408 protein-coding genes, 5 pseudogenes and 2 riboswitches (1 of these 415 cut by a window edge) are annotated in these 444,350 nt (G+C 54.1%); of the genes and pseudogenes, 225 read left to right on the forward strand and 188 right to left on the reverse strand.

Features of this window, described 5'->3' with window-relative positions:
* The 3 genes from EGO56_RS19420 to EGO56_RS19430 all read left to right on the forward strand — a co-directional run.
* Positions 1 to 1,397, forward strand: the end of a protein-coding gene (locus EGO56_RS19420; protein WP_135910702.1) for an efflux RND transporter permease subunit. 1,765 nt of this gene lie to the left of the window's left edge; the window shows 1,397 of its 3,162 coding nt (coding positions 1,766–3,162); the start codon falls outside the window, past its left edge; it ends in the stop codon at positions 1,395 to 1,397.
* Positions 1,397 to 2,827: an efflux transporter outer membrane subunit gene (locus tag EGO56_RS19425; RefSeq protein WP_135910703.1), complete on the forward strand. Its 1,431-nt coding sequence runs from the start codon at positions 1,397 to 1,399 to the stop codon at positions 2,825 to 2,827. The genes EGO56_RS19420 and EGO56_RS19425 overlap by 1 nt, the downstream gene beginning before the upstream one ends.
* 204 nt (positions 2,828 to 3,031) lie before the next feature.
* Entirely contained in the window at positions 3,032 to 3,613 is a 582-nt protein-coding gene (locus EGO56_RS19430; RefSeq protein ID WP_135910704.1) for a TetR/AcrR family transcriptional regulator, read from the forward strand.
* Position 3,614: 1 nt separating this feature from the next.
* On the opposite strand, the gene EGO56_RS19435 is transcribed toward EGO56_RS19430, so the two are convergent.
* Entirely contained in the window at positions 3,615 to 4,190 is a 576-nt protein-coding gene (locus EGO56_RS19435) for a TetR/AcrR family transcriptional regulator (RefSeq protein ID WP_238349038.1), read from the reverse strand.
* A gap of 217 nt (positions 4,191 to 4,407) precedes the next feature.
* A complete protein-coding gene (locus tag EGO56_RS19440; protein WP_033784784.1) occupies positions 4,408 to 4,653 on the reverse strand; it encodes a hypothetical protein in 246 nt (81 codons plus the stop codon).
* Between the two features lie 341 nt (positions 4,654 to 4,994).
* Between EGO56_RS19440 and EGO56_RS19445 the strand changes: the two genes are divergently transcribed.
* Entirely contained in the window at positions 4,995 to 5,675 is a 681-nt protein-coding gene (locus EGO56_RS19445) for an SOS response-associated peptidase family protein (protein ID WP_135910705.1), read from the forward strand.
* Between the two features lie 77 nt (positions 5,676 to 5,752).
* On the opposite strand, the gene EGO56_RS19450 is transcribed toward EGO56_RS19445, so the two are convergent.
* On the reverse strand, positions 5,753 to 6,916 hold the full coding sequence (locus tag EGO56_RS19450) for an EAL domain-containing protein (protein ID WP_135910706.1): 1,164 nt from the start codon (positions 6,914 to 6,916) through the stop codon (positions 5,753 to 5,755).
* Between the two features lie 531 nt (positions 6,917 to 7,447).
* Here EGO56_RS19450 and EGO56_RS19455 point away from each other — a divergent pair.
* The 4 genes from EGO56_RS19455 (at position 7,448) to EGO56_RS19470 (ending at position 11,132) form a co-directional block, all read left to right on the forward strand.
* Positions 7,448 to 8,404 carry a D-2-hydroxyacid dehydrogenase family protein gene (locus EGO56_RS19455; protein WP_135910707.1) on the forward strand — a complete coding sequence of 319 codons (957 nt, stop codon included), beginning with the start codon at positions 7,448 to 7,450 and terminating at the stop codon, positions 8,402 to 8,404.
* 193 nt (positions 8,405 to 8,597) lie between these two features.
* On the forward strand, positions 8,598 to 9,371 hold the full coding sequence (locus tag EGO56_RS19460) for a nucleotidyltransferase domain-containing protein (RefSeq protein WP_135910708.1): 774 nt from the start codon (positions 8,598 to 8,600) through the stop codon (positions 9,369 to 9,371).
* A gap of 154 nt (positions 9,372 to 9,525) precedes the next feature.
* Positions 9,526 to 10,263: a metallophosphoesterase gene (locus EGO56_RS19465; protein ID WP_135910709.1), complete on the forward strand. Its 738-nt coding sequence runs from the start codon at positions 9,526 to 9,528 to the stop codon at positions 10,261 to 10,263.
* Positions 10,264 to 10,448: 185 nt separating this feature from the next.
* On the forward strand, positions 10,449 to 11,132 hold the full coding sequence (locus EGO56_RS19470) for an O-methyltransferase (protein ID WP_135910710.1): 684 nt from the start codon (positions 10,449 to 10,451) through the stop codon (positions 11,130 to 11,132).
* Positions 11,133 to 11,309: 177 nt separating this feature from the next.
* Here EGO56_RS19470 and EGO56_RS19475 read toward each other — a convergent pair whose 3' ends face one another.
* Entirely contained in the window at positions 11,310 to 12,665 is a 1,356-nt protein-coding gene (locus EGO56_RS19475; RefSeq protein WP_135910711.1) for an MFS transporter, read from the reverse strand.
* A gap of 37 nt (positions 12,666 to 12,702) precedes the next feature.
* Positions 12,703 to 13,635, reverse strand: coding sequence for an SMP-30/gluconolactonase/LRE family protein (locus EGO56_RS19480; protein WP_135910712.1), 933 nt, complete (start codon positions 13,633 to 13,635; stop codon positions 12,703 to 12,705).
* 737 nt (positions 13,636 to 14,372) lie between these two features.
* Here EGO56_RS19480 and EGO56_RS19485 point away from each other — a divergent pair.
* The 3 genes from EGO56_RS19485 (at position 14,373) to EGO56_RS19495 (ending at position 18,421) form a co-directional block, all read left to right on the forward strand.
* Positions 14,373 to 15,914, forward strand: a complete 1,542-nt coding sequence (locus EGO56_RS19485) for a methyl-accepting chemotaxis protein (protein ID WP_238349039.1) — start codon at positions 14,373 to 14,375, stop codon at positions 15,912 to 15,914.
* Between the two features lie 415 nt (positions 15,915 to 16,329).
* Positions 16,330 to 16,878 carry a GNAT family N-acetyltransferase gene (locus EGO56_RS19490; protein WP_135910714.1) on the forward strand — a complete coding sequence of 183 codons (549 nt, stop codon included), beginning with the start codon at positions 16,330 to 16,332 and terminating at the stop codon, positions 16,876 to 16,878.
* A 118-nt stretch (positions 16,879 to 16,996) separates the two neighbouring features.
* Positions 16,997 to 18,421, forward strand: coding sequence for an alpha,alpha-trehalose-phosphate synthase (UDP-forming) (locus EGO56_RS19495; RefSeq protein ID WP_135910715.1), 1,425 nt, complete (start codon positions 16,997 to 16,999; stop codon positions 18,419 to 18,421).
* Between the two features lie 60 nt (positions 18,422 to 18,481).
* On the opposite strand, the gene EGO56_RS19500 is transcribed toward EGO56_RS19495, so the two are convergent.
* Positions 18,482 to 18,940 (reverse strand): MarR family winged helix-turn-helix transcriptional regulator, encoded by a 459-nt coding sequence (locus tag EGO56_RS19500; protein WP_135910716.1) that lies wholly within the window; start codon positions 18,938 to 18,940, stop codon positions 18,482 to 18,484.
* A gap of 72 nt (positions 18,941 to 19,012) precedes the next feature.
* Between EGO56_RS19500 and EGO56_RS19505 the strand changes: the two genes are divergently transcribed.
* Positions 19,013 to 20,086, forward strand: coding sequence for an FAD-dependent oxidoreductase (locus EGO56_RS19505; protein WP_135910717.1), 1,074 nt, complete (start codon positions 19,013 to 19,015; stop codon positions 20,084 to 20,086).
* A 96-nt stretch (positions 20,087 to 20,182) separates the two neighbouring features.
* On the opposite strand, the gene EGO56_RS19510 is transcribed toward EGO56_RS19505, so the two are convergent.
* Positions 20,183 to 21,091 (reverse strand): LysR family transcriptional regulator, encoded by a 909-nt coding sequence (locus EGO56_RS19510; RefSeq protein WP_135910718.1) that lies wholly within the window; start codon positions 21,089 to 21,091, stop codon positions 20,183 to 20,185.
* Positions 21,092 to 21,194: 103 nt separating this feature from the next.
* Here EGO56_RS19510 and EGO56_RS19515 point away from each other — a divergent pair, with 103 nt between their 5' ends.
* Positions 21,195 to 22,220, forward strand: a complete 1,026-nt coding sequence (locus EGO56_RS19515) for a zinc-dependent alcohol dehydrogenase family protein (protein WP_135910719.1) — start codon at positions 21,195 to 21,197, stop codon at positions 22,218 to 22,220.
* Positions 22,221 to 22,357: 137 nt separating this feature from the next.
* On the opposite strand, the gene bla is transcribed toward EGO56_RS19515, so the two are convergent.
* A complete protein-coding gene (gene bla / locus EGO56_RS19520) occupies positions 22,358 to 23,236 on the reverse strand; it encodes a class A beta-lactamase (protein WP_135910720.1) in 879 nt (292 codons plus the stop codon).
* A gap of 161 nt (positions 23,237 to 23,397) precedes the next feature.
* Between bla and EGO56_RS19525 the strand changes: the two genes are divergently transcribed.
* Positions 23,398 to 24,267, forward strand: a complete 870-nt coding sequence (locus EGO56_RS19525; RefSeq protein WP_135910721.1) for a LysR family transcriptional regulator — start codon at positions 23,398 to 23,400, stop codon at positions 24,265 to 24,267.
* A 211-nt stretch (positions 24,268 to 24,478) separates the two neighbouring features.
* Here EGO56_RS19525 and EGO56_RS19530 read toward each other — a convergent pair whose 3' ends face one another.
* Positions 24,479 to 25,690 carry an MFS transporter gene (locus EGO56_RS19530; RefSeq protein WP_135910722.1) on the reverse strand — a complete coding sequence of 404 codons (1,212 nt, stop codon included), beginning with the start codon at positions 25,688 to 25,690 and terminating at the stop codon, positions 24,479 to 24,481.
* Between the two features lie 166 nt (positions 25,691 to 25,856).
* On the opposite strand from EGO56_RS19530, the gene EGO56_RS19535 reads away from it, so the two are divergent.
* Both EGO56_RS19535 and EGO56_RS19540 read left to right on the forward strand, forming a co-directional pair.
* Positions 25,857 to 26,477, forward strand: coding sequence for a TetR/AcrR family transcriptional regulator (locus EGO56_RS19535; RefSeq protein ID WP_135910723.1), 621 nt, complete (start codon positions 25,857 to 25,859; stop codon positions 26,475 to 26,477).
* A gap of 95 nt (positions 26,478 to 26,572) precedes the next feature.
* Positions 26,573 to 26,950: a YkvA family protein gene (locus tag EGO56_RS19540; protein ID WP_135910724.1), complete on the forward strand. Its 378-nt coding sequence runs from the start codon at positions 26,573 to 26,575 to the stop codon at positions 26,948 to 26,950.
* 217 nt (positions 26,951 to 27,167) lie between these two features.
* Here the strand turns inward: EGO56_RS19540 and EGO56_RS19545 are convergent, their stop codons facing one another.
* Positions 27,168 to 27,515, reverse strand: coding sequence for a hypothetical protein (locus EGO56_RS19545; RefSeq protein WP_135910725.1), 348 nt, complete (start codon positions 27,513 to 27,515; stop codon positions 27,168 to 27,170).
* Between the two features lie 686 nt (positions 27,516 to 28,201).
* Here EGO56_RS19545 and cybB point away from each other — a divergent pair.
* Complete coding sequence (gene cybB, locus EGO56_RS19550) at positions 28,202 to 28,726, forward strand: cytochrome b561 (protein WP_135910726.1); 525 nt, start codon at positions 28,202 to 28,204, stop codon at positions 28,724 to 28,726.
* An 85-nt stretch (positions 28,727 to 28,811) separates the two neighbouring features.
* Complete coding sequence (locus EGO56_RS19555) at positions 28,812 to 29,162, forward strand: DUF3147 family protein (RefSeq protein WP_135910727.1); 351 nt, start codon at positions 28,812 to 28,814, stop codon at positions 29,160 to 29,162.
* Between the two features lie 92 nt (positions 29,163 to 29,254).
* Here the strand turns inward: EGO56_RS19555 and EGO56_RS19560 are convergent, their stop codons facing one another.
* The gene (locus EGO56_RS19560) at positions 29,255 to 29,458 is read right to left on the reverse strand and encodes a hypothetical protein (RefSeq protein ID WP_013196355.1); all 204 of its coding nucleotides are present in this window, start codon (positions 29,456 to 29,458) and stop codon (positions 29,255 to 29,257) included.
* 303 nt (positions 29,459 to 29,761) lie between these two features.
* On the opposite strand from EGO56_RS19560, the gene EGO56_RS19565 reads away from it, so the two are divergent.
* The 8 genes from EGO56_RS19565 to EGO56_RS19600 all read left to right on the forward strand — a co-directional run bounded on the left by EGO56_RS19565 (position 29,762) and on the right by EGO56_RS19600 (position 36,636).
* Entirely contained in the window at positions 29,762 to 30,721 is a 960-nt protein-coding gene (locus EGO56_RS19565; RefSeq protein WP_135910728.1) for a LysR family transcriptional regulator, read from the forward strand.
* Between the two features lie 354 nt (positions 30,722 to 31,075).
* Positions 31,076 to 32,530 (forward strand): NAD(P)-binding domain-containing protein, encoded by a 1,455-nt coding sequence (locus EGO56_RS19570; protein WP_135910729.1) that lies wholly within the window; start codon positions 31,076 to 31,078, stop codon positions 32,528 to 32,530.
* Positions 32,527 to 33,009: a CMD domain-containing protein gene (locus EGO56_RS19575; protein ID WP_135910730.1), complete on the forward strand. Its 483-nt coding sequence runs from the start codon at positions 32,527 to 32,529 to the stop codon at positions 33,007 to 33,009. The genes EGO56_RS19570 and EGO56_RS19575 overlap by 4 nt, the downstream gene beginning before the upstream one ends.
* Positions 33,006 to 33,572 carry a peroxidase-related enzyme gene (locus EGO56_RS19580; protein WP_135910731.1) on the forward strand — a complete coding sequence of 189 codons (567 nt, stop codon included), beginning with the start codon at positions 33,006 to 33,008 and terminating at the stop codon, positions 33,570 to 33,572. Before EGO56_RS19575 ends, EGO56_RS19580 begins: the two co-directional genes overlap by 4 nt.
* Before the next feature lie 12 nt (positions 33,573 to 33,584).
* Positions 33,585 to 34,322: an amino acid ABC transporter ATP-binding protein gene (locus EGO56_RS19585; protein WP_013196350.1), complete on the forward strand. Its 738-nt coding sequence runs from the start codon at positions 33,585 to 33,587 to the stop codon at positions 34,320 to 34,322.
* A gap of 20 nt (positions 34,323 to 34,342) precedes the next feature.
* Complete coding sequence (locus EGO56_RS19590) at positions 34,343 to 35,158, forward strand: transporter substrate-binding domain-containing protein (protein ID WP_033784750.1); 816 nt, start codon at positions 34,343 to 34,345, stop codon at positions 35,156 to 35,158.
* A 64-nt stretch (positions 35,159 to 35,222) separates the two neighbouring features.
* On the forward strand, positions 35,223 to 35,927 hold the full coding sequence (locus EGO56_RS19595; RefSeq protein WP_041456521.1) for an amino acid ABC transporter permease: 705 nt from the start codon (positions 35,223 to 35,225) through the stop codon (positions 35,925 to 35,927).
* 16 nt (positions 35,928 to 35,943) lie between these two features.
* Positions 35,944 to 36,636 (forward strand): amino acid ABC transporter permease, encoded by a 693-nt coding sequence (locus tag EGO56_RS19600; RefSeq protein WP_135910732.1) that lies wholly within the window; start codon positions 35,944 to 35,946, stop codon positions 36,634 to 36,636.
* 191 nt (positions 36,637 to 36,827) lie between these two features.
* On the opposite strand, the gene EGO56_RS19605 is transcribed toward EGO56_RS19600, so the two are convergent.
* Both EGO56_RS19605 and EGO56_RS19610 read right to left on the reverse strand, forming a co-directional pair.
* Entirely contained in the window at positions 36,828 to 37,298 is a 471-nt protein-coding gene (locus EGO56_RS19605; RefSeq protein ID WP_110332198.1) for an OsmC family protein, read from the reverse strand.
* Positions 37,299 to 37,414: 116 nt separating this feature from the next.
* Entirely contained in the window at positions 37,415 to 38,314 is a 900-nt protein-coding gene (locus EGO56_RS19610; protein WP_135910733.1) for a LysR family transcriptional regulator, read from the reverse strand.
* A gap of 130 nt (positions 38,315 to 38,444) precedes the next feature.
* Here EGO56_RS19610 and EGO56_RS19615 point away from each other — a divergent pair, with 130 nt between their 5' ends.
* Positions 38,445 to 38,930: a (R)-mandelonitrile lyase gene (locus tag EGO56_RS19615; protein WP_135910734.1), complete on the forward strand. Its 486-nt coding sequence runs from the start codon at positions 38,445 to 38,447 to the stop codon at positions 38,928 to 38,930.
* A gap of 160 nt (positions 38,931 to 39,090) precedes the next feature.
* Positions 39,091 to 39,690: a carboxymuconolactone decarboxylase family protein gene (locus tag EGO56_RS19620; RefSeq protein ID WP_475483668.1), complete on the forward strand. Its 600-nt coding sequence runs from the start codon at positions 39,091 to 39,093 to the stop codon at positions 39,688 to 39,690.
* 55 nt (positions 39,691 to 39,745) lie between these two features.
* Here the strand turns inward: EGO56_RS19620 and EGO56_RS19625 are convergent, their stop codons facing one another.
* A complete protein-coding gene (locus EGO56_RS19625; RefSeq protein ID WP_135910736.1) occupies positions 39,746 to 40,672 on the reverse strand; it encodes an AraC family transcriptional regulator in 927 nt (308 codons plus the stop codon).
* A 352-nt stretch (positions 40,673 to 41,024) separates the two neighbouring features.
* On the opposite strand from EGO56_RS19625, the gene EGO56_RS19630 reads away from it, so the two are divergent.
* Positions 41,025 to 42,275, forward strand: coding sequence for an MFS transporter (locus tag EGO56_RS19630; RefSeq protein WP_135910737.1), 1,251 nt, complete (start codon positions 41,025 to 41,027; stop codon positions 42,273 to 42,275).
* A 296-nt stretch (positions 42,276 to 42,571) separates the two neighbouring features.
* Positions 42,572 to 43,654, forward strand: coding sequence for an alpha/beta hydrolase (locus tag EGO56_RS19635; RefSeq protein WP_167493459.1), 1,083 nt, complete (start codon positions 42,572 to 42,574; stop codon positions 43,652 to 43,654).
* Between the two features lie 201 nt (positions 43,655 to 43,855).
* On the opposite strand, the gene EGO56_RS19640 is transcribed toward EGO56_RS19635, so the two are convergent.
* Positions 43,856 to 44,062 carry a TraR/DksA C4-type zinc finger protein gene (locus tag EGO56_RS19640; RefSeq protein WP_033735188.1) on the reverse strand — a complete coding sequence of 69 codons (207 nt, stop codon included), beginning with the start codon at positions 44,060 to 44,062 and terminating at the stop codon, positions 43,856 to 43,858.
* Between the two features lie 584 nt (positions 44,063 to 44,646).
* Between EGO56_RS19640 and EGO56_RS19645 the strand changes: the two genes are divergently transcribed.
* From EGO56_RS19645 to fetB, 4 genes are all read left to right on the forward strand, one after another.
* Positions 44,647 to 45,306 carry a DUF1345 domain-containing protein gene (locus tag EGO56_RS19645; protein WP_135910738.1) on the forward strand — a complete coding sequence of 220 codons (660 nt, stop codon included), beginning with the start codon at positions 44,647 to 44,649 and terminating at the stop codon, positions 45,304 to 45,306.
* A gap of 203 nt (positions 45,307 to 45,509) precedes the next feature.
* Positions 45,510 to 45,983 (forward strand): hypothetical protein, encoded by a 474-nt coding sequence (locus EGO56_RS19650; protein ID WP_185948893.1) that lies wholly within the window; start codon positions 45,510 to 45,512, stop codon positions 45,981 to 45,983.
* A gap of 261 nt (positions 45,984 to 46,244) precedes the next feature.
* A complete protein-coding gene (gene fetA, locus EGO56_RS19655; RefSeq protein WP_135910740.1) occupies positions 46,245 to 46,913 on the forward strand; it encodes an iron efflux ABC transporter ATP-binding subunit FetA in 669 nt (222 codons plus the stop codon).
* Complete coding sequence (fetB, locus tag EGO56_RS19660; protein WP_135910741.1) at positions 46,900 to 47,679, forward strand: iron efflux ABC transporter permease subunit FetB; 780 nt, start codon at positions 46,900 to 46,902, stop codon at positions 47,677 to 47,679. Before fetA ends, fetB begins: the two co-directional genes overlap by 14 nt.
* Before the next feature lie 394 nt (positions 47,680 to 48,073).
* On the opposite strand, the gene EGO56_RS19665 is transcribed toward fetB, so the two are convergent.
* Entirely contained in the window at positions 48,074 to 48,586 is a 513-nt protein-coding gene (locus EGO56_RS19665) for a hypothetical protein (RefSeq protein WP_135910742.1), read from the reverse strand.
* 211 nt (positions 48,587 to 48,797) lie between these two features.
* On the opposite strand from EGO56_RS19665, the gene EGO56_RS19670 reads away from it, so the two are divergent.
* Both EGO56_RS19670 and EGO56_RS19675 read left to right on the forward strand, forming a co-directional pair.
* Positions 48,798 to 49,109 (forward strand): antibiotic biosynthesis monooxygenase family protein, encoded by a 312-nt coding sequence (locus EGO56_RS19670; protein WP_135910743.1) that lies wholly within the window; start codon positions 48,798 to 48,800, stop codon positions 49,107 to 49,109.
* Positions 49,110 to 49,256: 147 nt separating this feature from the next.
* A complete protein-coding gene (locus EGO56_RS19675; RefSeq protein ID WP_135910744.1) occupies positions 49,257 to 49,883 on the forward strand; it encodes a TetR/AcrR family transcriptional regulator in 627 nt (208 codons plus the stop codon).
* A gap of 534 nt (positions 49,884 to 50,417) precedes the next feature.
* Here the strand turns inward: EGO56_RS19675 and EGO56_RS19685 are convergent.
* Positions 50,418 to 50,651, reverse strand: a complete 234-nt coding sequence (locus EGO56_RS19685) for a hypothetical protein (protein ID WP_033735179.1) — start codon at positions 50,649 to 50,651, stop codon at positions 50,418 to 50,420.
* An 841-nt stretch (positions 50,652 to 51,492) separates the two neighbouring features.
* Here EGO56_RS19685 and EGO56_RS19690 point away from each other — a divergent pair.
* Complete coding sequence (locus tag EGO56_RS19690; RefSeq protein WP_135910746.1) at positions 51,493 to 52,602, forward strand: SDR family oxidoreductase; 1,110 nt, start codon at positions 51,493 to 51,495, stop codon at positions 52,600 to 52,602.
* A gap of 67 nt (positions 52,603 to 52,669) precedes the next feature.
* Here EGO56_RS19690 and EGO56_RS19695 read toward each other — a convergent pair whose 3' ends face one another.
* Complete coding sequence (locus EGO56_RS19695; protein ID WP_135910747.1) at positions 52,670 to 54,856, reverse strand: TonB-dependent siderophore receptor; 2,187 nt, start codon at positions 54,854 to 54,856, stop codon at positions 52,670 to 52,672.
* A gap of 262 nt (positions 54,857 to 55,118) precedes the next feature.
* Here EGO56_RS19695 and EGO56_RS19700 point away from each other — a divergent pair, with 262 nt between their 5' ends.
* Positions 55,119 to 56,258 (forward strand): tyrosine-type recombinase/integrase, encoded by a 1,140-nt coding sequence (locus tag EGO56_RS19700; protein ID WP_238349041.1) that lies wholly within the window; start codon positions 55,119 to 55,121, stop codon positions 56,256 to 56,258.
* Between the two features lie 17 nt (positions 56,259 to 56,275).
* On the opposite strand, the gene pagP (EGO56_RS19705) is transcribed toward EGO56_RS19700, so the two are convergent.
* A complete protein-coding gene (pagP, locus tag EGO56_RS19705; RefSeq protein WP_135910748.1) occupies positions 56,276 to 56,848 on the reverse strand; it encodes a lipid IV(A) palmitoyltransferase PagP in 573 nt (190 codons plus the stop codon).
* Positions 56,849 to 57,291: 443 nt separating this feature from the next.
* On the opposite strand from pagP (EGO56_RS19705), the gene fhuE reads away from it, so the two are divergent.
* From fhuE to EGO56_RS19725, 3 genes are all read left to right on the forward strand, one after another.
* Positions 57,292 to 59,514 (forward strand): ferric-rhodotorulic acid/ferric-coprogen receptor FhuE, encoded by a 2,223-nt coding sequence (fhuE, locus tag EGO56_RS19715; RefSeq protein ID WP_135910750.1) that lies wholly within the window; start codon positions 57,292 to 57,294, stop codon positions 59,512 to 59,514.
* Between the two features lie 346 nt (positions 59,515 to 59,860).
* Positions 59,861 to 60,172: a type II toxin-antitoxin system HigB family toxin gene (locus EGO56_RS19720; protein ID WP_135910751.1), complete on the forward strand. Its 312-nt coding sequence runs from the start codon at positions 59,861 to 59,863 to the stop codon at positions 60,170 to 60,172.
* Entirely contained in the window at positions 60,169 to 60,585 is a 417-nt protein-coding gene (locus EGO56_RS19725) for a helix-turn-helix domain-containing protein (protein WP_135910752.1), read from the forward strand. The genes EGO56_RS19720 and EGO56_RS19725 overlap by 4 nt, the downstream gene beginning before the upstream one ends.
* A gap of 110 nt (positions 60,586 to 60,695) precedes the next feature.
* On the opposite strand, the gene EGO56_RS19730 is transcribed toward EGO56_RS19725, so the two are convergent.
* From EGO56_RS19730 to EGO56_RS19800, 15 genes are all read right to left on the reverse strand, one after another.
* The gene (locus EGO56_RS19730) at positions 60,696 to 61,541 is read right to left on the reverse strand and encodes a VOC family protein (RefSeq protein ID WP_135910753.1); all 846 of its coding nucleotides are present in this window, start codon (positions 61,539 to 61,541) and stop codon (positions 60,696 to 60,698) included.
* A gap of 20 nt (positions 61,542 to 61,561) precedes the next feature.
* Complete coding sequence (locus EGO56_RS19735) at positions 61,562 to 62,701, reverse strand: amidohydrolase (protein WP_135910754.1); 1,140 nt, start codon at positions 62,699 to 62,701, stop codon at positions 61,562 to 61,564.
* Positions 62,702 to 62,703: 2 nt separating this feature from the next.
* The gene (locus EGO56_RS19740) at positions 62,704 to 63,804 is read right to left on the reverse strand and encodes an alkylhydroperoxidase domain protein (protein WP_135910755.1); all 1,101 of its coding nucleotides are present in this window, start codon (positions 63,802 to 63,804) and stop codon (positions 62,704 to 62,706) included.
* Complete coding sequence (locus EGO56_RS19745; RefSeq protein ID WP_135910756.1) at positions 63,801 to 64,808, reverse strand: putative FMN-dependent luciferase-like monooxygenase; 1,008 nt, start codon at positions 64,806 to 64,808, stop codon at positions 63,801 to 63,803. The genes EGO56_RS19740 and EGO56_RS19745 overlap by 4 nt, the downstream gene beginning before the upstream one ends.
* Entirely contained in the window at positions 64,805 to 66,424 is a 1,620-nt protein-coding gene (locus tag EGO56_RS19750) for a dipeptide ABC transporter ATP-binding protein (RefSeq protein WP_135910757.1), read from the reverse strand. Before EGO56_RS19750 ends, EGO56_RS19745 begins: the two co-directional genes overlap by 4 nt.
* Positions 66,421 to 67,266 (reverse strand): ABC transporter permease, encoded by an 846-nt coding sequence (locus EGO56_RS19755; RefSeq protein ID WP_135910758.1) that lies wholly within the window; start codon positions 67,264 to 67,266, stop codon positions 66,421 to 66,423. Before EGO56_RS19755 ends, EGO56_RS19750 begins: the two co-directional genes overlap by 4 nt.
* Entirely contained in the window at positions 67,263 to 68,204 is a 942-nt protein-coding gene (locus EGO56_RS19760; protein ID WP_135910759.1) for an ABC transporter permease, read from the reverse strand. The genes EGO56_RS19755 and EGO56_RS19760 overlap by 4 nt, the downstream gene beginning before the upstream one ends.
* Positions 68,205 to 68,216: 12 nt before the next feature.
* Positions 68,217 to 69,851, reverse strand: a complete 1,635-nt coding sequence (locus EGO56_RS19765) for a TIGR04028 family ABC transporter substrate-binding protein (protein WP_135910760.1) — start codon at positions 69,849 to 69,851, stop codon at positions 68,217 to 68,219.
* Positions 69,852 to 70,061: 210 nt separating this feature from the next.
* Positions 70,062 to 71,294: an MFS transporter gene (locus EGO56_RS19770; protein ID WP_135910761.1), complete on the reverse strand. Its 1,233-nt coding sequence runs from the start codon at positions 71,292 to 71,294 to the stop codon at positions 70,062 to 70,064.
* Positions 71,295 to 71,371: 77 nt separating this feature from the next.
* Complete coding sequence (locus EGO56_RS19775; protein WP_135910762.1) at positions 71,372 to 73,726, reverse strand: GNAT family N-acetyltransferase; 2,355 nt, start codon at positions 73,724 to 73,726, stop codon at positions 71,372 to 71,374.
* A 1-nt stretch (position 73,727) separates the two neighbouring features.
* The gene (locus EGO56_RS19780) at positions 73,728 to 75,020 is read right to left on the reverse strand and encodes a lysine N(6)-hydroxylase/L-ornithine N(5)-oxygenase family protein (RefSeq protein ID WP_135910763.1); all 1,293 of its coding nucleotides are present in this window, start codon (positions 75,018 to 75,020) and stop codon (positions 73,728 to 73,730) included.
* A gap of 1 nt (position 75,021) precedes the next feature.
* Positions 75,022 to 76,584 (reverse strand): pyridoxal phosphate-dependent decarboxylase family protein, encoded by a 1,563-nt coding sequence (locus tag EGO56_RS19785; RefSeq protein WP_135910764.1) that lies wholly within the window; start codon positions 76,582 to 76,584, stop codon positions 75,022 to 75,024.
* 529 nt (positions 76,585 to 77,113) lie between these two features.
* The gene (locus EGO56_RS19790) at positions 77,114 to 78,487 is read right to left on the reverse strand and encodes a PTS ascorbate transporter subunit IIC (protein WP_135910765.1); all 1,374 of its coding nucleotides are present in this window, start codon (positions 78,485 to 78,487) and stop codon (positions 77,114 to 77,116) included.
* Positions 78,488 to 78,526: 39 nt separating this feature from the next.
* Positions 78,527 to 78,799 (reverse strand): PTS sugar transporter subunit IIB, encoded by a 273-nt coding sequence (locus tag EGO56_RS19795; RefSeq protein WP_003855084.1) that lies wholly within the window; start codon positions 78,797 to 78,799, stop codon positions 78,527 to 78,529.
* Between the two features lie 48 nt (positions 78,800 to 78,847).
* Positions 78,848 to 79,297: a PTS sugar transporter subunit IIA gene (locus tag EGO56_RS19800; RefSeq protein WP_135910766.1), complete on the reverse strand. Its 450-nt coding sequence runs from the start codon at positions 79,295 to 79,297 to the stop codon at positions 78,848 to 78,850.
* A gap of 432 nt (positions 79,298 to 79,729) precedes the next feature.
* On the opposite strand from EGO56_RS19800, the gene EGO56_RS19805 reads away from it, so the two are divergent.
* The 15 genes from EGO56_RS19805 (at position 79,730) to EGO56_RS19875 (ending at position 92,231) form a co-directional block, all read left to right on the forward strand.
* Positions 79,730 to 80,464 carry a GntR family transcriptional regulator gene (locus EGO56_RS19805; protein WP_135910767.1) on the forward strand — a complete coding sequence of 245 codons (735 nt, stop codon included), beginning with the start codon at positions 79,730 to 79,732 and terminating at the stop codon, positions 80,462 to 80,464.
* A 374-nt stretch (positions 80,465 to 80,838) separates the two neighbouring features.
* Positions 80,839 to 81,327: a type VI secretion system tube protein TssD gene (tssD, locus tag EGO56_RS19810; protein ID WP_135910768.1), complete on the forward strand. Its 489-nt coding sequence runs from the start codon at positions 80,839 to 80,841 to the stop codon at positions 81,325 to 81,327.
* Entirely contained in the window at positions 81,327 to 81,689 is a 363-nt protein-coding gene (locus tag EGO56_RS19815) for a tlde1 domain-containing protein (protein ID WP_135910769.1), read from the forward strand. The genes tssD and EGO56_RS19815 overlap by 1 nt, the downstream gene beginning before the upstream one ends.
* Positions 81,686 to 82,267 carry a hypothetical protein gene (locus EGO56_RS19820; protein ID WP_135910770.1) on the forward strand — a complete coding sequence of 194 codons (582 nt, stop codon included), beginning with the start codon at positions 81,686 to 81,688 and terminating at the stop codon, positions 82,265 to 82,267. The genes EGO56_RS19815 and EGO56_RS19820 overlap by 4 nt, the downstream gene beginning before the upstream one ends.
* Positions 82,268 to 82,574: 307 nt before the next feature.
* Positions 82,575 to 83,573, forward strand: a complete 999-nt coding sequence (locus tag EGO56_RS19825; RefSeq protein WP_061060762.1) for an MsnO8 family LLM class oxidoreductase — start codon at positions 82,575 to 82,577, stop codon at positions 83,571 to 83,573.
* Between the two features lie 19 nt (positions 83,574 to 83,592).
* Positions 83,593 to 84,744, forward strand: coding sequence for an amidohydrolase (locus EGO56_RS19830; RefSeq protein ID WP_135910771.1), 1,152 nt, complete (start codon positions 83,593 to 83,595; stop codon positions 84,742 to 84,744).
* Between the two features lie 80 nt (positions 84,745 to 84,824).
* Positions 84,825 to 86,138, forward strand: coding sequence for an LLM class flavin-dependent oxidoreductase (locus EGO56_RS19835; protein ID WP_135910772.1), 1,314 nt, complete (start codon positions 84,825 to 84,827; stop codon positions 86,136 to 86,138).
* Positions 86,139 to 86,149: 11 nt separating this feature from the next.
* Positions 86,150 to 87,091, forward strand: a complete 942-nt coding sequence (locus EGO56_RS19840; protein ID WP_135910773.1) for an ABC transporter substrate-binding protein — start codon at positions 86,150 to 86,152, stop codon at positions 87,089 to 87,091.
* 10 nt (positions 87,092 to 87,101) lie between these two features.
* A complete protein-coding gene (locus tag EGO56_RS19845) occupies positions 87,102 to 87,620 on the forward strand; it encodes a GNAT family N-acetyltransferase (RefSeq protein WP_033735754.1) in 519 nt (172 codons plus the stop codon).
* 9 nt (positions 87,621 to 87,629) lie between these two features.
* Positions 87,630 to 88,556, forward strand: coding sequence for an amino acid ABC transporter permease (locus EGO56_RS19850; RefSeq protein ID WP_135910774.1), 927 nt, complete (start codon positions 87,630 to 87,632; stop codon positions 88,554 to 88,556).
* Positions 88,540 to 89,334: an amino acid ABC transporter ATP-binding protein gene (locus tag EGO56_RS19855; RefSeq protein WP_013196298.1), complete on the forward strand. Its 795-nt coding sequence runs from the start codon at positions 88,540 to 88,542 to the stop codon at positions 89,332 to 89,334. Before EGO56_RS19850 ends, EGO56_RS19855 begins: the two co-directional genes overlap by 17 nt.
* Positions 89,331 to 90,230: an ABC transporter substrate-binding protein gene (locus EGO56_RS19860; RefSeq protein WP_135910775.1), complete on the forward strand. Its 900-nt coding sequence runs from the start codon at positions 89,331 to 89,333 to the stop codon at positions 90,228 to 90,230. Before EGO56_RS19855 ends, EGO56_RS19860 begins: the two co-directional genes overlap by 4 nt.
* Before the next feature lie 151 nt (positions 90,231 to 90,381).
* Complete coding sequence (locus EGO56_RS19865) at positions 90,382 to 90,942, forward strand: non-canonical purine NTP pyrophosphatase (protein WP_033735745.1); 561 nt, start codon at positions 90,382 to 90,384, stop codon at positions 90,940 to 90,942.
* A complete protein-coding gene (locus tag EGO56_RS19870; protein WP_010247078.1) occupies positions 90,939 to 91,733 on the forward strand; it encodes an SIR2 family protein in 795 nt (264 codons plus the stop codon). Before EGO56_RS19865 ends, EGO56_RS19870 begins: the two co-directional genes overlap by 4 nt.
* A gap of 156 nt (positions 91,734 to 91,889) precedes the next feature.
* On the forward strand, positions 91,890 to 92,231 hold the full coding sequence (locus tag EGO56_RS19875) for a YebG family protein (protein ID WP_135910776.1): 342 nt from the start codon (positions 91,890 to 91,892) through the stop codon (positions 92,229 to 92,231).
* Positions 92,232 to 92,309: 78 nt separating this feature from the next.
* Here EGO56_RS19875 and EGO56_RS19880 read toward each other — a convergent pair whose 3' ends face one another.
* Positions 92,310 to 93,437 (reverse strand): Fic family protein, encoded by a 1,128-nt coding sequence (locus tag EGO56_RS19880; RefSeq protein WP_135910777.1) that lies wholly within the window; start codon positions 93,435 to 93,437, stop codon positions 92,310 to 92,312.
* 521 nt (positions 93,438 to 93,958) lie between these two features.
* Here EGO56_RS19880 and EGO56_RS19885 point away from each other — a divergent pair.
* Positions 93,959 to 95,899, forward strand: a complete 1,941-nt coding sequence (locus EGO56_RS19885; RefSeq protein WP_135910778.1) for a methyl-accepting chemotaxis protein — start codon at positions 93,959 to 93,961, stop codon at positions 95,897 to 95,899.
* Positions 95,900 to 95,970: 71 nt separating this feature from the next.
* On the opposite strand, the gene EGO56_RS19890 is transcribed toward EGO56_RS19885, so the two are convergent.
* Genes EGO56_RS19890 through EGO56_RS19910 form a run of 5 tightly spaced genes read right to left on the reverse strand, consistent with a single transcriptional unit; the run spans position 95,971 to position 101,000 of the window.
* Positions 95,971 to 97,053 (reverse strand): ABC transporter ATP-binding protein, encoded by a 1,083-nt coding sequence (locus tag EGO56_RS19890; RefSeq protein WP_135910779.1) that lies wholly within the window; start codon positions 97,051 to 97,053, stop codon positions 95,971 to 95,973.
* 2 nt (positions 97,054 to 97,055) lie between these two features.
* Positions 97,056 to 98,003 (reverse strand): carbohydrate kinase family protein, encoded by a 948-nt coding sequence (locus EGO56_RS19895; RefSeq protein ID WP_135910780.1) that lies wholly within the window; start codon positions 98,001 to 98,003, stop codon positions 97,056 to 97,058.
* A 2-nt stretch (positions 98,004 to 98,005) separates the two neighbouring features.
* Positions 98,006 to 98,845 (reverse strand): carbohydrate ABC transporter permease, encoded by an 840-nt coding sequence (locus tag EGO56_RS19900; protein WP_135910781.1) that lies wholly within the window; start codon positions 98,843 to 98,845, stop codon positions 98,006 to 98,008.
* Positions 98,835 to 99,743, reverse strand: a complete 909-nt coding sequence (locus tag EGO56_RS19905) for a carbohydrate ABC transporter permease (RefSeq protein ID WP_135911032.1) — start codon at positions 99,741 to 99,743, stop codon at positions 98,835 to 98,837. Before EGO56_RS19905 ends, EGO56_RS19900 begins: the two co-directional genes overlap by 11 nt.
* Before the next feature lie 9 nt (positions 99,744 to 99,752).
* Entirely contained in the window at positions 99,753 to 101,000 is a 1,248-nt protein-coding gene (locus tag EGO56_RS19910; protein WP_135910782.1) for an extracellular solute-binding protein, read from the reverse strand.
* Positions 101,001 to 101,295: 295 nt separating this feature from the next.
* On the opposite strand from EGO56_RS19910, the gene EGO56_RS19915 reads away from it, so the two are divergent.
* Positions 101,296 to 102,465 (forward strand): ROK family transcriptional regulator, encoded by a 1,170-nt coding sequence (locus tag EGO56_RS19915; protein WP_135910783.1) that lies wholly within the window; start codon positions 101,296 to 101,298, stop codon positions 102,463 to 102,465.
* 37 nt (positions 102,466 to 102,502) lie between these two features.
* Here EGO56_RS19915 and EGO56_RS19920 read toward each other — a convergent pair whose 3' ends face one another.
* The 3 genes from EGO56_RS19920 to EGO56_RS19930 all read right to left on the reverse strand — a co-directional run bounded on the left by EGO56_RS19920 (position 102,503) and on the right by EGO56_RS19930 (position 105,523).
* Positions 102,503 to 103,777, reverse strand: a complete 1,275-nt coding sequence (locus EGO56_RS19920) for a Glu/Leu/Phe/Val family dehydrogenase (protein WP_135910784.1) — start codon at positions 103,775 to 103,777, stop codon at positions 102,503 to 102,505.
* A 465-nt stretch (positions 103,778 to 104,242) separates the two neighbouring features.
* Entirely contained in the window at positions 104,243 to 104,632 is a 390-nt protein-coding gene (locus EGO56_RS19925; RefSeq protein WP_135910785.1) for a DUF1090 domain-containing protein, read from the reverse strand.
* Between the two features lie 120 nt (positions 104,633 to 104,752).
* Positions 104,753 to 105,523, reverse strand: coding sequence for a transcriptional regulator (locus EGO56_RS19930; RefSeq protein ID WP_135910786.1), 771 nt, complete (start codon positions 105,521 to 105,523; stop codon positions 104,753 to 104,755).
* Between the two features lie 360 nt (positions 105,524 to 105,883).
* Between EGO56_RS19930 and EGO56_RS19935 the strand changes: the two genes are divergently transcribed.
* Positions 105,884 to 106,279 carry a hypothetical protein gene (locus EGO56_RS19935; protein WP_135910787.1) on the forward strand — a complete coding sequence of 132 codons (396 nt, stop codon included), beginning with the start codon at positions 105,884 to 105,886 and terminating at the stop codon, positions 106,277 to 106,279.
* A 43-nt stretch (positions 106,280 to 106,322) separates the two neighbouring features.
* Here EGO56_RS19935 and EGO56_RS19940 read toward each other — a convergent pair whose 3' ends face one another.
* A complete protein-coding gene (locus tag EGO56_RS19940) occupies positions 106,323 to 106,796 on the reverse strand; it encodes a nuclear transport factor 2 family protein (RefSeq protein WP_135910788.1) in 474 nt (157 codons plus the stop codon).
* Positions 106,797 to 106,851: 55 nt separating this feature from the next.
* Positions 106,852 to 107,286: a 6,7-dimethyl-8-ribityllumazine synthase gene (locus tag EGO56_RS19945; RefSeq protein ID WP_033735722.1), complete on the reverse strand. Its 435-nt coding sequence runs from the start codon at positions 107,284 to 107,286 to the stop codon at positions 106,852 to 106,854.
* A 388-nt stretch (positions 107,287 to 107,674) separates the two neighbouring features.
* Here EGO56_RS19945 and EGO56_RS19950 point away from each other — a divergent pair, with 388 nt between their 5' ends.
* Entirely contained in the window at positions 107,675 to 108,382 is a 708-nt protein-coding gene (locus EGO56_RS19950; protein WP_013196273.1) for a phage antirepressor KilAC domain-containing protein, read from the forward strand.
* A gap of 136 nt (positions 108,383 to 108,518) precedes the next feature.
* On the opposite strand, the gene EGO56_RS19955 is transcribed toward EGO56_RS19950, so the two are convergent.
* The gene (locus EGO56_RS19955; RefSeq protein WP_013196271.1) at positions 108,519 to 109,316 is read right to left on the reverse strand and encodes a MetQ/NlpA family ABC transporter substrate-binding protein; all 798 of its coding nucleotides are present in this window, start codon (positions 109,314 to 109,316) and stop codon (positions 108,519 to 108,521) included.
* A gap of 274 nt (positions 109,317 to 109,590) precedes the next feature.
* Here EGO56_RS19955 and EGO56_RS19960 point away from each other — a divergent pair, with 274 nt between their 5' ends.
* Together EGO56_RS19960 and EGO56_RS19965 are read left to right on the forward strand one after the other, a co-directional pair.
* Entirely contained in the window at positions 109,591 to 109,974 is a 384-nt protein-coding gene (locus EGO56_RS19960; RefSeq protein WP_033735718.1) for a cupin domain-containing protein, read from the forward strand.
* 167 nt (positions 109,975 to 110,141) lie between these two features.
* Positions 110,142 to 110,723 (forward strand): DJ-1/PfpI family protein, encoded by a 582-nt coding sequence (locus EGO56_RS19965; protein ID WP_135910789.1) that lies wholly within the window; start codon positions 110,142 to 110,144, stop codon positions 110,721 to 110,723.
* A gap of 62 nt (positions 110,724 to 110,785) precedes the next feature.
* Here EGO56_RS19965 and EGO56_RS19970 read toward each other — a convergent pair whose 3' ends face one another.
* Entirely contained in the window at positions 110,786 to 111,472 is a 687-nt protein-coding gene (locus EGO56_RS19970) for a molybdate ABC transporter substrate-binding protein (RefSeq protein ID WP_135910790.1), read from the reverse strand.
* A complete protein-coding gene (locus EGO56_RS19975) occupies positions 111,472 to 112,521 on the reverse strand; it encodes an ABC transporter substrate-binding protein (protein WP_135910791.1) in 1,050 nt (349 codons plus the stop codon). The genes EGO56_RS19970 and EGO56_RS19975 overlap by 1 nt, the downstream gene beginning before the upstream one ends.
* A gap of 283 nt (positions 112,522 to 112,804) precedes the next feature.
* Here EGO56_RS19975 and EGO56_RS19980 point away from each other — a divergent pair, with 283 nt between their 5' ends.
* The 10 genes from EGO56_RS19980 to uca all read left to right on the forward strand — a co-directional run bounded on the left by EGO56_RS19980 (position 112,805) and on the right by uca (position 125,518).
* Entirely contained in the window at positions 112,805 to 115,018 is a 2,214-nt protein-coding gene (locus tag EGO56_RS19980; protein ID WP_167493460.1) for a M23 family metallopeptidase, read from the forward strand.
* Positions 115,018 to 116,121, forward strand: a complete 1,104-nt coding sequence (locus tag EGO56_RS19985; RefSeq protein WP_135910792.1) for a hypothetical protein — start codon at positions 115,018 to 115,020, stop codon at positions 116,119 to 116,121. The genes EGO56_RS19980 and EGO56_RS19985 overlap by 1 nt, the downstream gene beginning before the upstream one ends.
* Before the next feature lie 211 nt (positions 116,122 to 116,332).
* The gene (locus EGO56_RS19990; RefSeq protein WP_238349042.1) at positions 116,333 to 116,620 is read left to right on the forward strand and encodes a hypothetical protein; all 288 of its coding nucleotides are present in this window, start codon (positions 116,333 to 116,335) and stop codon (positions 116,618 to 116,620) included.
* Positions 116,620 to 117,276 carry a hypothetical protein gene (locus EGO56_RS19995; RefSeq protein WP_135910793.1) on the forward strand — a complete coding sequence of 219 codons (657 nt, stop codon included), beginning with the start codon at positions 116,620 to 116,622 and terminating at the stop codon, positions 117,274 to 117,276. The genes EGO56_RS19990 and EGO56_RS19995 overlap by 1 nt, the downstream gene beginning before the upstream one ends.
* Before the next feature lie 318 nt (positions 117,277 to 117,594).
* Positions 117,595 to 117,693: riboswitch (guanidine-I (ykkC/yxkD leader) on the forward strand.
* Positions 117,694 to 117,753: 60 nt separating this feature from the next.
* Entirely contained in the window at positions 117,754 to 118,809 is a 1,056-nt protein-coding gene (locus EGO56_RS20000; protein WP_135910794.1) for a putative urea ABC transporter substrate-binding protein, read from the forward strand.
* A gap of 24 nt (positions 118,810 to 118,833) precedes the next feature.
* Positions 118,834 to 119,649 (forward strand): ABC transporter permease, encoded by an 816-nt coding sequence (locus tag EGO56_RS20005; RefSeq protein WP_013196263.1) that lies wholly within the window; start codon positions 118,834 to 118,836, stop codon positions 119,647 to 119,649.
* On the forward strand, positions 119,646 to 120,431 hold the full coding sequence (locus EGO56_RS20010; protein WP_135910795.1) for an ABC transporter ATP-binding protein: 786 nt from the start codon (positions 119,646 to 119,648) through the stop codon (positions 120,429 to 120,431). Before EGO56_RS20005 ends, EGO56_RS20010 begins: the two co-directional genes overlap by 4 nt.
* A complete protein-coding gene (locus EGO56_RS20015) occupies positions 120,428 to 121,156 on the forward strand; it encodes an urea amidolyase associated protein UAAP1 (protein WP_135910796.1) in 729 nt (242 codons plus the stop codon). The genes EGO56_RS20010 and EGO56_RS20015 overlap by 4 nt, the downstream gene beginning before the upstream one ends.
* Before the next feature lie 10 nt (positions 121,157 to 121,166).
* Positions 121,167 to 121,802 carry an urea amidolyase associated protein UAAP2 gene (locus tag EGO56_RS20020; RefSeq protein ID WP_135910797.1) on the forward strand — a complete coding sequence of 212 codons (636 nt, stop codon included), beginning with the start codon at positions 121,167 to 121,169 and terminating at the stop codon, positions 121,800 to 121,802.
* 110 nt (positions 121,803 to 121,912) lie between these two features.
* Positions 121,913 to 125,518 (forward strand): urea carboxylase, encoded by a 3,606-nt coding sequence (uca, locus tag EGO56_RS20025; protein ID WP_135910798.1) that lies wholly within the window; start codon positions 121,913 to 121,915, stop codon positions 125,516 to 125,518.
* Between the two features lie 107 nt (positions 125,519 to 125,625).
* Here the strand turns inward: uca and EGO56_RS20030 are convergent, their stop codons facing one another.
* Positions 125,626 to 126,531: a LysR substrate-binding domain-containing protein gene (locus tag EGO56_RS20030; RefSeq protein WP_135910799.1), complete on the reverse strand. Its 906-nt coding sequence runs from the start codon at positions 126,529 to 126,531 to the stop codon at positions 125,626 to 125,628.
* A 99-nt stretch (positions 126,532 to 126,630) separates the two neighbouring features.
* Between EGO56_RS20030 and EGO56_RS20035 the strand changes: the two genes are divergently transcribed.
* Positions 126,631 to 127,404: a HalD/BesD family halogenase gene (locus EGO56_RS20035; protein WP_135910800.1), complete on the forward strand. Its 774-nt coding sequence runs from the start codon at positions 126,631 to 126,633 to the stop codon at positions 127,402 to 127,404.
* 2 nt (positions 127,405 to 127,406) lie between these two features.
* Here the strand turns inward: EGO56_RS20035 and EGO56_RS20040 are convergent, their stop codons facing one another.
* Both EGO56_RS20040 and EGO56_RS20045 read right to left on the reverse strand, forming a co-directional pair.
* Entirely contained in the window at positions 127,407 to 128,480 is a 1,074-nt protein-coding gene (locus EGO56_RS20040) for a DUF2817 domain-containing protein (RefSeq protein ID WP_135910801.1), read from the reverse strand.
* A gap of 34 nt (positions 128,481 to 128,514) precedes the next feature.
* A complete protein-coding gene (locus tag EGO56_RS20045; RefSeq protein ID WP_135910802.1) occupies positions 128,515 to 129,285 on the reverse strand; it encodes an ABC transporter substrate-binding protein in 771 nt (256 codons plus the stop codon).
* A gap of 303 nt (positions 129,286 to 129,588) precedes the next feature.
* On the opposite strand from EGO56_RS20045, the gene EGO56_RS20050 reads away from it, so the two are divergent.
* From EGO56_RS20050 to EGO56_RS20090, 9 genes and pseudogenes are all read left to right on the forward strand, one after another.
* Complete coding sequence (locus EGO56_RS20050; protein ID WP_135910803.1) at positions 129,589 to 130,035, forward strand: NUDIX hydrolase; 447 nt, start codon at positions 129,589 to 129,591, stop codon at positions 130,033 to 130,035.
* Between the two features lie 473 nt (positions 130,036 to 130,508).
* Positions 130,509 to 131,021: a GNAT family N-acetyltransferase gene (locus EGO56_RS20055; RefSeq protein WP_061060799.1), complete on the forward strand. Its 513-nt coding sequence runs from the start codon at positions 130,509 to 130,511 to the stop codon at positions 131,019 to 131,021.
* A 24-nt stretch (positions 131,022 to 131,045) separates the two neighbouring features.
* Positions 131,046 to 132,662 carry an ABC transporter substrate-binding protein gene (locus EGO56_RS20060; protein WP_135910804.1) on the forward strand — a complete coding sequence of 539 codons (1,617 nt, stop codon included), beginning with the start codon at positions 131,046 to 131,048 and terminating at the stop codon, positions 132,660 to 132,662.
* A gap of 15 nt (positions 132,663 to 132,677) precedes the next feature.
* Positions 132,678 to 133,667, forward strand: a complete 990-nt coding sequence (locus EGO56_RS20065) for an ABC transporter permease (protein WP_135910805.1) — start codon at positions 132,678 to 132,680, stop codon at positions 133,665 to 133,667.
* On the forward strand, positions 133,667 to 134,500 hold the full coding sequence (locus tag EGO56_RS20070; RefSeq protein ID WP_135910806.1) for an ABC transporter permease: 834 nt from the start codon (positions 133,667 to 133,669) through the stop codon (positions 134,498 to 134,500). The genes EGO56_RS20065 and EGO56_RS20070 overlap by 1 nt, the downstream gene beginning before the upstream one ends.
* 5 nt (positions 134,501 to 134,505) lie before the next feature.
* Positions 134,506 to 135,276, forward strand: a pseudogene (locus EGO56_RS20075) (ABC transporter ATP-binding protein); the annotation flags it as partial.
* Between the two features lie 10 nt (positions 135,277 to 135,286).
* Complete coding sequence (locus EGO56_RS20080) at positions 135,287 to 136,624, forward strand: LLM class flavin-dependent oxidoreductase (protein ID WP_135910807.1); 1,338 nt, start codon at positions 135,287 to 135,289, stop codon at positions 136,622 to 136,624.
* A 1-nt stretch (position 136,625) separates the two neighbouring features.
* Positions 136,626 to 137,825 carry a M20 family metallopeptidase gene (locus EGO56_RS20085; protein WP_135910808.1) on the forward strand — a complete coding sequence of 400 codons (1,200 nt, stop codon included), beginning with the start codon at positions 136,626 to 136,628 and terminating at the stop codon, positions 137,823 to 137,825.
* Positions 137,826 to 137,835: 10 nt separating this feature from the next.
* On the forward strand, positions 137,836 to 139,140 hold the full coding sequence (locus EGO56_RS20090) for an NtaA/DmoA family FMN-dependent monooxygenase (protein ID WP_135910809.1): 1,305 nt from the start codon (positions 137,836 to 137,838) through the stop codon (positions 139,138 to 139,140).
* Between the two features lie 272 nt (positions 139,141 to 139,412).
* On the opposite strand, the gene EGO56_RS20095 is transcribed toward EGO56_RS20090, so the two are convergent.
* The 3 genes from EGO56_RS20095 to EGO56_RS20105 all read right to left on the reverse strand — a co-directional run bounded on the left by EGO56_RS20095 (position 139,413) and on the right by EGO56_RS20105 (position 141,377).
* Positions 139,413 to 139,727 carry a type II toxin-antitoxin system RelE/ParE family toxin gene (locus tag EGO56_RS20095; protein WP_135910810.1) on the reverse strand — a complete coding sequence of 105 codons (315 nt, stop codon included), beginning with the start codon at positions 139,725 to 139,727 and terminating at the stop codon, positions 139,413 to 139,415.
* A complete protein-coding gene (locus tag EGO56_RS20100) occupies positions 139,727 to 139,987 on the reverse strand; it encodes a type II toxin-antitoxin system ParD family antitoxin (protein WP_013196250.1) in 261 nt (86 codons plus the stop codon). Before EGO56_RS20100 ends, EGO56_RS20095 begins: the two co-directional genes overlap by 1 nt.
* 181 nt (positions 139,988 to 140,168) lie before the next feature.
* Entirely contained in the window at positions 140,169 to 141,377 is a 1,209-nt protein-coding gene (locus EGO56_RS20105; RefSeq protein WP_135911034.1) for an aldose 1-epimerase family protein, read from the reverse strand.
* A gap of 366 nt (positions 141,378 to 141,743) precedes the next feature.
* Here EGO56_RS20105 and EGO56_RS20110 point away from each other — a divergent pair, with 366 nt between their 5' ends.
* The 4 genes from EGO56_RS20110 (at position 141,744) to EGO56_RS20125 (ending at position 144,821) form a co-directional block, all read left to right on the forward strand.
* Positions 141,744 to 142,301, forward strand: coding sequence for a peroxiredoxin (locus EGO56_RS20110; protein ID WP_033735696.1), 558 nt, complete (start codon positions 141,744 to 141,746; stop codon positions 142,299 to 142,301).
* A 24-nt stretch (positions 142,302 to 142,325) separates the two neighbouring features.
* A complete protein-coding gene (locus EGO56_RS20115) occupies positions 142,326 to 143,567 on the forward strand; it encodes a protein-disulfide reductase DsbD family protein (protein ID WP_135910811.1) in 1,242 nt (413 codons plus the stop codon).
* Between the two features lie 71 nt (positions 143,568 to 143,638).
* Positions 143,639 to 144,193, forward strand: a complete 555-nt coding sequence (locus EGO56_RS20120; RefSeq protein WP_135910812.1) for a sigma-70 family RNA polymerase sigma factor — start codon at positions 143,639 to 143,641, stop codon at positions 144,191 to 144,193.
* A complete protein-coding gene (locus EGO56_RS20125; RefSeq protein WP_135910813.1) occupies positions 144,180 to 144,821 on the forward strand; it encodes an NrsF family protein in 642 nt (213 codons plus the stop codon). The genes EGO56_RS20120 and EGO56_RS20125 overlap by 14 nt, the downstream gene beginning before the upstream one ends.
* A gap of 12 nt (positions 144,822 to 144,833) precedes the next feature.
* On the opposite strand, the gene EGO56_RS20130 is transcribed toward EGO56_RS20125, so the two are convergent.
* Together EGO56_RS20130 and EGO56_RS20135 are read right to left on the reverse strand one after the other, a co-directional pair.
* On the reverse strand, positions 144,834 to 145,220 hold the full coding sequence (locus EGO56_RS20130) for a VOC family protein (protein WP_135910814.1): 387 nt from the start codon (positions 145,218 to 145,220) through the stop codon (positions 144,834 to 144,836).
* Complete coding sequence (locus EGO56_RS20135; protein WP_135910815.1) at positions 145,217 to 146,368, reverse strand: MFS transporter; 1,152 nt, start codon at positions 146,366 to 146,368, stop codon at positions 145,217 to 145,219. Before EGO56_RS20135 ends, EGO56_RS20130 begins: the two co-directional genes overlap by 4 nt.
* 123 nt (positions 146,369 to 146,491) lie before the next feature.
* On the opposite strand from EGO56_RS20135, the gene EGO56_RS20140 reads away from it, so the two are divergent.
* Together EGO56_RS20140 and EGO56_RS20145 are read left to right on the forward strand one after the other, a co-directional pair.
* Positions 146,492 to 147,262 (forward strand): DeoR/GlpR family DNA-binding transcription regulator, encoded by a 771-nt coding sequence (locus EGO56_RS20140; RefSeq protein WP_135910816.1) that lies wholly within the window; start codon positions 146,492 to 146,494, stop codon positions 147,260 to 147,262.
* A gap of 156 nt (positions 147,263 to 147,418) precedes the next feature.
* Positions 147,419 to 147,829, forward strand: a complete 411-nt coding sequence (locus EGO56_RS20145; RefSeq protein ID WP_013196240.1) for a GFA family protein — start codon at positions 147,419 to 147,421, stop codon at positions 147,827 to 147,829.
* A 16-nt stretch (positions 147,830 to 147,845) separates the two neighbouring features.
* Here the strand turns inward: EGO56_RS20145 and EGO56_RS20150 are convergent, their stop codons facing one another.
* Both EGO56_RS20150 and fdhF read right to left on the reverse strand, forming a co-directional pair.
* Positions 147,846 to 148,331: a helical membrane plugin domain-containing protein gene (locus EGO56_RS20150; RefSeq protein WP_135910817.1), complete on the reverse strand. Its 486-nt coding sequence runs from the start codon at positions 148,329 to 148,331 to the stop codon at positions 147,846 to 147,848.
* Complete coding sequence (gene fdhF / locus EGO56_RS20155) at positions 148,331 to 151,303, reverse strand: formate dehydrogenase subunit alpha (RefSeq protein WP_135910818.1); 2,973 nt, start codon at positions 151,301 to 151,303, stop codon at positions 148,331 to 148,333. Before fdhF ends, EGO56_RS20150 begins: the two co-directional genes overlap by 1 nt.
* Positions 151,304 to 152,111: 808 nt before the next feature.
* On the opposite strand from fdhF, the gene EGO56_RS20160 reads away from it, so the two are divergent.
* A complete protein-coding gene (locus EGO56_RS20160; protein ID WP_135910819.1) occupies positions 152,112 to 152,732 on the forward strand; it encodes a response regulator transcription factor in 621 nt (206 codons plus the stop codon).
* A gap of 28 nt (positions 152,733 to 152,760) precedes the next feature.
* Here EGO56_RS20160 and EGO56_RS20165 read toward each other — a convergent pair whose 3' ends face one another.
* The 5 genes from EGO56_RS20165 to EGO56_RS20185 form a co-directional block, all read right to left on the reverse strand.
* A complete protein-coding gene (locus EGO56_RS20165; RefSeq protein ID WP_135910820.1) occupies positions 152,761 to 158,301 on the reverse strand; it encodes a trifunctional serine/threonine-protein kinase/ATP-binding protein/sensor histidine kinase in 5,541 nt (1,846 codons plus the stop codon).
* Positions 158,301 to 158,684, reverse strand: a complete 384-nt coding sequence (locus EGO56_RS20170; RefSeq protein ID WP_033735675.1) for a response regulator transcription factor — start codon at positions 158,682 to 158,684, stop codon at positions 158,301 to 158,303. The genes EGO56_RS20165 and EGO56_RS20170 overlap by 1 nt, the downstream gene beginning before the upstream one ends.
* 43 nt (positions 158,685 to 158,727) lie before the next feature.
* On the reverse strand, positions 158,728 to 158,982 hold the full coding sequence (locus EGO56_RS20175; protein WP_135910821.1) for a XapX domain-containing protein: 255 nt from the start codon (positions 158,980 to 158,982) through the stop codon (positions 158,728 to 158,730).
* Between the two features lie 2 nt (positions 158,983 to 158,984).
* A complete protein-coding gene (locus tag EGO56_RS20180) occupies positions 158,985 to 159,206 on the reverse strand; it encodes a DUF1427 family protein (protein WP_135910822.1) in 222 nt (73 codons plus the stop codon).
* A 62-nt stretch (positions 159,207 to 159,268) separates the two neighbouring features.
* The gene (locus tag EGO56_RS20185) at positions 159,269 to 159,961 is read right to left on the reverse strand and encodes a hydrolase (protein WP_013196231.1); all 693 of its coding nucleotides are present in this window, start codon (positions 159,959 to 159,961) and stop codon (positions 159,269 to 159,271) included.
* A 287-nt stretch (positions 159,962 to 160,248) separates the two neighbouring features.
* Between EGO56_RS20185 and EGO56_RS20190 the strand changes: the two genes are divergently transcribed.
* From EGO56_RS20190 to EGO56_RS20205, 4 genes and pseudogenes are all read left to right on the forward strand, one after another.
* On the forward strand, positions 160,249 to 162,126 hold the full coding sequence (locus EGO56_RS20190) for an amidohydrolase (RefSeq protein ID WP_135910823.1): 1,878 nt from the start codon (positions 160,249 to 160,251) through the stop codon (positions 162,124 to 162,126).
* 2 nt (positions 162,127 to 162,128) lie between these two features.
* Positions 162,129 to 162,518: pseudogene (locus tag EGO56_RS20195) on the forward strand (DoxX family protein); the annotation flags it as partial.
* 26 nt (positions 162,519 to 162,544) lie between these two features.
* A complete protein-coding gene (locus EGO56_RS20200; protein WP_135910824.1) occupies positions 162,545 to 164,170 on the forward strand; it encodes an MFS transporter in 1,626 nt (541 codons plus the stop codon).
* Between the two features lie 50 nt (positions 164,171 to 164,220).
* Positions 164,221 to 165,042, forward strand: coding sequence for an alpha/beta fold hydrolase (locus EGO56_RS20205; RefSeq protein WP_135910825.1), 822 nt, complete (start codon positions 164,221 to 164,223; stop codon positions 165,040 to 165,042).
* Between the two features lie 227 nt (positions 165,043 to 165,269).
* Here EGO56_RS20205 and EGO56_RS20210 read toward each other — a convergent pair whose 3' ends face one another.
* The 5 genes from EGO56_RS20210 to EGO56_RS20230 all read right to left on the reverse strand — a co-directional run bounded on the left by EGO56_RS20210 (position 165,270) and on the right by EGO56_RS20230 (position 170,582).
* A complete protein-coding gene (locus EGO56_RS20210) occupies positions 165,270 to 165,995 on the reverse strand; it encodes a pirin family protein (RefSeq protein WP_013196226.1) in 726 nt (241 codons plus the stop codon).
* A 163-nt stretch (positions 165,996 to 166,158) separates the two neighbouring features.
* Complete coding sequence (locus tag EGO56_RS20215) at positions 166,159 to 167,139, reverse strand: LacI family DNA-binding transcriptional regulator (protein ID WP_135910826.1); 981 nt, start codon at positions 167,137 to 167,139, stop codon at positions 166,159 to 166,161.
* Positions 167,140 to 167,207: 68 nt separating this feature from the next.
* Positions 167,208 to 168,269 (reverse strand): sugar phosphate isomerase/epimerase family protein, encoded by a 1,062-nt coding sequence (locus EGO56_RS20220; protein ID WP_135910827.1) that lies wholly within the window; start codon positions 168,267 to 168,269, stop codon positions 167,208 to 167,210.
* Between the two features lie 26 nt (positions 168,270 to 168,295).
* On the reverse strand, positions 168,296 to 169,525 hold the full coding sequence (locus tag EGO56_RS20225; protein ID WP_135910828.1) for an MFS transporter: 1,230 nt from the start codon (positions 169,523 to 169,525) through the stop codon (positions 168,296 to 168,298).
* A gap of 145 nt (positions 169,526 to 169,670) precedes the next feature.
* On the reverse strand, positions 169,671 to 170,582 hold the full coding sequence (locus EGO56_RS20230) for a DMT family transporter (protein WP_135910829.1): 912 nt from the start codon (positions 170,580 to 170,582) through the stop codon (positions 169,671 to 169,673).
* A 232-nt stretch (positions 170,583 to 170,814) separates the two neighbouring features.
* Between EGO56_RS20230 and EGO56_RS20235 the strand changes: the two genes are divergently transcribed.
* Entirely contained in the window at positions 170,815 to 171,831 is a 1,017-nt protein-coding gene (locus EGO56_RS20235; RefSeq protein WP_135911035.1) for a lipoate--protein ligase, read from the forward strand.
* A 182-nt stretch (positions 171,832 to 172,013) separates the two neighbouring features.
* Here EGO56_RS20235 and cspE read toward each other — a convergent pair whose 3' ends face one another.
* Positions 172,014 to 172,226, reverse strand: coding sequence for a transcription antiterminator/RNA stability regulator CspE (gene cspE / locus EGO56_RS20240; protein WP_003855207.1), 213 nt, complete (start codon positions 172,224 to 172,226; stop codon positions 172,014 to 172,016).
* A gap of 423 nt (positions 172,227 to 172,649) precedes the next feature.
* The gene (locus tag EGO56_RS20245) at positions 172,650 to 173,846 is read right to left on the reverse strand and encodes an MFS transporter (RefSeq protein WP_135910830.1); all 1,197 of its coding nucleotides are present in this window, start codon (positions 173,844 to 173,846) and stop codon (positions 172,650 to 172,652) included.
* 304 nt (positions 173,847 to 174,150) lie between these two features.
* Between EGO56_RS20245 and EGO56_RS20250 the strand changes: the two genes are divergently transcribed.
* Positions 174,151 to 174,900 (forward strand): NAD-dependent epimerase/dehydratase family protein, encoded by a 750-nt coding sequence (locus tag EGO56_RS20250; RefSeq protein ID WP_135910831.1) that lies wholly within the window; start codon positions 174,151 to 174,153, stop codon positions 174,898 to 174,900.
* Positions 174,901 to 175,002: 102 nt separating this feature from the next.
* Here EGO56_RS20250 and EGO56_RS20255 read toward each other — a convergent pair whose 3' ends face one another.
* Complete coding sequence (locus EGO56_RS20255) at positions 175,003 to 175,896, reverse strand: ABC transporter six-transmembrane domain-containing protein (protein WP_135910832.1); 894 nt, start codon at positions 175,894 to 175,896, stop codon at positions 175,003 to 175,005.
* Positions 175,897 to 176,000: 104 nt separating this feature from the next.
* Here EGO56_RS20255 and EGO56_RS20260 point away from each other — a divergent pair, with 104 nt between their 5' ends.
* The 3 genes from EGO56_RS20260 to EGO56_RS20270 all read left to right on the forward strand — a co-directional run bounded on the left by EGO56_RS20260 (position 176,001) and on the right by EGO56_RS20270 (position 179,915).
* Positions 176,001 to 176,585 (forward strand): TetR/AcrR family transcriptional regulator, encoded by a 585-nt coding sequence (locus EGO56_RS20260; protein ID WP_135910833.1) that lies wholly within the window; start codon positions 176,001 to 176,003, stop codon positions 176,583 to 176,585.
* Positions 176,586 to 177,048: 463 nt separating this feature from the next.
* The gene (locus EGO56_RS20265; protein WP_135910834.1) at positions 177,049 to 178,434 is read left to right on the forward strand and encodes a diaminobutyrate--2-oxoglutarate transaminase; all 1,386 of its coding nucleotides are present in this window, start codon (positions 177,049 to 177,051) and stop codon (positions 178,432 to 178,434) included.
* A 14-nt stretch (positions 178,435 to 178,448) separates the two neighbouring features.
* Positions 178,449 to 179,915 (forward strand): pyridoxal phosphate-dependent decarboxylase family protein, encoded by a 1,467-nt coding sequence (locus EGO56_RS20270; RefSeq protein ID WP_135910835.1) that lies wholly within the window; start codon positions 178,449 to 178,451, stop codon positions 179,913 to 179,915.
* Between the two features lie 941 nt (positions 179,916 to 180,856).
* On the opposite strand, the gene EGO56_RS20275 is transcribed toward EGO56_RS20270, so the two are convergent.
* Entirely contained in the window at positions 180,857 to 182,170 is a 1,314-nt protein-coding gene (locus EGO56_RS20275; RefSeq protein WP_135910836.1) for an MFS transporter, read from the reverse strand.
* A gap of 207 nt (positions 182,171 to 182,377) precedes the next feature.
* Here EGO56_RS20275 and EGO56_RS20280 point away from each other — a divergent pair, with 207 nt between their 5' ends.
* Positions 182,378 to 182,689: a VF530 family protein gene (locus EGO56_RS20280; RefSeq protein ID WP_135911036.1), complete on the forward strand. Its 312-nt coding sequence runs from the start codon at positions 182,378 to 182,380 to the stop codon at positions 182,687 to 182,689.
* Positions 182,690 to 182,760: 71 nt separating this feature from the next.
* Here EGO56_RS20280 and mqo read toward each other — a convergent pair whose 3' ends face one another.
* Positions 182,761 to 184,410, reverse strand: coding sequence for a malate dehydrogenase (quinone) (gene mqo / locus EGO56_RS20285; RefSeq protein WP_135910837.1), 1,650 nt, complete (start codon positions 184,408 to 184,410; stop codon positions 182,761 to 182,763).
* A gap of 306 nt (positions 184,411 to 184,716) precedes the next feature.
* On the opposite strand from mqo, the gene EGO56_RS20290 reads away from it, so the two are divergent.
* The gene (locus tag EGO56_RS20290) at positions 184,717 to 186,351 is read left to right on the forward strand and encodes a sensor histidine kinase (RefSeq protein WP_135910838.1); all 1,635 of its coding nucleotides are present in this window, start codon (positions 184,717 to 184,719) and stop codon (positions 186,349 to 186,351) included.
* Positions 186,348 to 187,067 (forward strand): two-component system response regulator DcuR, encoded by a 720-nt coding sequence (dcuR, locus tag EGO56_RS20295; protein ID WP_033735650.1) that lies wholly within the window; start codon positions 186,348 to 186,350, stop codon positions 187,065 to 187,067. Before EGO56_RS20290 ends, dcuR begins: the two co-directional genes overlap by 4 nt.
* On the opposite strand, the gene EGO56_RS20300 is transcribed toward dcuR, so the two are convergent.
* The gene (locus EGO56_RS20300) at positions 187,061 to 188,023 is read right to left on the reverse strand and encodes an FAD:protein FMN transferase (protein WP_135910839.1); all 963 of its coding nucleotides are present in this window, start codon (positions 188,021 to 188,023) and stop codon (positions 187,061 to 187,063) included. The two genes, dcuR and EGO56_RS20300, sit on opposite strands and share 7 nt — an antisense overlap.
* A gap of 62 nt (positions 188,024 to 188,085) precedes the next feature.
* Entirely contained in the window at positions 188,086 to 190,866 is a 2,781-nt protein-coding gene (locus EGO56_RS20305; protein WP_033735826.1) for a flavocytochrome c, read from the reverse strand.
* A 589-nt stretch (positions 190,867 to 191,455) separates the two neighbouring features.
* On the opposite strand from EGO56_RS20305, the gene EGO56_RS20310 reads away from it, so the two are divergent.
* Entirely contained in the window at positions 191,456 to 192,964 is a 1,509-nt protein-coding gene (locus EGO56_RS20310; RefSeq protein WP_013196201.1) for an anion permease, read from the forward strand.
* A 156-nt stretch (positions 192,965 to 193,120) separates the two neighbouring features.
* A complete protein-coding gene (gene fumA, locus EGO56_RS20315) occupies positions 193,121 to 194,767 on the forward strand; it encodes a class I fumarate hydratase FumA (protein WP_135910840.1) in 1,647 nt (548 codons plus the stop codon).
* A 383-nt stretch (positions 194,768 to 195,150) separates the two neighbouring features.
* Here the strand turns inward: fumA and EGO56_RS20320 are convergent, their stop codons facing one another.
* On the reverse strand, positions 195,151 to 195,807 hold the full coding sequence (locus EGO56_RS20320) for an SDR family oxidoreductase (RefSeq protein ID WP_135910841.1): 657 nt from the start codon (positions 195,805 to 195,807) through the stop codon (positions 195,151 to 195,153).
* Positions 195,808 to 195,893: 86 nt separating this feature from the next.
* Positions 195,894 to 196,961 (reverse strand): SDR family oxidoreductase, encoded by a 1,068-nt coding sequence (locus EGO56_RS20325; protein WP_135910842.1) that lies wholly within the window; start codon positions 196,959 to 196,961, stop codon positions 195,894 to 195,896.
* A gap of 100 nt (positions 196,962 to 197,061) precedes the next feature.
* On the opposite strand from EGO56_RS20325, the gene EGO56_RS20330 reads away from it, so the two are divergent.
* The 4 genes and pseudogenes from EGO56_RS20330 to iolG all read left to right on the forward strand — a co-directional run bounded on the left by EGO56_RS20330 (position 197,062) and on the right by iolG (position 201,667).
* Positions 197,062 to 197,964 carry a LysR family transcriptional regulator gene (locus EGO56_RS20330; protein WP_135910843.1) on the forward strand — a complete coding sequence of 301 codons (903 nt, stop codon included), beginning with the start codon at positions 197,062 to 197,064 and terminating at the stop codon, positions 197,962 to 197,964.
* 321 nt (positions 197,965 to 198,285) lie between these two features.
* Positions 198,286 to 199,728, forward strand: a pseudogene (locus tag EGO56_RS20335) (sugar porter family MFS transporter).
* Positions 199,729 to 199,819: 91 nt separating this feature from the next.
* Positions 199,820 to 200,647, forward strand: coding sequence for a TIM barrel protein (locus EGO56_RS20340; protein WP_135910844.1), 828 nt, complete (start codon positions 199,820 to 199,822; stop codon positions 200,645 to 200,647).
* A gap of 9 nt (positions 200,648 to 200,656) precedes the next feature.
* Positions 200,657 to 201,667 carry a bifunctional inositol 2-dehydrogenase/D-chiro-inositol 1-dehydrogenase gene (iolG, locus tag EGO56_RS20345; protein ID WP_135910845.1) on the forward strand — a complete coding sequence of 337 codons (1,011 nt, stop codon included), beginning with the start codon at positions 200,657 to 200,659 and terminating at the stop codon, positions 201,665 to 201,667.
* Positions 201,668 to 201,800: 133 nt separating this feature from the next.
* Here the strand turns inward: iolG and yfiB are convergent, their stop codons facing one another.
* From yfiB to malT, 4 genes are all read right to left on the reverse strand, one after another.
* A complete protein-coding gene (gene yfiB / locus EGO56_RS20350) occupies positions 201,801 to 202,274 on the reverse strand; it encodes an outer membrane lipoprotein YfiB (protein ID WP_135910846.1) in 474 nt (157 codons plus the stop codon).
* A 2-nt stretch (positions 202,275 to 202,276) separates the two neighbouring features.
* Positions 202,277 to 203,485: a diguanylate cyclase DgcN/YfiN gene (dgcN, locus tag EGO56_RS20355; protein ID WP_135910847.1), complete on the reverse strand. Its 1,209-nt coding sequence runs from the start codon at positions 203,483 to 203,485 to the stop codon at positions 202,277 to 202,279.
* Between the two features lies 1 nt (position 203,486).
* Positions 203,487 to 204,047, reverse strand: coding sequence for a regulatory sequestration protein YfiR (gene yfiR / locus EGO56_RS20360; protein ID WP_135910848.1), 561 nt, complete (start codon positions 204,045 to 204,047; stop codon positions 203,487 to 203,489).
* 363 nt (positions 204,048 to 204,410) lie between these two features.
* Positions 204,411 to 207,113, reverse strand: coding sequence for an HTH-type transcriptional regulator MalT (gene malT, locus EGO56_RS20365; protein WP_135910849.1), 2,703 nt, complete (start codon positions 207,111 to 207,113; stop codon positions 204,411 to 204,413).
* Positions 207,114 to 207,395: 282 nt separating this feature from the next.
* Here malT and malP point away from each other — a divergent pair, with 282 nt between their 5' ends.
* Both malP and malQ read left to right on the forward strand, forming a co-directional pair.
* Positions 207,396 to 209,798: a maltodextrin phosphorylase gene (malP, locus tag EGO56_RS20370; protein WP_135910850.1), complete on the forward strand. Its 2,403-nt coding sequence runs from the start codon at positions 207,396 to 207,398 to the stop codon at positions 209,796 to 209,798.
* Between the two features lie 8 nt (positions 209,799 to 209,806).
* Complete coding sequence (malQ, locus tag EGO56_RS20375; protein WP_135910851.1) at positions 209,807 to 211,873, forward strand: 4-alpha-glucanotransferase; 2,067 nt, start codon at positions 209,807 to 209,809, stop codon at positions 211,871 to 211,873.
* Between the two features lie 123 nt (positions 211,874 to 211,996).
* On the opposite strand, the gene EGO56_RS20380 is transcribed toward malQ, so the two are convergent.
* Positions 211,997 to 213,016 carry a GlxA family transcriptional regulator gene (locus EGO56_RS20380; protein WP_135911037.1) on the reverse strand — a complete coding sequence of 340 codons (1,020 nt, stop codon included), beginning with the start codon at positions 213,014 to 213,016 and terminating at the stop codon, positions 211,997 to 211,999.
* 159 nt (positions 213,017 to 213,175) lie between these two features.
* On the opposite strand from EGO56_RS20380, the gene EGO56_RS20385 reads away from it, so the two are divergent.
* Genes EGO56_RS20385 through EGO56_RS20395 form a run of 3 tightly spaced genes read left to right on the forward strand, consistent with a single transcriptional unit; the run spans position 213,176 to position 214,919 of the window.
* Positions 213,176 to 213,931, forward strand: a complete 756-nt coding sequence (locus tag EGO56_RS20385) for an alpha/beta fold hydrolase (RefSeq protein ID WP_135910852.1) — start codon at positions 213,176 to 213,178, stop codon at positions 213,929 to 213,931.
* Positions 213,932 to 213,968: 37 nt separating this feature from the next.
* On the forward strand, positions 213,969 to 214,592 hold the full coding sequence (locus EGO56_RS20390; RefSeq protein WP_135910853.1) for an FMN-dependent NADH-azoreductase: 624 nt from the start codon (positions 213,969 to 213,971) through the stop codon (positions 214,590 to 214,592).
* A 9-nt stretch (positions 214,593 to 214,601) separates the two neighbouring features.
* Entirely contained in the window at positions 214,602 to 214,919 is a 318-nt protein-coding gene (locus EGO56_RS20395) for a YciI family protein (protein WP_135910854.1), read from the forward strand.
* A gap of 157 nt (positions 214,920 to 215,076) precedes the next feature.
* Here the strand turns inward: EGO56_RS20395 and malM are convergent, their stop codons facing one another.
* The 3 genes from malM to malK form a co-directional block, all read right to left on the reverse strand.
* Positions 215,077 to 216,012, reverse strand: a complete 936-nt coding sequence (gene malM / locus EGO56_RS20400; RefSeq protein WP_135910855.1) for a maltose operon protein MalM — start codon at positions 216,010 to 216,012, stop codon at positions 215,077 to 215,079.
* 98 nt (positions 216,013 to 216,110) lie between these two features.
* A complete protein-coding gene (locus EGO56_RS20405) occupies positions 216,111 to 217,412 on the reverse strand; it encodes a maltoporin (protein ID WP_135910856.1) in 1,302 nt (433 codons plus the stop codon).
* A 43-nt stretch (positions 217,413 to 217,455) separates the two neighbouring features.
* Complete coding sequence (gene malK, locus EGO56_RS20410; RefSeq protein WP_135910857.1) at positions 217,456 to 218,565, reverse strand: maltose/maltodextrin ABC transporter ATP-binding protein MalK; 1,110 nt, start codon at positions 218,563 to 218,565, stop codon at positions 217,456 to 217,458.
* A 362-nt stretch (positions 218,566 to 218,927) separates the two neighbouring features.
* Here malK and malE point away from each other — a divergent pair, with 362 nt between their 5' ends.
* The 3 genes from malE to malG are packed head-to-tail and all read left to right on the forward strand — an operon-like array spanning position 218,928 to position 222,626.
* The gene (malE, locus tag EGO56_RS20415; RefSeq protein WP_135910858.1) at positions 218,928 to 220,118 is read left to right on the forward strand and encodes a maltose/maltodextrin ABC transporter substrate-binding protein MalE; all 1,191 of its coding nucleotides are present in this window, start codon (positions 218,928 to 218,930) and stop codon (positions 220,116 to 220,118) included.
* A gap of 58 nt (positions 220,119 to 220,176) precedes the next feature.
* Positions 220,177 to 221,703, forward strand: coding sequence for a maltose ABC transporter permease MalF (malF, locus tag EGO56_RS20420; RefSeq protein ID WP_135910859.1), 1,527 nt, complete (start codon positions 220,177 to 220,179; stop codon positions 221,701 to 221,703).
* Between the two features lie 32 nt (positions 221,704 to 221,735).
* On the forward strand, positions 221,736 to 222,626 hold the full coding sequence (malG, locus tag EGO56_RS20425) for a maltose ABC transporter permease MalG (RefSeq protein WP_013196178.1): 891 nt from the start codon (positions 221,736 to 221,738) through the stop codon (positions 222,624 to 222,626).
* An 85-nt stretch (positions 222,627 to 222,711) separates the two neighbouring features.
* Here the strand turns inward: malG and EGO56_RS20430 are convergent, their stop codons facing one another.
* The 11 genes from EGO56_RS20430 to EGO56_RS20480 form a co-directional block, all read right to left on the reverse strand.
* On the reverse strand, positions 222,712 to 223,320 hold the full coding sequence (locus EGO56_RS20430; RefSeq protein WP_135910860.1) for a TetR/AcrR family transcriptional regulator: 609 nt from the start codon (positions 223,318 to 223,320) through the stop codon (positions 222,712 to 222,714).
* The gene (locus tag EGO56_RS20435) at positions 223,280 to 223,912 is read right to left on the reverse strand and encodes an NAD(P)H-dependent oxidoreductase (protein WP_135910861.1); all 633 of its coding nucleotides are present in this window, start codon (positions 223,910 to 223,912) and stop codon (positions 223,280 to 223,282) included. Before EGO56_RS20435 ends, EGO56_RS20430 begins: the two co-directional genes overlap by 41 nt.
* A gap of 97 nt (positions 223,913 to 224,009) precedes the next feature.
* The gene (locus tag EGO56_RS20440) at positions 224,010 to 225,080 is read right to left on the reverse strand and encodes an iron-containing alcohol dehydrogenase family protein (RefSeq protein WP_135910862.1); all 1,071 of its coding nucleotides are present in this window, start codon (positions 225,078 to 225,080) and stop codon (positions 224,010 to 224,012) included.
* A gap of 9 nt (positions 225,081 to 225,089) precedes the next feature.
* On the reverse strand, positions 225,090 to 225,758 hold the full coding sequence (locus EGO56_RS20445; RefSeq protein WP_135910863.1) for a methionine ABC transporter permease: 669 nt from the start codon (positions 225,756 to 225,758) through the stop codon (positions 225,090 to 225,092).
* Positions 225,746 to 226,534: a methionine ABC transporter ATP-binding protein gene (locus tag EGO56_RS20450; protein ID WP_135910864.1), complete on the reverse strand. Its 789-nt coding sequence runs from the start codon at positions 226,532 to 226,534 to the stop codon at positions 225,746 to 225,748. The genes EGO56_RS20445 and EGO56_RS20450 overlap by 13 nt, the downstream gene beginning before the upstream one ends.
* Positions 226,527 to 227,330, reverse strand: coding sequence for a MetQ/NlpA family ABC transporter substrate-binding protein (locus tag EGO56_RS20455; protein WP_033785173.1), 804 nt, complete (start codon positions 227,328 to 227,330; stop codon positions 226,527 to 226,529). The genes EGO56_RS20450 and EGO56_RS20455 overlap by 8 nt, the downstream gene beginning before the upstream one ends.
* Positions 227,331 to 227,365: 35 nt before the next feature.
* Positions 227,366 to 228,385, reverse strand: coding sequence for an isopenicillin N synthase family dioxygenase (locus EGO56_RS20460; protein ID WP_013196171.1), 1,020 nt, complete (start codon positions 228,383 to 228,385; stop codon positions 227,366 to 227,368).
* Between the two features lie 130 nt (positions 228,386 to 228,515).
* Entirely contained in the window at positions 228,516 to 230,831 is a 2,316-nt protein-coding gene (locus EGO56_RS20465; RefSeq protein WP_135910865.1) for a molybdopterin-dependent oxidoreductase, read from the reverse strand.
* A 3-nt stretch (positions 230,832 to 230,834) separates the two neighbouring features.
* Entirely contained in the window at positions 230,835 to 231,503 is a 669-nt protein-coding gene (locus EGO56_RS20470; protein ID WP_135910866.1) for a methionine ABC transporter permease, read from the reverse strand.
* Positions 231,496 to 232,521 carry a methionine ABC transporter ATP-binding protein gene (locus tag EGO56_RS20475; protein WP_135910867.1) on the reverse strand — a complete coding sequence of 342 codons (1,026 nt, stop codon included), beginning with the start codon at positions 232,519 to 232,521 and terminating at the stop codon, positions 231,496 to 231,498. The genes EGO56_RS20470 and EGO56_RS20475 overlap by 8 nt, the downstream gene beginning before the upstream one ends.
* Positions 232,518 to 233,330 carry a MetQ/NlpA family ABC transporter substrate-binding protein gene (locus EGO56_RS20480; protein WP_135910868.1) on the reverse strand — a complete coding sequence of 271 codons (813 nt, stop codon included), beginning with the start codon at positions 233,328 to 233,330 and terminating at the stop codon, positions 232,518 to 232,520. The genes EGO56_RS20475 and EGO56_RS20480 overlap by 4 nt, the downstream gene beginning before the upstream one ends.
* A gap of 218 nt (positions 233,331 to 233,548) precedes the next feature.
* On the opposite strand from EGO56_RS20480, the gene EGO56_RS20485 reads away from it, so the two are divergent.
* Together EGO56_RS20485 and proP are read left to right on the forward strand one after the other, a co-directional pair.
* Complete coding sequence (locus tag EGO56_RS20485; RefSeq protein WP_135910869.1) at positions 233,549 to 234,742, forward strand: aminotransferase class I/II-fold pyridoxal phosphate-dependent enzyme; 1,194 nt, start codon at positions 233,549 to 233,551, stop codon at positions 234,740 to 234,742.
* Positions 234,743 to 235,037: 295 nt separating this feature from the next.
* Positions 235,038 to 236,504 carry a glycine betaine/L-proline transporter ProP gene (proP, locus tag EGO56_RS20490; RefSeq protein WP_095708080.1) on the forward strand — a complete coding sequence of 489 codons (1,467 nt, stop codon included), beginning with the start codon at positions 235,038 to 235,040 and terminating at the stop codon, positions 236,502 to 236,504.
* Positions 236,505 to 236,557: 53 nt separating this feature from the next.
* On the opposite strand, the gene EGO56_RS20495 is transcribed toward proP, so the two are convergent.
* Positions 236,558 to 237,145 carry a CGNR zinc finger domain-containing protein gene (locus EGO56_RS20495; RefSeq protein WP_135910870.1) on the reverse strand — a complete coding sequence of 196 codons (588 nt, stop codon included), beginning with the start codon at positions 237,143 to 237,145 and terminating at the stop codon, positions 236,558 to 236,560.
* Between the two features lie 177 nt (positions 237,146 to 237,322).
* On the opposite strand from EGO56_RS20495, the gene EGO56_RS20500 reads away from it, so the two are divergent.
* Entirely contained in the window at positions 237,323 to 238,189 is an 867-nt protein-coding gene (locus EGO56_RS20500) for an alpha/beta fold hydrolase (RefSeq protein ID WP_135910871.1), read from the forward strand.
* 51 nt (positions 238,190 to 238,240) lie between these two features.
* Here EGO56_RS20500 and EGO56_RS20505 read toward each other — a convergent pair whose 3' ends face one another.
* Complete coding sequence (locus tag EGO56_RS20505; protein WP_107320405.1) at positions 238,241 to 238,789, reverse strand: YbhB/YbcL family Raf kinase inhibitor-like protein; 549 nt, start codon at positions 238,787 to 238,789, stop codon at positions 238,241 to 238,243.
* Positions 238,790 to 239,033: 244 nt separating this feature from the next.
* Here EGO56_RS20505 and EGO56_RS20510 point away from each other — a divergent pair, with 244 nt between their 5' ends.
* Positions 239,034 to 239,912, forward strand: a complete 879-nt coding sequence (locus EGO56_RS20510) for a LysR family transcriptional regulator (protein WP_013196161.1) — start codon at positions 239,034 to 239,036, stop codon at positions 239,910 to 239,912.
* Between the two features lie 5 nt (positions 239,913 to 239,917).
* Here the strand turns inward: EGO56_RS20510 and EGO56_RS20515 are convergent, their stop codons facing one another.
* Positions 239,918 to 241,555 carry a dihydroxyacetone kinase subunit DhaK gene (locus EGO56_RS20515; RefSeq protein WP_135910872.1) on the reverse strand — a complete coding sequence of 546 codons (1,638 nt, stop codon included), beginning with the start codon at positions 241,553 to 241,555 and terminating at the stop codon, positions 239,918 to 239,920.
* A 252-nt stretch (positions 241,556 to 241,807) separates the two neighbouring features.
* Between EGO56_RS20515 and fucO the strand changes: the two genes are divergently transcribed.
* From fucO to glsB, 5 genes are all read left to right on the forward strand, one after another.
* Complete coding sequence (fucO, locus tag EGO56_RS20520; RefSeq protein ID WP_135910873.1) at positions 241,808 to 242,956, forward strand: lactaldehyde reductase; 1,149 nt, start codon at positions 241,808 to 241,810, stop codon at positions 242,954 to 242,956.
* A gap of 321 nt (positions 242,957 to 243,277) precedes the next feature.
* Positions 243,278 to 243,451, forward strand: a complete 174-nt coding sequence (locus tag EGO56_RS20530) for a GhoT/OrtT family toxin (RefSeq protein ID WP_008924737.1) — start codon at positions 243,278 to 243,280, stop codon at positions 243,449 to 243,451.
* Positions 243,452 to 243,555: 104 nt separating this feature from the next.
* On the forward strand, positions 243,556 to 243,726 hold the full coding sequence (locus EGO56_RS22385; protein ID WP_167493461.1) for a hypothetical protein: 171 nt from the start codon (positions 243,556 to 243,558) through the stop codon (positions 243,724 to 243,726).
* Positions 243,727 to 243,900: 174 nt separating this feature from the next.
* On the forward strand, positions 243,901 to 245,100 hold the full coding sequence (locus EGO56_RS20535; protein ID WP_135910875.1) for a CynX/NimT family MFS transporter: 1,200 nt from the start codon (positions 243,901 to 243,903) through the stop codon (positions 245,098 to 245,100).
* Between the two features lie 91 nt (positions 245,101 to 245,191).
* On the forward strand, positions 245,192 to 246,112 hold the full coding sequence (gene glsB / locus EGO56_RS20540) for a glutaminase B (protein WP_033784998.1): 921 nt from the start codon (positions 245,192 to 245,194) through the stop codon (positions 246,110 to 246,112).
* Positions 246,113 to 246,249: 137 nt separating this feature from the next.
* Here the strand turns inward: glsB and EGO56_RS20545 are convergent, their stop codons facing one another.
* Both EGO56_RS20545 and EGO56_RS20550 read right to left on the reverse strand, forming a co-directional pair.
* Positions 246,250 to 247,203, reverse strand: coding sequence for an Rpn family recombination-promoting nuclease/putative transposase (locus EGO56_RS20545; protein ID WP_135910876.1), 954 nt, complete (start codon positions 247,201 to 247,203; stop codon positions 246,250 to 246,252).
* A gap of 215 nt (positions 247,204 to 247,418) precedes the next feature.
* Complete coding sequence (locus EGO56_RS20550) at positions 247,419 to 248,357, reverse strand: D-2-hydroxyacid dehydrogenase (protein ID WP_135910877.1); 939 nt, start codon at positions 248,355 to 248,357, stop codon at positions 247,419 to 247,421.
* Between the two features lie 218 nt (positions 248,358 to 248,575).
* Here EGO56_RS20550 and EGO56_RS20555 point away from each other — a divergent pair, with 218 nt between their 5' ends.
* The 3 genes from EGO56_RS20555 to EGO56_RS20565 all read left to right on the forward strand — a co-directional run bounded on the left by EGO56_RS20555 (position 248,576) and on the right by EGO56_RS20565 (position 251,578).
* The gene (locus EGO56_RS20555; protein WP_135910878.1) at positions 248,576 to 248,998 is read left to right on the forward strand and encodes a DUF2946 domain-containing protein; all 423 of its coding nucleotides are present in this window, start codon (positions 248,576 to 248,578) and stop codon (positions 248,996 to 248,998) included.
* 45 nt (positions 248,999 to 249,043) lie between these two features.
* Positions 249,044 to 250,774 carry a DUF2534 family protein gene (locus tag EGO56_RS20560; RefSeq protein WP_135910879.1) on the forward strand — a complete coding sequence of 577 codons (1,731 nt, stop codon included), beginning with the start codon at positions 249,044 to 249,046 and terminating at the stop codon, positions 250,772 to 250,774.
* A gap of 126 nt (positions 250,775 to 250,900) precedes the next feature.
* Complete coding sequence (locus tag EGO56_RS20565) at positions 250,901 to 251,578, forward strand: pirin family protein (RefSeq protein ID WP_135910880.1); 678 nt, start codon at positions 250,901 to 250,903, stop codon at positions 251,576 to 251,578.
* Positions 251,579 to 251,620: 42 nt separating this feature from the next.
* On the opposite strand, the gene EGO56_RS20570 is transcribed toward EGO56_RS20565, so the two are convergent.
* Complete coding sequence (locus EGO56_RS20570; RefSeq protein ID WP_033735577.1) at positions 251,621 to 251,848, reverse strand: hypothetical protein; 228 nt, start codon at positions 251,846 to 251,848, stop codon at positions 251,621 to 251,623.
* 171 nt (positions 251,849 to 252,019) lie between these two features.
* Here EGO56_RS20570 and EGO56_RS20575 point away from each other — a divergent pair, with 171 nt between their 5' ends.
* From EGO56_RS20575 to crtB, 6 genes are all read left to right on the forward strand, one after another.
* Positions 252,020 to 252,550, forward strand: a complete 531-nt coding sequence (locus EGO56_RS20575) for a YtfJ family protein (RefSeq protein ID WP_135910881.1) — start codon at positions 252,020 to 252,022, stop codon at positions 252,548 to 252,550.
* Positions 252,551 to 252,769: 219 nt separating this feature from the next.
* Positions 252,770 to 253,678, forward strand: coding sequence for a polyprenyl synthetase family protein (locus EGO56_RS20580; protein ID WP_033735574.1), 909 nt, complete (start codon positions 252,770 to 252,772; stop codon positions 253,676 to 253,678).
* A gap of 9 nt (positions 253,679 to 253,687) precedes the next feature.
* Entirely contained in the window at positions 253,688 to 254,983 is a 1,296-nt protein-coding gene (locus EGO56_RS20585; protein ID WP_135910882.1) for a glycosyltransferase, read from the forward strand.
* The gene (crtY, locus tag EGO56_RS20590) at positions 254,970 to 256,130 is read left to right on the forward strand and encodes a lycopene beta-cyclase CrtY (RefSeq protein ID WP_135910883.1); all 1,161 of its coding nucleotides are present in this window, start codon (positions 254,970 to 254,972) and stop codon (positions 256,128 to 256,130) included. Before EGO56_RS20585 ends, crtY begins: the two co-directional genes overlap by 14 nt.
* The gene (locus EGO56_RS20595) at positions 256,127 to 257,605 is read left to right on the forward strand and encodes a phytoene desaturase (protein WP_135910884.1); all 1,479 of its coding nucleotides are present in this window, start codon (positions 256,127 to 256,129) and stop codon (positions 257,603 to 257,605) included. Before crtY ends, EGO56_RS20595 begins: the two co-directional genes overlap by 4 nt.
* Entirely contained in the window at positions 257,602 to 258,531 is a 930-nt protein-coding gene (gene crtB, locus EGO56_RS20600; RefSeq protein ID WP_135910885.1) for a 15-cis-phytoene synthase CrtB, read from the forward strand. The genes EGO56_RS20595 and crtB overlap by 4 nt, the downstream gene beginning before the upstream one ends.
* Here crtB and EGO56_RS20605 read toward each other — a convergent pair.
* From EGO56_RS20605 to EGO56_RS20630, 6 genes are all read right to left on the reverse strand, one after another.
* On the reverse strand, positions 258,470 to 258,997 hold the full coding sequence (locus EGO56_RS20605) for a sterol desaturase family protein (protein ID WP_013196143.1): 528 nt from the start codon (positions 258,995 to 258,997) through the stop codon (positions 258,470 to 258,472). The genes crtB and EGO56_RS20605 overlap by 62 nt on opposite strands.
* 197 nt (positions 258,998 to 259,194) lie before the next feature.
* On the reverse strand, positions 259,195 to 260,304 hold the full coding sequence (locus EGO56_RS20610; RefSeq protein ID WP_135910886.1) for a fimbrial protein: 1,110 nt from the start codon (positions 260,302 to 260,304) through the stop codon (positions 259,195 to 259,197).
* 16 nt (positions 260,305 to 260,320) lie between these two features.
* Positions 260,321 to 262,771 carry a fimbria/pilus outer membrane usher protein gene (locus EGO56_RS20615; protein WP_238349030.1) on the reverse strand — a complete coding sequence of 817 codons (2,451 nt, stop codon included), beginning with the start codon at positions 262,769 to 262,771 and terminating at the stop codon, positions 260,321 to 260,323.
* A 123-nt stretch (positions 262,772 to 262,894) separates the two neighbouring features.
* Positions 262,895 to 263,563 (reverse strand): fimbrial biogenesis chaperone, encoded by a 669-nt coding sequence (locus EGO56_RS20620; RefSeq protein ID WP_135910887.1) that lies wholly within the window; start codon positions 263,561 to 263,563, stop codon positions 262,895 to 262,897.
* Positions 263,564 to 263,617: 54 nt separating this feature from the next.
* Positions 263,618 to 264,205 (reverse strand): fimbrial protein, encoded by a 588-nt coding sequence (locus EGO56_RS20625; protein WP_135910888.1) that lies wholly within the window; start codon positions 264,203 to 264,205, stop codon positions 263,618 to 263,620.
* Between the two features lie 464 nt (positions 264,206 to 264,669).
* A complete protein-coding gene (locus EGO56_RS20630) occupies positions 264,670 to 264,939 on the reverse strand; it encodes a hypothetical protein (protein ID WP_013196137.1) in 270 nt (89 codons plus the stop codon).
* A 316-nt stretch (positions 264,940 to 265,255) separates the two neighbouring features.
* Here EGO56_RS20630 and EGO56_RS20635 point away from each other — a divergent pair, with 316 nt between their 5' ends.
* The gene (locus tag EGO56_RS20635) at positions 265,256 to 265,798 is read left to right on the forward strand and encodes a DsbA family protein (RefSeq protein ID WP_135910889.1); all 543 of its coding nucleotides are present in this window, start codon (positions 265,256 to 265,258) and stop codon (positions 265,796 to 265,798) included.
* 223 nt (positions 265,799 to 266,021) lie between these two features.
* Positions 266,022 to 266,435: an ASCH domain-containing protein gene (locus EGO56_RS20640; RefSeq protein WP_135910890.1), complete on the forward strand. Its 414-nt coding sequence runs from the start codon at positions 266,022 to 266,024 to the stop codon at positions 266,433 to 266,435.
* Between the two features lie 9 nt (positions 266,436 to 266,444).
* Here EGO56_RS20640 and EGO56_RS20645 read toward each other — a convergent pair whose 3' ends face one another.
* The 6 genes from EGO56_RS20645 to EGO56_RS20670 all read right to left on the reverse strand — a co-directional run bounded on the left by EGO56_RS20645 (position 266,445) and on the right by EGO56_RS20670 (position 271,153).
* Complete coding sequence (locus EGO56_RS20645) at positions 266,445 to 267,413, reverse strand: HesA/MoeB/ThiF family protein (protein ID WP_135910891.1); 969 nt, start codon at positions 267,411 to 267,413, stop codon at positions 266,445 to 266,447.
* A 9-nt stretch (positions 267,414 to 267,422) separates the two neighbouring features.
* A complete protein-coding gene (locus EGO56_RS20650) occupies positions 267,423 to 268,178 on the reverse strand; it encodes a thiazole synthase (RefSeq protein WP_135910892.1) in 756 nt (251 codons plus the stop codon).
* 2 nt (positions 268,179 to 268,180) lie between these two features.
* Entirely contained in the window at positions 268,181 to 268,378 is a 198-nt protein-coding gene (gene thiS / locus EGO56_RS20655; protein WP_033735550.1) for a sulfur carrier protein ThiS, read from the reverse strand.
* On the reverse strand, positions 268,362 to 269,306 hold the full coding sequence (locus tag EGO56_RS20660; protein ID WP_135910893.1) for an FAD-dependent oxidoreductase: 945 nt from the start codon (positions 269,304 to 269,306) through the stop codon (positions 268,362 to 268,364). The genes thiS and EGO56_RS20660 overlap by 17 nt, the downstream gene beginning before the upstream one ends.
* Positions 269,307 to 269,437: 131 nt before the next feature.
* A riboswitch (TPP riboswitch) is annotated at positions 269,438 to 269,557 on the reverse strand.
* Between the two features lie 146 nt (positions 269,558 to 269,703).
* A complete protein-coding gene (locus EGO56_RS20665) occupies positions 269,704 to 270,018 on the reverse strand; it encodes an ArsR/SmtB family transcription factor (protein ID WP_033735544.1) in 315 nt (104 codons plus the stop codon).
* Positions 270,019 to 270,034: 16 nt separating this feature from the next.
* Entirely contained in the window at positions 270,035 to 271,153 is a 1,119-nt protein-coding gene (locus EGO56_RS20670) for an alkene reductase (protein ID WP_135910894.1), read from the reverse strand.
* A gap of 328 nt (positions 271,154 to 271,481) precedes the next feature.
* On the opposite strand from EGO56_RS20670, the gene EGO56_RS20675 reads away from it, so the two are divergent.
* Both EGO56_RS20675 and EGO56_RS22565 read left to right on the forward strand, forming a co-directional pair.
* The gene (locus EGO56_RS20675) at positions 271,482 to 272,393 is read left to right on the forward strand and encodes an arginase family protein (protein WP_135910895.1); all 912 of its coding nucleotides are present in this window, start codon (positions 271,482 to 271,484) and stop codon (positions 272,391 to 272,393) included.
* Positions 272,394 to 272,611: 218 nt separating this feature from the next.
* A complete protein-coding gene (locus tag EGO56_RS22565; RefSeq protein WP_238349031.1) occupies positions 272,612 to 273,160 on the forward strand; it encodes a P-loop NTPase family protein in 549 nt (182 codons plus the stop codon).
* A 15-nt stretch (positions 273,161 to 273,175) separates the two neighbouring features.
* On the opposite strand, the gene EGO56_RS20685 is transcribed toward EGO56_RS22565, so the two are convergent.
* Together EGO56_RS20685 and EGO56_RS20690 are read right to left on the reverse strand one after the other, a co-directional pair.
* Complete coding sequence (locus EGO56_RS20685) at positions 273,176 to 273,604, reverse strand: GFA family protein (protein ID WP_135910896.1); 429 nt, start codon at positions 273,602 to 273,604, stop codon at positions 273,176 to 273,178.
* A 136-nt stretch (positions 273,605 to 273,740) separates the two neighbouring features.
* Positions 273,741 to 274,370 carry a LysE family translocator gene (locus EGO56_RS20690; protein WP_033784982.1) on the reverse strand — a complete coding sequence of 210 codons (630 nt, stop codon included), beginning with the start codon at positions 274,368 to 274,370 and terminating at the stop codon, positions 273,741 to 273,743.
* A gap of 560 nt (positions 274,371 to 274,930) precedes the next feature.
* On the opposite strand from EGO56_RS20690, the gene EGO56_RS20695 reads away from it, so the two are divergent.
* Together EGO56_RS20695 and EGO56_RS20700 are read left to right on the forward strand one after the other, a co-directional pair.
* Positions 274,931 to 276,040: an efflux RND transporter periplasmic adaptor subunit gene (locus tag EGO56_RS20695; protein ID WP_135910897.1), complete on the forward strand. Its 1,110-nt coding sequence runs from the start codon at positions 274,931 to 274,933 to the stop codon at positions 276,038 to 276,040.
* Positions 276,037 to 279,123 carry an efflux RND transporter permease subunit gene (locus EGO56_RS20700; protein ID WP_135910898.1) on the forward strand — a complete coding sequence of 1,029 codons (3,087 nt, stop codon included), beginning with the start codon at positions 276,037 to 276,039 and terminating at the stop codon, positions 279,121 to 279,123. The genes EGO56_RS20695 and EGO56_RS20700 overlap by 4 nt, the downstream gene beginning before the upstream one ends.
* 222 nt (positions 279,124 to 279,345) lie before the next feature.
* On the opposite strand, the gene EGO56_RS20705 is transcribed toward EGO56_RS20700, so the two are convergent.
* From EGO56_RS20705 to EGO56_RS20715, 3 genes are all read right to left on the reverse strand, one after another.
* Entirely contained in the window at positions 279,346 to 280,377 is a 1,032-nt protein-coding gene (locus tag EGO56_RS20705) for a methionine synthase (protein ID WP_033735535.1), read from the reverse strand.
* A gap of 27 nt (positions 280,378 to 280,404) precedes the next feature.
* A complete protein-coding gene (locus tag EGO56_RS20710; protein WP_033735534.1) occupies positions 280,405 to 281,385 on the reverse strand; it encodes a DUF1852 domain-containing protein in 981 nt (326 codons plus the stop codon).
* A 458-nt stretch (positions 281,386 to 281,843) separates the two neighbouring features.
* Entirely contained in the window at positions 281,844 to 282,554 is a 711-nt protein-coding gene (locus EGO56_RS20715; protein ID WP_135910899.1) for an IclR family transcriptional regulator, read from the reverse strand.
* 173 nt (positions 282,555 to 282,727) lie between these two features.
* Between EGO56_RS20715 and EGO56_RS20720 the strand changes: the two genes are divergently transcribed.
* Both EGO56_RS20720 and EGO56_RS20725 read left to right on the forward strand, forming a co-directional pair.
* The gene (locus tag EGO56_RS20720; protein ID WP_013196118.1) at positions 282,728 to 283,420 is read left to right on the forward strand and encodes an RraA family protein; all 693 of its coding nucleotides are present in this window, start codon (positions 282,728 to 282,730) and stop codon (positions 283,418 to 283,420) included.
* Positions 283,420 to 284,367 carry a hydroxyacid dehydrogenase gene (locus EGO56_RS20725; protein ID WP_135910900.1) on the forward strand — a complete coding sequence of 316 codons (948 nt, stop codon included), beginning with the start codon at positions 283,420 to 283,422 and terminating at the stop codon, positions 284,365 to 284,367. The genes EGO56_RS20720 and EGO56_RS20725 overlap by 1 nt, the downstream gene beginning before the upstream one ends.
* A 210-nt stretch (positions 284,368 to 284,577) precedes the next feature.
* Here the strand turns inward: EGO56_RS20725 and EGO56_RS20730 are convergent, their stop codons facing one another.
* The 4 genes from EGO56_RS20730 to EGO56_RS20745 all read right to left on the reverse strand — a co-directional run bounded on the left by EGO56_RS20730 (position 284,578) and on the right by EGO56_RS20745 (position 288,414).
* Positions 284,578 to 285,441 (reverse strand): alpha/beta fold hydrolase, encoded by an 864-nt coding sequence (locus tag EGO56_RS20730; protein WP_238349032.1) that lies wholly within the window; start codon positions 285,439 to 285,441, stop codon positions 284,578 to 284,580.
* 42 nt (positions 285,442 to 285,483) lie between these two features.
* Positions 285,484 to 286,269, reverse strand: coding sequence for an SDR family NAD(P)-dependent oxidoreductase (locus EGO56_RS20735; protein WP_135910902.1), 786 nt, complete (start codon positions 286,267 to 286,269; stop codon positions 285,484 to 285,486).
* A gap of 98 nt (positions 286,270 to 286,367) precedes the next feature.
* Positions 286,368 to 286,871: a hypothetical protein gene (locus EGO56_RS20740; protein WP_135910903.1), complete on the reverse strand. Its 504-nt coding sequence runs from the start codon at positions 286,869 to 286,871 to the stop codon at positions 286,368 to 286,370.
* Positions 286,872 to 286,956: 85 nt separating this feature from the next.
* On the reverse strand, positions 286,957 to 288,414 hold the full coding sequence (locus EGO56_RS20745) for an efflux transporter outer membrane subunit (RefSeq protein WP_135910904.1): 1,458 nt from the start codon (positions 288,412 to 288,414) through the stop codon (positions 286,957 to 286,959).
* Positions 288,415 to 288,503: 89 nt separating this feature from the next.
* Between EGO56_RS20745 and EGO56_RS20750 the strand changes: the two genes are divergently transcribed.
* From EGO56_RS20750 to EGO56_RS20780, 7 genes and pseudogenes are all read left to right on the forward strand, one after another.
* Positions 288,504 to 289,118, forward strand: coding sequence for a TetR/AcrR family transcriptional regulator (locus tag EGO56_RS20750; protein ID WP_135910905.1), 615 nt, complete (start codon positions 288,504 to 288,506; stop codon positions 289,116 to 289,118).
* Positions 289,119 to 289,193: 75 nt separating this feature from the next.
* Entirely contained in the window at positions 289,194 to 290,309 is a 1,116-nt protein-coding gene (locus EGO56_RS20755; protein WP_135910906.1) for an efflux RND transporter periplasmic adaptor subunit, read from the forward strand.
* Positions 290,302 to 293,391 (forward strand): efflux RND transporter permease subunit, encoded by a 3,090-nt coding sequence (locus EGO56_RS20760; RefSeq protein ID WP_135910907.1) that lies wholly within the window; start codon positions 290,302 to 290,304, stop codon positions 293,389 to 293,391. The genes EGO56_RS20755 and EGO56_RS20760 overlap by 8 nt, the downstream gene beginning before the upstream one ends.
* A gap of 46 nt (positions 293,392 to 293,437) precedes the next feature.
* The gene (gene fabF, locus EGO56_RS20765; protein WP_238349033.1) at positions 293,438 to 294,760 is read left to right on the forward strand and encodes a beta-ketoacyl-ACP synthase II; all 1,323 of its coding nucleotides are present in this window, start codon (positions 293,438 to 293,440) and stop codon (positions 294,758 to 294,760) included.
* A 243-nt stretch (positions 294,761 to 295,003) separates the two neighbouring features.
* Positions 295,004 to 296,257: a multidrug effflux MFS transporter gene (locus EGO56_RS20770; protein ID WP_135910908.1), complete on the forward strand. Its 1,254-nt coding sequence runs from the start codon at positions 295,004 to 295,006 to the stop codon at positions 296,255 to 296,257.
* An 87-nt stretch (positions 296,258 to 296,344) separates the two neighbouring features.
* Positions 296,345 to 296,614: pseudogene (locus tag EGO56_RS20775) on the forward strand (IS1-like element transposase); the annotation flags it as partial.
* Between the two features lie 916 nt (positions 296,615 to 297,530).
* A complete protein-coding gene (locus EGO56_RS20780) occupies positions 297,531 to 298,169 on the forward strand; it encodes an acyl-homoserine-lactone synthase (RefSeq protein WP_135910910.1) in 639 nt (212 codons plus the stop codon).
* 13 nt (positions 298,170 to 298,182) lie between these two features.
* Here EGO56_RS20780 and EGO56_RS20785 read toward each other — a convergent pair whose 3' ends face one another.
* Positions 298,183 to 298,875 carry a LuxR family transcriptional regulator gene (locus EGO56_RS20785; RefSeq protein ID WP_135910911.1) on the reverse strand — a complete coding sequence of 231 codons (693 nt, stop codon included), beginning with the start codon at positions 298,873 to 298,875 and terminating at the stop codon, positions 298,183 to 298,185.
* Positions 298,876 to 300,098: 1,223 nt separating this feature from the next.
* Positions 300,099 to 301,439 carry an MFS transporter gene (locus EGO56_RS20795; RefSeq protein WP_135910913.1) on the reverse strand — a complete coding sequence of 447 codons (1,341 nt, stop codon included), beginning with the start codon at positions 301,437 to 301,439 and terminating at the stop codon, positions 300,099 to 300,101.
* Between the two features lie 470 nt (positions 301,440 to 301,909).
* Here EGO56_RS20795 and EGO56_RS20800 point away from each other — a divergent pair, with 470 nt between their 5' ends.
* The gene (locus EGO56_RS20800) at positions 301,910 to 302,380 is read left to right on the forward strand and encodes a DUF1203 domain-containing protein (RefSeq protein WP_135910914.1); all 471 of its coding nucleotides are present in this window, start codon (positions 301,910 to 301,912) and stop codon (positions 302,378 to 302,380) included.
* A 67-nt stretch (positions 302,381 to 302,447) separates the two neighbouring features.
* On the opposite strand, the gene EGO56_RS20805 is transcribed toward EGO56_RS20800, so the two are convergent.
* Entirely contained in the window at positions 302,448 to 303,074 is a 627-nt protein-coding gene (locus EGO56_RS20805) for a LysE family translocator (RefSeq protein WP_135910915.1), read from the reverse strand.
* A gap of 478 nt (positions 303,075 to 303,552) precedes the next feature.
* On the opposite strand from EGO56_RS20805, the gene EGO56_RS20810 reads away from it, so the two are divergent.
* Positions 303,553 to 304,026 (forward strand): Lrp/AsnC family transcriptional regulator, encoded by a 474-nt coding sequence (locus EGO56_RS20810; protein WP_135910916.1) that lies wholly within the window; start codon positions 303,553 to 303,555, stop codon positions 304,024 to 304,026.
* A gap of 3 nt (positions 304,027 to 304,029) precedes the next feature.
* Here the strand turns inward: EGO56_RS20810 and EGO56_RS20815 are convergent, their stop codons facing one another.
* Positions 304,030 to 304,482: a GNAT family N-acetyltransferase gene (locus EGO56_RS20815; RefSeq protein ID WP_135911041.1), complete on the reverse strand. Its 453-nt coding sequence runs from the start codon at positions 304,480 to 304,482 to the stop codon at positions 304,030 to 304,032.
* Positions 304,483 to 304,751: 269 nt separating this feature from the next.
* On the opposite strand from EGO56_RS20815, the gene EGO56_RS20820 reads away from it, so the two are divergent.
* Positions 304,752 to 305,552: an SDR family oxidoreductase gene (locus tag EGO56_RS20820; protein ID WP_135910917.1), complete on the forward strand. Its 801-nt coding sequence runs from the start codon at positions 304,752 to 304,754 to the stop codon at positions 305,550 to 305,552.
* Between the two features lie 178 nt (positions 305,553 to 305,730).
* On the opposite strand, the gene EGO56_RS20825 is transcribed toward EGO56_RS20820, so the two are convergent.
* A complete protein-coding gene (locus EGO56_RS20825) occupies positions 305,731 to 306,279 on the reverse strand; it encodes a TetR/AcrR family transcriptional regulator (RefSeq protein ID WP_135910918.1) in 549 nt (182 codons plus the stop codon).
* A gap of 133 nt (positions 306,280 to 306,412) precedes the next feature.
* Here EGO56_RS20825 and EGO56_RS20830 point away from each other — a divergent pair, with 133 nt between their 5' ends.
* From EGO56_RS20830 to EGO56_RS20840, 3 genes are all read left to right on the forward strand, one after another.
* Complete coding sequence (locus tag EGO56_RS20830; protein WP_135910919.1) at positions 306,413 to 307,231, forward strand: oxidoreductase; 819 nt, start codon at positions 306,413 to 306,415, stop codon at positions 307,229 to 307,231.
* Between the two features lie 55 nt (positions 307,232 to 307,286).
* The gene (locus EGO56_RS20835) at positions 307,287 to 308,309 is read left to right on the forward strand and encodes an NADP-dependent oxidoreductase (RefSeq protein WP_135910920.1); all 1,023 of its coding nucleotides are present in this window, start codon (positions 307,287 to 307,289) and stop codon (positions 308,307 to 308,309) included.
* A 168-nt stretch (positions 308,310 to 308,477) separates the two neighbouring features.
* Entirely contained in the window at positions 308,478 to 308,975 is a 498-nt protein-coding gene (locus tag EGO56_RS20840; protein ID WP_135910921.1) for a glutathione peroxidase, read from the forward strand.
* A 221-nt stretch (positions 308,976 to 309,196) separates the two neighbouring features.
* On the opposite strand, the gene EGO56_RS20845 is transcribed toward EGO56_RS20840, so the two are convergent.
* Complete coding sequence (locus EGO56_RS20845) at positions 309,197 to 309,925, reverse strand: SDR family NAD(P)-dependent oxidoreductase (protein WP_135910922.1); 729 nt, start codon at positions 309,923 to 309,925, stop codon at positions 309,197 to 309,199.
* A gap of 98 nt (positions 309,926 to 310,023) precedes the next feature.
* On the opposite strand from EGO56_RS20845, the gene EGO56_RS20850 reads away from it, so the two are divergent.
* Complete coding sequence (locus EGO56_RS20850) at positions 310,024 to 310,407, forward strand: winged helix-turn-helix transcriptional regulator (protein WP_033784966.1); 384 nt, start codon at positions 310,024 to 310,026, stop codon at positions 310,405 to 310,407.
* Between the two features lie 107 nt (positions 310,408 to 310,514).
* Here the strand turns inward: EGO56_RS20850 and EGO56_RS20855 are convergent, their stop codons facing one another.
* Positions 310,515 to 311,762, reverse strand: coding sequence for a sensor domain-containing diguanylate cyclase (locus EGO56_RS20855; protein ID WP_135910923.1), 1,248 nt, complete (start codon positions 311,760 to 311,762; stop codon positions 310,515 to 310,517).
* A 760-nt stretch (positions 311,763 to 312,522) separates the two neighbouring features.
* Between EGO56_RS20855 and EGO56_RS20860 the strand changes: the two genes are divergently transcribed.
* Positions 312,523 to 313,296, forward strand: coding sequence for a COG4705 family protein (locus tag EGO56_RS20860; RefSeq protein WP_095708042.1), 774 nt, complete (start codon positions 312,523 to 312,525; stop codon positions 313,294 to 313,296).
* 113 nt (positions 313,297 to 313,409) lie between these two features.
* On the opposite strand, the gene EGO56_RS20865 is transcribed toward EGO56_RS20860, so the two are convergent.
* Positions 313,410 to 313,736, reverse strand: a complete 327-nt coding sequence (locus tag EGO56_RS20865) for a hypothetical protein (protein WP_135910924.1) — start codon at positions 313,734 to 313,736, stop codon at positions 313,410 to 313,412.
* Positions 313,737 to 313,919: 183 nt separating this feature from the next.
* The gene (locus EGO56_RS20870) at positions 313,920 to 314,990 is read right to left on the reverse strand and encodes a LacI family DNA-binding transcriptional regulator (RefSeq protein ID WP_135911042.1); all 1,071 of its coding nucleotides are present in this window, start codon (positions 314,988 to 314,990) and stop codon (positions 313,920 to 313,922) included.
* Between the two features lie 265 nt (positions 314,991 to 315,255).
* Between EGO56_RS20870 and EGO56_RS20875 the strand changes: the two genes are divergently transcribed.
* Positions 315,256 to 316,518, forward strand: coding sequence for a maltoporin (locus EGO56_RS20875; protein ID WP_135910925.1), 1,263 nt, complete (start codon positions 315,256 to 315,258; stop codon positions 316,516 to 316,518).
* A 106-nt stretch (positions 316,519 to 316,624) separates the two neighbouring features.
* On the opposite strand, the gene EGO56_RS20880 is transcribed toward EGO56_RS20875, so the two are convergent.
* The 6 genes from EGO56_RS20880 to EGO56_RS20905 form a co-directional block, all read right to left on the reverse strand.
* A complete protein-coding gene (locus EGO56_RS20880; RefSeq protein ID WP_135910926.1) occupies positions 316,625 to 316,939 on the reverse strand; it encodes a PTS sugar transporter subunit IIB in 315 nt (104 codons plus the stop codon).
* A gap of 158 nt (positions 316,940 to 317,097) precedes the next feature.
* Complete coding sequence (locus EGO56_RS20885) at positions 317,098 to 319,158, reverse strand: beta-galactosidase (protein ID WP_135910927.1); 2,061 nt, start codon at positions 319,156 to 319,158, stop codon at positions 317,098 to 317,100.
* A 41-nt stretch (positions 319,159 to 319,199) separates the two neighbouring features.
* Positions 319,200 to 320,393 carry a glycoside hydrolase family 53 protein gene (locus EGO56_RS20890; RefSeq protein ID WP_135910928.1) on the reverse strand — a complete coding sequence of 398 codons (1,194 nt, stop codon included), beginning with the start codon at positions 320,391 to 320,393 and terminating at the stop codon, positions 319,200 to 319,202.
* A gap of 3 nt (positions 320,394 to 320,396) precedes the next feature.
* Positions 320,397 to 321,248 (reverse strand): sugar ABC transporter permease, encoded by an 852-nt coding sequence (locus EGO56_RS20895; RefSeq protein WP_061060563.1) that lies wholly within the window; start codon positions 321,246 to 321,248, stop codon positions 320,397 to 320,399.
* 10 nt (positions 321,249 to 321,258) lie between these two features.
* Positions 321,259 to 322,608 (reverse strand): carbohydrate ABC transporter permease, encoded by a 1,350-nt coding sequence (locus tag EGO56_RS20900; RefSeq protein WP_420371904.1) that lies wholly within the window; start codon positions 322,606 to 322,608, stop codon positions 321,259 to 321,261.
* Positions 322,608 to 323,828 carry an extracellular solute-binding protein gene (locus tag EGO56_RS20905; protein WP_135910930.1) on the reverse strand — a complete coding sequence of 407 codons (1,221 nt, stop codon included), beginning with the start codon at positions 323,826 to 323,828 and terminating at the stop codon, positions 322,608 to 322,610. Before EGO56_RS20905 ends, EGO56_RS20900 begins: the two co-directional genes overlap by 1 nt.
* 324 nt (positions 323,829 to 324,152) lie before the next feature.
* On the opposite strand from EGO56_RS20905, the gene EGO56_RS20910 reads away from it, so the two are divergent.
* Positions 324,153 to 325,271: an ABC transporter ATP-binding protein gene (locus tag EGO56_RS20910; RefSeq protein WP_135910931.1), complete on the forward strand. Its 1,119-nt coding sequence runs from the start codon at positions 324,153 to 324,155 to the stop codon at positions 325,269 to 325,271.
* A gap of 243 nt (positions 325,272 to 325,514) precedes the next feature.
* On the opposite strand, the gene EGO56_RS20915 is transcribed toward EGO56_RS20910, so the two are convergent.
* Positions 325,515 to 326,072: a hypothetical protein gene (locus tag EGO56_RS20915; protein ID WP_135910932.1), complete on the reverse strand. Its 558-nt coding sequence runs from the start codon at positions 326,070 to 326,072 to the stop codon at positions 325,515 to 325,517.
* Positions 326,073 to 326,143: 71 nt separating this feature from the next.
* Entirely contained in the window at positions 326,144 to 326,485 is a 342-nt protein-coding gene (locus EGO56_RS20920) for a hypothetical protein (RefSeq protein WP_135910933.1), read from the reverse strand.
* 396 nt (positions 326,486 to 326,881) lie between these two features.
* Here EGO56_RS20920 and EGO56_RS20925 point away from each other — a divergent pair, with 396 nt between their 5' ends.
* The 4 genes and pseudogenes from EGO56_RS20925 to EGO56_RS20940 form a co-directional block, all read left to right on the forward strand.
* Positions 326,882 to 327,319: a DUF2628 domain-containing protein gene (locus EGO56_RS20925; RefSeq protein WP_135910934.1), complete on the forward strand. Its 438-nt coding sequence runs from the start codon at positions 326,882 to 326,884 to the stop codon at positions 327,317 to 327,319.
* A gap of 347 nt (positions 327,320 to 327,666) precedes the next feature.
* Positions 327,667 to 329,544, forward strand: a complete 1,878-nt coding sequence (locus tag EGO56_RS20930; protein ID WP_135910935.1) for a M48 family metallopeptidase — start codon at positions 327,667 to 327,669, stop codon at positions 329,542 to 329,544.
* Positions 329,545 to 329,661: 117 nt separating this feature from the next.
* Positions 329,662 to 330,609 carry a YiiG family protein gene (locus tag EGO56_RS20935; RefSeq protein ID WP_238349034.1) on the forward strand — a complete coding sequence of 316 codons (948 nt, stop codon included), beginning with the start codon at positions 329,662 to 329,664 and terminating at the stop codon, positions 330,607 to 330,609.
* A 202-nt stretch (positions 330,610 to 330,811) separates the two neighbouring features.
* Positions 330,812 to 330,961, forward strand: a pseudogene (locus EGO56_RS20940) (glutathione transferase GstA); the annotation flags it as partial.
* A 68-nt stretch (positions 330,962 to 331,029) separates the two neighbouring features.
* Here the strand turns inward: EGO56_RS20940 and EGO56_RS20945 are convergent.
* Complete coding sequence (locus tag EGO56_RS20945; protein ID WP_095708028.1) at positions 331,030 to 331,341, reverse strand: cupin domain-containing protein; 312 nt, start codon at positions 331,339 to 331,341, stop codon at positions 331,030 to 331,032.
* Between the two features lie 368 nt (positions 331,342 to 331,709).
* The gene (locus tag EGO56_RS20950; RefSeq protein ID WP_135910937.1) at positions 331,710 to 332,600 is read right to left on the reverse strand and encodes a LysR family transcriptional regulator; all 891 of its coding nucleotides are present in this window, start codon (positions 332,598 to 332,600) and stop codon (positions 331,710 to 331,712) included.
* Between the two features lie 119 nt (positions 332,601 to 332,719).
* Here EGO56_RS20950 and EGO56_RS20955 point away from each other — a divergent pair, with 119 nt between their 5' ends.
* The 5 genes from EGO56_RS20955 (at position 332,720) to EGO56_RS20975 (ending at position 337,047) form a co-directional block, all read left to right on the forward strand.
* The gene (locus tag EGO56_RS20955) at positions 332,720 to 334,273 is read left to right on the forward strand and encodes an MFS transporter (protein ID WP_238349035.1); all 1,554 of its coding nucleotides are present in this window, start codon (positions 332,720 to 332,722) and stop codon (positions 334,271 to 334,273) included.
* 405 nt (positions 334,274 to 334,678) lie between these two features.
* The gene (gene ycgZ / locus EGO56_RS20960; RefSeq protein ID WP_135910938.1) at positions 334,679 to 334,930 is read left to right on the forward strand and encodes a regulatory protein YcgZ; all 252 of its coding nucleotides are present in this window, start codon (positions 334,679 to 334,681) and stop codon (positions 334,928 to 334,930) included.
* Between the two features lie 109 nt (positions 334,931 to 335,039).
* The gene (locus EGO56_RS20965; RefSeq protein WP_135910939.1) at positions 335,040 to 335,312 is read left to right on the forward strand and encodes a hypothetical protein; all 273 of its coding nucleotides are present in this window, start codon (positions 335,040 to 335,042) and stop codon (positions 335,310 to 335,312) included.
* A gap of 101 nt (positions 335,313 to 335,413) precedes the next feature.
* Positions 335,414 to 335,671 carry a biofilm development regulator YmgB/AriR family protein gene (locus tag EGO56_RS20970; RefSeq protein WP_135910940.1) on the forward strand — a complete coding sequence of 86 codons (258 nt, stop codon included), beginning with the start codon at positions 335,414 to 335,416 and terminating at the stop codon, positions 335,669 to 335,671.
* 773 nt (positions 335,672 to 336,444) lie between these two features.
* Entirely contained in the window at positions 336,445 to 337,047 is a 603-nt protein-coding gene (locus tag EGO56_RS20975) for a site-specific integrase (RefSeq protein ID WP_135910941.1), read from the forward strand.
* A gap of 181 nt (positions 337,048 to 337,228) precedes the next feature.
* Here EGO56_RS20975 and ubiA read toward each other — a convergent pair whose 3' ends face one another.
* The 5 genes from ubiA to EGO56_RS21000 form a co-directional block, all read right to left on the reverse strand.
* Complete coding sequence (ubiA, locus tag EGO56_RS20980; RefSeq protein ID WP_135910942.1) at positions 337,229 to 338,143, reverse strand: 4-hydroxybenzoate octaprenyltransferase; 915 nt, start codon at positions 338,141 to 338,143, stop codon at positions 337,229 to 337,231.
* A gap of 383 nt (positions 338,144 to 338,526) precedes the next feature.
* On the reverse strand, positions 338,527 to 339,837 hold the full coding sequence (locus tag EGO56_RS20985) for an MFS transporter (RefSeq protein ID WP_135910943.1): 1,311 nt from the start codon (positions 339,835 to 339,837) through the stop codon (positions 338,527 to 338,529).
* On the reverse strand, positions 339,830 to 340,465 hold the full coding sequence (locus EGO56_RS20990; RefSeq protein ID WP_185948888.1) for a DUF4286 family protein: 636 nt from the start codon (positions 340,463 to 340,465) through the stop codon (positions 339,830 to 339,832). Before EGO56_RS20990 ends, EGO56_RS20985 begins: the two co-directional genes overlap by 8 nt.
* Positions 340,465 to 341,796, reverse strand: a complete 1,332-nt coding sequence (locus EGO56_RS20995; protein ID WP_135910944.1) for an amidase — start codon at positions 341,794 to 341,796, stop codon at positions 340,465 to 340,467. The genes EGO56_RS20990 and EGO56_RS20995 overlap by 1 nt, the downstream gene beginning before the upstream one ends.
* 11 nt (positions 341,797 to 341,807) lie before the next feature.
* Positions 341,808 to 342,488 carry a DUF2848 domain-containing protein gene (locus tag EGO56_RS21000; RefSeq protein WP_135910945.1) on the reverse strand — a complete coding sequence of 227 codons (681 nt, stop codon included), beginning with the start codon at positions 342,486 to 342,488 and terminating at the stop codon, positions 341,808 to 341,810.
* A gap of 113 nt (positions 342,489 to 342,601) precedes the next feature.
* Between EGO56_RS21000 and EGO56_RS21005 the strand changes: the two genes are divergently transcribed.
* From EGO56_RS21005 to EGO56_RS21020, 4 genes are all read left to right on the forward strand, one after another.
* A complete protein-coding gene (locus EGO56_RS21005) occupies positions 342,602 to 343,276 on the forward strand; it encodes a GntR family transcriptional regulator (protein WP_095708018.1) in 675 nt (224 codons plus the stop codon).
* 510 nt (positions 343,277 to 343,786) lie between these two features.
* Positions 343,787 to 344,344 carry a GNAT family N-acetyltransferase gene (locus EGO56_RS21010; RefSeq protein ID WP_135910946.1) on the forward strand — a complete coding sequence of 186 codons (558 nt, stop codon included), beginning with the start codon at positions 343,787 to 343,789 and terminating at the stop codon, positions 344,342 to 344,344.
* 164 nt (positions 344,345 to 344,508) lie between these two features.
* Positions 344,509 to 345,399, forward strand: coding sequence for a LysR family transcriptional regulator (locus tag EGO56_RS21015; RefSeq protein ID WP_135911045.1), 891 nt, complete (start codon positions 344,509 to 344,511; stop codon positions 345,397 to 345,399).
* A 149-nt stretch (positions 345,400 to 345,548) separates the two neighbouring features.
* On the forward strand, positions 345,549 to 346,541 hold the full coding sequence (locus EGO56_RS21020) for a zinc-dependent alcohol dehydrogenase family protein (RefSeq protein WP_135910947.1): 993 nt from the start codon (positions 345,549 to 345,551) through the stop codon (positions 346,539 to 346,541).
* 324 nt (positions 346,542 to 346,865) lie between these two features.
* On the opposite strand, the gene EGO56_RS21025 is transcribed toward EGO56_RS21020, so the two are convergent.
* The 3 genes from EGO56_RS21025 to EGO56_RS21035 form a co-directional block, all read right to left on the reverse strand.
* Positions 346,866 to 347,390, reverse strand: a complete 525-nt coding sequence (locus EGO56_RS21025; RefSeq protein WP_135910948.1) for an SRPBCC family protein — start codon at positions 347,388 to 347,390, stop codon at positions 346,866 to 346,868.
* Positions 347,391 to 347,523: 133 nt separating this feature from the next.
* Entirely contained in the window at positions 347,524 to 348,432 is a 909-nt protein-coding gene (locus EGO56_RS21030) for a LysR family transcriptional regulator (RefSeq protein ID WP_135910949.1), read from the reverse strand.
* A gap of 319 nt (positions 348,433 to 348,751) precedes the next feature.
* The gene (locus EGO56_RS21035) at positions 348,752 to 350,689 is read right to left on the reverse strand and encodes a methyl-accepting chemotaxis protein (protein WP_135910950.1); all 1,938 of its coding nucleotides are present in this window, start codon (positions 350,687 to 350,689) and stop codon (positions 348,752 to 348,754) included.
* Positions 350,690 to 351,797: 1,108 nt separating this feature from the next.
* Here EGO56_RS21035 and ycgZ (EGO56_RS21040) point away from each other — a divergent pair.
* The 3 genes from ycgZ (EGO56_RS21040) to EGO56_RS21050 all read left to right on the forward strand — a co-directional run bounded on the left by ycgZ (EGO56_RS21040) (position 351,798) and on the right by EGO56_RS21050 (position 352,724).
* Positions 351,798 to 352,037, forward strand: coding sequence for a regulatory protein YcgZ (ycgZ, locus tag EGO56_RS21040; protein ID WP_135910951.1), 240 nt, complete (start codon positions 351,798 to 351,800; stop codon positions 352,035 to 352,037).
* A 69-nt stretch (positions 352,038 to 352,106) separates the two neighbouring features.
* Complete coding sequence (locus EGO56_RS21045; protein ID WP_135910952.1) at positions 352,107 to 352,385, forward strand: hypothetical protein; 279 nt, start codon at positions 352,107 to 352,109, stop codon at positions 352,383 to 352,385.
* A 78-nt stretch (positions 352,386 to 352,463) separates the two neighbouring features.
* The gene (locus EGO56_RS21050) at positions 352,464 to 352,724 is read left to right on the forward strand and encodes a biofilm development regulator YmgB/AriR family protein (RefSeq protein WP_135910953.1); all 261 of its coding nucleotides are present in this window, start codon (positions 352,464 to 352,466) and stop codon (positions 352,722 to 352,724) included.
* 1 nt (position 352,725) lies between these two features.
* On the opposite strand, the gene EGO56_RS21055 is transcribed toward EGO56_RS21050, so the two are convergent.
* Positions 352,726 to 352,929: a hypothetical protein gene (locus EGO56_RS21055; RefSeq protein ID WP_135910954.1), complete on the reverse strand. Its 204-nt coding sequence runs from the start codon at positions 352,927 to 352,929 to the stop codon at positions 352,726 to 352,728.
* Between the two features lie 358 nt (positions 352,930 to 353,287).
* On the opposite strand from EGO56_RS21055, the gene EGO56_RS21060 reads away from it, so the two are divergent.
* A complete protein-coding gene (locus EGO56_RS21060) occupies positions 353,288 to 353,548 on the forward strand; it encodes a hypothetical protein (RefSeq protein ID WP_135910955.1) in 261 nt (86 codons plus the stop codon).
* 317 nt (positions 353,549 to 353,865) lie between these two features.
* Here the strand turns inward: EGO56_RS21060 and EGO56_RS22390 are convergent, their stop codons facing one another.
* Positions 353,866 to 354,027, reverse strand: coding sequence for a hypothetical protein (locus EGO56_RS22390; protein WP_167493463.1), 162 nt, complete (start codon positions 354,025 to 354,027; stop codon positions 353,866 to 353,868).
* 725 nt (positions 354,028 to 354,752) lie between these two features.
* Between EGO56_RS22390 and EGO56_RS21065 the strand changes: the two genes are divergently transcribed.
* Together EGO56_RS21065 and EGO56_RS21070 are read left to right on the forward strand one after the other, a co-directional pair.
* A complete protein-coding gene (locus EGO56_RS21065) occupies positions 354,753 to 355,355 on the forward strand; it encodes a site-specific integrase (protein WP_135910956.1) in 603 nt (200 codons plus the stop codon).
* 136 nt (positions 355,356 to 355,491) lie between these two features.
* The gene (locus tag EGO56_RS21070; protein WP_167493464.1) at positions 355,492 to 356,028 is read left to right on the forward strand and encodes a GNAT family N-acetyltransferase; all 537 of its coding nucleotides are present in this window, start codon (positions 355,492 to 355,494) and stop codon (positions 356,026 to 356,028) included.
* 236 nt (positions 356,029 to 356,264) lie between these two features.
* Here the strand turns inward: EGO56_RS21070 and EGO56_RS21075 are convergent, their stop codons facing one another.
* Positions 356,265 to 357,167 (reverse strand): LysR family transcriptional regulator, encoded by a 903-nt coding sequence (locus EGO56_RS21075; protein ID WP_135910958.1) that lies wholly within the window; start codon positions 357,165 to 357,167, stop codon positions 356,265 to 356,267.
* Between the two features lie 135 nt (positions 357,168 to 357,302).
* On the opposite strand from EGO56_RS21075, the gene EGO56_RS21080 reads away from it, so the two are divergent.
* Positions 357,303 to 358,049 carry an SDR family oxidoreductase gene (locus tag EGO56_RS21080; RefSeq protein ID WP_135910959.1) on the forward strand — a complete coding sequence of 249 codons (747 nt, stop codon included), beginning with the start codon at positions 357,303 to 357,305 and terminating at the stop codon, positions 358,047 to 358,049.
* An 892-nt stretch (positions 358,050 to 358,941) separates the two neighbouring features.
* Positions 358,942 to 359,454, forward strand: a complete 513-nt coding sequence (locus EGO56_RS21085; RefSeq protein WP_135910960.1) for a GrpB family protein — start codon at positions 358,942 to 358,944, stop codon at positions 359,452 to 359,454.
* 191 nt (positions 359,455 to 359,645) lie between these two features.
* On the opposite strand, the gene EGO56_RS21090 is transcribed toward EGO56_RS21085, so the two are convergent.
* Positions 359,646 to 360,071 carry a VOC family protein gene (locus tag EGO56_RS21090; RefSeq protein WP_135910961.1) on the reverse strand — a complete coding sequence of 142 codons (426 nt, stop codon included), beginning with the start codon at positions 360,069 to 360,071 and terminating at the stop codon, positions 359,646 to 359,648.
* Between the two features lie 451 nt (positions 360,072 to 360,522).
* Between EGO56_RS21090 and EGO56_RS21095 the strand changes: the two genes are divergently transcribed.
* The 3 genes from EGO56_RS21095 (at position 360,523) to EGO56_RS21105 (ending at position 363,091) form a co-directional block, all read left to right on the forward strand.
* Positions 360,523 to 361,137, forward strand: a complete 615-nt coding sequence (locus EGO56_RS21095) for a protein phosphatase CheZ (RefSeq protein ID WP_135910962.1) — start codon at positions 360,523 to 360,525, stop codon at positions 361,135 to 361,137.
* Between the two features lie 440 nt (positions 361,138 to 361,577).
* Positions 361,578 to 362,279 (forward strand): glutathione S-transferase family protein, encoded by a 702-nt coding sequence (locus tag EGO56_RS21100; protein ID WP_033784918.1) that lies wholly within the window; start codon positions 361,578 to 361,580, stop codon positions 362,277 to 362,279.
* A 248-nt stretch (positions 362,280 to 362,527) separates the two neighbouring features.
* On the forward strand, positions 362,528 to 363,091 hold the full coding sequence (locus tag EGO56_RS21105; RefSeq protein WP_135910963.1) for a TetR/AcrR family transcriptional regulator: 564 nt from the start codon (positions 362,528 to 362,530) through the stop codon (positions 363,089 to 363,091).
* 192 nt (positions 363,092 to 363,283) lie between these two features.
* Here EGO56_RS21105 and EGO56_RS21110 read toward each other — a convergent pair whose 3' ends face one another.
* Entirely contained in the window at positions 363,284 to 364,642 is a 1,359-nt protein-coding gene (locus EGO56_RS21110) for an esterase-like activity of phytase family protein (RefSeq protein WP_135910964.1), read from the reverse strand.
* 381 nt (positions 364,643 to 365,023) lie between these two features.
* On the opposite strand from EGO56_RS21110, the gene EGO56_RS21115 reads away from it, so the two are divergent.
* The 9 genes from EGO56_RS21115 (at position 365,024) to EGO56_RS21155 (ending at position 373,717) form a co-directional block, all read left to right on the forward strand.
* Entirely contained in the window at positions 365,024 to 367,234 is a 2,211-nt protein-coding gene (locus EGO56_RS21115; protein ID WP_135910965.1) for a DUF2157 domain-containing protein, read from the forward strand.
* Positions 367,227 to 367,757: a GDYXXLXY domain-containing protein gene (locus tag EGO56_RS21120; RefSeq protein ID WP_135910966.1), complete on the forward strand. Its 531-nt coding sequence runs from the start codon at positions 367,227 to 367,229 to the stop codon at positions 367,755 to 367,757. The genes EGO56_RS21115 and EGO56_RS21120 overlap by 8 nt, the downstream gene beginning before the upstream one ends.
* A gap of 590 nt (positions 367,758 to 368,347) precedes the next feature.
* Positions 368,348 to 368,677: a hypothetical protein gene (locus EGO56_RS22395; RefSeq protein ID WP_167493465.1), complete on the forward strand. Its 330-nt coding sequence runs from the start codon at positions 368,348 to 368,350 to the stop codon at positions 368,675 to 368,677.
* A 70-nt stretch (positions 368,678 to 368,747) separates the two neighbouring features.
* Positions 368,748 to 369,170, forward strand: a complete 423-nt coding sequence (locus EGO56_RS21130) for a hypothetical protein (RefSeq protein ID WP_135910968.1) — start codon at positions 368,748 to 368,750, stop codon at positions 369,168 to 369,170.
* A 116-nt stretch (positions 369,171 to 369,286) separates the two neighbouring features.
* Positions 369,287 to 369,511 carry a hypothetical protein gene (locus EGO56_RS21135; protein WP_135910969.1) on the forward strand — a complete coding sequence of 75 codons (225 nt, stop codon included), beginning with the start codon at positions 369,287 to 369,289 and terminating at the stop codon, positions 369,509 to 369,511.
* Positions 369,512 to 369,660: 149 nt separating this feature from the next.
* Entirely contained in the window at positions 369,661 to 369,909 is a 249-nt protein-coding gene (locus EGO56_RS21140; protein ID WP_167493466.1) for a hypothetical protein, read from the forward strand.
* Positions 369,910 to 370,545: 636 nt separating this feature from the next.
* Positions 370,546 to 371,232: a hypothetical protein gene (locus EGO56_RS21145; RefSeq protein WP_135910970.1), complete on the forward strand. Its 687-nt coding sequence runs from the start codon at positions 370,546 to 370,548 to the stop codon at positions 371,230 to 371,232.
* Positions 371,233 to 371,598: 366 nt separating this feature from the next.
* Positions 371,599 to 372,216, forward strand: a complete 618-nt coding sequence (locus EGO56_RS21150; protein WP_135910971.1) for a dTMP kinase — start codon at positions 371,599 to 371,601, stop codon at positions 372,214 to 372,216.
* Positions 372,217 to 372,403: 187 nt separating this feature from the next.
* Complete coding sequence (locus tag EGO56_RS21155; protein ID WP_135910972.1) at positions 372,404 to 373,717, forward strand: NAD(P)/FAD-dependent oxidoreductase; 1,314 nt, start codon at positions 372,404 to 372,406, stop codon at positions 373,715 to 373,717.
* Between the two features lie 106 nt (positions 373,718 to 373,823).
* Here EGO56_RS21155 and EGO56_RS22715 read toward each other — a convergent pair whose 3' ends face one another.
* Positions 373,824 to 374,051 carry a hypothetical protein gene (locus tag EGO56_RS22715; protein ID WP_135910973.1) on the reverse strand — a complete coding sequence of 76 codons (228 nt, stop codon included), beginning with the start codon at positions 374,049 to 374,051 and terminating at the stop codon, positions 373,824 to 373,826.
* Between the two features lie 429 nt (positions 374,052 to 374,480).
* Between EGO56_RS22715 and eptA the strand changes: the two genes are divergently transcribed.
* On the forward strand, positions 374,481 to 376,130 hold the full coding sequence (gene eptA, locus EGO56_RS21165) for a phosphoethanolamine transferase EptA (RefSeq protein WP_135910974.1): 1,650 nt from the start codon (positions 374,481 to 374,483) through the stop codon (positions 376,128 to 376,130).
* A gap of 119 nt (positions 376,131 to 376,249) precedes the next feature.
* Here eptA and EGO56_RS21170 read toward each other — a convergent pair whose 3' ends face one another.
* Positions 376,250 to 377,158 (reverse strand): LysR family transcriptional regulator, encoded by a 909-nt coding sequence (locus EGO56_RS21170; protein WP_135910975.1) that lies wholly within the window; start codon positions 377,156 to 377,158, stop codon positions 376,250 to 376,252.
* Between the two features lie 128 nt (positions 377,159 to 377,286).
* Here EGO56_RS21170 and EGO56_RS21175 point away from each other — a divergent pair, with 128 nt between their 5' ends.
* The 3 genes from EGO56_RS21175 to EGO56_RS21185 are packed head-to-tail and all read left to right on the forward strand — an operon-like array spanning position 377,287 to position 380,962.
* Positions 377,287 to 378,597 carry an MFS transporter gene (locus EGO56_RS21175; protein ID WP_135910976.1) on the forward strand — a complete coding sequence of 437 codons (1,311 nt, stop codon included), beginning with the start codon at positions 377,287 to 377,289 and terminating at the stop codon, positions 378,595 to 378,597.
* 14 nt (positions 378,598 to 378,611) lie between these two features.
* The gene (locus EGO56_RS21180) at positions 378,612 to 379,700 is read left to right on the forward strand and encodes a tartrate dehydrogenase (RefSeq protein ID WP_013196008.1); all 1,089 of its coding nucleotides are present in this window, start codon (positions 378,612 to 378,614) and stop codon (positions 379,698 to 379,700) included.
* Positions 379,701 to 379,702: 2 nt separating this feature from the next.
* Positions 379,703 to 380,962, forward strand: a complete 1,260-nt coding sequence (locus tag EGO56_RS21185) for a glycerate kinase type-2 family protein (RefSeq protein WP_135910977.1) — start codon at positions 379,703 to 379,705, stop codon at positions 380,960 to 380,962.
* A gap of 223 nt (positions 380,963 to 381,185) precedes the next feature.
* Here EGO56_RS21185 and EGO56_RS21190 read toward each other — a convergent pair whose 3' ends face one another.
* The 4 genes from EGO56_RS21190 to EGO56_RS21205 form a co-directional block, all read right to left on the reverse strand.
* Positions 381,186 to 381,863 carry an anti-sigma factor gene (locus EGO56_RS21190; protein ID WP_135910978.1) on the reverse strand — a complete coding sequence of 226 codons (678 nt, stop codon included), beginning with the start codon at positions 381,861 to 381,863 and terminating at the stop codon, positions 381,186 to 381,188.
* A complete protein-coding gene (locus tag EGO56_RS21195) occupies positions 381,860 to 382,408 on the reverse strand; it encodes a sigma-70 family RNA polymerase sigma factor (RefSeq protein WP_135910979.1) in 549 nt (182 codons plus the stop codon). The genes EGO56_RS21190 and EGO56_RS21195 overlap by 4 nt, the downstream gene beginning before the upstream one ends.
* 61 nt (positions 382,409 to 382,469) lie before the next feature.
* Positions 382,470 to 383,030: a fasciclin domain-containing protein gene (locus EGO56_RS21200; RefSeq protein WP_135910980.1), complete on the reverse strand. Its 561-nt coding sequence runs from the start codon at positions 383,028 to 383,030 to the stop codon at positions 382,470 to 382,472.
* A 129-nt stretch (positions 383,031 to 383,159) separates the two neighbouring features.
* Complete coding sequence (locus tag EGO56_RS21205) at positions 383,160 to 383,561, reverse strand: RidA family protein (RefSeq protein ID WP_135910981.1); 402 nt, start codon at positions 383,559 to 383,561, stop codon at positions 383,160 to 383,162.
* 143 nt (positions 383,562 to 383,704) lie between these two features.
* Here EGO56_RS21205 and EGO56_RS21210 point away from each other — a divergent pair, with 143 nt between their 5' ends.
* Positions 383,705 to 384,298 (forward strand): TetR/AcrR family transcriptional regulator, encoded by a 594-nt coding sequence (locus tag EGO56_RS21210; protein WP_135910982.1) that lies wholly within the window; start codon positions 383,705 to 383,707, stop codon positions 384,296 to 384,298.
* A gap of 64 nt (positions 384,299 to 384,362) precedes the next feature.
* Here the strand turns inward: EGO56_RS21210 and EGO56_RS21215 are convergent, their stop codons facing one another.
* From EGO56_RS21215 to EGO56_RS21245, 7 genes are all read right to left on the reverse strand, one after another.
* Positions 384,363 to 385,142, reverse strand: coding sequence for an ABC transporter ATP-binding protein (locus EGO56_RS21215; RefSeq protein ID WP_135910983.1), 780 nt, complete (start codon positions 385,140 to 385,142; stop codon positions 384,363 to 384,365).
* On the reverse strand, positions 385,139 to 385,825 hold the full coding sequence (locus EGO56_RS21220; protein WP_135910984.1) for an ABC transporter permease: 687 nt from the start codon (positions 385,823 to 385,825) through the stop codon (positions 385,139 to 385,141). Before EGO56_RS21220 ends, EGO56_RS21215 begins: the two co-directional genes overlap by 4 nt.
* A gap of 9 nt (positions 385,826 to 385,834) precedes the next feature.
* Positions 385,835 to 386,560, reverse strand: coding sequence for an ABC transporter permease (locus EGO56_RS21225; protein ID WP_010246779.1), 726 nt, complete (start codon positions 386,558 to 386,560; stop codon positions 385,835 to 385,837).
* 6 nt (positions 386,561 to 386,566) lie between these two features.
* Positions 386,567 to 387,415, reverse strand: coding sequence for an ABC transporter substrate-binding protein (locus tag EGO56_RS21230; protein ID WP_013195994.1), 849 nt, complete (start codon positions 387,413 to 387,415; stop codon positions 386,567 to 386,569).
* Between the two features lie 21 nt (positions 387,416 to 387,436).
* Positions 387,437 to 388,624 carry a M20 metallopeptidase family protein gene (locus tag EGO56_RS21235; protein ID WP_135910985.1) on the reverse strand — a complete coding sequence of 396 codons (1,188 nt, stop codon included), beginning with the start codon at positions 388,622 to 388,624 and terminating at the stop codon, positions 387,437 to 387,439.
* Between the two features lie 274 nt (positions 388,625 to 388,898).
* Positions 388,899 to 389,765, reverse strand: a complete 867-nt coding sequence (locus tag EGO56_RS21240; RefSeq protein WP_135910986.1) for an alpha/beta fold hydrolase — start codon at positions 389,763 to 389,765, stop codon at positions 388,899 to 388,901.
* Positions 389,766 to 389,816: 51 nt separating this feature from the next.
* Positions 389,817 to 390,431: a TetR/AcrR family transcriptional regulator gene (locus tag EGO56_RS21245; protein WP_135910987.1), complete on the reverse strand. Its 615-nt coding sequence runs from the start codon at positions 390,429 to 390,431 to the stop codon at positions 389,817 to 389,819.
* A gap of 148 nt (positions 390,432 to 390,579) precedes the next feature.
* Between EGO56_RS21245 and parS the strand changes: the two genes are divergently transcribed.
* From parS to EGO56_RS21260, 3 genes are all read left to right on the forward strand, one after another.
* Positions 390,580 to 391,023, forward strand: coding sequence for a type II RES/Xre toxin-antitoxin system antitoxin (parS, locus tag EGO56_RS21250; protein WP_013195990.1), 444 nt, complete (start codon positions 390,580 to 390,582; stop codon positions 391,021 to 391,023).
* Positions 391,020 to 391,490 (forward strand): RES family NAD+ phosphorylase, encoded by a 471-nt coding sequence (locus tag EGO56_RS21255; protein ID WP_135910988.1) that lies wholly within the window; start codon positions 391,020 to 391,022, stop codon positions 391,488 to 391,490. Before parS ends, EGO56_RS21255 begins: the two co-directional genes overlap by 4 nt.
* Positions 391,491 to 391,663: 173 nt before the next feature.
* A complete protein-coding gene (locus EGO56_RS21260; protein WP_135910989.1) occupies positions 391,664 to 392,695 on the forward strand; it encodes an AI-2E family transporter in 1,032 nt (343 codons plus the stop codon).
* On the opposite strand, the gene EGO56_RS21265 is transcribed toward EGO56_RS21260, so the two are convergent.
* A complete protein-coding gene (locus EGO56_RS21265) occupies positions 392,684 to 395,413 on the reverse strand; it encodes a cation-transporting P-type ATPase (RefSeq protein WP_135910990.1) in 2,730 nt (909 codons plus the stop codon). The genes EGO56_RS21260 and EGO56_RS21265 overlap by 12 nt on opposite strands.
* 513 nt (positions 395,414 to 395,926) lie before the next feature.
* Here EGO56_RS21265 and EGO56_RS21270 point away from each other — a divergent pair.
* From EGO56_RS21270 to EGO56_RS21280, 3 genes are read left to right on the forward strand one after another with little or no spacing between them, the layout of a single operon-like run.
* A complete protein-coding gene (locus EGO56_RS21270) occupies positions 395,927 to 397,015 on the forward strand; it encodes an efflux RND transporter periplasmic adaptor subunit (protein WP_135910991.1) in 1,089 nt (362 codons plus the stop codon).
* Positions 397,015 to 400,077, forward strand: a complete 3,063-nt coding sequence (locus EGO56_RS21275; protein WP_135910992.1) for an efflux RND transporter permease subunit — start codon at positions 397,015 to 397,017, stop codon at positions 400,075 to 400,077. Before EGO56_RS21270 ends, EGO56_RS21275 begins: the two co-directional genes overlap by 1 nt.
* Positions 400,070 to 401,035 (forward strand): acyltransferase family protein, encoded by a 966-nt coding sequence (locus tag EGO56_RS21280; RefSeq protein WP_135910993.1) that lies wholly within the window; start codon positions 400,070 to 400,072, stop codon positions 401,033 to 401,035. The genes EGO56_RS21275 and EGO56_RS21280 overlap by 8 nt, the downstream gene beginning before the upstream one ends.
* Here the strand turns inward: EGO56_RS21280 and EGO56_RS21285 are convergent.
* The 3 genes from EGO56_RS21285 to EGO56_RS21295 all read right to left on the reverse strand — a co-directional run bounded on the left by EGO56_RS21285 (position 400,985) and on the right by EGO56_RS21295 (position 402,817).
* Entirely contained in the window at positions 400,985 to 401,713 is a 729-nt protein-coding gene (locus tag EGO56_RS21285; protein ID WP_135910994.1) for a DJ-1/PfpI family protein, read from the reverse strand. The genes EGO56_RS21280 and EGO56_RS21285 overlap by 51 nt on opposite strands.
* 115 nt (positions 401,714 to 401,828) lie before the next feature.
* Complete coding sequence (locus EGO56_RS21290) at positions 401,829 to 402,152, reverse strand: AzlD domain-containing protein (protein WP_033784885.1); 324 nt, start codon at positions 402,150 to 402,152, stop codon at positions 401,829 to 401,831.
* Entirely contained in the window at positions 402,149 to 402,817 is a 669-nt protein-coding gene (locus EGO56_RS21295) for an AzlC family ABC transporter permease (protein WP_185948889.1), read from the reverse strand. Before EGO56_RS21295 ends, EGO56_RS21290 begins: the two co-directional genes overlap by 4 nt.
* Positions 402,818 to 402,928: 111 nt before the next feature.
* Between EGO56_RS21295 and EGO56_RS21300 the strand changes: the two genes are divergently transcribed.
* Positions 402,929 to 403,477 (forward strand): helix-turn-helix domain-containing protein, encoded by a 549-nt coding sequence (locus tag EGO56_RS21300; protein WP_135910995.1) that lies wholly within the window; start codon positions 402,929 to 402,931, stop codon positions 403,475 to 403,477.
* On the opposite strand, the gene EGO56_RS21305 is transcribed toward EGO56_RS21300, so the two are convergent.
* A complete protein-coding gene (locus EGO56_RS21305) occupies positions 403,478 to 403,816 on the reverse strand; it encodes an ASCH domain-containing protein (RefSeq protein ID WP_095707962.1) in 339 nt (112 codons plus the stop codon).
* Positions 403,817 to 403,938: 122 nt separating this feature from the next.
* Between EGO56_RS21305 and zigA the strand changes: the two genes are divergently transcribed.
* Both zigA and EGO56_RS21315 read left to right on the forward strand, forming a co-directional pair.
* Positions 403,939 to 405,168, forward strand: coding sequence for a zinc metallochaperone GTPase ZigA (zigA, locus tag EGO56_RS21310; RefSeq protein WP_061060624.1), 1,230 nt, complete (start codon positions 403,939 to 403,941; stop codon positions 405,166 to 405,168).
* 93 nt (positions 405,169 to 405,261) lie between these two features.
* Complete coding sequence (locus EGO56_RS21315) at positions 405,262 to 406,440, forward strand: NAD(P)/FAD-dependent oxidoreductase (protein WP_135910996.1); 1,179 nt, start codon at positions 405,262 to 405,264, stop codon at positions 406,438 to 406,440.
* A 3-nt stretch (positions 406,441 to 406,443) separates the two neighbouring features.
* On the opposite strand, the gene EGO56_RS21320 is transcribed toward EGO56_RS21315, so the two are convergent.
* A complete protein-coding gene (locus EGO56_RS21320; RefSeq protein WP_135910997.1) occupies positions 406,444 to 407,814 on the reverse strand; it encodes an aldehyde dehydrogenase family protein in 1,371 nt (456 codons plus the stop codon).
* Between the two features lie 464 nt (positions 407,815 to 408,278).
* On the opposite strand from EGO56_RS21320, the gene EGO56_RS21325 reads away from it, so the two are divergent.
* The 3 genes from EGO56_RS21325 to EGO56_RS21335 all read left to right on the forward strand — a co-directional run bounded on the left by EGO56_RS21325 (position 408,279) and on the right by EGO56_RS21335 (position 412,942).
* Positions 408,279 to 409,208 (forward strand): RepB family plasmid replication initiator protein, encoded by a 930-nt coding sequence (locus tag EGO56_RS21325; RefSeq protein WP_003855845.1) that lies wholly within the window; start codon positions 408,279 to 408,281, stop codon positions 409,206 to 409,208.
* A gap of 1,555 nt (positions 409,209 to 410,763) precedes the next feature.
* Entirely contained in the window at positions 410,764 to 411,963 is a 1,200-nt protein-coding gene (locus EGO56_RS21330; RefSeq protein ID WP_135910998.1) for an AAA family ATPase, read from the forward strand.
* Positions 411,964 to 411,970: 7 nt separating this feature from the next.
* Positions 411,971 to 412,942, forward strand: coding sequence for a ParB family protein (locus tag EGO56_RS21335; RefSeq protein ID WP_135910999.1), 972 nt, complete (start codon positions 411,971 to 411,973; stop codon positions 412,940 to 412,942).
* A gap of 1,095 nt (positions 412,943 to 414,037) precedes the next feature.
* On the opposite strand, the gene EGO56_RS21340 is transcribed toward EGO56_RS21335, so the two are convergent.
* The 4 genes from EGO56_RS21340 to EGO56_RS21355 are packed head-to-tail and all read right to left on the reverse strand — an operon-like array spanning position 414,038 to position 418,007.
* On the reverse strand, positions 414,038 to 415,048 hold the full coding sequence (locus EGO56_RS21340) for a transketolase family protein (protein WP_135911000.1): 1,011 nt from the start codon (positions 415,046 to 415,048) through the stop codon (positions 414,038 to 414,040).
* A 1-nt stretch (position 415,049) separates the two neighbouring features.
* Positions 415,050 to 415,892: a transketolase gene (locus EGO56_RS21345; protein WP_135911001.1), complete on the reverse strand. Its 843-nt coding sequence runs from the start codon at positions 415,890 to 415,892 to the stop codon at positions 415,050 to 415,052.
* Positions 415,893 to 415,904: 12 nt separating this feature from the next.
* The gene (locus EGO56_RS21350) at positions 415,905 to 417,203 is read right to left on the reverse strand and encodes an MFS transporter (RefSeq protein WP_135911002.1); all 1,299 of its coding nucleotides are present in this window, start codon (positions 417,201 to 417,203) and stop codon (positions 415,905 to 415,907) included.
* 54 nt (positions 417,204 to 417,257) lie between these two features.
* Entirely contained in the window at positions 417,258 to 418,007 is a 750-nt protein-coding gene (locus EGO56_RS21355) for an SDR family NAD(P)-dependent oxidoreductase (protein WP_135911003.1), read from the reverse strand.
* Between the two features lie 197 nt (positions 418,008 to 418,204).
* On the opposite strand from EGO56_RS21355, the gene EGO56_RS21360 reads away from it, so the two are divergent.
* The 4 genes from EGO56_RS21360 (at position 418,205) to EGO56_RS21380 (ending at position 423,140) form a co-directional block, all read left to right on the forward strand.
* Positions 418,205 to 419,107, forward strand: coding sequence for a LysR substrate-binding domain-containing protein (locus EGO56_RS21360; protein ID WP_135911048.1), 903 nt, complete (start codon positions 418,205 to 418,207; stop codon positions 419,105 to 419,107).
* 200 nt (positions 419,108 to 419,307) lie between these two features.
* Positions 419,308 to 420,759 carry a sugar porter family MFS transporter gene (locus EGO56_RS21365; protein WP_135911004.1) on the forward strand — a complete coding sequence of 484 codons (1,452 nt, stop codon included), beginning with the start codon at positions 419,308 to 419,310 and terminating at the stop codon, positions 420,757 to 420,759.
* A 302-nt stretch (positions 420,760 to 421,061) separates the two neighbouring features.
* Entirely contained in the window at positions 421,062 to 421,622 is a 561-nt protein-coding gene (gene pagP / locus EGO56_RS21375; protein WP_135911006.1) for a lipid IV(A) palmitoyltransferase PagP, read from the forward strand.
* A gap of 18 nt (positions 421,623 to 421,640) precedes the next feature.
* Complete coding sequence (locus EGO56_RS21380) at positions 421,641 to 423,140, forward strand: alpha/beta hydrolase (RefSeq protein WP_135911007.1); 1,500 nt, start codon at positions 421,641 to 421,643, stop codon at positions 423,138 to 423,140.
* Between the two features lie 32 nt (positions 423,141 to 423,172).
* Here EGO56_RS21380 and EGO56_RS21385 read toward each other — a convergent pair whose 3' ends face one another.
* The gene (locus EGO56_RS21385; protein ID WP_135911008.1) at positions 423,173 to 424,027 is read right to left on the reverse strand and encodes an aldo/keto reductase family oxidoreductase; all 855 of its coding nucleotides are present in this window, start codon (positions 424,025 to 424,027) and stop codon (positions 423,173 to 423,175) included.
* 95 nt (positions 424,028 to 424,122) lie between these two features.
* Between EGO56_RS21385 and EGO56_RS21390 the strand changes: the two genes are divergently transcribed.
* On the forward strand, positions 424,123 to 425,052 hold the full coding sequence (locus EGO56_RS21390) for a LysR family transcriptional regulator (RefSeq protein ID WP_135911009.1): 930 nt from the start codon (positions 424,123 to 424,125) through the stop codon (positions 425,050 to 425,052).
* Here the strand turns inward: EGO56_RS21390 and EGO56_RS21395 are convergent.
* Both EGO56_RS21395 and EGO56_RS21400 read right to left on the reverse strand, forming a co-directional pair.
* A complete protein-coding gene (locus EGO56_RS21395) occupies positions 425,036 to 429,553 on the reverse strand; it encodes an ATP-dependent helicase (RefSeq protein WP_167493467.1) in 4,518 nt (1,505 codons plus the stop codon). The genes EGO56_RS21390 and EGO56_RS21395 overlap by 17 nt on opposite strands.
* Before the next feature lie 106 nt (positions 429,554 to 429,659).
* Positions 429,660 to 430,853 (reverse strand): MFS transporter, encoded by a 1,194-nt coding sequence (locus tag EGO56_RS21400; protein WP_135911011.1) that lies wholly within the window; start codon positions 430,851 to 430,853, stop codon positions 429,660 to 429,662.
* A gap of 309 nt (positions 430,854 to 431,162) precedes the next feature.
* Here EGO56_RS21400 and EGO56_RS21405 point away from each other — a divergent pair, with 309 nt between their 5' ends.
* The gene (locus EGO56_RS21405; RefSeq protein WP_135911012.1) at positions 431,163 to 432,170 is read left to right on the forward strand and encodes a hypothetical protein; all 1,008 of its coding nucleotides are present in this window, start codon (positions 431,163 to 431,165) and stop codon (positions 432,168 to 432,170) included.
* 167 nt (positions 432,171 to 432,337) lie between these two features.
* Positions 432,338 to 432,730 (forward strand): VOC family protein, encoded by a 393-nt coding sequence (locus tag EGO56_RS21410; RefSeq protein WP_135911013.1) that lies wholly within the window; start codon positions 432,338 to 432,340, stop codon positions 432,728 to 432,730.
* Between the two features lie 102 nt (positions 432,731 to 432,832).
* Here EGO56_RS21410 and EGO56_RS21415 read toward each other — a convergent pair whose 3' ends face one another.
* On the reverse strand, positions 432,833 to 433,450 hold the full coding sequence (locus tag EGO56_RS21415) for a pyridoxamine 5'-phosphate oxidase family protein (protein ID WP_135911014.1): 618 nt from the start codon (positions 433,448 to 433,450) through the stop codon (positions 432,833 to 432,835).
* 270 nt (positions 433,451 to 433,720) lie between these two features.
* Here EGO56_RS21415 and EGO56_RS21420 point away from each other — a divergent pair, with 270 nt between their 5' ends.
* Both EGO56_RS21420 and EGO56_RS21425 read left to right on the forward strand, forming a co-directional pair.
* Positions 433,721 to 434,269 (forward strand): GNAT family N-acetyltransferase, encoded by a 549-nt coding sequence (locus EGO56_RS21420; protein ID WP_135911015.1) that lies wholly within the window; start codon positions 433,721 to 433,723, stop codon positions 434,267 to 434,269.
* Between the two features lie 395 nt (positions 434,270 to 434,664).
* Positions 434,665 to 435,210, forward strand: a complete 546-nt coding sequence (locus EGO56_RS21425; RefSeq protein ID WP_033784862.1) for a TetR/AcrR family transcriptional regulator — start codon at positions 434,665 to 434,667, stop codon at positions 435,208 to 435,210.
* Position 435,211: 1 nt separating this feature from the next.
* Here the strand turns inward: EGO56_RS21425 and EGO56_RS21430 are convergent, their stop codons facing one another.
* The gene (locus EGO56_RS21430; RefSeq protein ID WP_135911016.1) at positions 435,212 to 436,093 is read right to left on the reverse strand and encodes a LysR substrate-binding domain-containing protein; all 882 of its coding nucleotides are present in this window, start codon (positions 436,091 to 436,093) and stop codon (positions 435,212 to 435,214) included.
* Between the two features lie 96 nt (positions 436,094 to 436,189).
* On the opposite strand from EGO56_RS21430, the gene EGO56_RS21435 reads away from it, so the two are divergent.
* From EGO56_RS21435 to EGO56_RS21445, 3 genes are read left to right on the forward strand one after another with little or no spacing between them, the layout of a single operon-like run.
* Positions 436,190 to 436,495 (forward strand): carboxymuconolactone decarboxylase family protein, encoded by a 306-nt coding sequence (locus EGO56_RS21435; protein WP_135911017.1) that lies wholly within the window; start codon positions 436,190 to 436,192, stop codon positions 436,493 to 436,495.
* Positions 436,495 to 436,884, forward strand: a complete 390-nt coding sequence (locus EGO56_RS21440; RefSeq protein WP_135911018.1) for a tautomerase family protein — start codon at positions 436,495 to 436,497, stop codon at positions 436,882 to 436,884. Before EGO56_RS21435 ends, EGO56_RS21440 begins: the two co-directional genes overlap by 1 nt.
* Positions 436,881 to 437,408: a DUF4865 family protein gene (locus EGO56_RS21445; protein ID WP_135911019.1), complete on the forward strand. Its 528-nt coding sequence runs from the start codon at positions 436,881 to 436,883 to the stop codon at positions 437,406 to 437,408. The genes EGO56_RS21440 and EGO56_RS21445 overlap by 4 nt, the downstream gene beginning before the upstream one ends.
* 25 nt (positions 437,409 to 437,433) lie before the next feature.
* Here the strand turns inward: EGO56_RS21445 and EGO56_RS21450 are convergent, their stop codons facing one another.
* The 3 genes from EGO56_RS21450 to EGO56_RS21460 form a co-directional block, all read right to left on the reverse strand.
* Positions 437,434 to 437,811, reverse strand: a complete 378-nt coding sequence (locus tag EGO56_RS21450; RefSeq protein ID WP_135911020.1) for a RidA family protein — start codon at positions 437,809 to 437,811, stop codon at positions 437,434 to 437,436.
* A 49-nt stretch (positions 437,812 to 437,860) separates the two neighbouring features.
* Positions 437,861 to 438,181 carry a hypothetical protein gene (locus tag EGO56_RS21455; protein WP_135911021.1) on the reverse strand — a complete coding sequence of 107 codons (321 nt, stop codon included), beginning with the start codon at positions 438,179 to 438,181 and terminating at the stop codon, positions 437,861 to 437,863.
* Between the two features lie 99 nt (positions 438,182 to 438,280).
* A complete protein-coding gene (locus EGO56_RS21460) occupies positions 438,281 to 438,976 on the reverse strand; it encodes a B3/B4 domain-containing protein (RefSeq protein ID WP_135911022.1) in 696 nt (231 codons plus the stop codon).
* Positions 438,977 to 439,019: 43 nt separating this feature from the next.
* Here EGO56_RS21460 and EGO56_RS21465 point away from each other — a divergent pair, with 43 nt between their 5' ends.
* The gene (locus tag EGO56_RS21465) at positions 439,020 to 439,622 is read left to right on the forward strand and encodes a helix-turn-helix domain-containing protein (RefSeq protein WP_135911023.1); all 603 of its coding nucleotides are present in this window, start codon (positions 439,020 to 439,022) and stop codon (positions 439,620 to 439,622) included.
* Between the two features lie 8 nt (positions 439,623 to 439,630).
* On the opposite strand, the gene EGO56_RS21470 is transcribed toward EGO56_RS21465, so the two are convergent.
* Entirely contained in the window at positions 439,631 to 440,134 is a 504-nt protein-coding gene (locus tag EGO56_RS21470; protein ID WP_033784854.1) for a MarR family winged helix-turn-helix transcriptional regulator, read from the reverse strand.
* Between the two features lie 133 nt (positions 440,135 to 440,267).
* Between EGO56_RS21470 and EGO56_RS21475 the strand changes: the two genes are divergently transcribed.
* The 4 genes from EGO56_RS21475 to EGO56_RS21490 all read left to right on the forward strand — a co-directional run bounded on the left by EGO56_RS21475 (position 440,268) and on the right by EGO56_RS21490 (position 443,486).
* On the forward strand, positions 440,268 to 441,419 hold the full coding sequence (locus EGO56_RS21475) for an MFS transporter (RefSeq protein ID WP_420371905.1): 1,152 nt from the start codon (positions 440,268 to 440,270) through the stop codon (positions 441,417 to 441,419).
* A 67-nt stretch (positions 441,420 to 441,486) separates the two neighbouring features.
* Positions 441,487 to 442,179, forward strand: coding sequence for an aspartate/glutamate racemase family protein (locus tag EGO56_RS21480; protein WP_033735343.1), 693 nt, complete (start codon positions 441,487 to 441,489; stop codon positions 442,177 to 442,179).
* Positions 442,180 to 442,204: 25 nt separating this feature from the next.
* On the forward strand, positions 442,205 to 442,534 hold the full coding sequence (locus EGO56_RS21485; protein WP_135911024.1) for a DHCW motif cupin fold protein: 330 nt from the start codon (positions 442,205 to 442,207) through the stop codon (positions 442,532 to 442,534).
* Positions 442,535 to 442,745: 211 nt separating this feature from the next.
* Positions 442,746 to 443,486, forward strand: a complete 741-nt coding sequence (locus tag EGO56_RS21490) for a YoaK family protein (protein WP_013196467.1) — start codon at positions 442,746 to 442,748, stop codon at positions 443,484 to 443,486.
* Between the two features lie 39 nt (positions 443,487 to 443,525).
* Here the strand turns inward: EGO56_RS21490 and EGO56_RS21495 are convergent, their stop codons facing one another.
* Positions 443,526 to 444,251, reverse strand: coding sequence for an SDR family oxidoreductase (locus EGO56_RS21495; RefSeq protein ID WP_135911025.1), 726 nt, complete (start codon positions 444,249 to 444,251; stop codon positions 443,526 to 443,528).
* Positions 444,252 to 444,350: the final 99 nt, after the last annotated feature.

Consider the following 444,350-nt stretch of genomic DNA (forward strand, 5'->3'; position numbering starts at 1 on the left):
TGCGTCGTCAGGTTCAGCACTACTTTGCCACCCAGGAGAAGGATAACGTCAACGTCAGCATGCTGGTCAACGGCTTCAGTTTTGCGGGTAATGGCCAGAACGCCGGTATTGGCTTTATCGCACTGAAGAACTGGAGTGAACGGGAAGGCAGCGAAAACAGTGCTGATGCTATTGCAGGCCGCGCGATGAAGGCGCTGTCGGGCATCCGCGACGCGCAAATTTTTGTACTCACGCCCCCGCCGGTTTCCGGGCTGGGTCAGTCGAATGGCTTCACCTTTGAACTGCAGGCGCGCGGGGCGACCAGTCGCGACGAACTGCTTAAAATGCGCGATCAGCTGATTGCCGAGGCCAATAAGGATCCTGACCTCAGTGCCGTTCGCGCCAACTCACTGCCGAGCCTGCCGCAGCTGGACGTCGACATTGATGACGCTAAAGCCCAGTCACTGGGTCTGACGATCAGCGATATTAACAGCACCTTAAGTGCGGCGATTGGGGGGAGCTACGTTAATGACTTCACCGACCGTGGTCGTGTGAAAAAAGTCTACATTCAGGGGGAACAGCAGTTCCGCAGCAAGCCGGAAGATATTGATCAGTGGTATGTGCGCGGCACGGACAGCAGCAGTAACACCACGATGGTGCCGTTCTCATCCTTTGCCTCGATGAAGTGGGCGTACGGCCCGGATGTCCTGTCACGTTATAACGGTCTGGCGTCTTACGAAATTCAGGGTGCGCCGGCCTCCGGCAAAAGTTCGGGGGATGCTATCACCGCGATGGAAAAGCTGGTGGCGAAGTTACCCGCAGGAAACACCTTTGCATGGAGTGGCCTCTCGTATCAGGAAAAACTCTCTGGCAATCAGGCAATGTCGCTCTATGGCATCTCACTGATTGTGGTGTTCCTGTGCCTTGCTGCTTTGTATGAGAGCTGGTCAATACCCTTTTCGGTCATGATGGTGGTGCCATTAGGCGTGATCGGTGCGCTTCTGGCGACGACGCTGCGCGGACTGGAAAACGACGTTTATTTCCAGGTCGCGTTGCTGACTATCATCGGACTCTCGGCGAAGAACGCTATTCTGATCGTGGAATTTGCTGAAGAGCAATATCGCAAAGGAGAGAGTCTGATCAGGGCCGCGACGCATGCAGCAACGATGCGTTTGCGTCCCATCATTATGACCTCACTGGCCTTTACCGCAGGGGTGCTGCCGCTGGCTATCTCGACAGGCGCGGGCGCGAACAGTCGTATCGCCATTGGTACCGGCATTATTGGCGGGACCTTAACCGCAACGCTGCTGGCCATCTTCTTTGTTCCGCTGTTCTTTGTGCTGGTCCGCCGTCTGTTTCCGGCCAGACCGCATGAGGAAACACAGCCTTCAGAATCTGCAGTAAGGGTAAAAGAATAATGACAATGTCTGCAAAATGTTTAGCAGTGTTTTTGCCCTGCTTCCTTGCGGGATGCGTTTCGCTCGATCCGCATTATGCACGCCCAGATAATGCCGTAGTTGCCGCAACCCCGAGCGGTGAGGCTTACCGCAACCTGCAACAGAACGCGATTAATTATCGCGATGTGGGCTGGCAGGATTACGTGCAGGATCCCCGGCTTCGTCAGGTTGTCGCAATGGCTCTGGACAATAGCCGCGACCTGCGGGAAGCCGTGGCAAGTGTGAAGTCTGCGCATGCACAATATGGTGAGCAGCGGGCTAATCTCTTCCCCACGCTCAGCGCCGATGTGAGTGGAACCCGCTCTCGCGCACTGACAGGAGAGGGTAATCAGACCGCATTGGGCAACAGTTACTCGGCAGAAGGGAGTGTCAGTTCATTTGAGCTGGATCTGTTTGGCAAAAATCAAAGCCTGTCTCGCCAGCAGTATGAAACCTATCTTGGCACGCTGGAAGGGGCGCGAAGTACGCGCCTGACCTTACTCTATAACACGGTGGATTACTGGTTACAGCTGGCGGCCGACCGCAGCAATCTTGAGATTGCGAAAGAGACAGCAGAGAGTACGCGGCAGTCACTGGAGGTGACACGCAAACGGCTGCAAAATGGCGTGGCTTCAATGGTGGATGTCGCTTCAGCAGAAACCACCTGGCAGTCTGCACAGTCGGATGTGGCCAGCTATACCACCAGCGTGGCGCAGGATAAGAATGCCCTGGACCTGGTTGTGGGTAAAAGCGTGCCTGATAATCTGCTGCCGCAAAACATCGAATCTGTTGGTCAGGCATTGCGTGACGTGCCGGCGGGTGTTTCATCCGAAGCCCTGACTAATCGTCCTGATGTCTTGCAGGCTGAGCATAACCTGAAGGCAGCAAATGCCAATATCGGTGCGGCGCGTGCAAATTTCTTCCCGAGCATCTCACTGACGGCGAGCGGTGGCGTCGGCAGTTCCGATCTCTCTTCACTGTTTAAAAACGGGGAAGGGATCTGGTCTTTTGCGCCCAGCATCTCGCTGCCGATCTTTAAAGGTGGCTACAACGTTTCTTACCTGAACTACACCAAGGCGCAAAAAGAGTATTATGTGGCAGCGTATGAAAAGGCGGTGCAAACCGCTTTTCAGGAAGTCGCAGATGCTCTGGCTCGTAAGGGCACCATCACAGATCAGCTGAACAGCCAGCGCAACAATGTTGCTGCTTCACAGACGTATTATCATCTGGCCGATCTGCGTTACCAGAATGGGGTGGACACGTATCTGAATGCGTTAACCGCTCAGCGCACGCTCTATACCGCCAGAACCAGTCTGGTCAGCGCTGAGCAGGCGTACTATCAGAATCTGAATACGTTTTACAAGGTGATGGGCGGCGGCACGGCGTTGCAGGAGTCGCAACTGAAAATGTAAAAACCGGGTGCGCATTCAGGCGGGAATGCGCACCCAGGTTAAAGCGTAGTCTCAGCGTAAATTTCAGGAGATGAGAAGATGAGAAGGTGAAATCATCATATCTGATGTCTGAATTTCCGGCTGATATGTTCTCGGACCCCTGGCTCGGTTATCATTGAAGAATTAATATCAGGGCTGGTGTGACGTCAGTTAACAGGAGGTTATTTGAGCAGGTCAGACAGTGAGGATTTCCTGCAGCAGCGGCAGCAGCAGATAATTTCGGCAGCGAAAAACTGTTTCAGTCGCTCTGGCTTTCATGGTGCCAGCATGGCTGACATAAGCCATGAGTCAGGTCTGGGTGCCGGGCAGATTTATCGCTATTACAGTAGCAAAGAATTAATTGTCAGTGAGACGATAAAAAGTATCGCAGAAAACTGGCGAATGTTTTTACTGAAAAACTTTCAGCTACAAACCAGCGTCTCAAGTATCATCGATACGGAATCTGACTTCTGGCGGGACTGGTCATTCAGGGATCGTTGTTTACTGCTGGAAATGTATTCAGAAGCATCACGCAATAAATCAGTTCGCGCGTTGCTTGCCCATGAAGAACAATTGCTTTTTACGGCGCTGGAAGAGGTTTTTAAGCGACAGATGCCAGCAGCGACACCTGAAGAGCGTAGTGACCGTATTCAGTTTTTGCTGATGCTGGTGGATGGTGTGGCCTGTCGTACGTTTGGCGATAAACACCTTAATCAGCAGGAGTTAGCGCGGATTAACAGCCTTCTCGCCGGCCATCTTTTCTCCTGAGTCAGGCGAAACCGTTCTGATTAATGTCATGACTGATGACATCCAGGAATGACATCACGCGGCCATCGATTTCACGCTGTTTCATATAGCGGCGAATAATCATACCGTCTATGATCATTGACATAATATACAGGCGTGTCTGGATAATCTCAGCATCCAGCGACGGATTAAGCGCCTGCTCCTGAGTAATAAAGTTCTCCTTTAACGTCTGCCAGGCATCGGAAATAATCTGACGGATCCGCTCATTACGTGTGGCTTCTGCAGATATATCAATAAGCAGTACAATGCTTTTTTCAACGTCGACTGACACCACGCCGTGCGCAGAATGAGCGACTTTACCTGCATGAGCAAGATTGTCGAGAGCCTCTTTAAGTGAATCAATCATCCGTTGCACCACGTTTTTAATCAGTGCTTCGATAATCGCTTCTTTATTTTTATAATATTTATAAATCAGACCGACGCTGACATTTGCCTGTCGGGCTATATTCTGAACCGATGTCTGATAAAAGCCTTTCTGTCGCATGCAGTATTCTGCTGCCTCAAGAATTTCCTCGCTACGATTCATAATAACACTCACATTATAAAAATATTACTCTACCTCCTTTCACTTAGCATGGCTATACGTCGACGTTCCCGGCTCCCGCATGGCCTGCCGCTATCAGCATCTCCACGTTACGTTCAGAGGCTGATAATCAGCAGAAATCGGCCATTGCGGCGATGCGATCAACACGGCATTAGCCAGGTCTGTTTCAGGTATTTATCCCGCAAAAGCGAATGCCGGAGATGAATGTGATTTAGCGGTGACCACTCTGATGCAGTCGCTCACTCCGGTACGCTCTCCATTCTTCCCAGCATTTTTCAGGGTTGATATCAAAATATCCGCGGCATTCCGCCATTGTAAAAGCAACATCGCGCGCCACTTCAATACAGGTGGCACTATCTTTGATGCTGCTGACTTCCTCCTCTGTAAGCGGGCTTCCTTTCTCATTCTCTTTGTTCAGCAAGAGAGGAATGAGGGCAGGTATATAAACGAGGCTCATTAGTTATTTCCTGATGGTTAAATATCACGCTGTGACTAATAACCGAAATCACACAGCTCATTAATGACTGGCCGTACATTGCAGTTGCTCAGTAACATCGATTCAACGTCGTTCTTCGGTCAACAGGCTCAGCAATCAATAATTGCTTCCGGGGCAGAGAGGCAATTTGGGTAACCTGGCTGGCCATCAGCAAAGCTGAACACGTCGCAGCCCGGGTTATTCGGTTCTCTTCATTTCCTTTACTACATTCTCGACAGCTGGCGCGATATCTTCAGCCAGAAAGTGAATATTTTGATCATGACTTAATCAACACCGGACTATCCTTATGCCAGGAGGTGCCTATGTGTGGACGGTTTGCGCAGTACAGTAGCCGGGACGATTACTTCGATTCTCTGGGACTGATGCCCGATGAAATCATTTATGATCCGGAGCCGATAGGGCGTTTCAACGTTGCGCCAGGCACCAACGTGCTGCTGCTCAATGAGCGGGACGATGAATTTCACCTGGACCCGGTCTACTGGGGCTACGGTCCTGAGTGGTGGAATAAGCAGCCGCTAATCAACGCCCGGAGTGAAACAGCCCCAACCGGCCGCATGTTTAAGCCGCTATGGGAGCAGGGACGCGCCATTGTTCCTGCCGATGGCTGGTATGAGTGGAAGCGTGAGGGTGACAGGAAACAGCCATACTTTATTCATCACAAAGAAAAAGAACCGCTGTTTTTTGCCGCTATTGGCCGGGCGCCTTACGGTAAGGACCATGGACATGAGGGATTTGTTATCGTCACTGCGGCGAGCAACAAAGGCATGGTCGATATTCATGACCGCCGGCCACTGGTTTTACAGGCGGACGCGGTTCGGGAATGGCTCAGTGTTGAAACCTCATCCCAGCGGGCGCAGGACATTGCCCATGAAGCCGCATTACCCGAGAAGGATTTCACCTGGCACCCTGTTTCAGCCAAAGTCGGGAACATCCATAATCAGGGCGGGACGCTTATTAAAGAGATAAATTCTGAAGGTACATGAAGCGCAGCTCAGATGTGCACATCGCAATCTGCAATGCTGATCCTTATTGATTGTTATCACTCTGCAAAACGTTCAGCTTAATGACGTTTGCGATCGCTCATCTTCACACCAAATACACAAAAGCCCAGTAAATCCTTGGCCTCATCTTCCACCCGGGTCACCATGACCAGATCGGACGACCCGTCGGGCAGCACAACCTCATAAGGTGGATAAGGGAGTCCTTTCAAGCGGAATTCCTGCAGCCAGAGTAGTTTTTCCGCCTGTGACGGAATAACTTCATAAATATATTTATGGATAAGATCCTGCGGAGCCCAGCCGACCCGTTCGGCAAACGTGTCGCTGGCATCAACAATCACTAATTCCGGATTAAGAAAGCAAATGGACGTGCCGGGAATCGCATACATGGATGAAATCTGATGTGCTCGCTGATCGAGAGAAAGACGCGCAACCCGCCGCAGAGATCCTTTATCCGGTACTGCATTAAGCATCCGGCAGCTTTCCGCTCCTGAGACCGGTTTTCCGAACAAATAGCCCTGCGCATAGAGGCAACCTATCCCCCTTAACATTTCAGCCTGTTCTTCGGTTTCTACGCCCTCCGCGATCACATCCATATCAAGGCTCCGGCCCAGACCGGCGACGCTGGAGATGATTTTGCGGCTGTCTTTTTTGTGCAGCATGGAGCGAATAAAACTGCTGTCAATTTTAAGCGTGTTAACCGGTAATTGAATCAGCCAGGCAAGGCTGGAATAGCCTGTTCCAAAATCATCCATTGCAATAGTACAGCCCATAGCCGACAGGGCTTCAATCTCTGTCCGGGCGGTATTGATATCATTTAACAGGGCTGTTTCAGTAATCTCAATCTTCAGCCTTGCCAGATCGAACTGAGATTCACTGGCTGTATTCCTTATAATTTCAGTAAGATACCTGCCATCAAGCTGTGAAGGAGAAACGTTCATTGATAAAAACTGCTGTTCTGGCCATGTGGCAGCAACTTTGAAACCTTCCGCCATAAGGCTGAGCATCAGCTCGTCAAGCAGACCACTTCGCTCCATAGCCGGAATGAAGTCTGCTGGAGGCGTAACGATACCCTCCGGGGATATGTGCCGCGCGAGCATCTCAAATCCCATCACACGCAAATCTTCAAGAGAAACTATAGGCTGAAAAAACGGGTGAAACTCGCCCAGCTTAATACGCTGCTGCAAAAGTTCGCGCGTTTCATCATTCTTGACACCAGGTTTCATTTCATTCCCGTAAATACATAATTTTCAGCCTGTTAACGATAATTTATCTGCAACTCAGGCTTTATAAACTCAGCGAACTCTGTCGACAGTCGCATACAGGTTTAATCTTTTTTTCAGCATAATCATTATGATAACCAGTTTCATATGACGGGTTATCTCAATGCTGGCTTACTGTTTAATTCGGCAATATTTTATTACATTCGCTGTGTGTTCATATCTTATGCTGGCGAGTAAGACTACTTACTCACTATCGTTATCGGCCTGGAGTTACTTTTCATTACATCGTAATAGCATGACATCGATGCAGTATTGACCCGCATTCAAAATGGTCGCTTAGCATATAGCAGATGAATAAGGATCTGGTGGGAAAAAGTTAACTGTAATGGTTTTGATCAGAAACAGGGTAAATAACGATGCAGGCTGACAGTGAATATTAGCAAAGGTAATGAGTTCCAAAATCGTAAAACAGATAAAGGTTTTAATCATTGAAGTTTCAATGTGTGCACAACTGTCAAATAATGAGGTTTCTTAATGACCATTCATATCGTCATCCCGGATGATTATCAGTTTGCCACTCAAAAACTGGACTTTCTCCACGGTAATAACAACTTTCACTGCGCTGCACTGGGCGATCTCAGCAGGGACCCGATGGCAGATGAAAAGCTGTCATCGGCTGAAGCATTAATACTTATCCGCGAAAGGACTGTCATTGACGAGGCGTTTCTGCAACGCACGCCACATCTTAAATTGATCAGTCAGACGGGTAAGCTGGCGAGAAATGTCGATATTGATGCCTGCACGCGAGCCGGTGTCGCCATTGTGGAAGGGAGTGGCTCTCCCGTTGCCCCTGCAGAGTTAACCTGGCTGTTGATCATGGCCTCCCGCCGAAAATTTGTCTCGTCGGTCAATGCAATGGCCGAAGGGCACTGGCAAACAGAAATCGGCTCTGCGGTTCACAATCAGGTCATCGGCATTCTGGGCTATGGAAAAATTGGTAAACGTCTTGCTTCCTATGCCGCCGTTTTTGGCATGCAGGTACAGGTATGGGGAAGTCTTCGTGCGCAGGAAGAGGCACGAGCAGACGGATGGACGGTTCCCGAAAGCCGTGAGCAATTTTTCGCCACGAGCGATGTGTTAACCGTGCACCAGCGGCTGGTGGCTGCGACGCAAGGCAACATCACGCCAGCCGATCTCGCGCTGATGAAAACTGATGCGTTATTCGTGAATACCAGCCGGGCTGAACTGGTTTATGACGGCGCGTTGCACAATGCCCTGACACAGGGGCGGCCTGGATTTGCGGCACTGGATGTTTATGAAGAGGAACCGATCTACAACACCCGGCATCCTTACCTGCAGATGCCGAATGTGCTGTGTACACCACATCTGGGATATGTGGAGAAGGCCAGCTATGCGCTCTATTTCAGAGCGGCATTTGATAATGTTGTGCGTTATTTTAGCGGTGACAGGTCGCATGTGATTAATGGCTGAAGCTTTTAGGGAGATAAATTTGCAAGCTGTCAGACTATTTAGTCGCTCAGTGCCAGATTAATTTTGCTTCTAATTCAAGCAGATACAGTTAATCAGAGCGAAGGGGGCGACCACGCATATAGTATTGTGTACAAAAGTGTCATGCTCAAAATGCTTATTGTCTGCAAAATAATCTTAGCATAATGGAGTAAAAATGGCCGTCGATGATAATGCCCTAATCTCTTTGCCAAAACGCATGCAAATACAGCCTGAATTTTTGCAGTTGATTAAATCTGTGGTCGCAAAGCTCACTCTCTGCTTTCCTGAGCTTATACATAGTTTATACGTTTATGGGAGTGTGGCTGAAAGCAGGGCGAAGGTTGGTAGATCTGATCTGGATATGACGATCATTCTCAGGTATGAGACCAATCAGGCTGATAAAGAGCAACTTGCTACTGTTCAGTCAATGCTTGAAAAAGCTAATCCAGTTATCAGCAAAATTGATTTTGATTATGGTCATTTGGAAGAGGTGCTCGATCCTGAGAATTTACTCAGTTGGGGATACTGGCTTAAACATCACTGCCACTGCGTTTATGGCGAGGATCTAAGCCGCTGCTTTCAAGCCTTTAAACCTTCAAAAGCTATTGCCTTAGCCGTGAACGGTGATTTTTTGCAGGTTGTGGACAGTCTGCTTAGTCAAATCAATACCTCTTCTGATACACATAAAAAGCTGCAACTTCAGCGCTCGGCTGCGCGAAAAATTGTCAGGGCAACTAATATCCTTCGAAAAGAAGGGGAGAAGGATTGGCCCGACACACTCGATGAATATTCCTCCAGATTTAATGCACGGTATCCGGGTTTTTCAAAGGAGATGGATTACTTAATTGAGATGTGCCATCAACCCTCAGGAAGCGTAGCTGTATTCGAAAAGCGGCTTATGGCCTTTGCCCGCTGGCTTGATGTCGAGTCTCATCACTATAAATCCTGAAATTTTGTCAGCCAGCTTTACGGACTTTAATTATGTCCGGTTGTCTGCTTTAATTAGGAAAAACATCTTCGATTTATTCATAATCAAATGCTGATATTGTCTCTGAAATTAGTTTCACGTTGAGTTTTTTCGGCATTCAATCATTAAGGGATGTATGCTAATAGCGCAGATTTCAGATATTCATGCTTCTTCAGATAATGATCACTTATGCCGGTTTGACCGGGTTTTGACGTGGCTCACCCACCTGAAACCTGACGTACTGGTGCTAACTGGTGATCTGACAGATGGATACTGGCGGGAAGGTTACACAAAGATTGCAGCGCTTCTTGATCAGCAGAGTTATCCTTCCTTCGTACTGCCGGGCAATTCAGATGATCGCAGCTTAATGCGTTCGGTGTGGGGTAATAACAAATGGGCGTACGACTGTCCTGTTGAAGCGATGCACTTCTCGCATCATGCTGGAGATCTGCGTTTAATCGGCCTGGATTCAACGGTACATGCACAGAAGCATGGTAGCGTTTCGGACCGTCTCGAATGGTTGCATAAACAATTCAACAATGCTGACGCCGCCCCAGCATTGCTGTTTATGCATCATCACGTAGTTGAATCAGGTATTCCCACACTTGATGAAACGATCTGCAGAGGCGGGGACAAGTTGGAAGATTTCATCAGACGTAATCCTCAAAGCGTGCTGGCTGTCTGTTCCGGGCATGTTCACCGACCTATAGCAGGCACGTTCGCGGGTATTCCAGCGTATATCTGTGGCTCTATCTGCCCTGCCAACCCTGTGTGGTTTGGAACACCAAATGTTCCTCCTGTAAGTGATCCTCCCGCGTTAATGATTCACCGCTTCGTCAGTAATATTCTCACCAGCTATCATGTCTGCGTATAATTAATGCATAAATCTAAGGTATTGCTGCCCGTAATATTAGCTTTAATATCTTCAGTCCGGTGAACGTTATCCCGTATTAAGCTGATTACTTCCCGTTTCTGCTCCATACCTGATTCTGGCTGTCAGGCAGTTGCAACAAAAAGCGTATATGCTTTCATTGGTCCTTATGATGGGGAGTATTACTAATGAGAACGCCTGATTATCCCTCGCAGGATTCAGATAAATGGTCACAGGTAGATGCCTGGTTTTCTGAAAAACTCGCACCACAGGAACCTGAGCTGATTAATGCTCTTCAGAACAACGTTAAGCACGGATTACCGACACACGATGTCTCTGCTCTACAGGGAAAAATGCTGTCCATCTTCATCCAGATGTCACGCGCTGTGCGCGTTCTTGAAATTGGCACGCTTGGCGCCTACAGCACCCTATGGATGGCCAGGGCTTTGCCGCCACATGGAAGCGTAACAACGATTGAGTTCAATAAACATCATGCACAAGTGGCTCGCCAGAATATAAGCAATGCCGGGCTGACTGAACGCGTGATGCTGCACACGGGTACTGCACTGGATATCCTGCCCACTCTTAAAGGCCCCTTTGACCTGATTTTTATCGATGCCGATAAGGTGAATAATCCACATTATCTGGAATGGGTAATCAGATTATCACGTGCAGGTAGCGTTATTGTGGGTGACAACACGGTGCGCGGCGGCAGCATTATTGATTCTGAAAGTGATGATCCAAATGTCATCGGCCTGAGAAATTTTATCGAGATGATCTCTGAGGATAAGCGACTTGATGCCACGGCGATTCAGACTGTAGGTGAAAAGGGCTGGGATGGGTTCGTGATAGCTATCGTCAGGACGGTATAGGTCGTCTCCGGAAAAATCAAAGTCACCACAAGCTCATAATATTTACTTTCCTGACCAGCCTTTACCTGACGCTATTCTTAGTGATGCAGTTTAATGATATTAAAAGAATTCGCTCTTCACTCCAGTCCGGCCAGATAGCAGCCCGCCAGAATTAGAAAGCGCCTGAGCGCCTTCACTTCACACGCCTTTGCGATAAGGATCTTTAACCAATGCGACGGCAAGCGCGCCAGCCAGTAACACGGCGGAAACCGCCAGCAGCGCCCACATAAACTCGCCGCTTGACTGCCGGATGTAGCCAATAAGGGACGGCCCGACAAAACCGCCCAGGTTTCCGACAGAGACAATCATCGCTAAGCCACCTGCGGCTGCGCTTCCTGTCAGAAAACCGGAAGGCAGCGCCCAGAATGAAGCCTGGAAAGCCAGAATGCCGCTTACGGTGAAACAGAGCGCAATCATCTTGATGACCGGTTGATCCACGATGGCACTCGACGCCAGTGCAACAGCAGCAATAACCAGCGCCGCGCTGATCCACCGAATGCGGTTGCCGGATGCATTGGCCCGCTGTGCCCAGAGCAGCATTCCGACCGCGCCACAGATATAAGGTAACGCGGTCAGGAAACCGGTGGCGGTATGACTGACGCCCATCTGCTTAATGATCTGCGGCATCCAGAGGCCCACGCCGATAGAACCGACAATGCCGCAGAAGTTAATAAAGGCCAGCAGGTAAAGCAGGGGATTACGCAGCGCATCGCGCATGCTGGAACCGTGCGCCTTCTCAATTTTCTGCTGCTCATTCTCCAGTCGCCTGGTCAGCAATGTTTTTTCCGCATCAGTTAACCAGTTTGCCTTTGCCGGACGGTCATTCAGATAGAACAGGCAGATAATGCCCAGGATAACCGCCGGGAAACCTTCCAGCACCAGCAACCACTGCCAGTTACGGATATGCTCATGCCCGGTGATTTGCATCAACATCCCGGATAACGGCGCGCCGATGATATTCGCTACAGGGATACCCACTAAAAAGGCTGCCGTAATCTTTGCGCGCCAGGTTCCGGGAAACCAGTAGGTGAAGAACAGATAGATACCGGGTGTAAATCCGGCTTCGGCCACCCCCAGACAAAAACGGGCAAAGGCGAAGCTTGTGGGCCCGGTGACGAAGGCGGTCGCCATGGAGATGATTCCCCATGAGATCATAATGCGGGCGATCCAGATACGTGCGCCCACCTTTTGCATGATGAGGTTACTTGGCACCTCAAACAGGAAATAGCCGATAAAAAACATCCCGGCCCCGAACCCGAACTGCTCAGCTGTAATCCCCAGATCGGCATTCATGCCGAGAGCAGCGAAGCTGACGTTGGTGCGATCCAGATAACTCACAACATAACAGATGAAAATAAACGGCAGGATACGGCGGAACGCTTTACCTGCCGCCCGTTCACTTTGGTCAAAATCGATTTGATTCATTGCATCACGGGGTTCAGACACGGCTTCCGTCTTAACAGGTGAGTCAGCGCTTACAGATTGCAGATTCATGGGTGCCTCCGCTGCGTTCAGAAACGCAGAATTATTCTCAAAGAAATTCGGTGGAAATACAGGGCAATGGGTGACCGGGTGTTTTCATCGGGCAGGTAAGAATGCTGCCGCTGACCGATTCGGTAATAAAAAGCTGTTGCAGGCTTTCACCACCAAAGCAGAGGTTGGTCGTGGAGCGCCCGGCGGGGCTGGTGAGAATTTCTGCGGGCTCAGCCAGATCGTTAAGCAGCCAGATGCGCCCCAGACCTGGGTTGGCAATCAGCAACTCGCCATTGGCGTTCATAGCCAGTCCATCAGGACCGCTGGGACCGTGTGAGGTAAAATACTGACTGACTTTGCTGACTGAACCATCACGCTGAAGCGGTACGCGCCAGATCGCATTGCTGCGCGTCATCGCGACGTAAAGTACTTTTTCGTCCGGGGACAGAACCAGTCCATTCGGGCTGGGGCAGTTATCCAGCAGCATATCCAGGCGTCCATCCTGGCTCAGCCGGTAAACACGACCGGTGGGATCGTGTAGCCCTGTTTGCCCCTGATCGGTGAAATAGAGGTTCCCCTGGCTGTCGGTGGTTAAATCGTTAACACCACGGAAACTCTCGCTATTACGGCGAGCCAGCCACGGCGACACGCTGTGGGTTTTGAGGCAGAGTTTCATGATCCCATGACGATAATCCGTAATCAAAAGCGTATCCGGATCGGCGAGTTTCATGCCATTAGGTTCGCCGTCATATTGCACGACGAGCGCCCAGTTGCCTGTCATATCAACCCGGAATATGCGGCCATAGGGAATATCGGTCAGATACAGACAGCCTGAAGGATGCCAGACCGGCCCTTCAAGGAACGATTCGGTAAGCTGTCCCCCGCGATTCGCGACGGCCCAGGCATTGTTGCTATCCGGTAAGCGAAAACGGTCTGGCAGGCGGGTAAAAATCGATGTCTGCCTGACATCTGCAGGCGTCAGGGTGATCATAAAATGACTTCCTCTTTAGCTATTCCATAACATAGATCCGTTCCTGACTGATCACCCGGTTTCAACGGGGCGTCTGATAACCTGATACCGCTATGATGTGTGCTTCCTCTGTCCGCCAATTCAGGAGTCCCGGGGGTCTTAAAGCTTGCAGGACGCACAGCATAATTATCATTGCCTGGCGTAAGCTTTCGATTAATCAGGGATTTTTCATCAGCAAACATAGTGTGCCTCGTTTCAGGTTTTACAGGATAAAACTGTGTTGTACATGATGAAATTACTATATCCGCGATTTTCATGGTGACGCTAGTGTTGCGAGCTTGTTTGTTATGTAAACAAGATGTGACTCACAATTCAGGCAAAGCTGGCTCAGGCAGAAGAAAGGCAAGTAATAAATAAGATGGAGGCGTTAATGCGTGCTGTTTACCCGGTAGTCCGATTTCGTTGGAATGAACTGAAAAAAATGAAAGAGGATGGGCTGTTTGCGGCTTCAGAGGAGACGCACAGGATGAACGCTTTCATGAAAGATAACGCGGTCAGGAAGTGTATCCACGTTAAAAAATAGTGCCTGTCTGGCTTTGGCGGCCGTTATGAAAAGCTTAATACTGCAATTTCCTTGCCCGCTGCCGATAAACAGAGATGGGACCAGCGAGCCACAGGTGCGGAACGTCGGTAATTACTTAATAAATCAGACGTCGGGGTGTTCAGTGATGAGCAACAGGAAAACAAAATTAAGCGTTATGCTTACCGCAGCATTTCTCACTGTCATCTTAGCGGGCGTTTTTGTAACAGGTTTTGCCGGGTTTAAACTTAATACCGCCAGCGAACAGCAGGCATTGACCCGCGCGCGCCTTGGCGATCTTCAGGCACTTCAGTCGCTAAAAGATAACCTGACTCAGCAGGCGCTTCTCTTAGTCTCTGCGGCTGCAGGCACTCAGCCCCAGACAGAAGAAAAAGTTAAAACGCAGTTTTTTGCCTTGCAGACCACGAATGACAATACCACTGCGCATTTCCGGCAGTTGATCAACGGCGCTAAAAGCATTCCTGGAATTAATCTTGCTGAAGTCGAAGAGGCTTCCACGCAACTCAATAAAATTGAAGTAGCATCAGGTCCGCTTCGTCAGGCAGAGCAGAATCTGTTTACGCCAGATGCTATTGCGTTCCGGGATAAGCTCCGGAGCGAACTGATTCCTGCGCTTACTCAATATCGTATCGCAGTGGACGGCATGGTGAATTATCAGGCGCGGGTTACAGGTAAAACGGCAGAAACCTCAACGCAGGCGCTCTCGGGTGTTTATGTCACGCTGGCGGTTCTGACGACCCTGTTTGTCATTTTGGGGTTTGTGATGAGTGGCCTGATTACCCGCTGGCTCAAGGTTCAGCTGGGTGGCGAACCTTCTCATGCGCAGGGCCTGGCCGCCGCGATTGCGGCAGGGGATCTGACAACGACGGTGACACTTCGTCAGGGGGATACCGTCAGCATGATGGCGTCCCTGGAGAGTATGCAAAATAATCTGCGCAACCTGGTCTCCCATATAAAAGACTCCTCCGCTTCGGTAGCCATGGCTGCTGATGAAATTTCCCAGGGCAATACCGAACTATCCTCCCGTACAGAGCAGCAGGCTGCCGCGTTACAGGAAACGGCCGCCAGTATCGAACAGCTTACCGTCACGGTAAAAAGCAATGCAGCGGGCGCGCAGCAGACTGCGGACTCTGCCCGCCAAACCGCTGCCCTGGCGCGGTCGGGCGAGCACGATATGCAGCGGATGTCAGAGACGATGAATGATATTTCCAAAAGTGCAGTGAAAGTCCGCGATATTACTGCCGTTATCGAAGGGATTGCCTTCCAGACTAATATTCTGGCGCTTAACGCTGCGGTGGAAGCCGCTCGCGCGGGCGAACAGGGGCGGGGTTTTGCCGTCGTTGCCGGTGAAGTCAGGACGCTTGCTCAGCGCAGCGCTACGGCTGCCAGAGATATAAAACATCTGATTGAAGAAGCGGTAGCACAGGTCGAAAGTGGTGTTGTTGTCGCAACCGGAACAGGCAAGAGCATCCTTGATATCAATGCTATGGTCGGAAAACTGGCCGACGCAATGGACAATATCTCACTTGCCTCAGCAGAGCAGATGCAGGGCATTTCTCAGGTCAGTATTGCGGTCAATGAGATGGATGGCGTCACGCAGAATAATGCTGCACTGGTTGAGGAATCTTCTTCGGCATCGCAGTCACTTTCAGCCCAGGCACATTCGTTACGTGAAGCAGTGAATGCTTTTCGTCTGTAAGCGTCATGATTTGAGTTCACACTAATTAAAGCCCTCTGACGGAGGGCTTTTCTCTGGAAGCAAATTCAGGGCCGCTCAGAGAACTCAGGATCAGGGTTAAGTAGAGTTATGTTCCCCGACACATTTCTGCCAGCAGCCATTGCCTTAAAGCCTTTAGCGCCTTTTGTTTATGCCCGTTTAAACAGGTTTCTCTGAACAATACTTTTGCTGAGAGAGGCAGATGCAGGCCAGTGCCCGGTTAGCTCGCCACCATCCAGCGCTGACTTTCGCGCCGTACTCGCCCGCTGATGCCATGGCGGCAGATGTTTTGCAGCGTTTTTACACTTCATAAGCCTCTTTTTACGCCATTTTTACGGGCCTCCCGGTTTAATTGACGGCACCGGGCGCTTACGCGCCTCTTTTCGGAAAGCCGTGAATGAAATGCATAACTAAGCCCTGGTCCATACCGGGCTGCCGCGAGGCGGCATTAGCCGATCTTGCTGAGCAGCAGCGCCTTCGCCTTATTTCGCCCCGCAAGTGGTTCCGGGATGCCATTGAGGCCAGTACCGATCCGTCTCTGCTGAACTATCGTCTGATTGCGCAATGGCTGGGTACAACGATACCCGACAGCCGCGCGCTGATTCTGGCCCTCAACAACAGCCTCTGCTTCGGGCTTTATCGTAATGGCCGACAAATCGGTTTTGTCCGGGTTGTAACTGATATGGCTGAAACCTGGGTAATCCGGAATCTGTTTATCTCGCCGGAGTATCGCTTTGTCGGGCTTGGATCATGGCTGCTGCACTGCTGTCTTTCTCATCCGGGCGCCAGAGGCTGCCGCCATATTATTGCAATGGGTGAACCCGTGCCGGATTTTTTTGAGCGTAACGGATTCATCGCCTTTCCCTCACTGCCCGGGGTCTGGGTGACGACTCTGCACGATGGGGTTAATGATTCAATCTGCGCCAAAAGCGCCAGCAGGCATTAAGCGGACAGGGCACGCACTCATGAGCGGTTTTCTCCAGTTTATCCTCCGACCTCAGCTTAAAAGCCGCAGGCAGCCAGGCGTGATCGCCTCTCCACAGCCTTCAATCAGGGAACACACCATGTCAGGCCTTATCCTTGTTTCTCATAATCAATCGCAACGCTCGACGCTTACTGCAGTTTATGACGGGATACTCTCCCGGCTGGGCGGCCTCTGGATTAGCTGGAATGGTGAAAGCACGGTTATCTCTCAGGATGCGTCAAGACCCTGCGATGTGCAGCAGCACGATCGGTATGAGACCGTGACCTTCCCCTATACGCCGGGCGAGCTTAATGAGGGATATCATAATTACATTCATAAAGGGCTCTGGCCTGTTTTCCACCAGCGTCCGGACATGGCCCGTTTTTCGGCCAATGGCTTTCAGGAATACAAAAACATTAATAAAGCCTATGCGCGGGCCATCTGCGAAAATGCCACACCAGACGATGTTATCTGGATTCAGGATTATCACCTGCTGGGCTGTGCCCGCTACATCCGCGAAGAGGGCCTGCCCAATTCAGTCGGCATCTTTCTGCATCAGCCTTTCCCGGCTGGAAGAATGTTTGAAACCATACCCGAGTGGCGCTGGTTTACAGAGTCACTGCTGTGTTGTGACCTGATTGGTTTTCAGACCGTGCAGGATATGAATAACTTCCTCGTCTGGCTGGAGAGCGAATTCCGGCTGGAGCGGCTGGAAGCGCACAGCTTTCGTATTCATGGCCGGATCATCAACGTTGGTGTGTTCCCGGTCGGGATCGACCTCGACGATGTTGAGTCTCTGCGTGAGAGTAACAGCTGCGCCTTTATGGAAATGCAGTGCCGCGAAAGTCTGCCAGAAAATAGCGTGCTGAGCGGCGGTCATCTTGATGAGAGTTCAGGACTGCCTTATCGAATCAGCACGCTGGAGGTGCTGCTGCGGAGGCATGATTGTTACCAGAAAAATATTACGCTGTTGCAGCTCGCGCCGCCGGCAGCCGGACACGCACATGATGCGTTACAACTCGGTCACGCTCTGGAAGCGCTATGTGGAGAACTTAATGGTGTGCATGGCACCATGAACTGGTATCCGGTGAACTATCTGACTCACGCTTACAGCCGGGAAGAGCAGGCCGGTATCTATCGTGCCTCACGCGTTGCGCTGGTCACGCCGCTCATGGCGGGCATGAGCCTGATGGCCAAAATGTACGTCGCACTGCAGGACCCGAAAAATCCCGGGGTGCTAATCCTGTCGCAGTTTGCCGGTGCCGCCGGGCAGATGGAAGGTGCCATCATCGTCAATCCTTATGATCCTGATGCAATGGCCAGTGCGGTCCATCGCGCCCTGCAGATGCCTTTACACGAACGGCGCTGTCTGCATGCCCGTCTGATGAAAGGCCTGCATATGCACAACAGCCATCACTGGGCTGCATCATTTTTGCGGATGCTGAACAACGTGCCTGCTGACCCGGAAGCGTTGCCGCCGCAGGCGGCTTTTCCACGACTGAGCAGTAGCCGCGCGAGGTACTGATTTTCAGTCAGGATAAAAGTCTTTCAAAAGACGGTGCTGGAGAAGATAAAGCCTGTCTCATCATTTCCTGATATGACTCCCGGACTGTCGCAACCGTTCGTTAATGGCGATCAGTTCAGGGAGATCTTCTGGCGTTAACAGATCAAGAAAATTTCGTCGCACACTTGCAGCGTGCACCGGTCGTGCTTTGTCGAGGAGCAGGCGACCCTCGTCGGTAATGCTTACCGAAATACCTGATGGACTGTTACGGTTTCGGTGTAAAAGGCCCCGTGAAGACATACGTGAAAGCTGGTGTGAAAGCCGGGACTTGTCCCACTCAATGTATTCCTGTAGTTCACGCTGAAGGAGTCCTGCATGCGGATTTTTGCTGAGCTCCATGAGAATCATGAAATCCGGACCGGACAAGCCGGTGGCTTCACTGATATCCCTGGCGATACGCCCCGTGATAATGGCTGCCAGTCGGCGATATCCGCGCCATGCCAGCCACTCTTCGTCTGAAATCTCAGTAGAATTCTTCATTTAACCTGTCCTGATGTTGATGTATCAACTTTGTGGTTATAGAGTATACGATTTACTGCATTGAGAAAAATCATGCCTGACAACATTTCTATTGCCATTATCGGCGGGGGCCCTGCAGGACTCACTGCGGCAGTCATACTCGAGCAGAATGGCTTTGACGTCACAGTATTTGAGGAAGCGTCCGCTGACTCTGAGCGGAGTCAGGGTGGATCACTGGATTTGCATCCTGATAGTGGTCAGGAAGCACTGCGCAAAGCTGGCTTACTCCAGCAGTTCAGGAAAATTGCAAGGCATGAAGATCAGCAAAGCCGAATGATTAACCACCGTACCGGAGAAACGGAGGAGGATACACACACGCCGGAAGGTGAAATAGATAAACCTGAGATTGATCGCGGCGAGCTAAAAAATCTTCTTCAGGGGGCACTATCACCCAAAACCATTCAATGGGGTCATAAACTTCATTATGTGGATTATGGCCTGAAAAAAAATCATGGACTGATGTTCCGAAACGGCAGCCGCTATGAAGCTGACATTGTTATTGGAGCCGACGGGGCCTGGTCACGGGTCAGAGCTTATCTTACGCCCGAACGCCCACGCTATTCGGGCATAACCTTTTTTGAGGGGTGGATTAATCAACCCTCACGACGAATCGATAGTATTGCAGGAAAAGGAACCGCTTTCAGTTTTGGCGGCTCTGAGGCTCTGATTACACAACGTAATGGAGGCGGACGGATTTGCGGTTACGCGGCCATGAAGCGTGACATTGATGTTATCGATCACAATCTCGCGCGACAGGATATTTCCTCTTATGTACGCACAAGTTACCAGGGCTGGGATTCCTCCCTGCAGTCCGTCCTCAGCGCAACCGGTGAGTATGTCAGACGTCCGATTCATAGCCTGCCTGTGGATTTTGGCTGGGCACCGCGTCCGGGCATCACGCTTATCGGAGATGCGGCTCACCTGATGCCGCCTGTCGGCGTCGGCGTCAATCTGGCAATGCTTGATGCTTCTGATGTGGCCCTTGCTGTATGCGAAGCGTCGCACCCACTGAATGGTTTACGTCATGCGGAAAACCTCATCATGGAACGCGCACGCGACATTATGCCGGCGGCAATATCGGGATTTCAGGACTGGTTTAGCGAATAACAATAAACTGACAGGTCATACAGAGGTGAACTGGCATGCTATGAAAATTATCAAATCAACAACCGCTGAGGCTTAAGTCAGACATGAAACCAAACCTCAAAGCGTCGCCATCATTGACGGAAAATCACTCACCAGTTTATCCACGGCCAGTCTGACTTTCAGTGTGAGATGAGGCGTACGCGGCCATACCGCATAGACAGGCCAGCTTCCAGCCGACAGGTCTTTTAATATTTCTGTCAGGCTGCCAGTCGCAAGTTCTTCCCGTACAAGCCAGTAAGGTAGTGAGGCGATACCACCGCCAGCTACAGTAATGTCTCTGACCGCCTGCATATCATCCATTGTGAATCTGGCTGGCGGGATTAAATCTGTTATTTCATCCTTTTCATTTTTGATCCGCCACTTAAGAATGCGTCCGGAACGGATGTAAGCCACGGCGGCGTGCTGATTCAATTCATCCGGTGAAATCGGCTGGCCTGCATCCCGAAGATATTCAGGTGAGGCGCAGAAAACCATGCTATGAGAGCCAAGATACCGTGCGACAAGACTACTGCTGTCAGGCAGAACGCCGATTCTTACGGCCAGGTCAAATCCCTCATCCTGCAAATCCACTGGCCGATCGCTGAACGATATTTCCAGTTCAAGTCCGGGATGTTGTTTCGCCAGTGTCAAGAGGATGGGTGACACACACATTTGTCCAAGCAGAACCGGCACAGAAACTCTGAGTTTTCCGCTTACCTGAAGCTTACCGCCTTCCAGAATAGCTTCTGCCCTGTTGATCTCATCCAGCGCCCGACGGCAGGATTCATAATAGAGCGTGCCCTCAGCAGTCAGGCTCTGGCTGCGGGTTGTGCGGTTGAAAAGCGTAACGCCAAGCCTTTCTTCAAGTCGGGAAATGGTTTTAGCAACGGCTGAGCGTGTGACGTGCAGTTTTTGAGCTGCCTGCGAAAAACTCACCGACTCCGCGACAGCCACAAAAACAGGAATAGTATTCATCTCGCTTTTCATATTGTCGCCAATCAGGAATCAATAACCGGAAACACTATCTCCACTGTCAAATAAATAGCAATGCTAAAATCCTGACTATGAAATATTAACCGCAGGAACCACTATGAATCGCACAATGAAACGCTGGACATTAGACCAGCCTGGTCGTCAGAACCTGAAAATGATTTCAGCAGAGATCCCTCTGCCAGGGCAGAACGAAGTGCTCGTGCGGGTCAGCGCCGTTTCACTCAACTTCCGGGACAAGGTCATTATTGAAGGTGGAATGGGTAACGGGATGCCGATGCCTTTTACCCCAGGATCGGACATGGCCGGTGTGGTGGAGGCTGTAGGGCCGGGCACGACCCGCTTCAGTCCCGGAAAACGTGTTATCTCCACCTTTTTCCCGGACTGGATAGACGGAAAACTTCCCAACACTGCCAGAAATCCGCGCTACGACACCACAGGCTATGCGTTTCAGGGAGTACTTGCTGAATACGTGGTCATGAATGAAAGGTGGCTGGTTAAGTCACCGCAGTCGCTTTCTGATACGGAAGCCAGCACGCTGGTCTGTGCAGGCCTGACAGCCTGGTTTGCACTGGTTGAACGCGGAACGTTGCGGGCTGGCGAAACCGTACTGATTCAGGGAACCGGCGGCGTGGCGCTTTTTGCGTTACAGATTGCAAAAGCGGTTGGCGCTGAGGTGTTTATCACCTCATCCAGCGATGAGAAGCTGGAAGCTGCGAAGGCGCTCGGTGCCGATTACGGTATTAACCGTAAGAAGGAGGATTGGGTCGACGCGGTTCATCGTTTGACCGGCGAACGTGGCATCGACCACGTTATAGATACTGTAGGGGGAAGTAACGTTGCCGATTCTGTTCGTGCTGTGGCTTCTCATGGACGAGTTTCGCTGATCGGCATGATGGATAAAGACGATATCACTGTTTCCGGATCGATGCTGCTGCTTAAGTCACCCACGGTGCAGGGCATTGGTGTGGGTCACCGCCGTGCGCTTGAAGATCTCGTCAGGGCTGTTGACAGTATTAAACTGAAACCGGTTATCGATAAAAGGTACAGCTTCAGCGAACTTACGCAGGCACTGGATCAACTCGACAAGGGTGCGTTTGGAAAAATCGTTATCAATGTGGGCTGACCTTTATGAATCAGGTTACACACGGCGAGGGGGCGTAAACACTGGATTCGCCTGTTAACGATTAACTGGGGGGGGAAGAGAGAAATCGGCTCACGCTGAGCCGTTTCCCGGACTGAATCGTCAACTTTCAGCGTTGACTATTTATCGACTGCATCGGCCACCAGCTTTGCTGCACTGGCGAGTACGTCTTTACGTGTGGCCGCATCTTTATCGTGCTGTGTAAAGTAAGTGGTGAGGATGACAGGTGCGTGATTTTTTGGCCAGATAACGGCGATATCATTTGTAGAACCGTAGTCTCCACTGCCTGTTTTATCTGCCACAATCCAGTCGTCCGGAAGACCCGCTTTAATACTGTCAGAACCGGTAGTATTACCCTTCATCCAGTCTGAAAGTTTCGCTCGCTGCTCTTCCTTAAGCGCCGTACCCAGAAACACTTTTTTAAGGCTTTCAGCCATCGCTGAAGGTGTCGTTGTATCGCGCTCATCGCCGGGGATGGCGGTATTAAGCCCCGGCTCGTTTCTGTCCAGACGAAAATCCTTATCACCGATTGTCCGGGCGAAGTGCGTGGCCTGCTGCGGACCACCCAGATAGGAAAGGAGTTTATTCATCGCGGCGTTATCGCTGTATTGCAGCGCCGCTGCACTCAGCTCAGCGACTGACATATATGAGCCAATATGCTTCCGGGTAACAGGGTTATAATTTACCATGTCACTTTTACTAATATGAATTTTCTTATCAAGCAGATGAGGGTCACGTTCATTTTTCTTTAATATCGCTGCAACCGCCATCACTTTACTTGTGCTGCAGAGTGGAAATCTTTCATTGCCACGCCATGCATATTTCGAACCATCCGATGTGTCAATGACGGCCAGGCCGAGTCTTCCTCCTGATTTACTTTCAAGTATTTCAAGCTGGCTCGTCAGGGTTTGCTGGTTAAAAGCAGCACAGGCTGACACAGAACAACCTGCTGTTGCGATCAGTAACAGGCTGGTCAGACTTACTTTAAAATTTACCATCAGGAATCACCTTGTTCTGAGATTAATAACATCATGGTGCCAAACAAAACACGCTGAAAGGCTTCGCTTCGCTTAAGTTATGTGGGCCAAAATAAATCAATTTCACGATGAGAAAAAACGGTATAAATTGATGTCTGTCATAACTTTTTCTGGGGTCAGCATTGAAAAGTGATATCCCGCTCAATGCTCTGCGCGCATTTGAAGCTTCTGCCCGTCACCTCAACTTCACTCGAGCAGGCATGGAGCTCTTCGTTTCTCAGGCTGCTGTCAGCCAGCAGGTCAGGCTGCTCGAAGAAAGATTAGGTGTGACGTTATTTAAAAGACTTTCACGCGGCCTTGAGTTAACCGATGAAGCCCGGCTGCTTTTTTCTGAAATTTCAGAACAATTTCATCGTATTGAGAAAGCGTATCGCCAGTTTGAAGGTGGACATTTCAGGGAGGCACTGACGCTATCCTGTGTGGGTACTTTCGCGCTGGGCTGGCTACTGCCAAAAATTGAAGATTTCCAGCTACAACACCCCGCTATCGAACTGAGTATTCAGACCAACAATAACGTTGTAAGCATTGCCGGGGAGGGCGTCGATTTCGCTATAAGATATGGTTCTGGCAGTTGGGCATCATCACATAACCAGCTTCTGTTTGATGCACCGCTCACGCTATTGTGCCAACCTGAAACAGCGAAAAGGCTGTTAAAGCCCATGGATATCACTGGCGAGACATTATTACGATCTTATCGTCATGACGAGTGGGATAACTGGTTTGCAGCAGCAGGCATACCCTCATTCAGAGTTAACGGTCCAGTTTTCGATTCATCACGTCTTATTATTGATGCTGTCCTGATCACCGGTGGCATCGCACTGGCACCTGATATTATGTTTGAAACGGAAATAAAACGCGGACTGCTTGTCAGGCCTTTTGATATTTATTCAGGCAATGATGGTTACTGGTTAACATGGCAGAAAGCCCGAAAAATGACTCAGTCGATGCAAATATTCCGTGAATGGATTATTCAAAAAATAATGAAACCGTGATGTTGTTCAGACTGACTCAGTCATCACGCGGCTGGTGTCAGAGAAGAGTCATCACCGTTGTCCGACCGGCGCGTGGTGACACCACTGCGCCGGGTTAAAACATTTCAGGCAACGCAGGAACGCCATTTTGCTCAGCGTTTTCTGGCGGACATCCCTGTCGCAGATTGCAAAGCAGATGAAAGAATCGCGTGATTTAAGACAATTTAAGCGGTTACGACTTCACAGAACCGCCTCTGGCACCAGGCCTGAAAGCGTGCTTTTTCGCACGCCAGGCGATGACAAACGCAACAGCCATAAAGGCCAGAATCGCCCAGGGGAATGATTCAGCACCGGCATTATTGAGCAGCAGCCCGCCAGCGACGCCACCGCTGGCAATGGCCAGATTCCATGCGGTCGTTACCATCGCCTGAACGACATCGACATGATTGCCCGCCGAGTCGGCGGCAGCGGTCTGCATCTGGGTTGAAGCTCCGCCAAACGACCATCCCCAGACGATGACGGCCAGATAGACAACAACCTGTTCCCGCATGCCTGCAGCAAGCACCACAGAGACAACCGCCAGAGCCGCAAGGCTGAGCAGAACCAGATTGCGCAGATGGCCATCCACCAGCATTCCGGTAATCCAGATGCCGATAAGTGCCGCAATGCCAAAAACCAGCAGAATGAGCCCCACGTTTGCAGCCAGTCCCGACAGCTGCAGGAACGGGCCGATAAACGTGTAAAGAATGTTGTGTGCCGTCATCCACAGAAAGATAACCGCCAGAACGGGTGTGACGCCGGGCATCAGGAAAACTTTCCACACAGGGAGGCGACGACCAGACTGCTGCCCCGGCAGGTCAGGCACCGCGATCCATATCCAGATAAACAGAATCACGGCCAGGGCTGCCATGATCCCAAACGGCACTCTCCATCCCATCAGGCTGCCCAGCCATGCGCCTGCCGGTGTACCCAGTGAAAGAGCAACAGGAATACCCACCATAGCAACAGCCAGTGCGCGACCCTGTAACACAGCAGGAACGAGGCGGCGCGCATAGCCCGCCAGGATCCCCCATGCCAGTCCGGCTGCCACACCCGCCATAAAACGGGCCGCCATCGTCAGCCAGTAACTGGATGACAGGGTGGTAATGGTGTTGAAAATCAGAAAGGTGCCGACGGCAAGCAGCAGCACTTTTTTACGCCGCCACCCACTGGTCAGCACCGTTAACGGGATCGCTGCAAGCAGAGATCCCAGTGCATAAATACTGACCAACTGGCCCGCCATTACCTGGGTAACCCCCAGGCCTTCTCCGATTTGCGGAAGCAGACCTGCCGGTAGCGTCTCTGTCAGGATGGCAATAAAGCCTGTCATGGCAAAGGCCAGCAGGGAAGCCAGAGGCAGACCCCACTGGGTGATGGTTTCACTGAATTCTGAAGTGGTGTGCACGTGAGCCTCTTTTAAATCGTTGATAGCGTGAAAACCCGGATGGCAAAAGATTTTCTTATTAATGTATCGATTGGTATATATCTGAAGCTATAGGTCGGTCTGAACCTTGTCAAGTACATATGTATCGATTAGTATTTATATCTGACACGTACAAACAGGAGCGGACATGGCTCAGATGGGACGTCCACGGACATTTGATCGTGATGAGGCAATTCGTCAGGCGATGACCCTTTTCTGGCAGTATGGCTACGAGTCCACCTCGCTTGCCATGCTCAAGTCGAACCTCGGTAACGGCATTACTGCACCGAGTTTCTACGCTGCGTTTGGTTCAAAAGAGGCGCTGTTTGAAGAAGTGGTTGAATGCTATGCGTCGACTTACGGCCAGGTTAACGATTGCCTGTGGGATGACACGCCTGAACCTCGTGAAGCTGTCGAACTGGCATTGCGCCGTTCGGCAAAAATGCAGACAGAACCGGGGCATCCCAGCGGCTGCCTGATTGCGTTGTCCGTGAATACCTGTTCACCCGCGAATGATCACATTCGTAACATTCTGGCGGTGCAACGCGAACGGACAAGGGCGGGATTTTTGCGATGCGTCACAAGAGCGAAGGAGGCGGGACAGCTGGCTGCCGATACAAACGTGCTGGCGCTGGCCATTACTCTCCACAGTTTTGAGCTGGGCCTGTCAACGGAAGCCCGGGATGGGGCAAGCGGTGAAGAGCTGGATGCGGCGGTGTCAGCCGTGATGAAAGTCTGGGATGCAAATATCCCTGATGCTAAGGATTGATGAGCAAGATTGTTTTCAGCACGCAGCGCGAGTATCAAAGGTGCAGCGATGCAGATGCGTAAAGCCGATTGCCCCGACTATGGAAAAGCACCCTGATGACAATCAGATTTATCGCTGACGCCAAAACGTGGGCGAAAAACATTAAACGGGATGTACACGCGGTATGGCTTGCCGCCCGCGATCCCCGGACGCCGTTGCTGGCTAAAGTGCTGGCGTTGATTGTCGCTGCCTATGCCGTTTCCCCCATCGATTTGATCCCTGACTTCATTCCCATCATCGGCTATCTCGATGACCTGATCATCGTGCCATTGGGCATCATGCTGGTGGTGCGTCTTATTCCCGCCGAAGTCATGCGTGAGCATCGGGAAACCGCAGCGCAGGCCAGCAGACGTCCGGTCAGTCGCATAACGGCAGGCGTATTTATCTTGATATGGGTGATGTGCGCCGTGCTACTGGTCAGGGCATTTATCTGAAGCGGAGTGAAGCAGGTAACAGAGCATTAAAACAGGTTGAGAAGTCCGGCAATAAGGCGCGGTGTTAAAACACGTGAAAATTTCATCTGCGGCAGTGGTGGGCGGAAAACACTGATATCTCTGAAAAGCAAAACTCAGGTTTAATGCGCGGATGCGTGCTGTCAGGCCTGTCACTGCACACTGTAACAAGCCCGCACCGCACGGGCTTTAGCCTGCTTTACAATCCCACCAGCGTAATATGTTTCTTCATCGTCAGCGCCTTATATAACGCGTTCGCCAGGTTGCCTGACGCTATTTCAGGATGAGCGCCGTCTGAATCGGTCCAGAACGATTTAATACGCAACAGGGTATTAATGCTGGTGACGCGCTCCATCTCCAGCACAGCCAGCACAGGGTGGCGCATTTCGCCGAGTTGCTCTGTTGTATCTGCCTCGATCACCGCGGCGCGGGAGGCCTGACTGTCAAAGATAACGTGGCATCGTGCGCCGTTCAGATTGAGTATGTCGATAACTTCATAAAGGCACTCGACTGTCTCAGCACTGTAGGTTGCAGGCACATTAAACATAGCAAATCCCTCTGACGCAAAATGTAGTGAGCAGCCAGCATAGGCGAACTCTAATGAGAGGAGAAGTTACTGTTTTTGCATGAGAAATGTAGAGTTCTAAGGTTACGATAACGCGCGTTATTTTTACTCTTGTTTACGCTGGTACTGATGTTAAGCGAAGCGCAGAAAGGTCAGGGCGGCAGGGCGCGGATTTGACTTAAAGAAACATTCGCACAGGGCTGACTAATCGTTCCACTGCGAAGTGTATTTATAGCGGCACGCAGCGTGCTTTCGTCATTTTACAGGATGAACATTAGGTTAAGTTTAAGATTTATCGCTGTAATGAATCATAAATTTCTTATACCCGCAGCGCTGAATACTAAAAAAACCAAAATAAGAAATCCTGAATAGCCTCAGAGATTCACTGGATATAATTACGCATGAGAATGAGCAATGACTCCGCAGGATAACGGGAAACCGGATGCCAGACACTGCAGGTGATGTGCCAGCGCTATTCCGCCTGAAACCGCAGGCTTCGCTGTGACAGTATGCTGACTCTGCTTTGCATGCAGTTTGAGGCAGATTAGCCTGCATCAGCTTCAGTGTTTAAGCGGCATGGCCTGTCATAATGATCCAGTAAACTCCTAATAAACATCTAATAATTTACTGGTATAGTGACGCGAAAAAATAGTGACGGAAGTTTATCTATGCTGAAGAAATACCGGGGTTCGCAAATTCTTTTCCACTGGCTGACGGTCCTACTGATTATCGTCGCCTACGCTACCATCGAGCTGCGCTGGATGGCAGAGAAGGGAACCTGGCAGCGAAATACGGTGATGATCACCCATTTTTCCGCAGGTTTCTGCGTCATGATCCTGATGATTGCCCGCCTGTGGCTGCGTACCCGTTCTGTAACGCCGCCGATTACGCCGCCCGTGGCACGCTGGCAGACGGGTCTTTCACATCTGGTGCACACGCTGATTTATGCACTGTTTGTGGTCTTACCGGTTCTCGGGCTGAGCTCGCGTTACCTGCGTGGAAAAGAGTGGGCCCTGTTTGGGATCAATATGCCTGTGGCGACATCGCCCGACCCCGCCACTGCCAGTATGCTGATTGACTGGCACGAAACGCTGGCCCCGCTCGGATACTGGTTAATTGGTCTGCATGCGCTGGCGGCGCTGTTCCATCACTATTTTATGAAAGATGACACGCTGCGCAGGATGATGCCGTAACTGCGTCTGCTGAAATCCCGGAGTGGGACGATCGTAAACGGTCCGGCACTCAGGTGTCGGATGAACAGGAATATTGAGGACAATCATGCTCTGGCTGATATCGAAATATGCCATCACGGCTTTTATGGTCGTGCTGATTTCAGAAGCGGCTAAGCGTAGCGATCGACTGGGCGGCTTACTTGCCGCCTTACCGCTGGTCACAGTGCTGGTACTTATCTGGATGAAGGTGGAAGGGCAGACGCAGGAAAAAATCAGTGCTCATGCCTGGTATACCTTCTGGTATGTGGTGCCGACACTGCCCATGTTTATTCTGTTCCCCTTTCTCTATCAGCGCACCGGCTTCTGGCTGACGCTGCTCATCGCCTGCGCTATCACTATCCTGCTTTTCACACTCTGGGCGCTGCTTCTGAAACGCTTCGGTATCGTGCTGATGTAGCGCTAAAGCCGCTAAAGTAAGCAAAACGACCTCATGAGAGTCGGCAATAAAAAAACCGCCTCACCGGGCGGTTAAAATCATCTTACCCTTCACTACGCGGGCCGGACTCTGGCCTTCGTCGGATGGCCGTCACGCCCGTCGTCATGGGTATGGTCCGGGTCAGGCTCGATGATAACAATGTAATCTTTGCCAACTCCGTCGCGCGTTAACGTCACTAAATCGCCGGCAACGGGTTTGGAATCAAAATCATGTTCCTCTTCAACGCCCGTATCTTCGAATATCACACCGAATTTCATATTTCCGTCCTCTTTGTGATGAGCCGCGCCGTTAACCCGGTTTTATGCTGACGCTTACCTGATGAATTCTAGCCTGGACTGAAAATGCCACCTGGCTCAGTGGATTAGCGGGTTCCGATTTGGGATGTAATAACTGGCGGGTGTCAGGAGACGCGCGCCCGTCTGACGGTCGCGTTAATCAATCATTAATGCCGATGGCTTCGCGCTTTTTCGCTGTGGCTAATTTGCCAGACTCTCTCTATGATGGATTTTTTCCCGGGTGATTATCGGGAGCGATCAATGACTTAGGGAAGTACCCTCGCGATGACCTTGTTAAATGACCTCGATTTACGTCAGCTGGAAGCTTTCTCGGCCGTAATTTCTGCGGGCAGCGTCACTGCGGCGGCCAAAGAGCTGAACCGCTCGCAGCCTGCCGTTTCCCGCCTGATTCAGGAATTAGAGCAGTCGCTGGGTTACCCGCTGTTTATTCGCAATGGCCCGCGTATTCATCCGTCAGAAGAGGCGTTGCAGCTGCATCAGTATGTGCAAAAAGCGCTGCTGTCATTGCAACAGATTCGCTTACGCGCGCAGGAGATCGCGCATCAGCAGCATCGCCCACTCAGCATTGCTGCGACACCCGCGCTGGCTGCCGGTCTGTTGCCGCAGGCGCTGGCCGCGCTGAATCTGCAAAATAAAGTGCAAATCATCAGTGAATCCGCCGTACAGACAGCGCATGCGGTCATCACTGCAGAGGCTGACATCGGGTTATGCAGCTTGCCGCTGGAGCATCACGCGGTCGAGTTACACTGGATTGGGCAGTCGCAGTGCGTGGTTGCGCTGCCGGAGGACGATGAACTGGCGGCGAACAGTGAGCTATCGCTGAGCCAGCTGGCAGGCCGCCGTTTAATTGCACCCTGGAGTCCGCAGCGCTTACGTGGACGCTATGAAAAAGCGCTGAAAAAGGTCAAAGCGCCGCTGCTGGAAACCATCGAGACCAACTCATCGGCGAATATTCTGGGCTGCGTGCGGGCCGGATTAGGCGTGGCGATCCTCGAACCGGTCACGGGCTGGGGGATGCCGCTGGCCGGTGTGGCGATCCGCCCGATTCAGGAAGACATACCTTACTTCTTTGGCGTTATCACCCCTCAGGGCCGACAGATCTCCAGCGCGGCGCAGGCGCTGGTGGACGCGCTCGCGGAGGCCGCCGCGCAACTGTTGCCCGGGTTTGAACGTCTGGCAGCCAGTGAACATCCGCGAATTATGCGCATCATCAACCAGGAGTGATATCGGCTTGCAGGTCACCGTCACTCTGCAGGGATATCCTCCCCGTCTTACACGATTATGTGAGCCAGGCATTTAGGCCCGACCGAACACGCCACGGTAAAAACCTTCATTTTCAACGCTTATAACGTATCTGGCATAAGATATAAGAAATCCATTGGTTAAACCCTGAGCACAATTCTTGACTCCGATCCGGGGCAGGAGGATTATGCGAAAACTTAGCTCTTACTATGCGTTTTGATGATTGTTAGCCGCCTATTATGTTTATAAGGGATAATTAAAAGGGCACGGTCACCGGCGCGTTTTAACCGTTTTCGCTCGCTCTCAGGCGATCGCTGACACCAGGGAAATTGCTCTATGACGTATGCCGCCAAAGGTCTTGCCGCGCTCGAAGCTCAGCTTCAGCAGGATCTGGAATTTCTGGAACTGCCTGCTAAATCGTGGGTACCGGAACACACCTTCCAGACTGCGCCTGTGCGTGACGTAGTGGTGATTGGTGCGGGCATGTGCGGTCTGGCAGCGCTGGCGAAATTACAGCTTACCGGCATCAGCAATGTCGTGGCCTATGACGCTGCACCCGCAGGGCTGGAAGGACCGTGGATTACCTTTGCGCGCATGGAAACGCTGCGCTCGCCGAAATCGCTGCACGGCCCGGCACTGGGTCTGGCACAACTGACCTTCCGTGCGTGGTTCACCGCGCAGTGGGGCAATGAAGCATGGCAGGCGCTGGACAAGATCCCGAAAGCGCAGTGGATGGATTACCTGATCTGGTATCGCCGGGTGCTGAATCTGCCGGTGCAGAACAACGTGCGCGTCAGCAATATCGCGCAGGCCGGAGATTTCATTGCGCTGGATCTGGACGGTGCCGAAACCGGACGTGTTTACACACGTCGTCTGGTGCTGGCCACCGGACGTTCAGGACTCGGCGGTTTTGCCGTACCGGATTTTCTCCAAGGCATTGACCGCCAGTTCTGGGCACACTCCGCCGATGAGATCGATTTTGCGGCATTGCAGGGTAAACGCGTTGCGGTGATTGGTGCGGGGGCCTCGTCGATGGATAACGCGGCGACCGCACTGGAGCAGGGCGCGAGCGCGGTAGATCTGTTGATTCGTCGTAAAGAGATGCCGCGAATTAACAAGATGACCGGCATCGGCAGCCAGGGCGTGGTGCACGGCATGCATCAGTTACCGGATGCGTGGAAATGGAAATTTGTCGATTACACCGCCGCGACACAAACCCCGCCGCCGCGTTCCTCAACCCTGCGCGTGTCCCGTCATGATAATGCACGTTTCTTCCTCGACTGCGGCATCAATACCGTTAAGCAGGAAGCTGAAGGCCTGCTGATCGAAACCACCCAGGGCGCACTGCGCTATGACTTCCTGATCGCCGCCACCGGCTTTACCAATGATTTTCACGGCCGCCCGGAGTTTGCTGCCATCGCGCCGCATATCCGTAGCTGGGCCGACGGTCGCTATCAGCCAGAGATGGGGCCTGCGCGTCACAGCCTGCTGGAAGCGCCGGATCTCGGCCCTTCGTTTGAATTCCGCGAATTAACACCGGGTGCCTGCCCGATGCTGGCACATATCCACTGCTTTAACGATGCCGCGATGCTGACGCACGGCAAAGTCTCCGGCGACATTCCGGCAGTGAGTGCAGGTGCCGATCGTCTGGTGCGCGGCATTGCTGCCTCGCTGTTTGCCGAAGATGTCGATCAGCACTTCGCCAGCTTACAAGCTTTTGACACCCCTGAATTGCAGGGCGATGAATGGGTGGATTCAACCCCGCTACTAAAACAGGAGAACACGCTGTGAGCGACGCTATTGATCAGGCCGCCGGATTAACACCAGAAGAGGCGTTGTATCAGACACGTCGCCTGCGTCCCGAATTTGTGGAAGGCGCAGAAGCGTGCCGTCTGTCCGTGCTGACACCGGAAGATGAACAGGGTTTACCTGCGGATCTGCGCCTGGCGCTGGCCCGGCGCATGGCGGTACTGAACAGCGACGTGCCGCTGCAGCGCGATTATCAGGCACAACTGGCGGCGTTAAATCCGTCAGAAGCGCTGCTCGCACTCGCTGCCGGTGACGTTGTGTATGAAGAGCCGCTGGCCACGCTTGCACGCCACACCGACCTGGTGACACAGCAACCGATTCAGGCGACCGAACAGCATATTCGCCTGCTGGAACAGGCCGGATTAAGCAATCCGCAGATTGTTGCGCTCTCGGAGCTGATCGCCTTTGTTAACTTCCAGACGCGCGTTGCGGCTGGCTTACGTCTGATGAGGTCCGCATGATTCCGTCGGTTAATCTCAAGCCACTGCACTGGCACCCCTACATCACGCCAGTGGATGTTGAACAGGCGACACCGGCGCAGCTTGATGCGATGAAAGTGACGCCATCCAACAAGAAAATCTCAGAGTACGTCCGCACGCTGGTCCACGATCCGGAGAGCTATACCGCACGCACCGGATTATTCAACGCCATCATGTACGTCGAAGGTGGCCTGGACCGTGCGGATCGTGAGCTGGGCGCGCTTGGTGCTTCAATCGTTAATGGTTGCCGTTACTGTGCGGTGGTGCATGCACGCCGTCATGTTCAGCTGGCCGACAGCGACGCCGTGGTCAGTGCCATCTATTTTGATCGGGCGGATGTATTAGGGGAACGCGACGCGGCCATCTATAACTTTGCGCGCCGTTTGTCCGTCACGCCGTCGGAAGCCACGCCGGACGATGTCGCCGCGCTGCGCGCCGTTGGGATGAACGATCAGGAAATTATCGACCTGATTCACGCTATCGCCATTTTTGGCTGGGCCAACCGTCTGATGCATGTGCTCGGCCATGCTGACCTGAACAAATAAGGGCTGCACCGGATGTTAGAACTCAACAATATTACGCTCGCTTACGGCAGCAACCCGATTCTGAAAGGTGTCGATCTGTCAGTAAAGCGTGGCGATGTGGTATCGATTATCGGGCCAAGTGGCACCGGCAAAACCACGTTACTGCGCTGCATTAACTATCTGGCGAAGCCATCCGCGGGGACGATTCAGCTGGATCAGATTCGCATGGACTATCAGTCCCCCGACAAAGCGGCGATTCAGGCAATCCGTCTGCGCACCGCCATGGTATTTCAGCAGTTCAACGTGTTTAAGAACATGACAGTGCTGGAAAACGTGATGGATCCGCTGATCGTTATCCAGCGTAAAACTAAGCAGCAGGCGCGCGACATCGCCGTGCAGGAACTGGAGCGCGTAGGCCTTGGGGCAAAACGCGATCACTATCCGTCGCAGCTCTCAGGCGGCCAGTTACAGCGTACCGGTATCGCCCGTGCTCTGGCGGTGCGGCCGGATGTGATGCTGTTTGATGAACCGACCTCATCGCTCGATCCCGAGCTGGTGGGTGAAGTGCTTAAAGTGATTAAAGATGTGGCGTCATCCGGCATTACCTCGCTGCTGGTGACGCACGAAATGCAGTTCGCGAAAAGCATTTCGAATCGCATCGTGTTTATGGATCAGGGTGTGGTCGCGGCGCAGGGAACGCCTGCAGAGATGTTTGATAATCCGGCGCTGCCACGCCTTGCCCAGTTCCTCAACTCAGAAAAAGTATTCTAATAAATAAAGGAATCAGAGACATGCCTGCAATCAAAACTACATTACGTCGCCTGGCTGCGCCTGGCATCATCGCGCTGGCCCTGATCAGCGGCAACAGCTTTGCTGACGCCGTACGCACCATCAAAATCGCCACCGCAGCAGAATCAAAACCGCTGTCATGGGGCGCGATCGGCCATGAGCCGGAGGGCTACGAGCCGGATGTGCTGAAAGCCATCAATGCGAAACTGCCACAGTATAAATTTGTGATGGAAGGCGCGGCGGACATCGCTCAGGAAACCGGCCTGGTGACCGGCAAGTACGACATGGCGACGGGCGGCTATTACAAAGCGCCAGCACGCAGCAAACAGTTCCTGATCCCGGATGCACCGATGGGTGCCAGCCTGATGAAGATTTACAGCCGCAGCGACAGCAATATCAATGGCATGAAAGACCTGGTCGGTAAAAACATCGTGCCGGTAACCGCAGGCGGTGGCGTATATAAGTTTGTCACCCAGTGGCAGCAGGAGAACCCGACTGACAAAATCACCATTAAAGCCTCCAGCGCCGGCGTACCTTACCCGGATCGTCTGAAAGAAGTGCAGAACGGTAAATATGATGCGCTGATCCTGCCTTCAAATCTGGGCGAGCAGACGGTCATCGACAACCAGAAGCTGGCGATCAAAGCCAGTGAGCCAGTGGCGATTAACAACACCTATGTGCTGATCCACCGCTCTGCTGAAAACCAGGCACTGAATGATGACATCGCCAAAACCCTCAAAGAGCTTAAGGCGGACGGCACGCTGGATAAGCTGGCGCAGAAGTGGTTTGGCGAAGACGTTACGAAGTACATGAAGTAACAGATTCACTGCGCCCGGCGCTGAACCGGGCGCATGCTGTCCTTTTTAGCAGGAGTGTTTCACCGTGAATCTATCCTCCATGATTCCAGAACTGCTGTCGGCGCTGCCTCTGACGCTCGGCATCATGTTTGTGGCGATGATTGTCGGGTTCTTTCTGGCGCTCATCGCGACGTTTTTCCGCGTGCGCCGTATTCCCGTGATCAGCCAGCTGGCCGATCTCTACGTTTCCTATGCGCGCAGCGTGCCCGTGGTGCTGCAGCTGTTTGTCGCCTTCTACGGTATGCCACTGATTACCGATAACTTTGGCTTCAGCGACTTCTTCACGGCCAACGTGGCGGCGATGATTGGTCTGAGCCTGTATCACGGCGGTTATCTGTCTGAAGTGATGCGCCCGGCGTACCTGGCGGTTGAGCGGGGTCAGCACGACGCCACCGACAGCCTGGGCTACAGCTTCCGCCAGAAAATGCTGCGTGTCATCGGCCCACAGGCGGTGCACTTTGCGCTACCGGGTTACGGCAATGCCATTATCTATCTGATTCATAACGTGGCGCTGGTGATGTATATCGGGGCGGCCGATGTGATGGCGACCGCGCACCTGATCATGGAGCGCGATTACAACCAGTATCAGTTCGGCACCTATCTGGTGCTGGCCGTGCTCTATTCACTGCTGTGCGGTGTGGCGTGGCTGGTTATCCGCTTCTTTGAACAACGTCATGCGAAGTACAGCTCTAAGTCTGCGCCACGCGTGAAGTTCACCACCAGCGTCTGAGTGAGGAAGAAAAACCATGTTTGATGCTGAGGTTTTGTTACCCGACTTCTGGAGCATTCTGGATGCCGTGCCGGTGACGCTGTTGATGGCGGTAACGGTGTTTATCTGTTCGACACTGTTGGGCGGGCTGTTTGCGTTTATTGAGCATCGCCGCATTCCGGTGCTGCGCCAGCTGGTGATCACCTACAAAATCGCCTTTAAAGGCGTGCCGATGGTGGTGGTGATTTTCCTCGCCTATTACGGCCTGCCACCGGCGCTGCACTTTGTTGCCACGCTGATTGGCGTTGAGGTTAATGCCCATTCACTGCCGAACTGGGTGATCATCATTGTCGCGCTGAGCGCCTGTGTCGCAGCATTCCAGGCTGAAGTGTGGAAAGGGGCGCTGAACTCGTTCGACAGCGGACAATCGGATGCCGCCCTGTCACTCGGCTACAGCGGAGGTCAGCTGTTTCGTCGGGTCATGTTCCCGCAGATTATCGTGGCGGCGATCCCCGATCTGGCGAATGCCTTTATGGTGATCATGAAAGCCCTGTCGCTGGCGTTTGCCATCGAAGTGGTGGATATCTTTGCCCAGGCACAATTAACGGCGGTACTGAACTTCTACTACCTCGAAGCCTTCCTGATTGCGGTGGTGTTCTACATGGTGATTGCTTACGTGGTCACTAAGATTGCCGACAGGATTGAGGCTGCGCTGCGCGTGCGCACCTGAATGATCAGCGTGTTGTCATGAATGGGCCGTTCCATATGACTTTTGCCGAACTATTCAGGATAAGCAGAACGATCCCGTAGCTTTATAAGAATCCGGCAACGTCCTGTTGCCGGATTTTTTTATGCCGCTCAATCAGGCTGTTGAGTGCCCCAGGAATAGTAGCCTGCGCGTTGTTACAGACGATGGACTGATTATAGATGACCGATGACAAACTCAGGCTCATAAAAGACAGGGAAATTCACCGATCTGGCAATAAAACAGACTTTGTGAATTTCATGATGAATAGCCATCGCTGAGTCGGGATCACTACCCGCTGCTAAGGTGATTTCAGGTCTCAGAATTGCCGAAACAAAGCGACCCGCGCCGCCTGGTAAAATTTCACCTGTCGCTATCGGTGAATCTTCATATTTCAGAACCGTGATCCCGGCATCTGACGCAAGATGCAGATACCAGAGCATGTGGCAGGCAGAAAGAGAGGAGATCAGGAGGTCTTCTGGATTCATTTTAGTGGCATCGCCACCCAGTAACGGATCATTGGAGCAGTGGATAATGTCTTTGCCGGTTATAGCGATGTCCCATGTCCTCGCATAGGCCTTATAGCCCGATGTGCCCGTACCCAGGTTACCGGTCCAGGATATACGCGATGTATAGTGATGTTCCATGTGCCGCCTCTCTTATTGATGATAAAAATGGACTCTCTGGATGAGGTGTTTCAGAAAAGCGAGTCAGTTCACACCTGTAAGCCAGGTTCACTTAATGCAGGACTGTGTTGCTGACGTCAGCGATAACGCAGCGCTGCAATGACTTCCGCCAGCGCCGGAGCCTGCTGATGGCGGCTGGCATAATAAAGATGATATCCCGGAAACTGCGGCCACCAGGGTTCAAGCACCGGAATAAGCTTACCCGATGTAAGATGCGGCTGTGCCAGATCCAGCGGGATATAAGCAAATCCCAGACCGTCCAGGGCCGCCTGCATCATAAGATAGGTGTTGTTAAAAACGGTCTGACCCGTCACCCGCACCGTTATCGGTTTCCCTTCCTGTTCAAAGTCCCAGGCATAGAGCCCTCCATGTGTCGGAAGCCTCAGGTTGATGCACTGATGTGCGGTTAAATCAGCGGGCACCGCAGGCAGGTTTTTTCCCTGCAGGTAGTCCGGTGAAGCCACCACAGCCATGTAAAAGTCCGGGCCAATCCTCACGGCGATCATGTCTTTATCGACGATATCACCCAGCCGGACGCCGGCATCAAACTGCTGCGCCACAATATCCGTCAGCGAATAATCGACACTCAGTTCTATCTGGATGTCCGGATAGCGTTTCAGCAAAGGCTGTAGCCGGGGCCAGAGGATGGAGTCGATAGCGTGATCGTGCGCGGTGATGCGCACGGTTCCTGCCGGCTTCTCACTCAGGGCGCGCAGAGCTACCAGCTCGCTGTCGAGGGTGCTCAGCATCGGCTGCAGGGTGCTAAACAGGCGTACCCCAGCCTGTGTAAGCGACACGCTGCGCGTGGTGCGCGTGGTGCGCGTCAGCAGTCTGACTCCCAGCCGTGCTTCCAGCGCCGTTATGGCATGACTCAGCCCGGAGCGTGACATGCCAAGCTGAGCGGCCGCACGGGTAAAGTTTTTCTCCCGCGCCACGATCGTGAAAGCGCGAAGGTCGTTCAGATTTTCAGCTGTCATTGTTGCATACCATGCACATAAGCATTCAGATTTACCTATCTTATCAACCAATCCTGCCAGGCCTACACTTAAAAAATGCCGGGTGTGATGTCCGCATCCGGCTTTTTCAGTTCTGAAAAACGGAGCCTGCATGAAGAGACTTGCCGTTGCTGCAGTGTCCCTGGCACTGTCTGTTTCAGTCACCTACGCAAAGGAGATCACCCCGATGATTACGATTATGCAAAGCGGAGCAAAACCCTCCGTCAAAGGTTCGTCAGACTATTTCACCGGAACGGTTCGTATTGATTCACCCTTTCAGGGCACTGAGCCTGCGCGTATCGGCGGGGCTACCGTGACGTTCGAGCCTTCTGCCCGCACGGCCTGGCATACGCATCCGCTGGGTCAGACGCTGATCGTGACGGCTGGCGCTGGCCTGGTGCAGGAGTGGGGTGGTCCGGTGCGTGAAATCCGGCCCGGCGACGTGGTATGGATACCGACCGGCGTTAAGCACTGGCATGGGGCAGCACCGGAAACGGCCATGACCCATATTGCCATCGCCGAAGCCCAGGACGGCAGGGTCGTTGACTGGATGGAGCAGGTCACGGATGAGCAGTATGCCTCAGCCGACAGGTCATGAACGTAATCTGATGAAACGGGGCCTCTGCTCCGTTGTCATGCTGTGTGCCGCGCTGGCTTTGCCGTTCAGCGCTGCCACTGCTTCCCTTCCTGACGCACCGAAAAGGACCGATATGATGTCTGAAACACAGGAACAGCCTCTCACTGCACAGCATAAAAACATGGCTGTTATTGCGGCCCGTGCCGCAGCGGGTAATCTGCCCGGGCTGAACAACGCTCTGCAGCAGGGACTGGATGCCGGACTGAGCATCAGTGACTGCCGTGAAATTCTGGTTCAGCTTTATGCTTATGCAGGTTTTCCCCGCAGCCTGAACGCGCTGGGCGAGCTGATGAAGGTCATCGATTCACGCAGAGCACAGGGCATTCATGACAATGAAGGCCGGCTGCCCGGTCCATTGCCAAAGCCAGAGGAGATGCTGGCAGCGGGCACCAAAAACCAGACCGCGCTGGTCGGAAAGCCGGTCAGCGGGCCCCTGTTCGGATTTGCCCCGGCTGCAGACGAGTATCTGAAGACGCATCTTTTCGGCGATATTTTCAGTCGTGACAATCTGGACTGGAAAAGCCGCGAGCTGGCTACCACAGGGATGCTGGCCGCCATGGCCGGCACCGAGCCGCAGCTGAAAGCACACCTGAATATAAGCATGAATGTGGGCGTGACGCAGTCTCAGCTTGCGGAGCTGGTGGCTTTCTTTATGGAGAATGACGAACAGGCCAGCGCTGACCGGCTGCAGGCAGCTCTCGATTCAGTCCTCGCCGGTTAAGTACATCCGTGTTCCGTACATTCTGTTCCTGTCCGGATCCCCGGCCGGAAAGTCATCACGATGCATTGAGCGTGTTACTGGCGGCGTTACGCAGCGTGGTGATGTCCCTTTTCGGAGCGACACCAAACATTCTTGTGTATTCGCGGCTGAATTGGGAGGGGCTTTCATAGCCGACGGTAAAGGCTGCGGTTGCCACATCCCGGTGTTCGTTCAGCATCAGACGCCGGGCTTCATTAAGCCGCAGCCATTTCTGATAACGCAGCGGACTCATGCCAGCCAGCTGCCTGAAATGATGATGGAAAGAGGGCGTACTCATCTGAACCCGGCTGGCAAGTTCCTCAACCCGCAGAGAGGACGCAAAGTTCACCTTGAGCCAGTCAATGGCTTTGCCGATCCGGTAGCCGTGCCCGTCCACTGCCGCTATCTGCCGGAGGCGATCGGACTGATCGCTCATTAAAAGCCGGTAATGGATTTCACGCTGAATAAGCGGGCCAAGCACCGGTATGGTTTCAGGTTCATCAAGCAGAGATAACAGACGACAGAACGGTTCCACTATTTTATCTGTGACCGTACCAATACCGACCCCGCATCCTGTTTCCTGTTTTCTTACGTTGGGCAGACATCCCTGCGCAATCAGCTCCATCAGCACCCGCTGGTCAAGCTTAAACGCGATACCCACACAGGGCCGATCGGGAGAGGCTGTGATGACCTCCGAGTTAGCAGGAATATCAAGAGAGGTAATCAGAAACTTATGTTGATCATATTCATAGGGCTCACCGCCAACCCACATAATCTTCGCGCCCTCTGCGACCAGAACGATACTGGGAGGGACAAGACAGTTATAGGGTGATGCGGGCTCATTCCGGCGGAATAAGTCCAGTCCGTCAATGGCCGTACAAAAATCGCCTGTGCAGGGTGTACGCTGAGCAATATCCAGCGACAGCCTACTCAGTAATTCACTGACCGGTTTGTCAGAAGCCATTTATTTATACCTCACATCGTCCAGTCACTTCCTGACGGTAATCTACAGACATCGCCTGATTAAATACACAGTCACCCAGCTGACTCATAGGATCAGGCAAGTAATACAGAGTATTTCAATAACGCATTTCAGTAATCACATCCAGAATAGCAACCATGAAATCAGGCCCGGAGAATAAATCTTCCGGAAGCGAAAGGCGTTCAGGGCGGCTTTCACTCTGCCAGACTGGGCATGCGATGAATGTTAAGGAACGCTACCGGGTAGATGACGGAAATATTCAGTTTGCCGGGGGGCTTTTTTCCGGTGAATAAGATCGGGTTAATTCAAAGTCAGCAAATGAGGGATATCGGTAATGCTACCTAATCACACTTCACATGATGAACAGTCAGGCAATATTAAATCCTGGGGTGCGGTTATTGCGATGTCGCTGGCGGCATTTGCGCTGGTCGCCTCGGAGTTTATGCCGGTCAGTCTTTTAACGCCACTGGCCGACGACCTGCATATATCAGAAGGCAAAGCGGGTACGGGAATTTCTGTATCCGGCTTATGCGCACTTGTCATGGCGCTGGTCATCGCACCCGTTGCGGCAAAAACAGAGCGAAAGCGGCTGCTCCTGAGCATGGTCATCGTCATGATCATGTCAGGAACCGTCGTCGCGTTTGCCCCAAACTATGAAATTTTCATGCTGGGCAGAGCCTTAATTGGGGTGGCGATTGGCGGATTCTGGTCACTGAGTGCCGCGACGGTTATCCGGCTGGTGCCTGAAAATAGCGTTCCGCGCGCACTGGCGATTGTTAACGGAGAAAATGCACTCGCCACCGTTATAGCTGCTCCTCTCGGCAGTTATCTGGGTGCCTTTATCGGCTGGCGCTGGGCTTTTTTCTCGGTTGTGCCCGTGGCGATGTTAGCCCTGGTCTGGATGATGGTGAGCATGCCGATCCTGACCAGAGTGGTAAATGCCTCGCGGCAGAGCAACGCCCTTAAATTACTGAAAAAGCCGCCGGTTGCGATGGGAATGCTGGCTGTTGCCGGCTTCTTTATGGGGCAGTTCATGCTCTTTACCTACCTGCGGCCTTTTCTTGAATCCGTCACACAGCTAGACGTTTCAATGGTTTCTTTCGTCCTCCTGCTGACGGGCCTTGGCGGGCTGGCAGGAACCTTTGTCATCGGAACTGTACTGGAACACGGCGGACTGTATAAAACCCTGATCGGCGTGCCGGTTTTGATGGGCATTATCGCTCTGCTGCTGACCGCTTACGGTCGTGACTTCACAGTCACTTCATCGCTGCTGGGCGTCTGGGGATTTATTGCCACGGCGACGCCTGTTGCCTGGTTTACGTGGATAGCCCGAACGGTGCCGGAAGATGTCGAAGCGGGAGGTGGCCTGTTTGTCGCCATCTGCCAGCTGGCGATTGCATCAGGTGGCATAGCGGGAGGCGTGCTTTTTGATCATTTCGGTTACCGCGCCACCTTTGAAATGAGCGCCGTGCTGCTCTTTATTACCGCAGCACTGGCCTGGGCAGCGGGGCTGGCTGCTAGAAATCACGCTGAATGTCAGGAGAGCAGGGTTAATAGAGACGGATTCTGTGAGGAGTCGGAATAACTTCCTCCATCAGCGCGATTTTAATTAAAAGATGCTTACTGGCTCAGGGAAAATATCTGCTTATTACGGAAGTGTGCGGCACTTTTCAGCTCGGTCATTATTAGTTGCTGTCAGGGTTGACAGATAGTCTGCCCGGCGTTGATCACGGTGAGATTAAATCCCTGAGCGATTAATAATAGAAGGGAATTATTAAAAATTTACTTTTTTATAATTTCACACACCCATGGTGTTACTGAAATCTTTATGCATGCGCCCTGAAATCGACAACTTTATTCACTATATGAAGGCTTAATACCATGACAATAAATATTGCTTCAAAAAGCTTTTTTAACGGCGCGCTTCTTGCGGGCGCGATGGCGATGATCTCCTCCGGGGAAGCCATGGCACAGAATACACCAGGCACATCAGATTCCCCGGTGCCGCTGGTTCAGACCTGGGATAAAACCTTTAAGGAGAGTAACAAAGTGGATCACCAGAAAGTAACGTTTAAAAACCGGTATGGCATTACTCTGGCCGCCGATGTTTATATTCCGAAAAACCGCGGCGATAAAAAGCTGGCTGCCATTGTCATTGCCGGGCCTTTTGGTGCGGTAAAAGAGCAGGCTTCCGGTCTCTATGCACAGACTATGGCTGAGCGCGGCTTTGTTACGCTGGCATTCGATCCCTCTTACACCGGCGAAAGCAGCGGCGAACCGCGTAATATCGCCTCACCGGATATTAATACCGAAGACTTTATGGCGGCTGTCGACTTCATTGGCTTACAGCCTTATGTCGATCGTGAACGTATCGGTGTTATCGGCATCTGTGGCATGGGCGGCATTGCACTGAACGCGGTGGCCGTTGATAAACGCGTCAAAGCGGTAGTCGCCAGCACCATGTATGACATGAGTCGTGTCATGTCCCGTGGTTACAATGACAGCGTGACGCCTGAACAGCGTGAACAGGCTCTTGAGAAGATGAGCCGTCAGCGCTGGGAAGATGCCGCTAACGGGAAACCGGCTTACCAGCCAGCTTACAACAAGTTAAAAGGCGGTGAAGCCAGATTCCTGGTTGAGTATGCCGATTACTACATGACACCACGCGGTTATCATCCCCGTGCGGTCAACTCCGGCAATTCCTGGTCAGTGACCACGCCAATGTCATTCATGAACTTCCCGCTGATGACCTATATTAAGGAAATTTCACCACGCCCTGTGCTGTTTATCCATGGTGATAAAGCGCACTCTCTTTATTTCTCTAAAACGGCGTATGAAGCAGCGGCTCAGCCAAAAGAACTGCTGATCGTGAAGGATGCGACGCATGTCGATCTATACGATCGCATGGATAAAATTCCGTTTGCGAAGATGACTGACTTCTTCAATCAATATCTGAAGAAGTAATCAGTGAGGCATGCAGTTGCTGCATGCCTTCACCTCCGGGAACCGGCAACAATACCGGTTCCTGTTCTGCCCTCTGAAAAGGTCCTGCCGACAGTGACAGCAAAAACCTGTAGCCTGATGTTACAATAAGGATCGGCAGGGCATCAGGTTGAGTGCAGAGAAGCGATCAGCGCTGGTTTGAGGATCTCTTAACCTGGAATGTCAGCTAATGCGCTGACTCTGCTCACGGCGATACTTATGATAATCCTCATCGCACTCGGCTGAGCAAAAAGCCGTTTCAGCCACGACAGCTTCATCTTTGCACCAGACGCATAAGCCGTTGGGACTGGTAAGTTTGCTCTTACGGGCTGCCAGCGAGGCGGCAAGATGCGCTTCTTCGCGCTCCTGAGCCAGATCAACATCATCCATAAATTTCCAGAGCCTCATTGAATTTCAAAGATCAAAACACAAACCGCTATGTACAGAGAAAGCGGTTGTGTAAACGAATGCGTAATTATACAGCAAATCAGGCTAATACTTAATCACAGCGCTATATTTCCATAGTCTTACACTGACTTTCAGAATTATCAGGAAACAGTGTGCCTGAGCCCACCCTTTCTTCCTTGCTCCCTTTAGAGCAGATATTAATAGTTTCTGTTAATCCGACTGGCCTGACTGAATTAATGTACCAGAGATGACTGTCAAAGCTGTCAGCTATTTGTTTGCATGTTTACTGACTGATGCCGGATTATTAAATGCTGTGTAACTATGCAAATACCCTGAAACAGTCGCTTTAAAATTGTATCAGAGCCAGCGTTATGCTTTATAAATTTCAGCGTCAGGTGGCGTTTGTCTCCATAACACCTTGCGCTGACCTGTTTTACACTTTTCAAGATTCGGCATCGAACCCACAGCTCTACTTTAAAAGTGTAAGAATTAATGCTTAGTGCATGATTTTCCCCTGATTTTAACTACAGTTGATATCACTCTGATTACATCACAATGGTTTTACGATGCCGACATCTTTAACCTCCACGCTTTATGCACGCATGCGGCTGCTGCTCTCCATCACTGCCGGACTGATATGCTATTTTCTGCTCTCCGATCAACCGGGGCAGATGCAGCGGTTACTGATAAGCTGGAATGTCTGGGCCTGGCTCTATCTTTGTATCCTCTGGTTTCGCATGCTGCGTACCGATGCGACGGGCATCAAACGCATTGCGCAACAGCAGGATCAGAGTGCTGCCCTGGTACTGGGCATTGTGATCGTGGCCTGTATGGTCAGCATTGTGGCCATCCTGAGTGAACTGCCCACGCTAAAAGGCCTTACCGGCACCCCGCGACTGCTGCATCTGTTGCTGACGGCAATGACGCTGATTGCATCCTGGGCCATGCTACCCAGCGCATTTGCAATGCACTATGCCCACCAGCACTATCTTTACCGGGATAACAGCGTGAGTCCGCTGATCTTTCCGGATAAAACGAAAAATCCTGGCTATTGGGATTTTCTCTACTTTTCATTCACCATCGCGGTTGCCTCGCAGACGGCAGATGTCGCCACTGGAACAACAGAAATGCGTAAGCTGACGTTATTACAGTCTGTTATCTCATTTATTTTTAACCTGGCTATTCTGGGCTTATCGGTCAATGTCGGCGCTGGTTTGCTTAATTAGGCAGTTTTGATCAATCGACAGTCGGGCAATGTTTATCCTGCGTGAGCTTCTGAAATAATCTGGTCACCTGTCGTGATTATAACAATGTGTAATAAGGTGTTAGCTACCTCTTCACCAGACACCCGCTGCCGTGTAAGTTCGTGGGTGATTTACGCTATTGTCCCCCTAATCCGATAAGGAGAAATAGAGTGAAAACCACCGCCATGGTCACTACCAGCCTGTTAATGCTGATGAGCAGTGTTCACGCTGAAGGTCTGACGACATCAGCAGAGGGTAATAAGCTTACCGTCAGCTTTGGTCAGCCCACCATCAAACAGGTGCTGCACTATCGCAAAATGTATGACAAAAAGCCGTTTCCGGATGCGGAGATTTATTACTACGATAATGGCACCTATAAGATCATTTCTCAGGGAGAAAACCATTACGGCGTTTATGTCATGCAGGGCAGGTTTGATGATGAAACCTTCACCGTACGCTTTATCTCACTGCCTTCATCTGACTGGGGCAATAAAACGGCCTTTCACCAGTTAACCTTTATCAGAAATGAAAAGCAGAACGTTTTTATTCAGAACGCGATTGTGGATACCGGCGAGGCCATCGCGCAGCAGAATGGCACCTATACGCAGGAAAAAAACAGCGTAACCAATCCGGTTTCTGCACGCTGGGAAAACAAATAAGTTTTGCTTAGCAGGTCTGACACGCTTTCAGCTTTGACCGGCTGCAGCCGGGCCGGTCACTGTTGTTCTCAAAAGATGAACAGCCGCAGTGTAATGCCTTATCCTTTTCCTCTCAGCCAGATGTCCCTGATGTGCCATTCCGGTTGTGTTTAAGGGCAGGGAAGTACACTACCGGTAATCAGTCTGTGAGTCATATCGCCAGCTTTTTACTGATACTAAACTCCATTCTTTCTGAATTTTATCAGGTCCCGAGGCGTAAATATGGACAGAGCTTTGCCCCTGCTGGATGCGCAGGATGTTACTTTTTCAGTCGGGGATAGCCAGTTACTGCGACCCATCTCTCTGCAGTTAAATCAGGGCGAATATGTGTTACTGACCGGTCCATCCGGCAGCGGAAAAAGCACGCTTCTGAAGATTCTTGCTTCACTCATTACCGCAACTACAGGCCAAATCTTCTTCAGGAATAGTGACATCACCACGCTTAAAGCGGAGACCTATCGTCAGCAGGTGTCGTACTGTTTTCAGACGCCACAACTGTTTGGTCAGACGGTTTATGACAATCTTGCGCTGCCCTGGCAGATTCGCCGTCAGAAGCCGCAGCGGGACAAGCTCGTTGCTGCGCTGGAAAGCGTTAATCTTTCTCCTGACATGCTGAATAAGCCGGTTGAACAACTTTCAGGCGGAGAAAAGCAGCGTGTCGGACTGCTCCGCAATCTGCAGTTTATGCCTGACGTACTGTTACTGGATGAAGTGACCAGCGCCCTTGATGAAGAGAACAGGCTGGCCGTACTTTCACTGATTAACCGGATTGCAGCTGAAGAAAAGGTGGCTGTGGTGCGGATCAGTCATGATGTCAGCGATATTAAGCAGGCTGGGCATGTGCTGCGCCTTGAGCCGCCAGAAAAGGAGAATGCGCGTGAATCAGCATAATATCAGTGACACCTCGCTGTTGCTGTCGCTGACGCTGGTCGTCATAGCACTGTTTATCAGCCAGAAAGAAAAACTGGGCATGGGCAAAGATATTGTCTGGAGTGTTTTTCGGGCCATCGTTCAACTGGTCATCGTCGGCTTTGTGCTGAAGTCGATTTTTGACGTCAATAACAGCTGGCTGACGGTCCTGATGGTGCTGTTTATCTGCGTGAATGCCGCGATCAACGCCCGCAAACGCGGTCGGAATATTGATAACGCCTTTGCGATAGCGTTTACCTCAATCTTCAGCGGCACCGTTATCACGCTGACGATTCTGGTACTGAGCGGCGCGATAGTGTTTGTGCCCATGCAGGTCATTCCCATTTCAGGCATGATCGCCGGGAATGCTATGGTTGCGGTAGGGCTCTGTTTCAGCAATCTGAATCAGCGCATCAGCGACAACCACCAGAAAATTATGGAGATGCTGAGCCTGGGTGCATCGGTGAAGCTTGCCTCAGGCCGGATTATTGCTGACAGCATTCGCACCGCGATGATCCCGACAGTGGATGCAGCTAAAACCGTCGGGCTGGTCAGCCTGCCCGGTATGATGTCCGGACTGATTTTCGCCGGAATCGATCCGCTAAAGGCCATTAAGTATCAGATTATGGTGACCTTTATGCTGATAGGCACCGCCAGCCTGTCAACTATCACCGCAGTCTGGTTATCCTATCGCCGGTTTTATAATGCCAGGGCGCAGCTGAAGATACCGGGTGCAAAGCCGGACTGATAGTGCTGATGGTTGTGGTAAAAATCATGGCCAATGAAAAAATCTTTCTTTAAATCAGCATTACATATGCAGGCCTGCGGATGAGATCAGGCCTGAGGGAAATAGTGGGTGACTCCGTTTCCCGTATTAAGATTGCTTTCATAAAGGACATGGATTGTCCCTGAATGCCGAACTGATAACGCAGAGTCAGTTAATGGAATTAGTTACATCATACTTAGCGTTAATGATCTGGAGTGTTCCATAAATCATACTCAGCAGTTATTTAGCCTGGCAGTATGTCAGATTTCCTGAAACAGGGTTTAGCAGCTGCTGAAGTTACTACTACAGTGAAATTATGTGGCCCGAATTCTCAGCCCACGATATTTTAAGGCGGTGAACAGGGCCGGAGTACACCTCAGTCTCTCAGGATGGCGTTAATAATGGTCATGCCTGCCGCATTGCTACGTTTGGTAACGCGAAGCATTCCACCACCAAAATAATTCCCCGCAGGCTCACACACTTTTATGCGTCTTTGCAGATCGGGATCGTTAACATCTACGCCAGAACAGCTGTTACGACTGCCGCCCGAAAACTCGCTATATGCTGTATAGGTGCTGGTGGTACCGGGAAGTATCCAGATTACGGTGGTGAGCAGCATATAACCTATAAAGATAACCATCAGAATGGCCCCTGCGGAAAGTTTGATGTTATCCATCAGGCCTTTCACAGCCTCTCCCTTACCCCATTTTTTTATAATTAAAAAAACCGCCAGTCCCAGAGGCAGGACGCCGCACCATAGTGCGTTAAGTGTGGGTTGTGCCAGAAAGGTCGTGCGGTCGATTTCATTGCGCCACACAAAAAAAGTAAATATGCAGCCTAACGCACTGGTGATTATCAGCGCTAAACGAGGTGTCGAACAGGAATTCATCAGAAACTCTCTCCATGAGTCAGTTTTAAGCAGTATGAGTCACGCGATTAATTCCGCGATCGGCACGTTGCCTGAACCTGCAGGTAGTGTGGTGAGTCATAGATCGGCGAAAGTATTTTGCGGCTAAAGATTATCACGCAGCTCTTCCGATAGACAAATAGCATGAACTTTATTTATGTTTTAACTCGTTCCACAACATGAGGAGAGCGAAATGATTGTCAGAACATGGCACGGATGCGTACCGCTCAGGCATGCAGAAGGCTTTGCGACTCACCTGCAAAAGACCGGTGTAGAGCATTCAGAAGGCACACCAGGCAATCTGGGAGCCTGTGTGCGCAGGGAAACGCAGGGTGAATGGGAGCATTTTTTTCTTGCTACATACTGGGAAGACTTAGAGGCAATCAAAGCCTTTGCAGGCGAACGGTATCAGATTGCCGTGACATATCCGGATGACGAGCAGTTTGAACTATTATCAGATCCCTACGTTTTCCAGCACCACGTGCAGAAAGCAACTCCTTTGTAGTTATTTCCCTGCTACCGCCCGGCGGCGGCTTGTGTCTGATTCAGAACATTTCCTCAGAAGACTTATTGGCCTGCAATAGGTAGAAAACAAAACCTTTTAATTGTAGATTGATCGATCTACAATCGGTCGTCAGAACAGGAGAGACTCATGAAATCATCTGCAGGCAGACCCAGAGAGTTTGATCCAGACGTGTTCCTCAACACGGCACTTAACTGCTTCTGGCAGAATGGCTATCAGGCCACATCCATGGCTGATCTGATGAAAGCTTCAGGACTGGCCAGTGCCAGCATCTATAAACTTTACCCGGATAAGCGCGCTATCTATCTTGCAGCTTTGCAGCGCTATATGGATGAGGGCACTTTAAGAACAAAAAAACGAACCGCAGAAATGTCGCCAGAAGCCGCCTTGCGAGAGATGCTAGAATTTGCTGCTCAGTTATCCTCCGCGCCTGCCGGAGAAAGAGGCTGTTTTACAATTGCCGCAGCCAGTGAGCTTTTGCCTGGTGATGAAGAGGTTAAAGCCAAAGTTTCTGCAAAATTTAAAAATATAATCAACGAATTAGAGTGCATATTACTCAGAGGACAGCAACAACACGTTTTTCGCCGTGATGAAGAAGCGAGAGTAGTAGCAAAAAGTCTTTTCATGATGATTGAGGGTATGCGGATATATGGAAAGATTCAGCCAGAAATTGAAGATATCCGAAGAAGTAATGATTTTATTATCAGAACACTACTTTTAAACGCCAATACTGGCGCAGCTAAGGCATCATCATGATCGCGACCGGCACTATTGTCCGGCGGAGAAAAAGAAGAAAAACAATGATTGTGCTGGAATGCTCAGACAATATGATTCTATGTGGTTGGATCGATAAAGGACGGTTCTTTAAAAGAAGCTTCCCGCGTTCTGAACTTGAGATATGCGTCCCTTATTCAAATTTCTGGTCACTAACGTAAAAGTGGCACAATGACTAGTATCCAGGATGACAGCTGGCGTTAATTATGCCTGGGCAGTTTGTATCGCAGCGAGCTTTCCGGATTATGAGGTGCCCAGATTAAAGAAAGCAGTCATCTTTCGTAATTTTACTGTATCAGTCCAGTCAGAACCATTAACACAGGTCAAAAATCAATCCCTTGTTAAATATCGAAATATTCACTCAACATCTTACATTGCTCATCATGATAAAAGGTGTAAGTATCTCAATTAAATTGCGGCTAAAATTTTCAATTGGATTATTGTTCAAATTCTGGCGATTGCCGGACAACACCCTGTCCGGCAATCGGCTATTTTACATCAGCACTAAAGCTCAGCTTAATTCTGCGCCGGCTGGGCCTGCTGATTTTTCTCCGCCTCTTTCTGTTTTTTCTTCGCCATATGATGACCGACTGCGCAACCCGCCGCGGCACCGGCAACACCATGATGATGAGCAACATGACCTGCCACACCGCCGACTGCGGCGCCTTTCAGACATCCTTCGGCGTTAGCCTGTAAATTCACAGACAAAAACAGACCGGTAGCCATAACAATAACTGATAATTTTTTCATCTTTTTTATATCCTGATAGTCAGAGTTGCAGGTTGAACTCCGCTCAGCATAGTCAGGCATCAGGGTGTTTCGCTCGCCAGGATACAGGAATCACGAAGTTAGTTACCTGTCGTTACGCTTTTCACAGAATAAACGAAATGGGTCCTGTATTTTTAATCAGGATCACGGCAACCCGTCTGTCACCCGAAAAGACTGGCGCGGAGGCTCTGCGGAGAAACTCACTTTATCTGCCTGTAACGTGAAATGGTGGCCCTATGATGATATGCCTCAAATGCCTGACATCGGGGTGACCGCTATTCACTGGCGGGCAGGGGTTATATGCTGATTATTAAACGACAGGTAAACAACTTTGCAGATTTATTATTTAAATAGTCTTCGTTTAATCTGCGAGTATATTCTGACGACTGCCTTTCTCTTAATAAATTCTTAATGTTGTTGAGTTATAAATAATTGGCTAAGTTCAGTAAAAATAAAACAAATAAAACTTGAACCCAAATGAGAAAAGTTGTTTATATGTGACTATCCGGAGAGGCAGCCAAAAGCACCTGTTTATTCCATTTTCTCACGTCAATATATAAACAAAACCTAAATCAATAACTTTGATGAAATATCTTTAGTTCTGTTGAGCCTGGCGTTAACTTTCAGCATTATACTGACCTGGCTAGCTCACTGACAGGCTGGCAGAGCGTGAGCGACTGATCCAGAATTAAATCTTATTTTTCCGGTCTACTCGCCATAAATAGTTTAACCACAACATTCATTTATTTATTTGATTAGCTTTCTGTTCGGGAAAACGTTTGTTAATGCTTTCCTTTCTTCAACCAGCGTGAATGGCACTATCATGAAAAATATCCTTATTACCGGTTCTACAGGGTTTTTAGGCGGGGCTGTCGTAGCAAATCTTTTGCAGAGCAGAGTTCAGGATCGACTACTGCTGCTGGTCAGAGGCGAGACCGTTGACGAAGGGTTAAACAGGCTTAAAGCCAACCTGAAGAACTTTGGCTTAAATGAGTCAGTAATCAATACGATAGCACCTGAAAATATTATTCTGGGTGATCTGGCGTTTACGGACGATTTTATTCATGACGCCCGACTTAATGACGTTACCCATGTCATTAACTGCGCCGCTGTCGCCTCATTTGGTAACAATCCCACCATCTGGAAAGTGAACGTCGAGGGCACGTTCCGGTTTGCCGAACGAATGAGCCGTGTTGAAGGATTGATGAAATTCATCCACGTTGGAACCGCGATGTCCTGTGCGCCGGAACCCGGCTCACTGGTCACTGAGGGCGGCCTCAACTCCAGCCGGGATCAGCATGTCGTTGAATACACCTGGAGTAAGGCTTCGATTGAAAAGCTGATGACAGAGAAGTTGCCAGGCCTGCCACTGGTGATTGCCCGTCCGTCGATTGTGGTGGGTCATTCCGATCAGGGATGCCTGCCTTCAGCCAGCATTTTCTGGGTATTCAGGATGGCACTGGCGTTGGGTAAATTCACCTGCGACCTCGACGATCGTATTGATGTGGTTCCGGTTGATTACTGCGCGGATGCACTGGTTCTTCTGCTTGACGCAGAAAACGTCATTAATGAAGTCATTCACATTTCTGCCGGAACACACAGCAGTGTTACGTTTGCAGAGATAGACGAGGCGATGGCCAGAGCGTCAGGAAACAAGGCGCTGGGTGTGGATTATCAGAAGGTGTCCTATAAACAGCTGTCAGATAGCAGAAGAACGTTTAAGGATCTGTTTGGACCCTGCAATGAACGCATCATGCTGCGCGCAATGAACCTGTATGGCCACTTCTCAAACCTGAATGTGGTGTTTGATAACTCCAAACTGCTACAGCTTGGCATGAATAAGCCTTCCAGATTTACCGATTACCTGGACCGCTGTGTGCTGACAACACGTGATTCAACGATTGCCGAATTGATGCAGGTTGACTTTAAGTAGTTGAAAATTAAGTGGAAGAGTGTGGTATGAGGAAAAAAGCGCTTCCAGCCGGAAGCGCTTGTGTTGATTAAAACGTCATGGTCAGACCGGCATAATAAGCACGGCCTGGCTCGTTATAGGTCGATGCCCCATCCGCTTCCCGGTAGAGCTGCTTATCCAGCAGGTTATTAATACCGGCATTGGCACGCAGATTTTTGGTAATGTCGTAATTGAAATTAACCCCGAATACCGAGTAAGCCCCGACTTCACGATTCGACATTGAGCCATTTTCTGTGCGGGATTCCGCATACTGGCGAGGTTTCTGGCGGCCATACATTGTCCAGTTTAGGTTAGTAGAGAAATCCTGCGTCACCTGCCAGTCCAGCATGGAGTTGATGGTGTATTCCGGGATAATCGACAGCGGATTGCCGGTCTTTTTATCCTTTGACTGGATCATGTAAGTGGCATTAGTCCGCCACTCAAGTTCATCACTGACCAGCGGTATCGTAACGTTACCCTCCAGACCTTCAACGACTGCTTTGCCGCCGTTGCTCCACTGCAGAATATTGTTGCCATTAGAGGCGTAACCCAGCACATCGGTCCCGGCGACGATCTTGTTCTTGTAGTCATTGCGGAACCAGGTAAGACCCGCAACATAGCCATCCTGACTGAACTCGATACCCAGCTCTTTATTGACGCTGACTTCAGGATCAAGATTTTGATTACCCAGCAGATAACAGCTGCCGCTCGTTACATTGACCGGGCAGCCATTGCCTCGTGTAGCCAGCAAATAGCCTTCACTGGACTGATAGAGGTTAGGGGCTTTGAATGCGCGGGCGATACCCGCTTTCAGGGTAAAACTTTCTCCCAGCGCCTGAGAAATATTCAGCGACGGACTCCAGTTCGCCCCGAAAGTATCGTGATAATCAAAGCGCAGACCTGGGATCACCTCAGTGCTGTCGGTCGCGGCTATGTTATCTTCAAAATAGAGCGAACTCAGCGTCGCGCTGTTTTTGCTATTGCGGCTGCCCGCATCACCACTGATACCATCAATCGAAACGCCCGGCGCACTGGTGCCGTTCATGGAGTTGGGATCGTTCAGCTCATCACGGTTCCACTCAGCGCCCAGCGTAACGGTCTGTTCACGCAGCAATTCCAGCGGGAAGCTGACTTCACCTCCCGCCCGGTAACTTTCAAAGCGACTGGTCGAAAACGTATTGCTGTTGATTCGACCTTCACCCGCGCCCGCGGTGCCTTCGTTCAGACGGGTATTGTTCGTCTTCTCATAGTTAAAGGTCAGTTTTGACTGTCCCCAGTCCCAGATACCGTTGTGGGCCAGGCCCCAGGTCTGACGATAAAGACGATTAGTTTCTGACCCGTCGAGAGATTCGATAAGCGCATTACCGGCCCCGTTGCTGTACTGGGTATCCCCGGCGTAAATATTGCCCTGACGACTGTAGCCATAGCTGAAATCCAGCACCTGCAATGGCGTAATCTTCCAGGACAACACGCTGTTAATGTCTTTGTTGCGAACGCCTTCACGGCCGGCCGCGCCGGAGCCGTTATGCGACTGATTGATATCGAAAGCATCGCTGTCGGTTTTATTGATGTTGCCATAAAGCCGCATAGTCAGAGCATCGCCCGCCAGCGGGCCACTCAGGTTAAAGTTGGCGCGTCGGGTTGCCCCTTCTTTATCATCTTCCGGCTGGTTGGTGTAGAGCGACAGCGATCCGCTCCAGTCATTTGTCGGACGTTTGGTAATGATGTTAACCACACCGCCAGAAGCGCCTGAACCGTAACGGGCTGCCGCCGGTCCACGAATAACTTCAATCCGTTCAACCATTTCCGGCGGTACCCAGTTAGAGTCGCCACGGGAATCACGCTCGCCGCGCCAGCTGTAACGCACTGAATTGCGTGAGGTCGTTGGCACACCGTCGATCAGAATCAACGTGTTTTCCGGCCCCATGCCGCGAATATCGATTTGACGATTGTTACCGCGTACACCATTGGCGCTGTTACCGGTGAGATTGACGCCCGGCATTTTACGGATGATGTCGGAGAGGTCGTTGACCGGCGGATTCTTTTCAATGTCCTGTGAGGTAATGACTGAAACACCGGGCTGCTGTTTTAACTCCTGTTCAGCGGTGACCAGCATCGTTTCATCATCAGCCAGCTTTTCTGTCTCTTCCTGAGTAGCGCCGTTAGCAGAAGTACTCAACAAACCAGCCAGCAACAGTGCGGCAGGGCGCTTATGGACACGCGTGGTTACATTCACTTAGAAAATCTCCCTGAATCGTTAAGGTATGTAAGCAAATGCGTATGATAATGATAATAGTTATCATTGTATATCTCGGTAAGGCATCTTTACATCCCCTGACAGTGGGCTGCTTATTCATCAGCTGATCGCTCAGATGAGCAAAACAGGTCGCAAAAACGCTTCTTTGTCATGACCCGAAAAGTCTCTCAGAATGGCTCAGAATACGTCATTGTGACTCCAGACTTATTAGGTCTGGAGTCATAGCTTAACGGTGGGTAGAATGGCGGCTCTGAAACGGGCAACAGGTAATGATGTGTTAACAGATTCGACAATAACTGCAGCGCGCTCAGCACATGTTGGTCGTCATGTCCTTGTCTGGCTGGAGCAGGTTAAAGCAGCTTCGCTGAGCGAACTGGATAATTTTGGTGATGAAGGCACGGTAGAGCAGGTGATGAAGGTCTGGGTAAAACTGTCACTGTTGATCAGCCGGCGGCGTCCTGAAATCGCCGTTTCGTCTCTGCTGAAACATGTTCTGCCCAACATCGGATCGCAGCCGCTCAAAACGCTGAACCGTCTGCGCCTCAACCGGCTTTACAACATTCTGATTGCCGACGGTAAAAAGGAGGAGGCGCGTCGGGTGTTCGCGCTGACCAAACAATTCCTCGCCTGGGCCGAGATGCAGGGCTATCTCGATCACTCGCCTATTGCCTCAATGAAAAAACGGGATGTCGCAGGTCGTGCTACGCCACCGCGCAGCCGGCAACTGACCGATGCGGAAATCTGGGTTTTCTGGCACGGCCTGGATAACTGGGCATTATCGGAGCAGGCGCGCTGGGCGCTGCGTTTATGTCTGGTCAGCGCCCGACGGCCGGACGAGATTGTGCAGGCGCAGAAATCGGAATTCGATCTGCAGTTAGGATTGTGGATGCAGGGCATCCGCAACAAATCACAGCGCGAGCATATACTGCCGATTTCGCCACTGATGCGACAGTGCATCGATGCGTTACTTAATGCCGCCGATCCGGACTCGCCCTGGCTGGTGCCCGCACCACGCGATCCCCAACAGCCGCTGTCAAAAGGCGCGCTGAATCAGGCGCTTCGCCGGGTGATCCGCGCTCCGCGTGGGCTGGGACTGGAGCCGTTTACCCCGAGGGATCTGCGCCGCACCGCCCGATCAAAACTTTCTGCCCTCGACACGCCTAATGATGTCGCCCGCAAAATCATGAACCATGCGCTGGAAGGGATCGATCGGGTCTATGATACCCATGACTATCTGAGCCAGATGCGCAGCGCCATGAATACCTTTTCGGATGCGGTTAAGCAGATTATTGAATGCGAAAGCTATCATCTGCTGCGACATCGCTATGATGGCGAGACTCTCACTTTGAGCAATCTCTCCATCATGGCGATGTCACGCTGACGTTGCTGTTTTCACGATCAGAAGTGGTAGCGCAGCCAGGCAAAATAGACGTTACCGTTATTATGCGTACCCGGTATGTAGGTCATCTGAAAATCGAGATCGCCATAGCCGATTGAGGCCAGCGGCAGCAATGCTGGCACCGGTATATAGTCCCAGTTATGCCGGGCGGTGACGCCTGCCGTGTAACCTGCACCCCAGTGAAAATTCTGGTCAGCCAGCGGACGCCATGTCGCTACCCAGCCATAACCCCCAAAGGGCTCCCATTTATTGAAGGAGTCCTTGAACGCCATTAAATAGATGCCGTTCCAGTTGCCTTTTTCATCGTAGCGGGAGATCCCCCCACCTGCACCCCAGGGCCTTTCATTATATTTATTGATGTGTTCCCGATCGTACGTGGCACGGTTATGCCACGTAATCGCGGGCACATAAAAGTCGATTCCCTCTGGCTGCTGCCATGTTGTGGCAACCTTATCACTGAAGCTTTCCCAGCCTGCGCTGACATTCTGAACCAGCGTGGCGGAGTGAGCTGTAAAAGCAGTGAAAACGGTGGTTGTCATCATCAGCGCTTTAAGAGTTAAAGTTTTGCGCATGTGCGAATACCTGCAAAGTCTGGTGTTAAATAAGGAAATAAAAGCATCAAGGCGGGTATTGTCGCACAAAGAGTGGCAACTTCAGGTCAATGAGCGGCTGAAGCAGGATTTTATAATTAATAAAAGCGAGACGGTATTCCTGCTGCTCTCATCGTTCGCTTATCCATCGGCTATTTTAAAAACCGCTTCTTATTAGCAGGCTTAAAAAAACCTCAACGTGTAGACGATATCCTGAAAAAACCCGCATTATTTGTTAATAAAATCTTGCAATGATAATCGCAATGCGTATATTTCTCATTTGCTTTGAAAGCTCATCACACCCGCGCACAGGCGCTCACGGAAAGGGTTTCTGGTTCCTCAAACCCTAAGCAGGGCAGCGATGTCCGCAGGATGCAAGGTCGTGACAGTGGCAGCATAAAAACATAAAGATAATTGAGGAATTAATGAACGCTTTCGATCTTCAGGACCCCAGGGTTACGGGTACGTCAGCTCTGCAACGCCCATTCCGATTCTCCTTACTGGCCGTTATCGTCGCCTCGTCGCTGGCGAATAACGTCGGCCTGGCCGCAGAAACGTCCACATCCGCTGCCAGCAGTGATCAGACGCTAACGGTCAGCGCATCAGCCGATGATGCCGTGACAACGTCACCCCAAACGGATTACAGCGTTCCGGTGACTCGTGCCGGCACCAAAATGCTGGGCACCGTACGTGATGTGCCGCAGTCCGTCAGCATCGTCAGTACTCAGCGTATGGCCGATCAGCAGCTCCAGTCACTGAATGATGTGCTGTCCAACACCACCGGCATTCATGGGATCAGTGGCGATATGGACCGCACTAACTACTATGCGCGCGGCTTTCTGATCGATAACTACATGGTCGACGGCATTCCTACCGCCTTTGCGGAGCGCTGGAATCTGGGCGATGCACAGACCGATATGGCGCTGTATGAGCGTGTTGAAGTGGTGCGCGGGGCGACCGGGCTGTTGACCGGACCAGGCAATCCGTCTGCTGCCATCAACATGGTGCGCAAGCACGCGGACAGCAAAGAGTTCGGTGGCACCGTTTCCGCCAGCTACGGCAGCTGGAACAAGCAACGCTACGTGGCCGATCTTTCCGCGCCACTCAGTGAGTCCGGCAATGTTCGTGGCCGCATGGTCGCCGGCTGGCAGGACAATAACAGCTTTATTGAGCGTTATGGTGCTAAAAAACAGTTTATCTATGGCGTGGTTGACGCTGATCTCACCGACTCTGCCACGCTGTCGGTGGGTTATGAGTTCAGCCAGGTCAATACAGACTCCACGATGTGGGGCGGCGCACCGCGCTGGTACACCGACGGCACGCAGATTCATACCCGACGCGGCTATAACACCGCACCAGACTGGGCCTACAACGATAAAGAGAACCGTAAAGTCTTTGTGAACCTGAAGCAGGACTTCGACAACGGCTGGAACCTTACGTTAAACGGCACGCACACCGATATGCGTCTGGACAGTAAGCAGATTTATCTTGATGGCTATTTCGATCGCAACACGGGCGCGGGCGTCTCTTCCTATGCCAACTATCCTGTGGTGGGCGGAACCGGTTATAACACCGGGAAGCGCAAAGTCGATGCCGTCGATGCCTTTGCCAGCGGCCCGTATGAACTGCTGGGCCGTCAGCATGAGCTGATGGTGGGCGTCAATTATACCCGCCAGGATAACAAGTACTTCAGCACCTTTGAGAATATTTCCTCTGAGTCGCTGGGCAACTACAACGATTTCAATGGCCAGTACCCGGAGTCAGACTGGACGCCACGTCTGCCCGCCAGCGATACCCAGCTGGTTCGCCAGAAGTCGACTTACATGGCGACACGCCTGTCGCTTGCCGACCCGCTGCACCTGATCCTTGGCGCGCGTTACACCAACTGGAATCGTGAAACGCCAGGCGGGGAAGCGGAAGAAAATAACATCACCCCGTATGGCGGGCTGATTTATGACTTTGCTGAAAACTGGTCTGCTTATGCCAGCTATACCTCGGTATTCCAGCCTCAGGATTATCGCGATGCCAGTGGCGCTTATCTGTCGCCGGTTATCGGGAAAAACTACGAAGCCGGGCTGAAATCTGACTGGATGGACAGTCGCCTGACTGCCACTGTTTCTGTATTCCGCACTGAACTGGATAATGTCGGAGAAGCCACCACCCAGACCATTCAGGGTTCAGGGGATGTGGCCTACATTGGCCGTAAAGGCGTAGTGAGTCGTGGCGTCGAGTTTGAAGTCAATGGCGCATTGACCGACAACTGGCAGATGACCTTTGGCGGCACACGCTACATAGCGGAAAACCGGGATGGCAGTACCTTTAATCCGCAGTTACCGCAGACCAGCTTTAATCTGTTCAGCAGCTATCGCCTGCCGATGCTGCAGCAGCTTACGCTGGGCGGTGGCGTGAACTGGCAGACCCATATCTGGAACGACGTCGGTGGACCGGAAGGCAACGGCACATGGCGCGCCCGTCAGGGCAGCTATGCACTGGTTGATCTGTTTGCCCGCTATCAGGTGAACAAAAATCTGTCGCTGCAGGGCAACCTCAATAACCTGTTTGACAAAGAGTATGACACCAACGTGGCAAGCTCCGTTGTCTACGGCCAGCCACGCAACTTCGCGGTAACCGCCAGCTACACCTTCTGATTTATCTGCGGGTAAGCCTGTGAAAAACGCCTCGGTTGAGGCGTTTTTTTTATCCAGCCCGCTATCTCTCGCCTCTGTTGGCAAAATTTTTCCAGAAAAAGATTTCAGAGCAAAGTCAGGATTATCGTCCGACAGCAAAGTGCAAAGTTGCCTGTGCATTTCGATGATTCTTAACAGTAACCCTTTATCAATTCTCATATTGGTGAAGCCTCTACCGGCATCTTTACATCAGCTTAAGGCGTATTAAGTACTCGGGAACAAGCAGGTTGCTGCGTTTCCAGCTTGTCAACGGTAAGCCGTTTTGAGAAGATGGTTTCCATAATGGAAACAGTCAGGAGCCAATGGAATGCATGTTATTTCACGCTTGCCGTTTGACGAGGCGGCCAGAAAACATCCCAATGCAGCGGCAGCACTGGATCTGCTTTACCGCCACCTCAGACAGGGCGATTTCAGTTGTCCTGACGATCTCAGGGCGCTTTATGCAAGCCTTGATCGTATGAAGTATCGCGCTAAATGGTGGGTCATTGACGTCAGTGGCAACCAGTTGCGCGTGATATTTTTCGCGGATTTTGAGCGCAGCAAAATCTTCATCAAACATATCTGCACTCACGCTGAGTACGACAAGCTTGTTAAGAAATATCGGGAGGTAACTGAATGAATACTGAAGCTATCAGGCTGTCAAATCAGCTGGCAGAGGCGGTGCCGCTGCTGGCCGGCAGCAACCAGCGACATGATTATGAAGAAGCACTGGAACTGGTCGAATACCTTATTGAACATGAGCCGGATAATCCGCTGGTAGATTTGCTTTGTGCCCGCATTGCTCATTATGAAGATAATGATCCTGCGATGGCCGACTTTAATAGCCGCCAGCGTGAAATCAGCACCGGGCCTGGCGTTCTGAGGGTACTGATCGAGCAGCACAACCTCAGCCTGAGTGACTTCGAAAATGAAATTGGCAAAAAGTCGCTGGTCAGCCGAATCCTCAGCGGCGAACGTCAGTTGACCGTGTCACACATACGGGCATTGTGCGCGCGGTTTGGCCTGTCACCATCGTTGTTTTTTTTGATTTAAGACGACGCCAAAGGCCGATCGAACGCCAAAAGTCATTATGCTTTATCACTCCGATTGATAAAAAAAACGCCTCAGCCGAGGCGTTTTTCATCACAACGCAGGCCCGCACTTCACGTAAAACGCAGGGCCAGATTAAACCCTTCACCTGACTCCACGACAATCGCCTCAGTGTGCTCCTGATACGCAATATCACCTGCCTGCAGTGCATTTCTGGCCTGCGTGAGATCGCCGGTCTCAAAACCCAGCGCAACCATTCGGGCGCTGCCATCATAGTCTTCTGGCAGCGGACCGAAGCGACGTTGCGCATACTCTGCAGACGCAAATCGAACCGTGGCGGCACCGGCACGCAGGACAAAGGCGCCTTCAGGGCAGGCAAGCACTTTTGCGGCACCAAAGAGACGACTATAGACCTGAGCCGAGTGCGCCGGGTCCTGCGCCACAATGACAAATTCACTGATGTTCCGCACGCCATTGGGATGGCGTTGCCATGCAGGCTGCCATACCGCTTCAGGCGTCAGGTGCTGGCAAAAAAAGCTGCGGCCATTGGGTATCAGCGAAGGGCGCAGCCGCACAGTTCGAAAGCGCGCTTCAGTGACCGTACCGTCGGGCAGATTGACCGGACGATGAAAAGAGGCGGGTGGATCGCCATCCAGATCCTGACGTTCCAGATGCTGAAACTCACTGTCGGCGTCACTGCTTTTCCACACCAGGCCACTCAATCCCAGCGGCGATTGCCAGAGATCGGCGCGCTGGCTGCCTTTGCCGGGTTCATAGCCGAGCAGCTCAAGATAATTTTCGCCAAAGATGGCCAGATGATTACTCGAACCCAGCGAATGATGACCGCGCTCTGTGAGCTGAAAGCCAAGCCGCCGGAAGCGCGCGCTGGCGCTGTCGAGCTGGTCGGCCACGTTGATCACCGCGTGATCCAGAATCGGTTGCGGAACCGGAACAGACATCGCTGCACTCCTTTTTTTGGTCATTGCGCCGCCACAATCTGCAACGCGCGCGGGACCAGCTGCGTGAAGTATTCTACTGCCGGGCCGATCAGTGCTTCATCCGGATCGAAGGCGGCGTGATGCAGGCCAAATTCGCTGGCGCTGCCGATACTGACAAAAGCGCCCGGCACCTGTTGCAGATAGAAGGCAAAATCTTCTCCGCCCATCTGCGGCGACTCAGCATGCTCCGCGAGATAGCCGCTCTGCTGAGCGACGTCCAGTGCCACATCCACCCAGCCTGGCGTGTTAATCAGGGCAGGCGGCCCCTCGGTCCACTCCAGCTCCGCGGTCGCGCCAAATCCGGCGGCGATGCCCTGTATCAGCGAGAGGATGCGGTGTGGGATCTGCGTCCGAATCTCACCATTGTGGGTGCGCACGGTGCCCTCCAGCTCAACGCTTTGCGGCAGCACGTTCCAGGTATTCCCGGCGGTAAAGCGCGTCACGCTCAGCACCACCGTCTCCAGCGAGCTGAACACCCGGCTCGGCAGCGTCTGTAAAGCGGTCACAATATGGCTGGCAATCACGATCGAATCGATGCCCTCCTGCGGTCGTGCCGCATGCGCGCCTTTACCTTCAACACGGATCACAAAGCGATCGACGTTGGCATAAAACGCGCCCGCCCGACTACGCAGCGTACCGAGCGGCAGGTCGGGCGCATTGTGCAGGCCAAATATCGCCTGTACGCCTTCCAGCGCACCGGCATCAATCAGCTGACGAGCGCCATTAAACGTCTCTTCAGCGGGCTGAAACAGAATCCGCACCCGGCCTGGTAGTGTGGCTTCCTGCTGTTTAAGCTGCAGGGCGACGCCCAGCATTACCGCGCTGTGAACGTCGTGACCGCAGGCGTGCATGACGCCCGGCGCCTGCGATCGCCACGGGCGATCGGTGATTTCATCAATCGGCAAGGCATCAATATCCGCGCGCAGGGCAATCAGTGATTCACCGTGACCGATTTCTGCCACCACGCCGGTTTTCAGCCCAAGCGGCAACAGCCGGATACCCGCCTGTTCAAGCCAGCCGGCAATACGCTCAGTTGTGGCAAATTCATGGTTTGAAAGTTCCGGATGCTGATGCAGTTCGCGACGCCACTGCACCAGTTGTTCAGTTAAAGGCAATGTCATGTTTATCCCTGTTGTTCCGGCAGAAAAGGCTCGCCCAGCGTCAGCATCAGGCGATTGGCCCAGGCAAAGAAGGCGGTGGACTGAATCAGGTCGAGCAGGTCGAGCGTATCCAGACCCTGCTCGCGCAGTGCAGCAATCTGCGACTGCGCAGGTTGCGCAGGGGTCAGCGACAGTGCCGCCGAAAAGGCGATGATCGCCTGCCAGCGGGCAGTGTGTCCGTGGGATAACACTGCGCCGGGCGCGACATTCAGCAGCTTCTGTATTGCGTCATCCTGCTTTGAAAGCTGGCTGGCTTTACGCGCATGAACCGAGGCGCAATAAATACAGCCGTTGACCTTACTGACCACCGTGGCGGCCAGCTCACGCTCGGCGCGCGGCAGCCCGCCAGCGGTGTAGAAAATGCCTTTGTCGGTCAGGGTACGCTGCTCCAGCAGCGGCAGGTTACGTCCCAGCAGACGGAAATGGTCGGAATCGGTGTGACCAAATTTCGCCAGTGTCGCCTGCTCCTCCTCACTGAATTCAGCCAGCGGTCTGGCGGGCAGCCACGGCTCCCAGCCGAGTTCCTGCTGCGTAAACGCGGTCAGCGCCGTTTTGCCGCTGGCGGTCTTCAGTGCTTCATGCCAGTGACCGGCGACGACCGGTGCAGCTTCAACCGCTGCTTCATGGCCCTGCAGGCTGCGCAGGCCTGTGATTAACCGGCTCTGAAAACTGATGAACGCCACCAGTTGCGCCAGCGTGACAATGCCACGCGGACTCCAGCCCGCCTGCTTCAGCGTTTCCAGATGGGCAGGTGTAGCGGCAACCGGCTCGAAGGTGAGGCGATGCGCGAAGTCCAGCGCGGCGCTAACCCGCTCACTATCGGGCACCGGCTGCTGCGGCTGATAGTGCGTCTGCAGTTCTGACCGGGCATGCCAGCCTGCAACCTTTGCGGCCAGAAGGCGCCGCTCGGCTAACGGAAAATCGTCATCGCCCTGGTCAAATAACACGTTGTAGCTGCCCTGGGCATGGCGCGTCGCGGCGTGACGTGTCTGGCGCGCGTGGGCCAGTGCGGAAGCGGGATCGATATCCGCCAGTGCGTCAATCAAATCGTCAGGTTGACTCATGAAATTCTCCTGTCTGGTTCGCCTGCAGCACGAAGTGCGGGCGCAATATGTCCGGCAATCAGCTCAATCGAGCGCAGCGTGTCGGCATGCGAAGGCTCTGCTGAATGCACCTGGAATGAGATGTCAGTGACGCGAGGCAGCACGCTGTCCTGCGCCAGTGAGCGCAAGACCTGATCGATGCCGCCAACATGGGCATCAAACTGTGCCAGCAGGTCATCAAAGCTTTCACCGCGGATTTCACCACGGTACTGAGCAGCCTGCTTGCGAATGCCCGGTTCAGCGATCTGACGTGCGTAGTGGTCTGAGTCCGCGACAAAGGCAGTGCGGGAGGCAAGAATACGCGGCTCAATTCCCGCCGGAAGTGCCGCGAGATAGGCATCAATCAGCGGATTCTGCAGCGCATCGAGCGGAAGTTCTGCCTGGCCTGCTGGTCGTGGCTGGGTGCGCGACAGCATCAGACCGTGTCCGCCCTGGCCGGCACGGATTGCGCCCTCAACCGAAAAGGTGGCGATCCACACGCGTCCGGCGAGCTGCGGCGCGGCGGGCCAGAGATGATTGTCCGGATGTCCCAGCGAATCACCGCACCAGGCACTGAGCAGCGTATGCAGATTGTCTGCAAATGCCGCCCCGCGTTCGGCAAATGTCAGGCCAAAGGGTAAAAACGAGTCCGGCGTGCCGCCCGATCCCAACCCGATCTCCAGCCGTCCGTCCGACAGCAAATCCAGTACTGCGGCATCTTCTGCGACCCGTAGTGCATTTTCCATCGGCAGCGTGATGATGGCAGTGCCGAGCCGGATGGTGCGGGTATGGGCGGCGGCGTGCGCCAGAAAAACCAGCGGCGAGGGCAGTCCGCCCTCATCCTCATGAAAGTGATGCTGAGCAATCCATGCCGTATCAAAGCCACAGCGCTCGGCATGCTGAATCTGTTCTGTAGCCAGCTGATAGCGCTGTTTCGCCGGGACGTTATCCAGCAGTCGGGTAAAAAATCCGAGACGTCGGCTCATGCTGACTCCTTGTGCGTTAACGGAACGAGCGGAGGGATCGCACCAATCAGTTCACGCGTGTAGGGATGCTGAGGTGCGCTGAATATCGTGACAACGTCACCTTGCTCTACCGCTTCGCCCGCTTTTAGAACGGTGACGCTGTCGGCAATCTGTCGCACCGTCGCCAGATCGTGCGTAATAAACAGATAGGTCAGCCCCAGCTCGGCCTGAAGCTGCTGCAGAAGATCGAGGATTTGTGCCTGCACCGTGACATCCAGCGCCGAAGTCGCCTCGTCCAGCACCAGGATTTCAGGCTCGCAGATTAGCGCCCGCGCCAGGGCTACACGCTGCCGCTGACCGCCCGAAAGTTCATGCGGCTGGCGTAATAACAGGGAAAGTGGCAGTGCCACCCGCGAGGTGATCGCTTCCACCCGTTCGCGGCGCTGGCTGCGGTTCAGTTTGTCAAAGTTACGCAGGGGTTCTTCGATAATCGAATAGAGCGTCTGGCGGGGATCGAGCGAGGCAAACGGGTTCTGATAGACAAACTGAATCTTACGGCGCAGCTGTCGCAATGCCTCGCCGCGCAATCCATTGACCACAATGCCGTCCAGCGTCACTGCGCCACTATCGACGGTTTCAAAGCCCAGAACGATACGTGCCAGTGTCGTTTTGCCGGATCCGGATTCGCCGACCAGCGCATGCGTGGTGCCGCGTGCCACCTGAAAACTAACGTTGTTCAGCGCCTGTAATCGCTGCTGTTTACCCAGCGAAAAGCTTTTCATCACGCCGGTTGCCCGGATTGCCGGGGCTGAAAAACGGGCGGCCGCAGGTTTAACGCGGGCCGGTCGCTCTGGCGCAGCATCGTTCAGTAACTGACGGGTGTAGGGATGTGATGGCGCGCTGATGACCTGAGCGGTGCGTCCCGATTCCTGAATCTCACCGTGGCGAAAAACAATGATGCGGTCTGCACGCTGCGCCGCCAGCGCCAGGTCGTGGGTGACAAACAGCACGGCGGTACTGGATTCCTGCCGCAGGTCATCCAGCAGATCGAGAATGCGCTTCTGCACCGTGACATCCAGCGCGCTGGTCGGCTCATCCGCAATAATAATCTCCGGCTGCAGGGCGAGGGCGATAGCGATCAAAACACGCTGCTTCATGCCGCCTGACAGCTGATGCGGAAACTGCTTAACCCGCTGTTCCGGGTGGCTGAGACCGACGCGGGTCAGCAGATCGATCACCCGCTGCTGGCGCTGTGCTGCCGGTAATCGCAGATGCAGGCGCAGAATCTCTTCTACCTGTTCGCCGATGGTTTTCACCGGATTCAGTGAGTTGCCGGGATCCTGCGGCACCAGGCTGATGCGCTCACCGCGCAGCGAGTCGAAACGCTTCTGTGACCACTGGCTGATATCGACGCCGTTGAGCCGGATTTCACCTGCTTCGCGGCGGCCGTTTTCCGCCATCAGGCCCATAATGGCCTGTGCCGTGGTGGTTTTACCGGAACCGGATTCCCCGACCAGTGCCACCATCTCACCTGCGTGCAGTTCGAAGCTGACATTATGAACCACCGGCTGCCACTGGTTGCCACGGCGATAGCTTAGGGTCAGGTTGTTGACTGCGAGTAACGGCTGAGCGCTCATCGGCGTCCTCCTGAAAGTTGCTGACTGATGCGGTTAGCGGCGAGCACGACAGCCACCACCACCACACCAGGAAACGTGGTCAGCCACCAGGCGGTAGCCAGATAATTACGCCCTTCAGCGATTAACAGACCCCATTCCGGTACCGGCGGCGGCGTGCCGTAGCCGAGAAAGCTCAGGGTCGACAGCGCCAGAATCGCCTGACCAAACTGCAGGGCGGCATAGGCGATCACTGGCGTCAGCGCATTGGGCAGAATGTGACGCCACAGCACGCTGAAAAAGCGGCCGCCGCTGCCATATGCCGCCTCGATATATTCACTGTGGCGAATGCGCACCACCTCGGCCCGCGCCAGCCGGGCGAAGCTGGCAGTGGAGGCGATGCCCACTGCGAGCGCGGCGTTCAGGGTGCCGAAGCCGAGTAGTATCAGCACGCTCAGTGAGAGCAGCAGCGACGGGATCGCCAGTAATACATCCACGGCGCGCATCACGATCGATTCAGTTTTGCCGCCCGTGGCGCCCGCCAGGACGCCCAGCGCGGTGCCGGCCAGCAGGCCGATCGCTACCGCCATGACCGCAGCGGAAAGCGAATGTGACGCGCCGTAAACGATGCGGGCAAAGAGATCGCGGCCAAGCTGGTCGGTGCCGAGCCAGTGTCCGGCCTGCGGTGCCAGCCGCTGTGCGCCCGCGATGCCTTCCAGTGGGTTGGCCTGGGTAAAAAAGGCCGGAAAAAGGGCCGCCAGCACGGCCAGCAGCATCACGAATAGGGCCAGCCACAGGCCCGGCGCGAAGCGGTAACGCCTGGACGGGACGGATTGCCGGGCGGCCGCGTAATCAACCAGACTCATGTTGCACCTCGTAACAGCTGTAAGCGCGGATCAAACAGCGGCATCAGCAGATCGACCAGCAGGTTGATCACCACAAAACCCAGCGCGGAGATCATCACCACCGCCTGTAAAACTGCGACATCCTGATTGTTCACCGCCTGCTGCGTAAGCTGACCCAGACCCCCCAGGCCAAACACCGTTTCGGTAATCAGCGCGCCAGCAATCAGTTCCCCGAGCAGCAAACCCGCCACGGTAAGCACCGGCAGCATGGCGTTACGCAGGATGTGTCGCCACAGGATATAGTGCTCGCTGGCGCCTTTGGCCCGCGCCACCGCCACGAAAGGCCGGGTGGAAACCTCATCAATGCTGCGCAGCAGAATCTGTGCCAGCGGCGCTGAGATTGGAACCGCGACGGTTATGATCGGCAGAATCAGTCCCTGCCACGGCGAGGGATTGATGACCGGGATCCAGCGCAGCTGGAATGAGAAGAGCTGAATCAGGGCGATGCCGAGCCAGAAGGTCGGCACGGAGATAAACAGCGCGGGCAGGGACTGCAGCAGATTACGCAGGAAGCGCAGGGCGGGCAGCCTTGAGAGGGTCGCCAGCACGAAAGCCAGCAGCGTTGCCAGCAGGAATCCGCACAGCGCCAGACGCAGCGTGCCTGGCAGGTTGCTGGTCAGCAGTTCACTGACCGGCACGCCCGCCTGCACCGAATAGCCGAAGTCGCCATGCAGCATCGCCGCCAGCGTATGCAGATACTGTTGCCACAGCGGGCTGTCTGCGCCATAGGCCTGGCGCATCTCAGCAATCTGCTGGGGACTCAGGCCGAGATCCGGATTCTGAAACTTGATCAGCACCGCATCACCCGGCAGCACCTGCAACAGCACAAATGACAGGGTAAACGCAGCCCACAGTACCAGCAGTCCCAGACCGGCGCGTTGCAGCAGATAGTGGCGCATCCTCACCTCCGGTTACTGTTTTTCCAGCCAGGCACCATAGAGCGCCGGACGGCCTACCGCTTCAAAACTGACCCCTTTCAGCCAGGGCGCGCCCGCATAAACCTGCGGCTCTTCAAAAATCGGAATTACATAGGCCTGGTCCAGCAGATAGCGCTGAACATCACCGGTCAGCTGCAGGCGTTTTGCCGGATCAACTTCGGAGGAGACGTCCACCAGCAGCTGATTGAGTTTGTCATCTCGGAAGTTTTTTACTTTGTCGCTGGAACCGCCTTTCTGCAGCAGGTTGTCGCGGTTAGCCGGGTAGAAGCTGCTTTTGATCACGTCGGGATCGGCACGGCCAACTTCGGTGACGTTAAGCGGCGTCTTCAGAGGATCCAGGTTATCCAGCGTTTTGCTGCCCGCATCACCGGCTTTGACGGTGAGGGCAACCCCCGCCTGGCGCCACTGCTGCGCGACCAGTTGCAGCACCTCTTTGTTCTGCGGCTGCGGCAGGGATTCATAGACGGTCAGAGCCAGTCGCTGGCCCGCTTTTTCACGGATGCCATCTGCGCCCGGTTTCCAGCCCGCCTGGTCGAGCAATGTCTTCGCTTTCGCCAGATCAAACGTCAGTTTGTCCGCCAGATTGACGTAACCGGCAGCGGTGGTTGCGACGACGGAGGTCGCCTGCGGATAGTTGGGAGAAAATAGCGTTTCAACCACCTGCTTCGCATTGGTGGCGTGCAGCAGCGCCTGACGCACCCGGATATCACTCACCAGCGGGTTGTCGGGGCGGAAGCTCAGGCTGTCGTTGACGCCACGGGTCGGCGCGGCATAAACCGGGAAGTTCTGATCTTTCGCCTGCTTCTCATCATAAGCCTGTACCTGACGAATCAGTCCCGCCTGGCCCGCCAGCAGCGCACCGATGCGCACGCTGTCTTCCGGCGTGACAATCACTTTAATTCCGTCGAGGTTAGCCGGACCCTGCTGCCTGATGTTTTTCGGACCCCATTGGTACTCTTTGCGCGCCACCAGATCCACTTCACGACCGAGCTTCTCATCACTGACCACAAATGGCCCGGAACCAATGATATGCCGGGCATCACCCAGCTGATCGAAACTGCGCGCCAGGGTACTCAGCGACACCAGGCCGGAGCCAATGGTGGCGGTGCCCTGCAAAAATCCGGGGGAGGGTTTTTTGAAATAAAACTTCACCGTCAGCGGGTCAATCACTTCACTGTGGTCGTAGTTATTAATCACTTCCGAAACCGGCAGGCGCAGCGCTTTATTTCCCAGCCCGTAAGTATCAAAGTTTTTCGCCACCGCGTTAGCATCTAATGGCGTGCCGTCGGAAAAAGTCACGCCAGGGCGTAACTTAAACGTGTATTCGGTTTTATCGGCATTGGTGGTCCAGCTTTCCGCAATCCAGGGTTCAACCTGTAATGTTTCAGGATTCTGCCAGGTTAATTTATCGGTGATCTGATTGAGAATGCCGCCGTTCGGGTAAAAGCCACCGGCGGGCGGATAGAGGTTGGTATGTGCCTGCTGTTCCAGATAAATCAGCGTGCCGCCTTTGACCGGCGCGGCCACTGCATTAAAAGTGAGAGTCCCGGCAAGTAATGTAAAAACCAGCATCTGTGCGCGTGGTTTAAGGGGAAATAACGTCGTCATGGTGAATTCCTTTGTTATCAATTGCCTCAGCAGGCGGAATCATCATCGAATGACGCAACACACAGATAAAGTAACGATTTGGTCAAAGCTTATCTGAAAATAATAAATGCGGGAGTGGGTGGGAATTTATGAATGGTTTGAATGTACGGAATGGCAAATAAACATCTGCCATTCCGCGGGTTTATATTTTCTTAACGACCTGCAGGAGCATTATTGCAATTCGGCACATAATTTAAGCTGTCCGGCACGCAGGAACGCACTCACCAGACCCAGCCACAGCAGCCCGCAGATCAGGTTCACCAGGCTAAAGCCGCCGGTTCCAAAGCTGAAATATGCGGTTTTAGCGGCTTCAATGCCCAGCGCAATAATCAGGATGCTTATCATGCCCAGCATTGCCGCCACGCTGCCTTTTCCGGCATTGCTGGAAAACAGCGTCATGCGATACAGTCCGGCGTTAATCAGCCCGGTGCCGAAGCCGTAAAGACTCATTCCGGCCGTGAGCCACAGATAACTTTGCGGTTCCAGCAGGGTAGCGACCGCCGCAATAGCCAGTCCGCAGACCACTGGCCAGGCACCAAGCCGTATCGGCTGTTCAATCGGCAGACGGCTGGATAAGCGGCCAAGCGTCAGGTTGCCCGCAATCATCGCGGCAAAGACCGGCAGCTGAAGCAGGGCATAGTCGATGCGGCTGAGTTGCGCGCCGTGGATCAAAATCACGGGTGATAGTGCCACCCAGGCGATGCAGGGTACGGTGACCAGTCCGATAGCCAGTGAACCCCGCATCACCTGACGATCCTTGAGCAACGCCGCGTAACCGCTGATGATCGATCGCAGCGATAGCGGTTTCTGACGATCGCCCGCCGTTTCAGGCATGGCATACCACAGCCCGGCCAGCGCCAGCGCCGCAACCGCACCAATCAGCCAGAACAGGGTGCGCCATTCTCCTACGGTCAGAAAAGCCGCGCCTGCCAGCGGCCCGGCCAGCGGGGCGAGCAAGGCAACGTTGGCCATCAGCGCCATCATTTTGATGCTCAGCGACTCCGTGAACGCCTCCTGCACCGCTGCGTAACCCACCGCACCGATAAAGCAGAGGCTGATCCCCTGCAGAAACCGCAGCAGGACAAACTGCTCAATGCTTTGTACCCAGTGAGTCGCGATACAGGAGAGCATAAAAAAGGCCACGCCGCTGAGCAGCACCGGACGCCGCCCGATGCGATCCGAGAGCGGACCCAGCAGCCACTGCAGCAGTATGCCACCGAACAGATAGGCAGTGAGCGAAGTGGAGACCCACTCTGGCCCGACTTTAAATTCCTGGGTCACCAGTAGCATGCCGGGCTGAATCATGTCATGGGCGATATAGGTAGCGAACTCGAACAGCACCAGAGAAAGCGGAAAGATCAGATGTCGCCGGGTCAGCTTTGCCAGCGGTTGAAAAGAAGCCATTGAAGATTCCTGCAATAAAACCATTAAAAAAGCGGCCACCAGGGTGACCGCATAATTATATAGTGACAGTGTAACGCTTATCGCCAGCGGGCAATCGGGTTGACCAGCGTACCGGCGAACTTAAGGTTCTCGGCGGGATCGGACAGGTTGATCATCTGCTGGTTATTCGCCAGCTGCAGGCGGTTCAGGCAGGATCGGGTAAACTCAGGCGCGAACATGTCATAGCGCGCGAACTTAGTCGCATGCTCCGGATGCGCCTGCTGGTAATCCTTCACGCACTGCGCCACTGCCTGCCAGAAATCGTCTTCCGGCAGCGTCTCTGACTGATCGAGAATCGCGCTGATAAAGCGGAAGATGCAGTCAAACACATCGGTGAAGATGGAGAGCAACTTAAGCTCCTCCGGCACCTCGACGGCCAGACGCTGCACGCCTTCCGGCAGTACCGCGTCCGGGTTCATCACGGCGATCTCTTCGCCGATATCCTTCATATAGGCGCTGACCGGAACGTTGTTCTCCAGCAGCATGATCAGGTTTTCACCGTGCGGCATAAACACCAGATCGTGCTGGTAGAAGCAGTGCAGCAGCGGACTGAGATAGCAGGTCAGATAGCATTCAATCCACTGCTTCGCAGGTAAACCGGAGTCCGCGATCAGCGCGGGCAGCAGTGGCTGCTGGTGGTGATCGACGTGCAGGAAAGAGGCCATGGTCATCAGACGCTGGCCCGGTTGCAGGCTGGCGGCTGGATTATCACGCCACAGCGCAGCAAACATCTTTTTATAGGCGGAGTCGCCTTTGATCGCCTGCTCGTAGTAGCGGTTGTGATAGCCAACCGACGCAACTTCACGCAGGATGCGGAAATCACAGCGTTTCAGCCAGTCATCGCCCGCCACCAGCTGTTCCAGCCAGCCGTTTATCGCGGGTGTTGTCGCCATGTAATAGGGCGACAGGCCGCGCATAAAGCCCATGTTAAGTACTGACAGCGCGGTTTTCACGTAACGCTTTTCAGGCTGGCTGCGGTTAAAGAAGGTGCGGATGGACTGCTGCGCCTGGTATGCGTCATCGCCGGTGCCGAGATAAACAATATCGTGATTAGCAATGTCCGCTGCAAACACGGTCAGCAGTTTGTTCTGCCATTGCCACGGATGTACCGGCATCAGGATATAGTCCTCTGTTGCCAGCCCTTTCTTTATCAGCTGCGCATTGAACTGTTCCACGGTAGTGTCGCCCAGTTCATCACGCATCAGCTGCTCATAGCTCAGCTCGCTGAGGCTGGAGAAATGGGCGTTGCGGCGGTGGACCGCGACCCAGATAAGGTGCACGGGTGCGGCCGCTTCCGGCGCATAGGCCAGATAATCCTGTGCATCGAAGCCAATACGTCCGTTGTTGGCAACAAAGCAGGGATGGCCTTCGGTCATCGCCGCTTCTACCGTCTGGAAATCGGCGGAGACCAGCGCCTGGCTGTCGGGGTTATTCTTCTGCAGCTTATAAACGCTGCTGCACAGCGTGCTGCTGATCTCTTCCATGTAAGTTGCCAGCAGCGCCTGTGGAATCCCGATCTCGCCGTTGAACTCAACGATAAACTTCAGCGCATCCAGCGGCAGCGCGTGACCGTTCTCCTGCTTGCGCAGGGAATCTGCGTCGATCTCCCAGTGATCCAGCGCCAGCCGCGACGCCCGGAAATGGTAAGTTGCTTCACCGCCCGGCACCGCCAGCTGATAACTGCCATCGTCCGTTTCCTGCGGCGCAATGATTTTTTCATGCGCGAACTCAGCAATTGCTTTGCGGATCAGCATGCGGTTTGCCTGCGCCCAATGGTCGCCCGTCAGATGCGTGCCGTCTGTCAGTGATGGGAGGGTGTTCATGGTCTGCGACTCCTGCTGTAACGCGTGTTGATAATCTTCCCGCTGGCAGAAGGCCAGCCAGGCGGTTTTATGACCCATGTCGATGGTGTGCTGATAGCGGAACCCGGCGCGCTTATTCAGCACGTGAATTTTTTCATTGCGCACGTCCGGTTCGACCACCACGCGACGCACCTCAGGGCGGCTGAACATGTAGTCCATTACCAGCGTGAAGACCTGCCAGCTGAAGGCTTTGATCGGCTTGCTGGCCGGAGCGATCAGAATGTGCATGCCGTAATCATCAGGCGCGGCCGGATAAAATTTGCCGACCTCATCGTCACCGGCGCGATAGCACTCAATCAGGCAGATGGGCTGATCGTTGCAGCAGCCAATCAGCGCGGTATGCGGATCCGTTGCCGTCAGCGTCTGGTAGAACGCCGCGACCTGCTCCAGGCTCTGCTGCTGCATGCCCCAGAAGCGGGCGTAATCGCGGGTGACCCAGCTGTGGATCAGGGGGGCATCGCTCTCCAGCATGGGTCTCAGGGTGAACGTGCCTGCGGGGCGAACGGCACTGAACAGCGGTTGTGATTTCATCTCAGTGCTCCGATTTAGCCGGGAAGGTCTGGAAGGCGATCTGGCGCTCAACCGGGTAGACCTCGCGTCCGGTCAGTTCACGCAGCAGCACAGAGTTGCGGTAGCAGGCCATGCCGAGATCCGGCGTAACAAAGCCGTGGGTATGCAGTTCGGCGTTCTGCACGAAGATCTGATTATGATGATCGATGCTGTAGTTGCGCTGCACGTCGTAGCGGCCTTTGTCATCCCAGCGCAGGCGTGCGGTGATGCCTTCTAAAAACATCGGCGGCTGATAGTGATAGCCGGTCGCCATCACCAGTCCTTCGGTGCGACGGGTGAAGGTGCAATCCTGCTCCTCCTGATGCAGCGTCAGCTCGAATTCGCCCTGTGGCAGCCAGCGCATTGCGGTCAGCGCCGAGTGGGTGAAGAGGTTGACGTTGAGATCACCGTCGAGCTGTTTCACATACATCAGGTCATAAATGTCATTGATTAAGCTGCTGTTGATGCCTTTATAGAGATTCTTATGGCGCGCATTCAGCTCATCACGGGTCGTGGCGGGCAGGGCGTGGAAATAGTCGACCCACTCTGGTGAGGTCATTTCCAGCGTGAGCTTGGTGTACTCCAGTGGATAGAAACGCGGCGCGCGGGTGATCCAGTTGAGCTGATAACCAAAGCGGTCAATATCGGTCAGCAGGTCGTAGTAAATTTCCGCGGCGCTCTGGCCGCTGCCGAGTACGGTAATCGAACGTTTCTGCTGCAGTTCTGCTTTGCTAGCCAGATAGTGGCTGGAGTGCGTCAGGCGCTGACGATGCGGCTGGCTGCACGCTGGCATCCAGGCCTTCGGCCCGGTGCCGAGGACCAGATGACGCGCCTGATAGCGTTGCTTTTCACCACTTCGGGTGTCGGTCACCTGCAGGTGATAGATCCCGGCGGCCTCGTCATAGCTGACATACTCGACATGGCTGTTCCAGCGCAGATTAGAGAGTTTTGAGCTGGCCCACTGGCAGTACTGGTTGTACTCTTTGCGCATCAGGAAGAAGTCTTCACGGATATAAAAAGAGTATAACTTTCCCTTTTCCTTCATGTAGTTGAGCAGACTGTACGGGCTGGTGGGATCGGCAAGCGTCACCAGGTCGGCCATAAACGGCGTCTGCAGATGCGCATTTTCCAGCATCATGCCGGTGTGCCAGTCAAAGCCCGGATTCTCATCCAGGAACAGGCCATTCAGCCCTTCAACCGGCTCGCTCAGACAGGCCAGGCTCAGGTTGAACGGGCCGATGCCGATACCAATAAAGTCATAAACGGGATTATTCATTTCAGATCTCTCCATGATTCGCCGCACTCAGCGCAGAGGCACGCACCTGTTCGCGGCCATAGTGCGCAATCAGGCTCAGTACATCTTCAATGTCGGCCGTGGTCGTGGTGGGATTTAACAGGGTAAATTTCAGGTACTGACGCCCGTCGACTTTGGTGCCCGCAATCACCGCATTACCGGAACGGAACAGCGCTTTACGGATGGCAGCGTTGATCTCGTCGATCTGCGCGTCGCTGGCATGTTTGCCGGGAACGTAGCGGAAAATCTGGGTCGTCAGCTCAGGCGCATGCAGCACTTCAATGGCAGGATGCGCAGTTAACAGCTGGTGCGCGGCCTGAGTCAGATCTATCAGCGTATCGAAGGCGTCACCCAGCGCCGCCGGGCCCATCACGCGCAGTGTCAGCCACATTTTCAGGGCGTCAAAACGGCGGGTGGTCTGAATACTTTTGTTAACCAGATTCGGCGTGCCTTCCTGCTGCGCGCTGAGTGGATTCAGGTAATCTGCATGGTGCGTGACATGCTTCAGGTCATGGCTGTCGCGCACAAAGAAGGCGCCGCAGCTGACGGTCTGGAAGAACGATTTGTGATAATCGACAGTGACGGAGTCAGCACGCTCAATGCCGTCCAGCCGTGCGCGATGGTTTTCAGAGACCAGCAGGCCGCAGCCGTAAGCGGCATCAACGTGCATCCACAGACCGTAATCGTCACAGAGACGGGCGATGTCGGGCAGCGGATCGATGCTGCCAAAGTCGGTGGTGCCGCTGGTGGCAACCACGGCAATCGGGATCAGCCCTTCACTGCGGCAGCGTACGATCTCCTCTTCCAGGCATTTTGCATCCATGCGGTAGTGGTCGTCGTGATCAACGGCGATAACCGCGTCATAGCCCAGACCCAGAATCGCCATCGACTTCTGAATACTGAAGTGGCTGAGCTTCGAGGTAAACACCCGCCACTTAGATGCCGTCTCCGGCAGGCCGCGATGCTTAATCAGATGCCCCGGATGATGTTCCGCACACCAGCTGTCACGCGCCAGCAGCATCGCCATCAGGTTGGACTGGGTGCCGCCGCTGGTAAAGATCCCGTCCGATCCGGCAGGCAGGCCAATACGGCCCAGCGTCCAGTCGATCACCTTCTGTTCAATCAGCGTGCCGCCGGCACTCTGATCCCAGGTATCAACCGAGCTGTTCACCGCCGCCATAATCTGTTCGGCCATCAGAGAGGGCAGCACGACCGGGCAGTTCAGGTGCGCAAGGTATTTAGGATGGTGGAACCAGACGGCGTCACGCAGATAGAGCTGACTAAGCTCTGCCAGCGCGTCATCGTTATTGCCCAGTGGACGATCGAGATCGACATCGCTGAACTCCGCCGCCAGTTCGTGGGGCAGAATCCCGCTGAAAGGCTTCTCTACGCCAGTAACGGTGCGTGTCATCAGCGCCAGCACCTCCTGAGTCTGCTGCGACCAGGCCGCCAGTTGCTGATCGTTAAAAATAGCCGTTTCGGCTCCGCTGGCATTGGAGGCTGGCGCGAGGTCCAGTGCCGTCTGAGTGGATGAGCGTAAAAGCATTTTCAGTTCCTGTGCGTGAATACCAGTGACCCTGCCGACACAACGTCAGCAGCGTTAGAAATCCGCTCAACAACTCCAGTAAACATAAAACTAACTAACCAGATAAAAACCCTGACCATTACGTGGATTAGTGTTTTCACCTTAAAAAGAGAAAATACCGCATATTATTTGTGGATTTGGCAGCGTTTAACGCTTTGTTATATGCGGATGAGAGTGTAAATGTTAATCATTATCATTCAATTGTTTTGTTGTTAAATTTTATTTATTAGTATGTCTAATGTTGAAAGTGTGATTCAGATCACTTTTTGCGTTCGGAATAGTCCTTTTTTTGGATGTGATTAACACCAGTTATTTGTCAGTTGTTGGGGGGTGAGAGATTGGTTGCGGACTAAAAAAGATTGCGAACGGTGACCCAGGGCGATGCATATTGAGGCTCATTCAGAGGGGCAGAAAGACGGGGCCGGAAGCAGATGAAACAGAAACACCCCGAAAGGGCTAAATGCCCTTCCGGGGTTATTACGCGTTCTGATTACCCCGCGTTCGGTTCAGCAGGAACTTTCTTTTTGGCCATAAAGTTATAAACCACAAGCAGGCCAAAAATGCCGGTGATAATCAGGGTGATGGTTCCCTTATCCATAAAGTGCGCCATATTACCGAGCAGGATGCCTGTGACGCCAAAATCTGTATCCGAGAAAGTGGTGTTGGTCAGTCCAATCTGACCGAGTACCGGCAGCAGGGCGACAGGCAGGAAGGTGATTAACAGGCCATGCGCAAAGGCGCCGCAGATTGCTCCGCGTTTGCCACCGGTCGCATTACCAAACACGCCGGCTGTCGCACCGCAGAAGAAGTGAGGAACCACACCGGGCAGAATCAATACCCAATGCAGCTGACCCAGGACAAACAGTCCGACCAGGCCACCGACAAAGCTGGAGATAAAGCCAACCAGCACCGCATTCGGTGCATAGGGAAAGACAATCGGGCAATCGAGCGCGGGTCTGGCTTCCGGCACCAGTTTTTCTGAAAAGCCGGTAAAGGCCGGGACAATTTCAGCCAGAATTAAACGCACGCCCTGCAGAATGATAAAGACGCCAGCGGCAAAGGTTATGGCCTGAATAAAGGAGTACACCAGGTAGTTCTGACCATTGCTGAAATTAGCCTCTACATACGCTTTACCGGCGGAGACCGACAGGATTAAATAGATAATCATCATCGTCAGCGAGATAGAGATGGTACTGTCGCGCAAAAAACTCAGGTTTTTTGGCATGTTCATCTCTTCGGTGGATTTCGATCCCTTACCCACCACAGAACCGATCCAGCCCGATAAGACATAACCAATGGTCCCGGTATGCGCCAGCGCGACATGGTCGCCTCCGATGATCTTACGCATATAGGGCTGGGCGATAGCCGGGAAGGTAGCCATCAGAATACCCAACAGCAGTGACCCGGTGTAAATAAGCTGAAGACCTTCAAAACCGGCGACCGATAAAATAATCGCGATCATACAGGCCATATAAAACGTCACATGTCCTGACAGATAGATATATTTAAGTCGGGTAAATCGGGCGACCACGATGTTAGCAACCATGCCGAAGGCCATGATCATGGTGGTTGGCGCACCATATTTAGCCAGCGCGATAGAGACCATCGCTTCGTTATTTGGAATGATGCCCTGAACATCAAACGCATGCTTGAAAATGTCGCCCAGTGGCGTCAGAGAACCGACCAGAACGGTCGCGCCACCTGCCAGCACCAGAAAGCCCAGAATGGTTTTTACCGTACCCTTAATCACATCAGGAAACGGCTTCTTCTGCGCAATCAGTCCGAAAAATGCCACCAGCCCGACCAGAATTGAGGGCACTTTCAGTACATCGACGACGAACTGCAAAAGATTTTGAGTAAACATATTAACCTCGAGGATAAGGCGTTTATCTGATTATTCGCGTCAGTTTTTCTCAAAATACTCGCGTATTTTTTGCTCCACTTCTTTCAGGTCGATAATATTGTTGATGATGATAACCTTCTGTTCCGGCAGGTTTGCGCTGTAGGCAATATCTTTTGCCATCACAAATACATCCGCCACGTCAGGAGTAACAGAGCCAAGATCCGAATGTTCAACTTCCGCTTCAACGCCGATTGTTTTAAGCACTTTTTTGATGTTCATTTCCATCATAAAGCTGCTGCCCAGACCTGAACCACACACTGCCATAATCTTCATATCAAACCTCATTAACTGTTGATTAAAAGTCGTATTTTAACCGGCGGATCAGACGCCTGATAAAATCGTCATGAGCGCGTCCTGGCTGTTCGCATTAAAGAGCCGTGCCATGATGTTTTCATCGGACAGAACTTCTGCCAGCTGGGAAATCATTTCGATATGGCTATTACTGTCCGGTGCTGAAAACATAAAAATCGCTTTTACCGGATCGTTCTCTTCAGAGTCAAAATTCACGGGTGTGCCCAGCAGCACAATCGACAAGCCCAGTTTGTGCGCGCCTTCCTCAGGGCGCGCGTGAGACATAGCAATCTGCGGCGCGATAACAAAAAAGGGACCGATCTCCTCTTTTTGTCGAATAATGGCATCAATATAATCCTGCGATATTGCGCCTTCTTTGAGCAGAGGACGCCCGGCTATCGCTATCGCGTCCTGCCAGTCCGCAACGTGTTCAACGTACTGGACTTTCTCGTTGTTTAACCACTTCGCCAGGTGTGACATCGCTTTAATCCCTCTCAGAATGCATGAGTATGTACAGTCAGTTTTTTTTAAATGCTCCCTTCACCCTTTTTAACTGCGCCTGCAGACCATATAAGCTCAGGATAATGAAGGACATGATTTTATTAAAAAACCCACTATTCATAGCGTTACGAAAAAATCAGTTGCTGACTGCGGGCGTAAGGTTATATTTCATCTTCGTCATCACATCTGTACATGTTGAAGATGTCTAGTCATCCTGATGATGTCCTTCGACGTGTACGGACACAACCTGTAAAGTTAAAATATTGCTGAACAGCCTTAACATCAGTGCCATTTTGATAAGTTGGTCACATATTGAGGTAGCCGAAGTAGTACTTGTCCGGCAATGTCAGGCAGAACTGTACTGACACGGATTGATGGCGTTTCACCTTCATGCATACAGGAAGACATTCGATGGTTGATGGCATCACAGAAAAGCAAAAAGAGGTTGTAGATTACATCCTCAATAAAATTAAGGATGATGGCCTTCGCCCCGGAGAAAAGCTGGATACCGAAATATCCATCGCAAAAAATATCGGTATTACCCGTGCGACGGTTCGTGAAGCGACACGTATTCTGATTGAGCAGCAGAGAATCTACCGCGTTAAAGGTTCAGGTATCTTTGTGGGTTCCACTGAAATAAGCAGCCAGGCACATCGATACCATGTGCTTTCACCGTTTGATTTTCAGGCGCAACGAAAAGGTCATAAAGGCGTCAGGAAAATCATTTCAGTCAGCATCATTAAGGTCCCATCAGCCGATATGGCGCAGGCGCTCCGTATTAAAAACAGCGATCAGATTTATAAAATTTTACGTCTGATGTGTTTCGATGATATCCCCGTAGCTCTCGAACATATTCATCTGCCGGTGAATATGTTTAATAGCCTTGAGTTCAGCAAGCTGGAAGTCTCAAAGTATGCCTATATTGAAGAGGTTACCGGTAAGAAAGTGCAGCTCAGGGATCAGCATCTGACGGCCGTGAACCTCACGGATTCACAGACCCTGACGCTGCTTAACTTAGCGGCAGGGGATGCGGTCATTCAGCTCAATGAGACGGTTTTCCTTGATGACGGTGTTCCCTGTGAAGTGAATGTGGCGATTATTAACACCCGACATTTCCCGTTGAAGCAAAATTCACAGCGGCCTTAGGTGTAATCAAGCTTTAGTCAACGAACTTTCCAGAAATAAAGGTTATTACTTTGCAAGGATATCGGTAGGTCAGTTCTCTCTCAATCATGAAGGTGGCGCTTTGATATGAAGACAAAATTCTGATGAGCAGCATGATTTTATCGCCCGCCTTCTGTGTCAGCAGGTTTAAAATGGCTTAAAGATTACAGGTGAACTCGATCTGTTTTACTCTTTTCAAATTACTTCAATAACTAATCAATCGCTCAATTCATTTATGAAAAAAAGCTCTAAATACGTTATTGCTTGATTCAAATCAAAGATTAATTAAATGCTACCTTGCAAAAAAATGATATCAGATAATTAATGTGCTCTTTGATAAAGAAAAGGAGTTCTCGATGGCTATTCCAGTTTACCTATGGCTTGAAGATGATGGCGGAATCCGCATAAAAGGAAATGTTGATTTGAATGGTAGGGAGGGGAGTATAGAAGTTAGCGAACTGATGCACTCCATTGAACAAGTTACCGATCCTTTGAACGGAAAAATTACTGCAAAAAGTTTGCATAGTTCTTATTCGTTTATGAAAGAAATCGATAATTCTTCTCCATTTCTTTACAAAGCTCTCTCTACAGGTCAGACATTAAAGTCAGCAGTCTTCAGATTCTATAGAATAAACTATAATGGACAGGAGCAAGAGTATTTCAGAACAACACTTGAGGAAGTTAAGGTTATAGAGATAGAGCCATTAATGATGGATGTTAAAAATCATCATTGGGAAAAGCATAATCATGCTGAATACATTGATTTTTTGTATAAAAAAATTACATGGCATTATCTGGATGGCAATGTAATTCATTCTGATTCATGGAGCGAGAGGAATGCATAATGGCATGGGAATATAATGTGGCAACGCACACTTTCACACGTAATGGTGAAACATACACCGCAAATTACGCTGGAGCGACGGGTTATAAGAATGATAGTGATCAGGAATGCGTAAGCAATAAAGGTCCACTACCCAGAGGCAGCTATACCATTGGTTCTCCCCATAATTCGGTTCATACCGGAAAATACACGCTCGACCTCATACCCGCTCTAAGTAATGCTATGTGTGGCCGGTCGGAATTTCGCATTCATGGAGCAAGTAAGAAGCATCCACTGGATTCATCAGAAGGCTGCATAATCGCTACCCTCAGCGTCCGTAAAAGCATCTGGGCAAGTGGTGATAGGGAGTTAAATGTAAAATGAAATCACTTCTTATTATATTTGTTGCTGTTTTTTCACCTGTTTTGATGGCTAACCCGATGACAGGTTTCGGCGCAAATTATTACAATGAAGAATCATCCGTCACTTATTACGACACTCATAAGGACTTAGTGCCCAAAGTGGTTATTGGCGATCGGCTCTTTCCATTTGAGATTAGCCGCCTTACTGATATCGCTAAACAAACTGGCGCAGTGGTTAACCGGGATGATTTTGCATCATGGCTCTGCCTGACATCCGAAAACATAACCTATTGGTTTATCTCCGATAATGAAATGGGGCAGGGCGATTTAACGGCAATAGCCATTGCCAGAGAGGAAAAGCAAAAAGGGTGTTCTGCCTATAAACGTTATCTGAATGTCTCTGTTAAAGGCATCCCTTTACTCGGTGCATCAACAGCCACTCTTTTCGCGACGTTCTCCAGCAAGCCCGAAGGGAAGATAACGCAATACTGCAATGACTCACGCCGTTACGGTGATTTCACACAGTCAACCTGTCTTCAATATTATCGTGAAAAAGGCATCACCAAAGGCGTAATCATCAGCCAGATTACGGCCAGCTAATCATATTCCAGAGGTTATCTGACACATAACCTCTGATTTAATCAGACGCCCGCCTGAAAAAATATAAGACAATTTTCTGCATAGCTTTGCCATGCACTGGTTTTGAGCAAATAAATATCAGTTTACGAAGAGCGTTAAACGCAAAATATCACCCTGACATCCAGCCTTATCGACTTATACCCTCCTGTCGACTTCATTATCTCCCCATTATGACGAATTCAATAAAGCATAAAACAATATGATGTTTTACCAATAATCGACTGCGCAGCACACTGGTCCGCAACCGGAATGAACAAGGACCAGGTGAATGGCATATCGATTAAGTCTGTTAGACAAAGCGCCCGTGCTGCAGGGCGAGTCGCCTGCAGCAGCACTGCAGCGCACGCTGCAGCTGGCGCAGTTAGCTGAGGAGTGGGGTTATCACCGCTTCTGGCTGGCGGAACATCACAATACTGCGCAGCTCGCCAGTCCTTCACCGGAAGTGTTGATTGCCTGGATCATTGCTCAGACCCGCCATATTCGTGTCGGCTCGGGCGGGGTGATGTTGCAGCATTACAGCCCGTATAAAGTGGCGGAAAACTTTAACCTGCTCGCCTCACTGGCACCGGGCCGCATCGATCTCGGTGTGGGCAAAGCGCCGGGCGGACTGCCACTTTCAACCCATGCCCTGCAACAGGGTGTCGATGCGGCTAAAAAAGGCAGCTTTGCCGAACAGCTTCAGCTGCTGGATAGCTGGCTTAAACCTACACAGGTACAGCCTGATGACGAAAGTTTAGCCGCGACGCCGCTGCCATCACGTCCTGCTAACCGTTTTCTGCTGGGTGCCAGTGAAGAGAGCGCACGGCTGGCGGCCAGTCTGGGCTGGCAGTTCGTCTTTGCAGCTCATATCAATGGCGACCGCCAGTTGCTGGAGCACGCACTGAGTACCTTCTCTCGCCTCAGTAATGGCCAGCGCGCACTGGTCGCTGTTCAGGTAGTGGTGGCCGACTCGCCCGCCGAGGCTGACCTGCTGGTTTCCACGCTGCGTCATTATCATGTGTCGGTGAAAGACGGGCCTGGCGTCAACGTCGGCAGTCTTGAACAGGCTGAGCGCTATGTGCGTCAGGGTGGATATCGCGATTATCAGATTGAGCCGCGCACGCCGTCACTGCTGAAAGGCACCGCAGCACAGGTTCATGCCCAGCTGGATGCGCTGCACCATAATTTCGACATTGATGAATTCGTTATCGACACGCCGATTACCGAGCCGGTTGCCCGCCTGCAGTCACTGGAGTTGCTGGCTACGCATCATCTGGTTGCAGCCTGAGTCTGAGTGGAGAGTCATCATGAGCAATGCATCACAACTGATTGAATGGCGGCGTGAATTGCATACCTGGCCGGAGCTGTCGGGTCAGGAGTTCGCCACCACCGCCCGGCTGCGGGGCTGGTTGCAGGCGGCGGGCATCCGGCTGCTCGACTATCCCCTTGAGACGGGTCTTGTGGCGGAAATTGGCAGCGGAGAGACCGTTATCGCCCTGCGCGCCGACATCGATGCGTTGCCGATCCATGAGGCGAGCGGCGTGCGTTTTCACTCCCGTCATCCCGGCGTGATGCACGCCTGCGGTCACGACCTCCATAGCGCGGTGATGCTGGGCGCGGCGTTACAGCTTAACGCCGGGGCCGATCAGTTGCCTGGTCGGGTGCGCATCCTGTTTCAGCCCGCTGAGGAGATAGCGCGCGGAGCACGCCAGTTTATTGACGCGGGCGTGCTGGATGAGGTTCAGGCTATTTTCGGCATGCACAACGAGCCTTCACTGCCTGTCGGCACCTTTGCCACCCGCAGTGGCGCGTTCTATGCCAATACAGACAAATTTATTATTCGCGTTACCGGCAAAGGCGCACATGCCGCCTATCCGGAGCAGGGCGTCGACAGTATTGTCACCGCCAGTCAGATTATCCAGGCCTTACAGGGACTCACCAGTCGCAGCTTCAGTGCGCTGGACAGTCTGGTGCTGAGCATTACCCGCATCGACGGCGGCAAAAGCTGGAACATATTGCCGGGCGGCGTGGAGTTTGGCGGCACGGCCCGCACTCACGATTTACAGCTGCGTGCCGAACTGGAACAGCGGGTGCGCACGCTGGTTGAGCACTTTGCTGAAGCCAATGGCGCGCAGGCGACCCTGAGCTGGCATCCCGGCCCGCCGGTGCTAATCAACGATGCGCACTGGGCAACCTTCAGCAGTGACGTCGCGCAGCAGGCAGGCTATCGGGTGCAGTCCGCCGAACTGCATCTGCTGGGTGAGGATTTTGCGTTCTATCTGCAACAGGTGCCGGGTGCGTTTGTCAGCATCGGCAGCGCCAGTGATTTCGGTCTGCACCATGCCAGCTTCACCCCGGATGAGGCGCTGATTGCCCCCGCCGCCGACTACTTCGCCCGACTGGCCCGCCAGGCGCTACAACACCTCAATGCGCGATGTCGGGAAGCCATTCTGAACTGAATTCATTTGCAGCCCGTTAAAACACGGGGGTTCTGACAACCCTCGTCGGGCATCGCTACGACTAAAAAAGAGAGAGCATCATGACCACAAGACAACTTCGGCTGGGCACTATTCTGCATGGCGCGTCGGGAAACATGTCTGCCTGGCGCCATCCGGCGGCGCAGGCCGATGCCAGTATTAATCTGGAGTACGCCAAAAAAATCGCCCGCAAGGCGGAGCAGGGCAAGCTCGATTTTCTGTTTGTCGCCGACGGGTTGTTTATTAATGAGAAATCGATCCCGCACTTTCTTAATCGTTTTGAACCGCTGACGCTGCTCTCGGCACTGGCGGGCGTCACGGAACATCTGGGGCTGGTCGGTACCGTTTCCACCTCTTACAGCGAGCCGTTCACCGTGGCGCGTCAGTTTGCCAGCCTCGATCACCTCAGCGGCGGGCGTGCGGGCTGGAACGTTGTCACCTCGCCGCTGGAGGGTTCCGCCAAAAACTTTTCCCGCGAGAAACACCCGGAACACGCGTTGCGTTACCGCATTGCCGACGAGTATCTGCAGGTTGTGAAAGGCTTGTGGGATTCGTGGGAGCAGGATGCCTTTGTACGGGACAAGGAGAGTGGCCAGTTCTTCGACCTGGCGAAGCTGCATACGCTTGATCATCACGGTGACTTCTTCCAGGTGCAGGGACCGCTTAACATCGCCCGCACGCCGCAGGGCCGTCCGATCATCTTCCAGGCGGGTGCGTCCGATGACGGTAAAAAGCTGGCGGCGCGCCATGCTGACGCCATCTTTACCCATCAGCCAACCCGTGAAGAAGCCCAGGCATTTTATCAGGATGTGAAACAGCAGCTGGTAGCGAACGGTCGCCAGCCAGAGGATCTGCACATCTTCCAGGGTGTCAGCGTGATCGTGGGTGATGATGCGGAAGACGTAGAGCGTCAGTATCAGACCACGGCGGCGCTGGTATCGATTACCGATGCACTTAACTACCTCGGTCGTTTCTTCGACCACCATGACTTTTCACAATATCCGCTGGATGAGCCGTTCCCGGACATCGGCGACATCGGGCAGAACAGCTTCCGCAGCACCACCGACGAGATCAAACGCAAAGCACAGCAGCATGGCCATATGCTGCGCCAGGCGGCACTGGAAGCCGCAACGCCGCGTCCGCTGTTTCACGGCACGCCGGAAGAGGTCGCGGATGGCCTGCAGCTCTGGTTTGAGACCCACGCCACAGACGGCTTCATCATTAATGGCGGCACACCCGATACCTTTGAGCGTTTTGTCGACCGCGTGGTGCCGATTCTGCAGGCTCGCGGCCTGACGCGCCGCGACTACCCTGGCAGCACCCTTCGCGACAGCTTCTCCCTGAAACAACCCGTTAATCAGTTCACCTCAAAATAAGAGCCTACGTCATGAAAAAAACATCGCGTCTTCTTGCCCTGCTTATTCTGGCCGCCAGCAGCCATGCGCTGGCTGAAGGCACCAGCGTTTCCTATAACGGCCAGCGCGTCAGCCTGGAAGCGAATAAAGCGCCGATTAATACGGTGAAAAATCCTGACGCCATCGCGCAACTGCCCGCGGGACATCACTTTGTGGTGCCGGGCGCCTTTACCGTGGCCGTGGCGGCGCAGAACTCTCCGCCGCTGACGGTGTTTTCCGATGACAACAAAACCCTGCTCGGCAGCGAAGTGGATATTGCCCGACTGGTTGCGGACAGCCTGGGATTAAAACTTAACGTCGTACCGACGTCGTGGGAAGACTGGCCGCTGGGTGTGGCCTCGGGCAAGTATGATGCGGCGATCTCCAACATTACCGTGACTAAAGAGCGCAAAGAGAAGTTCGACTTCGCCACCTATCGCAAAGACTCACTCGGCTTTTATGTCAAAACCAGTAGCCCGATTAAGTCACTGACCAAAGCGGAAGACATTGCCGGACTGCGGATCATCGTGGGATCCGGCACCAATCAGGAGGCGATTCTGCTGGCGTGGGATAAAGAGAATCAGGCAAAAGGCCTGAAAGCCTTTACGCCGGTCTATACCAAAGATGACGCCGCCCAGACGCTGGCACTGCAGGCGGGGCGGGCCGATGCCTACTTCGGTCCTAACGTGATTGGTGCCTGGAAAGCGGCGCTGACCGGTAAAACCCGGCTGGTCGGCAGCGTGGATGGCGGCTGGCCAAAAGCGGCGCACATTGCCGTGACGGTGAAGAAAGGCAGCGGCCTCGCGGAACCGATCAGCACCGCGCTGAATGGCGTCATCGGCAATGGCGATTATCAGAAGGTGCTGAACCGCTGGGGTGAAGGCGTGGAGCATATCGATCGTTCTGAAATCAACCCCGCCGGCCTGGGCGACTAAGGAGCTGACCATGAGTGAATCCACTTTCCGCGAAGTTTCGCCGGAGGCTCCCGAGCTGCAACCGATTCTGGGTGGTTTGTTTGGTGAATATTCAGCACGTTATGGCGACTTTTTCTCACGCCGTAACGAGCAGGAGCAGGAGCTGACCGAATGGTATCTGCCGCCGCAGGGACTGTTTATTGTGCTGGAGCGCGACGGCGAAATCATCGCGATGGGCGCTTACAAACCTTATGACCCGCAGACCGCTGAGCTGAAACGCATCTGGACCCGCAGCGATCTGCGCCGTCAGGGGCTGGCGCTGGTGGTGTTGCAGGAGCTGGAACGGCGCGCCCTGCAGGCGGGCTATCAGCGGCTGTTTCTCACCACTGGCTTTCGCCAGCCGGAGGCGGTGCGGCTTTATACCGGTCACGGCTATCAGCCACAGTTCGACCTGAGCGGCGATCTGGAGCGTTACGGCCAGCCGCCACACGACGGGCGACTGCGCTTTATTAAAGTGATCGGCGTGTATAACGTCGCTGCGGCAAGTTAAGGAGTGACGATGAGTAAACATCAACATCTGCAGGTGGTCCCGGCACGTTATCCGGCGCGCACCGCAGGCGCTATCGTGGCGCTGTTTATCCTGGCGGGCGTGATTCAGTCAGTGGCCTTTAACCCGCGCTGGGAGTGGGGCGTGTTTGCCCGCTGGTTTTTTGATCCCGTGATCCTGCACGGCCTGGGTCAGACGCTGCTCCTGACTCTGCTGGGCACTATTTTCAGCCTCTTCTTTGGCGGTCTGCTGGCGCTGGCGCGTCTCTCCTCGTCGTGGCTGCTGAGCACCCTGGCATGGGGCTACATCTGGCTGTTCCGTTCGCTGCCGCTCATCGTGGTGCTGATCATTCTCTATAACTTCTCCTACCTCTACGACACGCTGTCGATTGGCATTCCGTTTACCGGCCTGTCGTGGGGCGCATTTCAGACGATTAACGTGCTGGGCCAGTTCCCGGCGGCGGTAATTGGTCTGACGCTGGTGCAGGCGGCTTACAGTGCGGAGATTATCCGTGGCGGGATCCTCGGCGTCGATCACGGTCAGGTGGAAGCCGCTTCCGCGCTGGGGCTTTCCGCCTCACGACGGACCTTCCGGATCATTCTGCCACAGGCGCTGCGCGCCATTATTCCGACCGCATTCAACGAAATCATCAGCCTGGCGAAAGGCACATCCGTGGTTTATGTGCTGGCGATGCCGGAGCTGTTTTACACCATCCAGATGATTTACAACCGTAATCAGGAAGTGATCCCGCTGCTGATGGTCGGTGCCGCCTGGTATCTGATTATCACCACCGTCCTGTCCGTGATTCAGTATTACGTTGAGCGCTGGCTGGCCCGCAGCGTGAACCGTGAGCCGCAGCCTTCGCGCTGGCAACAATGGCGCAACCGCGTCACGCCACTTCATCCGACCGAGGAGATCAGCCATGTCCGAAGCCATTGATTACCGCACTTCACACACCACAGGTGCCATCAGTATTACCGGCGTGACCAAGCGTTTTGGTAAACACACAGCGCTGGATGATGTTTCGCTGTCGCTGGAGCCTGGATCGGTCACGGTGATTCTGGGGCCGTCCGGCTCCGGAAAATCCACGCTGCTGCGCACCATCAATCATCTGGAGCGGGTCGACGAGGGATTCATTCAGATTGATGGCGACTTCATCGGCTATCAGCAGCGCGGCGACAAGCTGTATGAACTCAAAGAGAAGGCGATTCTGCGGCAGCGTATCAACGTCGGCTACGTGTTCCAGAACTTTAATCTGTTTCCGCACCTCAGCGTGCTGGATAACCTGATTGAAGCGCCGATTGCCCATCGTCAGCTGACGAAATCTGAAGCGATAGCGCGGGCGGGTGAACTGCTGGATATTGTCGGCCTGCGCCATAAAGCCGATGCCTGGCCGCGTCATCTGTCGGGCGGGCAGCAGCAGCGTATCGCTATTGCGCGTGCCCTGATGCTCAATCCCCGCGTGATGCTGTTCGATGAACCGACCTCGGCGCTGGACCCGGAGCTGGTTGGTGAAGTGCTCGATGTGATCAAAAAGCTGGCGCGTTCCGGTACCACGCTGGTGATTGTGACCCATGAGATCGGCTTTGCCCGTGAAGTGGCGGACAACGTGGTCTTTATGGTGGATGGCCGGATTGTTGAGCAGGGCAGCACCACGCAGGTACTGAACAATCCGCGCCATGAGCGCACCCGCCGTTTTCTGGCGCGCGTGTTATGAGGGCGCTGACGTTAACAGCGCTGACGCTGCTCCCGGTGCTGAGCTGTCCGGCGGCGGAGAAGCTCGATGTACTGAAAAACGAGACGCCAATCCATGCTCCGGCGAATCCGCAGGCGATCGCGAAAATCCCGGCTGACTTTCACTTTATCGAGCCCGGTACGCTGACGGTTGCGACTGCCGCGACTAACTCACCGCCGCTGTCGCTGCTGGCGTCTGACAACGTCACGCGGATCGGCAGCGATCCGGACATCGCCAGGCTGCTGGCTGACAGTCTGGGGTTAAAGCTGAAGCTGGTTCCGGCCTCGTGGGAGGACTGGCCTCTGGGCATCAGCGCCGGACGCTATGATGTCGCGATGTTTAACATTGCCGTTACTGAAGAGCGTAAGAAGAAGTTCGATTTTGCGACCTATCGCGCTGATAACCACGCCTTTGCGGTAAAAAGCGACAGTAAAATCAGCCAGATTAGCAGCCCGCCGGATATTGCCGGTAAGCGGATTATCGTCTCATCGGGCACCAATCAGGAGCGCATATTACTGAGCTGGGATCAGCAGAACCGGGCTAAAGGTCTGCCACCGGTGACCCCGATTTACCTTACCGATGATGCGTCGGCGACCCTGACGCTGCTGTCGGGGCGGGCTGATGCGATCTTTGGCCCGCACTCGATGGCCGCCTGGAAAGTGGCGTCACGCGGCCAGACAAAGCTGGTTGGCAGCGGACCGTTTCGCGCCTGGGTTGCCGTGACCACTAAAAAAGGGAATGGCCTGGCACCCGCATTGCAGACTGCGCTGGATGGCACCATTACGGGCGGGCAGTATCAGCAGGTGCTGACGCGCTGGGGTGAACAGGATGAAGCTGTGACGCACTCCACGGTGAATCCGCCGGGCATTGTTTACTGAGTCGGCAGAACCGGCTCTCCTGCTGAAGCCGGTTCTGCAATCTGATGACCACAGAATTGAACTACACTCTCCAGCGTTAGTGATTTATCCTGCCCGCCTGTTTTCGTAAAAAATCCTCACTGCGTGGCGGAGTAATTGACCTGGAAGCCCCATGAAAATCAGATTCCTTTCTGCCAATGAGCAAAAGCTGGCGGAGGTGCGTAAGATACTCGAGCCTGTCGGGGTCGAAGTATTACCCATCGCCCGTCGTATCGAAGAAATTCAGACTGAAAACGAGCTGGACCTGGTGCGCGATAAACTGACCAAAGCCTTTTCGCTGATTGGGCGACCGTTGTTTGTTGAGCATACCGGTCTCTATCTGGATGGCCTCAATGGTCTGCCCGCCGGTCTGACCCGCATCTTCTGGAACCGCCTGGACGCTGAGCGCTTTACCGCGCTGGTGCAGGGACTGGATAGCCAGGCCGTGACGGCCAAAACAGTGCTCGGCTACTGCGACGGCCGCAAAATGTATCAGTTCTCGGGTGAACTGCGCGGCACCATCGCCGCGAAACCCGCTGGGACGCGCGGCTTCCAGTGGGATTGCGTCTTTATCCCCGAAGGGTATGAGCAGACCTTTGCAGAAATGGGCGAACTCAAGAATGAGATCTCGATGCGGCGCATCGCGCTGGATCGCTTCGCCACCTTTTTAAAAACCTCTCGGGGAGTGGCATGAAACCTGAACTCAAACGCGCCTATGATTCCGGCAAACTTATTCTGTTTGCCGGTGCCGGTATTTCGCGTAATTTTGGCCTCCCCGAGTGGCATGAACTGATTGCTCACCTGGCTAACGAGCTGGGTTACGATCCCAAAATCTTCAATACCTACGGTACGCACCTGTCACTGGCGGAGTATTACAAGCAGAAGAAAGGGTCGCTTGGCCCGCTGCGCAGCTGGATGGATCGCGAGTGGCACCGGCCGGATATCGATGTCCGGTCTTCTGAAATTCATACCATGATTACTCAGGGTAACTTCTCGCGCATCTATACCACCAATTACGATCGCTGGCTGGAAGCGGCGCACGAGGCGCACGGCGTTCCCTATTACAAAGTGGCGAACGCCGCTGACCTGGTCTCGCTGACCGAAGATAAACGTCACATCATCAAGCTGCACGGTGACTTCGATGATGACACCTCTATCGTGCTCGATGAGAGCAGCTATTTCGAACGCCTCTATTTTGACTCACCGCTCGACATCAAACTGACTCATGACGTAATGGGCAACTCCGTGCTGTTTGTCGGCTACAGCATCAGTGATTTCAACATTCGCCTGCTGTTTTACCGTCTGACCAAGATGTGGGGCCGCACCGGGCTGGCGACGGCCCGGCCAAAATCGTACCTGTTCACTAACCGTAATAACCCGGTAGCCAAAGAGGTGCTGGGGCAGTGGGGGATCGAGGTGATCGTTTCGGAAGAGGACGATCCGCGCAAGGCGCTGGCGATGTTCCTTGAAGAGTTGCTGGTGTAGTCCGCATAACGTCCGGCAGAAAAGCGACAGGAAAAAGAAAAAAACCTGCGTCCGGTTAAGGTTAGCTCGTGCATAACCGATAAACTCTATTCTCTGCTGGCAAAGCATAACCGGCATGATATACTGTATGTATACACAGTACCTGAGGGCGAAAAGATGGCTGTTGAAACAAAATTTGTTGTAGTCAGAAAGGGTGAAGAGAAGATGACGTTTGCCAATAAGAAAGAGGCCGATGCCTACGACAAAATGCTCGATATGGCCGAAGCCTTCACTGACTGGCTGTTACAGCATCAACCTGCACTGGAGGAATCTCAGGCAGAAACGCTGGGCCTGCTGATTGCCGAGCAGAAAGATGCGGTGCAGCATATTCTGCGCACCAGCAAACTGCCGGACGTGGCCGCAGGCACGACGAAGCCTGAAGCCGTGGCAGAAGAGGGTGCGGATGATCAGGCGGAAGAGCCTGCTGCGAAGAAAGTACGCGCCGTTAAAGCTGCCTGATTGCCACAACGCCGGAAGCGAACCTTCCGGCGTTGCTGTTTTTAGCGGCGATTATCATCACTCGCACCCCATCAGGACTTAATGATTGTCGCGGGTATCAACCTGATAGCGCGTGCTTCGTCCGCCACCCTCCAGCCGGTAGAGACAGCCTTTCTCTACCAGATCCGCCAGATGACGGGTCGCGGTCGCTTTACTCACTTTAGCCACCTTCTGATACTGGCTGGCGCTGATCCCCAGTTCAAAACCCTGCTCACCGCCGTCAAGCAGTCGGTTCAGTACTTTTACCTGTTCCGCGCTCAATCCCATTCCCTGATGACGCAGCCAGAAACGCGCTTTCATCTGGGTGCGATCGATAACGTTCATCGCCTGCTTCAGGCTCTCATCCAGGATATCAAGAAACCACACCAGCCAGTCTGTGATATCAAGGCCGCCTTTCTGCGTCTGCTCAAGGATGCGGTAATAACCGGCACGCTGCGCCAGAATAGCGGGCGACATGGCATACAGGCGGATGCTCTGGCTGTCGGCCTGCGCCAGTGCCAGATCGGTTAACGCACGCGTGATACGCCCATTACCGTCATCAAACGGGTGCAGGGTGACAAACCAGAGATGACAGATGGCGGCGCGCAGCAGCGGGTCCAGCATCACGTCATGCTGACTGCTGTTGAACCACTCAATAAACTGTGTCAGCTGCGGCTCCAGTCCCTGTCGCGGTGGGGCTTCAAAATGCACCGTGGGGCGATCGATGCGACCAGAGATCACCTGCATCGGCTCACTGCCGCGCAGCGTGCCGACGCTCAGACGCTGTACCGTCCATTCATCTGCCGGGAAAAGCCAGTGATGCCACTGAAATAATCGTTCAGGCGTCAGTGGCTGGCTGCGATTGTTGATAGCATCAAGCATCATCGCGGCCAGCCCTTCCGAGCGATCGGAGACCGGATAAGGCTGTTCTTCCGTGACGCCTAACCGGCGCGCCAGCGATGAGCGTACTGACTGCACGTTTACCCGCTCCTCTTCAATCGCGGAAGAGGAAAGGATATTACTCAGCAGGGTATCCAGCGTCTGCGAATCACTGTCTGACTGCAGGCTGGCTCGTCCCAGCAGCAACCCGCGCTGCTGCTGCAGATGGCGCAGGCGCGGTAGCAGAACGGCATCCTGCCATTGAAAATCGGGCCAGTCCGGCTGCTGCCAGATCCAGTTAACGCTCATAGTTGGCTCACAGTAAGAGGAGATGAGCCGAATAGAGTTTGCTATTCGGCTCACAGAATGAGTCGATAATAGCGAATATCCGGCTCACAGGCCAACCGTAAGGAATTAAGGACAAAAAAAAGGACCCGAAGGTCCTGTTTGCTTAGCGGGAGAACTGCATAAAGGTGTCTGAATAGTAGTGAACGATCCAGGCAACATACGCCAGCCAGACAACCATCCCAATGGCTAATCCTGATTTACCGATCATTGATCTCTCTCCACAGTGACAAAGGGCTACAGCAACTGTTGACATAAACTGACAGTAAAGGCGGGCAGCAGTATTGTTGCAGATCAAAAAAAGCCTGTTCATACGCAGCGCCATATCCTCTTTGCGATCAATTTTCCTGAATGACTCACAGCCAGACAGGCAGCCCGCCAGAATTACGCTGACTAAAGTTCAAAAAAACGCCGCCGATAGATGATCTCAGGAGCAACGTAATCACAAGGAGGGAAAGAAACAGGTAAATTCCAGGGGAATCACTATGGCCAGTCAGTTAACACATAAGAAAAGAATGAGTACCCGTGCACAGATGCTGATCATGGGTGGTTTGACAATTATGCTGGGATTTACCGTGACTATCGGCGTCCTCAGCTGGCAATCGGGTAAAGAACAGAAGGTACTCGCAGAAAACTATCTGCAGCAGATAGCACAGAGCCGTGCGCTTCAGGTGCAGCAGGAGCTGGGTCATGCCCGTGATGTTGCCAGTCATCTCGGGCAAAGTCTGATTGCGCTGCCTCAGGCCGCTATTACCGACCGTAAAGTGGCCGATAAAGTCATGGAGTATGCGCTGCGCGCCAACCCTGATTATCTGTCGATGTCGGTAATATTCGAACAGAATGCGTTTGATGGCCGCGATGCGGAGTTCGTGTCACAGCCGGGCCAGGCGCCACAGGGACGCTATGCTTTTTTTGTGGATCGTGACGCATCAGGTAAATACGCGATGCATCCGCTGCTCTCCTATCTGACGCCGGGTCAGGGCGATTACTATCTGATCCCGCAAAAATCACAAAAAGATACGCTTACCGAACCTTACAGCTATGCCTATAACGGCGTGCCGACATTGCTGACTTCCGTGGCTGCCGCGATTATCGATCAGGGCACCTTAAAAGCGATCGTCACCTCTGACATTTCACTGGCCTCTCTGCAGCAGAAAGTGAATCAAATCAAACCCTGGCAGGGCAGCGGCTATGCGCTGTTGCTCTCGAATGGCGGAAATGTGGTGTCCTCGCCAGTGAAAGAGGAAGCGGGTAAACCCTGGAAAGGCGAAAAAGATGGCTTTACGACGAAAGTCGTACAGCATTTTGATGCCGTGCTGGGTGAAGAAGCATTAGTCACCTGGCAGCCGGTGGTAATTGGTAACAGTGACAAACCCTGGTATCTCGGCGTCGTCGCACCGGTCAGTCAGGTGATGGCTGCTGCCAACCGGCAGCTGATGTGGGCGCTGTTGCTGATGGTGGTCAGTATTCTGCTGGTCGGCACCGTACTGGGCATGCTGTTCAGCCGTAAGGTGCTGCGTCCGATTGGCGGCGAGCCGATTGAAGCGGCAAATATTGCGCTGGCCGTCGCGGATGGCAAGCTGGATAACGCGATTGCAGTGAAAAACGGCGATCGCAGCAGCCTCTTCTTTGCGCTTCATACTATGCAAAGCCAGCTCCGGCAGATTGTCGGGCAGATTAAAGATTCCAGTGAATCTGTACGACAGGGCGCGGGCGAAATTGCCAGCGGCAACCTCAATCTGGCGTCACGCACTGAAGAACAGGCCGCCGCACTGGAGCAGACCGCAGCCAGCATGGAGCAGATCAGCGCCACGATCCGCCTGAATGCCGATAATGCGCAGCAGGCGACCAGCCTGACTGAAAACGCGACGCACATTGCCAGTCGCGGTGCCTCGCTGGTGGGCGAAGTGGTGCAGACCATGGCGCAGATCGATGACAGCTCGAAAAAGATTGGCGACATTACCACCATGATCAATAGCATTGCCTTCCAGACCAATATTCTGGCGCTCAACGCGGCGGTAGAAGCAGCACGCGCCGGTGAGCAGGGCCGCGGTTTTGCGGTGGTCGCGTCGGAAGTGCGAAATCTGGCCCAGCGCAGTGCTAATGCGGTGAAAGAGATCGGCGCACTGATTGAAGAGTCGAGCGTACGTGTTGAGAGTGGCGTCCGGCTGGTAAACGATGCCGGTAAGACCATGCAGGAGATGATGCAGGCGGTGAATTCAGTGCAGGGGATTATCGGTGAGATCGTTACAGCGTCAAGCGAACAGGCGCGCGGCATCAGCCAGGTAACGATTGCGGTCAATGAAATGGATGGCGTCACCCAGCAGAACGCCGCACTGGTACAGCAGATGTCGGCGGCCGCCAGTTCGCTGGAAGACCAGGCGCAGCAGCTGTCACAGACGGTGGAGCAGTTTCATCTGGCGTAAAGCGGACGTATGCTCCCTGAGCCCATATCTGCTTCACAGACTAAAAAACCCGCCAGCGGCGGGTTTTTTTATCATTGTTCCGTCAGCCGCACACCGCTGCTGGCATCGAACAGGTGCATCTTATCCGGTTTCACGGTCACCGGCAGCGTGCCGCCCGGCACGGCATCGCTCCGACCAGTCAGCTGCATATGCAGCGGGAAACCCTGCCAGTTCAGATGTAATAGTGTCGACTCGCCGGTAATCTCCACAATGTTCACCGCCGCCGGTTGCCCGCAGGCATCAAAAATCAGATCGTGGGGTCGTACACCCAGCGTCACCGGCTGATCGGCCTGCTGCAGCGCGGCGTGGTGCCAGCGACCGGGCAACGGCAGCCATTGCTCGCCACAGCAGACGCCGGGCAGACCATCGCGAGTCTGGAAACGCGCATCCAGCAGGTTCATCGGCGGTGAACCAATAAAACGCGCCACAAAGGTGTTAACCGGCCGGTCGTAAATCGCCAGCGGCGCACCCTGTTGCACAATCACACCATCTTTCATTACCACAATCTGATCCGCCAGCGTCATCGCCTCGACCTGATCGTGCGTGACATAAACCATCGTGGTTTTGAAACGCTGATGCAGGGACTTAATCTCGGCACGCAGCTCCATGCGTAACTGCGCATCCAGGTTAGAGAGCGGCTCATCGAACATAAATACCTGCGGATTGCGCACCATCGCCCGGCCCATCGCCACACGCTGCCGCTGCCCGCCGGACAACGCCCGTGGATAACGCTGCAGCAGCTGGTCGATACCCAGAATAGCCGCGATACGGGCGATTTTGCTTTTCTGCTCCTCGCGCTTCACCTTTTTCACCTGCATGTGAAACGCCAGATTTTCGGCAACGGTCAGATGCGGATAAAGCGCATAGCTCTGAAACACCATCGCGATATCCCGGTCGGCGGGATCGAGGTCATTGATCTGCTTTTTATCCAGCATAATCGCCCCGTCAGAGACGCTATCCAGGCCGGCGAGCAGCCGCAGCAGGGTAGACTTGCCGCAGCCGGAGGGACCGACCAGCACGGTAAAACTGCCGTCGGGAATGGTTAAATCGAGCGGATGCAGCACGCTCTGTTTTCCGTAGCGCTTCGCCACCTGTACAAGTTCAACACTGGCCATGGTCAGCGCACCTCATTGGTTAATTGGAGTTGTTGCCAGCTGGGATAGCGACGCGGAGAGCTGCTTATCGCCTGTGAGGCCACTTCAATGCCCCAGCGCAGCGCGGTGAGCGATGACTGGCGGTAGAGCAGTGCAGCCAGAAAACCGGCATTAAAACTGTCTCCGGCACCGATGGTATCCACCACCGTTACCGGCTGGGCGGCGGCAAACTGCACAGAGGCGGCAGACCAGAGACGTGCGCCCTCTGCGCCACATTTAATCACACAACCGCCGCGACCACTGAGACGGGCGGCCAGCTGTTTACCGCTTTGATCCAGCAAATCTGCGCCTGCTAAACCCAGCGCTTCAACCTCATTCAGCAGTAGCCAGTCGCAGTCCGCCAGCCATCTGCCCATCTCAAGGCGAAGCTCATCGCTCCAGCCCGCAGGTGGCCAGCCGGTATCCACGGCCACACTGAAGCCACGCTTTTGTAGCTCAGTCAGTAGCGCCGGATAGTGGTCATAGAGTTCAAGACAGAGAAAGGTGCCGCACAGCAGCACGATGTCGCCCGGCGTCGCCTGCAGCGGCAGCTGAGCCAGCACATCGTCCGCGGTCAGGACGGTAATATGGCCGTGATTGCTCAGAAACGATCGTTCGTTATCGGGATGGGTAACGCCCACCGTCAGCGAGGTCTCACAGGCGTAGCGCGGCCAGTGTGCAGCGCTGTGGGGAAAGTGACTGGCGAGCCAGTGGCTGAAGCCATCGTCGCCCTGATTCGCGATGGCCCGATGCGGCACCTGCATCGCCTCCAGCGCCAGCGCACAGTTACCCGCAGACCCGCCGGGACGTAGCTCGCTGTGCTGCAGCATCACTTCCGTGCCGCGTTTCGGCCAGTCGCTGAGCGTACTCATGATTAAATCGACATTGATATTGCCTACCACATAGAGCGTGGACGCGATGGTCTTGTCCATAATTATCCCTTACTCCCGCCGCTGGTGAGACCGCTGACCAGCGTCTTCTGTAACCAGATGGCAATAAACAGAGGCGGCACCGACGCCAGAATGCCAATCGCTGCGATCAGCCCGTCATCGGTCGCGCGTCCGGCGGTGAAGCCGGCAATCGCGACCGGCAGGGTCTGTGCCGAAATATTGCTGGTGAACAGCAGCGCATAGAAAAACTCATCCCAGGCAAGCAGCCAGCCAAACAGTGCCGCGGCACCCAGTACCGGCTTCGCCAGCGGCAGCGTGATGCGCAGCAGAACCTGCCAGAAGCGCAGGCCATCCAGCCGTGCCGCCTGTTCGATATCGCGCGGCAGCGAGTCAAACTGATTCTTCAGCATCCAGGTCAGAAACGGCAGGATCAGCGAGCAGTAGACCATCACCAGACCGGGACGGGTGTTGAGCAGCCCCAGCTGTTGCAGCAGAAAGTAGAGCGGCAGCACAAACGCCACCGGCGGCACCATGTAGATCGCCAGCGCGCCGGAAAGCCAGGCATCGCGCCCGCTGTAGCGTGAGAAGCTGAAGGCAGCCGGTATCGCCAGCAGCAGCGAGATCGCCGTCGCCACCGTCGCCACCAGCAGGCTGTTACCCAGCGCATGCAGGAAAATGTTGCCCGGCTGGTTGGGTGCCAGCGAAACCAGCCCCTGATAGCGACTGAAATCCCACTGGCGTGGCAGCCATTCCAGTGGCACGCGGGAGAGATCGCTGGCGGAGCTGACGCTCATCAGAAACAGCCAGCCCATAGGGGCCAGAATGCTGATGGCGACCAGCAGCGCCGCGCCGTAACGCAGCACCCGGCGCAGTTTAGTTTTCATAAGCGGAACTCCGGCGGCGCTGATGCCATAACATCAGCAGGTAAAGCGTGATTAGCAGAGCGCACATCAGGGTCATCAGGATCGCGTAAGCGGCACCGCTGCCGGCACGCAGGTAGCTGAAGGACTCCTGATAGACAAAAAAGCTCAGGGTTTTGGTACTGTCTACCGGCCCGCCGCGCGTCATCACGTAGATAATGTCAAAGATCTTAAAGGCATCGATGGTACGTAACACCAGCGCGACGCCCAGCGGCGCGACAATCGCCGGGAAGGTAATGGCGCGGAAACGCCGCCAGGCAGATGCGCCATCCAGCCGTGCTGCTTCAAACAGATCTTCGGGGATCGACTGCAGCGCTGCCAGCACCAGCAGCGTAACCAGCGGATAGTTTTTCCAGATATCTGCAAACATTACTGCATTGAGTGCCGCATCTGGCGATCCCAGCCAGCTGCGATAGCCATCAATGATGCCGAGCTGGCTAAGCAGGGCGTTGATGCTGCCGTAATCGGGATTAAAGTTGAGCCGCCACATCATGGCGTTGACGATGGTCGGCAGCGCCCATGGCAGAATCACCAGCACCCGCAGTACGTTGCGCCCGACGAATTTCTGATTCAGCAGCAGCGCCACAAGCACCCCAATGACGCCTTCAAAAGTGACAGACACCAGCGTGAAGTAGAGCGTGCGCCAGACAGACGCCCGAAAATCGGGATCGCTCAGCGCATAGAGGTAGTTTTCCAGCCCAATCCAGGCAGGCGTTTCACCGCTGCCAATCAGCGCAGCGTCGGTAAAACTCAGCCAGATGGTGCGCAGCAGGGGCCAGGCGGTTAACAGCAGCATCACCAGCAGCATAGGTGCCAGCAGCACCCATGCCTGACGCTGTTCGCGTTGACGCAGACTCAGCATCATGACTCCTTAACGCAGCCGGGCGGCGCTTTTATCCACCGTCGCCATCGCGTCCTGCGCCGGGATTTTACCCAGCAAGACCTGCTGTAACTGCTGCTGCAGCTGGTTCGACAGGCGTGAATAGTCGGTGGTTTCAGGACGTGACAGCATCACGTTTAGCGATTTATCCGCTGCGGCAATCAGGCTCTCCTGATCCTTTTTTACCGCCTCGTCCTGATAAGAGGATTTCCAGATCGGCAGGCTGAGCTTCGCATACTGGTTTTGCACCGGCTGTGAAGTCATGTACTGAATATACTGCCACGCCTCGTTAGCATGCGTGCTGCCTTTGGTGATCCCCAGACCCATCGAACCATTCACCGCACCCACTTTTCCTGGCGCATCACCCGGCGCAGGCATAATGCCAACATCACCGGCTACTCTGCTCTGCTTAGGATCGTTTGCCATGTTGTACATGTAGGTCCAGTTCAGCGCGAACGCCGCATCGCCATTCGAAAACGATTTGCGCACATCCTCTTCCAGATATTCACGGGAAGCCGGATTACTCAGGCCGTCATCGAGCGAGCTTTTCATCAGGTTCAGCGCCTTGAGTGAAGCCGGGCTGGAGAAGTCGAGCTTGCCATTCTGATAGAACTGCCCGCCAAAGCCTGATACCAGCGTGGTGTAGTCACACACCAGCGCTTCCGCCTGAGACCAGCTCCAGACCAGCGGATAACTCACAATCTTTTTCTCTTTGATGATTTTCGCGTCATCCAGCACCTGCTGCCAGGTCTGTGGCGGGGTGGTTATGCCCGCTTTCGCCAGCATCGCTTTGTTGTAGTAGAGGTATTTGGTATCAAGGATCCACGGCATCCCCAGCGTTTTACCTTTATAAATCACGGTGTTCATCGCGCCCGGAAAAACCTTCTCTTTCTCCTCTGGCGTAATGCGCGTGCTGACATCCTGCAACAGATCGAAGCGGGTAAATTCCGCTGGCCAGATGGCGTCGAACAGCACCACATCATAGCCATTGCCGCCTGCGCCACGCGCCGCCACAATTTTATCGTGCAGCGCTTCATAGGGAACAAACTCCAGATTGACGGTGACATCCGGATGCTGCTTCTGAAAATTCTGCGTCATCGCGCGAATGTCATTCTCGCTATAGGCCGCCTGGGTCATAAAGAGGGCATTAATCTGGCTGGCCGCCGCCGCGCTGCCTGCGCTTAACATCAGTAAGGCGGCAAAACCGGCTTTGAGTTGAGGGGTATAACGCTGTGACATGGTCTTCTCCACTGGGTAGCAACAGGCTGTCAGTTAATTAAATCAATTTGATTGATTTAATCGGGGGCGCAATTCTGGTCAGCGGGTGAACTGACCTGTGAGTATCAAGCAAACGGCGTGCCACAAGATTAAAAACTACGCAACAGTGCCGTAACAACGCTGAAACTCAGACTGCGCTTTTATGGCAAAATTGCCTATTCTGATGCGCGGGATTTGCGTGCAGGATCAAAGATATTGTTTGCCCGAACGCTTTCAGAGACCAATACTGTCGGGTCGCGCTGTAATGGAAAACAACATGAAAACCTCGGGTACAAACCTTGAACATGCGCGGGCGCACAACCGGCGTGTTGTGATTGAAGCCATTCGTCTGCACGGAGAGCTGACCCGTGCCGAACTGGCGCGCATGACGGCACTGACGCCGCAGACCGTATCGAACATCGTGGCGGAACTGGAGCAGGCCGGACTGCTTACCAGCCGTCAGCCGCGCCGCAGCGGGCGCGGTCAGCCTTCCATTCCGGTCACACTCAATCCCACCAGTGCCTGGTCGATTGGCATTCATCTTGATCACCAGACGCTCTTGCTGGTGCTGGTCGATCTGAGCGGTGAAGTGCATTTCCGCCGCCTCGTGCTGGTGCAAAAACCTCAGCCTGCTGCCACCCTGGCGTGCATTGCTGGCGTGCTGGAGGAGATGCGCGCTTTTCTGGGCACGCAGTGGAAAAAGGTACTGGGGATCGGTGTGGTGATGCCGGGACCTTTTGGCGTGGAGGGTATTTCATCCGTCGGACCGACCACGCTCAATGGCTGGGAGCATGTGGATATTGAAGCTGAGCTGGCCGCTATCAGCGGGCTGCCGGTAACGCTGGAAAACGACGCCACGGTCGCCGCCATCGGTGAACGCTTTCACGGTACGGCGCGTCATCTCAACTCCTTTATCTATCTCTACATCGGCACCGGTCTGGGTGCCGGCATCTTCACTGATGGCCACATCTATACCGGTCATGCCCACAATGCGGGCGAGATTGGCCACATTGTGGTGGAGCCGGGTGGTCGCGACTGCTACTGCGGTAATCAGGGTTGCCTGGAACGTTATGTCTCGCTGCAGGCCGCCTATGAATTCTGCGGGCTCGATCCGATGCGGGCGCTGCCTGAAGATCTGCTGCAGATTGAACCCGCGCGTTTCACCGCCTGGATTGAGAGCGTGACAACGCCGTTGCGCCAGGCAATTAATATTCTGGAGTCAGTGTTTGATGCAGAGGCGGTGATTATTGGCGGGATGATGCCTGCGCCGTTGCTGGAGCAGATGGTCGCGCGCCTGCCGCCGCTTTATCAGTCGGTGCGTGGACGTTACCTGTTAGATATGCGGCTGAAGAGGGGCATGACCGGCAGCGATACCGCTGCGCTGGGGGCCGCCGCGTTACCGATCTTTGATGAATTCAATCCGCAGTTTCAGGTGCTGATGAAGTAGAAAAACGGCGCTGTTGCAGACAACAGCGCCATAAGCATTAACCCGGGTAGATACCGCGATCTTTACGCGCCATCAGAATCCGTTCACACGCTACGATATACGCCGCGGTGCGCAGCGAGCAATCCTTCTCCTTTGACTTCTCCCAGATATGAACCATCGCTTCGGTCATAATCTTATCGGAGCGACGATTGATCTCATCTTCACTCCAGAAGAAGCTGGCCATGTCCTGAACCCATTCGAAGTAGCTGACGGTCACGCCGCCGGCATTACAGACCACGTCCGGCACCACGATAATGCCGCGCGTTGCCAGCACATCATCGGCATCCGGATAAGTCGGGCCGTTTGCGCCTTCCAGCACGATTTTGCAGCTCAGGATCTCTGCGCGCTCGCGGGTAATCTGACCTTCCAGCGCGGCCGGGATCAGGATATCCATCTCAGTGGTCCAGAACGCCTCTTTATCAATGCTCTGAGCACCAGGGAAACCGGCAATCTGCTTGTGGGCGATCTGCCATTCGCTCAGCGCGGCCATATCAATGCCATCTGAATTATAAATCGTCGCCGTGTGGTCCTGAATCACCACCACGCGCGCGCCCGCCTCGTCAAACAGGCGTGCTGCTTCGCTGCCAACGTTACCGAAGCCCTGAACCGCCACGCGGGCACCTTCGATTTCAATACCTGAACGACGAGCCACTTCCCGGCCAGTTATAAACACCCCACGGCCGGTTGCTTTTTCGCGGCCCAGTGAACCGCCCAGGTGAATCGGTTTGCCGGTCACCACGCCGGTAATCGTGGTGCCGTGGTTCATGGAGTAGGTATCCATCATCCACGCCATCACTTTGCTGTTAGTGCCAACGTCCGGTGCCGGAATATCTTTTTGCGGTCCAATGATGATGCCGATCTCGCTGGTATAACGACGGGTCAGCCGCTCAAGTTCACCCTCGGAGAGTTTGAAGGGATCGACCCGGATGCCGCCCTTAGCCCCACCGTAAGGCAGGTTAACCGCCGCACATTTAATGGTCATCCACGCAGAAAGCGCCATGACTTCATTCAGGTCGACAGCCGGGTGATAGCGAATACCACCTTTGCCCGGACCGCGTGAAAGGTTGTGCTGAACGCGATAGCCTTCGAAATGGCGAATCGAACCATCATCCATCTGGAGAGGAATGTCGACAATCAGCGCACGTTTTGGATGCCGCAAAGTATCTATCCAACGTGAAAGGTCGCCCAGATAGGGCGCAACCCGGTCAATTTGCTGTAAGTAGGTGGACCAGGCAGATGTGCTGCTTTCAGACGCATAAGATAACTTATCCATAAAAAACCTTTCTTAATGAAGTTATTTATTGTGTGGAGCCGTGGATGGTGAGCGCATTGTATGGCGCGGACATAATCTAACACTTCTGAAACAAATAAGATGGGGTGGCTGCCCTGTAAAAGTGCAGTCGCGCCCCATTTTGGGGCGAATTCAGTGAATAGATTTTGAGAGATGCCCCTTAAAGACGAATAATAATGCGCTCCAGGTGCGTACGGACTGCATATAAGGGAGGATCTCGCTATCTTTCAATTCTTTGAGGGCGTTCAAAAAGTTAAATAATTGATCTTAACTTCATTGACTTTGGTGCACCAATTAAGTGCATGAGAATAAGTAATCAAAGGATTACCTTAAGTAATGGATTGGGCAGGAAATAAGCAATTTAATCATCTGGTTAGATTAAATATGATTGTAAAGGGCGGGGGAAGAGAAATAGCGGGCCAGCGCTGAAAGGCTGGCCCGGAAGATTTATTGCTGCAAAGCCTGTTCGGCTTCTTTCAGCTCTTCACGCGCTTCTTGCAGCTTATCTTCGCGCTTCTGAATCTTGCTGGCACTGCGTCCTTCCGCTTTCGCTTTTGCCAGTTCCTGTTCACGCTCCTGCACCTTAAACTTTTTCTCTGCCACTTTTTCCTGGCGCTGCTTTAACAGGCTCCCTTCAGTGCAGTTTTGATCCACTTCGCGCAGCGCTTTTTCAAGGCCGGCAACCTGATGGGTATTATTGTGCTGGCGGGCGTAGGAAATCTGGGTCTCAATCTCCTGCTTTTTGGCGGCACAACCGGTCAGATTAGATGCCGCATGCGCAGCGGTGAAAGTCAGTGGCAACAGGCAAAGGCTGAGGGTCAGTAAAGTCTTTTTCATCGTAGTCTCGTCAATGAGTCAGGTTGAGGCACCAGTATACGTAGCCACCTTAAGAGATTCTTAACGGAAAAAATTATTTACTGGCGCGGAAAAGCGGGGGAATGGAAAAGCTGCCTGCTGTCAGGCAGCGCTAGAAGAGGAGGTCTGTGAAAAAAGCAGATTACGATCAGGTCCACTGAGCATAACCGGAAAACCATCTTCACTCTGCTGTTCAAAATAGTCCTGCATTACCTGGCTAATCCCCGCACCACACCACATCACATGATGCTGATGAATGGCGGTTTTAATCGCTGGCTGTCCGGTGGCACGTGAATCAACCGCGACATTAAAGCCCATCGCCGTCAGACGAATCGCCTCCAGCCAGATTTCTGTTTTATCGAGTACGCTCACCGCTTCCAGAAACAGAGGAACGGACGATTCGTTGCGCGATGAGACGCGCATCACTTTGTCCGCCTGCTGCTTAACGGTTTGCTCAAAACGGTCGAGGCGTCGTGACGCGCCCTGACGGTGGTCGGCATAGAGCCAGACGCTCAGCGGCCGCAGCAGATTAATGATGAAATCATCACCGCTGTAGTTACTGGACATGTTGTGCATCTGACGTGAAAGCGACAGCGGCGTGCCAAATTCAAGCTGCCAGAGCATGTCGCCCTTACGCGCCGCCCAGCCGTAGGTCTTGACTGCCGATGCGTCCTGCTGGCCCTGCCTGATCTCACTAAGTGTTGCGCCGGTTGCCGTTAAACCAACCAGATCATGGATTTCACTAAGATGAGTATTGCTCCACTCGTCTGCATTCTGCTGTGATGTCAGTAATCCCTGCTTCATCCAGCGCTTCAGATTCGCGGGATGCGTGCCGGTTATCGCACAAACAGTATCAGTAGTATGAAATTGCATATCGTGCCCTCTGCTGAGGGAAAGGCCGCCGGGATTAACCGGGGATGAACAACCACTATGAACCTTATAATCGTTAATTAACAGGGTTAATGCCTGTTAAAAGCGCAAAACAGCACGTGTCACGCTGCGCTTATTCGGGTTGCTGAACAGGTTAAATTCAGCGGGATCAGCAGGTTAAATGCGCTATAACTCATCATAAAAAGACTGTGTATTTATTCAGTAAAGATTCTTTACGCAATAAGTCCGCAAAAGCAGCGCTGTTTTGTCCATTTTAAGAGCATGCTGACTTCCCACCCCCTTACATCTGGCCTGCAAACCGCTAAAATAGTCGGTTCTGATGATCAGGAGAAAGAGTGTCCAATGCGTTATCGTTTTACTCTCGCCGTGATGACGGTTGCTGCTGTACTGACTGGCTGTGCGAAACATGCCGCCAGCGATGCACCAGATGAATTTGCTGCTGGTCCGACACAGATCGATGTCTCACATATCAAGACCCGCGCGGATGATGGCTCCAGCGTATTCCTGACGGTAGATGGCAAAGAGGCTGGCAGATTGCCGAATGGTGAAAGCAAACTGCTGCATGTGCCGGCGGGTAAGCATCAGGTCGGGGGATATGTGCCGACGCTGTTTGGTATGGGCCGTGTCACCATTGCGCCAGTTGAAGTGACCACGTCACCTGAAGATGTCAAAAAAGTGGCCTATACGATCACCCGCAACAAAGCGACCTTTGTCGAGAACAAGGGCGAACAGGGCTGAGTTGATAACGGCGGAGAGCAGCGCTCTCCGCTGGAAACGCCAGTTATAAACCGAGCTCGCTCAGCGAAGGATGGTTATCCGGGCGACGCCCCTGTGGCCAGTGAAACAGCCGCTGTTCTTCGCTGATTTTCAGGTCGTTGATGCTGGCAAAACGCTGCGTCATCAAACCCTGCTCATCAAACGCCCAGTTCTCGTTACCATAAGAGCGATACCACTGTAGCTGCTCGTCGTGCCATTCATAGGCAAACCGCACCGCAATCCGGTTCTGGTCAAAACTCCACAGCTCTTTAATCAGCCGATACTGCTGCTCCCGCTGCCATTTTTGCTGCAGGAACGCGACAATATCTGCCCGGCCCGTCAGAAAGGTATCGCGATTACGCCACAGGCTATCTGCCGAATAGGCCAGCGCGACACGTTCAGCATCCTGACTGTTCCAGCCATCTTCAGCGAGCCGTACTTTTTCCATTGCCTGTTCAGGCCGTGTAAATGGCGGTAAGGGCGGGCGTAAATTTTCCAACTTTCTCTCCTCTACAGCGCGGGCAGATGCGTTATCCGCATCCATGACAGGTTAATCAGAGATCGAGCGCGTGGATCTGACAGACAGCGCGTGCCGCTTCCTGGCCCTTTTTAACAAAGTGCTGGGTATAGAAGTCGATGAACTCTGCTGATGGCTGGAAATTGTGAGGCGTCAGTGACACGGAGAAGACGGGCACGTTAGTCGTCAGCTGCGCCTGCATCAGACCACTCACGACCGCCTGAGCGACGAAATCATGACGATAGATGCCGCCATCCACCACCAGTGCTGCACAGACAATCGCATCGTAATTGCCGGTCTGTGCCAGACGTTGCGCCAGCAGCGGCATTTCAAAAGCGCCAGGAACATCCCATGTTTTAATCTCATATGAGGCACCGCGACTTTCAAGTTCCTGTTCAAACCCGGTCAGAACCTGAGAAACGATTTCGCTGTGCCAGTTAGCTTTGATAAAGGCGACTTTCAACGGCTGCATGACTTACTCCAGTAATAGATAACATTCAGTGGTAACGGGCCAGACTGAGCCTCAGCACACCGAATCAAAATAGTGAGCATCGCAGGTCAGTAACCTGCTGAGAGCCTTCACTATACTGCAATGTAAAGAGTCTGTGTCCATCAATGTGATTATATGTAAATAACAGATGGCGTCATTAGCCTTACTGGCTGCAGGAAATGCGTGCCTGCCATTGATTAACTCGTCCTGAACACGCCTTCCAGACCGGAAAACACCTTCTGCTCCCATGTTTGCGTAACCGGTTCCATTTACGTTATTGCTTAAATAAAATACTGGATATTTGAACAGGTGTTTGTATAATAAATGGACTGCCCGCCGGGTATTGGTAGCGTTAGCGAGGGGTGAACCCATGATGATTTCGACTGAAAGCCTCAAATCTCTGGAACAATCGGTCACAATGAGCAGCCGTGAACTGGCTCAGATGACCGGCATTACACACGGAGAAGTGAAGCGGTTAATCAAAAGTCTGGAAACGGCTCAGCGTCTTTCTCAGCCACTCAAAGTAAATGACTATGAGCGGGATGGAGAAGTGCGCCAGGAGTATCGTCTCAGCAAGCGTGACTCTCTGCTCGCTGTAGCGCGTCTTTCCCCGGGCTTTACGGCTGAAGTGCTGGACCGCTGGCAGGATCGTGAAAAAACCACGCATCTGCCTGACTTCACCAACCCGGCTGAAGCGGCTCGCGCATGGGCTGAGCAGTTTGAACAGCGTCAGGCAGCGGAGCAGCAGCTGGCCCTCTCGGCTCCCAAGGCGGCGTTCTTTGATAGCTTCGTAGAAGTTGACGACTCGCTGGGTTTTCGTCAGCTCTGCAAGATGCTGAAAGTGAAAGAGCCGGAGTTCCGCCAGTTCCTGCTGGAGCGCAACATCATGTACCGCGCCAAAGGAACGCTGACGCCGCAACACTACCATCTGCAGGCGGGCTACTTTACGCTGCATACCGGCACCGGTGAAAACCAGCACGCTTTTTCTCAGGCGCGCTTCACCTCAAAAGGGGTGAAATGGGTAGCGAGCCTGTGGGCGGGACATCTCTCAGCTCAGCCTAAAGGTGCAGCCGCGTAATTTTACCTCTGGCTTTCCTGACGGCCGCCTGCACGCAACCCGTGCCGACAGGCGTGCAGATGAAAAATGCAGATATAAAAAAGGCCGCATCAGAGTGCGGCCTTTTTTTATCGTTCAGGATCGATTACCGGGCGGTTTACCAGCCTTTAATGGCATCACCCTTGTAGACTTCTTCCGCTTTGGCCGCAACTTCCGGTGACTGCAGCGCAGACTTCAGCTTCTGAATTTTGTCGCTGTCTTTATTATCTTCACGTGATACCAGTGCATTGACGTAAGGCGACGAGGCACTTTCCATAAATAAACCATCGCGGTGTGCTGATAATCCAGCCTGAGCCGAGAAGTTGGTATTGATGATGGATAAAGAAACGTTCGGATCGTCTAACGTGCGGGTCAGCTGTGGCGTGTCCACTTCAACCAGCTTCAGATTTTTTGGATTTTCGATGATATCCAGTGAGGTCGGTAAATAACCCACACCGTCTTTCAGTTTAATCAGACCCTGCGCCTGAAGTAACAGCAGGCTGCGTCCCAGCGTGGTCGCCTCGTTAGAGATAGTAACAGTGGCGCCATTCTGCAGTTCACTGATATTTTTGATTTTGTGAGAATAGGCCGCAATCGGGAACACGAAAGTCTTGCCTACCACCGCAAATTTATAGCCGCGCTCTTTCGACTGATCTTCAAGATAAGGCAGGCTCTGGAAGGCGTTGGCATCAACCTCTTTGTTATTCAGTGCTTCGTTTGGCAGCACATAATCATTGAAGTTAAGAACTTCGACATCGAGCTTGTATTTATCTTTGGCAACCTGCTGTACCACCTGCCAGATCGCTTCATCTGGTCCGGTATTAATCGCGACTTTAACTTTGTTATCGTCGTCTTTAGAGCAGGCGGATAATAATAAAACAGAACTGGCGAGTAATGCCGTAAACAAACCTTTCATTATCATAAATCCCTCAGATAGTAGATGGCTTCAAAGATAATACAGAACGCAGAGGTTGCGTACTGACGGTGGAATATATCTTATAACCGCAAAGCACATTTCGAACATTAATTAACCATCCACTCTGCTGGCCCGATCATTCACGCTATTTTTTCTGCACTGGCTGACTGATCGTTTACTGATTCATCACGTATGAAACCCTCAGCGCTATTTTCTTCTACGCTTATTGCTCAGTCACTACTGGCATTCTATTGAGTAACAACAGGGATTAACCATGTCAAAGCAGGATAACGAGATTAACGCGGTCGAAGTGATGCGCAGCAGCCAGGCCTGGAACGGTGAGGTGATAAATGCTTATCCCACTGGCGAACCTGAACTGACAGTGATGCGACTGTCACTGCCTGCTCATACGTCATTGCCCTGGCACACCCACCCGATGCCGAATGCGGCGTTTATTCTTTCCGGCACTCTGATTGTTGAGGATAAAGAGAGCGGCGAACAGCGCACATTCACAGCTGGTGAAGCTCTGAATGAAACGGTTAATAGCGCGCATCGTGGTTACACTTTGGATGAACCCGCTGAACTGGTGATCACCTATGCCGGTGTAAAAGGGCAGGAACTGACCGAGCCGCTGCCGGGAGAACCCGAAGAGTTTTAAGTAGCGGCGTTTGCCATAACTCATGACGGCAATGTTTTCGCTGCCGCTGTTTAACGCTGAAATAAACCCCGTCCGGATTTGATTCGGATCAGTAAACGGTGTGTCTGCACAGACCAGGATTAACGTTCTTTGCTCCATCCACACCCACAATGTAAAAGGATTTTTTCATGGATAAGAACGTTGCCCTGCTGCTCGCGCCCGGTTTTGAAGAAGCTGAAGCCATTATCACGCTCGATATTCTTTCACGTCTGGGCGTTCGTGTGACCACTGTGGCCTGTCAGCCCTACAGGGAAGTGACCAGCTACCATCAGGTGAAGGTGGTGGCTGATGAGCTGCTGGAGGAGAATCGCGAGCGCCTGTTTGATGCGGTGATTGTGCCGGGCGGCCCGGACGGCAGCAAAAATCTGTCAGCGAATGCTGCGGTGATCGATTTTATTCGCCGGCATGATGAAGCAGGTCGTCTGGTCTGCCCAATCTGTTCCGCAGCGGCCAGAGTGCTGGCACCTCATGCGCTTTTAAAGGGACGGCGTTATGTCAGTTCCGGCACCTCTTCAGAGGGTGTCACCGATGGCGTTTACGTTAACGCATCAGTTGTGAAAGATGGCAATCTGCTGAGCGGACAGGATCTGGGCGCGGCGTTTGATTTCGCCTTTGCCATCGCTGTTACCCTGACAGGTGAGGGCGACAAAGCCACTGAACAGGCGGAACACATCAGTCACAAGCTTAAAGTGGATTTCGCTAAGCTTTAATCCACGCTTGCGCCCCCGAAGCGGCAGGCTGACGGGGCGCACAGTAATTGAAAAAGCGCTTTCTATTCACAACCAAATCCCGCATCCCGCAATACCCTTTTTGCCTGCTCTGAACCTAAGAACGTCGCCAGCCTTTGCGCCTGTGGCGTGATGACCGCACAGGCATAGCGTGCAACAGGATTAACAGCCGCCGGAATATCCACAACCGTCAGCCCGGCAATCCGGCTCAGGGCTGTCCGATAGCTGGCATAGCCGATAAACAGATCCGCCATATCCGCCTGAATAATCCATTCCGCTGCCAGTCTGCCCGCAGGAATAGCTGCTGAGTCACGCCCGCCAACCAGCGCGAGGGCGCGCTGGCGCACCGCTTCACCTGCATTACCCATCCGGGAGAAAAGAATCTGCGTATAGTCACCCGACGGGTCGGCACCATGTGTGGACGTGGCGATTCGCAGCGAGTCACGGGTGAGCAACGTATACCAGTCGTCTCCAGCAAGAAGACAATCGCTGCGCACCGTAATGCAGAGCCGGTTGGTGGCAAACGGCATGACTGCCAGCGCGCGTCCGGCAGCCAGCAGCGTCTGCGGATGATCTTCACTGGCTGAAGCGAAGAGGTCGCACGGCTCACCGGACTCAATGCGTTCGCGGAGCAGGCCGGCGGGACCAAAACGGGTTTCAACCGGCTCCGGAAAGGACGCCATTAGTGTCGGCCAGACGCCTTTCAGGCTGCCCGCTGCCAGTACCTGCATCACTCCGGCCCCTGATAAGTGGTGCGATAAAAACGCTGATACCAGCGGTTAGCCAGCTTGTTCATGTCAACATCCTGAAACTTCTGCGGATAGAGTTTTTTTGCCATCCACAGCTCGCCAAGCCCCATAGCTTCAGGCATCGGATAGCCCCAGGCTTTGGCATAGTCCGGCATCAGATAAACGCGATGGTTTTTGACCGCGTCAATCGCCTGCCATTGTGGAGAGCTGTTGATTTCATTCACGACAGAAGGGTAACGGTCCTGGACAAAAATCACCTGCGGATCCCAGGCGATCACCTGCTCCATCGATACGGTTTTAAATCCTTTCACAGTCGCCGCGGCGACATTAACCGCACCCGCATGCTGCATCATCAGACCGGTATATTTCCCGGAACCATAAGTAGTCAGTTGCGGATTGGCCATATAGGCGCGAATACGTCTCTCCGCCGGTATATCTTTCAGGCGGTCGCTGACGATTTTGCGACCCTGATCGGTGGCCGCAATCAGCGCTTTCGCTTCGGCGGGTTTATTGATGATCTCGCCAATCAGCGTAATGCCTTCGCGCAGACCTTTGTCATAGGCCATTTCCTCATCACTGAGAGTCGGGTTCATTTTGTCCTGTTCACCCGGCAGGTCATGACGCAGAGAGATAGCCACGACAGGGATCCCCAGCGCAGTAATGCTATCGATCATCTCGTGCGGGGCATAGTTGGTGACAAACACCACCTGCGGATGCAGCGCCACCAGTTTCTCCGGATCAACATGCGTCAGATCCCCAATCACAGCCATAGGGTTCAGCTCAGGGGCGAGTCGGGCATAGCCGTCGCCGAGTTGCTGCTTCCAGTTCGCCATCACCCCGACGATTTTATCGGTGGCGTTCATCTGCACCAGCAGGTTCAGCGTCTGGTGCTGAAGCACAACAATGCGTTCAACGTGGTCAGGAATCGTAACCTGACGGCCAATCTGGTCGGTGATCTGGCGTGATGCCTGGGAAGAGAGCGGAAAGAGTATCAGTAAACCGAATGTGCATGTCTGCCAGAAGCGCTTCATTAGCTATCCTCGAAAATCGTTATGCATTTGATTATATAGCGATAGGTGATGTGCGTCACGATTTGGGTCATTGTTTTGGGAAAGCAGGGCGAAGGTAAACCATATTGTTACCGATAAGACTCAAGGTAGTTCAGCATTTTAACTCCACGGTCAATAAAATCCTGAGCGACTCATAATGATTTGCCGCTTTCCCTGTCTTTGATCAACGTTCGTATAAATACAAGTGCGTTACTCTGCGACCTCTAAGATTTCAGACCTGACAGCCTGACAGGAAGTCAACTGCATGATAATCAGCCCGCCATTTGTCCGTACCCGGAACACCGGAGAAAGTGACGCATCATGGGTCAGCAGAATGATGCCCGTGGATATAAACCGGGATTTCCCGCTCAACCGGCACGCATCATGGCACGGGGGCGTGCACGTCCTCCACACCGACCGTACTGAGGAAGGCTATGACCGCGTTGAGTTTGTCCGCGCGATTGCTGATGGGGAAGTTGTTTCTTTTCGGTCTCCGTCTTCCACACACAAACGTGATACTTTTCCGCTGAATTATGATGGCAGAACCGATGACGGCTATGTCCTGCTAAAGCATCAGACCGATATCGGTGAAAACTGCCGTGTCGTTTATTACTCCCTGTATATGCATCTCATGGACCGGCTGGACCCGGCAATCAGAGCCGGAGCAAAAGTCTGGCGCAAGGACCGTATCGGGCAGAGTGGTATGGTTAGCGAAACCAATGCCTTTCACTTTGAGGTGTTCTGTGACAACGTGAACATGCTGAAGCTGACCGGACGCACCACCCCTGAACTCGATATCACCCGTGACGGCAGAACCGACACCCTTTATGGCGATATCCATTTTTATCTGCCGCCCGGTACACGCTTTTACGAATCGGTGTCTGACGCTGCCTCTCCGGACACGGACCGCCTGAATTCAGTTCATACCACCACGGAACCGTTATTCGTCAGCATGACCTTCGAAAAAGGCGACTGCACGATGGTAACCCGCAGGCAGAACACCACCACGGCGGCACGTTTCGACACAGTGGGGGAGCCGCTGGTGAATGCAGATGCCAGTCCGGCAGACAATTCCATTGCCGAAACATATCTGAAATATGAATACAATCTGTACCGGACAGCCTGCCGTCTGTACCCGCAGAATCCGTCTGCCGGGTTCGAACTGCTCCGTTTCGGGCGGGTCATCAGCACTGAACATGAAACCATGACGCCTGCTGATGCGCCGTTATGGCGTACCGTCAGCTTCCCAGGCGGAACGGGCATGGTCAATCTGGCCAGCCCTGAAATCAAAAAATTCAGCGATGCCGACTTCCCGCACTGGACAGGGTGGCGGATGCTGGACGATGACACGGACAACAACAGTCAGTGTAATTCTCCCCTTATCGCCGGATTGCAGGACAGCGGGCATTTCGGCGACCTGAGCAGCCGTCTGGTCTGCCATTTTCCGCTGGAGTGGAATGCTGCTACCTTTGACCAGCGCTATACCTGGCTCAGAAGCGGCTCTGACAATGTGCCGGCCATGTCAGAAGAAGACTATGAACGGCTGAAAAGCCATGCCTCAGCGCTGTGTTTTGACACGGGCGAACACGGCACCGGTCGGTTATGGCATTTCCATCCGACGGCTTTTATTGCCCATTTCCGCAAGTGCTGTTGGATAAGTAAGCAGGAGCTAAAACAATTTATCCCCCTGAACGTGATAAGAATGGCTCGTCGTAATAGTTATCTCTGGGAACCAATAGTCTATAGAGATGGTACTGGAAGTATGGCTGATAGTATTCGTATTCATCTGAATAAGGGAATGCAAAAATATCTGATTAATACACCTCTGCGTATTGCCTGCTTCTTTGGGAATGCCATACAGGAAACGCAGTGGTTATCCGAAAGAGAAGAAGTTGGAAGCCGGCAAGTTTGGTATTATCCATGGCATGGGCGTGGGTTATTGCAACTAACTAGCCCAAGAAACTACTTTGATTACTTTAGTTTTCGTGGCCTCCCATACACTAATGATATAAAAAATAGATTATCTGAAGAATACAATCGTCTGTATGCAAACAGAAATATCAGACAAACAGACAATCATCTGTCAGATACAGAAAATGATATTCCTTATGATATTATCATGTGGAGAAGTAACGTTAGTGGTAACGATCATGACGTCGTTGACAGTGCCGGTTTTTATTGGATTTCGGCTTATATGGCTTATCATTCAGATGCAGAACATGAGCTTGAAAGATGTAGCGTAAATACAAATTCCAGAGTAAAAGTATACTACCGCAGCCCTGCCTTCTGGAAGGCCAGTGCTTCAGTTAATCTACCCGGGAGAATAAACACTCTATACTCAACTGCCCTCAATGGATTCAATGATCGCTGCTGCGTATACGGCAGTGCTATTTCAGTACTCACTGAGCAAAAATTCCCAGATAACAATGGCAATGCAATAGTCGAAAAACCTGAATCAAACCAGTTAAGGAGAGGGTAATGAACAGAGTTCTATTATTTCCAATTTTAATTTTCTTTATTACACCTCCACTTTTCGCTGATCAACTACACAGCCAGCATGATGTAGAGTCTGACAATTCTGCATTGACATTACTTCATAATACCCTGGCAGAGATGCTTCAAAACGAACCAGGGCAAGAGCTGGAAAAAATAGCAGATAAATTTCCATTAACAAACTACACTGACTTTACAATCAACACTGAAATATCAATAAAAACAATCAAAAAGCCTTCCGCTAAAATTAGTAATGATGAATGGCAGGCTTTTATCAACACAGCCTTCATTGCTGACTCGGAAAATGGAGAGGTTAATTGCAAACTTGTTGATCTTGATGGTGACGGAGAGCGAGATCTCATTATTAGTAGCTACTCAGGAGGAACTGGATTATTTAGTTACACAGGGGTCCTAAAACGGATTGGTGACAAATTCTTCGATATAAATAACAATGCTGAAAATGACACTCAGACTATAACAGGTGCTCTATATTCAGAAAATGGGCGCGGGGCCAATCAGTGGGGGCAGTGGGTTCGCATTAATGACCAAGTCTATGCACTTTGGTTTAATGGTGAATATGATGAAGATACCTTTTATTTGTTGCGGCCATTTAATACAGACAATAAAATACCGAGTATAACCATTTATTATCAGTACGAATACGATAACTCCTCGATTGAACCGCAAGACGAAGGAAAACAGTTAAATCCAGCATTAAACGATCGTGACAAAAAACAGTTAATTAAATCGCTCAATTCTAAGAAGTATTATTTCAATAAACAAAAAGAAGAACAGGAACAAGAGCCTGTTTGCCCAATCCCAGCAGGTACATCATCTGAAGATGCAGCGCATTATAGAAATGAAATTGCTGGAAGTTATGTCACTCAACCTGTCGCAGTTATCCCTTTTTGGTTGAACGGGACGTGTTTCATCGGTTCTGTTGAAAGCTATTTTGGTCGTGGTGAGCTAATGACTATTAGTTCACCGAAAGATTTGAATATACTTGGCACTTACTCGATTACGGGGTTACGCCATTTAAAATCAATAAAAAGTGGATGGAAATCCAGAGAAGAAAACATTCCCTTATAATCGGAACTTTTAAAGATTCAGAGGAACCGGTTGTGCATAACATCCTCTGTCAGCGACGGTAGTAAGACAATGCGGCATTCGCTACACCGACAATCACCTGTCTGATGCAGAAAACCACGTCCCGGAAAATATTATCCGGTGGCGGAATAACGTCAGCAGCGACCTGCATGAGGCGGCCAGCAGCGCCGGATTTTACTGGATGGCAAGGGATATGGCCCCCTACGCGGATGCCGAACATGTGCTGGAGCGGAGCAACGTCACTCCCCGGCTGAGCGGGATAAAGATTTACTACCGCAGCCCGGCCTTCTGGCGGGCCAGTGCCACCGTCAACCTGCCGGGTCAGATCGATAACGACCGATATCAGGGGCTGAATGGCTTTAATACCCGCTGCTGTGTCTACGGCAGCGCGATAGCCGTCTTCACCGAGCAGAAATTCCCGGACAGCCATAACAATCCGGTCAACGAAAAACCAGAATCAGGCCAGCTAAGGAGAGGCTGATGAAGAAATTATTACTGCTGATGGCAATCCCGTGTTTTACATCCGGAAAAATAACGCCTGAAATAACCATTCCAGACAGCTTCAGTGAGTCGTCTTTCGACCAGCTATCATTACACAGAGGTAACTACCTGGCTAATACAGCTAGCTGCGAAATTGTTTCATTAAAACTATTCCATCCAATAGAGCATAATAAATACCCGCCATCAGCATCCTGGCTTTGCCTGTTTCCTGTTGATGTCATCAATGACGGATATGGCCTAAACAGATCGCTTGCTGAAAAGGTCTACCTTGATAAAAAAACGGATCGGTGGAAAAAGAAAGGATATATCAGAAACAGAAAAGAAACCCAGCGTTCTCTTGATGTTTATGGCATCAAAAGCCTGAGCGAGTTACAGCCTCTGAAGCTGTTTAATATTCAGTCAGTCAATGCCCGTGGCTATGCGGTTATCGACAGCAATATTCCCCTGGAGGAAAAGCAGAAAGGAGTGAAGAAAAGGCTATCATTCTGCCTGATACAAAATCATAGCTATTCTGCTTTTTGGGGTTTTGGCTCAATGATTAATGTCGTTGACGGCAAAGAGATTGATTTCACTCCCTATATGCTCAAATCTCTTGAGACCATCGAAATGGGGTTACCGGCGAAATCAAATAATTGACAGTGACTAAATTGGCCATATGCCTGATTCAAATTCATATACAGCTAAGATGCTCACAAGCAAAAGGATCTGATAAGGATTCTTTTGCTTGTCCAGGTCTATCCTGTATTTTTACTCTAAGTTTACATTTCACAGAGCGTCAGCCGCCCTCATAGCTTCCCCACCACAGCACTGATTATGTGCAATGCCCGTTGCTGGTTCACCATCCCGGTGCCTTCTGTGCCGAAACCCGTCTACCTTGCTGATATTTCTGGCTTTAATTTCTGGCACGCCATTTGCTGAAATCTTAGCAGTAAGCAGCGTATGACACATTGATAGCAAATAGCTGGCTAGGGTTCCGGTTCACGCAGGTGAATGTCTGGTCCGAGAGCTGGCGACCTCTGCGAGGTTACACGGCGGGACAAAAGCCCGGGAGACAGCGGCACCATCTGGTGTCCTGCGCTGCTCCCGTTTTTTTGTGCCAACCAGAGGTCAATCATGAAGAAATCCCCCCTCCTGACGCTGATTCTTTCGCTGACGCTGCTGGTCAGCGCGCCGTCTTTCGCCGCCGTCAAAAAAGAGTTCAACATCTGCTGGACCATTTACGCGGGCTGGATGCCCTGGGGCACCATCAGCAATGAGAAGATCATTGATAAATGGGCCAGCAAATATGGCATCAAAATTCATATCACTCAGCTCAATGACTACATCGAGTCGATCAACCAGTACACCGCCGGGCAGTTCGACGGCTGCACCATGACGAATATGGATGCCCTGACCATTCCTGCAGCCGGCGGCATTGATAGCACGGCGTTGATCACCGGCAGTTATTCCGATGGCAACGACGGTGTGGTGCTGAAAGGCGAAAATAAAAAGCTCAGCGATCTGAAAGGGATGTCGGTCTATCTGCCTGCGCTGTCAGTGTCGCACTATCTGCTGGTACGCGGACTGGAGAAGGCCGGACTGCAGGAAAAAGACGTTAAAGTCGTGAACACCTCCGATGCCGATATCGTCTCAGCGTTCGGCACCAGCAACGTTAAAGCGGCTGTGGCCTGGAACCCGCAGCTTTCAGTCATCAAAAAGACACCGCAGACGACAGAAGTGTTCAGCTCATCGGCCGTGCCGGGCGAGCTGATTGACATGATGGTGGTCAATACCGACACCCTGAAAGATAACCCCGCACTCGGCAAGGCGCTGACCGGTGCCTGGTTCGAGATGATGGCGAAGATGCAGGCCGGAGACACCCAGGCGCTGAGTGCCATGGCGGCCGATTCCGGTACGGACCTCGCCGGTTATAATGCGCAGCTGAAAACCACCCACCTGTTCTGGACCCCCGCCGAAACCCAGACCTTTGTCTCATCCCCCGATCTAGCGAAAACCATGCAGCGCGTCGCTGCGTTCTCCTTTGATAAAGGATTGCTGGGTGAGGGCGCGCAAAGCGCTGACTTCATCGGCATGCGCTTCCCGGGCAACGTCACCGTCGGCGACATCGCAAACATCAAACTGCGCTTTGACGACAGCTATCTGAAGCTGGCCGCTGCGGGCAAGCTGTAATCACCGGACTCAGGAGTTTTTGCCATGCGCCACATCAACCGCTATCCCCGGCAGGGAATGCGCCTGACGCTGATGCTGTTACCGTTTGTGTTGCTGATCGCCGCGTGGTTTATCAGTTCGGCAGTGCGTCTGGAGGCGAATCCCCACGACAAACTGCTGCCCGGCCTGTCGCAGATGATCGCGGCCATCGACCGGATGGCGTTCACGCCGGACAAGCGCAGCGGGGAGTATCTGCTGTGGGCGGATACGTGGATTAGCTTAACCCGTCTGCTGACTGGCCTGGCGCTCTCTTCGGTAATTGGCTTGTGCATCGGCATTGCTGCGGGCGTCTTTCCGATGACCCGCGCGGCGCTGTCACCGTTCATGACCGTGGTGTCGATGATCCCGCCGCTGGCGCTGCTGCCAATGCTGTTTATCGTCTTCGGGCTGGATGAACTGTCAAAAGTGATGCTGATCGTCATTGGCATCACACCAATGCTGGCGCGCGATCTGGAGCATCGGGCGCGCGAAATCCCCGCAGAGCTGTTTATCAAAGCGCAAACCCTGGGAGCGAACAGCTGGACGGTGGTGCTGCGGGTCGTGCTGCCGCAGCTGTTATCGCGGCTGATAACGTCGCTGCGTCTGCTGCTGGGATCGGCATGGCTTTTTCTAATCTCCGCCGAAGCCATCTCCGCTACCGCCGGGCTGGGTTATCGCATTTTCCTCGTCCGCCGCTATATGGCGATGGATGTGATCATTCCTTATGTCATCTGGATCACGCTGCTGGCGTGGCTGATGGATCTCGCGCTGCGGCAGCTGCACAAAGCCTGTTTCCCCTGGGCGGAAGGAGGCCGGGAATGAGTTTTATCGATATCAAAAATATCTGGCAGGAGTATGGCGACCACGTGGTGCTGGAGCGCATCAATCTGCAGGTGAAAGAGGGCGAATTCTGTTCGCTGGTAGGGGCGTCCGGCTGCGGTAAATCGACATTTTTACGCCTGCTGCTCGGTCAGGAGAAGCCGACACGGGGATCAATCACGCTGGACGGTGAGCAACTCCCCGGAGAGCCGGATCGCAGCCGTGGCGTGGTGTTTCAGCGCTATTCGGTTTTCCCTCATCTCAACGTGCTGGATAACGTCGCCATTGGCCTCGAACTTCCGGCGTCACCTTTTACAGGTCGGCTGTTTGGTGCCCGAAAACGCCAGGCACGCGAACAGGCTAAACAGATGCTGGAGAAGGTCGGGCTGGGCCATTCGCTGGATAAATATCCGGCGCAGCTTTCCGGCGGAATGCAGCAGCGGCTGGCGATTGCACAGGCGTTTGTGATGCAGCCACGCGTGCTACTGCTGGATGAGCCGTTTGGCGCGCTGGATCCCGGCATCCGCAAAGATATGCATGCGTTGCTGCTCCAGCTGTGGAGCGAAACCCGGATGACGGTCTTTATGGTCACGCACGACCTTGCCGAAGGTTTCAATCTCGGCACCCGGCTGCTGGTGTTCGACAAGGTGCGCATCGACCCGCAGGCCCCCAATGCGTGGGGCGCGCGTATCACCTACGACATCCCGCTTAATGAGACGCGGCTATCACAGCTGGCGACCAACAGCAGAAACAACATTTCCCCTTTAAAGGAGACCGCTCAATGACAGAACTTTTTCATTCAGCCCCGAGCCTGCGCGAAGAGCCGCTGCGCGGTGGCGCGCATACCTCGCTGATTCTGCGCAAAGGGCAGATCCTGCGCCTGACCGATATCGAAGGCGGCGCGAACGTCAGCATGATGATGCTCAATCCGCACGAGAAAAGTGAACGGCTCAATCTGCCGGACACCCTGAAAGGTCAGCACACCGCACGCCTGACTACCGGCCACTGTTTCTACTCCGATATGGGCCGCGTGATGGCCGCGATTGTTGCGGACAGCTGTGGCTGGCACGATCCATTTGGCGGCGTACTCAACGCGGCGGAAACACAGGAGAAGTACGGTGCCGGTCGCTATCAGGAGTTGCGCAACGGCTTCTATCGCAACGGCGTGGATAATCTGCTGGTTGAGATGGGCAAATGGGATTTGGGTCTGGAAGATCTGCTGATGGTCGTCAACTTTTTCAGCAGGGTAACGGTTGATGAGCAGGGGCGCTTCGGGTTCAGCGCGGATAACAGCCGCGCAGGGGATTTCGTTGAGCTTTACGCGCCCATGGATGTGCTGATGGTGCTGACCGCGCTGCCACATCCGCAGGATCCGGCCACTGACTATCTCCCGCGTCCGGTCCAGCTGAGCTGGTATCAGGCCGACGATATGCAGGCAGTCAGCGAGGCGATCGTTAACCGCGGTGAAAACCAGCGTGCATTTCACAACACTCAACTTTTTGCCCTGTAAGGAGGCTGCGATGACCGTTGTCCACTCTGATCGTCGTCCTGAAGATGCCGTCTATCGGCACGTGATCCCGGCAGGCGAGCCGTGGCTGTTCGAAGTCAAAAAAGGGCAAACGCTGCGACTGCTCGACCTCGAAGGCAATCAGGCGATAGATACCCTGTTTTACAACACCGACAACCCACGTGAACGCTACGATCCTCAGCGCACGCTGCGTCGTCAGGGCAAGGTCTATCTGACCACCGGCAGCGTGCTCTATTCGAATCTCGGCAATCCATTACTGACGATCGTCGCCGACACCTGCGGTCGCCACGATACCCTGGGCGGTGCCTGTTCCCAGGAGAGCAACACCGTGCGCTATGCCCACGATAAGCGCTACATGCACAGCTGTCGGGATAACTTCCTGTGCGCCTGCCTGCATGATGGCCGTCTGCACAAGCGGGATATCGGCGCCAACATTAACTTTTTTATGAACGTTCCGGTCACGCCTGAAGGCGGTCTGACCTTCGAAGACGGCTTATCTGCGCCCGGCAAATATGTCGACCTGGTGGCCGAATGCAATGTAATGGTGCTGATCTCCAACTGTCCGCAGCTGAATAACCCCTGCAACGGCTGGAACCCGACGCCCGCCGAAGTGCTGGTGTGGAACTGAGCCAGCCCTCTGAACTTCTCCGGCCACCTTTATAGTGCCGGTCAGCCCCGGGGACGGCCCCAGGGAATATCGAATTTTGCGGGACGACCCGCATCCCTGAGAGTTCGCCTATGTTTGAAACCTTACTGATTGCCAATCGCGGCGCGATCGCCTGTCGCATCCTTCGCACGCTGCATGCCATGCAGGTGAAAGGCGTTGCCGTTTACTCCGAAGCCGACCTGAGCAGCTTACATATTCGCGAGGCGGATGACGCGCTGAGCCTGGGTGAAGGCCCGGCGGCACAAACCTATCTGGTGACGGAAAAAATCATCGCCGCCGCGCTGCAGAGCAGGGCAAAAGCGATCCATCCGGGCTACGGTTTTCTTTCTGAAAACGCCGCCTTTGCGGAAGCGTGCGAGGCCGCCGGCTTGATTTTTGTCGGTCCCACGCCGCAGCAGTTACGGACCTTTGGCCTGAAACATACGGCCCGCGCGCTGGCGAAGGCCGAAGGCGTGCCGTTGCTGGAGGGCAGTGAGCTGCTGGCGGATGTCAGCGAAGCTCGCCGCGCCGCAGAGCGTGTCGGCTATCCGGTGATGCTGAAAAGCACGGCGGGCGGTGGCGGCATTGGCATGCGCGTCTGCGGTGATGCGAATGAACTGTCAGACGCGTTTGAAACCGTACAGCGCCTCGGCCAGAACAACTTCAGCGACGCCGGGGTGTTTCTCGAAAAATATATCGAACGCGCCCGTCATCTTGAGGTCCAGATTTTCGGTGACGGAAAGGGCGAGGTTATCGCACTGGGCGTGCGCGACTGCTCGATTCAGCGACGTAATCAGAAAGTGATCGAAGAGACGCCTGCGCCGAATCTGCCGGCTGGCATGGCCGAAGCGCTTTGCTCGGCGGCTATCGCCCTGGGGAAAGCGGTGAACTATCGCAGCGCGGGTACGGTTGAATTTGTTTACGACAGCGCAGCGCAGCAGTTCTATTTCCTTGAAGTGAATACCCGCCTGCAGGTTGAACATGGCGTGACAGAGCAGGTCTGGGGCGTGGATCTGGTGAAATGGATGATAGAGCTGGCGGCAGGCGATCTTCCGCCACTAAGCGCATTAGCCGCCACGCTGAATCCACAGGGCCATGCCGTGCAGGCACGCATCTATGCAGAAGATCCGGGACGGCAGTTCCAGCCTTCACCCGGACTGTTAACTGAAGTCCATTTCCCGGCAGCCGACGATAAAACCCTGCGCATCGACCGCTGGGTGGAGGCCGGATGCGAAGTCCCGCCATTCTTTGACCCGATGCTGGCAAAAGTGATTGCCTTCAGCGCTACGCGCGATGAAGCCATCGCCGCACTTGCACAGGCGCTGGCAGAAACCCGCCTCAATGGCGTTGAAACCAACCGCCGCTATCTCCAGCAGATTTTAGCCTTTAAGCCCTTTACGGCGGGTGAACCCTGGACCCGCTGCCTGGAGCAGCTCAGCTATCAGGCGGCCACCGTTGAGGTTCTGAGTGCCGGCACCCAGACCAGCGTGCAGGACTATCCCGGACGACTGGGATACTGGGCAGTCGGTGTGCCGCCGTCGGGGCCGATGGACGATCGCGCTCTGCGCTCAGGCAACCGTCTGCTGGGCAATGACGAGAGTGACGCCGCGCTGGAAATCACCCTGAACGGGCCCACCCTGAAATTTAACACGGCGATTCAGGCGGTGGTCTGCGGTGCGCCGCTCAGTGTCACGCTGGATGGCGTTGAACAGGCGATGGACGCTGTGTTTACCCTTCCGGCGGGATCAACGCTAAAGCTGGGCGCGATGAATGGCGCGGGCGTCAGAAGCTATCTCTGCCTGAGCGGCGGTATTCAGGTGCCCGACTATTTAGGCAGCAAAAGCACCTTTACCCTCGGTCAGTTTGGCGGACACGCTGGTCGTGCGCTGAGCAGCGGTGATGTGCTGCATCTCGCGCCACGGACTACGAACACAGCCGGAACAGAATTGCCCGTTGCGCTGCGCACCGCTCTCGCGCCGGTTCGCACGCTGCGCGTAATTTACGGTCCCCACGGCGCGCCGGAGTTCTTCGCGCCTGACTATATGGCGACGTTCTTTGCTACAGAATGGGAAGTGCACTTTAACTCCAGCCGCACAGGCGTGCGCCTGATTGGGCCCAAGCCGATCTGGACCCGCGACAGCGGCGGCGAAGCGGGACTGCACCCCTCAAATATTCATGACAATCCTTACGCCATTGGCGCGGTAGACTTTACCGGTGATATGCCGGTCATCCTGGGACCGGATGGCCCGAGTCTCGGCGGGTTCGTCTGCCCGGCGACGGTGATCGAAGCGGATCTCTGGCAACTGGGACAGCTCAAAGCGGGTGACAAAGTGCAGTTTGTTCCGGTGGATATCCCGACGGCACGGCGACTGGCAGAGGGACGTCGCAACGAGCTGACCACGCTACAGCCACAGGAGATTCACTGGGCGCCTGCGCCGCTGATGTCACCGGTAATAATGACCTGCGGCGAGGCCGATAAACGTCTGGTGGCGCGGCTTTCTGGCGATACGCATCTGCTGCTGGAGGCAGGCGAGCCGGAGCTGGATCTGGTGCTGCGCTTTCGCATTCACGCCCTGATGCAGGCGCTGGAAGCGCAGTCCCGCAACGGCATTATTGATATCACGCCGGGCATCCGCTCGCTGCAAATCCATTTCCAGCCGGAGACGCTGACGCCAGACGTGCTGCTGGCGTGGGTGCGCGGTGAGTGGGAGAGGGTCTGCATGAGTGACGACCTTCAGGTGCCGACACGTGTGGTGCATCTGCCGCTCTCCTGGGACGATCCCGCCTGTCAGAAGGCGATCGAAAAGTATATGACCACCGTGCGCCCGGACGCGCCCTGGTGCCCGAGCAACCTTGAGTTTATCCGGCGGATAAACGATCTGCCGGATGAGCAGGCCGTCTGGAACACCGTGTTTGAGGCCAGCTATCTGGTCATGGGTTTGGGCGATGTCTATCTTGGCGCGCCGGTTGCCACGCCGCTGGATCCGCGTCATCGGCTGGTGACGACGAAATATAACCCCGCCCGCACCTGGACGGCGGAAAACTCAGTGGGCATCGGCGGCGCTTATCTGTGTGTTTATGGCATGGAGGGGCCTGGCGGCTATCAGTTTGTGGGCCGCACGCTGCAGATGTGGAACCGATATCACGAAGTAGCCGATTTTGGCGGTAAGCCCTGGCTGCTGCGCTTTTTTGATCAGATCCGTTTTTATCCGGTCTCTGCTGAGGAACTGCTGCAGATTCGTCGCGACTTTCCACTGGGTCGCTATCCGCTGCGCATTGAGCACAGCACGCTGCGGCTGGCGGCGTATCAGGATTTCCTTGCGCGTGAAGCGGAGAGTATCGGCGAATTTCGTGAGCATCAGCAAACCGCATTCAATGCGGAACGTGACCGCTGGATAGCCAGCGGCCAGGCCCATTTCGACAGTCAGGAAAACGTAGCGGAAGAAGGCGGCGACGCGCCGCTGCAGCCAGGCGAGCAGGGGGTTGAAAGTCCGGTCTCCGGCAATCTCTGGCAGGTGCAGGCGACCGCAGGCAGCCGGGTGCGGGAAGGAGATATCCTGGTGGTGCTGGAGTCGATGAAGATGGAGATCCCACTTCTGGCCCCGTGCAGCGGCATTATTCAGCAGGTCAGCGTCCAGCCAGGCAGCGCAGTGCGTGCAGGGCAACGCGTGGCGGTAATCGTTGAAGATAACGCGTAACGACGATGACAACCGGCCAGCCGGATAAGTTCATGCTGAATGCCGCTGCGCCCGTCAGCGGCAGATTGCTGGCGGGCGCAGGCAACATGCATCACAGCAGCCGGGTATCAGCACCGCGCGCCCAGTTCTTTTAGCCAGTCGATCATCGCTTCACTGCCAGGCTGACTCAGCGTGCGTTGCGGCCACGCCAGGAAATAGGGTTTGCTCAGCGGCAGGCAAAGATCATCCACCACCACCAGATCGCCACGCGCCAGTTCTGGCGCGATAAGGCGTCGCTGTCCCAGCAGCAGTCCAACACCAGCCACCGCCGCATCAATCGCCAGTGAGGTCAGGTTAAAGCTGAATGCGGGCTGCGGCAGCGGTTCATCCATGCCTTTTGCCTGAAACCAGCTTTGCCAGTCCGGCAGGAATCGTCCTTCATTACCCCAGTCGAGGTGGATCAGCGGCGCCTGACTTAAGATCGTTTCCGGCGTGAAACGTCGAAGCAGAGACGGACTGGCCACCGGCAGCACCTCATCCTGAAACAATCTGATCTTATCCAGCTGCGGGTAACGATCTTCACCAAAGCAGATTACGAAATCGGCGGGCATCGACGTGAAATCGACCGATGAATGGGTCCCATGTAACGAGAGATCGATATCCGGGCAACGATCGCGCCAGTACGTCAGTTCGGGCAGCAGCCATTTCGACGCCAGCGCCGGTAGTGCGTAAATCGTGAGTTTTGGGGCGCTGGCCGCATGACGGATGTTCTGCTGGCCGAGGTGCAAAATATCAAAAGCTTCGGTGACATAGCGCAGATACTCTTTGCCGGTTTCGGTCAGCATCACGCCGCTCTGCGTGCGCAGAAACAGCGCGCTGCCGAGTTGTTCCTCCAGCTGGCGAATCTGCTGGCTGACCGCCGCCGGGGTCAAAGCCAGCTGGGCGGCAGCTTTTGCCAGGCTGCCCAGTTCGGCGGCCACTTTAAAGGACTGTATGACGCTGATTTTGGGCAACCTTGGCAATTGGGCAGGCATTAACTCTTCCTTATCAGGGCAGTAAGTTTTTATCGTTACGCAGCGTGGCAGGCGACAGGTAGAGTAACATCACACCTGCCCATCATGAGAAATGTTGCTATGTCTGGATCCCTCGTTCGTCTTGATCTTCATCCGCTGGCCGATCAGGGCTGGCGTCAGCGCTGTCGTGAGCAGTTAAACCACGCCGGCGCGCTGGTACTGCGTCAGTTTTTACAACCTCATGCTCTGGAGGCGATTATTGAAGAGGGCAATGCCCGGCGTCATCTGGCCTATCACACCCGCAGCAAACACAATGTCTACCTGATGAAGCCGGATGAGGCGTTCCGCGCGGATCACCCGCGCAACCGGGATGTGCTCAGCACCAAAGGATGCATTACAGATGATGTTATTGCTGCCGACTCACCGCTGCGCCAGCTTTATAACGATGACCTGTTCAAACATTTCCTGTGCGATGTACTGGGAGAGGAAGCGCTCTATCCTTATGCCGACCCGCTTTCTTCGATTAACCTGCACTATGCGTCTGACGGCCAGGAGCTGGGCTGGCACTTCGACAACTCCTCTTTTGCTATCACCTTGCTGGTCCAGAAACCGCTGGCGGGCGGCGTGTTTGAGTATGTGAAGGATCTACGTGATGCCGATGCCGGTGAGATGAACTTCGACGGTGTCGACGCAGTACTGGACGCGCGCCAGCCGGTTGACGCGCTGGAGATTGATGCCGGCGATCTGGTGCTGTTTCGCGGCCGTAACTCCCTGCATCGCGTGACGCCGACCGAAGGCGAGGTCACGCGGATGCTGGCTGTGCTGGCTTACAATACTCAGCCTGACATCGCGCTGTCAGAAACAGCCCGAATGACCTTTTACGGCAGACTATAAAATCAGAGCGTGTCCGTCAGGGCACGCCAGCCGCGCTGAAAGATTTGCTGCGTGCGGAAAGCCACTAACGCACGCCAGTCCGCATCTTCGGGCCAGAATCCCTCGACCAGCTGCTGCTTTAGCATCTGGCCAGCCGCACTGGCCGGATCGCCAGTGAGATGGAGCCAATGATCTTCACGCACCCGCCGGTGCATATCCGGACCCTCGTAAGTCCCGCATTCCACCACCAACGGCAATATCAGTGTGTCAGGAAGGGAACTCAGCAGGTATTGCGACAGATATCCCGTTGCGGTGGCGGTGACACCGGTTACGCTGTCACGTCCGTTACCGGTCAACAACACGGTAAGCCATTCACCGTAAATGGCTTTGCCCCACTCATGGGCAGCATAACGCTGCTCTGCAATGGACAGCAGCATCGGATGCCCCCACGCGCCAGCGCCGGTATGCAGATCAAAGCTGAGGATGGTTTTTGCAACCAGGAGATGCTGGTCGATGATCGCCTTCATCGTCAGGTGAGACCAGCTGGGCTGGTGTCCGCCGAAGAAGAACCCATCCGCAAACGTATACTGTCCGGCTTCCACCACGCGTTTAACTGCCTGCCAGCCTTCACCCTCCAGCGCCTCGGCCAACTGCCGATCCGCACTGGCACGGTCGCCATGATAGATTCCGTGCCATTGCGCATAATCCGGGTTGGCCGGAACGGGCTGGCTGAAGTCGATAAAGTTACGATTGAGATCGATATTGTCTTCGTTTACGCGCCGTAAATGGGCTGCTCCCCACGGATTGAGCAGGTGAACCAGCAACAGTCCGGTATCAGCGGGTAATGCTATTTCATCCAGCGCATCGAGCCAGGCGATTTGACAATCCGAACCATAATAGCCTTCAACGCCGTGCGTGCCGGAGACCACCAGCATCAGACGTGATGCCGTGGCGGGTCCCAACCGTGCCACATCCGTATACAGCGCTTCGCCCTGCGGGCCAGGGAGAGGGTGCGGGTAAGAAGTGATTTCTGCGCCTTTATTCTGCGCAGCGGCAAGAAAGCGTGCGCGCTGAGCGCGGTAATCGGGTAATGCCATGTTCAGCCTCCTGCGATGCGGCGCGCGAACCGCATCACGGATAAACGTTGAATTTGAAGTATTTTTTGGTCAGCTGATCGTAGGTGCCGTTTTTGTGGATCTCTGCCAGCGCCGTGTTGATCATCTTCAGATTTGCCTCATCGCCTTTGCGTAACGCGATACCGACACCATCACCAAATATCACTTTATCTACCAGCGTCCCTTTAATGGCGTACGGCTTGCCTTCCGATGTGGTGAGGAATCCCTGTTCAGCAGAGACCGCATTCGCCAGGCTGCCATCAAGACGTCCGGCGACCAGATCCGGGTAGACTTCCATCTGATTAGGATAAGAGACGATTTTGACGCCCTGCGACTCCCATTTGGTTTTGGCGTAAGTTTCCTGGATGGTGCCCTGAGCCACACCAATTGTCTTACCGCGCAATGAGGCAACGTCGGTCGTCAGCTTGCTGGCCGCTGGCGCCAGTAGGGCACTCGGGGTGTTGTACAACATGTCGCTGAATGCCACCTGCTGACGACGTTTGTCGGTCATCGACATTGCCGACAGGATGGCGTCAAATTTCTTCGCCTGAAGGGCAGGGATGCTGCTGTCAAAACCCATCTGCACCCACTGGCACTTCACCTTTGCCTGCGCGCAGATGGCGTTGCCAATATCAATATCTAAGCCCTGTAACGACCCATCAGCCGCTTTAGATTCAAACGGCGGGAACGTCGGATCAACGCCAAAGCGAAGTGTCTGCTGGGCCAGTGCACTCTGGGTGAACGCAGTAAGCGAAAACAGTAATGCAAGAGATACGCTCTTTTTCATATTTTATTTCCCGACAGGTGAAATTAAGCACAACATTTAAATTTAATAACATGCGGCCTGTTTTGCTGCCAGCGAATAAACCGCGTTCTGCCAGAGTAAAATCTTATGTTATTAAGGGACTGTGCGAATTATTGATACGGCGTTAAATTTTGCTTAATACTAAATCTGTTACGGGATGGAAGGCTTGAGAGGTCCGGAACGGGAGCCTGAAAGCAGTAATTAATTTAGCTTCGACTCTGTTTAATTTTTACACGCTAAATCAGTTACACTGACTTACATCGTATGTGAAAAAGGAGTTATCCAGTGCGTACCCGTAAATCTGCACGTTTACTGATCATGAACGCTCTCAATCAGGTTTTATTATTCAGATTCAGGCATGAAAGTGATGCGCTGGCAGGCAGAGTATACTGGGCAACGCCCGGTGGAGGCGTGGAAACAGGAGAAACCTTTGAGCAGGCAGCCCTCAGGGAACTCAGGGAAGAAACAGGTATTAACGTTGATGCGGTGGGGCAGCCGCTAACAGAGAGAACGTTTGAGATGGCGCTCCCCAGCGGTGAAATTGTTCTGGCGCATGAGCGATTTTATTTAATTAAAACAGATGATGAAGATATCAGTACCAGCGGATGGACTGATAATGAAAAAACAGTCATTGCCAATTATCACTGGTGGGATCTGAATGAGCTGAGAAATACTGACGATATCGTTTATCCCTCAAATATTCCTGATATCTGCTCAATACCGGATGAGTGATCAACTATCTTCTGACTCCGGGCCTGTCAATCAACGGCACAGGTTAAAAACGCCGCACCAGAATACGTCATCATTGAGGCTTCAGTAAATCACGTGAAACGTTCAGTCTTCATCATGATCGTGGCCCGACCTCCTGCTCCATTCAGAAACAGAATTCCGGCATGATATTCACTTCCACGAGCTGAGATTGTGCCGGTGAAAAGTCATGATTCACCGAAGAACAGATTGTCCTTTCCCTGAAGCAGGCTGACCTGGACACGCCTGAAGCCTGTTGCCCCCATTCCCGGTCAACAACCACTTTCACTCCCTGATAAAATCATAGTCATTTTTATCATTATCTTATGTTTTATTTCTATACTGCGCCGTTCTGAATAATTTCTGTATTTAAAAAAACGATTCTCATTATTTTCATTTTACTTTGTACTGGCAGGTTTTGATAATTCCCCAATGATTTGACGGGGGAGATAGAAATAATGAGTCAGTCCATTCTGGTAGCAACACCTGACGATGCGGAAGAAATTTTTGCTTTATTACAGCGTGCCTATGCTTCGCTGGTGGCGCTGGATGTGCATTTCACCATTTCCCGAGGCAATGTCGATCAGGTGCGCCGCACCATTGAGCAGGAAACAGTGCTGGTACTGCGCAAGTGGAAACGTGCCGTGGCGACGCTAACCGTACGTTTCACGTGGCAGCAGGATGACAATGCACCCTCATCATTGCCCTTCATTCACTGGTTTGCTGTCGACCCGGATTTTAAAGGCCAGGGCTATGGACGAGAAATAATTAACTGGGCCGAAGAAATATTGCTCAAAGACACGTTGAAAGCTCCTGGCGTTTATTTGGCTACGGCGATTAAACATCCCTGGCTGAGTGAACTTTATCAACGTCGTGGCTATGAACCTTTTTATCATCGCACCAATCCATTAGGTGAAGCATTGGTTTTTCTGAAAAAGGAATTTAATGCCAGTTTACTCACCTCACATTAAACATCTGAAACGACCAGGGAAATTATGAAAGCGAATGCATTGACTGTCGCGATGAGTCTTACCTGCCTGCTGGGAAGCGCCTCTTATACTTTTGCTGCTGAGCAGCCACGTAGCGGCGGAAGCCTGACTTACGGTGTAGAAACCGAACCCGTACCCTTTAACCCCCAGCTCAATGGCCAGTCAAAAGCCGAGGTGGTGCTGCGTAACGTCTGGGAATCGCTGCTGGCGCGGCGTAATGATGGCAGTTTTGTACCCTGGCTGGCAGAAAGTTATGAAGCCAGCCCGGACGGTAAGCGCTACCGTTTCAACCTGCGTCGCGACGTGAGCTTCTCCAACGGCGAAAAATTGGATGCTAACGCGGTGGCAGAAAACTTCCGACATTTGCAGGACGCCGCGTATTGCGCAGGCAGTAGCCTGTGCGCGGTCGGCTCACGTATCGACACCATCAGCACGCCGGACGACCATACCGTAGCCATCACCCTGAAGCAGGGGTATTCACCGTTCCTCGCCTTTGCGGCCAGATTACAAATCCTCGCACCGGCCAGCTGGCGCTCGTCGCAGCTCAAAGCGGGTGGCAAGGAGATTGCGGGAACCGGGCCTTTTATCCTTGAAAGCTACGAAAAGGGCCAACAGGTTACCTTCGTCAGAAACCCCCACTACAACTGGGCGCCTGCCACCGCGCATCATCAGGGAGCGGCCTGGCTGGACCGTGTCACCTACCGTTTCCTGCCGGAATCGTCAGTACGCACCGGTGCACTGCTGTCCGGCCAGGTGGATGTGATTGAGGGGATATCCGGTAACGATGCCGGGGAGTTTAAGGACAACCGCGATTTCACCTACCAGCATGCCCTGAATACGGGCACACCTTATTCACTGTTTCTCAACGTGGAATATGGCCCGACGCAGGATGTGAAGGTGCGTCAGGCATTACTCCAGGGGCTGGATATCGATCCCATCCTTCAATCGGTGTATCGCGGCGAGCGGACCCGTGCCTGGGGGATTACCTCACCGATCGATCCGCTCTACAACAACGATCTGGAAGGTAAATACGGTAACAACCCGACAGCGGCCAATGCCTTGCTCGATGAGGCGGGCTGGAAAACACGCGATGCCGACGGCTTTCGCACCAAAGATGGTCAGCGTCTGACTATCGAAGTAATCCAGGCCCAGGCAACGGTGCGTGACCAGCGTGATGTGCTGTTGCAGGCGATTCAGGCTCAGGTGCGTCAACGGCTTGGTGTGGAGCTGAAACTGCGTTATGTCGACTCCGGCACCTACGTTGAGGTGCGGAATACCGGCAAGTTCGGTTCGATCGCCAACTCCAATACGGAAACCGACGGCATCGATATCGAAAACCACTACCGCCCGGTGAAAGCAGGTGGACCGATTAACTACAGCCGCGTTAACAGCCCGGAAATTAATGGCTGGCTCGACCAGGCTGCCGCCACGCTTGATATCGATCAGCGCCGTAAATTCTACAGCCAGCTTCAGCAATATGCCCTGCCGCAACAGGCGTTGGCGGTGCCGTTGTATGAGCCGGAAGATCAGATTGCTGCGGCCAGTTATGTGCACGGTGTCGGGTTCCGCAGTTTTAAACAGATGCCCGAAAACGTCTATGACGTCTGGTTGAGCGAACATTAATACGCGGAGGCGCAGATGAGTCTGGAAAGCATCATGACCCGTAACACCAGAATACCGCGGCCCTTCCTGTGGCGCAGTGACCTGGCGCGCCGCATTGTCGGGCGTCTGCTCGGCGGTGTGCTGGTGTTATGGGTAGCCGTCACCCTGGCGTTTCTTGGGATGCATCTGGCGCCGGGTGACATTGTCAGCCTGCTGATTGGCGAGCAGATACGCACACCGGCGATTGAGGCGGCGATCCGCGCTGAATGGGGACTAAATGAACCGCTGTGGTGGCAGTATCTGCACTATCTGTGGCGGGCGTTGCACGGTGATTTCGGACGCTCATACATCCTTAACACCGAAGTGAGTCAACTGCTCGCCACACAGCTGTGGCCGACCCTGAAACTCACCCTCGCCGCACTGCTGGTCAGTGCGGTGTTTGCCGTGACAATCGCCGTCGCCACTGCGAATCGTCGCTGGGGCAGCCGGATCGCCAATGGGCTGGAGCTGTTGCTGGCCTCCACCCCCTCGTTCTGGATGGGCATCGTGCTGCTGTTTATCTTCAGCTTTACGCTGCGCTGGTTCCCGGTGGCGGGGGACCGTCATCTCTCTTCGCTGGTGCTGCCGGCGCTGTCTCTCGGCCTCGCCCAGGGTGCGGTCATCGCGCAGGTGCTGCGCCGTGAACTCGAACGCGCGCTGGAGTCGCCCTTTACCCTGACGCTACGCGCCTGGGGTGTAGGTGAAACCACCATTCGCCTGCGTCATGCGTTGCGCCATGCCGCACTGCCAGCGGTGACATTAACTGGCTGGCTGGTCGGCGGGTTGCTGAGCGGGGCGGTGATCACGGAACAGGTGTTTGGCCGTCCTGGTCTCGGCAAGCTGACGGTGGATGCGGTGCTGGCGAAGGATCTGCCGGTAGTGCTGGCGGTTGCCATCCTCTCGGCTCTGATTTACGTGGTGATGAGTACGCTGGTGGACATTCTGGCCCTGTGGATTGATCCGCGTTTACGTGGGGAGAGCAAATAATGCAAGCCATCCTGCAACGTTTTTCTGTTGCGCTACCGGCCTCCGTCTGGAGCGCCATTCTGTTTCTGCTGTTGGTGGCGCTGGCAGTCGTGGCACCGCACTGGCTGACGCACAGCGATCCCATTTTGGCCGATCCGGTTAATGCGCAGCTACCGCCGTCGGCGCAGCACTGGCTCGGCACCGATCAACTGGGGCGCGATCTGCTGACGCGCGTGATCTACGGCAGCCGCTATTCGTTGCTGATCAGCGTAGCGGCGATGGCGCTGGCGGTGATCTTCGGTACGCTGCTGGGCCTGACTGCCGCACTGGCACGTGGCGTTTTAGACGAACTGCTGAGTCGTGCGGTTGATGTTATTTCAGCCTTTCCCGACCTGCTGCTGGCGCTGATGCTGATTGCGTTTACCGGCCCCGGCACCAACAACCTGATCATTGCGCTCGGTGTGGCGTCGGTGCCGCGCTTTGCGCGCGTGGTGCGCACGCAGACCTACAGCGTGATGACTTCCGGCTATGTGGAGCAGGCGCGAACCTTTGGGCTGTCGCGCTTTACGCTGACCGTTCGTCATATCCTGCCGCATGCCATCGCACAGGTGCCTGCGCTGGCGACACTGGGGCTGGGCACCGCGATTATTGGCACCGCAGGTCTCAGCTTCCTTGGCATGGGCCCGCAGCCACCGACGGCGGAATGGGGCCTGATGCTGGCGGAGGGGCGCAACTATCTGCGTAACGCCTGGTGGATTGCCGTCTGGCCGGGCGTATTTATTACGCTGACGGTGATTGCCGTGAATACGCTGGGGCGCTACTGGCAGGCGCGTTTTGAAGGGAGAGCCTCATGAGCCAGCCGGTGATTGATATCCAGAACCTGACCATTCGCTTTGGCCATCATCAGGTAGTGAAAAACCTGAGTTTGCAGGTGTGGCCGGGCGAGTCCGTGGCGCTGGTGGGGGAGTCTGGTTCAGGCAAAACCTCGCTGGTGAAAGTCGTCATGGGGCTGACCGAGCCAGACAGTGGCACGCTGCTGCTGGAAGGTAGCCGCTGGCATGGCATCAGCGAATCAGCACGCCGCGCGCGCCGCGCCCGTCTGCAACTGATTGCGCAGGATCCTTTCAGCTCGTTCGACCCGCGTTACACGGTGGAAAGAATCATCGGGGAAAGCCTCGACAGCGTGGGTATTTTCGGGGATGCCCGTCGCCAGCGAGTGCGCCAGTTACTGGACGAAGTACAGCTTGGTGACCGGTTCCTGCAACGTTATCCACAGCAGTTATCCGGTGGTCAGCGGCAGCGTGTGGCCATTGCCCGCGCGTTTGCGTCTAACCCGGCGTTACTGGTGGCGGATGAACCGGTCAGTGCGCTCGATGTGTCGGTACAGGCACAGGTGCTGGATTTGCTGGCGGATATGCAGGCCGAACACGGCACCGCGCTGCTGTTTATTTCTCATGATCTGGGGGTCATCCAGCACCTCGCTGACCGCGTGCTGGTGATGCAGCAGGGGGCGGTGGTGGAAAGTGGCGCGATCGGCGAGGTCTTTGCCGCGCCGCAACATCCCTGGACGCAAAAACTGTTACAGGCGTTGCCGGTCCTGCCGGACTGGCAGCCCGCAATCGCCTATTGAGGAGCATGGAATGAGTCAGACACAACGCCAGCTGCGGCTGGGAGCCATCATTCAGGGCGCATCCGGCAACATGTCGGCGTGGCGTCACCTGGATGCGGTGGCGGATGCCAGTATTAATGTCGGGTATGTGCTGGATCTGGCGCGCAAAGCGGAACAGGCAAAAATTGACTTTCTGTTTGTCGCCGATGGTTTATATATCACGCCCCAGTCGATCCCACATTTTCTCAATCGATTTGAACCCATCACCCTGTTGTCAGCGCTGTCGCTGGTGACGAAGAATATCGGCCTGGTAGCGACGCTCTCCACCTCCTACAGCGAACCCTTTACCGTGGCGCGCCAGTTTGCCAGCCTTGACCATCTGAGCGGCGGTCGTGTGGGCTGGAATGTGGTGACTTCGCCGCTGGAAGGCTCAGCCAGGAACTTCTCGCGTGCCACCCATCCCGAACATGACGAACGTTATCGTGTCGCCAGTGAGTATTTACAGGTGGTTAAAGGCCTGTGGGATTCCTGGGAAGAGGATGCCTTTGTCAGGGATAAAACCAGCGGTCAGTTTTTCGATCCTGACAAACTGCATACCCTTAACCACCAGGGCACCTATTTCTCCGTCCAGGGACCGCTCAATGTCGGGCGTTCACCGCAGGGCAGGCCGATTGTGTTCCAGGCCGGGGCCTCTGAAGCCGGTAAAGCCTTTGCCGCTGAAGCGGCGGATGCCATCTACACACGCCAGGAGACGCTGGAGCAGGCCCGTGACTTCCGTGAAGACGTGCGCCGTCGCCTGGTGGCACAGGGGCGCGATGCCGATGATATTCGCGTCTTCCAGGGAATCAGCGTCATCATCGGCACGACCGAGGAGGATGCCGAGCGTCGTTACCAGCAGACCGCCGAACTGGTGACCATTGAAAAAGCGCTGGAATATCTTGGGCGCTACTTTGAGCATCATGACTTCAGCCAGTACTTGCTGGATGAGCCGTTCCCGGAGATCGGCGACCTTGGCGAGAACAGCTTCCGCAGCACCACCGACACCATCAAACGCAATGCGCGCGCCCGTGGCCTGACGCTCCGTCAGGCAGCCCTGGAAGAAGCCACGCCGCGCCCCAGCTTCCTTGGCACCGCACAGCAGGTAGCCGATGGGTTAGCGCAGTGGTTCCTCGCCGGAGCGGCCGATGGATTTATCGTGCGCGGGGGTACGCCAACGGCCTTTGATGATTTCGTCGAACAGGTTATCCCGCTGCTGCAACAGCGCGGTATTTATCGCAGCGAATATGCCGGTACGACGTTGCGCGAAAATCTCGGACTCACCACGCCGGAAAATCAATTTGCGCAACAACGTCCTCAACAGGTGGCCTGACATGACAACTATCACCGCCTGGCATCAGGCACTGGATAGCAACCTTGAACACCATGCCGCAACCTATGTGGCAACCGCGCAAGCGATCTTTCAGCGCCCCGAAACCGGCAACAATGAGTACTTCGCCAGCGAACAGCTGACCGGTTTGCTGCTGGCGCAGGGATTTCAGGTGACGCGCAACGTTGCGGGTCACGAAACCGCCTTCTATGCCGAGAAGCGTGGCGACAAACCGGGACCGACGGTCGCGTTTTTAGCGGAGTATGATGCGCTGTCCGGTATCGGTCATGCCTGCGGCCACAATCTGATTGGCACCACCAGTGTGGCAGCCGCTATCACGCTGTCACAGCTGCTGGCGGAAACGGGCGGGCGTGTGGTGGTGCTGGGCACACCGGCGGAAGAGGGTGGTCTGGCAGGACCCGGGGGCCTAAAAGGCAATGTGAAAAAACGGTTTGTCGAGGCTGGATTGCTGGAGGGCGTTGATGCCGCACTGATGGTGCATCCCGCCGGGAAAACCCGCCTGACCGAGCATACCCTGGCGAATAATCACCTCTATTTTCATTTCTACGGAAAGCCGTCGCACGCGGCCAGCGCGCCACACGAAGGGATTAACGCGCTTGATGCACTGGTGCTGCTGTACAACGGCATCAGCGTACTGCGTCAGCAACTGCCGGATGGCGTGCGCGTGCACGGCATTATTACCAACGGTGGGCAGGCAGCGAATGTGATCCCGGAATATGCCTCGGCGCATTACTACATCCGTGCCGACAGCCGTGAACAAGTGGAATCGCTGGAACCGCGCCTGCGGGCGATTGCCGAAGGCGTTGCGCTGGCTACCGGCACCCGCGTGGAAATCGATCATCAGGTTGGCCCGCGCGATTTTCGCCTGAATCCGGCGCTGGATGCCGTGCTGCTGGAAGAACTGACGGCGGCCGGGGAACAGGTTGATCTGTCGCCACAAAAGAACAAAGTCTCCACGGATGCGGGGGATATCAGCCACGCGGTGCCGACCGCACATCCCTGGCTGAAAATCGGCCCTGACGATCTCATTTTCCATACCGTGCCATTTCGTGAGGCAGCCAACTCGGAACGGGGTTATCAGGCATTGCTGACTGGTGCGCAGGTGCTGGCCCGGACCGGCCTGCGTCTGCTGACCGATGCTGACACCTTACAGAAAATCAAAGCTGATTTTACGCGGCCTTAAGGAGAATACCGTGTCACAACCCTATCGCAGAAAACTGAAGACGCTGGTGGGTGCCAGTAGCGTCATCTCGGCAGGCAATGACAGCCAGCCGGGACTGGGCATCGCACGCGCCATTGCGCTGGCGAAAATTGCGGAGCGCGAGAAAATCACCGGGTTATTTACCGCAGATTTATTGCAGGCCGATCCAGCCGGTCTGTCAGGCACCACCGGCAGCCAGGATCCGCTGATTGCGCTAGCGGCGTTGAGTCAGGCCACGTCACACATTGGTTTGATCGCCACCGTCAGCACCAGCTGGCTGCACCCGTATAACCTGGCGCGCCAACTGGGTACCCTCGACCATCTTAGTGGCGGACGTGCCGGCTGGAATGCCGTGACCTCCTCTGTCGGTGAGGAGAATTTTGGTGAAAGCCCGCTACCCGCCCCGCAGGAGCGCTATGCGCGTGCCACGGAATTTATCGAAGTCATGAATGCGCTTTATGACGCGAATGAACCCGAAGCGGCACAGCGCACGGCCAGCGGCGGGATACGCATCGATCCCGCCAGATTGCATCCGATCAACTACCGGGGCGACTATTTTCAGGTGGCGGGCCCGCTGAATGTGCCGCCTTCACCACAGCGTCGTCCGGTTCAGTTCCAGGCCGGGCAATCGGACGCGGGCGTGACGCTGGGCGCGCGTTATGCCGAGGTGATCTACACGTCGCAACCCACCTTTGTGGCGGCACAGGCGTTTGTGGCGGATGTACACCAGCGGGCGCAGCGCTTTGGGAGGCAGCATAATCTCCCGCTGATCATGAACTCATTCCATGCGATTATTGGTGAGAGCGAGGCAGATGTGGCGCGTCGTCTGCGTGAAAAACATGAACGCATCGACTATGAGCAAGGCAGGTTGCGTGTGGCCGATATGCTGGGTGGCGAGCTGGATTTACGCGAACATCCGCTGGATCAACCGTTGCCCGCCGCGCTGATCCCGCATGTGAAGCAGGTACAGCGCCGTCAGGGGCGCGCCGCTATTTTCCGCCAGTATGCGCTTGAAGGACTGACGCTACGCGAGCTGATTATCAAAGCGGAGGAGACCGGGCACTGGTTTGCGGCCGGGACGCCGTCAGCGCTGGCGGATGCGATTGAACAACGTTATCAGGCCGGGGTGCTGGATGTGATTTCGTTGCACGGGCTGGGGCAACCGGATCAGCAGGATTTATTACTGAACGGCCTGTTGCCGGAACTGCGTCGAAGACAATTGCTGGATACGGATTATCAGGGCTCAGATTTTCGCAGTAGTCTTGAACTGCCTCCGTTGCGGCAGGTTGCGCAGTAAAAAATGTCCGGCATCGCCGGACATTTTGCTCTCTGAATAGCGTACTCCAGGTGAAATGATGAACTCGCTAAAAAGTGACATTATCAACCTGGGCTATCATTTAAGGTACGCACAATCTATCTTATGTTAAATAGGCTATCCAGCTCATGTTCAGTGGCGTAGTAAACTCCCTCTTTCACTTTTTGCTTAAACGCCGAGTACGTATCACAACTAATCTTCATGATTATATCGCTCAGGCATTCCATATCTTTCTGAAAAGACCTTTACTCCACTCACAGAGGACTTATCGGCTTATCATGTTCAGAGAACAGCGTGATGATATCCCGCGAACCATGAAGGAGCCTCTCTATGCGGACTTCGGTGTCCAGCACCCTGAACACGATAAGATAGCGTCCGTAAGCACAGGTTCTGACGCTTTGTCCCAGCTCAGGCCTCTCCTTATAGATAACCGGGGACTCTGCTATAAGCAGGCACTGCTGATACAGTTCTTCCGTGAAGCTAGCTGCGCGCACTGGGTTATCCTGCGCAATATAGTCACCGATGGCCTCTATATCCTGTTCTGCCAGAGGCGATATACCCAGTTTCATTACGCTTTACCACCCTCAGCCTGCCGCCGATATTTTTGCGACAAACGACCGAATACTTCTTCCGCATTTTTGCTTTCGCCGCTGTTAATACCTGCGTTGACCGCTTTTTGCAGAGCGTCAAGTTTGATCTGTTGTTCGCGTTCTTCCAGTGCTCTCAGACCCGCACGGATCACTTCACTGGTGTTGTTGTATCGTCCGCTTTCGATCTGTTCACGGATAAACGCTTCAAAATAAGGTGTTAGTGCTACGCTGGTTGGCATGTTGTTGCTCCCGCCGGATTACTATCAGTTAATAACTGTTATTATTTCAGAGTTATTCTTCTTCATCAACTTCAGGCTTAATAGTCCGCTACTGCTTTGTCTGCTTAACCTGGTGGCTAAAGTGCATAACCTTCTGAACTCAATAGCGAAAACCCCGACATTTGTCGGGGTTTTAAGCCACTCACTCCTTCGCTATCGGCGTCTCGCTTACATCAATCTTCGTTTCACCCTGGATAGTCTTAATGCGTTTCTCAACGTCATTCACCTGCTCGCTGCTGTGCAGCAAGGTGTACGTCAGGTCAAATGCTGTGCTGGCGCCCGGTTGCAGTTGCTTCACGCGCTTTTGCTCGCGTTCAATGGTGACCGGATAGGCGTAACTGGTGCCTGGCTCGATGCCGGTCACGTAGCCCTGTTTCAGGGTGTCGGTATTTTTCCATAAGGTCAGCATCGGCAGCTGACGGGTATCAAACTGAATCGATGCGCCGTTGTTTCCGGCTTTGTTAATCACTGCAGCGACAGTCTGGTGATTGCTGTCGGAAAGTGGCTTGATGTTGAATACCATCTCATCAAAGTCTTTGGTCGGACCTTTGTAGGTCTGCCACTCCTTTAACCCGGATTTTGCATAATCATTGAACGGGCTGATGCCGGACATCGGGGCCAGGAAACGTGCGCCCTCTTCAAGAATTGGCTGGCCGAAGTTGCTGTGATAGATAATCTGATAATCGTGCGGATAGTCAGCGTGATTAGTTAAAACGTCATGCAGGCTGAAACTATTGCTGCCCGGCACATAGCGCAGCTCGGTCATGGTCTGCAAATCCGTCTTCTTAAAGGTGCTCTCTTTAATCAGGCCGCGAATACGGATTTCATGCGGTGCCGCATCAGCCACTTCAACTTCCAGCTGCGAAACCGGCGTGTTACCCGCTTTACCGTGCAGCGTGTAAATGCGGCCCTGATCGGTAACCGGATGTCCGGTCCATTCATAGCCGCAGCGCACCATCATCTCGTTGAATCCGTCCAGCCAGCCCAGACCGTTGCGGCTTTCAAGGTTGATATAAGCGGGATTAACCACCTCTTTTACCGGTGAATCCCAGCCCATACGCGTGCCAAAGCCCTCGACGCGCAGCAAATTCATGCCGCGTGTCGGGCTGAGTGTGATGGTCAGGCCATCCTGACTGTGGATGGTGATGATTTTACTGCCTTCCTGCTTGCCACCATGAAGCACTTTTTGCTCAATGCTGAACGGCTTCCCCTGGAACTTCAGCTCACTGCTGGAAATCTGCCAGTTGCCCTGCTCGGTGCCCTGTTCAGCACTCGTCAGCACCCAGGTTTTCGCCGCTGCTGAACCTGAAACCAGAACCGCCAGTACTGTTAACGCCAGTTTAATCTTCATCATCCGCCTCATTTGCTGAATCGTTTTTTCATTCCATAAAGGGAATCTACTGTCTGAAGCTGACCAGAAACGTGACGATGCTCACCTGCCAGAAAACCGGTGCTTTTTAACAACATTATTGCGGGTTAAATCACATAAATTTTGTTCAACAAAGAATAACCACGACGCATTTTGTGAGTTACAGACGCATGAGCTGTACTCGATTCAGCTGACACGCAATGAAAATTGTAAATCTCTAATCAATGTCTTCTTAAATAAAACGTTAAAAAAATTTCAAAACCGCGCAACTTTTTCCCGTTTTAAACGAACCTTAGAAAAGAGACGTCAGACAACCCCGTCTGCTCGTTAATGGAGAGAGTCACGCCAATGAAAAACACCCTGAAAACCCTGGCCGTCGCTACGCTGCTGGCACTGAGTGTTCCGGCAACATCCGCTTTTGCGGCGTTACAGGTCGGTGAAAAAGCACCGGATTTTAAACTCGACGCCGCGCTGGCGGGTAAATCGACCACCTTCTCATTACAGCAGGCGCTGAAGAAAGGCCCGGTTGTTCTTTACTTCTTCCCGGCGGCGTTCAGTGCGGGTTGTACGCTCGAAGCGCATGACTTTGCTGAAGCGACCGATGAATTTAAAAAACAGGGTGCGACCGTCATTGGTGTCACCGCCGGTAATACCGATCAGATTGCTAAATTCTCGCAGCTGGAGTGTCGTGACAAATTTACCGTTGCCGCCGATCCGGGTGCCAAAGTTGCCGAAGAATATAAGAGCACAATGGAGATGAAGGGTCAGAAAGTCTCAGACCGCACCTCGTATGTAATTGCGCCGGACGGCAAAATCCTGCTGAGCTTCACCGATAAAAATCCTGATACGCATATCCAGAAAGCGATGGATGCCGTTAAAAAATATCGCCAGGCCAATCCGGCATAACTTCATCATCTGAGCAGGTACATCATGCTGACTGCGATTGCAGCCGCCTTCCTGGGCGGCATTATTCTGAACCTCATGCCCTGCGTGTTTCCGGTGATCTCGCTGAAAGCACTGAGCCTGATCCGCCATCACGAATCGCCTTCACATGCCCGTGCTGAAGGCCTGGCCTTTTTGCTCGGTGTCGTGGTGACGATGGTTGCTCTGACCGCCGTTTTGCTGCTGGCCAGGGCGGGCGGTGCGTCGGTGGGCTGGGGATTTCAGCTGCAATCGCCGCTGGTTATCGCCGCACTGATTCTGGTGATGCTCGGCTCAGCACTGAACTTGCTCGGTCTGTTTGAAGTCGGACTGTCGATCCAGCGGGTCGGCGAAGTGGGCGGCGATCGCGGTGGGCTGGTTGGTTCAGCCCTGACCGGGGCACTGGCCATCATCGTCGCCACCCCCTGCAGCGCGCCCTTTATGGCCAGCGCGGTAGGCTATGCGCTGACCCAGCCTCCGCTGGTCAGTGTGGTGATCTTTATATCGCTGGCGCTGGGCTTTGCTGCGCCCTTTACCCTGATCTCATTCTTCCCGGTTCTGGCGAGAATATTGCCAAAGCCCGGTGCCTGGATGATCACTTTAAAACAGGGTATGGCGTTTCCGATGCTGGGAGCGGTGGGCTGGCTGATCTGGGTACTGGAACGTCAGGCAGGATCGGCGGCGCTGGCCGCGATTCTGGCCTGTTGTTTACTGTTTAGTTTTGCCGCCTGGCTGTATGGCATGGCGCAGAAACGCCGTATGATGGGACAGCGTCATGTGGTACTGCATGTTGCCACCGCGTTCTTTCTGGCGCTGGTCGTGGTGCCGTTACTGAATCTGAACAGTTTTGCCACGGCACCGGCTGAGACGGAAGCCGCCTCACCGGCTGCCGCCGCGGTGGCCTGGTCGCCACAGAATGTCGATGCAATCAAAGGTCAGGGTAAGCCTATCCTGGTGAACTTTACCGCGTCCTGGTGTATCACCTGCCAGGTTAACGATCGCACGTCGCTGTCGACGCAGGCGGTAAAAGCGGCGATGGCACGTACCAGCACCATTTACATGGTCGCGGACTCAACTAAATACAATCCCGATGTTGAACAAGCGCTGAGTGATTTCGGACGCGGTGGGTTACCTCTCTATGTGGTCTACCCGGCTGATGGCGGCAAACCGGTGGTACTCCCGCAGGTGCTGACGCCTGGCATCGTGATTTCAGCGCTGGATCAGGCAACGGAAAAAGGAAAGAAAACCTGAGACGATTGATGAAACGATTTTCTGCTGCGGTATCAGTACACGGCGACAGTGTGCTGATCTGCTGATGACTGATGTCAGACACTGATCAACGCGCACAGCACTGGCCAGCCTTAATGGCCCGTGCGCAGGCGGGCGACAGAGCAGCCTATAACCAGTTACTTAAAGCGATGGTTCCGGCCATCCGGGCACTGGTGTGCAGAAAAATCGGTGATGAGGTGCTGGCTGAGGATGTGATTCAGGATACGCTGCTGGCAATCCATCGGGTGCGGCATACCTACGATCCGCAGCGCCCGATTCTGCCGTGGGTGGCCGCTATTGCTTCTGCCCGAACGATTGACGCGCTGCGCCAGCATGGACGTCGTCAGGAGGTTCAGGATGATGAGGCGCTGCAGCAGCGGCCCGCTGAAAGTGCAGAAGTCTCAGCCGATCCCGATATCCTCTCAGGCTATCTGGATACCCTTCCGCTACGTCAGCGGGAGATCGTCGAATCCGTGCATCTGCGCGAGCAGAGCCTGGCGCAGGCAGCCGCTGAAACCAATCAGTCTCTCTCTGCCGTTAAATCCCTGTTGCATCGCGCAATGGTCAATCTTCGTAAATATGGACGGGGTCATCATGAGAAATCATGACCAGTTAATCGATCAGCTCAGCCAGTCTGCCCAGCCGGTGCAGCGTGTCTGGCCCACCGCCTGGCGCGTTGCGGGCTGGATCGCGCTCGCCCTGCCTTGTGGCGCAATGACCAGTTGGGCGTTTCACAGCAGGTTTACTGACTGGAGCCAGCCTGGCGCATGGCTGGCATTTGTCGCCGTACTGCTCTCTCTTATCATCGCAGGCAGTACGCTGGCGGCAGCCTTCACGCTGAGTATCGCAGGCAGAAAACCCATCAGCCTGCGCTGGCCACTGCTGCTGGCGTTGATGTGGCTGGCGCTGAATCTGATGAACATGTCATCTGAGACCCCACATGCGGGCGCGAGCCGCTTTGGTGAAGGGATACACTGCTATCTGTTTATGTTGTCGGCCAGCGTGCCGATGATGCTGATGTCCGTCATCGCCCTGAAACGCACCCGTTCACTCTATCCCGCGCGCAGCCTGGCGCTGAGCGGCTGTGGCAGTGCGTTTACCTCATCAATGTTGCTGTCGCTGTGCCATGACACCCATCTGCATATGCTCGATTTTTCCATGCATCTGGCGGCAGGCATCACAATTGTGGTGCTGACGGTGCTGGCAGGACGCCGCTGGGTCCGGCTGGGCGCCTGATGGCTTTGTTAATTACTCTGCGATCAGCTCAATCAGGTTTCCATCCGGATCGCGAATAATCGCTTCATAATAGCCGTCGCCCGTGCGGCGCGGTGCCGCGACCAGAATCCCCTTTTCTGCCGCTCTGGCGGCCATCTCATCGACCTGCAGCTCATCACCGACGCTTATTGCTATGTGTGCCCAGCCAGTGACTTCCCTGCCCGGCTGTCCCTCTGCCAAATCGGGCAGGGTCATCAGCTCAATGGTTGCGCCCTGCTCCAGTTGCATAAAGAAGGAGGCGAAGCCGGGACGGTTCCGACTCTGATACCGCGCATTGTTCTCCGCGTTGAACCACTCGCGCCAGAATTGCTGCTGTACCTCAAGGTGACGTGTCCAGAGTGCGACGTGGGCAATTTTCATCTGTTTTCCTTTGCCGTGTTGTGGCCCAGGTTAAGGGTAAGAGAAACCGCGCCAACGACCAGCATCAGCGCCATGATCAGTGAAAATGAGAAACCCAGATGGGTGTAATGCGCCACGTAGCCAATGACGGCGGGTCCGCTCAGCACGCCCAGATAGCCGAGCGTGGTAATAGCCGGTATGGCGACCGCCTGCGGCATCACCGTCTGACGTCCGGCAGCAGAAAACATCACCGGCACGATATTGGCGCAGCCTGCACCGACCAGGGTGTAACCCAATAGTGCCAGCGGCCAGGAGGCGATAAAGGTCACCATCGCCATGCCTGCAGCGGCAACCAGTGCGCCACCCAGCACCACAGGCAGACGACCCAGCGACGAGATGATGCGATCGCCGGTCAGGCGCGCCACCGTCATCGCCACAGCAAAGCAGGTATAACCCAGCCCGCCCAGTGAGACCGGAATGGCCCGGACGTCGGTCAGATAGACCGCACTCCAGTCCAGCACCGTGCCTTCGGTCAGGAAGACGGCAAAGCAGATGATGCCGATAATCAGCACGCTGCCACGCGGAACCGCAAATACCGGGCCTTCAGCGGGATTGGCGTAAGTCAGTAAACCCGATACGCTGACCAGCGTCATGATAATCACCGCCGCTACCGCGAGTAAGCAGCCGGTCAGCACGCTAAAACCCATCGCCAGTATCAACGTCATAAAGCCAGCACCCGCAATGCCGCCCACGCTGTACATGCCGTGAAAGCCGGACATCACCGGTTTCGCAGCCTGCTTTTCCACCAGGATCGCCTGAATGTTCATGGCACAGTCGGTCACCCCGATGCCGATGCCAAAAACCAGCAATGCCAGCGCCAGCAGCAGCGGATCGCTAAGCACCGCCAGCCAGGGGGTGCTGATAACGATCAGCGCAACGGCAACCAGGATCACCCGGCGGCAGCCAAAGCGGCTGGTCAGCCAGCCCGTCACCGGCATTGCAATTAACGCACCGACGCCCAGACAGAGCAGTAACGTGCCCAGTTGTGCTTCATTAACGCCGGTATTAGCACGCGCGAAAGGCACAATCACGGCCCAGGTCGCAGTAATAAATCCGGCCAGAAAAAAGATGATGCGTGTTGCCTGAGCGGATGAGACGTTATTAGCCATTACGATCCTTAATCAGATGCTGGAGAGACAAAGTAAGCGTATCGATTAGCCGCTATTGACACCCTGCCGGTAAGTGAACGATCATGCTCACTATAGCTCGTTTATGAACACTCTGGAGTTTACATGCTCGATTATGCAGCTTTCCCGCAGCAGCGGCAAGCCCTTATTCGTGAGATTCTGCAGCAGAATGGTCGTGTGGTCTGCGTGGATCTGGCCCGGCAGATGGCGGTGTCTGAGCACACGATCAGACGCGATCTGCATGAACTCAGTAAAGAGGGCTTATGCAAAAAAGTGTATGGCGGCGCAGTTTTACAGTTGCAGGATGCAGGCACGTTTGTCAGCCGAAAAGAGCACGATCACGCAGCAAAAGCCCTGATCGCGCAGCGCTGTGCCAGTCTGGTGAAAGCCAGCAGCTGTATCTTCATTGATGCCGGCACCACTAATCTGGCGCTGGCAAAGGCGCTTCCGCCTGAGCTGAGTCTAACCGTTGTCACTAATGCGCCCGATATCGCCGCGCTGTTGATCAATCATCCTGTCGCAGAGGTAATCCTGCTGGGCGGGCAGATACAAAAGAGCACCGGCGGCGCAGTCGGGCAAACCGCGATTAACCAGATTAAGGGGATACTTTTTGATCAGGCGTTTATCGGCGGCTGCGCCATGAGCCCTGAAGCCGGGCTGACCGGTTTTAACTATGCGGATTGTGAATTCAAGAAAGTCGCCATGGCCCAGAGCAATCAGGTTATTGTCGGGCTGACCGCGGATAAAATCCCCGCTGTGGCGCGGTTCAGCGTGGCGAAATGCCGTGACATTTCAACGCTGGTGGTGGAAGAGAAGCTCGATAAAACCCTGCTTGATGCCTTTGCGGCTGAAGAGATCACGCTTATCACCGTCTGAGCCAGGTGCGATGGAGAGCTGCGGACTGTTGTCTGATTTAAAAAACAGGCACGGTTCGAACTGCCTGAATGGGTGACAACCTGGCTCTGATGCTGCCAAACCACCGGCTTTGGCGTAGGCTGAAAGCTGGCAGTTTAAATGACACAGGAGATCGCGATGCAAACTGAAATGACAGCGCAATGTCACTGCGGCGCAGTGGCATACCGGGTAACGCTAAAGGATGGATTCAACACCGTGCGCCGCTGCAACTGCTCGTTTTGCCGGATGCGCGGCGCGGTAGTGGTATTTGCGACAAAGGTCGAGCTGACGCAGGGTGAAGCACAGCTCACAGAGTATCGCTTCAACAGCAAAGAGGTAGGCCACTATTTCTGCTCCGTCTGCGGCATTTATACCTTTCACCAGAGCCGCTCGCAGCCCGATCAGTTTGGGGTGAACGTCGCCTGCTTAGAAGGTGTTTCACCTTTTGACTTCACCGATGTGCCGGTTTCCGACGGCATCAACCACCCTAAAGATGGCGGCGCGGGCGGTGTAGCCGGTCATCTGATCTACACCCCCACACAATCCTGAACGATCGCAGGCTGAGTTACTCGCGGGTGGGCTTGCCACTGAAGCGGGTAATTGGCTTCTGCTCTTCACGGTCAATCTGCTGTGAGAAGACCTCCAGCGCGGCCAAGATCGGCCGCAGCCCGCGCCAGAGATCCTCGTCATTAAGTAACCGGATAATGCCGCGGATGCCTGGCGCGGCTTTATCCTGACGCGCCTCATCGCGCGCCGGTTTGACCGCCATCGCGGCATCACGAACCGCCAGCAGCAGATGATTAAATCGCTCTGGTGGGACGCTGCCCAGCGTCATCATCAGCAGCGAAAGATTCTGAAGCGCGTTCTGGGTGCCAGGCTGGTTAAGACCTGAGACCAGAATTTTCCCCACCTCACTGTTTGACTTAACCAGATCGTTCGCCAGCCGCAGAAAGCCATGCTGGTGGAGATTTTCAAGCAGATCATCCATCTCCTCGCGGGCGGTCGGCTCGGTGCGTGTCGGCGTGACCTGATATTTCATCCGTTCTGCCATTAAAATTTCTCCGGTTTTTCGACGTGTTCAGGCGGTTCACGGTAGCCTGCCTGCTGCCATTTTTGTTCAATCGGCAGATGGTCCAGCGGGGTACGACTGCCGTAACGGAAGTTATGTAGCGGCAACGGATTGGGCTGTGTCCGCCGTTCGATTCGCTTCATGTTCACGGCAAGCTCTTTATAAGCCGGTGTGTTGACGTCGGGATCGTGATGTTCGCCGGTCAGCGCGTTAACGCCATCTTTACCATGATGAATCGGCATAAACAGCACGTTACCCGCTACGCGTTCGGTGATAACAACCGGGACATCCATCGAGCCGCGCCTTGAGGTAATGCGCACCCACTCTCCTTCGGTCAGCGCGCGCGAAGCAGCCAGTTCCGGTGAGATCTCAACAAAGGCATTAGGCGACAGCGACATCATGCGGCCACCCTGCCCGGTCTGGTTCATCGACTGGAAATGCTCCAGCATCCTGCCGTTATTCAGCAGCAGATTGTACTCTGCATCCTCCTGCTCGGCAGGTGGCTGCCAGCTCAGCGGATAAAGCCGGGCTTTGCCATCCGGGAAATTGAACCGTTCCGTGTAAAGACGCGGTGTGCTTTCACCTGCGGCACTGACCGGCCAGAGCTGCGACTGCCAGCCGACCAGTTGCTCATAGCTGACGCCAGCGAAAATATCCGCAATGCCCGCCGCTTCCGCCATAATCGCGCCCGGATTCGGGTAATGCCACGGGTGACCCAGCCGCGCGGCGAGATCGGTGAAGATCTGCCAGTCGGGACGACTGTCGCCCAGGGGTTTCATGGCCGGGGAAAAGTGCTGAATGCGCCTCTCAGTGTTTACAAACGTGCCCTCTTTCTCCACGCTGGGCGCACCAGGCAATACCACATCGGCAAATTCAGCCGTACGTGACATGAAAATGTCCTGAACCACCATAAACTCCAGTTTGCTGAAGGCGGCATGCACATTATCCGAATCAGCATCGGCAAACGCGGTCTCTTCGCCAGTGATGTACATTGCGCGGATTTTGCCTTCTCCCGCCTCCTGCACCATTTTGAAGTTATCCGCGCCGGGCTTGTCAGAGAGTGCATCAGGCGCGACGCCCCATGCACGCGCCCATTTTTCCCGCACCGCGTCGTCAGTGACTTTTTCATAGCCGGGATAGAGGTTGCTCAGGCAGCCGAAGTCGCTGGCACCCTGCACGTTATTATGTCCGCGCATCGGGTAGCCGCCGGTGCCAGGCCGACCATAGTTGCCGGTGACCAGCAGCAGGTTCGACAGCGCCGTACTGGTGTCGGCCCCGTGGCTGTGCTGGGTAATCCCCATCGCCCACAAGATACAGGCGCTGCCCGCCTGGCCGATCATCTCCGCCGCCTCTGTGAGTTCGGCTTCACTCAGGCCGCAGATCTCGCTGGCATAGTGGAGCGTAAAGGCATCGAGCGAGGCGCGGTACTCTTCAACCTGATTAACTCGCTGTGCCAAAAACGCGTCATCGGCATAACCGTGATCGAACATATATTTCGCCATCGCCGAGGCCCAGACGAGATCGGTGCCAGGCCGGATGCGCAGATAGCAGTCAGCCCGTTCCGCCATTTCGTGACGACGCGGATCGACTACCAGCAGTTTCTGGCCCTGATGTTTATGGCTCTGCTTGATGTGCGAAGCGATCACCGGATGGTTCTCAGAGAGATTGCTGCCGACCAGCACAATCAAATCGGTCTGCTGCAGATCCTTAATCGTTCCGGCATCACCGCCGTAGCCCACGGTGCGGAACAGCCCTTCCGTAGCCGGGTTCTGACAATAGCGGGAAGAGTTATCGACATTGTTTGTGCCGAAGATTAAGCGGGCGATTTTCTGGGTCAGATAGGCTTCTTCATTACTCGCCTTGCTGGAGCCGATAAAGCCTATCGCGTCACCGCCATAGTTCTGCGCAACGCCACGTAATCCATCAGCAACCCGCTGTAATGCCTCATCCCAGCTGGCAGGCCGGAAGCGGCCATTCTCGCGAATCAGCGGCGTTGTCAGGCGCTCCGGACTGTTGACGAAATCCCAGCCAAACTTGCCTTTAACACAGGTGGAGATGCCATTAGCTGGCGCTTCGGCGACCGGCTGCACTTTCAGGATATGGCGATCGCGGGTCCAGATTTCAAAGCTGCAGCCCACACCGCAGTAGGTGCAGACTGTTTTGGTGCGTTTGATCTCTGACTGGCGCAACGCCACGTCAATTTTTGACACGCCGGTAATCGGTTCCATGCCGATACTGTTTTCCAGCGTTTTCACAAAGTCGATAAGCGGGCGCTTCAGCCCTTCATCCATGGCGGTAAACGGGCCTGCATCGGGCTGCATGGTTTTTTCCAGCAGTGCATTGCACGGGCAGACCGTAACGCAGTGTCCACAGCTTACGCAGCTTGAACCGGCAATTTCAGTTCCGCCATCCCACAACACGCGTGGGTGTGCCTGAGTGTAGTCAATGGAGAGCGTCTCGTTGACCTCAACATTCTGGCACGCCTCGACACAGCGACCGCATAAGATGCACTGGTCAGGATCGTAGGTGTAAAACGGATTGGAGTGATCTTTCGCGTAAGGCTTGGGCTGATGAGGATAGTACTGAATCGGAATGTGCATATCGGCTACGGCGTTATGCAGCGTACAGTCACCGGTATTGTGTTCGCAGACGGTGCAGTAAAGCTCATGACGATTAAGCAGTCGATCCATGCCCTCCTGCTGCGCGGCTTTCAGCGCACTGCCCTCGCTACGGACCGTCAGACCCTCTTCAGTACGAAGCGTACAGCCGCGAACCCGCTCGCCATTGGCATCGACCCAACAGACATCACAGCTTTGCAGCGGCGTTAACGCCGGGTGATAACAGACATGAGGCAGTTTTTTCCCCTGAGCATCCAGAAAATCGATAAGCGGTTGATCAGCTAATCCTTTTAATCGTTCACCATTGAAAACAATGGTGCAGTAATTTTCACTCATATGAGCCTCATGACGACATGGCGGATAGCGCTGGGCTGGAAAAAATATCCCCGAAATGAAAGGGTTGTCTTCCAAGCGTAGTGAGTATTATCAGCCGCGCCATGAATACCGCTACGCTTATTGAGGTTAATCACTGACAGTTAAGGCTTTTTTAAAATGTAATGACTTCTTACCGGATGAAATCAGGGGTTTTTACGACTGCCTGACGGGAACGGCGAACAAGAACTCTTATGCTGCTAAGCAATGAACCTCCGGCTGCCAATCGTCGTGTATAATGAATTAATCTATGTATGTTGTAACTATCACGTGTGGGCAGGAACCCTTTTTTTGTATGACGCGTACATTGCAGCACAGTTAAGTGCCGGAGAAAGTTAATCACTGATTGCCCGTTACCGTGCCGCTTATTCCAGAGATGAATGATGCACTGGCATGAACTTATTACGGCATTATTAAAGCGTGGAATATTTAATCCGGTGAGCAGTTTTATGGACTATTTCAGCGAATAGCGATCGCTATTCTGCTGGCCGCAATTGAGCGATCCGTTGATTGCACAAACAGGACGCTCTGATGACAGCCCAATAAACATCAGACCGCAAAAACGACGCTCAACCCACAGAACAACGCTCATGATTTAATCATATCTATCAGCAATTTATCTTATTTTTAACATGCTTTTAATTATAAGATGATAATGATAACTGTTATGGTAATATCCTGTTAACCCTGCCGGATGCTCACTGTTCAGGGCCTCTTTACGCGTCATGTTTAATTTAATTATCAGTAAAACTCTGGCTGGAATGAGGTCACTATGAACCCCATTGTATATATTGTTGACGACGACGCTGCTGTGACTTCAGCATTGCGTAATCTGCTCACCGCCGACGATTACACGGTTTTCTCTTTTTCATCGGCAGATGATTTCCTGACTCATGCTATCACTCCCCTTCCCTGTTGCCTGATTCTGGATATTAATCTGCCCGGCGCAGATGGATTCGATGTTGCTCAGGCGTTGCTCGATCGCGGTTACACGATCCCCACTATCTTTTTAACCGGCTTCGGGACCATTCCGGTCACGGTGCGGGCGATGAAAACCGGCGCTTATGAGTTTCTGACTAAACCGGTAGATCCCGATCGTATGTTGCAGGCGGTAGCGGAAGCATTGCGCATCGCAGAACAGAATATGGCGTCCTCTGAGGAGCGGAGAGAGATATTCCAGCGGCACCAGACCCTGACACCGCGTGAAAGCGAGGTAATGCTGCTGGCAATCAGTGGCCTGCTGAATAAGCAGATTGCCGCCGAAATGGGCGTCAGTGAGATTACGGCTAAAGTCCACAAGCGGCGGGTGATGGAGAAGATGAATGCGCGCTCGCTGACCGATCTGGTGCGTGCAGCTGAGCGGCTCAATATTGACCATACCCGCCGTCGTTAAGGCCAGCACCTAAAGCTGGCCCGCACGCTTATTCCAGTGGCAGCGTAAACCAGAAGCGGCTGCCGCCTTCTGGCCGGTTCTCGGCGCCTAACTCTCCGCAATGCTTTTTGATGATCCCTTTACTGATGGTTAATCCCATACCCATGCCGCTTTTCTTGGTGGTGTAGAACGACTCAAAGATCCGTTCACGCACGCCATCAGGCAATCCGCAACCGCTATCCAGCACCTCAAATCGCAGCGTGTCATCCGTGGGATTCTCGGAGGTGAGGCGCAGCAGGGCCGCGCGCGGTAAATCATCGGACATGGCATCGATAGCGTTGATGACCAGATTGAGCAGCACCTGCTGAATCTGAACGCGGTCGCAGAAAATATCTGCCCTGGCCGCTTTGAGTTTCAGTTCCAGTGAAATGCCCCGCCGTTCCAGCTCAATCCGGGAGAGCGCCAGAATATCACGGGCGATCAGATGCAGGTTTTCCGGCGCAAAGCTCGGTTCATGATTGCGGGTCAGCGCCTGCAGACCACGAATAATCTCTCCGGCACGTTTACCCTCTTTAATAATCTCGTTCAGACTGCTGCTGGCATTTTCCAGCATCAACGGTTCACGCTTTAACCAGCGCAGGCTGGCACCGGCATTTGCCACGATTGACATCAGCGGCTGGTTAATTTCGTGGGCGATGGAAGCAGTCAGCTGCCCGACGGTGGTGGCCCGTGTGACACGAGCGAGGTCCGCCTGGGCCATACGCGCGGTATCTTCTGCCTGGCGCTGTAAGGTGATATCCGAAATGGTGCCGAAATACTCTTTCACCTCGGGGAAATTGTCCACTGGTTCGCCGATGCCCTTGATATAGCGGCATTCCCCATCCGGCCGGAGCACACGGAACTCAGCCTGCATACTGCGCCCCTGGCTGACGCTAAGCGTGACCAGTTCACTGATGCACGCGTGATCATCGGGATGAACGCGGGTCAGAAAATCTGCCATCGACAGCCCTTTTTGTTCAGCTGGCAGGCCAAGAATACGGCCATATTCTTCAGAGACCATCATCATGTCCTCTGTCACTTCCCAGCGCCAGGTACCGGTATGGCTGATCTTCTCGCCGAGCATCAGCGAGGTTTTGCTGGCTCGCAGCTGCTTCTCAACCCGCCGCCGATGGGTGTTCTCCTCCAGCAGCTCCGCGTAGAGCCGTGCGTTTTCCAGGGATACGGCCGCCTGCGCACTCAGGGTTTTCACGATGTGGGAGTGCTCAGCTGTAAACGCGTCAGGCATCAGGCGATTCTCCAGATAGAGCACCCCGACCATGTTGGCCTGCCTGAACATCGGGACACACAACACCGCTGCGCCCGAAGCCACCAGATAGGGATCCTGGCTGAAGGGACTGAACGCCTCCGGCTTGCCGGTGCGTATCTCCTGACCGGTACGGATCACCGCTGACAGCACGGATAAAGGCAGGTCGGTGGCGAGAGGTCGCTCTTTGACAATCTGTACCCTTACCCCCTCTGCCATGCTCTCTGCCCAGGCCTGCGTCTCCGGCAGATTGCCATCCAGAATCCGGATAAGCCGACAGCGCTGAGCACCGGCCCGTTCCAGCAGCATGCGCATCAGGGTATGTATCAACCGATCAAGGTTGATCTCCTCCGTCAGGGCGCGCACGGCGGTCAGCACGCTCTCCATGTCATAGAACGCGGCATCCTGAGTAAACGGAATCGTCGCCAGCGCGCTGTTTTGCAGCGGCGCAGACAGATGCGGATAGCGCTGCTCCAGCTGACGCACCATCGCCTGCGCACCCCAGTTCTCCCAGCTTCCTGTTGCGGCTTTAATATACGCATCTGCTGCGATATCCAGCTGCAAAGCCTTATAACAGCGGCCTGCCAGCTGATTCGCCAGCGCATGAATGTGCAGATAGCCCGCCTGTCTGGAGAGACGGATGGCCCGTTCATACTGCTGCAGCGCTTCGCCCGTGTTGCCCTCAAGACGCGCACACTCGGCCCTGAGCAGAGCATATTTGTCTGCAAACAGACCGGGGTTGAGGTCAGCCCAGTCAGCAAATTTATCGAGATGGCCGCGTAGCGCGTTGCTGTCAGCCGCTTCAGGCTGGTGACTCAGTGACAATGCGCTGTAGAAATGAAAATCCATCAGATAGATATAAGCGGGCACTGCGCTAATCAGCGGATGAACCGCCTCAAAACAGCGCAGCGCCTCCCGGTATTCAGCCGCAAAGAAATACGCCATTCCCCGATAGAGACCGGCCCAGAACCGCACCATCGCTTTAGGACCGGATATCGGCCCCGGCTCACTGCCCGCCACCAGCGGTAAAGAGGCGACACGATCCTCTGCCCTGAATCCATTACTGTTACGCAGTTGCATCACCAGTTGCTTCTGCATCACCAGCACGTTCTCGACATCGGGATAATAGGATTTGCGGGTAAACGCGAGCCCACGCTCAATGGAGGTCAGCACCGACTCAAGGTGATCGCCGCGTGTCAGCGTATTCATGATCTGATGACGCAGCGAGAGACAGGCAAAAGAGCGGTCGCCATGCATCACCGCCACGCGAAAGCTTTCGCGGGCACACTCCACGGCGACCTCCAGCGGCTGTGTCCAGATCCCCACCTGATCCAGTGGCAGCAACGTGCGTGCTTTGTAGCGGATAAAGTTATGCTCTTCCACCAGCTCACGCGCCACACGGCCACAGGCATAGCTAAACTGCCAGGCCTGATAGCGGTCGCCAGTCAGTACGCTGAACCAGGCGAGACCAAACGCAGAAGCCCCAGTCATGCCCTGGTCCAGCGTCATCTCCAGCATCCGGCAGACCAGCATCAGATGCAGCTGCGGGCAGTCGTAGGCGGAAACAAAAATGGTGCTGGCCATCAGGTTCAGCACCGACTCCGTTTCGGCATTGTTGTTCAACGGCAGCCGTGAAAAAGCCGCTTGCGGGGAGTCGCCAATGCGCGTCCTGAGCGACAGCCAGGCGGCGTCGATCTCCGCGTCATCCGGATTGCGGTTGAAATGCTCACCAAAGACCGCCAGCCAGGCGAGTGCGGTTTCCAGCGCCAGATGATTGTCAGACTGGCGCATATGAATTTCAGCGGAGAGACAGGCAGCCCTGGATTTTTCACTGAGTGTGCCAGGCTCACGCAGCAGTCGGGTACAGAGCGATTGCGCATTGCTGAGATTACCGTGCAGAAACTCGCACTCTGCCTCATCCAGACCCAGCATGAAGTCATTACCGGTCACCATCCGCTGGCTAAGCCGCTGGGCGGTGCGCAGATAGCGCAGCGCCGAGAGGTAGTCCCCGGCACGCTTAGCCCCCTGTGCAGCGCGCAGACAGAGCGGATAATAACGCTCCCGCTCTGCGACACTCAGCGGCAGTTCAGCAATCATGCCAATGTGATAAACCGCCCGGAACAGTGTTTCACTGTTATCCGCCGTGATCACCGCATCTGACAGCCAGGCCGCCGCCTGCTGGTGAAGATGCTGTTGCTGTCGGCGGTCGGGCAGTAAAAATGCCGCGTTGTGGACCCGATCGTGGGTAAAGGCGTAGTTGCCGCCCGTCAGGGTGATAAAACGGCCACTGACAGCCGGTTCAAGCTGCTGCTGAAGCCGTGTAACAGGCGTTCCGCTGATATGACTTATCAGGGAGAGTTCGCCGCTGGCGCCCAGGCAGGCCAGATCGCCCAGCAACTGCCGTGTTATCTCCGGCATCCGTACCAGCTGATTCAGCACCAGCGTTGCCACGTTGTCGGTGTACTGACGCGCAATCAGTGCCTGGCTGTCGTAATGCCATTTCAGCGGGTTCTGACGAAAGTAGATGACTCCATCGTCCACCGCCTGACGAAAGAACTCCTGCACAGAGAGCGGATTACCGCCGGTTTTGTCGAAAATAATCTGTGCCAGTTCGCGATGGCCACCGGGACGGGTATGCAGCCTCCCCGCCAGCCAGCGTCCAATGCTTTTCACACTGAGCGGCTGCGGCGTCAGCGCCACAAGCCGCGCTGCGGATTCTCTGATCCGCAGCAGAAAACCGGCAATCATCGGACAGGGCATCGATTCGCCCTCCCGGAAAGCGAGCACCAGCATAAAAGGCAGATGTTCACTACGAGTGATCAGCGTTTCCAGCAGTTGCAACGTGGCATTATCTGCCCAGTGAACATCATCAATCAGCATCACCAGCGGGCGACCCGGCGTGGCAAAAGCCTCAATCAGCGCACACGCCATCTGGTTAAACTGCTCGCGGGCGTCAGGGGCGTGGCGCACCACGGACGGCAGCGTCCGGATATTCAGCAGCTGTTTTAGTTCAGGCACCAGCTCGATGGCTAAATCGGCATATCCGCCCAGTAACCGCAGCAGTCGCCCCCGCCATTTGCTGACTTCCGGAGCGGACAAACCCAGCAGATAGAGCGTGACCGTACGAAACGCGGAGGCGATTGCGGCATAGGGGGCGGCTGGCGAATGCTGATCGGCCTTGCTGGCGGCCAGCAGAATCTGTCGGTGCTGCAGGTTTTTCAGTGCAGAGGCGATGATGGCAGATTTCCCGGAGCCGGGCGCCCCGCTCAGCATCACCAGACTCTGCGTGCCGCTGCGGTTGACTGCCTCCAGTGTGGTCAGTAATGCGCGCGCCTGCGGATGCTGCGTGAACAGCGTCTCGGGGCGGAAACTGCTGCTGAACCGTTCCTGCAGACCGGGCGTAAACGGCGCAATGGTGTTTTCGGCAGTGAGGGTCGCCTGACAGCGGCGCAGATCGGCCATCAGTCCCTGCACGCTCTGATATCCCTCTGCGGGCGACTTTGCCAGCAGACGCAACAGAATCACCGAGAGCATCTGCGGCACATCGTCTCTGACCTGATCGGCGGGCCGGGGTGCGGTAGCGATGTGATGATGAATCCACTCTGCTTCACCCGCGTCGCGTGAGCCAAATGGCAGTCTGCCGGTCAGGTACTCATACAGCACGACACCCAGGCTATAAAGATCGCTGAGGCTGCTGACCGGATGCGGCGTGCGGCCGGTATGCTCAGGAGACATATAGGCCAGCGTACCGCCTGAAGCGCGCAGACTGGTTTTGTCCGCCGACTGCGCGGCCAGCGAGGCCAGTCCAAACCCGCCCAGGCGGAAGCGCCCCTCGTCAGTCACAAAAAAGTGGCCCGGCTTGATATCGCCATGCACGATGCCCTGATGATGCGCCTGACCGAGCGTGTAGCAAAGCTGCAACGCAACCTGCAGAAAGTCAGCGATGTGTTCAGGTGGCGTGGCGAGATTGTGAGCCAGAGTACGAAACGGAAACGAAGGATAAATCAGGGCATAACGATTGTGATAACGGGTGGTGCCGGTCGCGGTGATTGCCCAGCGCGGTGAAAGATAGCCTGCCAGCGCACGCTCATTTTTGAGCCGCTGCGTCGCCTGAAAGGTGACGTCGTCACTTTGGCCGGTGGCGATAATGATGGATTCACCAGACTGGCAGCGCGCCAGCATCCAGAGCAGACAGCCATCCTGCGCCAGCGGCGTCAGCGTGTCGAAATGGTCAATCGCGATCCCTGCGTCGTCACTTTCCTGGACATTAACCGAAAGCATGCTCATCAGCGGGCTTCTCCCCTGGATAACTCGCAACGGATCAGTGTCAGCAGCGTATCAACATCAATGGGCTTTCGCAAAAACGTGACCGCACCCAGGGCGATGGCATACCACAGGGTGGTGTCATCCAGGTCTGCCGAAATAAAGATGACCGGGGGCAATTCTGTCTGCTGTTTCAGGAGAACAAACAACTCAAAGCCGGACATGCCCTTGAGTCCGACATCAATGATCAGCATGCCCGCCTCTGAAAGGGCATCGTCATCGCTCAGGAGCGCTTCACCGGACTCATATAAGCGCGTCGGGTAGCCGTCTGAGTGCAACAGATTGCTCAGTCCACTGCGGACCGCGCGTTCATCATCAACAATGATAATACGCTGTGACAGCGCCATGCCGTTATTCTCCGGAACGCCTCACCGTGCGGTATGCGAGGACTTAAGGGGTGTTATCGCCATCGGGTGGCGGTGTTCCACTGATTTTTGGCACACACTCATGGCGAAACCACTTCAGCGTCACAGGCTGACGGCGAAGCAGACGTTTAGCCAGCGGAATGACCTGTTCCCCCACCAGCATACCGAACAGCCCCACCAGAGCAATAATCGGCGGAGCCGGAGAGTTAACGTTAAACAGCGCATAGATTACCCCGGCAAGCAGGCCCACCGTGAGAGAAATAATGTAGGATTTCAACATGTTCAGCTTATCCGCAACGGGTATATTTCAGGCTGATCGCTGAGCGACTGCAGGACGGTCGCATGCGCCGCAGGTATCATCGCCTGCACCAGCGCCCCGCCCAGTAACATTCCCAGCAGGCCCACCAGCGCAATCGCAGGCGGAGCGGGTGAACGGACCTTAAGCAGGCCGTACAGCACGCCAATCAGCACCCCTGCCGCCAGGGAAAGAAGTAAAGGATTCATGACCGGACTCCTGTGATGCCCGTCTGCTGACCGGCAGCGCGTGCCGATCAGCAGAGCGACCCTTAGCGGACCGGCGCGTGAACCGGTGCCAAAGTACGGTGTTCACTTTTCTGACGCGACGGTGCTTTATGCACCATGGTGTAGGCATAATCCACACCAATGCCATAGGCACCTGAATGCTCTTTGGCGATGTTCATTACCGCATCGTAAGTGTCACGGTTGGCCCAGTCACGCTGCCACTCCAGCATAACCTGTTGCCAGGTCACCGGCACCACACCCGCCTGGATCATGCGCTGCATTGCGTAGTCGTGCGCTTCTTTGGTGGTACCGCCTGACGCGTCGGCCACCATATAGATTTCGTAGTCGCCTTCCAGCATCGCACACAGGGCAAAGCTGTTGTTACAAACCTCTGTCCAGAGTCCCGACACCACCACTTTTTTCCTGCCGTTCGCCGCCAGGGCATCACGCACTTTCTGGTCATCCCAGGAGTTCATCGAGCTGCGCTCCAGGATATCCTGACCAGGGAAGACATCCAGCAGCTCCGGATAGGTATGACCGGAGAAGCTTTCGGTTTCGACCGTGGTAATGATGGTCGGGATATTGAAGACTTTTGCCGCCTTCGCCAGCGCAACGGTGTTGTTTTTCAGCACCTGACGGTCAATCGACTGCACGCCAAAGGCCATCTGCGGCTGCTGGTCGATGAAGATAATCTGGCTGTTATGTGGCGTGAGGACTTCAAGCTTTGCGTTGGACATGCGTTCACCCATAGAGGTTAAGTAACGGAATTTCCGCCAACCGGCGCGGAGCAAAAATACGGTCAGGGCAGGTTTATTTTCCTGCTGCTGACTGTCTGGTCGCAGTGTAGGGCGACGTGCCACGGCAAACTATTATCTCTGCGTATAACTATACGAAGGTATAGGTATCCCTCTGTATAACTAGACGATCCCTCAGCCCGCTCACCATAATCCGGCTTATTCGTGCCCTGCTTATTGCGGCACTTCCTGTCCCGCGCTGAGTCGGACAACCCCGTTGAGGAGGATCTATGGTTACGCTGGGTAAAGCTGAACTGATACTGACCCATGGCAAATTTCATACTGTTGACCGCAGCAATCCGGTCGCAGAAGCCGTGGCAATTCGTGATGGCAAATTTGTTGCGGTAGGCACGCTGGCAGAGGCGATGGAGTATCACTGTGACGGCACTAAAGTGATCGATCTTAAAGGCCACACCGCCGTACCGGGCCTGAACGATTCACACCTGCATCTGATCCGCGGCGGGCTGAACTACAACCTTGAACTGCGCTGGGAAGGTGTACCGTCGGTGGCCGATGCGCTGCGGATGCTGAAAGCACAGGCGCTGCGTACTCCATCACCGCAGTGGGTACGTGTCGTCGGTGGCTGGACCGAGTTCCAGTTTGCCGAGCGCCGGATGCCGACGCTGGATGAGATCAACGAAGCCGCACCCGACACACCGGTTTTCCTGCTGCACCTTTATGACCGCGCGCTGCTCAACCGCGCCGCACTGAAAGTGGTTGGCTACACCAGAGAGACGCCGAACCCGCCGGGAGGTGAAATCCAGCGCGACAGTAACGGTAATCCCACCGGCCTGCTGATTGCCCGTCCCAATGCGATGATCCTCTACGCCACGCTGGCGAAAGGCCCGAAGCTGCCGCTGGAACAGCAGATCAACTCCACCCGCCAGTTTATGCGTGAGCTGAACCGTCTGGGCCTGACCAGCGCAATTGACGCCGGCGGCGGCTTCCAGAACTATCCCGAAGATTATGAAGTGATCGCTGAGCTGCATCAGAAAAAACAGATGACGCTGCGTATCGCCTACAACCTCTTCACGCAGCGTCCGGGGCATGAACTGGAAGATTTTGAGAAGTGGACGGACATGCTGACGCCAGGCCAGGGCAGCGACTATTTCCGTCACAACGGCGCAGGTGAAATGCTGGTCTTCTCGGCTGCCGACTTCGAAGATTTCCTGGAGCCGCGTCCCGACCTGGCGCCCGGTATGGAAGATGAGCTGGAGCGCGTAGTGCGTCATCTGGTGGAGCATCGCTGGCCATTCCGCCTGCATGCGACCTATGACGAGTCGATCAGCCGGATGCTGGATGTCTTCGAGAAGGTCAACCGCGATATCCCGTTCAATGGCCTGCACTGGTTCTTTGACCACGCGGAAACAGTCACTCAGCGCAATATCGATCGTATTAAAGAGCTGGGCGGTGGCATTGCCGTACAGCACCGCATGGCGTTTCAGGGGGAATACTTTGCTGAACGCTACGGCATCGAAGCCACCCGCCACACGCCGCCGGTGCAGAAAATGCTGGAGACCGGCGTTCCGGTCGGACTCGGCACCGATGCGACCCGCGTCGCCAGCTACAACCCCTGGACCGCACTCTACTGGCTGGTTTCCGGCCGCACCGTGGGCGGCATGCAGATGTATGACGTCAGTGCCCGCCCTGACCGCGAAACGGCGCTGATGCTCTGGACCCAGGGCAGCGCCTGGTTCTCCAGTGAACAGGGTAAAAAAGGCCAGATCAGAATCGGGCAACTGGCGGATCTGGCCGTGCTGAGCAAGGACTTCTTCAGCGTGCCGGAAGAAGAAATCAAAGGCATCGAGTCGGTGCTGACCGTGGTGGATGGCAATATTGTCTATGCCGCTGGTTCGTTCAGCGCGGATGCACCGCCCGCGATTCCGGTCCTGCCTGAGTGGTCGCCAGTGGTTAACGTGCCGGGTCACTATCGCAGCGCCCCGCCGGTTGCGCAGAGTCGGGCAGGCATGATGCCCGCCGTCCACCACTGCAGCGGTCCGTGTGGGGTTCATCAACACTCGCATGAGATTGCGCGGGGTTCCAGCGTGCCGGTCGCCGAAGATAACGCCTTCTGGGGCGTGCTCGGCTGCAGCTGCTTCGCGTTTTAATCATGAATAGCGCTATTGCTCTGTCGCCCCGTATCAACGCGGGGCTGTTCTTCCTGCGCCTGACCGGCTGCCTGCTGCTGTTGCAGGTGCATGGATTGCCGAAAATTCTCCATTTCAGCGAAGAACTGACGCGTATCGAAGATCCCTTCGGGCTGGGACCGATGATGAGCCTGCTGCCGGCGATCGTGGCGGAAGTCATCTGCCCGATTTTTATTATCATCGGCTGGGGAACCCGGATTGCCTGCCTGCCGATCATCGCGGTGCTGCTGGTGGCGATGCTGGTGGTTCACCCTGGCTGGTCACTGGCTGAAGGCAAGTTCGGCTGGCTGCTGCTGATTATCTTTACCACGCTGGCGCTGACCGGGCCTGGCGGCTGGCGGCTGGCGCATCGGCGCGATAAAACCTCAGGGGAGACATTATGGCACAGGTTAATGATATCCACCAGCTCGATCAGGAACAGCCTGAGGCGACTTCAGGTGAGGTTTCACCACTACAGCCGCTGCGGCAGCCGGTGTTCCGCATGCTCTGGATCGCTACCGTGGTCTCCAATATCGGCTCCTGGATGAACGATGTGGGCGTGAACTGGAGCATGCTGACGCTGAGTGCCGACCCGCTCGCCGTGGCGCTGGTGCAGGCAGCCAGCAGTCTGCCGATGTTTCTGTTCGCGCTGCCCTCGGGCGTGATGGCGGATATCGTTGATCGCCGCAAATATCTGCTGTTTTCCCAGCTCTGGACCTTTATCGCCGCAGCCGGGCTGACGGTGCTGGCCTGGACCGGCCATGTGACACCTGAGGTGCTGCTGGGCGCTGCCTTTTTGCTGAGCGCGGGTGCCGCCATGAGTTCACCGCCCTTCCAGGCGATCGTGCCGGATCTGGTAACTAAACCGGAGCTGGGGGCCGCCATTGCGCTTAACTCGCTCGGCATTAATATCAGTCGCGCCATCGGTCCGGCGCTGGGCGGTCTGATCCTCTCATTCACCGGCCCCTGGATGGTCTTCCTGCTCAATGCGTTGTCTGTGCTGGGCGTCGCCTGGGTGCTCTGGCGCTGGAAAGCGGAGCCGAGTGTGCAGCGCCTCCCGCCGGAGCATTTCTTCCCGGCGGTGCGTGCCGGTCTGCGCTACGTGCATGCGGCACCGGTTCTGCGTAACGTGCTGGTGCGGACCTTCGCGTTCTTCCTGTCTGGCAGCGCAGGCTGGGCTTTACTGCCGCTGGTGGCGCGTCGAGAGCTCGGCCTTGGCCCTGGTGGCTACGGCATCATGCTGGCCTGCATCGGTGTCGGCGCGATTACCGGTGCGGTGCTACTGCCGCGTCTGCGTCGTCGCCTGAGCTCCGATCGCCTGATGGTGCTTGCCAGTCTGATCTTTGCCCTGACTATGCTGGCGCTGGCTTTTGTGCGGCACTTCTGGCTGCTGAATGCATTCGAGTTCTTTACCGGCTTCGCCTGGATAGCGGTGCTCTCAACGCTGAATCTCGGCGCACAGCGCAGCGCTGCGAAATGGGTAAAAGCGCGTGCGCTGGCGGTTTATCTGACGGTCTTCTTTGGCTCTATGACCGCAGGCAGCGCACTCTGGGGACAGCTCGCCTCTCACTTCAGCATTTCGCTGTCGCTCTGTATCGCGGCGCTGGGTATGGTGCTGGCCAGCAGCACCGTCTGGCGCTGGCGACTCGATCAGGATCCCGATCTCAATCTCGACATGATTGGTGACGGCGTCAATGCACCTGCGCTGGATATTCGTCACGAACGCGGGCCGGTTATGGTGAATTACGAATACCGGATTACTATTGATGATGCACACGCTTTTACCGTCTGCATGCAGGATATGCGGCGGGTCAGACGCCGCGGTGGCGCCATCAACTGGTCACTTTATGAAGATATTCTGCAACCCGGCATTTTCGTTGAGACGTTTGTGGTCGGCTCCTGGGTCGAGCATCTGCGTCAGAAAGAGCGCTACACTATCAATGACAAAAAAATAGAGCGGCGGGTTTTCGCTTTTCATCAGAGCGAAAGCTCACCCGAGGTTCGCTATCTGGTGGCGCCAGTGTGACTGGCGCGATACCAACTTTTCATCCATCACGTCATACAGAGGGCAATACCATGAGCACCTTTAAAACGACCGACGGCACACAAATCTACTTCAAGGACTGGGGCACCGGTAAACCTGTGTTGTTCAGCCACGGCTGGCCGCTGGATGCCGATATGTGGGACAGCCAGATGAAATTCCTGGCCGATAACGGCTATCGGGTTATTGCGTTTGACCGTCGCGGTTTTGGTCGCTCCGATCAGCCCTGGACCGGTAACGACTACGATACCTTCGCCTCGGATATTAATGACCTGATCACCCATCTTGACCTGCAGAACGTGACGCTGGTGGGCTTCTCCATGGGTGGCGGCGACGTTACGCGCTACATCGGCAGTTACGGCAGCGATCGCGTCGCGGCGCTGGTGCTGCTGGGTGCCGTTACGCCTATCTTTGGCAAAACGGCAGACTACCCGCAGGGTGTCGATATGTCGGTATTCGAGGGGATTCGTGAGGGTCTGCTCAAAGATCGTGCGCAGTTTATCAAAGAGTTCGCCACGCCGTTTTATGGCACTAACGCCGGACAGACCGTTTCAGATGGCGTGATGACGCAGACGCTGAATATCGCGCTGCTGGCCTCGCTAAAAAGTACCGTGGACTGCGTTACCGCGTTTGCGGAAACCGATTTCCGTGCTGACGTCGCGAAAGTGAATGTGCCGACGCTGGTGATTCATGGCAGCAACGACCAGATCGTGCCGTTTGAATCCACCGGCAAAGTGGCGGCGGAGATGATTGAGGGTGCTGAACTCAAGGTCTATGACAATGCGCCGCATGGTTTCGCGGTAACGCATCAGGATCAGCTGAATCAGGATCTGCTGGCGTTCCTTAACGCGCAGTAATGCAGTCTGAAGCTGGCCGCAACAAATAAGCTCAACGAGCAGGTAACACGGCCAGAATTAGGAAAGCGTCCCGCGCCAGGGACGGCGCGGGCCGAGCAGTCATGGATGACAGCTTTTGCGTCTTTCCGATCTGGCCGTGTTTTCTGCGCAGGCTCGATCTTAAAGCGGGCATTAGCCGTTGAATCAACCATCAAAAACTGCGCGGCGAAAGCCGCGCAGTTTCTGTTTTAACGGGTTGGATGATTCACTTCATTCGGACGCAGATCGAATAACAGCACTTCTGCCCCGTCACCGTGACTGAACGACAGCGTTTTCTCATCACGTACCCGCGCGCCGTCTCCGGCATTAAACTGCAGGCCATTGACCCGGACACTGCCCCGCGCCACATGAATATAGGCGTAGCGATCGTCCGGCAGCGTGATCGTCTGCTGCTCATCGCCCTGGAACAGTCCCGCGTAGATGCGAATATCCTGACGCACCCGCAACGCCCCATTTTCACCCTCTGGCGAAATGATCAGTCGCAGATTACCGCGTTTATCCGCTTCGCTGACGGAGATCTGCTGATAACCTGGCGGCGTGTTCTTTTCAGCAGGCACCACCCAGATTTGCAGGAAATGCACGCCCTCAGTACCTGAGTGGTTGAACTCACTGTGGGTCACACCACTGCCCGCACTCATCAGCTGCACATCACCGGGAACAATCACCGAGCCGGTGCCCATTGAGTCTTTGTGCTCCAGCGCGCCTTCCAGCACATAAGAGATGATCTCCATATTGCTGTGCGGATGAGCACCAAAACCCCGCCCTTTAGCCACACGATCATCATTGATCACCAGCAGATCGGAGAAGCCCGCCTGTTTTGGGTCCCAGTAGTTCGCAAAAGAGAAGGTGTGACGTGAATTCAGCCAGCCGTGATCGCCCACGCCACGTTGCTCTGACAATCTTTGCTCAATCATATTCTGCCCCTTCATTGATTCGGGAAGTGCGAATGCCCTTCGATGGAAACAGCATATAAGTAAACCAGATAGTCACACAATGGCGTTAAATGGCAATCACTGTCGCTTTTTAGTGGACAATAGAGGCGTGATTAAACGGAGGAATGGCAGGCGGGCCGCGTGTTTAGCTGCTGCCCCGAACTACCAGCTCACCCGGCATGATCACGCATTGTGAAGGCGCATCGGGCCGCATGATTTTCTGCAGCACCAGTTCACAGGCCCGACGGCCTATCTCCTTTGAGGGCTGCGCCAGCGTTGTCAGTGGCGGTGAGACCATTTCAGCCAGTTCGCTGCCGTCAAACCCCACCACGGCGATATCATCAGGTATCCGTAACCCCGCCTGCTGAATCGCCGTCATGGCACCAGCGGCAAGCGTATCAGACACAGCAAACACCGCGTCAGGAACGGTTTCCTCCGCCAGCAACTGCTCCATCGCCGCTTTTCCGGCGCTGAAGCTTAACTCGCTGGCACAGGCAATCGCCTGCCAGGTCAGGTGCTGTTCTTTGAGCTGGCAGGTGTAGCCCTGCTGACGCAGACGGGCATATCGGTAGCGGAGGTCGTGATTGATTAACGCGATGCGCTGACGTCCCCGCGCCGCAAGGAACTGCACCACTGACTGCGCAGCGACATCATCGTCAATACCGACGCAGGAAACCTGGCCAGTGTCATCATGTTCGGCGCACTGAACCCAGGGTGCCGCGCCTATCAGCTGACTCAGCTCCGGCAGCTTGCTGAAGGCATCCATCGTAATGATACCATCCACCATTTTGCCGGAGAGCAGTTGCAGGCTGGAGCGTGAACGTTCTATCTCCGCGCCCGAGTTGCACAGCAGGATGCGATAACCATTTTTCTCGGCGTGCGCCTCTATACCTTTAACCACCTCGGCGCAGAACGGGTTAGAGATATCTGAAACCAGCACCAGAATCATCGAGCTGCGCGCCGTGCGCAGCTGACGAGCCAGCAGGTTGGGCTGATATTGGCTCTCTTCGATAGCCGCGAGCACCTTCTGACGATTAGCCGGTTTTACGCTGTCGCTGTTATTCAGCACCCTGGAAACCGTGGCAACTGAAACACCCGCCATCCGGGCGATTTTCTGAACAGACATAAAGATCCCTCTGGTTTAATGCGTGTAAAGCTGACTCACCGCTCATCCGCTGAATCCACACCGCCATTTCAGGCGTTGCGATCCAGACCCAGCTGGTGGCGTACCGATGGGGCGTTCTCTGCTAAAGCAAAATCATCAAACGCGCGGTCAGCCACGGGAATAATATGGCGACGGATAAACGCTGCACCTTCACGCGCCCCGGTTTCGCCCTCCTTCAGGCAGCACTCCCACTCCAGCACGGCCCAGCCGTCATAGTCATACTGCGCCAGCTTGCTGAAGATACCCTTGAAGTCGATCTGCCCGTCGCCCGGCGAGCGAAAGCGTCCGGCACGGGCCAGCCAGGGCTGATAACCGCCATAAACGCCGCTGCGCCCGTTAAGCTGATATTCAGCATCCTTAACGTGAAAGGCTTTGATGCGCGAATGGTAGAGGTCGATGAACTGCAGATAGTCGATGTGTTGCAGCAGCAGATGGCTGGGGTCATACAGAATGTTGCAGCGCAGATGGTGATTCACCTCCGCCAGAAAACGCTCAAACGTGACACCGTCATGCAGGTCTTCGCCGGGATGAATCTCATAGCAGAGGTCAACGCCGTGATGGTCAAACACATCCAGTACCGGCAGCCAGCGCCGGGCCAGCTCGGTAAATGCCTCGTCGAACAGCGCTTCATGGTGCGGCGGCCAGGGATAGAACCAGGGCCACGCAAGCGAGCCGGAAAACGTCGCGTGTGCGCGCAGACCGAGTTTTTCCGAGGCCGCCGCCGCACGCTTCAGGGCGGCGATAGCCCAGTCGGTGCGTCCGGCAGGATCGCCCCGCAGTGTTGCTGGCGCAAAATTATCAAATGCAAGGTCGTATGCCGGGTTTACCGCCACCAGCTGCCCTTCAAGATGGGTAGACAGCTCGCTGATCTCCAGTCCGAAACCGGCCAGCATTCCCCGGACATCATCACAATACGTCTGGCTGACCGCTGCCTGTTCAAGGTCGAATACAGCGGGCTGGTGACAGGGGATCTGCAGCGCCTGATATCCCAGCGAGGCAGCCCACTCCGCCAGACCCGCCAGCGAATTAAACGGCGGCTGTGAAGTGATAAACTGCGACAGAAAGATGCCCGGGCCCTTAACTGTTTTCATCAGTAGCTCCTGTTTTTCGCTACCGCCTAATCACGGTATTTAAACGAGAAGAAGAAGATAATTGCGATCAGCGCGGCGGCAACCGCAGGTATCCACCAGAAGATTGCCCAGCTCTGCGCGCTGGCGTGACCTGCAACCAGATGGTTGTAAAGTGCGCCGGAGATTTGCGACCCCAGCAGCATGCCTATGCCGTAGGTGAACATCACCACCATGCTCTGCGCCTGCCCTTTTACCTTTTCACCGGCAATCCGATCGGTGTAAATAAATCCCACTACGAAGAAGAAGTCATAGCAGACGCCATGCAGCAGAATGCCGAGGTAGATCAGCGTGCGCGTCTCATCGCTCATGCCCAGCGCGAACAGGGCATAGCGGACAAACCACGCCGTCATCCCAATCAGCAGCATGTACTTCACACCCAGGCGACGAAACAGCAGCGGGATGATCAGCATAAAGGCAATTTCAGACATCTGGCCCAGCGACATCAGCGTGCTGACTTCGCGGATACCGGCATCCGCCAGCCAGGAGGCCGTAAAGGCATAGTAGGTGCCGAGCGGAATGGAGATCAGGGTGGCGCACAGCGCAAAGACCATGAAATGCCGCAGCCGCAGCAAGGCGAAGGCGTCGGCGCAGAAGAGATCGCGGACTTTTAACGGTAAACCTTTAGCCGGTGCCGGTGTGTTAGGCAGCGTCAGGCTATAAATGGCCAGCAGGACCGAACAGAGTGCCGCCAGCTGGAACACCGCCACGCTGTCTGCAATGCCGGTCACGCCGATAAAGATCCCCGCCACAATCCAGCCGATGGTGCCGAAGACCCTGACAATAGGGAAACTCTTCTCACTGCTGGCGAGACTGTGAAAGGCGATGTTATTCGAGAGCGCCAGCGTCGGCATAAAGCAGAGCGTATAGCCAAATAACAGGGCGATTAGCAACGCGCCGTTCTCTGCGATCAGTGCCTGCGGCACGAACCAGAGAATCGCTGCACCCGCCAGATTCATCACGGCCATCACTTTCTGCGAGGGAAAGAAGCGGTCCACCAGCATACCGAGCACAAACGGCGAGAGAATTGACGCAATAGGTCCGGCCGAAAACGCATCCCCAATCAGCAACGGCATATTGTGACGGGTCATCACCAGCCCCAGCGTTACCGACCAGCTGCCCCAGATAAAGAACTGCATAAACATCATCAGAGAGAGGCGCGGCACCAGCAGCTTATGCTGCACCCGCTGACCTGCACTCTCCTGCACCGTTGCAATCATGAGAACCTCACGAATAAGTAATCGATTACTTTCTGCCGGATTTAAAAGTAATCGATTACAAGCGTTCATTCTTTCGCCGCGATCACAAATTGGTAACAGTACGTTATCATCCTTTCATTATTCATCATTGTGATGTGACATCTGCTCAGGTCGTGATATCCGCTAATCGCGCTTTACGAAAACGGTAGCGCTCATAAAGCACTGAATAGAGGCCGCCGCACACCACCAGAACCGCACCGATGACCGTAGTGGTAGTCGGCAGGTTACCCAGCAACAGATAGCCCACCGCGACAGACCAGATCAGCGTGGTGTAATCGAACGGCGCCAGCAGCGAGGCTTCGGCGTACCGCAGGCTCAGGGTCATCAGAATCTGCGTGATTCCGCCCAGCAGTCCGCAACCTATCAGTAGCGCTACCTGATTACCGTGCGGCACTTTCCAGCCGCCCGGCAGCGTGATCAGCGAGGTTAACGCTGTGGTGACGGCGAACCAGAAGGCGATTGCACCCGGCTTCTCTTTGCCGTTAAGAAACCGAATCTGGACCAGTGCGCAGGCGGTACAGAAAGCTGCCATCAGCGCCAGCAGAATGCCCGCCGACGCGGAGAGCGAGAATGACGCCGACTGCGTCAGCGAAAGATGCCCGGAAAACATCACCAGAATGCCGCTGAAACCGGTAAAGACCGCCACCCAGCGATGGTGCCGCACTTTTTCACGCAACAGCAGTGCCGCCAGCAGCACGGTAAACAGCGGCGCGGCATAGTTAATCGCGGTGGCGTCGGTCAGTGAGATGTAGAGCAGCGACAGATAGCTGAAATAGAGGCCGCCGGTTCCGGCCAGCCCGCGCACAAAATGCCCGCGAATATTACGGGTGCGAATACCCTCCAGCACGCTGCCCTGAACGCGCAGCCAGATAAGCAGCGGGACCAGTGCCAGCACAGAACGGAAAAAGATCACTTCGCCAACCGGGATTGCGCCATCCAGTCCTTTTACACAGGCCAGCATCAGCGTGGAGCTCAACGCAGCTGTGATCTTCATCGCTATGCCAGCGGACGCGTTCATAGGTTTTTTAATCTCAGTGGGGAAAATAAGCAGTAAAATCAGCAGACTCAGACAACATACTGGCACAATGCTGTGCAGCAATCTGCCGTGATCGCGCCGCAGACGGCATATTATCTTTTTTTGCCGCCGCATCACGGCATGAAGAGGCATGTGAGTCCGTGTTCGTGCTGGTAGACTTCTGCTCTCTGCCCTGTTTTTATGGGCCGCTTCTCATATGGAACGGGAGTTCATGATGTCCACGCTGCGTTTACTGTTATCGGAATCCAGTGATCCCTGGTTTAACCTGGCGGTCGAAGAGTGCATTTTCCGGCAGATGCCCGCCACCCAGCGCGTGCTGTTCCTGTGGCGGAATGCGGAAACGGTGGTGATTGGGCGGGCGCAGAATCCGTGGAAAGAGTGCAACACCCGGCGCATGGCGGAAGATGGCATCCGTCTGGCGCGTCGCAGCAGCGGCGGCGGCGCGGTGTTTCACGATCTCGGCAACTGTTGTTTCACCTTTATGGCCGGCAAACCGGAGTACGATAAAAGCGTTTCAACTGCCATTATCCTGCGCGCACTGAACGCGCTGGGCGTTCCGGCGGAAGCATCCGGCCGTAACGATTTAGTGGTGAACACCGCTGACGGACTGCGCAAAATCTCCGGGTCTGCGTACCGTGAAACACCCGATCGCGGTTTTCATCATGGCACTATTTTGATGGATGCCGATCTTTCCCGGCTGGCAGATTACCTTAATCCTGATGTGAAGAAACTGCAGGCCAAAGGGATTACGTCAGTGCGCGCCAGGGTCGCCAATCTGACGGAGTTAACGCCGGGTATCAGCTATCAGGCGATCTGCTCCGCTGTGACGGACGCATTTTTCGAACATTTCGGCGAGCAGTGTGAGCCGGAGATGATCTCTCCCGATGCCCTGCCCGACCTGCCCGGATTTACTGAGCAGTTCGCAAAGCAGAGTAGCTGGGAGTGGAATTTCGGTCAGGCACCTGACTTCTCGCACCTGCTGGACCAGCGTTTTGTCTGGGGCGGTGTGGAGATTCACTTCGATGTCGAACGCGGCGTGATCAGCCGCTGTCAGATTTTCAGCGACAGTCTCAATCCCGCGCCGCTCGAAGCGCTGGCCCAGCGAATGCAGAACGTCACTTACCGGCCTGATGCACTGGAGCACGTGCTGAGTCAGCTGGTTGCCGATTTCCCGGCACAGCAGGCGGAGCTGACAGAATTGCAGCAGTGGCTGATCGCAAGCTTAAGATGAACAGGCTCAGTCTGAGACTCGCCCGCGCGAAACGCTGTCGCGGACAAAGACATCGCGCATATATTCAGCCAGGCATAAACGCAAAAAACCCGCACAAGGCGGGTTTTTTTATTATCAATTCAGGCTTATCTGCTCAGGCTGTTGCCGTCATCGCGATTGTAAGCGTTATTGATAACAGAGGCTTACATAGGAACTACGTTTGCCGCTGAAGGACCTTTAGCGCCGTTTTCAATAGTGAATTCGACCTGCTGGCCTTCGTCCAGAGTTTTATAATCGTTGCTCTGGATTGCAGAGAAATGTACGAATACATCTTTGCTGCCGTCCTGAGGAGAGATAAAACCGAAGCCTTTACCTGCGTCAAACCATTTTACTAAACCAGTCATTTTATTAGACATCGATATTTCCTTAATTTATGAGCCACAAGTGGCGAAGATGGCCTGTCTTCCAGAAGGTTACTTACCAGGATTTTAGGAGGAGACTCATGAAGAAGGGGTATCTTGAGATATCGCTTGCACTGAGGACTGCTTTACTAAAACTGCTTTGATAAGGTCTGTGTTCCAAACCGAGGTCGCTATTAAGTCATGCCTGAGCGACTTAAGCAAACATTATTTTAATTTAATTTTAACATCCAGACGTCCGGAGCGCTCTGATTGATTTTTAAAGCCTTTTCAATTTTCAGGGCTGTCGGATGGATAATGATTGCTGAACGGTCAGATTAATCAAAACGAAGTGATTTGCGTTGCAGAAAAATAATATGGCAGGTCCGGGCAAATGCGGCGCAGCGGCCATGTCTGCCGCTGCGCCCTGCACTATTTCGGTCAGGCTGGCTGAACCAGCTGACGCGCAGCATGGCGCGCCGTCATCACAAACACCATCAGACCGGCCACACCCAGTGCCACGCCGACCCAGGCCGTTGAGATCCAGCCATAGCCCAGCGACACCGTCAGGCCACCGAGATAAGCGCCCATCGCATTGGCTATATTCAGCGCCGAATGGTTCATTGCAGCCGCCAGCGTTTGTGAATCATTGGCGACATCCATCAGGCGAATCTGTAACGACGGCAGCAGCACCGAGCAGGTGCCAATCAGGAAGGTCGCCAGCAGTCCGGTTGCCACATGCTGAACCAGTACCGGGAAGGCCAGCATCACCAGCACGTTCCATAACAGCGTCCAGCCAATAATGTTGAGCACCGAACCATCAGCCAGACGGCCACCGACCAGATTACCGATGATCATTCCCAGTCCAAACGCCACCATCGCCCATGGGATGAGTGAAGGAGAGATGCCAGCGATATTAATCAGCGTCGGCGCGATATAGCTGAAGATCGCGAACATGCCGCCAAAGCCGACCGCGCCCACCAGCAGGGTCAGCAGCACCTGTGGGTTTTTCAGCGCGCCCAGTTCGCGCAGCGGATGTGCATCCGTATCGCCTGGCGTGTAAGGCACATAGCGACCAATCAGCAGGCAGGTCAGAAGACCAATCGCGCCCACAAAGGTGAATACCACGTGCCAGCTGAATAGCTGCCCAATCCACGAGCCCAGCGGCACGCCAATCAGGGTCGCGACCGTCAGTCCCAGCATCAGGGACGCCAGCGCACGACCGCGTCGTTCAAGCGGCACCAGTGAAGCCGCCACCAGCGATGCCACGCCAAAGTAAGCCCCGTGCGGGAGGCCGGTCAGAAAGCGCGCCACCAGCAGGCCGTGATAGCTGTCGGCCATCGCGCTGGCGACATTACCGATGCTGAACAGCGCCATCAGGATCAGCAGCAGCGATTTACGCGCCATCCGCGCTGCCAGGACGGCAATAAACGGTGCGCCCACCACCACACCCAGCGCGTAACTGGCGATGGCGTTGCCCGCCTGCGGTTCGGTGATCGCCAGAGAGCGTGAAACATCGGGCAGCAGGCCCATCATGATGAACTCACCGGTTCCGATCCCAAAGCCGCCCAGCGCAAGAGCGAGTAATGCCCAGCGGACAAAACCGGCATCGTCGGTTTTATGATTTTTTCTTAACAAAATGGATTCCCAATGGCATGAACTGAAAAGCTGACGTGAGCCGGCGGGAGAAAGCAGAACGTGTTCCCGTCCGGATGAAGCGGTTTGACTATAGAAAGTCATGCCGCGCTAAGCAACCCATTTTGTGATCTGACGCACAGTTGAGGCTGTTTCAGCGGCACACTTGTACTGTTCAGGTCAGGATCGAATTGCGCTGTGCCCGCTCACAATCCGGAGAGACCATGCAGGCTTAAGTCGGGAATGTCTGCTTAACTGACCGGTTAACGCGTCTTTATTTAACCGGTTACTGAACAGGAATCAGCAGATGACGACCAGAGTGATCCTTCTTACCGGTGCCAGCGGACGCATCGGCCGGACCTTCTTCGCAGCCACCCAGAGTCGCTACCGTTTTATCCTGACGGATGTGCGGGAGCCCGACTACGCGATCCCTACCCCGCATCGGTTTATCGCAGCGGATTTGTCGCAACCTGATCAGGCGGCGAAGTTGCTGGCCGAAGAACCTGTCGATACCGTCATCCACCTCGCCTGTATCCCTGATGCACAGGCCAGTTTCGACGATCTGCTGCCCGCGAACATTCTCTCCACCACCTGGTTACTGAAGGCTGCCGCAGAGCATCGCTGTCGTCATCTGGTATTTGCCAGCAGTGCGCAGACCATCGAGGGCTATCCGACAGATGTTCAGATACATCACGGCATGGCTGTCTGTCCTGCAAATCTGTATGGCGTCACCAAATGTTATGGGGAAGCCCTTTGCGCTTTCTATGCCAGCCAGCAGGGTCTGAGCTGCGTGGCACTGAGAATCGGAGCGTTTGAAGCAAAACTGGATAACAGCCAGCACACGGCGCGGGATTACAGCGCCTGGCTGAGTCCGGATGATGCCGTCCGCTTGCTGACCGGCGCTGTCGAGGCAGAGAACATCACCTTCTTTATTGGCTACGGCATTTCCGATAACCGTTTCAAGCGCTTCGATCTGACCCAGACGCGCGAGGTGCTGGGCTATATACCGTCCGATAACGCATTCAGAGCCTTTACACCGGGTGAACTGGATTATTAACCCAGCTCCCGCGGGCGTTGCGGTGCCGGATTCTGGCGCTTTATCTCAACAGCCGCCGGGCAGTCCGGCGGTTGCTTCAGCTTTGTGCCAGAGATCGGCAAATCAGTGCGTGCCGGTATTCACCCGACGGCCAATGTCTTTGAGCTGTGAATATTTCTCCAGCAGCTGAGGGCCATCATCCAGGCTCATGGCAAACATCCACATATAGGTCATCACCGAATAGATATGACCGGCATTGGTGCCGCCACGGCCCGACATCACCGCAATGGTGACTGCGAACAGCAGTGCCGCCACGCTACCGATAGCCAGATAGCCGCACGCTTCCCGATCCGAGAGGCGGATCCGCAGACTGGCAAGCACGCCATAGTGTCGCCCCAGTGACGCGGCGTTCGCGTTACTGACAAAGCTCACCTCTTTCTCCAGCCGGTTGTTAAGACGGCCAAACAGCGCATCGTTCTTGCGGGTAAATCCCGGCAGGAAACAGGCGAAGAACAGCAGGATCGCCAGACAGGCTGCGCCGGTCCAGAACTCGATGGCCAGCAGCATCACTGCCGCACCGGTCATTGACGCCAGCGAAGTAATCAGCACCGGAAGATGCTTCTCGAAAAAGTCGACAAACTCGCGAGACAGCGCCACCCGCGCAGCAATCGTCGACGCGCTCTGTTTTTCGCTGCGCTGTGCCACAATCACCGGCACGGCCAGCTCAGCATAGATGCGGGCAAAAGTACGGGTATCGACACTGCGCCGCGCTGCGCCGATGGCCCACATGGTAAAGACCATCGCCGCATAGAGCACCGCATGCCAGGTCCTGCCGGAGAGTATGGCGTTGATAGCGAAGCCCGCCAGCAGCGGATAAAGCAGATACATGACGTTTTCCGCCACCACCAGCAGCAGCGTGAAGAATAGCTTGCGGCTATGGCGGCGGCCAAGCATTTTTAATGTCAGAATAGCGCTACGGGGAGCCGCAACGGGCAGAATCGTTTTTGAGGAAGACATAGTTTCTTTTTCTGATAGCGTCACTCTTGAGCGGTTGCTCAAGTACGAAAAGCAGTCTATTTGAGCAGTTGCTCAAAGTCAACGTGGCAGTGATAGAGAGAATAATGAAAGAGTCGGCTGAGGTATTGAGAACCAAAATCCTGGATGCAGCGATAGTGCTGTTTATTGAGAAAGGGATCGAAAAAGTGACCACCCGTGAACTCACCGAGTCGGTAGGTATTTCACGCAGTCATATTTACCACTACTTCAGCAACTGGCAGACACTCTGCCTGGCGGCGCTGGAACGCTTTATGCGGGTCGATTTTGAAAATTTTGCCGACACACTGGCCTTGCTCACACCGCGTCAGCGGCTGCATACCCTGTTTGAAAGTCATCTGCCGAGTGCGCCGGATGCCACCTGGCAGCTCTACGCCTCTTTCTGGCAGACGGCAGCGCACAATGATGCTTATGCTGCACTGGCTGAAGAGATGACTGACGTGTGGCAGGCACTGATGGAGGGGATAATCCGTGACGGTGTCACCGACGGCACGCTGCGGTGTGATGATGTTCCCCGCACCGCCAGGCAAATCAGCGCCATGCTGAACGGCTATGCGGATTTGCTGACCATAAATCCTTCAGAGTCCAATGCTCGCGAAGCCATGGCAGACCTCGACCAGTTTGTTGAATTTGCCCTGGGGTCATGCCGTTAATCCCGGTTATTACGGTTTACTCTTCGCCATATATTAATTAAATGTTAAAGAAAGGTTTGTTATTTTAATTAGCGTGCAGTTTTAAGCGGCTATAAATGCGAGTTCGTCAGTTAAGCTGACTTATGCTTTTTACGTCTGAAAAGCCCCCTTTTTGATAGCGTTTTTCGCCGGAAACAGCTGTTTACACAGATTATTATCATTGACTTAGCGCCTGATGAAACGGGTAAGCTGGTGTTTTTACGCCATTTATTAGAAAGCTGTTAGCGTAGCGGCAATAATGCATGCGGTCATAAACCCACCAACTGATTGATTCCTATAGCAAAGAATCCGTTATCTGCCGACAAAATTAATCATTGAGTCGGACCTGAAAAACACCTATATTGGCCGCGCTTTACACATAGCCACCCATTTTAATTCATTTATTCAACTGTGACGCTACGCCCGTCCCGGTTGTAGGAGAGATATGATGACGGATAAAGTCCGTATTGATAGTTTGAATGCACAGAACTTAAACGCAACCAACGAAACCTATTTAGCCCGTCAGGCTGAATTTGAATCAAACGTTCGAAGTTATCCTCGCAAATTGCCGTTCGCGATTGCGAAAGCTCAGGGTGTCTGGATCACCGACGTCGAGAATAATCAGTATCTCGACTGTCTTGCCGGTGCCGGAACGCTGGCGTTGGGTCATAACCATCCAGACGTTCTGCAGAGCATTCAACATGTCATTACCAGCGGCTTGCCGTTACATACTCTCGATTTAACTACGCCGTTAAAGGATGAGTTCTCTGAGTACCTGCTCTCGTTATTACCGGGTCAGGGCAAAGAGTACTGCCTGCAGTTTACCGGCCCGTCCGGCGCAGATGCCGTTGAAGCGGCGCTGAAACTGGCGAAAAAGCACACCGGTCGTTCCGGTATCATCAGCTTCTCGGGTGCCTATCACGGTATGACCCACGGCGCGCTGTCGGTCACCGGCAACCTGTCACCGAAAGAAGCCGTAGACGGCATGATGCCGGAAGTGCAGTTCATGCCTTATCCGCATCTTTATCGCTGCCCGCTGGGCATTGGCGGTGAAGCGGGCGTGAAAGCGCTGACCTACTACTTCGAAAACCTGATCAACGACGTTGAAAGCGGCGTTCGCAAACCTGCGGCGGTAATTCTGGAAGCGGTTCAGGGTGAAGGCGGGGTTAACCCGGCACCAGCTGAGTGGCTGCAGCGCATCCGCAAAGTGACCAAAGAGCACGGTATTCTGCTGATCATCGACGAAGTCCAGGCGGGTATTGCCCGTACCGGTAAATTCTTCGCCTTTGAGCACGCGGGTATCGAGCCAGACATCATCGTGATGTCCAAAGCGGTCGGCGGCGGTCTGCCACTGGCGGTACTGGGCATTAAGAAAGAGTTCGACGCCTGGTCTCCGGGTCACCACACCGGCACCTTCCGTGGCAACCAGCTGGCGATGGCTACCGGCCTGACCACGCTGAAGCTGCTGAAAGACAACAACATCGCTGACAAAGTCGCGGCACAGGGCGAATGGCTGAAAGGCAAACTGGGCGAGCTGCAGCAGCGCTACCCGGTTATCGGCAACGTGCGTGGTCTGGGTCTGATGATCGGCATTGAGCTGGTGAAACCCGATGAGCCTGCTGACCACATGGGCAGCTTCCCGGCAGACGGTGAGCTTTCTGCGCTGGTACAGAAAAAATGTTTTGAGAACGGCCTGATTCTGGAGCGTGGCGGACGTCACGGCAGCGTATTACGTCTGCTGCCTTCCCTGCTGATTACAGATGCAGAACTGGACGTGTTCATGGATAAATTTGAAAACGCCCTGCTGTCCGCTGGCGTGAAAGCAGTTTAAGTGGAGTGAATGCAATGTCCCGGTTAAACCCGATTCTGGCGGCCTCAGCACAGAGTACCGAGGCCTACCAGCAGGCGATTGCCCAGAGTAGCGCGGCCGTCGTTAAGTGGCTGGAACAACCTGAGATGTATCAGGGAAAAACCGTCGCAGAACTGCGCGAGCGCATCACGCTGGACTTCAATCCTCAGGGCCTGGGTAACCAGGCCGCGATTGAACGCGCCATTGAGTACTTCCTCAAAGACAGCCTGTCGGTGCATCACCCGCAGTGTGTGGCGCACCTGCACTGTCCGAGCCTGGTCATCAGCCAGGCGGCGGAAGTGCTGATCAACGCCACCAACCAGAGCATGGATTCATGGGATCAGGCACCGTCTGCCACCCTGATTGAGATGAAGCTGATTGAGTGGCTGCGCACCCAGGTGGGTTATCAGCTTGGCGACGCGGGCGTCTTCACCAGCGGCGGCACCCAGAGCAACCTGATGGGGCTGATGCTGGCGCGTGACGCCTGGTTTGCGCGTCAGGGGCATTCTGTTCAGCAGGATGGCTTAACCGGCGATCTGAAGAAGATTAAAGTCTTCTGCTCAGAGAACGCGCACTTCTCCGTACAGAAGAACATGGCGCTGCTGGGTCTGGGCTATCAGTCCGTCACACAGGTGAAATGTGATCAGTTTGCCCGCATGGATATGGATGACCTGCGTCAGAAGCTGGCCGCATCCAAAGCTAACGGCGAAAACATCCTGGCGATCGTTGCCACGGCGGGAACTACCGATGCCGGTGCAATTGATCCGCTGCGTGAAATCGCGGCGCTGGCGGCGGAAGAGAACATCTGGGTGCATGTCGATGCGGCCTGGGGCGGCGCGCTGCTGCTTTCAGAGAAGTATCGTGACTATCTGGATGGCATTGAGCTGGTCGACTCCATTACGCTGGACTTCCACAAGCAGTTCTTCCAGACCATCAGCTGTGGTGCCTTCCTGCTGAAGGAAGCACGTCACTATGAGCTGATGCGCTACCAGGCGGCCTATCTGAACTCGGAGTTTGATGAAGCACAGGGCGTGCCGAATCTGGTCTCCAAATCGCTGCAGACCACCCGTCGTTTTGATGCACTGAAACTGTGGATGGGTCTGGAAGCGCTGGGTCAGAAGCAGTATGCCGAAATCATCGATCACGGTGTGACGCTGGCCCAGCAGGTGGCACAGTACGTTGAAGAGCAGCCTGCTCTGGAGCTGGTGATGAAACCGCAGCTCGCCAGCGTGCTGTTCCGCTATCGTCCGGCGCATCTGGCGCACCTCAGCAGTGCGGATATCGCCCTGCTGAACCAGCGCATCGGGGATGCCCTGCTGGAGTCAGGCCGCGCTAACGTCGGCGTGACCGAGCACGATGGCGTGACCTGCCTGAAGATGACCCTGCTGAACCCAACGGTAACGCTGGAAGATATCAAGGTGTTGCTGACGCTGATGGAAACGACGGCACAGCAGCTGGTGTAATTCATTACATCGGTTCACACCACAGAGGCGCCTTCGGGCGCCTTTTTATTTTTCTGCCGCGCTCTTTGCTTTCAATATCATGATGACCTGTTCATCCCTGATCACTCCGATCCGTTACCTGGCTTCTTCATCTCAGGTCCTGTACTGGCTGATCCATTCAGTAAAAAATCGAAGTTGAGGTAGTAATAATGAATGAGCTGCGTGATCCTGAAATACTCAGCGTCTTGAAACAGCACTGCATTTAATTATTTATCGTGCGCTGACGCCCGATATCACCCATTCACAGCAGGTCGAAAAGCCTGGTGCCGGTATTATTGTCGCTACCAGATTGGATGAGGTCGGCATTATACCCTCCGCATTATCATTACCTTTAGCAATGTCCCCATGATGGCTGACAATGTGAAGATTCCGATGCAAACAGCCGTTGGCATGGCTGACGTGCGGAGAATACAGGCAGAGCTGGCCTCACGCGCAGAAGGTGTCGGGAAGAGAAACCGACGGATTTAATGATTCTGTTTAGCGCGAGTTTAATATAGAACCCGCCCAGATTCTTTATTTCATCTTATATGAATAAACCGCATCACGATCAAAAAATAACGTTTACCTTTCAGCCATAATAGACCAATATTCAACTTAACTCTTTGATTAAGCCACAATAACGGTTATTCACCTGGGTTAATTAATTCAACAGGAGTCATGGCTTATGCTGCTGCGTAAATTAATCATCATAATTATGGGCCTGATTATGGCGGCCGTGATTATCATTGCCGATAACCATGCTGATAAAGTCCGCTCGCGCGATCAGGTTTTCAGTTTATCGTCATCGCAGGATCGCTGATCTGTTCTGAATAACCAACGCCTGCACCCTCGCGGGCGTTCACGCTAACAGGCTGCCTGATGCACAGGCAGCCTGCCCGATTATCCTTTACCGCTCACAGAACTTAGCGCGACGGAGGCTCATCCAGCAGTCGCAGATGATCATCTTTATTCAGCGTCATCAACCCAACAATACTGACCAGCGCAGTCGCCATCACATACCAGGCGGGAATATCAGGATTACCGGTCTCTTTGATCAGGCTGGTAATGATCAATCCGGCACAGCCGGAAAAGACCGCGTTGGAGAGCGAATAGGCCAAGCCCAGCCCGGTGTAACGCACGCGCGTCGGAAACATCTCGGCCAGCATCGCGGGCCCTGGCCCCGCCAGCAACCCGACCACGCCACCTGCGATAAAGACCACCAGCGCTTTGGGCAGCAGTCCGGTACTCTCTGCCTGCAAAACGTTTAACAGCGGCAGAGAGAGCACCAGCAACAGTACCGCCGCTGCGACCATCACGGCGCGGCGGCCAATCCTGTCGCTCAGCATCCCGGCCGGGATAATGGTGGCGGCAAAGCCGAGGTTCGATATCACCGCAATCAGCAGTGCCTGGTTAAAACCGGTGTGCAGCGATGCCTGCAGATAAGTCGGCATGATCACCAGCCAGGTATAACCTGCCGCCGACCACACCATCAGCCGGCAGATGCCCAACAGAATCGTTTTCAGCGTGTCACCCAGGCTGGCGTTCACTTTTGCCTGAGGCTGTGCCTGCTGCTGAACAAACGCGGGCGTCTCTTCCATCTGCACCCGCAGCCAGAGTGCCAGCGCGCCCAGCGGCAGTGCGATAAAGAACGGGATGCGCCAGCCCCAGCTCAGCATCTGCTCTGGTGTCAGTAACACTGAAAGCAGCGCCACAATGCCCGCGCCTGCCAGCAATCCCAGCGCCACGGTAAAGGATTGCCATGCGCCATACAGGCCGCGCTTTCCGCGTGGTGCAAACTCGGTCATCAGCGACACCGCCCCGCCGTACTCGCCTCCCGCGAACAGGCCCTGCAGAATACGCAGACCGGTAACGATCAGCGGCGCTACGATACCCAGCTGGGCATAGGTCGGAACCAGACCAATGGCGGCTGTCGCCAGCGTCATCATTATCAATACAAAAATCAGTGTGGGTTTTCGCCCGATGCGATCGCCCATCCGGCCAAAAACAATGGCACCCAGTGGACGGAAGAAGAAGGCGATGGCAAACGACGCATAGGTCAGCAGCAACCCGGTCAGCGCTGACTCGCCCTCCAGCCGGAAAAAGTTCTGCGCAATCACTGTGGCCAGAAAGCCATAGACCGCAAACTCATACCATTCAATGAAATTACCGACCGAACCGGCAAGCAGAGCACGTTTTCGGCTGGCGGAGGAGAGCAGATTATCAGCAGGAGCAGACATGGCAGGCGATCCTTTTTAAAGCCTCATCAGTCGCTTATGATTAGCACAATCGCTGCTCATCTGCGCAAACTTCTGCCCGTCGCGTTACTTCAGGCACATAAATCTGCGGTTGCAGACCCCCACACGCTCTTTTTCACCTTCAGTTCTTGCACAACCGCTTTGCGATTGTCAGGATACGCGGCATTGAATGAATCAGGCGGATAGATGATGAACGCACACACCTCAAAAGATCCTCTGCATGGCATCACGCTGGAGATGCAGATAAACAGTTTAGTCGCGCAGTATGGCTGGGCAGAGCTGGCAAAACGGATCAACATTAACTGCTTTAAAAGCGATCCCAGCGTTAAATCGAGCCTGAAGTTTTTACGCCGTACGCCCTGGGCGCGTGCTGAAGTCGAAGCGCTCTATCTGGCTTCGTTAAATGCACAACCGGCAGCACGCGAAGAACCGGCTGAAGAAGCCGATCGGCCACCTGCTGAAGATCCGTGGGGCAAGTGGCGCGGCAACACGCCGGAGTAACACTGAAAACGAAGCAATAAAAAAGCCCGCGCAGGTAAACCTGGGCGGGCTTTTTTTACGTCAGGCTGCTGTTACAGCGCCATGTCGTGTTTCGCTGAAGGCGCAGCCTGCTCAGGCTGTGCTGCCGGCGCGTCTGCGGTTTTGCCTTCCATGTTGATCACGGGCGGCGTGGTCAGCTGCAGGGTCGCTGCGGTCTCATTCCAGACCTGCTGCAGCAACGGCACGTTGTCATTCAGTTTCTGACCGTAGCCTGGGATCATTTTGTGGATCTTCGCCTGCCATTCCGGTGACTTAAACTCTTCCGGGAACAGTTTCTGCATCACGCTCAGAGAGATTGGCGCTGCGGTTGATGCACCAGGAGAAGCACCCAGCAGAGCCGCGACAGTTTTCTGCTGATCGGTCACAATTTCTGTACCCAGTTTCAGCACGCCACCTTTATCAGCATCTTTCTTGATAATCTGCACACGCTGACCGGCCTGAATCAGTTTCCAGTCCTCTTTCTTCGCGTCCGGGTAGTACTCTTTCAGCGACTCGAAGCGATCTTCATCACTCAGCATCACCTGTCCAATCAGGTATTTCACCAGATCGAAGTTATCCATACCCACATCCGTCATTGGCACGATGTTATGGGTAGTGGTGGTGCTCAGCAGATCAAACAGCGAGCCGTTTTTCAGGAACTTGGTTGAGAAGGTCGCAAACGGTCCAAACAGCACGACGCGTTTGCCATCCAGATAACGGGTATCCAGATGCGGAACGGACATCGGCGGTGCACCGGTTGAAGCCTGACCGTAGACTTTCGCCAGATGACGATCGGCGATAGCACTGTTTTCGGTGACCAGGAAAGAACCACCGACCGGGAAGCCTGCATAATTATCGGCTTCCGGGATGCCGGTCTTCTGCAGTAATTTCAGCGCGCCGCCGCCTGCACCGATAAAGACATATTTCGCGTCAACCGCACGTTCGTTACCGTTTTTGGCATCTTTAATCGTGACGTGCCATGAGTTGTCGCCGTTACGTTTGAAGTCGGTCACTTCCGATGAGGTTTCCAGACGGAAGTTGTCATTCTTTTTCAGGCTGCCGATCAGCTGACGGGTAATTTCACCGTAGTTAACGTCGGTGCCGACTGGCGTCCAGGTAGCGGCCACTTTCTGCTGTGGATCACGACCTTCCATTACCAGCGGTGCCCATTGCTCGATCTGTTTGTGATCGGTAGAGAACTTCATCCCCTGGAACAGCGCAGTTTTCTGCAGTGCCGCATAGCGTTTGGTCAGGAAGTCGACATTGTCGCCCCAGACAAAGCTCATGTGTGGCGTTGAGTTGATGAAAGAGCGCGGGTCGTGCATTACGCCCTCTTTAATCTGAGAGCTCCAGAACTGACGTGAAATCATAAAGGCTTCATTGATTTCCAGCGCTTTGGACACGTCGATCGAGCCGTCTTTACGCTCAGGCGTATAGTTCAGCTCCATGTTGGCAGAGTGACCGGTACCGGCGTTATTCCAGCCGTTAGAGGATTCCAGCGCCACGCCATCCAGCTTCTCGACCATGATCTGTTTCCAGCCAGGCTGCAGCTCTTCCAGCATGGTGCCCATTGAGGCGCTCATAATGCCGCCGCCAATTAACAGGACATCGGTTTTCTCTGGTGAGGTTTCAGCGTGGAGGGCTGAAGAAACTAACAAGGCCGCGAGGGAAAGGGTGGGAATAACTTTCTTTGAATTCATCATTTTAATCTACAGCTCAGACGGTACTGGTTAAAAAAAGTCCTTAAAGTTTAAAATAATGTTATTTATGAGTTAATGTGAAAATAGTTATAAAATTAAAAATAGCAATTTAGCCTTAATTTAATTACAAAAGGCTTACCAAATTGCTCACATATTTTAACCACACATTAAGGGTGTCCTTTGAATTATACAATCCCCTAACCCAAATATTGTTATTGCGCTGTCGCCCGCGCGCAGACTGCTAAAACTGTACTGATGCGGTGAGTTAGCGTATGTTTCCAGCCGATCCCCCACCCGCACTGAACATCGATGACAAGCCAACCACAGAACCGACATGCCGTGACGAAACGACCCATGAAACTCAGTACCCTGACCACCCTCATGATGACTGCGGTGATCGTTACCGTGCTGCTCGCTGTCCATCTGCTCTATTTCGTTCAGATTGATAACTTTGCCCAGTCGCATCTTAAAGATAAAGCGATGGCGGTGGCACGAACGCTGGCAGACAGCCCGGAAGTGCAGCGCGGCTTACTCTTACCAGACGGCAGCAGCCAGATTCAGCCACTGGCGGAAGCCGCGCGCAAACGCAACGGCCTGCTATTTGTGGTAGTGACGGATATGCGCGGCATTCGCTTTTCGCATCCCAATGCCGCGGTGATCGGCAAACATTTTGTCGGCAATGACATCTATCCCACGCTGAGTGGCCGGGAAAATGTGGCTGTCAATCATGGCGTGCTGGTGGAGGCACTGCGGGTGTTTACGCCGGTCTATAACGCACAGCATCAGCAGATTGGCGTGGTGGCAATCGGCATTGCGCTGAACGATGTGGCGGCCCAGATTGCGAAGAGCCGCTGGAATATCGTCTGGACCGTCCTGTTTGGCGGTGTGGTCGGGCTGCTGGGTATTCTGATTCTGGTCACGCGACTCAAGAAAATATTGCTGGGGCTGGAGCCGCACGAAATCTCCAGCCTGTTTGAACAGCGCCAGGCGATCCTGAATTCTATTAAAGAAGGAGTGATTGCGGTCGATGATCAGTCACGCGTCAGCCTGATTAACCACGCGGCTCAGCAGTTGCTGCATGAAACCACCCGCAGGATGCCGTTAAGCGGTGACCTGATTGCTGAGGAGAGCGTCATGCATCGCCATCAGCAGGATGCGCTGCATGCGGGTAAAGCCTGGCACGATCAGGAGCTGACGCTGGGTAATCGCATCCTGATCAGCAACACCGTTCCGGTGCGCAGTCGTGACCGCATTATCGGCGCGGTAACGACGTTCAGGGATAAGACCGAAATCAGCCAGCTGATGCAGCGTCTGGACGGCATGGTAAACTATGTTGATGCGTTACGTGAGCGGTCCCATGAGTTCATGAATAAGCTGCATGTGATTCTGGGCCTGCTGCATATGAAAAATTATGCACAGATGGAAGAGTACATCCTGAAAACCGCTAACGCCTATCAGACGGAGATCGGTTCGCTGCTGCAAAAGATCAAATCGCCGATCATTGCCGGTTTCCTGCTCAGCAAAATCAACCGGGTAACCGATGAAGGTCATCAGCTGATTATCGATGAGGCGAGCTTTCTGCCTGACTGCGGCAGCGAGGAGCAGAGCGCGGTTCTGATTACCGTGCTGGGCAATTTAATTGAAAATGCCCTTGAGGCGCTGGACCCGGAAACCGAAGGGGAAATTCACCTCATGCTGCATTATCAGAATGGCTGGTTAGCCTGCGAAGTGAGTGATGACGGGCCGGGCATCGACAGCTCCCAGCTCAGCGCCATTTTTGAGCGCGGCGTCTCGTCAAAAGGTGACGATCGCGGTGTCGGACTGTTTCTGGTTAAGCAGCAAACCGAAAGCCTGGGCGGCAATGTCAGTGTTGAGTCGGAACCCGGTGTATTTACCCAATTTTTAGTGCAACTTCCGTGGGAGAGAGGAATGATTACCCAATGATCAATGTGTTAGTTGTCGATGATGACGCCATGGTAGCCGAGCTGAATCGCTGTTATATCGGGCAGATTCCAGGCTTCACCTGCTGCGGCACCGCCTCAACCTTACAGCAGGCCAAAGAGCGGCTGGCCGAGGCTGAACCACAGGTTGATCTGATCCTGCTGGATATCTATATGCAGCAGGAAAACGGTCTCGACCTGCTGCCGGAGCTGCGCAGCGCCGGACGCCCGGTTGACGTGATTATCATCTCGTCAGCGGCGGATGCCGCCACGATCAAGACTTCGCTCAACTATGGCGTAGTGGATTATCTGATCAAGCCTTTCCAGTTTGCCCGCTTTGAAGAGGCGCTGACCGGCTGGCGTCAGAAAAAATCGCTGATGGACAATCATCAGTTCTATCAGCAGTCGGACGTTGATCAGCTGTTGCATGGTAACCCGCCTGGTGCCAGCGAACAGAAACGCCTGCCGAAAGGATTAACGCCGCAGACGCTGCGTACCCTGTGCCTGTGGATCGACGCCCATCCCGGCACCGAGTTCTCTACCGACGAACTGGCGACCGAAGTGAATATCTCGCGCGTTTCGTGCCGTAAATACCTGATCTGGCTGGCTCAGATTAATATTCTGTTCACCAGCATTCATTATGGGGTCACGGGCCGTCCGGTTTACCGCTATCGCCTGCAGCCGGAGTATCACACCTTACTCAAACAATACTGTCAGTGAACCAGCCGGTAGTCCGTGTCGAGTAACTGAAACCAAAAGTGACGTTGTGACGAGCAGATGATCTGCCTGTCACGGGTCACAAAGATAGCTTCAATACCCGGTTTATCGGCCAGACAGGCGATGCCCTTTTCAACGCCCAGTCCGTACAGCAGCGTCGTGTAGATGTCGCCATCCAGCGAGCGATCGGAAATCACGGTCACGCTCAGCAGCTCGTTATCCAGCGGATAACCGGTCTGGGGATCCAGGATGTGGTGATAACAGACCTCATCCAGTTCGAAATAGCGCTCATAGATACCGGACGTCACGACCGAACGGTTATTCACACCGATGACACCGATCAGCGCATCGGCCTCACCAAACGGCTTTTTCAGACCGATTGCCCAGCCCGCCTCTTCAGGCGGCGCGCCTACCGTCTGAACGTTGCCGCCCAGATTGATCAGCGCACTGCTGACCTGCTGCTGACGCAAAAAGGCCTGGACTACGTCGGCGATATAGCCTTTAGCGATGGCACCCAGGTCAATCTCCATTCCTGGCCGTGCCAGCATCACGCTGCGGGTTGCAGCATCAAGGATCACGTCCTGCGGATTAATCAGCGTCATACGCGCCTGAAGATCGGCTTCTGACGGAACGCTATGGCCCTGAAAACCAATTTTCCAGCACTTCACCAGCGGACCGATAGCCAGATTAAACAGGCTGTCGGGCAACAGGCTCACCGCATGCGCACAGGCGATCAAATCAAACACGGGCTGACTGACGACCACCGCATGCTCTCCTGCCGCGTGGTTAATCGCCATGACTTCCGATGCAGCGCGATTTACCGTGAAGAGATTCTCCTGCTGTTTGATCAGGCGGAAAACCTGTCCGGCCAGCATCTGGTTGTCTTCGAAGAGTTTGAGCAGGATGGGCGAACCCATTAATACAGCGGAGTAAGCATAGACACGCGCATCAGTTAACATAGGCGACTCTGCTTTATAGGGAAAAACCGGCACCCGCAGGATGCGGATGCCGGAGACTGCCGTTAACGTCGGGCGTAGGCGGCGGCGTTACCGCCGGCCAGGATACCGAAGATGATGATATCTGCAACGGCGTTACCGCCAATACGGTTCGCGCCGTGAATGCCGCCAACCACCTCGCCACACGCCCAGGCACCGTTAATCACCTGTTTCTGGCTGTCCAGCACCGCGGTGGTGGTGTCGATGGTGACGCCGCCCATGGTGTGGTGCACGCCAGGTGCGACACGAATCGCGTAGAACGGCGCTTCGCTCAGCGGATGACGCAGTGCAGTCTGGCGACCGAAGTCTTCATCTTTCTGCATGATGACGAAGTTGTTGTAACGGGCCAGCGTCGCTTCCAGCGTGTGATGCTCACTCATGTTGAGTTTCACCGCCAGTTCCGCCACGGTTGGCGCGCTGACCACAAAGCCTTTGGCGATATATTCATCAGCCGCTTTGTTGTTCATGCGCACCTGCTCGTCAAACACAATCCAGGCACTCTTCTCTGGCAGGGCAATAATCTGCGCCGAGACTTTGTCGCGGGTCTCCATTTCGTTGTAGAAACGCTTGCCGGCCTGACTGACCAGGATAGCGCCGCCGCCACGAATCGATTCAGAAACCAGATACGACGTCGTCTGTTCAACCGTCGGGTGAATCTGGATTTCCTTCATATCCACGGTATCGGCACCAATTTTTTGCAACATCGCAATGCCGCTGCCGGTCGCGCCTGCGTGGTTGGTAGTCACGAAGCCATCCAGTTCAGGACGGTATTTCACCACCAGCTCACGGTTCGCACTGAAGCCACCGGTCGCTACAATCACGCTTTTAGCGTTCAGGATACGGCTGTCGTTATATTCATCGACGACTTTCACGCCCGCGACTGCGCCATTCTCATAGAGGATCTCAGCAACCGAGGTTTCCAGCAGCACTTCGATGTTGCGGCTGTTGATGTTTTTTACCAGGCCGCTGATCAGGAAGCCACCCACCGCTGAGCGGTCAGCCGGACGGTGCGTACGGTCGATGCTCATCCCGCCGGTAATGGTGATGTCGTTAAGCTCAATGCCTTTACCCGCCAGCCACTCTATCGCCTCAGGTGCCAGGTCAACAAACTCACGCAGTAGCACCGGATTGTTTTTGAACTGACCGCCCTTCAGCGTCTCCTCATAGAACAGCTCTTTGCTGTCTTCGATGCCTTTGAGTTTCTGGAAACGGGTTTCAGCGGCGTTCATGCCCACAGATGCTTTGATGGTGTTGCCGCCAATAGTCGGCATCTTTTCGATGATGACCACGCGTGCGCCTTCATCATGCGCCTGAATCGCGGCCGCCAGACCGGCACCGCCGCTGCCCACAACTACCACATCGTAGTTCTGCGGTGCGTTAGGGTTACCACCCTCTTCAATCACATGCTCTTTGCTGGAGGTGGTCAGCGCACGGGAAACCGCTTTTTTCAGCGCTTCACTCTGGGTGGTCGCGCCGGTAATCGCATCAACGTGAGGACTGTTAGCCACCAGAATGCGGTTACGCAGGCTTTCAAAGGTGGTGGTGAAGTCCACATCCAGCGTGTCGTCCGGCACCAGCGAGATGTCGGTAATACGGTCGGTATCCAGTGTGACGTTGATTTTCAGCTTCAGCGCTTCGGCTTCCACTTTCTCCTGATAAACACCCGCTTTGTATTTACGGCCCGATTCGCTCATGTCGCGAATCATTGCGTCAACCAGAGAGAAGCGCCACAGCGGTTCCGGGATCTGCAGCTCTTCGCGTTTGTTGCTGTCGATGTAGAGTTCGAGATGTTCGTTATTGATGATGCGGTCAGCCCAGTTCGGATAGGCGATACAGGCTTTACCAATCGCTACCAGATCGTAGCCTTTTTCCAGCGCCAGCTCGGCGTCGGCTTTATTTACCACGCCGCCCACACCAATCACCGGCACTTTTGCCAGCACAGGCGAACGCATCGCAACGAATTTCTCGATCAGCGGCGTCGGGTCCTGCGTATCGACAATGGACGGGCGCAGCAGCTGACCGACAGAGAAGTGAACATAGTCGAGTCCGCGCGCAGCCAGTTTTTCCAGCAGATAGAGGGTGTCATCAAAGCGGATGCCTGGGACTTCGATCTCTTCCGGCGAGAAGCGATAGCCGATGATGAACGAATTATGGGCGAAGCGCTCCGCCATCTTGTGGGTGATTTCCAGCACTTCCAGCGGGAAGCGTGCGCGGTTATCGCGGCTGCCACCCCACTTGTCATCACGCTGGTTAGAATTCGGAGAATAGAACTGCTGAATCAGATAGGTGTTAGCACCATGAATTTCGACGCCGTCGAAACCGGCTTTAATAGCACGGTTCACCGCGTCACCAAATTTGGTGATCATGGTTTCGACTTCTTCAGCGCTCAGCGCCAGAGGTTTAGTTGCCCCTTCACGCGGTGCGGCAATGGCGCTCGGTGCAACCGGTGTTTTCCCGCCGATCAGTTCCGGCTCGACCATGCGGCCACCGTGATAGATCTGCAGAATGGCCGTAGAGCCTTCAGATTTAATCGCGTCCGCGATGCGTTTCAGACCGGGAATTTTGTTGTCGCTGTCGATAGCAATGGCACCCGGAAACGCCGGGCCGCGGTTATCAATGAAGCAGCACTCGACGATCACGGTTCCGATGCTGCCTGCACGTGCGCGGTAATATTCGACCAGTTCGCTGGTGACCGTTCCGTCATAAAAACCGGTACAGGTGGTCATGGGAGCCATCACCAGTCGGTTTTTCAACACAGCGCCGCCAGGCAGGGTAAGGGGATTAAGGATGGGGGTGAGAGATTTCATTGCGATAAACTCCAAGATTTAAAAGTCTGGAAATTTTTTAGCGGACGCAAATTATCGCTTAATTAAGTGGTCCGATGTCATGCGCCTAATATACCCTTTTCTTTGCTTTCATAAGCGATAAATTTACTTTTTTAACTTTTAAACGATTCAGAGTTTTTATTTGCTGAATTCAGGAAGTGAAGTTATATTAATTGTTAACCATGGGTAACTAAAAATCAACCATTCATTTACATAAATAATTTACCCTTCATGATCAGGATGTTAAGATGGATTCTTCGGCTCAGGCCTTCCGGGGATTTGTCGATCGGCTTCACAAAACTGTCAGAATGTCGATGCCAGAAATATAAATAAAAAATAAATGTTAAAAATGGGGAATAATGAATAAATTTCTTTGATCTGGATCAAAATCTATATTTGCAAAAATCGCATCATATTTACATGGATTTAAATATGCTGCTCAATAGTCCAGCAGCAGATTAAAAAAATCAGTGCATCGCGGTTTATTCACACTATTAAGAATAAATAAGAAAGTCATCAGTGAAGGTCCGGGGCGCAAATCGCATTCTTCTCAACTTGCAGATAAAATACTATGAAACCACTCTCAGCTGTAACTGAACCCCCTAAAGCCGCACCTGCGGCGGCGGGTAAAAAGAAAGCTATCATGCTGGCGCTGCCAGTCATCGTTGCCGTGTTGCTGTTGCTGGTGCCGACGCCGGCCGGTCTCGAACCCTACGCCTGGCACTTCTTCGCCATCTTTGTCGGCGTGATTGTCGGATTGATCTTTGAACCGCTGCCGGGTGCTGTTATCGGCCTGACCGGCGTCGTGGCCATCGCCCTGTTCAGTCAGTTTGTCCTCTTCAGCCCGGCGGAACTGGCTGACCCGAAATTTAAAGTCGCCAGTGAATCCTTCAAGTGGGCGGTCAGCGGTTTCGGCAACTCCACGGTCTGGCTCATCTTCGGTGCCTTTATGTTCGCCGCCGGATATGACAAGACGCAGTTTGGTCGTCGTCTGGCCCTGATTCTGGTGAAGTATCTGGGTCGCCGCAGCCTGACGCTGGGTTATGCCATTACCTTTGCTGACCTGCTTCTGGCTCCGTTTACCCCGTCCAACACCGCGCGCAGTGGCGGTACTATCTATCCGATTATCGCTAACCTGCCTCCGCTTTATGGCTCTAAACCCAACGACCCGAGCGCCCGTAAGATCGGTTCGTATCTGATGTGGGTTGCCATCACCGCAGCCTGTATTACCAGCTCAATGTTCCTGTCAGCGCTGGCACCTAACCTGCTGGCACTGGCGCTGGTGAAAAGCATTATCGGTTTCGATATCTCATGGGGTATGTGGTTCCTGGCCTTCCTGCCGCTGGGCGTGCTGCTGATTCTGACTATGCCGCTGCTGGCTTACTGGTTCTATCCGCCTGAAGTCAAAATCAACGATGAAGTGCCGAAATGGGCTATCGCTGAACTGGAAAAACTGGGCCGCCTGACCCGTAACGAAATCCTGCTGCTGGTGTTCGTGGTCTGTGCCCTGCTGATGTGGATTTTCGCCACCTCGTGGATTGAGCCTGCGATGGCTGCACTGCTGGTGGTGGTACTGATGCTGTGGACCGGCGTCCTGAACTGGAACGACATTACCAGCAATAAACCGGCCTGGAACACCTTTGCCTGGTTCGCAACGCTGGTGGCGCTGGCTGATGGTCTGGCCCGTGTCGGCTTTATCGCCTGGTTAGGTAAAGAAGGTGGCATGCTGCTGCAGGGGTACGACCCGCAGATTTCAGCCGTAGTGCTGTTAATCGCCTTCTTCCTGCTGCACTACCTGTTTGCCAGTACCACCGCGCATACCACCGCCCTGTTACCGGCCATGCTCACCATTGCAGCCTCAATCCCGGGCATCAATATGCCGGTCTTCTGCCTGATGCTGTGTACCTCTCTGGGTGTGATGGGCATCATCACCCCTTACGGCACTGGCCCAAGCCCGATTTATTACGGCAGCGGTTATCTGCCGACTAAAGATTACTGGCGTCTGGGTACCATCTTTGGTGCCATCTTCCTGGTCTCCATGATGGTGATTGCTTATCCGTGGATGGTGTGGATGTTCTGACGGATACAACATGCAGATCAACGCGTTATAAGATACCATTCCTTCACTTCCCCGCCGCATCCGCGGCGGGGAAGCATAATAAACAATGAATTCGCCTATGATGTTGCGCCCCGCAGCCTGCCCGCGGAGGTTCAGCCGGTCATTAAGTGAGAAAAAATGTCGAACAAACCTTTTGTCTATCAGAACCCTTTTCCGCTGTCCCACGAAGATACTGAATACTATTTGCTGACTCGCGAGCATGTCTCGGTCGCCGAGTTTGAGGGTCAGGAGATCCTTAAAGTCGACCCGCAGGCGCTGACCCTGCTGAGCCAGCAGGCGTTCCACGACGCCTCTTTCATGCTGCGTCCGGCCCACCAGCAGCAGGTGGCTTCCATCCTTCATGACCCGGAAGCCAGCGACAATGACAAATATGTCGCCCTGCAGTTTTTAAGAAACTCTGAAATTGCCGCCAAAGGCGTGCTGCCAACCTGTCAGGATACCGGCACCGCGATCATCATGGGCAAAAAGGGCCAGCGCGTCTGGACCGGCGGCGGCGATGAAGCCGCACTGTCACAGGGTATCTACAACACCTATATCGAAGATAACCTGCGCTATTCACAGAATGCCGCGCTGGATATGTACAAAGAGGTGAACACCGGCACTAACCTGCCGGCGCAGATCGACCTCTACAGCGTCGATGGCGATGAGTATAAATTCCTCTGTATCGCTAAAGGTGGCGGCTCCGCTAACAAAACCTATCTCTATCAGGAAACCAAAGCGCTGCTGAGTCCGGGCAAGCTGAAAAATTACCTGGTAGATAAGATGCGCACCCTCGGCACCGCAGCCTGCCCGCCTTACCATATTGCGTTTGTTATCGGCGGCACCTCGGCAGAAAGCACCCTGAAAACCGTTAAGCTCGCCTCTACGCACTACTACGACGGCTTACCAACCGAAGGCAACGAGCACGGTCAGGCTTTCCGCGACGTTCAGCTGGAGCAGGAACTGCTGGAAGCGGCGCAGCAGCTCGGCCTTGGCGCGCAGTTTGGCGGCAAATATTTCGCGCACGACATCCGCGTGGTACGTCTGCCGCGTCACGGCGCCTCCTGCCCGATTGGCATGGGCGTCTCCTGCTCGGCTGACCGTAATATCAAAGCGAAGATCAACCGCGAAGGTATCTGGATTGAGAAACTGGAAGCCAACCCAGGCCGCCTGATCCCGGAAGCGCTGCGTCAGCAGGGCGAAGGTGAGGTGTTACAGGTTGATCTCAACCGTCCAATGGAGCAGATTCTGGCGCAGCTTTCTGCGTATCCGGTTTCTACCCGTCTGTCACTGACCGGCACCATTATCGTGGCGCGAGACATTGCTCATGCCAAACTCAAAGAGCGCATCGATAACGGCGAAGGATTACCGCAGTACATTAAAGATCATCCGGTCTATTACGCTGGTCCGGCCAAAACGCCTGAAGGTTATGCATCCGGTTCACTCGGCCCGACCACCGCAGGCCGCATGGACTCCTACGTTGATTTGCTGCAGGCCCACGGCGGCAGCAAGATCATGCTGGCAAAAGGTAACCGTAGCCAGCAGGTGACGGATGCGTGTCATAAACATGGCGGCTTCTATCTGGGCAGCATCGGTGGCCCGGCTGCGGTGCTGGCGCAACAGAGCATCAAGAGTCTGGAATGCGTGGAGTATCCTGAGCTGGGCATGGAAGCAATCTGGAAAATCGAGGTGGAGAACTTCCCTGCCTTTATCCTGGTCGATGACAAAGGTAATGACTTCTTCCAGCATATTGAGCGCGCACACTGCGCGAAATGCGTGAAGTAAAAACTGCGTCAGATAAGAAAAAAGCCCCGGTCTCGGGGCTTTTTTTTGATGTGGACTGACAGATTAAGGACCAGATAGCTGTAAGAGTAAGCATGCGCAGGAAACGGACTTTCAACTCAAGACAAATCCAGCAGCAACTTTTTAGCCCGGCGCATAGCGACAATGAAAGCAGCATAATTCTGACAGCAACACCTTAGCTTTACGCGCAGGAAACGCGGTCAGAGGAGGAAAGCGTCCCGCGCCAGGACGGCGCGGGCCGAGCGTGCCATGGATGGCGGCTTTTGCGTCTTTCCGATCTGACCGCGTTTCCTGAGCAGCCTCGATCTAAGCGCTAACCCACCCCTACCTTCCCGGGTAAACTAAAGCGCCGCTATCGGACCCTGTTAACCGCGCTGCAACCGCTGCAACGCCACATCGATCTGCTCATCGCCTTGGGTGAGTTCGATGATCTGATACTTAATCGCCGGATTCTCAATCAGCCCGACCAGCGTCGCCGCCACATCTTCGCGCGGGATCTCACCATAGGGGATCGCCAGATCGGCACGCACCCGACCCGTACCAGCTTCATCGGTCAGCGTTCCCGGCCGCAGGACCACCCACTCCAGCTTACTCGCCACCAGCTCCGCATCTGCCAGACGCTTCACCCGCATGTAGTTCTCAAATCCCTCAGACGGCGTTTTACCGCGGCCTGCATCCGGAAAAGCGGATACCAGCATAAAGCGCGACACGCCAGCCTGCTCTGCAGCGGCGACCGCCAGCTTCAGCCCTTCACCGTCGATGGCATTGGTCAGCGCGATACCGGCACCGCCCGCACCCGCTGTAAAGACCGCTACGTCGTGACCGGCCATCAGCTCTGCCAGCGCCGTCACGCTCAGCTGCTGAATATCGCCCGCGACAGGCTTAGCGCCTGCGGCCTGCAGGGTATCAGCCTGTTCCGGCTTGCGGTGCAATGCCGTGACAGTGTGACCTTTACTGCTCAGCTGACGGGTGAGCTTTTGGCCCACCTTGCCTGCTGCGCCGATAATGAAACATGTCGCCATAAGATTTCCTCCATTCACTGATCAGGTGTCAGAGTATAGCTATCTGCCAGAAACGAAACAGGCGCCTGATGCGGCGCCTGCTGGGTTTATTCCGGAATCACTTTTTCCGCTTTCAGTTTATCAAACAGCTGCGTAAAGGAGTCCAGCGTACTGCGGTAGCCGGTAAAGCCCGCTTTGCGGCTCTTACTCATGTCGGTGAAAGCTTCCATTGGGCGGCCCAGGTCGGCATCGGTATGCCACCATGAAGCCAGCTTAGTGACATCGGCCTCACGCAGCTGGTGCTGTTCTGCAATCGCCCGCCATGCGCTGTCAGCTTCCTGCATGCGATTTTCCAGCGGCATCATCTGCGCCGGGTAGTCTGCGGCTTCGATATCGAAATAGTCAGCCAGTTTTGGCCACATCCAGTTCCAGCGGAACACATCGCCGTTGACTGCGTTGAAATCCTGATTCGCGGCGTTAGGTGACGTTGCCGCCCAGCGCAGTTGCTCGGCCAGCAGACCGGCATCGGTCATATCTGCGACACCATTCCACTGCTCCGGCGAACCCGGGAAGATAAACGGCCAGCCCTTCTCTTTGCACAATGTTGCATAAACCGCCAGTGTCTGCCCCATGTTCATCGCGTTGCCTACGGCATAGCCGATGATGGTGTGCGGACGGTGCACGCTCCAGCGGTAGTCATACTTCTCTGCGCCCGCGAACACTTCATCTTCCTGCGCATAGTAGAAGTTATCGACCGGCTGACGCCCCTGCTCTTCACGGAACGGTGTCACCGGCACGGCACCTTTGCCGTACGCTTCAAACGGACCCAGGTAGTGTTTCAGCCCGGTCACCAGCGCGACGTGCGAACCTTTCAGGCGATCGCCGAGGGCTTCAATCACGTTGCGAACCATGCCGCCGTTAACGCGGATGTTCTCTTTCTCATTTTCCTGACGCGCCCAGACGCTGAAAAACAGCGCGTCCGGTTTGACCTCTTTCAGTGCGTCACGCACAGCATCTGCATCGGTCAGATCGGCGGTCAGGCTGGTTGCGCCTTCAGGTACTGCACCACGTCCGCGTGACAGGCCACTGACCTGCCAGCCTTCCTGCTGTAATTTATCTGCCAGTGCGCGACCAATAACGCCGCTGATGCCCACAATCAAAGCGTGCTTTTTCATTTGATTTCTCCTCGTTTTGCGTAATGCTAAGCCTAATAGAGAATTCAGTTCTTATCTCTGGCATTTATTCACAGCATTCTCAACCTGAGTTCACTAATCGATGCACGATCATCGCCTCAAAGATATTCTGCCCTTTGTCGCCAGCGTGGAGTGCGGCAGCTTTACCGCCGCGGCTGAACGTCTGCATGTGACCGGTTCGGCGGTCAGCAAAAGCGTCAGCCGCCTGGAGACGCGCTTAGGCTCGCGGCTGCTGGAGCGCACCACGCGTAGCCTGAATCTGACCGACGCGGGCAGCGCCTATTATCAGACCTGTCTGCGGGTGCTGGAGGATCTGGCCGAAGCCGAGGCGGTACTGGCCGCCCAGCGCACCATTCCTTCCGGCCGTCTGCGCCTGGCGGTACCCACCACCTTTGGACGCCTCAACGTCATGCCGGTACTAATGCCCTTCTGCCAGCAAAATCCGGAGCTGGCACTGAGCCTGAGTCTGTCCGATCGCTTTGTTGACCTGTTTGAGGAAGGCGTGGATGTGGCAGTGCGGATAGGCGGTGCGCCCGACCTGCCCGCGTCGCTGGGCTGGCGTAACATGGGTCGCGAAAAGATGCAGTTCTGTGCCTCTCCCGCCTATCTTGACCGCGAAGGCCGTCCTGAAAATGAAGCAGCGCTGCTGAACCATCCTGCCATTCTTTATGAGCGCGTGGATGGCACAACTAAACCCTGGCTGTTCACCACCGAAGATGGTCAGCCCCACTGGCGCGACGTGCCCTACCGGCTGGCGCTGGGCGACGTCGATGCTCAGCTTCAGGCAGTCATTGCCGGGCTGGGTGTCGCGCAGATGCCCTCCTGGCTTATTCAGCGCGCCGTGGCCGCCGGTGAAGTGGAAATTATTATGCCGCAGTTACAACCCGACGGGCTGACGCTGAGCGTGGTGTGGCCACGCCGCAAACAGTTCCTGCCAAAAGTGGATGCACTATTGTCGGCACTCAACGCCCTCGCCATTCGCTGATACCGGCTTACTTCTGATTAATACGGTTGGGATATTTCATCCTGACCCTGTTCCTCTGTTCTTTTCGACCCGGCATTCGTGCCCATTTCTCCCTGCCTGAAATATCCGCAATCGTCTATCCGCATAAATAACACGCTTAAAATTAATGGCTTTATTTTCGATTTGATGGAATCCCATCAAAATAAAAAGCGCGGAAGGCTTGAACTCACATAATGAAAACTAAGTTTCAAATATAATTTAACCCGAAATAAAAATATCAGTAGGGTGATGGCTTCTTCATGTTCTGACGTTTTGTCTTTGTTGTTATTACCAGGAGTTTTCATGGAAAAAGAACTTTATATTTCGTCGAACCCGGCCTCCGGTCCAAATAGCGCCACCCGCACCGAGCCTTTTGTGAAGATTATTGCGCTGGTCGCCACCCTGGGTGGATTGCTGTTTGGTTATGACACGGGCGTGGTCTCGGGCGCGCTACTGTTTATGCGCGGCGATTTGCATCTCACCCCGTTTACCACCGGGCTGGTCACCAGCTCCCTGCTGTTTGGTGCCGCCTTTGGCGCGCTGGCGGCCGGTCATCTGGCAGATGGCCTGGGCAGACGCCGCATCATCATTGCGCTGGCGCTGATCTTCGCCTTTGGCGCAATCGGCTCTGCCCTGGCGCCGGATGTCACCTGGATGATCGCCTCGCGCCTGTTCCTGGGCTTTGCCGTGGGCGGTGCCGCGGCCACCGTGCCGGTTTACATCGCAGAGATCGCCCCCGCCAATAAACGCGGCCAGCTGGTCACCCTGCAGGAGCTGATGATCGTCAGCGGTCAGCTGCTGGCATATATCTCAAACGCCACCTTTAACGATATCTGGGGCGGCGAAAATACCTGGCGCTGGATGCTGGCGCTGTCGATAGTCCCCGCCGCTCTGCTCTGGATCGGCATGATATTTATGCCTGAAACCCCGCGCTGGCATGTGATGAAAGGCCGCAGCCAGGCTGCGCGTGAGGTGCTGGAAAAAACCCGCGCCGCTGAAGATGTTGAGTGGGAACTGGAAGAGATTGAAGAAACCATCGAAGAGAACCGCCAGCGGGGTAAAGGCCGCTTGCGCGATCTCGCAACACCCTAGCTGATGAAAATCTTCCTACTCGGCGTCGGCATCGCCGCGATTCAGCAGCTGACCGGCGTCAATACCATCATGTATTACGCGCCGACCATGCTCACCGCCGCCGGGCTGAGCAACGATGCCGCGCTGTTCGCCACCATCGCGAATGGGGTGATTTCAGTGGTGATGACGCTGGCCGGCATCTGGTTAATCGGCAAAACGGGCCGTCGCCCGCTGGTGTTAATCGGACAGATGGGTTGCACCTGCTGCCTGTTCTTTATCGGGCTGGTCTGCTGGCTGATGCCGGAATATCTCAACGGCGCGGTAAACCTGGTTCGGGCTTATCTGGTGCTGGCGGGCATGCTGCTGTTTCTCTGCTTCCAGCAGGGCGCGCTGTCACCGGTCACCTGGCTGCTGCTGTCGGAAATCTTCCCGGCCAGGATGCGCGGCATCTGTATGGGCGGCGCGGTCTTCTCGCTGTGGATTGCGAATTTTGCCATCTCCATGGCCTTCCCATTGTTATTAGCCGCATTTGGTCTGGCCGGTGCCTTCTTTATATTCGCCGCAATCGGCATCGGCGGTTCTGTTTTTGTTGTGAAGTTTATTCCCGAGACCCGGGGAAGAAGTCTTGAGCAGGTCGAGCACTATTTCTATGCGCTTTATAACGGCAACAAATAACCCCTGCTCGCTGTGAATGAAATAAAAAATGTCATGAGGCATGACGACCCGTTCGCCCTTAACACCGCACCCATAATTTAAGGAAACTGTTATGAGCCTGAATATTCCCAATGCGCGTTTTTGCGTCAATCGTAAAATAGCGCCCAGCCTGAGCATCCCGCAGTTTTTTAAGCTGGTCAGCCAGCTCGGTATTCACAATGTCGAATTGCGCAATGATATGCCCGGCGGACGCGTCACCGACGATCTCAGCGGCGATGAGGTGAAAGCGCTGGCGCGTGAGTCAGGCATCCGGATTGTCACCATCAACGCGCTCTACCCGTTTAACCAGCTGAATGAAGAGGTGCTGCAACGCGCCCGCCAGCTGTTAAGCGATGCGCAGGCTGTCGGCGCAGAATCACTGGTGCTCTGCCCGCTCAATGACGGCACGCCCATCAGCGCCGCCGACACCATCAGCGCGCTAAAAACGCTGGCCCCGCTCTTTGCCGACGCAGGCATTCAGGGGCTGGTTGAGCCGCTCGGCTTTCCACAAAGCTCACTGCGTTCAGCAACCCAGGCGCAGACGCTCATCCGCGAAGCGGGCGTGCCGTTCCGCTTGCTGATCGACACCTTCCATCATCATCTGTTTGAGGATGCGGAGCAGACCTTTGAGCAGGAAATCGACATTCAGCAAATCGGTCTGGTTCACCTCTCCGGCGTCACCGACCCGCGCCCGGTCAGTCAGTTGACAGATGAAGAGCGCATTATGCTCAGCGCAGATGACAGATTGCGCAGCAAACAGCAGGTCGAGCGGCTGGAGAAGATGGGCTACACCGGCCTTTACGCCTTTGAGCCGTTCTCCTCCGTGATGAACAGCTGGCAGGAAGCGGACATCACCCGCGAAATTCGCAACAGCATCCAGCTGTTAAACCACTCAGCGTAAGGAATCATTATGACCATTAATATTGGTGTTATCGGCACCGGCGCAATCGGCCGCGAACATATCCGCCGTTGCAGTACCGTTTTACAGAATGCGCGCGTGGTGGCACTCAACGACATCAACCGCGAAAACTGCCAGCAGATTGTTGACGAACTGACGCCGGAAGCGCGCATTTATGACAATGCGATTGATCTGATCAACGACCCGCAGGTTAACGCGGTGCTGGTCACCTCCTGGGGTCCGACGCATGAAGCCTTTGTGCTGGCCTGTATTGAGGCGGGCAAAGCGGTGTTCTGCGAGAAGCCGCTGGCCGTTACCGCGCAGGGCTGTATGAATATCGTGGAAGCGGAGATCAAAGCGGGACGTCAGCTGGTGCAGGTCGGCTTTATGCGTCCTTACGACAGTGGCTATCGTGCACTGAAAGCGGTGATCGACAGCGGCGAGATTGGTGAGCCTTTAATGCTGCACTGCGCGCACCGCAACCCGGAAGTAGGCGACAGCTACACCACCGACATGGCGATCACCGACACGCTGATCCACGAACTCGATGTGCTGCGCTGGCTGCTGAATGATGACTATGCCAGCGTGCAGGTGATCTTCCCGCGTAAAACCCGTAAGGCGTCATCCCACCTGCGTGACCCGCAGATCGTACTGCTGGAGACTGCCAAAGGCGCGCGCATTGATGTCGAAATTTTCGTGAACTGTGAATATGGTTACGACATTCAGTGTGAAGTGGTGGGTGAAAGCGGCATTGCCCGCCTGCCGGAGCCGGTTTCGGTGCAACTGCGCAGCGCGGCAAAGCTCTCGACCACCATTCTGACGGACTGGAAAAAGCGCTTTATCGATGCCTATGACGTGGAGTTACAGGCCTTTATTAACAACGTCATCAGCGGTGAGATGACCGGTCCCTCCGCGTGGGATGGCTATGCCGCTGCCGTAGCCGCCGATGCCTGCGTTGCGGCGCAGACGTCCGGCGGGATCGTGCCGGTTACAATGCCAGCCAGACCAGCCTTCTATCGCTGACAGGAAAAGTGCACGGTGGAATTCCACCGTGCACTTCCCTGTCCCACCCCTTTCAGCGACGCTTCCCGCTATGGGTAATCAGCCAACCCGCTATGTAAAAGGCGGGCCGCAAAATTACGCGGCCGCTGAATAGTTACGGCGCGGTGATGACAATGGCCACGCGTCGGTTCTGCGCACGACCCTGCGCGCTGTTGTTGCTGGCAACCGGTGAACTCATGCCCAAGCCACGCGTCACAATATTCTCACGCGGTATCGCCGCGCCTTCCGCCCACTGAGCCGCGACCGCGTTCGCTCTTTTTAGCGACAGCTGCTGGTTATAATCGGGTTTGCCGTAATTATCGGTATGCCCATCAATGCGGACATGTTTAATACCGGTCGACGCCAGATTTTTCGCCATCCCCTGGATGGTGAGCTTACTGGAGGGTGTCAGCTCTGATTCATTTACACCAAACAGAACCTTATCGGATAAGCCTAACCCCCAGCCTTCCATATTCTGCGTGAACCCGGCACTTTTCATCGCTGCGATTTGCGCGTCGCTGAAACGCGCTTTTGACTGACAACCGACCAGCGCCAGCGTAAGCAATAGCAGGGAAAGGTTTCTCTTCATATTTACGCCCTATTTTTTCGCTTATTTTTGTACATGTTCATATCGGCACGTTCGAGGATAGATTCAACCGTATCACCAGGCTGTGACCACGCGTAGCCAATGGTCACCGAGGTCGTAACCGGCATGCCCTCTGCAATAAGAATGTGTTCCCCGATGGTGTCGTCAATGCGCTGCATAAGCTGCTGTAACTGCGCCTCACTCGTCCGGCTGCTGACCAGCATGGCAAATTCATCCCCACCTAAACGGGCGACTAAATCCTGTTCAGACGCCAGTGATAAAAGACGCGAGCCTATCGCTTTTAACACTTCGTCTCCGGCGGCATGACCCCAGTTATCATTGATGCTCTTGAAGCGATCGCCATCCAGAAACAGCAGCGCAAAGCGTTCGTGCTCATGTGGCTGGTCAAGGCGCTGAGTCAGGCGAGCAGAGAAGGCGCTGCGGTTGGCAAGACCGGTCAGCGGATCGGACAGCGCTTTCGCTGCCAGCGAGCGATTGTCACGAAGCAGCGACGCCTTGAGCGACTGCATCTCCATCAGCAGGGAGTTGAGGTCATCAGAAAAGAGCTGAAATTCTCTGATCGGGCCACCCGGAATACGCAGGGAAAAATCACCCGAGTGAATCACATAGTGAATCGAACTGGTAATGGTGCGGAGCGACGCAATAATACCCCGATGCAGAAATTCACTCAGCATCAGTGAAATAATCAGCACGCAGAGCATCCCGACAGAGAGGATCATGAAGGAGTATTGAAGGAAACTCACCGCGCCGGTCACGGTGCCTTCCAGCGTCAGGGTGCCGACAACGACGTCAGCATGAATGATATTGACGTTAAGCGGTTTGAGGTAAATCCACTCACGCAGCAACCGTGAAAACCAGCCCGTCTGTTCCCGCTGTGCATTCCACTTAGCCAGAACGATGTTATCGCGGGTAACCAGCTTTGCAGAGTCATACATGCCCTCATTGCCAAACCGTTCAATTTTATTACGCGCATCGTAGCTGTCGGCAAATACGGTTGCCGCAGTTAGCGTGGTGCTCAGCGTCGAGCCGATTAAATCAAGATTACATTTCTCATAGTTTTTAATAAAAATGAGCGACGTCGATGACAGCAACAGCCAGCACAACAGTAATATCACCGCCGAATTGATGGTGCTTATTTTCCGCAGTTTATTGCGGATGGATGATTTATCGTGCTTTAGTTTATCGAATTTCATTTCATTCACTTCCCTCGCGGGAGAGCAAAAGCACATCCGGATTCACTCTGACACCGCTTCTGGCAAGTGAATCGAGATTAACGGAGAAGTGCGTATGGTCCGGTTGAAAAATCAGGCAAAAAGCGGCGCCCACGGTGCATTCCGCATTGTTCTCTGCCAGGGTAAGCACCGCTCTTCCCTTCAGCTGCTCAATAATGTCCACCTGCTGCTGCGGTGTCTGATCGCCGAAATAAAGGGCGTCGCAGCGATGCGACGCAAGATCACCTGCACCCGCAAGATAGACAACGGTGAATGTCGCTGCTGCAGCGGCGCTGTTTTCCGGCAAAGAGAGATGACGCGCTGAAGTAAAAACACATAATTCAGGCGGTTTATTTAAATTTTGCCAGTGGGTAAAACTGATGATGCCGCTGACGATACGATTAGCCTTGTTATCCTTTATCCCGGCCAGCCCAACAGAGGGATGAAGACTCAGCAGAATAAGTAGCGTTAAGGCGATCTGGCAGATGCGGCGCAGCAGAAGCAGCACATCGACGTCATGATGAAGGTGATATTTATCGGTCATACTGCGTTCCAGTAATACTACGCACGGCAGGAGAGCTGAATAAGCGCGCAAATATTAACATAGCGCGGGTTACGCTTGCACACAGAATTTTCTTAGCTATAGATCATTCTGCTTATACTTTCAGACAGGCTTATTCACGGAATAGTCTTCGGTGATAACGGCTTTTGACAGAGACGGCCGGCAGAGGATTAACGCATTTCACCGGCTATTTGTGGTGCGTAATTACGCCTCTCTTCTGGTGCAGCAATCCGCTCAGCTATTCGTTTTAAGGCACAGACTGGATAAAGAGGTCAGAATAAACGTGATGCTGATAATGTATCGCGCCAGCGATATTCCGCAATTAACCTATGCCCCTTAATACCCTCAGACATACCCCATCATTTTCAGCAGCGACTGCACCTGATTCATCGCTTCACTGCGATGTGACACGCCCAGTTTCTGATAGAGATTGCGGATGTGGGTTTTGATGGTGGTAGACGCGACCGCCAGCTCACCGGCAATCTGATCGTTGCTGTAGCCCGAATAGATTAACCCCAGCACCTGCCATTCGCGCTGCGTCAGCGGGCTGGTGCGGATCAGTTCCGGCACGTCAGGATGGTTAAGCAACCGGCTGACAAAGCCTTCATCGAAATGGGCGAACTTGTGACGGTGGTATTTGTTGATCTCCAGCAGGATGCGGCGGGCGCGGTGGCTGTCCAGCTCATTCAGGGTATTAAGCTGTATCAGCTGCCGCAGTTGCTGCGCCATCATCTCGCCTTCAATCACAAAGTGGCTGATAAAGCCGGTGCTGCGCGCCAGTTTCAGCGCTTCAATAAGCACGCGCTGCGCCTCCGCTTTGCGGTCGGTCTGCCAGTAGATTTGATTCAGCAGCAGCAGATTACGGTTTAAGTCGCTCATCAGGCGCAGGGCGCGGGCGTTCTCATTCAGCTCCTCCAGCACCACTTCTGCCTGACTGACATCCCCCAGCAGAATCTGCGCGCGGGCAATGTTTCGCCACTGGCCCTGCAGAAAATGGTTGTTGGCGAAGGCGGGTTTGGGTGTCTGCCGCATCCAGTCGCGGGCGTTCTGGCTTTCGCCGGTCATCTGCCAGTAGATCACCCGGACTTTATCGGCATTGGCGATCCAGTCGCTGTGCCAGTTACCGTTGTTCAGCAGGTTTTCCAGACGGTTCAGATAGCTGCGGGCGTTATCCAGATTGCCGCGCGCCAGCGAGCACTGCACCAGCAATCCCAGACACTGGATTTGCTGCTGCGGCTGGTAACCATTCAGCACCTTGATGCCTTCGCGCGCCGCCTGCTCTGCCTCTTCCAGGCGGCCCCAGGCCCAGAGCAGCTGGGCACGTATGCGTAGCAGAAACTCATGCAGCGGGAACTGCGCCAGATGCTGCTCTTCCACCAGCACAAAGGCGCGGCTCTGGATCTCATAAGCAGCCTGCAAAAAGCCCTGCGCAAACAGAATTTCGCTCTGCTGAATCAGGCTCCAGAGCGCGTAGTGCCACACTTCATCGCGACGCGCCATCTGTTCAGTCTGCCGCATCAGCTTGAGTGAATCGTCCAGTTCGCCTTTGCAGTGCATCACCTCGCCATGCACCGAGGTTGCCACAATGCGGCTGTAGTGACGGCTGGCTGGCAGGGTATCGAGCGCCACTTTCGCCAGCCGCTCCGCTTCATCGGTATTGCCATCGTTGATCGCCACCTGAGCGCGCAACGCATTAAATTCACCGCGCAGTGCCGCATCAATCTCACAGTAGCTGGCCTGCTCAAAACGCGCCAGCAGGCTGTCGACTTCTGAAAAGCGATGCTGAGTCTGCATCAGCCACGCCTGCAATAGCACCAGCATCGGGTTGTCGAGCATCATCTCCCACGGCAGCGCTTTTAGAGAGTTCTCCAGTAGCGGCAGTTCGCTCTGATTAAACAGCGTCCAGGCGTGCTTCAGCAGTACATCCCGCAGCATGGTGGCATCGCCCGAGGCGAGCGCATGGTGAATCGCCTCGCCGGGAAAGCCCTGCGCCATCCAGCTCTCGGCTGCAGCCCGATGTAGCGCAGGCAGCTCCGCCGCCAGTTCCCACTGACAGCGCTGACGCAGGAAGTTGCCAAATAGCGGATGGTAGCTGAACCAGCAGCCGGAATCGTCCATGCGCTGCAGAAACAGTCCCTGACGCTCGATCTCTTCCAGACGCATCTGACCGTTCTCTTCGCGGGTCACGCAGGCGATCAGTTCATCGTTCATTGAGCGCAGCAGCGCGGTTTTCAGTAAGAAATGGCGGGTGGGCAGATCGACGTTATCCAGCACCTCTTCCACCAGATAGTCGGCGAGATGGCTGGCATTAATGCCGGAGAGACGCCGGGCGGAATGCTGCGCCGAACTGGCTCCCTGGCGTGCCGATAGTACAATCAGCTGCAGCGCCGTCGCCCAGCCCGCGACATCATCACACAGGCGACTGCTCTCTTCGCTTTCCAGCGGGGCCGCCAGACGGCAGTCAAAAAACTGGCGCGCTTCCTGATGGGTGAACGCCAGCTGCTGGCTGCCCAGCTCGATCAGCTGTTCCCGCACCCGCAGGTTAGCGATACCGAGCTGCGGCAGGTTACGTGACATCAGAATCAGGGTCAGATTTTCAGGCTGATGGCGCAGGAAAAAGCGCATCGCGTCATGGATCACCGGATTGGTGATCAGATGGTAGTCGTCAACGATCAGCCACAGCGGCTGCTGCCACTCCACCAGCTCGATAAACAGCTGGGAAAACAGCGCATTGAGATTCACATATTGCCGCTTCTGCGCCAGCAGCTCACTGCGGGGACAGCCGCCGTGTGTTGCCTGTTGCAGTGCCGCGATCAGGTAATCGGCGAAGCGCTCCGGCTGATTATCACCCTCGTCTAAAGAAACCCAGCCCAGATCGCTTTTTCCCGCCGCCCACTGTGACACCAGTGTGGTCTTACCGTAGCCCGCCGGACTGGTCACCAGCACCAGCCGATAGTTACCGGCAGCGGTGAGCTTTTGCAGTAATCTCTCGCGGATCACGGTGCCTTCAAGACGCACCGGGCGACTGAGTTTGGCGGGTATTAACATGGGCGCGCGTTTCTCCATTTGTCGAGCGCATCATTATTTTACGCTTCGTAATTATTCCTTACACAGGTTCAGCATTTCGTCAGATGAATGCAAGCAAACCCATTAATTAAACTTTACAAAAGCGGGCGCAATCACACTCCTGCGACGATTTCGGATTAGCCTCATCCTCTCCACCCTCCCTATCCTCCTGCCCTAATTCTTTTCAGGAGGATGAGCAATGATTTCCACCCGGGCAGACTGTCGCCACATTGACCCATTTTCTGTTTTTACAGGACATCAACCATGACACAGCCCGATTTCAACCCGACTCAGTTCAACGCGGCCCTGACCCGTCAGTGGCAGCGTTTTGGCCTGCGCGATGCGCAGGAGATGACCCACGCACAGTGGTGGCAGGCTCTCAGCGGTGCGCTGGCCGATATGCTGGCCGCACAGCCTGCTCCCCCGGTCCCGACAGACCTGCGCCATGTTAACTACCTGTCAATGGAGTTTCTGATTGGTCGCCTGACCGGCAACAACCTGCTGAACCTGGGCTGGTATGACGCGGTTAACGACGCGCTCTCGGCCTGGAACGTTTCACTGACCGACGTGCTGGAAAACGAAACGGATCCGGCGCTGGGCAATGGCGGCCTGGGTCGGCTGGCAGCCTGCTTCCTGGATTCCATGGCGAACGTGGGTCAGCCTGCGACGGGCTATGGTCTGAACTATCAGTACGGACTGTTCCGCCAGCGCTTTGAACAGGGCGCACAGATTGAAGGCCCGGATGACTGGCAGCGCGATCGCTATCCCTGGTTTAACCACAACGCCGCGCTCAACGTTCGGATCGGGCTGGGCGGTAAAGTGGTGACCGTTGAGGGGCAGCCGCAGTGGCAGCCGGCGTTTGAACTGACTGGTGAAGCCTGGGATCTGCCGGTGGTCGGTTTTGAGAATGGCATCAGTCAGCCACTGCGTCTGTGGCAGGCGAAACATGCGCAGCCGTTTAATCTGGGTCGTTTTAACGACGGTGACTTTCTGCGCGCGGAACAACAGGGCATTGATGCAGAAAAACTGACCAAAGTGCTCTACCCCAATGACAATCATCAGAACGGTAAAAAACTGCGTCTGATGCAGCAATATTTCCAGTGCGCCTGCGCGCTGGCTGACATTCTGCGTCGCCATCATCTGGCCGGACGCAACATTGAAACCCTGGCCGATTACGAAGTCATTCAGCTGAACGACACCCATCCGACGCTGGCAATCCCCGAGCTGATGCGGCTGCTGCTGGATGAGCATCAGCTGAGCTGGGATCGCGCCTGGCAGATCACCCAGCACACCTTCGCCTACACCAACCACACCCTGATGCCGGAAGCGCTGGAGTGCTGGGATGTCCGGCTGGTGCGCAGCCTGCTGCCGCGCCATATGATGATTATCAACACCCTCAACGCGCAGCTGAAAACGGCTGTCACGGCGCGCTGGCCGGACGATGACGCAAAATGGGCAAAACTGGCGCTGGTGCATAACAACCAGCTGCGGATGGCCAATCTCTGCGTCACCAGCGGCTTTGCCGTTAACGGCGTGGCAGCGCTGCATTCGAAACTGGTGGTGCAGGATCTCTTCCCGGAGTATCACCAGCTGTGGCCGGAGAAATTCCATAACGTGACCAACGGCATTACGCCGCGCCGCTGGATCAATCAGTGCAACCCGGCGCTGAGTGCGCTGATCACCCGAACGCTGAACAAGCCGTGGCTGAACGATCTCGATGCCCTGCAGAGACTGGAAGCCTTTGCGGATGACGCCGCCTTCCGCGCGGACTATCGCGCCATCAAGCAGCAGAACAAACAGGCACTGGTCGGCTGGATCAAAAACCGCACCGGTATCGAAATCGACCCGACCGCGCTGTTTGATGTGCAGATTAAGCGCCTGCATGAGTACAAACGTCAGCATCTGAGCCTGCTGCATATCATTGCGCTGTGGCAGACGCTGGTCAGCGATCCGCAGGCGAATCGCGCGCCACGCGTGGTGCTGTTTGGTGCCAAAGCCGCGCCCGGCTATGCGCTGGCAAAAAATATCATCTACGCCATCAACAAAGTGGCTGAGGTGATTAATCAGGATCCGCGCATTGGCGACCGGCTGAAAGTGGTGTTTATTCCCGATTACAACGTCTCCGTTGCCGAGCGGCTGATTCCCGCCGCCGATCTCTCTGAGCAGATCTCTACCGCCGGTAAAGAGGCCTCCGGCACCGGTAACATGAAGCTGGCGCTTAACGGTGCGCTGACCATCGGCACACTGGATGGCGCGAACGTTGAGATCGCAGAGCAGGTCGGCAGCGAGAACATCTTTATCTTCGGGCATACCGTGGAACAGGTGAAGGCATTAAAAGCAGAGGGCTATGCCCCGGCGCAGTGGCGCAAAAAAGATCCGCAGCTCAATCAGGTGTTACAGGCGCTGGAAGATGGCACCTTCAGCCAGGGCGACCTGCACGCGTTTGACGCAATGCTGAAGAGCCTCGGCCCGGAAGGCGGCGATCCTTATCTGGTGCTGGCTGACTTCCAACCCTACCTGAATGCGCAGGCGCAGGTTGAACTGCTGTGGAGCGATCAGGAGGCCTGGACGCGTGCCACCATCCTCAATACCGCGCGCTGCGGCATATTCAGCTCCGATCGCGCGATCCGCGACTACCAGCAGCGCATCTGGCAAGCGAAACGCTAAGGAACGCCATGAAAGTTTTGGATGAATTTTCCCTGGCAGGCATCGCCGCTGAGTATATCAATGCACACGGTAAGCCACAGGCGATTCCGACCCTGACCCGCCAGCGGTTGCTGGCGGTGATGCATCCTTCCCATCCGCTAAGCATGCCGCTGCCACCGGCGGTAATTTTTCGCAGCGGCGAGTCGCTCAGCCTCTTGCCGCAGCTGTGCGACGATGCCCACTGGCATCTCATCAGCGAGGCGGGTGAGATCAGCTCCGGTCGCTGCCAGCCCGCCCAGCCGCTGCATCTGCCGCCGCTGCCCGAAGGCTATCATCAGCTGACGCTGCAACAGGGCGCGCAGCAGTGGTCATGCAGGGTGATTATTGCCCCTGCCCGCTGTTATGAACCCCCTCAACTGCTGGCGGGTGAATCCTTGTGGGGCGCCTGCGTGCAGCTGTATACCCTGCGCTCGGCCGAAAACTGGGGTATTGGCGACTTTGGCGATCTGCGCCGGATGTTACCGGAAATCGCCGCACGCGGCGGTGCGTTTATCGGCCTCAATCCGATTCATGCGCTGTTTCCCTCCAGCCCGGAGAGTGCCAGTCCTTACAGCCCGTCGTCCCGGCGCTGGCTCAATGTGGTGTACATCGATGTGAGCGCGGTCGCTGACTTCCGGTTGAGCGCCGCCGCGCAGGCCTGGTGGCAGTTGCCCGAAACGCAGCAGATACTGGCGCAGGCACGCGCAGCCGAATGGGTCGATTATGCGGCGGTAACCCGGCTGAAAATTCAGGCGCTGAGCCTGGCGTGGCCGCAGTTTACCCTGCGTGCCGCTATCGATCCTGAGGTGCAGGCGTTTAATGCTTTTGTCAGTGAAGGCGGCGAGAGCCTGCTGCATCAGGCGCTGTTTGATGCGCTGCATGCGGATCAGATGGCGCAGGACAGCGCACGCTGGGGCTGGCCGGTCTGGCCGGAGGCGTTACAGCATCCCGGCAGCCCGGCGGTGCAGACGTTTTTAAATCAGCATCAGGATCAGGTGCGTTTCTGGCTCTGGCTGCAGTGGCTGGCCGCGCAGCAGTTTGAAAGCTGCTGGAACTGTTGCCAGCAGCAGCAGATGCCGATCGGACTGTACCGCGATCTGGCGGTGGGCGTCGCCCAGGGTGGCGCAGAAACCTGGAGCGAGCGCGATCTCTACTGCATGGAAGCCAGCATCGGTGCACCGCCGGATATTCTTGGCCCGCGCGGTCAGGACTGGGGATTGCCGCCCATGGATCCGCAGGTGATGCGTCAGCGCGCGTGGGAGCCGTGGATCGCCCTGCTGCGCGCCAGCATGCGTCACTGCGGCGCGCTGCGTATCGATCATGTAATGGCGCTGATGCGGCTGTGGTGGATCCCGGCGGGAGAAAGTGCCGACCACGGCGCTTATGTGCACTATCCCATCGACGATCTGCTGGCGATTCTGGCGCTGGAGAGCCAGCGTCATCGCTGCATGGTGATTGGCGAAGATCTCGGCACCGTGCCGGAGGCGATTGTCGATAAGCTGCGGCATGGCGGCGTTTACTCCTATAAAGTGCTCTGGTTCGAACAGACCTCCGACGCCGGTTTTCGTCCGCCCGCCAGCTGGCCACGTCAGGCGATGGCTGTCGCCACCACGCACGATCTCCCGACGCTGCGCGGCTGGTGGCAAAGTGACGATCTGACGACCGGCGCGCAACTCGGTCTTTATCCCGACAAAGTGGTGCTGGCTGGGCTGTATCAGGATCGACTCCGGGCGAAACAGGCGCTGCTCAACAGTCTGCATCGGGTCGGTGCGCTGCCGAAACGTGCCGGACGCGATGCACGCCGCACCGGGATGAGTAAGGCACTGAACCGGGCGATGCAGCGCTATCTGGCGGACAGCCACAGCGCCCTGCTGGGTCTGCAACCGGAGGACTGGCTGGATATGGCCGCGCCGGTCAACATTCCCGGTACCAGCGACGAATACCCGAACTGGCGACGCAAGCTGAGCGTGACTGTTGAGGCACTGTTCAGCGATCAGGAAACTGACGTGTTGTTAAGGGATTTGACGGCGCGCCGTAAGCGGCGGCTGCGGAGCTGAGATTAATACGAAGGATGCAGAACAAAATAGTGGCCAGATTAATGCGCGCCAGGGAAGGCGCGGGCCAGCATCCGGCAAGCTGGATTTAACGCGCTTCTAGCACGAGTCGTCAGATACCGGGCGTTACTCCCGGCTGGCGGGCTGGCCGCTATCTCTATTTCTCTCCGTGATCCATTTACGATACTGCACCGGCGTCATGCCGAGCGTCTGGCTGAACGCCTTACGAAACGCCGTATCCTCTTTGTAGCCACAGTGTGCGGCCACTTCCCGGATGTTGGCCTGCGGATTGGCCAGTAAGACACAGGCTGACTCGATCCTCACGCGGGTGATAAAGGCTTTTGGCGTCTCCTGCGTCAGCGTTTTAAGTCTGCGTTGCAAAGTGCGTTCGGTGGTGTGCAGGGCTGCCGCCAGTTGCTCGGCGGTAATGGCCGGATTGCGATAACGAATAATCTCTTCTGCCCGCATCAGCAAAGGATGACGGGTATTCACAAAGCCCGGTGGCGCATAAACCTGCTGCGATAAAGGCTGGCTGTCGGCAACGGCCATGTCGGCCGTAAGTTTAGCGATGTCACCACCGGCTTCACGGCGAATGATCTGCAGGGCCACGCTCACCCAAGACAGCGGCCCGCCGGTTGTCAGCACCCGCCCGTCCTCTTCCATCGCCTTACCCCACACCGGTTTCGCGGCCGGATAACGTTGTTGCAGGGTATGGAACAGCCACCATGTTGTAGTGCAGTGTCTGCCATTTAACAGGCCCGCCTCGCCCAGCAACAACGCTCCCGCGCAGGCTCCCGCCACGCTGGCACCATGCTCATACTGCTGCTTTATCCAGCCAGCAGCCTGAACAAACCCCGGCATATGAACCGGCAGGCGGTCAGGGCCAAGCGCCATGCCGGTCGCGATGACGATATCTGGCTGATCCACGTCTGCAAAGGCGCAATCCACAGCGATCATCCGGCCCTGCGCATCCCGCACCGGGGCGCCGTCGGCACTGACAATCTGCACATCAAACAGGTTACCTGCTGTCCCGCCGGGCTGTTTCGGCAGGTTTTGCACCGCCTGATGGGTCATCCAGAACATATCGGACAAACCAGAGATTGAAGAGTGCAGGCTACCTTCAAGCGCGATGATCGCGATGCGTATTGTCATGAACAGGCGATCCGTTTTGTCGTTTTTTGCATGCTTTTAGTCCCTCTTCTCACCTTACTCAATGTCAGGCAGCGGCTTAGACTGGATTCAACAGCACAGGGGCCAGATACCCCCCTTTCTCACAGCAAAAGATACCGGAAGGAAACAACATTAATGAAGCGCTTTCGTTCACTCTGTGCCATCACCCTGGCCGCCCTGATGAGCGCGCCCGCGATGGTAAATGCACAAGGCATCACCAACATCGTGCTGGTACATGGCGCATTTGCCGATGGCTCATCCTGGTCAGCGGTTATTGAACGCCTGCAGGCTAAAGGCTATCACGTCACGGCGGTGCAGAATCCCCTGACCTCCCTGCAGGACGATGTTGACGCCACCGAGCGGGTAATCGCCCGGCAGCACGGCGACGTTCTGCTGGTCGGGCACTCCTGGGCGGGTGCCGTGGTGACGCAGGCGGGCAATAATGAAAAGGTGCGGGGGATCGTCTATCTCTCGGCGCTGGTACCCGACAGCGGTGAATCGGTCAGCGATCTGTTAAACCGTCTCGGCAGCCCGATGGAGGGTATGACGCCAGACTCGCACGGCCTGATCTGGCTCGACAGCCCGGCGGCATTTCAGCACGTCATGGCGGCGGACGTCGCATCAGATGAAGTACAGAAGCTCGCAGCGGTTCAGCAGCCCATCGCGGCCAGCGCCTTTAATGACAAAATCAAACAGGCGGCCTGGAGAGGTAAACCCTCCTGGTATCTGCTGACTCAAAACGACAATGCCCTGCCCTATAAAGTACAAAAAAAAATAGCGGCTCAGACTGGCTCTGTGACGAAAAATCTACACTCCAGCCACCTTTCACTTATTTCGCATCCCGACGACGTTGCCACGTTTATTACAAAAGCGGCAAAAAGCCTGAATTAACCATTGAGTGATTACTACGCCCACGCCAGGAGGATTCATGTCCGTTATTCTTCATCTTGATTCCAGTATTTCAAAAAGTGAGTCGGTTACGCGTTTATTATCGGCGGAAATTGTCCGGCAGCTCCAGGCGCGGGACAGCCTTGCCCGCCTTCATTATCGCGACCTCACGGAAGATGCCATACCGCATTTAACCGGCCCCATTGCTCAGGGGTTCAGGCCGCTGGGTGTTAACGACGCGGATGAAGAGACGCAAAGCCAGCATCGCTTATCGGATACGCTGGTCAGCGAATTTCTGGCCAGCGACATCATGGTGATAGGCGCGCCGATGTACAACTTTTCCGTTCCCAGCCAGCTCAAGGCCTGGCTGGATCGTCTGGCTCAGCCGGGCAAAACTTTCCGCTACACCGAAAAAGGTCCGGTCGGGCTGGCGGGCGGACGAACGGTGATTGTCGCGTCGGCGCGTGGCGGGTTTTATGAAAACGGCCCCTTCGCTTCAATGGATTTTCAGGAGCGGTATCTCAGTGCGTATTTCGGTTTCCTCGGTATTGAGAAAATTCATTTTATTCGCGCCGAGGGGGCGTCCAAATCTGACGATATCCGCCAGCACGAAATTGAACGGGCGCTGAATGCCGTTTCTGACATCGTAGCCGCCGTTAATTAAGGAGTGACCATGTTATATTCCATCACACTAAACTATCTGCACAATCAGGATGAACTGGCCCACCATACTGTGGGGCATAAAAAATGGCTCGCCGATAATATCGTGGCCGGACATATAATTTTCGCCGGTCCCCGGGTGGATGGAACAGGCGGCTATATCCTGGCGAATTATCCCGACGACGACGCGGTCAAAACAGCGCTCACTGACGATCCCTTTGTCCGCTATAACCTCGTCAGTGTAGAGGCCGATGCAATTATTGCCGCCATCGGTGCGGAGCCGTTTAGCCGCCACTGGGCAACAGAGGCGGTATCACTCTCCGTAAAATAGCGGTCCGGTGAGTTGTTTATGACGCCTTAATAACCCTGCTCCGGTGGTGAAAATCGCCTGGGCAGGGCTGCTGCCTGTCGCACGCTGAGACGCCGCAACAAAAAAAGGTGCGCCAGAGCGCACCAGATGGAACAACATCAATAGCGTCGGGGCAGCATCACCCCTTGCCTTTAACACTATTGATAAAGGTTTGCCTCGCAGAGGTGGAACCCAGCCGCTCGGCTTCATCCAGCAGTTTCAGCGCCTTGTCGATGTTGCCGCTGTTCACTGCCTGGGTGATCTTCTGATTAAAGTAATGCTCGGTGTCGCTCATGATGGGTTCAGCACGGGCTTTTGGCGCGGGCGCAGCGGCCGGAGCAGGCGCTGCGCTGTAGGCCGTTGCTACCGGTGCACTGTTACCTACTGTGACCGGGCCTGGCCCGGATGAGCCAAACAGCGGACCGACAAGAATCGAGGAGCCGGAACTGGTCTGCATTTTCAGCTTAATCGTGCCTTCGCGGCTGTGGCTGGCAACAGGATCGGGGATATCCGGTACGGCATGACCGGTGCCCTGGGCATAGGCTTTGGCCGGATCGAGCAGCGTGGTGGTCTGCGTCAGGTCGCTGTCGGTGGTGAACACCAGCAGGTAGACCTTCTGCTGACCCAGCGCTGGCGTGAGTTTCATCACGCCTTCCAGCCGGTCCGCCGTCATCACACCCGGCTTCTGGTAGGTAAAGTAGCGGCTGGGAAACCAGGCCGCCGGACGCAGATTTTCATCCAGCACCAGCACGTTTGGCGCAAAAACCTGACCGTTCTCTACAAGGCTGCTCAGCGTCAGCGTCAGTTCACCAATCGTAGCGGGCAGACTGTAGGCCGCGACCGGCCCGGCAATGTGTGGCGCGTTCAGCGTCTGGCCGCTATTAGCCAGTTTAGTGGTCTGGGTCTGAGAGGCCGCCAGCGGCTGCCAGCTCAGGCGTTGTAACGTTTCAGGAGCCACGACGGGTGCAGCGGAGAGATCCTGCGGCACCAGATTAACATCGGCCAGGGCAGGCAGAGCGTGCCCTGTCAGCAGCGCCGCACTCAGGCAGAGTGCAGCCAGTTTTTTCATTTTCATTATGCGTACCTTATTGCAGGTCGTGGTGTGAACCAGGCAATGGCACACCACGACCAAAGAGATCCCTCAGGCGCGAGGCCGCGCCTGTCAGAAAAGGCTTACCACCAGATTTCCATCTGCGCGCCGAAGGTGACTTCGTCGTTGTTGCCACGGCTGTTAGTCAGGATGCCGTTGCCGGTGGAGTCAGCAGAGGCGAAGGTAGTGAGATCGCCAGCGTTGTCTTTGTTGTAGCCCCACTTCTCATCCCATTTGGCGTAGGTTGCGAACAGACGCAGCGCCGGTCGGGACCAGATGCTGTCACCCGCCTGCCACTGCTGCGCCAGCGTGACTTTATACTGTCCATTGCGCTCGCCAGCCTGCTGCGATTTCACGTTGTCGTAGCCCAGCTCCAGCAACGTACTCATGATTGGCGTCCATTTGTACATCGGGCGCACACCGACGGTGTACCACTCGGTGCCGCGGTTGTTGTCCAGATCGATGTTCTGATACATGGCGACGTACATCAGGTCCCAGCGTTCCGCCAGCGAGATCGCGCCGTGATCGAGAATACGATACATGTCACCGTTGTTATTAAGACTGGTGCCCTGCGGCACGCCTTTGCCCTGCGAGGTCAGCGCGTCGGTTGCATATTGCAGCACAAACTTGTTGTAGCCCTTCAGCATGCTCTGGGTATGTTCAGCGGTGAACATCCAGCCATCTTTCGAGGCACCATCTTCCAGACGATAGTCATCACGGGCATTGGCACGACCGTAATCGACACCCAGTTCCAGCACGCCATCCGTGTTAGTTTCCAGACCGGCCAGACGCACATCAAACACGTCGTTGGCGGTGCTGGTGGCGATGTCACGGATACGATCGCTGGAGAAGGTGTAAGAGCCGCCAGCTTCAGACGAACGGGTTGCGGCGAAAGAGAGCTTACCAAAGCCGAGATCAACATCTTCCAGACCCGCGCCCGGACCGGAGATATCCCAGTAGTAGAAGTCGATCATATGAACATCGTGACGCTGATAGAAGCGCTTACCGGCCCAGATGGTGGAACCTGGCAGCGCATCAATCAGGTTTTTACCTTTAACGTTGGCTTCGCGGAAGGCGGGTGATGTCGCTTCCCAGTCATTCTGCTGCGCCACGGAGTAAGCCACGTTGGTGTCGAAATAGAAGCTTTTATCGCCCTCTTTCCACACTTCCTGGCCTAATTTCAGTTCGGCGTAGGTTTCACATTCGTTACCCAGACGGTACTTACTTTGAGCGCCGGTCGCCTGGAAACATTGCTGCTCGCCACCGCTGCCGGTCCAGCCAATGCCGGAACGGGCGTAACCGGTAAAATCAACCGCCATCGTCGGGGCGGAGAGGGTTCCCACCGCGACGGCAACGGCAATGGGAAGTTTGCGCAGAGTTAACATTTTCTATCTCCTGAGGTCATTGCTTTTATTGTTTTTGGCAGGGCTATACACCCGGCTCCTGATACAGCCTGCGGCACGCGCTCCCGTCCTCGCGGAACAGGTGACAACGCTCGGGCGGCAGGCCAATACCGAGGATGGCGCCCTCTTTTACCAGCACGACGTCCTCCTGGCGGTAAACCAGGTTCTGACGGATAGCGGGAATCTCGATGTGAATCTGTGTTTCATGCCCCAGCTGTTCCACCACCTGCACTTCCCCTTCCACGGTAACGTCGGCGATATCGCTGGAGAGCAGATGTTCCGGGCGAATGCCCAGTGACATATTGCTGCCAATCTGGACCCCGGCGCTGTCCACCGGCAGCCAGACCAGCTGCTGATTCGGCAGCCGCACCTGCACCTGATCGATGGCGGTGGCGGTCACTTTGACCGGCAGGAAATTCATTTTGGGTGAGCCGATAAACCCGGCGACAAAGCGGTTGGCGGGATAGTGATACAACTCAAGCGGCCTGCCGACCTGCGCAATGCGACCGGCGTCCAGCACCACAATCTTGTCAGCCAGCGTCATCGCTTCGATCTGATCGTGGGTGACGTAAATCATGGTGCGCTTCAGGCGCTTATGCAGACGGGAGATCTCAATGCGCATCTGAACGCGCAGTGCCGCGTCGAGGTTCGACAGCGGTTCATCGAGCAGAAAGACGCGCGGCTCCGCCACCAGCGTGCGACCAATCGCTACGCGCTGACGCTGGCCGCCAGAGAGGGCTTTGGGACGGCGATCGAGCAGGTGCGCCAGTTGCAGAATCTCAGCGACCTGATTGACGCGCTGATGGATCTCCGCTTTTTTCACCCCGGCCAGCTTCAGGCCGAAAGACATATTCTCCGCCACCGACAGATGGGGATAGAGCGCATAAGACTGAAACACCATGCCGATGCCACGTTCGGCTGGCGGCACCTCATTCATGCGCCGGTCGCCGATTAAAAGTTCGCCGCTGGTGATGGTTTCCAGTCCGGCAATCATGCGCAGCAGCGTCGATTTGCCACAGCCCGACGGGCCAACGAAAACAACAAATTCCCCTTCACGAATAGTGAGATCGATATCTTTCGACACCACCGTATCGCCCCAGGCTTTTGTGACATTGCGTAGCACAACGCTCGCCATGATCCCTTCCCTCTTAGCTGCACATTCGTGTCTGCCAGGCGGCAGACGGGTTCCGGGGCTCACTATGCGAGAGGAAACAGGGAGTCACATCCTCCGCCGCAACGCAATCTGCTGGGGGAGGAGGCGGGAGGAGGAGAAACGCGGGCTGACGCGGCGGGCCGCGCGGTGCCGCGCTTTTTTGTGATCGCTGACGCAGACCTGCAGGATTTTTTACCGCTTCAGCTCGCGCTTAAGGCGCTTTTTGCCAGTGCGATCACAGCGATTACGCTAGGGGCGTAGAGCGCAGGAGGATGAGATGCCGGTGTGGATACGCACAATGATGCCGACAGAGCATTCACCATTTCCGCTAACAGGATGGATTTATGACGATGAAAACCGGAGCACGAATTCTGGCCCTTTCTGCCCTCTCTGCCGTGCTCTTTTCAGCAGGCGCGATGGCAAAAATCGAGGAAGGTAAACTGGTCATCTGGATCAACGGTGACAAGGGGTATAACGGCCTTGCCGAAGTGGGTAAGAAATTTGAGCAGGAGACCGGTATCAAAGTCACGGTCGAACATCCTGACAAAATGGAAGAAAAGTATCCGCAGGTCGCAGCGACCGGCGATGGCCCGGACATTATCTTCTGGGCGCATGACCGTTTTGGCGGCTACGCGCAGTCGGGCCTGCTGGCTGAGGTGACACCGGATGCCAGCTTCCGCGACAAGATTTTCCCGTTCGCCTGGGACGCGGTGCGCTTTGACGGCAAGCTGATCGGCTATCCGATTTCCGTTGAGTCGCTGTCACTCATCTACAACAAAAAGCTGCTGCAGACTCCGCCAAAAACCTGGGAAGAGATGGCCGCGCTCGACAAGCAACTGCGGGCCAAAGGCAAAAGCGCCATGATGTTTAACCTGCAGGAGCCCTACTTCACCTGGCCACTGCTGGCGGCGGGCGGAGCTTACGCCTTTAAGCTGACCGACGGACACTATGACGTGAAGGATGTCGGCGTCGATAACGCCGGGGCGAAAGCGGGCATGCAGTTCCTGGTCGATCAGGTTAAAGCCAAAACGCTGAATGCGGACACCGATTACTCCATTGCCGAAGCCGCCTTTAACAAGGGCGAAACTGCCATGACCATTAATGGTCCGTGGGCGTGGGGCAACCTGGATAAGAGCGGCATCGACTATGGCGTCACAGAACTGCCTACCCTGAACGGTAAACCGTCTAAAGCCTTTGTGGGCGTACTGAGCGCTGGGATCAACGCCGCCAGTCCGAATAAAGAGCTGGCGAAAGAGTTCCTGGAGAACTATCTGCTGACCGATTCCGGGCTGGAAACGGTCAACAAAGACAAGCCGCTGGGTGCCGTGGCGCTGAAATCTTACCAGCAGACGCTGGAGAAAGATCCGCGTATCGCCGCCACCATGAGCAACGCGAAACAGGGCGACATCATGCCAAACATCCCGCAGATGGCGGCCTTCTGGTACGCGATGCGCACCGCGACCCTGAACGCGCTGGGCGGACGTCAGAGCGTTGACGCCGCATTGAAAGATGCCCAGGCCCGTCTGAAGAAGTAATTCTCCCCTTTACAGCCGGGGCAACCCGGCTTGAGTGATCGTTAAGGAAAACCGCATCATGTCAGGAAAACCGAAAACGCGCAGTCTGCTGCTGAAAAGCGTTCTCATCGGGCTCTGCTGTCTGCTGGTCGGCTATCTGCTGGTGCTGATGTACGCGCAGGGCGAATATCTGTTTGCGCTGCTGACGCTGATCCTCAGCGCGACCGGACTGTGGATTTTTGCCAACCGTCGCGCCTATGCGTGGCGCTATGTCTATCCCGGCGTCGCCGGCATGGCGCTGTTTGTGCTGTTCCCCCTCGCCTGCACTATCGCCATCGCCTTTACCAACTACAGCAGCAGTAACCAGCTTACCTTTGAGCGGGCGCAGCAGGTGCTGCTGGGCCGCACCTTCCAGTCGGGTGAGGCGGTGAATTTTTCACTCTTCCCGGCGGGCGATCGCTGGCAGCTGGTGCTGAACGATGGCAAAGACAATTTTGTCTCTCCGCCATTTGCATTTGGCGCAGATCAGACGCTGAAAATGACGCCTGCCACGCCACCTGCAGGCGAACGGGCGACGTTCAGAGCGATCACCACCCACCGTCAGGCGCTGAGCCAGCTCCGCGCCGAGCTGCCGGATGGCCGTCAGCTGCGGATGAGTTCGCTGCGCCAGTTCTCCGGCACCCAGCCGCTCTATCGGGCTGGCGCGCAGGATGAGCTGATTAACCAGCAGAACGGCACGCGTTACCGCGCCAATCCGCAGACCGGTTTTTATCAGGCCGTGAACGCCGACAATAACTGGGGCAACGAAACGCTGAGTCCCGGCTTTACCGTGAATACCGGCTGGAAAAACTTCGTGCGGGTCTTTACCGATGAAGGGATTCAGAAGCCGTTCCTGGCGATATTTGGCTGGACGCTGCTCTTCTCGCTGATCACGGTCGTGCTGACCGTGGCTGTGGGCATGGTGCTGGCCTGTCTGGTGCAGTGGGAAGCGCTGCGCGGCAAAGCGGTCTATCGGGTGATGCTGATTCTGCCCTATGCCGTGCCGGCCTTTATCTCGATCCTGATTTTCAAGGGGCTGTTTAACCAGAGCTTTGGTGAGATTAACGTGATGCTGAGCGCGCTGTTTGGCGTGAAGCCTGCCTGGTTCAGCGATCCGACGCTGGCGCGCACCATGCTGATTATCGTCAACACCTGGCTCGGCTATCCCTACATGATGATCCTCTGCATGGGACTGCTGAAAGCCATTCCCGACGACCTTTATGAAGCCTCGGCGATGGACGGTGCCGGACCGCTACAGAACTTCTTCCTGATTACGCTGCCGCTGCTGCTGAAGCCGCTGATGCCGCTGATGATTGCCAGCTTTGCCTTTAACTTTAATAACTTTGTGCTGGTGCAGCTGCTGACCAATGGCGGGCCGGATCGCCTGGGCACTACCACGCCAGCCGGATATACCGACCTGCTGGTGAACTACACCTGGCGTATCGCCTTTGAAGGCGGCGGCGGGCAGGACTTTGGTCTGGCGGCCGCCATTGCCACGCTGATCTTCCTGCTGGTGGGTGCGCTGGCGGTGATTAACCTGAAAGCCTCGCGGATGAAATTCGATTAATAGCCTGATGGACCAGGCGCTAAGGAGTTGTTATGGCTATGGTACAACCCAAATCGCAACGGCTGCGTCTGCTGACCACGCATCTGCTGCTGCTGTTATTTATCGCGGCGATTCTGTTTCCGCTGCTGATGGTGATCGCGATTTCACTGCGAGCCGGTAACTTTGCCACCGGCAGCCTGATCCCGGAGCAGATTTCCTGGGAGCACTGGCGGCTGGCGCTGGGCTTTAGCGTTGAACATGCCGACGGACGCGTGACGCCGCCGCCCTTCCCGGTGCTGCTGTGGTTATGGAACTCGATCAAGATTGCGGCAATCAGCGCGCTGGGCATCGTAGCGCTCTCCACCACCTGCGCCTATGCGTTTGCCCGTATGCGCTTTACCGGTCGCGCCAGCCTGCTGAAAGGGATGCTGATTTTCCAGATGTTCCCGGCGGTGCTGTCGCTGGTGGCGCTCTATGCGCTGTTTGATCGTCTCGGCCAGTATCTGCCCTTTATCGGGCTGAATACCCACGGTGGGGTGATCTTCGCCTATCTGGGCGGCATTGCGCTGCATGTCTGGACGATTAAGGGCTATTTCGAAACCATCGATGGGTCACTGGAAGAGGCCGCCGCGCTGGATGGCGCAACGCCGTGGCAGGCGTTCCGGCTGGTGCTGCTGCCGCTGTCGGTGCCGATTCTGGCGGTGGTGTTTATTCTGGCGTTTATCGCCGCGGTAACTGAAGTGCCGGTCGCCTCGCTGCTGCTGCGCGACGTCAACAGCTATACCCTGGCGGTGGGGATGCAGCAGTACCTCAATCCGCAGAACTACCTGTGGGGAGATTTTGCCGCGGCGGCGGTGCTCTCCGCGATTCCTATCACCCTGGTTTTCCTGCTGGCACAGCGCTGGCTGGTCAGCGGACTAACCGCGGGCGGGGTGAAAGGCTAAACGATCATCATTGTACGTTGCCACTGCTTACACAACGCCTGTTGTGGTTGAATGATTCGGCGGCCTGCGGGCCGCCTTTTTTATCCTAATCCGCTTCTGATGCCAGACTGCCCGCCACCAGCGCCATCACCATAGCCGCTATCGCCTGCTGACCTTCCGGTTTACTGATATCGCCGCGTGCCACCGCGCCTGCGATGGCATCCGCGCCCCCCAGCAGACCCCACATGCCGGCTTCCGCAATACCGCTGCTGCCAGCAAAAGGCGCAAGCCAGCGCTGACAGCGGGCAATAAAGTCGAGCTGATAGTGGCGTTTGACGGCGGCCAGTTCCGGTGAAGTACTGAGTGCGGAGAGCAGTTCGGGGATTTCGCGCCCCTCCGTCATCACACAATCGACATAACAGGCCGCGAGCACGTCCGCTTTTTGTTGCAGCCTGACTGGCGCGGCATCCATCGCCGCATTCATCCGCTCGCTCTGACGGCGATCAAAATCGTCATACAGTGCGGCCAGCAGCCCATGACGGGTGGTGAAATGGTCATACACCACCGGTTTACTGACGCCTGCCGCGTCGCCGACCCGCGCCAGCGTCAGCGCCTCGCTGCCTTCCGTCTGCATTATCTGCCACGCGACGTCTGACAACTGCCTGCGTCGGGCCTCACGTGACAGACGCTTGCGGGGTGTTTTTTCTACGGTCATGTTTTTCCTGATGGGCGAACAGACGCTGGCCCAGAGCCTGCGCCAGCTGATAGTGCGACTCAGGATAACCTTCATCGCCGATCAGTAACAGCTCACTGGTCACCACCGGCGCACCGCAATAGTCAAAGATGCCGTTTTCAATCTGATTACGCATGCTGGTGAAATAGCCGCGCCGCAGAAAGGTTCGGGTGTCCGCCGCGCCAATCGCCAGCAGATGCACAGGCAGATGGCCAAGGCGTTTAATTACCCGACCATCCTGTTCGCTGAACGCCCAGTCCTGGATAAACACCCGGTCGATCCAGCCTTTGAGCTGTGCCGGGAATGACCACCAGTAAATCGGATAGACCAGTACCAGCGCATCGGCGCGGTCCAGTCGCTGCTGTTCCGCCAGCACTTCGGGCGACGTCGACGCCTGGCCGTTGAAACGTCGATGATCATCGAGCGTGAAGCGCGGATCAAACCCTTCTGCCGCCAGATCGGCCTTTTCAACCGTATGGTGCCCTGTCGAGATTATGCCCTGCGCCAGCTGGTCCGCCACGTGGTGGGAATGCGCATCCTGGTCAGGATGGGAAGTCACTATGAGTGCATGCATCGTTGTCACCTTACCTGATTAGCCATTAAGCTACTAAAGGTAAGTTACTATTGGTAGGTTAGCAAGCAGCAACGTCTTTTCTTCTGACTAACCGCATTTACGGTTTAAATGCGGCCGTCGCCAGCAGAGCCTGCTCCAGTTGATGAGGGTCGAACGTAAAGGGAAGATGCGCCAGGCTGGCGGCGGGGAAGTGGATTTGCTGCGCGATTTGCCGCACGGTTTCGGCGTCGATAGCCGCGGGCAGCGTCAGGGGCGAGTGGAAACGGCGCAGCAGCGACAGCAGTTCCGGCTCGACATGTTTGCCCTGCTGTTCAATCCATGACTGGATCAGCAGACTGAAACCGACCTTTTCGCCGTGCAGCCAGTGATGCAGTTCCGGCTGGTGCGTCAGACGATCATGGATAACATGGGCAAAGCCGGGCGTCGCCATTGCGTCCTGAATACTGTTCGCCAGCCCTGCGAGTACAATATTGGCTTCAATCACCTTCTCCAGCGCCGGGGTGACCTGTTGCGCAAGGTTATCGGCCACCGCCGTTTCACCCCACTGTCTCAGCACCGTAACCGCCTGCCAGGCGGCGGCAACTTTAAGATCCAGCGCCATCCTGTGCGGCGTCTGTCGCTGATAAGGTTCAAACTCAAACCATTTTGCCAGCGCGTCAACAATACCAGACCGCAGGTAACGGACGTCGCTGCGGGCAATCACTTCGCTGTCCACCAGAATCCATTCCGGCATGGCATTAAGTGGCTGACTGCGAAGATGCCCGCCCTGCTCGTTATAGATTATTGCCAGCGGCGACCAGGCCGCGCAGGTGGCGGCCAGCGTGGCGAAGTTGACCAGCCGCACATCCGGCAGGGCATCGTTGACCGCTTTGGCACAGTCCAGCACCCGCCCGCCCCCGACGGCCAGAATCAGGGTGGCTCCGTGCGTCTGCACCTGCTGTTGCAGAGCAGCTATCGCCGCATCGGTGCATTCACCGGTCAGCATGTCGAGCTGCCAGTGAATACCGGCCTGTTCCAGGCTGATGGTCAGTGCCGGATTCACCGCCTGCCAGGCGTTTGGCGACGTGAGGATGTGAATATGTGAGGCCAGTGGCCGGATAATCTCACCCACTTCAGACCGGAGTCCTGGCCGTTGCAGGTAGCCTTTCGGCGACATTACACGAAACATCGCTGCCCCTTAACGTCGATAAGCCAGCGAACGCACCAGGCGGTCACCGAGTTTCTGAATCAGCATCACCAGCGCCAGCAGCACCACAATCGTGGCCGCCATGATCTGGTTATCGAAGCGCTGATAGCCGTAGCGAATCGCCAGATCGCCCAGTCCGCCACCGCCGACCACACCCGCCATCGCCGAGAAGCCAATCAGCATCACAATCGTCAGGGTAATTCCGGCCACCAGCGCGGGCAGCGCTTCCGGCAGCAATACGCGGCTGACGATATGCCAAAGGGTGCCGCCCATCGAGACCACTGCCTCAATGCGGCCGCGATCGACCTCATCCAGCGCGTTCTCCACGATGCGGGCAAAGAAGGGAAAGGCGCCCAGCGTAATCGGGACAATCGCGGCGGTACTGCCGAGCGTGGTGCCGACCAGCAGGCGGGTAAAAGGGATCAGTGCGATCAGCAGCACCACAAACGGCAGCGCACGCCCGGTGTTGACCAGCACATTGAGCAGCAGTGAAATCGCGCGGTTAGACAGAATGCCCTGGGGACGGGTCAGGAACAGCAGCACGCCCACTGGTAAACCTATCGCAACCGTAAAAAGTGCCGCCAGCAGCACCATATATAACGTTTCGCCTGTGGCATTTAACAGCAGTTCCTGAAACCGATCGCTACTCATGCTACGCATCGGGTTAATGCCTCTCGCTGATATTTTTCAATAAACGCCCGGTCCGCTTCGCCATCCTTCAGCAGCATTTTGCGCAGGCGTCCCTCTTCACGTCCCATGATCTGGCTCAGCGTGCCGCTCTCGACCAGCTGGCCATTCTCCAGCAGCGCCGCACCGTCACAGATACGCTTTACGACCGCCATTTCATGGGTAATCAATACAACTGTGATATTGAGCTGCTGCTGAATATCGGCCAGCAGATCGAGAATCGAGGTGGTGGTTTCGGGGTCCAGCGCGCTGGTCGCCTCATCGCACAGCAGATAACGCGGTCGGGCGGCCAGCGCGCGGGCGATGCCGACGCGCTGTTTCTGTCCACCGGAGAGCTGCGACGGCCAGGCGGCCGCAAAGGACTCCAGCCCCACCAGTTTCAGCAGCGAGGCGACCCGCTGGCGGCGCTCCGCCTTAGGTACACCGGCAATCTCCAGCGCCAGATCGACATTGTCCTGCACGTTACGGGAATGCAGCAGATTGAAGTGCTGGAAGATCATCCCCATCTGCTGGCGCTGCTGACGCAGCTGCGCCAGGCTCAATGTGGCGAGATCCCGACCATCTATCTCAATCCGCCCGCTGGAGGGACTCTCCAGCCGGTTCAGGCAGCGCAGCAGTGTACTTTTGCCCGCCCCGCTCCGGCCCAGGATGCCAAAGATGGTGCCCTCTTCGATGGTCAGAGAGATATCGTCTAACGCTGGCGCAGGTGCGCCAGCGTAGTGTTTGCTGAGATGACTGAGCTTAATCATGCTGCTGGTCCGCGACCGGAATCACAGAGCCCTGATAGGTTTTACGGATGAACTCCGCCACCTGCGGCGAGCGCAGATCTTTCGCCAGCTGAATCACTCGCGGATCTTTCGCCAGTTCAGGCGTGGTGACCAGCAGGTTGGCGTAAGGGTTATGCGCCGCGGATTCCAGCCCCAGCGCATCTTTCGCCGGATTCAGGCCCGCTTCCAGGGCATAGTTGCCGTTGATAATGGCGGCATCAACGTCATCCAGTGACCGTGGCAGCTGCGGTGATTCGATCTCAACAATTTTAATTTTCTTCGGGTTTTCACTGATATCTTTCGGCGTCACCAGCGTCGAGCCCGCCTCGCCCTGCGCGTTTAGTTTAATCACGCCTTTGTCCTGCAACAGCCAGAGTGCGCGGCTCAGGTTGGTGGTGTTGTTCGGCACGGCAATACTCGCGCCCTCTGGCAACGCTGCCAGCGATTTCACCTTACGCGAGTAGATCCCCAGCGGCTCAATATGCACACTGGCGACCACGGCAAAGGTTTTCCCCAGCGCTTTCTCCTGATCTTTTAAATAAGGCAGATGCTGGAAGTAGTTGGCATCGACATCCCCGGATGCCAGCAGTTCATTGGCATTCACGCCCCCGCTCAGCTCAACAATTTTGATATCCAGTTTCGGATCCAGAGTTTTGACATACTCAAGAATTTCCGCATGCGGCAGCGGATCGGCCGCCACGCGCAGCGGTGCAGCCTGTAAACTTTGAGCAATCAGCAGTGAAAGACCAGCCAGAACCAGAAAGCGCTTTTTAATCATCATCATTTATCTCTTATCGTTATCAGTCGTAGTTTTTAGTGGGTGTTGTGTTCGGGATAGAAACGCTGGGCAACTTCCGGATGCGAACGCAGCCGGCCTTTAAGGTAATTCCAGCCAACTTCTCGCAGGAGCGGGTTAAGCGGATCGCTGCTCGGTCCCTGCGCCAGCTCAGCCAGCTGCGGGGGAAGCTGATAGATTGGCACGACGGCGTCGAGCTGGGCGCCAAGGAAGAAGGCAATGGATAACCGCTCATTGTTCTGCTGCGGCGACACCACGCGGTGTACCGTCGCGCGCAGATAGCCGTTGGTCGCCAGCTCCAGCAGTTCGCCAATGTTGACCACAAATGCGCCCGGCAAAGGTGAGGCATCAATCCAGTTGTCCGGCGTCACTTCAACCTGCAAGCCCGGCTGGTCGTCCTGTAATAGCATGGTCAGGAAACCCGAATCTTTGTGTGCGCCGACACCCTGGCGTGATTCACCCTCGGTGCGGCCCGGATAGCGGATCAGTTTGATGTGTTCGTTGGGATAGTCGCCGTAAAGGTTATCGAAAGCGTTACGTGGCAGGTTCAGCGCTTCGGCAAAGGCGCGCAGCAGTTCCAGCGCGACGGCAGTCATCTGCTGCTGCCAGCGGGTCACCACCGTCTGCAGTTCAGGCAAGGCTTCAGGCCACTGGTTCGGCCCCTGCATGCGTTGCCAGGTCGGAGAATCGGCAGTGACGGGCAGCGCTTCACGCTCTGCGCCAATATCGAACTGCTCACGATAGTCGGGCTGGCTGCGGGTGATTTCCACGCCCGCCAGGTTGTAACCACGAAAATGCGGTGAGTTGGCCATGGCGACCGCCGTTTTGTCCGCCTGCGGCAGAGCAAAAAACGTCCGCGCGACCCGCTGAACCTCATCCAGTAATTCACGGTCGATACCGTGATTAATTAAGTAGAAGAAACCGACATCACGCGCGGCCTGGCTTAATTTTTCCAGAACCTGTCGCTGCTGCTGTTGATTACCTGACAATAATGCGAAATCAATGACCGGCAATTCTGATGGGGTTAACGCACTCATGATTAACACTCTGTTGGCATAGAATCGTTTTACCTTGCCATTTCAGTTATGCGTTAACTACCAACTAATCCTGCTATGGATATGCGGCGGATGGGAATATCCCACCATCGCTTAAGTCCCCGCCCGCAGATTACTCTGTGGTCGGGATCACAAATTCCGGTGGCGACCACGCTGTGATTTCAGGCAGGGTCTCGTGGTAAAGCGCAATCTCTACAAAACAGGTCTGCGCGCTGCACCCCTGGCCCAGTCGTGAACTGCCGCGATCCTGGGTAAGCACATTAGGGTTGCCATGTTTATCCAGCGGCTTCCCCTCCTGCTGTTCGAGCGGGTCATACCAGGCCCCGGTCGACATCTGCACCACGCCCGGCAGGATATCCTGCGTCAGATGCACGCCCGCCAGCAGCGCGCCGCGTTCGTTGAACACTTTCACGATGCTGTTCTCCTCAATGCCACGCGCAGCCGCATCCTCAGGGTGCATCCAGAGCGGCTCGCGCCCGGCAATTTTGGTGGCCCGGCTGACCCGGCCATGATCGTACTGGCTGTGTAGCCGGGTTCGCGGCTGGCTGGAGAGCAGATGCAACGGCCACTGCTGCTTCTCCTGCTGCTGAGCCTGATATTCCGGCGGATACCAGAAGGCAAAGCCGGGCGCTTCTTCATAGCCAAAGTCAGCCACCCGCTGCGAAAAGAGTTCGATTTTTCCCGATGGCGTGCTGAGCGGGGCCGACTCCGGGTTATCGCGGAACGCTTTGAGCAGGATCTGCGGTGTGTCAGGCGCGGGATATTCCACCACGCCCTGTGACCAGAAGGCCTCAAAGGGCGGCAGTTCGATGCCCTGCGCCGCTGCGCGTGGCCGGGAGTCTTCGTAGATGGCTTCAAGCCACTGGCGCTCATCGCGCCCCTGAGTAAAGACAACAGCAAAACCGAGCCGCTGCGCCAGCTCAGCAAAGATGGCGTAATCCGATTTTGCCGCCCCAAACGGCGGCAGATGCTGCGGCATGGCGATAATAAAGCCGTCGTTGCTGGCGCTGCCGATATCCTCGCGCTCCAGTGAGGTGGTGGCGGGCAGCACGATATCGGCAAATCTGGCCTGCGCCGTCCAGAACTGCTCATGCACAATCACGGTATCTGGCTGCTGCCATGCGCGTATCAGCTTGTTGATATCCTGATGATGATGGAAGACGTTGCCGCCCGCCCAGTAGACCAGCCGGATGTCGGGATAGGTTCGCTGCTGGCCGTCAAACGCATAGTGACCGCCGGGATTAAGCAGCATGTCGGCGATACGTGCCACCGGTATAGTCTGCTGTACGGCATTATGGCCGGCAGGCAGTCGGGGGCCAGAGAACTGTCGCCGGGCGGCACCCGCCAGATTGGTTGAGGCGTAACCAAACCCCAGCCCGCCGCCGGGCGTGCCAATCTGCCCCAGTAACGCAGTGGTGGCGACGGTGGCCCAGAACGCCTGCTCGCCCTGCCGCGCACGCTGCACTGACCAGGCAATATTGACCATCGTTTTGTGAGCCGCCATCTGTCGTGCTAACCCGCGAATCTGATCGGCGGCCAGCCCGGTCAGCGGCGCGGCCCATTCGGGCGTTTTGACGAGACCATCATGCTCACCCTGCAGATAAGCCGCGTAGGTTTCAAAACCCACTGTGTAGCGCGCCACAAAGGCCGCGTCATACAGGGATTCCGCAATCAATACCTGCCCGATGGCCAGTAGTAACGCCGTATCGGAGCCGGGCTTTATCGCCAGCCACTCCGCGTCGGCCACCCCGGCGAGATCGTTTCTGACCGGACTGATGTTGATAAAGCGGGTGCCATTCTGCCGCAGTGTGGTCAGCCAGTGAGCCAGCGCATGATCGTTAGCCCCACCGCCATTGACCTGCGCATTGCGCAGCGGCAATCCGCCAATCGCCACGAACAGTTCACAATGCTCCGCCAGTACCGGCCAGTGAGTATGGTGACGTTGTAACTCATCCAGATTACCGATGATGTGTGGCAGCGTACGTTCACCGGCCGCAATGCTATAGGTATTGGTGCTGGCGGTGTAGCCGCCATAGTGGTTAAAGAAGCGGTGCAGCTGGCTCTGGGCATGATGGAATCGTCCGGCGCTGGACCAGCCATATGAGCCGGCATAGATCGCCTCATTGCCGTGCCCGGTTTTCACCCGCGCCAGCTCCTCCGCCACCAGCTGCAGCGCCACTTCCCAGCTCACCTCGACAAACGGCTCTTTACCGCGTCCGCTGCGTGAAGCGCTTCTGTTCTGCAGATAGCCGAGCCTGACAGCCGGATTTCTGACCCGGGTTTCACTCTGCACCGCGCCCGGCAACGACTGCCCGATAGCGGACGGATTACGGTCCCACGCCACCGGCCTGACCGACGTCAGCGTATCGCCGTCGGTGGTGACGTGATAGGTGCCCCAGTGCATTACCGCTAAATCATTCTTCTTCATGGTTTACTCGCGTCGGATACGGCGTGAAATACGCGTCCCCAGGGTTTGCAGAAGCTGGACAATAATAATGAGAACCAGCGCAGTCGAAATCGTGGCAAAGGCGTCAAAGCGCTGATAACCGTAGGTAATGGCGAGGTCACCGATGCCGCCGCCACCCACTGTGCCCGCCATCGCCGTGGCGCCCAGCAGTCCGATGGTGGCGGTGGTCAGCGCCAGCACCAGTGAAGAAGCGGCCTCCGGCAGCATGAAATACCAGATAGTCTGCAGCGTGGTAGCCCCCATCGCGTTGGCTGATTCCAGGATACCTTCGTCGACCTCCAGCAGCGCGCTTTCCACCAGCCGCGAGATATAAGGCGCAATAAAGATCACCAGCGGCACAATGGCACCCGCCGTGCCAATCGTGGTGTTCACCAGCAGACGCGTCAGCGGCAGGATAGTGATCAGCAGAATAATGAACGGCAGAGAACGGATGATATTCACAATGGGGTTCAGCAGCTGATGCACCAGACGCTGCGGCTGTATTCCGCCCGGACGGCAGACCACCAGAATAATGCCCAGCGGCAGCCCCAGCAGCGAACCAAAGCCCAGCGACAGCCCCACCATAATCAGCGTGTCCTGCATCGCCGTCAGGAACTGATCGCCGGTTACAGCCGTTTCAAAGAGTTCAGACATCACTGATTTTTACTCCGGTCGCGGTGAGAAACTGAATCGCCGCCTCGCGCTGCGCGGGTTCACCTTTGATCTGCACAATCATGAAACCCAGAATGGTGCGCTGCACCTCCGTCATGCTGGCGAACAGAATATTCACCTCTACCTCATAGTTGCGGATTAGCTGATTGATCACCGGCTGCTGTGCCGTGCTGCCGACAAACTCCAGCCGCAACGCGTCGGCTGCCGGATGCTCGCTGAGCAATTCAAGCGTCTGCTGTGGCAGGCGATCGTGAATGACCGACTGCACAAAGCTGGCGCTCACCGCCTGCTGCGGTTCGGCGAACAGCGTCAGGACATCGCCCTGTTCAACAATGCGCCCGTGCGCCATCACCGCCATCCGGTTGCAGATCTTCTGCACTACCGACATCTCGTGGGTGATCAGCACAATGGTGATGCCATAACGCTGATTGATTTCCTGTAACAGCAGCAGAATCTGCACCGTGGTCTGAGGATCCAGCGCCGACGTCGCCTCATCGCACAGCAGAATGGCAGGGTTGGTCGCCAGCGCACGGGCAATCCCGACGCGCTGTTTCTGACCGCCGGAGAGTTCGTCCGGGTAGCTGTTGGCTTTGTCGCTGAGGTTCACAAACGCCAGCAGTTCCGCTACGCGGGTGGCGATAAAATCTTTACTCCGCCCCTGCAATATCAGCGGGATGGCCACGTTATGAAATACGGTGCGGGCATTGAGCAGATTAAAGTGCTGAAAGATCATCCCAATCTGCTTTTTGACTTCAATTAACCGCTTTTTGCTAATCCCCTGTAATGCTTCACCCTGCACCTCTACCGTGCCGGTCGTCGGCGTTTCCAGATGATTAATCAGGCGCAGCAGCGTGCTTTTTCCGGCACCGCTGGTGCCGATAACGCCAAAAATATCGCCCTGGTTGATGCGCAGATTAATATCCTGCAGCGCCTGCACTTCTGTCCCGTTACGTGCAAAGGTTTTACTGACCTGTTGAAACGCGATAGCCGCCTGACTCATTTGAAATAGTCTGGCAACAAATAGCCCGCATATTGCGCATTACTGGTGATATACGCTTTGAATTCCGGCGAGTGATAGCCGGCAATAATGTCACGGGCAAACTGAGCCTGCTTATTTTTACCCGCTACCGTTACCACGTTAATAAACTGGCTGGTTGGTGCCTCCAGTTTCAGCGCGGAATTGAGTTTCAGGCCACTGGAGACCGCGAAGTTACCCTGAATAACACCATAATCCACATCAGGCAGTGCGCGCACCTGCTGGGCATTATCCATCTCTTTCAGCACGATTTTGTAGGGGTTCTCCGTAATGTTTTTCTGCGAGAAGGTTGCAGCATCACTCTCCGGGCTGATTTTAAGCCAGCCTATGCTCTGAAGTAACAGCGCAGCCCGATACTCATTTGAGGGCTGGTTCGGCACAGAGACCGTGCTGCCTGGCGCAGGTTGCGTCAGCGTTTTTGCGCGTTCAGAATAGAGCCCCATTGGCGGGGTCGGCACCTGCACAATACCGACGTTATCGATGCCAAGCCGATCGTTAACCGACTTCAGATAGACCGGATGCTGCATGATGTTGGCGTCAATCGTGCCGCGATGAACAGCATCATTAACCTGAATGCCATCGCTGAAATCTTTATATTCCAGCGTATAGCCCTGCTTAATTAACAGAGGTGCCACGCCTTTTTCAAACTGCTCTTTATACGGACCCGGATTAAAACCAATGCGTATTTTTTTCTGGTCTGCGGCTTGCGCAGCAGAGATAAAAATTGAAACAGCCGTCAGTGAAAAAATAATTCCCCGTGATGTAATGCGCATAGTACTTCCTGATTCATTATTGTAAGAGCAATCGATTTAATCACAGCCCTTACAATCAGGAACAGGCAAAACCGGCCCCGACTTTGGCTTATTTATGCTAACGATAGTCACAGGCTGAATATCCAGATAGCGGCAATCTTCAGCGTTATTTCTGCTAAAGAAATGAAACGCGGCTGTGTCATTCTTTTCCGCTTCACACTCTTTATTGCGGGACGGTTATGGCGGAGTTTGCAGCTTCAGATTTGGTCGCAGGGCTGGAAGAGAATCTTTTCAGCTTACTTGAGAAGCAGGCAGCAGAACTGGATGCATCGCAGTTACCGCTTATCGATCTCTCATCGGGCAGCCCACGACAGCCTACGCCGCCTGTGGTCATCGCCTCCTTACAGGCTGCGGCGGCGCGGCCGGAAAATCATGAGTATCCCTCCTTCTGGGGAAAGCCCGCCCTGCGTCAGGCTATCGCAGACTTTTACCAGCGCCACTATGGGGTCACGCTCAATCCCGATACCGAAGTTGCGCTGTTTCAGGGCGCGCACATTGGCGTCAACGGCTTTCCACGCGCCCTGCTCAACCCGGGCCAGGTGTTAATCTCAACCGATCCCTGCTATCCAATCTATCGCTCAGCAGCACGCCAGGCCGGTGCCGATTTTTATGGCATCCCGCTGGAGTCGCGTAACGCTTTCCTGCCCGATTTTACTCAGGTGCCGGATGAGATTGCCGAGCGCGCCGGTCTGGTTATGCTCAACTATCCCCATAATCCCACCGGCGCACTGGCGACACCCGCGCTGTTCGCCGACGCGCTGGCTTTCGCCCGCCAGCACCATATTCCGCTGATCCATGACTTCGCCTACGCTACGCTGGGCAGTGAGCCGGACGAGCAGCCGCTAAGTCTGCTGGCCCAGCCCGATGCTAAAGATTGGTGCGTGGAGATTTACACCCTGTCGAAAAGCGCGTTGATGGCAGGCTGGCGTGTGGGCTTTGCTGTTGGAAACGCCTCGATTATTGCGGCTTTTAAAAAGCTGCATACTCACAGCTACAGCACGGTGTCTGGCGCGGTGCAGGATGCCGCCATCACCGCCTTGTCGCTCTCTGCTGAACAACTTAACCGCCTGGCTGATCCTTATCACCAGCGGCGTCGCGTGGTACTCGCCAGGCTGGCAGCGATGCACTGGCCGGTGCGCGCTCGTCAGGGCACCTTTTTCCTCTGGCTGCCTGCGCCACCCGGTTATACAGGCGAGCAGTTCGCCAGCCTGTTACTTAGAGAGTGTCATCTTCTGGTGGCACCCGGTCACGGCTTTGGCCCCGCCGGGCGGGATTATATTCGTATCAGTCTGACCGCCAGCACGCAACAACTGCTTCAGGCGCTGGATCGTATTGACGGCCTGAAGCTGTTTAATGAGCGCAGGCGTGGCTGATGAAATCAGAGCCAGACAGCATCTGAGCCATAAAAGTGGAATATGACCAAATGTTTATGAGCGTAAGCAGGCATGAGTAAGTGCAGTGTGCTGGTTTTGTCAGCAAATCCAGTTATTTCGGCTGAAAACTTGCAAAACCTTACATTCGTAGTCTAAGGTTTACCGGCTGCGGTTTCTGCCGCTTCACTTAAAAATTATTCGGCTTCTTATAGCTTTCATTTCCACGGTTTCTTCTGAACATTATTTGCGGCTGCGAAAGCTATAAGACTCCTTCATTGAAGTACCTGAGGAGAATATGGACACTAGAAACACATCGTCTGAACACCCAAAGAAACATTTCTGGAACAGAAAGCCCAAAGAGCTGACTGTTGACGATATTACCGTTATTGATAACGACATGCTGAAGCGCGCAGTTGGCGCAGCGGCGCTCGGTAACGCGATGGAATGGTTCGACTTTGGCGTATACAGCTATCTTGCCGTCATCATCGGCAAAGTCTTTTTCCCGGATGCCAACAACGCGGTGCAGCTGATTGCCACCTTTGGTACGTTTGCGGCGGCCTTCCTCGTGCGTCCGATTGGCGGCCTGGTGTTTGGCCCGCTGGGTGACCGCATCGGCCGCCAGAAAGTGCTGGCGATGACGATGATCATGATGTCGATCGGGACATTCTGCATCGGCCTGATCCCGGCCTATTCGTCGATCGGGATTATGGCCCCGATTCTGCTGCTGGTCGCGCGCCTGATTCAGGGCTTCTCGACCGGCGGTGAATATGGTGGCGCAGCGACCTTTATCGCGGAGTACTCCACCGACAAACGCCGTGGTTTTATGGGCAGCTTCCTGGAGTTCGGTACCATTGGCGGCTACCTGCTCGGGGCCAGCCTGGTCACGGTGATGACCACCGTGATGTCGAACGAGGCGATGATGTCCTGGGGCTGGCGCGTGCCGTTCTTTATTGCCGCGCCGCTGGGTCTGTTCGGCCTCTATGTCCGTCTGAAGCTGGAAGAGACCCCGGCATTCCAGCAGCACATGGAAAAGCAGGAAGCGCTGGAGCAGAGCAAACCGCGCCTGACGCTGATGCAGATGCTGAGCAAGTATCGCGCGCCTATGCTGAAATGTATCGGTCTGGTGCTGCTGTTCAACGTCTCCAACTACATGCTGACCTCGTATATGCCGAGTTACCTTACCGGCGTGCTGGGACTGCCAGAGCTGAGTGGTCTGCTGCTGGTGATGGTGGCGATGTTCGTGATGATGCCGCTGACGCTGCTGTGGGGGCGCTGGACCGATCGCATTGGTCGTCGTCCGGTGATTGGCTTTGGAGCAGTAGGCCTGATCCTGCTCGCCATTCCGAGCTTTATGCTGATTGGTTCCGGCAACATGTGGGCGGTATTTGGCGGCCTGCTGATTCTGGGCGTGCTGCACACCTGCTTCAGCGGCACCATGCCTTCGACGCTGCCAGCCCTGTTTACGACGGATATTCGTTACAGCGCACTCGCTATCGGCTTTAACCTGTCGGTGTCGCTGTTCGGCGGTACGACACCGCTGATTACCGCGTGGCTGGTGGATACCACCAAAAACAACATGATGCCCGCTTACTACATGATGGGCGCAGGTGTGATTGGCCTGCTGACCATTCTGACGGTAAGGGAAACGGCGCGTCAGCCGCTGACCGGCTCCTCACCTGCGGTAGCAACCAAAGCGGAAGCCCATCGACTGATTGATAAGCTGCGTAAACGGCAAAAGCCCGCCACGACCGCGGCTAAATAACGTTTCTGACACCCTGCTCTGCAGGGTGTTTTTTTATCTGGCAGACGCACGCTCTAGCCACCTGATTTTACTGCCCTGAAACGCGCGACTTTCGCCCGATTGCCACACAGCGCCATGCTGCACCAGCGGCGGCGATGCGCTTTGGTGCGATCGTAAAACCACAGGGTGCAGTCGGGATGTTCACAGGCGCGGACTCTGCTGAAATCTTCCTGCGTGAGCAGCATTGCAGCCTGTTCTGCAACCTGTCCCAGCCGCTGCCTCACGTTCTGGCTGGCGTAAACGCGCCTGATAGTCAGCGAACCCGACTCCATGCTCAGTTGCAGGTGGCTCGTTGCCTGGCCCAGCCAGACATTCAGCGCCTCAGTACTCACATTCTCACCTGCCTTATGCTGCTGCACAGCGTCACGAACAATCTGACGTAACTGACGAGCGGCCTGCACCAGCGCGCCCGGCTCATACTGCGGCGTAGATCCGTCGGTGAGCAGTCCGGCCTGTTGCAGCCAGGCTTCAACATCCCGATCGCTTTGCCAGAAATCGTGTGGCCGCCCCTCTGCGATAGCTTCGGTGTTGATAAAATCCAGCGCCGGATGATCGGCCAGAAACCACGGCCCCTGGCCGGAGTGTGATTGCGTTTCCGCCATGATGTCGCCCCCATTATTGAAATCTTCTGACGCTACTGTAACCGATAAAAAAGCAGATGAGTAGTTACAAAAGGCCTGATGTAACCACTAAATATCAATTTGACAGGTTACATAATCGCTGCATAATAAGCCCTTGTAACCCTATAAATACCATTTAACCAGTTACAGGAAAATATCATGCACACACACTCTGTTTTTTATCGTTATCAGCAGGCCGACGGCGTTAATGTTTTCTATCGTGAAGCGGGCGATCCATCACTGCCGGTATTGCTACTGCTGCACGGTTTTCCCACCTCTTCTCATCAGTTTCGCAATCTCATCCCGCTTCTGTCCGATAAGTTCCATATCATCGCGCCCGATCTGCCTGGCTTTGGTTTTACTGACGTCCCCGCCGAACGTCACTATTCATGGACTTTTGACGCACTCGGCCAGACGCTGACCGCGTTTGTCGATGCACTCGGGCTGAAACGCTACGCAATGTATGTTTTCGACTATGGCGCTCCCGCAGGTCTGCGGCTGGCGCTGGCCTACCCGGATCGCGTCAGCGGACTGATATCGCAAAACGGTAATGCCTATCTGGAGGGACTGGGAGACGCCTGGGCACCGGTTCGCGCATACTGGGCGGAACCCAGCGAGGAAAACGGTGAGGTGATCCGCGACGCCATCCTGACAGCCGAAGGGGTTAAGTGGCAGTATCTGCATGGGGTCAGCGATCCGCAGCAGATCGCCCCGGAAAGTTATACTCTGGACGCGCTGCTGATGGAGCGTCCCGGAAACAAAGATATTCAGCAGGCACTGTTCCTTGATTACGCCAGCAATCTCAAACGCTACCCGGAATTTCAGGCATTCTTTCGCCAGCAGCAGCTCCCGACGCTGGTGATCTGGGGCAAACACGATCCTTTCTTTATTCCACCCGGCGCCGTGGCCTGGCAGCGCGATAATCCGCAGGCGGTGGTCGAGCTACTGGATAGCGGTCATTTCGCGCTGGAGACCCATACCGATCACATCGCGATGCGCATCCGTGAGATGTTCAGCGGCGACTGACCCGCTGCGCGCAGAGGCAGGCTACAGGTCGCTGCCTCTGAAAACTCAACGCTATTCGTTGCTGAAGCGGCCAACCGTGCTGGCCGCGCCCAGGGCGTGACCTTTCAGCTGGGCCACCAGCTCTGCCTGGGTTAACCCCGCCTTCAGCTGGCCCACCGGCAAATCAGTGGCGATCAGCACAAAGTTATAGTGATGCAGGCCGCTGCCTTTCGGTGGACAAGGCCCGTAATAGTGCAGTGTCCCGGGGGTATTTTTTCCGCCGGTATAGTCCTTGCCCTCTGTCAGCGCGCCCTGCGCAAACGACGAACGGCTGGCCGGAATGTTATAGGCCACCATGTGTGTCACGCCCAGCCCTTTCGCCCCGACCGGGTCGGTCATCAGCAGAGCCAGACTACGGGTGCCCGCCGGAATCGCAGACCAGTTAAGCTCGGGAGAGATATTCTCACCGGTGCAGGAAGGATTACTTTTATTGGCACCGGCAAACTTTTTGTCCAGTAGCGCATTATCGCTGAAATCCTGTGATTGCAGCGTAAACACCGACGCTGCCAGCGTGGTTATTGGCAAAACGGCGAGCACCGTTGCGCAGAGTAATTTTTTCACCAGCCACTCCTTATCAGGTTAGTTCCGGATGGATTGCATCACTGCCTGCTTACTATAACGGCTTTAACACGATTAGCCCGGCTGACCGCCCGTTTAACCATTGCGAAACGGCAAATCTATGATCGCTGTCGCGCTGGCTGAGGGTGCTGACGCGTTGCCCTGAGATGCATTACCCGATATAAGTTAACGCCTGCGGCTGAGTTTTCGCCTGAAGCCCCGTCACTGTCACCGATAAGTGGACACTATGCAGATTGAAGATCTCCGGATTTACATCGCCGTGATACATGCTGGTAACTTCACTGCAGCCGCTGAGCAGCTGATGTTATCGAAACAGTATGTCAGCCGCCGCATGGCCGCGCTGGAAGCGTCATTAGGCGTACGTCTGCTGATACGTAACACCCGCAAGCTGTCAGTGACGGATGCGGGTCTGCTTTTTGCGCAGCATGCTCAGCGCATTCTGGATGAGATTCAGGAAGCCGAACTGGCGGTGTCGGAGCAGCAGCAGACGCTGCGCGGCACTTTCCGCATCAATCTGCCGATGTCGTTTGGCATGAGCCACCTGTCACCGCTGATTGCGGAGTTTCTGAGTCATCATCCGGCACTGCAGTTTCAGATTGAGCTGGCGGATCGCTATGTTGATGTGATTGGCGAAGGCGTCGATATGGCAATCCGTATTGGCACCCTGGCCGATTCCACGCTGATTGCCCGCCCTCTGGGCGAACTGAAGCGGGTAATCTGCTGCAGTCCTGACTACCTGAAACGGGCTGGCACGCCTCAACATCCGGATGAGTTATTGCAACACGCCTGTCTGCGCTATGGGCGGGAAGGACAGAATGGCTGGGAACTGCAGGTTAATGGCAAAGCGAAATGGCTGGCGGTTCAGGGCCCCATGGTAAGTAACAATGGCGAAGTGCTGCGTGATGCCGCCCTGGCAGGACTCGGACTGGTCCTGCTACCTGCTTTTATCGTTGAGTCAGCCCTGCAAAGAGGTGAACTGGTGACGGTGCTGGACGGCTGCCAGCCGCCACCGCTCTCCCTGAATGCGGTTTACCCGCAGCACCGTCAGCGCAGCGAAGTAAACCGCCAGTTACTGGCCTTTTTACAGACGCGTTTAGCGCCGTAACTGAGCTAAAGCGTTTTTAATGCCGCAAAAACACTGGCGACTGCAACCGCACCGGGATCGGGCACGCCATTCAGGTTCGCGCTGTTGAGATAAGATGATCGGCCCGCCTTTGCTTTCCCCATGCTGGCGGTTGCATCACTGCCGTGCTGCGCCGCATCTGCTGCGGCTGCCAGCGATTTGCCCGCCACCAGCGCCTCAATCGCGGGCTGAAGCGCATCAATCAGTGTGCGATCGCCCGGTTTAGCCCCGCCATACTGCTTCATTTTTTCCAGACCCTGTTGTAAAGCGATCGGTAAATCATCTCCTTCCGACAGGTGCTGTGCGGCGGCGGTGAAGAAGATAGCCATCAACACGCCGCTGGAACCGCCCATAACCGTGGCCAGTCGCTCACCCGTTACCGCGAGCAGGTCAGACAGAACATTCAGCGGCAGCTGGTTATCGGCGCATTCACGCTGGATCTGACGCGCACCAGCCGCAAAGGTCGAGCCGGTATCCCCGTCACCCACCTGCGCATCGAGTTTGTTAAGCTCGCTTTCACTGGCGATCAGCGTTTCACAGATGCGTTTCACAAAGGCAGCGACCGCCGGGTTTTCGGAGGGTTGCACCGGATGCGCTGTCGCCTCCCGGGCTGCGTTAACCGGCTGCAGCGATGTGATCTCAACCGCCGGAACCCAGCCGGTCACTTCGACCGGGGCGCAGATCGCCGCTTCGAACAGCGGCGTCAGCGTCATGCGGGTGACGGAAAAGCCTTTCATGTCCAGCGCGGTCATCAGCGGTGCCGGACCTATCAGATAACAGCTTCCCCGGCTGAGCGGCGACTCAACGAGATCGCGTGTAACCAGACTCATCTCCAGCGCCGACATTCCGCCAAGATTATTCACCAGCAGCGCGCAGGGCTGATCCTTACTAGGCATCACCTTCTCCAGCAGATGCTGCACAATCTGTTGACTGTTCTGAGTCGGCATGATGTCAACGCCCGGCTCGCCGTGAATCCCCAGCCCCATTTCCACACTGCCGTCGGGCACCCGCTGGCTGGTCTGTTCATCCGGCAGATGACAGCTGGAAAGCGCGACCCCCATGGTGGCGATAGCTCGACTGGCGGCCTCTGCGGCCTCGGTTACCGCCGCCAGATCATCACCCCGCTCGGCGACAAAACCTGCCACTTTATGCACCAGCAACGTGCCTGCCACGCCGCGTGGCTGAGGATTATCCGGTAAGGCCACATCATCACCGACAATCACCATATTGACGCTGAACCCTGCATTGCGGGCCTTTTCAGCCGCCAGCCCAAAGTTGAGTCGGTCGCCGGTGTAGTTTTTCACAATCAGCAGACATCCCGCGTCCCCGGTAAGGTTGATGATGGCGTTATAAACCGCATCAACGCTGGGTGAGGCAAACACATCGCCACAGACGGCCGCCGTCAGCATCCCTTTGCCGATGAAGCCGACATGGGCAGGCTCATGGCCGGAACCGCCACCAGAGATCAGTGCGACCTGCTGTTTTTTCCAGTCTCTGCGCATCACGATGCGAATGTGGGGATCGACCTGCAGCCGCACCAGATTGCGCCACGGACTGGCGTAAATCATGCCATCTAACGCGCTGTCGACGAGATCATCCTTCTTATTCATTACGAATCGGGTCATGTCTTCATTCCTCATGGGCGGACGGGTTTGTGATAAAGAAGTGTTGCACACAACGGACGATGGGCATAATTCCCCGCCCCTCATCGCAACCCCATCAGACGAAAGTCGTGTCTGAATGAAATGCGCGCATCACTTTTTACTAATTCATTGATTTTTATCAAATGTCCTTACCTGAAACTGAGAGGTTATGCGCAGAACCTGCACAGCGGATCACGGATCGTAGAAAACCATTTGTTAACAGAGGATGTTTTGATGACCCAACGTATGATTCTGAATGAAACCGCTTGGTTTGGTGCTGGCGCATTACGTCATTTGCCTGAGGAGGTACAGCGTCGCGGGATGCGTAAAGCGCTTATTGTCACTGACAAAGCGCTGGTTGCGGCAGGTGCGCTGAAGCGGGTCACTGACCTGCTGGAACAGCATCAGCTTGCCTGGGTGGTTTACGATGAGGTCGTGCCGAATCCGACTATCCGGGTGGTGCAGCAGGGCGTTGCCGTGTTCAGGGAATCAGGTGCTGACTACCTTATCGCCATCGGCGGTGGCTCACCGCAGGACACCAGCAAAGCGATCGGCATTATTATCAACAACCCTGAATTCGAAGATGTCCGCAGCCTGGAAGGCGTCAGCCCAACCCGTCATCCGTGCGTGCCCATCATCGCAATTCCAACCACGGCAGGCACCGCGGCAGAAGTCACCATTAACTATGTCATTACCGACGAAGAGAATCGTCGCAAGTTTGTCTGCGTCGATCCGCATGACATTCCAAAAGTAGCGATTATTGATGCGGAGATGATGGCGAGCATGCCCCCCTCGCTGAAAGCTGCCACCGGAATTGATGCATTAACTCACGCGATTGAAGGGTACATTACGCGCGGTGCCTGGCCCCTGACTGACATGCTGCACCTTAAAGCCATTGAAATTATCAGCCACTCGCTGCGCGAATCGGTGGCGGGAAATATTGATGCGGTTGAGCAGATGGCGCTGGGGCAATATGTGGCCGGGATGGGCTTCTCCAATGTCGGACTCGGTCTGGTGCATGGTATGGCACATCCGCTGGGTGCCTTTTATAACGTGCCGCACGGCGTGGCGAACGCCATTCTGCTGCCACAGGTGATGGCGTGGAATGCCCCGTCAACAGGCGAAAAATATCGCGATATCGCCCGCGCGATGGGTGTGAAACAGGTCGACACGCTGACGCTGGATCAGGCGCGGGAAGCGGCTGTCGCTGCGGTTCGTCAGCTCTGCCGCGATGTGGGCATTCCGCGTTCGCTGCGTGAGGTCGGCTTACAGGAGGCAGATATTCCTGCACTGGCGCAGGCGGCACTGGATGATGTCTGCACCGGCGGCAACCCACGCACGCCGGATCTGGAAGCGGTGATGGCGCTCTATCGTCAGAGTTAAAACGCGCACGCTGTGTCGTTATGCACTGCAATGTCAGGCCCGCCCACCATCGCGGGCTTTTTTACGTCCTGGCCACGGTCGGTCAGCAATCGTTCGCCATGAGGTGTTCAGACAGGATCGCGGCATCAGCAAAGGTCCGACACGCATTTTCCGGCACGGTTTTCAGCCTGAAATCGCCTGTTATCTTCATAGGTGTCAGAGAGCAAATCAGCCGCATTGACCGATAATTTCTTTAGATGCTAAACCCTGATTCACTTGATCTGGATCACAAAACTCCGCATCATGCGCAGCGAAAACCATAATGACGCTGCGGAGATATCAATGACACTGTACCAGGGTATGCTAATTTTCTATGCCGTTGTTGCACTGGTCGCGACGCTGATCACCTTTTTCATTGCCAAAGATAAGCTGAGCATCAAACTGCTGAGCGCCTTTCTGGTGGGTGCCACCTGGCCGATGAGTTTTCCTGTGGCGCTGATGTTTGCGCTGTTTTAATTGACATTATCCCCTTAGCGACCACACTCAGGTAAGACGTCCCTGACCTGCCAACCGCCGATCACCGACGTGACCTTGCTCATGACGGTTAATAAGGAGCGGATATGCGCGTAATCAGTGTGATGATTCTGGTTTCTCTTCTCAGTGCCTGTAGCGCCCCGTGGCACGCTGAAAAACCGGTTCTCGCGGCCGAAACCCGGCAGCAGACCTGCCAGCCCGGCTCTAATCCCAGCCAGAACGACTGCGGTCACTTCCCCGAGCCTGAGTTCCACTAATCAGCTATACAGCGATCGCTATGGCGAGATCGCATTTACGCTATTTCATCACATAACAAGGCTTTACAGGCCGCTGACCGGTCAGTAAAGTAGCGCCCAGACATCAATTCTGATGCGTAAGCGTTAACGTCAACCAACGCCCCCGCAGCACTGCTGCATGTGATGATCCCTGCCATGATGCCTGTACAACAGCAAGCTAAACCCCTCGCTGCATTATCCAGCGCCAGCTTTTTTTTGTTCGTCCTGCTGCTCACCGCAGCGAATCTTCGGGCACCGATTACCGCCGTCGGCCCGGTGCTGCAGGATATCCGCCAGACTTTTGGCCTTAGCGCCAGCGAAGCAGGCCTGTTTAACTTTATTCCACTGATGCTGTTTGCCCTGCTCGCCCCCCCAGCCGCCTGGCTGGGAAATCGGGTCGGGCTGGAACGCAGTTTGTGGGGCGCACTGTGCCTGATTACTGCCGGTTCACTGTTGCGCTGGCTGCCCGCTGAAGCGGCATTATGGAGCGGAACGCTGCTGCTGAGCGCAGGCATTGCCGCTGCCAACGTACTGCTGCCACCGCTGATTAAGCGCGATTTCACCGCCCATACTGCCAGATACATTGGCCTGTATGCCGCCACCATGTCGATTACCGCCAGCCTGGCGTCCGGCATTGCCGTGCCACTGAGCCAGCTTTCAACGGCGGGCTGGCGACTCTCACTGGTTGTCTGGGCGCTGCCGGGACTGGTTGCGCTGCTCGCCTGGCTGCCACTTTTACGTCAGCGGCAGTCAACTTTAGCGCCAGCAGACGAATCGGGTGCACATCGTCATGTGTGGCGCTCAGCCGGTGGCTGGCAAATCGCCCTGTTTATGGCACTGCAATCGCTGGCGTTTTATACCCTGATCGACTGGTTTGCCGTATTTGCTCAGGATAATGGCTTCACTCAGGCGCAGGCTGGCTGGCTGCTGTTCTGGTATCAGGCAATTGCAATCGTTGCTAACCTGGGCTGTATGGTTGCGCTGAAGCGGGTGAAAGATGCCCGGCTCACCGCATTCATTGCTTCCTCGGGTATTTTCCTTGGTATGTCAGGTCTGCTGCTTAATCCGCAATGGGCGGTGATCTGGCTGACACTGGCCGGACTGGGCGCCGGGGCTTCACTGGTGCTCTGCCTCTCGCTGTTTAATCTGCGCGCCACGCATCATCGTCAGGCCTCACAACTTTCAGGCATGGCGCAATGTGTGGGCTATGCGCTGGCAGCCCTGGGCCCGCTGTTTTTTGGCGTGCTTCATGAACAGAGCGGTAACTGGACGCTGCCCTTCAGCGTGCTGACACTGCTGAGCCTGTTACAGATGGTATTGGCTCCGCTGGCAGCACAGTCAAAACCCATCAGCTGAAAATGCGGCTCAGCGACTCATAACAGATGACTGGCCGGGCGCAACTGCATAGCGCCTTACCGGCCAGCAAAAACCGACGGGAGAAAAGTGCGTGTCTGAACTGAATAATGCTCTGCTGCAGGAGGTCCTGGATCAGGTGCGTCCGCTGGTCCATCGGGGAAAAGTCGCTGACTATATCCCCGCGCTGGCTGATGTCGCGGCCGATAATCTCGCTATAGCCGTTTGCCTGCGTGATGGCACCCTCTTTCAGGCGGGCGATGCGGAGACGCGCTTTTCGATTCAGTCCATATCCAAAGCGCTATCGCTAACCGTGGCGCTGACCCGCTATGACGACAGTGAAATCTGGCAGCGGGTGGGCAAAGAGCCATCAGGCCAGCCGTTTAATTCTCTGGTGCAGCTGGAGCTGGAGCAGGGCAAGCCGCGTAATCCGTTTATTAATGCCGGGGCGCTGGTGATTTGCGATCTTCTTGAAACCCGCCTGACCGCGCCGCGCCAGCGAATGCTGGAAATTGTGCGCCAGCTGAGCCAGCAGCCCGATATCAATTATGATCGCCACGTTGCCCGCTCTGAATTTGAACATTCTGCCCGCAACGCCGCGATCGCCTGGCTGATGAAGTCGTTTGGTAATTTCGATAACGATGTCACCAGCGTCATGCAGACCTATTTCCACTATTGCTCACTGTCGATGAACTGCGTTGAACTGGCGCGCACCTTCGTCTATCTGGCTAATCAGGGTAAAACACTGGATGGCAGCCAGATGATTACACCGCGTCAGGCACGGCAGATTAACGCACTGATGATCACCAGCGGGATGTATGACGGCGCAGGTGAATTTGCGTGGCGGGTCGGGATGCCTGCGAAGTCGGGCGTGGGTGGCGGAATTATTGCCGTCATCCCTGGCGAGATGAGCATTGCCGTCTGGTCACCCGGGCTGGACAGTGCAGGTAATTCGCTGGCAGGTACCGCTGTACTGGAGTTGCTGACGGAAAAGCTGGGACGCTCGATATTTTGATTCTGAGCGCGCAAATAACAGGCTTGCCGTGATGATAAGCGATGGAGTTCCCATGATTCCGGCAAGCTGATTTTAGATCTTCAGTGCAGTACGCTGGCGATCTGAGTCGGCAGCGTTAATCAGCGCTCAAAAAATTCTTAGTGCGAAAGCTGTGCCAGCTCTTCTTCTGTAAGACCGGTCATCTGCATGACGGTATTGCGATCCATCCCACTCGTCAGCATAGTGCGGGCAATTCTGAGTTGCATGCTTTGCCTTCCTTCCTGAAGCCCGATCTCTTTGCCTTCGATGCGACCTTGTGCAATGCCCAGCTCAATGCCTTTCTCAAGCCCTATCTGCTCAAGCTGTTGTGCGATAGTCATAAGTGCGTTCTCGTGTTGGGGCACACGCTGTGCCAGCTCCTGTACAAAGGTTTTGGCGTCTGATACTTCGCCCGCCTGCACAATGTAGTTTACCAGTGATATCACCTGCGATGAAGAGTGATCGCCTGCCATCAAAATGGATACCAGCCTGTCCATCAGTTCTGCCAGATCCCGCTGCCGGATATGTTTCTGCAACAGGGTCAGTGCCGCCATGCTGCGGTGTTGCATGATCTCATCGTCAGGAATCGTCGTGACATCGACCAGCGGAAAACTGTGGCTGTAAAGCCTGTCCGCCAGCAGCGGGTCGTCGAACCCATCCAGCCACCGGGTCGAATAAGGATAGGGAGTGCGTCTGCCCGCGTAAAACAGTATGGGTATCACCAGCGGCAGTCTCTTATGCCCAGCTTCAAGATGGCGCTGCATGGCAGCCACTGCATAGCGCATCAGCCGAAATGCCATATGTTTGTCAGGTGATGACTGATGCTCAATGAGTACATGGATATATCCATTGCCAGCGGTAGTTTTAAGACTGTAAAGCACATCGCTGAAGTACTGCCGAAGGTCATCCTCGACAAACGACCCCGACTCCAGCTTCAATGTGCTGAGATCGCAGCATTCGCGCAGTTCTGGCGGCAGGTGCAGCGCCATGAAATCCCGGGCAATATCCGGCTGAGTCAGAAATTGCCGGAATGTCGCATCATGAGGCGTGGGCGTGCTGTTGTTCTTTTTCACTGACCAGAATCCTTTCTGTTCCTGAAGCGCTGACAACGGCTGATTCAGCCAGTAAATGGCGCTAAATCCTGTAGCGCACGAACGTTTAATGTACGGATGGAAATAACAAAATGAATACTCTGATGATTGAACCCCGTAAAACGCTTTTCCGGAATTCTACGAGGTTGCTCTGAATATCAACGAATGACGGGCCTTAAAAAGCCATTCCATCCCGCTCAGCTCACCACGTTAACCGGCTCGCCCTGAATAAAGGCCACGATATTGGCCATCACGCCAGTCACCAGATTTTCAACGCCACTACGGCTCGCCCAGGCAATGTGCGGCGTCAGCAGCAGATTGGGCAAATCCGCCAGTAGTGGGTTATCGGCAGAAGGTGGTTCGCTGCTCAGGACATCCAGCGCCGCGCCGCCAATCAGCCCCTGCTTTAATGCCTCAGCAAGATCGGCCTCGTTAATCAGTCCACCGCGCGCGGTGTTAATCAGCAGCGCCTGCGGTTTCATTTTCGTCAGCGCCTCACGGTCAATCATCTGACGAGTGCTGTCACTTAATGGGCAGTGCAGCGAAATAATATCGCTGGTGGCCAGCATCTGCTCAAAGCTGACATAGCCCTCACGCACGCTGTCGCTGCCTTTGCGCTCCGCGTACTGCACCTTCATTCCCAGCGCCTGGGCCAGCCTGCCGACCGCCTGTCCGATATCACCTTTGCCCGCGATACCCAGCGTGGCGCCGCCAATATCCCCTATCGGCTGACGATGCAGACAGAAGTGCTGCGCCTGCGGCCAGTCTATGCGGGTATTAACGGCATAAGCCATTATCTGACGACGCAGGGCGAAAATGGCGGCAATCACCGCCTCAGACACGCTCTGGGTAGAGTAGCCGGGCACATTACTGACCACGATGCCGCGGTCACGGCACGTGTTGAGGTCAATACAGTCATAACCTGTCGCCGCAACACAGATAAAGCGCAGTTCGGGAAGCTGCGCCAGGGTATCGGCTCTCAACGGCACCTTATTGGTAATCGCAACCGTCGCGCCCGCAAGCGAAGAGACAATGTCACTGACCGGTGTCTGTGCGCGAATCTCCCAGTCAGCCTGTTGTTGCCCGGTCGGCAGAGAGACAGGCAGTGTGTCACCATCCAGCATTACAATTTTCATCTTCAGTCCTTTATGGGTTTGGTTTAATGCAACCGGCCCATCAATGTTATTTGTATGTATTTAACGGGTAACATCTAAGTTAAATGATGCTGGAATTAAAGTGAATATGTTCAAAGAGTGCGAATTTTTTTGGAACAGACGCCACTTTATTTAACCCTTTTATCCCCTTCGCGTTACACTGCCGCCCGTAATTTTCACCCCTTGCGCCCGTTGAAATCATGCAGAAATCTTCACTCAGACATCGACTCACTGCCGGTATTGCGATACTGGCCGTGCTGCTGTTGTTTGTGGCCCCGATGATTTCAAAGAATCTGGCTGAGCATCACGCCACGATGCAACGTGCATCTGCCATGAGCGCAGAAATGCCGATGATGCATCATCACAGCGAGATGATGTCGATGGCGGACCATGGGATGATGATGGACCCTGGTTTTGCCTGTGGCTACTGCGATTTACTGGTGCATGTACCGCTGATGCTCTGGGTGTTTATCCCGTTCATCTGGTGGATGAGCCTGATCAGCTGCGCCCCGCCGCCCTCTGAGATTAATCCGCCCCCGTGGCGATGGATGTTGCGTCTCCACCGGCCACGAGCGCCACCTGCTTTCGCGTCACACTCACTGCTTTCTGATTCGATTGCGTGACAACGTCACCCAGTCGCCTTTGTCTTTTGAAAAGTGTGGAATGCTATGTCCTCTTCTCAGGAAATTATCCCTGCACCGCGCGGCACGCTGTTTAATCTTTTTCGCCGCCTGCATTTTTACATCGGCCTGTTTATCGCGCCGTTTATTTTTGTCGCCGCGCTCACCGGCACACTCTATGTTCTGACGCCGCAGCTGGAACAGGCGATCTACCACGATGCCCTGACTACCGATGCACAGGGCCAGGCGCAGCCGTTGTCAGCCCAGATTGCTGCCGCACGTGCGCGAGCGGGTGAATCAGCACGTATCTATGCCGTGCGTCCCGCGCCGGGTCCGCAGGATACCACCCGCGTGCAGTTTGCTGAGCCTCAGCTTGGCCCATCAGAATCGCGATCGCTGTTTATCGATCCTTACACGCTGCAGGTGAAAGGCGATATGACGGTGTATGGCACCAGCGGTGTGCTGCCGCTGCGCATGTGGCTGGATCAGTTGCATCGCGGCCTGCTGCTGGGCGATTTTGGCCGTAACTACAGCGAACTGGCAGCCTCCTGGCTGTGGGTCGCCGCGCTGGGCGGGATCGTTTTATGGTCCGGCACCCGGCCACCGCGCACCCGCAGAAAAGTGCGCAGCGGTTTTGCGGCAACGCGTCACTGGCACGTTACGCTGGGCCTGCTGCTGGCTATCGGGCTGGTCTTCTTTTCGGTAACCGGACTGACCTGGTCACAGTGGGCAGGCAACAACATTGAAAAGATGCGCAGCGACTTTGGCTGGAAAACGCCGCAGGTTAATACCGCACTGAACGGTGACGCGCCCGCTGAAGCCGCCGATCCGCATGCTGACCATCGCGGTGCGATGGAAGGCATGACGATGTCCGGCATGACCATGCCAGCCAGAACCGCCGCGCCGGTGGTCCTGAATCAACCGAATACCCGCTGGGATCAGGCGCTGGCAGCAGCACGCCAGGCCGGACTGCACGCCGCGAAACTGGAGCTGCGTCAGCCTAAGAACGCAGAACAGGCCTGGACGGTGTCGGAGATTGATCGCAGCTGGCCAAGCCAGGTTGATGCGGTTTCAATCAATCCGGCTGATTTCAGCGTGGTCGACCGCGTTGAGTTCGCCAGCTTCCCGCTGGTGGCGAAACTGACCCGCTGGGGCGTGGATGCGCATATGGGTGTACTGTTTGGCCTGCCTAACCAGCTGATTCTGGCCCTGTTCGGCTTTGGACTCTGTGCGATGATTGTGCTGGGCTACCGCATGTGGTGGATTCGCCGCCCGGCGGTTCCCCAGCTCAGCCCCTCGCAGACGCTGTTGTCCGCCTGGCTTGCACTGCCGCGTTATGCACAGGGCACCAGCCTGATAGTGACGCTGGCGCTGGGTTATGCGCTGCCTGTTATGGGCATCAGCCTGGTGGTGCTGATCCTGCTGGATATTCAGCGCTGGCGCAGCGCGCAGCGCGCGTCGGTCATCCGGGAAGAAATTGCGCCAGATAAGCAGTCGCCGCTGGCTATCGTCCAGTCACGCTTCGCCGGAAAGCGCAAAGAGATGCGCTATTTTCTCCGCAGCGTCACGGTGCTGGCGCTGATTGTGATTTCAGTGATGGCGAATGCGATGATTGGCGGCGTGATTGACCAGTATCAGATCCCCTTCAGCCACTGGTCGCTGACCATGTATATCACCCAGGCGATGATGATCCTGCTCTACTCCACGGTCTTTACCGGGCTGTTGTCGATCCCACTCTGGTATTTCTTCCTGGGTGAGAGCGACGAACAGGGCAAATAAGCCGATGGCGCCCCGCGTGATTTTTTATTCAAAATAACTGACGAAGCCGGGCAAATCATCCGGCTTCTCATTCTGCGCCTGAGGTCTATGATCGTTGTTATGCCTTCCTTTATCTGAGAACAAATCATGAACATTGTGCGAGCTAATCCTGAACAACTCTTTGAGTACGGTCCTTTTACCGTTCGTCGTCAGCGACCTGGCGAGGCGCTTAGCCCGTTGCTCACGGTTGACCTGATGTCGCTGAAACTGGATGCCCGGCTTCCGATGCAGCAGCATCAGGATGAAGAAGTGTTCACCTACCTGTGGCGCGGTTCAATGCAGCATCAGGACAGTAACGGCGAGCGTACCCAGCTCTCTGCGAAAAAGGTGATGGTGGTGAATGCCGGTGAGGGCGTTCAGTACGAAGAGTCGGTGCCGCTGTATGAAGCGGAGTTGTTGCAGGCCGTTATCCGGCCTTCGCAGCCGGGCGGTGAAGCGATGACTCAGGTGCTGGAGCGCGATCAGGGCATTATGACTAACGGCTGGACCGAACTGGCCGGACCGGAAGAGTCTGACGCCCCGCTGGAACTGCGCCAGGAAGTCTATATCTACGATACGCTGCTGGAGCGCAATCAGACGGTGGACGTGCCCTCGATGCCGGGCTTTGTGGCTTATCTGACCGTGCTGGAAGGAATTATTCGCATTGGCGATCAGCGACTCAGTCGTGGCGATGCGGTGAGCGGTCTGGATAGCAGCATGGAGATCACCGGCGACAGGGATGCCAATCTGGTCTGCTTCCTGGTCAGGCCAGACAACGTTGCATAACATAGCGCGGGGCGTTTCCCGCGCTTTTTGGTTCCACACAGATTAAAGCGTATGGCGTTGCTGCATCGCCTGCACCCGCTTATAGGCATGATCAAACTGACGTACATCGTCGCGCAGCCAGTGGCGCTGTGTCAGCGGTGCATCATCCAGCGCCTGCGGTAGCGGCACACCCGCCAGCGATCCTCGGCAGCAAAAGGCACGCGCCAGCGTCGGCGTAGCGATGCCAATGTAGCGGGCAAACTCAGGTAAGGTCATCAGTGCTGTACTCATTTTCCACCTCCTGTTAACAAACTATTCCCTGCATTTTCAGCCCAAATCTTTAATGCTTTTATTGATCTGAAACATAGATGTGGTACTAATCTTCTGCCTGCTGATGAGATAGCTCGCCTCGCCTGCCGTAAAACGAAAAGAAGTGAGGAACCCGTGCGCCATTATGGATTGATGCTTGCCCTGCTATTTCCTGGCTTTGCCACTGCCCACACCCTGACACCCGGTCAGCCTGTCCCGCCGGTTTACATTGCCGATAAAGGCGAAATGGTGCTGAATCAGGGCGACATCGATTATCAGCGCTGGAACAGTCAGACACTGACCGGAAAAGTGCGTCTGGTGATTCATGTTGCTGGCCGGCTTTCCGCCAAAGATCAGAGTGCCCCCTTAATCGAAGCTATTCAGCAGGCCCGGTTGCCGCGTGACCGCATCCAGACCACCACCATCGTAAATACCGACGATGCCCTGCCCGGCAGTGCCATTTTTGTGGTGCGCAGCATCGCCTCCAGCAAAAAAGCGGCACCCTGGCAGCAATTTATTATCGACAGCAGTGGCGTCACAGCTCACAGCTGGCATCTTCAGCCGGCAAGCGCGTCCGTCGTGGTGATTGATCCGGAAGGGATTGTGCGCTTCGCTAAAGATGGCGCATTATCAGATGAGGATGTCGCCAGCGTAATGAAACAGCTGCGCGCATTGCTGGGCTGATTCAGGCAATATAGTGGTCAGCATGGCGCGTCAAAACGCGGAATACTGCTGAATTCGCCGACATTTTTATCGCTGTAAGCTACGCTTAGTTGTAATGGATTTACCCGCCGTTCTTTGAAAACCTGCCAACTATGCTGTGGCAGTCGGGGACGATTATTGAAGATGGCATCGAATCATTTCGACCTGCTGTGACTTCCTCTGTAGATAAGGACAGCCATGATGACGGTCTGTGCAGAACAACACGTCAATTTCAGCCACAGTGATGCAGCCAGCCTGTTGAACGACATTGAGCAACGGCTTGATCAGCTTTTACCGGTTGAGAGTGAACGTGATTTAGTCGGCGCGGCAATGCGCGAGGGTGCGCTGGCACCGGGAAAGCGTATTCGCCCGCTGCTGCTGCTGCTGGCCGCGCGCGATCTCGGCTGTAGCGCCACCCCTGCCGGGCTGCTGGATCTCGCCTGCGCGGTTGAGATGGTGCACGCCGCCTCCCTGATTCTGGATGACATGCCCTGCATGGATGACGCGCAGCTGCGTCGCGGACGACCAACCATTCACTGCCAGTATGGTGAACATGTCGCGATTCTGGCCGCAGTGGCGCTGCTGAGTAAGGCGTTTGGCGTGGTTGCAATGGCTGAAGGCTTAACGGCTGCCGCCAGAGCCGATGCGGTCGCGGAGCTGTCCCACGCGGTCGGCATGCAGGGTCTGGTTCAGGGTCAGTTCAAGGATCTTTCAGAAGGCGATAAGCCACGCAGTGCCGACGCGATTCTGATGACTAATCATTACAAAACCAGCACCCTGTTCTGCGCCTCGATGCAGATGGCCTCTATTGTGGCGGAAACCCCAAAAGAGGCGCGCGAACAGCTGCACCGCTTCTCGCTGAATCTTGGTCAGGCCTTTCAGCTGCTGGACGATCTCACCGACGGCATGGCCGATACCGGCAAAGATGCCCATCAGGATGACGGCAAATCGACGCTGGTCAATCTGCTGGGGCCGCAGGCGGTTGAAACGCGACTGCGCGATCACCTGCGCTGTGCCAGCGAGCATCTGCTTTCGGCCTGCCAGGACGGTTATGCCACTCATCATTTTGTTCAGGCCTGGTTTGAGAAAAAACTCGCTGCCGTCAGTTAAGGATGCTGCATGAGCCACTTCGCGGTCATTGCACCGCCCTTCTATAGCCATGTGCAGGCGCTTACGCATCTGAGCCAGGCCTTAATCGCACGCGGACACCAGATTACCTTTCTCCAGCAGACGGATGTCAGCGCACTACTGACTGACAGCAGGATCGGCTTTTTCCCGCTGGGTCTCGCCTCGCATCCGGCAGGCAGTCTGGCGCATACCCTGCAGCTGGCGGCGCATCCTCTTGGCCCGTCGATGCTTAAGTTAATCAATGAGATGGCCCGCAGCACAGAGATGCTCTGCCGTGAACTGCCGGTGGTGCTGAAGACGCTGGCGATTGATGGCGTGATCGTCGATCAGATGGAGCCAGCCGGTGCACTGGCAGCAGAGTCTCTGAACCTGCCCTACGTCTCTGTGGCCTGTGCGCTGCCACTTAACCGTGAACCCGATTTTCCGCTGGCCGTGATGCCGTTTGACTATGCAAACACCGATCAGGCACGCGAACGCTATCGCGCCAGTGAAAAGATTTATGACTGGCTGATGCGCCGTCACGATCGCGTTATCGCCCGCAATGCCCATGCGATGGGATTAACACCACGGGAAAAGCTGCATCACTGCTTTTCACCCCTGGCGCAGATCAGCCAGCTGATGCCGGAACTCGATTTTCCCCGACAGTCTTTGCCCGACCACTTTCATTCGGTAGGTCCGCTGCGTGCAGCGGTACCAGCACCTGCCGCGTCGCAGCCACGCTACTTCCCGCACGGCGACAGACCGCGCATTTTCGCATCACTCGGTACGCTGCAGGGACATCGCTACGGCCTGTTTAAAACCATCGTTCGCGCCTGCCAGGAGATCGACGCGCAGTTGCTGCTGGCGCACTGCGGTCGCCTGTCACCGTTTCAGGCGGAAAAACTGGCGCAGTCCAGCCATGTGCAGGTGGTCGATTTTGCCGATCAGGCTGCCGCACTGGCGCAGGCCGATCTGGCGATTACCCACGGCGGCATGAATACCGTGCTGGATGCGGTTAACCATCTGACGCCACTGCTGGCGATTCCGCTGGCCTTTGATCAGCCAGGCGTCGCGGCCAGAGTGGTCTGGCACGGTATCGGACGTCGCGCGTCACGCTTCACCACCAGCCACGCGATGGCCCGTCAGCTTCAGACCCTGCTGGCTGATGAAAGCTACGGCCAGCAGATGAAAACGCTGCGCACTGCGCTCTGTCAGGCGGGCGGCACAACGCTGGCGGCGGATATCGTCGAGCAGGCGATGCAGACCCGCAAACCAGTCGTCACCAGGAGAGATTATGCCGCGGTATGATCTGATTCTGGTGGGCGCAGGGCTGGCTAATGGCTTAATCGCCCTGCGTTTACGCCAGCAGCGTCCTTCACTGCGCATTCTGCTGATTGATGCAGAAAGCGAGCCTGGCGCGCATCATACCTGGTCGTTTCATGCGGACGATCTCACTGACACGCAGCATCACTGGATTGCTCCGCTGGTGGTTCATCACTGGCCCGGTTATGAGGTGCGCTTTCCGCAACGAAACCGTTCCCTTAACAGCGGCTATTTTTGTGTCACCGCAGAGCGCTTCGCGCAGGTCATCCGCGACCGGTTTGCGCCGGATCTGCTGCTGAACACCCGCGTGGCGAGCATTGCTTCACGCTCTGTCACGCTGGCGGATGGCCGGGTGCTGGAAACTGACGCAGTGATCGATGGACGCGGCTATCAGCCCGATGGTGCGCTGCGCATGGGCTTCCAGGCGTTTGTGGGTCAGGAGTGGCAGCTTAGTGCGCCCCACGGCCTGACCGCGCCGATCATCATGGACGCGACCGTGGATCAGCAGTCAGGCTATCGCTTTGTCTACAGCCTGCCCTTTTCGGCGGATACGCTGCTGATTGAAGATACCCACTATATTGATAATGCCACGCTGGAAGGCGATCGTGCCCGTCAGAATATCCGTGACTATGCCGCTCAGCAGGGCTGGCAGTTAAAGCAGCTCTTACGTGAAGAACAGGGTGCGTTACCGATTACGCTGACCGGCGACGTGGAGGCCTTCTGGCAGACACGCGATCTGCCCTGCAGCGGTCTGCGAGCCGGGTTATTCCATCCGACCACCGGCTACTCGCTGCCGCTGGCGGTCGCACTGGCTGACCGGCTGGCGCAGATGCAGTCGTTCACCTCTGAGACCCTGCACGCCACCATTGAGCAGTTTGCCGGTCACACCTGGCAGCAGCAGCGCTTCTTCCGCATGCTGAACCGGATGCTGTTTCTGGCGGGTCCGGCTGACCAGCGCTGGCAGGTTATGCAACGTTTTTACGGCCTTCCCGAAGGTCTGATTGCCCGTTTTTATGCGGGAAAACTCACTGTGTCTGATCGGCTGCGCATCTTAAGCGGCAAGCCGCCGGTTCCCGTACTGGCTGCGCTACAGGCTATTATGACTCCTCACCGTCAACAGGCGATGCAATGAACAGAACGACAGTAATTGGTGCAGGCTTTGGTGGTCTGGCTCTGGCCATTCGCCTTCAGGCGTCAGGGATCCCTACGCGACTGCTGGAGCAGCGTGACAAGCCTGGCGGCCGCGCTTATGTCTACGAGGATCAGGGCTTTACCTTTGATGCCGGCCCCACGGTGATTACCGATCCCAGTGCTATTGAAGAGCTGTTCACCCTCGCAGGCAAGAAGCTTTCTGACTATGTCGAACTCCTGCCGGTGAAGCCGTTTTATCGCCTCTGCTGGGAGTCCGGCAAGGTATTCAGTTATGACAACGATCAGCCCGCGCTGGAGGCGCAGATCAGCGCATTTAATCCGCGCGACGTAGAAGGCTATCGTCGCTTTCTGGCCTATTCCCGTGCGGTGTTTGCGGAAGGTTATCTGAAGCTTGGGACCGTGCCGTTTCTGTCGTTCCGCGACATGCTGCGTGCCGCGCCTCAGCTGGCAAAACTGCAGGCGTGGCGCAGCGTCTACAGCAAAGTGGCGAGCTATATTGAAGATGAGCATCTGCGTCAGGCGTTTTCCTTCCATTCGCTGCTGGTAGGCGGAAACCCGTTTGCCACCTCGTCAATCTATACCCTGATTCATGCGCTGGAACGTGAATGGGGCGTCTGGTTCCCGCGTGGCGGCACGGGCGCCCTGGTGCAGGGCATGGTGAAGCTGTTTGAAGATCTGGGCGGCGAAGTGGAGCTGAATGCCAGCGTTGCCCGGCTGGAGACGCAGGAAAATAAAATCACCGCTGTGCACCTGAAAGATGGCCGGGTATTCCCGACCCGCGCGGTGGCCTCTAATGCGGACGTGGTTCATACCTACCGTGAACTGCTGAGTCAGCATCCGGCTGCGGTGGCAAAGGGCAAATCCCTGCAGAACAAGCGCATGAGCAACTCGCTGTTTGTGCTCTATTTTGGTCTGAATCATCATCACGATCAGCTCGCGCATCATACGGTCTGCTTTGGCCCGCGCTACCGTGAATTGATTGATGAAATCTTTAACAAGGATGCCCTCGCAGAGGACTTCTCGCTTTACCTTCACGCGCCCTGCGTGACCGACCCGTCACTGGCACCCGCTGGCTGCGGCAGTTATTACGTGCTGGCACCGGTGCCGCACCTCGGCACCGCCGATATCGACTGGGCCGTAGAAGGACCGCGCCTGCGCGATCGCATCTTCGACTATCTGGAACAGCACTACATGCCGGGCCTGCGCAGCCAGCTGGTGACGCACCGCATGTTCACGCCGTTTGATTTCCGCGATGAACTGAATGCGTATCAGGGCTCGGCGTTTTCGGTCGAGCCGATTCTGACGCAAAGCGCCTGGTTCCGGCCCCATAACCGCGATAAAAATATTAATAATCTCTATCTGGTCGGCGCGGGCACCCATCCTGGCGCGGGCATTCCAGGGGTGATTGGTTCGGCCAAGGCCACCGCAGGATTGATGCTGGAGGATCTGGCTTGAATAGTCCGTCACTGCTCGATCATGCCGTAGAAACCATGGAAGTGGGCTCGAAAAGCTTTGCCACGGCATCGAAACTGTTTGATGCCAAAACCCGCCGCAGTGTGCTGATGCTCTACTCGTGGTGTCGTCACTGTGATGATGTGATTGACGATCAGGTGCTGGGATTCAGCAACGATACGCCGTCACTGCAATCCGCCGAACAGCGCCTGGCGCAGCTGGAGATGAAAACCCGTCAGGCCTACGCCGGATCGCAGATGCATGAACCCGCCTTTGCCGCCTTTCAGGAGGTCGCGATGGCGCACGATATTCTGCCTGCTTACGCTTTTGATCATCTGGCTGGCTTTGCGATGGATGTCCATGAGACCCGCTATCAGACGCTGGATGATACGCTGCGCTACTGCTATCACGTGGCGGGTGTAGTGGGCCTGATGATGGCGCAGATTATGGGCGTGCGCGACAACGCGACGCTGGATCGCGCCTGCGATCTCGGTCTGGCGTTTCAGCTGACCAATATTGCCCGCGATATCGTTGAAGATGCTGAAACGGGACGCTGCTATCTGCCCGCAGAGTGGCTGTCTGAAGAGGGGCTGACGCGGGAGACGCTGGCCGACCCGCGCAATCGTCAGGCACTCAGCCGCGTTGCCCGCCGGCTGGTGGAGACGGCAGAGCCCTATTATCGATCGGCATCGGCTGGGTTGCCCGGTTTACCGCTGCGTTCAGCGTGGGCCATTGCAACAGCAAAACAGGTCTACCGTAAGATTGGGATGAAAGTGGTTGAGGCAGGTGCCCAGGCGTGGGATCAACGTCAGTCCACCAGCACGCCAGAGAAACTGGTCATGCTGGTGGCGGCATCCGGTCAGGCGGTTACTTCCCGGATGGCGCATCCTGCTCCGCGCCCGGCTTATCTCTGGCAGCGCCCCGTTTAACGCCGTGTCGTTCCCTGAGCGTCGCCTGCAGTTTTGACAGCGGCGGCGCGTAGAGAAAACCAAACGAAACACAATCTTCCTTGCCGCGTACGGCATGATGCAGGCGGTGTGCCATATAAAGCCGGCGCAGATAACCCCGGCGTGGCACATAGCGGAAAGGCCAGCGCTGATGGACCAGACCGTCATGGACGATAAAATAGAGCAGGCCATAGAGCGTCATCCCTGCGCCGATCCACTGCAATGGCCAGATGCCCGTGCTGCCCAGATAAATCAGTAAAATCGACAGGCCCGCGAACACCACCGCATAGAGGTCGTTAACCTCGAACCAGCCCTTATGGGGTTCATGATGTGACAGATGCCAGCCCCATCCCCAGCCATGCATAATATATTTGTGCGCCAGCGCCGCCGTTATCTCCATGCCGATAACGGTGACCAGAACAATCAGGGCATTCCAAATCCACAACATAGCTTCTCCCGAACATGCATCCTGCAAAGTGGCGCAGAGGAATAATCTTAACAGAGATTAGGGAAAACCGCGGGTTGGGGTTAGCGGGTTTTAACGATTGCTGCAGGAGACGGGTCATATAGCGATGCTGAGCGGAGCAGATAACACCTACAGCCAGCATCACGCGACATTCGCCGGTGATCCACAGCCTGTGCCTGTTAATTATAAACGAGATTGAACGTCACTGTGCCGTCCGCTTTTCCCGCCATCACCTGCCCGTCAGTCTGAATATATTGTGCGTTAAACGCCATCGACGCCGCCTGGTTGGGAGAAGAGACCGTCGTCAGCACCGGTAGTTGGTCGGTTGAAACATTCAGCGGCACGCGCTGACCTTCCGGGACCTGCAGACCGGGTCCATAGGTCAGCGCAATGCCCACGCCGGACGCTGAGTTGCTCTGCGGCGTCAGGCTGATGGCATCTTTATCGCCTGATGTAGCCATCCCAAAGAAGCCGACTTTGACGGCTGCGCTGTGCTCACACATCACCTGAATCTGAAAGCCCTTTTCGCTTCCTGCCCGGCTGCCGATACCGCTGAATTCCGCCTTACTCACTTTTCCCATGTCCACATTAATGGCGGACTGGGAGGTGACCACAGAACAGCTGCCATACTGCACGGTAAAGCTGGAGAGGAAAATTTGCGGCTTGTCAATGATTGGCTGGCTGCTGGCTGCGCTGTCCCCGACCTTTAGGCTGGCATTGCCAATGTTCACCTCACCGACAGAGGCGGGTTGATCGCCAGGATTAAGCGGCGAGCGCTGTCCGGGAATTTTATAGAACACCACATAGGACTGAAGGGTTATGTCGTGGGCAGAATTGAACTGTGGGCTGGTCTGGGAGTTGCAGATCGAGCTGATTTTGCCCTTACCGGTGGTATCAGCGAAACCGCCACCGCAATAAGACGGCTCCTTGAAACCAATCGCGAACCCGATGCTCTCGACCCCTGGAACACGGTATATTGGGGTATTGTGCCCGCCCGCAATATTGGTCTGCAAGCCGGACTCTTCAGCATTGATCTCAAACCCCATATCTTTGTAGTTATAGCCCTGCTCGCCACTGTTTTTATTACAGGTAAAGGCATTGGCACTCTGCAGCGGCATCTGCGCAGAAATGGGTGTGCCATCAGCTGCGCCCGGCACATAGTTGACGTTATGCACCTGAACGACCACCTGGCTGACGCCCTGACAGGACTCCTGCCCCAGTGCAGGTAAAGCACACAATGTCGGGATGATTAGCATGAGCCCTTTCACTAAACGCAGAACTGATTTCATCTTAAATTCCTGTGAATTACTGGCAAACGGCCGAGACCAGTCTGACCGGGTTCGTGCCGCTGGCGGCAGGCAGGCGGAACGGCGCGCGGCAGCTTTTCTCCACCCCCTCTTCCTGCCATTTCACCTCGATAATACCCTGAGCGGGTACACCACTCAGATAAAGTTCGCCTTTTTCAGCGACGATACCGCTCGTGCTGCCCTCTTTACCCTCTGCGGCGCGGGCAATCTGACCTGCCGCGCCAAATGGCGGGAAGGCATCCTGCCAGGTCAGCGTGAACAGCACCCGGTTACCCACATGGGTGGCGTAGTCGGCCATTACAATCGCTCCGCGGGTCGGGATGGCCGTTTGCCCATCCAGTTCAACATCAACGTTGTCAGGCAGCGTATCAGTTGCCAGTTCGATAGCATTTTCATGGTAAGGCGAAAGAGAAGGCACAATCGCATAGCCGCGACCATCGGTGACCACATTGCTGCTGCTCTGAATGCCCACATCGGCCGTATCCGGCACACGAACGATCGCGAAGGTATCGCCCAGCGGCTGGCTCAGCGTAATGCCGTGTGCATGCGCGACGATGCCGCCCGAAAGACCATAGCTAAACTGAGTGCTGTGGCGATCATGACTGACCCCGGCACTGACACTGCCGCGACTGCCGCGATAGTCCAGCGAGCCGTTGCTGTTCAGATTTTGTCCCTGACTGTCATAGCCCTGTTGCAGGTTGTAGTGCAGGTTGTTGTCCTGCAACGCGCTGCCCGACAGGCTGACCTGCTGCGAGACATCCCCATCGTTGCTGGAGTTCATGCTGTAGCTGACAGAGCTGTCTGGCAGCAACGCGCTGAAGGGAACAGAGACATTAAACGAGACCGCGCGGTCAGCCTTACGGGCGCTGGTCGAGTCGGTGTAAAACCAGGCAACGCCCCAGGAAATGGCTTTGTAGTTGCTGTAAAAGCCCAGGTGCAGGGTGCGATCTTCACTATTTGATCGCCAGTAGCGCTGCACATAGGCAGAAGCGCTAAGGCTGCCATAATCACCAATCCCCTGCGAGATCGAAATCTCCGAGCGACTGCGCTTGTTAGCCACGTAGCTTGCCGGTCTGGTCATCGCGTTGGCTTCGCTGAAGGCATAGAAGCCGCTGGAGGAGTAGCGATAGCTTGCCATGCTGAAGGTGGTATTCGTGGAGGCGAAATTTTTCTGATACTGTGCGCGGACTGACTGACCACTGCTGCTCTGGCCCTCCGGTAAACGGGTTTTGGCTACGGTCACATCGGTTCCCAGCGAGCCAAAATCGCCCAGACTTTTACCCAGACCGATTGCCACAGCATGATAATTCTGCGCCATCTGAACGCCGCCAAAGGCGGTAAAGTCATGCGGCAGTCCGTAAAACAGCGTGGACTGCACAAACTCAGGCGAACGCAGATTGTTGCTGCCTGAGTAATGATAACGACCACCACTGACACTGTATTTCAGATGACCCTGACGCAGCATGTAAGGCACTGCAGAGTAAGGTTGAGTGAAGGTGCGTACCGAGCCATCGCTTTCATGGATAGTGATGTCGAGGTCACCGCTCTGCGCGGTGGGATAGAGATCTTTGATTTCGAATGCACCCGGTGCAACCACGGTTTCATAAATCACATAGCCATGCTGACTCACCGTGACCCGCGCATTGCTGTGGGCGATGCCGTGTATCACCGGCGCAAAGCCGCGCTGACTTTCCGGGAGCATGGTGTCATCAGACATGATCTGCACACCGCGAAACTGTACGCTGTCAAAAACGTCGCCAGAGGTGTATGTATCCCCGACCCGGAACTGGCTTTTCAGTGTCTTAAGATCCCGCTCCAGATAAGTGGTCTGGGATTGCCAGTGGCTGACCAGATCGTAACGCCAGGTGGCGGTGTTACGCAGTCGCCATGCGCCAAAATTGGCTCCACTGCGCAGGCTGAGCAGCGTTGAATTCCAGCGGTCGCTCTCATTACGGCTGCTGCTTCCGGTGAGGTTATAGTTTACAAAAGCAGCCGATACGCCCTCATCCCAGCGCGAAGGATCGACATAATCGCGATCTTTTATTTTCAGGGCGATCTGAGGAATGGAAAGATTTAACTGCTGATGCGCGAAATCAAAGTCGGCCGCAGCATCGGGTATGAAATCACTTAACTCGTCAATGGTCTCACCGTTCTTTAAACGGCTGAATGCGGAAAAGCCATCAACATTGACGCCCATTGCGGAAAGCCCGGCAACCGTCAGTTGCGGAACCAGCCCGTTTCTGCCCTGCACAAAGGTGACATCGCGGCTATCAATCACCCGGTTGTTGAGCAACAGCGTCACATGATAGGTACCCGGTTGCTGGCCGCCTTCACGGGCAAAATAGTGAAGATCGGCGGCGTTATGCTGATCGGATGAAAATTCAAGCGCCGCAGGATTAAAGTAGTCATCCGCGCGGGCACCACGCAGCGGGCAGAACATGAGCAGCATCAGACCCGGAACGCCTGCAAGCCAGGGAGAGGCGTGAAACGTTTTCGCGTGCCTTTTCTTGCCTGTCTCAGCCTGTGGAGTGACTTTCACTGTTAGTGCCCCGGATTCAAATCAAAAAAACAGTTAGCGCGTACGTTGTTCGGTGATGCCGCCGTAGTCGTTAATCGCAGACCAGGTCACTGCGCCGGAATCGGCGACGGTCCACTGACGATCCTCACCCGGGCCAATCATGCCTGGGTCCTGAATGGCGTGATGGTTAACGCTGAGCGAATAAAAAGAGACAAAGTAAGGGGTTGGGTTATGCGCAATCAGCTGCCTGCCTTCATGGCGAAACGAGAGTTGTTGCCAGGCGTCAGCCGGATTCCCCGCCAGGCCTTTAGGCCGGTAAAAAAGCTTAAATTTCGATTTGATATTAACCTGCAGCTGATTACTTTTATCGCGTGGCGCAGGCGAAATAGATTTAACATTCAGCCAGAACACGGATTCACGATCTTTCGGCAGCGGCATTCCCAGATAATTTATTCTTAACAGATTCTCTTTTCCCGCATCGAGACGGAACAACGGTGGCGTAACAATAAAAGGCACCCGTGCCGAATTGTCTGAATGATAATTCTCGATCCAGGATTCAATCAGGTAGGGAATATTTTTATCCTGATTAGTGACGGAAAGCGTGGCCTCCTTTTTCCCCTCCGCAAAAATAATACGTGTCCCTCCCATCACCACACCTGCATGAGCAGCCATGCTCAGCATACACGCAGAGAAAAGCGAAATAATTCTTATTACTTTAAACATAGTCATTTACGCCGTTGATATTTGAGAGGGAAGCAGGGTTGCCCCTGCTTTTAATCAGTTATAAACCATCACAAAGTTTGAAACTGAGTTGGCCTTGCCGACAGTAATCGCGGCTCCGTCACTTTTATAATTGGCATAGAAATTCAGGTCGGCAGATCCCCCCTCTGAAGCTTTAACCACGTCGACCGCTTTGGAAATGGCACCGATAGCAATCGGTGTGCTGCGGTCAGCTTCGTAGAGTTTGATGCCCACGCCAGTTGCGCCACCATCAGTCACTTTCAGCAGCGTATTGTCACCGCTATCTTTATCGCCATCGAACAGCACGGCCACTTTAGTGACCGATGCCGGGCAGTCCTGCACTGAAATAGTGAAGGGGGTTTCAGTGGTTTCGGTGCGGCTCTCGAAATAGGATTTCGCCCATTTGCCTAAATCAATAGTCTGGCTTTGACTGCCGGTAGAAACGTTACAGGAAACATCGGTAATTTCACCGGTAAATTTCACTTCGCCACCTGCACCCTGAGTACCAGCTTTTGCACCCGGATTTGTATTCATCGGTGAAGGGCCGTCAGTTGCTGCCAATGCCGATCCGGAAATCATAAGGCCAGCCAGTGCCACTGGCAGAATACGTTTTCTGATATTCATCAAACCTGTCTCTTTTCAATACATGCAAAGTGGCTGGGGTCAGCCACCTGATGGATAGATATGCATTTATTAAATGCGCCAACATAACAACCTGGAGTTTATTATGTTGCCAGCATATTAATGGCGCATAACTATATAAAAGATAAACAGACGATTTCATTGTCCCTTCAGGCAATATAACGACCTCATTTATTGTTCTGGATCAACCTGTGACAATTTAAGAAAAGTATTAACTGACCTTTTTACTGCACTCATCAGATATTATATTCACTTCTGTAGCGCACTTTACTTACATTGAATAAATACAGATTCCAGAATGAGAATATATTTAGAGATTAATCGCAATAAAGTCATGGATGGACGTCCTGAATAGTTGCCCGCCACGATCATTACGAGGCTCAGATCCCTGCTCCAAAACTAATCTGAGATGAATGTCTGGCTCGCCCGTCGCCGGTCCGGAGAATTTAAAGCCGATCATGATCCATCGGCGTGCGAAAAGCGTGACGGGCGGCAACCATCAACTGGCTGGCTGTCACGGTGGTGGGGAGTCGAAGCAGAATTTTACTCGCCTGCCAGTAACAGAGCACCATGACCTCATCCTCCTCTTTTTCAGCCAGCTCATGCAGCCGGGCGCGCAGTGATAACACGTCAATACTCTGCTGCTCATCCAGCATGTCAGAGATCGTCTTGTTAATGACGCGATGGAGAATTTTCCAGGTAAGATCGGTATACAAAATTAACCTCTTCTAACGCTTATCGGCCCCGGGCAGACGATCAGCAGGCAAAAGCAGAAATGGCTTCATTATTCGGGCGAGCAAATTCTGCAGATAACTATAGCTGCTCGCACGTGACGATGCAGGGCCAGCTGTTGAGAATGCCAAAGCCGATAATTCTAACGATTTATGGCCCTGGCTGTCGCCTGTTACGCGCGGGTCAGCTGCTGATTGCTGTTTTTTGTAACAATTACGGCTGATTCTCAACTGGCTGATGTGATGCGGATTTGCCAGGGTAAGGAGACTTCCCGTTCCGTTTATCTTTAAGGAGTTTTCGATGAGTCAGCATGCTGATGTCCTGATCTGGGGCCACGGTCCCGCAATCTTTGAAGTCTTTCTGGAACCCACCTGCCCTTTTTCGGTACGCGCGTTCAATAAATTCGACGCGTTACTGGCGCACGTGGGTGAAGAGAAGATGACCCTGAAGATTCGCCTGCAATCACAGCCGTGGCACCTCTACTCCGGCGTGATTGTGCGTTATATTCTTGCCGCCGCCAGCGACAGTAAAGTGGCGGCGAAGAAGGTGATGCAGGCCGTCGCCGATCATCGCGAAGAGTTTGAGTTTACCGATCACTGTACCGGCCCGAACCGCGATGCGACGCCGAACCAGATTCTGGCCCGCCTGAAAGAGTACAGCGGTGTGGATGCCAGCGCCGCATTTGATCAGCCCGATCTGCAGAATGCGATTAAATGGCACTGCAAATACGCCCGCCAGAATGGTATCCATGTTTCACCCACCTTTATGGTGAACGGTCTGGTGCAACCCGACATCAGCAGCGGTGACGACATTGAACACTGGGCGAGCTTTCTGATGCGTTAGTTTTTGTGCGCGGCTGTAGCTGGCCGCGTCAGACTGTATCTCTCCTCTGCAATCCCGCACGCACGCAAACCCAATCTCCTGAAAATTAAGCCTGTTTTCCCATGAGCAGGCCGGGTAAGCTGTAGCGCTATCAGCAGCATTTACACCGCTGCACCATCATCTTAACGGCGACGCTGACCTGCATTTATGCCGGTCAGGCGCTTATTTTATTAAGGATTTTCGGATGTCGATGACGCTGGAACAACTGCAGGACAAATATCCGGGTGCCTTTACAGATGCATTCGGTGACTCCCCGGAATTAGCCAGCGAGCTGGCAACGCTGATTATTGCCGGAAAGAAGGTCGCCACCTGCGGTTCGTTACGCAGCTGGCAGGAGCAGGAAGCACTGCCGCAGCCAGGCGGCTACAGCATTGTGCTGAACGGCGAACAACGGCCCGTCTGCGTGATCCGCACCACCGGACTGTTCCTGACGCGTTTTGACCGCGTCACGCCAGAGATGGCGATGCTGGAGGGGGAAGGCGATCTCAGCCTCGACCACTGGCGGCAAGAGCATCAGCGCTACTTTGAACGTGAAGGCTATTTCCATAAGGAAATGGAGCTGATTTTCGAGACGTTCCAGCTGGTCGAGGTTGTGTAGACCGGCAGGCTACAGCGTGTTTGCCGCCATCAGCGCTATCCGCGTGATCCCCCGTGCGGCAAGGTTCTCTGCTGCCTGAGCTGCACGCATGCCACTGGCACACACCAGCACCACGCGCCGATCGGACGGCGGCTGCCAGGCCGCTATCTGCTGCGGCAGAATGCGTAGCACCCGTTCGGCCACACTGACCGGCGCTTCTTCGGGACTGCGCAGTTCCACAATGCAATCGTCCTCACTGAGCATCGGCTTATCGATAAACGGGATACCCGGCGCGTCGGGTTCAGGCGCGTCATCAAAGCGGAATTGCCTGATGTGCCAGTCCACAAAGTCGCAGTGGATCATGCAGCCGAGCGGCGACGGCGTCAGTTTCAGCAATACGCTCAGCACCATCTGCGCCTGCATCGCGCCCAGCGTCGCCACCGCAGGCCCCATTACGCCAGCCGTGTTACAGTTTCCCGAAGCCATCGGCAACTGAGGAAACAGCGCACGATAACCGGGCGCACCGCCGCAGAATCCACCGACGTAACCTTTACGACCCAGCACCGAGGCGCAGATCAGCGGCAGACCACGCGGAGAGCAGGCGTCGGAGAGTTGATAGGTAATGGCGAAGTTGTCCGCCGCATCCACCACCAGATCGATCCCCTCCAGCGCGTTCGGCAACTGACTGGCGCTCAACATCCGGGTATGCGCCTCAACGTGGCAGTCAGGATTTCGCTGCGCCAGCGCGCGCTGCGCACAGATTGCTTTGGGCTGGCCCACATCCCCGACACCAAACAGCGTCTGCCGGTGAAGGTTGTGCAACTCAACCCGATCGCCATCGTAAAGCCGAATAAACCCCACGCCCGCGCCGGCCAGTAACGGCAGCAGTGTCGCGCTGAGTCCGCCCGCGCCCACCACCAGCACCCTTGCCCTGCTCAGGCGTTGTTGCCCCGCTTCTCCAATCTCCGGCAACATGGTCTGTCGCTGATAACGATCCATTGCTGCTCCTCAGAACTGTGCCAGACCAAAAATGGGTGTTGAAGCTGACGCCATGTCGCGCTGCTCCATCAATCCCGCCTGAAACGCCTCATGTCCGCCGTGGATCGCGGCGGCAAAGGCACCCGCCATCCGCATCGGATCGCGTGCTTTTGCCACCGCCGTGTTAAGCAGCACGCCATCAAAACCCATCTCCATCGCCTGCGCCGCCTGACTTGGCGCACCGATGCCCGCATCAATTATCAGCGGCACATCTTTAAACCACGCCCGCATGGCGCGCAGCCCTTCGATATTACGCAGCCCCTGACCGGAACCAATCGGTGCGCCCCAGGGCATCAGCACTTCACAACCCGCTTCCAGCAGTTTCTCGCCGACAATCAGATCTTCGGTGGTGTAGGGAAAGACCTGGAAGCCATCAGCGCAGAGGATCCGGGCGGCTTCAACCAGCGCAAAGGGATCGGGCTGCAGCGTGTCGGCATGCCCAATCACTTCCAGCTTGATCCACGGCGTGTCGAACAGTTCACGCGCCATCTGTGCCGTCGTCACTGCCTCCTTCACCGTATGACAGCCCGCGGTATTCGGCAGAATCCGTTTGTTGAGCTGCTGCAACAGCGTGCGAAAGGCACCGCCTTCACTGCCTTCACGACGCAGGCTGACGGTAATAATCTCCGCACCTGACGCGTCGATCGCCTGATGCAGAATGTCGGGTGACGGATATCCGGCGGTGCCGAGCAGAAAACGGGATTGCGGGGCAAATTGATAGAACATGGTTAACCTCCCTGCATCGGTGACAGGATTTCCAGCTGGCTGCCCGCTTCAAGCTGCTGGCTGGCATAACGGCTGCGCGGCACAAACTCACCGTTCAGTGCGGTGGCGACGGTGCGCGGGTCGATCTGCTGCTCCGCCATAAGTTCCGCCAGCGTTATTGCGCTGGTTTCAATCGTGCGTCCATTAAGTTGAACTCGCATGAGTCATCTCCTGAGTGAGTTGCAGCATAAGTTTTTCAGCCATGATCGGGGCCAGTAAAAAGCCGTGGCGATACAGCCCGTTTAACGAGAAACGGCCATTTTCATAGCGGACTTCCGGCAGGTTCTGGCGGTAGGCGGGACGCAGACCGGTGCCGCTCTCCACGATCCGCGCTTCCGCCAGCGCCGGATGCAGGCTGTAAGCCGCGCTCAGCAACTCCATCATCGCCCTGGCGCTGATCGGGCTGCTGTCGTGACTTTCGACCATGGTGGCGCCGAGCATGAAGTGGCCTCCGGCACGCGGCACCAGATAGCAGGGAAAGCGCGGATGCAGCAAACGGACCGGACGGGAGAGCTGAACGTCAAGCGTGTGCAGGATCAGCATTTCGCCCCGCACGGCGCGCAGAGCGGGCTGCTGATCAAGAGCATGGATGCCGCGGCAGTCGATAATTTTGCCGCCAGGTTTACCGCTGTGAAAGGGTACGCCCGCCTCCTGCAGTGTAACGCGCAGTTGCTGCAGTGCACGGCGCGGATCAAGATGCGCCTCTGCGGCAAAGAACAGGCCGCGGGCAAAGCGATTTTCCAGCGCCGGTTCGATGTCACCGGGCGCAACCCACTGATGCTGCTGCGTCATGCTGGCGAAGCGCGTCAGTTCACGACTGTCTCGCGGTGGCGCAACCACCAGCGTGCCCTGCTGCTCCACGCCGTCGACGCGTTTCGCCCACCATCCGGCAGCGTGCTGGCCCCATTCGATGACCTGGGGCGGCGCGCTTTCTGCTTCGCACCAGGGCGCAAGCATGCCCCCCGCCCAGTGTGAGGCGGCGCGACAGTCAGGTTGCGTAATGACTTCAACGGCTTCTCCCCGTTCCAGCAGTAGCGTGGCGACACACAGCCCGGCAACGCCGCTGCCGAGCACCGACCAGCGGCTCATGGTGCCCACCGGAGAGGAAGAGAGTGATTAAGAATGAGATGTTTCACTTTGGCCTCGTTATCGGTTAACGAAGACCCGTGATACAGAGGGAATAGGCAAAGGCGTCGCGAACGCGCGTCTGCGGCAAGTATCGGATGCGATACCCGTCTTCCTACGCCAGTATCAACTGGGTCAGGTTCTAAGGGTCGCTAAGCCGCGCACTGCGCTATTAGCCTCTCAGTCTCTCTGGCGAGACTCCCCTGACGGCATTAGTTGTAAGTTAAGCGGGCAGCTTCGTCAAGCCGCGTGCGTGAAGACGAGTCAGAAATCCGGGGGATAGGTGAAGGCGTTTACTGTAAGTGTGAAGGCTCTGCATTCGCAGATGAGAAAACAGAGAAGTGCTGAAACGGCAGGCGCCCTAAAGCGCCTGCAGCGCTTGCGTCACCACGTCGGTTATTTCACGAATACGCGGTTCAGCGCGGCGATAGTAAGTCCACTTCCCGACTTTGCTGGCTTCGACCAGTCCCGCATTGTGCAGGGCTTTCAGGCATAATGAAGTAGCGGGCTGTGATAAGCCCGCCTTGTCCTGGATGAGGGTGGCACAGACGCCATACTGAGCGAAGGGATAGAGCTGAGAATAGCCCGCAAACGCTTCGTCAGGATTTTTAAGCCACTTCAGCACTGCCACCCGGGTCGGATTGGACAGTAACTTCAGGGCATTTTCGGGGGACATGCCGCCTCTCATAAGATCAGGATTGAAAAACAGGATAGTCAGTATAGCCTTTCTCAGTGCCGCCATACAGGGAAGCGTGATCGACGGGATTCAGCGGATGACCTGCTTTAATACGTGCCGGCAAATCGGGATTCGCAATAAACGAGCGGCCAAAACCCGCCAGATCGCCCCAGCCTCTATCCAGCATACGCTGTGCTTTTTCCGCCGTGTAGCGACCAGAATAGATGATCGGAGAACGGAATGTTTCCCGCAGCGCAACCCGGAAACTCTCTGGCATATCCGGGCTATTATCCCAGTCCGCTTCGGCAATAGAGAGATAGCCCACTTCCAGATCATTCAGCAGCTGCGCGGCGCGGATATAGGTCGCATGGGGATCGCGTTCAACCAGGCCAAGATAGACGCGCTCTTCGTCGGTACTCGAAAACAATGGCGCAAACCGCACGCCAACACGGTGGCTGCCAAATACCGCGCTGACCGCCTCAACAACTTCACGCAGGAAGCGCAGACGATTCTCTGCTGAGCCGCCATATTCATCCGTGCGGAAGTTGGTGTGCTCCGAAATAAACTGGTTAATCAGATAACCGTTGGCAGAATGCAGTTCCACACCGTCAAAACCGGCCTCTTTGGCATTTTCTGCCGCTCGTCGGTAAAGCGCGACGATCTCTTTTACTTCCGCGTTGGTCAGTGTCCGTGGTTCGCTGGGTGCAGTTAATATCCCCGCACCGGGTCCGGTTTCGATAAACACCCGGACGTTATCGGCGGCGATGGCTGAAGGGGCGACAGGTGCCTGTTTACCCGGCTGAAGTTCATTGTGAGAGACGCGACCAACGTGCCAGAGCTGACAGAAAATCGTGGCGCCTTCCTGATGTACCGCCTCTGTGACCTTTTTCCAGCCCGCGATCTGGGCGTCGCTGTGGATCCCCGGCGTCCATGCATAACCCTGCCCGCGAGGTTCAATCTGGGTGCCTTCGGTGATCATCAGTCCCGCGCTGGCACGCTGACGGTAATACTCCACCATCAACTCGCCAGGAATATTGCCCGGCTGCTCACTGCGGCAACGCGTCAGTGGCGGCAGTACAATGCGGTTACGAAGCGTGAGATCGCCCAGGTTCAGGGGGGTAAACAGTGACGGCATGACAAAAATTCCTCTGATGTATAAAGGCGCCATTATATTTACACATTTAAATTTGTAAATGTGTAATGAGTGCTTTTTGTTTTAAGCCGGGTTTATGAGGGTGTCAGCTTGCAGACTTGACGCTTCAGGGCGATGAAGTAATCAGTTAATGAAACGTAATCTATTTGGTTGATGCAGACGCCGCACTCAGTCCGGTATTCAGTAATTTTTCTGCCGCGCGTTATTGAACGGATAGTCGTCAGCGACCGATGTGTTAACAATACGGCTATGATCCACATTCGTTCAGGGCTAGTGTGATCAACCAGACTTAAATAACTCAGGAGATTAGATGAAAAAAATAATTCTTGTGCCGTCAAATCTGGGCCTCAACCCACTTTATGAAGGTCATATACCGGGCACAAGCCTCGCACCTGCTGTTCTCATGCAGCACGGGCTTCAAAATACTTATGCCGCCTATGAAGTCATTTCCCTCCGGTGCCCTGATTACAGTCCTGAAAGTGAACCGGGAACTGACATCCTGAACGGTCACAAACTTCGGCATCTTAATTTAATGCTGGCTGATGAAGTTGAAATTGCCCGCACTCAAAAACTCAAGCCCGTCGTTATTGGGGGGGATTGCGCAATATTGCCGGGTGCTCTATTGGGAAGCCGGCGAAGCGAAGGGCAGATAGCGCTGCTGCATATTGACGGGCATAGTGACTTCCGACACCCGGGTAACTGGACTCGCGCGTCTAAGCCAGGTGCGGCAGCTGGAATGGATCTGGCTTTGGTAACCGGACGTGGAGAAGCATTGCTGACTCAATGGCCAGGTATTGATGGGCCGCTGGTTGCAGATGGCGCAGTTATTCAGCTGGGTGAACGTGAGTCACACCTTGAAGATTATGAATGGCCTGACATCGCAGACACAGACATCCAAAGAATAACGATCTCTGACGCTTTAGCACTATCGGATAACCAACTGATCAATGTGATTTTCAAGCGGCTGGATGTCACTCCTCTGACATCCTTCTGGATACATCTGGATATCGATATTCTGGATAGCGGGGAAATGGCTGCAGTTGACTGTCCGGGCACGCCGGGATTAACCTCTGAAAAGCTTATTTATCTTTGCAGCACGCTGTTCAGCCACGTTCGCTGTTGTGGGATTACAGTGACTATTTATGACCCTGATCGGGATCCCGATGGCACTGCTGCTGATCTGGTTGCCCATATTATAGGTAGCATAACCGGGGATATCTGAATCTTTTGACTGCCATTTTTTATTTTACGTGCTCATTTTATTTTTCTAATGCAGTCTCATTCATGCATGCCTGAACGCTGAGAGGTTCACACTAAAGAAGTGTGAAAAATACTGACATTGCTCGGTATATTAGCCCGATTTAAGGTTTTTATCTCTAATTCAAGGCATTAGAATCTATCTAAACCCTATCTTACAGCAATATTTTAAAAGGGGATATTGTGAATAGTGCACTCACTTTAGATGCGCTGGGACCACGCATTTGTATTATGGGTCCTTCAAACAGTGGTAAATCTACCTTAGCTGAGGCTATTTCCCGCAAAACGAATTTACCTGTTGTTCATCTTGATCAACTTCACCATCTTCCGAATAGTCAATGGATTCCCAGAGCACCGGAAGCATTTCGCGAATTGCATGCAGATGCAGTGAGTCAGGAAAAATGGGTGATGGAGGGTAATTATACAAAATGTATTCAGGAACGATTTGCTCATGCCACGGGATTGATTCTTCTGGATGTAAAAGTGACAGTGGCACTGCTGCGTTATATTCGCAGGTGTTATTCATCGACACCGCGAATAGGGGGGCTCGGGATGAGCAGAGAGTCCGTAACCCTGGAGATGCTGAAATATATTATCCGTACTGCCCCGCAGAATCGTAAGTATCATCAGACGCTTTACGACCAGGTCAGATTGCCAAAAGTTCTGCTTCATTCTCCACACGAGATTAAAGCCTGTTCAGAATACTGGGGCTTAAAGTTAAAAAATAAGTAACCCACACCGCTGTGATTAATCAACAACCTTTAAACTCGTCAGCAGTGCATTCAGCGACGCTACTGGCCCCGCATGATTAGTCTCTGAACGGGTATGGTCCCACGGCATGGCGTCATCGGTACAGTAGTCCCCTATGCATTGCATCGCGACAGGGGCATTCAGTAAGCCGATCGGAAGCCAGATGTAAGGCTGGTCGCGCAATCGGTTTGGAACAACAGAACCACAGCTGCCGCAAAAGTCAGTGCGATAACCTGTTGGTTTACGCCACGACGCGATCTGGCTTTCGCCTGCTATCCAGGCAAAATCACGCTCTTTTATCAGCGTTGCCAGGTTATAACCGGTTCCGGTCTGCTTTCTGCACAGAGAGCAGTGACAACGGTAATAGAGCGTGGGGGTTACCGAAATCTCAAAAACAACGGTTTCACACAGACATGAGCCTTTCATTTTTCGCCTTTCGAATCAGGATTCGGGGTTGTGCGCGGGCTATCGGATTGCATCGCATGCTGCCGCTTCGGCTCATCACCTCATCGTTCCGGGTGATGAGTCAAAACGGATGACGCTCCGTCATCATTAGCTGTAATTAGTTGCGGCTGAAGACCAGTTTCAATCCTGCCAGCGCAAAGCAACAGGCTAACAGCGCATCCAGCCCGCGACGAATGCGGCGGTAAAAAGCGCTCATTACAGCTGTCGAGAACAGCAAAGCATAGCCACCGAACACAACCATACAGATCGCCGCACAGCCGCAGATGATCATCGGTAACGTCGAGGCGACCGCATCCGGTTTAAGGGCAAATGACATAATCGCCACCCAGGTCAGAATCGCCTTGGGGTTGCCGATATGCATCAGAATACCCTGGCGGAACAGGCTGCCATAAGCGACCCGGGTATCGCTGGTTTTAAATTCACCGGCTTCCGTACGGCGTAACGCAGATTTACCGGCTTTGAACGCCAGCCAGAGCAGATATATTCCGCCGCCAATTTTTAACGCAATCAGCAGTTGAGCAAAGGTTGTCAGCACGGTCAGCACACCGCAGGCTGCCAGCAGCGCCCAGATCATTGAACCACTCACGACACCCGCAGCCAGCGCCAGCGCGGCACCTCTGCCCTTTTTCATCGCTGTCCCCATTATCGCCATATTGCTCGGTCCGGGGCTGGCCGTAGCGACAAAATAGGTCGTGAAGATCAGGATTAACTCGTGTGACAGCGCCATATTTTTCTCTGCGATGCGGGGTTATCAATATGTTATATCCGCTGGCAAAGAAATTTACTATTCATTCACATATTGCAGGCTTTACGGATGCGGCTTAATAAGAACCGGCAGGCAGCAGGTACGGCGGCGATGGGCTGTGCTTACAGAGTGACAGATGCGCGTTAATCGCTATTCAGACGTCGCTTCCCGCGCAAGCTGGAGCAGCATCGCTCTGCCTGACATCACTCACGATCTGTGACCCCATCACATAATGGTCACATCCTGTCAATCAGAGTCACCGATGTTAAGGGGATAAATTATACCGATACCGATCTCAGGAGCATGCACAAATGCACTGTGCCTGCCGACTCAAAGATGTAAGGCGTCCAGGAACCGCTCTCTTTGCCCTCATCCCCTGATATCACCCACTATTCAGCTGCCATAATCCTTTTTAACGACCCCTGCGCGGTAACATGCCTTTATCTGTTCATAACGAAAATTCAGCCATTTGTGACCATTGACTTATTTGGTCACAGGAATGAGAATGCGCAAACTATCCTGTTACCGCTTTAAGGGAACTCATGCTCAGGCTTAAATCCGCCACCCTTGCTGTTTACGTGTTGCCGCTGGCCCTGGTGGCCTGCGGTGAACCTTCCACCCGCGACGATCCCCGTACCCAGGCTCCTCTGGTGCGGACTGCAACCGTGGTAAGCGCGAGAGATCGAACCCACGCCTTTACCGGCGTTGTGGTCGCCCGGATTCAAAGCGATCTCAGTTTTAGAGTACAGGGCAAAATCCTTGAACGTCTGGTGGATACCGGTCAGACGGTTAAACGCGGTCAGCCGCTGATGCGTCTGGATCCGATTGACCTGACACTGCAGTCTCAGGCTCAGCAACAGGTTGTGGAGGCAGCACGGGCACGGGCTAAGCAAGCGACGCAGGATGAAGCACGCTATCGCGGCCTTGTCGCGACGGGTGCCGTGTCGGCATCAGCCTACGACCAGATAAAAGCCGCCGCCGATACGGCCAGAGCCGATCTCAAAGCCGCACAGGCCCAGGCCAGCGTGGCGCAGAATGCAACCGGTTATGCGGTGCTGCTGGCCGACGCTGATGGCGTTGTCGTGGATACGCTGGCAGAACCGGGTCAGGTGGTGAGTGCCGGACAGGCCGTTATCCGCCTCGCCAGAGCCGGTCAGCGCGAGGCCATTGTGCAATTACCGGAGACGCTCAGGCCTGCGCCGGACAGCGATGCTCAGGCTACGCTCTACGGCTCCGGCGATAAACAGGTGCCCGCCAGGCTGCGCCTGCTATCCGATGCCGCAGATCCGGTGACGCGAACCTTTGAAGCGAGATATGTCCTGGAGGGCGCGCTGGCTAATGCACCGCTCGGCTCGACCGTCACGCTTAACATCGCGGAAAACGCCAGCAAAGCTTCGGTCATGAACGTGCCCTTAGCCGCGCTCTACGATCCGGGGAAAGGGCCGGGCGTCTGGGGCATTTCAGGTCAGCCCGCAACCGTCTCATGGCGACCGGTGCAGGTGATCAACCTTGGGGATGACAATGCCGGCGTTGTCGGAAACCTCAAGCCAGGTGAGCAGGTCGTTGCGCTTGGCGCACACCTGCTTCATGAGGGTGAAAAAGTGCGCACGTCGCCGCAAGGCAACGAGCGCAGCGCGGGGAGTCATCCATGAGCAAGGAACGTTTTAATCTCTCGGCGCTGGCTGTGCGCGAGCGCTCGGTTACCCTCTTCCTGATCATTCTGATTACTGTCGCCGGTATCCTGTCGTTCTTCGAACTTGGGCGAGCGGAAGACCCGCCTTTTACCGTCAAGCAGATGACCCTTATCACGGCCTGGCCGGGTGCTACAGCGCAGGAGATGCAGGATCAGGTTGCTGAGCCGCTGGAGAAGCGGCTGCAGGAGCTTAAGTGGTACGACCGCAGTGAGACCTATACCCGTCCGGGGCTGGCGTTTACCATGCTGTCACTGCAGGACAGCACGCCGCCTTCACAGGTACAGGAAGAGTTCTATCAGGCACGCAAGAAAGTCGGTGATGAAGCCAGCAGCCTGCCTGCGGGCGTTATCGGACCGATGGTTAACGACGAGTTCTCTGATGTGACTTTTGCCTTATTTGCGCTTAAGGCCAAAGGGGAGCCGCAGCGTCTGCTGGCAAGGGATGCTGAATCCCTGCGCCAGCAGCTTCTGCATGTGCCCGGCGTTAAAAAGGTCAACATTATTGGTGAGCAGAGTGAGCGAATTTTTATCTCGTTCTCACATGACAGGCTGGCCACGCTCGGCATTTCCCCTCAGGATATCTTTTCTGCCCTGAACAGTCAGAACGTGCTGACCCCTGCCGGTTCGATAGATGCCAGCGGCCCCCAGATCTTTATCCGTCTTGATGGCGCCTTCGACACCCTGGAAAAGATTCGCCAGACGCCTGTCGTGGCCGGGGGCAGAACGCTGCGCCTTGCAGATGTCGCGACTGTTGAGCGAGGCTATGAAGATCCGGCGACCTTTATCGTGCGTAATCAGGGCGAACCGGCGCTGTTGTTAGGCGTCGTTATGCGTGATGGCTGGAATGGTCTTGATCTCGGTAAGGCACTGGACGAGGAAACGACCAGAATTAATGACGGCATGCCGCTGGGTATGACGCTGACGAAGGTCACCGATCAGGCTATCAATATCAGTTCAGCCGTAGACGAATTCATGATCAAGTTTTTTGTCGCCCTGCTGGTGGTCATGGTGGTCTGCTTCGTCAGTATGGGCTGGCGGGTGGGTGTGGTGGTCGCCGCAGCCGTGCCACTGACGCTGGCTATTGTGTTTGTTGTGATGGAGGCGTCCGGCAAGAATTTCGATCGCATCACGCTGGGTTCGCTGATCCTTGCCCTGGGTTTGCTGGTCGATGACGCCATCATCGCGATTGAAATGATGGTGGTCAAAATGGAAGAAGGTTATGACCGCATCAAAGCTTCTGCCTATGCCTGGAGTCATACGGCGGCACCGATGCTGGCGGGTACGCTGGTTACCGCTGTGGGCTTTATGCCCAACGGTTTCGCACAGTCTACCGCCGGTGAGTACACCAGCAACATGTTCTGGATTGTCGGTATCGCCCTGATCGCCTCGTGGATAGTCGCGGTGGTCTTTACGCCTTATCTTGGCGTGAAAATGCTGCCGGAGATCAAAACGGTGGCGGGAGGACATACCGCGATTTATAACACCCGCCATTACAACCGCTTCCGTTATATTCTGGGCCGCGTCATCGCAGGCAAATGGCTGGTAGCCGGTTCGGTAGTTGCCCTTTTTACGCTTGCCGTGCTCGGCATGGGGATAGTTAACGCACAATTTTTCCCCACCTCTGACCGCCCGGAAGTGCTGGTTGAAGTCCAGATGCCTTATGGCACCGCTATTGAGGAGACCAGCAACGCGACGGCAAAAATCGAAGCCTGGCTGCAGAAGCAGCCGGAAGCAAAAATCGTCACATCGTATATCGGACAAGGGTCACCGCGTTTTTATCTGGCCATGGCTCCCGAGCTGCCCGACCCCTCGTTTGCGAAAATTGTTGTGCTGACGGACAGCCAGGAAGCGCGCGAAGCACTTAAGCAGCGGTTACGCGAAGCGGCGGCTGATGGACTTGCAGCAGAGGCGCGCATCCGCGTGACTCAACTGGTCTTTGGTCCCTACTCGCCCTATCCGGTGGCATATCGCATCATGGGGCCGGATGCCGACACGTTGCGCACCATCGCAGCCGACGTAGAGGCAGTGCTACAGGCCAGTCCGCTGATGAGAACAGTTAATACGGATTGGGGTCCAAAGGTGCCGACGCTGCATTTCACGCTTAATCAGGATCGTCTGCAGGCCGTGGGGCTGACATCGAATGCGGTGGCAGAGCAGCTTCAGTTCCTGCTCTCTGGCGTTCCGATTACCTCAGTGCGTGAAGATATCCGCTCCGTGCAGGTGATGGGACGCGCAGCGGGTAACATCCGCCTCGATCCAGCCAGAATAGCGGGCTTTACCTTAGTCGGTTCCCTAGGTCAGCGTATTCCGCTCTCTCAGATAGGCGACGTAGACGTACGCATGGAAGATCCGATTCTGCGTCGCCGCGATCGCACCCCGACGCTGACGGTGCGCGGTGATATTGCTGAGCATCTGCAGCCGCCGGATGTCTCAAAGCAGATGCTCAACGCGTTGCAGCCCATCATCGATTCACTGCCAGCGGGCTACCGCATTGAACAGGCGGGCTCGATTGAAGAATCTGGTAAAGCGACCAAAGCAATGGCCCCGCTGTTCCCGATTATGATCGCCATGACGCTGCTGATTATCATTCTGCAGGTACGTTCGATGTCGGCGATGGTGATGGTCTTTCTGACGTCGCCTCTGGGACTGATTGGTGTGGTGCCGACGCTACTTCTCTTTAACCAGCCGTTTGGCATCAATGCACTGGTTGGACTGATAGCGCTGTCGGGCATCCTGATGCGTAACACGCTCATCCTGATAGGCCAGATTCACCATAATGAACATGAAGGACTCTCGCCTTTTGATGCGGTGGTGGAAGCAACGGTACAACGTGCGCGTCCGGTGCTGCTGACGGCAATGGCTGCCATTCTGGCCTTCATTCCGCTGACGCACTCCGTATTCTGGGGAACGCTGGCCTATACCCTGATTGGCGGTACGTTAGGCGGTACCCTGATTACGCTGGTATTCCTGCCAGCGATGTACGCGATCTGGTTCAGAATCCGCCCGGATCACCCCCGCTCCGCTGACGAAACTCTGAGCTGAACGTAATCCGCAACGGGCGTGATCGCTGACCAGGTGATTCACGCCCGACAACATAGCGGATTATGTTACTGAGGTTTCATAACAGGGAATCTGAACGTGATTTAAGAGGAGTGGAATGAAGAGCCTGCAGAGATGGATAGCGGGACAGATAAAACAAAAGTAAGGGCAGTTCAGTCCGGCTTTCAGGCATCTGAAGCCGGACTGAGGATGCTCAGGAAAAGATTATTTTCCCAGAATTTCTCTGCGGACAATCTCGGCACCCGCACTCAACGCATGCAGTTTGCCATTGGCAACCTGACGCGGCAGAGGAATCATGCCGCAGTTGGTTGAAGGATAGAGATTTTCAGCATCCACGAACTGCAGTGCTTTGCGCAGCGTGTTTGCGACTGCTTCCGGCGTCTCAATCTCATGAGTAGCCACGTCGATAGCACCGACCATGACTTTTTTACCGCGAATCAGCTCGATCAGATCCATCGGCACGCGCGAGTTCTGGCACTCCAGTGAAACGATGTCGATAGCCGAACGCTGCAGTTTCGGGAAGACCTCTTCGTACTGACGCCACTCTGTTCCCAGCGTTTTCTTCCAGTCGGTATTCGCTTTAATGCCGTAGCCGTAGCAGATGTGAACGGCGGTTTCACACTTCAGCCCTTCGATAGCTCGCTCTAACGCGGCGATACCCCAGTCATTCACTTCATCAAAGAAGACGTTAAAGGCTGGTTCGTCGAACTGAATAATATCAACGCCCGCGGCTTCTAACTCTTTCGCTTCCTGGTTGAGGATTTTTGCAAATTCCCAGGCCAGCTTTTCACGACTTTTATAATGATTGTCATAGAGGGTGTCGATCATCGTCATCGGACCCGGCAACGCCCATTTAATAGGACGATCGGTCAGCTTGCGCAGGATTTTTGCATCTTCAACAAACACCGGCTTCTGACGTGAGACTTCACCCACCACGGTCGGCACGCTGGCGTCATAACGATTACGGATGCGGACCACTTCACGCTTCTCAAAATCCACGCCGCTGAGGTGTTCAATAAACGTCGTCACAAAGTGCTGACGGGTCTGCTCACCATCACTGACGATATCAATGCCGGCACGAACCTGGTCGTCCAGACAGAGACGCAGTGCATCTCTTTTACCGTCAACTAACTCTTCATCCTGCAGTTTCCAGGGTGACCAGAGCACCTCTGGCTGCGCGATCCAGGACGGTTTAGGCAGGCTGCCCGCAGTGGATGTCGGTAATAAAGTTTTCATAGCAGGTGACCTTTTGTTTTTAATTAATCAAAGAACGGATTCAGCAGACCATTGTGCGAGAAGTGTCTGATTCGGCTTGATGAAATGCGCCTCAGTAAACTTACCCTGCTCAACGGCCAGACGGCTGCGCTCTTCGCGATCGTAAACGATGCGGGTTAATGAATAATCCTGATGCTGCAGCGTTGGCTGATAGCACTGTCCGGCTGCAGAATTCGCGTTGTAGATTTCCGGGCGATAGATTTTCTGGAACGTTTCCATGGTGCTGATTGTGCTGATCAGCTCAAGATTGGTGTAATCGCTGAGCAGGTCACCGTGGAAGTAGAAGGCCAGCGGCGCAACACTGCCCTGCGGCATAAAGAAACGCACTTTCAGGCCCATTTTTCCAAAATAAAAATCAGTCAGCGAAGGCGCATCCTGCTGGTATTCGATGCCCAGCACCGGATGCACATTACCGGTGCGCACATAGGTATTTTTGCTCGACACACTCAGGCAGATGACCGGAGACTTATTGAAGTTTTCTTTATAGGCCGCTGAGTTGACGAAGCTTTTAAAAATGTTGCCATGCAGCTGGCCGAAATCATCCGGCAGACTGAATTCAGTCTGGCCTTTATTGTGCTCTGTCAGCACCACGCTGAAATCATAATCACGCACATAGGAGGAGAAGTTATTGCCGACAATCCCCTCGAAACGTTCACCGGTTTTGTGATCGACAATATGGGTCTTCAGAATCTCAATCGCCGGGAACGATTCGTCGTTGCTGCCTGGACGAAGATTCAGCTCAGCAGAAATAATCTCAAGTTCGACAGCGTAACGATCGCTTTTTGGGTTGTCCCAGTGCGCCAGCGCGTTGAACCGGTTGTCGATCATCGCCAGCGCGTTATGCAGGTTTTCCTGGCGTTTTTCGCCACGCGCCAGATTCGCGAAGTTAGTCGTCGCCCGCGTATTTTTCGAAGGGTTATAGTTTTCGTCGAAACGAATGCGCTTGAGGGTAAAGGCTAAGTTGTTCATCGCTATCGGGTATCCTGGTCGCTGATATGATTTGTTGCTTCAGGGTTATGCAGCTTTGCTATCCCTTAACACGCAGTCATATGACTCAAAGTTATTAACAATTCTTACTTTATGCCTCAACATCCGGTTGAAAAAAAGTGATTAAATTTCAACGAACATGAAGGAAATTCATGTTGAGGCGGGAAAGTGGGGGATTTTTCATGCGGCCAGCGTGCCTTTAACCATCTGACATTAAATCAGAATGTTTAAAGGCGCACCGGAAGTAAATTATTTTAATAAATATCAATGATTTAATATCACCCCATCACAGCGGCGGGCCGTTTGAGGGTTAAGTACTCAGACACGCCAGACATCATTTTATTCACCTTTGCGGAAATTAATCGATTCCAGCCTGCAGAAAATTGCTGCTCAGGGCGTGCACGGCCCTGACATGGAATCACCTGTGCCCTTCACGTCGGCTAAATCTTGTAAAAATTATCGCATGTCACTTTATGCGCGCCAGATTTAACCGAAAGTCGGTTGGCCGCTTCTTTCATCAGTTTCCCCAGTCCGCTTTCACACTTCGCCTGCGTCAGACGTGACGATGGCCCGGTCAGTGCCAGCGCAGCGAGCAGCCTGTCGCCTTCTCCAAACACCGGTACGGAAAATGCCGCAATGTGCGGATCGCGCATCCCGGAGGTAAACAGCGGTAGTTCAGGTACAGTCTCAAACAGGGGTTCGTTCTTTCCCCAGTAGCGAAGCACCTGTCCGATGGCAGAGTTATCCAGCGGCAGAAAGGTGCCGGGCAGGCGCGTTTCACGCAGTCCTTCAGAAGGCTCAGCTCTGAACAGACAGAGCCGCTGATCGTTTTCTATCACATACCATGAGGCGCTTTCGCCCGTCGCGGTCGCCAGAGCGTGAAGCTCAGGCTGAACAATGCTGGCCAGATGAAAGGATTGTTCATAGAGCTTGCCCAGATAGAGCAGCCTCGGCCCCAGGGTATAGACGCCATTGTCGCGGCGAATCACATAATTCATGCGCTCAAGTGAGTTCATCAGGCGATAGACCGTCGTTTTGTGGTAACCCGACAGCTGCGCCAGCGCGGTAAGCGTCAGCGACTCCTCGCCAGGTTTGAAACAATCCAGCAGCGCCAGCGCTTTTTCTACGGCAATTACGCCTTCATTCCCCATTGGTACGTCCTCCTGTATGCGACGGCAGGCAGTTTACCGCGCAATTTGTGATTCACATCGTATTTACATCACAAATGAGTGCTTAACACTGGTGTGATGCGAATTAACATCGATATAGTAGTTTTATATTGTACAACTAAGTTGTACCTGGTAAAACGAAAGAGGAATAATCTATGCCACATGCAGAGAATACCTTCATCAATCGCGACATTATCCGTGTCGCGCCAGAACTTGTTAAACAGGCGGCTCAGTTCCAGGCTGCAATACTGGCTGATGTGGCCGGTCGACGCGGAACGCTGCATGGTCGCGTCAAACCGGTAGCCTCCACGATGAAAGTCGCTGGTCCCGCTATCACCGTCGAGGTCCGGCCAGGCGATAATCTGGCGATCCATGCCGCACTGGCAATCGCCCAGCCAGGCGACGTGATTGTGGTTGATGGCAAAGGCGATATCAGCTGTGCCTTAATCGGAGAGATTATGTCGACCCAGGCTGAAGCCTCCGGCATCGCGGGGATCATCATCGATGGCGCGGTGCGTGACGCCGATGCACTCAGCGCGAACGGCTTCCCGGTGTTTGCTGCGGGCCTGAATCCCTGTGGCCCGACCAAATCTGTTGCGGGACGGGTCAACTACCCGGTTTCTGTCGCGGGTGCTGCCATTCAGCCGGGCGATCTGGTCATCGGTGATATTGATGGCGTGGTGATTCTGCCGCGTGAAGAGATCCCTGCCCTGCTCGAACTGGCGCAGAAAAAACTGGATTTCGAGACCGGGCGTATTGCGGCCATTCGTGATGGCGATCTTCGCGCGCCGTGGCTGGAGAAAGCCCTGCAAACCGCTGGCATGCTGACGGATGGGGAGACGCTCTGATGACAACCCAGCTTCCCGTCATTCTGGTCACGGCCAGCGATCTGGCTCCGCAGGCGGTCAGCCTGCTGAACGCGTTTAGTCTGGTTTATGCAGGCAAACAGCCCGACGAAGATACCCTGTTCAGACTCTGCCAGCAGCATAATCCGGTGGCGATAATTGTCCGTTACGGAAAAATTAATGCCCACATCATGGATGCTGCGCCTGCCCTGCGCGTGATTTCCAAACACGGCAGCGGCATTGACGTTATCGATCAACAGGCAGCCGCGGCACGCGATATCCGCGTTCAGTCTGCGCCAGGTGCCAACGCAGCCGCTGTAGCCGAGCATACCTGGGCGATGATTTTAGCCTGCGCCAAATCCGTGATAACGCTGGATCAGCGCATGCGTCAGGGGCACTGGGACAAATCCACCCATAAATCTGTGGAGCTGGAGGGCAGAACGCTGGGTCTGGTCGGGCTTGGTGCAATTGGCGGTCGCGTTGCCCGCATTGGGCGGGCGTTTGGCATGAAGGTACTCGCCTATGATCCTTTTGCAAAAACCTTTCCTGATGAGTGTGAGTCCGCTTCACTTGACGACCTGCTGCAACAGGCAGACATCATTTCGTTACACTGTCCGCTGACCGAACAGGCCCGCCAGATGATCAATGCAGAGAAACTGGCGTTGTTTAAAAAAGGCGCCATTCTGGTAAACACGGCACGCGGCGGTCTTATTGATGACGATGCGCTTTTAGCGGCGCTGAATGATGGCACCGTCGCCTGGGCCGCACTGGACAGTTTCCCCACTGAACCTCTGACGGCGCCGCATATCTGGCAGCATGTTGAAAATGTGATTCTGTCGCCACACATTGGCGGTGTCAGTGATAACTCCTACGTGAAGATGGGAACGGTGGCGGCCACTAATATTCTGAACGTTCTGGAGTCCCTGAAAAACGAAAGCGCGGTATCCTGAGCCATCTCTGTAGCCGGCTGGATAAGATTTATCGCTATTCAGTCGGCTTTTTTATGGGTTTGAGTCTCTGCAATCACTAAAGGCGCTGAAGAGGCTATCATCGAGGCACGTGGGTTATAAATAATGCGTCTCTGCTTTAAGCGAGCAGCTGAAGTCAGACTGATGAGAAAGGCTTTCTCATTATTTAAATCATCACATCCGTTCTGAGCCTTATATTCCTGAAGACAGGCGTGCGAAATGGTTTTTCATGCTGTCGGTCAGTTCAAAAATACAATCGAGATGCCTGCAGTTTTTCACGACCTGACAGCTTAAATGTGAATTACCGCAGCTGTTGAAAAACTCAGTCATTCGTTTCACATCAAACAGCTCATCCTGTTCAGCAAGCAGAATTGTGACCGGAAAAGAGAGCTTTTTTAGTTGCCCTGAAGGATTTTTTGGTGTCAGAGCATTTGCCATGTTTACGCTGTATACCTGAACAAAATCAGGTCTTGAGTGAATAACCTCACTGGGGAAATTAAGCATCACACCAGTGCGATGCCCTCCTGTAAAACCCGCACTCAGTGCATTAAAGATAAAAGCCCAACGGTTAACTGACGCAAAAGGAGTAGACAACTTCTTGTGTAAAGCTGGCGGTGTAAAAGGCCTCAGTTCAGGCGACAGCAGGACCAGACTGTCAACTTTTCGCGGTAAGACATGCCGGGTAAAGTAATTAATCAACATGCCGCCCCCGCTGGAGTGACAGAGCATGTGAATCCGGGCATTCTTGTAAATGATGCGGGCATAATCAATGATGATATCCACATCCTGCCATATTTGTTCAGGGCTTAATGCATCTCCTCTGAGTCCACCTGAACGACCGTGTCCGCGAATATCTGTGAGACACACGCAGACGGATAAAGCGCAGCTCAGTTGCCGTGCAGGAATATCGTAACCTGCATCAGAATTGACTCCACCACCGTGGTATACGATCAGGACTTCATTTACACATTTTTCAGGCTCGCAAATCCTGATATATAACCCGTTGACGTCAACTTCGCGGACTTTTTCCGGATGAGCAGTTGTGTTTAATGTCAACCAAAGAGAGGGGGGCAGGAATGCATTCCTGATTTTTATATTCTACACACCCATTACATATGACATAACTGCCCGATGGAGTCGTCGGGGGGTAGCCCAGGTAAAAAAGGTAATTGCCTTATTACCTATTCCCGGAACAATGCTCATCTTTCCGGCCTGCAAAGCATGAATTCCGGCTTTAACAACGGGTGCCGGCTTCATCATGACGCTTTTCAGCATGGGGGTCAGCTTTTGCTGAGCTACGTCAGCAAAACCTGTGTCAGACATGCCCGGACACAGAGCGGTAACGGTAATACCTTCAGATTTGAGTTCACGATGAAGAGCATCCGAAAATCTCAGCACGTAAGCTTTTGCTGCTGAATAGACGGCGAAATTTTTAACCCCCTGATAAGACAGCAGGCTTGCAACCATGAGAATACGGCCTTTTCCTGCTTTCTTCATATCATCTGCAAAAAGCCGGGTAACCGCAGTCAGACTGGCGATATCAAGATTTATTATATTCAGCGAATCAGTCAGAGAATGGTCAAGAAAACGACCCTGCAGCCCGTAACCTGCATTATTTATCAGTGTTTCAACATGGATATTCTGCGCCTTGAGACGCCGGTGAAGATCACTGACTGCGTCAATGCTGGCAAGATCAACCTGCTCTACAATGACGTCAGTTTTGTACTTCTCACGTACCTCCTGCGCCAGTGACTCCATTTTGTCGCGTCTTCTTGCTACAAGAATCAGCGACCTTCCCTGAGCGGCGAACTGGCGTGCAAATTCTTCACCAAACCCTCCGGAGGCACCGGTAATGAGTACCCACTCAGCATCTGTATTCTTCATATAAACTTCTCCAGGATTGATTTTTAATAACAGCGCTTAGCCTCACCTGTCTGATGACAGAATCAGCTATCAGAGGGTTTATTTAATGATGTAACTGCTTAAAATCTGGCGAGATTGTGAACCGCTAACATAAGTATGAGATTAAAATGATTTTCGCTGACTGCAATAAATTGCAATCCCGCCTCGCAAAGAAATTGCTGAAGCGGCTGGTTGTTGTCAGTAAAAACAGTCACGGTTTTACTGCTCTCCTTGAGGGCAATCATCGTCATCCTGACGCAATCGCTGCGGGGAAACAGAAGACGTAATTGCTGAACAGACAGGTTCGGGTTCAGCGAAACTACAGTATGGTTATTATTAAAATGCAGGTTTTCAGATATCTGAGTCAGGTTATTGCAAGCTGTACTGAGAAAAACTATTTCTGATTCCTCTGAAACTGACTTGCAGTCATCCAGCGTCCAGCAGGGATAACCTCTTGCTACTTTTTGAACGTGACTGCAGTCAGAGGGATACAGAAATACCTGCGCTTCAGTTACGGAACTAAAAATCGCCCTTATTATGCCTTCGGACAACTCATCGAGGCCGATAAATCCTACTCTGCTCATACACTCTCCGGGCCGCAGGCCATAAACAACAGTGCTTATAAGTGATAATTCGAGACGGATAGTGCCGGATTGATTTTCCCGTAGCTTATCGGGCATCAGCGTTAATCGCAGGTGGCTGCCAGCCGCCACCCAGTGCCCGAAAAGCAGCGACAGCTGCGCGCGCGCTCTCGGTCTGAGCCTGTGCTCTGGCGTCTGAAGTCTGAAGAAGATTTTGATCATCGTGTAAGACGTCGATCAGGCTTGCGGTACCCTGTTTCCATGCGATAAAAGAAGACTGGCGCGCTCCGGACAGTGCGGTTACTCCGCGGGTCAGAATGGCGGTCTGCATTTCACGGTTAATGAGTGACGAGAACGCATTTTCAACGTCCTCACTTGCACGTAAAACCGACAGCCGATACGCCGACAGAGCCTCAGCTTCCTGGCCTTTAGCCTGATCTATCTGAGCGTTAATACGTCCAAAATCAAAGAGCCGCCAGCGCAACCCCACCACGCCTGCAGCCTGGCTGGCACCGCCTGAGAAAAGATTACCGCTTGATACCGATGTTGCGCTGCCGAGTAATGCGCTGAGGGAAAACTTCGGATAATATTCGCTCACAGCGACACCGATACGCGCATTTGAGGCTGCAAGATTGCGCTCTGCCACGATAATGTCCGGTCTGCGGCGTAAGAGATCAGCTGGCGTTCCTGTATCGGTAATCTGCGGAGCCTGCGGAATGGCTCCCGGCAAGGATAACGCTTTACGATGAGTACCCGGAGGCGTACCGAGCATGACGTCTAACGCATTCATTGCGTTGTCAAGACCTGTGCGAAGAACCGGCACAGTTGCCTGTACCTGTGCGAGAGCCCCTTCGGTCTGACGAACCTGATAGCCGGGAGCCAGACCTTTTATCTGAAGGAGCTTCACCTTTTCCAGTAAATCCTGCTGCGTTCTTATCTGTTTCTCAGCGATGTCCAGCCGGGTCTGTAATCCACGCAGGGTGATATAGATATCAGCAGTCTGAGCAGCAACAGCAAGGCGTGTGGCGATCACTCCCGCTTCAGAAGCCTGGTAATCAGCCAGAGCAGCCTCGCGACCGCGTCGCAGACCACCAAAAAGGTCAATCTCCCAGCTGGCATTGAGATCGGTTTCATAGCTATTGCCATAACGATTGAAGTCCGGCGTTGAACTCAGGACCTGGCCCAGCGGAGTTTCGGTCGACTGATATGCCCTACCCGCCTGACCGCTGACGTTTGCTGATGGCAGAAGCGCTGCTGTAGCGGCTCCTAGTCCCGCGCCTGACTGCGTCATTCGGGCGGTTGCCTGCGCAATATCGAGGTTTTGTGCCAGTGCTTCTGTCACGAACTGACTCAAAAGCGGATCGTTAAATCCTTCCCACCACTCAGCAAAACTGGCGGAATGTGAAGTGCTTCTCTGCAGAACAGCTGACTCATTCATGTAGCGTTCTGCAAGCGGTGCATCCGGACGATAATAATCCGGTCCTACTGTGCAGCCCGTCAGTAAACCTGCAGTCAACACGAGTGCAAAGGGACGTAAGTGGAGCATGAATAGTCCTTGAGACGAATATGATTTGTGACTACATTACCAAATGGTCACCCGTTGTCAATCAACCGCTGTCAGGCTAAGTTGAAAATATGAATACACATACGACTCCTCCCCCCTCAAGGGGACCTTCTGAACACGCCATTCGTGATCAGGTGGTCATAGCTGCGACCGAGCACTTTGGGCATTTTGGCTATGAGAAAACCACTGTTTCAGACCTGGCAAAATCAATAGGTTTTTCAAAGGCATATATATATAAATTCTTTGGGTCAAAACAGGCTATTGGTGAAGTCATCTGCGCCAATCGTCTGGATATGATTATGAAGAATGTTAACTCTGCGGTTGCAGAAGCGCCGACGGCATCGGAAAAGATGAGGCAACTGCTGCGGGCACTGACGGAGTCCGGAAGCGACCTGTTCTTTCACGACCGCAGGCTTTATGACATTGCCGCCGTGGCCGCCAGGGACAAGTGGCCATCCGCCGAAATACACGAAGAGCGGATTCGACAACTTATTGAAAATATTATTGTTGAAGGGCGACATGCGGGACAGTTTGAGCGAAAAACCCCTCTTGATGAAGCGACGAAGGCTATTTTTCTCCTCATGAAACCTTACATCAGTCCTGTTCAGTTACAGTACAATCTTGAAACAGCTGCTTCAGCCGCCGTTCTCCTTTCTGCCCTGATACTAAGAAGTCTTTCTCCCTGAATATGTGACCATTGACAAATTCAGTCACAGGTATAAGAATGCGGTTACCTTCCTATTATTTTATTCAGGTAACCCATGCTCAGGATCAAGCCTGTCAACTTAGCTGTCTGCCTTTTCCCATTAGCCCTGGTAGCCTGTGGCGATAATTCCGGTACTGATGACCCGCGCACGCACCCCCCCCTGGTAAGGGCTGTAAAGGTGGCGGGAGCTGACGATGCATACCGTTCTTTCACCGGCGTGGTAGTTGCACGTACGCAGAGTGACCTTGGCTTCCGTGTACAGGGCAAAATTCTCGAACGCCTTGTTGATACAGGCCAAACGGTCAGGCGAGGACAGCCGCTGATGCGTCTCGATCCTGTTGATCTCAGCCTGCAGGTACAGGCTCAGCAGCAGGCTGTTGCTGCTGCACGTGCCCGCGCCAGGCAAGCTTCTCAGGACGAAGTGCGCTACAGGGGCCTGGTCTCAGCAGGCGCTGTTTCAGCATCAGCTTATGATCAGATAAAGGCCGCTGCAGACACGGCAAAAGCCGACCTCAGCGCTGCGCAGGCGCAGGCTGACGTTGCACTGAATGCAAAAAGTTATGCCGTATTGCTGGCTGATGCTGATGGCGTCGTTATGGATACGCTTGCTGAACCGGGTCAGGTGGTCAGCGCAGGTCAGCCGGTGATCAGATTAGCCAGGGCCGGCCAGCGTGAAGCCATGGTCCAGCTTCCTGAAACGCTCAGGCCGGCGCCTGAAAGCCAGGCTGAAGCGACGTTGTACGGCGATAAAAAACAGTCCGTCAGTGCGCAACTTCGCGTGCTTTCCGATGCAGCCGATCCTCTGACTCGCACTTTTGAAGCCCGATATGTGCTTGAGGGAGCGCTGGCTAACGCACCGCTGGGCGCCACAGTCACTCTGCATATTGCGGATGGAAAGGCTTCACGTAAGGTAATGCAGATACCCATAGCCGCACTCTCTGACCAGGGAAAAGGTCCGGGAGTCTGGGTTATTACCGGTCAGCCAGCCCGGGTTTCCTGGCGGGCAGTGCGTGTAGAGGGCCTGAGTGACGATATGGCAAAAGTCTCAAGTGGGATCAGTGGCGGTGAAGAAGTGGTTGCGCTTGGCGCTCACCTGCTGCATGACGGCGAAACTATACGCGTTGCCCGTCAGGGTGACGGCAGCATTGCCGGGGGCCAGCCACATGAGTAACTCCCGCTTCAATCTCTCTGCGCTCGCGGTTCGTGAACGCTCCGTTACTTTATTCCTGATCATTCTGATAACGGTTGCAGGCATCCTGTCTTTTTTTGAGCTGGGCCGGGCAGAAGATCCGCCGTTTACCGTCAAACAGATGACAATCATCACTGCATGGCCCGGTGCGACGGCACAGGAAATGCAGGATCAGGTTGCTGAACCGCTTGAAAAGCGTATGCAGGAGCTTAAATGGTACGACCGTAGCGAAACGTATACCCGCCCTGGGATGGCGTTCACCATGCTGTCTCTGCTGGACAGTACGCCACCCTCACAGGTACAGGAAGAGTTCTATCAGGCCCGTAAAAAGCTGGGAGATGAGGCAAAAAATCTGCCTGCAGGCGTCATCGGACCGATGGTGAATGACGAGTTTTCGGACGTCACATTTTCCCTCTTTGCTCTGAAAGCCAAAGGTGAGCCTCAGCGTTTACTGGTACGCGATGCAGAATCACTGCGCCAGAGGCTTCTTCATGTGCCGGGCGTAAAAAAAGTCAACATTATCGGTGAGCAGACCGAACGCATCTTTGTCTCTTTTTCCCATGACAGGCTGGCCACGCTGGGGGTTTCGCCTCAGGACATATTTTCAGCCCTGAATAGCCAGAATATCCTCACGCCCGCGGGCTCAATTGATACCCAGGGACCCCAGGTATTTATTCGTCTTGACGGTGCTTTTAACAAACTGGAGCAGATACGTAAAACGCCCGTCGTTGTTAATGGCAGAACGCTGCTGCTGTCGGACATTGCCACTGTTGAGCGCGGATATGAGGATCCTGCCACGTTTCTGATACGCAATCAGGGTGAACCTGCTCTTCTGCTGGGCATTATCATGCGGGAGGGGTGGAATGGCCTTGAACTGGGCAAGTCACTGGATGCGGAAGCGGCCAGTATCAACGCATCCATGCCGCTCGGCATGACGCTGACGAAAGTCACCGATCAGTCCGTCAACATAAGCTCTGCTGTCGATGAATTTATGATCAAATTCTTCGTTGCGCTGCTTGTGGTCATGGTGGTCTGCTTTGTCAGTATGGGCTGGCGTGTGGGCGTTGTGGTGGCCGCTGCCGTGCCTCTGACGCTGGCGGTCGTTTTCATCATCATGGAGGCATCAGGTAAAAATTTCGATCGCATAACCCTGGGGTCACTGATTCTGGCCCTGGGACTTCTTGTGGATGATGCCATCATTGCAATTGAGATGATGGTTGTAAAAATGGAGGAGGGCTACGACCGTATTAAAGCCTCAGCCTATGCGTGGAGCCATACTGCTGCCCCGATGCTGGCAGGTACACTGGTGACCGCAGTGGGCTTTATGCCTAATGGCTTTGCGCAGTCTACCGCAGGTGAATACACCAGTAACATGTTCTGGATTGTGGGTATCGCCCTGATAGCCTCATGGGTTGTAGCAGTGGTGTTCACACCCTATCTGGGGGTGAAAATGCTGCCGGAGATCAAAACGGTGCCCGGCGGACACGCCGCAATCTACGATACCCCGCGCTACAACCGTTTTCGCCGGTTACTGGCCCGCGTTATTGCACGAAAATGGATAGTCGCCGGGACGGTTATCATCGTCTTTACGGTGGCCATTCTCGGGATGGGGCTGGTAAAGAAACAGTTCTTCCCGACATCAGATCGTCCGGAAGTGTTAATTGAGGTTCAGTTGCCTTACGGCACCTCAATTGAGCAGACCAGCGCGACCACAGCGAAAATCGAAGACTGGCTGAAAAAGCAGAAAGAGGCAAAAATTGTCACTTCTTACATCGGACAGGGCTCACCCCGCTTCTATCTGGCGATGGCACCGGAGCTTCCCGACCCGTCATTTGCGAAGATTGTGGTTCTGACCGACAGCCAGGATGCCCGCGATATTCTCAAGGAACGGCTACGTGAAGCCGCAGCCAGCGGACTCGCTCCTGAAGCACGTGTCCGCGCAACGCAACTGGTCTTCGGTCCTTATTCTCCTTATCCAGTGGCTTACCGGGTGATGGGACCTGATCCGGATAAACTGCGTGAGATTGCAGGCGAAGTTGAGGCGGTCATGCTGGCCAGTCCAGACATGAGGACCGTGAACACGGACTGGGGACAGCGCGTGCCGACGCTGCACTTCTCGCTGAATCAGGATCGTCTTCAGGCAGTAGGTCTGACTTCGAATGCCGTTGCGCAGCAACTCCAGTTCCTGCTCTCTGGCGTACCTGTTACGTCCGTTCGTGAAGATATCCGCTCAGTACAGGTAATGGGTCGTGCAGCAGGCGATATCAGACTCGATCCTGCAAGAATAGCCGGATTTACGCTGGTGGGGTCGTCAGGCCAGCGCATTCCACTGTCTCAGATTGGCGATGTTGAAGTAAGAATGGAAGATCCGATACTACGACGTCGCGATCGTACCCCGACGATTACCGTAAGGGGGGATATTGCAGACACCATGCAGCCGCCGGATGTTTCCGCTGAAATTCTGAAACAGTTACAGCCTGTTATCGCTAAGCTTCCGGCCGGATACCGCATTGAGCAGGGAGGACCCACTGAAGAGTCCGGTAAAGCGACTCAGGCAATGGCTCCGCTGTTCCCGATCATGATTGCCATTACGCTTCTGATCATCATTTTGCAGGTGCGGTCAATGTCAGCGATGGTGATGGTGTTTCTGACTGCGCCATTGGGGTTGATTGGCGTTGTGCCGACGTTGCTGCTGTTCAATCAGCCGTTCGGGATTAATGCGCTGGTAGGACTCATCGCGCTGTCGGGGATTCTGATGCGCAATACATTAATCCTGATAGGGCAGATCCATCACAATGAGCATGAAGGGCTGACACCCTTTGAGTCCGTCGTTGAAGCAACAATTCAGCGTGCCCGACCCGTATTACTGACAGCAATGGCCGCTATTCTGGCCTTTATACCGCTTACGCATTCTGTTTTCTGGGGAACACTGGCTTATACGCTGATAGGCGGAACATTTGCTGGCACCATCGTTACCCTGGTTTTCCTGCCTGCAATGTATGCCATATGGTTCAGGATACGCCCTGAAAATCAGAAATTCGCAGATGGTAAAGCCGAAGAATAACCATTAACCGCAGGGGAACACGTTCCCCTGCATACCGGTTTATGGCATGACGCTATGCAAAAAAGAACATGAGGTTTTTACAATGAATGAGAATAATTCCGTACGAATAGTCGTAACCGGCTGCGGTATTGTCAGCCCCTTAGGATGTGGTACGGAAACCGTCTGGCGCAGGCTTATTGAGGGTCGGTCGGGAATAACAGTACTTCCTCCTGAAATCAGAGAGGGTACTGGCGTCACCGTGGCCGGACAGGTGCCCTCACTCACAGAGGACCCTGACGCAGGTTATGAGCCGGAGCGGTATATTACTGCCAAAGAGCGCAAAAAAATGGATCGCTTCATTGAGTTTGCTCTCATTGCGGCTCAGGAAGCCCTCACTCAGGCGGACTGGCAGCCAGATAATGAATACAAGAAAGAGCGTACTGCAACAGTGATTGCATCAGGAGTGGGGGGATTCGGCGCGATTGCGGACGCAGTCAGAACGTCCGATACACGCGGACCACGCCGCTTATCACCCTTCACTGCGCCCTCTTTTCTTGCAAATATGGCTGCAGGTCATGTCTCAATAAAGCATGGCTTTAGAGGACCTATCGGTGCGCCGATAACGGCATGTGCTGCAGGTGTGCAGGCTATCGGTGATGCGGCAAGGCTGATTAAAACCGGCGAAGCCGATATTGCGGTTTGTGGAGGTACAGAAGCTGCAATCGATCGCGTTACGCTGGGATGTTTTGCGGCAGCACGCGCACTCTCTACAAATAATGGTGATAAACCTGGCGAAGCATCAAGACCGTTTGACACCGATCGGGACGGCTTTGTGATGGCCGAAGGTGCCGGCATACTGGTCATTGAGTCTTTAGAACACGCGTTGAGTCGGGGGGCAACACCCCTGGCTGAACTGGTAGGGTATGGTACCAGCGCCGATGCATGGCATCTTACCGCCGGCCCCGAAGACGGCAGCGGAGCCCGCAGAGCCATTGCGCTTGCGTTAGCCCAGGCAGGCGTAAGTGCTGATGATGTACAGCATATCAATGCTCATGCCACCTCAACTATGGTCGGTGATAAAGGTGAACTCTCGGCGATCCAATCCGTGTTTGGTAAAGGCAGTAAAGTCGCCATCAGTTCGACCAAGTCGGCTACCGGACATCTGCTGGGCGCAGCTGGCGGTATTGAAGCCATCTTTACCGTACTGGCTCTGCGTGACCAGATTATTCCGCCGACGCTGAATTTACATAATTCCGATGAATCAGGTGAAGGTCTGGACCTGGTTGCATTGAAGGCACGTTATTCTGCCATCCGGCATGCGTTATCAAACGGATTTGGATTTGGCGGCGTGAATGCCAGTGTTCTTTTTCGCCGTTGGGAAGCCATTTAATATGAATATCAGGGCTGCCTGTAAGAGATTTACTCAGGTGGCGTAACGCTCTGATGTTGAATAATGAGTGTCGCGTAACCAGTAATATAAAAATACAGGCTTCAGTTAACGTCAGCATATTAATTTGTTCACAATTTAATATTCAGCTTAAGGTTCTGTGCCCGATATCGGGTGCAGATCCTGCGTTACTGTCAGGCAATCAGATAGTCAGCAGATTTTTAAATTATCGCCACAGAGAATGACATGAACCCAGAAAAATTAAAGTCAGTCACTGAACCTTACGAAAGCTTACCGGAACCCAGGCAATTGAACGGAAAAATTATTGTGACAATTGCCGGTCTGTCCGCAATCAGTACGCTGTCCACGAATATTATTCTTCCGGCCTTTCCGGCTATAGGTGCACAATTTGGTGTGTCCGCGCGTCAGCTTGGACTGACGCTGTCATGTTTCTTTATTACCTTTGCGCTGGCGCAGCTTGTCGTCGGACCGTTGTCTGATCGCTATGGGCGGGTAAAAATTGTTACAGGCGGGCTCACGATTTTCCTTATTGGAACAATCATCAGTGGTCTTTCAGATTCACTTGATATGCTGATTGTCGGGCGTATTATCCAGGCGGCCGGAGTATGTGCCGCTTCCGTTCTGGCCCGGGCTATCTCCCGTGACCTTTTTGAAGGTGAAAGGCTGTCTCGGGCGCTTTCTCTGACCATGATTGCGACAGCAACAGCCCCTGGTTTTTCTCCTCTGATGGGGAGCCTGATCACCATTACTCTGGGCTGGCGGTCAATTTTTATTCTGGTCAGCCTGCTGGCTCTCGCGGTGGGAATTTTCTACGTTAACATTTTGGGAGAAACACACCCTGCCGGGCGGAGAGTCAGGCGTTCTTTTACCGGCGTCCTTAAGGCATATATCAGCCTGTCCGTGAACGTAACGTTTATCTTTCCTGCACTCGCAATAAGCCTGCTGATGAGTGGCTTGTTTGCATCCTTTGCCGCGGCACCCGCCATTCTCATGAATGGGATGGGATTATCCCCTCTGCAGGCCGGGATGTTCTTTTTCGCGACAGTCTTTGTGGTATTTGCCGCAGGGATTTCTGGTCCCCGACTTGCACATCGCTTCGGGGGTGGAAAAATTGCTTCACTTGGTATTTTTATTGCCCTTATAGGCGGCATTATGCTGCTTATTGGCCCGCAGGATCCGGGGTTGGGATGGTATACCCTTTCCATGATCACTTTTTTATGGGGTATGGGTCTGGGTAACCCGCTGGGCACAGCTATCGCAATGGGTCCTGTAGGAAAAGAAGCAGGTCTCGCATCCTCATTGCTGGGATTTTTGACAATGGCGATCGCTGCCATCACCACCTGGCTTAGTTCTGTTTTATCTATACCGGCAGTTATCGCACTTGGCGTTATCCAGACAACTGCATGCCTGGGCTCGCTGGTGTTGTTTTTGCTGCGCCCTAAAACGGGCGAGTTGACTAACAGGGACCCGGATACTTAGACGTGTCTGCACTAAAATCGATTAATACGGGCCCTATCTGGCTAAAGGGCATTATTTCAATCGATACAATTCTCTATTAAAACTCAGATGATTGAGGTTTGTTTGACTAATGTTTCGGTTCAATGCCCTCGTTGTTATTCATATAAAGTCTATCGGCATGGTCACAGTTCTTCCCAACATGAGCGATTTCGCTGCCGGATATGTGGACGCGTTTTCCAGATGTCATATACCTATGAAGCCAGAAAACCCGGCGTTAAAGAGCAGATCGTCGACATGTCCATAAATGGAGCAGGAGTCAGGGATACCGCAAGAAAACTAAAAGTGGCTACAAACACTGTCATGCAGACTTTAAAAAAGTCACACGAAAGCAGGTGATATCCTGGTCTGTCGCTTATGCCGAAGCCAACTTATGTGCGGACTGGATAAAAATGTAAGTTTATCGTTAGTAAGTCTATCCATATTCAGACCACAACCTGTTGAGATTTAGTCGACAGAATTCACACAATTATGCTAATTAATGCCTGGTATTTAACCATAACGCGATATGAGCCAGGTCAGATTTTTACACAAAGCGGATCAATAATTTATTCAAATTGAGCAGTGATGTAAGTTACGCTTAATTTAACTGGTGAGCCAATTTGATGGAAACGTCGAAGGCCGCATTGAGGATGAATACCTGAATCAGAGATATTTCTATGTGAGGAAAATAGTAAATAACTGTCAGCAAGCTGATAACGGTCGAAAAGACGGATAATCTCAGAATGGCTGGGCTCGATTTTGAAACCAGGAAATTTATTGAAATTAAGAAAATAAAAACGTTATTAGCAACTAATTATTACTTAAAATACCGCTGACAGACTCATCCCGAAGTGCTGTCAGGCAGACTGACTGCATTGGCTATCAAATGAACAGCAATGTTGCTCACTCAATGCGTAATTTTACATTCATTGCTTAACTGGATTAACTGAACAGGAAATTTTGCCCCTTAAAACAATAAGGGGCAATAAATTAATGATGGTTATTTGACTTTTTTCGTATTCTGGTATTTTTATTATTTGAATGCTTTTTGCACTCTGTACGCGAGACTTCGAATATCACATAATCTCGTCTGGTTTTCCCTGGTGTTGCATTGGTCTTTGACCGCCTGACCGCCGGGCAATGAAAGTGCTTAGTGGTCAGGTACATTTTTATTATAAGACCTGTACGATATAATAAAAGCTGTCCTAAAGGGCAGGTGCGATAGTTTCATCATGTGATTATTGAGGGCGAGTTAATGGGTTCTGCTGTTGATTTTTTTTTGCGTGATTATGATCAATTGTCGGTTGAACAGGCGAATGAGTTATACCGGCTCAGAAGAAAAACATTTCGGGATCGACTCGACTGGGAAGTCGAATGCATTGACGGCATGGAAAAGGACCTTTTTGACAACAAAAACACAACTTACTTACTGGGTATGCACGACGGAAAATTGCTATGTGGTGCACGATTCATAGACTCTACCCAGCCGACGATGATGAGCGAAATTTTCCATAAGTACTTTTCAGGAGTATGTCGTCTCCCTACCGATATTCCCTGCTGTGAAATTACTCGCCTGTTTTTAGACAAAGAAAGACGTGACGCTGCAAAACTGGATAATTTACCTGCCAGTAAAGCATTATTTCTTGCAATGATTATTTTTTGCATGAAGAAGAAATATTCAGGAATGTACGCAGTGGTCAGTCGTGGCATGTATGCCATCTTTCGTCACGCCAACTGGAAAACAGAGGTAATTCAAAAAGGGTTTTCTGAAAAGGGAGAAGTTATCTACTATATTTTTATGCCTGCTAACAATAGTGTCATTGAGGATATCATCCTTAAGGAAAAACACTCTGACTGGCTGCGTGAGAAGCTACAGCACTTACGCCATCTTTAAAGAAGTATCTGGCTCAGTTTTCCAGTAAGCGGAGTTCTGCGCCAAGTTTTATCGCATGTCTTGCGTTATTAACACCGAGTTTTTTCATTACATTACCCATATGAAATTTTACCGTGCGCTCTGCAATAGATAAAATAATAGCAATCTCAGCATATGTTTTGCCGTCGCTGACCCACTTAAGAATCTGTCGCTCACGCGGTGATAAAAAGGCATTCTTTTTCTGCTGGTGTTGACTATACAGATTGAGCGTCTTCTGGTGCAGATGAATAAGGAAACTCATGAATTTTGAACGATGTTCATCCATATCAAAATCGAAGTCCTTATTTCCAATAACAGATAACACGACCAGGTTATTCAGGTAATCATGCAGAGGAAATGTCTGTCCCCGATAAATGTTATATTGAAAACTTTCGTTGAAAATCCTGGTGAGATTGTAACCTTCTGACAAAATAACTTCATTTTCCCAAAAGTAGTCTTCAACGCAGCGCAAACCACGGATAATGACGGGATCGATAAACTGATATTTCCTTTCAAGATAAACATCAAACCACGCCGGGTTGTTGTTAATAATCTGCATCTGCGAAGGGTCTTTTTTATTCATAATAGCGTATGCATAGATAACACCCTTATAATCCTCAAAGAACGCATCCAGTTCATCCTTGATTAACGAATTTATCTTTTGGTCGTTGTAGTAGGTATCCTTCACGTCAGTTGCTACCTTCAGGTTTAGTGGCTTACAAGTATAATCGGGTTCATAAACTGCATTGAATCGTATGTTTACCCAACTCACTTATCGAAGTGACGACATCATACAGCAATATTGCACTCATTTCTGCCTTAAGACAGTGAGGACAGGATGGGTTCATGGGATTGCTGACGGTTATCGGGACGTTGACAGAACACCATGATCGATAGGAATAGCCGAATAAGTGTTGAGAGTCCGGGATAATGCAGGCCTGTCTGAAGCGACAACAGCAACTTTCCTGACAAATCCTCAGTAAGGAAATGTCACAAGATAGTGCACAGGCAATAGATTTTAAGAACCATAACCGCTTGATAGGCGGCAATTGCCTGGTGCAGATGCATCATTGCTTTACGCATTATCATTCTATCGCTGGTTTCAGGCATTCCCTGTAGGGTGTAAACGCCTGTTAAAGTCAGTTGAAGACACCAGACGATGTGTTGATCTGTTTCATGGCTTGTATACATGCTTTTAGACGTTAATACCTGTAGCCCGCATATTAACCAACGCCCGGCTGGTCTGGATGAAAAGAGCCATTAACATTGTGGTTTTGTTATGCCTGATTGTGGCGAACATGACTAAGCAGGCGTGTTATTCTGCAAGACTGATAAAATGAGTTTTTTCAGTGCGTTGTATCAGACCGGTTCTCTTATGTTCAGGTATGGCTCTGTCTTCAACAGGCGGGGATTAGGATCATGGATTTTCCAGCAGGTATTGACGCCTGCCACACGCCTTTTAAGCGAAGTGCTTCCTGGATTGCATCCTGTTTTTCTGATCCTGAGCTACTGCTGAACCTTCTTATTAATCCTTGCCAACTTTGCAAAACAAGAATTATATAAGTTGCCCCATCAAATATATCTACTTTCTGATGGCTATAATATTAACGCTTCAGCCCAAAGGGAATTATTTCTTCGCTCCAGCCTGATGCAGGCTTTGAGCAATCACTTTAATGTGCGAGGATTTAAATTCACTTGTAGGGTCAGATCACTATTTAAAGTGTGCACCTGAAACACAAAACCTGATCTGGTATCTGCTGAATGAGTCCATCGACATTTTAATATCTTTGGACGAATGTTCATAAGATATGTTCGGAATTTTTTGGCAGTTAAAACAGTGTTCTTGTGGCAGTAAAAGCTGAAAGAACTCACCTGCAGACGCAATGCTCAGCATCTGCAGGTGATGCTACGTTATTTACTGACTGGCGAAGCGTGAGTGTCAACTTCGATGTTTAACTCTTTTTTGCGCCCCATAACCAGCACCGCAATACCGCCGATGCCGCAGAGAATAGCCAGTGGCATCATTGCCAGCGTATGGCTGCCGGTCGCCTGATTAATGATGCCGTAAACGTTGACCATTAACCCTCCGCCAATCAGGTTCGCCATCGCACCGATAGCGGCCAGACCCGCAGCAGCGGTAGTGGATGACATCCATCCCGACGCCAGCGCCCAGAAAGGTCCTTTCATTGAGTAGGCACCAATTAATACCAGTGACAGGATGACAACACTGCCGGTCAGGCTGTTGGTGATAAAGGCGGAGAGCAGACCACCTGCAATCAGGAACAGCGTTAACGCGGTATGCCAGCGACGCTCGCCGCTCCGATCAGAACTTCTGCCCCATACAATCATCAGAATGGATGCCAGACCGTAAGGAATCGCATTGACTAAACCGGTGGTGAAGTTATCCAGCCCGAACGATTTCAGCAGTTGCGGAGACCAGACGCTCAGGGTTGATCCCGCCGCAGAAGCCCCCGCATAAATCAGTGCCATCACCCAGATATGCTTGTGACGCAGTAACTGCCATAGCGAGATATGACCAATCGCTTTTTTCTTCTCGTTTTCTGCCTGAATAGTCGTGCTCAGCCACGCTTTTTGTTCCTGATTTAGCCAGCTGGCATCGGTCGGACGATTACTGAGTAAGAAGAAAGCGGCAATCCCCAGAATCACCGCCGGAATACCTTCCAGGATGAACAACCAGTGCCAGCCACGCATGCCTAACCAGCCGTCGAGCGACAAAATCAGACCGGAGATAGGCGATCCTATAAAGTTCGCCGCCGGGATTGCCACCATGAACGTTGCAATCACACGCGCACGGTACTTGCCCGGAATCCAGTACGTCAGATAAAGAATTACACCAGGGAAAAATCCTGCTTCAGCTGCACCCAGTAAAAAGCGCAATATATAGAGCGTGTTGGCACTTTCAACAAAAGCAGTGCAGACCGAAATAATGCCCCACGACACCATGATGCGAGAGATCCAGATCTTTGCCCCAATTTTCTGCATGGCGAGGTTACTGGGAACTTCAAACAGGAAGTAACCCACAAAAAACAGGCTGCTTGCAAAACCAAATACGGCTTTCGACAACCCTAAATCTTCGTTCATCTGTAACGAAGCCATTCCGATGTTGCCGCGATCGATGATGGCAATCAGATAACAGACAATCAGAAAGGGCAAAATGCGCCAGACCACCTTCTTAACGGTCTGCTGCTCAATATCAGCAGAGAATGTCGTGATGTGCTGTTTTTCAGACATGATGATCCTCACAATTTTGTCATCGGCTTATGGGCAGTGGAGAAACCGGCTTGTTGTACTCTGTAAAACAGTAATGTACTGAGTAAAACCATTATCACGATAAAATCTTGCCCCTGCCTGAGGATGTAATGAGGTTGTGTTATTTGTCACAAAAAAGTACATGGCAGTTTTGTTTTATGTGACGGACATGTCGTTAACGGGGTGGCGTTCAGGGAATTTTTTACAAGTTTCCAGAGAAGCGCGATGGGCAGAAGGGTGAAGGCAATTTGACGGCTTATTGCAGATGGAAAGGTATTAACATCCGTAAAAGTTTGTCATGAGTGAGGTTATCAAAGCTGGCTGAGGGGGGAACACATCCAGTGCAACTCCCTGACAGTCTCGTTCTTAAAATCCCTGACCGAAAACGGCGAGTCTCGCCACACGATATCCGATAACGTCATTCTTCACTGCTGAAAACGACAGGCGATATCATGAATTTTAAAATCTCAGGCCTGGATGTCGGACCATTTACTCATCTTTTTGGACAGAGCGATAGCTATCTGAAAGAACACAACGCAATACGTCAAAAGGTGGAGTGCTATCCTGGTTATCCCGACAGAATCTCATTGTGTGATATTCCTGCGGGTGAAACCGCTCTTCTGATCAATCACATTTATCAGCCTGCAGACACACCCTATTTTGGCACGCAGGCGATTTATGTCTGGGAGGGATGCACCCGACAAGGCATTTACGTTAACGAATTACCCGAAGTCCTGCACAACAGAGTGCTGTCATTACGTGCTTATGATAAAAAACATTTTTTAATAGCGGCAGACATAGCTGAAGGAAACTTTGCTGAAGTTCTGCTGCGCCGTTTTTTTGCCGATCCGAAATTGAGTTATGTTCAGATACATAATGCGAAGCGGGGTTGCTATTCCTGTTACGCTGAGCGTTGTGAATGACGAGTAAACCTCTGATGCATCTGTCAGATCACCAAATCCTATTCTGATGACCATGAAGTGCTGGCATTTACAACGTTTTTATCACCATGCCAACCGCGGCCAGCATCATAATGGATCCTGCTGAACGGAAAAGGCGTCGTTGCGCTTTTTCACTGGTGAGGAGGTGGCGTATTCTGAGCGCAGCAAGTATAAAAACCGCGCCGACACTCAAAAGGACAATCACAGTTAGCGGCACCAGCATTCCTCCCCACATCTGTAACGATACATTATCAAGAGAGATAACCAGAGGCAGTATAGCCAGATAGAAAGCGATGGTTTTAGGGTTCCCAAGCGTTATGGTCAGCCCTGACAACCAGGCTGAAGCCAGTTCTCGTTTTGTTGCTTTCCGGGCAATGTTTATAGTCTGAGGCTGGTAACACCAGAATTTCCATGCCAGCATACATAGATAGAGTGATGCAGCCCAGTTAATCAGAGCGAAGACAGAAGTATAGGTATGAGCGATCACCGCCAGACCAAATACCGCTATAGATAAATAGATTAAGTCTCCGAGAATAAGACCAGCCAGCATTGTAAAGCCCGTCACTGCCCCGCCACTTACACTGCGAGAGACTAATGCAGTCATACCCGGACCCGGAATTGCGGCAGCTAAACCGAGCGCAGCCATATAAGATATTATCTGAGCGGTATCTGACATGATTATTCCTTTTAGTATTAAATTTCAGGAAGGTCTTTTTGATATGATTTCTTAAACATATCTGATCTGAATGAAAACGGAGTAACTCAGGCAGTAATAGCCTTAGTTATTTATTTAAATTCTTTTTTGTTAGTGGCGCGTGTATCTGGCTCCATTATTAAGCCTGCCTGTTTTAATGATATTAACTGCCATGCACCATCCGTTATTTTATCGATGTAACACTGCTGAACGTACATGACTCAATCTACATGGGCGCCTAAGAAAGATGGAGTATCCCATGCGCCATTTAAAATAAAGATTCCAGAATAGATTAAATGCAGATTCATATCCCCAGAAAATGTGTGTAATAACTTTTTGAGATAGTGAATTTATTATGCAGCAATAATGTGGAAATTTGTTACCTATATCATTTACTTAATGCGGATTTTTAGGTAAAAATTACCCTCTAAAGCTCTTAGAACGAAAGGAATTACCTCATATGGCTCTCAGCCCGACAGATATGAAAATCCTGTCAATTTTGCAGGACGATGCTCGCATCACTAACCAGGTTCTGGCAGAGAAAATAAACGTTTCAGCGTCTCCCAGCTGGCGCAAAGTTCGCAAGCTTGAGGAAGATGGAGTGATTCAGGGCTATCGTGCTGTTCTTGATCGTAAAAAGATTGGCCTGGGCGTGATGGTTTTTATCCGCGTCGTCATAGATAGTCATAGCGAGGCAGAGGCCAGAAAATTTGAAGAAGAAGTTACTGCGCTGGAAGATGTGGTTGCCTGCTATAGCATCGGTGGAGATGCAGATTTTCTGCTACAGGTTGTGGCGTCAGATCTGGATTCTTACGCTGATTTTGCCATGTCAGTGGTACGCAGATTGCCAGGCATCAAAGAAATGCAGAGCATGTTTGTGCTTAAAGAAATCAAACCACTCGTCACTTACCCTATTAAGAAAATCCCTGAATAAATATCACTTCAGGATTTTAGCAAAGCACACCGCATCTTTGCGATTCACGTAAGGTCCATAATTCTCAATGCGTTCATAACCCTTTCTCAGATAAAAATTTACAGCCTTATGGTTAACAGCGCGAGTTTCAAGCCAGATTTGGCTATAACCCATATCAAGGGCGGCGTTTTCCAGGAAAATGAGTAAAGCACTACCAATAGCCGGGGAACTACGATCTGAGAACATTCTTTTGAGTTCGGCAACATGTCCGGTTAATGGTCTGATTGCGCCACACCCTACTGCACCGCAGTTGTCGTTTCTGGCGAGTACCCAGAGCGATTTCTCGTTATCTAAGGAGTCCATGATGAAGTTACTGTTGCCACCATCACCTGTAATCGCCGCGAGTTCTGCTGATAATTTACTTATCAGCAGTTGAGACTCTGCTGAGCGAGGATCTGCTTTTTCGACCGTTATCATGCTACTACCCTTTTTGATGATTACCGTCAGGATAAAAGGAGATGAACCAAAATGCACCCCGGGCATTCTCCGCTACTCCTGATACCAGCCAACCCCGCACTTCGCATCTATAATTCAGTGTCTCAGGCCCATGCGTGCTATCCGGCCAGCCGCTCAGTCACCGTGTGGGTATCTGGAAATCGTGGTGTCAGCGATACATCGATATTCAATCCCCTGATGATGCCCGCCGGGTTTAACAAGCTCATCATTCACAGAATTAAGGAAGCCTCATGATCTTATCACTCGAAAATCAGGTTGCGCTGGTTACCGGCGCCAGCTCAGGTCTCGGCTATGCCTGCGCAGAAGCACTCGCCAAAGCTGGTGCCGGTGTGGTGGTTAACTATCACAGTCAGGCGGAACCTGCTGAAGAGTTGGTTGACAAAATCCGTGCAGACGGTGGACGCGCCATTGCAGTAAAGGGTGATGTCTCAAAGGAGGCTGACGTAGAAAATCTCTTTGCTCAGACGATTGCTGAATTTGGCAGGCTGGATATTCTGGTGGCGAACTCAGGGCTGCAGAAAGATGCGCCTTCCATCGAGATGTCGCTTACAGACTGGAATACTGTCCTGGATGTGAACCTGACCGGGCAGTTCCTTTGCGCTCGGGCTGCGCTGCGTCAGTTTCGTGACCAGGAGCACTGCCCGGAGATCAGTCGGGCTGTGGGTAAGATCATTCACATGAGCTCGGTGCATCAACTCATTCCTTGGGCCGGACATGTTAACTACGCTGCCTCAAAAGGCGGGGTTGATTTACTGATGAAAAGCCTGGCACAGGAAGTGGGTGAAGACCGTATACGCGTCAACTCAGTAGCACCTGGCGCTATCGCAACCGCCATTAACGAAGAAACCACTCAGGGCGAAGCGGGCAAAGCGCTGTTAAAACTCATCCCTTACGGACGTATCGGTGCGGCGGAAGATGTGGCGAATGCGGTGGTCTGGCTGGCAAGTGACCTTTCCGACTATGTTCACGGCACCACACTGTTTATTGATGGCGGAATGAGCCTTTATCCCGGATTTCGCGACAACGGCTGAGTCATACAGTACTTTACAAGCCTGGTGGCCGACTGATTGGTAACCTGTATGCCAGAAATATATCCGGAACGGGAAGTCCGGATTACGCGCTCCCGCTGCCGCAAATGAGACGCCAGCGGGCTGGGCAGTCCAGCCTGTGTCGCATTGGCTTCGTTCCAGTTAAACTGAAAAGCAATGCTCAATCCTCACAGGCATCCGGACGGAGCAAACGCGCCCGGCAGACCTCCAGAATCTCATCAGCGAGTCCGGAACCATCCGGACAGGCGCGCGAAAGCATCAATGCACCAACAAGCTGCGCAATGTTATTTATCAACTCTGCCCGCGTGATATTTTGGGATTCCAGGATGGCAATCTGTCGTTCAATCCCGGCCGCAAATGTCTCGCGGATTGATTCAGACTGCCGGGCTGCATCGGTACCCAGAGCCGACATCACGCACCCCTTTCCCATGTCATCGCGATGCTGACGGGAAAGGTAGTATTCAATAAACGCTTCCCGACTTACCCCTTCTGTTTTTTCTGCCGACTGCGTGAAACCACAGTTCATCGCCTCAGCTAACAAATCCGCTTTCGACCCAAAATGCTTGTAGAAACCGCCATGTGTTAACCCGGCAGCTGACATCAGTTCAGCGACGCCTACCCCATCGTAACCACGCTCACGAAAAAGCTCTGACGCCGTTTCAACGATCCGCAACCGGTTTTCGCGAACCTGCTCTTTAGACACTTTCATATTTTTTCCTCCTGAAACAGAACTCAAGCATACATTGATGATGACCATAATCAAACCAGTTGACTTTAATGATTATGATCATCATCATTAAATCAGTTATTCCTCCGAACCCTATTACAAGAGCGTACTCAGAATGAGCCAAAAACGTGTAGCACTGGTGACCGGCGCCTCTTCTGGCATTGGTGAAGCCTCTGCGAACAAACTTTTAGCAGCGGGTTATAAAGTGTATGGCACCAGCCGTCGTGGCCCACAGGCGAATAAACAGCCCTTTCCATTACTCACTCTTGATGTGACTGACGACGCTTCGGTAAAGGCTGCTATTAACGAATTGATGCAGCTTGAGGGTCGAATAGACCTGCTGGTGAACAACGCAGGCTTTGGCGTCGCTCCGGCAGCGGCGGAAGAGAGTTCTGTCGAACAGGCGCAGCATATCTTCGACACAAACTTTATGGGTATCGTCAGGCTGACACGCGCCGTACTGCCTTACATGCGTAGCCAGGGCAGCGGGCGCATCATCAATATCGGTTCCATTCTGGGGGTTGTGCCTCTGCCCTATGTCGCACTCTATTCGGCTAGTAAACATGCGGTCGAGGGGTATATAGGCGCACTTGACCATGAACTGCGCACTCAAGGCATTAGGGTTTCTGTCATTGAGCCGGCCTACATAAAAACGCAGTTTGAAGTCCACAATATCGAACCGGATGCGAAGCTTGAAGAGTATGAACTCATCCGGGCTAAGTTGAAGAAAGTGGTCGGTAAGGCTATGGCTGAAGCGGAAAGTCCGGATGTCGTGGCTGCGGTGGTGCTTAAAGCGGCCCAGTCCTCACGGCCAAAAATACGCTACACGGCGGGAACGCTCGCAGCAAAACTGAATTTCGTCCTCCGCTTTGCGCCTGCAACCCTGCTGGATAAGGTCGTGCGGAACAGCCTTCAACTCGATACGAGAGTCTGAAAATGAATTTTTTGGGACGGGCTACGGTGTGGGTGTTATTGCACAGGATGAATAAATGAAAACCAGGATGATGAAAGCCTTTACGTTTAAACGCTACGGAAAATCACCTGAGCTGGGATTTGATAATGTGGATTACCCTTGCCCCGGTCCTAATGAAATCCTGGTGAAAGTTTATGCTGTGGGCCTGAATCCCATAGACAACATGATCCCTACAGGAATATTCAAACCGGTTTTACAGTTTAAACTTCCAGCGACTCTGGGCAGTGATCTGGCGGGTGTGGTTATTGCAACAGGAAGTCGGGTAACGCATTTTAGTCCGGGTGATGAAGTGTTCGCCAGCATTTTCGACAGGGGCAACGGCTCACTGGCCGAGTTTGCCCTGGTCCCTGAAAGTCTCGCGGCCATCAAACCTGAAAATCTGGATTTCATTCAGGCTGCTTCGCTCCCGATGGTCTGCCTCACCGCCTGGCAGGGTTTCACAGAGAGAGCCCGTCTGCGGCCAGGGCAGAGGGTGTTCATTCCGGCAGGTTCGGGAGGAATTGGCAGCTTTGCGATTCAGCTGGCGAAATATCTTGGCGCAAAGGTCGCGACGACGACCAGTTCAGCTAATGTGGAGTGGGTCAGTCAGCTGGGCGCAGATCAAGTCGTTGACTATAAAAAGCAGGAATTCGAAAACGTGCTGAGGGGCTTTGATCTTGTCCTCGGCACGCTTCGGGGTGATTCGATTGAGAAATCTATGAACATCCTCAAGCCAGGCGGAAAAATAGTCTCTCTGATCGGGCCTTTAGACGTTAATTTTGCGCGTACCAGACAACTCAATATCGTCCTGCGGATGATATTTGGCCTGATGAGCCGCAGGATTTTGCGACTGTCAAAAAAGCGCGGTCTGGATTATTCCTTTCTTTTTGTTCGTCCTGATGGCAACCAGCTGGGCCAGATGAGCAATTTAATTGAAGCTGCAAAAATCAGGCCAGTGATCGACCGTGTGTTCCCTTTTGCAGAAACTCAGGATGCTCTTAACTGGCTTCAACAGGGACATGCAAAGGGTAAGGTCGTGATTAAAATTCATCATGAATAACAACCAGGATTTACATCAGAAGCGGAAATAATCATCAGCGCCTGGCGATAACGTCTGAAATCCGGATGCCGGGCCTTCTCACTCAGTACCTGCTCTCCATGTTTCACTTTCCTCATGTGCTCTGTGCTAATGTTGACGAAAAACAGGTTCCGCTCTGAGGATTGCACCATGTCTTTCTTTTATCAGCTCTCTGCCACCAGCCTGCAAGGCCAGCCACTCCCGATGGCCGATTATGCTGGCAAGGTGGTTCTGGTAGTGAACACCGCCAGTCACTGTGGATTTACACCACAATATGCCGGGCTTGAAACACTCTACAAAAAGTATGCTGCCCGGGGCCTGGTGATACTGGGTTTTCCCTGCAACCAGTTCGGTAAGCAGGAACCGGGAAATGCCGACGAGATCGCGCAGACATGCCATATCAACTACGGCGTGAGTTTTCCTGTGTCTGAAAAAGTGGACGTTAACGGTACCGCAACGCACCCGATTTTCCGTTACCTGAAAGAAGAGTTACCCGGCGTGCTGGGTGTCCGTATTAAATGGAACTTCACCAAGTTCCTGATTGGGCGCGATGGCAAACCCATCAAACGATTTGCACCGACAACGACGCCCGGGAAAATGGAAGCTGCCATTCTGGCTGCCCTTTCAGCGGGTAACAATGGGAATTAGCCCTCTACGAAGAAGATGAAATTAACGATGTTCTGAGCCCGACATTTATTATTCTTCGTGCCCTTATCAATCGGGATGTTACCTGCCGATATCAGCGAATACTCAGCCTGTATTTGCTTCGTAACCTGATACCTGCAAAAGCCTCAATGGGCAAATTGGTTAAGCTGATGATCATAATGGCGTCACAGGCACGCTAACCCGTAACGCTCTCCAGGTTATTTTTACGCAATCATCCCGCCATCAATCACCAGCTCGGTGCCGCTGATATAGCTGCTTTCATCGGAAGCCAGAAACAGTGCCGCAGCCGCCACTTCCTCAGGATGTCCCAGCCGCTTTGCCGGGATCCGGGCGGTCAGCGTCTGCCTGACTTCATCGCTGGCCCGGTCAAACATCGGCGTGTTGGTAGGACCAGGACTCAGCGTGTTAACCCTGATGCCGCGCGGTGCCAGCTCGCTATTCCAGGTGCGTGCATAAGACCGTACCGCAGCCTTGCTGGCGGAATAGCTGCCATAGCCGGGATTCGCTATCGCGCCCGCAACGGAACCCACCAGCACGATACTGCCGCCCTCACCCATCAATCGCACCGCGTGCTGCACCGTCAGCACCATGGCTCGCACATTCAGATTAAAAGCGCGATCGATGTGTTCTTCCGTGGTCTCTTCCAGGCTGGCCGGTTCAGACACACCTGAAGAGTTGACGAGGATATCGAGGCGACCCGCTCGGGTGCCAAGGGTTTCGAACAGACGCGCAAGGTCGTCTGTGCGGGTGATATCACCCTGAATGGCCTCGGCCTGACCGCCGATCAGTGCGACTGCCTCAGCCAGCTGTGCTTCGCGCCGGCCGGTGATAAACACGCGTGCACCTTCCTCTGCAAAACGACGAGCGACAGCAAGGCCGATACCGCTATTACCCCCGGTGACAAGGGCGACTTTTCCACTCAGTTTCATCATTGCGACTCCGGATAGAGGTTAGACACCCGATGGTATATTTATTATATTTAGTGTCAATTACGCACCTGATGTACACCAGATATCCTCAAGGAAACCTCATGGCAACTGACATCACTCAGCTACTGGCCGAGATCAACAGCACCCGCCCTGTCCTGGAACAGGTAGCGAATAAGTGGTCGGTTTTAATCCTCACCGTTTTATGCTCTCAGCCCTCGCGTTTTAATGCCATCAAGCGCAGGCTCGACCCCATCACCCATAAATCTCTGACAGAGGCATTAAGACGGCTGGAACGCAACGGGCTGGTGAGCCGCCGCGTGATTGCTTCATCACCAGTGGCGGTCGAATATGCGATTACCCCGCTGGGTCGGACATTGCAGGAGCCTTTTGTCGCGCTGGTGAACTGGGCAAAGCAACATGGAGGCGCCATGGAACAGGCGCAGGCGGGTTATGATGAAGGTCGGGATGACGAAGAATCTGCATGAACTTAGCCTGAGCACCGTTCCTGCATGATAGCGCAGGGTGATGAGCAGATAAGTGCAGGATAAGCCTGACAGGAGTCAAAGCGGAGACCCGCCATCATATACAACGGCTACTCCGCTGCTGGCTCAAAAAACTGATAAGAACCATCACGTCGTGCTTTAGCCTGGTACATCGCCTTATCTGCGTTTTCGAATAACATTTTGGCCGTTGCTGTCCCGAAGCGGGCAAGGCTGATACCAATCGCCGCGCCGATGCGTACATCCATATTATCGATGGCGAAAGGTGCCTGCAGACTGTCAATAATCCGCAGGGCAATCGCGGACGCGGCTTCGTGATTGCTGCACTTAGCAGCCACGACAAACTCATCGCCACCCAGGCGCGCCACTGAATCGCCCGGACGCATACAGTGTCGCAGTCGTTCACTGACCTGTTGCAGCAGGGCATCGCCAGTCGCGTGACCCATCAGGTCGTTCACCGCCTTGAAGCCATTCAAATCGATAAACATCACCGTGGTGTAGGCCTGATCGTCTGCCTGCGCCAGCATGAATTCCACCTTCTCGTTAATCCAGGCACGATTGTGCAGCCCGGTCAGCGTGTCCAGGGTTGCCAGCTTCTCAAGATTACGCATCCGTTCTTTGTCCCGCGTGATATCGCGCGATACCAGCACGGCACCAATATTTTTTCCTGAATTAGGATTGATGACGCCACAGGCTTTGGTACCCAGTGAGATGTAATGGCCGTCGCGATGCAGTTTGCGAACCTCAACAACATCCGGCAGTACCCCGCCGCTGAAGATACATCCCAGCGCTTCGGTGGCTAATTCGCGGTCATCCGGGTGCAGGAAATCCACCACCAGTTGCCCCACAACCTCTTCGGTGGTCCAGCCTATGATTTCGCTGTAAGAGGGAGAGATTGATACGTATCTGCCTTCCGCGTCACAATGGGCAATCAGATCGGTACTGTTTTCAATCAGAAGGCGATACTCCGCCGCCGTGCGCAGCGCATCTTCCAGGGCTTTACGCTGCCCGGTCACATCCAGAATAAAGCCGTTGTACTGCAGATGGGAGGTGCCAGGCTGGCAATCCGGCAGGCCGGAAACAAGGACCCGGCGCGTCTGGCCATCCAGACAATGGATCGGCACTTCAATATGGAAAGGCGTCAGCAATTCCAGGGCTGCAGTCAGTTGCAGCGCGATCTTTGCATCGTCGTCAGCCTGCGCCAGTCTCAGCCATGAACTCAGCGTCACGCCCTTAAGTTCAGGCATCAGACCCGCAGGACTCTCCTGACTGGCGATGCAGATCCCCCGGGCATCCGTAGACCAAACAGCGGTAAAAGAAGGTTTGATCATTGGGTTCATGGCGGCCGGCTCCGACGTTGCTGACGATGTTAAATAAGTTCAATACACGTCGCTACAGACCTGATTATAACCGTTAATGCCTGCCTGCAGCTGAGGAAGGCTATGGATAAGGGTTCAGTATTGCGGGCCGTGATAAATCCTGGCGGAAACTGAAGCCTTTCCGGCAGCGGTTTCTGAGGTGCCCTCTCCTGTGGCATTACGCAAAGCTGTCAGGCTGCAGTATCAGAAGTATGAGCCTGTTTATATCGGCTCATCGGGGCATAATCTTTAATCACAGCATGTTGTCTGAGGGCTGTGAACCCTGAAACAGGCTGAACATCGCTGCCTCAGTAAATCCCTGCGGGTTGCGGGGTTTCACTCAGTGACATTATTCCGGCTGGCTGAAGAACGGGGTAAAAGATAGCCGGGCCGACAAAGGCTATAACGCTGACCATTAATTGCGCCTCACAATTTGTTAATTTTTTTACTCATAGAAAAGGCGCTGACTGAAAGAGCCATTCGGGCCTTTCTGAAAATTTCTTCAGGACAGTCACGATCTAATACCCGGGAAGATGTATAAAAACGCTTTTAATACAGAATAATAATGGCGCTTAACTTGTAAAAAACTGCACATCGTGGCGCATTTCTATTCTCAGGGCAGCAGTAAAAAGCCTGTAAAAAATTTCTCTCGCCTCACCTGCAGCTTAATCTTTTCTTAAGATTAATCCTATAACATCCCCGCTGTATTAGCCCATGTTGGGCTTTTCCGGAGTATCACCCTATGCAAAATAACAACACAGCTTCTCACGCTCTGAGTAAAGTGCCGGCCGTTACCGCGGCGTTCTGGTTGACCAAAATCGCTGCGACTACCCTGGGTGAAACCGGCGGCGATGCGGTGACGATGTCGATGAATCTCGGTTATCTGACCGGAACACTGATTTTCGCCATCATCTTTCTGGTCGCTGTCGTGGTGCAGATCAATCGCAACAGCTTTAACAAATGGATCTACTGGTTCACCGTCGTGGCGACGACCACCGTCGGTACAACGATGGCGGACTTTGCCGATCGCTCACTGAACATTGGGTATCTGGGCGGTACGCTGCTGCTGAGCACTCTGCTGATCCTCTCTCTTTTCCTCTGGAAAATGACCTGTGGAACGGTTGCAGTGAGTTCGGTAAGCAACGGTGTAACTGAGAGTTTTTACTGGGTCACCATTATGTTTTCTCAGACACTGGGCACCGCATTGGGTGACTGGACGGCAGATAGCGAAGGCCTGGGTTACGATGGCGGGATCCTGCTGTTTGTCGGCGCGCTGGCGATCATCTGGGCGGCAAGTCGCTTTACCTCCCTTTCACGCACCGCGCTGTTCTGGGCAGCCTTTATCCTGACCCGGCCACTGGGTGCCGTTGTTGGTGACTTCCTGGATAAACCCCTTGCTTCGGGCGGACTGGCGCTGAGCCGCTATGGCGCCTCGCTGACGCTGGCACTGATCATCATCGCTTTTCTGGTGGTGCTGCCACAGCGCCCGGCAATGAAGACTGCTCCTGCGAATTAAAAAGCGCTACCGGAAGATTTACAGGTCACGCTTCTTCCTAAACGTAGTCAGGGCCGCCAGTAATGGCGGCTTTTTTATTATCTGGTCTGTCATCGTCCGCGCAGGCTGTTAAATCAGGCTGGCCGCTCGATGGAAACGATAAGCCCTTCATGGGCAGCAGAGAGAGCGGGCAGACTTTCTGCTGGCTCCTGCATTTTCACCCGAAATGCTGTGTTGCTGGCATCCAGGAAAACGGTCCTAAGATGTCGGTTGCAGATAAACCAGATTTCATCGCGGTCATTAGAAAGAATGTAGTAAGCATCCGAGGTTTCAGAGGGGTTAAAGCAGCCCAGCGCGCGATAAGCGGTCTGCGGGGTAAAGCCACTGGAAAGCGGCAGCGGCCGGGGGCCATGCGCTAACTCTTCGATCCTGAGGTAAAGTCCCTGTTCAAGCCACAGCATAGTGTCACATCCTGGGTGTAGAGGAATCGGGCTGAGCATGCCGGCTGGTTTAAAGGTAATACGAATGCCCGTTTACCGACCAGCTCAGACAATGGGTAATTTTTCTGGCATTCAGAAGCGTTATCCTGATCTGAGCATAGCAGCGGGGTGTTATTATGCTTTTTTATCTTTGTCTGGCCCCCGTTACTCAAGCCGGCTGGCAATCAGCCGCAGCTGTTCTGCAATCTGCTTTAAATCTCGCTGCTGTTGTCCGGCGATACCGGTCGAGTTGCGCACCACCAGCTTTGCGGGCAGAATTGAGGAGGAACGCTGCTCATCCTGCTCACTGGCCAGCAACAGACGGGCAACCGCCTCTTTACCCTGCAAATCGAGATCAAGTGACACCGTGGTCAGCGCCGGATGGAAAAAGGCACTTTCATAGGTGTCATCGTAGCCAATTACCGAAATCTGACCTGGCACCGCCACACCGCGCTGATGCAGCGCACTCAGCACGCCCAGCGCCATCTGATCGTTGCCCACCAGCAACGCACTGAACTCCGGCGCTTCACGCAGCAGTTGCAGCACGCCATTGTAACCACTCTGCGCATCCCAGTTACCGTGGCTGATGCTGACCGGCTTCAGACGGTAGCTTTCCAGCGTGTCGAGCCAGCTCTTTAAGCGCAGATTGGCGGAGACCGACTGCTCAGGACCCGCCAGCAGGGCAAACTCGCGATGCCCCTGCTCATAGAGATATTTAACGCTGGCACGGGTGCCATCAGCCGGGTTAAACGAAACGTTAAACACTGCGCTGTAGGGATCAACATCAAGGAACAGACAGAGAATATCGTCGTTCTCCTGCACAACCTGCTCAGCAGCGCTGCTCTCCAGCGGGACATTAATGATCACTTTATCCACCCGCTGAGACTTCAGCTCATTGATGCAATCCTGCAGACTTTGATTGACGTTCTCATCAATCATCGCGATCAGCACCTGGTAGTCCGCAGCATTCGCATAACGTTTAACCGCAGCGGCTACCTGCGAGGGCGCATGCAACGCCAGCGACGTCGTTACCAGACCCAGGGTTGTGCTCTGCTTGCCCACCAGCTGCTGCGCCAGCCGGTTAGGCACGTAGCGCAGCGTCTCAATTGCCTGTTCCACCTTGCGACGTGTTGATTCCGAGACGTTTGCCGACTTATTAAGAACCCTTGATACCGTCTGATACGACACGCCAGCATGACGGGCGACATCCTCTAAGGTGGCATTTTTTGATTTCATCATTCGCATCCCTGATTACCGATGGCGGAATGTTATCACAGCCCTGATGTCAGCCAGACTACCGCAGTCACATTGCGCGAATAAAAAGTAAAAGTAATACCTTCACATTGTGAAATTTGGTGATCTGATTCACTAATCGTTACAGATTGCGGCACTTTATTTGCAGTGCATCACACATTATCGCGATTTTATTTGTCACTCATCTGACAAAAAGCGTTTACTGCCGCTGTCATGTGAACGTATTACAAATAAAATTGAGGATAACATGGAAACAAGGTTACGTACTGCTGCTGTGGCGCTTGCTGCGGCCCTGACCTCCCCGACGCTCTATGCCGCCATCGACAACATCGATTTCCATGGCTATCTGCGTGGTGGCGTTGGCGTCTCACAGGATGGCGGTATTGAAGAGTATCAAAAGAACAAGGTTGGCCGTCTCGGCAATGAAGCCGACACTTATGGCGAGGTTGAGCTGGGCAGCGAAGTCTACAAAAAAGATGATGTCAGTTTTTACGTCGACACCATGGTCAGTATGTTCTCCGACGGCTCAAACGATAACGAAACCACCTTCGGCGACGATGCGCAGTTTGGCCTGCGTCAGCTCAACCTGCAGATCAAAGGCCTGGTGCCGGGTGATAAAGATGCGGTGATCTGGGGCGGTAAACGCTACTACCAGCGTCACGATTTGCACATCATTGATACCAAGTACTGGAACATCTCGGGTTCAGGTGCCGGTATTGAAAACTACACGCTCGGTCCGGGCGCTATCTCCTTTGCCTGGATTCGTGGCGATGCGAATGACGTGGATTACCGTGTCGATGGCGACAACGACGTCAACATTAACTACCTCGATCTTCGCTATGCCGGCTGGAAACCCTGGAACGGTGCCTGGACCGAGTTTGGTATCGATTACGCCATGCCAAACACCACCAACAAACAGAAAGAATATGGTGGCCTCTATGACGCAGATAACGGCGTCATGCTCACCAGTGAAATCAGTCAGGACATGTGGGGCGGCTACCAGAAACTGGTGTTCCAGTACGCCAACAAAGGTCTGGCGCAGAACATGATTTCGCAGGGCGGCGGATGGTATGACATGTGGAATGATACTCAAAACGCCACTGGCTACCGCGTGATTAACACCGGTCTGCTCCCAATCACCGATAAGTTCTCCCTGAATCAGGTCTTTACCTGGGGATCGGCGGACGATGTCACCGCGCAGACCAGCAAAAGCACCCTGCTGTCACTGGTGGGTCGTGGTCAGTATCAGTTTACGCAGTATGTTCGCGGCATCGGTGAAGTTGGTAGCTTCTGGCAGAAAGATGAAAACAAAGTGGGCAGCGACTACAAAGCGGCGGGACAGAAATATACGCTGGCGCTGGGTCTGGCAGCCGGTCCCGAATTTATGTCTCGTCCTGAACTGCGACTGTTTGCCTCTTACCTGAATGACTCAGAGGATGGACACAGCTTTAAAGACAACACCAGTAATAATAACTGGAACTTCGGCGTACAGGTCGAAGCCTGGTGGTAACCGCGCAATCTCCTCATTGCGATCATTATTGAGCTCTTATGCAGGGGCTTATTTGGATAACCGGCGACGGTTATCCATTTTTTTATGCGTATTTCCAGGGCGGCTGTTACTCCGGTTTAAAGAAACGTTCTTCCAGCAGCTGACGCAGCTGGTCGGACTGCTTACCAAAGATCGCATGCACCTCACGCCCCAGGATCACCACACCAATCGCCCCGGCTTTCTGCAATCCCGCCGTGTCTACGGCTTTCAGCGATGTCACCTTCACCCGCAGCCGGGTTATACAGGCGTCCACCTGCTGAATATTGTCACGTCCGCCAAAACACCCGACAAGCCGCTCCAGTAATGCGTTGTCTATCTCAACCTCTTCTGCCGTTATCGGCTGTCGGCTGAAATATTGCTTAAACGATTTCAGACTCACCATGTTGTTCTCCTTCAGATGATAAAAAGGCGGGCTGCTGCCCGCCACTCACGACTGATAAATGAAAACGAGAGGCACAGGCTCGGGACCGCTCACAGAATATACACTCTTCGTGCACCCATCCTGCAATCAGGCTCTGAAAAACCTGCCCCTGAGTAGCCCTACTCCAGCGGCACACTCAAAACCCGACATCCCCACGGCCCCAGCGTCAGCGACTCCCCCACACCCGAGCCATCGACCAAATCACTCAGCCCGGCAGGCAACGACACCTGCTGCACCTGCGCTGTAAAGTTCTGCACAAACAGAAACGCCTGCTCGCCATCGGTACGGCGCTGCACCACCACGCCCGGCGGCAAATCACTCGCCAGCGCACGCGGCAATCCCAGCTGCTTAATCAACGCACCATAAAAATCCCGATGGAACGGCAGATCATTACGCGACGCGATATACCAGGCTTTACCCTGACCGACCCGATTCACCGTCACCGCCGGGGTTCCGGCATAAAAATCACTCTCGTAACTGGCCAGCGCCGTGGCCCCTTCGAGATGAATATGCTCGCAAAGCTCCCGCGCCTGATATGGCCCGCTCAGACCCAGCTCATTGCCGCGTACCCCGCGCACGCCGTTACACTCCTCATCCGTCAGACTGTCGATCTCTTCTGACCAGATGCCGAGCAGCGGCCGCAGCGGACCCGGGAATCCTCCCAGATAACAGAGATCGCTCTCATTCACGATGCCGCTCCAGTAGCTGGCCACAAAATGCCCGCCCCGCTCAACATGCGCTTCTGCTCGCGCCGCAAAACCGTCGCGCACCATATACAGCATCGGCGCTATTACCAAATCGTAACCGCTGAGATCGCTATCGCCGTTAATCACATCTGCCGCAACGCCCTGCTCCCAGAAAGCCCGGTAGTGCTCGTTCACCGTACGCTCATAATGCAGACCAAGATTGCGTGGACCCTGCGCATTATCCATCGCCCAGCGACTCTCCCAGTCGAAAATAATCGCGACGCGCGCCTCAACCCGACTGCCCATCACCGGCGTCATCGCTGCCAGCATCCGGCCCAGCTCACTCACTTCACGCCCGGTTCGCGTATCGATATGACCGACATGATCGACCACCGCGCCGTGAAACTTCTCGACCGACCCCCGACTCTTGCGCCACTGGAAATACTGCACCGCGTCCGCACCATGCGCCACTGCCTGCAGTGAAGAGAGAATATGCATCCCCGGCTTCTTCAGCTTACTGGTTGGCTGCCAGTTCGTTGAGCCCGGCGTCGATTCCATCAATACAAACGGTTTACCCTGCTTCAGGGTGCGCATCAAATCGTGGTACATCGCGGTGTAACAGGCGAGCGTGGTCTCATCCTTCTCGTTGTGCCACATCGGGTAGCTGTCCCAGGAGATGAAATCCAGCGCCGGTGCCAGCTTCCAGTAATCGTAGTCGTAGAAATACTCCATGAAATTGGTGGTCGCGGGCAGATCGGGATTCGCCTGTTTCAGCGGCTTAATCTCCTCACGACAGAAGTCAGTGACCTGATCGGTCATAAACCGCCGCCAGTCCAGATTCAGACCATGAATCGACATCTCGCCCTGCGGTGCAGGCGACGCAATCTGTGACCAGTCTGTGTAGGTATGACTCCAGAAATCACTCCACCAGGCGAGATTCAGCGTCTCCAGCGTCTCATAGCGACGCTGCAGCCAGCCGCGAAAGGCCTGCTGACAGCGATCGCAATGACACTCACCACCATACTCATTAGAGATATGCCAGCCGACCACCGCCGGATGATGCGCATAACGCGCGGCCAGGCGGCTATTCATCGCCTGCACTTTCTGGCGATAAACCGGCGAGGTCATACAGTGATTATGACGGCCACCGTGCAGGGCGGGAACGCGATCCCGCCCCACGCGCAACACCTCCGGATACGCCTGCGACATCCAGGCAGGCCTGGCCCCGCTCGGTGTGGCGAGAAACACGGAAATCCCCTGCAGCCACAGCGTATCGATTACCTCATCCAGCCAGCCAAACTCATAGCGCCCCTCTTCCGGCTCCAGCTTCGCCCAGCTGAAAATACCCACTGACATCACGTTACAGTTCGCCTGCTTCATCATCGCGACGTCGTCATCAATAATGCCCGGCTGGTGCGCCCACTGTTCCGGATTGTAGTCAGCACCATGCAGCAGCCGGTTAACCCGGGCGCTCAGCGGGGGAAATTTATTCATACCTGTTCCTCAGAGGAAGAGATCAGCGTTAATGCTGATAGTTAATGAAAAACCTGTAGCGAAGGCAGCGCCTTGCCGTGACAGTCAAACAGCGCCTGGTTCTCGCGAGCGTTACCCTGTTTCCATTCGTCGTGGATATATTTCATGCCAGCGGGCGTAGCCCAGGTATTGCCGGGCGCGGGGATCCACGCCGGTTCCCAGTAGACCACGCCCTTGCCGCGATGGTCCGGCACCGCCAGCACCGCTTTAATCAGGTCATGCAGATAGGCCGCCTGGCCCTGTACCGTGCCGGGATAGCCGCCTGCCTGCTCCTCTTTTGCCTGGAAACTGTTCTCGGCGTTGTCACAGTTTTCCAGCGTGTAGCCATAGGCGGCTTCCACCACCATCACGTCTTTGTCATAGCGCCGGGAGATATCATCCATGTTGGCTTTCAGGGCGCTGATGGGGCCGTTCCAGTAGGTGTACATCGACAGGCCAATCACATCGAACGGCACATCACGCTTAACGATTTCATCGAACCACCAGCGGAAGGTATCGTTTTTAGTACCCTCAGCCAGATGCAGTATGATCTTCACCTGATGCGGATCGCTGAGGTTCTCGCGCAGCCCGCTGATGCCCGCCTTCAGCAGGCCCGCCAGCCGATCAAACTCGCCGCCGTTCTGGCCCCAGCTCTTGCCTTCCGGCCAGAGCATGCCGCCGTTAAGCTCGTTGCCAATCTGCACGATATCCGGCAGCACCCCTTCCGCTTTAAAACGGGCGATAGCGTCGCGGGTATAGTCATGCACCCGCGTTTCCAGCTGCGGAAAGGTCAGCGACTGCCAGGCTTTGGGCTTGAACTGCTTGCCGGGATCGGTCCAGAAATCGCTGTAATGAATATCCAGCAGCAGCTTCAGTCCCGCCGCTTTCACGCGCTTCGCCAGCGCCAGCGTAGTCGCCAGATCGTTGCCGCCACCGCCGTAGGTGTGACCGCTGCCGTCAGTGGGATCGACCCACAGCCGCAGCCGGATAGTGTTGATGCCGCTGGCTTTCAGAATGGCGATAGCATCCTGCTGCTGGTTATCCACGTTGTAGAACTTCGCGCCCTGCTTCTCCAGTTCAGCCAGCGAAGAGATGTCCGCACCTTTAATAAAATCGGCGGGCCACGGTCCGGCAGAGGCGATGACAGGCTGTTCGTCGGCGAGCAGCGGCGTCGCCCAGGCCAGCGCCAGGGCGAGAATTAATGTTTTGGGCATCATGATTTATCCTTTAGTACTGCCTGAAGCCAGGCCGGAGACGAAGTATTTCTGCAGCGCCAGATAGAACACGGCTACCGGCACAGCGATCAGCACGGCTCCGGCCGCATAGGTGGTGTAACTGGCACCCATTTTCTGCGACACGAGGTTGTAGAGGCCAATCGGCAGCGTAAACTGTTCCGGCGTGCGCAGAATGGTGCTGGAGAGAATGAAATCGCCCAGCGGCCCCGTGAACGAGAAGAGCGCAACGACGGCCAGAATCGGCTTCGACAGCGGCATGATGATCTCAATAAAGATGCGGAAATTGCCCGCGCCATCCATGCGCGCTGACTCATCCAGATCTTTGGGAATCGAATCGAGATAGCCCTTCATCAGATAGGTGTTCATCGGGATCATCCCGCCGACATAGATCAGCACCAGCGCCAGGTGGCTGTTGATTAATCCCAGCAGCTGCGACAGGACGAAGATCGCGATAAGCGCCGAAAACTGCGGGATCATCTGCAGCAGCAGAAACAGCATCAGTCCGTTCTGCCGTCCCTTAAACCGAAAACGGGAAAAGGCATAGGCGGTACAGCTGACGCTGATGAGCGTCAGTACCATGGTCAGGAAACTGATTTTCATCGAATTCCAGTACCAGGTCAGGTAAGGCACCGTGCCGTTGAACAGGTCGCGATAATGCTGTAGCGACGCATTCTCCGGAATGATCGAACTGCTGAGCAGACTGTTGCCCGCATTCAGTGATGCCCCTACCGTCCAGACCAGCGGATAAATGATGATGGTCGAGACGGCCAGCACCACCAGCCAGGTCAGCGACAGGCGTATCCACCTTTCGCGTTTAATACTGCCGGACTTCGCCATAACTGCTCCCTTACGCCATCTCATCTTGTTTAAACGACCGGGTCGCGCGGAACTGCCACAGCGCCAGACCTACCACGAAAATCGACAGCAGAATGGTGATCGTGGCGGCGATAGCATATTGCGACGACGACATGGTGAGCTTGTAGATCCATGACACCAGGATATCCGTGCCTCCGGCATTCGATCCCGCTACCGCCGGACCGCCGTTGTTAAACAGATAAATGATATTGAAATTGTTAAAGTTGAAGGTGTATTGCGTGATAATGATCGGCGCAATGGCGTAGAGCACCAGCGGCAGCGTGATGGTTTTCAGCCGCGTCCAGGCGCTGGCGCCATCCATGATTGCCGCCTCATAGAGGTCGTCCGGGATCGCCTGCAGCACCCCGGTGGTCATCGCAAAGACAAACGGGAAGCCGAGCCAGGTCTGCATCATAATCAGCGCGGTTTTGGTCCAGAACGGATCGGTCATCCAGGCTTTCGGCGCGATGCCAAAGAAGTCGAGAATCGCGTTGTTGATCACCCCAAAGCTGTCGTTGAACATCCCGGCAAACACCAGAATGGTGACAAAACCCGGCACCGCCCACGGCAGGATAAAGATGGTGCGGATCAGCGGTTTAAAGCGCAGGTCTTTCTGATTGACCAGAATCGCCAGCATCACGCCGACGGTGCACTGCAGCGTGGTCGCCAGCAGCGTCCAGACCACCGTCCACTGCAGCACATCGAAGAAGGTGGAGCGCCAGATCGACAGCGTGAAAATGTTGATGAAGTTTTTGAATCCTACCCAGTCCACCAGCTTCGCCGGCGGCGTGTGATAGAGGTTGTAGTTGGTGAAGGCGATAGCAAAACCAAACAGAATCGGAAACACCACCACGAACACCAGCAGAATAAAGCCCGGCGAAATCATCAGGTAGGGGAAGCCGTCGCGCAGCAGCAGCTGATACTGCTGACGCACGCTGTTAAGCGGTTGCCCCCTGTCGCGCTTAACGCCATTGACCCAGGCATCGCGCACCGACAATCCCCAGACCGCCACGCCGAAGGCGGCGATCAGCACGCTGATAATTCCCTCCGCCAGCAGGAAAATGGAGTTATCGCGCGGCACCGATTCACCCAGCGTGTATAGCCCCCAGAATCCTTCACGCAGAAAATCGTGGAAGACGCCGGTAAAACTGCTGAGCAGAATCAGAAAGCACAGGCCTTTCGCCCACTGGCGGTGATAAAACTGGCCGAAGCCAGGCAGCAGTGCCAGCAACGCACCGGTCGTCGCATGACGACGCGGACGCTTAGCGGTCACCAGATGTTCATCGGAAGATATAGCCACACTCTGATCCTTATCCTGTACGGTTATCCCGTGAACCGGCATTACTGGTTGCTGGCCTGCATCGCTTCAATCTGCATGGTGATCTGTTTCACCGCGTTATCCAGCGCCGCTTTTGGCTCCTGCTTGCCGGAAACGCTCAGCTCCAGCGCCGCATTGGCCGGGCCCCAGACTTCCTGCATCTCTGGCACACCCGGCATGGCTGAGGCGCGCGCCGCCTGCACCGCGACCGCGTTGGCTTTCTCATCATCTTGGATAATCGGATCGTTCATCAGCGCAGTAACCGGTGGGATCTCCTGAGTTTTCTGGTAGCGCTCTTTCACGTACTGCGGCTGGTTGATAAAGGTAAGGAACTTCTGTGCCAGCGCCTGATCTTTGCTCCAGGTCGATACCACATAGCCTTTAACGCCCAGGAAGGAGCTCATCGGCTTGCCGTTTGGCAGCAGTGGCAGGGGCGCCACGCCGTAGTTGATCCCGGCCGCCTGATAGGGCTGGAACGCCCACGGCCCGTTGATCACCGCCGCCGCTTTCTTCTCGGTAAACAGCGAGTCGATAGCGTTAAGGCCGTTGTCGCCCATGATGCCGCCAGGCAGCAATCCTTCGCTGAAGAAGCGCTTAAGGTACGTCACCGCCTCCACGCTGCCTGGGGTGTTCAGCCCGATATCCTGCGTGTTAATCACGCCTTTTGCGTCTTTACCAAAAATGTAAGACCCCATTGGTGCCATCACGCCCCAGCTGTAGTAGATCTGGTCGAACTTCGCCAGCAGGCCATACTGTTTTGCCTCGCGCTGCTTCTGCGAGAACGCGCGATACTCATCCAAAGTTTTAAGCGGCGCGGGCAGCAGATCTTTGTTGTAGATCAGCACCAGGGTTTCAACCGCCTTAGGCACGCCGTAGACCACGTTATTCTGTGTAAACGCGGCCATTGCCGAAGGCGTATAAGCGCTCTGCTCTGCCGCATCGATTTTCAGCGGAGCCAGCAAGCCCTGCACCACCGCACTGCCGAGCTGGTCGTTGGGGATCACCAGCACATCCGGGCCGATACCTGCCGGACCATCCAGACGCAGCTTCTCAATCTGCTGCGCAAAGGGCATCTCCTGCACTTTCACTTCAACGCCGTACTGTTTCTGAAAATCGGCGATCGCCGTTTTGATGCCGTCCGATTTTTTAATGTCTTCCCAGACGGTGAGTTGCTGAGCGGCCCAGACGGATTGATTAAGCATCATGGCTGACAGAAGTAGCGTAACGCTGATTTTGATTTTCATTACCGGCCTCGTGTGAAGGTATGACATTTTTACTGTCATTTGCTGTTGTTCTTTTTTCAGACACATGCTGAACAGGGATTCATCGGTCATATAAAACGTGAATAACGTATCGCATTTACGCCATACGCTACGCGGAATGCGTAACGTGCTCCAGCCCGTTCGCACCAATGTGTGATCGGTATTACAGAAATCAAAAACAGCGATAGGGCGCGCCCTGACGGAACGTTATAGTCAACGCAGGCACCATCAGGGCTGACGTGGAAACTGACCACCTGTTATACGTCGTACATTTTAGCCGCCAAATTTCTTGCCATGAGGTTCAGCATGTCCAGCATCAGATTGAGAAATGTCACCAAACGCTTTGGTAAAACAGAAACGCTGAAAAATATCGCACTCGACATTGAGGCCGGTGAGTTTGCAGTCTTTGTGGGTCCATCAGGCTGCGGAAAATCCACGCTGCTGCGGCTGATTGCCGGGCTGGAAGAGATCAGTGACGGTGAGATTCTGATTGGCGATGAGGTGATGAATGATGTGGCACCTTCGCACCGGGGCGTGGCGATGGTGTTCCAGAGTTATGCACTCTATCCCCATATGACGGTGGCGGAGAATATTGGCTACGGACTGAAAGTGAACGGGCTGCCCAAGGCGCAGATTCAGCATCAGGTGGAGATGGTGGCGAAGACGCTGCAGCTGGGGCAGTTGCTGGATCGCAAACCTAAACAGCTCTCTGGCGGTCAGCGTCAGCGTGTCGCCATTGGTCGCGCCATCGTGCGTAATCCCCGGGTATTCATGTTTGATGAGCCACTGTCGAACCTGGATGCAGAGCTGCGCGTCGATATGCGTCTGCACATCGCTAAGCTTCATCAGGAACTGAAAACCACCATGGTTTATGTGACGCACGATCAGACGGAAGCGATGACGCTGGCCGATAAGATTGTGGTGATGAATTACGGCAAGGTGGAACAGGTCGGCTCACCGATGGAACTCTATTACAACCCAATCAACCGCTTCGTTGCGGGCTTTATCGGTTCACCTAAGATGAACTTCCTGCCCGCACGCGTGGAGCAGTGTGGCCCTGCCGGGCTGGTCGCCGTAATCAATGACGGTGAACACCGGCTGCAACTCCCCTCGCCCATCCGCCCGTTGCAGCCAGGAGATGAGATCACCCTGGGTATCCGACCAGAACAGTTGCAGATCAACGGCGATGCGCCTCTGAATATCGACTTCCACTGCGAAGTCGTTGAGCGACTCGGCAATAATACGTATCTGTTTGGTCAGAGCCACGGCCACGACGGCTTCAAGATGCTGCTGCCGGGCGATGTGCATTTCCGCCCTTATCAGACGCTGCGTCCCAGCTTCCATCCGCACCACTGCATGGTGTTTGATGCTGATGGCGCACGGATCAGCGCAGATATTGCAATGCCGCAGGTGCGCGCGGCCTGAGGTGAGTGTCTGGAGGAATGTAATAAGAGGCCGGAAACGGCCTCACACTGCTGACAAACTTAAATAAGGCTGAATCTGACAGCAACGAATAACTTATTTGCGCAGGGAACACGGGCAGAATAGGAAAGCGTCCCGCGCCATGGACGGCGCGGGCCGAGCGGCCAGGGATTGGCTCAAGCGACTTTCCGATCTGACCGTGTTCCCTTCGCAGGCTCCGTCTTACCGCTAACCAGGCTTAACGGCTTATTTACCGAGAATATTGTTAACCGCTTTCAGGTGGCCAGCCTTGTCTTTGTGATTTGAAACCACCTGAATAACGGTGAATTTCTTGTTGGCGACCGCCAGCAGAGTAGCCTGCTGCACATCGTTACCACCCATCTTGTCAGTAGCTTCGATATGATAGACCGGCAGACCATTGGCATTTTCGGTTTTCTCACTAATAACTTTGTAAGAAGGTGAGGCCTGCTTCTGCTTGTCTTTGATCGACTTCATGCCGTTAAGAAAATCAGCATCACTGGCGCCACGGGCAATCACCGGGATCTCTTCTTCGCCAATGATCAACACGCGTTTTTCCTGCTTGTTGACATACATAGTACCTGGTCCGCCGCCCGGAACAGGCTGCTTTTCATAGCCCTGCAGAGTGAAAGTCTGTTTGCCATCCAGCAGAGAGAGCGTCTGAGTCTGCGCGGCTGCGGCTGGCGCGGTCGTCGTTTCCGCGGCGGTTGCGATCATCGGGGCACTGCCAATAGCAGCAGTCAGGCAGAGGGTACCCATAATATTTAATGATTGACGTAATTTCACCGTGAACTCCTTCGTGTAGTGGATATTTCCATTTCACTGACACCCCATCGGATGTCGGCGAGGCAGAGGCGTTATCGGGTCAGGTCGTAAATAGAGATCCCTGAGCCGAGCAGTAACAGAATAATCGGCCAGTAGAGAACGGGGATAAAAAAGAAGTTGTGGGTTTTTTCGGGGGCCATCATCGGCTCGCTCTTCGTCGCCGCAGCGATTGAGTCCAGCCATTTTTCCTGCCGCAGCGCCCAGACGAAGACCGCACAAAAAAGAGCGGCAACGATGAGCGCCGCCCCTGTCGCCCATAAATGGGCAACAAAAAAACCGTCGTAGTAATAAAAATCGAGCAGCCATTTACACAGCAGATAGGCGGCAGAAATTAATAGCGCGACAAAAAACCCGACTCCGCTCCAGGCAATCATCTTTATATCCTTTAAATGTGTGGGGTTCAGGGAATTATTTTTTAAAAATTAACATATTTTTATCATTGTGGCGATATTTTCTTTGGTGTTAATATTCGCTCTGACCCGCTCAGGGCGAATCGGCCTGTTTCATTATAAAACATCTGAAGCGACCAGGGTTATTTCCTGAGGTAGTTGATGATTCCGAATCCGGCGTGCCATTAATATTGCACTCCGGGTGCGGCAGAGCTATTTGTTGCGTTGCGATATTATTTGCGTGTGAATGAATCACACCGCTGGCATCACCGTTTTTAAAAAATCGCATCGGCTGTTTCGGTGAGCAGAATTTATGCCGCTGTCATCCGTATGAAACAGTAAGGTGCCCGACAGGTTTTTGCTTAAAGCATGGAGGTTAGCATGGATCAACTCACTGAAAATAATGGAAAAGAGACTATCTCTAAAAAGTACAGTGCGAAGTGGCAGGCCCGCTTTGAATTTTTTGACCGTCATGGTGCTCCCAGTTCACCCGGCTTCAGAGAGGCATTGAAACAGCTGCCTTTCAGGCAAAAACTGAGAGTAAACATGAATTTAATTGCCTTCCTTTTCGGCCCGATTTATCTGTTTGTCCTCGGCCTGTGGAAGAAGAACATCATGCTGATTTTAATTATGATGGCTGTTTATACTATTGTGATTATCGCGTTAGCGATAGCGGGCATGGAATTTCCACGGTATCTTCAGGTCGGCCTGGGCTATGGTTTTAATGCCCTGTACGGCATGAGCACGAATTACAGTTATTATCTGAAAGAGAGAAAAGGCGATAACGGCTGGAATCCCTTTAAAGGGATGCGCTGGTAATTTTTTCAGCGCAACTGGCAAAATAGTAAATCTGGTGTAGCGACAGCAGACAGGCAGCTTTTTAAACTTCATGGTGGAGGCTGACCGAAATAAATAATGAATATTAACTCAAATTATTGCTGTCGCGGCACAACAACAGGGTGCCTGTCAGGAGAATAATCTGCTGGTAACCTGACAAGCCCATGAAATATTTTTCTGCGCCTTCAGGAACAGGTGCTGACTGGCTTATAGCACTTTGCATTAATTATCATATCGCTGAAGCTCGCAAACATGTCCCGCAAAGTGTAGCCGGGTCAAGGGTATTCTTTTAAGAATTTCCTTAAAAAGCAGCTTCCCCTTTCACTGACATATGGGATGTTATTATTTTGAAATCATTAACGGAATTGAAAAAGGGTTATCTGAAGGTATTTCTCTGGCTGCTGTTCACACTGTTTCTGGTCCCCGTGATCACCCTGGTTTTTGCTGAATATGGCAACTCGCAACTCGACCAGCAGTACACCCAGTTATTCATAAACGATGCGCAGGAGCAACATCAGGATACCGGCAAACTGCAGGCATTTTTGCAGCAGAATCCGCCGTCCAGCGTCTGTGGTCCGGTCGATGAAAATCTGCAGGATTACAAAAACGCCGTCTGCGCACCGCAATCTGAGCTGTGGCAGTTTTATATGATGGATAAAGTGGCCATCTGGACCTTGATCGGCAGCGGGGTCGTCCTGCTGATGGTATTGCTGTTCAGCGCGCTGGCCTTTAAAAGCCGCCGGGGACAGGTCATCAGTCTGGCGCTGGCCCGTAAATTTCTGATGCTGGCCTGTTCTCTGGAAGTCATGGTTCAGGGCGCCATGCTGGTCTGGCTGTCGTTCTGGGGTACTGCTTTCTTCACGCAAACCTACTATCCAAAGCTGGTGATGGCGGTCGGCCTGCTGGTGCTGGCCGGCATGTATTACATGATCAAAGGCATCTTCAAAAAACTTCCACCGGAAGAGAGTATTGAAGGCGAAGTCGTGACCCGCGAAGCTGCTCCGGCACTCTGGTCACAGATTGATATGCTGGCCGCCAGAGTCGGCACCACCCCACCCGATCATATCGTTGCGGGCATCGACACCAACTTCTACGTGACGGAAGCCCCACTGAGTGTAAACGGACACCCGCTCAGCGGTCGAAAGCTCTATGTCAGTATTCCACTGCTGCGTCAGCTCACCGTGGCGCAGGCGGATGGTGTGATGGTTCATGAGCTGACACACCTTCACGAAGGCGACACCGCCTCTGGCGCACTGCTGGGACCGAAGCTACATCGCTTTGACCTCTATATGCAGCTGATGGGTCAGAACCTGGCTACGCTGATCGTCTACTACCCGCTCTATCTCTATCGCATGCTGTTTGAGCTGGCGTGGCAGCGCAACAGCCGTGAACGTGAGTTTGTGGCGGACCGCAATGCCTCAACCCTGGTCTCCCCGGCCGCGATTATCGAATCGCTGATCAAAGTGTCGGCCTATGCAAGCTATCGCAGCGAAGTTGAACGTAACTTCTTTAATGACCGGACGCTGCACGAAAACGAACTGGGCATCAGCAAAGCTATCGCTGCCGGTCTGCCAGCGCATGTCGCCACTCCGGACTTTATCAGCATTGTCCGCGAACAGAATGTGCCGCATCCGTTTGATTCCCACCCTCCGCTGGCAGAAAGGATGCGCAACGTCGGCTACAACATCGACGAAGCCGACTATGCCACGGTCGCCGCCGATTTCCCGGCCGAGAGCTGGGTCGATCTGATGCCGGTTGCCAATGAGATCGAACAGCAGCTGTGGCAGAAATATGAACGCGACTTCTCCTCGGTGCATGAGGAGAGCCTGGCCTGGCGCTATCAGCCTGAAGGTGAGATGGAAACCGCGCTGGTACTGAAGCATTTCCCCAATGTGCCTTACACGCTGAAAGATGGCTCGCAGATTGTCATCACCTGGCAGGGCATCGTGTCGCCGAAAACCGGCGAACTGCTGGATTGGGATAACGTTAAAAACATCAACGTCATTCGTAATTTCGGCCGGGATAAGCTCTACGTGCAGCATGAGCAGCCGAACACTAAGGGCAAAAAGCGCAGTGAGATTCCCTTGCCGGGCCTGAAGAAGGAGATTGAAGCCTTCAAAAATATCCTCGGCCTGTACTGGCATCGTCATCAGACGGTCCGGGCATTACTGAAAGAAGAAGCAGAGGCAGCGGCGCAAAGCGCCTGACGCACAGCGCATCATCTATTCAGAATTTGTATTTCTGACTCAACAAATAAAGGAGCTATTGTGTTTAAAAGAGCAAGCAGGGCCCTATTACCCGGGATGCTGGTAACCGCCCTCGTAATGCCACTGGCCGCATGCGACAACAGTGATAAAGCGGATGCAAAACCGGCTCCGCAGAGCCAGCCGCAGGCCGTTGCAGAGGATACAACGGCGCAACTCACCACTAAACTGAACGCTTATGTGGGATGTTTTAACACCACCGATGGATCGGTCCGTGACAGTGCTCTGCGCTATGTAAGCTGGATTGCGAATGTTGAAAAGGGCCCCACCGGCAAGGAGCGCAGCGTCAACCTGCTGGGGGATGTCACGCCTTACGAACTGGATAAATGTACTAAAGCTATCAATGAGGCATCAAAGGCCAGCCCAAAAATGCCGGCGCTGGATGAGGCAGCCACACAGTATCTGGCGGATTTAACGGCACTGCAGCCGCTGGTTTCAGAGGCACACCTCTACTACAGTCAGGACGATTACAAGGATGATGGCTTCGCGAAAGGCAAGCAGATGCACCAGCCGCTCATGCAGGCCTTTGACCGCTTTATGAAATCCAGCGACCAGTTCGGTGCCGAAGTTGAGAAAGAGAACAATGCCCTCACCGCTGCGCAGCTCGTTGAGATTGAAAAGTCTGAGGGCCGCCATAGTCGCTACTATCGCCTGGCATTAGTCACTCAGGCTAAACAGCTGGCGACCGTGCTTACCGCATCCGCGCCCGATGTGGCGGAGATGACAAAATCGATTGATGCTTACAGTGCGCTGCTGGCTGAGGCAGGAAAGGTAACGGCCAGCGAAGCGGGCAAGCCATTAACCTGGTCCATCTTCCAGGAGAATGCAGGAACATTCCTGAAAGACTGCAAAGATCGCATGCGTCGGGTCCGCGATAAAACGCCTTACAGCACAGGGGAGCAGAGTCTGCTGAAAGGAAGCGGTAATACGGGCTGGATGGTATCGGGTTCACCGATGCGCGTTTTAAAGTCCTATAACGAACTGGTCGAGGCCAGTAACCGCCTGTAAGCTGACTGCCCGCCCCCATGAGATTCCGGGGCGGGCTGGCACAGTCCGTTAGCCTGCTAATCCCAGTGGCAAAGCCCTTGCAGCCATTCTGCAACTCGACCGGGCGGGCGAACATCTGCCCGACAAAACCGAAGCCAGCCGTCTGCAGCCTTTGCGCTGCAGCTACTATTTTCTCAAAGAGAGCCTGGATCAGGGTTACGTTCCCGCCGATGCTTACCTTTTTACCGTACTGGGATGGTGCAAGTACTTCAATATTGAACTCGATCGCTGGTCTGCGCTGGTGGCTTACAGGGCAGCGATCAATACGCGCCCTGCTGTTCAGGCGGCCTTACTGGCAGAGACGTTACAGTAAATCCGGCATCGCTTTGGCCAAAGCGGACACTGACATCCGGCTTTACCGGCTAACTGAGCAGACCTTAATTAAACGGAACCCTCTTTTTCAATGACCAGCACGCGGGCGACACCTTGCGGACGCGCAATATGTTCTGTCCCTTCGCTGGCATAGAAAATATCACCTGTGTTAAGTGTCCTGCTTTTGATCTCACCGTTTTCTTTGTATTGCATCTCAACACACCCATCCATGACAGCAAAAACCTCCTGTCCGTCATTGATGTGCCATTTATAGGGCTGATCGGTCCAGTGAAGTTTTACGCTGATATTGTCGAAGCTGGCAATGTGTTGAGCATCCCAGGCTTTAGAGCCGGTAAATGCTTTACTGCGATAAAAGTTCATCTTTTCTCTCTCAACAGACGTGATTTAACGTCATGAATAGCAGAGAACGTTAATAGGTTCTATACGCTGGCCGTCTGTTGTCCTGATTTGTCCCTGGGTTGTCCGTTTGAAGGTAAAACTGGGATGTGGGATCAGAAAACGAGGGCGGGAAATCGGGTGCGGTTTAAATCAGGGTGTTTCGATGTCTGAACCCTGTTCTTTATCAGATGATTTCCTGATGATCTCTGTGTGTGGCTAATGCTCTCTTACGGAAGATCCCAGACCCGGGACGGAGACGGTGTCCGCTTTATGCCAGAAGCGGACATGCAAAAACGCACTCCTGCCCCTGAAGTGAGCATGAATCCGATAGTCTGCATCACGTGAGCGGGCTATACAGATAAACCCGACCCAGTAATAAAGTCTATAAAACAGCGTACTCTGGGTGAGAGGTAGCGGCCTGATGGCCACACGGCGGAGAAATGCCCCTGCTTTGTACAGTACCCGTGCATCACTTCTTTAAGTTGTCCCTCTGCGAGCGCCTCGCGGACTATAAAGTCGGGCAGATAGCTGATCCCTGTTCCCGCCAGGCTCAGGCCAATGGCAGCTTCAATATTATTTACCGTCAGAACCGATGCAGCGCTGAGTGCAGCCCCGGGGCGGAGGCCGTTCAGTTCCCAGGGCTGCAGCAGACCTGTTGAGGGTAAGCGAAAAAGAATGCACCGGTGCGCCGTCAGCTCCGCAGGTGACACCGGAACGCCTTTTTCCTCCAGATAGCCGGGGCTGGCACAGAGAGTGAAGCTGAATTCACCCAGCCTTCTGGCGGCCAGCCTGGAGTCAGCCAGCTCTCCGCTGCGTATTGCCACGTCGAACCCTTCGTCAATGATATTCACCAGACGATCGCTGAAGTCGAGGTCCATCTCGACCTGCGGGTAACGTCGGTTAAATGCGGAAAGTGTGGGAAGCAGGAACCTGTAACCTGCTACAGGCAGGGAAACCCGAAGTTTTCCCACGGGCTCAGCGGCACTGTTCGTCAGCTCTGATTCGGCCTCATTGAGCTGCTCAAGAATATGCTTACACCTGACCAGTAGTGCCGCCCCTTCCGGGGTCAGAGTTACTTTTCTTGTGCTGCGATTAAAAAGCCGCACACCCAATTTATGTTCAAGTCTGGCAACGTTCTTACCGACTGCTGACGCTGAAATACCCAGCAACCTTCCAGCCTGCACAAAGCTCAATGTCTCGGCTGTCCGTACAAAAGAGGTAAGAGAAGTCAGGCTATCCATTAATTATTAACTTTATGTCTGTTCAGAAGGTAGCTGCAGTCTATTTATCTGCGCTTTTGTCCGCAATAACATCGCAGCAGTTTTCATTCATTAGCTGTCCGGATAATTAAGGTTACACCATGACATTTGCAGCCAGCACATTCTCCCGCCTCCCGGGAACTGCAGCAGCCCTGACCATTTTTATGGCGGCTACGCTTCTGCCGTTAAGTTTTACCGGGGGCGTAGTCACAACGCCCGCCATACAGCGCATGATGGGTGGCTCACCAGGAGAACTATCGTGGCTTACGAATGGATTTATGCTGACGTTCGGCAGTTTTCTGCTGACAGTAGGGATTGCAGCAGATGCCATCGGGAGAAAACCGGTTTTTCTCACTGGTGCAGTGCTGTTTTGTCTCAGCAGTATTTTAACCGTCCTCACTAACAACCTGATGATGTCAGGTATGCTCAGGTGTGTGCAGGGACTGGCAGCGGCAATGTTATTGGCCAGCGGAAGCGCTCTGATGGCCAGGCTGTATAACGGCGCTGCCCGGACTCGCATGTTCGGCCTGCTGGGCACCGTCTTTGGCGCTGGCTTATCATTCGGCCCGCTGGCGGTCGGGCTCATTACGGATATGCTCACCTGGCGCTGGGTCTATATTCTGTTTGCAGTGCTTTCAGGATGTGTGCTGCTCGCCGGTATGATGTTTTTGCCTGTATCACAGCAGAGCAGTCAATCCGCTTCAGATAAAACAGGTTTGGCATTGTTTACGGCGGCGCTGATGGGGTTTACCACTGCGATGATGCTCCTGCCCACACGCGGATTTTCATCACTTCTCACACTCGCTTTATTCCTCAGCTCTGTACTGCTCTTCGGCGGATTTATCGTGCGTTGTCTGCGCGTGAGCAATCCTGTTCTGGATATTTCACTTCTGCGAAGTCCCAGCTTTGTCGGGGCTATGCTGCTGCCGGTGGCGACCTACTATTGCTACGTTGTTCTGTTGATCATTATTCCGCTGCATTTAATGGGCGGGAATGGTTTCAGCGAGTCTCAGAGCGCGGTTTATCTTCTGGCACTCACTTCTCCGATGCTGATCTTTCCTTACTTTGCAGCCCTGCTGACGCGCTGGTTTTCACCGGCCGTGGTGTCAGCTTCAGGGCTGGTGCTCGCCTCTGCCGGATTACTTTTTCTCGGTCCGGCATTACACGGTGACAGCATAACTGTTCTTCTCTTTTCGATGCTGATAACGGGAGCAGGAGCGGCATTACCGTGGGGACTGATGGATGGACTGGCCATTTCTTCCGTTCCGGTTGAAAAGGCAGGTATGGCGGCGGGCCTGTTCAATACCGTTCGTGTTGCAGGAGAGGGTATTGCTCTTGCGGTGGTCTCCGCGTTTCTCACTAACGTGAACGATCTGAACCTTAACAAAACCGTTCACGGTTTTGCGCCACATGAGATTCATCTTGCCGCATCCTGGCTGGGAGGCGGTAATATTCAGCAGGCCATCGCACTCCTGCCCGGCGTCCCGCGCGAGGTAGTCAAGGTCAGTTATGACAATGCTTATTCATTGCTGTTTCAGGTCCTGGCTGCAATAACGTTTGTTTGTGCGATCATTGTCTGGGGCATGCTGGGCTACAAGGCTCATGATTTAGCTACGGCCAAAACTGATTCCAGAGACGAGCACATAAGATACTGACCTGAGTGCAATGTCCGCTTTGTGCCAAAAGCGGACATGCGGAGATCATTTTATTCCCACTAAGGCTTTCTGCGACGGCGATAAGATGTTGTTTGTTACATCATGATCTAAGAAAGTCGCAAAGGTAAGCAGACCTACAGGAAGCTTTCTTAAACAACATTTTCGGCCATTATGCTATGCAGAGACCTGGTTCTTATTAAGGAACATCTGCTTGTATGCAACAGGTGGCAGGACTTTCCTGTCAGGCTTCATTTTATCTCTCTGAATTATAATGCTTAGCATTTTTTGCTAAAAAATATCAGTCTTTGCGAAAAATAAATATGTACAGGTTTTTATTTTTTGTATAACTTTCCGCGCATCATCATCCGATGACATTTTAACCACTACTTTTCAGAGAGATAAAACATGCACCAGACCAGCCTTACTCCTGATACTGCGGGAGACCTAGCCCGCAATTTTACCAGTGTGCAGACACCCTCGCAGCAGGAAACGCTGGGGAGCATTGTGGTGGAAATTCTTCGCAGCGGCAGTGTTCTTAGCCGCGCGGCCATCAGCACAGCACTCGCCAGCCGGCTGGAAGCAGCAGGCAGTACGGAAGAAGAGCAGCGATGCCGCACGCTGGCTACCCTGTTTGCCAGTCGTCAGGAAGCACGCTGAACATCAGCCGCGTATTGCAGCTCTTTCGTCAGTGCTGAGGTGAGCTCCGGCAGTCGGTCAGTTATCGGCAGGTACATAAAAGCCCCCTTTACTGACATGCGGAAGCGGTATGTACAGAAACAGAATCGAAAAATTTATTGATGATGCCATCAGTGAGGCCGTGGCTTCACTGCTCAGCGAAAACGTGCCCGTATCAGGTGCAGCGCTGGCGGTGAAGCTGATGGAAATGGCCGGCAATGAAATGCGTCCAGAACGGGCAGAGGCGCTGAGGATGGCATTGCACGAGGTGAATATTGCCCTGCCTGCGGCACGCGCCATGCAGAGTCCGGAACAGCAGTTCCTGTCTGAAAACATGCCGCTGCCGGGTACCCGTCATCACTGACCAGTCAGCATGCTCCGTAAACAACCGGAGGCAGGAAGGAGCCTGCAAAGCGCCAGGGCACCGGTGTTGCCCTGAACATGGTCTATCCCGGAAGATGGGTTATGCAACTTAATACAACTGAACAAAACATACTGCAGCAACTGAATGAGCACGGCGACCGCTTCGCCGCTGAGGCAGCCGTTATCAGCAACATGCTGCAGCGTCTGAAAGCACGGGGTGGAAGGGTGCTGCGCAGGGACATGATACTGGCGCTCATAGCCGAGATAGAAAGCACCCCGGACGTTGTCAGGCTTGATGTCCTGCGATGCGCACTGGAAGTTGTCGTGTGTCCCCCGCAGAATGAGGACCACCGGTACTGACCGGAACGTCATTCATCACCCCAGATTGAGCCGCTGTCCGGCCAGTTGGAAACCGGTACCGGGGTTGAGAACAGGGCGATGGAGTTTCATTAATGTGCGCTGAAAATTTGCTGTCCAAAAAGTACTCTGCTGCGCATGCAAAAAGAAATAATACCTGTTTAGCCTACTCACGTAGAAATCAGACTTATACTCATCATGTCCTTCACCAGGGACATCTGACGGTACGCAGCGCTGCACGTATCAGGCCGCCACTGGGGAGTCTTTTTTCACCTGTGACGCAGGATGACTTGCGTAACTGAATATTTGGGCCATCCTGAAATAGTGCCGCTTCCCTGCTGAGGCTGGCGCGCTTGCCATAAAATATGAACGGTTTTTATTGTTCAGCCCGCTAAAGATGGCGGGTTTTTTTACGCGTAAAAGTGCGGAGGCAGAACTCAGGCACAACTATGTTGCCGGGCATAAGAATGAATTTCACCGCTTACGCTTGCTGTCACGGCCATATCTTTTATCATTAAGACCTGCCGGCGGCTCCGGCTTACCGTGATAAAATCAAGAGTAACTGTATTCCTCTTTGAGCCGCCTTAAGGGCGGTTTTTTTTATACCAAAATTTCTGCTGTATTAAAGGTATCTGTAGTTGACCGGCTGGTTCCTGAATGCCTGGATGGAGAATTCTGTTTATCCTACTGCAAGTACTCCAGAATTCGGGCAACGTCCGTTCTTCGCTCATATGGGACAACCATAATCACATCTCCTAACCCAAAGGAGATTGAGCATGACAACATTCCCCTGGAACAAGGGCCGTATTATTGGCCAGAAACGGCCTCTTCAGATCTCTCATATCTGGGGAATCCGTATCAGACTTGAGCTGGAAGGAAAAGTACGCGATTTAGCTCTGTTTAACATGGCTCTGGACAGTAAACTTCGGGGCTGTGATCTGGTTAAGCTAAAAGTTTCTGATGTGGCCTATGGGCATTCTGTTTCGGGCAGAGCGACAGTGCTGCAGCAAAAAACGGGAAGCCCCGTTCAGTTTGAACTGACTAAGGGAACCAGAGAGGCTGTAGCAGCGTGGAGCAAAATGGCTCATCTACGTAGTAGCGACTATCTGTTCCAGTCCCGCGTCGGTCCTTCACGACATATCTCAGCCAGGCAATATAACCGTATTTTTCATGGATGGATTGATAAGCTGGGTATCGACGAGACTCTGTACAGTACGCATTCTATGCGAAGAACCAAGCCATATCTGATCTATAAAAAAACGAAGAATCTACGAGTTATCCAGCTACTGTTAGGTCACAAAAAACTCGAAAGTACAGTCCGTTATCTCGGTATTGAAGTGGATGATGCCCTGGAGATATCTGAGTCTATCGAAGTTTAATTTGTGAGGGCTGCAACAGCAGCCCTGTGCCAGAAGCGGACATTCAATGTTGTAAATTGCTTCCAAATCACAGTCAGTCCATTTTCCAGGCATTCGGAATAACACCCATAAGACCAAATCTTAGCCTGCGTAAAGTCAGATGGGCGTTAAAATGAAGACAGCGGGAATCAAACTTCAGTTGCTAGAACGTACCTGCCAATGCTGCGAATGCAAGCAGAATGCCGGTAAGAATGTTATGAAGGAACAGGTTAAAGCTTAGTGAAGGCTTCTGTAAATCGAGGCGCCAGACCTGCCATGACATGTGCATGGCAATGACAGCCATAGCAACATAGTAAGGAGTTTTCATGCTGCTAAGCAGGCCGCCATATGACCACAATACTACCGCTGCGGCGTAAAACAGCCCAATGCTGGCCTTTCCGCGTTCCCCGAAAAGGAGCGCCGTTGATTTAATACCAATCCGCACATCATCTCTTGCATCTACGTAGGCGTAAACGGTGTCATAGCCAATCTGCCAGGCAACCGCCCCTAGCCATATCAGAACGGCATTCGGCGGGACGGCACCATTTATTTCCGCCCATGCCATCAGCATTCCCCAGTTAAACGCGGCACCCAGGACAGCCTGAGGCCAGTACGTAAACCGCTTACAGAACGGGTAAAGGATGACAAGCGGCACGACTGCCAGCGCCATCAGGCGGGTAAAAGGGGTGAGAAAATAGAGCAGGCCAGCAGCGCATAGCAGCTGAACAACAAAGAAAATTACCGCCTGAAGGGTTGAAACCTGCCCGCTTGCAAGCGGCCGGAAGCGGGTTCTTTCAACGTGTGCATCGAAGTTACGATCAGCAATATCGTTGATTGTTGAACCTGCGCTTCTCATCAGAAAAGCGCCCAGGCAGAAAACTACCATTTCCCTGGCTCCGGGCCAGCCGTGCGACGCCTGAAAAAGGGCTGCTATGCATGGGAATAAGACAAGCCAGATGCCAACCGGGCGATCAAGACGCGCCAGCCTAAGATATGGCGTGAGGGCAGGTGAAAACCAGCGTTCAACCCAGTCATTTTGTTTAATGTCGCTTAAATCATGGGGGCCTGAAGAAGTCATATTGATAAAGTCCTGAAGATGAAAGCGGTAATTTTACAGGCAACTGCGCTATGCCACTAACACTACCTTTACTCTGTCAGTCAGGGGGATTTACTCTTAAAAATATCATTTCTAACATCACATTGATGTCCGCTCATCGCTCATAGCGGATCCTGGCCTGCACAACGTCAGCTTTGTGCCAGCGGCATACTTCTAAGCAGCAATCAGTCGTTCCCGTTATTACGTGATTAAACAGATGAAAAAATCATGTTTTTACGTCAGGTATATTTATACGACCTTGAATTTATCTATGACAATATGGGCGGAATTCCAGTTTCCCTTGCGAAGATATAAATATTTTTGCTGAGCTGAACAGATAATGGCAATCCTTCGCCATGAAAATCTTAATCCTGACGATGAGCAGTCTCTTTGGCTTTCCACAAAGCGAATAGCGTAATCGCCAGCGCGAAACTGACGTACAAAGATACCCACAGCGTGCTGCCCGTCTCTTTAAATAACGTGGTGATGATCAGGGGCGCAAAACCACCGCCGACAATTCCCGCCAGGGTGTATGCCAGGGATGAACCTGCATAGCGCACATGACCAGGGAACTGCTCAGTGACAAACGCTGCCTGCGGTCCGTACATCATCGCGTGGATCAGCAAACCGCCAATCACCGCCAGCACGATCAGCACCGGATGCGAGCTATCGAGCAACACAAAGAACAGAAAAGACCAGACAACCGCCAGCAGAGCGCCGGTAATGTAAACCGGACGTCGTCCCCACTTATCTGAAAGCGCGCCAAACATCGGCACCGAAATCGCGTTACCTATTGCGCCGAGCATCGTGGCCATTAGCGCCAGCGGACGCGGTAATTGCAGCACGGTGGTGACGTAGGTCAGCGTAAAAACGACCACCAGCGCGTAAAGCACATCCGAGCCAATGCGCGATCCACCGGCAATCAATAGCTGTTTCGGATAGTTTACGAAAACCTCTTTTAACGGCGTGTGCGTGGTTTTCTCTTGTTCCTGCATTGCGACAAAGGTTGGCGTCTCTTCCACACCGCGACGCAGCCACAGGCCAAAAATTACCAGTACCAGGCTTAGCAGGAAAGGAATGCGCCAGCCCCACGCCTGAAACTGATCGGCGCTCATCATCACCGTAACCAACGTAATAAAACCAGTGCCGATCAGCGTGCCGCAGGATGGGCCAACCTGCGCAAATGACGCATTACGCCCGCGTTTATTCGCGTCGCCATGCTCCATCGATAACAACACGGCCCCTGCCCATTCGCCACCTAGCGCGATGCCCTGCACAAACCGCAGTGCGACTAACAGAACCGGGCTCCAGATGCCCCAGACCGCATAGCCCGGCAGCAAGCCCATTAACGCCGTGGTTACGCCCATAATCACCAGCGTGATGATCAACACCGCTTTGCGCCCCGCGACATCGCCAAGGTGGCCGAACACGAAGCCCCCTAGCGGACGTGAAATATAGCCTACCGCATAGGTTGAAAACGCCAGAATGGTACCGACCAGCGGATCGAAGCTGGGGAAAAAGACATGGTTAAACACCAGCGCGGCCATGATGTTGTAAACGGTAAAATCGTACCACTCGAGCGCGGTGCCAATCGAACTGGCAGCAGCCAGACGCCCGGTCTTCGATTTGGTACGCACTGCGACTGCCGCATGGTGCAGAGAATCGGTATCAGCCATGGGTCAACTCCTGTTTTGTTAACTGCCAGTTGAGAGCATAACGCTGTATATCTCCCGCAAATGCCTGTGCCGCGGCGGCAGCCAGGCGATCGCAGCACAGTGCATCGCTGCAATGAATCAGCAGCATCGGCTGCATTTTCCGATGATCCTGGCTTTCTTTCGGTAATGGCGAACTCAGGACGCTGTCTGGCATCAGCACGCTGGATGAGATGTAGCCCGGCGTCTGGCTTATTTGCTGCTGCCAGGCGCTTAGCGCGCTGTCATTGATCGCTTGCAGCGTCAACACAGCTAACTGATTGCCCGTGCCTTTGCCATGCTTGTGCACTACTGCGCTCACCCGGCGCATGGGATTCACCATTTTTTGCAGATTCTCTACCGACCATGCCGTCTGGTGCGTGAATGCGGCGTGATAATCGGCGCTGGTAAAGGCTTCCAGCGAATCGGTTTCATATAAACCGAGATATTTACGCTCAGCGTTTATTGCCTGATAGCGTGTACCGCTCAAAAATCCCGTAATCGCTACCCGCTCCTCTACATGTTCATGGTCATACCACTGGTTAAAGTCAGCCTCATCTTCAGCGCCAATGTTGGTGGCGACATACAGCATGCCGTGGGGTTTAGTCATCATCAGGATCTCCGGTTAAGGGCAGTTTCCACAGCAAGCGACCAGCTGATCAGGCTGGCGTCATCACCATGAATCGAAGCAAGGCTCAGGCCAACCGGAGCAGAACCCGGTTGGTGGCAGGGTAAAGAAAGAGCACAGCCGTCCAGCATGTTGATAATGCTGGGATTGCGCAGCATCATCGCGTTAATCTCCATATAGCGCTGCGCATCATTGAGTGACGCGATAGTGGGTGCGACAAGCGGAACAGTTGGCATCAGTAACGCATCAAAATCACTCAGCGCTGCGTTGATGCGTTGTTGCCAGGCAGCACGCTGCTGATAAAGCTCAGTGGCATCCTGCGCGGTGAGATGGCTGCCGCGCTGGATGCGCGCCAGCACCTGGGGATCGTAAGCTTCAGGTTGTGCCTGCACGGTTTTTTTATGCCATTGCCAGGCTTCATAAGCCGTGATGCCGCCACGCGCATTCATAGCGTTAAGCTCATCCAGCTCAGGCAACGTGATGTCGATAACTGTCGCACCCGCCTGCTTAAGAAGCGTGATGGCATGCTGCCAGGCCTGCGCCACATGCTGATCCAGACCATCCAGCACGCGCGTTTGCGGCACGGCAAAGCGCGCGTTACGCAGATCCAGCAACTGTAAATCCAGCGGCCGATCGGCAATGACGCTATCCAGCAACCAGCAGCTGCGCACGTCGTCCGCGATGACGCCGATGCTGTCGAGTGAGGTCGAAAGCGGTAACGTTCCCCTCTGGTTGATGCGCTCTGCCGTGGGTTTGAAGCCAGTCAGGCCACAGAGTGCAGCAGGGATTCGTACCGAACCGCCGGTATCGGTGCCAACGGCACCAAGACACATGCCCTCAGCAACCGCAACGGCCGCGCCAGAGGATGATCCGCCGGGAATACGCTGCTGCTCGCGCTGCCACGGATTGACTGGCGTGCCGTAATGTGGATTGATGCCTAAGCCCGAAAAAGCGAACTCCGTCATAGTGGTTTTACCAACGATTGCGGCGCCCGCCAGCAGCAACTTATCGACGACGCTGGCATTAGCAACTGCCACTGGCGCATCGGCCAGTAAGCGTGAACCGGCCGTGGTCACCTCTCCCTGGACATCGAACAGATCTTTAATGCTGACTGGCAGTCCATCAATGGCACTTAACGCCTGCTTCGCCTGCCAGCGAGCGTTTGCCGCGCTGCCCGAAGCTACATAGCGTTGCGTGAACACCAATGAGCCCTGTTGTTCAGGATTTTGCGCGGCCTGCAACGCGGATTCAGTAAATGCTTCGGGCAAAGCATCACCGCTCTGCAACTGCTGACTGGCTTGCCAGAGTGTGGTCATCGGCAGTCTCCTTATGCCACCACCGGCAGCGCGCCGGTGGTGTAGGCGTGTTCCAGCGTGCGATTAAGCACCGGATCGTGCAGCGCCATGCGGAATTCGCTGGATGGCCGGATGCCGCCAATTGCGCCCAGCGTGCCGCAGGACATAGCAACGCCCTCTTCCACGACACCGCCATTAAAATAGCGCGCGAGCAAATCCTGTGGTGTCAACAGTGATGCCAGCGTGCCCTGCTGATAAATGACCCATTTGCCCTGCTCTTTAATCCATGAGCTGAGTTCAAGCACATCCCAGTGTTCGGCAACGTCACTCATGCGCCACGCGGCGCTGGCGACCGGCTTGATACACGCCTGCTTAGAGAGCGCAACGCTGAAGGTTTCCAGATGTCGGTCGGTATGATCAGACGTAAGGGAAACCCACAACTCGCCGCGATGCGAGAAGACGAATGGTTCGGCTTCGCCGGAGGTATGCTCGCCAACCACTTCAAGCTGTGATTGCTGGCTGAGTTGATTAACCGCAACCCGGTAAAAAAGTGGTACTGCACCGGGAGCGGGCACACCGAGCGCTTCTAATTCACGGATATGGTGCAACACGGCTTCCCTGTCGCGGCCGGCCCAGCCAGCAATAATGAAATGTGTAACGTCCACGTTCAGTGTGGTAGCGGCTTTGTCGCCCGTTGAGAATCGCAACTGCATAAGAAAACCTCCGGTTTGAAATCACAGTGAAATTTCACAGTAATTTTAAACTAGCGATTTTCATGCCAGATTTTTGTGTAAGATGTCTCATAGGTAAAAAAAGGAACGTGGTGATGAGTGAATCAGTGGCGGAAAATGTGAACCCAGGCAGCGCAGATAAAAGCCTTTCTCTTAATGAACAAGCCTATCTGGCTTTCAGGCACAAACTCATTACGCTGCGTTACAAACCTGGCGAATACCTCAACACCGCTCAGGTTATGGACGATCTGGCGATAGGCCGTACACCGGTTAATCAGGCGGTTCATCGCCTTGCAACCGAAGGTTTACTGCAAATTATCCCGCGTAAAGGGGTAATGGTGGCGCCATTATCGATTGATGACGCGCTGGAGTTGATTGAAGTACGGCTGGTAAATGAAACGCTCTGTATTGAGCTTGGCAGCCAGAAGGTGACGGATACGCAGCTTCAGCGTCTGCGTCATCTTAATCAGCAAATTGATGAGGCGAGCCAGTTACGCAGCCGTGAACAGATGATGCTGCTGGATCGCGAGTTTCATCAGGTATTGGCTGAGATTGCCGGTAATCGTCATCTTGCTGATATCCTTAGCGTGATTCATGCACAAGCGCAGCGCTTCTGGGCCACCACACTTTCCAATGTGGCGCATATGGATGAAGTGATCGCTGAGCATAATGAAATCATTGCGGCGCTGGAATCAGGCGATACGCAACGTGCAGCCGAAGCCGCACGTGCGCATATTTTCTCATTTAAGCGCGCCTTACTTTCCGCTTAAAGGCCAGACCGCGTGCCGTCACAAGTCTGCCTTCTGACAGCGCCTGGTCAGTCCGGCGCCGGTCATTATCCTGTTGGATAGGGGGTCGAATACGCTACTGCTGCACCCTGCCACCTCGCTAAAAGCGGTCGTATGCCTGATCGATTTAGGTTTATTCATAACCAGGTTGCCTCGGGCGGCGCGCTAATGATGATTGGCGGCTAATACAGTCTTCAGGGCATCATCGGCGGCGCTCATGAGCATGATATGCCAGTCGGGAGGGTGTCGCCGGTTCGCTATCTTGCCTGGGGCAATCGTATTGAAATGGGGGCACGTTCGCTTTGTGCCAGAAGCAGACCCCGTTACCCGCCCATTGAATTAAAATCTTTCGGTAATACTTTTAGCTGTACACGGCTCCTGCTTGTCATTGAGTAATCCATTCTTTCACTAGCCCGTTCTGCCTAAACCGGATGCAATTTCTTCCGGCGTGTGTTAAGTAAATAAAAAGGTTGTATAAACGGAAGGGTGAAGATGCATATTGATGAAATTCCTGCCTATTTATTGCAGCACGACCGTTTTTATCTGACTGCGCCAGACCTGAGTCGCTCAGAAGAAATGCAACGTAAGCTAAATGAATTCAGTTCGTTTCATCATGAGTTTCTACTCTGGTCTCCTGGCTTTCATTCGTTTTCTTCGGTCAGGGATAATATGCTGGATGCAGCAGAAAACTTCCTGAATGACAGAGAAGAATATAAGTTTTTAATTATCGATCGAACGTCAGATGAGCTATCAGGTTGTATAAGCTTATTCATAAGGAATCGTGCTATTCCTTATTTCGAGATCGGCTACTGGCTTGCTACAGATGCGATGGGCAAAGGCATAATGACCGAAGCATGCAAGCTGGCTACAAAAATAGCCTCGGAATATTTTAACGCTGTAAGAATCGAAATTCGCACTGCCCGACGTAACGTGCGCAGTCAGTCTGTTGCATTAAAATGTGGGTTCAAACCTGAAGCCATATTAGCTTCTGATCGACTGGACAGCATGGGCGTGATTGACGATACCTTTATTTATAAATACAGCAGCTGATTATACCGTGGCCTGAAGCTACAAGGTCCGCTCTTCGCTCCAGCCGAACATGCTGCCAGCCTGAATGTTTATCCCTGCATAAAAAGAATCAATACCCTCAGGATTGTTTACTTTACAATGCGTGTGTAAAAACCTTAATGACTGGTGAACACGTGCACACCAACATGATTGAATACCTGAATATTTTTATACAGGTTGTTGAGCAAGGTAGCTTCACAAAAGCCGCTAATGTACTTCAGATCCATCGCCCTACCGTGAGTAAAGCGATACAGCAAATAGAGAATGATCTGGGTGTAAAACTCATTCATCGCACAACGAGGAAGCTGAGCGTTACTGCCGAAGGGGATGAGTTTTATCATCATGCCAGGCATGTTTTAGCCGAGGTTAATGACATGATGGCCAGTTTTTCATCGACTCTTCCACCGCGAGGACGACTGAGAATTGATATGCCCCTGGCGCTGTCACATGCCATATTGATTCCTCAGCTCGGGCATTTTCAGACACTGTATCCCGGAATTGAAATTGTGCTGGTTTCGTCGGATAAAAAAACTGATTTGATTACAGAAGGCGTCGATTGCCTTGTCCGCCTGGGGTCGCTTCAGGATTCAAGCTTTATATCCAGACGTCTTGGTGACATCAGAATGGTTACCTGTGCAGCCCCCTCTTACCTGCAGCAGCATCAGCGGCCGGAAACACTTGCAGATCTGGATAAGCATCGGGCAATTAATTTTTTCAGCGGCCACAGCCGTGAAGTCATGGAATGGAAGTTTATCAACAACGGGAATATTGTTTCGTTGCGTCCTGCAAGCAGCATACTCGTTGATAACTCCGATATTCTGCTTTCCTGTGGACTGGCTGGGCTGGGTATTATCCAGGCGACCTTTGATGCCGTTGCTCCCCATATTGCTTCTGGTGCTCTTGAAGAGATTCTGACGCAATACCCATCGGTGTCAAAGCCGGTGTCAGTTTTGTATCCGGACAGGCGCTACCTTTCTCCAAAAGTTCGTGTCTTTATCGACTGGTTTAGTCATGTGCTGGCCTCACAGCGCCACTGAAGCAGACTGATTGTTAATGGATAATTAATACTGAAGTTCTCTGCAGCCTGTTTTTGGTGCGCTGATAACAATGTAGATTGGCCACAAATGATTCCGGCATTCCTTCAGTATTATTCTGAAGGTGTGCCGTTAACTGACGGGAGCTGAATATGTCTAAAATGGTTACCTTTAATCGCACCGGTGGTCCGGAAGTGCTGGAAGTTCTTGATATAAACGTTCCTGCGCCAGCAGCGGATGAAGTGCAGATTCGCGTACATGCGATTGGTCTTAACCGTGCAGAAATCATGTACCGCAATGGCCAGTATGTCATTGAGCCGGAATTTCCGGCACGTCTTGGTTATGAAGCGGCTGGCATGGTTGAGGCCGTGGGTGAGCATGTTGAAGAGTTTGCCAGCGGAGATCGGGTAAGCGTTATACCTTCATTTATGTTTAGTGAATACGGCATGTACGGCGAACTGGTCAACGCACCGGTGCATGCTGTCGTGAAGCATCCTGAAAACCTTTCCTTCGAGGAGGCCGCTGCAAGCTGGATGATGTATGTCACCGCTTATGGTGCGCTGGTTGAATATGGAAACCTTCAGGCTGGTCAGAATGTCGTGATCCGCGCAGCATCAAGCAGCGTGGGCCTGGCTGCCATACAGATAGCCAACATGCTGGGTGCAAAACCCATCGCACTCACGCGTACCTCTGAAAAAAGCGAGATGCTCCTGAAAGCTGGTGCAGCAATTGTTATTGCTACTGCGGAGCGGGATATAGTTGCTGAAATTAATAGTGCAACAGAGGGCACGGGCGCACATATTGTTTTTGATCCCGTGGGTGGCCCGGATGTCGCAAAACTGACCCAGGTTATGGCGCCGCAGGGCATGTTTTTCCAGTATGGCGCGCTCGATAGCCGTGACATGCTTGTGCCTGTATTTGATATTCTCGGTAAGCATCTCACTTTGCGTGGATATGAGCTGTTTGAAATCACGATGGACTCTGAAAAATTGGCACGCGCAAAATCCTTCGTCTCTGAAGGTTTACGTATCGGTAAGCTGAAACCGGTAATCGATAAGACGTTCCCGCTCGAAGAGATTGCAGACGCACAGCGTTATATGGAAGCAAATGGTCAGGTAGGGAAAATCGTCGTGACCGTTAAGTAATCTCTACCGCAGTGTTTTATATCTGTCAGCTGCAGCCTGGATATTATCCAGGCTTTTTTATGGTACCTGGTTTCTGACCCATAATTCAGGAACGGGCATCCAGCCTGATGGCATCGCTGTACTCAGCTTAAAATTAAATGTCAGCTTCTCGCTCTTAACGGACGTTTATCTGACTCCGTCCGCTTTGTGCCAGAAGCGGACAATTCAAATACGGCCGCGCGGCGTCACTTAGAGGGGGGTTACAGGATTTACCTGTGATCAAATGCAATAGCAAAGGGGCAAATATTCTTGAGGTTGCTGGGAAGTGCAACCTCACTGATATGACTATGGAAAACGGTTAATTATTTTTTTTGCTGCTCGAATCAGGCCGTCAAGCCATTCCTGATGACCATTAAGCATTGGGTTCGGGCGGGTATTTGCCAGATCTTTTGCCGGAACTCCGTTCTGTGTTTCCTGCGTCAGGATACGGACCCTGTGACCGGAAAGATCCTCTAGTAGCCACGCATGATGAACATCGAGTCGTTGAGCGGTATCTTCTTCACCGGACCATCCGTGCCATGCCAGACGAGCAGGTTTACCTTCAGCAGGTGGAACAAACTCCACAACCTGAGCTTCAACTGGGAAACCAAACGTACTGAAGTAGAAGCGCACCCCATTTTCCAGCTCTGGACCTTTGTTGTCATAAAAGCGCACATCGGCGGAATTTTTATAGTATTCCGGCCATAGCAATGGCTGACTCAGGAGCGGCCAAACATCATTGACGTTCAGACCTAAGATGATCATTTCATTCGAAACAAAGTTATCGGTAAAACCCGGAAGAAAGCCGTCTGGCCAGTTAATCGCGTTCATAAATTTCCCCAATTGCGATAGTTAATTGCACTGTGTGTGACGTTACGGCGTCAACAAGTTGGCAGTGATTATTGGCGCAATGAAGTTATAAGACGAATTGTCATTACTTATAATCTTAATAAGTTAAATTATATCAGGGCCCAGGATGTTGGCTTACTTTTGCGCATAAAGCACGAACCCACTGATGACTTGGGTCACGATGGGTGCGTTCATGCCAAGCCATGCTCTTGGTAAAGCCAGGTACTTTCAGGGGCAAAGGGAGAATGATGAGATCGTTGCTAGTTAAGACCATGCGGTGAGGTACAACTGCAATCATATCAGTCACTCGCAATATATCAGGAATCACCTGAAAACTATTAACCGACATGCCTACCCGTCGTGTCAGACTGAGCTTAGCCAGTGCTTCATCAGTAACACCAGTGAAGTTACCTTCTAAAGACACTAGAATATGTTCCTGTTTGCAAAATTTTTTGAGAGTCATTTCCGAACTCGCTGCCAGAGGATGATGACTTCGTGCTACGCAGACATAATTTTCTTCATAGAGCGCTCTTCCATGCAGGTCTTCGGGGGTTGTTTGCGGTGTTACCAAAGCCAGATCAACTTCACCCCGGGATAACTGCTGATACATTCGCTCATTGTCCACAGGCCGCACGGCGATTTTAATATATGGTGCACGTTGTTTTAGCTCAGCCATCAATGGAACGACAACTGCCTTAAGTGCATAATCCGTTGCGGCGATGGTATAAGTCAGTTCCGCCGTAATGGGATCAAATTCCTTTTTTTTCAGCAGAATAGCGATATCGGTGAGGATTTGTTTTACCGGCATAGAAAGTTCGTTGGCCCGTAGTGTGGGGACCATACCGTGACTGGTGCGAACAAAGAGTGGGTCGCCAAAATAATCACGCAAGCGAATAAGCATGCCACTGACGGCAGGCTGCGTCAGTGAGAGGCGCTGTGCAGCCCGAGTCACGCTTCCCTCATCCAGTAACGCATCAAGGGCTTTAAGAAGGTTAAGGTCGAGGTTTCTGATATCATTTTTCATAATGAGGTAGCCTGACATATATAAAAATTTTAATTTAGGCTAAATGCTCGAGAAAAGGTTGTCTAGAAGGTTTATGGGGGTTTTACTTTCGGGTGATCTTCCATTTCTGGATGGTAACCCTTGTACAGATAAGCCCGCTTTTCGCTCATAGCGGACCTTGCAGCACGTATGTCCGCTTTGTGCCAAAGTTACGTAATGAAGGAATTAAGCCATCCTGTAGGATGGCTTATGAGATACTGTTACTGAGATGACAGACCTCAGAAATGCTCCTGACAGCACGCCGTTTACAGACTTATAAAAGAAGCACTTAACGGAAATTTTAACCAGCGTTTGTGCGGAACACGCTAACAGCTTCCCTCAGATAAGCGGCTCGACTTGCAAGTTCATCAGCAGACGATGCTGACTCTTCAACGAGCACGGCATTCTGCTGTGTGACCTGATCCATCTGAGTAACGGCAATATTTATCTGCGATACGCCTGCACTTTGCTCTTCTGAAGAAGATGAAATTTCTCTCACCAGCTGTGCTGTCTGTTCAATCGCATCCATACTCTCCTTCACTTTTTCACCTGCATCCCGGGCCATCGAAATGCCCTGCTCAGCATTCTCCACAGACTGTTCGATCAGCCCTTTAATTTCTTTCGCCGCGCCAGCCGAGCGCTGTGCGAGCGATCTGACTTCCGCCGCAACAACGGCAAAGCCTTTACCGTGCTCACCGGCCCGGGCAGCTTCAACAGCCGCGTTTAACGCGAGAATATTCGTCTGAAACGCAATCCCATCTATGACAGAAATGATTTCCTTAATCTGCCCTGCACTGCTGCTGATTTTCTCCATGGAACCCAGCACTGATTCCATTGCCTGACCGCCACGCAATGCCGCGCTGGTAGCCGAGCTGGCCATTTCAGCAGCATGGCGGGTGTTTTCAGCATTGTTGCCGATGATCGAAGATAGCTGTTCCATACTGGCGGCTGTTTCAGCCAGTGATGCAGCCTGTTCTTCTGTCCTCGCAGAAAGATCGCCGTTACCTCGGGCAATCTCCTCAGATGAGGTGGCAATGGTGACAGCATTACTTTTAATGTTTTCTACCGTCACCGTCAGGCGCTGACTCATCTGCAGTAATGCCTTAAGCAGACCGGCTGTTTCATTGCGTCCTGTCACGGAAAAAGATGCTGTCAGATCGCCTTCTGCTACTTCAAGCGCAAGCTTTGACGCGGCACCGATAGGTCGTGTAACAGAACGGATAATGATCAATGCGCAAAAGACAGAAAGCAGGACCATAAAGAGAAGAACGCTCAGCAAACCATACTGTGCATGCCGGTGGTCCGTAATCTGCTGGTTCAGCATATCATTCAGTTCATTACCGCCCGCAATCGCGTAGGTGCTGAATCTGTTAATCGCGCTGGTAAAAAGTGCGGCATAGTCCTGAGGACTCTGATTCGTCATACTGCGGTTAATAAATAACGCCCCTGCAGTTTTCAGGGCATTTTTGGCTTCCTGTACGGCCGCGTCTGCATCGGCACTGAATTTCTGCTTCAGCCCTATATCAGACGAAAAAAGCTTCTCTGAGTCCTGAGCAAACATATCCAGATTATAGGCACCCGTGCTGATTAATGACTCCATACGGACAGAGTCAGCCTCACTAACGGCCTCTTTCCTGGCAAGCAGTGAAGTCCCGAACGCACGAATTTTACCCAGACTTTCGGTAAGCTCAGGCAATGATGAGAAATTGCTGGTTATCAGGCGGTACGTACTGATATCTGAATCAAGCGACAAACCGTAAAAATCCAGCACGTCGCGGTTTGTGTTAAGAAGTTTGCGGATGAGTTGTGCATGTGCGTCAAGGCTGGCCGTTTGATCCAGTTTCGAAGCATCAATGTCCTGCTGCAGCGCGTCCCACTGTGCACGCACCCCATTAATTTTTTCGATTAAACCCGCACTGCCTTCTGTCTGCGCCATCTCTTTCTTGATGGCATCGGTGATAGTAACAATGTCATCTCTAACACTTAGACGCGATGAGGTGGCAGGATTTTTTTGCGCAATAGCGAGGGCTGTTTCAGCGCGATGGCGCTGTATCAGATTCAACAGGGCAAGGATTTTGTTTTCAGCAGGCACTCCTGTTACTTCTTTCTGCTTGTCCTGAATATATTTATTACCTTCTGACACAAAAAGCACGGTAGGAACTGAAAAAAGAACAATGCAAAACAAGCCGAGAATTGCAAACTTAGCGGTAAGATTAATATTATTAAGAATGTTACTCATTTTTTACATCCTGCTGAATTAATTATTATAAGAACACAAATAATGCAGATTAAAAGCATCTTAATCATCATTATCGGTTAACTATTCATTAACTTTATAGCAGGCGTAAGAAAGAAAATATTTAAGTTGAATCGCAACAAGGTCTAACCTGTTACCCAGTAATTAGCCAATACTGATGTTAGTAATTACCTCATAAGAGGTAGGAAATATTGTTAATATCAACTTCTCTCTTAACGGATTTTATACATGATTCATGTCCGCTTTGTGCCAGAAGCGGACGTTTCCAATACATGCATTTACGAATTGGAGAATAAATCTCACTGCATAGCAATGTACGCAGCAGAAATCCCACCAAGACGATTTTACATGGTAAGCACAGATTTACAGTGACGGAAACTGGTCAGATGCATCAGAATCACGGTGAGGTCCTACGAGGGTACGGACAGGCACAGTTATAGCAAATGCAGCATGTGAGCAGGTACAGAAAAAAATGATACAGGCGGCTATCATGTCTGGACCGGGTAAGCCGATAATAAGAGTGTGCCTCACTGCAGGCCCATGAGTATTACAATCCTGATGTATATCTGTATATTTCGGCTCCTCCTCCCCTGGCGGAGCTTTTTTTTTGCTGGATGGGCCCGTTCCCGTCTTGCAATCGGACTTATTCTCGATGCTGAGAATGTGCCGTGTCCCATGCTGAAGCTGACGTGTCTGCCGTAAAATATGAACACGCTTTGTTATTCAGCCCGCTAACGATGGCGGTCTTTTTACGCGTAAAATTCCGGAGGCGGAACTCTGGCATAGCTATGTTGCCGCGCCTGAGAATCAATTTTTCCCGCTCATGCCTACTGCCACGGGCATTTCTTTTATTTTTAAGATCCGGCTGATCCGTCTGATCATAATAAAATCAGGAGTTACTATATTCCTCTTTGTACCGCGGTGATGGCGTTTTTTTGCCCGAACATGGAGGTAGTCCGGTTTTCAGATGCAAAAAACGCGCTGCCTGTACCCTGATTTCTGAGCAGGAGAATAAATCTGTACAAATTAATTTGTCTTGTATAACTTTAGATGCATATGCTGCTCAGCACTTAATCAACCGGAGTTCATTATGTTACAGATCATGCCAGCTGGAAACCTGAACAAAGAAGTTGCTGCCTATTTCAGTCGCGCATCAATGCCGTCACAGCAGGAAACGCTTGGTGCCATCGTTGTTGAGGTGCTGCGCTCAGGCCGGACGCTAAGTCGTAAGGCCATCTGTATTCGCCTTATCGCGCGCCTGGAAAAAGCCTCTTCGCCGGAAGAAGAGCAGCATCTGCAGGAACTGGTAAGCCTTTTATTTTCTGAGTAGACTACCCGCAGCAGGGCTGAAAGCCTTTAAACTGTACAGGTAAAACTGACTGAGAGAGCACTGGCAGTAATGAAAAGTAACAGAAACAAAACGCCCGGTGAGATGCTCATAGGCGAAGCAGCACTGGCCCTTCTTGATGAGAAGACACCCGTTTCGTGGACGGGCATCCTGGCCAAACTCGAAGCCCGGCTTGCTGGCGAACAGGATGAATCGAGAGCCAATGTACTGAAAGCGGCTATCCAGGACGTCAGGGCAGAGATAAAGCGGCGCAGTTCAGGCGCTGATAATAATGATGAAGGCCAGGTCACGGCTCTGCACGATGACCAGGACAGACTGACCCGCCACTAAAAAAAAGACTATGCTTTTGTAAGCATGCAAAGACTCGCAGTTCAACTAAACCTGCAGCGATAAGGTTATAAATTTCAGATGCAACAGATACTCAACTCAGACGGACACGAACTGATTCACGCTCTTGAAAATATCGATGATATTTATGAAGAGGAGAAAAGAATCTTTTCTGCTGCTGTCAGGACCCTGCTTACCGGAACGGGCAGCGTGACAAGCAGAGAGGTGCTTTTCTATCTTATCGGTGAAATGGAAGCGACTACGGACGTCGTCAGGCTTGATGTGCTGCGTACGTGTCTCGAAATTCTGATGGGCCTGAAAAATCCCGCACGGGCTGTGTAACTCAGTGCATTTTCTTCATCAGGAACTGAATCAGTTCCAGGCAATCGGGACGGGTATCATCATCGCCGGCGTGTTCACTGAGGTGGTATAAAGCCTGAATAAGGCGTTCAGGGGTGACAATATCACCAGCTGAAAGCAGCCCGGTTGATACCCTCCCTATCAGGGCACGGACCTCTTCTGAAAAATCGTGCGCATTGGTTTTCAATCCGCCACCCTCTCATGTATAAAAATCCAGTATATCATCACCCGGCATGACAATTTGAGCTCTGGTTGCTGCTGGAACTCCTTTCCTTATGCACTCGCGGGTACTATCTGTAGTCAGCCTGTCCCCCAGAGCTCTTAAATCGTCAGGCCAGATGAATCATGACCGGGCATTATCAGCCTGGTCAGTATGTGCCTGGGTGAAGATAAAAGATACAGCGAACCGGCATCAACGGATGCTTTTCATCAGCAGTGCAGGCTTCCTCATCGCCCGTTTAAGGATTATTTACCCGTGCGACATTTCCCATGGCGACTACAGTCAGTAATGAGGTTATCAGCAACGTGCCAATGGAGGATGTAAAGTGTTAATTCAAGACGACGAGAAAGGCCACGTCATTATTGGCGAAGCGGCACTGCACCTGGCGCTGGCTGAAAAGGAGATAAATGTTATCTCTCTCATCGCTGAGCTGGGACATATGGCTGCAAATGAATCCTGTGATGAAAGGCTTGGCAACATATCCGAAGCCCGAAGCTGGCTAAAGAAATATGCTAATCCTGAACCCGCAGAGCAGCCCGTGCCGTTCCTGCAGACACTTGCAGGTCTGAACGAAGAAAAGCATTAACGCCAAAGGACGTAGTCCGGCTCCGGCCGGAAGACGACAGCACCAGATGACCTCATCGGTTGCGTGAAAGCGTATACCGGCCGGAGAAACTGTCAGGGATGACTCCTCCGCATCTTTGACCCAGGTTGTACAGAAGTTATGCACTGATTCTGTGGATAAAGAAGGTGAGCTTTATTTTCCGCGTGTTGCCTGATGAAGCTTTTAGCAGTTCGCAGTATAAACCGGCTTGCGTAATCGCATGATTTTTTTCATCCCGAAGCCTGTTCATCTGAAATGGCCTTTAAGACAGAGCCTGTTCTTTCAGCAGGCTCTGAATATCAAAGCTTCCAGTTTATTACTGTTACAGGCCATTTTTTCTCAGTCTCCCGCAGCTCGCGCTCCATCTCATCCATCCAGTCATTTTCAGTATCGGACTGTGCACGCTCCGGGATATGTGCAGCGTGCAGAAGTGATTCGGTGACATTTATTTCATCAACCATCTTTTCCTCACTGCTAAAAATTATTTTCGGCGTATTACTGTTATATCACGCGCCACAGTCACTTACTGCCTTAATCGTAATGCCTCATGCTACATATGATACAACTGGCAGATATATGAAAAATTTGTGTCCATCATAAGTGCGAATATAAAAAGCCGATCCATACTTATCATGTCCTTCATCGGGAATTCAGTATTATTCAGCCACTGCAGGTATTGCCCCCATTGGGGGCTTTTTTTCGCCTGAGACGGATGTTTCCTGTGAGAGTATGCTTCTTTGTCTGGGTTAAGAATGTGCCTTCTCTCAGGCCGGGAAGGCTACGCTTGCTGCATTGTGAGCACATTATGGCATCCGGCCCGGTCAGAGATGTTGTTTTGACTGATTAAATCCCGCGAGGCGGCTCTCTGAGACAGAACCACGTTTTTACCGCTTACGCTTGCGGTTGCTGCAATTCTGTTTAGGCTTGGGTCAGGCTGGCGGCTCCGCCGGACTATGATAAAAGCAAGATTTGATGTATTCCTCTTTGAGCCGCCTTAAGGGCGGTTTTTTTTATACCAAAATTTCTGCTGTATTAAAGGTATCTGTAGTTGACCGGCTGGTTCCAGAATGCCTGGATGGAGAATTCTGTTTATCCTACTGCAAGTACTCCAGAATTCGGGCAACGTCCGTTCTTCGCTCATATGGGACAACCATAATCACATCTCCTAACCCAAAGGAGATTGAGCATGACAACATCCCCCTGGAACAAGGGCCGTATTATTGGCCAGAAACGGCCTCTTCAGATCTCTCATATCTGGGGAATCCGTATCAGACTTGAGCTGGAAGGAAAAGTACGCGATTTAGCTCTGTTTAACATGGCTCTGGACAGTAAACTTCGGGGCTGTGAACTGGTTAAGCTAAAAGTTTCTGATGTGGCCTATGGGCATTCTGTTTCGGGCAGAGCGACAGTGCTGCAGCAAAAAACGGGAAGCCCCGTTCAGTTTGAACTGACTAAGGGAACCAGAGAGGCTGTAGCAGCGTGGATCAAAATGGCTCATCTACGTAGTAGCGACTATCTGTTCCAGTCCCGCGTCGGTTCTTCACGACATATCTCAGCCAGGCAATATAACCGTATTTTTCATGGATGGATTGATAAGCTGGGTCTCGACGAGACTCTGTACAGTACGCATTCTATGCGAAGAACCAAGCCATATCTGATCTATAAAAAAACGAAGAATCTACGAGTTATCCAGCTACTGTTAGGTCACAAAAAACTCGAAAGTACAGTCCGTTATCTCGGTATTGAAGTGGATGATGCCCTGGAGATATCTGAGTCTATCGAAGTTTAATTTGTGAGGGCTGCAACAGCAGCCCTGTGCCAGAAGCGGACATTAATGGCATGGTATTTATAAAAACATGGTGCAAAACTCAGTTAAGTTGATTTCTTAGTGGAAGTGAAAAATTTACGACCGGAGAGGGCCTGAAGTGAAAGCATTTACGGTGCGTCGCATTAATGAGAGCGATCTAGAAGATTTCAGAAGAGTAAGACTGGAAGCATTGCTCCTTCATCCGGACGCTTTTGGCGCGTCCTACGAAGACTGGAGCCAGAAGCCAGCATCATTCTTTACTGAGAAATTGCAAACCAATTATGTTTTCGGTGGATTTGACCTACACAACGCCATACAGGGCCTGATTGGTTTGAGCTTCAGTACCTCACCGAAGCTGAATCATGTCGCTACTATCTGGGGGATGTATGTCCATGTCGGGATGAGGGGATCGGGACTATCATCAGGGCTAATGGAGGCTGCGCTGGAAGCTGCAAGCTCAGTAAGAACAGTAAGAACAGTAAAGCTCTCAGTCGTCACAACGAATCGTGCCGCATATGCACTCTATCGGTCATATGGTTTCACTAATTGGGCCACTGATACTGCTGCGCTTTACGCTAATGGTATTTTTCATGACGAATATCTTATGAGACGAGACATGGAAAACGACTCATCACAAAGCCAATATGATAAATAATTGCTTATAGCGGCGACATAATCCTTTGTCGTCCAAAGGCAACGTCCGCTCCTCGCTCATAGCGGACATTCGCCTGTGTACGGTTCGCTTTGTGCCAGGAGCGGACGCAGGGAACTGCCTGAGCATAGTAAAAACGGTTGCCATCGGGCTATTTTCAGGCGATGTTGGGGTTAAGAGAAACCGCCTGAGGTTGACTCAATATTACTGAAAATTAAGTAATATTCTGTATATCATGTTCATTTCACTGGATTGCAAACCTTGAAGGCATGATTTTTTTCAAAAATTCCTGCAACAAAATCCATGAATACAATCGCCCGTTTTGGCAAAAGTCGATTCGCAACATAAACGGCCTGAATAGGAACGGGCGACGCAGTGTAACCAGTTAGCAATAATTTTAATTCGCCACTTTCCAGTCCCTCTTTAAACAACCATTCCGGTCCCTGTGCGATTCCAATTCCCGCATTGACAAATTTCTGTACTGCTTCAGGTGAATTGACCCTGAGCCGACCAGAAACAGGAACAGTGATATCCTGAAATCTCCAGGTGGCGCCTGTTGTCAGCAGTGTATAGATCAAACATTCATGTTTTTTTAAATCTTCTGGCGTATCAGGGGTTCCGTGTTTAGTCAGGTACTTATTACTGGCAACACAGACTCGCTCAAACATGCCAAGCCTGCGGGCATGCATAGCACTATCTTCCAGGTGGCCAATCCGTATGGCCAGCTCAGCCCCTTCATCAACGAGATTGATATAGCGGTCATTAATCTGCAGGTCCAGTGCCAGTTCAGGGTTCCGCTCTAAAAAATCCGGGATGTGCGGAACTAAGAATGTATGAGCCAGTGCTGTGGGGCAGGCAACGCGTAGCAGCCCTGTTGGTCTGACATTTTCTCTGAAAGAGGACTCTGACTCTTCGACAGCCTCAAGAATCCGCCTTGCTTCCAGATAATAACGTTCGCCTTCAGGCGTTAATGAGAGCTTGCGGGTCGATCTGTGAAGTAATCTGGTCTGCAAATGTTCTTCGAGAGTTGCTACATGACGGCTAATATTCGGTTGCCCTAAACCTAAATCTCTGCCAGCTGCGGAAAAGCTGCCCGTTTCAACGGTACGGACAAAACATGTCATCAAAAGTAATTTATCCATTCAATTGCTCATTTATGCGTTTAAAGCATGAAATATATTCAAATATACAATCTTATCACTCAATTTGCATAAGCATATATTGTCTTCCTGTCGGTCGTTCGTCGATCCGTTTTAAATCCAGCAGGAGATTTTCAGATGTCCAGATTACAAGGCAAGCGTGCACTGATTACAGGTGGAACAAGTGGTATTGGTCTTGAAACTGCGAAGCTGTTTGTTGCAGAAGGTGCACGCGTTATTGTTACCGGGATTAATCCGGATTCAATTGCAAAGGCGAAAGCAGAACTGGGTTATGAAGTTTTGGTTGTAAGCGCGGATTCCGCTGATGTAAATGCGCAAAAAGCGCTAGCTCACACTATAAAGGAACACTTTGGTGAGTTGGATATCGCTTTCCTGAATGCAGGCATATCAATGTACATGCCAATTGAACGATGGACAGAGGAACTGTTCGACCGAATTTATGATATCAACGTCAAAGGTCCTTATTTCCTGATGCAGTCTCTGCTGCCCATTTTCGCCAGCTCTGCATCAGTGATCTTTAATACATCTGTAAATGCTCATACAGGGCCCGTAAATTCTTCAGTTTACGGCTCAACGAAAGCAGCATTGCTTAACATGTCGAAAACACTATCTAACGAGTTGCTTCCCCGTGGGATTCGTATCAACGCCGTGAGCCCCGGCCCGGTTGATACACCGCTTTATGATAAGGCGGGGATTCCGGTGGAATATCATGATCAGGTGATGAAAGATATCATTGCAACCATTCCTGCAGGTCGTTTTGGTAAGCCTCAGGAAGTAGCGCAAGCGGTGCTTTATTTCGCCTCTGATGAGTCTGCCTGGACCGTGGGTTCAGAAATCATCATCGACGGCGGCGTTTCAATCTAAGCCACCATAGGTAACCGTTCAACCTGATGTGCTGGCGTGAAAGGTGAAGCGGAGGGCCTGATGCTGCTAAGCAAGGTTCAGTGTGGTAATGACCTTAAGGACAAGGACGGGCTCACTCTGCTTCGTGTGATGGTAGCTACTCACCACATAATCTTATATACAAGCTACCGTGTTAAATTCCGCAACTATCGCTACAAGTTTTGATGAACACCCCCCTAAGCGTCAGCAGCAAGCTGCCGCTACTAAGGCCCCGGAAATGACGCCCTTCACGTCGCAAGCGCCGTAAAGTCCGCTCACCGGGGTTAAAAGGGGTTACCTAACCTAATTCATTGCTGAAAACCGGTTTAGGCTGTTCAGAAAAGGGGATGGAATGGCAGGATTTATGAGTCTGTAACCGGCTACGCCGGGCGTACGGCGCCCTTTAGCATCAGTTTTACCCTCAGCTACAACTGGCGCCTCCATGTCGCTAAAGCGACATTCAGGAGATTACTGCGTATTACCCGCCATTCTCGTGCATTTTGAGGAATGAGAAATTAGCCAGGCTGAATGTCCGCTTTGTGCCAGAAGCGGACATTTAACGTGCTTGAGCTAAACAGCAGGCACAGATGAAATTCAAAAATTCAAAGAAAACGTTAAGTAAGTGCATCGCGTTTTGCTATGAATTTAAGCAGAATGATTCTGGAAAAGCTCAGATTGCCTGAGTGCAGCCTTCATGGTGACAGGCGAAGCTATCGGACGTTTTACGCTAATGGCAGCCATTCTTCATTACGTTCCTCTTACTGGATTTGTTAAGATGAAGGCCAGTGGACTCTGTTTTTTCACCAGAGAACGCTGGCGGCAGGCACAGAGGTTCACGGGTGTGCTGCATACTCAGGGCTGAGGAGATGTGTTTATGCGGACGGTTATAGTTGTGCCATACGATGATAAATGGCCTGAGATGTTTGAAGCGGAAAGGTTACTGATAAAGACATTGCTTGGTGGCGTGGCTAAAGATATCCATCACATTGGCAGCACATCCGTGCCTGGTCTCTCAGCAAAGCCCATTATCGATATACTGCTGGAAGTCTCAGACATCCATGAACTGGACAGATATAATTGTGAAATGGCCCACGCCGGTTATGTTATCCGCGGTGAGAACGGGATTTCAGGGCGCAGATATTTCATTAAGGGTGGCGATCAGCGTAGCCATCAGGTGCATGCATTTGCCAGTGGCGATATGCAGGTACCAAGACATCTTCTTTTCCGCGATTACTTACGAAAAAACACTCACATCGCAGGGATGTATGCTGAGCTGAAACACTCGGCAGTACGACTCAGCAGGAACGATGCGCATCGTTACAGCGCGCTCAAAGCAAACTTTATAGCGCATCATTTACGTCTGGCCCAGGCTGAGTCAGAACGATAAGGAATGAGTTCATTGTGGGATGTTATGTCCCCTTTTATCCTTCAGCAGACTTCACCCTGCTGGTATGTCCGCTTTGTGCCAGAATCGCACTGCGCCAGCCGTGAACTTAATTGAGATTTTTCGCCGGAAACGCTGGAATTCAAGGCTGAGTTGTCACCGCTGAAAATCGTGAAATTTTATTAATGGGGTAACTATTCTTCGACTGTGTAGTTATCTGCTTCAGGAGAATAACTCCGACAAACGCATGCCAGCTTATGCCCGTCAGGATCGCGCAGGTAGGCAACATAAAAGTCGGGGCCGTATAAGGTTCGGGTGCCTGGAGCGCCTGCATTCTCTCCACCCGCAAGAAGGCCGGCTGCATGAAAGCGTCTGACAAGCTCCGCGTTATCTGCACTGAATGCGAACATGGTTCCGTTTCCAGCCGTCGCTGTATGTCCATCAAAGGGAGGGCAAATACAAAAGCTGAACCCCTCATCCGGATTATTGTCTTCTCCCCACATTGCCCAGCCCTCTGTCCAGGCTGGCTGTCGCGAATAGCCGAGGACGTTAAAAATAGCGTCATAAAAGTCCTCGGATCGCTGAAGGTCATTTGTTCCCATCGTGATATACGTCAGCATTTGATTACAACCTCTCGCCGTTTTTCTCAACAGTTAGTATACCGTTCACAGCAGCAATGAATATTTACCTGACACGCCACTTTCCGCTTTAAATCAGAGCACCGGCTATCAAAAGCACCTTATTAATGGCGTAGCTGGCATATCCTCTGTTATTCAATAAGCGATTTCGCTGACGGTAAAGCCCTCTGCTGTAGAACCACTACTAAAGTCCGCTTCCCGATCAAAGCAAACGTAACCGCTGGCATCATGCTTCAGGCAAAAAAGCCCGTGGTGTGAACACGGATATTCAGCCACATTTTCCCTTTCCAGACCTGACAACATCCGCACCGAGGCATCTTCTTAACATTCTGATACGTCTGTTCTGAGGGAAAAATCATAGTAAATTTAATAAACCGCCGGACGCTGCCGATAACCTCAGGTATCGAAACTTCGTACGCAGGAAACAGCATCCATGTCACCATCCGACACCCATAGTAAGCAGCAGGAAATTACCGAGATTACGGCACGTGCTGGCTACATCCTGCGGCAGCTTCGCGACAGTCTGCAACAGCTGGGCCTTGATAAAACCATTGCCGATGTGGCGGGAAGTATCCCGAACGCCCGTGAAAGGCTGGGTTATGTGGTCACAATGACCCGCGAAGCCGCAGAGGGCGTCATCAACAGCGTAGAGATCACGCAGCCTCTGCAAACCGAACTGGGCGAAAAAGCGCAGAAACTCACACAACGCTGGGATGCCGCTTCCGGGAATCCGGCGGACAAAGAGCTGGCTCAGGCATTAGCTGTGGATACCGCGGCCTTGCTGGATGAAGTCCCTCGTATCACGGGTCTGACACAACAGCAGTTGCACGCAATTATGATGTCACAGGGATTCCAGGATCTCACCGGACAGATAGTCCAGGCGATGATGGCCGTGCTGAATCAGGCTGAGCAACAGCTGATACAGGTTATCCGTGATAACACCGGCTCACATGGCACGGCCAGTGCGCCGTCTAAACCCGCTTCCTCATCAGAAACCCCTGCCAGTCAGGATGATGTAGACGACCTGCTGGCCAGTCTGGGAATGTAAACCGAACGAACGAGACCCGGATAGCACTGACAATAAATATCAGGGTAATCCGGCGTTCTTGCTGAAAGCAGATGCGTGATTAAACGTCCGCTCGTAGCGGCCGCCTGTTTTGGTAACCCGTTAAGATGCCGACACCTGTCGGCTACATGGGCAGACCTGACTGCGACCACCCCACTCCATGGCCTTTGCGGAATAGCACTGCACCTGAATACCTGTTTGCATCGCTCCACGCACGTCATCTGCATTCGTTCAACCCTCCTGCGTCATCCTCTTCCCACCTTCAGCTCAGCCTGCGTTGAGATGTTGTACCGACCAGATGGACTGCCAGAATATTTACCTAACAAATGTTAGGTAGACATTGACGTGGGTTGATCTTGCAGCTAAGATTTATCTACCTAACGATTGTTAGGCAACTCAGCCACCAACCCACAGGATAGACCATGACCGCTAAACTTCAGCTTTTCACCTCGCCTTCTGCCTTTCCGAACCCACAGCGTCTGCGTCTGTTCATGCATGAAAAGGGCATCGCTGACCAGTTTGCCGAGACCATCTATGACATGTCTCCTGGAGGAGAACAGCGTGGCTGGCGTCATTTGAATATGAACCCGTGGGGCGAAACGCCTACCCTTCAACTGGCTGACGGAAGTTATATTTCCGAAACGGCTGCTATCGTTCGGTATCTTGATCAGGAATATCCGGGGCGCAGGATTATGGGAGAGACCGCGCTGGAACAGGGTCTGGATAATATGTGGGATAACCGGGTGTGGGTGCATATCCTGTACCGCATCGTTACCGCATTCCACGTGTTGCACACCGGGCTCGGCTTCAAGCTGGAACTGACTAAAAATGAGGCCTGGGGCGAACACTGCCGTAAGGAAGCGTTGTCTCATGCCGCTCTGGTCAATAGTCATCTGTCAGACGGTCGCGAATGGCTGCTCGGCGGCGATGCTCCGACCTTCTCAGACATTACGCTGGCAACCGCGATCGCTTTCTCGAAATTCCCGGTCAATGCCACCCCACTGGACGAGCGTTTTGAGTTCTTAGATGCGTACTGGCAGCGCTGGACTAAACGTCCCGCTTTCCAGGCAGCCTACGCCGATGGCAATAGCGGCATTCCTGAGCTGGATTCGCCAGCCCGGTAATCCGCTCTTACTGGAAATGCTGGTACACCGGGATCGTTATCTGCTGACTTTCCCGGTGAGCACGGTTTTCCGGAAAGCGTCGGCTGTCGATGTCGCTTGCTGAATCCTGATGGAGCGACATCTGCCTGAGCATCCTTGACGCATTGAACTCACTGCGCTTACTGACAATCTGCCTGTCACCCGGTAAGCGTTTGCTGTAAATTAGCGTTCCCGGTTTAAGAGATTATCCCAATACCAAAGGCATCAAGATGAGCGTCAACGCCAGGGAAGCCATTTTGTTGGCGGCCAAAAAAATTGCCCAATCCCAGGGTTACAATGGTCTGAATTTCCGCGACCTCGCCCAGGAAGTGGGTATTAAAGCGGCGAGTATTTATTACCATTTTCCAGGCAAGGCCGCTCTGGGCACTGCGGTTGCCAGACGATACTGGGAGGACGGCGCACTCGCGCTGGAAACAATCGAATCAGAAAGTCCCTCTCCGATTGATGCTCTGCATCGCTTTCCTGAAATATTCCGCAGATCGCTGGAGGCCGACAATCGTCTCTGCCTGGGCAGTTTTATGGGTGCGGAAAAAGATACCTTACCCCCTGAGATGAGCGAAGAGATTCAGAAGTTTGCTGATGTCAACATTGCATGGCTGAACAGACTTCTGGTGGCGGCGAACGTGTGCGAATCAGATGAGAGTGAATCCAGAGCACGTGCAATTTTCACGGCCATTGCCGGTGCCCAGCTTATTGCCAGAAGTCGCTCTGATATCTCGCTTTTCGATTCACTGGTGGATTCATATCGCGCCTTCGGACCTCTGCCGGCATAGCCGCTGTCAGCAACTCACTTCAGCTAACATCCAGCTTGCTGAATACGCGCCAATGCGAAGCGGCGCCCGGTAGCGCCTGTACTTTTCCACTCAGGATTCTCATGGCTCAATGCGCGACGGGTCAGAGCAAATGTATTACGCCGTGTCTCATCACCTGGGCTGAAGGGGTGAAGCCCCGGATCAGAAAAGCATTTATTTCAGCGATTCCGCCAGCGTGATAATCCACAACTCACTGTCTGACTCCGGTTTCTTCAGCGGCTTCAGACCGATCGTCGTGGCAACCGGCTTGTCATCCACTATAAGCGTCCCCTGCTCTGTCACCCGATAATCCTTACGCTTCTTACCTTCAACCGGATTCTGCATCACCGCTTTCACGCCAAAGTCATTGTCATTAGTGACCGCGAGCGTTTTATTGTCGATCAGCGCCAGCCCTTCGGCTTTCTCCTGCTGCCAGCCCAGCTGACGTAAATCAACCACCAGCTTTTTAGCGGCGAACTTTATGCCGCGTTTCAGCAGCGTTTTCTCGTCGTCAGACTCCGGATATTCACCTGGCTTATCATATGCTGAAAGCTCGGTAGCGGGGCTGAGATCCACCTTATAAACAAGGTTGCGCATCGCATCGTTTTTATCGGTGCCCTGTTCGATCAGCAGGATATGCTGATTGTCGATCGCCACGATATCGCCAATTTTTGCGTCACTGTTTTTACTGTAAGCCTCGCTGTCGATCGGATATCCATACATGGCGGTTTTCCCGGTCGCCGGATCGAAACTCACCAGGCGGGTGAAGCGCGCCTGCTTTTTACTTTTACCGTCGATATCCAGCGTGCTCTGCACCGCGGCGATGATACGCCCATCGGGCATGCGGGTGATCCCCTCAAAGCCACGGTTTGGCTGACGCCATTTCAGTATGTTCGGCAGACCGCCCGCGATGGATTTCTCTCCTTCGGCGGCCTGCGGCCCGTGAATCGCCAGGATTTTACCGCGCTCATCTACGTTAATCAGGAACGGACCATACTCATCACATAGCCAGTATCCGCCCTTGCCATCCGGCGTAATGCCTTCCGTATCCAGACCACGGTTATCGCCCTGCAGCGCTTTCAGCGTATCGCTTAGCGCGACCTCATTGGTTGATCCGATGACGCCATCCTGCAACGGCAATCCGTTAACGTTGCCCTTATCGTCATGCAACGGTCGGGCATCTGTGGCCTCGGCTTTGCCGTTCTGCACCCGAATATTCATCAGCAGCGGGGCGAAGTCCGGCGTGACGAAAATTTTTGCCTCTTTCTTACCCACATCAGGCGAGTCGGCATTGGGGCCGCGATCGGTGACGGTAACAAAGGTCAGCGCATCTCCCTTCTTACCGGTAAACAGCAAACCGGAGCCGATACCCACCGGCAGACCCTGAGGAAATGCGCTGGCGAAGGCACCGTTGTAACTCACGCGCGTTCCTTCGGGGAAACTGACGATGTAGCGTTCGACCTTCGGCTGTGCCGCTAATGTTGACAAAGAGAGTGCGCAACCGACAACCAGAGAAATCGCTTTTATTTTCATATTTTTATATCCGTTAAGGAAAGACACGAGCCTAAAGAACAAAAATGACAGAAAAATGAAATCAACGGGAAACATTGGCGGTTAACAGAGTGATTATTTTCCCGGGAGATAACAGGGATGAAACTGTCTGTTCAGAAAAAATGGTCCGTGTAAGGGCATCGGTAATCGGAGGTACTTCTGGTTAACGATGCTCCAGAACATAACAATGCGACAGATCGCGCAGCGTTCACTCCCCGCCTTTGATTTACGCTGTTATATCCCGGAAAAGATGTTTACATTTGTTCAGCAAAATTATCTGCCGCTCATCAAAGCGCCATCACAGGGAAGAACCGTGGTTAACGTCATCATCAAAGTCACACCGCAAACAGAGGCAGGGAAAGTATGAGGGAGAGTACGGCCGATAAGATAACCGGGATGCCATCACGAACGGCAGCATATCTTTGCCGTCAAATCGGGCATCTGGTCAAAGCAGGAATCCTGAGCCCGGAGACCTGCCAGCGCATCTTTGCTTTATGTGGTATCAGACCCTCCGATTCACAGTGGCGTCAGTTTCTTATCCCGGTACTTTGCTGGCTGGGATTGCTGTCACTGGTTGCCGGGTCGGTGTTTTTTATTGCCTGGAACTGGGCCTGGATGCCGAAGATGGCGAAATTTGCCCTGGCCGAACTGCTGATCGTCGCGCTGGCGGCAGTGGTCTGGTGGCGCTGGTACAGCACGCTGGCACGCAGTGCATTGCTGGCAGCAGGATTAAGTTTCGGTGCGCTCTTTGCGCTTTATGGGCAGATTTATCAGACGGGTGCGGATAGCTGGGAGCTCTTCCGGGCCTGGTTATGCGTTCTTCTGCCGCTGGCGCTGATTGCCCGGCAAAACAGCCTGTGGTTTTGCAGCTGGCTGGTCGCTAACCTGGCGTTCCAGCTCTATTACACCGCCACATTGCCGACGTCACTGCTGGACCTTGCCGTGTCTGACAGCTTCTTCTGGCTCCCGACGACAGTACTGCACGGCTATCTGGCGCTGCTGGCAGCCTGCCTGATTATCAGGGAAGTTCTGGCCTGGCGGGCAATAATGCAACACCCTGAGAGCTGGCTGGCAAGCCGCTGGTTCTCACGCGTCATGGCCGGATTTTTACTGCTGCTACTGACCACCATCGTGACCGGAAATATCTCTGACTGGCACGGAGCTAACCACTTTACGTTAGTGACGGGCGGCTGGGTGGTCACCCTGCTGGCAGGCTATTACCTGTACCGTTATCACCATGTGGATCTCTGCATGCTGACGCTGGGCATCGCCAGCCTGACGGTTGTGGGCTGCGCGCTGATCATGCAGTTATTCCTGGTGGCCTATGTTACGGGTGACCTGTATCTGACCGGCGTCCTGATGATTTTCTGGGTAGCGGCAAATGGTTCGATCCTGCTGAAGTGGCAGCGCAGACTGGCTGAAAAGGGGCCGATCGATCTGGCTCCGGCCAGACTGACCTTACTGACAGACGCCCTTCGTCAGCAGTGCCTGCTGAGCGACGCACAGATCACGGAGATTCAGCAACGTGGTCACGCGTCGGACCTGCCCTGGTATCTGAGGCTGGCGCTGAGCGTCGGAGGCTGGGTCGCCGCGATCATCACTCTGTTACTGATGGCGCTGGTGCTCTATTCCACTGACCTGCTCGATGACCAGAATGCTGTCACCTTTATCCTGCCCTCACTGGTTCTCGCCGTGATTGCCCGCGGCCTGTTACGCAGCGATCGTGACGGTAAGTATCACCTCGGGCTGGCATGGGCCATTGCGGCGACGTGCGGTCTGGTTTTCGGCGTTGTGTTACAAATCCAGAGCAATGACGTCAGCTTTATGATGCTGAGCTCACTGTGCGCATTACCGATTCTTACGGCGATGGCGGTGGCGATGCCGGACCGCACTTACCGCTTTATGGCCATCACTGCCCTGACTTTTTTTCTGGTGCTGGCGGGCTATTTACTTTCCCTGCACTACCTGTCGCCAACGGCAGGCCGCGTTGCTGTTTCCCTGCTGGTGGCGGCGGTGATGTTTTTGTGGCTGTGGATTGTCAGCCATCAGCTGGAATTACTGGCAGAATCCTGTGCTGACGCCGTACATCCCCTCCTGTATGGCATCCCGGCAGGTCTGATGCTGCTGAGTTTCCTCGGAATAAACGCGGCGGTTCTCATGGATATCTTCTGGTCTTCTGCGCAGTTTTCTATGCTTCAGTCTGCGACAGGCACCGGTATTGCGGCAGGTTTAGTGCTGAGTGCGCTCAGTCAGAAAAGAAGCGGTCAGCCACTATTTTCGATAATCACACTGCCCGCCGCCGTTATCTGCGGGGCTGCCGCCCTTTACGCCCCAGGTATCGGGCTGGGCTTATGGTTGATTCTGATGGCGCGTTATCTGGGAAGTCCGGGATTGCTGGTGGTCAGTAGCGGGTTCTTGGTGCTCTATGTCATTGGCTGGTATTACTTCCTGGAAGTGATACTGCTGCATAAAGCGCTGTTGCTGCTGGCTGGCGGTCTGGTTTTGCTGGGGCTGGCGTGGGGCGTCACAAAAGTGTTACCCGCACAAACCGGAGGTGCGAGTGAGAATGCGTAAAAAGAGCCGATGGCTGGCAGGCGCGGTGATAGCGCTGGCGCTGGTGACCGTTAATGTCAGCATCTGGCAAAAAGAGCAGTTGCTGAAACAGGGCGCGGTCATGATTTTACCCCTTGCGCCGGTTGACCCGCGATCCCTGATGCAGGGTGATTACATGGCCCTGAATTATGCCCTCACCCGGCCGCTGGAGCAGACGCTGTATCAACAGGCGGTGGCCTGCGGCGCGACCCGGTCATCGCCATGCCTGCCCACCAGCAGGACCCTGATTGTGGATCTCGATGCGCAGCGTCATGCAACTCAGGCCCGGTTTGATCAGGGTGAGCCGCTACAGACGAATCAGCTACGGGTGAAATACCATCAACACTCCGGCTCGCTGACCGTCGGCACCAACGCTTATTTCTTTCAGGAAGGTCATGGCGAGCGTTTCGCGCAGGCACGCTACGGGGCATTCCGCGTGGGAGATGATGGCACAGCTCTCCTGACAGATCTGCTTGATGAGCAGGGGAAGGTCATTCAGCCTTAGCTATGCAAGACGCAAGCTGATGTGCACAGATCAGACTGACAGCCGGACTAAATATTCTTACAGAAAGGATTTCTGTAGCAGCGCATCACGATGCCTTCGCAGGTTTTGGCCAGCGTTGTGGCTCGTTTAATCGCTTAACCCATCATAGCCTCAGCTGAAAAACGGGCAATACTCTTACAAAGCGCCATTCGTTAAATATTATCCATCAGAACATCCCTTTTAATGTTCAGCATAATCATACAGAAATGACATTTTCGCCTTTTTCTTAAATTTATATAAGCCACTTTTTGTTTATTAATAGAAAAACCACTTTAATAATAATGTAATGTGTGTATTTTCATGAAAAAAGCAAACCATTAGCAGATTAATTATTAGCCTCAAATTTTATACACAATCAATGAGTTAACGAATAATTAACACCTCCGATGTCTCCACTAAAATTCAAACAAAAATATCCTAAGACATCGATATACGTTTCATTACACTCCTGTGATTTTAATTTTTAATGAATTTATCTTTAATCAAATGGCTCATTACTTACGGAATGGGCCGCGATTATCTCATGTATTTCTTACCTTTAAGGATGGATTATGAGACATAAAAAACTCACTCTTGCTTTAGGCCTTTTTGTTCTCTCTGCGGCGCGAATTTCTGTCGCCGCACCGTTAATGAACGAACCGCTAACTGACCACCCCTCCTATCCCTTCGTACTTATTGGCGATGCTAATGGTGGTGACGGCGGGAACGGCGGCTCTGGAGCCAATTCTCCAGGTGGCCCGGGCGGAGATGGCGGTAATAACAGCGGCAGCGGTAACGGGAACGACAGCGGTAATGGTAACGGCACTGGCAACGGCTCAGCTAACGGCAATGGTTCCGGTGACGGTGACGGCGGTGGTGACGGTGGTGACGGTGGTGCGTAATCAGGCTGTTAAATCTTACTAAAAATGGTCGCCTCCGGAAGGCGGCCATTAATTAAAGGATGGAACTTTTATGTCAAAGCTGCTCAACACTCTGATTCTCATGCCGCTTTCGGCAGGACTTCTTTTTTCCCTTCCAGTCTTCAGTCAGACATTGCCGCAGGGCGCTATCCAGCTGTCTGACTGTGAAAGTCAGAACGGACAGAATGGGAACGCCACTTCACCCAACGGAGAAAATGGTAAAAATGGCGTACCAGGCACCGGTTGTCTGAACGGAGGTAATGGCGGTAACGGTTCTGCTTCAGGTGGTAACGGCGGAAATGGGGGGAACGGTGCAGGCGCCGGGACTGAAACCCGTCACAAGCACCATAAACATCATAAAAGTACACCCGGTAGCGCCAATGGCGGAAACGGTGGTGATGGCGGATCAACAGATAACGCCCCCGGCGGGGCTGGCGGTGATGGAGGTAACAATGACCAGTCACAACATCTGTAAACGAATCGGAACCTTACTACGGTGCTCCACTCTGCTGCTGGTGGTTTTAACACATTACAGTTATGCAACTCCGGCATACCCGAGCCCATTTTCTGCTTCTTTTTCACTGATTTCGAATGGTGGAAACGGTGGTGACGGTGGTCCGGGTGAAAACGGCGGAAATGGTGGTAACGGCGTTAACGCTGGCACGGGTTCCAACTCAGATGGCGGAAATGGAGGCACAAACGGAGCCGATGGAGGGAATGGTGGCAACGGAGGAAGCGGGAATAATTCACCCGGCGGTGATGGCGGTGATGGCAGTGGAGGTGATAGTGGTGGTGACGGCGGCATATAATTCTTAACGCAGGAGAGGATATGAAAAACCTTCTCAGGAAAGTTGTATACCTCATTATTCTCACCTCAGCATTACTGAGACCTTTCATTGTCGTATTCACTGTAACGTCCTCTCTGGCGGCAGGAATATTCAGCACTGCGGCATGGGCAGACGGTGATGGTGGCGACGGTGGTGACGGTGGCGGTGATGGAAACGGGGGAGACGGAGGGAATGCGGGTTCTGGCAGCAACGGAGATGGCGGCGACGGTGGTAATGGGGGTGAAAACGGCGGTAATGGCGGAAACGGAGGTAATGGTGACGGATCAGGTAATGGCGGAAACGGCGGCGATGCGGGTCCAGGCGGCGTCGGCGGTCAGGGTGGCAGCGGCGGGAGTCAGGGAGGACATGATGGTTCTCCCGGGATGAGCGGAGCCAGGGCATCTAAGTAATTATCCGTATGCTGCTAACGCGGTCTGCCGGAGGTTGATTACTCCGGCGGCCTCATGCCTGCAGACTAAACAGACACCACAGCAATGCTGATACGTCGTGCTTCAGGGCCTGAACTGTAAAAGATGATGGAGTTGCCAGCACAGGAATGCCAAACCTCCTTAAAAAACACCGTATTGTGTCAGCCTGAGCAATGGCAGCTTATTCGGTACCATCCAGCGTTCCGGCTCGTGCGTCAGCCCTGTCGATTCCTCTGACAGAAAACCGGCCTCTGCCCCGAGTCACCATAATGGCTGTCCAGCCATTTACTATGTACACCTGGCTACCAGAGAAATTCTGGCGTGTTAAAAGCTGATACTGCAATGTGATTCGAATGCCTTTTTGCGTCAGATTACCCACCAGTCTGCAAAAATTGCCACTGTCCGCTATAAGGTTTAGCACCTTGTTAAACGTGCGCGATGAGCCACAGAGACATCTCTGATGAGATCCGCACTGGATTAACCTTTCACATTTTTTTAATGTCCGAATGATCACTCAAAGATTAATCAGGTAGCCTGAAATGTCTGTCAGAAATATCCTTAGCGACAAACAGATTTAAATGGCAAAAGGTCTGATATGGAATCGATGAATCTGCACAGCATTTACCGTTCTGCAAATGAGAATACCGTTGCGATGTGGAGGGAAAATGCAGGCATTGGCGCTATCAGGCAAGGAAACTACTACGATCCGGTAAAACTCGCTCTCGCAGCAGGCATACAGCCGTTTGTATCCTCTGATGTCTCACGTCTGCTGCGTGAACTGCGGCAACTCACCCGAGATGATCCGCTAGCCGATATTCTGCCAGTGGACGGTTTTCATTTTACCTTTTTACCTCTGACCCTGCCGCTCTTTCACGAAAACGCGCCGTTGCCCGAAAAAGTGGATCAGCTGACGGCTATCTGGACCGGATTTGAGGCGAAGAAAATCGTTATCAGGGATCTCCGGCTCGTTGCGTTGCCCGGTCAGTTATTACTCGCAGGGATCCCTGAAAGTCCTGCCATAGCCATGCGTCAGTCATTCTGCGAAAAGGTGCTCGACTCTGACTGGAAAAAAGAGCTGATGATGCGTCATTCGGGCAGCTCATTACCGGCCCCCTTCTGGCACAGCACCCTGCTGCGTTACAACGCGGCTTTTTTACCCGCAACCTTACGTCACTATTTTCTGGAACGTCAGACCGTTGATTTTGGGGAGGTCGCCGGAGAACTGACGCTGGCAAAGATCAACTACAACTGGACAAAATGTTACCCGTTACGCGTTAACTGAAGCGATGCGATTCCCTGTCAGAAACGATTTTTGGCCTGCATCTGTGTGAGCTTACTTATAGCCGCATAGATTCAGGTCCGTTTTTCTCTCAAACCCTCCGTCAGCAGACTAGATCAGGGTCTTTTCGTTTACCTGACTGTTCCCGTAAACTATACAGGACGCAGGTTTTAATTCATGAACACGCAAAGATGATGATAAAGCCTGCCAGGCAGAGCCGTTCCATTATTGTCTGTGAATACTCCTCGATTCTGTTCTCGCAACCAGGGCCGATGGCTCAGGAAAATACCCGCTTATCACACCAGGAAATAACATGCTTTTGGCGAATGTACCTTTCACTGCAATCCTGACTCCCTCTTCACTCCGGGCATGAGTCGTCAGCTGTTTGTTTCTCTGGATGGCCCCAAGGGAGCCGGTAAAACCACGCTGCTGGAGGCCATTACGCAAGTGCTGAGGGCAGACAATATGAAAGTGATCCGACTCAGCGAGAAAAAGAGCGATCCTTTCAGGTCGGAATCCATGGCTCTGGTTAACCGGCTCGCCAGAGATCCCTCGGCAGATGTGGAATGGGAAATCTGTCAGCGCTTTGCTGTCAGCCGCGCCTGGATTTCACAGAACGTACTGGCTAAACAGCCGCAGGACAGCGTTATCCTGATGGATCGCTGGTATCCATCGGATGCCGCGTTTCGCCGGATGGTTCCTTTTACAGAGATTCTGCAGCTAAACCGTGAGCACAACGTCCGCGCCCCAGATCTGCATGTCGGGGTGGTCACAGCGCCCAAGGTATCCTGGGAAAGAGCCGCAGCACGAACACGTGGCCTGGGAAGTACGGTAATTCACCGCCTTGAAGAACATATCGCCTGCACCCGCGCGTTTGAGCAGGAAGTTGCGAATAACGGCTGGTTTTTATGCCGCAATGAAGGGAGCATTGAAGAGGCAACGCTGCAGGTGGTGGCTGAAATTAACAGCGTGCTTTATCGCTCCTGAATAGCAAAACATAAAACTTTGTGGGTGCGTAATCCTCTTTCCTCCGCAAATCCGCGCGCATCAGGTTGTGCAGAACAAAACCCTTTATTTTACTTGTCTGAAATCAAGATTAGTCAGATTACCGCTGGCACAGGCATCCCGCTTTCCCCTATAAAATTGCTTTATTTTTTATATAAGGCACAGGGAATTGCGCTACGCATCAATACCATTCAATCATAACCAACCGGGCTGGCCTGCAGGTAAGTACAGTTTTTCGCCACAGCCAGCGTTGCAGGGCGATATCACTGCAGACTGGGTCATCGTCGGGGCAGGATTTGCAGGCGTCGCCTTTGCGCGCCGCCTGGCGGAAATCAATCCGAACCTGAAAATTATTATCGTCGAGGCTCATAGCACACAGCAAAGCGCATCGGCACGGAATTCCGGCTTCGTTATCGGCCTGCCGCATAATATTGGCAGTTCAACTGCTGAATTAAAGAAGGCAAACGCATACCGGAACTTGCTTCAGGAAGGCATTCGTCAGCTGGAGCAGGTTATTTCTCAGCATCATCTTCAGTGTGACTGGGAACGGGTCGGCAAATATCACTGTCAGGCTGAACCTGGTAACGACGCTATTTTAAAGGAGTATGCCAGCCATCTCGATCTGATGAACGAGCCGTGGCAGATGTCAGACAGCGAGGAGCTGTACCAGAAACTCGGTACGCGCTTTTACAGCAAAGGGATTTATACACCGGGCTGTGTGCTGGTTAATCCGGCGCAGCTGATTGCCGGCCTGAACGCGTGTTTACCCGAGAATGTTCAGCGCTTCGATAACACACCCGTGCTGGGGATCCGTTACGGCAGCATGGCTGAAGTGCTGACACCATTTGGGGTGATCAAAACGCCAAAAGTGATGCTGGCTACCAATGCACTATCGCCGGAGCTGCGTCCGGGGCTTTCGCGTCAGGCTGCTATGGCTACCTTCGCCAGCATAACCGAGCCGCTGACGGACGAACAACTGGCTACCCTGCCCCCGATGCAGAGCTGGGGACTCACGCCGGTTAACGCCATTGCCGGAGCGACCTTCCGTTTTACCTCAGATCGCCGTTTCCTAATTCGCCAGCATGTCATACCCGCGCTCAGGGGCCAGGTGAACGCGGCCCGGACTTATGAGGCGACCCGGCTGCATGCGCACTTATTTAAGAAAGTCTATCCGACGCTGGGCAGTGTGAAGATCACCCACACCTGGTCTGGCACCATCAGCGTCACGCGTAACGGCGCGCCGGAATGGGGTATGCTGAACAAATTTCTCTGTACGGCGGGCGGCTGTAACGGCGCAGGCATTTCAAAGCAGACCGTGGCAGGCACGCTGCTGGCGGATTTCATGATGAAACAGGATAACCCGCATATTGCAGATATGCTGTCGCTGGGCAAAGCCAATGTCATGCCCCCCTCGCCAGCACTCGATATCGGCATTGCCCTGTCGCTGATGAAAGAGCGATATCTGGGCCGTAAGGAAGTTTAATTTTTATAAAAACGGGCCTGAGCTGACCGCTTACGAGGATATTTATTCAGGCCCGCCTTTTCGTTAAATATGAGTTCTTATTGATTTCGTTTCACTTCAGATCGGTTTATTCAATGGATAAATCATCTACGACTTCCGCGACACTTTTGATACAACGAATGTTGCCAATGCCTGTCCCAAGCGAGATATAGCCTTCGTCTGTATTACCTTCCAGCATGATATCCGCCTCTTTTAATTCACGGAACAATGCCGGAAAGATCGCGCCTTCGCCATAGCCGGTATAGATCACTACCCTGACGCCCTCTTCTTTTATCACCTGCAGAATAGGCGGCATCCAGATGTCGTTGTCGGGCTGGGGGAAAAAGAATAAACAGGCACTGACGCTATTTTCTCTATACGTTCCGGTTCACATCCGCATTCATGGCAGCTCTCCAATCGTTAAGCAACGCGACCCTGTCAGGTTTGAAATCGCGTTTTCTTAAACGAACCGGCGTGATCGGCATCACAAATTAACTACATAAACCGCACAAAGTGTAGCAAAAAGTTCATTTTTACTTAACATTAACAGGAATGAAAATGAGCCTATCGTCAATCCATCTGGTTACTAACGATATTAAACAGATGTTTTAAAGCAGTTATTTACATTATCACGGTCATCAACTACTTAACTCAGAGTTGCTGGCATATAAATTTTATTAACGCTTGCTGATTATTTCAGAAAGAAGTTTATTGGCTTATTTCCGCAAGGTTATGGAATACCTTTATGCCACGGTTTAATGTCAGTCAGCCCGTATTGCCCCGCGTCGCGTTCATACTGCTATTCTCACTTTATATCGCTGTTTTCCTCAATTTCGCTTTTTACAAACAGGCCTGGTCACTTATCGCGCCGGACGGGATAAGCAATATGCTGTTTTTCCTTTCCATGCCGATTGTCGCTTTTAGTGTGATAAATAGTGTGGTGACGCTGGCCTCCTTTTTCTGGCTGGACAGGATAACCATTGCGCTGTTTATCATTGTCGCTGCCATAGCCCAGTACTTTATTCAGCACTATGGCATCGTTCTTGATCGTTCAATGATTACCAATATGGTGGACACCACACCCTCTGAAAGCCTGGCACTGCTGACGCCGAAGATGATATTAGTCATTTTCTTTACCGGCTTCTTTATGGCCGCACTCGCCTTCTGGCCTGCTTTTAAAAAGTCGGTACCGGTGTGGAAGGGATTACTTCAGCGCGGGATAAGCCTGGTTATTTCAGTTGCATTAATAGCGCTGATAGCGATGTTTTTTTATAAAGACTATGCATCACTGATTCGCAATAACCACCAGCTGTTGAAATCCCTGAGCCCTTCTAATTTTATTGCGGCCTCGCTCTCTTACTATAATCATCGCGAGCGTGCGAATCTTCCTCTGGTGAAAATAGGTGAAGATGCCCATCAACGCCCCCAGATGCTTAGCGGCCCGAAAAAGAACCTGACGATTCTGGTCGTAGGCGAAACGTCCCGCGCCGCTAATTTTTCTCTGGGCGGTTACCCACGCCCCACCAACCCTTTGCTGGCAGAAGAAGACGTTGTCTACTTCCCTGACGTCGCATCCTGTGGCACCTCTACGGCAGTCTCGGTCCCCTGCATGCTCTCAAATATGCCGCGCAGACACTACGATGATGCCCTGGCCAGTCATCAGGAAGGATTACTGGATATTATTCAGCGGGCGGGACTGAGCGTCTTATGGCATGAGAATGATGGTGGATGCAAAGGAGCCTGCGATCGGGTGCCTAATCGGGATATGACAGCGCTCAATCTTCCGGGAATGTGCATCAAAGGCGAATGCTATGACGAGGTGCTTTTCCATGGCCTGGAGGCCTATATCAACCAGCTTCAGGGTAATGGCGTTATTGTACTGCATACGATTGGCAGCCACGGCCCAACCTATAATCATCGTTATCCCCCGGCGTTTAGTAAATTTACGCCAACCTGTGAGACGAAACAGATACAGGAGTGCTCTCAGGAGCAACTTATTAATACGTACGACAATACCATTCTCTATGCGGACTATATTGTCGATAAAGCGATTGAATTACTCAAAGCCCATCAGGAGAAGTTTACAACCAGTCTGGTTTATCTGTCAGATCATGGTGAGTCGCTGGGCGAGAAAGGCGTCTATCTGCATGGCCTGCCCTATGCTATCGCACCTGAATTTCAGACCCGCGTGCCATTGCTGATCTGGCTGTCACCCGATTACCAGCAGCGTTATGCCGTGGACTACACATGCCTGAACCGGCTGGCAACTTCGCAAAAATATTCTCAGGATAATCTTTTTTCAACCATGCTGGGCATGACCGGCGTTCAGACCCGCGAATATGTTGCAGCAGACGATATACTGGCGACATGCCGCAATACGCCCGCAGAAAAATAAGAGTGATAAAGCCCCTGATGGGGGCGTTTATCTGGCTGGATGCTATCGGTAAAACTGTACATCGCTCAGGTAAAAATAAATTATCTGATCCGGTATTTATTCCTGAAAATAATCGATATTTACAGGTCACGTGTCAGCGCGTCGAGGTTTTCAGCGAGCATATCCAGCAGGGCGCTGACATAAAGATTATTGTTTCCCTGATGCCACATCGCACTGAGCGGAAGCCCCTCAATGTCTATGGCTGGCGAAAGAGTCAGATACTTAACCCCGTCAGCATTCATATTTTTATAGGATGACGGCACCAGAGCAATGCCCAGACCGGCGGCAACAAAGCTCAGGATGGTCTGTTTCTCTTCAGCATACTGTGCAATGACCGGTGTGCAGCCACCCGCTTTGAACACATTCATCGTGAGATCATGGCTGTGAGGTCGGGTACGCCTTTCTGGCATGATCACCGGCTCATGACAAAAATCACGGATAGTGACCTCGGGATAATCAACAAGCCGGTGATGGGCCGGAACAGCGAGCACGCAGGTTTCATTAGCGATGAAACGCGTCGTCAGCATGGCATCAACCTGTTCAGGAGGGCGTATCAGGACCACATCCAGCCACCCCGATAAAAGCCGCGGAATAAGAGTGTGAGATTTATCTTCCGTAATATGGATATCTGCGTCAGGAAACTGCCTGACAAACAGATTAATTAGTTTCGGCAGTAGTCCTCTGGCGGCGCTGTCAATAGCGCCAATTCGCAGCGTTCTTTTCTGCGTTAAGCTGTTTTTAAGGAACCGCAACCGCAGCGCATCGAAATCCGCGATAACGGTTTTGGCCTCATTCAGGAAAGCCGCCCCTTCAGGTGTCAGCGAGACATTTCTGGTTGAACGGTTCAGCAGCCTTATTCCCAAATCCTCCTCTAGCAGTCTGATGAAGCGACTCAGTGACGCAGGCATCATTTCAAGCTTACGGGCAGCCCGTCCAAAGTGAAGCTCATCACCCAGCACGATAAAGCAACGTAACTGATTTATATCCATTTTTTTACCAGAACCTGATTATGCAAATTATTTGTATAAAGCAGTGCCGATGATAAAGCTGCTCAAAACTTCATACTGGGATTATTACAAAACAATAACAACCCTACATGACTGTGGAGCATCGCGAAATGAATAATGACCTCGAAAAAAAGGTTATGCGCAAGGTTACCCTTCGCATCATTCCTTTTATCATGCTGCTGTATTTCATCGCATTTCTGGACCGGGTGAACATCGGTTTTGCGGCCCTGACCATGAATCAGGATCTGGGATTTTCACCTACCGTATTCGGGCTGGGCGCTGGCATATTCTTTCTCGGCTATTTTCTGTTTGAGGTCCCGTCAAACTTAATTCTGCATAAAGTCGGTGCCCGCATCTGGATTGCCCGCGTGATGATCACCTGGGGCCTGGTTTCTGGCTGTATGGCCTTTGTGCAGGGCACAACCAGCTTTTATGTTCTGCGTTTTCTGCTCGGCGTGGCAGAGGCCGGTTTTTTCCCCGGCATCATCCTCTATCTCAGCTACTGGTTCCCGGCAGCAAAACGCGCCCAGGTCACGGCGATTTTTATGGCTGCAGCGCCCCTTTCTACGGCACTCGGATCGCCCATCTCGGCGGCGCTGCTGGAGATGCATGGCTTTCTGGGTTATGCCGGCTGGCAGTGGATGTTCGTCGTTGAAGCGATACCGGCATTACTGCTCGGCGTGGTTGTCCTGTTCTTTCTTACCGACCGCCCGGCCAAAGCGAAATGGCTGACCGACGAGGAACGTACCTGGCTGGAAAACACCATGCGCACTGAGGAGCAGGCCCGGGCAGCTAAACAGAGCCACACCAGCGCCTGGCAGGGACTGGCGGATAAGCGCGTTCTGGCGCTGGCGCTGGTCTACTTCGGTACATCGGCCGGGTTGTACACGCTTGGCATCTGGTCACCGCAGATTATCCGCAGCTTCGGCGCAACCTCAATGCAGATAGGCTTCCTGAACGCCTTTCCGGCTGTAATCGGAGTTATCGCCATGATCCTCTGGGCGCGGCACTCTGACCGCACCCGGGAACGCAGCTGGCATGTGATTGGCGCGTGCCTGCTGGCTGCCGTCGGACTCATTTATGCCGGTAACGTCAGCACGCTTTTCACCGTCATCGTCGCCCTGACCCTGGTCACCGCAGGTATCAGTGCCTCCAAGCCCCCTCTGTGGAGTATGCCGACGCTCTTCCTCAGCGGGCCGGCGGCAGCGGCGGGCATCGCTACCATTAACTCTATTGGCAACCTCGGCGGATTTGTCGGCCCGATGATGATTGGCGTAATCCGTCAGCAGACGGGTAGCTATACCTGGGGCCTCTACTTTGTCGCCGGATTGCTGGGGCTCTCCGCTCTGGTTGTTCTGATTCTCTCTGCCAGAACGAATAAGCCGCAAACAGCCGAAATTCCTCATCCTCATACTCATTAACTGGAGAAGTTACTATGCGTAATTACAAAATTGCTGCCATCCCTGCCGACGGTATCGGTCCGGAAGTTATTTCAGCGGGTATTGAAGTTCTGCAGGCGCTGACACGCCACAATCCGCAGCTGAAGTTTGAGATCGAGACGTTCGACTGGGGCTCAGATTATTACAAACAGCATGGCGTGATGATGCCGGAAACCGGGCTGAACACGCTGAAGACATTTGATGCTATTTACTTTGGCGCGGTCGGCGCACCGGATGTGCCTGACCACATTACGCTGTGGGGTCTGCGTCTGCCCATTTGCCAGGGTTTCGATCAATACGCCAATGTCAGACCCACTAAAATCCTGCCTGGCGTAACCTCTCCGCTGCGAAACCGCGGTCCGGGCGATCTGGACTGGGTCATTGTGCGTGAAAACTCCGAAGGTGAATATTCCGGGAATGGCGGCCGCGCACATCGTGGTTTACCGGAAGAAGTGGGCACCGAGGTGGCGATCTTTACCCGCGTTGGCGTCACGCGGATTATGCGTTATGCCTTCAGACTGGCGCAGTCCCGTCCGCGCAAATTGCTGACCGTGGTAACCAAATCGAATGCCCAGCGCCACGGGATGGTGATGTGGGATGAAATCGCCGCCGAAGTGGCGCTGGAGTTCCCGGATGTGCAGTGGGACAAAATGCTGGTCGATGCCATGACACACCGTATGACGCTGCATCCGCAGACGCTGGATACCATCGTTGCCACTAACCTGCACGCCGATATCCTTTCAGACCTTGCCGGTGCGCTGGCCGGAAGTCTGGGCGTTGCACCAACCGCCAATATTGATCCTGAACGCCGCTTCCCTTCCATGTTTGAACCGATCCATGGCTCAGCCTTCGACATTACCGGCAAAGGCATCGCAAACCCAATAGCCACGTTCTGGACCGCCGTTCAGATGCTGGAGCATCTGGGCGAACGTGACGCCGCTGCGCTGATTATGGACAGCATCGAATATGTTTGCGAGAAAGGCATTCTGACGCCGGATGTGGGTGGCACTGCCACGACCGCTGACGTCACCCGCGCGGTCGTGCAGTTTATCGAAGCCAGCGCTGACGTTACCGAGACGGCATAACCATGAGAAACGAACAGGCCGCGACGATCCTTCGCGATATATTTCAGCACGCTGTTGACAGCGCCCGGGCCGGGCCGGTTATCCCGCCGAACCTGCCGGAAAAACCGCGTGGCCGCTGTGTGGTGATCGGTGCCGGTAAAGCCTCAGCGGCGATGGCGGCAGCGGTCGATGCGGCCTGGCCGGATGTGGATGTGTCAGGCGTCGTCGTCACCCGTTACGGGCACGCGGTGCCTGCCGGACGCATCCGTATTATCGAGGCGGCCCACCCGGTGTCAGATGCCATGAGCGAAACGGCGGCGATGCTGATTGTGGAGACGTTGCGCGGGTTAACACCGGATGATCTGGTGCTGGCGTTGATTTCAGGAGGAGGATCAGCGCTGATGGCGCTGCCTGCACCGGGACTGACGCTGGCAGATAAGCAGAAAATCACCCGCGCACTGCTGCACAGCGGTGCCAGCATCAGGGAGATGAATCTGGTCCGTCGCCATCTTTCCGCAGTGAAAGGCGGCAAACTGGCACGCCTGGCGCAGCCGGCGTGTATCGTGTCATTGATCATCAGCGATGTGCCGGGCGATGACCCGACGGACGTAGCGTCCGGCCCTACCGTTGCCGATCACAGTACGCCACCCGACGCGCTCAGGATGCTCGAACGTTACGGTATTGCGGTTCCTGAAGCGGTTCGCAGAGTGCTGAACCAGCCCGCCAGTCCGCTGGAAAACGCAGTGAACAGTGAAGTCAGGCTGATCGCGGCACCTGCGCTGGCGTTGCAGGCGGCGGCGCAGGCCGCACGCCTGCACGGGCTGACGCCGCTGATTCTGGGGGACGCAATAGAGGGTGAAAGCCGTGAAGTGGCGGTGGTGATGGCCGGTATCGCCAGATCGGTGAAGCAGCATGGTCAGCCGGTTCGTGGTCCTGCGCTGCTATTGTCGGGAGGTGAGACTACCGTGACGGTCAGGCAGGGTCAGGCTGGAAAAGGGGGACGTAACACCGAGTTTCTGCTCAGCCTTGCCTGTGCATTGCAGGGTCAGGAGGGTATCTGGGCCATCGCTGGTGACAGTGACGGTATTGATGGCACAGAAGATGCGGCAGGGGCGATAGTCTTTCCCGACACACTCACACGCGGCAAACTGAGCGGCCTTAATGCGCTTAACTCTCTCGATGACCATGACAGTTACAGCTATTTTCACGCGCTGGATGATCTGCTGATAACCGGTCCTACGTTAACAAACGTCAACGATATCCGGGCAATCCTGATTGCGTAAGCGTGTCGCTCTCCCGCGTGCCGGGAGAGCGACGTTTTATCCGTTAACGCAGATTACTGCCCTGGCCATTCAGGAACAGGCTGGCTGACGGGCCGACTCATTTCAGCCATACAATCAAAAACACAGACTGACCGTCTGGTGCACGTTTTGGCCAGGCTACTCGTCTTTAAGGCCAAAACGTGCATTGACGGCCAGCCGGCAGATAAATCCCTGCTGATGAGGGTTAAAGCAGCGTGACTTTGCCCTGGAAAATCACCGGCCCGGACGGCCCGCTGAGTTTAGAACCACCCACAGGCTCCAGACTTATCGCCAGTATGGTCTTATTATCCAGCTCTCCGGAAGGCAACTTAAAAGCGTTACTGTCACGGTGATCGATCAGTCCCAGTGATTGTGGCGGAGCACTGCCCTTAATCAGCCACAGCTGTAAATTTTTGTTTTCTGGCAGCGTGACGTTCAGTGCAGAAACCTGAATTAATGACGCGCGCTTGTCCAGACTCACAACAAACTGTGCATCAGGCTGCGCGCCGCTGAGTACCGCGATCGGCTGCAGCGCGTGTGTCGCATCAGGCTTCGTCACCCAGCTAAATACGAGGATGCCGGTCATTGCCGCGGCGAGGCCCCAGCCGAGCCAGAATCCGGGATGCTGCTGTTTGCGTTTTTTGACGGGGATGCCAGGTTTCCGCTCAAGATCCTGCGCAATCTGCTGCCAGAGTGCAGAAGGCGGGGCGACCTCCTGAGTCGTCAGGTCAATGCCACTGAACGCGTTCTGCCAGCGCACTACTTCTGCGGCAAAGGCTGCATCGTCATTAAAGCGTTTATCCAGCTGTTGCCGGGTGTCAGCGTCCGTTAGCCCAAGCACATATTCCGCGGCAGTGAGATCATCATTTTCCTGACCAGTCATAAGCCTATGCACTCCCGAAGATGGGTTAACGCGCGACGGATCCAGCTTTTTACCGTGCCTTCGGGCTGGCTCATGGAGAGTGCGATCTCACTCTGTGACAGACCACGATAATAGGCGAGCGAAAGGCTTTGTCGCTGTTCTGACGGTAACTGCGCCATACAGTGCTGAAGGCGGCGCGCCTCTGCCGGACTGTCGTCTGAGGGACGTGAACGCTCAAAACCCGCTTCCGCTTCGCTGATTTCCTCTATCGAACAGCATCTGTTCTCATGTTTACGCAGAAAATCGATCGCTCTGTTTCTGGCAATGTGACTGAGCCAGATAAGCGGTTCACTGCGCTTGTGGTCGTAGTAGTTTGCCGACTGCCAGATTTGAATAAAGGTGTCGTGGAGGATCTCTTCTGCCCAGTCGCGCCGTCTGACCATACGCAGAATAATGCCGTAAAGCCGGGGTGAGAGGACGTGATAGAGCCGCGCCAGCGCAGATTTATCGCCGCAGGCAATCTGGTTCATTAAGTCAGCCTGAATATGAGGCACAGTTTTTGTCATCGGCTTCCCTGTTAAAGGTGTAGCCACGGTATCAGTGGCTACACACAGTATAGGTAACGCTTTACGGCATCAGCACGGTATCGATAACGTCAATGACGCCGTTACTCTGATTCACATCATAAGTGGTAATGTTAGCGACATTGCCCTGAGCATCTTTAAGCTGAATGTTGTGCGGGCCGTTTGCCATCACCCACAGGGAGGCGCCATTTACCGTTTTCAGCTCCGCTTTGCCTCCACCCGATTTGATTTTTTTCTCCAGTGCTTTCATGTCCAGTTTTCCTGCGACCACGTGATAGGTCAGAACGCTGGTGAGCTTCTGTTTGTTCTCTGGCTTAAGCAGAGAGTCGACGGTGCCCTGCGGCAATTTTGCAAAGGCGGCATTGGTCGGCGCAAAAACGGTAAATGGCCCCTTCCCTTCGAGCGTCGGAACCAGACCGGCGGCCTTAACAGCCGCGACCAGCGTAGTGTGATCTTTCGAGTTAACAGCATTCTCAACAATATTTTTTGACGGGTACATGGCAGCGCCACCGACCATGACCGTATCGCTGTCCATGGATGCCGCATAGGTGGCACCGCTGAAAACTAATGCAGAAAAAAGCAGAGTTGGCAGGAATGGTTTCATTTTCACTTCCCTCATTGAGTTTGCAGACAGGGCCGATGTGCCCTTATCTGTTAATACGAATGAGTGAAGAAAACGGATGCAAAAATTTTTAATTATTTTCTTCCGGCATCCGTTTACGGCACGAACAGATTATTTTTGTTGTTCCGGAATGCGGGCAATCACCTTGATTTCAAAATCAAATCCCGCCAGCCAGGTGACCCCTACCGCTGTCCAGTTAGGGTAAGGCGGCTGCGGAAAAATGGACTGCTTCACCTGCATGATGGTTTCAAACTGGTTCTCCGGATCGGTGTGGAACGTGGTGACATCAACCAGGTCGTCAAAAGTGCAGCCTGCTGCCGCGAGCGTGGCCGCCAGATTTTCAAACGCCAGGTTAACCTGAGCAGCAAAATCGGGTTCGGGCGTGCCGTCAGCACGGCTGCCCACCTGACCGGAGACAAACAGCAGATCGCCTGAGCGGATGGCAGCAGAATAACCATGCTGCTCATACAGGGCATGACGGTTAGCGGGGAAAACAGGTTCGCGCGTAATCATAGTGGTTCCTTTCATAGCGTCAGTCGGGAAAGCAGGATGCGGCGTACACAGGATTGATTTAATATACGCGGCGTATGTCACATTAATCACGCATACGTCGCGTATGTCAAATAATATACGAGGCGTATGTGAAAGGAGAGCTTATGGCCGCTAAACGTCGCGCTGAAACAATGGAAGAGAACCGTGCAAAGCTGATTGCAGCAGCGCGCACCGCATTTGCTGAAAAAGGGTTTGCGGCGGCATCTATGGATGAACTGACGGCCAGCGTGGGCCTGACCCGTGGTGCGCTTTACCATAATTTCGGCGATAAAAAGGGGCTGCTGGCGGCGGTCGTGGCACAGGTTGATGGTGAGATGGCACAGCGGGCTAAAGCAGCCGCATCCGGCGTGGCAGATGGATGGGAGAAGCTGGTGGCAGAAGGCATCGCCTATATTCAGTTAGCCATGGAGGCCGAAGTGCAGCGTATTGTGCTGCGCGATGGCCCGGCATTTCTGGGTGATCCCGCGCAATGGCCCAGCCAGAACAGCTGTCTGGAAGCCACGCGCGAAACGATTGTGAAGCTGACCGTAAGCGGAACAATCAAGCCGGTAGACGCCGATGCCGCCGCGCATCTGCTGAATAGCGCAGCACTGAATGCCGCCCTCTGGGTCGGCTCCAGCAGTGACCCGGAAAAGGCACTGCCAAAGATGATCGAGGTGTTCACCCAGCTGGCGGGCGGCCTGCGCCAGAGTTATTAATCCTGAACATGGCTTCAAACGATAGCTATCAGTGCTGAAGCCAGATTGCATGATCCCGGTTATTCTAGCCTGCATTGCGCTCAAAGTGGCTGTTCACAAAGGCACGGCAGCGCGGCGAAATCGGATCGAGGAACACCTGTTCCGGCGAACCCGACTCCTCAATCATCCCCTGATGCAGAAACACCGCTTTGTTCGACACATCACGCGCAAAGCCCATTTCATGGGTCACGATAATCATGGTGCGCCCTTCTTCTGCCAGACTGCGGATCACCCGCAGTACTTCACCCACCAGCTCCGGATCCAGCGCAGAGGTCGGCTCATCAAACAGGATCGCTTTCGGCTGCTGCGCCAGCGCCCGGGCAATCGCCACGCGCTGCTGCTGTCCGCCTGACAGCTGCGACGGCCAGGCGTCGCGTTTTGCGTAAAGCCCCACTTTATGCAGCAGCGCTTCGGCTTTTTCAATCGCCTCTTTATGGCTGCGCTTCTGCACATGAACCGGCGCTTCAATGATGTTCTGCATCACCGTTTTATGCGGCCACAGATTGAAGCTCTGAAACACAAAGCCAAGCTGCATCCGCATCAGCTTGATGCGACGGCGCTGCTCACGACTCAGTTTTTCGTCGGCGTTATCCAGCGTGACGTTTATCTCGCCGACCGCAATTTCACCCGCCTGCGGCACTTCAAGAAACGGGATGCAGCGTAGCAGCGTACTTTTTCCTGAGCCGCTGGCACCAATCAGCGAAATCACATCGCCATCCTGCGCGGTCAGGCTGATGTCGTGCAGCACTTCGTGTCCCGCATAACTCTTTCTGAGATGACTCAGCATGATAGTAGGTGCGGTCATGATCTTGCTCCGAAATAGTAAGGTGATAAGCGTCGTTCCAGCATCGATACGCCTTTGCTGACCAGCATGGTCAGTATCAGGTAGATCACCGCCGCGCTCAGGAACACTTCCAGCGCCCGGAACGTGGAGGAAACAATTGAGTCGGCAATGCCGGTCATTTCCATCAGGCTGATGGTGCTGACCAGCGACGTCGCTTTAATCATCGAGATAATTTCATTGCTGTAAGCTGGCAGCGCCTGACGAATCGCAATCGGTAAGGTAATGCGGGTAAAGATCTTGTATGACGACATGCCCGAGACCTTAGCCGCCTCCAGCGACTGCTGGCTGACGGCACGCAGTCCGCCGCGCAGAATTTCCGAGGTGTAAGCCGCATCGTTAAGGATCAGCGCCAGCAAGCCGCACCAGTAGGGATCGCGCAGCAGCGGCCAGAACAGGCTGTCGCGCACTGCCGGTAAACTGCCGAGGCCGTAATAGACCATAAAAATCTGGATCAGCAATGGCGTACCGCGAAACAGCCAGACGTAGAAACGGCAGAACAGGCTGCCGACGCGCGTCATGCGCAGCAGGTTAAGCAGCAATGCCAGCACGCCGCCCCCCAGCAGCGAGAGCAGCGCCAGATTGATCGTCAGCGGCAATCCTTTCAGCAGCGCCAGCAGCGTCTGCTGTAAAAACATCATATCCACGTGGACTCCTTATCCCTTCACGCGCTGTTGACCGCGCATTGCAAACTTTTCCACGTAGCGGAAAACCATATCGGAACAGGTGGTGATAATCAGGTAGATCACCGCACCCACGCTGTAGAAGAAAAAGGACATCTGAGTGGAGTTGGCTGCGGTCGAGACCTGGTTCATGGTTTCCACCAGCCCGGTGACTGAGACCAGCGCCGACTCTTTGATCACCGATTGCCACTGGTTACCCATACCCGGCAGCGCAGTGCGTAACGCCTGTGGCACGATAATGCGGCGAAACATCATCAGCCGTCCCATGCCGGTCACGGTCGCCGCTTCCAGTGTACCGCCCGGAATGGCGTAGAACGCGCCGCGAAATACGCCGCTCTGATAGGCACCGGAGATCAGCCCGATGGCGATTGCGCCCGCCACAAAACCGTTCACATCGAACGGCCCCTGGAAGCCCAGCGCGGTGCCTACCGTGGAGACCACCTGACGTCCACCGAAGTAGAAGAGGTAGATCACCAGCAGTTCCGGCACGCCGCGAAACAGCGTGATGTAGCCTGCCGCCAGCCGCTGCTGCCAGCGCGAACCGGCAATCTGCATCCAGCAGAGCACGCTGCCCAACAGCGCACCCAGCAGCCAGGCGCAGAGCGACACGCTGACCGTGACGGCGGCGGCGTTAAGCAGCACGCCTCCCCAGCCCTCATCCCCGAAGCCCAGTATCTGCCAGTCAATATTCATCAGCATCAGTGGTTACGCTTTTGGCGCGACATCTTCGCCAAACCATTTCATCGACAGTTTGCTGAGCGTGCCATCTTTGATCATCGAGTCCAGCGCCTGATTCAGCACCTGCTGCAGCTCGCTGTTGCCTTTACGCAGACCAATCGCCGAGCCTGCACCCAGCACACCACCCGAGAAGCCATAACCGCTGCTGCTGATGGCATCGCTGTGTTTTTTCACAAAGGCATTGAGGTTGGTGCGTGAAGCCATGACGGCATCAACACGGCCATTCATCAGGTCAGCGAAGGTTTCAGGACCGGCCTGATAGGTGCGGATAGTGGCAACATCACCCAGGTATTTCTGCAGGAAGTCCGCCTGAATAGTGGCGACCTGCACCGCAATGGTTTTGCCTTTAAACGTGGTTTTCAGATCGTCGATTGCTTTTTTCATACCGGCGTCGTCATCCGCCGTCACCACCGTGCCGCTGCCTGGCAGCGTGGCGAGCGGGCTTTTTTTCGCGGTCACAAAGCTGGAGACGCTGACGGTGTACTGATGAGTAAAATCGATCGCTTCAGCGCGCTTTGGCGTCACCGTCACCGCATCTATCACCGCATCATATTTACCGTCGATCAGGCCCGGAATCATGCCTGACCACTTCTGGGCGATGATTTCATATTTAAAACCTGCACGCTTCGCCAGCTCCGCCACCATATCCGGCTCATAGCCAACGATTTTTCCACTCGGGGTCGTCTGGTTAAACGGAGGATAAGCCGCTTCGGTAGCAAACTTCAGGGTGCCGAAATCTTTCGCCTGGCTGAAGGCAGAAGTGGCGAGCAGCGCCACGGTCAGAGACGCCTTCAGGAGACGGTTACGCATCATCATATAAACCTCATGTCTTTATTATTAAGAGAGTAAATCAATAGCAAGGCGCGTCAGCGCCTGCGTCCCGGCGGCAATGCTGCGTTCGTCCGGCTGATAGTCGGAGTTATGCAGATGATCGTCACGACCCGGCGTAGCGGATCCAATATGAATCTGACAGCCCGGTACCCGTTCCGTAAACAGTGAAAAATCCTCAGCACCAAAGCTGGCGCTGGGCTGCGCGATGATGGCCTTCTCAAACTGATGCGACAGAATCTCTTCAAGTGAATCGATCAGGCGATCGTCGTTCATTAAGGGGGGAACGCCACGCTGGAAGTTAACTTCTACGCGGACGTTCTGCGCCAGCGCCACCCCTTCGCACATCCGTTTAAATGACGCTTCCATCGCAGCCCGCACGTCCGGCGATTTGGTGCGGATGGTGCCCTGAAACAGACAGCTGTCAGGAATGATGTTGTGGGTGGTGCCGCCCTGAATGTGCCCGATGGTCAACACGGCGGAGTGAGCAGGATCGCGTTCACGCGAGATGATGGTCTGGAGCTGGCTGATGAGATGCACGGTGGCGAGTATCGGGTCAGTGCCCATATGCGGACGGGCCGCATGGGTCGATACACCATGTACCGTCACGTCGAATTCGTCGCTGGAGGCGGTACTGGCGCCGCGCGTCAGGGCAACCTCACCCGCCGCCAGTTCAGGTTTGTTATGCAGGGTCACCGCCCAGTCAATGTCGTCGGCCACGCCGTCGGCGATCATCGCCTCAGCACCACTTTCTGGTGTCTCTTCCGCAGGCTGGAAGATCAGCCGGACGCGGCCTTTTAGCTGCTGACGATAGTGCGGCAGGATTGTGGCCACACCCAGCATCGTTGCCGTGTGAATGTCGTGACCACAGGCGTGCATTTTGCCGGGATAGTGGCTGGCAAAGGGTAAACCCGTCTGTTCTTGTATGGGCAGCGCGTCCATATCAGCACGCAATAGCAGTGTCTTACCCGGCTCCGCGCCGTCGATATCCACCACGACACCGCTGCGGCCAACGCCGGTCCGGGGATTCAATCCCAGCGCCTGCAGATACTCTGTGACCAGACTGGCGGTACGCAGCGTATCAAAGCCTAATTCCGGATGCGCATGGATATCACGCCGAATCGCCACTAATTGCGGTTCAATCTCATTAACTCTGGCTTTTATTTCCCCGGCCAGTTGTTCTTTTTCCTGATTCATCGCAGCCCCGGCAATATGAGGCCGGCAGTCTGGTGCCGGCCCTCTTTTTAATCTCATCCTGACACTGGATGGTGGTGACCGTTTATTTATTCACAGCACGTGACAGAAAGCAACGCGTTATAACACACGAGGAATCATTAAAAATCAGTATCTTATGTTTATTTATTGGAAAGCCGTATGAGATAGCAGCGGATCAGCAATAATATTAATAATCCGCCGCCCCACATTACTTTCCCTACTTTCTGCGCGGTGTTATTCAGCGTATATCCGGAGGTTAAATAAAGAAGTCTGCCAGTATTTCCGCTAGTTTCTCCGGTTGTTCATCAGGAATGAAATGACCGCAGTTGAGAATAGTTTCACTGTTTACCTGCTGCGCCACAGCGCGTAACGGCGTAGCCATATCGGGTATCGATCCCTGATCAGCACTCACCGCCAGCAGCGGCATTGCCAGCTTACCGTTTAACGCACGCTGACGGTTCTGTTCTGCCGACTGCGAGAAGGCGCGGTAAAAAGCCAGTCCCGCGCGTAACGCGCCGGGCTGCTGAAAAATGCGCAGATATTCACGACGGGCCGTCGCATCAATGCGACGAGGATTCGCTGCTTTGCGGTTAAAAAACCAGTCAAGGTAGATCGCCTCCCTGCCGGTGATCAGGGCTTCCGGCAGATCATCCACACAGTGAAAGCCGAAATGCCAGGTTTTCCAGGCGCTATCACCGACCATCGGCAGCAGGTCAGGCAGAGTCACGCCGGGAATACCGCCATCCAGCAGCGCGAGACGGCTGACCTTATCGGGATGGGCTGCCGCCAGTGACCAGGCAATCCATGCTCCGACATCATGTCCGGCCAGATGAAAGCGTTCGATTCCCAGCTTATTGAGCAACGTCACAATGCATGTCGCTACACTGTCGGTGTCATAGCCACTGACCGGGAAATCTGAATCACCCTGCCCCGGCAGGTCGGGTGCAATGACATGAAATCGACTGGCCAGCCGGGGAATCACCTCCCGCCAGGCGTAGCTGCTCTGCGGAAAACCGGCGAGCAACACCACTGTTTCGGCTTGTTCGCCGCCAGCGCTAAGGTAGTGCAGGCGCTGTGTGCCCACGTTGATAAAATGATGCTGATAAGCGGGTTGAGAATACACAAAGCCTCCGGATAGTAAGGAAACGATCACTTCCTTAATGGATAAAAAAATTCAGTCGAGTAACTTCAGTGCCAGAGGGATGATGCTGCTATCGGGTCGGGTAGCGGCAACTTTACCGGCGACGCGCATCCCCAGCACGATACAGAGCATCAGCGAAGCGGTGGCTTCACAGTCCAGTGCAGGATTAACCGAACCATCCTGCTGACCCAGCCTGATCATCTGCTGTAAGTTCTGCTGATTGCGCATCAGCGCCGCGCTGACCGCGCCGGCCAGCTCCTCATCCAGCGTCTGCAACTCCACGGCACTTACCGCGACCAGACAGCCGCGCTCGCCTTCCACATCGCGCACTGAATCCACGTAAAAATTCAGCAGCGCCGCCAGTTGCTCACGGCCGTTTTCACATGGCGCCAGCCGCGCAGCTAAGCTGCCATTACGCTGAGAGAGATAGCGGGCAAAGACCGTAGCAAACAGCGTTTGTTTGTCGGTGAAGGCTTTGTAAAGGCTGCCGGTGGTAAGCTGCATAGCCCGGCCCAAATCGCCGATTGAGGTGGCGTGATAGCCTTTTTGCCGGAAAACCAGCATTGCACTGTCGAGTGCCGCATCGGTATCAAATGCCCGTGGTCGTCCCCGATCTTTATTACGGTTATCGTGCATTGATAGCACCATTAGGAAATGATTGTTCCCTTAAAGATAGACTGATTTGTTACTTAGTTAAAGAAGCGGTTGTACTTTATCCGACATCTTTCATCAGGCTTCAGCAATTGCGCAGTGCAAACCAATTGGTTATGATTAAATGACCAATTGGAGGTGACGAATGAAAACATTCAGCTTTTCTGCAGCTAAGACCAGACCGCCACGTTTATGGCAGGCTGCGGGCCTGCACAGTACGGATGGTGTCGCTCTGCTGGGCCAGATCAACGATGGCCTTGATGGCAACGTGGCTCACCTCATCATCGACTGGGCGAAGATTACCCAAAACGACCTGCGCAGAATGTCCGGTATTCCCTCCACGACATTCAGCCGTGGCGTGAAAGCAAAATTCAGCGCTGAACAAAGCGAACGACTGGTGCGAATTATCCGCGTTATTGATCGGGCGGTTGAATTGTTCGAAGGCGATAAGGATGAAGCGCAAAAATGGCTGAATGAGCCTAACCGGGCGTTGAGCTGGAAAATGCCAGCAGAACTTATGGCATCGGAAACTGGCGCTTATGAGGTCCTGAAGCTCATCACGCGTCTGGAGCATGGAGTTTATTCTTGATCCTCTACAGGCTGACTAAGACAAAGTATCTTTCGACCGCCTGGACGGGATTCAGCGCAAAAGAGGCGGGCGGTCGCTGGAACAGCATCGGCATCTCAATGGTTTATGTCTCAGAAACCGCCTCACTGACGTTGCTGGAAACACTGGTCCATCTGCACTCCGCACACATCCTCGACGCTTTCACGCTACTGCGCATCGATGTTCCCGATGCGCTGATACAAACCGTCGATATAAGTGAATTGCCTGCAAACTGGGCCGATGAAGACGCGCCGGCGGAACTGGCTGACTATGGCGACGCCTGGTGCTCTGCCTGCGATGCGGTTGCGTTGCGTGTACCCAGTGCCCTCTCGCCCATAGAACACAACTATCTGTTAAATCCTGAACACCCGGAGTTTTCCCGGATCGTTCAACAGGCTGAGGCCATTCCGTTCCGGTTTGACCGTCGGCTGAAACCGGACCGTAAATAGACTAACCGGATAGCGACAGACCACGCATTTAGCTTTGAACAGTGATTCAGAGCCTATGATAATCGGATCTGAAGCGTCTCTTATAACTCTTCCCCCTACTCTGACATGACGCAAAGCACTGACAGGTAAGCCTCATCTATACTGCAGCTTATCTTTGCTGAAGGAGCCCGAACATGGGACTGAGCTGGTTTACTCTCTGGCAACCGCTGGCACGCGTGCTGTTTATCCTCTCCTCTCTGACCATTATTCTCACCGGCCTTTATCTGGCGGCACCGCTGATTAATCAGGTCCTGCTGGCGGCGTTACTGGCTATCATGCTTGACCCTCTGATTACCCGGCTGGATAAAAAACGCATCCCACGCATTATCTCATCCCTGCTGGTGATTACGCTGATGCTGATGGTCATGGTGGTCATCACGCTCAAGTTAACGGCACTGACGCCCGATTTAATGCAGCTCAGCCGCCAGGCCCCCATGCTGCTGGCGGCACGGCTGGAACAGCTGACGCTGGCTTTTGCCCGGCTTGATATCGGTATGACGCCCGACCAGATGCTCACTTTTGTGGATGCGGGTGCGATAGTGCGCATCGTTACCGCGTTTCTGACGCAAATTCCCGGCGTCATCTCCTGGTGGATTATGGTGTTCCTGATGCTGCTGTTTATGCTCTATGAGATGCCGCTGCTGAAAGCGGCGCTTCAGCAGCGGGTCAGCGGAAAAAATCAGGCCTTTTATCTGGCGCTGCAGGAGGGAATTGAGAGCGTGATTGTTTATGCCAGGGTAAAAACACTGACCAGTATTCTTGGCGGGATCATCGTGGGTTTAGGTGCGCACCTGATCGGGCTGAAGTTTGCCTTTTTCTGGGGCGTGCTGATGTTCATCTTTAACTACGTGCCGGTGCTGGGCTCTTTCCTGGCCGCGATTCCGCCGGTGATCCAGAGCTACATCATGTTTGATTTACAGGTTGCGCTGGCGGTCTCAGGCTTCTTTATGGTGCTGAACCTCTGCCTGAGTTCGGTGATTGAACCGTTGCTGATTGGTAAACGACTCAATCTGGCGCTCACCACACAGTTGCTGGCATTTCTCTTCTGGCAGGCGTTACTGGGGATTACGGGCGGGATACTGGCCATTCCTCTGACCTATCTGATTAAGAAGGTCCTGCTGGCGAGCTATCCGCAGCAGGACCCGGAGTCAGAGTTAACTCAGTGACGGCGTCTTCACCCGCCATGCGCGGGTGAGGCGTTTCTCAATCTCTACCACGATGAAGATTGCGATACTGACAAACAGCGAAATCAGCCAGTAGTTAATCGGCAGCGGCCGGGTTCCGAACAGCGTGTTCATCAGCGGCACGTAGATAATGATCGCCTGAAGAACAATCAGTACCAGCGTCACCAGCCAGATACCACGGTTTTTCAGCAGGCCACGGTCCAGGGAGAAACCATCTGTGTTGCGGCAGTTAAGCATGTAGACCCACTGCGCCGTAACCAGCATCTGCAGCAGCACGGTGCGGATAAATTCAGGACTGTAGCCACGCGGTTGCAGCCAGGCTTCCAGCACAAAGGCACTGATTGAAATCAGCAGGCTGACAAACACCACACGCCAGATGGCGTAAGCGTCCATTACGTGTGCTTTGACATTACGGGGTGGCCGGCGCATCGCATTGGGTTCAGCTGGCTCAAATGCCAGACCAAACGACAGCGTGGCGGAGGTCGCCATGTTCATCCACAGGATCTGAACCGGCGTTAACGGCAGCAGATTACCCATCAGAATCGCGATAATAATCAGCAGTCCCTGCGCCATACAGGTTGGCATAACGAACAGAATGGTTTTTTTCAGGTTGTCATAAACCCGACGGCCTTCTTTGATTGCCGCCGCAATGGTAGCGAAGTTGTCGTCGGCCAGAATCATATCGGCCGCTTCTTTTGTCACCTCCGTGCCTTTAATCCCCATCGCGATGCCGACGTTCGCCTGCTTCAGCGCCGGTGCGTCATTGACGCCGTCGCCGGTCATACCCACGATCTCGCCGCTCGCTTCCAGTGCTTTCACCAGACGCAGTTTATGTTCCGGGCTGGTGCGGGCAAAAATATCATAGGTTTTTGCCGCCTCGGCAAGTTCAGCGTCACTCATATGTTCAAGCTGGTAGCCCGTGATGGCCGTCTGGCTGTTGCCTATTCCCAGCATCTGACCAATCGCCATTGCCGTTTCCTGATGGTCGCCGGTGATCATTTTGACGCGGATGCCCGCTTTCTGGCATTCATCAATGGCAGTTATGGCTTCAGGACGCGGCGGATCCATCATGCAGGCAAGCCCCAGCAGCACCATGTCACTTTTCAGATCGGCATGATCCAGCGAGGTAATGGGTGCGGAGGTTTTTTTCCAGGCCGCAGCAACGGTGCGTAATCCTTCACTGGCATAGGTGGTAATAGCCGCATCCCAGTAAGCACGGTCAATCGGCTCTGCACCCTCCGGCGTTTGCTGCTGCTGACACAGCGTCAGCAGCACATCCGGTGCGCCGGTCAGCAGAATATAAGATTCACCGTTAGCCACACAGCTGACCGACATATATTTATAGAGGGAATCGAACGGCAGCTTGCTCACCACGTCAACCGGCTGAGGCGTCGTCAGACCTTTGGCTGCCAGCACTTTCAGTGCACCTTCAGTCGGGCCGCCAACAATCGTCCAGAGCCCCTGGCTTTCCTGACGCAGCTGACTTTCATTACAGGTGTCTACCGCATGGAGGAACTGCTGGAACAACGGATCCTGTGCCGCCGAAGCACCCGCGTTGCCGCCCTGCTCAGCCACAATTTCGCCTTTGGGTTCGTAACTGTTGCCGCTGACGCGCCAGCGGCTTTTTGCCAGCACCACCGCTTTCACCGTCATCTCATTCATAGTGAGCGTGCCGGTTTTATCAGAACAGATAACGGACATGGCGCCCAGGGTTTCGACCGTCGGCAGTTTGCGGATAATCGCATTGGTGCGCGCCATCGACTGCACACCCAGCGACAGAATAATGGAGATAATGGCGGGCAGACCTTCCGGCACGGTGGCGACGGCCAGGCTGATGACGGACAGCAGCAGTTCGCCCAGCGGAATGTCACGCAGCATGAAACCGAAGATAAACAGCACCACCATCATCGCCAGGATGATAAGGAAAATCGCTTTACCCAGTTTGTCGATCTGCACCAGCAGCGGGGTTTTAGCCTCTTTTATGCCGCTGATCATTTCGTTGATATGGCCCAGTTCCGTATCACCCCCGCTGGCGATAACCACACCTGAGGCGGTGCCGGAGCTGACTGTGGTGCCGGAAAATGCCAGATTCAGACGGTCCCCCAGCGACTTTTCACCGCTCAGCGTGTCAATGTTCTTAGACACCACCGTCGATTCGCCGGTGAGAATCGCCTCTTCCACCCGCAGATTGTTGACCTCAAACAGTCTGAGGTCAGCCGGAATTTTGTCGCCGGGACGTAACATCACCACGTCGCCGACCACAATATCGCGTGTTGCAACGGTGACCTGTTTGCCATCCCGCACCAGCATCGCTTCACTGGCAAGCATGTTCTGAATGCTCTTCAGCGATTTCTCGGCATTGCTCTCCTGAATAAAGCCGATCAGGGCATTGATAACGGCTACGCCGATAATGACAAAGGTATCCACCCAGTGGCCCATGAGCGCGGTGATCACCGCTGCGGCCAGCAGAATATAAATCAGCACATCTTTAAAATGGGCGATAAATTTGAGCAGCGCTGATTTATCCGCTTTTTGCGGCAGCGCGTTTGGCCCCTGTTTCTGCAGACGTTCCTGTGCGTCAGCAGTCGATAATCCTGCCGGAGAGCTTTGCAGGTCAGAAAATATCTCGGCTACACTACGCTGATACCAGGGGCGCTCAGATAAAGCTAACGCTTTATCCTGCTTATCATTATTTAGCATATATAAACCTCGTGCCATTTAGCGATGAATTAAAGGCGCAATTAAAAGACATGCATTTTGCGGGAAGCCGCTCCCGCCGGTAATGACCGATATCATATTTAGGTAAGAAACGTCTGATGAATAACATAAAATGGCTAAATTAAATCTAACCTATATTATGAGAATAACAACGTTGTTTTTGTTTAGCTAAGGTTTAAGTATGCTGATGCAGTGTGCTTCGGCTTGTACTCTGGCTCGCAAAAGGAAACTCTGATGAAAAAACAGAGCATTATCATGCTTTGCGGTTTCGTTATTCTCGCGGTCACCGCAACCACATTAGTCGGCTTACTGACCTGGCTGGTGGTCTCTCATATGGCGGCGTAACCCGATCCAGGCGAAGCGGCCCTGCCGTCTCGTTAAAATAAGATTACGAATATTAAAAATATTTTTATCCCGGTGGCGATAAGCACCAGGCTAATGACGCCTTAACGCTTATTAAACCGCAGTGAAATAGCTGATGTTAAGGCGAATAAAATGATTAAACGCAAGGTTATTCCCGTTTTTCTCTGTTGCTTATTTATGACAGCGTGCGATGAAAGAAAAGAACCGGACGCGCCGCCACCCCGCGTAATAAAAGTTTTTACTCTTGAGCCGGACATTGCGCAGAATATCCGGGTATTTCCTGCACGTATTCAGGCCGGAGATAATACTGACCTGGCTTTCAAAAGGGCGGGCCAGCTGGTACAGCTGGATATACGTGACGGAACGCCCGTGAAAGCGGGGCAAATTCTCGCCACCCTGAACGACGCGGATGCGAAACTGCGGGTACGCGATCGTCAGACGGCGCTGCAGCTGGCGGAGCGGCAATTTCAGCGCTTTAACACGCTGGCCCAGCGCAGCGCCGTTTCAAAATCGGAAATGGATGTGCAGCGAGCTAACCGCGATGCCGCCGCTACCGCACTGAAAATCGCGCAGGAAGAGTTGCAGTTTCTGACCCTGCGCGCGCCGTTTGATGGCGTGATTGCCAGAGTGCAGGCGCGTAATCATCAGGTGGTGGCCACAGGACAGCCGATTGCGCTGCTGACCCGGGCCGATTTGCTCGACGTTATCTTCACGCTGCCGGAAACCCTCTTCACCAGCCTGGACATCCAGAATATTCACTATCAGCCGGAGGTGCAGTTGAACGCCCTGCCCGGTCGCTTTTTCACCGCGCAATACAAAGAGCACACCAGCCAGACCGACGCTGCCACGCTGACGTACCAGGTGGTGCTGACCATGCCGCGTCCCGCTGATCTGCCTGGCGTTGCCGGTCTCAGCGGCTCGGTGCGCGTTAAGCTGCATAATCTGCCGAATGCCCCTGCGCAGCCACGGCTGGTGGTGCCATCGGCTGCGGTGTTCAATCCCGACCGCAGCCCGACTAACCAGCCGCACGTCTGGCTGGTTGAGCAGGATGGCGAGGCGCTGCGCATTAAAGATCGTCCCGTCGAAGTGGGTCGTCTCACCGCACAGGGTATTGAAATCGTCAGCGGGCTGCAGCCGGGCGACCGCATTGTTGCTGCCGGTGTGGGTGAGCTGCGTGACGGTGAAGCGGTGCGCATCTGGCAGCGTGAGCGGGGGTTATAATGCGTATTCAGGAGCACTTTCTTGATAAACCCATTCGCATCTGGATGGTTATTCTGCTGCTGGGCGTGGGCGGCATTTATGCCCTGCTGAACATTGGCCGCCTTGAGGATCCGCTGTTTACCATCAAATCGGCGGTGATTGTCACCCACTATCCTGGTGCGTCAGCCCAGCAGGTCGAAGAAGAGGTGACTCTGCCGCTGGAGAATGCGCTGCAACGCCTGCCCTCACTGGACAATGTCACCTCCATTTCAGGCAATGGCCTGTCGCAGATTACCGTCAATATCCATACCCGCTATCTTGCCGATCAGCTGCCGCAAATCTGGGATGAGCTACGCCGTCGCGTCGGCGATGCGGCCCGGCAGTTTCCGCCAGGCGTGCAGGCTCCGCTGGTTAACGACGACTTCGGCGATGTTTATGGCTATTTCTTCGTTATACACGGCAAAGACTTTACGAACAGCGAACTGCGTAACTATGCCGATCAGCTGCGGCGCGATCTGGTGCTGGTGCCCGGCGTGGCGAAGGTCGCGGTAGCGGGCGTTGAGCAGGAGGAGGTCCGCATTGCCCTTTCTGCCAGCAAAATGACCGCCTATGGCATGACGCCGCAGCGCGTCGCCGATCTGCTGAACCGGAATAACAGCGTTGCCAGTGCCGGCACGCTGCGGGTCGACAGCGAATCAATCCGTTTTCACCCTACCGGCGAGCTAAAGACACTCGACGACCTGGCGAATCTGCCCATTCTGCCTGCGGGCAGTCCGCAGAACGTGCATCTGCGCGATATCGCCACCCTGACACGTGGCGTGACCGATAATCCTGCCAATATCTACTTTGCCGATGGTGAAGCGGCACTGGCAATCGGCATTTCATTTGCGCCTGGCGTCAACGTGATTGATGTCGGCGACGCGCTCTCCGCCCGGATAACACACTATCAGCAGGATACCCCCGCCGGGATCAGCCTGAAGGTGTTCTACAACCAGGCACATGAAGTGAAACAGTCTGTTGATGGCTTTATCCTCAACTTCCTGATGGCGCTGGCGATTGTGGTGGGAACGCTGCTGCTGTTTATGGGCCTGCGCAGCGGCATGGTGATTGCCGCGTCACTGGCACTTAACGTGCTCGGCACGCTTCTGATCATGTACCTGTTTAAACTGGAACTGCAGCGGGTGTCGCTGGGCGCGCTGATTATTTCGCTCAGCATGCTGGTGGATAATGCCATCGTGGTAGTTGAAGGGGTGAAGATCGACCACCAGCGCGGACATCCTTTACAGCAGGCGATTTCCCGCATGGTACGCCGCACTGCCCTGCCCCTGCTGGGTGCCACGGTGATCGCGATACTCGCCTTTGCACCGATTGGCCTGTCGCAGGACTCAACCGGCGAATATTGTAAATCGCTGTTCCAGGTGCTGCTGATTTCCCTGATGCTGAGCTGGGTAACCGCGCTGACGCTGACCCCGGTATTTATCAACTGGAGCGAGAAACGTCGTGGTGCAGCGAAGCCCGCAAAAACTGACATCTCCGATCCTTATCAGGGCATCGTTTTCCGGCTCTATCGTCAGACGCTGAGCGGCCTTTTGCGTTTTCGCTTGATCACGCTGACGGCGATGGTCGCACTGCTGGCACTGTCGCTGTATGGCTTTACCCTGGTGAAGCAGAACTTTTTCCCCTCATCCAGCACGCCGGTCTTTTTTACCGATCTCTGGCTGCCCTATGGCACCGATATCCACTACACCGCAGATACCGCAGCGGAAATTGCCCGGTTTATTAATCAGGATCCGGACGTCGCGGCGACGGTCACCACCGTGGGCCAGGGCGCACTACGCTTTACCCTGACCTATGACGCGGCGCGCCAGTACAGCAACTTCGCGCAGATTATGGTGCGGGTCAAGGATGGCCGACAGCTGGATGCGCTGGCGCTGAAAACTGAGAATTATATTCAGCAAAACTTCCCGCAGGTGAATCAGCGCATCAAACGTATTCAGTTTGGCAGCGCCAGTGACAGCGCGATTGCCCTGCGGGTAACCGGCCCGGATCCGGAAGTGCTGCGTCACATCGGCAGCCAGCTGGATGCGATTTTTCTGGCGGATGGCTCGACGTTCCCGGTACGCAACGACTGGCAGGAGCGCAGTAAAGTGATCCGCCCGGTTTATTCCGCACTGCGTGGTCAGGAGCTGGGCATCGATAAACGCGACATCGATCAGGCGCTGAGAATGAATTTCAGCGGCGATGCCGTAGGCATTTTCCGGGACGGATCGCGGCTGATGCCGGTGATGCTCTACCCGGCTGATGAAGAGCGGCAGAGTGTTGATCACATCGAAAACATTCAGCTCTGGAGCGCAGCCCTGCAGCACTTTGTGCCGCTGAGCAATGTGATTTCTGACTTCCGGCTGGAGTGGGAGAATCCGCTCATTATGCGTCGTGACCGTACGCGCGTGCTGACGGTGCAGACCGACCCCGATCCCGCCTCAGGATTAACCTCCGCGCAGGTGGTGGCACGGGTTCAGCCGCAGATCGATCAGCTTAAACTCCCGGCGGGCTACCGGCTTGAGTGGGGTGGCGAGCTGGAGAGCTCACGTGAAGCACAAAGCGGATTGCTGAGTTCGCTGCCGGCGGGCTTCCTGGCCATGTTCATCATTACCGTGCTGATGTTCAACTCGCTGCGTGACGCCGTCGCAATCTGGATCACCGTGCCGCTGGCGATGATTGGTGTCACCTGTGGCTTTTTGATCACCGGTATTCCGTTTGGCTTTATGGCGCTGATTGGACTGCTCAGCCTGTCAGGGATGTTGCTCCGTAACGGGATCGTGCTGATTGAGGAGATCCGACTGTTCCGGCAGGAGAAGCCGTTGCAGCTGGCGATTATTGATGCGGCGACATCACGTCTTCGCCCTATCCTGCTGACGGCCTTTACTACCGTACTGGGCCTGCTGCCGCTGCTGCGCGACGTCTTTTTTCAGAGCATGGCGGTGGTGATTATTTTTGGTCTGGGATTCGCGACGGTGCTGACACTGCTGGTGCTGCCGGTGATCTATCGCTGCTTCCACGGACGGGAGGCGCACGGTGAATAAGACCGGGCTGGCAATGCTGAAGACGCTGGCCTGTATCACCGCCGTGTCGTTTTTCACGCTGTATCAGAGTTACGACAGCTACCATTACGACGTTAATCTGACGCTGAATGTGCTGAGTTTTATCTCGACCATTGCCACACCGCTCTATTTTCTGCTTAGCGGCTATCTCGACGCGGGCGAGCTGCACACGCCCGCGTGGCAGCTCGGCAAAATTCGCCGCATTCTGCTGATTTTTATCTTCTGGTTCAGCTTTTTCTGGTTTGCCGGGATGCACCACAGAGGCTACCTGATCCAGCCGTGGTTTGTGATTGCACTGATTGTCATTTACGTCTCCCATCCGCTAATCGACTGGCTGATTCAGCGGCCTGGCGTAATGGCAGCAGGGATTTTGCTGTTGCTGGTGCTGGCCTTTGCTTATGACCTGCTCGCCAGCCTCTATCCGGGCCAGCGGGCTTTTTCGCTGCTGCCAGAATACCGAATCTGGACATGGGTACTTTATTACCTCACTGGCCGGCTGATGGCTGCACCACGTGTGATGCAGTTACTGACATCACCCAGAGTGATAAAGATAAGCCTGCTGCTGCTGCCCGCGGTGTATCTCTTTACGTGGCTGTATGAGCGCTATTACTTTATTGCGCGCTTTCTGGCGACCCACAACGACGTAGTGCTGACGGGTTCACAGGTTTATCTGCTGGTGGTGCTGATCGTGATCAGCATTAACGCTATCCGGCTGCCGGATAAAGCCCAATGGCTGACCACATTTCTGACCACCCTCGGCAAAACCATGACCGGCGTTTATATCCTGCATTACCTGATTTTTGGTGTGCTGGCGGCCGCTATCCGCATTCAGACCCTGGGCGACAAGCTGCTGGTCATCGCCCTGACGCTGATCTTCTCAATGGCGCTGTCACTGCTGCTGTTGCGCATCCCCGGCGTCAGTAAGCTGATCAGTCTGTAATCGCCGCGCGGCATGCTCCGTTGCTGCACGGCGCGTGGCAATGAACTCAGCCATTTTCGCCCGCGCCTGCGCCACCTCCTCGGGCGGCGCGGTCTGCGGCGAGCCGCAGGAAAACGGCGGTTCGGGGTCATATTCCATCTGCAGCTGAACGGCTCTGGCGACGACGTCCCCGGCGATTTCCGCCACCAGCGTCAGCGCAAAATCAATGCCGGAAGTGACGCCCGCGCCGCTGATACGGTTGCGGTCACGCACCACCCGCTGATTCACCGGCTCCGCGCCCAGTAAAGCCAGTTGGTCGATGGAGCTCCAGTGTGAGGTCGCACGGTACCCTTTCAGCAATCCGGCAGCGCCCAGCACCAGCGAACCGGTACAGACCGACGTGACCCATTGCGCCTGTTCAGCCTGCCGTCGCAGAAAATTTAGCGTTTCCTCATCCGACATCAGGGCAATCTGTCCTGGCCCACCCGGTACGCAGATCACATCCAGTAACGGGCAATCGTCAAAGGTAGCAGTTGGTAATATCGACAGGCCGCGATCGGAGCGCACCGGCTGACAATCTTTCCAGATCAGATGGCACGCCACGCCGGGCGTGCGTGCAAACACCTCCCACGGGCCGGTTAAATCGAGCTGGGTAACATCGGGGAAAAGTAACAGACCAATCTGTAGCGGACGATTCATGCGTGAACTCCGGCGGGTGATGAGTGACCATCATGCCGTGATGCCCGGTCTGATAGCAATTATGATTGCCGGAGACGCTTTACAGCCTCTCCGGAAGAGAGAGCAGTGGATTGCCTCAGGCCACGCCGAGAAAACGCAACAGCGCGGTCATCGCTGCCGCCCCCAGAATAATGACAATCAGTGGTGCCCGACGCCATGCCAGTAACAGAGCAAAACCCACGCCTGCCACTCGTGCCACACCGGCAAAATGCTGGCCTTCAAACAGCGTGGTGGTCGCCGCCACCGCCAGCAGTAGAACCGTGGCAGCGTCGGAGAGCATCTGCTGAGTACGCTCGCTAATCGGAAGACGGTTTCCCAGCCTGACGCCGGCAAAGCGCATCAGATACGTTCCGGCGGCCAGCATGGCAATCCCGGCGATGATCATTCCCTGATGCGTCATTTGCGCGATCTCCATGTCAGCAGGCCCAGCAGCGAGAACAGCACCGGCATGCCCGCCGGAACCAGCGGCGTCGCCAGCAATGAGAGCAGCGCGCCGACGGTGGCAGGGATCCGGGTCCGCCGCTGGCGCAGCGCCGGGAAGATCAGGGCAATCAGGATCGCCGGAAACACCGCATCCAGTCCAATCACCGAGACATCGGGAATAAACTGGCCAACCGCCGCCCCAACCATAACGCTCACCGGCCAGATTAAGCCGATACCGATGCCGCACAGCCAGTAGGCGCTGCGACGCTGGGCCAGCTGTGGTTGTGAGATACCAAACACCACGCTTTCATCATTCATGATGTGACAACCAAACCAGCCCCGGGGCCCCTTTCCAACCAGATCTTTGACCGCAATGCCAAAAGGCAGATGACGCGCATTCACCAGCAGGCCCGCGGCGGCCGCGGTAAAGGGACTGCCGCCACCAGCCACGATGCCGATAAACAGAAACTCAGACGCGCCTGCCAGCACCAGCGTTGACAGCGCCAGCGGCACCCAGAGCGGAAACCCGTCGGCGGAGGCCAGCGAGCCATAGGATAAACCGACAATTCCATCAGCCAGGCAGACCAGAAAAATCGCTTTGATCACCCCTCTGTCCAGCAACTGCATTTGCGGAAAAAGCATCACTCTGTCTCATAATGAACGTATAATCCGATATAATGAACACCTCAACATCGTTTTACAAGACGAACAAAACGTTCGGTATAAAAAACTTTTCGTTTATCAGGAGTGCGTTTGAATACCCCTATCAGCATCATTGCCAATGCCTTAGTGCGTGAACGTCAGCGAGCTGGCCTGTCACTGGCTGAAGTCGCGCGCCGCGCCGGTATCGCCAAATCAACGCTCTCACAGCTGGAGGCGGGTAACGGCAATCCGGGCATTGAGACGCTGTGGTCACTGTGCGTGACGCTGAATATTCCGTTTTCACGGCTGCTGGAGCCGGATGCGCGTCGTCTGCAGGTGATCCGCCGTGGAGAAGGTCTGACAGTAACTGCGGATCTGGCAGACTATCAGGCGGTTCTGCTGGCATCCTGCCCGCCCGGGGTCCGGCGTGATATCTATCTGCTGGAGGTTCAGCCTGGCAGTGAGCGCATTTCACAGCCCCATATTCCCAATACGATTGAGCATATTATTATTGCTAAAGGCCGGGCGCTGGTGGGTCCGGTAGACAGCGCGGTGGAGCTGGATGTGGGTGATTACATTACCTATCCGGGCGACGAGCTGCATATCTTTCGGGCGCTGGAAGCCGATACGCTGGCGCTGCTGGTGATAGAGCACAGCTAGTTACCGCTCAGCAAGCTTCTGCCGGGTTTCTGCGGGTGTGAGGTGCGTAATCAGCTGCACCTCACTGCTCAATCTGATTGCCGGATAGTGCTCGCGCATCCCCTCCAGCAGCACCGCATCCGGCCATTCGTGCTCTTTCCCCAGCTTCGCAGCGACCTCGTTTAAGCGCAGTGTATCGATCCGCGTCACCCAGACGATCACCCTGTCGGCTTCATCCTGCTGATTGACCAGCCTCAGCGGGCCGGTGGCGATATCGCCCTCCTGCCAGCGTATCGTGGAGGTTTTCTCGCCGCGTCTGACAACGGGCATCAGACGGGGAACCAGTGTAAGTTGCTGCATTTCCTCTCCTTTCTTCAAATCCACTTTGAGAACTGCCACAAAACCAGAAATCCGGATTGAAAACAGTGTTATTAATGTTATGTTATAACATAATTATTTAACCTCATCTGACAGGTAACAGTATGACACTCTCTTCTCTGATATCCGGCGATCCACGTCTGCCGGTTGCCGTCCTCTCCGGTTTTCTGGGTGCCGGTAAAACCACGCTGCTCAATCATATTCTGAATAACCGCGAAGGACGACGGATTGCAGTCATCGTCAATGACATGTCTGAAATCAACATTGACGCGGCCCTGGTGCGCAACGGCGACGCACAATTGTCACGCACTGATGAAAAGCTGGTCGAGATGAGTAACGGCTGCATCTGCTGCACGCTGCGTGAAGATCTGCTGCTGGAGGTGAAACGTCTGGCGCAGGCTGGTCGCTTCGACCACCTGGTCATTGAATCGACCGGCATTTCTGAACCCCTGCCGGTGGCTGAAACCTTTACGTTTGAAGACGAAGCGGGTGAAAGCCTTTCAGCCTATGCCCGGCTGGATAGCATGATTACCGTGGTGGATGGCTTTAACTTCCTGCGCGATTACCGGTCAGTCGATGATCTTCAGTCTCGCGGCGAGTCGCTGGGCGAGCAGGATGAACGATCGGTGGTTGATCTGCTGGTGGATCAGATTGAGTTCTGTGATTTGCTGGTGCTGAACAAAACGGATCTGCTCAGCCCGGCGGAACTGCATCAGCTGCAGGGCATGCTGCGTGCGCTCAACCCACACGCTCGTATGGTGAACAGCGAATTCGGGCAGGTTCCGCTGGACTGTCTGCTGAATACCGGCCGGTTCGATTTTGACCGGGCCGCGCAGGCCCCTGGCTGGCTGCAGACCCTGCGCGGCGAGCATCAGCCGGAATCGGAGGAGTATGGCATCCGCAGCGTTGTCTATCGCGCACGTCGTCCTTTCCATCCTCAGCGTTTCTGGGAGGTTGTAAACCACCAGCTCGACGGCGTGATTCGCTCAAAAGGTTACTTCTGGCTGGCCACCCGGCCTGAATTTGCGGCAATGTGGTCGCAGGCGGGCGCAGTGGCTCGCCAGGGTTACGCCGGGCGCTGGTGGGTCAGCGTGCCGCGTGACAACTGGCCACAGGATGCAGATTCGCTCAATTTCATCGCTGAGCAGTGGCAGGAAGGCACCGGCGATGCGCGTCAGGAGCTGGTGTTTATCGGCATAGATATGGATGAGCAGCACATTATTGCCGCACTCGATCACGCACTGCTGACGCCTCATGAGATGGCTGCAGGGCCGGAGCACTGGGTTACACTGGACGATCCGGTGCCTGCCTGGTTTGATGAGATGACCGCCTGACGTAACGGTTGACCGCACACTGTCGCTCCGCAATAGTAAAACGTCCCGGCGGGTGGCCATCACCCGCTGATTTCTGTTCAGGAGAAGCCGGATATGCCACAACGTATCGCTGTTATCGGTGCAGGCGTGCTGGGTTTAGCCGTCGCGCAGTCATTGTCCCGCCGGGGCGCACAGGTCACTGTGTTCGACAAAAGCTTGCCTGGCAGTGGCACCAGCCAGATTAGTTACGCCTGGGTCAATGCCAACGGCAAAGAACCCGGCCACTATCATGAACTCAACGCCCAGGCGATAAATGAGCACAAGCGATGGCAGGCGAGCCACCGTGCATGGCCCCGCTGGCTGCTTGAAACCGGCTCGCTGGAGTGGGCAGCCGATGAATCATCCCTGCGCCAGCTAACGCAGCGCGCAGCAAAGCTTGCTACGCTTGATTACCCCGTTGAGAAGCGTAGCCGCGCTGCGTTACTGGGCGCCCTGCCCGGACTGCGGCTCGATCCCCGCATTCAGCACGCGTGGTTTTTCCCTTCGGAGTGCCTGCTTTATCCCAGTCTGTTCATCGCTTCTCTGCTTGCCGACCTGCGTGCCAGTGGCGGTCAGCTGGTCTGCAACAATGAGGTCACCACGCTGACTGAATCAGGTCGGGATGTGCATCTGACGCTGGCCAGTGGTGATGAGTGGCGCGGGGATCAGCTGGTGCTGGCAACCGGTCGCTGGGCACCTGAGCTGATCAGCCAGTGTGGACTTGAACTGGCGATGACCGATGCGAACCGCGCAGACCCTGTTTCATGCAGTTTTCTGGCGCAGACACAGCCTTTGCCGATCCCGCTTAACTGCAATCTTATTACCCCGGAACTGAATGTGCGGCCGGATGGCGGAGGACGCCTGATGCTGCAGGCACTGGATCTTGACCAAAATGCCGATCCGTCACGCCCCGCTTCTCCGGAGGGGCAGACTGGTAAAGAGATGCTGCGTCGGTTGCGTCGACTGTTTAACCATGCGGAAGGGGCGAGAATTGAGCGGATTGAAACAGGACAGCGATCGCGTCCGGCAGATGGATTGCCCGCACTGGGCTATATCAGTGACTCAGCACGCGTTTATCTGATGGTCAGCCATAGTGGCATGACCCTTGCCCCGTTACTGGGCAGACTGGTGGCTGAGGAGATGCTGAGCGGTACACCTTCACCGATGCTGAGTAGGTTTACCCCGCATCGGTTGCTGCGTCCGCTCAGTGAGGTCGTTAAAACCGCGCCTGCCTATCTTCCGGCAGCGCAGTAAAAACTAGCGGCGGTTCTTCCAAACGGTTTGCACGTTACAGAATTCGTGAACACCAAAATGTGACAGCTCACGACCATAGCCGCTTTTCTTCACGCCGCCGATGGTCACCCGCGGATCGGAAGCACCGTTGCCATTTATAAATACGGCCCCGACTTCCAGCTGCAGCGCCAGCCGATCGGCAGTTTCTTCGTTACCGCTCCAGATGGTAGCACTGAGGCCAAATTCGCTGTCGTTGGCGATCTCCAGCGCATGCTGCGGATCCCGCGCGACGGCAATAGCCGCGACCGGACCAAACAGCTCCTGCTTAAACGCGGTCATGGTGCTGGTAACATCAGCGAGAATGGTTGGTGCATAGTAGTTACCCTGCCCTGCCACTTTCTCACCACCCAGCACCAGCCGTGCACCTTCACTAAGAGTCGCTTTTACCTGTCCGTCGAGTTCGTCGCGCAGATCGGCGCGTGCCATCGGACCCAGGAAGGTGCTTTCATCCAGCGGATCGCCCATTTTCAGTGCCTGTACCGCTGCAGTGAAGCGCTTCTCAAACTCTTCCGCAATAGGCGCTTCGATAATAAAGCGTTTAGCCGCCATGCAGACCTGCCCTGTATTCTGGAAACGTCCGATTACGGCTGATTTCACTGCTTCATCAAGATCGGCATCGGCCAGCACGATAAAGGGATCGGATCCACCCAGCACCAGCACCGTTTTCTTGAGCGCTGCACCTGCCTGTGCTGCGATTGCTGCACCCGCCCGCACGCTGCCGGTTACCGCAACGGCGGCAATGCGGTCATCTTTAATCGCGACTGAGACACCGTCGTTGTCGACGTTGATCAAGTTAAAGCCACCTGCTGGCAGATCGGTTGCTGTGAACAGCTCAGCCATCAGTGTGGCGCTTCCCATGACGTTAGGGGCGTGTTTCAGCAAATAGGTGTTACCTGCCAGCAACATGCTGACTGCGCCCCGCAGAACCTGCCACAGGGGGAAATTCCATGGCATGACAGCCAGGATCACTCCGACAGGACGGAATCGCTGCCAGGCATCGGCAATCTGAGTGGGCTGATCGGCCAGCATCGCCGGGCCATGTTCTGCATACCAGTCGCACAAATTTGCACATTTCAGTACTTCAGCGCGAGCCTGTGCAATGGGCTTACCCATCTCCAGCGTAATCATGCGCGAAAGATCCTGCTCTCTCAGACGGATCTGTTCGCCGAGTTGACGCAATACGCGTACCCGGTCACTCATACTGCTGCGCTGCCATGCTGCAAAAGCAGAAGCGCTTTCTGCCAGCGTCTTTTCCAGTTCGGTGCTGTTCTGCAGAGGATAGCGTGCCAGAATTTCGCCTGTTGCAGGGTTACGTGATAGGGCATGTTCAGTCATGGTGCTGTTTTCCTCATTCGTTCAGTGATAGAGAAACGATACGCCCTGTAGTTAATGATGAAAAATGAATAATAGTGAGGAAGTTGTTTATCAATTGAGAACGTCTGAATTGCAAAAGCGGTATACAGGAAGCGTGAGGGATTTCGGAGATGATGCTGCGATTACGCCACCTGTCAGTACGTCTGAAACTAATGCCTGATAAGCAGTTATCCACTTATACAGTGACCCGATCCTAAAAAACGATCCTTAATAGATCATAGAGAGATCCTAAGAGATCCCCGATCGTCGCAGGCCGCACCCCGCAAGGGCTCAAAGGGTGATCACGTTCACTATAATCAGTAAAGTGTTCACTGTAATCAGTACTTTATTCACTGTACCAGGTAGAATGTTCACTGTAAACAGTGCTAATGTTCACTGTAGTCAGAAAACGATCCCTTTCATCCACAGAATGAAGATCCTACGCCATGGCAGATAAAGACAACGAAAACAAAGCGTTACTTGAACCTTTTCTGTCAGTGACAAAAAACAGTGGTGAAGTTATTCAGCTTCATCCCAACAAGAATAATACCGTTCAGCCGGTGGCGCTGATGCGTCTTGGACTGTTCGTGCCGACGCTGAAATCAACCGCACGGGGTAAATCCGGTGCGATGGCATCAACGGATGCGACGAAAGAGCTGAAGAATCTGACGCTGGTAAAGGCGGAAGGCTACGAAAAGATTACCATTACCGGCGCTCGGCTGGATATGGATAACGATTTCAAAACCTGGGCAGGTATTATTCAGTCCTTTTCGCGTTATCCGACCAAAGGCGATACCGTCACACTGCCGTTTATCGATTTTGTGAAGATGTGCGGCATTCCCTCTGCTAACTCGTCTGCCGCACTGCGTAAGCGTCTTGATGCCTCTCTGCGCCGCATTGCAACTAACACGCTCTCTTTTGAAGGTAACGGCAAGGCGTATCATACCCACCTTGTCCAGTCAGCCTATTACGACCGCGAAAAAGATATTGTGCGGATTCAGGCGGATCCCAAACTGTTTGAACTCTACAACTTCGATCACAAGGTACTGCTGCAGCTTCGTGCAATATCCCGCCTTAAGCGTAAAGAGTCTGCACAGGCGCTCTATACCTTCCTTGAGAGTCTGCCGACCAATCCGGCACCGATATCGCTGGCACGCCTGCGTATGCGCCTTAATCTCGGCTCTAAGACCACTACGCAGAACCATGTGGTGCGGCGTGCAATGGAGCAACTGAAGGAGATTGGTTATCTGGATTATTCAGAAGTGAAGCGTGGCCGCTCAGTCTTTTTCATTATCCATAGTCGCACACCTAAGCTTGATGGCATCGGTAATCTGGAGAGCATCGATTCGCTGGACGAGATCGAGTTTGAGGATTAACTCCTGACGTTCACTGTAATCAGCATTTCTGCGTGGCAGTGTCACTTTTGCCGTTGAAAGTGATATTGCGCCCTTCCTCTCACATTCACTGTAATCAGTACTCCACCTCTGTTCACTGCAATCAGTAACGTTCACTGTAATCAGTAGACGGGGCATGTTTTAGAATCATGCTCTCCTCCCCTCTTTTTCTGTCGTGCTATGCCATAAGGCTTATGAAGTAAGTATGTGCTTACTTACTAACTTGTTAGCCCCTTCCAGGATCGGCTTTACTGATTACAGTGAATGTTCTGATTCAGGCAGGACAGCGCCTTTTTCTGCTGATTCCCGTTGAGCACTTTACTGATTACAGTGAATGACTGCCTTCACGTTCAACACGGCCGGCGTGCGTCCTGTATTGAGGCGCTTTAACTTATCAGTATTGCCAGCGTGACACTGTTACTGATTACAGTGAATGTTTGCCGACTGGCATCGTCAGAGCTCCGGCGTACTGCGGATTCCCCTGTCGGTTACTGATTACAGTGAACGTTGTAGCGCGGAGCTGTCTTCACCGCGGTAATCCTCAGGAATGCTGCTTTGCTGATTACAGTGAATGCTTTGCTGAATACAGTGAATGATAGCTGAAATTTGACGCAACGCTTTGCCGCTTTACTGTTTATAGTGAACATTCGCGGGAAAGTTGTGGTGACATAACTCATGATCAGGCGTTGATGTCTGCTGGCCTGAGCATTGCCATAATCGAAGTGATATCTGCGTATCGTAACCTCACTGTCTACTATTCTCATCGAACTGCACTGATGTTTCTGCTGATTACAGTGAATGTCTGGTCAGCAAGGCTCTTCTTTTACTGACTACAGTGAATGTTCGATATCCCCTCGTTACTGATTACAGTGAACGTTATCGGACTGACTTGTTCATGCCTGTCGATCCATTCTGGCTCCCAAACAGTAGTTGCTTGTTATCTCATCAGCTTCCGATGCTTTTATGAACCAGACAGGATTTTTCCTCTCCTCACTACTGACTACAGTGAACCTTTACTCAGTTCGGCTTCCTGTCCTGCTATCTGATTAACTAGTTTACTGATTACAGTGAACGTGACTGCTGTCTGGGTATCTGCAATGACATTACTGATTACAGTGAACGTTTGGCTCGTTCAGCGTCAGGCATCAGCCAGGCTTTATCGCGTGGGCTTTCTGTATGCGGTTTTCTTCTGCACCATCACGTTAAATTCCTCCGGTTGTAAGTCACCTGATACAGAACTGACTTTGCTGATTACAGTGAACGTTCAGACTCATCAACGCGCTAAGTCCAATTCATTTCCCCCTACTCTCTTACTGTAGATCGATTTCTACTGATTACAGTGAATGTTCTGCTGATTACAGTGAACGCTGCTCGCATTTGAACTGCGTAAATTGCCAGGCCAGAAATAATAATGTGATGAACCTCACCAAAACCCGTGGTGTTACATAAAAACGAAGATTATGTTGAAAGGATAATTTATTGCCTCACGTGCAGGATTTCTGTATAAAGTCATAAATCCTACATGTTTGGAGCAACTATGGCTAACGATGACAAGCAGGTGATGAAGGTTGCACAGCGTTCTGAACGCATGCTGCTGAGCCTCACCGACCAGATTCAGGCGCAAAAGCAGGAACTGCATGAAAATACGTACTATCAGGTTTATGCCAAAGCGGCGTTAGCAAAGTTGCCCAAACTGACACGAGCCAGTGTCGATTACGCTGTAAATGAGATGGAAGAGAGCGGTTATCAGTTTGATAAACGTGCGGCCGGTTCTTCCGTTAAATATGCAATGTCGATTCAGAATATTATCGATATCTATCATCATCGGGGTGTGCCGAAATATCGCGATCGCCACAGTGATGCCTATACCATTTTTGTGGGTAATCTGAAGGGTGGCGTCTCGAAAACGGTTTCTACCGTCTCGCTGGCTCATGCACTTCGTGCCCATCCTCATCTGCTGTTTGAAGATTTGCGTATTCTGGTGATTGACCTTGATCCGCAGTCCTCAGCAACCATGTTTTTAAACCACGAACGTTCAGTAGGGCTGGTGGAAGCGACAGCGGCACAGGCAATGCTGCAGAATGTCACCCGTGATGAGCTGGTGAACGAATTTATCGTTCCATCGATTATTCCGGGTGTGAATGTGCTGCCTGCCTCCATTGATGACGCCTTTATCGCCTCAAGCTGGGACCAGCTTTGCGCTGAGCATCTGCCGCAGCAGAATGTTCATGCCGTGCTGTATGACAACGTCATTGCCAAACTGAAGAAAGATTATGACTTTATCTTTATCGACAGCGGTCCGCATCTTGATGCTTTCCTGAAGAACGCCATTGCGGCCTCTGATCTACTGATGACGCCGGTACCACCGGCTCAGGTCGACTTTCATTCCACGCTTAAATACCTGACGCGTCTGCCTGAACTGATTGCGATTATCGAGGATTCCGGCGCTACCTGTCGCCTGCAGGGCAACATTGGGTTTATGTCTAAGCTCTCGAATAAAGCCGACCACAAGCTCTGTCATAGCCTGGCAAAAGAGATTTTTGGTGGTGACATGCTTGATGCTGCCCTTCCCCGCCTTGATGGTTTCGAACGTTGCGGCGAATCCTTTGATACGGTCATCTCCGCAAATCCTTCGACATACGTCGGCAGCAGCGAAGCGTTGAAAAATGCAAGATCCGCCGCAGAGGACTTCGCAAAAGCCGTCTTTGACCGTATCGAATTTATTCGCCTGAACTGAGGTTTGTATGAGCGCAAAAAGAATTACGATTGGCAGAACCTTCAGCCAGACTCCACTGGAAAATGATACGCCAGATAGCCAGCACAACCAGACATTCGTTCTGGCTACGGGCAAGCGCGCCCTGTTTCGCTTTGAACGTATTGCCGCCAGTGATGTTGAAAACAAAACATTCGTGACGATGGAAACCAATGGCCGCGACCAGGCGGGCCTGACACCCGATTCACTGCGCGACATTATTCGCACCATTAAGCTTCAGCAGTTCTTCCCGGCCATTGGCGTAATGCGCGATGACCGCATTGAGATTCTTGACGGCTCACGTCGGCGTGCAGCTGCGCTTTATTGTAAAACCGGGCTGGACGTACTGGTCACTGATGCCGCTATTAGCGCCGATGAAGCACGCAGACTGGCGCAGGATATTCAGACGGCCCGCGAACATAACCTGCGGGAAGTGGGAATGCGCCTGCTGGCGTTAAAAGAGGGTGGACTGTCGCAAAAAGAGATCGCTGAGAATCAGGGATTATCTCAGGCGAAGGTCACGCGTGCTCTTCAGGCGGCCAGCGTTCCGTCCGATTTAATCTCACTTTTCCCTAATCACGCTGAGCTGACTTATCCTGATTACAAAGCGCTGTTGCAGGCGGCTGACAAATTGAGTGAATCCGGGCAAAGCGTTGAAGCTCTGATTAATTCTATCTCGCGGGAAATAGATGTGGTTTGCGCGCGAGAAGGGCTTGCCGAGGATGAGCTGAAAAATCACATTCTGCGTCTGATTCGCCATGGCAGCCAGACGTTGATGAAAGAGCCTGAGAAAGATAAAACACAGGCGACTGCACTCTGGTCTTTTGCTGATAAAGATCGCTTTGCGCGTAAAAAGATACGCGGCCGGATGTTCAGCTATGAATTTAACCGGCAGTCGAAAGAGTTGCAGGAAGAGCTGGATAAAGTCATTGCCGAGACCCTGAAGAAATATCTCAATCGTTAATTTATACACTTCCAAATCAGCCAGCGTCAGACGCTGGCTTTTTTATTGCCCTGTTAAGCTGAAAGACACTTAAAGATGCATGAAACCCGAATTTCAGGCTGAAATCGCCAGGTTTTCAATGGTGATAATCTTCATAAATAACTGAATTTATTGATATTATGTTAGCAATTCTTCAATCTGATTCCTGTGAAATCGCCATTACTCCTGAACATTTCGCCAGCGTTCCAGACAGCCTTTGAGTCCCTGAATTGTCTGTAATGGAAAAAGCAGATTCAAATTCTGATGTAACCTCCTAAGGGTTCAAATACCCCCCTTTCCATATTCAGCGGTCGCGAATTGCAAGTAAAGATTTTCGGAAGCTGGTTCATTAGTGACCAGTTACTTCTCACCAGACCTCAGTTCCTGCACAACTGCTTCATACCGACAGATGCTTTCTCTGCAAGTCTTTTTACCGTTATGCTAGCCGCCAGCAAGATTTAACGCTTAATCCACTGTTTTTATTTAAAAATATCTGTGAATTTCAGCCCGAAATCGCCACGCTTTCTGCTAAAAACCGTGCTGATTAGCGGATATAAGCGCTTCGTTGAGAACATAATTGCAGCGTAACCGCCTAACAGCAAAGGCATCTTCTCAGAGTGAAAAAAGATACTCAGAAAATATCCCTCACTTATCCACAGAAAAAGTGGATAACTTTCTCAACTGGCTAAAATTATTTTTCTGTTGATGCGAGCGACATAAGCTGGATTGGACAGTGAAGATGCCTGTGATCTGGAATTGGCTACTTCAGACAGATTCACTGTATTGAGTAAAGCAGATGAAAGGTTGTGCTCAACGGCAGAAAACGCTAACCGGGCCACTCAGGAAAGGGACATGACTGACACTAAAACTGTTAACAGTGAATGGGGAGTCAAAGAGGATGAGCAGCACAGATAAATGGCTGGCATGCTCATCAGAATCTGTTGATGCGTAGCCAGTGTTGAGCACGGCAATCGTCATATTGCCTGAGGAGTGCGTATGATGGAGGCGATAACAGGATCGTTATCTGGTGCGGCAAACAACGATACAAAACCGGGCCTGGCCCGGTTTTGTTATAAATCAGGCTTCGAGCCAGGCTGTTATTTGCCTGACCATCGCATCGGCAGAGATGCCATAACGGTCATGCAACGTCGGTAAAGCGCCTGCTGCCAGGAATGCATCCGGCAGGGCAATCTGCTTAAAGCGCGGCGTCACATGGTTCCGCATCAGCAACCCCGCAATCGCCTCGCCTAACCCGCCCGTGATTGAATGATTCTCTGCTGTGATAACCAGCTGGTTATGATGCAGCGCTTCCCCTGCCTCTCGCAGGATTGTCTCTTCATCCAGTGGCTTAATCACAGGAGAGTGCACCACTCCAATCTCAATGCCCTGCTTTTCCAGCACCTCAGCGGCTTCAAGTGCCCGCATGGTCATCAATCCGCTACTGATGATAACCGCATCTTTACCCGTTCGCAGACGCTGGGCCTTGCCGTGCTGATAGCGATAATCATATTTATCCAGCACCAGCGGAACCTTACCGCGCAGCAGACGCAGGTAAACCGGCCCCTGATGTTCGGCAATCGCCGGGATGACCTGGCTAATCTCCAGCGCATCGCAGGGATCGATGATTGTCAGGTTTGGCATACCCCGAAAAATTGCCAGATCGTCAGTTGCCTGATGGCTTGGCCCATAACCGGTGGTCAGACCCGGCAGCGCACAGGCGATTTTGACATTCAGATTCTCTTCGGCGATGGCCATGCAGATAAAATCATAGGCGCGGCGGGAAGCAAACACGGCATAGGTGGTGACAAAAGGCATAAAGCCCTCGCGCGCCATTCCTGCTGCGGCACTCATCAGTAACTGTTCCGCCATTCCCATCTGGTAAAAGCGCTGCGGAAAAGCGTCCGCGAACAGATGCAGGTCGGTGTATTTACTCAAATCTGCCGTCAGACCGACCACATCGGATCGCTGCTCTGCCAGTGACACCAGAGCATGCCCGAACGGAGCTGAAACCGTGGGCTGACCCTCAGCAGCAATCGAGGCGATCATAGCGGAAGTGGTCAGCCGTTTTTTTTGCGGTTGTGAACTCATATCAGACTCCTTGCTCAAGTGCGGTCAGGGCTTTGTCCCACTCATCAGCATCAACACGGATGAAGTGGGTTTTCTCCCGGCTTTCAAGAAATGGCACGCCTTTGCCCATTCGGGTATCGCAGATGATGACGCGTGGCTGCGGTTCAGGCCAGCTGCGGGCTGCGTCAAAGGCTGTCTGTAGCGCAGCGATATCGTTGCCATCTACCCGCTGGGTATACCAGCCAAAAGCCTGCCAGCGATCCACTATCGGTTCGAACGCGAGAATCTCGCTGCTGTGACCGTCAGCCTGCTGATTGTTGACGTCGATAATGGCGATCAGGTTATCAAGCTGCCAGTGTGAGGCTGACATGGCCGCTTCCCACGTTGAACCTTCATTCAGCTCGCCATCAGAAAGCAGGTTATAGATTCGCGCCTGCGAGCCTTTCTGCTTCAGTCCCAGACAGGCTCCCACGGCTATTCCTAATCCATGACCTAATGAACCGCCGGTGATTTCCATGCCCGGGGTATAGGCGGCCATGCCGGACATCGGCAGACGGCTCTCATCGGTGCCATAGGTTTCCCGTTCTTCTTCCGGTATGACGCCCGCTTCCAGTAGCGCGGCGTAAAGCGCGATGGCGTAGTGCCCGATCGACAGGTAAAAACGATCGCGCTCTTCCCACTCAGGCTCATCTGGACGGTAATTCATGGCGTGAAAATAGCTGACAGCGAGTAAATCGGCTGCACCCAGTGCCTGACCGATATAGCCCTGTCCCTGTATCTGCCCCATTAACAAGGCATGACGACGAATATTACGGGCACGCTGCTGCAATGAAAGCGTGTGTGCACTGTGACGAGGGTCAGTCATACAACCTCCTGATTAACGATTAACATCCGCAGCCCGAATACGCAGTACGCATAGCGCACCACCCAGCAGAACGGCAGCGATAAAATACATTCCCGACGCGGGAGAACCGGTTGCGGTAGTGATTGAGCCAATCAGCCACGGTGAGAAAAAACCGGCCAGATTGGCAATACAGTTGACCGCAGCGATGCCTGCGGCAGCCGAGACGCCACCCAGCAGGTTGGTCGGCAGCATCCAGAACAGTGATGAAGCGGAGAGAATGCCCGCAGCGGCAATACAGAGGGAAAACAGTGACAGGGAGACGTTATGGCTAAGCAGCGTCGCCAGCGTCAGTCCGGAGAGGCCGATCAGCATTGGAACAATCAGGTGCCAGCGACGTTCACGATGACGATCGCCACTGCGTCCGGCCAGTAGCATAAAGATAATGGCGCACAGGTACGGCAGACTGGTCAGTAATCCAATATGCAGAGGTTCACTGACGCCTGAATTTCTTACCAGCGTCGGTAGCCAGAACGTTAACGCATACTGTCCCATCACCACACAGAAGTAGATCAGTGCCAGCAGCCACAGGCGACGGTCAGCGACAAAGGCTTTCACCGTGCCATGACAGGCTTTCTGCTGATTGTCTTCGTCGAGATCGGCACGCACGCGGCGTTTCTCATCCTCATCCAGCCAGTCTGCCTGCTCCACCCGATCCTTCAGAACCAGCAGCACTACGAATCCCATAACAAGGGTAGGGATAGCCTCCAGCATAAACATCCATTGCCAGCCCGCCCATCCGTGAAAGCCTGCGAAGGTCGCCATGATCCAGCCAGAGAGCGGGCCGCCAATCATTCCGGAAAGTGGAATCGCGACAAACCAGAGCACCGTCATGCGAGCGCGACGGTGAGAGGGAAACCAGTAGGTCAGATAGAGCAGTAAACCGGGTGCAAGTCCGGCCTCTGCCACACCAAGCAGAAAGCGCAGCAGGTAGAACTGCCATGCGGTTTCTACAAAGGCGAACAGGGCCGAGATTACACCCCAGGTAATCATAATGCGGGCAATCCAGCGGCGTGCACCGACCCGATGCAGGATCAGGTTGCTCGGCACTTCAAAGAAGAAGTAACCGAGGAAAAAGATCCCGGCACCCAGCCCGTACACCGTTTCGCTGAGTGACAAATCATCCATCATCTGTAATTTCGCGAAGCCAACGTTTACACGATCAAGATAGGCACAGAGGTAACAGAGCATCAGCCAGGGCATCAGCCGCCAGGCAATTTTGCGATAGGTGATATCGCGCGCAGCAGAGGCTGCGCTCAGATTAAGCGTGGTCATGGTATTCACTCCCGAAGTTAGCCCGCAAGGCGTGCGGGCAGGGCAGGGCGCTATTTAATGGATCAGCATGCCGCCGTTGACATCCAGCGTGATGCCGGTGAGATAACCGGAGAGATCGCTGGCGAGGAACAGCGCCGCGTTTGCGACGTCGCTGGCGGTTCCCAGGCGGCCAAGAGGTATGCCGTCGAGAATGGCATGGCGGCGTTCATCCTGTAACAGGCCACCGGTGATATCGGTCTGGATAAGACCGGGCGTCAGGGCATTGATACGAATCTGGTCCGGGCCGAATTCGCGCGCCATGGCTTTTGTCAGGCCAAGCACGCCTGCTTTCGCCGCACTGTAGTGCGGACCGCCGAAAATGCCGCCGCCACGCTGAGCTGATACGGATGACAGACAGACAATGCTGCCGCTTTTTTGCCGCTGCATCGTCGGGATAACCGCCTGAGACATCAGCAGCGTACCGCGCAGATTGACATCAAGAATGCGGTTGTAATCTTCGATGCCAATTTCCAGTGTTTTAACCGGCTGAGTGATCCCGGCATTGTTGACCAGCACGTCAATACGGCCGTAGTGCTCAAGTACCTGATCGATAGCACGATGAACAGAAAGCGGATCGGTCACATCGGTGGCCAGGCCAAGATGACCGTCGCCACACGACAGCGCGCTGGCCTGAGCTGCCTGCAGGTCTAAATCAAGCACCACCACGCGCGCGCCATGCTGAGCAAAGCAGGCCGCTGTGGCTCGTCCAATGCCGCGCTTAGATGCGGCACCGGTGATAATCGCAACTTTATTTTCAAGTAACATTGTCCACTCCAGAAGAATAATTATCAGTGGTTCGGTATCGCTACCGGCAGGGTCACAATCAGAATTGATAAAGCGCGTAATATTGGCAATGCAGAAAAATTCATTTGATGCTGAATGAATTTGTTGATTTGATGCAGTTAACAAATCTGCGATTTAAAAATGGGCACACATCACATAATTTCTGTGTGGAGAGGTGGATGGAAAAGCAGTCGGAGCACTTACCTTCAATTAAATCACTGCGGGTTTTTGAGCAGGTGGCCCATTTTGGTAATGTCGCGCGGGCGGCTGAGGAATTAAGTATTACTCCTTCGGCAGCCAGTCATCAGCTGGCCAAACTGGAGCGGGAACTGGGCTGTATTCTGTTTAATCGTTCGGCAAAAGGCGTAACGCTCACGCTGTCGGGGGAACATTACCTCAGGGAGATTGGCCCGATACTGCTGTGCCTGGCGCAGGCCACGGCGCGCATCAGAAACGAGAAAGCACGCAGTAACCTCAGGATCCACTGCGCACCCAGCTTCGGTCTGCTCTGGCTGTTGCCGCGTATCCATAAATTTCGCGACAGCTATCCAGAGTTTCAGCTTACGCTCTCCTGCTCTTATGAAAATCTCTCTTTCAGCCGCGACAATATTGATATAGCAATACGTCACGGCTTCCCGGACTGGAACGCATTTGAGATTAAAACCATCCGCCATGAAAAAATGTCGGTGCTGGCCTCGCCAGACTATCTGAAACAGCATCCTGTCAGTCAGGCCGCAGATTTAATCCATCACGCGCTGATATTATCGGAGTCACCGCTTATTCAATGGCCGCAGTGGTTTGCGGCGCAGCAATTACCTCAGCCGGATAAAGAGTGGTTATTTCGTTTTGACCGCTCTTATATGAGTCTTGAAGCGGCAATGTTAGGCCACGGTCTTATTTTTGAAAGCGAATTGCTGGCGGAGGATTATCTTCGCAGCGGGAAACTGATCAGGGTATTGACTGAACGGGAGAGCCTGCCCGTCAGCGCGCACCATCTGGTCTTTCCGCGTGGATTTGCCCAGTTCCCCCGTGTTGCACATTTCCTGAGCTGGATACAGGAAGAACTCAGAACGTTAATATGATGTTAAAATAACTTCCGTCGCGTCACTATGACGCGGGTTTATTTTTGCTGGTAATTATTCACGCCATAAAAGTCGCATTGCCAAATGCTAACTTTTAAATACCGTCTACACTTCTTTACCCAATCGGTAAATATGTTCCCTTTCTATTCCGTATGAAATTCAATCAAACGGATGTTTAACTTATTAATGGCAGGAATATTATGAGTACAAATACACCAGACGCTGGGGAAGCGGGCGATCACGCGCCTGCGGATACGGTACGCCAGCGCATTTTTTTAGTGGTGCTGGTTGCCACTATGGGCGCGCTGGCTTTTGGCTATGACACCGGGATTATCTCGGGTGCGTTACCTTACATGACTTCGCCACCCGATCAGGGTGGTTTGGGACTGAACTCATTCACAGAAGGGCTCGTCGCCTCTTCGCTGGTGTTCGGTGCCGCTATCGGCTCTTTCCTCAGTGGTTTCTTCTCGGACCGTTTTGGCCGTCGCATTACCCTTCGCACCCTGGCGGTCATTTTTGTACTGGGTTCGCTCGGTACGGCACTGGCACCTTCCGTTAATGTGATGGTGGCCATGCGCTTCCTGCTGGGAATTGCTGTCGGCGGTGGCTCTTCAACCGTGCCGGTGTTTATTGCCGAAATTGCCGGGCCACGTCTGCGTGCGCCGCTGGTGAGCCGCAATGAGCTGATGATCGTCACCGGCCAGCTCATTGCCTATGTCGCCAGTACGCTACTGAGCTATCTGCTACATGATGAGCACCTGTGGCGCTACATGCTGGCGATCGCGATGGTGCCTGGTTTCCTGCTGTTTATCGGCACCTTCTTCGTTCCGGCTTCACCACACTGGCTGGTGGCGGAAGGGCGTCTGAAAGAGGCGAAAAAGATTCTGAAGTATCTGCGTGAAACGCCGCGTGAGGTGCGTCATGAGATGGCACAGATGAAGAAGCAGGCCAGGGCAGCGGAACGCGGGCCGGATGCGAAAACCCTGATTCGTGAGAAGTGGGTTATCCGCCTGATGATTATTGGTGTCGGACTCGGCTTTGTTGCGCAGTTTACCGGCGTTAATGGCTTCATGTATTACACGCCGATCATCCTTAAACAGACCGGACTTGGCACCAGCGCGTCGATTGCCGCGACCATTGGTAACGGCGTGGTTTCAGTGGTGGCAGCGATTGTCGGCATCTGGGCTGTCAGTCGCTTCCCGCGCCGGGCGATGCTGATCACCGGCCTGTGTCTGGTGGTCGCTTCGCAGATTATGCTGGGCAGCGTGATGACCTTTATCGCTCCCAGCCTGATGCAGAGTTACCTCGCCCTGGGCTGTATTCTGCTGTTCCTGTTCTGTATGCAGATGTGCATCTCGCCGGTCTACTGGCTGATGATGTCGGAGCTGTTCCCGATGCAATTGCGTGGTGTTTTAACCGGGAGCGCCGTCTCACTACAGTGGATTTTCAATGCTGTGGTCGCGTTCGGTTTTCCTCCGATCATGGAGTATGCCGGCAGCACGACCTTCTTTATCTTTGCTGCGATTAACGTCGGCTCGCTGATCTTCGTGATGGCGATGGTGCCCGAGACGCGCGGTAAAAGTCTGGAAGAGATTGAGTCACACATGAAAGAGAAGTTTGGTGAAAAGCCGAAGGAGGCTGAAGCCTGCTAACGTCCCTACCGGATTCGGCCCGCCGGCTGAATCCGGTTTCTCTCCCTTCTCTGCCCCCTTGCGTCGTATCCCTTTCTGTCAGTTAAGCCGTTTCATTCACTGTAATCAGCACGATTTTGTAGGAGGGTTTCCGGACATGTCTGGCGATTTCAGGCTGAAATCGCCAGAATCCGGCCTGACCCTCAGATGCCGCTGACGGTTGAAACCGCCGTTTAAGCGAAGCATGACCGCTGACAAAGATTGGAGCTGGCTCTGCGCTATACTCACTTTTCATCTGCTCCGCATGCTGACCGGGATGCACCATGAATATATCAAACTCTGTGGCAGTGGCTGCTGCACTGCTGATTGCCACGCCACTGCATGCTGAAAATGCGCCGGTTTCATCCTGGTGGAATAATTTCACTAACGATGTTGCACAAACCTGGAACGCGCCTCAGCACACCGATCTCTATCTGCCGTTTATTAGCTGGCACGCCCGCTTTATGTATGACAAAGAAAAAACCGATAACTATAATGAGAATCCCTGGGGCGGCGGTCTGGGTGTTTCCCGCTATAGCGACAGCGGCAACTGGAGTGCGCTTTATGCGATGGCGTTTAAAGATTCGCACAATGAGTGGCAGCCCATTGTCGGTTATGGATGGGAGAAGGGATGGTATCCGGGCTCCGGTCAGGACTTCCGGCTTGGTGCCGGATTAACAGCGGGTATCACCGCGCGTGAAGACTTTGGCAACTATATTCCGCTGCCGATTATTTTGCCGCTGTTCTCTGCCGGTTATAAAGCGGTGAATGTCCAGTTCACTTATATCCCCGGCACTTACAATAATGGCAACGTGCTGTTCGCGTGGTTTCGCTATGCCTTTTAATTTTTCAGGAAAGGATTTATGACCCGGAAGTTGAAAACTGTCACGCGCAGACTCTGGCGTTTAACGCTTGTCGTGGGTTTGGTGTTACTGCTGCTACTGATCATTCGCATCTATGAGGCGGAACGTGGCCCGGAATTACATCGCTGGCACACCTGGATCCCGCATGAGCTGACAGCTGAACTGCTCGATAAAGGGGGTTACTCCGATTATCTTAATGCTGAAAATCATCTTTTTGATGAGATGAAGCAGCAGGTCACTGACAAACTGGATGCGGATGAGAAAACCCCGCTCAACCGATATTTCTCCGGCAGCCTGATCTATCCGGGTCATTTTGCGCAGGACTGGAACCGTTCCTATATTCTGCGTCCGGCGGGCACGCCGCGTGGTGCAGTCGTTTTACTGCATGGTCTGACCGACAGCCCTTACAGCCTGCGTCATATCGCAGAAACCTATCGCCAGCAGGGTTATGTGGCCGTAGCAATCAGGTTACCGGGTCACGGCACGGTGCCTGCGGGCCTGACCGATGTGGACTGGCAGGACTGGATGGCGGCTACACGCCTGGCGGTGCGCGAAGCAACCCGACTTGCGGGCACCCGGACACCGCTGCATCTGGTGGGATTCTCCAACGGCGGGGCGCTGGCGGTAAAATATGCGCTCGACAGCCTGGGCGACGCCACGTTGCGTCGTCCGCAGCAGCTGATTCTGTTATCACCGATGATCGGTGTTACCCGTTTTGCGCGGTTTGCCGGGCTTGCCGGACTGCCCTCTGTTTTTCCGGCCTTTTCGAAAACAGCCTGGCTGAATATCGTGCCGGAGTTTAATCCGTTTAAATATAACTCTTTTCCGGTGCACGCTGCCCGGCAGACCTATCTGCTGACGCAGGCGCTACAGAAAGAGATCCAGCACTACGCGCGTAATCAGCAGTTATCCGGCTTCCCGCCAGTACTGACCTTTCAGTCGGTCATGGACTCTACTGTCAGCACGCCGTCGGTAATTCGCTCGTTATACAATTATCTGCCAGAAAACGGCAGTGAGCTGGTGCTGTTTGATATCAATCAGGCCGTCAGCGTCAGCCCGTTATTCCGTCACTCCTCTTACACGGCAGTGAATCAGCTCTTGCCCGCGGCCCGTCGGCATTATTCTTCCACGGTGATCACCAATGCTGCCGCCACGTCGCTGGAAATGGTGACCAAAAGCGTGCCTGCCGGTGAGATTAAGGAGCGAATCCAGCCACTGGCCATCCTCTATCCGGCCGGGCTTTACTCGCTGTCGCACGTGGCGATCCCGTTCCCGGCTGAGGATGGTCTCTACGGCAGTGCACCTGCGAAGAAGAATGAGTTTGGTATCAGTTTTGGTACGTTGTCACTGCGTGGCGAGAGTGCGGTGCTGATTGTGGGACTGGACTCAATTATGCGCGCGACCTCTAACCCGTTTTATCCTTACATGATTAACAGAATCGATCACCACATCGGTTGCAGTGACAAGCCGCAACTGGCGACCTGCCTCAACAGTTTCTGAATCAACCAGGCCCGCATGATGCGGGCCTGGGTTTATATCGCGTTCAGCTTTTCCATGACCTCATCTGACAGGTGCAGGCTGCCACTGGCCAGATTCTCTTTGAGGTGTTCCGGTGAGGAGGTGCCGGGAATCAACAGAATATTGGGCGAGCGCCTCAGCAGCCATGCCAGCGCGACCTGCATCGGCGTCGCATTCAGGGACGCAGCAACGTCATTAAGCTGATCCGACTGTAATGGAGAGAACCCGCCCAGCGGGAAAAACGGCACGTAAGCGATGCCCTGCTGCGCCAGCTGATCCACCAGCTCATCATCCTGTCGATGCGCAAGGTTATACATATTCTGCACGCAGACAATGGGCGTCATCGCCTGGGCTTCAGCGATCTGCGTGGTGGTGACGTTGCTCAGGCCAATATGCCGAATCAGCCCCCGCGCCTGTAATGACAGCAGCGCCTCGAGCTGGGGTGCCAGAGAGCCCTCTTTGGGCTTCGCCGGATGCAGCATACTGCGCAGGTTCACCACTTCAATCACGTCCAGCCCCAGATTGCGCAGATTATCTTCCACCGCCTGAGTCAGCGCTTCAGGTTCCATCGCCGCCAGCCAGCCGCCTTTTGCATCGCGGCGGGCACCCACTTTTGTCACAATTATCAGATCCTGTGGATAAGGATGGAGCGCCTTTTTGATTAACTGATTGGTTTCGTGCGGGCCATAAAAGTCGCTGGTGTCGATATGATTGACGCCAGCCGCGATGGCGTCGCGCAAAACCTGAATTGCCCGGGCTTCATCTTTTACCGGCCCGAACACACCTGGCCCGGCCAGTTGCATTGCGCCGTAGCCGAGACGGTTAACTTCACGATCGCCTAACGGATAAGTCATGGTGATATCTGACATGAAAACCTCCTGCGTGAATGTAGATCAATTGTAACGGTGATTCAGCTGTGCAACTATCCGGTGAAATCAGGACAGACTGTACGGGGTGATGCACAATGGCGATCGATATGGCGCTGCTGGATGCTGTCGTGGCAGTGGCGAAATCCGGAGGATTCCGGGAAGCCGCGCGTATTACAGGCAGCAACGCGTCACGCCTGAGCGATGCGGTGCGGCGGGCAGAACAGCAACTGGGTATCCGACTGTTTCACCGGACGACACGCACGGTAGTACTGACTGAAGCGGGCAGGGCACTGATGGAACGTCTGTTGCCCGCCATGAATGAAGTTAATGCCGCGCTGGATGCGGTGAATCGCTATCGCAACACGCCTGGCGGCACGCTAAGGCTGAATGTCCCGGTCAGTGCCACCCGGCTGGTATTGCCCGGGCTGGTGCCGGAATTTCTGCGGCGTTATCCTGATATCCGGCTGGAAATCGTGGCTGAGAGCAGCGTGCAGGATGTCTTTCGTGACGGCTGCGACGCCGGAATTCGGTATGATGAGCGGCTGGAGCAGGATATGGTGGCGATGCCCATTGGCCCCCGGCAGCAGCGGTTCGCGCTGGCCGCGTCTCCGGCTTATCTTGCGGAATATGGCCGACCCGATCACCCGCGCGATCTGATCCATCATCGCTGTCTGCGTGGCCGTTATGCCAGCGGCATCATGGCTGACTGGACATTCTGCTGCGACGGAGAAGAGATCAGCGTTGAAACCCGCGGGCCGCTGGTGGTGACCGTCGGCGGGGCAATGGATCTGGCTGTAGAGGCCGCGATTGCCGGAAGCGGGGTGATCTATCTGTTTGATGAGTGGCTCAGACCGGCCCTGGACAGCGGCCAGCTGGAACCGCTGCTGCAACCCTGGTGGCTGACCTTTTCCGGCCCGTTGCTTTACTACAACGATCGCCGTCTGATTCCGGCTCCGCTTCAGGCTTTTATCGATTTTGTGCGCGAAACAAACGCGCGCGAAAAACCTGTCAGCTATACCAGCTGAATCCCTGCGGTACCCGTGAAAAACCGGCGTGTCGCAACGCATTAAGCAGCGGTGACTGCGACACCGTTTCACCATCTACCGTCTCCAGCGTAAAACTCGCGGGCTTTTCACGTTTCAGCGCCACACCCAGCGACGCGACTGCGGTCTCAAGTTGTGCGAGGTCGTCGCTGAACGTCAGCAACTCTTTGCCTCCCGGCGTCAGAAAGAGCATCAGCATGCCGCCTGCAATCACGATCCGCGCGCCCTGACGACGCGTCGGGCGTATGCCGCTGGCATGAACCGGCCAGCTCAGCATCGCGCCAAACGGATTCGCGGGATCGAGTGCAGCCAGCGTCACTGCCTCCGTGACATCGGTCGGCGCTTCGGCCAGCGCCCGCAGCTGCTCAATGGTCTGATGGTCAGCAAACTGCGCACCGCCGGACCCGGCGACAAACTGTCCGCGCAGCAGTCGCCCGGCATCTTCCATGCTGCGCAGTACAGACTGTAACGCCGGAAATCCACCGGGGATCTGCTCTGAAACTGCACTGCCTCGCGTGATCACCCCATAACGGTCGAGCAGATTTTCTGCCAGCGAAAGAGCCAGTCGGGCAGGCGCAATCTCCTGCCGGTTAATCTGTGACCAGCGCCCGGCCAGCGTGTTGACCGCTGGACGGCGTGCGGGCAATGCGCCAGGCGTAAAGCGCTGTCCAAAGCGGGTGCGCAGAGTGCGTGCCGGACGTGAACGGGTCACGCCTGGCGTGGTCAGCAGCCCACGTACCGCAATCCAGCTATCCGCCGTGACATAGCCCCGCCACACCAGTTGCCACAGGGCGTCATAGATGTCGGTGGGTTGTGTCTCTGACTGCTCCATCTGCGCCATAATCTCATGAACAAACCACGCGCCACCGCGGCTCAGTGCGTCAAGTGTCGCCTGCTGGATTGGTGTAAGAGGGGGTGTCGCGTCAGTCTCCGGCAGCGTCTCAGCGGCGAATTCTGCCAGGTGAAGCGAGATCAGACCATCATTCTGTCCCAGCGCTTTATGTCCGCACCAGATCACCTCGCCACTGGCTAACAGTTCATCGAGCATCGCAGGCTGATAGTCGGCTATCCTGGCGCGCAGGATTTGTGATTCCCAAAGCGAGGCGGGTAACGGCACACCCGCCAGTTGCTCTATCACCCGCAGCAGCCCGCTGACACCCTGATGCGCGTGGTTAAGCAGGCCGTGCCGCGCCAGCAGCATGCTGACCCAGGCGGCGGGTGAAACCGGCCGGGTTGCTTCGCGTGCTGATTGCAGTGAACGTAAGCGCAAGCGTTTGAAGATCTCTGAGGAAACCCACTCCGTTTCCGATGTGTCGGCTGCCGCACCTGTGTTCAGCAGACTGCCCTGTTGATTCAGGGATAGCAGCACCGCATTCACGACCGCCACGCCCAGACCGAAATGGGTCGCCAGCTGTCTGGCGGTGAACAGCGCATGGGTGCGGGCGTAGCGGTTCACCAGATCGCGTAGTGGATCGGTCTGCGGCTCCAGAAAGGTGTCGGGCAGATCGTCAGGCAGTTCAGTGCCCAGCGCATCGCGCAGGCGAGACGCGTCTTCAACAACTGCCAAACGCTCTTCACCCGCGAGCATCACCGGAATTATTCGCCGGGCAGCAGAAAACAGCGCGACGGCTTCTGCGATTTGCTGGTCATTGCCACTGAACCGCGCCGAAATACCGGCAACGGAGAGCGGGCCGAGGTCACGCAGCAGATCGATGATGCCTTCGGCGTGTTGTGCCTGATAGCGGGAATCAATGCGCTGCAGTTCCTGTACGACCTGCTCAACGACGTCAGGTGCCAGCAAATCACGCTTGCTGGTCTGGCCGAGCAGTTCACCCAGCAGATTGCTGTCGAGCGCCAGCAAAGAGGCACGTCGTTCGGCCTTTGGGGCATCGTTGGCGTAGATAAATTCTGCAACATAGCCAAACAACAGCGGGGCGGCGAAAGGCGAGGGCTGTTCGGTCGTCACCTCGACCAGCTTTACGTTTCCCTGTGCCAGTTGTTCCATCAGCTGGTGCAGGGCGGGCAGATCGTAGACATCCTGCAGGCATTCGCGTGCGGTTTCGATCAGGATGGGGAAATCATCATACTGCCGCGCGACGTCAAGCAACTGACCAGCGCGCAGCCGCTGCTGCCAGAGTGGTAAGCGCTTACCTGGATTGCGCCTCGGCAGCAGCAGCGCGCGTGAGGCACATTCCCGGAAGCGGGCTGCGAACAGTGCCGATTGCCCGACACTCTCCGTAACATCCTGAGTGAGCTGGTCGGCGTCGAACATAAACAGGTCAGCGTCGGGAAGATGCCCTTCGCTGGCGGGAAAGCGGGCTACGATGCCGTCATCACTGGCTGCGACGGAAGCATCAATCCCCATGCGGTGCTGGATCCGGGCAGAAATCGCCAGCGCCCAGGGCGCATTAACCCGTTTTCCCCAAGGTGAGTGCAGGATCACCCGCCAGTCGCCAGTTTCGTCCCGGCAGCGTTCAATCAGTAACGTGCGATCGTCGGGCAGTACGCCAGTTGCGACACGCTGTTCAGCCAGTAAAGCCAGCAGATTTGTCACGGCACGGGCATCCAGCCCCAGCGCGTGCAGCTGTTGTTGCGCATCATCCGGTGAAGCACTGTTCAGGTTACGCAGAAACAGGCCGAGACTGGCACCTGAATCGGCAGAACGGCCAACGCCCTCACCGCGCCAGAACGGCAGACGGGCAGGACGGCCTGGCGCGGGCACCACCAGCACCTGATCGTGCGTGATCTGCTGAATGCGCCACGACGTTGCACCCAGAGTAATGATGTCGTTGACCCGCGATTCATAGACCATCTCTTCATCCAGTTCGCCGACCTGACGAGAGCCTGCCTGCTCTTCGCCTTCGGGCAGGATGACGCTGAACATGCCGCGATCGGGAATGGTGCCGCCGCTGGTCACGGCCAGATTCTGAGCGCCGGGTCGCGCCGTCAGCAGTCCGCTCTGGCGATCCCACACCAGCTTTGGCCGCAGCTGAGCAAAATCATCTGACGGAAACTTACCCGCCAGCATATCAAGTGTGGCATCAAACAGCCGACGCGAGAGAGTGCGGAATGGATCGGCCCGGCAGACCTGTGCATACCAGTCATCGGCCTGTAGCGGATCCATTGCCACAGCCGCCAGCGTCTGCTGCGCCAGAATATCGAGCGGGTTACGGGGCGGAGCCAGCGCATCAAGGTGACCCGCCCGCATCGACTGTAATATCACGGCCGAATCCAGCAGATCGCGCCGGGTACGGGGATACAGGATGCCAGTGGAGATGCCGCCAACCTGATGTCCGGCGCGACCCACACGCTGCAGGGCGCTGGCGACTGACAGCGGAGCGCCCACCTGGATCACCAGATCCACCGGCCCCATATCAATGCCCAGTTCCAGACTGGAGGTCGCCACCACGCAGCGCAGACTGCCCTGCTTCAGGGCAGCTTCGATCTCACCGCGCTGTTCTTTCGAAACGGAACCGTGGTGGGAGCGGGCAATCAGATCGTCGGCGCGCTCTTCATCCTGATTTTCAGCAGAGATCTGCTGCGCCAGATAACGTGCATTGAGCCGTGCCGTCAGCTTTTCTGCCAGACCACGCGAATTCACAAAGACCAGCGTGGCGCGATGGGCCATTACCTGCTGCAGAATGCGCGCCTCGATATGTGGCCAGATCGATCCGCTTGCAGTGCTCGCTTCACCGGTCAGGTCATCGGCGCTGGCAATATCGGTCATATCCTCAACCGGCACTTCGATCGTCAGGTGCAGCGTGCGATCGGCGGCCGGATTTACCACCTGAACCGGCTGACAGCCGCCGAGAAAGGCCGCTACCCGTTCAACCGGTCGCACCGTGGCGGAAAGCCCGATGCGCTGGGCGGGCTGTGGCAGCAGCGCATCCAGCCGCTCCAGGCTCAGCGCCAGCTGGGAACCGCGCTTTGAACCCGCTACCGCATGCACCTCATCGACAATAACCGTGGTGATGCCCTGAAGCGTGGTGCGTGCTTTGGAGGTCAGCATCAGAAACAGCGATTCAGGCGTGGTAATCAGGATATCGGGCGGACGGCGCAACAGCCTGGCGCGCTCTGCGGTGGGGGTATCGCCGGAGCGCATCCCGATATTCAGCGCGATCTCAGGTTCATTCAGCACCTGCCGTTCGGCGTAGACGCCTGCCAGCGGCAGATTCAGGTTGCGCTGCACGTCGGCTGCCAGCGCTTTGACCGGTGAAATATAGAGAATGCGGGTGGTCGTTTCGCGTGTAGGAGTGGGCTGGTCAGTTCTGACCTGAAACAGCGTGTCGATGGCGGTGAGAAAGGCCGCCAGCGTTTTCCCGGAACCGGTAGGCGCAATCACCAGCGCATGCCCTCCGCTGGCAATCGCCTGCCAGGCAGCCTTCTGCACCGGCGTCGGCGCAGCAAAGGCGGCAGAAAACCAGCGTCGGGTGGCGGGTGAAAACCGGGCTAGGACCGTATCAGATTGGGATTTCGACATCATACTCACGGCATCACGCAGAGATTGCGCCTGAAATTAATCCGTTGAGTGTAAGTGAAAATTACCGTTTGTGGATGACGCGGCCGATATCTGGCCGCGCCAGTGACGTTTATGAGCAGGCCGTGCCGGCTAATGCGCGACCTCTGACCGCCAGGAGTGACACCAGCGCCAGCACAATAAGGGTCATGCCATAGAACCAGGCGGTCTGCGTCAGCCCGATATGGGGGGCGGCAATACCGGCCGCAATCGCGGGCAGGGCAAAGGCGAGATAGCTTTTGATCAAAAAGGCGGAGAACAACCCGGCCCGTTCATGACTCTCCGCTAACGGCATAATGATCTTCAGCACGCTGGAGAAAATCGATCCAAACCCCTGACCCGCAATGGCGGTGCCGAGATAGAGCAGGGCCACGCTGTGCAGGGAAAGGCCTGTCAGTGTGACGCTGACACCCGCCATCAGCATCAGCGTACCAATAACCAACGCCCGCGCGGGCGGCAACGGACGAAAGAGTAATACGGCTGCCGTTGCACTTAGCATCAGCGTTGCCACAATCGAGCCTCCGATAAACGGCGATGTCAGCCCGGTTGCATTTGCCACCATCGTGGGCATCAGTGACAGATAAAATCCGCCCAGCATCCATGTCGCGATGTTTACCGGCGTCACCTTCAGTAACGGGCCCAGTGCGCGGCGCGGAATGCTGACCTGAGGCCGTAGCGCGGCCAGTACACCCGGCTGAGGTGCAATCGTTTCAGGTATCAGTGGCAGAAGCGCCATCGCGACTATCATCAGCACCATCAGCAGCGCGTAAATCGTGACCGTAGGAAACGGCGCAAAGCTGACCAGAATGCCACCTGTCAGCGTGCCGAGTGTCATCCCGAGAAACGCGGTGAACGAATTGAGCAGGGGTCCACGCGTTTTACTGGCGTCAATCAGGCTGGCACCGAAGGTCGGCAGTGCAATACCCGTAGCAAAGCCCTGCACCAGTCGGGCGGCAATCAAGGTCGGAGCCGAACTGGCCACCATAAAGATCACCAGCGCGACCGTGTTTATCGTCAGGGCCAGCAGCATCAGCGGACGGCGGCCGGTATAGTCCGACACTTTACCCACCGTCAGCAGCGCGGCCAGCAACGCGAAAGCATAGGCACCAAAGATCAGCGTCAGCATGGTCGGCGTCAGATGAAACAGGCTGCGATAAAGCGGGTAGAGCGGCGTTGGCGCGCTGCTGGTGGCTGAGATCAGCGCCGCACCGGTAAAGCTAAAAAGCGTGGTGTGGGTAGCCGCCTGCGGTGTCAGGGTGGGGTTCATGGGAGTCACCTTAATGCAAAGGATTAGCTTTTAATAAGGTATACGGTGATCCTGAGCTTAATGCAATATCTTTGCTTTAACGTTTATTGCGGTGAAGATGAAGACGTTTCTGATAGTTCGCAACGGCGAAAGGCTATTTTGTGGACTACATGGGCTCAATGACAGAAACGAACCTGTTATCAGGATTTCAGCTGCCTGGCGCTTTACCAAAAGGCATTCATGTACTGACAAACGTACATTGACTTTGGGCTACCGTGAATTTATAGATAAGTTTAAATCGTCATAAATTCATTTTGGGGAACCAGGCACATGCTTTTGGAGGAAAGCCTTAAACAGGACGTTAGAGAAGCGATAAAAAAATCACTCACCTTCGATATTTTGTATCAAAGAATAAGACCCGACATATCACCCTTCCTGGCGGCAACGTCGAATTTGCCACTAAAAAGCCTTAAGGAGTGGGAAAAATTAATAAGCTGGCAGATTGAATTATCCTTTTATGAATCGGGTCATAAACGTACAAGTGATAAGATTCAGCAGGTGGGTTCGCTCAGCTGGCTGGACTTATGTCATGGCGATGGTTTCCGCAGGGAACGCGCTTTACGGACAATATCAGTTGGTGCACCTGACAGTTTTATATTTGCTTTAGTCGTCAGAAAACTAAATGACTGGGTTCCTCAGGTCAGAGAAGCTGCCCGTGACGCACTGCCCGCAATCGCTGCAGCCACTGACCCGGAAATTATTGTCGATGTCTTATTTATTACGCTTCCCCACTGGAGCTCATGGGGAAGAGCAGGGGAGGAGGAACGTGCGACAATGACAGGCATTATTTCTATGGAGAACGTCACTGCCTCTTTGAAAAAAAGACTTATCTGCGCTTCTTCGGGTCCTGCTGCGACTGTCTTTACTCAGGCAGGGCGGACGTCATTATTAGATAATTTTCTGTCTGAAATTGCAGAATCCTCCGTTCAACCCTCACTGCGTGCGAAGGCTTATCGTTGCTTATTCGAAGGCAAAATTGTCTGGTCCGCGGGACTTGAATGGAAGTGGATTGATAAAGCCTTTGGTGTAAGGCGGCGCGTGCCTGTTTTAAAGGAAAGAACACTAGCCGTTTCCAGCCCATTTATTAAAACTTTAAGGCTGGCAATAGTCGACCGTTCACCCATGGTGAGGCGTGTAGCCGGAGAAATGCTGATTAAAGAACTAGAAAATATGCAAGACGAAGCCTTTACCATGGCCAATCAGCTTGCATCCGATATATCTGAATCTGTCGCAGAACGAGGAAGATTTGCACTGGCCTGTTTAGAAAAAGGTAAGTGAGGCTTTTATTGAAAAAAGCTCAGCGATCGGATGGTTGAAGTAGCCTTTAGGGTAATTTCTCTACCTGAGGATTTAGGCTAAATGTCGTGTTTTCATGAACTTTGCGGGTTATTTATCTACAATTCTCTTCCAGGTATCTCAGCAAATAATCATCAGGGAGAAAGACTATGGAGATAGCGGAAATTGATCATATCCATCTGTATGTAGAAGATATCGAGCAGGCAGAACAATGGTATAGCGAAATTCTGGGCTTTTCCCGCGACGATGCACTGTACTTCTGGTTTGAGCAGGGCGGGCCACTTGTCATCAGCAATAACAGAGCATCACTTTCCCTTTTCCAGAGAAAATCTCAGCATCCGGGCCATGCAGTGGCTTTCGGGGTGGCAGCGTCATCCTTTAACGAACTCCTGCCTGTACTCAGCAAGAATAAAATCCCTTTCAGCGTCAGTGATCACGACGTGTCGATGTCAGTCTATTTCAGCGATCTCAGTGATAATAAGATTGAAGTAACCTCATACGACTACCTTCAGGCGAAGCAGATACTGGAGAGCATTGCTTAATACTCCCGCAGGGCTCCGACCGCAGGTGCATGATCATCTGCGGCCCGAAAATATAAGTACTTCCCTCTTCAGCACGCTGCCTGGAGTGCAACTCGCAGGAGCTTAGTAAAGCGAGTTCTTTAATCGCTCTGGCAGCGCTTTGTCGTAGGCATCGCCATCGATTTCCGCAATCTGTTTCAGAATCGAGCCGGTGCTGGGCAGCGACTGCCGCGCAATCTGCGTTTCAGCGTTCCATAACCCGGAGCGGGTAATCGCCCGGCTGCACTGAAAGAAAACGCTCTCCACGTGGATGCGCAGCACGGTTTTTGGCAGCTGATTATTGACAGCAAAGCGTTCAAGCAGCGCCGGGTCGGTGCTGATCGCCGCCGTACCGTTCACGCGTAGCGTCTCGCCAATGCCAGGAATGAGAAAAAGCAGCGCGACCCGATTGTCCTGCAGAATGTTGCGCAGGCTGTCGATGCGATTATTGCCGCGTCTGTCCGGCAGCAGCAGGGTTTTATCATCTTCAATTTCGATAAATCCGGCCGGATCGCCGCGTGGAGAAACATCCAGTCCCTCCGGTCCCGATGTCGCCAGCGCCACAAAAGGCGAGGCGGCTATAAACGGACGATAGGCGGGATGAATATGATCGGTCACCTTAGCCACAGAAGGCCGGGCGACAGTGCCATAAAGACGTTCAAGTTCGGTCAGTTCCGTCACTATGCTGCTCTGTTCAGCCATGTTTGCACTTTCCTTTCATTGATCAGATCCTCAGGACGCTGACAATAATACAGATCCGATGCGCAGGTTTAAGCAGGACTCTAACACCAATAGCTGCAGAGTCAGAGATACTGCACCGTCCTTTGTGATCACTATTCACTATGATCTGTGAATCCCGCTTAAACAGGAAGGGATTGCCGGCCAAGCCTGACCTGTAAACCCCAGGTGTTGGTATCAGAACAACCTGCTGATATAAAGGATTACCTGATCAGTACCCATAAGGAGCAAAGGATGGTTTGGGAATCAGAGCGGTTGCTCTACAGATTTACCCTTCGTGAGGATCTTGACGACCTGTTCAGAATTTATGGCGACCCGGAAACGCATAAATTTAACCCGCGAGGCCCGTGGCCTGACAGGGAATATGCTGTTCAGGCAATGGAGCGTATACAGGATAACTACCGGGATCAGGGGTTCGGCGACTGGACAATATTCGAGAAAGCCCATCCGGAAAAAATTATCGGCTTTGGTGGCGTCTTCAGAAGTCAGTTTGACGGGCGTCAGACCAATAATCTCGGCTACCGTTTTGAGCCAGATGCGTGGGGAAAAGGATATGCCACTGAGCTTTCACGCAGAGCCATTCGCTACGGATTTGAGGAGGCCGGACTCAGCGTTATCACAGGCGTAGTGCGTGAAAACCATCTGGCGTCGCGCCGGGTACTTGAAAAAGCAGGCTTAACATTTTTGAAAAAGGTCAACGATCTGGATGGGCTGCCTCCCAGCCTGATGTATGCCCTGAGCCGCCGGGAATGGCTTAACGCTGGCAACGCGCTTAACGTCTGATTTTCCACTTTGCGAGTCGGGCGCAGCGTTGTCTGCGTCCTCTTACAGTCTTAAACCTCTGAGAAACCCTCTCTTATCCCGCGATTACTTCCCTGCTGACTGGATTACCTTAACCGCCTTACTCAGGGGAGGATTTATGGATATTCGTACGATTTTTATTTCAGCGGTAATGGCAGTCAGTTTGTTGTGGATAGGCGGATCAGATAACCGTTCGTCTCATTTCAGCGGAGAACCGGTCAAAGCGGGCCTGAGTAAACTTCAGCCCTGATGGTCACACGCCCGATCGCACACTTTAGCGCCTGCTCAGCCTGAGATGCGGTACACTGCCGCTATCTGTTAATGCAACATCGTTGCGTTAACCAAAACGTTGAGGCAGATAAAAGCAGGAGAATGAGATGGCGAGGGAGATGATTCGGCAGGGTGGGCGCAGCGCCCGTATTCAGGCGGAGGTGCATGACACCGTTAACCGGCTGCTGGAAACACTGGATCGTTCCGCCATTACCGTACCGATGATTGCCGAACAGGCAGGCGTAACGCCGTCCACGATTTATCGACGCTGGGGCGATCTGGCCCAGTTGCTGGCGGATGTGGCCGTGGCGAGGATGCGTCCGATTGCCGATCCGGAAGATACCGGCTCGATGATCGGCGATCTTACCGCGTTCATTCAGCAGTATGCTGAAGAGATGTCTTCAAAAGTGGGCCGTGAGCTACTTGCCGATGTGATTGGCAGTCATGCTGAAGAGGCCAGCCATAAATGCTGTGTATTCACTTATCAGCATCTTGAAACCCTGAACAACCGGGCCATCGCGCGCGGGGAAGCGGGTTTTGACGTTGATCGTCTCGTCGATGTCGCTGTCGCGCCCGTGATGTTTCACATACTGTTTGGCGATCGCGACGTTTCAGCGGAATACTGTTCGTTACTGATTCAGCAGGCATTTTGACTCAGCGCTGAACGTAGGGCTGGGCGGCTTCGGTGATCAGGTGCTGCAACAGCGTACGCGCGGGATCATCACTCTGGTCTGAGCGCGCCAGCGCAATACCCAGATGGCCCGGCTGCGGCAGTCGCTGTGATTCTGTCACCAGCCCCTCCGGCAATCCCGCGAGGGTGCGCAGGGTGATCCCCAGCCCGGCCTGTAGCGCGGCCCAGATGCCACTCAGACTGTGGCTGGTAAACACCACGCGCCACGGAATGCCCGCCTTATCCAGCGCGCCAGTGGCGCGGGATCGCATCACACAAGGCGCATCAAACGCCACCAGCGGCAGCGGCTCGCCACGCTGCAGAATCCCTGCCAGATCAAACGACGGATGCTGTATCCAGACTAACGGACACTGACCGATCACCTGCGTACCGGATTGCTGTTCCGCCTGCCACAGCAGCGCTAAATCCAGCTCATGGCGAGCCAGTGCCGTTAATAGCGCCAGATTTCTGTCAACGCGAGCAGTCAGCATCACGTCCGGATGCTGCCGGTTAAACGTGCCGAGAATGGCAGGCATCAGCGCCTCGCCAAAATCCTCCTGCATGCCGATGCGAATTTCGCCCTGCAACGCTTCGCCTTTTACTGCCCGCAAAGTCTCATCGTTCAGTGACAGCAGACGTCTGGCGTAACTCATCAGCTGCTCGCCACTGCGGGTTAATTGCAGATGCCGCCCTTTTTTCATCACCAGCGCGGTACTGCATTGCTGCTCCAGTTTTTTAAGCTGCGCACTGACGGCTGAGGTTGATCGGCAGAGGTGCTGTGCCGCAAGAGCAAAACTGCCCGCATCAATGCCCGCCACGAAACTGCGCAGCGCATCCATGTCGAGCGATTCCGGTACTTTGTTCATTATTGTCCTTAAAATACGGATAGTGGATGCCGATTAATTTGATTTTCAGGATTAACGAGCTGAGTGACACTCTCTCTGACCAACGAGGAGTGTGCAATGAAAAAATCACTGGACCGGGAAACACTGGCGCAGCGCGCGCCAAAACTGGCTGAGCTGACGCAGCAGGTGCTGTTTGATGATATCTGGCAGCGCGATCTGCTGTCACCTCGTGAGCGCAGCCTGCTGACGCTGGCAACCTTAACTGCGCTGGGGCGTGTCCAGCAGCTGCCATGGCACATTAATTACGCCCGGCAAAATGGACTGACGCAGGACGAACTGGTGGAGAGCTTCACGCATCTGGCGTTTTATGCAGGCTGGCCCGCTGCCGTGACTGCGCTGAGCTATCTGGAGGATAACCACTGATGCCCTTCACCCGGATCACCTTGCGGCAAGGTTACAGCGATGCGGATCTGCATCTGCTCTCCACGCTGCTTCAGCAGGCGCTGGTCGCAGAATTTGATGTGCCCGAGCAGGACTGTTTTCAGGTCATTGAGATGCTGCCTGTCCCTCAGCGTGTGTTTGATCGTCATTATCTCAGCGGCGGACGCAGCGAAAATTTCGTGTTGTTTCAGGTGACGGCAGGACGCCCGCGTTCCCGGCAACAGAAGCAACGCTTTTATCACGCACTTTGCGCGGCACTTCAGACAGAGATGGCCATCGATCCTGATGATGTGATGATCATCATTCAGTTTAATTGCAGCGAAGAGTGGAGCTTTAGCGGCGGCCAGATGCTGGCACAGGAGGCGTTATGATTCTCATGCACTATCGCTTTACGCTGCCTGCGGACTACGACATGGGTATCATTGAACAGCGCATCAGGCTTAACGGTGCCCGGCTGGATGGCTTTCCGGGGCTGGTGGCAAAAGCGTATCTTTACGCCTGCCGCGATGATGGGGGACTCAATGAACATCGCTATGCACCGCTCTATTTCTGGCGGGAGGCGAGTGGCATGCAGCGTTTTCTGCAAAGCCTGGGCTTTGCGACGCTGGTCAGGGATTTTGGCTGGCCGATCATCGAAAGCTGGCTGGCGTTTGAGGAACAGACTCTCATCACCGATCTGGCTGAGGCCCGTTTTATGACGCTGAACCGCTGGACGATTCCTCCGCATGCGAACCTTGCCGCACTGCCTATGGCCGAAGGCATCAGCGCCTGGGATGTGACCCGCTGGCAGGGATTAACGGTTAACGCATCACAGCAGCAACCGGCATCCGGCCCGGAGGTCTATCGCATCGGTTATCTGGCGCGAGGCGCTGCCGCTTCAGATCTTCGGCTGTAGCAGCGGTCTCAATGCGGATTGCCATTCAGAGGGCAAATATAGCCTCAATCTCAATGCGCAGGTCAGTGGAGAACAGGCCGCTGACCTGGACCAGCGAGCTGGCAGGCAGATGTTCGCCATAATTGCGATAGAGCACGTCCCGCAGCGCGGCGATTTCTGTGAAAGAGGTGATGAATATCGTGACTTTCAGCAGCGCGGCAAGCGACGTCTTTTCAGCAGCAGCAACGGCTCTGAGTTGTTCAAAGATGGCTTCAGCCTGTTCAGCCATATTACCCTGCTGAGCGGCCGTGCCGAAGGCGGTCAGTCCTGAGACATACAGCGTCATGCCATGTTTAACGGCGTGTACATAAGGCGCGTTGACTTCGCCCAGTTGCGGATAATTTTTGCGTTCTGGCAGGGTCATATTTTCTCCTTCATCATGTGAATCATCAGTTATTACTCCCCGCCACCACTTAGCGCTTCAGCAGTTGCTGGCAGACCATATTATCCTGCGCGGCGCGCTGTTGCTCATCGGCCTTCAGTTGCTCCCAGCGGCCAATCACGCTGCGTCCCAGCCGCGGTTTATAGGCTATTTTCTGCAGCGCATAGTCAGAATTGCCGCCTTCGATAACATTTCGCATCTGCTGGTCGAACGGCTGCTGACCGTGGTGATCAATCGCGCAGAACACCGCGACGTAATACGCTTTGTCTTCCTCACTGTCGTGCGGGATAAACCACCAGGCAGCAAGGGCCAGGATCAGCAGCAGGAGAAGCATGAATTTTACTTTGGCCATTATGGTCACCGGGTGTGGTCAGTTAAGTCAGCCGGGTATGGCCAGACGCAGGGCGCGTATCCTGCCACAGATTCCGCTCAGCGTTAACCCCGTCCCTGTTTAGCCTGCGGGCGCTTCGATCAGCGTCTTGCCAATCTGCGCACCTGGCATCATCTGCTGCAATCCCGAGACCACCTCGTCGCTGGCCTGTTGCAGCGCGGAGAGCGGCATAGCGGGCAGGCTTTCCAGTATAAACCACATCTGATGCGCACTGGCATCCAGTCGGGTACGCACGCCCTGACGCCAGTTCCAGCGGCGGCAGGTTACGCCCTGATTGTCGCGCCAGATCACTTCTCCCGGTTCCGGCGATTCATAAACGACTTCGCCCTCTTTGACGGTATCGAAACGTTCACTGCCGTCAGCAATCACCAGACGTGGCGCGCCTCTGTAAGCCGCAATATTCTCGCCACCGACCGGCAGGGCGTAACGGATGCTGATGGCATTGTAGAGATCGACAACCGGATCAATAGCAGGCAGTGTGCCATCCCGCAGCACCCGTTTACGCAATGCTTCAGCAGAACAGGGTGTGCGCTTCGCTTTGGCACCAAACGCCCTGAACACCTCGGCCCAGGCCGCAAGGTGCGCATCTGCCCAGACCACATCATCCTGTATGACCTGCTGGCATGCGCTTTTCAGTGCGTCGCTGGCGACTTCTGGCCGGGTAATAGGTGCGGCTTCCACCGCAATGCTCATGGCACGAAAGCCAGGGGCGAGTGTGAAAATGGCCGGATCGATTGACGGATGAACGGATAACATCGGATACTCTCTCAGTGACTAATTTATTCCATAGTAATGACCGATGACCAAAAAAGTCAATATAACGACCGACGCGGGTGCTGATGTCGCCACTGTCAGTCAGGCTGTTTCAGACCGCATAAAAAGCTGGCGCAAAAGCCAGAAACTCTCGCTGGATGAGCTATCCCGCCGGGCAGGCGTCAGTAAAGGGATGCTGGTTGAAATCGAAAAGGGCGCTGCCAATCCCAGCATCGCTATTCTCTGCAAGATAGCTGCCGCACTGGGCGTCTCGGTAGCGGATATCGTTAGCATCTCACATGCACCTGACGCCTGGCTGATTGAAAACAGCGAAATGCCCGTACTGTGGCAGGGTGAGCAGGGCGGGAGTGCGCAGCTGCTGGCCGGCACCCGTGGGCCGGACATGATCGAGCTATGGCGCTGGCAGATGTTTGCAGGCGAGGTGTTCAGTTCCACCGGCCACTCGTCGGGCACGCTGGAACTGCTGCACGTCGAGCAGGGCACGCTGGCTCTGACCGTGGGTGAGCAGACTCTGGTGATTCAACAGGGCTGTGCGGCGGTGGCCCGTACCGATATGCCCCATGCCTATGCCAGTGCCGATGACCAGCCCGTTATCTTCACCATGACTGTGGCGGAACTGCAGCGCTGACGGCGTTTTTATTCGGCTGTCGCTTCGCCGGGAAAGGCAAGCAGCAGCGTTTTCAGTAACCCCTCCAGTTCGGCGCGCTCTGATGCGGCCAGCGGTGCCAGCACCGCTTCCTGAATGGCGGTATGTGCACGAAGTGCCTGCTCAATCTGCTGCTGACCGTGCGGCGTCAGCCCCACCAGCATGCTGCGCTTATCATCCGGCGCGGCAACACGTTCAATCAGGTGCTGCTGCTCTAGCCGGTTCAGGCGATTTGTCATTGCGCCGGAGGTCACCAGCAGCGACTGGTAGAGCTGCGTGGGTGACAGCCGATAAGGAGATCCCGCCCGTCGCAGCGTTGCCAGCACATCAAATTCACCCTCCTGAAAACCAAACGGCGCCAGTGCCTCACTGCGCGCTTTTGCCAGATGTTTCATCAGCCGCAGCATCCTGCCGAAGATACGCATGGAGGCGGTGTCCAGGTCGGGCATCGCGTTGTCCCACTGGCTGACAACGAAATCGATATGGTCATGCATAAATCACCTGCAAATGTCGGGGTTATGTTGTCGGGTTGTGCTCAGCCACTTAACAGCGGACGAAATTTATCTTAACGTTAAGATAATTAGTGACAACACGGTGCTGTCATCGTCAATTTCTGGCTGAGCGTAAATGATGAAAATTTTCCCCACTCTGTTTGCCGCGATCGTTTTTCTGGTCGGACTCAATCTGCGGCCAATGCTGGCTATTATTGGCCCGCTGTTTCCGGTGTTGCAACAGCAAACCGGGCTGTCGGCGACGGCGTTCAGTCTGCTGACCACACTCCCGGTGGTGATGATGGGGCTGGCGGCACTCTCCGGACCGTGGCTGATCGCCCGCTTCGGGCCGGTAACCGGCATTGCCATCGGGTTGCTCTGTCTGACCGTGGCCTGCCTGTGGCGCGGCCTTAACCTGACCTCCACTCAGCTGATGCTTACCGCGCTGGCGGGTGGCGCAGGCATTGGCGTAATCCAGGCAATGATGCCCGCGCTGATCCGGCAACGTTTTGCTGACGCAGCGGCGACGCTGATGGCGCTGTTCAGCACCGGGATTATGGCAGGCGCGGCGCTGACGGCAGCCAGTGCCGAACCGTTGTTTTCAATGCTGGGTCTGCAACCCGCGCTGGCGCTCTCCGGCGGGTTAACGCTGATAGCGCTGTTAATCTGGCTGATTGCAGTCAGGCAGTCGCCGCAGGTGAGCCTGGCGTCTGAGGCAATGACGCTGCCAGCGCCGCGAACACTGCTGCTGACGCTCTTTTTCGGCATTGGCACCGGGGCTTACACGCTGGTCCTGGCCTGGCTGCCGCCATTTTATATTCAGCTGGGCTGGAGTGCGCGCCACAGTGGCTATCTGCTCGCCGCGCTGACGTTAACCGAAGTGGTGGCAGGCTTCATCGTCACAGCAACCTTACATCGTTTTCCCGATCGCCGTCCGCTGCTGCTCGGCGTGCTGGCCCTGCTGCTGGCTGGGCTGCTAAGCCTTGTGTTTTACCCGAATACGATGCCGCTGCTCTCTGCGTTGTTGCTGGGTACGGGCATCGGCGCACTGTTTCCGCTGTCGTTGATTATCACGCTGGATCATGCGCGCAGCGCCCGGGAAGCGGCGGTTCTGCTGTCCAGGGTGCAGGGTGGCGGATACCTGATTGCGGCGCTGATGCCGCTGGTCGCGGGCTGGGTGCGTGACAGCGGCGCATCTCTGAATCAGGCCTGGCTGATCATGAGCGCTGGCGTGGTGTTGCTGATGGCGATGGCCTGCCGCTTCAGAGCGCAAAACAGGGCTGCCTGAACAAAGCCGTTGCTGTTCAATGGCGATCTGGCATGCTGGAATAAACCCCCTTGAACCGGAGTGCAGTGTGAAAGTTATTGGTCTGTTAGGCGGCATGTCTTGGGAATCTACCGCGCTCTATTACCGCATTCTCAATCAGCAGGTTAAACAGCAACTGGGTGGCCTGCACTCAGCGGAGCTGGTGCTCTGGAGCGTCGACTTCCAGCGTATCGAGCAGCTTCAGGCTGCGGGCGAATGGCAGCAGGCGGGCGAGATCCTGGCTGATGCGGCACGCAATCTGGAACGGGCTGGCGCGCAGTTCATCGTGCTCTGTACCAACACCATGCATAAAGTGGCGGCGCAAATCAGCGCTGCAACAGGCATACCGCTGCTGCATATTGCCGATGCCACCGGGCGCCGCATTCAGCAGGCCGGGATACGTAAGGTCGGATTACTGGCGACGCGCTTCACTATGGAGCAGGATTTTTATCGCGGGCGTCTTCAGCAGCAGTTCGGTCTGGAGGTGATGACGCCCGATGAAGCAGATCGTCTGTTTGTGCATGAGGTGATCTACCACGAGCTTTGCCTTGGCGAAATCAATCCCGCCTCGCGTCGTCGCTACAGGGAGATTATGCAGTCACTGGTGGCGCAGGGGGCTGAAGCCATTATTCTGGGCTGCACTGAAATCACTCTGCTGGTTGATGCTACCGATGCCAGCGTGCCGCTGTTTGATACCACGCTGATCCACGCGCAAGAGGCCGTTATCCAGGCGCTGACTTAACATTCATCCTCAACAGGGGAATCGCATGAAAATAGACAATCTGCCGTTTGGCCTGACGCAGTGGGATCAGGTTGAAGAAACGATTCATCCCGGTGAACAGGGACAGGCGACCTGGCGAACCATGAAATTTAACGACATCCGGGTTCGCATGGTCGACTACTCGCCAGGCTATGTCGCCGACCACTGGTGCACCAAAGGTCATATTCTGCTCTGCATGGCGGGCGAGTTGCACACTGAACTGGCCGATGGCCGCCGTTTCGTGCTGACGCCGGGCGTGAGCTATCAGGTTGCGGATGAGGCTGAACCGCATCGTTCTTTTACAACGACAGGTGCGCAACTCTTTATCGTTGACTGAATTTGCCATCCGGCCTGGCAGGGTTTGCCCGCTGGTGGATCATCGCGTCGTTGACACTTTTAAAAGTAAACTGAATCTGCTTTATAAAAATCAGCAAAATTAATGGCTTATTTCATCAGAGTTATCTGGTTCTGACAGGAATAATTCCCATCAGGTTGTATGCTTGAAGCCTTATAAGAACGTTTTGCATTCACCTGATGTGGGGAAGCCTGTGCTGATAAAAAAGAAGAAAGTTCGTTCACATACCGAAGACCGACTGCTGGCGCTGGTGCTGGCGACCACCGCCGGTATCCTTAATGCCATGGCGCTGGGCGCGTTCGGATTTTTCCCGTCGCATATGACCGGCAACACCTCGCAGATATCTCAGGAAGTCACCACCAGCGACCTTCACACTATGCTGTTTTTGATGGCGCTGATTGTTGCCTTTGTACTGGGCTGTACCGTAGCCCGGCTGGCGGTAGTGGTGGGGATCAGGCATAAGTTACGCACCATTTTCTGTCTGATTATTCTGGCAGAAGGCGCGGCGCTGACGGCGGCGTCGATCTTTGAGATCGTGTTCTACCGGCCAAGCTTTAACGGGGAAGTTCTGATAATGCTGGGATTTTTGATGGGTATTCATAATGCGACCTCGACGCAGCTCTCCAATGGCCGCGTCAGATCGACCCACATTACCGGCACGCTGACCGATGCGGGCATAGCGCTGGGGTCGTGGATTTTTGCGCATACCTCTCATGCTGTGCATCTGGAAACCGACGATCGTCGCTTCTTCCAGAAGGTTCTTCACACCCATCTGACTACGGTATTCTCCTTCCTGAGCGGCTGTATCGCCGGGCTGCTGCTGTTTAAAACCTATGGATTTAACGCGATGGTTGGCCTGGGCGTGTTTCTGATGCTGGTAGCACTGACGGCCATTGCCGTAACCGTGCAGCGAACCCGCAGAAGCCTTTACTGATATTCCGGCCCGCTGCACATCGCGCAGCGGGCCGGTTGCTTACTGCTGCGTGCGGGTTGGCCGCACGACAATCTCGTTTACATCCACCTCTTCAGGCTGCTCAATCGCATAGCGCACGGCGCGGCCAATGGCATCCGGTTGCAACGCGATAGCGCGATAATGCTGCATCGCCTCGGCAGCTGTCGGGTCGGTAATGGTTGAGGCCAGCTCGCTCTCGACCACACCGGGATGGACACAGGTCACCCTCAGCTGACTGTTCTCCTGCCGTAAACCGTCAGATATCGCCCGCACCGCAAACTTGGTGGCACAGTAAACTGCCGCCGTGGGCGACACGGCCAGCGCACCGATTGATGCGATATTGATGATGTGTCCGCGCTGGTGGCCCAGCATGGTCGGCAGCACCGCCGCAATGCCATAGAGCACGCCTTTGATGTTTACATCGATCATCTGATCCCACTCTTCGACCCTGAGCGAGGCCATGGGTGACAGAGGCATAATCCCCGCATTGTTGATCATCACATCAACCCGTCCCCACTTCTCCAGCGCAAACGCCACAAACTGCGCCACCTCTTCGCGGCGCGTAACGTCCAGCGCTTTAATCGCCACCTCAGAGCCATTAAACCGCAGCTCCTCAGCCAGCGCGGCCAGACGGCTTTCGCGCCGCGCGCCCAGTAATAGAATGGCATCGGTTTTTGCCAGTTCACGTGCGATGCCTGCACCGATACCGCTTGAGGCACCGGTAATTAAAATCACTTTCTGCGTCATTTTGTCTCTCCAGTCAGGTTGTCACTGGCGATCATACGGCGGCTGGATTATAAAGATAATCCACCTGACGCTTTACGGACTGGTAACCAAATCTGACCA

The sequence above is a fragment of the Pantoea vagans genome, from assembly GCF_004792415.1.
Lineage (GTDB): Bacteria > Pseudomonadota > Gammaproteobacteria > Enterobacterales > Enterobacteriaceae > Pantoea > Pantoea vagans.

Bases quoted from the DNA above. Each gene is read 5' to 3' on its own strand.
- EGO56_RS19425 (WP_135910703.1), top strand. From the start codon at position 1,397: ATGACAATGTCTGCAAAATGTTTAGCAGTGTTTTTGCCCTGCTTCCTT.
- EGO56_RS19440 (WP_033784784.1), bottom strand. From the start codon at position 4,653: ATGAGCCTCGTTTATATACCTGCCCTCATTCCTCTCTTGCTGAACAAA.
- EGO56_RS19445 (WP_135910705.1), top strand. From the start codon at position 4,995: ATGTGTGGACGGTTTGCGCAGTACAGTAGCCGGGACGATTACTTCGAT.
- EGO56_RS19450 (WP_135910706.1), bottom strand. From the start codon at position 6,916: ATGAAACCTGGTGTCAAGAATGATGAAACGCGCGAACTTTTGCAGCAG.
- EGO56_RS19455 (WP_135910707.1), top strand. From the start codon at position 7,448: ATGACCATTCATATCGTCATCCCGGATGATTATCAGTTTGCCACTCAA.
- EGO56_RS19460 (WP_135910708.1), top strand. From the start codon at position 8,598: ATGGCCGTCGATGATAATGCCCTAATCTCTTTGCCAAAACGCATGCAA.
- EGO56_RS19465 (WP_135910709.1), top strand. From the start codon at position 9,526: ATGCTAATAGCGCAGATTTCAGATATTCATGCTTCTTCAGATAATGAT.
- EGO56_RS19470 (WP_135910710.1), top strand. From the start codon at position 10,449: ATGAGAACGCCTGATTATCCCTCGCAGGATTCAGATAAATGGTCACAG.
- EGO56_RS19475 (WP_135910711.1), bottom strand. From the start codon at position 12,665: ATGAATCTGCAATCTGTAAGCGCTGACTCACCTGTTAAGACGGAAGCC.
- EGO56_RS19480 (WP_135910712.1), bottom strand. From the start codon at position 13,635: ATGATCACCCTGACGCCTGCAGATGTCAGGCAGACATCGATTTTTACC.
- EGO56_RS19485 (WP_238349039.1), top strand. From the start codon at position 14,373: ATGCTTACCGCAGCATTTCTCACTGTCATCTTAGCGGGCGTTTTTGTA.
- EGO56_RS19490 (WP_135910714.1), top strand. From the start codon at position 16,330: ATGAAATGCATAACTAAGCCCTGGTCCATACCGGGCTGCCGCGAGGCG.
- EGO56_RS19495 (WP_135910715.1), top strand. From the start codon at position 16,997: ATGTCAGGCCTTATCCTTGTTTCTCATAATCAATCGCAACGCTCGACG.
- EGO56_RS19500 (WP_135910716.1), bottom strand. From the start codon at position 18,940: ATGAAGAATTCTACTGAGATTTCAGACGAAGAGTGGCTGGCATGGCGC.
- EGO56_RS19505 (WP_135910717.1), top strand. From the start codon at position 19,013: ATGCCTGACAACATTTCTATTGCCATTATCGGCGGGGGCCCTGCAGGA.
- EGO56_RS19510 (WP_135910718.1), bottom strand. From the start codon at position 21,091: ATGAAAAGCGAGATGAATACTATTCCTGTTTTTGTGGCTGTCGCGGAG.
- EGO56_RS19515 (WP_135910719.1), top strand. From the start codon at position 21,195: ATGAATCGCACAATGAAACGCTGGACATTAGACCAGCCTGGTCGTCAG.
- bla (WP_135910720.1), bottom strand. From the start codon at position 23,236: ATGGTAAATTTTAAAGTAAGTCTGACCAGCCTGTTACTGATCGCAACA.
- EGO56_RS19535 (WP_135910723.1), top strand. From the start codon at position 25,857: ATGGCTCAGATGGGACGTCCACGGACATTTGATCGTGATGAGGCAATT.
- EGO56_RS19540 (WP_135910724.1), top strand. From the start codon at position 26,573: ATGACAATCAGATTTATCGCTGACGCCAAAACGTGGGCGAAAAACATT.
- EGO56_RS19545 (WP_135910725.1), bottom strand. From the start codon at position 27,515: ATGTTTAATGTGCCTGCAACCTACAGTGCTGAGACAGTCGAGTGCCTT.
- cybB (WP_135910726.1), top strand. From the start codon at position 28,202: ATGCTGAAGAAATACCGGGGTTCGCAAATTCTTTTCCACTGGCTGACG.
- EGO56_RS19555 (WP_135910727.1), top strand. From the start codon at position 28,812: ATGCTCTGGCTGATATCGAAATATGCCATCACGGCTTTTATGGTCGTG.
- EGO56_RS19560 (WP_013196355.1), bottom strand. From the start codon at position 29,458: ATGAAATTCGGTGTGATATTCGAAGATACGGGCGTTGAAGAGGAACAT.
- EGO56_RS19565 (WP_135910728.1), top strand. From the start codon at position 29,762: ATGACCTTGTTAAATGACCTCGATTTACGTCAGCTGGAAGCTTTCTCG.
- EGO56_RS19570 (WP_135910729.1), top strand. From the start codon at position 31,076: ATGACGTATGCCGCCAAAGGTCTTGCCGCGCTCGAAGCTCAGCTTCAG.
- EGO56_RS19580 (WP_135910731.1), top strand. From the start codon at position 33,006: ATGATTCCGTCGGTTAATCTCAAGCCACTGCACTGGCACCCCTACATC.
- EGO56_RS19585 (WP_013196350.1), top strand. From the start codon at position 33,585: ATGTTAGAACTCAACAATATTACGCTCGCTTACGGCAGCAACCCGATT.
- EGO56_RS19590 (WP_033784750.1), top strand. From the start codon at position 34,343: ATGCCTGCAATCAAAACTACATTACGTCGCCTGGCTGCGCCTGGCATC.
- EGO56_RS19600 (WP_135910732.1), top strand. From the start codon at position 35,944: ATGTTTGATGCTGAGGTTTTGTTACCCGACTTCTGGAGCATTCTGGAT.
- EGO56_RS19605 (WP_110332198.1), bottom strand. From the start codon at position 37,298: ATGGAACATCACTATACATCGCGTATATCCTGGACCGGTAACCTGGGT.
- EGO56_RS19610 (WP_135910733.1), bottom strand. From the start codon at position 38,314: ATGACAGCTGAAAATCTGAACGACCTTCGCGCTTTCACGATCGTGGCG.
- EGO56_RS19615 (WP_135910734.1), top strand. From the start codon at position 38,445: ATGAAGAGACTTGCCGTTGCTGCAGTGTCCCTGGCACTGTCTGTTTCA.
- EGO56_RS19620 (WP_475483668.1), top strand. From the start codon at position 39,091: ATGGCTGTTATTGCGGCCCGTGCCGCAGCGGGTAATCTGCCCGGGCTG.
- EGO56_RS19625 (WP_135910736.1), bottom strand. From the start codon at position 40,672: ATGGCTTCTGACAAACCGGTCAGTGAATTACTGAGTAGGCTGTCGCTG.
- EGO56_RS19630 (WP_135910737.1), top strand. From the start codon at position 41,025: ATGCTACCTAATCACACTTCACATGATGAACAGTCAGGCAATATTAAA.
- EGO56_RS19635 (WP_167493459.1), top strand. From the start codon at position 42,572: ATGACAATAAATATTGCTTCAAAAAGCTTTTTTAACGGCGCGCTTCTT.
- EGO56_RS19640 (WP_033735188.1), bottom strand. From the start codon at position 44,062: ATGGATGATGTTGATCTGGCTCAGGAGCGCGAAGAAGCGCATCTTGCC.
- EGO56_RS19645 (WP_135910738.1), top strand. From the start codon at position 44,647: ATGCCGACATCTTTAACCTCCACGCTTTATGCACGCATGCGGCTGCTG.
- EGO56_RS19650 (WP_185948893.1), top strand. From the start codon at position 45,510: ATGGTCACTACCAGCCTGTTAATGCTGATGAGCAGTGTTCACGCTGAA.
- fetA (WP_135910740.1), top strand. From the start codon at position 46,245: ATGGACAGAGCTTTGCCCCTGCTGGATGCGCAGGATGTTACTTTTTCA.
- EGO56_RS19665 (WP_135910742.1), bottom strand. From the start codon at position 48,586: ATGAATTCCTGTTCGACACCTCGTTTAGCGCTGATAATCACCAGTGCG.
- EGO56_RS19670 (WP_135910743.1), top strand. From the start codon at position 48,798: ATGATTGTCAGAACATGGCACGGATGCGTACCGCTCAGGCATGCAGAA.
- EGO56_RS19675 (WP_135910744.1), top strand. From the start codon at position 49,257: ATGAAATCATCTGCAGGCAGACCCAGAGAGTTTGATCCAGACGTGTTC.
- EGO56_RS19685 (WP_033735179.1), bottom strand. From the start codon at position 50,651: ATGAAAAAATTATCAGTTATTGTTATGGCTACCGGTCTGTTTTTGTCT.
- EGO56_RS19690 (WP_135910746.1), top strand. From the start codon at position 51,493: ATGAAAAATATCCTTATTACCGGTTCTACAGGGTTTTTAGGCGGGGCT.
- EGO56_RS19700 (WP_238349041.1), top strand. From the start codon at position 55,119: ATGGCGGCTCTGAAACGGGCAACAGGTAATGATGTGTTAACAGATTCG.
- pagP (WP_135910748.1), bottom strand. From the start codon at position 56,848: ATGCGCAAAACTTTAACTCTTAAAGCGCTGATGATGACAACCACCGTT.
- fhuE (WP_135910750.1), top strand. From the start codon at position 57,292: ATGAACGCTTTCGATCTTCAGGACCCCAGGGTTACGGGTACGTCAGCT.
- EGO56_RS19720 (WP_135910751.1), top strand. From the start codon at position 59,861: ATGCATGTTATTTCACGCTTGCCGTTTGACGAGGCGGCCAGAAAACAT.
- EGO56_RS19725 (WP_135910752.1), top strand. From the start codon at position 60,169: ATGAATACTGAAGCTATCAGGCTGTCAAATCAGCTGGCAGAGGCGGTG.
- EGO56_RS19730 (WP_135910753.1), bottom strand. From the start codon at position 61,541: ATGTCTGTTCCGGTTCCGCAACCGATTCTGGATCACGCGGTGATCAAC.
- EGO56_RS19735 (WP_135910754.1), bottom strand. From the start codon at position 62,701: ATGACATTGCCTTTAACTGAACAACTGGTGCAGTGGCGTCGCGAACTG.
- EGO56_RS19740 (WP_135910755.1), bottom strand. From the start codon at position 63,804: ATGAGTCAACCTGACGATTTGATTGACGCACTGGCGGATATCGATCCC.
- EGO56_RS19745 (WP_135910756.1), bottom strand. From the start codon at position 64,808: ATGAGCCGACGTCTCGGATTTTTTACCCGACTGCTGGATAACGTCCCG.
- EGO56_RS19750 (WP_135910757.1), bottom strand. From the start codon at position 66,424: ATGAGCGCTCAGCCGTTACTCGCAGTCAACAACCTGACCCTAAGCTAT.
- EGO56_RS19755 (WP_135910758.1), bottom strand. From the start codon at position 67,266: ATGAGTCTGGTTGATTACGCGGCCGCCCGGCAATCCGTCCCGTCCAGG.
- EGO56_RS19760 (WP_135910759.1), bottom strand. From the start codon at position 68,204: ATGCGCCACTATCTGCTGCAACGCGCCGGTCTGGGACTGCTGGTACTG.
- EGO56_RS19765 (WP_135910760.1), bottom strand. From the start codon at position 69,851: ATGACGACGTTATTTCCCCTTAAACCACGCGCACAGATGCTGGTTTTT.
- EGO56_RS19770 (WP_135910761.1), bottom strand. From the start codon at position 71,294: ATGGCTTCTTTTCAACCGCTGGCAAAGCTGACCCGGCGACATCTGATC.
- EGO56_RS19775 (WP_135910762.1), bottom strand. From the start codon at position 73,726: ATGAAATCACAACCGCTGTTCAGTGCCGTTCGCCCCGCAGGCACGTTC.
- EGO56_RS19780 (WP_135910763.1), bottom strand. From the start codon at position 75,020: ATGAATAATCCCGTTTATGACTTTATTGGTATCGGCATCGGCCCGTTC.
- EGO56_RS19785 (WP_135910764.1), bottom strand. From the start codon at position 76,584: ATGCTTTTACGCTCATCCACTCAGACGGCACTGGACCTCGCGCCAGCC.
- EGO56_RS19790 (WP_135910765.1), bottom strand. From the start codon at position 78,487: ATGTTTACTCAAAATCTTTTGCAGTTCGTCGTCGATGTACTGAAAGTG.
- EGO56_RS19795 (WP_003855084.1), bottom strand. From the start codon at position 78,799: ATGAAGATTATGGCAGTGTGTGGTTCAGGTCTGGGCAGCAGCTTTATG.
- EGO56_RS19800 (WP_135910766.1), bottom strand. From the start codon at position 79,297: ATGTCACACCTGGCGAAGTGGTTAAACAACGAGAAAGTCCAGTACGTT.
- EGO56_RS19805 (WP_135910767.1), top strand. From the start codon at position 79,730: ATGGTTGATGGCATCACAGAAAAGCAAAAAGAGGTTGTAGATTACATC.
- tssD (WP_135910768.1), top strand. From the start codon at position 80,839: ATGGCTATTCCAGTTTACCTATGGCTTGAAGATGATGGCGGAATCCGC.
- EGO56_RS19815 (WP_135910769.1), top strand. From the start codon at position 81,327: ATGGCATGGGAATATAATGTGGCAACGCACACTTTCACACGTAATGGT.
- EGO56_RS19820 (WP_135910770.1), top strand. From the start codon at position 81,686: ATGAAATCACTTCTTATTATATTTGTTGCTGTTTTTTCACCTGTTTTG.
- EGO56_RS19825 (WP_061060762.1), top strand. From the start codon at position 82,575: ATGGCATATCGATTAAGTCTGTTAGACAAAGCGCCCGTGCTGCAGGGC.
- EGO56_RS19830 (WP_135910771.1), top strand. From the start codon at position 83,593: ATGAGCAATGCATCACAACTGATTGAATGGCGGCGTGAATTGCATACC.
- EGO56_RS19835 (WP_135910772.1), top strand. From the start codon at position 84,825: ATGACCACAAGACAACTTCGGCTGGGCACTATTCTGCATGGCGCGTCG.
- EGO56_RS19840 (WP_135910773.1), top strand. From the start codon at position 86,150: ATGAAAAAAACATCGCGTCTTCTTGCCCTGCTTATTCTGGCCGCCAGC.
- EGO56_RS19845 (WP_033735754.1), top strand. From the start codon at position 87,102: ATGAGTGAATCCACTTTCCGCGAAGTTTCGCCGGAGGCTCCCGAGCTG.
- EGO56_RS19850 (WP_135910774.1), top strand. From the start codon at position 87,630: ATGAGTAAACATCAACATCTGCAGGTGGTCCCGGCACGTTATCCGGCG.
- EGO56_RS19855 (WP_013196298.1), top strand. From the start codon at position 88,540: ATGTCCGAAGCCATTGATTACCGCACTTCACACACCACAGGTGCCATC.
- EGO56_RS19860 (WP_135910775.1), top strand. From the start codon at position 89,331: ATGAGGGCGCTGACGTTAACAGCGCTGACGCTGCTCCCGGTGCTGAGC.
- EGO56_RS19865 (WP_033735745.1), top strand. From the start codon at position 90,382: ATGAAAATCAGATTCCTTTCTGCCAATGAGCAAAAGCTGGCGGAGGTG.
- EGO56_RS19870 (WP_010247078.1), top strand. From the start codon at position 90,939: ATGAAACCTGAACTCAAACGCGCCTATGATTCCGGCAAACTTATTCTG.
- EGO56_RS19875 (WP_135910776.1), top strand. From the start codon at position 91,890: ATGGCTGTTGAAACAAAATTTGTTGTAGTCAGAAAGGGTGAAGAGAAG.
- EGO56_RS19880 (WP_135910777.1), bottom strand. From the start codon at position 93,437: ATGAGCGTTAACTGGATCTGGCAGCAGCCGGACTGGCCCGATTTTCAA.
- EGO56_RS19885 (WP_135910778.1), top strand. From the start codon at position 93,959: ATGGCCAGTCAGTTAACACATAAGAAAAGAATGAGTACCCGTGCACAG.
- EGO56_RS19890 (WP_135910779.1), bottom strand. From the start codon at position 97,053: ATGGCCAGTGTTGAACTTGTACAGGTGGCGAAGCGCTACGGAAAACAG.
- EGO56_RS19895 (WP_135910780.1), bottom strand. From the start codon at position 98,003: ATGGACAAGACCATCGCGTCCACGCTCTATGTGGTAGGCAATATCAAT.
- EGO56_RS19900 (WP_135910781.1), bottom strand. From the start codon at position 98,845: ATGAAAACTAAACTGCGCCGGGTGCTGCGTTACGGCGCGGCGCTGCTG.
- EGO56_RS19905 (WP_135911032.1), bottom strand. From the start codon at position 99,743: ATGCTGAGTCTGCGTCAACGCGAACAGCGTCAGGCATGGGTGCTGCTG.
- EGO56_RS19910 (WP_135910782.1), bottom strand. From the start codon at position 101,000: ATGTCACAGCGTTATACCCCTCAACTCAAAGCCGGTTTTGCCGCCTTA.
- EGO56_RS19915 (WP_135910783.1), top strand. From the start codon at position 101,296: ATGAAAACCTCGGGTACAAACCTTGAACATGCGCGGGCGCACAACCGG.
- EGO56_RS19920 (WP_135910784.1), bottom strand. From the start codon at position 103,777: ATGGATAAGTTATCTTATGCGTCTGAAAGCAGCACATCTGCCTGGTCC.
- EGO56_RS19925 (WP_135910785.1), bottom strand. From the start codon at position 104,632: ATGAAAAAGACTTTACTGACCCTCAGCCTTTGCCTGTTGCCACTGACT.
- EGO56_RS19930 (WP_135910786.1), bottom strand. From the start codon at position 105,523: ATGCAATTTCATACTACTGATACTGTTTGTGCGATAACCGGCACGCAT.
- EGO56_RS19935 (WP_135910787.1), top strand. From the start codon at position 105,884: ATGCGTTATCGTTTTACTCTCGCCGTGATGACGGTTGCTGCTGTACTG.
- EGO56_RS19945 (WP_033735722.1), bottom strand. From the start codon at position 107,286: ATGCAGCCGTTGAAAGTCGCCTTTATCAAAGCTAACTGGCACAGCGAA.
- EGO56_RS19950 (WP_013196273.1), top strand. From the start codon at position 107,675: ATGATGATTTCGACTGAAAGCCTCAAATCTCTGGAACAATCGGTCACA.
- EGO56_RS19955 (WP_013196271.1), bottom strand. From the start codon at position 109,316: ATGAAAGGTTTGTTTACGGCATTACTCGCCAGTTCTGTTTTATTATTA.
- EGO56_RS19960 (WP_033735718.1), top strand. From the start codon at position 109,591: ATGTCAAAGCAGGATAACGAGATTAACGCGGTCGAAGTGATGCGCAGC.
- EGO56_RS19965 (WP_135910789.1), top strand. From the start codon at position 110,142: ATGGATAAGAACGTTGCCCTGCTGCTCGCGCCCGGTTTTGAAGAAGCT.
- EGO56_RS19970 (WP_135910790.1), bottom strand. From the start codon at position 111,472: ATGCAGGTACTGGCAGCGGGCAGCCTGAAAGGCGTCTGGCCGACACTA.
- EGO56_RS19975 (WP_135910791.1), bottom strand. From the start codon at position 112,521: ATGAAGCGCTTCTGGCAGACATGCACATTCGGTTTACTGATACTCTTT.
- EGO56_RS19980 (WP_167493460.1), top strand. From the start codon at position 112,805: ATGATAATCAGCCCGCCATTTGTCCGTACCCGGAACACCGGAGAAAGT.
- EGO56_RS19985 (WP_135910792.1), top strand. From the start codon at position 115,018: ATGAACAGAGTTCTATTATTTCCAATTTTAATTTTCTTTATTACACCT.
- EGO56_RS19990 (WP_238349042.1), top strand. From the start codon at position 116,333: ATGGCCCCCTACGCGGATGCCGAACATGTGCTGGAGCGGAGCAACGTC.
- EGO56_RS19995 (WP_135910793.1), top strand. From the start codon at position 116,620: ATGAAGAAATTATTACTGCTGATGGCAATCCCGTGTTTTACATCCGGA.
- EGO56_RS20000 (WP_135910794.1), top strand. From the start codon at position 117,754: ATGAAGAAATCCCCCCTCCTGACGCTGATTCTTTCGCTGACGCTGCTG.
- EGO56_RS20005 (WP_013196263.1), top strand. From the start codon at position 118,834: ATGCGCCACATCAACCGCTATCCCCGGCAGGGAATGCGCCTGACGCTG.
- EGO56_RS20010 (WP_135910795.1), top strand. From the start codon at position 119,646: ATGAGTTTTATCGATATCAAAAATATCTGGCAGGAGTATGGCGACCAC.
- EGO56_RS20015 (WP_135910796.1), top strand. From the start codon at position 120,428: ATGACAGAACTTTTTCATTCAGCCCCGAGCCTGCGCGAAGAGCCGCTG.
- EGO56_RS20020 (WP_135910797.1), top strand. From the start codon at position 121,167: ATGACCGTTGTCCACTCTGATCGTCGTCCTGAAGATGCCGTCTATCGG.
- uca (WP_135910798.1), top strand. From the start codon at position 121,913: ATGTTTGAAACCTTACTGATTGCCAATCGCGGCGCGATCGCCTGTCGC.
- EGO56_RS20030 (WP_135910799.1), bottom strand. From the start codon at position 126,531: ATGCCTGCCCAATTGCCAAGGTTGCCCAAAATCAGCGTCATACAGTCC.
- EGO56_RS20035 (WP_135910800.1), top strand. From the start codon at position 126,631: ATGTCTGGATCCCTCGTTCGTCTTGATCTTCATCCGCTGGCCGATCAG.
- EGO56_RS20040 (WP_135910801.1), bottom strand. From the start codon at position 128,480: ATGGCATTACCCGATTACCGCGCTCAGCGCGCACGCTTTCTTGCCGCT.
- EGO56_RS20045 (WP_135910802.1), bottom strand. From the start codon at position 129,285: ATGAAAAAGAGCGTATCTCTTGCATTACTGTTTTCGCTTACTGCGTTC.
- EGO56_RS20055 (WP_061060799.1), top strand. From the start codon at position 130,509: ATGAGTCAGTCCATTCTGGTAGCAACACCTGACGATGCGGAAGAAATT.
- EGO56_RS20060 (WP_135910804.1), top strand. From the start codon at position 131,046: ATGAAAGCGAATGCATTGACTGTCGCGATGAGTCTTACCTGCCTGCTG.
- EGO56_RS20065 (WP_135910805.1), top strand. From the start codon at position 132,678: ATGAGTCTGGAAAGCATCATGACCCGTAACACCAGAATACCGCGGCCC.
- EGO56_RS20070 (WP_135910806.1), top strand. From the start codon at position 133,667: ATGCAAGCCATCCTGCAACGTTTTTCTGTTGCGCTACCGGCCTCCGTC.
- EGO56_RS20080 (WP_135910807.1), top strand. From the start codon at position 135,287: ATGAGTCAGACACAACGCCAGCTGCGGCTGGGAGCCATCATTCAGGGC.
- EGO56_RS20085 (WP_135910808.1), top strand. From the start codon at position 136,626: ATGACAACTATCACCGCCTGGCATCAGGCACTGGATAGCAACCTTGAA.
- EGO56_RS20095 (WP_135910810.1), bottom strand. From the start codon at position 139,727: ATGAAACTGGGTATATCGCCTCTGGCAGAACAGGATATAGAGGCCATC.
- EGO56_RS20100 (WP_013196250.1), bottom strand. From the start codon at position 139,987: ATGCCAACCAGCGTAGCACTAACACCTTATTTTGAAGCGTTTATCCGT.
- EGO56_RS20105 (WP_135911034.1), bottom strand. From the start codon at position 141,377: ATGAAGATTAAACTGGCGTTAACAGTACTGGCGGTTCTGGTTTCAGGT.
- EGO56_RS20110 (WP_033735696.1), top strand. From the start codon at position 141,744: ATGAAAAACACCCTGAAAACCCTGGCCGTCGCTACGCTGCTGGCACTG.
- EGO56_RS20115 (WP_135910811.1), top strand. From the start codon at position 142,326: ATGCTGACTGCGATTGCAGCCGCCTTCCTGGGCGGCATTATTCTGAAC.
- EGO56_RS20120 (WP_135910812.1), top strand. From the start codon at position 143,639: ATGTCAGACACTGATCAACGCGCACAGCACTGGCCAGCCTTAATGGCC.
- EGO56_RS20125 (WP_135910813.1), top strand. From the start codon at position 144,180: ATGAGAAATCATGACCAGTTAATCGATCAGCTCAGCCAGTCTGCCCAG.
- EGO56_RS20130 (WP_135910814.1), bottom strand. From the start codon at position 145,220: ATGAAAATTGCCCACGTCGCACTCTGGACACGTCACCTTGAGGTACAG.
- EGO56_RS20135 (WP_135910815.1), bottom strand. From the start codon at position 146,368: ATGGCTAATAACGTCTCATCCGCTCAGGCAACACGCATCATCTTTTTT.
- EGO56_RS20140 (WP_135910816.1), top strand. From the start codon at position 146,492: ATGCTCGATTATGCAGCTTTCCCGCAGCAGCGGCAAGCCCTTATTCGT.
- EGO56_RS20145 (WP_013196240.1), top strand. From the start codon at position 147,419: ATGCAAACTGAAATGACAGCGCAATGTCACTGCGGCGCAGTGGCATAC.
- EGO56_RS20150 (WP_135910817.1), bottom strand. From the start codon at position 148,331: ATGGCAGAACGGATGAAATATCAGGTCACGCCGACACGCACCGAGCCG.
- fdhF (WP_135910818.1), bottom strand. From the start codon at position 151,303: ATGAGTGAAAATTACTGCACCATTGTTTTCAATGGTGAACGATTAAAA.
- EGO56_RS20160 (WP_135910819.1), top strand. From the start codon at position 152,112: ATGAACCCCATTGTATATATTGTTGACGACGACGCTGCTGTGACTTCA.
- EGO56_RS20165 (WP_135910820.1), bottom strand. From the start codon at position 158,301: ATGAGCATGCTTTCGGTTAATGTCCAGGAAAGTGACGACGCAGGGATC.
- EGO56_RS20170 (WP_033735675.1), bottom strand. From the start codon at position 158,684: ATGGCGCTGTCACAGCGTATTATCATTGTTGATGATGAACGCGCGGTC.
- EGO56_RS20175 (WP_135910821.1), bottom strand. From the start codon at position 158,982: ATGTTGAAATCCTACATTATTTCTCTCACGGTGGGCCTGCTTGCCGGG.
- EGO56_RS20180 (WP_135910822.1), bottom strand. From the start codon at position 159,206: ATGAATCCTTTACTTCTTTCCCTGGCGGCAGGGGTGCTGATTGGCGTG.
- EGO56_RS20185 (WP_013196231.1), bottom strand. From the start codon at position 159,961: ATGTCCAACGCAAAGCTTGAAGTCCTCACGCCACATAACAGCCAGATT.
- EGO56_RS20190 (WP_135910823.1), top strand. From the start codon at position 160,249: ATGGTTACGCTGGGTAAAGCTGAACTGATACTGACCCATGGCAAATTT.
- EGO56_RS20200 (WP_135910824.1), top strand. From the start codon at position 162,545: ATGGCACAGGTTAATGATATCCACCAGCTCGATCAGGAACAGCCTGAG.
- EGO56_RS20205 (WP_135910825.1), top strand. From the start codon at position 164,221: ATGAGCACCTTTAAAACGACCGACGGCACACAAATCTACTTCAAGGAC.
- EGO56_RS20210 (WP_013196226.1), bottom strand. From the start codon at position 165,995: ATGATTGAGCAAAGATTGTCAGAGCAACGTGGCGTGGGCGATCACGGC.
- EGO56_RS20215 (WP_135910826.1), bottom strand. From the start codon at position 167,139: ATGTCTGTTCAGAAAATCGCCCGGATGGCGGGTGTTTCAGTTGCCACG.
- EGO56_RS20220 (WP_135910827.1), bottom strand. From the start codon at position 168,269: ATGAAAACAGTTAAGGGCCCGGGCATCTTTCTGTCGCAGTTTATCACT.
- EGO56_RS20225 (WP_135910828.1), bottom strand. From the start codon at position 169,525: ATGATTGCAACGGTGCAGGAGAGTGCAGGTCAGCGGGTGCAGCATAAG.
- EGO56_RS20230 (WP_135910829.1), bottom strand. From the start codon at position 170,582: ATGAACGCGTCCGCTGGCATAGCGATGAAGATCACAGCTGCGTTGAGC.
- EGO56_RS20235 (WP_135911035.1), top strand. From the start codon at position 170,815: ATGTCCACGCTGCGTTTACTGTTATCGGAATCCAGTGATCCCTGGTTT.
- cspE (WP_003855207.1), bottom strand. From the start codon at position 172,226: ATGTCTAATAAAATGACTGGTTTAGTAAAATGGTTTGACGCAGGTAAA.
- EGO56_RS20250 (WP_135910831.1), top strand. From the start codon at position 174,151: ATGACGACCAGAGTGATCCTTCTTACCGGTGCCAGCGGACGCATCGGC.
- EGO56_RS20255 (WP_135910832.1), bottom strand. From the start codon at position 175,896: ATGTCTTCCTCAAAAACGATTCTGCCCGTTGCGGCTCCCCGTAGCGCT.
- EGO56_RS20260 (WP_135910833.1), top strand. From the start codon at position 176,001: ATGAAAGAGTCGGCTGAGGTATTGAGAACCAAAATCCTGGATGCAGCG.
- EGO56_RS20265 (WP_135910834.1), top strand. From the start codon at position 177,049: ATGATGACGGATAAAGTCCGTATTGATAGTTTGAATGCACAGAACTTA.
- EGO56_RS20270 (WP_135910835.1), top strand. From the start codon at position 178,449: ATGTCCCGGTTAAACCCGATTCTGGCGGCCTCAGCACAGAGTACCGAG.
- EGO56_RS20275 (WP_135910836.1), bottom strand. From the start codon at position 182,170: ATGTCTGCTCCTGCTGATAATCTGCTCTCCTCCGCCAGCCGAAAACGT.
- EGO56_RS20280 (WP_135911036.1), top strand. From the start codon at position 182,378: ATGAACGCACACACCTCAAAAGATCCTCTGCATGGCATCACGCTGGAG.
- mqo (WP_135910837.1), bottom strand. From the start codon at position 184,410: ATGATGAATTCAAAGAAAGTTATTCCCACCCTTTCCCTCGCGGCCTTG.
- EGO56_RS20290 (WP_135910838.1), top strand. From the start codon at position 184,717: ATGACAAGCCAACCACAGAACCGACATGCCGTGACGAAACGACCCATG.
- dcuR (WP_033735650.1), top strand. From the start codon at position 186,348: ATGATCAATGTGTTAGTTGTCGATGATGACGCCATGGTAGCCGAGCTG.
- EGO56_RS20300 (WP_135910839.1), bottom strand. From the start codon at position 188,023: ATGTTAACTGATGCGCGTGTCTATGCTTACTCCGCTGTATTAATGGGT.
- EGO56_RS20305 (WP_033735826.1), bottom strand. From the start codon at position 190,866: ATGAAATCTCTCACCCCCATCCTTAATCCCCTTACCCTGCCTGGCGGC.
- EGO56_RS20310 (WP_013196201.1), top strand. From the start codon at position 191,456: ATGAAACCACTCTCAGCTGTAACTGAACCCCCTAAAGCCGCACCTGCG.
- fumA (WP_135910840.1), top strand. From the start codon at position 193,121: ATGTCGAACAAACCTTTTGTCTATCAGAACCCTTTTCCGCTGTCCCAC.
- EGO56_RS20320 (WP_135910841.1), bottom strand. From the start codon at position 195,807: ATGGCGACATGTTTCATTATCGGCGCAGCAGGCAAGGTGGGCCAAAAG.
- EGO56_RS20325 (WP_135910842.1), bottom strand. From the start codon at position 196,961: ATGAAAAAGCACGCTTTGATTGTGGGCATCAGCGGCGTTATTGGTCGC.
- EGO56_RS20330 (WP_135910843.1), top strand. From the start codon at position 197,062: ATGCACGATCATCGCCTCAAAGATATTCTGCCCTTTGTCGCCAGCGTG.
- EGO56_RS20340 (WP_135910844.1), top strand. From the start codon at position 199,820: ATGAGCCTGAATATTCCCAATGCGCGTTTTTGCGTCAATCGTAAAATA.
- iolG (WP_135910845.1), top strand. From the start codon at position 200,657: ATGACCATTAATATTGGTGTTATCGGCACCGGCGCAATCGGCCGCGAA.
- yfiB (WP_135910846.1), bottom strand. From the start codon at position 202,274: ATGAAGAGAAACCTTTCCCTGCTATTGCTTACGCTGGCGCTGGTCGGT.
- dgcN (WP_135910847.1), bottom strand. From the start codon at position 203,485: ATGAAATTCGATAAACTAAAGCACGATAAATCATCCATCCGCAATAAA.
- yfiR (WP_135910848.1), bottom strand. From the start codon at position 204,047: ATGACCGATAAATATCACCTTCATCATGACGTCGATGTGCTGCTTCTG.
- malT (WP_135910849.1), bottom strand. From the start codon at position 207,113: ATGTTAATACCCGCCAAACTCAGTCGCCCGGTGCGTCTTGAAGGCACC.
- malP (WP_135910850.1), top strand. From the start codon at position 207,396: ATGACACAGCCCGATTTCAACCCGACTCAGTTCAACGCGGCCCTGACC.
- malQ (WP_135910851.1), top strand. From the start codon at position 209,807: ATGAAAGTTTTGGATGAATTTTCCCTGGCAGGCATCGCCGCTGAGTAT.
- EGO56_RS20385 (WP_135910852.1), top strand. From the start codon at position 213,176: ATGAAGCGCTTTCGTTCACTCTGTGCCATCACCCTGGCCGCCCTGATG.
- EGO56_RS20390 (WP_135910853.1), top strand. From the start codon at position 213,969: ATGTCCGTTATTCTTCATCTTGATTCCAGTATTTCAAAAAGTGAGTCG.
- EGO56_RS20395 (WP_135910854.1), top strand. From the start codon at position 214,602: ATGTTATATTCCATCACACTAAACTATCTGCACAATCAGGATGAACTG.
- malM (WP_135910855.1), bottom strand. From the start codon at position 216,012: ATGAAAATGAAAAAACTGGCTGCACTCTGCCTGAGTGCGGCGCTGCTG.
- EGO56_RS20405 (WP_135910856.1), bottom strand. From the start codon at position 217,412: ATGTTAACTCTGCGCAAACTTCCCATTGCCGTTGCCGTCGCGGTGGGA.
- malK (WP_135910857.1), bottom strand. From the start codon at position 218,565: ATGGCGAGCGTTGTGCTACGCAATGTCACAAAAGCCTGGGGCGATACG.
- malE (WP_135910858.1), top strand. From the start codon at position 218,928: ATGACGATGAAAACCGGAGCACGAATTCTGGCCCTTTCTGCCCTCTCT.
- malF (WP_135910859.1), top strand. From the start codon at position 220,177: ATGTCAGGAAAACCGAAAACGCGCAGTCTGCTGCTGAAAAGCGTTCTC.
- malG (WP_013196178.1), top strand. From the start codon at position 221,736: ATGGCTATGGTACAACCCAAATCGCAACGGCTGCGTCTGCTGACCACG.
- EGO56_RS20430 (WP_135910860.1), bottom strand. From the start codon at position 223,320: ATGACCGTAGAAAAAACACCCCGCAAGCGTCTGTCACGTGAGGCCCGA.
- EGO56_RS20435 (WP_135910861.1), bottom strand. From the start codon at position 223,912: ATGCATGCACTCATAGTGACTTCCCATCCTGACCAGGATGCGCATTCC.
- EGO56_RS20440 (WP_135910862.1), bottom strand. From the start codon at position 225,080: ATGTTTCGTGTAATGTCGCCGAAAGGCTACCTGCAACGGCCAGGACTC.
- EGO56_RS20445 (WP_135910863.1), bottom strand. From the start codon at position 225,758: ATGCGTAGCATGAGTAGCGATCGGTTTCAGGAACTGCTGTTAAATGCC.
- EGO56_RS20450 (WP_135910864.1), bottom strand. From the start codon at position 226,534: ATGATTAAGCTCAGTCATCTCAGCAAACACTACGCTGGCGCACCTGCG.
- EGO56_RS20455 (WP_033785173.1), bottom strand. From the start codon at position 227,330: ATGATTAAAAAGCGCTTTCTGGTTCTGGCTGGTCTTTCACTGCTGATT.
- EGO56_RS20460 (WP_013196171.1), bottom strand. From the start codon at position 228,385: ATGAGTGCGTTAACCCCATCAGAATTGCCGGTCATTGATTTCGCATTA.
- EGO56_RS20465 (WP_135910865.1), bottom strand. From the start codon at position 230,831: ATGAAGAAGAATGATTTAGCGGTAATGCACTGGGGCACCTATCACGTC.
- EGO56_RS20470 (WP_135910866.1), bottom strand. From the start codon at position 231,503: ATGTCTGAACTCTTTGAAACGGCTGTAACCGGCGATCAGTTCCTGACG.
- EGO56_RS20475 (WP_135910867.1), bottom strand. From the start codon at position 232,521: ATGAGTCAGGCGGCTATCGCGTTTCAACAGGTCAGTAAAACCTTTGCA.
- EGO56_RS20480 (WP_135910868.1), bottom strand. From the start codon at position 233,330: ATGCGCATTACATCACGGGGAATTATTTTTTCACTGACGGCTGTTTCA.
- EGO56_RS20485 (WP_135910869.1), top strand. From the start codon at position 233,549: ATGGCGGAGTTTGCAGCTTCAGATTTGGTCGCAGGGCTGGAAGAGAAT.
- proP (WP_095708080.1), top strand. From the start codon at position 235,038: ATGGACACTAGAAACACATCGTCTGAACACCCAAAGAAACATTTCTGG.
- EGO56_RS20495 (WP_135910870.1), bottom strand. From the start codon at position 237,145: ATGGCGGAAACGCAATCACACTCCGGCCAGGGGCCGTGGTTTCTGGCC.
- EGO56_RS20500 (WP_135910871.1), top strand. From the start codon at position 237,323: ATGCACACACACTCTGTTTTTTATCGTTATCAGCAGGCCGACGGCGTT.
- EGO56_RS20510 (WP_013196161.1), top strand. From the start codon at position 239,034: ATGCAGATTGAAGATCTCCGGATTTACATCGCCGTGATACATGCTGGT.
- EGO56_RS20515 (WP_135910872.1), bottom strand. From the start codon at position 241,555: ATGACCCGATTCGTAATGAATAAGAAGGATGATCTCGTCGACAGCGCG.
- fucO (WP_135910873.1), top strand. From the start codon at position 241,808: ATGACCCAACGTATGATTCTGAATGAAACCGCTTGGTTTGGTGCTGGC.
- EGO56_RS20530 (WP_008924737.1), top strand. From the start codon at position 243,278: ATGACACTGTACCAGGGTATGCTAATTTTCTATGCCGTTGTTGCACTG.
- EGO56_RS22385 (WP_167493461.1), top strand. From the start codon at position 243,556: ATGCGCGTAATCAGTGTGATGATTCTGGTTTCTCTTCTCAGTGCCTGT.
- EGO56_RS20535 (WP_135910875.1), top strand. From the start codon at position 243,901: ATGATGCCTGTACAACAGCAAGCTAAACCCCTCGCTGCATTATCCAGC.
- EGO56_RS20550 (WP_135910877.1), bottom strand. From the start codon at position 248,357: ATGAAAATTGTAATGCTGGATGGTGACACACTGCCTGTCTCTCTGCCG.
- EGO56_RS20555 (WP_135910878.1), top strand. From the start codon at position 248,576: ATGCAGAAATCTTCACTCAGACATCGACTCACTGCCGGTATTGCGATA.
- EGO56_RS20560 (WP_135910879.1), top strand. From the start codon at position 249,044: ATGTCCTCTTCTCAGGAAATTATCCCTGCACCGCGCGGCACGCTGTTT.
- EGO56_RS20565 (WP_135910880.1), top strand. From the start codon at position 250,901: ATGAACATTGTGCGAGCTAATCCTGAACAACTCTTTGAGTACGGTCCT.
- EGO56_RS20570 (WP_033735577.1), bottom strand. From the start codon at position 251,848: ATGAGTACAGCACTGATGACCTTACCTGAGTTTGCCCGCTACATTGGC.
- EGO56_RS20575 (WP_135910881.1), top strand. From the start codon at position 252,020: ATGCTTGCCCTGCTATTTCCTGGCTTTGCCACTGCCCACACCCTGACA.
- EGO56_RS20580 (WP_033735574.1), top strand. From the start codon at position 252,770: ATGACGGTCTGTGCAGAACAACACGTCAATTTCAGCCACAGTGATGCA.
- EGO56_RS20585 (WP_135910882.1), top strand. From the start codon at position 253,688: ATGAGCCACTTCGCGGTCATTGCACCGCCCTTCTATAGCCATGTGCAG.
- crtY (WP_135910883.1), top strand. From the start codon at position 254,970: ATGCCGCGGTATGATCTGATTCTGGTGGGCGCAGGGCTGGCTAATGGC.
- EGO56_RS20595 (WP_135910884.1), top strand. From the start codon at position 256,127: ATGAACAGAACGACAGTAATTGGTGCAGGCTTTGGTGGTCTGGCTCTG.
- EGO56_RS20605 (WP_013196143.1), bottom strand. From the start codon at position 258,997: ATGTTGTGGATTTGGAATGCCCTGATTGTTCTGGTCACCGTTATCGGC.
- EGO56_RS20610 (WP_135910886.1), bottom strand. From the start codon at position 260,304: ATGAAATCAGTTCTGCGTTTAGTGAAAGGGCTCATGCTAATCATCCCG.
- EGO56_RS20615 (WP_238349030.1), bottom strand. From the start codon at position 262,771: ATGCTGCTCATGTTCTGCCCGCTGCGTGGTGCCCGCGCGGATGACTAC.
- EGO56_RS20620 (WP_135910887.1), bottom strand. From the start codon at position 263,563: ATGTTTAAAGTAATAAGAATTATTTCGCTTTTCTCTGCGTGTATGCTG.
- EGO56_RS20625 (WP_135910888.1), bottom strand. From the start codon at position 264,205: ATGAATATCAGAAAACGTATTCTGCCAGTGGCACTGGCTGGCCTTATG.
- EGO56_RS20635 (WP_135910889.1), top strand. From the start codon at position 265,256: ATGAGTCAGCATGCTGATGTCCTGATCTGGGGCCACGGTCCCGCAATC.
- EGO56_RS20640 (WP_135910890.1), top strand. From the start codon at position 266,022: ATGTCGATGACGCTGGAACAACTGCAGGACAAATATCCGGGTGCCTTT.
- EGO56_RS20645 (WP_135910891.1), bottom strand. From the start codon at position 267,413: ATGGATCGTTATCAGCGACAGACCATGTTGCCGGAGATTGGAGAAGCG.
- EGO56_RS20650 (WP_135910892.1), bottom strand. From the start codon at position 268,178: ATGTTCTATCAATTTGCCCCGCAATCCCGTTTTCTGCTCGGCACCGCC.
- thiS (WP_033735550.1), bottom strand. From the start codon at position 268,378: ATGCGAGTTCAACTTAATGGACGCACGATTGAAACCAGCGCAATAACG.
- EGO56_RS20660 (WP_135910893.1), bottom strand. From the start codon at position 269,306: ATGAGCCGCTGGTCGGTGCTCGGCAGCGGCGTTGCCGGGCTGTGTGTC.
- EGO56_RS20665 (WP_033735544.1), bottom strand. From the start codon at position 270,018: ATGTCCCCCGAAAATGCCCTGAAGTTACTGTCCAATCCGACCCGGGTG.
- EGO56_RS20670 (WP_135910894.1), bottom strand. From the start codon at position 271,153: ATGCCGTCACTGTTTACCCCCCTGAACCTGGGCGATCTCACGCTTCGT.
- EGO56_RS20675 (WP_135910895.1), top strand. From the start codon at position 271,482: ATGAAAAAAATAATTCTTGTGCCGTCAAATCTGGGCCTCAACCCACTT.
- EGO56_RS20685 (WP_135910896.1), bottom strand. From the start codon at position 273,604: ATGAAAGGCTCATGTCTGTGTGAAACCGTTGTTTTTGAGATTTCGGTA.
- EGO56_RS20690 (WP_033784982.1), bottom strand. From the start codon at position 274,370: ATGGCGCTGTCACACGAGTTAATCCTGATCTTCACGACCTATTTTGTC.
- EGO56_RS20695 (WP_135910897.1), top strand. From the start codon at position 274,931: ATGCTCAGGCTTAAATCCGCCACCCTTGCTGTTTACGTGTTGCCGCTG.
- EGO56_RS20700 (WP_135910898.1), top strand. From the start codon at position 276,037: ATGAGCAAGGAACGTTTTAATCTCTCGGCGCTGGCTGTGCGCGAGCGC.
- EGO56_RS20705 (WP_033735535.1), bottom strand. From the start codon at position 280,377: ATGAAAACTTTATTACCGACATCCACTGCGGGCAGCCTGCCTAAACCG.
- EGO56_RS20710 (WP_033735534.1), bottom strand. From the start codon at position 281,385: ATGAACAACTTAGCCTTTACCCTCAAGCGCATTCGTTTCGACGAAAAC.
- EGO56_RS20715 (WP_135910899.1), bottom strand. From the start codon at position 282,554: ATGGGGAATGAAGGCGTAATTGCCGTAGAAAAAGCGCTGGCGCTGCTG.
- EGO56_RS20720 (WP_013196118.1), top strand. From the start codon at position 282,728: ATGCCACATGCAGAGAATACCTTCATCAATCGCGACATTATCCGTGTC.
- EGO56_RS20725 (WP_135910900.1), top strand. From the start codon at position 283,420: ATGACAACCCAGCTTCCCGTCATTCTGGTCACGGCCAGCGATCTGGCT.
- EGO56_RS20735 (WP_135910902.1), bottom strand. From the start codon at position 286,269: ATGAAGAATACAGATGCTGAGTGGGTACTCATTACCGGTGCCTCCGGA.
- EGO56_RS20740 (WP_135910903.1), bottom strand. From the start codon at position 286,871: ATGAGCAGAGTAGGATTTATCGGCCTCGATGAGTTGTCCGAAGGCATA.
- EGO56_RS20745 (WP_135910904.1), bottom strand. From the start codon at position 288,414: ATGCTCCACTTACGTCCCTTTGCACTCGTGTTGACTGCAGGTTTACTG.
- EGO56_RS20750 (WP_135910905.1), top strand. From the start codon at position 288,504: ATGAATACACATACGACTCCTCCCCCCTCAAGGGGACCTTCTGAACAC.
- EGO56_RS20755 (WP_135910906.1), top strand. From the start codon at position 289,194: ATGCTCAGGATCAAGCCTGTCAACTTAGCTGTCTGCCTTTTCCCATTA.
- EGO56_RS20760 (WP_135910907.1), top strand. From the start codon at position 290,302: ATGAGTAACTCCCGCTTCAATCTCTCTGCGCTCGCGGTTCGTGAACGC.
- fabF (WP_238349033.1), top strand. From the start codon at position 293,438: ATGACGCTATGCAAAAAAGAACATGAGGTTTTTACAATGAATGAGAAT.
- EGO56_RS20770 (WP_135910908.1), top strand. From the start codon at position 295,004: ATGAACCCAGAAAAATTAAAGTCAGTCACTGAACCTTACGAAAGCTTA.
- EGO56_RS20780 (WP_135910910.1), top strand. From the start codon at position 297,531: ATGGGTTCTGCTGTTGATTTTTTTTTGCGTGATTATGATCAATTGTCG.
- EGO56_RS20795 (WP_135910913.1), bottom strand. From the start codon at position 301,439: ATGTCTGAAAAACAGCACATCACGACATTCTCTGCTGATATTGAGCAG.
- EGO56_RS20800 (WP_135910914.1), top strand. From the start codon at position 301,910: ATGAATTTTAAAATCTCAGGCCTGGATGTCGGACCATTTACTCATCTT.
- EGO56_RS20805 (WP_135910915.1), bottom strand. From the start codon at position 303,074: ATGTCAGATACCGCTCAGATAATATCTTATATGGCTGCGCTCGGTTTA.
- EGO56_RS20810 (WP_135910916.1), top strand. From the start codon at position 303,553: ATGGCTCTCAGCCCGACAGATATGAAAATCCTGTCAATTTTGCAGGAC.
- EGO56_RS20815 (WP_135911041.1), bottom strand. From the start codon at position 304,482: ATGATAACGGTCGAAAAAGCAGATCCTCGCTCAGCAGAGTCTCAACTG.
- EGO56_RS20820 (WP_135910917.1), top strand. From the start codon at position 304,752: ATGATCTTATCACTCGAAAATCAGGTTGCGCTGGTTACCGGCGCCAGC.
- EGO56_RS20825 (WP_135910918.1), bottom strand. From the start codon at position 306,279: ATGAAAGTGTCTAAAGAGCAGGTTCGCGAAAACCGGTTGCGGATCGTT.
- EGO56_RS20830 (WP_135910919.1), top strand. From the start codon at position 306,413: ATGAGCCAAAAACGTGTAGCACTGGTGACCGGCGCCTCTTCTGGCATT.
- EGO56_RS20835 (WP_135910920.1), top strand. From the start codon at position 307,287: ATGAAAACCAGGATGATGAAAGCCTTTACGTTTAAACGCTACGGAAAA.
- EGO56_RS20840 (WP_135910921.1), top strand. From the start codon at position 308,478: ATGTCTTTCTTTTATCAGCTCTCTGCCACCAGCCTGCAAGGCCAGCCA.
- EGO56_RS20845 (WP_135910922.1), bottom strand. From the start codon at position 309,925: ATGATGAAACTGAGTGGAAAAGTCGCCCTTGTCACCGGGGGTAATAGC.
- EGO56_RS20850 (WP_033784966.1), top strand. From the start codon at position 310,024: ATGGCAACTGACATCACTCAGCTACTGGCCGAGATCAACAGCACCCGC.
- EGO56_RS20855 (WP_135910923.1), bottom strand. From the start codon at position 311,762: ATGAACCCAATGATCAAACCTTCTTTTACCGCTGTTTGGTCTACGGAT.
- EGO56_RS20860 (WP_095708042.1), top strand. From the start codon at position 312,523: ATGCAAAATAACAACACAGCTTCTCACGCTCTGAGTAAAGTGCCGGCC.
- EGO56_RS20865 (WP_135910924.1), bottom strand. From the start codon at position 313,736: ATGCTGTGGCTTGAACAGGGACTTTACCTCAGGATCGAAGAGTTAGCG.
- EGO56_RS20870 (WP_135911042.1), bottom strand. From the start codon at position 314,990: ATGAAATCAAAAAATGCCACCTTAGAGGATGTCGCCCGTCATGCTGGC.
- EGO56_RS20875 (WP_135910925.1), top strand. From the start codon at position 315,256: ATGGAAACAAGGTTACGTACTGCTGCTGTGGCGCTTGCTGCGGCCCTG.
- EGO56_RS20880 (WP_135910926.1), bottom strand. From the start codon at position 316,939: ATGGTGAGTCTGAAATCGTTTAAGCAATATTTCAGCCGACAGCCGATA.
- EGO56_RS20885 (WP_135910927.1), bottom strand. From the start codon at position 319,158: ATGAATAAATTTCCCCCGCTGAGCGCCCGGGTTAACCGGCTGCTGCAT.
- EGO56_RS20890 (WP_135910928.1), bottom strand. From the start codon at position 320,393: ATGATGCCCAAAACATTAATTCTCGCCCTGGCGCTGGCCTGGGCGACG.
- EGO56_RS20895 (WP_061060563.1), bottom strand. From the start codon at position 321,248: ATGGCGAAGTCCGGCAGTATTAAACGCGAAAGGTGGATACGCCTGTCG.
- EGO56_RS20900 (WP_420371904.1), bottom strand. From the start codon at position 322,608: ATGCCGGTTCACGGGATAACCGTACAGGATAAGGATCAGAGTGTGGCT.
- EGO56_RS20905 (WP_135910930.1), bottom strand. From the start codon at position 323,828: ATGAAAATCAAAATCAGCGTTACGCTACTTCTGTCAGCCATGATGCTT.
- EGO56_RS20910 (WP_135910931.1), top strand. From the start codon at position 324,153: ATGTCCAGCATCAGATTGAGAAATGTCACCAAACGCTTTGGTAAAACA.
- EGO56_RS20920 (WP_135910933.1), bottom strand. From the start codon at position 326,485: ATGATTGCCTGGAGCGGAGTCGGGTTTTTTGTCGCGCTATTAATTTCT.
- EGO56_RS20925 (WP_135910934.1), top strand. From the start codon at position 326,882: ATGGATCAACTCACTGAAAATAATGGAAAAGAGACTATCTCTAAAAAG.
- EGO56_RS20935 (WP_238349034.1), top strand. From the start codon at position 329,662: ATGCCACTGGCCGCATGCGACAACAGTGATAAAGCGGATGCAAAACCG.
- EGO56_RS20945 (WP_095708028.1), bottom strand. From the start codon at position 331,341: ATGAACTTTTATCGCAGTAAAGCATTTACCGGCTCTAAAGCCTGGGAT.
- EGO56_RS20950 (WP_135910937.1), bottom strand. From the start codon at position 332,600: ATGGATAGCCTGACTTCTCTTACCTCTTTTGTACGGACAGCCGAGACA.
- EGO56_RS20955 (WP_238349035.1), top strand. From the start codon at position 332,720: ATGACATTTGCAGCCAGCACATTCTCCCGCCTCCCGGGAACTGCAGCA.
- ycgZ (WP_135910938.1), top strand. From the start codon at position 334,679: ATGCACCAGACCAGCCTTACTCCTGATACTGCGGGAGACCTAGCCCGC.
- EGO56_RS20965 (WP_135910939.1), top strand. From the start codon at position 335,040: ATGTACAGAAACAGAATCGAAAAATTTATTGATGATGCCATCAGTGAG.
- EGO56_RS20970 (WP_135910940.1), top strand. From the start codon at position 335,414: ATGCAACTTAATACAACTGAACAAAACATACTGCAGCAACTGAATGAG.
- EGO56_RS20975 (WP_135910941.1), top strand. From the start codon at position 336,445: ATGACAACATTCCCCTGGAACAAGGGCCGTATTATTGGCCAGAAACGG.
- ubiA (WP_135910942.1), bottom strand. From the start codon at position 338,143: ATGACTTCTTCAGGCCCCCATGATTTAAGCGACATTAAACAAAATGAC.
- EGO56_RS20985 (WP_135910943.1), bottom strand. From the start codon at position 339,837: ATGGCTGATACCGATTCTCTGCACCATGCGGCAGTCGCAGTGCGTACC.
- EGO56_RS20990 (WP_185948888.1), bottom strand. From the start codon at position 340,465: ATGATGACTAAACCCCACGGCATGCTGTATGTCGCCACCAACATTGGC.
- EGO56_RS20995 (WP_135910944.1), bottom strand. From the start codon at position 341,796: ATGACCACACTCTGGCAAGCCAGTCAGCAGTTGCAGAGCGGTGATGCT.
- EGO56_RS21000 (WP_135910945.1), bottom strand. From the start codon at position 342,488: ATGCAGTTGCGATTCTCAACGGGCGACAAAGCCGCTACCACACTGAAC.
- EGO56_RS21005 (WP_095708018.1), top strand. From the start codon at position 342,602: ATGAGTGAATCAGTGGCGGAAAATGTGAACCCAGGCAGCGCAGATAAA.
- EGO56_RS21010 (WP_135910946.1), top strand. From the start codon at position 343,787: ATGCATATTGATGAAATTCCTGCCTATTTATTGCAGCACGACCGTTTT.
- EGO56_RS21015 (WP_135911045.1), top strand. From the start codon at position 344,509: ATGATTGAATACCTGAATATTTTTATACAGGTTGTTGAGCAAGGTAGC.
- EGO56_RS21020 (WP_135910947.1), top strand. From the start codon at position 345,549: ATGTCTAAAATGGTTACCTTTAATCGCACCGGTGGTCCGGAAGTGCTG.
- EGO56_RS21025 (WP_135910948.1), bottom strand. From the start codon at position 347,390: ATGAACGCGATTAACTGGCCAGACGGCTTTCTTCCGGGTTTTACCGAT.
- EGO56_RS21030 (WP_135910949.1), bottom strand. From the start codon at position 348,432: ATGAAAAATGATATCAGAAACCTCGACCTTAACCTTCTTAAAGCCCTT.
- EGO56_RS21035 (WP_135910950.1), bottom strand. From the start codon at position 350,689: ATGAGTAACATTCTTAATAATATTAATCTTACCGCTAAGTTTGCAATT.
- ycgZ (WP_135910951.1), top strand. From the start codon at position 351,798: ATGTTACAGATCATGCCAGCTGGAAACCTGAACAAAGAAGTTGCTGCC.
- EGO56_RS21045 (WP_135910952.1), top strand. From the start codon at position 352,107: ATGAAAAGTAACAGAAACAAAACGCCCGGTGAGATGCTCATAGGCGAA.
- EGO56_RS21050 (WP_135910953.1), top strand. From the start codon at position 352,464: ATGCAACAGATACTCAACTCAGACGGACACGAACTGATTCACGCTCTT.
- EGO56_RS22390 (WP_167493463.1), bottom strand. From the start codon at position 354,027: ATGGTTGATGAAATAAATGTCACCGAATCACTTCTGCACGCTGCACAT.
- EGO56_RS21065 (WP_135910956.1), top strand. From the start codon at position 354,753: ATGACAACATCCCCCTGGAACAAGGGCCGTATTATTGGCCAGAAACGG.
- EGO56_RS21075 (WP_135910958.1), bottom strand. From the start codon at position 357,167: ATGGATAAATTACTTTTGATGACATGTTTTGTCCGTACCGTTGAAACG.
- EGO56_RS21080 (WP_135910959.1), top strand. From the start codon at position 357,303: ATGTCCAGATTACAAGGCAAGCGTGCACTGATTACAGGTGGAACAAGT.
- EGO56_RS21085 (WP_135910960.1), top strand. From the start codon at position 358,942: ATGCGGACGGTTATAGTTGTGCCATACGATGATAAATGGCCTGAGATG.
- EGO56_RS21090 (WP_135910961.1), bottom strand. From the start codon at position 360,071: ATGCTGACGTATATCACGATGGGAACAAATGACCTTCAGCGATCCGAG.
- EGO56_RS21095 (WP_135910962.1), top strand. From the start codon at position 360,523: ATGTCACCATCCGACACCCATAGTAAGCAGCAGGAAATTACCGAGATT.
- EGO56_RS21100 (WP_033784918.1), top strand. From the start codon at position 361,578: ATGACCGCTAAACTTCAGCTTTTCACCTCGCCTTCTGCCTTTCCGAAC.
- EGO56_RS21105 (WP_135910963.1), top strand. From the start codon at position 362,528: ATGAGCGTCAACGCCAGGGAAGCCATTTTGTTGGCGGCCAAAAAAATT.
- EGO56_RS21110 (WP_135910964.1), bottom strand. From the start codon at position 364,642: ATGAAAATAAAAGCGATTTCTCTGGTTGTCGGTTGCGCACTCTCTTTG.
- EGO56_RS21115 (WP_135910965.1), top strand. From the start codon at position 365,024: ATGAGGGAGAGTACGGCCGATAAGATAACCGGGATGCCATCACGAACG.
- EGO56_RS21120 (WP_135910966.1), top strand. From the start codon at position 367,227: ATGCGTAAAAAGAGCCGATGGCTGGCAGGCGCGGTGATAGCGCTGGCG.
- EGO56_RS22395 (WP_167493465.1), top strand. From the start codon at position 368,348: ATGAGACATAAAAAACTCACTCTTGCTTTAGGCCTTTTTGTTCTCTCT.
- EGO56_RS21130 (WP_135910968.1), top strand. From the start codon at position 368,748: ATGTCAAAGCTGCTCAACACTCTGATTCTCATGCCGCTTTCGGCAGGA.
- EGO56_RS21135 (WP_135910969.1), top strand. From the start codon at position 369,287: ATGGTGGAAACGGTGGTGACGGTGGTCCGGGTGAAAACGGCGGAAATG.
- EGO56_RS21140 (WP_167493466.1), top strand. From the start codon at position 369,661: ATGGTGGCGACGGTGGTGACGGTGGCGGTGATGGAAACGGGGGAGACG.
- EGO56_RS21145 (WP_135910970.1), top strand. From the start codon at position 370,546: ATGGAATCGATGAATCTGCACAGCATTTACCGTTCTGCAAATGAGAAT.
- EGO56_RS21150 (WP_135910971.1), top strand. From the start codon at position 371,599: ATGAGTCGTCAGCTGTTTGTTTCTCTGGATGGCCCCAAGGGAGCCGGT.
- EGO56_RS22715 (WP_135910973.1), bottom strand. From the start codon at position 374,051: ATGCCGCCTATTCTGCAGGTGATAAAAGAAGAGGGCGTCAGGGTAGTG.
- eptA (WP_135910974.1), top strand. From the start codon at position 374,481: ATGCCACGGTTTAATGTCAGTCAGCCCGTATTGCCCCGCGTCGCGTTC.
- EGO56_RS21170 (WP_135910975.1), bottom strand. From the start codon at position 377,158: ATGGATATAAATCAGTTACGTTGCTTTATCGTGCTGGGTGATGAGCTT.
- EGO56_RS21175 (WP_135910976.1), top strand. From the start codon at position 377,287: ATGAATAATGACCTCGAAAAAAAGGTTATGCGCAAGGTTACCCTTCGC.
- EGO56_RS21180 (WP_013196008.1), top strand. From the start codon at position 378,612: ATGCGTAATTACAAAATTGCTGCCATCCCTGCCGACGGTATCGGTCCG.
- EGO56_RS21185 (WP_135910977.1), top strand. From the start codon at position 379,703: ATGAGAAACGAACAGGCCGCGACGATCCTTCGCGATATATTTCAGCAC.
- EGO56_RS21190 (WP_135910978.1), bottom strand. From the start codon at position 381,863: ATGACTGGTCAGGAAAATGATGATCTCACTGCCGCGGAATATGTGCTT.
- EGO56_RS21195 (WP_135910979.1), bottom strand. From the start codon at position 382,408: ATGACAAAAACTGTGCCTCATATTCAGGCTGACTTAATGAACCAGATT.
- EGO56_RS21200 (WP_135910980.1), bottom strand. From the start codon at position 383,030: ATGAAACCATTCCTGCCAACTCTGCTTTTTTCTGCATTAGTTTTCAGC.
- EGO56_RS21205 (WP_135910981.1), bottom strand. From the start codon at position 383,561: ATGATTACGCGCGAACCTGTTTTCCCCGCTAACCGTCATGCCCTGTAT.
- EGO56_RS21210 (WP_135910982.1), top strand. From the start codon at position 383,705: ATGGCCGCTAAACGTCGCGCTGAAACAATGGAAGAGAACCGTGCAAAG.
- EGO56_RS21215 (WP_135910983.1), bottom strand. From the start codon at position 385,142: ATGACCGCACCTACTATCATGCTGAGTCATCTCAGAAAGAGTTATGCG.
- EGO56_RS21225 (WP_010246779.1), bottom strand. From the start codon at position 386,560: ATGCTGATGAATATTGACTGGCAGATACTGGGCTTCGGGGATGAGGGC.
- EGO56_RS21230 (WP_013195994.1), bottom strand. From the start codon at position 387,415: ATGATGATGCGTAACCGTCTCCTGAAGGCGTCTCTGACCGTGGCGCTG.
- EGO56_RS21235 (WP_135910985.1), bottom strand. From the start codon at position 388,624: ATGAATCAGGAAAAAGAACAACTGGCCGGGGAAATAAAAGCCAGAGTT.
- EGO56_RS21245 (WP_135910987.1), bottom strand. From the start codon at position 390,431: ATGGTGCTATCAATGCACGATAACCGTAATAAAGATCGGGGACGACCA.
- parS (WP_013195990.1), top strand. From the start codon at position 390,580: ATGAAAACATTCAGCTTTTCTGCAGCTAAGACCAGACCGCCACGTTTA.
- EGO56_RS21260 (WP_135910989.1), top strand. From the start codon at position 391,664: ATGGGACTGAGCTGGTTTACTCTCTGGCAACCGCTGGCACGCGTGCTG.
- EGO56_RS21265 (WP_135910990.1), bottom strand. From the start codon at position 395,413: ATGCTAAATAATGATAAGCAGGATAAAGCGTTAGCTTTATCTGAGCGC.
- EGO56_RS21270 (WP_135910991.1), top strand. From the start codon at position 395,927: ATGATTAAACGCAAGGTTATTCCCGTTTTTCTCTGTTGCTTATTTATG.
- EGO56_RS21275 (WP_135910992.1), top strand. From the start codon at position 397,015: ATGCGTATTCAGGAGCACTTTCTTGATAAACCCATTCGCATCTGGATG.
- EGO56_RS21285 (WP_135910994.1), bottom strand. From the start codon at position 401,713: ATGAATCGTCCGCTACAGATTGGTCTGTTACTTTTCCCCGATGTTACC.
- EGO56_RS21290 (WP_033784885.1), bottom strand. From the start codon at position 402,152: ATGACGCATCAGGGAATGATCATCGCCGGGATTGCCATGCTGGCCGCC.
- EGO56_RS21295 (WP_185948889.1), bottom strand. From the start codon at position 402,817: ATGCTTTTTCCGCAAATGCAGTTGCTGGACAGAGGGGTGATCAAAGCG.
- EGO56_RS21305 (WP_095707962.1), bottom strand. From the start codon at position 403,816: ATGCAGCAACTTACACTGGTTCCCCGTCTGATGCCCGTTGTCAGACGC.
- zigA (WP_061060624.1), top strand. From the start codon at position 403,939: ATGACACTCTCTTCTCTGATATCCGGCGATCCACGTCTGCCGGTTGCC.
- EGO56_RS21315 (WP_135910996.1), top strand. From the start codon at position 405,262: ATGCCACAACGTATCGCTGTTATCGGTGCAGGCGTGCTGGGTTTAGCC.
- EGO56_RS21320 (WP_135910997.1), bottom strand. From the start codon at position 407,814: ATGACTGAACATGCCCTATCACGTAACCCTGCAACAGGCGAAATTCTG.
- EGO56_RS21325 (WP_003855845.1), top strand. From the start codon at position 408,279: ATGGCAGATAAAGACAACGAAAACAAAGCGTTACTTGAACCTTTTCTG.
- EGO56_RS21330 (WP_135910998.1), top strand. From the start codon at position 410,764: ATGGCTAACGATGACAAGCAGGTGATGAAGGTTGCACAGCGTTCTGAA.
- EGO56_RS21335 (WP_135910999.1), top strand. From the start codon at position 411,971: ATGAGCGCAAAAAGAATTACGATTGGCAGAACCTTCAGCCAGACTCCA.
- EGO56_RS21340 (WP_135911000.1), bottom strand. From the start codon at position 415,048: ATGAGTTCACAACCGCAAAAAAAACGGCTGACCACTTCCGCTATGATC.
- EGO56_RS21345 (WP_135911001.1), bottom strand. From the start codon at position 415,892: ATGACTGACCCTCGTCACAGTGCACACACGCTTTCATTGCAGCAGCGT.
- EGO56_RS21350 (WP_135911002.1), bottom strand. From the start codon at position 417,203: ATGACCACGCTTAATCTGAGCGCAGCCTCTGCTGCGCGCGATATCACC.
- EGO56_RS21355 (WP_135911003.1), bottom strand. From the start codon at position 418,007: ATGTTACTTGAAAATAAAGTTGCGATTATCACCGGTGCCGCATCTAAG.
- EGO56_RS21360 (WP_135911048.1), top strand. From the start codon at position 418,205: ATGGAAAAGCAGTCGGAGCACTTACCTTCAATTAAATCACTGCGGGTT.
- EGO56_RS21365 (WP_135911004.1), top strand. From the start codon at position 419,308: ATGAGTACAAATACACCAGACGCTGGGGAAGCGGGCGATCACGCGCCT.
- pagP (WP_135911006.1), top strand. From the start codon at position 421,062: ATGAATATATCAAACTCTGTGGCAGTGGCTGCTGCACTGCTGATTGCC.
- EGO56_RS21380 (WP_135911007.1), top strand. From the start codon at position 421,641: ATGACCCGGAAGTTGAAAACTGTCACGCGCAGACTCTGGCGTTTAACG.
- EGO56_RS21385 (WP_135911008.1), bottom strand. From the start codon at position 424,027: ATGTCAGATATCACCATGACTTATCCGTTAGGCGATCGTGAAGTTAAC.
- EGO56_RS21390 (WP_135911009.1), top strand. From the start codon at position 424,123: ATGGCGATCGATATGGCGCTGCTGGATGCTGTCGTGGCAGTGGCGAAA.
- EGO56_RS21395 (WP_167493467.1), bottom strand. From the start codon at position 429,553: ATGATGTCGAAATCCCAATCTGATACGGTCCTAGCCCGGTTTTCACCC.
- EGO56_RS21400 (WP_135911011.1), bottom strand. From the start codon at position 430,853: ATGAACCCCACCCTGACACCGCAGGCGGCTACCCACACCACGCTTTTT.
- EGO56_RS21405 (WP_135911012.1), top strand. From the start codon at position 431,163: ATGCTTTTGGAGGAAAGCCTTAAACAGGACGTTAGAGAAGCGATAAAA.
- EGO56_RS21410 (WP_135911013.1), top strand. From the start codon at position 432,338: ATGGAGATAGCGGAAATTGATCATATCCATCTGTATGTAGAAGATATC.
- EGO56_RS21415 (WP_135911014.1), bottom strand. From the start codon at position 433,450: ATGGCTGAACAGAGCAGCATAGTGACGGAACTGACCGAACTTGAACGT.
- EGO56_RS21420 (WP_135911015.1), top strand. From the start codon at position 433,721: ATGGTTTGGGAATCAGAGCGGTTGCTCTACAGATTTACCCTTCGTGAG.
- EGO56_RS21425 (WP_033784862.1), top strand. From the start codon at position 434,665: ATGGCGAGGGAGATGATTCGGCAGGGTGGGCGCAGCGCCCGTATTCAG.
- EGO56_RS21430 (WP_135911016.1), bottom strand. From the start codon at position 436,093: ATGAACAAAGTACCGGAATCGCTCGACATGGATGCGCTGCGCAGTTTC.
- EGO56_RS21435 (WP_135911017.1), top strand. From the start codon at position 436,190: ATGAAAAAATCACTGGACCGGGAAACACTGGCGCAGCGCGCGCCAAAA.
- EGO56_RS21440 (WP_135911018.1), top strand. From the start codon at position 436,495: ATGCCCTTCACCCGGATCACCTTGCGGCAAGGTTACAGCGATGCGGAT.
- EGO56_RS21445 (WP_135911019.1), top strand. From the start codon at position 436,881: ATGATTCTCATGCACTATCGCTTTACGCTGCCTGCGGACTACGACATG.
- EGO56_RS21450 (WP_135911020.1), bottom strand. From the start codon at position 437,811: ATGACCCTGCCAGAACGCAAAAATTATCCGCAACTGGGCGAAGTCAAC.
- EGO56_RS21455 (WP_135911021.1), bottom strand. From the start codon at position 438,181: ATGGCCAAAGTAAAATTCATGCTTCTCCTGCTGCTGATCCTGGCCCTT.
- EGO56_RS21460 (WP_135911022.1), bottom strand. From the start codon at position 438,976: ATGTTATCCGTTCATCCGTCAATCGATCCGGCCATTTTCACACTCGCC.
- EGO56_RS21465 (WP_135911023.1), top strand. From the start codon at position 439,020: ATGACCAAAAAAGTCAATATAACGACCGACGCGGGTGCTGATGTCGCC.
- EGO56_RS21470 (WP_033784854.1), bottom strand. From the start codon at position 440,134: ATGCATGACCATATCGATTTCGTTGTCAGCCAGTGGGACAACGCGATG.
- EGO56_RS21475 (WP_420371905.1), top strand. From the start codon at position 440,268: ATGATGAAAATTTTCCCCACTCTGTTTGCCGCGATCGTTTTTCTGGTC.
- EGO56_RS21485 (WP_135911024.1), top strand. From the start codon at position 442,205: ATGAAAATAGACAATCTGCCGTTTGGCCTGACGCAGTGGGATCAGGTT.
- EGO56_RS21495 (WP_135911025.1), bottom strand. From the start codon at position 444,251: ATGACGCAGAAAGTGATTTTAATTACCGGTGCCTCAAGCGGTATCGGT.